The organism is Streptomyces sp. HUAS CB01, from assembly GCF_030406905.1.
Lineage (GTDB): Bacteria > Actinomycetota > Actinomycetes > Streptomycetales > Streptomycetaceae > Streptomyces > Streptomyces chengbuensis.
Window position 1 is genome coordinate 5,458,497 of record NZ_CP129137.1, and the last position, 336,504, is coordinate 5,795,000.

Consider the following 336,504-nt stretch of genomic DNA (forward strand, 5'->3'; position numbering starts at 1 on the left):
CCTCGATGCGCAGGGTGCCGCCGGCGGGGGCCTTGAAGTCGGCGCGGTGGGTCTCGATCCGCGCGGACGTCCAGTTGCCCGCCCCGTCGCGCAGCGGGGTGATGCGCAGATTGCCGCCGCCGTCGAGGCTGACGTTGTCCGGGCTGCCCGTGTAGTTCTGGATCTCGCCGGTGCCCCAGTTGCCGGGGCCGCCCGGATAGCCGTGACCGGTGTCGATCCGCCAGTCGGCGGAGGACGGCAGGGACCGGTCGGGACCGTTGAAGTCGTCGCTCCACTGCAGGTTCCAGCCGGGCGCCGGGGGCACGTCCGCGTTGGCCGGGCCCGCGGGGCCGAGGGCGAGGAACCCGGTGAGGGCGACGGCCAGGGCCGTGAACGCCGTGAGGAGCGGGGTACGGGAGAGTCTGCTGATGCGGCTCGTGCTCAAGGAAGACCTCCGGGAGGGGGGTGGTGCCGGAAGTGATTGAGAGCGCTCTCACCGTGTTGTGTAGATGGAGACAGGACGGTCGTCAATGCCTTGCGTGCGTTGACTTCCCGAAGGCACGGGCCACTTGGGCGGACGTGCCGGTCAGTAGTTCCGCCACTCGTGCCGGGTGTACTCCAGCACCACGGGATCCATCAGCGTGCTGGCCCGCACCTTCTGCGGGCGGCGGTCCAGCGGGAAGACCGTCGCGGCCCGCAGGACCGCGTCGTCCAGGAACCGCAGCCGCGGGGCGTCCCCGGCCAGACGCAGGGCAGGCGCCGTGCCGTCCCTGCCGGGAGTGGCCAGCACGTAGCCCCAGTTGCCGAAGCTGGGGACGTCCACCTGGTACGCGGTGGTGCGGTAGCCGGCCGCGCCGATCGTCGTGGCGACCGACCAGAAGGACTTCGGGGCGAAGAACGGGGACCCGGCCTGCACCACGACCTGGCTCCCGGGCTTCAGCACCTTCCCCAGCAGGTGGTAGAACTCGACCGAGTAGAGCTTGGCCAGCGCGGCCGTGTCCGGGTCGGGGAAGTCGATGACGACCGTGTCGTACCGCTCCCGCGCGTCCCGCAGCCAGTTGAAGGCGTCGGCGTTGACGGCCGTGACCCGCGGGTCCGCGAGCGCACGGCCGTTGAGCTCGCTGAGCGGCGCGAAGCCCCGGGCCAGCCGCGTCATGGCAGGGTCCAGATCCACCAGCGTCACCTTCTCGACGCGGTCGTAGCGCAGCACCTCCCGCAGGGCCAGCGCGTCCCCGCCGCCGAGGATCAGCACGGACGTGTGCCGCCCCGACATGGCGGGGTGCACCAGGGCCTCGTGGTAGCGGTACTCGTCGACGGAGGAGAACTGCAGGTCGCCGTTGAGGAAGAGCCGGGTGTCGGGCTCCCCGGTGAAGGCGGTGGACCGGGTCACCACGATGTCCTGGTACGGCGTCGTCTCGGCGTGGATGATCGGGTCGCGGTAGAGCTGCTGCCGCGCGGTGACCTCGATGTCGTCGGCCAGCACGTACACCGTGCCGAGTACCGCGAGGACCGCGGCGACCACGACGAGCAGCCCGGTGCGCACGGCGCGGCGGGTCTGCCGGCGGAAGATCCACAGGACGACCACGACCCCGGCCAGGGCGTTGACCGCCCCCACCACCAGGGCGCCCTTGAGCTGGCCGAAGGTCGGCAGGAGCAGCAGGGGGAAGCACAGGCCGCCGATGAGGGCGCCGATGTAGTCGACGGCGAACATGTCGGCGACCGCGCTGCCGGCCTCCTGGCGGCGGATGCGCTGCAACAGCGTCATCAGCAGCGGGATCTCGGCCCCGATGAGGAGACCGACGACGAACGAGACGACCACCATCGCCGGCATGTAGACGCGCAGCCAGGCGAACGACAGGTACAGCACGAGCACCGACAGGCCGCCGACGAGCGCCAGCAGCGCCTCCACGGCGGCGAAGGCGCCGACGGCACGCCGCTGCAGCGGTTTGGCCGCGAGCGATCCGACGCCCATGGCGAAGACCATGACGGAGATGACCACCGAGGTCTGCATCACGGAGTTGCCGATGAGGTAACTGCCCAGCGCCGTCAGGGCCAGTTCGTACACCAGGCCGCAGGCCGCGCAGAGGAACACCGAGAACAGCAGCAGCACCCGCGCCCCCCGGGACCTGACGGGGGACTCGGGTGCGGTGGCTGTACGTTCCTGCGCGGCTGTGCGGTCCTGCACGGTGGTGCTCACGGGGTGGTCAGGAGACCGCGGCGCCGACCATGAAGGCCGTGCCGATGTACATCGCGGCCTGCACCCAGGCGGCGGGGTGCGGACGGTCCCCGTTGTCGTCGAGCACGGCCTCGCCGAGGCGGCCCGGCGTCAGCAGGCCGACGATGCAGGACACGAGCGTCATCACGACGACGCCGGCGAGGCCGTACAGCAGGGTGCTGAACAGGCCGAGGCCGAGGCCCTGTTCGGACTCGCTCGCCCGGATGGACTGGTCGATGACGAGGCCGATGGCGATGGTCTGCCCGGCGAGGAGGACCGCCGCGCCGCGGTTGCGCTCCGTCCACACCACGTGGACGAGCTTGCCGGGGGTCACCAGGTCGAGCGCGACGAAGCCCACGACCATCACGATGAAGCCGGTGAGGCCGTAGAGCAGGGCGGTGCCTGCGGACTCGAGGATCTCTGCCACGGGGGTGCCTTTCGGGGACGTCGTCGGGAGTCGGGTGGGCGGATTCGCGGGGGACTACTTGCCGGAGCCGGGGCCGCCGCCGCGGAACGCGTCGCTCTCGGGGTCCGGCCAGACGTTGCCGATGCGGGACTTCCAGCGGTGGTGGCCGGTGCGGTAGTCGTCGATCTCGATCCGGCTGCCCTGGAGGAACGGGCTGATCGCGACGATGTCGTCCCGGTACCGCAGGAAGACCATGTCGCCGTCGGCGACGCGGTCCACGGACGCGGTGTGCCCGTGTATCTCGTCACCGACCGCGGAGACCCGGTCCGAGGGGTCGGTGTATCCGGGGCCGCTGCCGCCGTACTGCTGGCGGATCCAGGAGGACGGGACGGCGTTGCCGTCGTCGTCCGGCTCGTCGGAGCACGCGGTGAGCGCGGCCATGGCGAGCATCGTCGCGGTGAGGAGTCGGACGGTCTTCAACGGGCCTCCAGCCGGGTCTGCGTCGCCACGATCTGGCGGCTCTGCGGATAGGTGTGCCAAGTGCGCCAGCTCAGCCCGGAGCCGTGCGGCGCGACGGCCAGCGCGGTGACGGCGTCCGGGGAACCGGGGAAGACCCCGCAGAGCGACCGGGCGTCACCGTCGCAGCGGGCGAGCACGGCGGCCACCCGCTCGGTGAACTCGCCGGCGGAGCAGTGCAGTACGCGGGCGCCGAAGTGGTAGCGCCAGTCGTCGAACTCGTGCGTCGCGGACTCCGGCAGCCCGCCCTCGACGCCGGGCAGGCAGGCCACCGTCTCCCGGACCGGACCGGCGATGACCTGGTGCGAGGCACCGAGCAGCCGCAGTTGTACGACGGTCCCGGCGACGGTGAGGTCGCGCACGGCTAGCGCCGGGTGCTCGGGCCGGCCCAGCGTGAACGACAGCTGGTCGGCTCCGGTGTCCAGATAGGGCGTCGCGAGGGGTATGCCGGTCACGCGCCGCCGCCCGCGCGGATCTCACGGGCCGGCGCCGCGGGGGCCGCCGCGGGTGCGGGCGGCAGGAGCGGCGCGGCACCGACGGCGCCAACGGCGCCGGCCACGGCGGGCACGGACTTCACGGACGATCCCCAGGACTTCGGTACGGGCATTGAGCGCGCCGAGTATGGCACAGCGCTCGGGCACAGGTTCGGGCAGTTCACGGACCTCGATCGTCACCCTCAGGTGGGTATCCGACTTTTTCGTCGGTACTTGTGGGGGTACGAGCGCCGGATCAGCATGATCCCCATGTCCATCGAGAACACCACCCCCGCTTCCCCCGCAGCCCCCGTGTCCGTGATCGGCCTCGGCGCCATGGGCCGTGCCCTCGCCGGCGCGTTCCTGGACGCGGGTCATCCCACCACCGTCTGGAACCGCTCCCCGGGCAGGGCGGGCGAACTCGCCGGACGCGGCGCCGTGCTCGCCGTCACCGCCGAGGAGGCCGTCCGCGCGAGCGGGCTCGTCGTGGTCTGCGTCGTCGACCACGAGGCGGCCCGCGCGGTGCTCGAACCGCTCGCCGCGGCGCTCCGGGGCCGGGTCCTGGTCAACCTCACCTCCGACACCCCGGAACGCTCCCGGGAGGCGGCGGACTGGGCCGCCGCGCACTCCGTGGCCTATCTGGACGGAGCGGTGATGGTGCCGACCCCGGTCGTCGGGACGCCCGAAGCGCTGCTGTTCCACTCCGGTTCCCGCGAGGCGTTCGAGCGTCACGAGTCCACGCTCAGGGCGCTGGGCGGGAGGACCGTCTTCGTCGGCGAGGACCCCGGACTCGCCGCGCTCTACGACCTCTGCCTGCTCGACTTCTTCTACGGCGGCATGGCGGGCCTTGTGCACGCCTTCGCGCTGGCGACGGCCGACGGGGTGAAGGCTGCCGACATCGTGCCGTACCTCGGCACCATCGTGGAGATCCTGCCGCCGATCGCCGCGCACACCGCGGCCGCCGTCGACGCCCGCAGCTATCCGGGCGGGGAGGCCAACCTCGCGATGATGGCGACCGGGGTCGGCCATGTCCTGCACGCCGCCCGCACGCGCGGCCTCGACGTCGGCCACCTGGAGGCGATCCGCGCGGTGGCGGAGCGGGCGGTGGCCGGGGGACACGGCCAGGACGACTGGTCGAGCACGGTGGAGGCGGTACGGGGAGCGTAGGCGCTGTCCCGTCACCGGTGGATCAGCGCGGCGTCAGATGCGGTGCATCGTAAGGCGGAGGGTCGCCCTCGTACCGGGTGGGTTCGGGCGATCCGGCAACGCGGCGAGGCGCCGTAGCTGCCGTCGTGCGCCCGCTGGGGACTACGGGACAGCCCTTGAGCCGGTGGCGACGGGCTACGCCGCCCTTCCGTACATCAGCCGCCGCAGCAGGGTCTCGGCGGGGCCGCGGCGGCCCCGGCGCTCCAGCGCGTACGCACCGGCGACCGTCACCAGCCAGACGGCGGTGCCGAAGAGGGCCATCGAGGCGCTGCCCAGATGCTCGCCGAGGCCGAGACCCCAGGCCGCGAGCACCGGCGCGAAGAGCAGGGAGTGAGCGAGGTAGCACGACAACGACCGCTTCCCGACGGCGGCGAGGGCCGGGACGACGGGCAGGCCGCCCCGCTGCGGACGGGAGGCCCACCAGTGGGCGAAGAGGGCGATGGCGGCGACATAGCCGAGCCCGGCCACGTTTCCGGTGACGTCCCGCAGCGCGGTGAGCGCTCCCGACTCGCTCTGCGCGGCGTCGGGTACGCGCAGCACGCCGACGTGGGCGAGCGCGGCGGGCAGTGCGCCGAGCCAGCCCACGGCGATGCCGACGACGGCGGTACGGCGCAGCAGCGGCAGATGGCTGCCCGGCTCCTCCAGGACGCGCCGGCGGGCCGCCCAGAAGCCCAGCAGGAAGATGACGTAACCGCCGGCGACGAGACTGAGCGGGGCCGCGCCGAAGGTGAGGAGCAGACCGGTGGAGAGCCGGGTGCCGACCGCCTCGAGCCAGTTCTCCTCTCCGCTCGCGTACGCGACGTACCCCGGCTCGGCCCCGGGATCCCCGATCGCGCCCAACCCGCCGTCGAGCACGGCGAACAGGGCGGGGCCCGCGGTCACGAGGACCAGTTGCACCGCGGCGATGCGGATCCACCACGTGAGGGCACGGTCGCTGCGGCGCAGGAACAGCCGGCCGAGCAGGAGGCTCAACATCCCGTAGTAGCCGAGGATGTCACCGGCCATCAGCAGTATCGCGTGGGCGAGCCCCAGGGCGACCAGCCACAGACTGCGCCGGCGCAGTATCGCGGCGGCGTCGCGCTCCGTGGTGCCGGCGGCCGTCTGCCGCAGGAAGAGCTGCGTCATCCCGTAGCCGAAGAGGAACGCGAAGAGCGGATAGACGCGCATGTCCAGCACCACGATCATCGTGAACTGCACCGCCTGATCGAGCCGCGATCCGTCGACGGGGTGCCAGCCGGACGGCCCCCGACGGGCGGCCCACAGGTGGTAGGCGGTGTTGGACAGCACGATGAGCAGGAGCATCAGCCCCCGCGCGACATCGGGGGCGAGCGCGCGCTCGTCGCCTCGTACGGCCCCTCGCCGCACCGGCCCTGCGGTGGTGGTCTCCACGGTCATGCCGCAACGCTAGAACGGTGGGAGGGGCGGGCGGGATCCGTCTTCCGTCGACGGCCGGGCGACGAAAGTGTCGGCGCCGGTCGCCGGGATCGGTCGATGTGTCCCGGAGCACAAAAAATCCCGGTCCGAATGTGACGGGCCGGGTATTTCTCCGCGTATATTGAATAGTTCCGCGTTTCGCGTTCGGATGGAACAAGGAACGCGAAGCACTTCAATAAACGTACTGTAGCGCGTCAGGAGCTGAATTGTCAACCGAGGAAATGCGGCAGGAACAACAATTCGTCTCCCTCGCCCATGAGCGGCTCGATCAGCTGCGGGGGGAGGCCGAGTCCGCCGTGCGTGCCACGATGGCGCAGGTCAGCACCGGTCGGCAGGCGCGGGTGGAACGCGATATCGAGGTGGCGGAGCACTCCGCCTCGCTCGCCGCGCTGAATGCCGCCGACTCCGGACTCTGTTTCGGGCGCATCGACCGGCGCGACGGAGTGACGTACCACATCGGGCGGACGGGAATCCGCAGGGACGACGCCGAACGCACGCCGCTGCTGATCGACTGGCGGGCGCCCGTGGCGCGCCCGTTCTATCTCGCGACCGGGTACGAACCGCTGGGCCTGCGCAGGCGCAGGCACATCACCACCGAGGGCCGCACCGTCACCGGGCTGCACGACGAGATCATGGACCTCGCCGACCCGACCCGCACCGGCCATGAGTCGCACGACGCCGACGAGGTGCTGCTCGCCGCCCTCAACAGCGCCCGCACCGGGCGGATGGCCGACATCGTCTCCACCATCCAGGCCGAGCAGGACCACATCATCCGCGCCCCGCAGCACGGAGTCCTCGTCGTCGAGGGCGGCCCCGGCACCGGCAAGACGGCCGTCGCACTGCACCGTGCCGCGTACCTCCTCTACGCTCACCGCGAGCAGCTCGCCAAGCGGGCCGTGCTGATCGTCGGGCCCAACCCGGCGTTCCTCGGCTACATCGGCGAGGTGCTGCCGTCCCTCGGCGAGACCGGCGTCCTGCTGTCGACCGTCGGCGAGCTGTACCCCGGGATCCACGCCACCGGCACCGACAGCCCCGCGGCCGCGGCCGTCAAGGGCCGCGCGGACATGGCGGGCGTGCTCGCCGAGGCCGTACGGGACCGGCAGCAGGTGCCCGAGAAGGGCGAGCCGATCGTCATCGCGCACGACGACGGCGAGCTGGTCCTCGACTGGGACATCGCCGTGGAGGCGCGGCACAAGGCCCGCGAGACCGGGCTGCCGCACAACCTCGCCCGCCCCTACTTCGCCTTCCGCATCATCGACGACCTCACCACCCAACTCGCCGACCGCATCGGCGAGGACCCCTACGGCGGCCCCAACTTCCTCGGCCCGGACGACATCGCCCAGCTCGGCAAGGCCGTGGCCGCCAGTGCCGAGGTGCACGCCGCGATCGCGTCGCTGTGGCCCCCGCTCACCCCCGAGGAGTTCCTCGCCGACTACCTCGCGGATCCCACGCACCTGGACGGGGCGGACGCGGACCTGATCAGACGCACCGGCGGACCGTGGACCCCCGCGGACGTGCCCCTCCTCGACGAGGCGGCGGAACTCCTCGGCGAGGACGACTCCGCGGCCCGCGCCGCCGCCGAGGCCGAGCGCGCCCGCCAGATCGCCTACGCGCAGGGCGTGCTGGACGTCTCGTACGCCTCCCGCACGTACGAGTTCGAGGACAAGGAGGACGTCGACGCCGACGCCTCCGAGGTGCTGTCCGCCCACGACATCATCGACGCCGAGCGCATGGCCGAACGGCAGGAGGAGACCGACCACCGCAGCGCCGCGGAGCGTGCCGCAGCCGACCGGACCTGGGCGTTCGGGCACATCATCGTCGACGAGGCCCAGGAGCTGTCCGCCATGGCCTGGCGGCTGCTGATGCGCCGCTGCCCGACCCGCTCGATGACCCTCGTGGGCGACCCGGCCCAGACCGGGGACCTGGCCGGGTGCGACTCCTGGGAGCGGATCCTCGCCCCGTACGTCGAGGACCGCTGGCAGCTGGCGCGGCTCGGGGTCAACTACCGCACGCCCGCCGAGATCATGGAGTACGCGGCCGAGCGGCGCCGGAGCACCGACCCCGGCTTCACCCCGCCGCGCTCCATCCGGTCCACCGGCGTCGCCCCCTGGGAGCGCACCGTGGAGCTCGCCGGCGTGGCGGCCCTCGCCGCCGCCGAGGCGCCGGAGGAGGGCCGGCTCGCCGTCATCGCCCCGCGCGAGCTCCACGCCGGACTCACCGGACTCGCCGGCGACGGGCCGCTCGACCTCTCCCGGCCCGTCGTCCTGCTCGACCCGCGCCAGGCCAAGGGCCTGGAGTTCGACACGGTGCTGGTGGTGGCGCCCGAGCGGATGCAGCCCAACGACCTCTACGTCGCGCTGACGAGGGCCACCCAGCGGCTCGGCGTCGTCACACCGGCTTCAGCCACACCGTCGCCAGCGGCGGCAGGGTGAGCTGCACGCTCGTGCGGTGGCCGTGGGCGGCGACGGACTCGGGCTTCACCGGGTCGTCGTTGCGGACGTCCCCGCCGCCGTACCGTGCCGCGTCCGTGTTCAGCACCTCCGCCCAGGCCGGCACGGACGGCGGCACACCGAGCCGGTACTCGTGCCGCACCACGGGCGAGAAGTTGGAGACCGCGAGCAGCGGGGCCCCGTCGGCGTCGAAGCGCAGGAACGCGAAGACGTTGTCGTCGGCGGCCCCGCCGTCCACCCAGGCGAAGCCCTCGGGGACCGTGTCCCGCTGCCACAGCGCCGGAGTGGCCGCGTAGACCCTGTTCAGCTCGCGCACCAGGTTCCGCACCCCGCGGTGGTCGCCCTCGGCCGAGTACGAGGGGTCCAGCAGCCACCAGTCCGGGCCGTGGCCCTCCGACCACTCGGCACCCTGGGCGAACTCCTGCCCCATGAAAAGCAGTTGCTTGCCCGGGTGGGCCCACATGAAGCCGAGGTACGCCCGGTGGTTGGCGCGCTGCTGCCACCAGTCGCCGGGCATCTTCGACACCAGGGCGCGTTTGCCGTGCACGACCTCGTCGTGCGAGATCGGCAGCACGTAGTTCTCGCTGTACGCGTACACCATCGAGAAGGTCATCTCGTTGTGGTGGAACCTGCGGTGCACCGGCTCGTGCTCGACGTAGCCGAGCGAGTCGTGCATCCAGCCCATGTTCCACTTCAGCCCGAAGCCGAGCCCGCCGAAGCCCGCCGGCCCGACGTGGTGGGTCGCCCGGGTCACGCCGTCCCAGGCGGTGGACTCCTCGGCGATGGTCACCACACCGGGGCAGCGCCGGTAGACGGTCGCGTTCATCTCCTGGAGGAAGGCGACGGCGTCGAGGTTCTCCCGGCCCCCGTGCTCGTTCGGGCTCCATTCGCCGTGCTCGCGCGAGTAGTCGAGGTACAGCATCGAGGCGACCGCGTCGACCCGCAGTCCGTCGATGTGGAACTCCTCGCACCAGTACACGGCGTTGGCGACCAGGAAGTTGCGGACCTCCTTGCGCCCGTAGTCGAACTCGAGCGTGCCCCAGTCCGGGTGCGCGGCACGGGCCGGGTCGGAGTGCTCGTACAGCGGACGTCCGTCGAACTCCGCCAGCGCCCAGTCGTCCCGGGGGAAGTGCGCCGGGACCCAGTCCATGATGACCCCGACGCCGGCGCGGTGCAGCGCGTCGACCAGGTGGCGGAAGTCGTCCGGGGTCCCCATCCGCGCCGTGGGCGCGTAGAAGCCCGTGACCTGGTAGCCCCACGAGCCGCCGAAGGGGTGCTCCGCCACCGGCATGAGCTCGACATGGGTGAAGCCCAGGTCCTTGACGTAGGCGGGGAGCTGGTCGGCCAGCTGACGGTAGGTGAGCCCCGGCCGCCAGGACGGCAGATGCACCTCGTACACGGAGAACGGGGCCTCGTGGACCGGGCGGGCGCCGCGGTTCGCCATCCACGCCTCGTCGTGCCACACGTGGTGTGACTCCGTGACGACGGACGCGTTCGCGGGCGGCACCTCGGTGCGGCGCGCCATGGGATCGGCCCGGAGGGTGCGGGAGCCGTCGGGCCGGGTGATCTCGAACTTGTAGAGCGTGCCCTCGCCGACACCGGGTAGGAACAGCTCCCACACCCCGGAGGAGCCCAGCGAGCGCATCGCACAGGCCGTGCCGTCCCAGTAGTTGAAGTCGCCGACGACCCTGACCCCCCGGGCGTTCGGCGCCCAGACCGTGAACCGGGTGCCCGTGACCCCCTGGTGCGTCATCGGCCGGGCGCCGAGGGCGTGCCACAGCTCCTCGTGCCGGCCCTCGCCGATCAGGTGCAGATCGAGCTCGCCCAGTGCGGGGAGGAAGCGGTACGGGTCCGCGGACTCGACGGTCGTGTCCTCGTACCCGACCTGGAGCGCGTACTCGGGTACCTTCCGCAGCGGCAGCAGCGCCGAGAAGAAGCCGTCGCCGTCGTCGTGCAGTTCGGCACGCAGGCCCTTGGCCAGGACCGTCACCGACTCCGCGAAGGGCCGAAGCACCCGGAAGGCCACCCCGCCGCGGACCAGGTGCGCCCCGAGCAGGGAGTGCGGATCGTGGTGCGCGCCGCCGAGCAGCCGTTCCCGGTCGGATTCGTCGAGCGGTTTGGCGGGGCGTACGCCATTGCGGGGAGTCACGGGGGACGGCCTCCTTGTGCTCAGGGGGAGATCGGGTCAGGGGGCGCGGTGCGGGGGCGACGCGGCGTCAGCCCGCCGGGCCGGCCAGTCGCTGGATGGCGGACATGGGGACGGGCAGCCAGTCCGGCCGGTGGCGGGCCTCGTACACGACCTCGTACACGGCCTTGTCGGTCTCGTAGGCGCGCAGCAGTTCCGCCTCGGCGCGCGGGTCGGAGCCCGACGCGTCGGCGTAGCCCTCGCAGTACGCGGCACGGCAGCGCGCCGCCCAGGCGGGGTTCCAGGGGCGGTGCGTGCGGGCCGCGTAGTCGAAGGAGCGCAGTATCCCCGCGATGTCGCGCACCGGCGGCTGCACCCGGCGGCGTTCGTCGAGCGGACGAGCCGGCTCCCCCTCGAAGTCGATGACGGACCAGCCGCCGTCGGGAGTGCGCAGCGCCTGGCCGAGGTGCAGGTCGCCGTGGATGCGCTGGGCCCTGCCGTCGCCGTCGAAGGTCGCCCCGGCGATCGCGTCGAAGGCTGCGCGCAGCCCCCGGACGTACGGCAGCAGCGCGGGTACGGCCCGGAGCGCCGCGTCGAGCCGCTCGTTCATCGCCGTCGCCAGGTGCTCGGTCTGGGGCCCGCTCAGCGAGACGGTGGGCAGCGCGGCCGCGAGCGCGGTGTGCACCTCTGCCGTGGCCCTGCCCAGGGCCTGCGCCTCCTCGGTGAAGTCGTCGCCCTCGGCGAGTGCCTTGAGCGCCAGCTGCCAGCCGTCCTGGGAGCCGCGCAGAAACGGCTGGAGGACGCCGAGGGTGCAGGGCTCGGGGGTGTCCGACTCGAACCAGGCGACGGGTGCGGGCACCCGGTCGCAGCCCGCGCGGGCGAGCGCGAGGGGCAGCTCCAGATCGGGATTGACGCCCGGGTACACCCGCCGGAAGATCTTGAGGATGTACGAATCCCCGTACACCAGCGAGGAGTTGGACTGCTCGGCGTCGAGCACGCGGGCGGGCAGTCCGCCCGGCACGGGAGTCGCACGGTCGAACCGGAGCGGGCCGAACCGGCCGGGCGTGCGCAGCCGCTCCAGCAGCAGCCCCGCGAGCCGGGGGTCGTGCAGTCCCTCGTAGACGGTCCGGCCGGCGAGCGGCCCTTCGTCGACCCGGCCGATCATCGCCTGGGCGAGGTAGGGGGGCAGCGCGGTGCGTACGCCGAGCAGCAGCTGGTAGCAGTCGCCGCCGGTACCGGAGTCGCGCTTCCCGGCCGGGGTCCGGCCGCCGGCGGTCCTGGAGCCCACGGCCTGGCCGGGCTGCTTGACGCGCAGCAGCAGATGCAGCAGTCCGGGGCCGGTCGAGTCGACCGGCAGCAGTTCGACCGCCGCCACCAGCGCGAAGCCGGTGACCGGGCGCCCCTTTCCCGCGAACCACCGCTGCCGGGGCAGCCACTCGCGCAGCAGGGGCGAGAGCGAAGGCAGCAGGGCGACGGGGGTCCGGGTGGATGCAGCCTCCGACATGGCATCGCGTCCTTTCCCCGGGCACACCACAGGTTGCGAAGAGTGTCCCGGATTGCGGCAAATAATAGCTGTCCGGGCTGTGCGTGGGGGTCCCCCCGCCGCAGGCAGGGGGAGTGTCGGCGGAGGATGGTCCGTACGGACTCGGACCGGGTCTCGATATGAGGGGAATCGTGCCCCGTGCGGGACGGCCCAACCGCCCCGCACACGACATGGCATGTGCCGGAATCACACGCCCTTGGGCGCCGGGGCCTTGCGCGCGGCGCCGTTGGCGGCGGTCTCGGCGGGCACCGGCTCCTTGCGCAGCCGGAACCAGTAGAAGCCGTGCCCGGCCAGGGTCAGCAGGTACGGCCACTCGCCGATCGCGGGGAAGCGGACACCGCCGATCAGCTCCACCGGATGCCGGCCGTTGTACCGGCGCAGGTCCAGCTCCGTCGGCTGGGCGAACCGGGAGAAGTTGTTCACGCACAGCACCAGGTCGTCCGAGCCGTCGTCGGTCGCCGGCGCCTCGCGCAGGTACGCCAGCACGGCCGGGTTCGACGAGGGGAGTTCGGTGAAGGTGCCGAGGCCGAAGGCCCGGTTCTGCTTTCTGATCTCGATCATCCGCCGGGTCCAGTGCAGCAGCGACGAGGGGGACGCCATGGACGCCTCGACATTGGTGACCTGGTAGCCGTAGACGGGGTCCATGATGGTCGGCAGATAGAGCCGGCCGGGATCGCAGGACGAGAAACCGGCGTTGCGGTCCGGCGTCCACTGCATCGGGGTGCGCACCGCGTCGCGGTCGCCCAGCCAGATGTTGTCGCCCATCCCGATCTCGTCGCCGTAGTAGAGGATCGGGGAGCCGGGCAGGGACAGCAGCAGCGCGGTGAACAGCTCGATCTGGTTGCGGTCGTTGTCGAGCAGCGGGGCCAGTCGGCGACGGATGCCGATGTTCGCCCGCATCCGCGGGTCCTTGGCGTACTCGGCGTACATGTAGTCGCGCTCCTCGTCGGTGACCATCTCCAGGGTCAGCTCGTCGTGGTTGCGCAGGAAGATGCCCCACTGGCAGTTCTTGGGGATCTCCGGGGTCTTGGCCAGGATCTCGGAGACCGGGTAGCGGGACTCCCGCCGCACCGCCATGAAGATGCGGGGCATCACGGGGAAGTGGAAGGCCATGTGGCACTCGTCGCCGCCCGACGGGTAGTCGCCGAAGTAGTCGACGACGTCCTCGGGCCACTGGTTGGCCTCGGCCAGCAGCACCGTGTCCGGGTAGTGGGCGTCGATCTCCCGGCGGACCCGCCTGAGGAAGGAGTGGGTGGCCGGGAGGTTCTCGCAGTTGGTGCCCTCCTCCTGGTACAGGTACGGCACGGCGTCCAGCCGGAAGCCGTCGATGCCGAGGTCCAGCCAGAAGCGCAGCGCGGAGATGATCTCCTCCTGCACTGCCGGGTTCTCGTAGTTGAGGTCCGGCTGGTGTGAGAAGAAGCGGTGCCAGTAGTACTGCTTGCGGACCGGGTCGAACGTCCAGTTGGAGGTCTCCGTGTCGACGAAGATGATCCGGGCGTCCTGGAACTGCTTGTCGTCGTCGGCCCAGACGTAGTAGTCGCCGTACGGCCCGTCCGGGTTGCTGCGGGACTCCTGGAACCACGGGTGCTGGTCGCTCGTGTGGTTCATGACGAAGTCGATGATGACCCGCATCCCGCGCTGGTGCGAGGCGTCGACGAACTCGACGAAGTCGGCCAGGTCGCCGAACTCCGGAAGCACCGAGGTGTAGTCCGCGACGTCGTAACCGCCGTCGCGCAGCGGGGACTTGAAGAACGGCGGCAGCCACAGGCAGTCGACGCCCAGCCACTGCAGATAGTCCAGTTTGGCGGTGAGGCCCTTGAGGTCGCCGATGCCGTCGCCGTTGCTGTCCTGGAAGGTGCGGACGAGGACCTCGTAGAACACGGCGCGTTTGAACCAGTCGGGGTCACGGTCCTTGGCGGGGGTGTCCTCGAAGGTGTCGTGGACGGGCTCGTTGACGATCATGATGTGGGTGACCCTCCGGTCGGCGGGGACGGTCGCAGGACGACGATGTGCGCAGGCGTGACGCCCGGCTCGAGGCGCACATAGTTGGCCCTGCCCCAGTGATAGGTCTCGCCGGTGAGCTCGTCGCGCACCGGTACGGTCTCGTGCCGTTCGAGGCCGAGCTCCGGCATGTCAAACGAGACCGTCGCCTCCTGGGTGTGGTGGGGGTCGAGATTGACGACCACCAGAACGGTGTTCGAACCCGTTCGCTTGCTGTAGACGATCACGGCGTCGTTGTCGGCGTGATGGAAGCGGAGGTTCCGCAGCTGCTGCAGTGCCGGATGGCGGCGCCTGACGCGGTTGAGCGTGGTGATCAGCGGGGCGATGCTGCGCCCCTCCCGCTCGGCCGACTCCCAGTCGCGGGGCCGCAGTTCGTACTTCTCCGAGTCCAGGTACTCCTCGCTGCCGGGCCGCAGCGGGGTGTTCTCGCACAGCTCGTACCCCGCGTACATCCCCCAGGTGGGCGAGAGGGTCGCCGCGAGCACCGCGCGCACCTCGAACGCCGGCCGGCCGCCCTCCTGGAGGTACGCGTGGAGGATGTCCGGGGTGTTCACGAAGAAGTTGGGCCGCATGCAGGCGGCGGCCTCGCCCGACAGCTCCGTCAGGTACTCGGTCAGCTCCTGCTTGGTGTTGCGCCACGTGAAGTACGTGTACGACTGCTGGAAGCCGATCGCGCCGAGCGTGCGCATCATCGCCGGGCGGGTGAAGGCCTCCGCGAGGAAGATCACGTCCGGGTCGGTCCGGTTGATCTCGCCGATGACCTTCTCCCAGAACACCACGGGTTTGGTGTGGGGATTGTCGACACGGAAGATCCGCACCCCGTGCGCCATCCAGTGGCGCAGCACCCGCACCGTCTCCTTGACCAGACCCTTCATGTCGCGGTCGAAGGCGATGGGATAGATGTCCTGGTACTTCTTCGGCGGGTTCTCCGCGTAGGCGATGCTGCCGTCCGCCCGGTGGTGGAACCACTCGGGGTGCTCGGTCACCCACGGGTGGTCGGGCGAGCACTGCAGGGCGAAGTCCAGGGCGACCTCCATCCGCAGGTCCCGGGCGCAACGCACGAACGCGTCGAAGTCCTCCAGCGTGCCGAGGTCGGGGTGGACCGCGTCGTGGCCGCCCTCGGCCGAGCCGATCGCCCAGGGCACCCCGACGTCGTGCCGGCCGGCCTCGAGCGTGTTGTTCGGGCCCTTGCGGAAGGTGCTGCCGATGGGGTGGACCGGTGGCAGGTACACCACGTCGAAGCCCATCGCGGCGACGGCCGGCAGCCGCTGCGCCGCCGTCCGGAACGTGCCGGAGACGAGTCTGCCGCCCGTGACCCGGGCACCCTCGGAGCGCGGGAAGAACTCGTACCAGGAGCCGAACAGCGCTCGGGTGCGCTCCACCTGGAGCGGCAACGGGGGCGAGGCGGTGACCAGTTCGCGCAGCGGATGGCGGGCGAGCGCCGCGAGCGCGTCCGGGGCGAGCGCGGCCTCCAGCCGTTCGCGGTCCGGCCGGTCCTTGTCGCGCAGGCCGTCGGCGGCGGCGAGCACGGCCTCCCGGCCCGCCTTCTTGGGGACGCCCGCGGCGGCGCGCTCGTGGAGCTCCGCGCCCTCGGCGAGGACCAGGTCCGTGTCGATCCCGGCCGGGATCTTGATGCCGGCGTGGTGCCGCCAGGTGGCCAGCGGATCGCTCCACGCCTCGACGCTGTAGGTCCACCGTCCCTCGGCGTCCGGGGTGACCTCGGCGCCCCAGCGGTCGGTTCCCGGCGCGAGTTCGCGCATCGGGGTCCAGGGGCCGGGCCGGCCCCCGGGATCCCGCAGGACGACATTGGCGGCCACCGCGTCGTGCCCTTCGCGGAACACGGTGGCGGTGATCTGGAACGTTTCGCCGACGGTCGATTTCGCGGGCCTTCGGCCGCAGTCGACGAGGGGGCGTACGTCCAGCACGGGAATGCGGCCAATCAGCGGGTTCACGGCATCACCTGGGGGCTGTGCGGGCTCGGCGGGTCGAACGGGCGGTCCCTCTTCACGGGGGGCGGGTGTTCTTTGTAGCTGCTCCGTTGACGACTGACGGGCTGCGGGCATGGCCGCTCCTGTCCGCGTTCACTCGAATGGAAGGGTCGCGAGTGCGTTCCGGTGCGTACCGGGGGAGCCTTCCCACGCGCTTCGGGTCGGCAATCCGGTGGTGCGTTAACTACTAGGGCGTAGGTTGCGGCACAAGGCCGCGGCCGTCCGGGGGCCGGGCGCGGCCGCATCCGGAACCGTTCCGGTCCTGCGGGGAGCGGCCGTCATGAACATTTGAAGTCAACTTCGGTCATCTTCTTACCGTGTTGAGTTCGCTAATTCCTGATTACTCATACAGAATCGATCGCCTGCGATTCTTTTTGGCCAATCGCTGAGGTCGCCGGAATGATCGCGGAACGCGGCGGCCGACTTTTGTTGAAAGGTTGCGAAAAAAGCTGCGTTCCCCTCCACGGGATGATTACTGTGAAGCCTCATCCGGAGTGGGGACTCCGGGTTCCGACGATCAGTCATGCGTGCATCCTCACCTGGGCACATCCATGCCTGCATCACGTTCGAAAAGCCGCGACGGCCGGCCGTGCCCAGCGCACTCGGCGCGATCGCATCGGGGGGTGGGGGACAATGCACCCGGACCATGCGGGAATCGGCATCGAGGACGATCTTCGAGCCGCGCTCCGCGCCGTGGACGTCATGGAAGGCGGACCCGCAGCGCGCGCCGACCGCCCGCCCGCCGGGGCGGACCCGGCCGCGGCACCGGACCACCGCCGGGCGGCCCGTCTGATACCCGGCACCGGCACCCCTCCCGACCCCCACGCATGGAAGCGGGCCTGGCGCGACGTCCTCGCCCGGGAGAGCGCCCGCACCACCCGCTCGGGACTGGGCTGGGCGCTCACCTCCCTCGCCTGCGGGCGGTTCGCCGCACTGGACGTCCTCGAGATCGGCTGCGAGCGGCTGCGCCTGAGCCGGCTGGCCTACGGCGGCGACGGCCACGCCCCCGAGGCCCGGCCGCTCGCCGACTCCGCCTGGGGCGAGTTCACGGACGGCACCGACGGCACCGACGGCCGGCCCGGCCCCCCGGCGCTCCCCGCCGAGCGGCTGCGGCGGCTCTTCGTCCTCGCCGGAGGAACCGGCCCCGCCGCCGCGGACGTCACGGATCCGCTCACCCGGGCGCTGCACACCTTCGTGCGCGGGACCCCGCTCGGCACGGCCCCGCTCCTGGTCGTCGTCCGGGCCGCCGGCTGGCGGCCCGTCGAGCAGGCGGCCGACACCCTGCGCCCGGAAACCGCCGCGGTCCTCCGGCTGCGACTGCCCGCGCACTGGCCCGGGCACCCCGGCGACCTGATCGACGCCCTCCCGCTGCGCCACGCCATCTGGCTGGCCGCGGCCGACATCGACGGAACCTCGGGCACGGTCGGACTCGTGCGGCGCCCGCTCTTCCCGGCCGGCAGCCGTAGCGGCGAGCCGGCCGGCGGCGAACCCGGGGCCGTCGTACGGGTACCCGTGGCCGCGCCGCCGCACGGTGCCACCACGGGGGAGAGCGCCGCCGTCGTCGTCTCCGCGGGCCCCGGCGAACCGCCCTCGCGATGGCGCCCCGTGCGGGCCGACCGCCTCGAACTCCCGCCGGGCTCCCGCGCGGCGCTCCACTACCGGCTGCGCGGTCCTGACCGGGTGGACCTCGCCTACGACGGACACCACGAACCGGAGACCGCGCCCTGGACGGCCCTGGCGCACACCACGCCCCGGCGGCTCTCCCGGCCGCGGCCCGTGGACCTCGTGCTCGCCGTGGAGGTCGCCGGTCCGCAGGCGGGCGGCGGCACGGCCGTCGAGGAGCGCCTGCAGGAGGCGGCCGCCGTCGTCGCCGCCGTACGGCACGCCGTCGGCGGCGACGACACGCTCCGCGTCGGGCTCATCGGCTACCGCGACCACGCCCCCCTCGACCGCCCGCACCACAGCGACCCCATCGTGCACCGGCTCGGCATGGCGACCGCGCAGGCCGCCGAACGCGCACTGACGGGCTGGCACCACAGCCCGCTGCGGCACGACTTCGCCACCGGACTGGAGCACGTGCCCCACGAACTCGCCGCCCGCCGCCATCTGTGGCGGCCGGACAGCCACCGGGTGCTCCTCGTGATCGGCTCCCGCCCTCCCCATCCGCGCGCCGCTCCGCCGCAGGTGCTGCGGCGCAGCGCGGCGGTGCGGATCTGCCCCGACCGGGTCGAGTGGGAGGCCGCGCTCGACGAGCTGCGCCACTACGACGGCGTCGCCTGCGTGGCGGTCGTGGACGAGCCCGCGTGGATGGACCACCTGGAGGGGGAACCCCATCTCGCACGCTGGGCGGACCGCGCGTGGGACCTCTTCGGCGCCGACGGCCGGTTCACCGCCGGCCACGATCCGCGCCGCGTCGCCTCCGCCGTGACGGCACCGGCGCTCTGCCTCCCCGAGGACGGCGCCCCCATCCGGCTCGTCGTCCCCGACGGCGCGAGCGGGGAGTGGCTGCACGAGGCCGCCGGCTGAGGACCACGGCACACCAACCGTGCGCCCCGGAGGGCGTGCGGGTCCGGACAACGACCGTGCGGCGGACCTCACTCCGCCGCCACGACTGGGGGAGCCCCACCATGCCCGAGGACGAAAAGCGCCCCGAAGGCACGCCGAAGGACGCCAAGCAGGACCGCACCAGGGACGACCGGGCCGCGGAGGGGCCGTTCGCCGTGTGGGACCCGTCCACACTCGTCGGAGGCCGGGCAGCGCTGCCGCCGGTACCGGCCCCGCCACCGGCCCGGTCCGCACCGCCGAACGGCGCGTCACCCGGTGCCCCGGCCGCTCCCGCGCCCCCGGCGCCGCGCGAGGACACGGCACGGGCCCCCGGGACACCGCCCGCGGACCCCGGCCGGCCGGCCGAGCCCCCGCCCGGCGGATTCGCGGAGAGGTTCGGCGGCCCCGAGGCCATCGACAAGTCCGCCAAACCCGCGAAACCGGACAAGCCCGCGAAACTCGCGCGGAAGGCGGCGGCCGCCGACAGGGCGGTCCCCCAGGACGAGGAACGCCAGGAGCCCGAGGCCCCGGCGTCGGCACCCGAGTCGACCATCACCCTCTGGGGCGGCATGGGCAGCGGGAAGTCCACACTGCTGGCGGCGCTGTCCCGCGCCGTGCAGGACCCCATGTACGGCAAGTGGAGCATGTGGCCGGAGGACCACGCCTCCAAGAAGTTCCTCAGCGATCTCGCGCACATCCTCTACCGGGACCGGACCTTCCCGATGGCGACGCTGACGGAGCAGCGCCCGGTGCGCTTCACCCTCGCCGGGGACCTCACCGGGACCCGGTTCTCCCGCGCCGGCCGCAGGCGCTGGCGCCGCGGCGGCGCCGGCGGTCGCGACCAGATGGAATTCAAGGTGACCCTCCGCGACCTCCCCGGCGAGGCGTTCGACCTGCACTCGCAGACGGGCACCGCCCTCGGCGGCAAGCTCATCAAGGACCTCGGGGCCTCCCGCGCGATGGTCTACGTCGTCGACCCCGTCCGCGAGTGGCAGGTCAACGGCGACGACGGGCCGGTCGGCGACGACGCCCGCCAGAACGCCGACTTCTTCACCGACGTCCTCGCCGGAGTGGCCACCGAGGTCAACATGCGCGGCGAACGCCAGGGCAATCTGCTGCCGCACAGCATCGCCGTGTGCCTGGCGAAGTTCGACGACGACCGCGTCTTCCGCTTCGCCTGCGAACAGGGCAACGTCCGGCTCAACCCGCGTACGGGGCAGCCCGAGGTGATGGACGCCAAGCGCCTGTTCGACGGGCTCTGCCACGCCTTCCCGCACGGCAGCCTGCGCGAGATCAAGCAGCAGATCGAGCTGTTCTTCGCCCCCGAGCGCGTCGGGTACTTCGTGTGCTCAGCCGTCGGCTTCTGGGTCGACCCCGAGCGGGGCTTCGACTTCGAGAACCCCTCCCTGGTGAACCCCGTGGAGGACGCCGTGCGGTTCGTCGCCCCTCCGCAGCCCGTCAACATCCTCGAGCCCTTCCTCTTCCTGCGCGGCGTCGGCCCGCAGCACTCCTGACCCGGCAGCCGAGAACCGTACGAGAGGAGACCGCCATGCCACCGGGACTGACGGCCGACTGGGCCCTGTGGGGCAAGGAACCCCACACCAACAGCGGCTACAAGGTGCTGGCCGCCTGCCCGCCCGACCGGAGCGCCGACTTCAACAGGGACATCCACCGCTGGTCGCCCGGCACCCCGGCACCGGGCGACCGGCTGCCCTGGATCACCCTCGGGCCCTGCACCGCACCAGACGGGACACCGACGGTGGGCATCTTCCTCCTCGAAGGCACCGACGCCGTCGACCGGACGAACCGGCCGATCTGCCGGATCGACCACTTCGCCGTGCCGGCGGCCGAGGTCAGCGGACTCGCCCTCAGCTGGTGCGGACTGGCCAGGGCCGCGCTCGACGCCGTGCCGCAACTCGCGGCCGCGGGAGCCGCACCGGCCCGGCTGCCCGTCGCGCCGGGCGGGCGGCTGGTGACCCAGGTGACCGCTCACGTCGGGCCCCGGGTGACCGAGGCGGTCCACTGGCTGGCCGCCGCCGCCGGCTATCTGCTGGACGGCACGGTGGTGGTGACGGGGGGCCGCATGTACGACCCCCTCGTGCTGCTGGACGTCCTCGACTGCGTCGCGGCCATGCTGCCCTTCGGGATGCGCCGCACCCTCTCGGCCGCCACCTGGGTCTCCTCGGGGTCCGAGGTGCCGATGCGCCTGTACTGGGGCGTCCCCGACGAGGCCCCCGGCGTCGTCAGCCTGGCCTGGGGCGGGGAACTCCCGGACGTCGGCGGACTGTCCGCCGACGCCCGCGCCTACCGCGACCTGCTGATCGAGGCGTGGGCCCGGCACGGCGGCGAAGCGGTCCTGGAGCATCTGGCGGACGCGCGCGAGCCGATGGACATCGAGGGCCCGGACGCCCACGACGAGGCACTCCGGGTGCTCGGCGGCCTCGACCCGGCGCTGGCCGTCGAGCAGGAGGTCCGCGCCGGGCGGGAGGTCGGGAACGACCGGATCGACGCGGCCCTGCTCCACCCGCTGGCCGACCCCCGCTCCGTCACCGTCCTCTCCGGGCAGAAGCTGGCGGGTCACTCCGTCGACATGGCCCCCCTCGCGCGTCATCTGAAGCACCAGGAGGTCTCCGAGGCCTTCCGCGGCCGGCTCGTCGACGACCTGCTCAGCGATGAGCCGGCCCGGGCCCGCGACCGGTTCGAGACCGCGCGCGCGGCCACCTCCGGCACCAAGGAGGACCTGGACCCCCTCGACCAGGTCCTGGCCTTCGTCATCGACGAGGTGCGGGGCCGGACGGGGACCGAGGCGCCGGACCCCGTCGTCGAACAACTGCTGCCCCACGTCGCCCCGTTCCCCGTGGGGACCATGGCCTTCACCCAGTCCCTGCTGCTGGTCACCCCCGGTCTGGCCGGCCGGCTCGTCCACGCCCTGTGCGCCGGACCCGACCCGGCGGCGGACGTCCTGGCCTGGCTCCGGTGGCTCGGCGACGGCTCGGCGCCCAGGGCCACGGGCAGCGCCGAACTGGCCCCGCTGTACGAACTGCTGGACTCCGGGCAGGGCGCGCCCTCCCGCAAGTGGACCACCGCGCACCCGGAGGCCGCCGTACGGCTGCTGGGAGCGGCCGCGGCCTGCGGGCGAGCGGAGTACGTGCTCCAAGGGGAGTTCTTCCAGGGCCTGATCAACTGCGCCTTCCTCAAGACGCCGTCCGACCCGCTCGACACCCCTCCCAGCATGCTGCTCGAACGGGTGCTGGCGGGGCGGCCGCACGGGGTGCGACCCGAGACCGCGGCCCGCTGGGACGTGCTGTGCGCCCTGACGGGCCTGCCGCCGCTGGCCCTCTTCACCCTCGCCGAGGCACCGGAGCGGCCCGGCTCCGCCGGGCTTCCCACCCGCCTCGACGGCTACATCTCGACGCTCTGCTCGGAACTCGACTGCCACCCCGTACGCACCCACGCCACGCTCGTGGTCCAGATGCTGCTGGAGGGGGTCCTCAACGTCGACCCGGAGACCGGGGAGGGACCCGATCGGGCCGGGCGCGAACTGACGGTGCGCCTGCTGGAGCGGCACGGGCCCCACGTCCAGGTGGTCGCGGACGCCGTGCGACGGCTGACCGAGGAACCCCGTTGGCACGAGACCGAGCACGACGAGCGGTGGCTGCGGCGCATCGCCGGGCAACTGCCGCAACTGGGAGCGGCCCTGGCGCTCCGCGCCGTCCACCGCGCCGCCCGGGCGGCGGGCGACGGCCCGCAGGACCTCGACGAACTCGCCTCGCACCTCTACGCGGCCCGCCGGGCCGGTGCCGACGGCGACAGCCTGTGCGTACCCCTGCGGTCCTGGGCCGCCCGGGAACGCACCGGCCACCGGGTCCTCTCGGTCCTCACCGCCTACCGCAGGACCTGGGAGGCCTACACCGGGGCGGACCGGGCACGACAGGAGCGCCTCGACCTGGAACTCGCCCTCGCCCGCGGCCGGGACTCCGGGGTCTGGCAGCAGTACCGCGACCACGCGATCCGGCAACTGACCGCGGAACGGACCGGATTCGAGCAGGGGATCCGCGAGCTGCGGCACAAGCAGCAGATGGCGGAGCAGGAGATCGCCCGCCTGCGGAGCCTCGGCGCCGGCTCCTTCCCCGCCCGCTCGTAGCCCCGGGAGCGGGCACCGAGCGACCCGATCCGCCGGCCCGCCGTACCGAGAGGCAGCACCCGCAGCACCTGCCGTACCGACAGGCAGCACCCGCAGCACCCGCCGTACCGAGAGGCAGCACCCGCAGCACCTGCCGTAGCGACACGCAGCACCCGCAGCACCGATACGCAGCACCCACCCCACCGGCCTCTCCGCTCCCGGCGCCGCGCCGGGGCCCGGGGCCCGTTCCACGCACCTCACAGGGGGATCCCCATGCACACCGACCACGCCGCGGCGCGCCGCGCCCTGCTGTTCGCCCTCGGCGCCGCGCTGACCGCCTCCGGCGCGTCGCCCGCCGCCGCCGTCACGGCCGCCGACACCCCGCTCCCGCGCGACGGCATCTACCGTTCGCTGAAGGTCGACGAGGTGCCGTCCGCCTACGTCGTCCTCGTCGACACCTCCAGCTCGATGCAGGACCGCGGACCCGACGGCGCTCCGCTCTACGCCACCGTCAAACGGCGGCTGGACGCCTTCCTCAAGACCCTCACGCCGGCCGACGAGGTCGCGGTCGTCACCTTCGGCCGGGCCACGAGCGTCGTCCATCCCATGTCCCCGGTGAGGGCGAAGGGCGGCGGAAGCCTGTTCGCCAAGGGGCTCCCGGCCACCGCGACGGAGTCGGCCAGTGACCACGGCTCCGCGCTGGAGGCCGCCGCCGAGCAGCTCAACCGCAGCACGGCCCCGGTCGGGGCGGTGCTGCTGCTCACCGACGGCGCCGTCAACGCCCCGGGCAGCCCGTACGAGCGTCAGGGCACCCCCGCCTGGAAGCGCCTCAAGGAGCGCTACTCGGCGATGGGGACCAACCGGAAGATCGTCGGCTACGGAGTGCCGCTCGCCGAGGGCACCCGCGTCGGCGAGGTGCTCGGAGGGGCGTTCGGCGCCCCGCGCATCCTGCCCGTGGACCCCGCGGCGCTGGGCACTCAGCTCGGTGTCGCCAAGGACCAGGTGCGCGCGGAGAAGGCCGTGAGCGTTCTCCGGGCGGACGAGGGCAGAGGGGTGGCCGTCACCGTGGACGGCGAGGGAGTGCGGTCGCCGCGGTCCGGCGCCGTCACCCTCGCGACGGGTGACCGTACGGGCGCCCGCTCCCGGACCGTCCGGGTCACGCTCGCCTCGAAGACCCGGCACGTACCGCTGCGGGTGACCCTGCGGACGGCGGCCGCGCCCGACGGCCCGGGCGTCGACGTCGAAGGCGCCGGCCGCCCCGTGGACCTGGCGCCAGGGCAGAGCCGCACGGTCGAACTGAAACTGACGTGGAATCAGAATCCCGAGTTCAGTCTGATCCCGGGCGCCCGGGACTTCCGCGCGGGGGTGGGCCTCCGGGCCGACGTCTCCTCCCCGTGGACGCCCGCCGTCCGCAGCTCGCTGGGGTACGCGAAGTTCACCACGGGCGGCCCGACCGTCACCGACGTGGACCTCGTCGGCACCGTCCCCGGCCGGGCCCCGGGCTGGTTCTATCCGCTGGTGCTGCTCGTCGCCCTGCTCGGAGGGGCGGCCGCGTGGCGGTCGTACAAGCGCCGCAACCCGACCCTGTCCGGCGCGCTGGTCGTGACCGACCTGCGGACGGGGAGCCGGCAGACCCTGGTGCTGCGCGGCCGGGAGGTCAGCGAGGAGACGGACGCGGGCGACGTCCGGGCCCGCATCACCGTGCGCGGACGCCATGAGGGCGGCCGGCTCGTGCTCGTCCTGCGGTGCGACCGCGAGGCGCCGCGCCCGGGCGGGGAGCGGCTGCGCGACAGCGGTACGTGCGAACTCGGCAAGTCCACCGTGCTGTGCGGCATCGGCTTCTCGCACGAGACGGGGAGCCAGGCCGTCGTCATGCAGTGAGCGGGGCGCGGCTCCACCCGCCCCTCGCGCGCGTCGTGGTCCCGGGCTCCGCTTCGTGGCCGGTGCCGGTGCCGGTCCCGGGCTCCGCTTCGTGGCTGGTGCTGGTGCTGGTGCTGGTGCTGGTGCTGGTGCTGGTGCCGGTCCCGGGCTCCGCTTCGTGGCCGGTGCCGGTCCCGGTCCCGGCGCCCTGCGACGTCGGGAGGCGGTCCCGGCCCGCGCTCGTCGTGGGGAACCCCGCTCGTGCCCGGGCCCGGGCGGACCGGTGCCCGGACCGCGGACGTGGCCGGACGCGCCCGGTCCGAGGGCGCCCGGCCGGCCCGTGCACGGCACTCCCAGCGGTGCCCGAACACCCAGCGGTGCCCGCACCCTCCGTCGGCGCCCGGCCCCGCTCGACCCCGCCCGTACCCGCGCGGCACGCAGGCCCGAGGCCACGCCCGCGCCGTCCCACCCCGCACAGCCGCCCCGAGGAGAGGAACCCGTCATGGTGAAGCCGCTGGACCCGGCCGTCGACCCGCCCGAGGCCGCGGGGTTCCGGCTGCTCGGCAGACTGGGCACGGGCGGCTTCGGCACCGTCTACCTCGGCAGGCCGTCGGGCGGCGAGCGCGGGCTCGACACCCTCGGGGCCGTGAAGCTGCTCAAGTCCGAGTTCACCGAGGACGCCCAGCATCTGCAGCGCTTCCACCAGGAGAGCAAGGCGCTCGACCGCTGCAAGGGCGCCCGCATCCCCGAACTGCTCGTCTTCGACTTCGGCGCGGGACGGCAGCCCACCCTGGCGACGCGGTTCATCCCCGGCCTGTCCCTCTACCGGATCCTGGAGTCGCACGGGGGCGCACTGCCCCGCGACACGGTGCAGTCCGTCGCCGCCGAGCTGGTCGACACCCTGAACACCGCCCACAGCAAGGGCCTTCTGCACCGGGACCTCCACCCCGGCAACGTCCTGATGACCCAGGACGGGCCCTGGATCATCGACTTCGGGCTGACCCGCATCCGCGGCCAGCGGGTGACGGTGAGCCTGGACACCGTCATCGGCCATCCGCACTTCTGCGCACCCGAGCAGATCATGGGCCTGTCGAGGACGGTGAACGCGACCGACGTCTTCGGGATCGGCGCGATCGTGCTCTACGGGCTGACCGGGCATCCGCCGTACACCGGGGAGCGCGAGGCCCGCGCCATGCTGCTGCGCCGGGTGTCCGGCGCCGCGCCCGACCTGTCGGGGCTGCCGGACGACCGCACGGGCCGGCTGATCCGGGCCTGCCTGGCGGAGGACCCGGCCGACCGGCCGACCCTGGCCGAGGTCGCCGAGGGCTTCGGCGAACCGGGCACCCTCCGCCTCCCGGGCGATGTCGCCCGGACCCTGGCCCACTACCGCTCCGAGCTGAGGGAACTGCTCACGGGGGCCGGCAACGGCGCCGACCTCACCGTGCCGTTCTGCACCGGGCGGCGCAGCTGGAGCGCGGGTGCCGGCGAATGGCCGCACCAGGTCGTGTCCACCGGCCACGGCAGTGTCGTGACTGCGGACGGCGGCGGCGACGTGCGCTGGCTGGACGCGGCGACCGGCCGGGAGCAGTCCCGGCACCGGGACTTCGCGCCGCCCGTGCAGCTGTGCGCGGAAGGCGCGCTGCTGCTGGTCTGCGACGCCGCCGGCCGACTGGAGTCCTGGGACACCCGTGCCCGCACCCTCTGGTGGTCGGTCCCCGCCGGCAGCCTGCCGCACGCGCGGGTGCTGCTGCGCGGGCAGAGCGTGTTCCTCGGCGACGGCACGGGCCGGATCCACCACTTCGACGCCGTCACCCGCCGGGTGTGGTGGCGCACCGAACCGCTCACGGACTCCGCGGGCTGCCCGGCGGAGCCGGTCGCGGCCGGCCCCCGGCACGTGTACCTCTCGGCCGGGCAGGGCTGCGAACTCCTGGCGGTCGACGACGAGGAGGGCCGTGTCTGCTGGGACCGCCCCGTGCGACTGCCCGCGCCGGCGCCGACGGCGCCGCTCGCGCTGGACGACCGGGTCGCGGTCGCGGACGGGGACGGTGGTCTGCGCTGTCTGGCCGCGGCCGACGGCAGCACGCTGTGGGAGGCCAGGCTCGGTGCGCCGGTGGTCGCCCCGCCCGTGCGGGTCGCCGACACGCTGATCGTCGGGGACACGGCGGGCACCGTGCACTGCCACAGCGCCAAGACGGGCGAACGGATCTGGCGCGCCCAGTACGCCGACGGGGAGGAGTTCTTCTCGCTGTGCGCCGACGGGTCGGCCGTCTACGCGGGCGGCTGGCACGGCCGGCTGCATATGCTGGACGCGGCGGACGGCGCCTCGCTGCAGAGCTTCGACCTGGGCGGCCAGATCCTCGCCACCGCCCACGCCCCGGACGTCCGCACCGTCTACGCGGCGGCCTCCCACGGCACCCTGCACGCGCTCCCGGCGGCCGCGGACGGGCCTGCCGACGCAGCCCAGGCGCGGTAGCACGGCGCCGCCCGGCGTCGGTCGGGGGCCACGCGACCGCCGCTGTGAGGGCGGGCGTGAACGGCCCGTCCGACCCCGTACGAACCTCCGTTCGGGGCGCGGGAGGCGGCACGGCCCGCGATCGGCCGATGGAGGCACGGCTCGATGCGCCCTCCTCGCGCCGTGGTTGAGCCGGGCGGCGCGCGACTACGGTCGAGAGGTCGGACGGGCGCACAGCGTCGTGCGTCCCCGGATGAACACCCGTTTCGAAGGTGGGACCTGTGAAGGCCATTCGTCGATTCACCGTCCGCCCCGTCCTCCCCGAACCCCTCGCCCCGCTCAGCGAGCTGGCCCGCAACCTGCGGTGGTCGTGGCACGCCCCGACGCGGGAGCTGTTCCGCGGCGCGGATCCCGCCGGCTGGCGGGCGGCCGGCGGCGACCCGGTGCGGCTGCTCGGCTCGGTGACCGCGGGCCGGCTCGCCGAACTCGCCACCGACCCGGAGTTCCTGTTCCGCGTCTCGGAGACCGCCCGCGATCTCGACGGCTATCTGCGCGGGCGGCGCTGGTACCAGGAGCAGTCCGGCGACGGGACGCCGCTGCCCGCCGCCGTCGCCTACTTCTCGCCGGAGTTCGGTATCACCGCCGCGCTGCCGCAGTACTCGGGCGGCCTGGGCATACTCGCCGGAGACCATCTGAAGGCCGCCAGCGACCTGGGAGTTCCGCTGATCGGCGTCGGACTGCTCTACCGGCACGGCTACTTCCGCCAGTCGCTGTCCCGGGACGGCTGGCAGCAGGAGCACTACCCCGTCCTCGACCCCGACGAGCTTCCGCTGACCCTGCTCCGCGAGCCCGGCGGCAGCCCCGCCCAGGTGTCCCTGGACCTGCCCGGCGGCCGCTCGCTGCGGGCCCGGATCTGGCAGGCGCAGGTCGGCCGCGTACCCCTGCTGCTGCTGGACTCGGACGTCGAGGAGAACGCGCCGGGGGAGCGCGACGTCACCGACCGGCTGTACGGCGGCGGAAGCGAGCACCGGCTGCTCCAGGAGATGCTCCTCGGCATCGGCGGGGTCCGCGCGGTCCGCGCGTACTGCCGGCTCACCGGCCACCCCGAGCCCGAGGTCTTCCACACCAACGAGGGCCACGCCGGCTTCCAGGGGCTGGAGCGGATCCGCGAGCTGCTGACGTACGGCCTCGGCTTCGACGCCGCGCTGGAGGCGGTCAGGGCCGGGACGGTGTTCACCACCCACACTCCCGTGCCCGCCGGGATCGACCGTTTCGGCCGCGAGCTGGTCGCCCGTCACTTCGGCGCGGGCGGCGAGCTGTCCGGGGTCGACGCGGAACGGGTGCTGCGGCTGGGTTCGGAGAGCTACCCGGGCGGTGACCCCGAGGTGTTCAACATGGCGGTCATGGGTCTGCGCCTCGCCCAGCGGGCCAACGGCGTCTCCACGCTGCACGGCGCCGTGAGCCGTGAGATGTTCCGCGGGCTGTGGCCGGGCTTCGACACGGCGGAGGTACCGATCACCTCGGTCACCAACGGGGTGCACGCCCCGACCTGGGTGGCCCCGGAAGTGCTCGCCCTCGGCGACGACATCGCGTCGACCCCGGGCACCGACCTCTGGGCACTGCGCCGGGTGCTGCGGGAGCGCCTGGTGCACGAGGTGAGGGAGCGGTTGTACGCCTCCTGGCGCCAGCGCGGCGCGGGGACGGCGGAGCTGGGCTGGATCGACGGGGTGCTGGACCCGGACGTGCTCACCGTCGGGTTCGCGCGCCGCGTCCCCGCCTACAAGCGGCTCACCCTGATGCTGCGTGACCGGGAACGGCTGACGGAGCTGCTGCTGCACCCCGAGCGGCCGGTGCAGATCGTCGTCGCGGGCAAGGCACATCCCGCCGACGACGGCGGGAAGCGGCTGGTCCAGGAACTGGTGCGGTTCGCTGACGACCCGAGGGTCCGGCACCGGATCGTCTTCCTGCCCGACTACGGCATGGCGATGGCGCGGAAGCTCCTGCCGGGCTGCGACGTGTGGCTGAACAATCCGCTGCGGCCGCTGGAGGCGTGCGGCACCAGCGGGATGAAGGCCGCGCTCAACGGGGGCCTCAATCTGTCCGTCCTCGACGGCTGGTGGGACGAGTGGTACGAGCCGGACTTCGGCTGGGCCGTGCCCACGGCCGACGGCACCGCCGCGCACGACCAGGACCGCCGCGACGACCTGGAGGCCGCCGCGCTGTACGGGCTGGTCGAGGAGCGCATCGCGCCGCTGTTCTACGACCGGGGCGCGGACGGGGTCCCGGCCCGCTGGACCGAGATGGTCAGGCGCACCCTCACCGCGCTGGGGCCCAAGGTGCTGGCGGACCGGATGGTCCGTGAGTACGTGGACCGGCTCTACGCCCCGGCGGCCCGGGCCCACCGGGTGCTCGCCCTGGACACCGGCGCGGCCGGCGAACTGGCCGACTGGAAGGCCCGGGTGCGCGCCGCCTGGCCCGGTGTCTCGGTCGGCCACGTCGAGGCGGGGGCGGACACGGGCGCGGCGGAGCTGGGGTCGACGCTGGCCCTGCGCGTCTGCGTCACCCTCGGCGCACTGCGGCCCGAGGACGTGGACGTGCAGGCCGTCGCGGGCCGGGTCGACGCGGACGACGCGATCGCCGATGCCCAGGCCTTCCCGCTGAAGCCTGCCGCCGGCGGTCCCGACACGGCGGGCCGGTGGATCTACGAGGGCCCGCTCGCGCTCGACCGCACCGGCCCGTTCGGCTACACGGTCCGGGTACTGCCCGCGCACCCGCTCCTGCCGCACGGGGCGGACCCCGGTCTGGTGGCCTGGCCGGCCGAGACGGCGGGGGAGGGCGCGGGAGTGCTGATGCGCTGAACCCGGGCGCAGCCGGGCGGTTCGACGGGGCGGACCGTCTGTCCGGACGTGCGGTGGTGCGTGTACCCGTCCGTGCGTGACGGGCTCCCCCCCGTGGGACCGTCCGTGCGTGACGGGCTCCCCCCGTGGGACCGTCCGTGCGTGACGGGCTCCCGCGCGCGGGACCGTCCGTGTCCGAAACGGGCTCCCGCGCGCGGGACCGCCCGGGGGAGCCGGAGCTCCCCCGGGCGGTCCGGGAGGTGGTGACCACGGGCCCTGACGGACCCCCGGTGCTTACGGGAACGTCAGCTTGACATTGCTGATGTGGCCGGTGTCGTAGCGGGCCACGTCCTGGACCCGGAGGTTCCAGGTGCCGTTGGCCACCTCGCTGGAGGCGTTCACGGTGTATGTGGCGATGACGTTGTCGGCGGAGTCGCTGCCGCTGGAGTTCTTCAGCCGGTAGGCGGTGCCGTCCGGGGCCACCAGGTCGATGACCAGGTCACCGCGCCAGGTGTGCTTGATGTCGACGTCGACCTTGAGGTTCGACGGGGCGTTGCCGGCGATGCCGGTGACCGCGACCGGGGAGTTGACCGTGCCGAGGTCCGGGATGTTCACGTCGCCGGTGTTCTCGAAGACCTTGCCGGGACCGGGCTCGCCGCCGCCGGGCCGGGAGCCGACGTTGATGCCGGCCCAGGCGTCGGTCACGGCCTTGACCTCGGCGCTGTTCGCGCCGTACAGCTCCGTCGCGACCGCGAGCGTGCCGGTGCGGGCCCCCGCGTAGTTGGTCGTCGAGTTGAACTTCGTGGTGAGCGCCTTGAACCAGATCAGCGACGCCTTGTCACGGCCGATGCCGGTGACGGGCAGTCCGTCCGAGGTCGGCGAGTCGTAGTTCACGCCGTTGATGGTCTTCGCGCCGCTGCCCTCGGAGAGCAGGTAGTACCAGTGGTTCGCCGGGCCGGAGGAGTAGTGCACGTCGATGCCGCCGATGCCCGAGTACCAGGCGTCCTTGGAGGCACCGTCCTTGCTCGGCTTGTCCATGTAGCGCAGCGGGGTGCCGTCGCCGTTGATGTCGATCTTCTCGCCGACGAGGTAGTCGCCCTTGTCCTGGGCGTTGTTGGCGTGGAACTCGACCGCCGCGGCGAAGATGTCGGACGTCGCCTCGTTGAGACCGCCGGACTCGCCGCTGTAGACCAGCTTGGCGGTGTTGGAGGTGACGCCGTGCGTCATCTCGTGCGCGGCCACGTCGATCGACGTCAGAGGCTTGGCGTTGCCGGCGCCGTCGCCGTAGGTCATGCAGAAGCAGCTGTCCTGCCAGAACGCGTTGATGTAGTTGTTGCCGTAGTGGACCCGGGAGTACGCGCCGACGCCGTCGCCCCTGATGCCGGAACGGCCGTGCACGTTCTTGTAGTAGTCCCAGGTCAGCGCCGCGCCGTAGTGCGCGTCGGCGCCCGCGGTCTCGGCGTTCTGCGGGGTGCCGTCGCCCCAGGTGTCGTCGGGGCCGGAGAACAGGGTGCCCGAGCCGGACGTGCCGCGGTTGAGGTTGTTGGTCTTGTGGTTGCCGCGGGTGGTGTCGGTCAGGGTGTACGACGGCGCGGTGCCCAGCGTCACCTGGCCGCTGTACATCGTGTTGCCCGTGCCCTCGTGGACGGCCTGCCACTCGTACAGCTTCGCGCCGGTGGTGGCGTCGGTGACGACGTGCAGCTCGTTGGGGGTGCCGTCGTGCTGCAGGCCGCCGACGACGGTCTCGTACGCGAGCGTCGGCTTGCCCTGGGCCATCCAGACCACCTTGCGCGGGGCGCGGTCGGCGGCGGTGTCCTTCGAACCCTCCGCGCGTGCGGCGGCCACGGCCTGCCGTTCGGCCGCGGCCGGGGCGACGTCGGCGCTGGTGTCGACGTTCCTCAGCGCGGCCGTCGACGCCTTGCTGACGGACTCGGTCCGTCCGGCCTTCGTCTCGGCGACGACCAGGTCGCCGCCGAGCACGGGCAGGCCCGCGTAGGTGCGCTCGTAGCGGGTGTGCGTGGTGCCGTCCCGGTCCTGGACGACATCGCGCACGACGAGCTTCTCCTGGGCGCCGAGGCCGAGTTCGGCCGCGGTCGCCGCCTTGGTGGCGTTGGCCTCGCGAAGCAGCTCCGCCCGCTGGGCGGGGGAGAGCTGCGCGGGCAGCGCGCCGGGGTCGGCCCCGGAGGCGGACTGCTGCTTCGGGGCGATCGGTGCGGCGTCGGGAGCGGCGGCGGCGGAGCCGGACTGGACTCCGACGGCCAGGAGGGCTGCGACTGCGAGCAGAGCGCCGGTCGCGGACGCGCGACGGCTGGGCGTGGGTCTCACGCGAACTCCTTCTGCGAGGGGGGTCGAAGACGGCTGGGTGGGCCGCCCGGCAGAGCTGAGGAGCATGTAGTGCGTGGATCGGTGGAAGAGTCGCAGGAGTGGACGTCTCCTGTCAGGAGCGCGTCAAGAGAATGGCCGGATTGCGTCCGTTGAGTGAAAGGCCGTGTTCGTTAAGCGGACGTTTCACCGCACGTTCCGCCGGCGCCGCCCAACGGCCGTGCCAGGCGGAACACGGCGGCCCTGCCGGGATGCGGACTGAAGACATCCAGTTCAGGGACAGCGGTGGGCAGAGGGTACGGGCCATCCGCGGCGCGGACGCCCGCGCATGGCTCGTTCCCTACCGTGCGGCCGCCGCGCGCCGGTCCGGGCCCTTCCCGAGCCGGCACACGGCACGACGGCCTCTGCCCAGTGCGGGTGTCCTCGGGGAGGGCGTGAACCGGTCCGGGATTGTCTGAAAAGGCGTCAGCTGGACGGCGGAGCGGAGCCCGGGGCATGGCACCGAAGGGAGGCTTCGAGCGCGTTCCACGATCGGCGGCGCGGTCGCCGGTCGCGGCCGACGGGGCGCGGGAGCGTCGGAGCTCCGGTCGCGGCCGCGACCGGCGGACCGGGCGCGTCCGAGGGCGATGGCGGCCGGGGGTCCGGCCGGGCGGGTGCGGGAGCGGGCTCAGCCGGCCGGCCGGGGGTCGAGCCACAGCGCCTCGGCGAGCGCGCACAGTTCACCCTCCGCCGTGGCGACCGCCACGCCCATCGTGTGCTTGCGCCCGGACTCGGACAGCAGCCATGCGTAGGAGACGTACGGCTCGCCCGTGCGCACGGGACGCAGCAGGGTGCCCGTGAGGGACGCGGTGACCGCGCCCGCCCGCTGGGTCCCGAGCATCCGGCCCGCCCAGTTGCCGGGGCAGTCCAGGGCGCCCCACACCAACTCGGCCGGGAGCACTCCGTCGGGACCGGCGAACGCGGGCGAGGGGACCCATCCGGCGGCCACGAGCGAACGGCCGGGGACGGGCCCGCAGTGCAGGCGCAGGCCGCGCTCGGGCGTGCGGTCCATACCGCAGCCGAAGCAGTCGACCCCTCCGGCCGGCGGGGCCGCCCGCACCTCCTCTGCCGCGGCCGAGGACTCGTCCCAGCCGGGCGCGGCGGGGACGTCCAGCACCAGCGGGGCCGGCCGCGCCGTGGCCAGCGGACGCTCTCCCGGGCCCAGTTCGGCGCCGCCGTCCGCCGTGTCCGCGAGCCGCACGGGCACGCCCGGCGGCACCGGTCCGCGGAAGTCCACCCGTACCGTCCCGGCCCCGGTGCGCTGCGCGAGCACCCCCGCGACATAACCGCCGAAGGCCACCCCGGGATACCCGCTGTACAGCGGCGGCACCACGATCGCGTCACCCGTCGTCATGATCCCAGTCCACCACACGGGACGGCGCGGGTGACCGGGGGCCGTCCGGGCCGTACGCCTCCGCGGTCACCGGTGACGACAACGCGCGTGCCGGCTCGTCCCGAGCGTGGGGAGGAGGCCGGCGCGCGCCACCCGTGGGTCCGGCTCGCCGCCCGGGGGTCGCGACCCCGGTCGGCCCATCGCCGACCTCGATGCGGTCGACGACCCGGTCGCTGTGGGCGCCGATGACGGACACCTCGTCGTCCGCGAAGTCGGTGACGTGCACCCGGGAGCCGTCCGGGGTGACGGCGATCCCGTTGGGCTCGTCGCCGACGGGCTCGGTGTCCACCACCTCGACACGGCGGTTGTCGACGACCGACACGTCGTCGCCGTCGGTGTCGGATGTGCCGTTCGGCGGTTCGCAGCCGGTGCCGTGTTCTGCTCGGCCTGCGCCTCGCGGCCCGCAGCCCTCGACGCGCACCCGGCACTCCGCGGAACGGCCCCCGGCCGGGCCGGGGGCCGTTCCGCCGTCAGACCAGGCTCTCCCGCCATGCCCGGTGCAGCCCCGCGAAGCGGCCCGTGCCGTCGACGAGGGCGGCCGGGCTGCCGTCCTCGACGACGCGGCCGTGTTCCATCACCAGCACCCGGTCGGCGATCTCCACCGTCGACAGGCGGTGGGCGATGACGATCGCCGTCCGCCCCCGCAGCACCGTGGCCATGGCCCGCTGCACCGCCCGCTCGCCGGGGATGTCCAGCGAACTCGTCGCCTCGTCCAGGATCAGCACCGCCGGATCGGCGAGCAGCGCCCGGGCGAAGGCGACGAGCTGACGCTGCCCCGCCGAGATCCGGCCACCGCGCTTGCGCACGTCCGTGTCGTAGCCCTCCGGCAGTCCGCTGATGAAGTCGTGCGCACCGATGGCCTTCGCCGCCTGCTCGATCTCCTCACGCGTGGCGTCCGGCCGCCCGATCGCGATGTTCTCGGCGACCGTGCCGGAGAACAGGAACGCCTCCTGGGTCACCATCACCACCCCGCGCCGCAGTTCGGGCACCGGCAGATCGCGCAGATCGGTGCCGTCGAGCAGGACCCGCCCCTCCGTCGGGTCGTAGAAGCGGGCCAGCAGCTTCGCCAGCGTGGACTTGCCCGCACCGGTCGAGCCGACGACGGCGACGGTCTGACCGGCGGGGATCGTCAGTGCGAAGCGCGGCAGTACCTCCCCGCCGGTGCGGTAGGCGAAGCGGACGTCCTCGAAGACCACCTCCCGGCCCGGACCGGCGGCACCGGCCCGTTCCGGCAGCCCCACGGGACGCGCGGGCTCCGGGACGGACGGCGTCTGGGCGAGCAGGCCCGCGATCTTCTGCAGCGACGCGGCGGCCGACTCGTACGAGTTGAGGAACATGCCGAGCCGGTCGATGGGGTCGTACAGCCGCCGCAGATAGAGCACCGCGGCCGCGAGCACACCGAGCGCCAGCGTCCCCTCGGTCACCCGGTACGCGCCCCACAGCACGATTCCCGCCACCGCGGTGTTCGCCACCAGCCGGGACCCCACGACATAGCGGGCCATCTCCAGCAGCGAGTCCCCGTTGCTGCGGGCGTGCCGGTCGTTCAGGGCGCCGAAGCGCTCGTCGTTCGCGCGCTCGCGGCGGAAGGCGCGCACGGGCCGGATGCCGTTCATCGTCTCCGCGAACTTCACGATGACGGAGGCGATGGCGGTCGACCGCTCGGCGAACACCACCGAGGCGCGCCGCCGGTAGAGCCGCACCAGCAGGTACAGCGGGACGAAGCTGAGCACGGCGAGACCGCCGATGCCGAGGTCGAGCCAGAGCAGCATCGCCGAGATGTAGACGAACGACAGCACCACGGCGAGGAGCTCCTGCAGTCCCTCGCTGAGGAGTTCGCGCAGCGATTCGACGTCGGTGGTGGAACGCGAGATCAGCCGGCCCGAGGTGTACCGCTCGTGGAAGTCCAGACTCAGCGCCTGGGCATGCCGGAAGATCCGGCCGCGCAGATCGAGCAGCGCGTCCTGGTTGACGCGGGCCGAAGCGCGGATGAAGGCGTACTGGAAAGCGCCGGACCCGATCGCGCACACCGCGTACCCGGCGCCGACCACGACCAGCGGCCCGTGGTCGCCGTCGCGCAGCGCGGGCACACCGCTGTCGATGGCGAACGCGACGAGCAGCGGGCCGGCCTGTGCCGCGGCCTGCTGAAGCAGCAGGAGCACCGCGGCGACGACGACCCGTGCCCGGAGAGGCGCCAGCAGCGAACGCAGCAGGGCACCAGTGGCCCCGTCGGGCGCGGGCAGGGCGTCCCGGTCGAACGGATCGCCGTCCGCGCCCCGCGCAGCCGGGTCCGTGTCCTTCGCGTCCGCGCCCCGTCCGGCCGGGTCCGCGGGATCAGGGCCGTCCGGGCCCGTCGCCCGCCTGTCCGCGCCGCGCGCGGCGGTGCCTTCGGCTTCCGGTCCCGAAGCCCCGGGGCCGTTCGCGACGGCGCCGGCCGTGCTGTCCCCGGCGTCCGGCTGCGGCGTCGTGGCCGTCGATGACGTCATCGGTCTCGCTCCTCGGCGTGAGCGCCCGACATCAGCCAGGCGTACTCGGCGTTGTCCCGCAGCAGTTCGTGGTGGGTGCCGACGGCCGCGACCCGGCCCTCCGACAGCAGCGCCACCCGGTCGGCGAGCAGCACGGTGGACGGCCGGTGCGCCACGACCAGGGCGGTGGTGTCCTGGAGGACCCGGCGCAGCGCGGCCTCCACGAGCGCCTCCGTGTGCACGTCGAGCGCCGACAGCGGGTCGTCGAGCACGAGGAACCGGGGCTTCCCGACGACCGCGCGGGCGAGGGCGAGCCGCTGTCGCTGCCCGCCCGACAGGCTGAGGCCCTGCTCGCCGACCTGGGTGCCGAGGCCCCGCGGCAGGGTGTCCACGAACCCCGCCTGGGCCACGTCCAGCGCCCGCCGCACCTGCTCGTCGTCGGCGTACTCGGCGCCCATTCGCACGTTCTCCCCGACGCTCGCCGAGAAGAGCGTCGGCTCCTCGAACGCCATCGACACCAGCGTGCGGAGCTCCTCGCGCGGCATGGCCGCGATGTCCCGCCCGTCCAGCGTGATGCGCCCGGCGGTCACCTCGTACAGCCGCGGTACGAGCGCGGTCAGCGTCGTCTTCCCGCTGCCCGTGCCACCGACGAGGGCCATGGTCTCCCCGGGACGGATGTGCAGATCGATGTCCTTCAGCACCGGGTCCGTGTCCTCGGGTGCGTCGGGGTAGCGGAAGCGGACGTTCTCGAACCGCAGCCCGCCTCCTGCCCCGCCCGCCCGTTCCGGGCCCGGAGCGGGCGCGGTGATCGCGGACGGCGGACGTCCCGACGGGACGGCCCCGTTCCCGGGCACCGTGGCTGAATCCTCCGCCGACTGCTTCCCGGGTTCCCCTCCGGGCACCTTCCGGGAGTCCTCACCAAGGCGCCTCGCGTGCCCGGACCCCCGCTCGTCGTCGCGTTCCTCCTCGGCGTCCAGGACCTCGAAGTAGCGGTCCGTCGCCGTCGCCGCCTCCTGGCTCATGGCGAGCAGGAAGCCCATCGCGTCCACCGGCCAGCGCAGTGCGAGCGCCGTGGAGAGGAAGGCGACGAGCGTGCCGGCCGACAGGGTGCCGTCCGCGACCTGCATCGTGCCGAGCACCAGCGCGGCGCCGATGGCGAGTTCGGGGACGATCATGATGACGCCGAAGATGCCCGCCAGCAGCCGGGCCTTGACCAGTTCGGTCCCGCGCAGCCGCTCGGACAGCGCCCGGAAGGCGGCCGCCTGGCTCCGGTGGCGTCCGAAGCCCTTGATGATGCGGATGCCGAGGACGCTCTCCTCGACGACGGTCGTCAGATCGCCCACCTGGTCCTGCGCCGTCCGCGCCACCGACGAGTAGCGCCCCTCGAACCGGGCGATGACGAACACCAGCGGGGCGACCGGGGCGAGGAGCACCAGCCCCAGCGTCCACTGCTGGGCCAGCAGGATGCCCGCGCCGACGAGGATGGTCACGCCGTTGACGAGCAGGAACGTCAGCGGGAACGCGAGGAACATCCGCACCAGCATCAGATCCGTCGTCCCGCGCGACAACAGCTGCCCGGACGCCCACCGGTCGTGGAACGCCACGGGCAGCCGCTGGAGGTGCCGGAAGAGATCGGCCCGCATCGCCGCCTCGACCCCGGCCAGCGGACGGGCCACCAGCCAGCGCCGGAAGCCGAACAGCACCGCTTCCGCGACACCGAGAAGCAGCAGGTACAGCGCGCCGAGCCACACCCCGCCCACGTCCCGGTCGGCCACCGGACCGTCCACCATCCACTTCAGGACGAGGGGGATCACGAGGCTCAGACAGGAGGCGACGACCGCGACGAACGCGGCCGTGAACAGACGGGTCCTGACCGGGCGTACGTACGGCCACAGCCGCAGCAGGGAGCGGGCGGCGGACCGGTCGGGCTGGGTGGCTTCAGCTGTGGTGGACATCAGGAGTGAGCCTACGGTTCACCACTGACATGGCCCACCGAGTTTTCCCGCCGGCCCTACCGCCCTGCCGCGCCCGCCCCTCACCGCGCTGCTGCCCTGCCCCGTCCCGCCGGGCCGGTCGGCGCCCCGCCCGTCCACCCCGCCGCCCGCGGCCGCGAAGTCGTAGCCGCCCGTCAACCGATCGGCGGATGCGCCCTCGAGCGCCTCGGCCGATGCCGTGCGCGGCCGCCGCCCGGCACCCTCGTCACATGGCGATTGTCGAAGTGAACGGACTGCGCAGGTCCTACGGCGGACGGCCGGCCGTGGACGGGGTGACCTTCCGGGTCGAGGAGGGCGAGATCTTCGGGATCCTCGGGCCCAACGGCGCCGGCAAGACCACGACCGTCGAGTGCGTCGAAGGGCTCCGGACCCCCGACGAGGGCACCGTCCGCGTCGCCGGGCTCGACCCGGTGGCCGACCACGACGGCGTGACGCGCATCCTCGGGGCCCAGCTCCAGGAGAGCGAGCTCCAGCCGAAGCTGACGGTCCGCGAGGCGCTGGAGCTGTACGCCGCCTTCCATGCCCGGCCCGCCGACTGGCGGCCCCTCGCCGAACGGCTCGGCCTCACCGACAAGCTCGGCACCCGGTTCGCCCAGCTGTCCGGTGGCCAGAAGCAGCGGCTGTTCATCGCGCTCGCCCTCATCGGCAACCCCCGCGTCGTCGTGCTCGACGAGCTCACCACCGGCCTCGATCCGCGCGCCCGCCGTGACACCTGGCACCTGATCGAGGACGTCCGGGCCGGTGGCGTGACCGTCCTCCTCGTCACCCACTTCATGGAGGAGGCCCAGCGGCTCTGCGACCGGATCGCCGTCATCGACAAGGGCAGGCTCGCCGCGCTCGACACCCCCTCGGGGCTGATCCGCCGCGCCGGCGGCGCCACCGTCATCACCTTCACCCCGTCACGGCCGCTCGCCGAGGACGACCTGGCCGGGCTTCCCGGAGCCGCGCTCGCCGAGGACCGGGAAGGCCGGGTCGTCATCCACGGCACCGACGACACCGTCAACGCCGTCATCACGCTGCTCGCGCGTCACCGCATCACCGCCCACCAGCTCCGCGTCACCGAGGCCACCCTCGACGACGCCTTCCTCGACCTCACGGAAGAGCAGGTCTGACATGCCGTCCGCCGCAGCCGCCGTCCTGAGGACCGAGTCGCGCCTGTTCGCCCGCGAACCCGGCAGCCTCTTCTGGATCCTCGTCTTCCCGTCCGCCCTGCTTCTGATCATCGGCCTGGTGCCGTCCTTCCGGGAGGTGTCCGCCGAGCTCGGCGGCCGCCGCGTCGTCGATCTGTACGTGCCCGTCGCCGTGCTCCTCGGCACGATCACGGCGGGGCTGCAGGCCATGCCGCCCGTCCTCACCGGCTACCGGGAACGGGGCGTCCTGCGCAGGATGGCGACCACGCCGGTGCGCCCGGCCGCGCTGCTCACCGCACAGCTCGTCCTGCACGGAGCCGCGTCCCTGCTCTCGGCGCTGCTCGCGGTCGCCGTCGGCCGCGTCGCCCACGGGGTGGAGCTCCCGGGACAGCCCGCCGGCTACCTCCTCGCCCTCCTCCTCACGACGACCGCGGCGCTCGCGCTCGGCGCGACCGTGTGCGCGGTGTCCCGCACCCAGAAGATCGCCACGGCGATCGGCTCGGCCGTGTTCTTCCCGGCGATGTTCACCGCCGGGGTGTGGGTGCCGGTGCAGGCCATGCCGGAGGCCCTGCGGCGGGTCGTCGAACTCACCCCCTTCGGGGCGGCGTCCGGGGCGCTCGACCGTGCGGCGGCCGGCGGCTGGCCGGGCTGGGCCGCCGTCGGGATCACCGCGGTGTGGACGGCCGCGCTGACCGCCGCCGCGGTTCGCTGGTTCCGCTGGGAGTGACCGTGGGCGCGGAGGGACCGCGGCGTGGGAACCGACGGGTGCGGGAGACTGGGCGCATGACCGCCGCCGAACAGCGCTGGGAGCAGTTCTTCCGCTACGGCCCCTACCTCCTGCTCGGCCTCTCCTCCTCCCTCGCGGCCGCCACCGCCCGGCCGTTGATGACGCGCGCCGAGCTGTACGGGGCCGCGGCCGTGCTCCCGGCGGCGCTCGTCCACGAGTTGTGGTGGAGCCGCACCAGGGACGGGCTGCCCGAGTTCGCCCCGGCAGGCCGGATCCACTACGCGGTACGCACCGTCCTCGCCGCGGTCCTCACCTGGCTCAACCCGTTCTTCGCCGTGTACGCGGTCCTCGGCTACTTCGACGCCGGCGCGCTCCTGCCGCGCCGCTGGGCCTACGCCGGGCTGGTCGCCACGGCGGTGACCATGGCCGGTTCCCAGTCCGGCGGGCTGCCGCCGGCGTCGGCCACGAACTGGATGGCGTTCGGCGCGCTGTTCGTCCTCAACGCGTTCCTCGCCCTCGTCTTCGCCCGGATCGCCGTCGAGGAGGCCGAGGCCGCGAAGCAGAAGGCCGCCACGATCGCCGAGCTCGAGCGCACCAACGCCCGTCTGGAACAGGCTCTCGACGAGAACGCGGGTCTGCACGCCCAACTCGTCGTCCAGGCCCGGGAGGCCGGCGTCGCCGACGAGCGACGCCGGCTCGCCGCGGAGATCCACGACACCATCGCCCAAGGGCTGACCGGCATCGTCGCGCAGCTCCAGGTGGTCACCGCCACGGACGACCCGGACGTGGCACGCACCCACGCGGAGCGTGCCGCCGCCCTGGCCCGCGCCGCCCTGGGCGAGGCGCGGCGGTCGGTGCAGAACCTCGCGCCGTCCGCCCTCGCCCACGACGAACTGCCCCGGGCACTGGAGAAGACCGTGGACGAGTGGTCCCGGCGCAGTGGCGTGACCGCCCGGTTCACGGTCACCGGCGCGGTGGAGCCGCTGCACGACGAGGTCGCCGCCACGCTGCTGCGGATAGCCCAGGAAGCCCTCGCCAACACCGCCCGGCACGCCCGCGCCGAACGCGCCGGCGTGACCCTGTCCTACATGGGGGACGAAGTGACGCTCGACGTCCGCGACGACGGGAGCGGCTTCGACCCGTGCGCGCTGCCCGCCCGGACCCGCACCAACGGCTTCGGCCTGGACGGCATGCGCCACCGGGCGGCCCGTATCGCCGGCACGGTGTCCGTCGAGTCCGAACCGGGCGGCGGCACGGCGGTGTCGGCTCGCGTACCGTTGGTGCGCCATGGCTGACGCCACCATCTCCGTGCTGATCGTCGACGACCATCCCGTCGTACGGGACGGGCTGCGCGGCATGTTCGAGTCCGCGGCCGGCTTCGCGGTGCTCGGCGAGGCCGCCGACGGCGTCGAGGGGGTCGCGCTGGCCGAGCGGCTGGACCCCGACGTGGTGCTGATGGACCTGCGGATGCCGGGCGGCGGCGGGGTGGAGGCCATCGCCGAATTGGCCAGGCGCGGTGCCCGTACGAAGGTCCTCGTCCTCACCACCTACGACACCGACGCGGACACGCTGCCCGCGATCGAGGCGGGGGCGACCGGCTACCTCCTCAAGGACGCCCCGCGCGAGGAACTGTTCACGGCGGTCCGCGCCGCCGCCGAGGGCCGCACCGTCCTGTCCCCGGCGGTCGCCTCCCGGCTGGTCTCCCGCGTCCGCAACCCGGCGCCGCGCGACGAACCGCTCAGCGCCCGGGAACGCGAGGTGCTGGTCCTGGTCGCCCGGGGGACCTCGAACCGGGAGATCGCCGCCGAACTCTTCATCAGCGAGGCCACGGTGAAGACCCACCTCACCCACATCTACGGCAAACTCGCCGTCAAGGACCGGGCGTCGGCGGTGGCGGCGGCGTACGACCGCGGCATCCTCGGCTGACGCCCGTCCGCCGCCGGCGTTCTCGGCCGGCGCCGTATGCGCGCGGGCGTGCTCGGCTGACGCCGTACGCGCGCCATCCTCGGTCGGCGCCGTATGCGCGCGGCGTTATCGGTCGGCCTACGTGCGCGGGCGTTCTCGGCCGGCGCCGTACGACCGCGGCATCCTCGGCCGACACCGCACGCGGGAGTACGGCCGGGACGGCCGCATGCCGCCGCCGCCCGCCGTGGGCGGGGCGTCCGCCCGAGGCCGTCACGTCGTGCGCCTTGCGGTGCCGCTCCCACGACGCGAGGCACGGCGCGAGGCGCGGCGCGCTGTCGGGGCAGCCGTCCCGCGGCCGCGCCGGCCGCCTGCTGCGCCGCTCGGCACCCGCCGACGCGAGGCCGCCTCGCGCGAACGCCGGGCGCCGCCGTACGCACGAAGCCTCGTCGGCCGCCCCGCAGCACCCGGCCGTCACGTGCCGCCCATCCGGTCGCGCGACGGCGCGGGCCCGCCCCGTCGCCGGGCAGCGGATGAGCCCGGTCCGGCGCGTACGGGCCGCACCGCGGCCTCAGTCTCCGTCGCGCACCCGCAGCAGCAGCACCGACCGCGCCGGCACCGTGATGCCTTCCCCGCCCCGGTGGACCGTTCCCGGTGCCGCCGACTGGTCCTCCAGCGAGGTGTCGACGACCAGCTCGTACTCCTCCGCCCACGGCGGCCCCGGCAGCTGGAAGTCCGTCGCCCGGCCGGCCGCGTGCAGGATCGTCAGAAAGCTGTCGTCGGCGACCTGTGCGCCACGGGCGTCCCGGCCCGGGATGTCCCGGCCGGACAGGAAGAGCGCCAGCGTGGAGGAAGGGGCGTACCAGTCCTGCTCGGTCATCTCCGTGCCGCGCGCCGTGAACCAGGCCAGGTCGCGCAGACCGTCGGCGGTCTGCGGCCGGCCGGAGAAGAACGCCCTGCGCCGCAGCACCGGGTGCGCGCCGCGCAGTGCGAGCAGCCGGGAGGTGAGGGCCAGCAGCCCGGCCGGCCCCGGCCGGTCCGGCAACGACCAGTCGAGCCAGCCGGTCTCGTTGTCCTGGCAGTAGGCGTTGTTGTTGCCGCCCTGCGTGCGGCCCATCTCGTCACCCGCGACCAGCATCGGCACACCCGTGGACAGCAGCAGCGTGGTGAGCAGATTGCGGATCTGCCGCCGGCGCAGGGCGTTGACCTCGGGGTCGTCCGTCTCGCCCTCCGCGCCGCAGTTCCAGGCGCGGTTGTCGTCCGTGCCGTCCCGGTTGCCCTCGCCGTTCGCCTCGTTGTGCTTGCGCTCGTAGCTGACCAGGTCGCGCAGGGTGAAGCCGTCGTGGGCGGTGACGAAGTTGACCGAGGCGTACGGCCGCCGTCCACCCCAGGCGTACAGGTCGCTGGAGCCCGACACCCGGTAGCCCAGGTCCCGCAGATCGGGCAGCGCGCCGCGCCAGAAGTCCCGCACCGCGTCCCGGTAGCGGTCGTTCCACTCCGTCCACAGCGGCGGGAACGCACCGACCTGGTAGCCGCCGCTGCCGACGTCCCACGGTTCGGCGATCAGCTTCACCCGGCGCAGCACCGGGTCCTGGGCGATCACGGCGAGGAACGGGGACAGCATGTCGACGTCGTGCATCGAGCGGGCGAGGGCGGCCGCCAGGTCGAAGCGGAAGCCGTCCACGCCCATCTCCGTGACCCAGTAGCGCAGCGAGTCGGTGATGAGCCGCAGCACCTGCGGCTGGACCACGTGCAGAGTGTTGCCGCAGCCGGTGTAGTCGGCGTAGCGGCGTGCGTCGGGCTGCAGCCGGTAGTAGCCGCGGTTGTCGATGCCCTTGAGGCTGAGCGTCGGACCGAGCTCGCCGGCCTCCGCCGTGTGGTTGTAGACCACGTCGAGGATGACCTCGATGCCGGCCTCGTGCAGGGCGCGCACCATCCGCTTGAACTCGCCGACCTGCTGCCCGGCGGTCCCGGACGCGCTGTAGCCGGCGTGCGGAGCGAAGTAGCCGATCGAGTTGTAGCCCCAGTAGTTCCTGAGGCCCCGCCGCAGCAGATGGTCCTCGTGCGCGAACTGGTGCACCGGCAGCAGCTCGACCGCCGTCACCCCGAGCCGTACGAGGTGGCCGATCGCCGCCGGGTGGGCGAGGCCCGCGTACGTGCCGCGCAGTTCCGGCGGGATGCCGGGGTGCAGCCTGGTGAAGCCGCGCACGTGCAGTTCGTAGATGACGGAGTCCGCCCACGGCGTCTTCGGCCGGCGGTCGTCGGCCCATTCGTCGTCCGGCGCGTCCTCGTGGACGACCACGCCCTTCGGGAGGTACGGGGCCGAGTCCCGGTCGTCGCGCACGGTGTCCGCGACGTGCTGCTGCGGCCAGTCGCGGACGTGTCCGTACACCTCCGGCGGCAGCGCGTACTCACCGTCGACCGCCCGGGCGTACGGGTCGAGCAGCAGCTTCGCCGGGTTCCAGCGGGCGCCGGTCCACGGGTCCCACCGGCCGTGCACCCGGAAGCCGTACCGCTGCCCCGCTCCGACGCCGGGCACGAAACCGTGCCAGATCTCGTGGGTGAGCTCGGTGAGCGGCAGCCGTACCTCCGCTCCCGACTCGTCGAAGAGGCAGAGCTCCACTGCCTCGGCGCCGCCCGCCCACAGGGCGAAGTTGGTGCCCGCGACCCCGTCGGGGCCGACCCGGTACCGGGCGCCCAGCGGGGTCGGCGCCCCTGGCCAGACCGGGGGAGCGGAGCGGCCCGCCACCCTCGGCCGCCCGTTCAGGGCCGGGCTCGGCCCCGGGGCGGGAAGGGGCCGCTCCCCTTCCCGTACCGCCTCCTGCTCGGCTGCGCTCGACACCTGTCGGCCTCCCGCGGCTCGTCGGGCCCGCGCGGCTCCCGCCCACGGCGTCCCGGCCGTGGCTCCCCGCGTGTGGTCCTCCCACCATTTCTTCCCGACGCCGCGCTGCTCCCAACATGACCCGGTCCGACGTTTCCCCAGGAGGGTGGCCGTCGTTGGGCGGGACGTGCTGTGTCTCTGCGACCCCACGAGGTGGACTCTGTGAGCAACGCGGTGAGGCGGACGAGGGCCACGCTGGCCGTCGCCGTGCTGTGGACGGGACTGCTGGCCGGGCTGACCGGCTGCACCGGCGGAGCCGCCGGGAGTACCGGCGTCGATCCGGGCACCGGCGGCGACAAACCCCGGGCGCCCGGCGACGTCATCCGGATCACTCCGGCGGACGGCGCCAGGGCCGTGCCCGCGGACGGCCGGCTGGAAGTGGCGCTGTCGGGCGGGCGGCTGGAGCGGGTCAGGGTCACCCGGATCGAGACCGCGCAGCCCGCCGACGTCCCGGGTGCCGTCTCCCCGGACGGACTGACCTGGCGTCCGAAGCCCGGCACCCGGCTCGAGCTGGCGGCCAAGTACAGCGTCGACGCGGTGGCGCTGGACGCCCACGGCCGCCGCTCCGCACGGCACACGACCTTCACCACCGTCGTGCCCGACCACCGGTTCATCGGCTACTTCACCCCGGAGAACCGCTCCACGGTGGGCATCGGAATGATCGTCTCGTTCGACTTCAACCGCGGGATCAGGAACCGCGCGGCCGTCGAGCGGGCCATCCGCATCACCTCCGTTCCGCCCGTGGAGGTCGTGGGCCACTGGTTCGACGCGGAGCGGCTCGACTTCCGCCCGCGCGAGTACTGGAAGCCCGGCACCAAGGTCACCGTCGACATGCGGCTGCGCGACGTCGAGGGTGCGTCCGGCGTGTACGGCATCCAGCGCAAGACCGTCCGCTTCACCGTCGGCAGGTCCCAGATCTCCTTGGTCGACGCCCGCGAGCGGACCATGGAGGTGCGCCGGGACGGCCGGCTGCTGACGACGCTGCCGGTCACCACGGGGGGCAGGAAGACCCGGACGTACAACGGCCGGATGGTCGTCAGCGAGATGCACGACGTCACCCGCATGAACGGCGCGACGGTCGGCTTCACCGACGACGACGGAAAGAGCGAGTACGACATCAAGGACGTGCCGCACGCGATGCGGCTCACCACGTCGGGCACCTTCCTGCACGGCAACTACTGGGCCGACCCGGCGGTCTTCGGCATGCGGAACGTCAGCCACGGCTGCATCGGGCTGCGCGACGAGAAGGGCGGCAGCCAGGACTCCCCGGCGGGCTGGTTCTTCGACCGGACGCTCATCGGCGACGTGGTGGAAGTGGTCAACTCCCCGGACCGGACGGTCGACCCGTGGAACGGGCTGAGCGGCTGGAACATGGGCTGGACGGCGTGGAAGGCCGGTTCCGCGCTGCAGTGAGCCGCCCCTCCGCATGACCGGCACGTCCACCGGGCAGATTTGCGACTGAACGGTGACATTTGCGAGAAGCCCCAGCGACCTGCGGTGTGATTATCTATCGCAGTGCGCGCCGCTCGAGCGCGTGGGGGTGCGGGCCCTGGCGAGACCGGGCCGTGCGAGGGGAGACAACTGATCGTGAACGGGCAGCCGATATCGGGGGCATCGGTCCGGACGGGCCGGCGACGCGGACGCACCGCGCTGCCGGCCCTCGCCATGGGCGCGATGCTGCTGTTGGTGTCCGCCTGCGGGGGCGGCGACGACTCCGACCGCGCGAGCGGGGGCGACAAGGGCGCCAAGGACGGCGGCAAGGTCGGCACGGCCGCCTCGCAGGCGGTCGTGACCATCGCGCCCAAGGACGGCGCGAAGTCGGTCGCCACGAGCGGCGCGCTCAAGGTCAGCGCCGACAAGGGCAAGCTGACCGAGGTCGCCGTCAAGGACGACAAGGGCAACGCGGTCGAGGGGAAGATCGCCGCCGGCGGCGCGAGCTGGGAGCCGCTGCAGCACCTCGCCTCGGCGACCAAGTACAAGGTGCACGCGGTCGCCAAGGACTCCGAGGGCCGTGAGTCCGCGAAGGACACGACCTTCACCACCCTCGTCCCCAAGAACACCTTCGTGGGCCACTACACCCCCGAGAACGGTTCCACGGTCGGCGTCGGCATGCCCGTCTCCATCAACTTCACCCGCGGCATCACCAACCCCGAGGCCGTCGAGAAGGCCATCAAGGTCACCGCCGAGCCGGCGGTGCCGGTCGAGGGCCACTGGTTCGGCAACGACCGCCTGGACTTCCGTCCCGAGAAGTACTGGGCGGCGGGCACCAAGGTGACGGTCCGGCTCAACCTGGACGGCGTCGAGGGCCGGCCCGGTGTGTACGGCAAGCAGGCCAAGACGGTCTCCTTCACCATCGGCCGCAGCCAGGTCTCCACGGTCGACGCGAAGGCCCACACCATGAAGGTCGTGCGCGACGGCAAGCTCGTGAAGACGATCCCGATCACCGCGGGCGCCCCGTCGACCACGACGTACAACGGCCAGATGGTCATCAGCGAGAAGTACAAGGTGACGCGGATGAACGGCGCCACCGTGGGCTTCGGCGGCGAGTACGACATCAAGGACGTGCCACACGCGATGCGCCTGTCGACGTCCGGCACGTTCATGCACGGCAACTACTGGGCCTCCCGCGGCACCTTCGGCTCGGCGAACGTCAGCCACGGCTGCGTCGGTCTGCGTGACGTGCGCGGTGCCTACGACAGCGGTACGCCGGCGGCCTGGATGTACAACAACTCGATCATCGGCGACGTGGTCGTCGTGAAGAACTCCAAGGACAAGCAGATCGCCCCGGACAACGGCCTGAACGGCTGGAACATGTCCTGGGCGGAGTGGACCGAGTAGTCCCGCGACGACACGACGAGGGCCCGGCGCTGTGACGGACGGCACCGGGCCCCTCGGCGTTAACGGGGGCTAACCTCCCCGTATGACAGTCACTCTCGAAGTCTCCGAAGGCGTCGGCACCATCCGCCTGGACCGCCCCCCGATGAACGCCCTGGACATCGCCACCCAGGACCGGCTGCGCGAACTGGCCGCCGAGGCGACCGACCGCGACGACGTGCGGGCCGTGGTCCTCTACGGCGGGGAGAAGGTGTTCGCGGCGGGCGCGGACATCAAGGAGATGCAGGTGATGGACCACACCGCGATGGTGAAGCGGTCGAAGGCCCTGCAGGACTCGTTCACCGCCGTCGCCCGCATCCCCAAGCCCGTCGTCGCGGCCGTGACCGGCTACGCCCTCGGCGGCGGCTGCGAACTGGCGCTGTGCGCCGACTACCGGATCGCGGCGGACAACGCCCGGCTGGGCCAGCCGGAGATCCTGCTCGGGCTGATCCCGGGCGCGGGCGGCACCCAGCGGCTGGCCCGGCTCGTGGGCCCGTCCAAGGCCAAGGACCTCATCTTCACCGGCCGCCATGTGAAGGCCGACGAGGCGCTGGCCATCGGGCTGGTCGACCGGGTCGTACCGGCCGCCGAGGTCCACGGGCAGGCGCACGCCTGGGCCGCGAAGCTGGCCCAGGGGCCGGCGCTGGCGCTGCGGGCGGCCAAGGAGTCCGTCGACGCCGGACTCGAGACGGACATCGACACGGGCCTGGCGATCGAACGCAACTGGTTCGCGGGCCTGTTCGCGACCGAGGACCGCGAGCGGGGCATGCGGAGCTTCGTCGAGGAGGGCCCGGGCAAGGCCAAGTTCGTCTGAACTGCCCCCGAGGGGAGCGGGATTGGACACCGTAGCCCCTTGCGTCAACCTCGCGAGTGCCTTGATCGAACCTTGAGGGAACCTTGAGGCGCCGCCGGTCGCCGCTCTTGGCGATCATGTGTAAGCGGTGCGTCACCGCAGGTCAGTTGGGCTGTGAGGACCCTCCGAATGCCGTAGGCATATGCCAAATCGGTACCCCGGGGCCCTGTTCCCCGGGGTACCGATTCCTCCGGAACGGTCACGGGAGGTCGTCCGGGCGGCCATGATGGGGGGCATGGCGGGGCTGGAAGGTGTGGAACAACCGCGGGCGCGCGGCGGTGCGACCGCCGCGCGGTGGACGCCGGCAGTCGACGACGAGCGGGCGCTCGAGGCCGTCGAGCTGTTCGGCAATCCGACGGAGGGCGAGGTCGAACTGCCGTCGCGCCCCGAATCCGCGGCCACCGCACGCAGGCTGACGCAGTGTGTGGTGCTCCGTCAGTGGGCGCTCTCGCCGCAGACCGCCGAGCACGCGATCCTGCTGGTCTCCGAGCTCGTGGGCAACGCGGTGCGGCACACCGGGGCGCGGGTGTTCGGGCTCCGGATGCTGCGCCGGCGCGGCTGGATCCGCATCGAGGTGCGGGACCCCTCGCGCGGGCTGCCCTGTCTGCTGCCGGTCCATGAGCTCGACACCAGCGGACGCGGGCTCTTCCTGGTCGACAAGCTCTCCGACAGGTGGGGTGTGGATCTGCTCCCGCGCGGCAAGACCACCTGGTTCGAGATGCGCATCGCCGACCGCTGAGGGCCTCTTCCCGCGGTGCCCGCCGGCTGCGGCCCGCGGGCCTCCGAGGCCGGGAAGCACGAAGACCCCCTGTGCCGTCGTGGCACCGAGGGGGCTCCGTGTGGGTGCGGGCGTGGACGGGGTGGGGTGTATCCGCGCTGCCGCTCTTCTGGACGACCTGGCCCGGGTCAATGGGGGTCGTGCGACCGACTATGGCAGACATCCGGCCATCCGCCAAGGCGGCATTTCGGGCAAATTTGTGCATTCAGGTGCAATGCAACATTGAATCAAAGGTGAACTCGGCCACCTGCCTGGCAAACGATGAATAAATATGGGGCCGACTGAGTGAACCTTCGAGTCGGGGATGTCTCGGCGTGTGTCGGACAACGGGCCCGAATCATGCCCGTCGTTATTTTTCGTCGGCATCGCACCTGCCGCGCGGGCACGGATCGCCCGCGGTGCCGAAGGTGCCGACCACGGAGCTGCCGACTGATGCTGCACCTCACCAAGCGATCCCTGCCGCTCCTCGCGACCGCCCTGCTCGCGGCCCTCGGCGCCGGCTGCGAGGCGTCCACCGAGAAGCAGGGGGCACGGACCACGCCGCCGGTCCGCACACGGGACGCCGGCGTACCCATGGGGCTGCCCGGCATGCCGCCGCTCCTCGACCCCAGGGACGTCTACGCCGCCGACCGTCCCGGCCGGCTCTCACCGGTCGTGCGGGACTTCCCGTCCCGGGTCTACGTGCCCAACACCAACTCCAACACCGTCTCGGTCATCGACCCGGCCACCTTCACCGTCGTCGAGACGATCCCGGTGGGCGTCCAGCCGCAGCACGTCGTCCCCTCCTGGGACCTGAGGACCCTGTGGGTGAACAACAACAGGGGCCACACCCTCACCCCCATCGACCCGGCCACCGGGGTCGCCGGCCGGCCGGTGGACGTCCACGACCCGTACAACCTCTACTTCACGCCCAACGGCCGCTACGCGGTCGTCATGGCCTCCATGGACCGGGAGCTGGTCTTCCGCGACCCGCACACCATGCGCACCCTCAAGACCACGCCGGTCACCTGCTACGGCGTCAACCACGCGGACTTCTCCGCGGACGGCCGGTACTTCATCGTCTCCTGCGAGTTCTCCGGCGAACTGCTCAAGGTCGACACGGAGAGCATGGAGGTGATCGGCCAGCAGAAACTGCCGTTCGGCGGCGCCATGCCGCAGGACGTGAAGCTCTCGCCGGACGGCAGGACCTTCTACGTCGCGGACATGGTCGCCGACGGCATGTGGGTGCTCGACGGCGACCGGTTCACCACACCGAACCTGCTGCCCACCGGCAAGGGCTGCCACGGCCTGTACGTCAGCCGCGACTCCCGGGAGATGTACGTCACCAACCGGGGCGAGGGCTCGGTCTCGGTCTTCGACTTCACCCAGGACCGGCTGACGAAGAAGTGGCGGCTGCCGAACGGGGGTTCCCCGGACATGGGCGGTGTCTCCGCCGACGGCAGGGTGCTGTGGCTGTCCGGGCGCTACCACTCCGAGGTGTACGCGATCGACACCACGACCGGGGAACAGCTCGCCCGCATCCCCGTCGGCAGCGGCCCCCACGGCCTCGCCGTCTACCCCCAGCCCGGCCGCTACTCCCTGGGGCACACCGGCGTCTTCCGCTGACCCGGTGCGCCGCGGTCACCCGGCCACGAGCAGGGCCTCCGAGCCCACCGGCCGGTAGCCCGCCTGCTGGAACGTCCGTACGCTGCGGGCGTTCCCGGGCGACTGCTGGGCCCAGACGTGCGTGCCGGGCACCAGATGGCGTGCCGCGACGGCGAGTCGCACCCCCAGTCCGGCGCCGCGCGCCGCCAGGTCGACCTCGATCGCGGCCTCCCACCGCCCGGCCACGCCCCGGCCCAGGACCAGCACACCGCCGTCCGCGGCCCACACCCGCACGTCGTCACGGAACTTCAGCGCCCGTGCCACCCGGGGATGGTCCGGATCGGCGATCTCCCGCAGCTCCAGTTCGGGTTCGCCGGGCCGGGCGGCGGCGACCGTGAGCAGGTCGATGGTGTTCATCGAGCGGCCTGTCCTCGTCATCAGCGCGTGCAGGAAGCCGGGGTTCATGCTCGCCGCGAGCGGGTCGCTCGCGGCCGCGGTCAGCGCCTCGCGCACCCATGCCGGGTCCTCGTCCGTGAACACCACCGAGTGCGCGGTGAAGGCCAGCACACCGGCGTCCCGGCCACTGGGCTGGGGAACGATCGTGGTGCCGCCGTCCGGCGGCGGGAACTCGCCCCGCGCCGCCGCCTCCAGGATCCGTGCCACCGCGTCGCTCATGCCCCCATCGTCCCCGACGGCCCCCGGCACCCGGATCGCCGCCCCCGCCGATAATCTGGCCTGCGTCAGTAATGCACCAAGAAGGGGTGGATCTGTGGCGGACATCGAGTCGGCACGCAAGGCCTTCGATCGATTCGACCTGAACGGCGACGGGCTGATCTCGGCCGCCGAGTACAAGAGCGCCATGGCGCAGCTGGGCGACTTCCACGTGACCGAGACGGTCGCCGAGGCCGTCATCAGGACCAAGGACGGCAACGGCGACGGTCTGCTGACCTTCGACGAGTTCTGGGCCGCGCTGAACCAGGCCTGACACCGCCGTACCCGGACCGCGGACGGCGCACCGGGTACGACGAAGGCCCCCGGCAGAGCCGGGGGCCTTCCCTGTCTCCGCCGCGCGCTCAGCACTCGATGATGTTCACCGCGAGCCCGCCGCGCGCCGTCTCCTTGTACTTGACCGACATGTCCGCGCCGGTGTCCTTCATGGTCTTGATGACCTTGTCGAGGGAGACCTTGTGGCTGCCGTCGCCGCGCAGGGCCATACGGGCGGCGGTGACGGCCTTCACCGCGGCCATGCCGTTGCGCTCGATGCAGGGGATCTGGACGAGGCCGCCGACCGGGTCGCAGGTGAGGCCCAGGTTGTGCTCCATGCCGATCTCCGCGGCGTTCTCCACCTGCTCCGGGGAGCCGCCCATCACCTCGGCGAGCGCGCCCGCCGCCATCGAGCAGGCCGAGCCGACCTCGCCCTGGCAGCCGACCTCGGCGCCGGAGATCGAGGCGTTCTCCTTGAAGAGCATGCCGATCGCGCCGGCCGCGAGCAGGAAGCGGACCACGCCCTCCTCGTCGGCTCCGGGAACGAAGTTCATGTAGTAGTGCAGGACCGCCGGGATGATGCCCGCTGCGCCGTTCGTCGGGGCCGTCACGACACGGCCGCCTGCCGCGTTCTCCTCGTTCACGGCCATCGCGTAGAGCGTGATCCACTCCATCGCCAGCGCCTGCGGGTCGCCCTCGGAGCGCAGCTTGCGCGCGGTGGTGGCGGCGCGGCGGCGGACCTTCAGCCCGCCCGGGAGGATGCCCTCGCGGGACATGCCGCGCGAGACGCAGGCCTGCATGACCCGCCAGATGTCCAGCAGCCCCTCGCGGATCTCGTCCTCGGTGCGCCAGGCCTTCTCGTTCTCCAGCATCAGCGAGGAGATCGACAGCCCCGTCTCGCGGGAGAGCCGCAGCAGCTCGTCACCCGTGCGGAACGGGTACTTCAGCACGGTGTCGTCCGGCACGATCGGGTTCTCGCCGGCCACCGCGTCCTCGTCGACGACGAAGCCGCCGCCCACCGAGTAGTACGTCTTCTCCAGCAGCGTCCCGCCCTCGGCGTCGTACGCCCACAGGGTCATGCCGTTCGCGTGGTACGGGAGCGCCTTGCGGCGGTGCAGGACGAGGTCCTCGTCGAAGTCGAAGTCGATCTCGTGCGCCCCGAGGAGCTTGATCCGCTTGTCGCTCCTGATCCGCTCGACCTCCTCGTCGGCGGTCTCGACGTCGACCGTCCGGGGCGAGCTGCCCTCCAGGCCCAGCAGGACCGCCTTGGGGGTGCCGTGGCCGTGGCCGGTCGCGCCCAGCGAGCCGTACAGCTCCGCGCGTATCGCCGCGGTGTGGGCCAGCATGCCCTCGTTCTTCAGCCGGCGGGCGAACATGGCGGCCGCCCTCATGGGGCCGACCGTGTGGGAGCTGGACGGCCCGATGCCGATCGAGAACAGGTCGAAGACCGAGATGGCCACGGGGGTACTCCTTGTGGGATGGCTGTGCTTTCCCGGGGGACGCGGTGTCCCTGTGCGGCTGTGCCGCGGGCCGGAACCCGGCCGTCGGGCCGGGCAGGAAGGCGCGGGTGTGCGCCGGGTGCACGGTGCGGGGCACCGCACTCACCGTCCGGTGTGCGCGGTGCCCCGTCGGTCGTGCTCAGGTCTGCTTACAGACCAGGGTAAAGGGGGTGCTTCGCGGCGAGCGCCGAGACGCGGGCCCCGAGGGCGTCCGCATCGTACGAGGGCTTGAGCACCTCGGCGATGACGTCGGCGACCTCGCGGAAGTCCTCGGCCCGGAAGCCGCGGGTGGCGAGAGCCGGCGTGCCGATCCGCAGACCCGAGGTGACCATCGGCGGGCGGGGGTCGTTCGGGATCGCGTTGCGGTTGACGGTGATGCCGACCTCGTGGAGCCGGTCCTCGGCCTGCTGACCGTCCAGCTCCGAGTGCCGCAGGTCCACCAGCACCAGGTGCACGTCCGTACCGCCGGACAGCACGGAGACGCCCACCTGCTTGACGTCGTCCTGCACCAGGCGCTCGGCGATGATCTTCGCGCCCTCCAGGGTGCGCTCCTGGCGCTCCTTGAACTCCTCCGAGGCCGCGACCTTGAAGGAGACCGCCTTGGCGGCGATCACGTGCTCCAGCGGGCCGCCCTGCTGACCCGGGAACACCGCGGAGTTGATCTTCTTGGCGAGCTCGGCGGTGGACAGGATCACGCCGCCGCGCGGACCGCCCAGCGTCTTGTGGGTGGTCGTGGTCACGACATGGGCGTGCGGCACCGGGTTCGGGTGCAGCCCGGCGGCCACGAGACCCGCGAAGTGCGCCATGTCGACCATCAGGTAGGCGCCGACCTCGTCCGCGATCCGCCGGAACGCGGCGAAGTCCAGCTGACGCGGGTACGCCGACCAGCCGGCCACGATCAGCTTCGGCTTGGACTCCTTGGCGAGCCGCTCGACCTCGGCCATGTCGACCTGGCCGGTGGCGTCGTCCACGTGGTAGGCGACCACGTTGTAGAGCTTGCCGGAGAAGTTGATCTTCATGCCGTGGGTCAGGTGCCCGCCGTGGGCGAGGTTCAGACCCATGATCGTGTCGCCCGGCTTGAGCAGCGCGAACATCGCCGCCGCGTTCGCCTGGGCGCCCGAGTGCGGCTGGACGTTCGCGTGCTCGGCGCCGAACAGCTCCTTGATGCGGTCGATGGCGATCTGCTCGACGACATCGACGTGCTCACAGCCGCCGTAGTAGCGGCGGCCGGGGTAGCCCTCGGCGTACTTGTTGGTGAGGACGGAGCCCTGCGCCTCCATGACGGCGACCGGAGCGAAGTTCTCCGACGCGATCATTTCCAGGGTGGACTGCTGACGGTGGAGCTCGGCGTCGACGGCGGCGGCGACGTCCGGGTCGAGCTCGTGGAGAGGGGTGTTGAGAAGCGACATCACGCGATCCCTAGGGTCGAGTCCTGGTCAGCTGGCGAAATCGGTGTACTCGGCGGCGGAGAGCAGGTCCTTCGGCTCCTCCGCGACCCGCACCTTGAACAGCCAGCCGCCCTCGAACGGGGCGGAGTTCACCAGCGACGGGTCGTCCACGACGTCCTGGTTGGCCTCGACGACCTCACCCGTCACCGGGGAGTACAGGTCGCTGACCGACTTGGTCGACTCCAGCTCGCCGCAGGTCTCGCCCGCGGTCACCGTGTCACCGACCTCCGGGAGCTGGACGTACACGACGTCGCCGAGGGCGTTCGCCGCGTGCTCCGTGATGCCGACCGTCGAGACGCCGTCCTCGGCGGCCGACAGCCACTCGTGCTCCTTGCTGTAGCGCAGCTGCTGGGGGTTGCTCATGACCTGAATTCTCCTGTACGCGAGGAAGTGCTGCTGATGGGGGATGCCGGAGTGACTACTTCTGGCGCTTGTAGAAGGGGAGCGCCACGACCTCGTACGGCTCATGAGTACCGCGGATGTCGACGCCGACGCCCTCGGTGCCGGGCGTGGCGTGCGCGGCGTCCACGTAGGCGATGGCGAGCGGCTTGCCGAGGGTCGGCGACGGGGCGCCGGAGGTGACCTCGCCGACGACCTCGCCGCCGGCGACGACCGCCATCCCGGCCCGCGGCACCCGGCGGCCCTGGGCGACCAGGCCGACCAGCTTGCGCGGCGGGTTCGCGGCGGCGCGCCCGGCGGCGGCCTCCAGGGCCTTGCGGCCGACGAAGTCGCCCTCCTTCTCGAACTTCACGACCCGGCCCAGACCGGCGTCGAAGGGGGTGAGCGACGTGGTCAGCTCGTGCCCGTACAGCGGCATGCCCGCCTCCAGGCGCAGCGTGTCACGGCAGGACAGGCCGCACGGTACGAGACCGGCCGGGGCGCCGGCCTCGGTCAGCGCCTTCCACAGGGTCTCCGCGTGACGGGGTTCGACGAACAGCTCGAAGCCGTCCTCGCCGGTGTAGCCGGTCCGGGCGATCAGGGCGGGGACGCCTGCCACGGTGCCGGGGAGGCCGGCGTAGTACTTCAGTCCGTCCAGGTCGGCGTCGGTGAGCGACTTGAGGATGCCGGGTGACTCGGGGCCCTGTACGGCGATGAGCGCATATGCGTCACGGTCGTCGCGTACAGCGGCGTCGAAGCCCTCGGCGCGCTCCGTGAGGGCGTCGAGGACGATCTGCGCGTTGGACGCGTTGGCGACGACCATGTACTCCGTGTCGCCGAGGCGGTACACGATCAGGTCGTCGAGGATGCCGCCGTCCTCCTGGCAGATCATCGTGTAGCGCGCGCGGCCGGTGGCGACGCCGCCGATGTTGCCGACCAGCGCGTAGTCCAGCAGGGCGGCGGCCTGCGGCCCGGTGACGGTGATCTCGCCCATGTGGGAGAGGTCGAAGAGACCGGCCTTCGTGCGGACGGCGTTGTGCTCGTCGCGCTCGCTCGCGTACCGCAGCGGCATGTCCCAGCCGGCGAAGTCGGTCATGGTCGCGCCCAGCGAGCGATGCAGGGCATCGAGGGCGGTGAGACGGGGGGCGTTGCTCATGGATGGGGCTCCCAGGGCATGACTGGCGAGGACGATCCTCCCCATCTGTCATCGAAACCTGAGAGGTTCATCACGACCACACGTAGCGGACCTACGCGCAGGACGCGACTTGCACCTTGGGTGGAACCGCAGGAGCTGCGGCTCGCTTTTCAGATCTGCCTCGTCGCGCGCGGTACGGGGCCTGAGAGATTCAAGGGAGGGACTTGCTCCTTCGGCGCCCGGCCCACACAGTGGCCAGGACTCTCCCGCGCGGATTCAAGCGGCCGGTATGCAGTTTGCGCGGACATCATTGCACGGGCGCTCTCGTCGGCAAATCACTTGTTGGTCATTACCTTTTCTTTAAGCTTCTTGGGCAGGGTCTCGGAGACCCGACAGGGGGAGAGTGAGTTGATGACGTTGCAGCAGTCCGGTGCGTATCCGGCGACCGCAGGGGTGCCCGGCCGGCCCCGAATCCCCGGGCGAGCACCCGGGGCCACCGGGCGCGGCCTGTCCATCGGCCTCACCGCGGCCCAGCCCGTCGTGCGTGACCTGCGGGGACGCGAGGGGCGCGGCCCGCGTGCCCTGGTGTTCCGCCGCGGTGACGTGGTCGTGATCTCCGGGCTGCCCGGCAGCGGCAAGTCCACGCTCATCCGGCGGGCCGCCGAGGGCGGCGGGATCGACTCCCAGGACACCCGGGACCGCTGGGACCGGAGGATGCCCCGCGCCGTGCCGTACGCCCTCTACCGCCCGCTCGTCCGTCTGGCGCACTACGCGGGGCTGCGGCGGGCGCTGCGCTCCGGGGAGAGCGTGATCGTGCACGACTGCGGCACCCAGTCGTGGGTCCGGCGCTGGATGGCCCGCGAGGCCCGCAGACGGGGGCGCGGCCTCCATCTGCTCCTGCTGGACGTCACCCCGGAAACCGCCCGCGCGGGCCAGCGCGAGCGCGGCCGCGGCGTCTCCGGCTACGCCTTCGCCCGCCACCGGCGAGCGGTCTCCCATCTCCTGCACGCCGCCGAACGCGGTCACCTCCCCGCGGGCTGCGCCTCCGCGACCCTGCTGGACCGTGCGGCGGCATCGGCGCTGACCCGGATCGGTTTCGGCGACACGTCCTGAGAAGGCGGGGGCGCGCGGATGTGGGCGCCGGGCCCGGCTGCGCGCCGGACCGAACCCCGCGCCGGGCTGCCCTCGCCCCGGGCCCCGTCCGCGGCCTGGCGGCCGTGCGCCCCGCCGGGCCCGCCCTCGACCCGTACCCGCCGCTCTGCCGACGCCCGTGCCCGGGTGGCTTCCGTCCCGGTCCGGGGCATCCGTGGGGCCCGCCGGGTGGGTGTCGGCAGCCTCCCCCCGGCGCTCCGCCGTCGCCCGTGCCCGGCTGCCGGCCTGGGCTGCCCGTGGGGGCCGCCCGGGCCGTCGCCGGCCCGTACCTCCCGCTTCGCCGTCGGCTCGCGCTCGCCGTCGTTGATGCCGCGCCCCGGGACGGAGCCGGGCGAGCCGTTCCCGGCTGAGGCCCTGCTGCCGGGGTGCTCCCACCCGGTGCCCGTCCGCCCTGGCTCAGCTCGCGCGGTCCGGAGCAGCCCGCGGCGCCAGGCGGGCCCCGGCCCCCCGCCGAGGGGCCCGTGCAGGGTTCGCCCGGCGGGGGCTCTGACCCCGGTGCTCGACCGTCGCCCGCGCCTGGCTGGCTGACGGCCTGGGCTGCCCGTGGGGGCCGCCCGGCGGCTGTCGCCGGCTCGTACCTCCCGCGCTCCGGACCCGGCCGTGGCGCCAGGCGGGCCCCGGCCCCCCGGCCGTGGGGCCTGTGAGGCCCGCCCGCCGTCCTGCCGTGCCCCGCACCCGCCCCTGGCGATACCGCGCGCCCCGCCCTTGCGCCCACACCTGCCGTCGTCCCGCGTCCCGCCTCCGACCGCGACCCGTGGCGACCCCCGCGTCCCGCCCCTCGGATCGCCGCCGGGTCGCGACCCGTGGCGACCCGTGGCGACCCGTCGCGGCCCGCAGCCCCCGGCCGCGAGCGCGTCGCCACCGTCGCGGCCGCTACCCTGCTTCGCAGGACGTCGCGGCCGGCCCCGGGGCCGACGGGGGGAGCAGGGATCACAGTGGACACGACATGGCCCGCCAATGAGCTCGAAGAGGTGCTGGCCGCATCGGTCGGGAACCCCTCGGCCGGGGCGCGGCTCGTGGAGGTGCTGGGGCGGAGCGCCGTCTGGGTGCCGCTGCCCAACGGCGGCGGGCCCGACAGCGCCGGCCTCGACCTGCCGACGATGGAGATCGACGGCGCCCCCTACGTCCCCGTCTTCAGCTCCCAGGAGCAGTTCCGCCTCGGCGCGGGCGACCACATGTCCGGCACCGTCGCCCCCGCCGTCGAGTTCGCCCGGGGTCTGCCCCCGCAGCTCGGCATCGCCGTGAACCCCGGCGGCGCCGTCGGCGTACCGCTGCCGCCGCCCGCCGTCGCGGAGCTGTGCCGGGAGGGCCGCGCGCCGCTCGGGGGCGCCTCCCGGGCCGGAGGCTACGGGGGAGGGGCGAGCGGCGGCCGGGTCCGGCTCTTCGAGCCCGACTGGCAGGAGGAGCCGGTCGACTTCCTCGCCGCCGCGGCCGGCGAGTTCGAGTCGACCCGGGTCGTCCAGACCGCGCGCAGGATCCTGGCCAGCATCGAGGGCGACCCGCCGGTCCTGTTCGTCGGCGTCCAGCTCTCCGCCTTCGAGGGGCCCGACCGCAACGCCCCCATGGACGCCCTCGGCCGCGCCCTCGGCCGGGTCGCCGTGAAGTGGCCGGTCAACCTGGTCCTGCTGGACATCGCCCAGGACCCCGTGGGCGACTGGATGCTGACCCGGGTCCGGCCCTTCTACACCCGGCAGTACGCGTAGACGTCAAGTTGGTGTCAGTACGGCCGCTTAAGCTGGTTTGATGACGTGGTCGCCGCACTCGCGTGCCCAGGGCGGCCCGAGGGAACGGCGGATCGAAGAGGGGCGGGACCCAGAGTGAGTGCGTCAGGCACCGCGGCGGCCGGGCAGGTCGAGCACATGCTGCGCCAGGTGACGCCCGGGCGCTACGACGCGTACGAGGCGCTGCTGCAGGCCCTCGCCGACGGCCGGGTGTGGATGCTCCTCTGGCACGGCCAGGCCGGATCCCCCGACGCCCAGTACGGGAACATGGAGGTCGACGGCCTCGGGTACGCCCCCTGTGTCACCTCCCCGCAGGAACTCTCCGCCTCGGGCTGGACTAGGGCCCACGAGGTGGTCGCCGGCGCCGACATCGCCCGCGCCCTCTTCCCCGACCGCTGGGGCATCTGGCTCAACCCGCACGCGCCGGGCGGCGGCGTCGGTATCCCCTGGCCCGATCTGCGCCGGATCGCCACCGGCCTCGACCGGATGCCGGCCGGGCCGCTGCGGCTGACCGAACCGGCCATCGAGATCCCCCAGTTCTACGCGCTGCTCACACAGAACGCGCACCGCACGCCGGCGGTCCGCTCCCTGCGCAGGGCCTGGGTGCAGCCGAGCCTCGGCGCCCCGTACCTCGCCGTCGGCCTCGATCTCTACGACACGGGACAGCAGTCGGTCGAGTCGGTGCGCGCCATGATGCAGCAGTCGATCGCCGCCGTCCCGGACGGTCTTCCGGTGTCGACCGTCGCGATGTCCGACGAGTACGACCCGGTCGCCATGTGGCTGCGGGCCAACGCCCGGCCGTTCTACGACCGGGAGGCCCACGCGGGTCCGCCCCAGCAGTCCGGCTACGGATACCCGCCCGCCCAGTTCCCCCGCTGAGGACCCGCCGAGGACCCGCCGGGGCCCTCACCGGGGCCGTCTCCGCCCAGCGCGCCAACGGCACTGTGTGTCCCGGAAGTTAACGGGACGAGGTCCGATGTCCCGGATCGGACCGTTTTGGCGAGTGTCCGGGTCTCGACTGTGCATCACCGCTATGCGGACTGTTCTCCCGTTCGGGACTCGTCTGTAGTGTTCGGCCGGTCAAGACCTCCTCCACAGGCGGATTCCAGGGGTGGACCATGCCAATATTCAAGTCCAGAGCCGTCAGAGTGATCACAGCGGCCGTCGCCGTCGGCCTCGTCGCCACGGGCTGTGCGAGCGAGCGCGGCAAGGACGGCGACAAGGGTGGCGACAAGGACACCTTTGTCTTCGGTGCCCCGGGTGACCCGGGCTCCCTGGACCCGGCCCTCGCGAGCGACGGCGAGACCTTCCGCGTCACCCGTCAGGCCTTCGAGGCCCTGCTGGAGCACGAGTCCGGCGGCAGCAAGCTGGTCGGAGGTCTCGCGGAGAAGTGGTCGAGCGACCCGACCGGCAAGGTCTGGACGTTCAACCTCCGCAAGAACGTGAAGTTCCACGACGGCGAGGCGTTCAACGCCGCCGCGGTCTGCGCCAACTACGACCACTGGTTCAACTGGAAGGGCACCTACCAGTCGAGCGCGGTCTCCTACTACTGGCAGACCATCATGGGCGGCTTCAAGGCGAACGAGGACAAGGAGACGCCGAAGGCGAACTACAAGTCCTGCACCGCCAAGGACGACAGCACCGCCGTCATCGAGGTCAACGAGACCTCCGCGAACCTGCCCGGCGGCTTCTCGCTGCAGGCCCTCGCCATCCACTCGCCGAAGGCGCTCAAGGAGTACGAGAAGCAGGAGGCGACCGCCAAGGGCGACGCCATCACGTACCCCAAGTACAGCCAGGAGGCCGGCACGGTCGCCGGTACCGGCCCGTACCGGATCACGAAGTGGAACAAGGGCAACAAGGAAGTCTCCCTGGAGCGCTTCGACGACTACTGGGGTGAGAAGGCCAAGGTGAAGAACCTGGTCTTCCGCACGATCGACACCGAGGACGGCCGCCGTCAGGCGCTGCAGGCCGGTGACATCGACGGTTACGACCTGGTCGCGCCCGCCGACATCAAGACGCTTGAGGGAGCCGGCTTCAACGTGCCGACCCGTGACGTCTTCAACCTCTTCTACCTCGGTATGTCCCAGGAGAAGAACCCGGCGCTGAAGAAGCCCGCCGTGCGTCAGGCCATCGCGCACGCCATCGACCGCGAGAACCTGGTCAAGACCCAGCTGCCCGAGGGCGGCAAGGTCGCGACGCAGTTCATGCCGGACACGGTCGCCGGCTTCTCCGAGAACGTGAAGAAGTACCCCTTCGACTCGGCCAAGGCCAAGTCCCTGCTGGCCTCCGCCGGTGCGAGCGGCCTGTCGATCGACTTCTGCTACCCGACCGAGGTCACCCGCCCGTACATGCCTGCCCCGCAGGACATCTTCGAGCTGATCAAGGCCGACCTGGAGAAGGCCGGCATCAAGGTCACCCCGAAGCCGATGAAGTGGGCCCCGGACTACCTGGACGCCACCGAGGCCGGCTCCTGCTCGCTGCACATGCTGGGCTGGACCGGTGACTTCAACGACGGCTACAACTTCATCGGCACCTGGTTCGCCGAGTACGACAAGCAGTGGGGCTTCAAGGACCCGAAGGTCTTCGCCGCGGTGAAGGCCGGTTCCGTCGAGGCCGACCCGACCAAGCGCACGGACCTCTACAAGAAGGCCAACGAGGTCATCATGGAGTACCTGCCGGGCGTGCCGCTGTCCTCCTCGCCGCCGGCCATCGCCTTCGGCAAGAACGTCAACCCGCCGAAGGTCTCCCCGCTGACGCAGGAGAACTTCGCCGAGGTCTCCTTCAAGTAGCACACCGCATGGGGTCCGCCCGGCCACGGAACACACGTGGCCGGGCGGACCTGCATCCCATTTCCGTACCACTCGTACAACACACGCAAGAAAGGGGCATGCGGGGTGTTGCGACTCGTCGTACGACGACTGCTACAGCTGATACCCACCCTGCTCGGCCTGTCGGTTCTGCTCTTCATCTGGCTGAACCGGCTGCCCGGCGGACCCGCCTCAGCGATCCTGGGCGAGCGGGCGACCGAAGCCGAAGTGGCACGCATCAACCGGGCGCTCGGACTCGACCAGCCGCTCTACGTCCAGTACGGACGCTTCCTCAAGCGCATCTTCGAACTCGACCTCGGCACCTCGACCCAGACGGGGCAGCCGGTGTGGGACGAGTTCGTCCTCCGGTTCCCGGCGACCGTCGAACTGAGCGTCGCCGCCATGCTGATCGCCGTGGCGGTCGGCATTCCGCTCGGCTATCTCGCCGCCCGCAAGCGCGGTGGCTGGCTCGACGTGGCCTCGGTCTCCGGGTCACTCGTCGGGATCTGTATCCCGGTCTTCTTCCTCGCCCTGATCCTCAAGGGCGTCTTCGCCGTCAACCTCGGTCTCTTCCCCAGCTACGGCCGGATGGAAACGGGCCTCGACGCCACGGACGTGACCGGATTCGCCGTCCTCGACGGCGTTCTCACCGGCGAGTTCGACGCCTCGTGGGACGCGATCAGGCACCTGGTGCTGCCCGCGCTCGCCCTCTCCTCCATCCCGCTCGCCGTCATCGTGCGCATGACCCGGGCCAGCGTGCTGGAGGTCCTCGGCGAGGACTACATCCGCACCGCCGAGTCCAAGGGCCTGGAGCGCAAGACCGTCCGTGGCCGGCACATCCTGCGCAACGCGCTGCTTCCCGTGGTCACCACGATCGGTCTGCTCACCGGAAGCCTGCTGTCGGGCGCCGTGCTCACCGAGTCGGTCTTCTCCTTCGGGGGTATCGGCTCCTTCATCCGGACGGCGATCGACGCCCGTGACTACCCGGTGCTCGTCGGCTTCATCATGTTCATCGCGACCCTGTACGTGCTGATCAACCTGCTGGTGGACCTCGCGTACAGCGTCATCGATCCGAGGGTGCGGGTGCACTGATGAGCCTGGCAACTACCAAGACATCGAAGATCGACCGGCTCGCCGAGCTCACCGCGAAGGCCGAGACGTCGAGCGGTGCCAGCCTGTGGCGCGAGGCGTTCCGCAGGCTGCGCAGCAGCAAGATGGCGATCATCGGTGCGGTCGTCATCGCCGTGTTCGTCGTGGTGGCGGTCGTGGGCCCGTGGTTCGCCCCGCACGCCCCGACCGCCCAGACGTGGCGGGGCGAAGTCTTCCCCAACCAGGGAAGGTTCGTGGGTGCCCGGGGCGAGAACTGGTTCGGCCTGGACCACCTGGGCCGCGACATGTTCTCCCGCATGCTCGTGGGAGCCCGGCAGACGCTGCTTGTCGGTGTGGTCTCGATGCTCATCGGCCTGGTCCTCGGCGCCCTGATCGGGGCCCTGTCGGGCGCTGCGGCCACCCTCGGCGGGCGCGCGGGACGGCGCCTCGACGACGCCGTCATGCGTGTCACCGACCTCATGCTGGCGCTGCCGTCGCTGCTGCTCGCGGTCTCCGTGGCCGCCGTGATGGGCCAGTCGCTGACCACGGTGATGATCGCCGTCGGTGTGGTGCAGATCCCCATCTTCGCCCGGCTCCTGCGCGGTTCGATGCTCGCCCAGGGCGGCAAGGACTACGTGCTGGCGGCGCGGTCCCTCGGCATCCGCAAGCGGCGCATCGTCCTCACGCAGATCATGCCCAACTCGCTGAGCCCGGTGATCGTCCAGGCGACCCTCAGCCTCGCCACCGCGATCATCGAGGCGGCGGCGCTGTCCTACCTCGGTCTCGGCAACCCCGATCCGGCCGTGCCGGAGTGGGGCGTCATGCTCTCGCAGGCGCAGCGCTTCTTCGACAACGCGCCGATGATGTCGATGTACCCGGCGGTCGCCATCATCATCACCGCCCTGGGCTTCACCCTGCTCGGCGAGGCCATGCGCGAAGCCCTCGACCCGAAGCTGCGAGGTTGATGTCATGCCACTGCTCAATGTGGACGAACTGACCGTCACCTTCGGCGGACGCGGCCGCAAGGACGTCAAGGCCGTCAACGGCGTCTCGTTCTCCGTGGACGAGGGCCAGGTCGTCGGACTCGTCGGCGAGTCGGGCTGCGGCAAGTCCGTCACCTCGCTCGCGCTGATGGGACTCCTCCCGCGCAAGGGCGTCACCCTCGGCGGACGGGCCGACTTCGACGGCTCCGACCTGCTGTCGATGAGCCCTCGCAAGATGCGGGACCTGCGCGGCAGCAAGCTCGCGATGATCTTCCAGGACCCGCTGTCCTCCCTGAACCCGGTCGTCCCGATCGGCGTCCAGGTGACCGAGATCCTCCAGCGCCACCGCGGCATGAAGGGCGAGGCCGCCCGAAAGGAGGCCGTGCACCTGCTGGACCGCGTCGGCATCCCCGACCCGGACCGGCGGCTGACGGAGTACCCGCACCAGCTCTCCGGCGGTATGCGCCAGCGGGCGCTGATCGCCATGGCCGTCGCCTGTGCGCCCCGGCTGCTCATCGCGGACGAGCCGACCACGGCGCTCGACGTCACCATCCAGGCGCAGATCCTCGAACTGCTCAAGGAACTCGTCGACCAGGAGGGCACCGCCCTGCTGATGATCACCCATGACCTGGGTGTCGTCGCCGGGCTCTGCGACCAGGTCAACGTGCTGTACGCGGGCAAGGTCGTCGAGTCCTCGGGGCGGCGGGAGCTGTTCGCGCACCCGACGCACCCGTACACGCACGGGCTGCTCGGTTCCATCCCACGGCTCGACGCCCCGCGCGGCGAGCCGCTCAACCCCATCCGCGGCTCCATCAACGACCAGATCGCCTGGGCCGAGGGCTGTGCCTTCGCGCCCCGCTGCGACCGTTACGAGATGGGCTGTCTGACCGGCACGCCCGAACTGACCGAACCCCGCGAGCCCGGACACGAGGCCCGCTGCGTCAACCCGGTCCTGGCCACGACGGAGGTCCCGGCATGAGCCTGCTCGAACTCGACGGAGTGAAGGTCCACTTCCCCGTCAAGAAGGGCATCCTCTTCGACCGCACGGTCGGCCACGTCTACGCCGTGGACGGCATCTCGCTGTCCGTCGAGGCCGGCCAGACGTACGGGCTCGTCGGCGAGTCCGGCTGCGGCAAGACCACGCTAGGCCGGGCGGTGCTGCGTCTCGTCGACGTCACGGACGGCAAGGTCGTCCTCGACGGAACGGACGTGGCGAAGCTGCCCGAGAAGGAGATGCGCAGCTTCCGCCGGCGTCTCCAGATGGTGTTCCAGGACCCGCTCGGCAGCCTCAACCCCCGGCAGAACATCGAGTCGATCCTGTCCGAGGGCATGGCCGCGCACGGCATCGGGGCGAACCAGGAGCAGCGCCGGGAGAAGATCAAGGAGATCCTGGCGAAGGTCGGCCTCCCCGGGAACTCCCTCTCCCGCTACCCGCACGAGTTCTCGGGCGGCCAGCGCCAGCGCATCGGCATCGCCCGGGCGCTCGTCCTCGAACCGGACGTGATCATCTGCGACGAGCCGGTCTCGGCACTGGACGTCTCCATCCAGGCGCAGGTCATCAACCTGCTGGAGGAGCTCCAGGAGTCCATGGGCCTGACGTACCTCGTCATCGCCCACGACCTCGCCGTCGTCAGGCACATCTCCGACGTCATCGGGGTCATGTACCTGGGCTCGCTGGTGGAGGAGGCCCCGAGCGACGCGCTGTACGAGGAGCCGAAGCACCCGTACACCAAGGCGCTGATGTCGGCGGTGCCGGTGCCGGACCCGGAGGTCGAGGACCGCCGCGAGCGCATCCTGCTGCTGGGGGACCTGCCGTCCCCCGCGGACCCCCCTGCGGGCTGCCGCTTCCACACGCGCTGCCCGTGGAAGCAGGACACCCTGTGCGCCACGGAGCGGCCCGAGCTGAAGGACCTCGGGGGCGGGCACAAGGTGGCGTGCCACTTCGCGGCGGAGATCGCGTCGGGCGAGATCGCCCGTACCTCGGGCGAGGTCGTCCCGGCGGTCCGTGAGGGCGTCGAGGACGTCGACCCGGAGGTCGTCGCCACGTCCGGGTCGGTGGCCGAAGCCCATGACGACGCTGCGGACGCGGCGGAGGCGGAGGCAACGGAGGTCACGGTGCCCTCGCCCCGGGGCGGAACGCCCGGCGACGACGCCGGGGCCGGTGAGGCGTCCGGCACGAACGAGGCGCCGGAGGCGGACGGTGCGGCGGACGCCGTGGCCGAGAAGGACGAGGCTCCCGAGGCGGCGGACGCCGTGGCGGAACAGGACGAGAAGTCCGGGGCGGCCGACGCCGAGGCCCTGGAGCCCGACGCGGACGGGGCCGAGGCCGAGAAGTCCGAGGCCCCCGGGGGGAAGACCTCGGAGGCGCCCGCCGGCAAGTAGCGGTACGTGCACCGGGGCGCGGGCCATCTGCCCGCGCCCCGGTCCCGTTTCCCCCGGGAGTCCCCGTTTCCCCGGGAATCCCCGTTTCCTCCGGGAGTCCCTGTCTCCCCCCGGGAGTCCCTGTCTCCCCCGGGAGTCCCGTTTCCTCCGGGAGTCCCTGTCTCCCCCCGGGAGTCCCCGTTTCCCCGGGAATCCCCGTTTCCCCGGGGGTCCCGGACCGACGTGTGGACGGGCCCTCCGTCCGGAGACGGCACAATTGGGCGGTGCTCCAGGAACTGTTCACCCCCTCCGTCCAACACGCCCTCGACCTCGTCGGCATCTTCGTCTTCGCCATCTCCGGCGCCCTGCTCGCCGTGCGGAAGAACTTCGACGTCTTCGGCATCGCGGTGCTCGCCGAGGTCACGGCACTGGGCGGCGGGCTGTTCCGCGACCTGGTCATCGGCGCCGTCCCGCCCGCCGCCTTCACGGACCTCGGGTACTTCGTGATGCCGATCGTGGCGGCGGTGCTGGTCTTCTTCCTCCACCCCGAGGTCGAGCGGATCCAGGGCTCGGTCAACGTGTTCGACGCAGCCGGTCTGGGCCTGTTCGCCGTCACCGGCACGACCAAGGCGTACGAGTACGGCCTCGGTCTGACGGCCTCCGCGACGCTCGGGCTCGCCACGGCGGTCGGCGGCGGTGTGCTGCGTGACGTCCTCGCGAACGAGGTTCCGTCGCTGCTGCGCTGGGACCGCGATCTGTACGCCGTTCCCGCGATCGTCGGCGCCACGATGGTCGTCCTCTTCATCCGCTTCGACATGCTCAACGGGCTGACCAGCGGTCTCGCCGTCCTGACCGCCTTCCTCATGCGCCTGCTCGCGATGCGGTTCCACTGGCGCGCGCCACGCGCCTGGAACCGGAGGTCCAGCGCGACCGAGCCCGGGAACGAGGGATTCGGCAAAGCTACCGCTTAGTAGTTATCTGTTGTACGGTTCAGCCATGGCACAGGTGGCACAGGCAACCATCGGTAACAGTGAGTTCGACCGCGACACCGCTGTCACCCTCCGGGACCCCGGCGTACCCGGCGTCTACGACGCGGAGCTCTCCGCGGGCTGGACGATCATCTCCGCCGTCAACGGCGGCTATCTGCTGGCGCTGCTCGGCCGCGCCCTCGGGGAAGCCCTCCCGCACCCCGACCCGTTCACGGTCTCTGCGCACTACCTCAGCCCCTCCGAGCCCGGGCCCGCGGTGATCCGCACCGAGACGATCCGTACCGGACGCACCCTCTCCACCGGCCAGGCCTCCCTCTTCCAGTACGCCGAGGACGGCAGCGAGGTCGAGCGCATCCGCGTCCTCGCCACCTACGGCGACCTCGACGCACTGCCCGACGACGTCCGGACGACCGCGCGGCCCCCGGCCATCCCGGCCTACCAGGACTGCCTCGGCCCGTCCGACGGACCGGCGCCCGCCATCCCGGGCTCCTCCGCCATCACCGAGCGGCTGAACATCAAGCTCGACCCCGCCACCGTGGGCTGGGCGGTCGGCATGCCCTCGGGCAGGGGGGAGATGCGGGGCTGGTTCGGTCTCGCCGACGGCCGGGACGCGGACCCGCTCTCGTTGCTCCTCACCGTCGACGCGCTCCCGCCCACCTCGTTCGAGCTGGGCCTCAAGGGCTGGACGCCGACCGTCGAGCTCACCACGCACATCCGCTGCCGCCCGGCGCCGGGGCCGCTGCGCGTCTCCATCAGCACCCGCAATCTCGCGGGCGGCTTCCTGGAGGAGGACGCCGAGGTCTGGGACAGCGCGGACCGTCTGGTCGCCCAGTCCCGCCAGCTGGCGAAGGCGCCGCTCGCACGCGGCTGATCCCCCGGTGCGTCGGCGGTCCGGCCGTCTGCGGGCCCTGCCGTCCGTGGTCGCGCGCTTCCGTGCCCGTCGCTCGGGTGGCCTCGCGCGTCCGGACAGCGGGCGGCCGCTCGGCGGGACCGGTTTCCCGTCCGTCTCTGCGTCTCTGCCGTCCCTGGGGCCCGGCCTTTCCCGGGCCGGCGTTCCGGCTGCCGCTCCGCCGGGCCCGACGGCGGGCGGCCCGCGGCCGCACGCGGCGGAGGCGACGCCCGCGCCCGCCCGGGTGGCCGGGGAGTGTCGGTGCTCCGGGGCGGCTCCACCCCCGTGGGACCCTCGCCCACGCCGGGGCCGGGCGCGTCGCCGGACCGCCCGCGGCGCGGACCGGTTCCGGCTGCACGACGTGCCGACCCCGGCGGGTCCCGGGCGGCGTGGCCGCCCCCACGGAGGAGGCCGGATGGATGTCAGCACGTTCTACGCCCTGTTCGCGGCCACCTGCTTCACGCTCGTCGGCCTCTGGTGGAACGTGGTGCAGGGGCATGACGACTGGATGCGCGGGCGGGCCCTGCGCCGCATCGTCGGCGGCGTCTACCTCTCCTTCCTGCTGCCGGCGCTGATGGGGCTGTTCGCCCAGGTCGGCGGCGACTCGACCCCCGGGCTCTGGCGGGCGAGCTTCGCCCTGCTCGCCGTGATCGGCTGTGTGTCCACGCTGCGGCTCCTCGCCCACGGGCGACGGGACGGCTCGTCCCCCTTCCTGGCCGTGATCATGGGGTCGGCGGCGCTGGTGTACGTCCTGATCGCGGTGGTGGGGGCCGTGCCCGGGATCGCGGGTGCGATCGGGCTCGCACCGATCCAGGCGGAGGCGGTTCTGCTGATCCTGCTGGTGGTGCTGGGGCACGGCCTCGTGTGGCGTTTCATGGCGGGGGAGGGACGCCCCGCGGACGAGCCGTAGGCCGTGCCGGCCCCGGGTCCGGCCGGCCGGATCCGTGAGGGCGCCGGCGTGCGAACGGGCGCTTTGGCGGGTGCCCTTGCGGTGCGCGGGGAGGTCCGCCGCGGCCGCCGCCACCCGTGCCGTCAGCGACCGGTGTCGCGCCCCGTCCAGTGCAGGCGGCCGAGCGACACCAGGCGGAGACGGTCGCGGGCCGTGCGCGCCACCTGCTCCTCGCCGGGCGCGTCGAGGGCGCCGGACTCCCCGGTCTCCTGGGCCGTGAGGAACGCCGAGGCGGTCATCACCATGTGCTCCACGTAGACGCCCGCCAGCATGCGCAGGTCCTCCTCGCTCCAGTCCGCCGACACCGGTTCGCGCCCGAGCGCCGCGGCCACCTCCTCGGTGAAGGCGTCGAGTTGGGCGGCGATCGCCGCGCGCACCGGTCCGACACCACCGTGCCGCTCGCGCGCGATGAAACGGAAGTGGGCGGGCTGCTCACGGACGTGACGGGCGATGAGGTCCACGGTCCGCGCGATCCGCACCTCGGCGTCGCCGGTCTCCGCGAGGATCGCCCCGATCAGTCCGTGCAGACTGCCCAGCGTCTCCTCGACGAGGGCCACGCCGAGCTCCGCCACATCCGCGAAGTGCCGGTAGAACGCCGTCGGCGCGACGCCGACCGCCCGTGTCAGCTCGCGCAGCCCGAGGCTGCTCAGGCTCTGGTGCTCCAGCAGTTGCAGTGCGGTGTCCAGAAGCGCCTGACGGGTCTTCAACTTCTGGGCCTGGCGGATGCCGACGGTGTGACTCATGACATTCAGTAAACAACTGTTCTCTGGTATGCGGAAGCCTAGACTGGGTAGTCAGTTAACAGTCGTACTCTGAGATCTGGCCCGCACCCCGGGCCGTTCTCCGGATCGGCTCCGACTGCTTCACCGAAAGGAAGGTCGAGGAAGATGATCGCCCTCGTCGCCGCGGTCGCCTTACTGGGCGTCGTCCTGGGTGCCGTGGCCCACATCCCGCTGCCCGTGTCCACCGCGGCCGCCGCCGTCATCGGCGTCTGGCTGCTCGTGTTCGCCGTGCGTGAGCGCCACGCGCGCCGGGCCGCCCGCTGATCCGAGGAGGGACCACCGTGGAACTCACCGCACCCGCCCGCCGGTTCACCGGCACGCGCGACGCCGACGGCATGGCCGTCGCGTCGTTCGTCCTCGGACTGGTCGGGCTGCTCGTGATGAACATCGTGCTCGGCCCCGTCGCCGTCGTCCTCGCCGGCCTCGCGCTGTGGCGCGGTACCGCCCGGCGCGGACGGGCCCTGCTGGGTCTGGCGCTCGGCGTCGCCGACCTCGTCGTCCTCGCCGCGCTCGTCGTGGGCAACGGCGTCGTCGTCTGGAGTCCGGTCGGCTGACCCGTCCGGGCCCCGGGGCGCAAGCCGGGCTCCGGGCGGCTCGTAGAATCGTGTCCACCATGGCTTACCTCGACCACGCCGCGACCACTCCGATGCTTCCGGAGGCGATCGAGGCGATGACCGCCCAGCTCGCCGTCACCGGCAACGCCTCGTCGTTGCACGCTGCGGGCCGCAGGGCCCGCCGCACCGTCGAGGAGGCCCGCGAGACCCTCGCCGAGGCGCTCGGGGCGCGCCCCAGCGAGGTCGTCCTCACCTCCGGCGGTACCGAGGCGGACAATCTGGCCGTCAAGGGCCTCTACTGGGCCCGCCGTGCCGACGACCCGCGCCGCACCCGCGTTCTTGCCAGCCCGGTCGAGCACCACGCCGTCCTCGACGCCGTGCACTGGCTCGCCGAGCACGAGGGCGCGAACGTCGAGTACCTGCCGGTGGACCCCCTCGGCCGGGTGCACCCGGAGGCGTTCCGGGAGGCCGTCGAGCGCGACCCCTCCGACGTGGCCTTCGCCACCGTGATGTGGGCCAACAACGAGATCGGCACGGTGATGCCGGTCCGCGAACTCGCCGACACCGCAGCCGAGTTCGACATTCCGCTGCACTCCGACGCGGTCCAGGCCGTCGGACAGCTCGACGTCGACTTCGCCGCCTCCGGTCTGGCCGCGATGACCGTGAGCGGTCACAAGATCGGCGGCCCCTACGGCATCGGCGCGCTGCTGCTGGGCCGCGAGTACACGCCCGTGCCCGTGCTGCACGGCGGCGGACAGGAACGCCATGTGCGCTCCGGGACGCTGGACGTCCCCGCCGTCGCCGCCTTCGCCGTGGCCGGCCGGCTCGCCGCCGAGCGCCGCGAGGAGTTCGCCCGCGAGATCGGCGCCCTGCGCGACCGGCTCGTCGGCGCCGTCCTCGAGGCCGTGCCCGACGCGATCCTCGGCGGCGACCCGGGCGACCGGCTCCCGGCCAACGCCCACTTCACGTTCCCCGGCTGCGAGGGCGACTCCCTGCTGCTGCTCCTGGACGCGCAGGGCATCGAGTGCTCCACCGGCTCGGCCTGCACGGCGGGCGTCGCCCAGCCCAGCCACGTCCTCCTCGCCACCGGCGCCGATCCGGACCTGGCCCGCGGCACGCTCCGCTTCAGCCTCGGCCACACCTCCACGGTGGAGGACGTCGAAGCCGTCGCCAAGGCGATCGGACCCGCCGTGGAGCGGGCCCGTACCGCAGGGCTCAGCTAGCCGTCGTCGTACCGGGCGACGGCCGGGCGGCCAGCGCCTGCCGCACCATCGGCAGGTACCGGTCCCAGTCCCAGTGCGGGCCGGGATCGGTGTGGTCGGTCCCCGGCACCTCGACGTGGCCGATGATGTGCTCCCGGTCCACGGGGATCCCGTACCGCGCGCAGATGCCGGCCGTCAGGCGTGCCGACGAGGCGTACATCGCGTCCGTGAAGTCCTCGGGGCGGTCGACGAAGCCCTCGTGCTCGATGCCGATGCTCCGCTCGTTGACGCCCCGGTTGCCCGCGTGGAAGGCGACGTCGAGCTCGCGGATCATCTGCGCGACCCGCCCGTCCTTGCCCACCACGTAGTGTGCGGCGGCGCCGTGGCCGGGGTCCTTGAACACCCGCAGGGCCGTCCGGTAGCTGCCCTGGACGACATGGATCACGACCCGGTCGATCGTGTAGTCGTCGGGCCGGTCGGCCCGACGCCAGTTCGCCCGGGAGGCGGCCGTCCACACGGCGCCCGCGTGGTCCAGCGCTCCCTCGACGCGCTTCTTCTCCATGCCGGGCAGCCGCCACCACAGCCGTCTCAGCTCGTCCCGGGCCACCACGCCCGCGCCGACCAGCGCCGTTCCGCCGCCGATCAGCACGGCCCGTCTGCCGACGCCGCGATGTGTCTTCCCGCTGCCCATGCCACCCCTCTTCGCACCCGATCACCTCTCGAACGTCCACGTGCGAGCTTTCGGTTCCCGGCGCCCCGTACCCTGATAGGGCTATGACTGAGACACGCCAGCGTCCCCTCCGCGTCCTCGCCGCCATGTCCGGCGGCGTGGACTCCGCCGTCGCCGCCGCCCGGGCCGCCGAAGCGGGCCATGACGTGACCGGAGTGCATCTGGCACTCTCGGCGAACCCCCAGTCGTTCCGCACCGGAGCGCGCGGGTGCTGCACCGTCGAGGACTCCCGCGACGCCCGCCGTGCCGCGGACGTCATCGGTATCCCGTTCTACGTCTGGGACCTCGCCGAGCGGTTCCGCGAGGACGTGGTCGAGGACTTCGTCGCGGAGTACGAGGCGGGCCGCACCCCCAATCCCTGCCTGCGCTGCAACGAGAAGATCAAGTTCGCCGCGCTGCTCGACAAGGCGCTCGCCCTCGGCTTCGACGCCGTGTGCACGGGCCACTACGCGACGGTGGTCGTGCGCGAGGACGGCGGCCGCGAGCTCCACCGCGCCAGCGACATGGCCAAGGACCAGTCCTACGTGCTCGGCGTGCTCGACGAGCGGCAGCTCGCCCATGCCATGTTCCCGCTGGGCGACACCCTCACCACCAAGGACGAGATCCGCGCGGAGGCCGAACGGCGCGGTCTGGCCGTGGCCAAGAAGCCCGACAGCCACGACATCTGCTTCATCGCCGACGGCGACACCCAGGGCTTCCTCGCCAGGCGCCTCGGCAAGGCCGAGGGGGACATCGTCGACGAGTCCGGCGCCAGGCTCGGGACCCACGACGGCGCCTACGGCTTCACCATCGGCCAGCGCAAGGGCCTGCGCATCGGCCATCCCGCGCCCGACGGCAAGCCGCGCTACGTGCTGGACATCTCGCCGGTGGACAACACGGTCACCGTCGGCCCGGCCGAGGCCCTGGAGGTCTCGGCGCTCACCGCCGTCAAGCCCCGCTGGTGCGGTACGGCACCGGACGGCCCGGGCACGTACACGGCGCAGCTGCGCGCACACGGCGGCGAGACGGAGGTCTCGGCCGAGCTGGTGGACGGCGAGCTGCGGGTGGCGTTCACGGAGCCCGTGCGCGGGGTCGCCCCCGGCCAGGCGATCGTGCTGTACGACGGCACGCGCGTGGTCGGCTCCGCCACGATCGCGGCGACGACGCGCCGGCAGAGCCCGGTCACGGCCTGAGGCGCCCGCTCCCCGGCGGCACACCCGCGCGGTCCAGGCGACGCACCCGCGCGGTCGTCTCCGGAAGGGCCGGCCTGCGCTGTGGGTCGGGTCACGCGGTGGAGGGCCCCGGTGCCGGGCTGCGCCCTGGCCGGTCGACGCCGCGAAGCACGCCGGTGCCGGGCGACGCCCCTGGTCGGTTCACGCGGCGAAGAACCCCGCCAGCGCCGGCGCCAGCACATGCGGGGCCACCTCGTGGGTCTGGCCCGTCAGGGTGCGGTGCCGCCCGCGCGGGAGGGCCCGGGCGACCGCCCGGACCGAGTCCCGCCGCCAGGACGGGCTGGCGCCGCCGTCCACCACCGTCACACGCACGGCGACCTCGCGGAGCCGCTCGGCCGGCACACCGGCGTCGCCCAGTACGGCGTGGTCGTACGCGAGCGTGTGGGCCCGCGCCTCCAGTTCCGCCCACAGGGGCGAGCGGCGGAGCCCGCCGAGCACTCCGGGCGGCAGCACTTCGGACAGGAACAGCTTCAGGGCGTCGCCCCGCCGGCCCCGGGCGAGCAGGGCCGCCACGTCCTCCCGGCGGGCCGCCGCCGCCTCACGGCCGGCCGGGTCGGTGACGAACGGAGGCTCGTAGAGCGACAGTTGGGCCACCGGGACGCCCGAAGCGGCCGCCTCCAGCGCCAGCACCCCGCCCGAGGCCGTGCCGTGGACGCACACGTGCCCGCCCGCCTCCTCGACGACCGCGGCCAGGTCCTCGACCTCCCGCCGCACCGCGTACGGGGCCGTGTCCCCGCTGGCGCCGCGGCCCCGCCGGTCGTAGGCGATCACGCTGAACCGGTGCGCGAGCAGGTTCGCCAGCGGCGCCTCGTCGGCGGCCGTGGCCAGCGCGCCCCCCACCAGGACCAGGGGCGGACCGTCGCCCCGGCGCTCGTACGCGATCACCGTGCCGTCCTTCGACAGCACGGTGCCGCGGGTCCTGCTCATCGTCGGGTTCGGGTTGTCCATGACGTGCAGACCGCGCCCGCAGGCCGAACTCATCGGCGCCCGAGGGGAATTCCCGGCCAAACTTTCCCGGCCTCCGACCGTCCGGGCCGGGTGTCGGCGGCGGCCCGTACCGTGACCCCATGAACATCTGCGTCTTCCTCTCCGCCGCCGACCTCGACGACCGCTACACCCGCCCCGCCCGCGAGTTCGCCGAGCTGCTGGGCAAGGGCGGCCACACGCTGGTCTGGGGCGGATCGGACGTCGGTCTGATGAAGGTGGTCGCGGACGGGGTGCACGAGGCCGGCGGTCGCCTGGTCGGGGTCTCGGTCGAGTTCCTGCAGGACAAGGCCAGGCAGGTCGCCGACGAGATGGTCGTCGCGCGCGACCTCGCCGAACGGAAGGCGCTGCTGCTCGCCAAGTCGGACGCAGTGGTGATCATGGTCGGCGGCACGGGCACGCTGGACGAGGCCACGGAGATACTGGAGCTGAAGAAGCACGGCCACACGGCGAAGCCGGTGGTGCTGCTCAACACGGCGGGTTTCTACGACGGGCTGAAGCAGCAGTTCCAGCGCATGGACGAGGAGGGGTTCCTGCCGGTGCCCCTCACCGACCTGGTCTTCTTCGCCGAGGACGCGGTGGGCGCACTCGCCCACCTCGAGGAGAGCGCGGGGGTGCAGTGATGCGAGCATGGCCGGTATGGCTACACATCTGATCACCGGAGCGGGCTCCGGCATCGGCGCGGCGGTCGCGCGCCGGCTGCACGAGCGCGGCGACGACCTCGTGCTGCTGGCCCGTGACGCCGGACGCGCCCGGGAACTGGTCCAGGCCTACCCCGGCTCCCGCACCCTCGTCGGCGACCTCTCCACGCCCGACCGGCTCTCCTGGGCCTTCTCGCACCAGACGCTGCCCGAGCGCGTCGACTCGCTGCTGCACATCGCGGGCGTCGTGGACCTCGGCCGGGTCGCCGACCTCACGCCGAAGACCTGGCAGGCTCAGCTCAACGTCAACCTGGTGAGCCCGGCGGAAATCACCCGGCTGATGCTGCCCCAACTGCGCGTCTCCCGGGGCACGGTGATCTTCGTCAACTCGGGTGCCGGGCTCAACGCCCACGCCGAGTGGGGCGCTTACGCCGCATCCAAGCACGGCCTCAAGGCACTGGCCGACGCCCTGCGCCACGAGGAGAAGGAGCACGGTGTCCGGGTGACGTCGGTGTACCCCGGCCGCACCGCGAGCCCCATGCAGGCGAAGGTGCACCAGCAGGAGGGCAAGGAGTACGACCCGGCGCGGTGGATCGACCCCGAGTCGGTCGCGACGACGATCCTCACGGCCCTCGACCTCCCGCGCGACGCCGACATCCACGACCTCACCGTCCGGCCCGGGCGATGAGCGACCTCCTGTGGGGCCCCGCCACCGGGGTCGGCTCCCTGCCGGGCGGTGACGCGCGCGAGGCCGCGAAGACCGTGACCGGCTCCTTCGAGGACTTCCCCCACCTGCCCGAGCTGCCCGCCCGCGGCCCCGGCGCCGACATGATCGGCCGGACCGCCGGGCTCCTCGTGGAGCTGTACGCGCACGTGGAGCCGAGCGGCTGGCGGATCAGCGACCGGCCCGGCCGGGACACCCGGCGGGCCCGGTCGTGGCTCGGCGAGGACCTGGACGCGCTGGAGGAGTTCACCCAGGGCTACGAGGGCCCGCTCAAGGTGCAGGCCGTCGGTCCCTGGACCCTCGCGGCCGCCCTGGAGCTCAGGAACGGCGAGGCGGCCCTCGCCGACCCGGGCGCCTGCCGGGATCTCGCGGGCTCGCTCGTCGAAGGACTGCGCGGCCACCTCGCCGACGTGCGGCGCCGGGTGCCGGGCGCCCGCCCGGTGCTCCAGCTCGACGAGCCCTCCCTCACGGCTGTGCTGCGCGGCCGGGTGAGGACGGCCAGCGGGTACCGGACGCACCGTGCCGTGGACCGGCAGCTCGCCGAGAACACGCTGCGCGAGGTCGTCGACGGCGCCGGCGTCCCGGTGGTCGTGCACTCCTGCGCCCCGGAGGTGCCGTTCGCCCTGCTGCGCCGGGCCGGAGCCGCCGGGATCTCGTTCGATTTCGCGCTGCTCACCGAGCGTGACGACGAGACGATCGGCGAGGCGGTCGAGGGCGGCACGATGCTCTTCGCGGGCGTCGTGCCCTCCACCGACGGCCCATTGTCCGACCCTGCCGGTAGCGTCATGGGTGTCAGGACGCTGTGGCGCAGGCTGGGGCTGAATCCGGGGACTCTCGCGGAGTCCGTCGTGATCACCCCGTCGTGCGGGCTGGCGGGCGCCTCGCCCGGCTATGCCCGCGCCGCCCTCGCGCACGGCGTCCGGGCGGCGAGATCGCTCGCGGACAACCCTGAGTGATGGACTGAGGGCTGAGGTAACGGGAGGACGTGACGGTGGCTGTCGAACAGCAGGGGCCGGCGCCGGCGGAGGCACGGGACAAGCATGCCCGGCTGGCCGAGCAGATCGAGGAGCACCGCTTCCGGTACTACGTGAAGGACCAACCGGTCATCAGCGACGCCGAGTTCGACCGGCTGATGCGGTCGCTGGAGGCGCTGGAGGAGGAGCATCCGGAGCTGCGCACGCCCGACTCGCCGACCCAGAAGGTCTCGGTCGCGTACGAGACGGAGTTCACGGCGGTCGAGCACCGCGAGCGGATGCTGTCCCTCGACAACGCCTTCGACGACGCGGAGCTCGCCGCCTGGGCGGACCGGGTCGCCAAGGACGTCGGGGCCTCCGCCCACCACTTCCTCTGCGAGCTCAAGGTCGACGGCCTGGCCGTCAACCTGACCTACGAGAAGGGCCGGCTGACCCGGGCCGCGACCCGGGGCGACGGCCGCACCGGCGAGGACATCACTCCGAACGTCCGGACGATCGCGGACATCCCGAACCGGCTCAAGGGCGAGCGCGTGCCCGACCTGGTGGAGATCCGGGGCGAGGTCTACTTCCCGATGGACGCCTTCGAGGAGCTCAACGCGCGCCGGGTCGCGGCCGGTGAGCAGCCCTATGCCAACCCCCGCAACTCGGCGTCGGGTTCGCTGCGGCAGAAGGACCCCAAGGTCACGGCGACCCTGCCGCTGCACATGGTGGTGCACGGCATCGGCGCGCGCGAGGGACTGGAGATCGGCAGGCTCTCGGAGGCCTACGAGCTCCTGCACGAGTGGGGCCTGCCGACCGCCCGGCACTACAAGGTGGTGGACTCGCTCGACGAGGTCCGCGCGTTCATCGCCTACTACGGCGAGCACCGGCACTCCGTGGAGCACGAGATCGACGGGGTGGTCGTCAAGCTGGACGAGATCCCGCTCCAGGGCCGGCTGGGGTCGACGTCACGGGCGCCGCGCTGGGCGATCGCCTGGAAGTACCCGCCGGAGGAGGTCAACACCAAGCTGGTCGACATCCGCGTCGGTGTGGGCCGCACCGGCCGGGTCACCCCGTACGCCCAGGTGGAGCCCGTGACGGTCGCGGGCTCCGAGGTCGAGTTCGCGACGTTGCACAACCAGGACGTGGTGAAGGCCAAGGGCGTCCTGATCGGCGACACCGTCGTGCTGCGCAAGGCGGGTGACGTGATCCCGGAGATCCTCGGCCCGGTCGCCGATCTGCGGGACGGGAGCGAGCGCGAGTTCGTCATGCCGTCCGAGTGTCCCGAGTGCGGGACGCCGCTGCGGCCGATGAAGGAGGGCGACGTCGATCTGCGCTGCCCCAACGCCCGTAGCTGCCCCGCCCAACTGCGGGAACGCCTGTTCTATCTGGCGGGGCGCAAGTCCCTGGACATCGAGGCGTTCGGCTATGTCGCCGCGGCGGCCCTGACGAGGCCGCTGGAGCCCGCCGAGCCGCCGCTGGCCGACGAGGGCGACCTGTTCGACCTGACGGTGGACCAGCTGCTGCCCATCAAGGCGTACGTGCTGGACCAGGACAGCGGACTGCCCAAGCGGGACCCGAAGACGGGCGAGGAGAAGATCGCCACGGTCTTCGCCAATCAGCAGGGTGAACCGAAGAAGAACACACTGGCGATGCTGGAGAACATCGCGGCCGCCAAGGAGCGCCCGCTGGCCCGCATCCTCACCGGCCTCTCGATCCGTCATGTGGGCCCCGTCGCCGCCGAGGAGCTGGCCCGGGAGTTCCGCTCGATCGAGAGGATCGAGCAGGCGTCCGAGGAGGAGCTGGCGGCCGTCGAGGGAGTCGGGCCGACCATCGCCGCCTCGGTGAAGCAGTGGTTCGAGGAGGACTGGCACCGCGAGATCCTGCGCAAGTGGCGTGCCGCGGGCCTCCGGATGGAGGAGGAGGGCTCCGGCGAGGACGAGGGGCCGCGACCGCTGGAGGGCCTCACCGTCGTCGTCACCGGAACGCTCGAGAACCACACGAGAGATGGCGCAAAAGATGCGCTCCAGAGCCGTGGAGCGAAAGTGACGGGTTCCGTTTCGAAGAAGACCTCATTCGTCGTCGTGGGTGACAACCCCGGATCGAAGTACGACAAGGCCATGCAACTGAAGGTGCCCGTACTGGACGAGGACGGCTTCACGGTCCTGCTCGAGCAAGGCCCGGACGCGGCCCGCGAGGTGGCGGCGCCGGTCGAGGGATAGCACGAGCGTGCGGGCCAACTCCCCACCAGGATCACTCGTTCGGCGCATATCAGATGGATAAGGGTGGCCGGGTCGCATTCGGGCAAGAGCTGTAGAGCGCTGCCCGTCAGTGCCCTCCGCGGCCTACTGTTGAGGTATGCGCCTGTCGTGCACGGCCGCGTGGTGAGGTTCCGGCCGTGGTCGCATGACACGGAAGCCATCACGTGGCATCGGCACCGCCGGCTGTGAGAGGGACGGAATGAAACCGACCGAGAGCGCCGCCCCGGTCTCACGGCCGCGTGGTTTCGGGGGGCTCGCGTTCGTCGCGGGCATCGCGTCGACGCTGCCGTTCGTCATCATGGGAATCGCCGCACTCACCCTCGTGACGGGGCTCTTCGGCGTCCTGCGGGAGGGGCACGCGCTGTTCCCCGGGGATACCGAGGGCTGGTCCCTCGCCGTGCTGACCGGCATCATCGTCGGCCATCTGGTCGCCCTCGGGCGCGACCGCTGGTGGGGCGGCACCGGTTCCGGTGCCGCCCTGACGCTCGCGGTGCTGCTGCTGTACGGCTGGGTGCCGGCGGGCATGGTCAGCCTCGCCGTGGTGGTGCTGGTCGGCGTCGCACGGCGGCACCGCTGGCGACAGGGCGCCCTGCACGGCGCGGTGGACATCCTGGGCATCGGCGCGGCCGCGCTCGTCCTGGCCGCCTTCGGTGAGGCGCCGACCGTCGAACACCCCTGGCAGCCCCTGCAATGGGGGCCGGACGCGATCCCCGAGGTGGTGCTCGCCGCGGCCGCGTACCTCGCCGTCACCAGGGCGCTGCTCTGGTACGCCCTGGCGCCGCAGGGCAGCGGACTGCCCACGGTCGCCCGGACCGCCCTGCTGCGGCAAGGGCTGGTCGCGGTCGCCCTGCTCGGCATCGCCCCGCTGATCTGCGTCGTCGCGACGGCCCTGCCCATCGTGCTGCCGCTGTTCGCGGTGCCGCTGATCGCCCTCGACTCCACGCTGTGGATCGCCCGCGCCCGCGCGGAGGAGCAGCTGCGCGACCCGCTCACCAAACTCCCCAACCGCCAGTGGCTGCTGGAGCGCACCTGGACGGCGCTGGAGGAGGCGGAAGGGATCGGAGCGCGCTCGGCCCTCGTCCTGATCGACCTCGACAGGTTCCGTTCGGTCAACGACACACTCGGGCATCTCGCGGGCGATCGGCTGCTGCTCCAGATCGCCGAGCGGCTGAAACTCGCACTGCCGCGCGGAGCGGAGGCAGCGCGGCTGGGCGGCGACGAGTTCGCCGTACTGCTGCCCACGACCGACTCCACCACCAGCGCCCAGCGGGTCGCCCGGCACCTCGTGGGCCAGCTGTCCTCACCGCTCGACCTCGACGGGCTCACGCTGGTCCTGGAGGCCAGCGCCGGCCTCGCCGTCTTCCCCGACCACGCCCTGGACGCCGAAGGGCTCCTCCGACGGGCGGATGTGGCGATGTACCAGGCGAAGCGCGACCGCACGGGCGTCGAGGTGTACGAATCCAAGCGCGACTCGAACACCCCGGACCGGCTCGGGCTGCTCGGTGATCTGCGCAGGGCCCTGGACGCCGGTGACGTGGAGCTCCACTACCAGCCGAAGGTCCGCTTCGACGGTCATGTCGCGGGGCTGGAGGCGCTGGTGCGCTGGGTGCACCCGGACCGCGGGCGGGTCCCTCCCGACGAGTTCATCGCCATAGCCGAGTCGTCGGGTCTGATGCCTCATCTGACCGAGTACGTGCTGGAGTCCGCGCTGGGCCAGGTCGCCGAATGGCGCTCCCAGGGCCTCGAGGTGCCCGTCGCCGTCAACGTGTCGCCGCGCGACGTCCACACCCCCGGTTTCGCCGGTTCCGTCGCCGCACGGCTCGCCCGGCACGGCGTCCCGGCGGGCGCGCTGCAGCTGGAGATCACGGAGCATGTGCTGCTGGAGGACCCGCAGCGGGCCGGGGACACCCTCGCGGCGCTCACGGGCCACGGCGTGAAGATGTCGCTCGACGACTTCGGCACCGGCTACTCCTCCCTCGTCCATCTGCGCCGGCTGCCCGTGAGCGAGCTCAAGATCGACCGCTCGTTCGTCGCCCGGCTGGCGATCGACGCGGAGGACGCGGAGATCGTGCGCTGCACCGTCGACCTCGCCCATTCCCTCGGACTGCTGGTGGTCGCCGAGGGCGTCGAGGACGACGAGACCTGGGAGCGGCTGCGCGACCTGGGCTGCGACGCGGTGCAGGGCTGGCTGGTCGCGGCGGCCATGCCACCGCAGGAGACCACGGCGTGGCTGCGGGCCCGGGGTCAGCACGGCTGGCGCCGCCCCGTGGGCGAGCTCCCCGCCGCCCCGTCCGAGGTGGACCGCCCGTCGGGCCTCGTGAACTAGGGGCGTGTTGCGGAGGTCCCTCCCGGCCCCACCCTGCGGGCGGACGGAGCTCCTTTCGCCACACGCCCTGGCGGCGGCTCGTCCGGCTCGGTCGTGCCCGACAGGTCCGTGTCGGACGGCCGGATCCACCCGTGTCGGACGGGCTGTGTTCGGACGGGTCCGTGGCGGACGGCTCCCTGTCGGACGAGTCCGAGCGGGGGGTCCGCCCCGCACGGTCCGTCCCGTGCGGTCCGTCTCGTGCGATGCGCGCCGGAGGGGTCCGTGCCGGCGGATGCGCTCCGCGCGGTCGGCGTCCGGGCGGTCAGCGGCGGACGGGTCCGTGGTGCACGGCTCCGTGTCGGACGAGGTCCGAGCCGCGGGTCCGTCCCGCAGGTCAGTCCCGTGCGGTCCGTGCCGGAGCGATCTGTGCCGGAGGGGCAACGGCGGCTCCTTCGGCTCGGTGCCCGACGGGTCCGCCCCGGACGGCCAGCGGCTGACGGAGCGGGTGCCGGACGGGTCCGTGCGCCGCCCGGAGGCGTCCCGTGGCGGACCGCGGCGGGGTCGGAGCCGGACGCCGTCGCGGGCGTGGGCTCCGTCCTCCGGACAAAGGGTTTCGCGGGCACCCGCGCCGGGCCCATAGGATTGGGCCAAAACCATCACACTCACCTTGAGGATCGCTGCATGCCTGGCATCACGCGCGAGGAGGTCGCCCACCTCGCCCGGCTGGCACGTCTGGAGCTGAAGGCCGAAGAGCTCGACCACTTCGCCGGACAGCTCGACGACATCATCGGCGCGGTCGCCCGCGTCGCCGAAGTCGCCGACCGTGACGTACCGCCGACCTCCCACCCGCTGCCGCTGACGAATGTCATGCGCGCGGACGAGGTCCGTCCCTCGCTCACCCCCGAGCAGGCGCTCTCCTGCGCCCCGGCACAGGAGCAGCAGCGTTTCAAGGTGCCGCAGATCCTGGGGGAGGACTGACCTGCGATGACGGACAGCCCCATCATCAAGCTCACCGCGGCGGAGATCGCCGCGAAGATCGCCTCCGGCGAGCTCACCGCCGTCGAGGTCGCCGAGGCGCACCTCGCCAGGATCGAGGCCGTGGACGAGAAGGTCCACGCGTTCCTGCACATCGACCGTGACGGCGCCCTCGCGCAGGCCCGCGCCGTCGACGAGAAGCGCGAGCGCGGCGAGAAGCTCGGCCCGCTGGCCGGTGTGCCGCTGGCGCTGAAGGACATCTTCACCACCGAGGGCATCCCGACCACGGTCGGCTCCAAGATCCTCGAAGGCTGGATCCCGCCGTACGACGCCACCCTGACGCGCAGGCTGAAGGAGGCCGACGTCGTCATCCTCGGCAAGACCAACATGGACGAGTTCGCCATGGGGTCCTCCACCGAGAACAGCGCGTACGGCCCGACCGGCAACCCGTGGGACCTGACCCGCATCCCGGGCGGCTCCGGCGGCGGTTCGTCCGCGGCCCTCGCCTCGTACGAGGCCCCGCTCGCCATCGGCACGGACACCGGCGGCTCCATCCGCCAGCCCGCCGCCGTCACCGGCACGGTCGGTGTGAAGCCCACCTACGGCGCCGTCTCCCGCTACGGCATGGTCGCCTTCTCCTCGTCCCTCGACCAGGGCGGCCCCTGTGCCCGTACGGTCCTGGACGCGGCGCTGCTGCACGAGGTCATCGCCGGGCACGACCCGCTCGACTCGACCTCCATCGACGCCCCGGTCCCGCCGGTCGTCGAGGCCGCACGCAACGGCTCGGTCGAGGGCATGCGCGTCGGTGTCGTCAAGCAGTTCCGCGGCGAGGGCTACCAGGCCGGGGTGGTGCAGCGGTTCGACGAGTCCGTGCAGCTGCTGAAGGAGCTGGGCGCCGAGATCGTCGAGCTCGACTGCCCCTCCTTCGACCTGGCGCTCTCCGCGTACTACCTGATCGCGCCGTCCGAGTGCTCCTCGAACCTCGCCCGGTTCGACGGTCTGCGCTACGGCCTGCGTGTCGGCGACGACGGCACGCGCTCCGCCGAGGACGTCACCTCGCTGACCCGCGAGGAGGGCTTCGGCGACGAGGTCAAGCGCCGGATCATGCTGGGCACGTACGCCCTGTCGTCCGGCTACTACGACGCGTACTACGGCAGCGCCCAGAAGGTGCGCACGCTCATCAAGCAGGACTTCGAGAAGGCCTTCGAGCAGGTCGACGTGATCGTCTCCCCGACGACGCCGACCACCGCCTTCCCGATCGGCGAGCGTGCCGACGACCCGATGGCGATGTACCTCGCGGACCTCTGCACCATCCCCACCAACCTGGCCGGCAACGCCGCGATGTCGCTGCCCTGCGGCCTGGCTCCGGAGGACAACCTCCCGGTCGGTCTGCAGATCATCGCCCCCGCCCTGAAGGACGAACGGCTCTACAAGGTGGGTGCGGCCGTCGAGGCGGCCTTCGTGGCACGCTGGGGTCACCCGCTGCTGGAGGAGGCACCGTCACTGTGAGTAGCTTGCAGAAGGCCAAGGGCTTCACGAAGTCCCGGACCGGTACGTACGTGTCCATGGCCGCCACCGCGTTCGGAGCCATCGGCGTCGCGAAGCAGGCCAAGAAGGCCCGCCTGGAGCACGACACGCTCCGGCTGATCGACGCCGCCGTGTCCGCCGCCGCCATCGTCACCGGACTCGCGATCCTCTACCGGGAGCTGAAGCGCCTGGGCGACGACGACGTCCTGCTGGGCTGAGAGGGAAAGTTTCACCGTGACCGTCACGACTGACCTGGTGTCGTACGAGGACGCACTCGCGTCGTACGACCCCGTCATGGGCCTGGAGGTCCATGTCGAACTCGGCACCAGGACCAAGATGTTCTGCGGCTGCTCGACCGAGCTGGGCGCCGAGCCCAACTCGCAGACCTGCCCCACCTGCCTGGGCCTCCCCGGCTCGCTGCCGGTGGTCAACGCGGTCGGCGTCGAGTCCGCCATCAAGATCGGTCTCGCGCTGCACTGCGAGATCGCCGAATGGTGCCGCTTCGCCCGGAAGAACTACTTCTATCCGGACATGCCGAAGAACTTCCAGACCTCGCAGTACGACGAGCCGATCGCCTTCAACGGCTATCTGGACGTCCAGCTGGAGGACGGCGAGGTCTTCCGTGTGGAGATCGAGCGCGCCCACATGGAGGAGGACACGGGCAAGTCGACGCACGTCGGCGGCGCCACCGGCCGTATCCACGGCGCGTCCCACTCCCTGCTCGACTACAACCGGGCCGGCATCCCGCTCATCGAGATCGTCACCAAGCCCATCGTGGGCGCCGGTGAGCGAGCCCCCGAGGTCGCCAAGGCGTACGTCGCCGAACTGCGCGAGCTCATCCGGGCCCTCGGTGTGTCCGAGGCCCGGATGGAGATGGGCCAGATGCGCTGTGACGTGAACCTCTCGCTGATGCCGAGGGGTGCGGAGAAGTTCGGCACGCGGAGCGAGACCAAGAACGTCAACTCGCTGCGCAGCGTGGAGCGCGCGGTCCGCTTCGAGATCCAGCGCCACGCCGCGGTGCTGGGCGAGGGCGGCACGATCGTCCAGGAGACCCGCCACTTCCACGAGGACGACGGCACGACGACGTCCGGCCGGGTCAAGGAGGAGGCCGAGGACTACCGGTACTTCCCGGAGCCCGACCTCGTCCCGGTCGCCCCGTCCCGTGAGTGGGTCGAGGAACTGCGTGCCGAGCTGCCCGAGCTGCCGCGGGTGCGTCGCAACCGCCTCCGCGAGGAGTGGGGCGTCTCCGAGCACGACATGCAGTCGATCCTGAACGCCGGCGCCATCGACCCGATCGTGGCCACGATCGAGGCCGGTGCCGACCCGGTGTCCGCCCGCAAGTGGTGGATGGGTGAGCTGGCCCGCAACGCCAACGAGTCCGGCCGTTCCCTCGAGGAGCTGCCGATCACGCCGGAGCAGGTCGCCCGGGTGACCGCCCTGGTGGCGGACGGCTCGCTGAACGACAAGCTGGCCCGTCAGGTCATCGAGGGCGTGCTGGCCGGCGAGGGCGACCCGGACGCGGTCGTCGAGAAGCGCGGTCTGAAGGTCGTCTCCGACGAGGGCGCGCTCGGGACGGCCGTCGACGAGGCCATCGCCGGCAACGCCGCCATCGCCGACAAGATCCGGGGCGGCAAGGTCGCCGCGGTCGGCGCGCTGGTCGGCGCGGTCATGAAGGCCACCCGCGGCCAGGCCGACGCGGCCCGCGTCAAGGAGCTGATCCTGGAGAAGCTCGGCGTGACCGAGGGCTGATCCGCGGCCGTAGGCGCACGAGGGGCGGGACACCGGGCCGGTGTCCCGCCCCTCACGCGTTTCCGCCCGGTCCGGCCGCCCTCGTCCGTTGCCGCCCGGTCCCGTCGTGCGTCGGCGCGTTTCCGCCCGGTCCGGCCGCCCTCGTCCGTTGCCGCCCGGTCCCGTCGTGCGTCGGCGCGTTTCCGCCCGGTCCGGCGGGGTTCGGCCGCCCCTGTGTTCCCGGCCCGGCTCGCCCGGCCCGTCAGGGTGGACGAGGACAGCGCGGCCCGGCCGTGCGCTGCCCCGGCGTGCCGCCCCTGTGCGGGCGACGGCCGCGGACCACCCTGGGCGAACCGTGTTCCCGGCCGGTCGGGCCGGGGGCACGCGCAGGACGCGGCAGGGGTGGGGTGCGTGCGCCGGGCCTGTGTGCCGCCCCTGCGCCGGACCTCAGTACGTCCGGATCCCCAGGCCCGGCAGCCACAGCTCGCCGCGGTCGTCGACCCCGGCCTCCCGCGCGGACAGCTCCTGCGGGCCGGCCGCGCCGCGTGTGCGGAGTTCCGTCACGGCCAGCCGCGCCGCCGCGGCCGGGGAGCTCTCGGCGGCCTCCGGGAAGGCCGAGTGCCACCAGCCCCGGTCATGGCCCTGCCAGCCGCAGGCGCGCATCAGCCGGTCCCGCTCGGGGCCCTGCTCCGTGTCCCGGTCGTCGACCGCCACCCCCAGCCCTTCGCCCGGGCTGTACGAGACGACGAGATCGCGGCCCGGATCCCGGTCGGCCACGACCGTGAAACCGGCCCAGTCACCCGGCACCTGCACGGGAAGCTGCTCCGCCCAGGCGGCGAGCAGCAGCTCCAGGGCACTCTCCAGCTGCTGCCAGTCGCCCGCGAGCCGGTGGTCCGGCCGCTCCCCGGGCCATTCGCCCGGCCCGCCGCGGTACAACTGCCAGCTGTACGGCAGGAGGTCGAAGTCGTGCGGTTCGTCGGCCGACCAGGCACCGCCCCAGGTGAAGCAGCGGTGCTCGCCCCGCTCCAGCTCCTCCGGCCGGTGCACCGACAGCGTGACGCGGAACCGGTCGCCCGACAGCAGCACCAGCCGGTCCTCGTCGCGCCAGCGGACACTGGGCCCCCAGGCCGATCCGCCGTACAGCGTCGGCTCCCCGATCGCGGCCACGATCGGTCCGTAGACCTCCCGGAACGCCTCGCGCCGCTCCAGCCGGGTCGCCTCCGGCGGATGGCACACCACGGCGACGGGCGGACCGCCCAGGTGGTCCCGGGGCTCCTCGTGCAGGCGCTCGGCGAGCCGGGCGGCAGCGGCCGCGGCGGTGGACGCGGTGGGTGTGGTGGCGATGGCGGTCTGCGATTCCCCCCGACTGGTCATGAGCCCATGGTGACAGCCCGCACCGACAACGCCACCGAATCGGCCCTGACGGCCGGTCGGCCACTGGCGGGAACTCGACTGGACTCTTCCGACGCCCGGTTGGACGTTCATCCCGCGGTCGTCCACGGGCCTTTCCTCCGCCACCCGGCCTCACTACCTTCCGGGCGGTAACGAGGGACTCAGGAGGATCACTTGGCCACCGACATCTCACGGCGACGGCTGTTCGCACTCGGCGGAGGCGCCCTCGGCGCCGCCGCGGCCGGGTCCCTGCTGCCGCCCTCCCTGCAGGCGGCACTCGCCGCCGAGCCGCCCGCCGGCGGACTGCGCGCGATCCGGCACGTCGTGATCCTGATGCAGGAGAACCGGTCCTTCGACCACTACTTCGGCACCCTGCGCGGGGTGCGCGGCTTCGGGGACCGCAACGCCGTCGAACTCCCCTCCGGTACCCCGGTCTTCGAGCAGCCCGGGCCGCTCGGCACCGTGCTGCCCTTCCCGGTGCGCGGCGCCGCCGAGACCCAGGCGAAGGACCTCCAGTACATCGGCGACCTGGACCACTCCTGGAACGGCGGGGCCAAGGCCTGGCGCGACGGCTGGATGGACGGCTGGGTCTCCGCGAAGACCGCCGCGACCATGGCGTACTACGACCGCCGCGACATACCGCTGCACTACGAGCTCGCCGACACGTTCACCGTCTGCGACGCCTACCACTCCTCGGTCCACACGTCGACGAGCCCCAACCGCAACCATCTGTGGAGCGGCTGGACCGGCTACGAGCCCGACGGCAGCAGGGCCGTGACGAACGCCGCGTACGCCGAGGACACCCACCCCGGCTACCCGTGGCCGACGTACGCGGAGCGGCTGGAGAAGGCGGGCCGCAGCTGGAGGACGTACCAGGAGTGGGAGAACTTCACCGACAACAACATCGAGTTCTTCACCACCTTCAAGAGGATCGCGCGGAAGGCGCTCGCCCGGGCCGGCGGCTTCGCGTACATGGAGGCGTTCTACGCGAAGGTCCGCGACACCGCGGACCCGGCCGAGCGTGAGCGGCTGCTCGCCGCGCTGGAGGAGGGCGTCGCGGGGCTGACCGCGCAGGAGAGGTCGCTCTTCGAGCGCGGGCTGCGGCGCGGCGAGACCGGCAGCCTCGCCGAGCGGTTCCGCGCCGACGTGGCCGCCGGCACGCTCCCCGAGGTCTCGTACCTGGTGCCGAGCGCGGTCGACTCGGAGCACCCGGGCTCGTCCTCGCCGATCGCGTCCGCGACCCTCGTCTACAAGGTGCTGGACGCCCTGGGCTCCCACCCCGACGTCTGGCGGCACACCGTCGTCCTGATCAACTACGACGAGAACGACGGCTTCTTCGACCATGTGCCGCCGCCCGTCCCACCCGCCGACGACACAGACGAGCGCTGGCAGGGCAGGCCCACCGGCCTCGGCATCCGGGTCCCGCTGCTCGTCGTCTCCCCGTGGACCGTCGGAGGGTGGGTCTGCTCCGAGACCCTCGACCACACCTCCGTGATCCGCTTCCTGGAGGAGTGGACGGGCATCGAGGAGCCCAACATCACCCCGTGGCGGCGCGCCGTCGCCGGCGACCTCACCTCGGCCTTCGACTTCCGTCGCGGCCGGCCGCTGCCCGAGGTGGAGCGGCCGGGGGCGATCCCGCCGTTCACGGGCCGCTGGCGGCCGCAGCCGCCGACGGTGCAGCGGATGCCCGTGCAGGAACCGGGCACGCGGCCGGCGCGTCCGCTGCCGTACCAGCCGGACGCCTGGGCGACGGCCGGCGCCGGCGAGGTGACCGTCGTGCTGCGCAACACGGGGCGTGCGAGCGCGCACTTCGCGCTCTACCCGTACGCAGGTGAGTTCCCCGTCCCGCAGCACCAGGACGTGAAGGGCACGGGGCAGTGGGCCGTGCCCCTCGCCGGGGACTCCTACCGCTTCACGATCACGGGGCCGAACGGCTTCCGCCGGGAGTTCGAGGGACCGGCCGCGAGCCCGGGCACCGAGGTCACCTCGCGGATCGACCACCACGACCGCGATCTTCATCTGACGTTCCGCAACGGCGGCGACCGGCCCGTCACCTTCACCCTCCGCCCGCTCGGGTACGTCGACGAGGAGGACCTGCGGGACTGGACCCGCGAGGTCACGGTGAGGCCGGGCCGCAGCCGGAGCCTCGTCCACTCGGCGGCCGACGCCCACGGCTGGTACGACGTCGAGGTGACCACGGACGACCGGAGCGGCTTCCGCAGGCGTCTCATGGGGCACATCGAGAACGGGCGGCCGAGCGTCTCCGGATGACATCGCGGACATACCGGACGACCGTGGAGCTGGACGCAGGATGCCGGCGGAGGGGAGGGAGTTCGGGACCGGCCACCCCCGAATTCCCTCGTCCCTGTGAGTATGACCACGAACCGGGCGAAGGGGCCCTAACGATCACTTTCTCCTGAGAGAGTGTTGCCCTGCAGGTCATGAGTTCTTTACGGGCAGTTCCCAGTGAAGATCCACGAACCACCAGGGAGCCAGCCCGTGTCCGCCATCGCCCGGTGGTGCATCAGGCACCGACTCGTCGCCGTCCTGCTCTGGCTGTCCGCCCTCTGCGGAGTCTCGGCCGCAGCCGTCTTCGCGGGCACGGCGTACTCGAACGACTACGACGTGCCCGGCACCGAGTCCGGGCGGGCCACCGAACTCCTCCAGGACGGCTTCCACGGCAGGTTCGACGGCGGCGACACCATCGTCTGGCACAGCTCACAGGGCAGCGTCCGGACGGCCGCCGTCGAGCAGCGGATCACCGCGATGCTCAAGAAGGTCGAACGGCTGGAGGGCGTCGCCTCGGTCACCGGCCCGTACGGCACCTCCGGGCGGCCCCCGTCCGGGAAGACCCCTGGCGCGTCCGCCGGCAGCAAGCCGGGCGGGGCGGACGGGGCGGACCGGGAGAAGGATCCCGGGAAGCGGTCGGACGGGGACAGCCGGGAGAAGGAAGGCCGGGCCGGGACCGGCTCGGACGGCACCGGCACGAAGACGAAGGGCTCCGGGACGAAGAGCCCCGCGGGGTCCTCCGACGCGGGCTCGGACAGCGACTCGGGTACGAAGACCCGGGGCGACAGGACCGCCGGCACCGCGCCCGCGGCCGACACGGACCCGGCCGGAAAGCGCCCCGCCGCGTCCGGCTCCGCGAGGAAGTCCGGCGACGCCGGCACGGCCGCCGGCGTGGAGGGCATCGCGGCCACCGCGCCCGGCGGCGCCGCGCAGATCAGCGAGGACGGCCGCACCGCCTATGCGACCGTCGTCTTCGAGGCGAAGGCGGCGGACGTCCCCGAGACCCAGGCGCGGGCCGTCGTCGACACGGCCAAGGCGGCCGCACGCGACGGACTCCAGGTCGAACTCGGCGGCAGCGCCACCGCGCTCGCCGGGACGCCCACCTCGCACCTCGCGGAGATCGTCGGCGTCGCCGTGGCCGCCGTGGTCCTCTTCCTCGCCTTCGGTTCGCTGGCCGCCAGCCTGCTGCCCATCGCCACCGCGCTCGTCAGCGTCGGCGCCGCGTACGCGGGGGTCGTGCTCCTCGGCCACGTCATGGACGTCGCGGACTTCGCGCCCGTGCTCGGCCTGCTGATCGGGCTCGGTGTCGGCATCGACTACGCGCTGTTCATCGTCACCCGGCACCGCAAGGGCCTTCGGCGCGGGCTGTCCGTCTCCGAGGCCGCCGAGAACGCCGTGGCGACCACGGGGCGCGCCGTCGTCTTCGCCGGTCTCACGGTCTGCATCGCGCTGCTCGGGATGCTGATCCTGCAGCTCTCCTTCCTCAACGGAGTGGCGATCGCCGCCTGTCTGACCGTCCTCCTGACCGTCGCCGCCTCCGTGACCCTGCTGCCCGCGCTGCTGTCCTTCATCGGGATGCGCGCACTGGGGCGCCCGGAGCGCAGACGGCTCGCGCGGCGCGGTCCCCGGCCCGAGCTCCCGACAGGGTTCGCCGCCCGCTGGTCCGCCTTCGTCGAGCGTCGCCCCAAGCTGCTGGGGCTGGTCGCCACCGTCGTGATGGCGGTCCTCGCGCTGCCCACGTTCTCGCTCCACCTGGGCACGTCCGACCAGGGCAACGCCCCCGCCACCAGCACCACCCGCAAGGCGTACGACCTGGTCGCTGAGGGCTTCGGGCCGGGCACCAACGGACCGCTCACGCTCGTCGCCGCCCTCGACGGGGCCGACGACCGGCTGGCGATGCAGCAGTTGCCGGCCGCCCTGCGGAACACCGAGGGCGTCGCCTCCGTCAGCCCCGTGACGTTCAACAGCCGGGCCGACACCGCCGTGGTCACCGTCGTTCCCGACTCTTCGCCCCAGTCGCAGCGGACCAGCGAACTCGTCGACCGGCTGCGCGCCGACGTGCTGCCCGCCGCCGAGAGCGGGACCTCCCTCGAGGTCCACGTCGGCGGAGTGACCGCGAGCTACGACGACTTCGCCGACGTGATCGTCGGGAAGCTGCCGATGTTCGTCGGTGTGGTCATCGCGCTGGGCTGCGTGCTGTTGCTGCTCGCGTTCCGTTCGGTCGGCATCCCGCTCAAGGCGGCGCTGATGAACGTGGCCGCGGTCGCCTCCGCGTTCGGCGTCGTCGTCGCGATCTTCCAGTGGGGGTGGGGCTCCGAGCTGCTGGGACTCGGCAGCGCCGGTCCGATCGAGCCCTTCCTGCCCGTGATCATGGTCTCGGTACTGTTCGGGCTCTCGATGGACTACCAGGTGTTCCTCGTCAGCCGGATGTACGAGGAGTGGCTGGAGACCCGGGACAACCGGCGTGCCGTACGGGTCGGCCTCGCCGAGACCAGCCGGGTGATCAACTCGGCGGCCGTCATCATGATCTCCGTCTTCCTCGCGTTCGTCCTCAGCGGCGACCGGGTCATCGCGATGTTCGGCATCGGACTCGCCGCCGCGGTCGCCCTGGACGCGTTCGTCCTGCGCACCCTGCTGGTGCCGGCGCTCATGCACATGCTGGGCAGTGCCAACTGGTGGCTGCCGCGCTGGCTGGACCGCAGGCTTCCGCGGATCAGCATCGAAACTCCCGAGAGCCTTTCGCCCGCGCATGCGAAGATCGCCGGGATACGCGTGAGCGAGGACAGCACACTTGCGCGGTAGCCCGGTACGAGGATCACGAGGCGCCCCGTCGTGCGTGGCGCGCCACGAGACGCAAGGAGCGGGATGTTCGCGATACCCCTGGGGGACGGCGCCGAACTGCGGCCCATCGAGCCCTGGCAGGCCGAGGAGTTCCTGGAGCACATCGAGCGCGCCCGGGAGTACGCCGGGCCCTGGGTGCCGCTGACGGTGAACGTGAAGGACGTCGAGTCGGCCCGGGCCGTGCTCCGGAGCTACGCCGACAAGCAGGCCGCCGACACCGGCCGTCTCTGGGCCGTCCGGCTGGACGGCACGCTCGTCGGCGGGGTGCTGTTCCGGATTTTCGACACCTCGACCGAGTCCTGCGAGGTCGGCGTCTGGCTCGAGCCGTCCGCGGCCGGGCGCGGACTGATCAGCCGTGCCGTCGAGGTGCTCGTCGACTGGGCCGTCGAGGAGCGCGGGATGCATCGCGTCGAATGGCTCGCCTCCTCCGCCAACCACCGCTCCATCGGCGTCGCGAAGCGGCTCGGGATGAGCCGGGACGGTGTGCTGCGCGAGAGCTTCCCGTGGCAGGGCGTTCGCCATGACATGGAGGTCTGGTCCGTCCTGGCACCCGAGTGGAGAGCGCGCCGCGCGGCCGGGCGTCACTGAGGGCCCGGGGCGCCGGGAGGGGGAGCGCCACGGGGCCGGCACCGGGGGCGCCGCCCGTCCGGGGCTGCCGGTTCGGGATGCCCGTCCACGCGCGTGTCCGACCGGACCGCCGAGCGCCTGTCGTGGCGGCCCGCTCCCCGGCCGCCGGACGTGCGAGGAGGTGCCGGAGCGCGGGAGCGCCGGGCTCAGCCGTACCGGTCGAACAGGCCCTGGACGTAGTCCTCCAGTCTGCCGGTGAGCACACCCGGCGTCAGATCGGTACGGCCCAGCTCACGCCACGGGCCGGCCACCTTCCCCGCGTCGGGCGCGAACGCCAGCGCGTCCAGCAGCCGCCAGTACAGCTGCTCCGCCGGGTCGTCGGCGAGCGTCCCCCCGGCGGCCGTGTACAGATCGGCGAACCGCATGCCGGCCGCGGCGCCGTGCAGGAGGGCCAGGGCACTGGCGCAGTGCGCCACGTCCAGATCGGCCGGTCCCCAGGAGGTCTCGACCCAGTCGACCACCCCGCTGATCCGCAACTCGTCCCCGGCACCGGTGAAGAGCACATTGCCCGGGTGGAAGTCGCGGTGCAGGAAGCAGCCCCGGTACGCGGGCGGCTCCTGGCGTACGACGTCCACCGCGCGCTCCCAGAGCCCCGGCCGGCGCGTGGCCGAGGGCGGGGTGACCCGGTCCGCCGAGGTCCACGCCTGATACGCGCGGGGTCTCGTCGCCCCGGTCACCGGCACCCGGTGGATGCGCAGGAGCTGGTCCGCGAGCAGGTGCGCACGACGTCCGGCCCCCTCGTCGTCCAGCCGCACCCCGCCCGGCAGCAGCGACATCAGCAGGGAGGGGTGGGAGCAGTGCTCGGCCGTGGCGTCGACGGCGACGAAGGACGCCACCGGGACATCGGAGGACGCGAGCAGACGGAGGACGTCCGCCTCGCGCGTGAGCAGGCCCGGCGCATGCCGTACGAAGAAGGGTTTGACGAACGAGCGGAGCACCAGCGTGCGTTCGCCGGCCGGCCCCGTCACGGCCAGACGCCTCATCTCGGCGGTCCAGCCTCCACTCAGCCGTGCGATGCCGGTGACGCGCTCGCCCTCGGCGAGGTTCCCCGCCACCCAGGCGCCGGTCGCGGTCCGGTCCTGCCCGTCCGGCGCTCCCGGTGCCCACGGGTTCTCCGTCGAGATCATCCGGCCAGGCTATGCCCCCGGGACACGGCCCGTGCGGCCCTCGGGGGCACAGCCCACCCCGTACTCAGGGCGGTCCGGGGGACCTCAGGGGAACTCCCGGGGTACTCAGGCCGGTTGCGGCGGTCGACCGCCGCGGTCTAAGGCCCCCGCCGCACGAAGATGCGGCACTCTCCCGATGCGGCCCCACCTCCTGGGGGACGAGAGTCGAGGCATCAACGACAGCGAGAGCGAACGGCCCTCGCACTCGTCACCAAGGGAGACCAACGTGTTCGAGTACCAGCTCCACACCATCCGGCAGGCCGAGATGCTGCGCCGGGCCGAGGGCGAGCGGCTGGCCCGTGCCGCCCGTGCCGCACGGCGGGCGGCGCGCCGAGCCGCACTCCGGCACGCCCCCGAGGGGCGGGTGAACAGTCCAGAAGGGCGGAGCGGCGGCGGCCGCATCCGCTTCACACGCGCCGCCTGACGGGACGGGCCATGACGGTCATCCCGATCCACCACGCCGCCGGGCCGGACACCTGTGCGATGCTCGGCGGCGTGGAGACCAGGTCCCTCAGCCCCGTCTTCGTCGGCCGCACCGGCGAATTGACCGCACTCGGCCATGCGCTCTCCCGTGCCACCGCGGGAGAGCCGCAGGCGTTGCTCATCGCGGGCGAGGCAGGAGTGGGCAAGACCCGCCTCGTCGAGGAGTTCCACGGGGAGGCATGCCGGGCCGGCGCCGTCGTCGCCCTCGGCGGCTGCGTCGAGATCGGTGCCGAGGGGCTGCCGTTCGCGCCCTTCTCGACCGCCCTGCGCGCCCTGCGGCGGCAGCTGCCGGACGAACTCGCCGCAGCGGCCGCCGGGCAGGAGGAGGAACTGGCCCGGCTGCTCCCGGAACTGGGGGAGGCCCCCGCCCGGCGGCAGGGCCGGCCCGACGAGGAGAGCACGGCCCGTCTCTTCGAGCTCACCGCCCGGCTGCTCGAGCGGGTGGCCGCCGAGTGGACCGTCGTCCTCGTCCTGGAGGACCTGCACTGGGCCGACGCCTCCACCCGGCACCTGCTCGCCTATCTGCTGCGCACCCTGCGCCGCGGCCGGCTGGTGGTCCTCGCCACCTACCGTTCCGACGACATCCACCGCCGCCATCCGCTGCGCCCGCTGCTGGCCGAGCTCGACCGGCTGAGGACCGTCCAGCGCGTCGAAGTGCCCCGCTTCAGCCGTGACGAGGTCGCCCGCCAGATGGCCGGGATCCTCGCGGCCGAACCGGCCGCCTCGCTCGTCGACGACATCTTCGAACGCTCCGACGGCAACGCCTTCTTCGTCGAGGAACTGGCCGTCGCCGCGCACGAAGGCTGTGCGACCGGACTGACCGACTCGCTGCGCGATCTGCTGCTCGTCCGTGTGGAAGGGCTCCCGGAGCACACCCAGCGCGTCGTCCGGATCATCGCCGAGGGCGGCTCCGCCGTGGAGCACTCGCTGCTCGCGGCCGTCGCGGGACTCGGCGACGACGAACTCGACACGGCACTGCGCGCCGCCGTCGGGGCCAACCTGCTGCTCGCCACGCCCGAGGGCGACGGCTACCGCTTCCGTCACTCGCTGGTGCGCGAGGCCGTGAGCGACGACCTCCTCCCCGGTGAGCGGTCGCGGCTCAACCGCCGCTACGCCGAAGCCCTCGAAGCCACCCCCGGTCTCGTCCCCGCCGACCAGCGCGCGGCCCGGCTCGCCAGCTACTGGTACTCCGCCCATGACGCCGCCAAGGCCCTCCCCGCCGTACTGGACGCATCGGCGGCCGCCCGCAAACGCCACGCCTACGCCGAGCAACTGAGGCTTCTGGAAAGGGCCATGGAGCTCTGGGAGGAGGCCCCCGCCACCGCCCGCTCCGGGCTGAGGCCGATGGACTACGCCGGTGCATATCCGCCCTGCGGCTGCGACCCCGCGACCACCTCCCTGCGGTTCCTCGACCTGCTGGCCGAGGCTTCCGTCGCCGCCCGGCTCTGCGGCGAACGCGAACGTGCGCTCACGATCGTGAAGACGGCGCTGCGGCTGCTGAAGGCGGGGGAGCCCGGCGCCTCGTGCGGCCCGGGCGGCACGGACTTCCAGCGAGCCGCCTGGTTCTGGACGGAACGCTCCAGGCTGGTGCAGAACCTCGGCCGCGGCGACGGCTGGCAGGAGATCGCCACGGCGCAGGAACTGGTGCGCGGGCTGCCGCCGTCGGCCGTCCACGCCCAGGTCCTGGCCACCGCCGCCGGCTGGGGCATGCTGCACGCCCCCGGTCCGGACAGTCTCGCCGCCGCGGAGCGGGCCGTCGAGTACGCCCGGGTCGTCGGGGCCGAGGAGATCGAACTCGACGCCCGGCTCACCCTCGGCGGTCTCATGGTCGACGCCGGCGACATCGACGACGGACTCGCCGAGATGTACGCCGTGCGGGAACGGGCCCGGGCCCTGGGCCAGGTCGCCGAGGCCGGCCGGGCCTACACCAACCTCGCCTCCGTGCTCCAGTCCATCGGCCGCTCCCGCGAAGCGGTGGCCGTCGGCGCGGAGGGGCTGGAGTTCTGCCACCAGCACGGTCTCGTGGACAACGCCGACTGGGTCCTCGGCAACCTCGCCGCGGCCCAGTTCTCGCTCGGCCTGTGGGAGGAGACGGAGCAGGCCGCCCGCAGGCTCCTGGCGACCGCGCACAGCTCCAAGCCGCGCGGGGCGGCGAGCGGTCTGCTCGCCCGGATCGCCGTACGCCGCGGCCGGCCGGACGCCGCCGCACGGCGCCTGGCCGACGCCGTGGAGCACTACGGACCCCACGATCCGATGCCCCAGAACTCCCTCCTGCTCGCCGAGGTGTCCCTGGCGATCGCCGCCGCGGAGGGCCGACTAGCCGATGTCCGCGAGGAGTTCGCACGGGCCGCGCGCGACGGCTTCCCGACCGGAACCCACCGCTACGCCTGGCCGCTGGTGGTCCACGCCGCCACCGCCGAGGCGGAGGCACGGGGACTCCCCGCAGCCGAGGAAGGGCGGGCCGAAGCCCTCCTGCTGATCGGCACCACCGCCAGACGGCTCGTCACACCGGTGGCCCTGTGGCGGGCCCACGCCCTCCACGCCGACGCCGAACTCCTCAGGGCCGAGGGCCGGGAGAGCGCCGACCGATGGCGGGAGGTCACCGCCGCCTTCGCGGCCCTGGACCGCCCTTACGAGCTGGCCCGCGTGCGGCACCGCACGGCCGACGCGCTGCTGGCCGAGGGCGGACACCGCGACGAGGCAGCCGAGTTGCTCCGCGGCGCCCACACCACGGCCCGTGCGCTCGGGGCGCGCCGCCTGGCCGAGGACATCGAACTCCTCGCCCAGCGTGCCCGCCTGCGGCTGAGCGAGCCCGAGCCTGCTGCCGCACCGGCCCCGGCCCCCGCGGAGGACCTCGGGCTGACCCCACGGGAACAGGACGTACTGCGCCTCGTCGCGGCGGGGCGTACGAACCGTCAGATCGCCGAGGAGCTCTTCATCTCGCCCAAGACCGCCAGCGTCCACGTCTCCAACATCCTCGCCAAGCTCGGTGTCACCGGCCGGGGCGAGGCAGCGGCGCTCGCACATCGCCTGCGCCTCTTCCCGGCGTCCGCCTGACGCGCCGAGGCGGCTGTGCCCGCCCGGGAATCGCCCTGGCGGCCGCTGTGCGCTCGCGTCGAGTGTCCTCCCGGCCCCCGCCCGTGAACTCGGGCCTCGGCGTCCGCTGTGCGCTCGCGCCGAGCTTCCTGCCGGCTCGCGTCGAGTGTCCTCCCGCCTCCTGCCCGGCTCGCGCCCGGAACACGACCCTCGGCGGGGTCGTCGGCCGCCGGTGGCGGCCGCGGGTCACCGGACCGTCAGCCGCAGGATTCTGTCGTCCCCCGCCCCGGGCGTGCCCCTGTTGTCCGTCTCACTCGTGACCAGCCAGACGTCCCGACCGCCCGCGGCCCCGGCGACCGGCAGCACCGTCCGCAGCCGGCCGTACTCCTCCTCGAGGAACGCCTGCGGGGCCGCGGACGGTTCGGTCCCGTCCAGCGGGATCCGCCACAGGCGTTCGCCCCGGAGTCCCGCCATCCAGATGGATCCGGCGGCGTACGCGATCCCGCTCGGTGACGCCTCCTCCGTGCGCCACTGCGCCACCGGGTCCACGAAGCCGGCCTTGCCGGCCTTGCCCTCGGCCTCGGGCCAGCCGTAGTTCTTCCCGGGCTCGACGAGGTTCAGCTCGTCCCACGTGTTCTGCCCGAACTCCGAGGCCCACAGCCGCTTGCGGGAGTCCCAGGCGAGGCCCTGCACATTGCGGTGGCCGTACGAATAGACCACGGAGTCGGCCGACGGATTGCCGTGCACGGGCCGGCCGTCCGGGGTCATCCGGAGGATCTTGCCGCCCAGGGACTCCTTGTCCTGCGCCAGACCCGTCTCACCGGTCTCGCCCGTGCCCGCGTACAGCATCTTGTCCGGGCCGAAGGCGATCCGTCCGCCGTTGTGGATCCGGCCCTTGGGGATGCCCCTCAGGATCGTGTCGGGAGCGCCGAGCTGCTGACCGGCGGGCTTGCGCTCGTCGTACAGCATGCGCGCGATGCGGTTGTCCGACGCGGTGGTGAAGTACGCGTACACCAGACTGTCAGAGGCGAAGGCGGGGGAGACCGCGAGACCCATGAGCCCGCCCTCGCCGGCCGGTGCCACGCCCGGCACGGAGCCGATCACCGTCTTCTTCCCGGACTCGGCGTCGACGCGCGTGATCGTGCCCTCGTCGCGCGACGACACCAGCAGATCGCCGTCGGGGAGGGCGGCGAGGCCCCAGGGGGACTTCAGATCCCGGGTCAGCGTGGCCGCCACCTTCACCGACCCCTTCGCCGGGGGTGCCGTCGCGGCGGCGTCGCCGCCGGCCGTGGCCGTCGACTCAGCCGGGCGGGAGGGAGCGCTGTCGCGACCGGCCGACGCTCCCGCTCCGCCGTCGGACGAGCACCCGGCGGAGAGCATCAGCGCCGATGCCGCCAGCACGGCCGTCACCACTGAACGTTGCACTGTCCTGCTTCCCTTCGCCGGTGATCGGGGCGGCGCGCGAACCACGGGAGCCGCACGCCTACTGTTCTTACACCGCAGCCCGGCTTCGGGTTCCCGGTCCTCACGAACCTACTGGTCCCAGGATCCCCTGGCCGGCGGCAGCGCCGCGATCTCGGCGGCGTCGCGCGCCGTCAGCTCCAGCCGCGCGGCCGCGGCGTTCTCCACGGCCCAGTGCTCCCGCTTGGCGCCCGGCACCGGGACGACATGCCGACCCCGCCCCAGCGCCCAGGCCAGCGCCACCTGGGCGGGGGTCGTGCCGGGGCCGTGCCGTTCGGCGACCCTCCGCAGCCCCGCCACCAACGGCTGGTTCGCGGCCATCATCTCCGCCGTGAACCTCGGGTGCCGGGCCCGGAGGTCATCGGGCTCGAAGCCCTCGCCGGGCGTCAGCGTGCCCGTGAGGAAGCCGCTGCCCAGCGGCATCGCGGCCAGGAACCCCACGCCGCGCGCCTCGCACCAGGGCAGCAGCGCGTCGAGCGCCTCCGGCGACCAGACGGACAGCTCCGCCTGGACCGCGCTTACCGGGAAGACCTGCTGCATCCGCTCCAGCTGCCGGATCGTTCCGTCATGGCGCCCCGCCCCGGGTCTGCGCGCGGCGCGCGCCCCCACCGCGCACAGGCCGAGCGCCCGGACCTTCCCGGCCGACACCAGTTCCGCCATGGCGCCCCAGGTCTCCTCGACGGGGACCTCCGGGTCCGCCCGGTGCAACTGGTACAGGTCGATGACGTCGGTCCCCAGCCGGCGCAGCGACGCGTCACAGGCGCGGCGCACATATCCGGGCCGGCCGTTCGCGACGATGTGCTGGTCCCCGACGAGCAGTCCGACCTTCGTCGAGACGAAGGCGTCGGCCCGCCGCTCCTTCAGCACCCTGCCGAGCAGCAGCTCGTTGGTGAACGGGCCGTACATGTCGGCCGTGTCGAGCAGCGTCACCCCGGCGTCCAGAGCCGCGTGCACGGTCCGCAGCGACCGGTCACCGCGCTGCTGCGAGCCGGTGTAGCCCCAGCTCATCGGCATGCATCCGAGGCCGATCGCGCCCACGCCGAGCGCCGCCGCACCGATTGTCCTGCGGTCCACCTGCCCGTACCCCTCCTCGTGCCGCCCACCAAACTAACCTCCGCCTCCCGCAGCGCCGCGTCCAGCCTCCCGGCGGTTAGCCTCCTGACCATGACTGCTGACGTGTGGCTGCCGATTCCGGCCGACGAGATCGAAGGGCTTCCCGCTCCCTCGGAGTCGGGGCTGGACTACCGCTTCTGGGACGGCGGGCGGGACTTCCCCGCGGACCCGGCGGACTGCGTCTTCTACGCCGTCCCGTACATGAAGGGCACGGACGTCGCCGTCCGGCCGCTCGCCGCGATGACGCACGTACGGGTCGTGCAGACCCTCTCGGCGGGCATCGACCACGTCGAGCCGGGCCTCGGATCGCTGCCCTCCGGCGTCCGCCTGTGCAACGCCCGGGGAGTCCACGAGGCGAGCACGGCCGAACTCACCCTCGCCCTGGTCCTCGCGTCCCTGCGCGGCATCCCCCGCTTCGTGGAGGGCCAGCGACGGGAGGAGTGGCACGCGGGGTTCTACCCGGCGCTCGCCGACAAGTCGGTGCTCATCGTCGGCTACGGCTCGATCGGCGCGGCCATCGAGGACCGGCTCGTGCCCTTCGAATGCGCGCGGGTGGCGCGCGTCGCGCGCTCCGCCCGTACCACCGAGCGCGGCGAAGTGCACGCACTCACCGATCTCCCGGCGTTGCTTCCGGAGGCCGACGTGGTGATCCTCTCCACCCCGCTCACGCCCGCCACGCGCCATCTCGCCAACGCCGGATTCCTCTCCCGGATGAAGGACGGCGCCCTTCTGGTGAACGTTGCGCGCGGGCCGGTCGTCGACACCGAAGCGCTGCTCAAGGAGGTCGAGACCGGCCGGATCACCGCGGCGCTCGACGTCACCGACCCAGAACCGCTGCCCGCCGGGCACCCGCTCTGGCACGCCCCCGGCGTCCTCGTCAGCCCCCATGTCGGCGGCTCCACATCGGCGTTCATGCCCCGCGCCAAGCGGCTGCTGGCCGCACAGCTGACCCGGTACGCCGCGGGCGAGCCCCTGCGAAACGTGGTCCTCACGACCGGGTAGACGCCACACTGGTACGCGCCGGACACCCTGCGGAGTCGGTCGGATGCGCGCTGTGTCGACAAACAGTCTTGCCGTCACTGAGCGTAGATGACCTATGTCCCTGAGTGACGACTCTGGTGTATCGTCCCGACTTGGGGGCTGCGTCGGGTCCGAGAACGGCGCTGCGGAGCGACCAGACTTCGAGGGGGGTCGACGGGCGATGCACGGCCAGTGGACGAACCATCCGACGCGGCGGGAGCGCCGCCGACCACCCTCGCACGCCCCGATGCGGGGGCCGTCCGTCCCGGCCCCTCCCGGCCCTCCGGACGCGCCACGCAGGCGCTTCCGGAGCGGCCCGCACGGCCGGCCCCGCAGGCGGAGCCGGACGAAAACGCTGTCAGGGGCGGCACGGTGATCGCCCCCGCGGCGCTCCTCGCCCGCCGCCAGGTCCGGGAGGACGGCGGGACGGGGCTGCTGCCCCAGGTCCTGCTGGTCCTCGCGAGCGGTGGTTACGCCATCGGCGCGGCGTTCGGCTGGGGCTCCGAGCAACTGGCACTGATCATGGGCGACTTCGGACTGAGCTTCGCCGCCGGGCTCGCCGCGGTCTCCTGCTTCCTCTACGCGCGTGCGCGCGGCAGCCGGTTCCGGCCCGCCTGGATGCTCTTCGCCGTCTCCTCGGCGATGGCCGCCTCCGGGAACGCGGTCTGGGGCTGGTACGAGGTCGTCCTCGGCCGTCCGGTCCCGAGCCCGTCCCCGGCCGATCTGTTCTTCCTCTGCTTCGCCCCGCCCGCCATCGTCGGGCTGCTCGTCCTCGCCAAGCGGCCCGTCACCCGGGCCGGCTGGGTGTGCCTGGGGCTGGACGCCTGGCTCATCGGCGGCTCGCTGCTCACCCTCTCCTGGAGCCTCGCTCTCGCGCACACCGCGCACTTCGAGGGCGAGAGCGTGTCCGAGGCGGCGCTGTCGCTCGCCTATCCGCTGCTCGACATCGTTCTCGTCAGCATGGTGCTGGCCCTGCACTTCCGGCGGTCGCACGGCAACAGGTCCGGCATCAACACCGCCATCGCCGCGCTCGCCCTGACCGTGCTGTGCGACGCCCTGTTCACCTCACCGCTGCTGCGCGAGAGCTACCGCTCCGGACAGTTGCTCGACGCGGGCTGGTTCGCCGCCTCGCTCCTGCTCGCCTACGCGCCCTGGGGGGTGCGCCGGCCGGAGCCGCCCGTCGCCCCGGTCCGCGGTCCCCGGCCGACGGGCCGGCCCATCACGGGCTCGCTCGCCGCCCTCACGCCCTATCTGGCGGCCGCCGTGTGCACGCTCGGCATCCTCTACAACGTCATCGAGGGCCGCCGTGTCGACCGCGTCGTGGTCTTCACCGGATGCGCGGTCGTCCTCGCCCTGGTCGTGCGGCAGGGCATCATGCTGCTGGACAACATCGCCCTCACGCACGAACTCGCCCAGAAGGAGAACCACTTCCGCTCCCTCGTCCAGGGCTCGAGCGACGTGATCATGATCGCCGCCCCGACGGGCATACTCCGCTACGTCAGCCCGGCGGCAGCCGGGGTCTACGGCCGTGACGCGGACGAGCTCATCGGCTCGGAGCTGTCGTCGCTGATCCATCCCGAGGATCTCGGCCGCGTGGTCCACGAGGTGCGGAGATTCCTGGCGGCGCCGCCCGCCGAGGAGCCCACGACCCGGATCGAGTGCCGCTTCAGGTCGGGCACCGGCCAGTGGCTGAACGTCGAGTCCACGGTCAAGCGACACCAGGGCGGGCTGATCTTCAACAGCAGGGACGTCACCGAACGGGTGCGTCTGCAGGCCCAGTTGCAGCACAACGCCGAGCACGACCCGCTCACCGACCTCCCCAACCGGGCCCTGTTCACGGAGCGGGTGCGGCAGGCGCTCGGCGGCCGGCGGGCGGGGGACGCCGGCACGGCCGTGCTCTTCATCGACCTCGACGGCTTCAAGGGCGTGAACGACCGCCACGGCCACCAGGCGGGCGACGAACTGCTGATCCAGGCCGCACGCAGGCTCCAGGACTCCGTGCGGGCGGGTGACACCGCGGCCCGGCTCGGCGGCGACGAGTTCGCCGCGCTCATCCTCGGCGACGGCTCGCGCGACCACGCCGCCCGGGAGCACCAGGTGCGGGAGATCGCCGACCGGTTGCGGCTCATGCTCTCCCAGCCGTACCGGGTGGAGGGTCAGGAGCTGAGGGTCGCGGCGTCCATCGGCGTCGCCTTCGCCGAGCCCGGTATCAGCGCCGGCGACCTGCTGCGCAACGCCGACCTGGCCATGTACCGGGCCAAGGCCGGCGGCAAGGACCGGGTCGAGCTCTACGAACCCCGGATGCAGACCGACACCGCCCTGCTCACGGACCGGTCGGCCCGGGCGCGCCCCGCGCTCCAGGACGGCGAGTTCACCCTGCTCCACCAGCCCGTGGTCGGCCTCGTCGACGGCCGGATCGCGGCTGTGGCCGCACAGGCGCGCTGGAGATCGTCCCAGGGCATCCTCTTCACCCCGGACGAGCTGCGCCGGGTCGCCGAGGACGGCGACCCGACCGCCGGATTCGGCCACCGGCTGCTGGAGGAGGCCGTCGAGCAGGCGGCGGAGCGCGTCCGGCTGGGTCACCGCATCCCCGTGTCGGTACGGATCCCCGCCCGGCGGCTGCTGGACCGGTCCACGCCGCTCGGCTCCATCGAGAGCCTGCTCACCCGCCACGGGCTGCCCTCCGGCTCCCTGGTGATCGAGCTGGCGGACAGCGACCCGCGGATCTCCTTCGACGAGCTGGAGCACCGGCTGGTGGCGCTGCGCAGACTCGGTGTACGGATCGCCCTGGACGGCTTCGGCAGCGGATACGCGGCGATCATCGCCCTGCGCCGGCTGCCGATCGACGTTCTCAAACTCGACCGCGGTCTGGTCGAGGGCGTGGTGGAGTCGGCCCGGCTGCACAAGATCACCGCTGGGCTGCTGCGGATCGCCCGGGACCTCGGCATGCAGTCCGTGGCGGACGGTGTGGACGTTCCCGAGCAGGTTCTGGCCCTGCGCGCCATGGGGTGCTCCCACGGCCAGGGAATGGCGTTCTCGGGGCCGCTCGACGAGTACCGGCTGCGCCGGGTGCTGGCGCGCGGCGAGTTCCCGGTGCCCGGTGGGTCCGCCCTGCCGGTCCTCTCCGGCCGGTCGCTGCCGGCCCGGCGCTCCCCGGGCACGTCCGAGATCGTCGGCCGTCCCCCGATGCGCTCAAATAATGAGACGCCTGTCCCACCCACTTGACAGTCATGGTGCGCCGGGGAGAGGGTCAGTGCCATGCGCACCCGAATTCTCGTACTTGGAAAGCGCGTCGGCTGAAGCACGGCCCCGCACGGGCTCTGCAGAACGCACCGGCGCGCTCCCCTCGCTTGCCTCCCGGCACGAGGGGTTTTTTGTTGCACTGGTACTACCAAACCCCCGCAAAACCCTCAGCTTCGAGAACCGCAAAAACCCTCAGCTTCGAGAAGAGAATGCCGATGACCGAGCAGGCCACCGGGGCCCACCATCCGCAGCCGCGGGCCCGCACCGGCGGACAGCCCTCCGCCACCGTTGAGCACGTCACGGGCGCGCAGTCCCTCATCCGCTCTCTCGAGGAAGTCGGGGCCGACACGGTGTTCGGCATTCCCGGCGGTGCCATCCTCCCGGCGTACGACCCGCTGATGGACTCGTCCCGGGTGCGCCACATCCTGGTCCGGCACGAGCAGGGCGCGGGGCACGCGGCCACGGGTTACGCGCAGGCCACCGGGAAGGTCGGCGTGTGCATGGCCACATCGGGCCCGGGGGCCACCAACCTGGTCACGCCGATCGCCGACGCGCACATGGACTCCGTGCCGCTCGTCGCGATCACCGGCCAGGTGGCCAGCAAGGCCATCGGCACGGACGCCTTCCAGGAGGCGGACATCGTCGGCATCACGATGCCGATCACCAAGCACAACTTCCTGGTCACCAAGGCCGAGGACATCCCGCGGACGATCGCCGAGGCCTTCCACATCGCCTCCACCGGCCGCCCCGGCCCGGTCCTGGTCGACATCGCCAAGGACGCCCTCCAGGCGCGGACCACCTTCAGCTGGCCGCCCCAGACCGATCTGCCCGGCTACCGGCCGGTCACCAAGCCGCACGCGAAGCAGATCCGTGAGGCCGCCAAGCTGATCACCCAGGCGAAGCGCCCCGTCCTGTACGTCGGCGGAGGAGTCCTCAAGGCCCGCGCCACCGCCGAGCTGAAGGTCCTCGCGGAGCTCACGGGCGCCCCCGTCACCACCACCCTGATGGCGCTGGGCGCGTTCCCCGACAGCCACCCGCTGCACGTGGGAATGCCGGGCATGCACGGTGCGGTCACCGCCGTCACCGCGCTGCAGAAGGCCGACCTGATCGTCGCCCTCGGTGCCCGCTTCGACGACCGTGTCACCGGAAAGCTGGACAGCTTCGCCCCGTTCGCCAAGATCGTCCACGCCGACATCGACCCGGCGGAGATCGGCAAGAACCGGGCCGCGGACGTCCCGATCGTGGGCGACGCCCGCGAGGTCATCGCCGATCTGGTCCAGGCGGTCCAGGCCGAGCACAGCGAGGGCAACACCGGCGACTACACCGCCTGGTGGCAGGACCTCAACCGCTGGCGCGAGACCTACCCGCTCGGCTACGACCTGCCGGAGGACGGCAGTCTCTCGCCGCAGCAGGTCATCCAGCGGATCGGCCAGCTCGCGCCGGAGAACACGATCTTCGCCGCCGGCGTCGGCCAGCACCAGATGTGGGCCGCGCACTTCATCGACTACGAGAAGCCGGCCACCTGGCTGAACTCCGGCGGCGCCGGGACGATGGGCTACGCCGTCCCGGCCGCGATGGGCGCCAAGGCGGGGATGCCGGACCGCGCCGTCTGGGCGATCGACGGCGACGGCTGTTTCCAGATGACCAACCAGGAGCTGGTCACCTGCGCGCTGAACGGCATCCCGATCAAGGTCGCGATCATCAACAACGGCGCGCTGGGCATGGTCCGCCAGTGGCAGACCCTGTTCTACAACGAGCGCTACTCCAGCACCGTCCTGCACTCCGACGAGACCGGCCACCACACGATCGGCTCGCAGGTCGGCGCCAGCCGGACCCCCCGCAAGGGCACCCGCATCCCGGACTTCGTGAAGCTCTCCGAGGCCATGGGCTGCGTCGCCCTCCGCTGCGAGGACCCGGCCGAGCTGGACAAGGTCATCGCCGAGGCCAACGCCGTCAACGACCGCCCCGTGGTGATCGACTTCATCGTCCACGAGGACGCCATGGTGTGGCCGATGGTCGCCGCCGGCACCTCCAACGACGAGGTCATGGCCGCGCGAGGCGTCCGCCCCGACTTCGGCGACAACGAAGACGACTGAGCGAAGAAGAGAGACACGACGACCATGTCCAAGCACACGCTCTCCGTCCTGGTGGAGAACACCCCCGGCATCCTCGCCAGGATCGCGGCCCTCTTCTCCCGCCGCGGCTTCAACATCGACTCGCTCGCCGTCGGCGTCACCGAGCACCCCGACATCTCCCGGATCACCATCGTGGTCAATGTCGAGGACCTGCCCCTGGAGCAGGTGACCAAGCAGTTGAACAAGCTGGTCAACGTGCTCAAGATCGTCGAGCTGGAGCCCAGCGCCGCGATCCAGCGCGAACTCGTCCTGGTGAAGGTCCGCGCGGACAACGAGACCCGCTCCCAGATCGTGGAGATCGTCCAGCTGTTCCGCGCCAAGACCGTGGACGTCTCGCCCGAGGCCGTCACGATCGAGGCCACCGGTTCGAGTGACAAGCTCGAGGCCATGCTCAAGATGCTGGAGCAGTTCGGCATCAAGGAACTCGTCCAGTCCGGCACGATCGCCATAGGGCGCGGCGCCCGGTCCATCACGGACCGCAGCCTGCGCGCGCTCGAGCGCAGCGCCTGAGCCGGGCGGCCCGGCCGGCATCCGGCCGGGCCGCCCGGATGGCGAGACCCACAGACCCCCTCACCGCTCCCCGCCGTACGGTGGGACGCAACACCGGAACACCCAAGGAGAAACCCAGTGGCCGAGCTGTTCTACGACGACGACGCCGACCTGTCCATCATCCAGGGCCGCAAGGTCGCGGTCATCGGCTACGGCAGCCAGGGCCACGCCCACGCGCTGTCGCTCCGTGACTCCGGTGTGGACGTCCGCGTCGGTCTGCACGAGGGGTCCAAGTCCAAGGCCAAGGCCGAGGAGCAGGGCCTGCGCGTGGTGACGCCGTCGGAGGCCGCCGCCGAGGCCGACGTCATCATGATCCTGGTCCCGGACCCGATCCAGGCCCAGGTGTACGAGGAGTCCGTCAAGGACAACCTGAAGGACGGCGACGCGCTCTTCTTCGGCCACGGCCTCAACATCCGCTACGGCTTCATCAAGCCCCCGGCGGGCGTGGACGTCGCTCTCGTCGCCCCCAAGGGCCCCGGCCACCTGGTGCGCCGCCAGTACGAGGAGGGCCGCGGCGTTCCGTGCATCGCCGGTGTCGAGCAGGACGCGACCGGCAACGCCTTCGCGCTGGCGCTCTCGTACGCCAAGGGCATCGGCGGCACCCGCGCCGGCGTCATCAAGACCACCTTCACCGAGGAGACCGAGACCGACCTGTTCGGTGAGCAGGCCGTGCTCTGCGGCGGCACCGCCGCGCTGGTCAAGGCGGGCTTCGAGACCCTCGTCGAGGCGGGCTACCAGCCGGAGATCGCGTACTTCGAGTGCCTCCACGAGCTGAAGCTGATCGTGGACCTCATGTACGAGGGCGGCCTGGAGAAGATGCGCTGGTCCGTCTCCGAGACCGCCGAGTGGGGCGACTACGTGACCGGCCCGCGCATCATCACGGACCAGACCAAGGCCGAGATGAAGAAGGTCCTCGGCGAGATCCAGGACGGCACCTTCGCCAAGAACTGGATGGACGAGTACCACGGCGGTCTGAAGAAGTACAACGAGTACAAGAAGCAGGACGAGAACCACCTGCTGGAGACCACCGGCAAGGAGCTGCGCAAGCTCATGAGCTGGGTGGACAACGAGGAGGCGTGAGCCTCGGTACGGCGGGCCCTCCGGGGCCCGCCGTACGTCGTCACAGGGCTCCGAAGCGGTCCCCGGTGCCCTTCGCCCGCATCCCGGGACCGCCGTTGGACAGCAAGTCCAACCCGGACGGGTGATCCTTCCGTCAAGGCGGAAAAGACGCCCTGCCGCACCACTAGAGTGGTCAGTACATACGCGTCAGGTCAGGCCCACAGCGTCGTGCGTCTTCCACGCGGCTAGCCCCTCCACCGCCAGCGGCCGTCGGGACGGCCGTCCGCATTGGACCAGTGAGGACTCACGTGAGCACTGCGCCCCGTAAACCCGTTGTACTCATTGCCGAAGAGCTGTCGCCCGCCACCGTGGACGCGCTCGGTCCGGACTTCGAGATCCGGCACTGCAACGGCGCGGACCGCGCCGAGCTGATCCCCGCCATCGCCGACGTCGACGCCGTCCTGGTGCGGTCCGCGACCAAGGTCGACGCGGAGGCGGTCGCCGCCGCAAGGAAGCTCAAGGTCGTCGCCCGCGCCGGTGTCGGTCTCGACAACGTGGACGTCTCCGCGGCCACCAAGGCCGGTGTCATGGTCGTCAACGCGCCGACGTCCAACATCGTGACCGCCGCCGAGCTCGCCTGCGGTCTGATCGTCGCCACCGCACGCAACATCCCGCAGGCCAACACCGCGCTGAAGAACGGCGAGTGGAAGCGCTCGAAGTACACGGGCGTGGAGCTCAGCGAGAAGATCCTCGGCGTCGTCGGTCTCGGCCGCATCGGGGTGCTGGTGGCCCAGCGGATGTCCGCCTTCGGCATGAAGATCGTCGCCTACGACCCCTACGTGCAGCCCGCGCGTGCCGCGCAGATGGGCGTCAAGCTGCTCTCGCTGGACGAGCTGCTCGAGGTCGCCGACTTCATCACCGTCCACCTCCCCAAGACGCCCGAGACCATCGGCCTCATCGGCGACGAGGCGCTGCACAGGGTGAAGCCGACCGTCCGCATCGTGAACGCCGCGCGCGGCGGGATCGTCGACGAGGAGGCACTGGCCAGCGCGCTCAAGGAGGGCCGGGTCGCGGGCGCGGGTCTCGACGTGTACGCGAAGGAGCCGTGCACGGACTCCCCGCTCTTCCAGTTCGACCAGGTCGTCTGCACCCCGCACCTCGGCGCGTCCACGGACGAGGCCCAGGAGAAGGCCGGTATCGCGGTCGCCAAGTCCGTCCGACTCGCGCTCGCAGGTGAGCTGGTGCCGGACGCGGTCAACGTCCAGGGCGGCGTCATCGCCGAGGACGTCCGCCCGGGTCTGCCGCTCGCCGAGAAGCTCGGCCGGATCTTCACCGCGCTGGCGGGCGAGGTCGCGGTCCGGCTCGACGTCGAGGTGTACGGCGAGATCACCCAGCACGATGTGAAGGTGCTCGAACTCTCCGCGCTGAAGGGCGTGTTCGAGGACGTCATCGACGAGACCGTGTCGTACGTGAACGCCCCGCTGTTCGCGCAGGAGCGCGGCGTCGAGGTCCGGCTCACCACCAGCTCGGAGTCCCCGGACCACCGCAACGTGGTGACGGTCCGCGGCACGCTGTCGGGCGGTGAGGAGATCGCCGTCTCCGGCACCCTGGCCGGGCCCAAGCACCTGCAGAAGATCGTCGCCGTCGGCGACTACGACATCGACCTGGCGCTGGCCGACCACATGGTCGTCGCGCGTTACGAGGACCGCCCGGGTGTCGTCGGCACCGTCGGCCGCATCCTGGGCGAGGCCGGACTCAACATCGCCGGTATGCAGGTCTCGCGTCAGGAGGAGGGCGGCGAGGCGCTGGTCGTGCTCACCGTCGACGACACCGTGCCGCAGAACGTGCTGAACGAGATCGCCGAGGAGATCGGCGCCACGTCGGCCCGTTCGGTGAACCTGACCGACTGAGGCCCGCTCCGTACGCATCCCGCACCCGTCCCCGAACGCCCGCCCCGGGTGTCCGGGGACGGGTGCGCGTGGTGCCGGATCCCGTTCGGGCAGCCGGGTGCCCCCCGCGCCCGGGCGCGGGGGGCACACCGCCGGGTGGTGGGTCAGCAGCCCATCGCCCAGGTGTGCGAGTCACCGTCGTCGTTGGCGGCGCCGTTGTAGTTGACCTCCTGGCCCGGTGCCAGACAGATCGTCATGTGCCCGCCCAGGTTGGCACTCGAGTACACCTTGACGTGGTCCTTGATGCCCGGGCCGGAGATGCCGTGGTTCGCCCACGACGAGTCCTCGTCCGCGATCCAGCTCTCCCACCAGTGGTCGTCCCCCGACCAGTTGGCGCGCTGGCCGGTGAAGTCGGCGTTCTCCCAGGCGCAGAACTCGCCGCTCGGGCATTCGGCGGCGCCGGCCGGTGCGGCGGCCGCGGCGAGTCCGCCGGTCAGCAGGAGGACGGCGGTCGCCGCGGTGGCGAGGGTGCGCTTCACGGTCATGGCGATGCGGAACCTTTCTCTGGGGTGAACCCTTGGTCGTGCGCGGCGGAGATTTCCGCCGCGCGGTGCAGTGCGCGGGTGCGCAGCCGCGTGTAGGTGGTCAGTTGGCCGCGCCGCAGGGAGCGGACCTCGGCGAGCCGGACGGGTCGCAGCCGGGCCTCCGTGGCGGCGAGCCCGCTCTCACGGGCGCACCGTCCTTCAACGGACCGTTCCGTGGCGGGCGTTCGGGAAGCCGAGTCCAGACAGCGGGTGTACCGGACGTGGACCGCGCGGTGGGCCGGGTCGGCCCGCATCCGCGCCGCGGCCTCGGCGCTCAGGTTGTTGACGGTCACCTCCGCGCGGAACCAGGTGCGCTGGTCGCCGTAGAGAGCGTGCCGGGCCGCGGCCAGACATCCGTCGGTGTGGGCGCGAACGGTGTGACCGGTGGGCAGGATGAGGGACAGTTCCGTGGGACCGGCGCCGAAGAGCGCGCTCTGGAGCCGTCGGCCCTCCTCTCGTGACGAGGGTTTCCTCGCCGCGTCGAGGCCCTGCCCGGCCAGACAGCGGTCGACGAGGACCCGCTGGGCGTATCGGACGAGGGCGTCCTGTTCCCGCTCCGTCGCCGGTGGGCGGGCGGCCGGCGGGGACGACTCGGCGGCGCAGCCCGCAAGAACGAGGGCCGCGACGGCGGTGCACGCGGTTCGCAGGGCACGCACGGCTCAGCCGGCCTCGCAGCCCTGGTCGGTGTCGGCGACGCCGTCGATCCGCGATCCCCAGGACCAGTTGTCGCTGTGGTCGTAGGCGCGGATCAGCCGGGCGTAGCAGGTGCCGCGGGCCCAGTCGATCGCGTACAGGTCGCGGTTGACGTCGGAGCGGAACGACGCGGCCTTGTCGTGCAGGAAGGCCGGGACGTCCCGGTAGCCCGGTGGGCTGTAGCACCACCCGTTGCCGTGCTGTCCGGCCCCGGTCCAGAAGCAGACCTGGCCGGGGGCGGCGGGAGCGACGGGGGCCGCGCCGGCCGGGGCGGGGAGCAGCGCGGGGGAGAGGACGGCGAGCGCGGCTGCGGACAGGACGATCCTGCGGAGCATGGCGATTCCCGGAGTGCGGTGGAGGAACCCGTCCCTGGGCGACGGGAGGACGCGATCAAGCTGCCCTGCCCCGATCACCGCCATGCACCGTTCACCCGAAGGGGGACGCGACCCTCCGGGAGGAGCGTTTCTGCAGGTCAGAGTCCTGACGGGGAGCAGTCCCCTGGCCATGGCCCCGCTCTCCGCGGCCCCGGGTCACAGCCGGGCGGCCTTCAGCGCCATGTGCAGCAGCAGGCGGTCCTCGCCCTCGTCGAGATCAAGCCCGGTGAGCCGCTCCACCCGGGAGAGGCGGTAGTAGAGGGTCTGGCGGTGGATGCCCAGGGCGGAGGCCGCACGGCCCGCCTGACCGGCGCAGTCGAGGAACACCTCGGCGGTACGGGCGAGTTCGGCGTGCGCCGGCGCGAGCAGGATCGCCGTCGAGGGGTCGGGGGAGAGGCCCGGGGAGAGCGCGGTCAGCATCCGGTACGGGCCGATCGAGGCCCAGTCGGCGACCGGACCGAGCCCGGGCTCGGCGAGGACGGCGCGGGCCGCGGAGGCGGCCTCCCGCCAGGAGACCGCGAGGTCGCCCGTGCCCCGGCGGGGGAGGGCGATGCCCGCCGCACCGGATCCGGCGGCGTCCGCGAGCCGCCCGGCAGCGGTGCGCGCGGGCGCGAGCACGTCGGCGGCGCGCAGCCGCACCAGCACGGCGAGGGCGTGCCCGTCCGCGTCGTACCCGTCGGCCGTACCCGCGACGGTACGAGGGTCCTCGTCCGGTGCGGGTGCGCCGCGACCGCTCTTCCTGGTCCTGCCGGGCGAGGCCGTGGGGCCGTGGCCCCGCTCGCCGGGGCGGGCGGGGGCGCCCGTGCCCGCGTGCGGCGCCGGGGCGTCCGGCGGGCGCCGTGCGGCGGCCCCGGCCGGCCAGGGCCAGGGCACCGTGCACAGGGCCGACGCCCCGACGACGGCCCGGGCCGACGGGGCGTCCCCGGAGGACCACGGCGCCACGCACACCACCGTGTGCAGCCCCTCGGCGGCCGGTCCGAGCGCCGTGCGGAGCGCCGCGAGGGCCATGTCGTACTGCCAGCCGCGCTCGGCGGTGAGCACGGCGCGGAACTCCCGGGAGAGATCCGTGCCCGCCCGTTCCTCGTCGGCGAGCAGGGCCCCGATCCGGTCGGTCACCTGCATGGCCGAGGCCAGCTGTGCGGCCGTCGGCCCGGGCCGGGCGTCGAGCAGCCACACGTAGCCGAGGACGATCCCGCGATGGCGGACGGGCAGACAGATCCGGTCCCGGAAGACACCGGCCTCGGGTGCCGCGGGGATCCGCACGGGACCGGTCGCCCGGGTGATCCCGAAGCCCTCGAACCAGGACCGCACCGCGGGGGTGGACTTCCTGGTGAGGATCGAGCGGGTGCGCACCGGGTCCATGGCGCTGTCGTCGTCGCTGTCGTGCGCGCCGAAGGCGATCAGTTCGAAATCCCGGTTCTCCAGGGTCGCCGGGACGCCCAGCAGTCCCGATATCTCGTCCACCAGTTCCTGGTAATCGCCCTTCACCCGGACATTCTCCCATCGGACGGACACCTCTTCAGACAAATGTCTGAAGAGGCGCGGCTGGATGCGTGACAGCTGTCGATGGCCCGCCTCCGGAGCGATATTTAGGTTTCACGGTGGTTATCCGTGCCGTACACCGCGCAGTCGGTTCCGGCCCCCTGCTACCCGTGTTCCGTGGAGGTGCCCCGTGCTGGGTCCCGTGATCCTCGCCGCGTCGCGCAGCGACAGGATGCGTCGTCTCGTCTCGGCCGCGCCGATGACGAAGCCGGTCGTCGACCGCTTCATCCCCGGTGAGACGGTCGACCAGGTCATCCCGATCGTCGCCGATCTCACGGGCAGGGGCCTCGAGGTCACGCTGGACGTGGTGGGCGAGGACATCACCACCCGTGAGCAGGCCACCGCCGCGCGCGACGCCTATCTGCGGCTCATCGAGCACCTCGAGCCCCTGGACCTGGGCACCAGGGCCGAGATGTCGGTCAAGCTGTCCATGTTCGGCCAGTCCCTCGAGGGCGGTCACGAGCTGGCCCTCGAGAACGTCCGCCCGGTCGTCGAGGCCGCTGCCGCGATCGGCACCACGGTCACCCTGGACGCCGAGGACCACACCACCCTGGACTCGATGTTCGCCATCCACCAGGAGCTGAGGAAGGACTTCCCGCAGACCGGCTGCGTGATCCAGGCCTACCTCTTCCGCACCGAGGAGGACGCCCGCCGCCTCGCCGCCGACGGCAGCCGCGTGCGTATCGTGAAGGGCGCGTACAAGGAGCCCGCCTCCGTCGCCCACCAGGACAAGGCCGAGATCGACAAGGCGTACGTCCGCATCCTGAAGATCCTGATGGAGGGCGAGGGCTACCCGATGATCGGGTCCCACGACCCGCGACTGATCTCCGTCAGCCAGGAGCTCGCGCGCCGCGCCGGGCGCAAACTGGACGAGTACGAGTTCCAGATGCTGTACGGGATCCGGAGCGACGAGCACCTGCGGCTGGCGGCCGAGGGCCACCGGATGCGGGTGTACACGGCGTACGGGACCGACTGGTACGGCTACTTCATGCGCCGTCTCGCCGAGAAGCCGGCCAACCTGCTGTTCTTCGTGCGGTCGATGATCACCAAGAACTGACCACAGGGCCCCAGGACTGAGCCCTCCCACCTCTCTCACCAAGGAGTTACGGAACTCATGGACGCTGTGACCCAGGTCCCCACCCCCGTCAACGAGCCGGTGCACGGCTACGCGCCCGGATCGGCCGAGCGCGCCCGGCTGGAGGCCAAGCTCAAGGAGCTGGCCGAGAACCCCATCGACCTCCCGATGACCATCAACGGTGAGAAGCGCATGGGTGGCGGCGAGGAGTTCAAGGTCGTCCAGCCGCACAACCACCAGGCCGTCATCGGCACCTTCCGGGGTGCGACCCAGCAGGACGCCCAGGACGCGATCGACGCGGCCCTCGCCGCCGCCCCGGCGTGGCGCGCGATGTCGTTCGACGACCGCGCCGCGATCATCCTGCGCGCCGCCGAGCTGCTGTCCGGCCCCTGGCGCGAGACCCTGGCCGCCTCGACGATGCTGGGCCAGTCGAAGACGGCGCAGCAGGCCGAGATCGACACGCCCTGCGAGCTCATCGACTTCTGGCGGTTCAACGTCGCCTACGCCCGCCAGATCCTGGCCGAGCAGCCGCCGGCCAACTCCCCGGGCGTCTGGAACCGGCTGGACCACCGCCCGCTGGAGGGCTTCGTCTACGCGATCACGCCGTTCAACTTCACGGCCATCGCCGGCAACCTGCCCACCGCCCCGGCCCTGATGGGCAACGTGGTGGTCTGGAAGCCGTCCCCCACCCAGACCCACGCCGCCGTGCTGCTCATGGAGCTGCTGGAGGAGGCCGGTCTGCCCAAGGGCGTCATCAACCTGGTCACGGGCGACGGCATCGCCGTCTCCGAGGTCGCGCTGAACCACCCCGACCTGGCCGGTATCCACTTCACCGGCTCGACCAAGACCTTCCAGCACCTGTGGAAGACGGTCGGCAACAACATCGAGAAGTACCGCTCCTACCCGCGCATCGTCGGCGAGACGGGCGGCAAGGACTTCGTCGTCGCGCACCCGAGCGCCGACCGCGCGATCCTGAAGACCGCGCTGACCCGCGGGTCCTTCGAGTTCCAGGGCCAGAAGTGCTCCGCGTCCTCGCGCGCGTACATCCCGGCCTCCATCTGGAACTCGGGCTTCAAGGAGGAGTTCGCCGCCGAGGTCGACGGCATCAGGATGGGTGACGTCACCGACCTGACGAACTTCATCGGCGCCGTCATCGACGAGCGCGCCTTCGCCAAGAACAAGGCCGCGATCGACCGCGCGAAGGAGGACCCGACCTGCACGATCGTCGCCGGCGGTACGTACGACGACTCCGTCGGCTACTTCGTGCGCCCGACGGTCGTCGAGTGCACGGACCCTTCGAACGAGGTCTTCACGACCGAGTACTTCGGCCCGTTCCTCGCCGTGCACGTCTACGAGGACGACAAGTACGAGGAGATGCTGGAGCAGATGGAGTCGGTGTCGGCGTACGCGCTGACCGGCTCGGTCATCTCCGGTGACCGTGCGGCGACCGCGTACACGATGGACAAGCTCCGCTACGCCGCGGGCAACTTCTACATCAACGACAAGTCGACCGGTGCCGTGGTCGGCCAGCAGCCCTTCGGCGGCGGCCGTGCCTCCGGCACCAACGACAAGGCGGGTGCCCCGCAGAACCTGATGCGCTGGACCCTGACCCGCGCGATCAAGGAGACGCTGGTTCCGCCGACCGAGTACGGCTACCCGCACATGGGCTGACGCCCCCCGCCGGGCCGCACGGCCCGGCTCCGTGAACACCGCCCCCCGCCGGTCCCCCACAGACCGGCCGGGGGCGGCTCACGTCCGGCGCCCGGCCGGAGGCGGGCTTAGGCTGCTGGGGAGGGGGCCCGCGCGAGGAGGCACGCCATGCCTGGTTCCACCACCCTCGGCCCCGGCCACGGGGTCGACGCCATCGAGCATCCCGACGCGCAGCGACTCGCTTCCGTGACGAAGGAGCTGCACCGCCTGCTGGAGGCGGCGGGACCGGACAGGATCACGGATCCGCAGGTCGCCGCGTTGTGCGGTGGCGGGGCGCACCGCCGCGAGGAGTTCACCGACTGGGTGGGGCGGGTCGCGCACCAGCTGGAGAAGGCGACCTCGCGCTAGCCGTTCCGCCCCGGGCCCCCGCCGCGGACGGTCCTCGGGCCGAAGCCCCCGGCCCCGGCCGGGGAACGGGTTCCGCCGGCCTTCCCCCGCGCTCGCGTGCTTCCGAGCTCACACCCCCGCGTCCCCCGTGCCCGTTCCCGCGTGCCCCGGCGCTCCGGCCGGGGGCACCGCCGTGTCCTGGTCTCCCGCGTGCCGTGGTCGCGCTGGGCATCCACTCGGGCAGCTGCGGCTGCACCGGGACGAACGGCTCCGCGATCCACCAGCCGGTGCGTGAAGCGCTCGCAGCGTACGGCGTCAGCGTGTACTGACGCGACGGCCGGGCGGCCGGGAGCCGGCTACGGAGGCGGACGCCGGAGCGCTGCGGTGGCGGCCCCGGGCTCGCGCACGACGTCCAGCCGGCTGCGGGTGCGGCGGCGTACGGGCCGTCGCGCACGGCCGGATCGGCCGGGGTGCCAGGCGCCCCGGCCGAGCGGTCCGGTCGGAGGCGGGGCCGCTCGGCCCCGCGAGGGGCGGTGTGCCCAACTGCGCCCCGGACGTGGCGGATTCCCGACGCCGTCGCGGTCCTCGGAAGGGGCCGGGCCGCCCGTGCCTGACAGAGTTGCCCGTATGACGGACACCACGACCGGGTCGCTCCGCACGGCCCACACCCATCAGCTGTCCGAAGCCGCCCTCGGGGAGATCCGCGCCCTGCTCGACGCCGCCTTCGACGGCGACTTCGACGACGAGGACTGGTCCCACGGGCTCGGCGGCGTCCACGCCTTCATCCGTGACCGGGACGGCCTCGCCGCCCACGGCAGCGTCATCATGCGCCGCGTGGTGCACGGTGGACGCTCGTACCGCGTCGGCTACGTCGAGGCGGTCGCCGTTCGGGCCGACCGCCGGCGCCAGGGCCTCGGCGGCCGGGTGATGGGCGCGCTGGAGAAGGTGATCGACGGCGCGTACGAACTCGGCGCGCTCTCGGCCTCCGACGACGGCGCGGAGCTGTACCGCTCCCGCGGCTGGCAACGGTGGCGCGGCCGGATCGAGGCCCTGAGTCCCGGCGGCGTCGTCCCCCTCCCGGACGAGGAGGACTCCACCTTTCTCCGCCGGGCCCCGGGGTGCCGCTTCCCGGACGCCGCGGCGAGCCCCCTGCTCTTCGACTGGCGGGACGGCGACGTGCTCTGAGGCGTCATCCGCCGACGCCGACGGCCCAGTTGAAGCCTCGTCGGACGCACTCGGGGGCATTCGGACTCCCGCCGGGGCCACCGCTCCGACCTGCGGGTCTTCAAGATCGCGTCTCAGATAGTAGGAAGTCCGACTAATTGTGGAGACAGAGTGGCCCGGCTCCCTTAGCTTTGTAGGAGCCGAACGTCTCGCTCGATCCAGCGAATGGCGGCCGAGCCGGTGCCCCGAGGCAGGCAACCCCTGCGGCCCGCTCCCCGCCCCTTCCGGCGCCTTCGATCGTTCCCGATCTCAAGGAGTCGACCATGTCCGAGCAGACCCTTCTCCGTCGCCGCGTCCGCCACACGCCCCGCGTGAGCGAGTCCGACCGCAGGAGCGCCGCCGCGAACGCCGCCGCGGCCCTGCAGCGCGCCCTCGACCGCAGGGACAACGGAGGCGAGACCGGCCACTGACCGGTGCGAGCGGCCGGTGACGCCCGGGGGTCACCGGCCCCACCGCGCCGGCCCCCTGGCTCCGGCGCCCCGTTGACCGAACCCGAAGGGGCTCACCGTGCTCCCCCGCATCCCCAGCCGCGAGGGCATTGCCCGCCGTGGGCGTGGACCCGGCGTGCCGCGGCCGTACCGGCTCCGCCCACCGTGAGGGCGGGAGCCGGTGCCGGGTGTCGGCGGACGGACACGCGACGCGTCCGCATGATGGACATCGAGTGTCATTCGGTGGGACGCGGAGTACGGTGCCGATATGTCTCGCAGCCTCAATCTCGCAGTGATCCCCGGTGACGGCATCGGCCAGGAGGTCGTGGCCCAGGGCCTGAAGGTCCTCTCGGCCGTGCTTCCCCCGGACGTGAAGCTGGAGACCAAGGAGTACGACCTCGGCGCCAAGCGCTGGCACCGCACCGGCGAGACCCTGCCGGACGCGGAGCTCGACTCCCTCCGGCACCACGACGCGATCCTCCTCGGAGCGATCGGCGACCCGTCCGTGCCGTCCGGCGTCCTGGAGCGGGGGCTGCTGCTCAAGCTGCGGTTCGCCTTCGACCACTACGTCAACCTGCGTCCCTCGAAGCTCTTCCCGAACACCTCGACCCCGCTGGCCGGCCGCCCGGAGATCGACTTCGTGGTCGTGCGCGAGGGCACCGAGGGCCCCTACACGGGCAACGGCGGTTCCCTGCGCACCGATACGCCGGCGGAGGTCGCCACCGAGGTGAGCGTCAACACGGCGTACGGCGTGGAGCGGGTCGTCCGGGACGCTTTCGCGCGGGCCGACGCCCGCCCCCGCAAGAAGCTGACGCTGGTTCACAAGAACAACGTCCTCGTGTACGCGGGCCACATGTGGAAGAAGATCTTCGACAAGGTCGCCCAGGAGTACCCCGCGGTCACCACCGACTATCTGCACGTCGACGCCGCGACGATCTTCTTCGTCACCCAGCCGGAGCGATTCGACGTCATCGTCACCGACAACCTTTTCGGTGACATCCTCACGGACCTCGCCGCTGCCGTGACCGGCGGTATCGGCCTGGCCGCCTCCGGGAACATCAACCCTGCGGGTGAATTCCCGTCGATGTTCGAGCCCGTCCACGGTTCCGCGCCCGACATCGCCGGCACCGGCAAGGCCGACCCCACGGCCACGATCCTGTCGGTCGCCCTCCTCCTGCGGCACCTCGGCCACGACGCCGCGGCCGTCCGTATCGAGGACGCCGTCGCCGCCGACCTGGCGGACCGGGACGGTACCCCCCGCACCACCGACGAGATCGGCGACGCGCTCGCCGTACGAGTAGCGGGCTGACCCGTCGACTCTCGAAACCTCGAAGCCGCCGGGTCGCACACGCACCCGGCGGCTTCTCCTCTGCGGCCTCCGGGTGCCACCATCAAGCCATGGGCCGCAGCCCACGCTGTTCCCCTCCGGCCCCCGCGCACTGCGATAATCGAACGTGGGGCCGCATCATGCGGGGAAGCTCGGACGTCCTAGTACAGCCGTACGCAGGGCGAACAGACGTACAGACGTGAGCGCGGTCCGTCACAAACAAACGGTGAAGGACACGCAGACATGACGACGCCCTCGATCGAGCTCAAGCCCTCCTCGACCCCCCTGTCCGACGCGGAGCGCGAGGCGATCCTGGCCAACCCGGGATTCGGCCGCCACTTCACCGATCACATGGTGACGATCAAGTGGACGGAGGGCCGCGGCTGGCACGACGCCCAGCTGACGCCGTACGCCCCGCTGTCGATCGACCCGGCCAACATGACCCTGCACTACGCGCAGGAGATCTTCGAGGGGCTGAAGGCCTACCGCAGGCCCGACGGTTCGGTCGCCACCTTCCGGCCCGACGCGAACGCCCGCCGCTTCCAGCTCTCGGCCCGCCGCCTGGCCATGCCGGAGCTGCCGGTCGAGACGTTCATCGAGGCCTGTGACGCCCTGGTCCAGCAGGACAAGGCATGGGTGCCGCAGCACGGTGGCGAGGCGTCCCTCTACCTGCGTCCGTTCATGTTCGCCAACGAGGTCGGCCTGGGGGTCCGTCCGGCCAACGAGTACCTGTTCATCGTCATCGCCTCGCCGGCCGGCCCGTACTTCCCGGGGGGCGTCAAGCCCGTCTCCGTCTGGCTGTCGGAGAACTACGTCCGCGCCGTCCCCGGCGGCATGGGCTTCGCCAAGACCGGCGGCAACTACGCCGCCTCCCTCCTCGCGCAGGCCGAGGCGGCCGCCAAGGGCTGCGACCAGGTCGTGTGGCTCGACGCCCTGGAGCACAGGACCGTCGAGGAGATGGGCGGGATGAACCTGTACTTCGTGTACGGGGACCGGATCGTCACGCCCGAGCTCACGGGATCGCTGCTCGCCGGCATCACCCGTGACTCGCTGCTCGCGCTGGCCCGCGACCTCGGCTACGAGTCCGAGGAGGGCAGGATCACCACCGACCAGTGGAAGCGCGACACCGAGAACGGCACCCTCACCGAGGTGTTCGCGTGCGGCACCGCCGCCGTCATCACCCCCGTCGGCACGGTCAAGTCCACCGGCGGTGAGTGGACCCAGTCGAACGGTGAGCCGGGCAAGGTCACCATGGAGCTGCGCAAGGCGCTCCTGGACATCCAGACCGGCAGGGCCGAGGACAAGCACGGCTGGATGCACGACCTCGGCTGACCCGCCCGCCCGCTCGGGCGCAGGGGACCACCCGGTTCCGTCCGGCGTGTGAACCGCGCGGCCCCGTACGGGGCCGCGCGGTCACGTCTTCCGGCGGTGGGATGCCCGTCACGTGACCGGGAACCGGTCCGGTCGACCTTCCCGGTCGTGCAGGGAGGCACGAGGCGCACCGCTCCGGCTCCGCGCCGTGCGCGGCTGGGCCCGCGCCGGTCGCCGGGTCCCCAGGCCCCTCAGGGCGCCGCGGCCGCCGCCCGCTCGGCCCGGACCGCGACGCCGTCGGCCGTCCCGTCGGTGTCGTTCGGCCCCTTCCGGGGCCGGATCGCCGCGTACACCAGACCGCCCACGAGGCCCGACAGTACGAAGCTGCAGTCCACGCCCGCGGTCAGGCCGAGCAGCGGGCCTTCGTGGAACGGGGTCGACACGGCGAGGAGCCCGACGGTCGCGCCGACTGCCCAGGCGGCCGTCGCCCGGGGCTCCCAGCCGGCACGGAACCAGTAGGCGCCGCCCCGGGTGCGCCGGTTGTGGACCTGGAGGGCGTCGGCGTCGTACCTGCCGCGGCAGCGCCGATGGCCCATGAGGGTGATCACCGCCCAGGGCGTGCCGATCGCGGTGAGCAGCAGCACGAAGGAGGTCATCGCCGACCGCGCGTCCCAGGCGAAGTGCCCGAGGAAGACGAAGGCCGTGGCCACGACGGCGACGACCACGGTGGCCGTCGTACGGCTGGCCCGGGGCACGATCGCGTCCAGGTCGAGGCCCATCGAGTAGAGCATCAGCCCCGCGTTGCCGACCGAGCCGGCCGCGGCGGCCAGCAGCAGCGGCAGGACGTACCAGGCGGGGGCGGCCTCGACCAGGGGGCCCGCGTAGTCGAGCGAGGCCCGGGCCGCCAGCGCGGTGAAGGTGCCGAACAGCTGCGGGATCAGCAGCCCGGCGAACAGGCCCAGACAGGTGGCGTTCAGCACGGCCCGGGGGCTGTGCCGCGCGGGCGAGATGTAGCGGGTGTAGTCACCGAGGAGCGTGATGAACGCGATCGGTCCGCTGAGCCCCGCGGCCACGGCGGACAGGGCCCAGGTGGGCCAGAAGGAGCCCAGCAGCCAAGGGGCGTCCGCAGGCGCCGCGGTGGTCAGGGCCGGCGCATAGGCCACGAGCCCCAGGGCGAGGAGCGCGATCATGCCGACGGCCAGGACCCTGCTCAACCGCAGCAGCAGGCGGTAGCCGTGGACGGCGCCGACCACGGTGAGCGCGGCCAGCAGCCCGTAGACCAGGGCGTGGGTGGTGTCCCCGGCCGGCAGGTCCAGCATCCGCGCCAGGGCGCCGGTCATGACGTCGCCGCCGATCCACAGCGTCAGAGCGGTGTAGCCGAGGGAGAGCAGCAGTCCGACGACCGAGCCGATCAGCCGCCCGCGCACGCCGAAGAACGCCCCGCTGGACGTGGACAGATTGGTCGCCGTGCGCAGCGAGACGAGCGCGAGCGGTGCCGTCACCGCCACTCCGGCGACGGTGCCCGCGACCACCGAGGTGACCGCGCCCCAGAGGCCCAGGCCGAAGGAGACCGGCAGCCAGCCGAAGACGATCACGCCGAGGCAGAGGTTGGAGCCCAGCAGGATCGCCAGCACATCGCGCGGGCCGCTCGTCCGCTCCGCTTCGGGGATGGTGTCGACTCCGCGCTGTTCGATCGGCATCGGGCGCTCCTGCTCCGTCGGGCGTCATTTGAGTGCTGCTCAATGTGGACCGAGCCCCGCTTCGGCGTCAATGCTTCCGGTCAACGGAAGTCACGGTTAGAGTGTCGTTCAAACATCCGGAATCGGACGTGGGGATTCCGGAGTGATGCATCCAGCGGGAGGGCCCGGCGGTCCTCCAGGGAGGCGTGGTGACGTGCGACTGACCCCGACCGAGCGGGACCGGCTGCTGCTGTTCGGCGCGGCCGAACTGGCCCGGGCGCGGCGTGCCCGAGGGCTCAAGCTCAATGTCCCCGAGGCGACCGCGCTGATCGCCGACACGGTCTGCGAGGCGGCCCGGGACGGCCGCCGGCTCGCCGAGGCCATCGAGGCGGCCCGTTCCGTGCTGGGCCCCGAGGACGTTCTCCCCGGCGTCGCCGACGTCGTCACCGAGGTCCATGTCGAGGCCGTCTTCGACGACGGCTCCCGGCTCGCGGTCGTCTCCGGCCCCATCGGCGGCGGCAGTCTCGGCGACGCGGCACCCGGCGCCGTGCTGCCCGGACCCGCGGACCCCGAGCCGGAGCCCGCGGTGCGGCTCACGGTGCGCAACACCGCGGCCGTACCGGTCAGCGTCACCTCCCACTTCCACTTCCTCGAGGCCAATCCGCGGCTCGACTTCGACCGGTCCGCGGCCTACGGCATGCGGCTCTGCGTCCCCGCCGGCTCGTCCGTCCGCTTCGGCCCGGGCGAGGAGGCCGAGGTCGGACTCGTGCCGATCGGCGGCGGCCGCGTCGCCATCGGCTTCGCGGGCCTGGTCGACGGGCCACTGGACGCGCCCGGAGCGAAGGCGGAGGCCCTCCGCCGGGCGGCCGCCTGCGGCTACCTCGGCGCCCCCGGGCCGCAGGAGAGCGGACCGCAGGAGACCGGTCCGCGTGGCGCGGACCGGGAGGAGCCGGCTCCGCAGCGTTCCGGCCCCCGTGACCCCGACGATCAGCACCCCGCACCGCGGGCCCGACAGCAGGCGCCCTGCCGGCAGGAGGAGGACAGGTGAGCGGCATCGACCCGCACGAGTACGCGAGCGTGCACGGCCCGCGCGCCGGGGACCGGGTGGTTCTCGGTGACTCCGGCCTGGTCGTCCGTGTCGAGTCCGACTCGCAGAAGGCCGGGGACGAGTTCCTCGCGGGCTTCGGCAAGACCGCCCGTGACGGACTGCACCTCAAGGCGGCCGCCGTCCGTGACACCTGCGACGTGGTCATCAGCAACGTGCTCGTCATCGACGCCGTCCAGGGCATCCGCAAGGTCTCCATCGGCATCCGCGAGGGGCGTATCGCCGGCATCGGCCGTGCCGGGAACCCGGACACCCTCGACGGCGTGGACGTCGTCGTCGGCACCGGTACGACGATCGTGTCCGGCGAAGGGCTCATCGCCACCGCCGGGGCCGTGGACACGCATGTCCATCTGCTCTCGCCGCGGGTGATGGAGGCGTCGCTCGCCTCCGGCGTCACGACGATCATCGGGCAGGAGTTCGGCCCGGTCTGGGGCGTCGGCGTCAACTCCCCGTGGGCGCTCAAGCACGCCTTCGGGGCCTTCGACGCCTGGCCCGTCAACATCGGCTTCCTCGCCCGCGGTTCGTCATCCGACGAGGCCCCGCTCGTCGAGGCGCTCGCCGAGGGCGGCGCGTCCGGCTTCAAGGTCCACGAGGACATGGGCGCCCACACCCGCGCGCTCGACACCGCCCTGCGGGTGGCCGAGGAGTACGACGTCCAGGTCGCCCTGCACAGCGACGGCCTCAACGAATGCCTCTCCGTGGACGACACGCTGAAGGTCCTGGACGGCCGGACCGTCCACGCCTTCCACATCGAGGGCTGCGGCGGGGGACACGTGCCGAACGTGCTCAGGATGGCGGGCGTGCCGAACGTCATCGGCTCCTCCACCAACCCCACACTGCCCTTCGGGCGGGACGCGGTCGCCGAGCACTACGGGATGATCGTCTCCGTACACGACCTCAAGACCGACCTCCCCGGCGACGCGGCCATGGCCCGGGACCGGATCCGTGCCGGGACGATGGGGGCCGAGGACGTGCTGCACGACCTCGGGGCGATCGGCATCACCTCGTCCGACGCCCAGGGCATGGGCCGTGCGGGCGAGACCGTGCGGCGCACCTTCGCCATGGCCGGGAAGATGAAGGCCGAGCTGGGCCCCATGGAGGGCGACGGCGCGCACGACGACAACGCGCGCGTCCTGCGCTACATGGCCAAGCTGACCGTCAACCCCGCGATCGCCCACGGCCTGGCGCACGAGATCGGCTCGATCGAGACGGGCAAGCTCGCCGACATCGTGCTGTGGAAGCCGCAGTTCTTCGGCGCGAAGCCGCAGCTGGTGCTGAAGGCGGGCTTCCCGGCGTACGGGGTGACCGGCGACCCGAACGCCGCGACCGACACCTGCGAACCGCTCGTCCTCGGGCCGCAGTTCGGTGCCCACGGCGCGACTCCCTCCGAGATCTCCGTGGCGTTCGTGTCCCAGGCCGCGGCGGCACTCGGCGGCGACACCCTGCCCACCCGCAGGCGACGCGTCGGGGTGCGCGGCACCCGCGGCATCGGCCCGCGGGACCTGCGCCTCAACTCCCGCGTCGGTGACGTGGCCGTGGACGCGCACAGCGGACTCGTCACGCTCGACGGCGATCCCCTGCGCTCCGATCCGGTCGAGTCGATGTCGCTCAACCGGCTGTACTTCCTCTGAGCCCGCCCGAGTCCCCGATCTCCGCTCCGAACCCTCTCCACAAGGACCTGTGATGACGTTCCGCATGCCGCCCGAGTGGGCCCCGCACGAGCGCACCTGGATGGCCTGGCCCGGCCCCAACCCGACCTTCACCGACGACGGGGAACTCGCCGGGGCCCGCGCCGCCTGGGCCGAGGTGGCCCGTGCCGTACGCCGCTTCGAGCCGGTCACCATGGTGGTGGGCCCGGGAGAGACCGAGGGCGCCCGCGAACTGCTCGGCGCGGACGTCGAGATCGTGGAGCGCGAGCTGGACGACGCGTGGATGCGCGACATCGGCCCGACCTTCGTCACCGACGGCGAGGGCGGCCTCGCCGCCGTCGACTGGGTGTTCAACGGCTGGGGCGCCCAGGACTGGGCGCGCTGGGAGCACGACTCCAAGATCGCCCGCCATGTGGCCGACCTGGCGGACGCTCCCGTCCTCTCCTCGCCGCTCGTCAACGAGGGCGGCGCGATCCACGTCGACGGCGAGGGCACCGTCCTGCTGACCGACACCGTCCAGCTCGGGGCCGGGCGCAATCCCGACTGGACGCGCGAGCAGGTCGAGGCGGAGATCCACGCCAGGCTCGGCACCACCAAGGCGATCTGGCTGCCGCACGGTCTGGCCGGCGACTACGGCATGTACGGCACGCAGGGCCACGTCGACATCGTCGCGGCGTTCGCCCGGCCGGGTGTGGTCCTCGTCCACAGCCAGCAGGACCCGGCCCACCCGGACCACGAGCGTTCGAGGACCTACGCGGAGATCCTGCGCGGCAGCACCGACGCCCGCGGCCGCACGCTGGAGGTCGTGGAGATCCCGGCGCCGACCGTTCTCGAGGACGAGGACGGGGAGTGGGTCGACTACTCCTACATCAACCACTACCTGTGCAACGGCGGAGTGGTGCTGTGCTCCTTCGACGACCCCCACGACGAGATCGCGGCGGGCATCTTCCGCCGCCTCTTCCCGGAGCGCACGGTGACCCTGGTCGACGCCCGCACGATCTTCGCGAGCGGCGGGGGCATCCACTGCATCACCCAGCAGCAGCCGAAGGTCTGACCGCTGCCCGCGTCGCCCCGGGACGGGGGCCCACCGGTCCGGACGGGGGCCCCACCCCGGGTGGCCGGGGGATCGGGTAGAACGTACGGGTGAACGTTCCCCCGGGCCCCCGACGCCGCAACACCGCTCCTCCCCGTGAGGAGGTGCTCGCCGCGGCGATGGCGACGATCGCCGAGCACGGGCTCGACGGGCTGACCATGGCCGGGCTCGGCCGTGAGGTCGGGATGAGCAGCGGGCATCTGCTCTACTACTTCCGCACCAAGGACGAGCTGCTGCTGCGGACCCTGGAATGGAGCGAGGGCCGGCTCGGTGCCGAGCGGAGCGCGCTGCTGTCCCGGCCCGGCGCCGCCCGCGAGCGGCTCGACGCGTACGTGGACCTGTACGTCCCCGACGGCCACCGCGACCCCCACTGGACGCTGTGGCTGGAGGTCTGGAACCGCTCGCAGAACGCCGACGAGGACGCCCGAGCCCGGCAGGCCGCGATCGAGGGCGCCTGGCACCGCGACCTCGTCGCCCTGCTCGCCGAGGGCATCTCGCGGGGCGAGTTCCGTTCCGTCGACCCGGACCGCTACGCCGCGCGGCTGCGGGCCCTCCTCGACGGCTTCAGCGTCCACGTGGCCGTCGGCATACCCGGCACCGACCGTGCCCAAGTCCTGGCCCACGTGAGGGAGTTCATCGCCGACTCGCTGATGCCGTGACAGCCGCCGCGTCCGCGCGGCGCCTGCGGCCAGGGACGCCCTTCCGCTCCGCGGTGCCGGGCCGGCGGGGACGAGGGCGGGCGACGGCCACCGGCGGCGTGCCGGCCCGTAGGCCACCGGCGGCAGGGAGGCCCGTCGGCGGCGGTGCCTCGCGGGACGGCCCCCGGGAGGTTCGGCCGCCGGCCGCGGCGTCCGAAGGGGTGCGGGCCCTGCGCCGTGCCCCGCCTGCGGGGACGAGTGAGAGCGCCGTACTCGACCGGCCCGGCGCCGGACCGGCCCGGACCCGACGGGACCGGCGCGGCATCTCGTCGATCGCCCGGACCGGGACCGCCGGTGTCCACCCGTGGTGCCGAAACCGTCCTCGGCGCGCTGCGCGCTGCGTGCTGTGACCGCCCGGGACCGCCGGTGTCCACCCCTGAGCCGGAACCGTCTTGGCCGCTGCGTGCCGTGACCGCCCCGACCGGCCCGGTCGCGACGGGTCCGGCCGTCCCGTCGTCCCGCGACGGGCCCCGAGTGCGTCGGTGCTTCACGATCGTCACCGCCGGACCGCGTCGGCGCCCGGGGGTCCGGGAGGTACGGCCGCCGCGTACGCACTCCGCAAGCGGCACCCCGCATCCCGGCCACGTGCCCGGTCGATGCCCGATGCCCGACTCCCGTCCGCGCGATCGCCGTCTGCACGGCCCGGCGGCAGCGGACCGTCACCGCCCCGCCGCGGCCTCCGGCTGCTGTTCGAGGCGCTCGTGCATCTTGCGCAGTGAGTCCGTGGCGTACCTCTGGAGCTGCGCGTCAAGATCGGCCTTGCCCACCACATAGGCGCTGAGGATGTTCCGGCCGTCCCGCCCGGTGGCGATGACGTAGAGGTCGTTCACCTTCGCCCCGTTCGCCGAGACGACCTGGCGGCCCTCCTCCGAGACCAGTTCGTCGAAGCCCGGCAGCTGCGGCGGGCTCGCCTCGCGCACGGCGTTCCAGCGTTCCTTGCCGCGGAACTGGTCGGGGCAGCGGTGGATGTTGTCCCGGGCGTCGGCGAGATACTGCCTCGCCGTGGCCTCGTCGGCGAACACCTTCACCTCGGAGGTCCCCGCGATACCGGACGACGCCTCCGTCACATTGCGCTGCAGGGACGCCAGCGTGCCGATCCGGCTGGGGCGGCTGGCGAACTCGCAGTTCTCCCGTACCAGGGACTCCGGCGCGGGATCGACCTCGTACGGCTTGTGCTGGGCGAAACCGGGTCCCCAGTCCGGGGGCGCCAGCGCCACCCGTGTCGCCACGGCGTGCGCCGCCGCCTCGGCGGCCTTCGTGTCGGTGGGCGCGGGCGGGACGGCACGCTCGCCGTCGCCGTCGCCGCCGAGCGACACCACCAGCACGACGACGAGCACCAGTACCGCCGCCGCGGCCCCGGCGATCAGTGCCCGCTTGCGCCGGGAGCCCCCGCGCGGAGCCCCGGAGCCCGAGGGCGGCGGGGGACCGGGTGCCGGTCCGGAGGGCCGGGGGACGGGTCCTGAGGGCGGGCCCGTGGGGGGTTGTGAGCTCATGGGGATTCCCCTACCACTCGGCCGGGCGTCCCCCCGCCCGCCGATCGGGTGCCGGAACCGGCCCTGGCACCCCACGGTCCTCACACCGCCCGCATACTGAGACCCCTGTCCATGCTGGCGCGCATATGTGGCAGACTGCCATCGTGCTCGCATTCGCCATGATTATCGGCAGCAGCGCGCCGGTCCGCAGTGACCGCTGACCCGTGGACAGCAAGCCCCCGCGGCAGCGGCACCGTGCCCCAGACCCGCGCGCAGACCTCTCGCACCCGCGAGGGGTTTTTTCGTTTTACGGCCCCACCCCGGCCGGAGACCGAGGCGCACGAAGACGGGGGCAAGTGGAGCCAGATATTCCGGAGCCACTCATCCGACAGGAGTCACAACAGCCATGACCACAGAGGCCACGGACACCGATAGGCACCCGGTCCTCGACGACGGCTTCCATGTCTTCGACACCACGCTCCGCGACGGAGCGCAGCGCGAGGGCATCAACCTCACCGTCGCGGACAAGCTGACCATCGCCCGGCACCTCGACGAGTTCGGCGTGGGCTTCATCGAGGGCGGATGGCCGGGTGCCAACCCCCGGGACACGGAGTTCTTCGCCCGGGCCCGCCAGGAGATCGACTTCAGGCACGCCCGGCTCGTCGCCTTCGGCGCCACCCGCCGCCCGGGTGCGACCGCTGCCGAGGACCCGCAGGTCAAGGCGCTGCTGGACTCCGGAGCCCCAGTGATCACACTGGTGGCCAAGTCCCACGACCGCCATGTCGAACTCGCGCTGCGCACGACCCTGGACGAGAACCTGGAGATGGTCCGCGACACCGTCTCCCATCTGCGTTCGCAGGGCAGACGCGTCTTCGTCGACTGCGAGCACTTCTTCGACGGCTACCGGGCCAACCCCGACTACGCGAAGGCGGTCGTCCGCACCGCCCACGAGGCGGGTGCCGACGTCGTCGTCCTCTGCGACACCAACGGCGGCATGCTGCCCGCCCAGGTCCAGGCCGTGGTCGCCACCGTCCTCGCCGACACGGGCGCCCGCCTCGGCATCCACGCCCAGGACGACACCGGCTGCGCCGTGGCGAACACGCTCGCCGCCGTCGACGCGGGCGCGACGCACGTCCAGTGCACGGCCAACGGCTACGGCGAGCGCGTCGGCAACGCCAACCTCTTCCCGGTCGCCGCCGCGCTGGAGCTGAAGTACGGCAAGCAGGTGCTGCCCCCCGGCGCCCTCCGCGAGATGACCCGGATCTCGCACGCGATCGCCGAGGTCGTCAACCTCACGCCGTCCACCCACCAGCCCTATGTGGGTGTTTCCGCCTTCGCCCACAAGGCCGGACTGCACGCCTCCGCGATCAAGGTCGATCCCGACCTCTACCAGCACATCGACCCCGAGCAGGTCGGCAACACCATGCGGATGCTCGTCTCCGACATGGCCGGCCGCGCCTCCGTCGAGCTCAAGGGCCGGGAACTCGGCGTCGACCTGGGCGGCGACCGGGAGCTCGTCGGCCGCGTCGTCGAGCGGGTCAAGGAGCGCGAACTGCGCGGCTACACGTACGAGGCCGCCGACGCCTCCTTCGAGCTGCTGCTTCGCGCCGAGGCGGAAGGACGCGCGCTCACGTACTTCCGCACCGAGTCCTGGCGGGTGATCGTCGAGGACCGGCCCGACGGGAGTCACGCCAACGAGGCCACGGTGAAGCTGTGGGCCAAGGGCGAGCGCATCGTCGCCACCGCCGAGGGGAACGGCCCCGTCAACGCGCTGGACCGGGCGATGCGGGTGGGCCTGGAGCGGATCTACCCCCAGCTCGCCAAACTGGAACTGGTCGACTACCGCGTCCGCATCCTCGAAGGCCGGCACGGTACTGGCTCGACGACCCGGGTGCTGATCACGACCGGCGACGGCACCGGCGAGTGGTCCACCGTAGGCGTCGGCGACAACATCATCGCCGCCTCCTGGCAGGCCCTCGAGGACGCGTACACGTACGGACTGCTGCGCGCGGGCGTGGAGCCCGCGGAATAGCCCGTCACGGCGCCACGCCCCGGCCCCTGGTGGTCCCACCAGGGGCTGTGTCCTATTTCATGGTGTTCGGGTAGCTTCGATGGCATGAGGACCAGGCCGTTTTCCCTGCTGTCTGCCCTCGCCGGGCTGACACTCCTTCTCCTGCTGGCCCTGGCTTCCGGCGCGGGTGCCGGAACCACGGGCATCTCCGACGCGGCCGCCGCCCTGAAGCAGGACCCGGTCTATGTCGACCCGGCCGCCCGCTCCCAGCTCTCCCCGGCCGACGAGAAGGCCCTCGAGCAGAGGATCGTGAGCGCGGACAAGCCCGTGTTCGTCGCCGTCCTGCCCGCGAGCGCGCAGTTCCCGGCGGGGAGCGTGCTGCGCGATCTGCGCACGGCCACCGGGATCACCGGGCTGTACGGCATTCGTCTCGGCGACCGCTTCGACGCGGGCGCCGACGGCAGCGTCATGCCGCGGAACGCCGTGCGGAACGTCGTCTCCGGCGTGAACACCCCGGGCGTCGACGCCGCCACGCAGCTCGACAACTTCGTCGACCAGACGCTCCCGACCGTGCGCGGCAGCGCACCGGCCTCGTGGAGCGACGGGTCCGACCCCGACGGCGCCGGCACCGGTTCGCTGATCGCCGTCGGCGCCGTCCTCGTCGCGGGCGGGGCCGGGGCGTACGCCGTGGTCCGCCGCAGCCGCCGGCGCAAGGCCGAGGAGGAGCGGGCCGCCCTGGAGAAGCTGCGGGTGGTCGTCGACGAGGACATCACCGCCTACGGCGAGGAGCTGGACCGGCTCGACTTCCGCCCGTCCGAGCCGGGCGCCGACGACGCCATGCGCGCCGACTACGAACGCGCCCTGGACTCCTACGAGGAGGCCAAGTCCGCCATGGCGGCCGCCGAGCACCCGCATGACGTCCGGGTCGTCACCGAGGCGCTGGAGGAGGGCCGTTACGCGCTCGCGGCGCTCGCCGCGCGCAGGGAGGGCGCCCCGGTGCCGGAGCGCCGCGCCCCGTGCTTCTTCGACCCCAGCCACGGCCCCTCCGTGACCGACATGACGTGGACCCCGGCGGCTGGCGCCCCCCGCGAGGTGCCCGTGTGCGCCGCCGACGCGGCCCGTCTCCGGGACGGCGAGGACCCCATGGCACGCACGGTGGAGACCGAGTCCGGCCGCCGCCCGTACTGGGAGGCCGGACCGGCGTACGGGCCCTGGGCGGGCGGCTACTTCGGCGGCGGTCTGCTGCCGGGCCTGCTGGCCGGCACCCTGCTGGGCAGCGCGCTGTCCACGCCCGCGTACGCCTCCGAGTACGGCGGCGGCGACTTCGGCGGCGGGGACTTCTCCGGCGCCGACTTCAACTCCTCCGACTTCGGCGGCGGCTTCGGCGGCGACTGGGGCGGCGGAGGCGGCTTCGACGGAGGCGGTGGCTTCTGATGCGCAGCAAGAAATGGAACGTCGAGATCGTCATCACCGAGAGCGACCGCACGACCCAGGCGGAGGCGCGCCTGAGGGGGCAGAACGCGGAGCTGTACGTCGGCGAGGGAACGGCCCACCGCAATCGCGCGGACCAGGACATCCCCCACATCGGCGATGAGCTCGCGGTGGCGCGGGCCCTGAACGGGGTGAGCCACTCCCTGCTCCACGAGGTGGCCACGGAGATCGAGTCCCGCACGGGCGAGCACGTGCACCGCCTCCGCGAGGGGTGAGCCGCCGGTCCCGGCAGGCCGGGCCGCACCGCGCCGGGCCCCGTCCTCCCCGGGAGCCCGGGGGCCAGGGTGGAGCGACAGGTTCGGGCCACCGCCGACCAGCTCCGTTCGGTGACAGATCCTGTGCGAAGCGTAGTCAGGATGGCGCGAACCCCTCTTGAGCCGGCCTTGCGGGCGCAAAAGACTTTGTCCTGTGCCGAGACGGGTGTCCGCCCGCACGGGGGTCTGCGGCACTCCGCTCGTACCGGCCGACCCGAGGAGGCCCCCCGTATGCCCGAAACCGGCACGCGACGCACCGGACACCCGATCACCCTGGCCGACGGAACACCCACCCGGACGCGCGAGGCGACCCCCGCCGACCTCGGTCCGGTCCAGGCGCTGCACCGCCGCTGCTCGCCGGACAGCCGCGCCATGCGCTACCACGCGGGTACGCCCGGACTGTCCGCGGCGGGCTGGCGGATGCTGTGCGATCCGGAGCGCGGCACCACCCTGGTCACCACCACCGTCCAGCGGACGGACCGCATCATCGCCATGACCAATGTCATGCGCACGGGACGGCAGGGCGTCGGCGAGTTCGCCGTGCTGATCGAGGACGCCTGGCAGTCCAAGGGGCTGGGTACGGCGCTCGCAGCCCACGCGGCCGAAGTCGCCCGACGGGACGGGCACCACACCCTGACCGCGGCCGTGGCGGCCGCCAACGTGCCGATGCTGCACGTCCTGGAGAATCTCGACGCGCCGCCCGCCCTGGCCACCGGCCCGGTCATCGACATCGAGATACCGCTGTAGGGGAGGCCGGCGAAAGTGCGTTGCACCGGCCCGGCGGGCTGCATGAGGCTCGGCGCATGACCGACAACGAATCCGGCGGCTCGCGGGACGTGTCCGCCCTCTTCTCCGGCGGCAGGCTGAGGGCCGTCCCGCGCAGGGCGGCCCGCCGCGGGCAGCTGCTCGACCATCTCGCGCGGACCCTGTTCGAGCAGGGCCGGGACTACACCGAGCGCGAGGTCAACGACGCGATCCGCACGGTCCACGACGACTGCTCGGCGCTGCGTCGCTATCTGGTCGAGGCCCGTCTGCTGACTCGCGCCAGGGACGGCAGCGCCTACCGGCGAGCCGTGTGACCGCACGTGCGGGTGCAGGGGGTGCACCCATGCCGAACCCCCGTCCGCGGGGACGGGGGTTCGCCGGCTGGGCGGAGGCGCGCGGTCAGGCGGCCTGCTTGATCGCCGAGATGTCGAAGTTCAGCTTCACCTTGTCGCTGACCATGACACCGCCGGTCTCCAGCGCGGCGTTCCAGGTCAGGCCCCAGTCGGAGCGCAGGATCTCGGCGCTGCCCTCGAAGCCGACGCGCTCGTTGCCGTAGACGTCGGTCGCCGTGCCGTTGAACTCCAGGTCGATGGAGAGCGGACGCGTCACGTCCTTGATGGTGAGGTCACCGCTGATGCGGTACTTCTCGCCACCGAGCTGCTCGGCCGTGGTCGAGCGGAAGGACATCACCGGGAACGTCTCCACGTCGAAGAAGTCACCGCTGCGCAGGTGGCCGTCACGGTCGGCGATGCCGGTGTCGATGCTGGCGATCTTGACGTCGATGGTCGCGGCCGAGCGGGACGGGTCGGAGCCGTCCAGCTGCAGCGTGCCCTCGTGGTCGCTGAACGTGCCGCGCACGTTGGTGACCATGGCGTGGCGCACGGTGAAGCCGATGCTGCTGTGGGCCGGGTCGATGGCGTACGTGCCGCTGAGGGCGACCAGCGCGGGGTCCACCGTGCGGGTGGCGGCGGGGGCGGCGGCTTCGTTGGTCTTGCGGTTGAACAGGCCCATGATTGCTCCTCGGGGACGTGGTCGGGCGGGGCGGTGGCCTTCCCGGCCACTCGTTGAACCTTCAACGACGACCACCATAGAAGCATTCCCGTTCAAGTTTCAACTTTTCTCGTGGATCGTCACCGCGCCGCGGTCCGGACGGTCCCCCGGTGTCCCCCCGTGCCGGTCCCCGGGCACTTGGACTGAGCGAGCGGCGTTGTTGGACTGGCGGCGCCGCCGGAGGACGAATCCGTTGACCCCGTCCTGACGCGGCCGCTACCCAGTGCCCATGTCGCTCTTCAGAAGGCCCCGCTCCGCATGCGTGGTCGCCGTCGTCACGGCCGCGCTCATCGCCCCGGCAGGACCGGCCGCCGCGGCCCCCGGCCCGGCCGGCGGTCCTGCCGGGACGCCGGTGCTCACCTCCGGCAGCCTGGCCGTGACCGTCGCCGACGACTTCCCCCGAGTGCTCTCGTACACCGACCGCGCCTCCGGCGCCCGCATGCTCGGCAGCACCCGCCCCGTCACCGAGGTGACGCTCAACGGCACGGCCCGTACCGTGCGGCTGAAGGGCGCGCCGCGCGTACGGGCCGCGAGCGCCGCGTACACCCTGACGTTCCCCGGTCTCCCGGACGTGGAGATCGACGCGACGCTCTCCCTCTCGGGCCGCGCCACCACCTTCGAGGTCACCGCGGTACGGGACACCGAGGCGTTCCGGGTCGGGACCATCGACGTCCCCGGGCACGACCTGGTCTCGGTGGGAAGTGCGGAGCACGGCGCCGCGACCGCCTTCACCCGGCTCGACCCGGACTCGACGCGGACCGCCGACGTCTTCGGCAGGGTCACCGAGGCGACCCCCGCCGACCCCGCGCCCGTCGGCGCCTCGTACGCGCTCGTCAACACGGGCGCGCTCGCAGCGGCCGTCGAGTCCAACTCCAGCTACGACAAGCCCTCCGGAGCCACCGGCGGCGACGACGCCCGCTTCTGGCACCAGGCCCGCACGGCGGACGACGGGTCCGTGCGCGTCGGCGTCCGGTCGGGGCAGTGGACCTACCGCGGCGCCGGCGCCCCCCGCCCCGCGAGCGGCCGGGCCCTGCCGTGGGCGAAGGTCGTCGTCACCCCCGACGCCAACGGCGATGGCCGGACCGACTGGCAGGACGGCGCGATCGCCTTCCGCACGATCGGCGTCACGGCACCGGGAAGCGGGGGCACACCCGACCGGGTCGTCACGCACATACCGTTCAACTTCGCCAGCCAGGCCACCCACCCGTTCCTGCGGACCCTCGACGACGTCAAGCGCATCTCGCTCGCCACCGACGGCCTGGGCCAGCTCGCCGTCCTCAAGGGCTACGGCTCCGAGGGCCACGACTCGGCCCACCCCGACTACGGCGGCAACCACAACGAGCGCGCCGGCGGACTCGAGGACCTGAACACACTGCTGAAGGCCGGTCGGAAATGGGGGGCGACCTTCGGTGTGCACGTGAACGCCACCGAGGCCTACCCGGAGGCCAGGAACTTCAGCGAGACCCTCGTCGACCGGACGAAGCCGGGGTGGAACTGGCTGAACCAGAGCTACCACATCGACCAGCGGCGCGATCTGACCAGCGGTGACCTCGCCCGCAGGTTCCGGCAGCTGCGCGACGAGACCGACCGCAACCTCGGCTTCCTCTACATCGACGTCTACTCCACGCACGGCTGGATCGCCGACGAGACGATGCGGACCGTGCAGGCGCAGGGCTGGAACGTCGGGACGGAGTGGTCCGACAAGTTCGAGCGGGCGTCCCTGTGGTCCCACTGGGCCAACGACCTGGACTACGGCGGCGCCACCAACAAGGGACTCAACTCGCGGATCATCCGCTTCATCCGCAACGGCGAGAAGGACGTCTGGAACGACCACCCGGTGCTCGGGCAGACGGCACTGGAGGACTTCGAGGGCTGGACCGGCGAGACCGACTGGAACGCCTTCACCGCCAACATCTGGCAGCGGAACCTCCCCGCGAAGTTCCTGCAGCACCAGCGCATCATCCGGTGGGAGGGCGACGACATCACCTTCACCGGCGGCGTGCGGGGCACGCTCGAGGACGGCCGCCGGACCTTCTACACCGACGGGCGCAAGGTTCTCGACGGCGACCGGTACCTGCTGCCGTGGGACGGCGGCAGGAAGCTGTACCACTACGACAGGACCGGCGGCACCAGCAGTTGGGCGGTCCCCGGCAAGGGCACGTACACGGTGTACGCGCTCACCGACAACGGCCGGGTGCGGACCGGCACGGTCCGCCCCGTCGACGGGAGGATCACCCTCACCGCCGAGGCCGGCCGCCCGTACGTCCTGTACCCCGACCGCGCTCCCGCACCCCAGGACCCGTCCTGGGGCGAGGGCGGCCCGGTCCGGGACCCGGGCTTCAACGACGCCCGGCTGGGCCGATGGGCACGCACCGGCACGGTCACGCGCGACACCGACGACCACGGCCGCAACAGCGCCCGGCTGACGGGCCCGGCCGCCGCGTCCCTCTCCCAGCGCGTCACCGGTCTCACGCCCGGCAGGCGGTACACCGCGTCCGCCTGGATCGAGGTCCGGCCCGGTGACACGCGCCGCACCGTCCTCTCCGCCGGAGGACGCTCGGTGACCGTCGAACGCTCCGCCGTGCGGAACGAAGTCGCGGCCTCCGACTGGCACTCCACCCACTTCCAGCGCGCCAAGGTCAACTTCACCGCCCCGCCCGGCGGTGCGGTCACCCTGGGGATCGCCGCCGCCGGGGGCTCGCCCGCCCCGGTCCGGGTGGACGACGTACGCCTCGTGGAGAACGCGCCCGCGGTGAAGGACGGCACCGTCGTCCACGAGGACTTCGAGGCCGTCGACCAGGGCTGGGGCCCGTTCCTCAAGGGCGACGCCGGCGGGGTGACCGATCCGCGCACCCACATCGGCCGGCTGCACGCCCCGTACACCCGGGCCGGATGGAACGGGAAACTCGTCGACGACGTCCTGGCCGGCGCCGAGTCGCTGAAGTCCCACGACGAGAACAGCGGTCTGGTGTACCGCACCGCGCCCTGGACGGTCCCCATGAAGGACGGCCACCGCTACCGGGTCGCGTACGACTACCAGTCCAGCCACGCGGGCGCGTACGAGTGGGTCACCGGCTACGACCGGAGCGGTGGCGGCGCCGTGGAGACGCGGCGCACCCCCATCGGGGCCCAGCGGACCACCGGCCACCTCTCGGAGACCGTCACGGCCGGCTGCGGCGATACCTGGACCGGACTGCGCAAGCGCCCCGACGCCCCCGAGGGCGCCGACTTCGTGCTCGACGGCTTCACGGTGACCGACCTGGGGCCCGCCGGGGCGGCGCCCGCCTGCGGGACGCTCGGCGTGGCCGCCGCCGGGACGCTGGAACCCGGCCGCGCGAACGAGGTCACGGCGGTCTTCGCCAACGACGAGGCCGGACCCGCCACCGGGGTCTCCGTCGCCCTGCAACCACCTCCCGGCTGGACCGCCGAGCCCGCCGGCCCGATCGACTTCGCCTCGGTCGCCCCGGGCGCCAGGGCCACCGCCACATGGCGGGTGACCCCGCCCGTGGACGCCGAGTACCGTCCCTACGAACTGGCGTCCACGGCCACGTACACCGTCTCCGGCGGCCGCCGCACCCTCGGCGCCACGGCCACCGTGCGGACCCTGCCGCCACCGCCGACGAACGACACCTGGGCGAGCGACCTGGACTGGACGTCCGCCGAGAACGGCTGGGGGCCCGTCGAGCGCGACCTCTCCAACGGGGAGACGGGGCCGGGCGACGGCAGCCCGATGAGGATCGGGGGAGTGGCCTACGCCAAGGGCCTCGGTACGCACGCCCCGGCGAAGGTGCGCTACCACCTCGGCGGCCGGTGCACGTCCTTCACCGCCGAGGTGGGCGTCGACGACGTCCAGACCTCGGGCGGCAGCGTGCAGTTCGCCGTCGCCGCCGACGGCTCGGAGAAGGCGACCTCGCCCGTCCTGCGGGCGACGGACGCGGCCTGGCGGCTCACCGCCGACGTCACCGGCGCCCGGTACGTCGAGCTGACCGTCACCGACGGCGGCGACGGGAACGGGAACGACCACGCGGACTGGGGCGCCGCCCGGTTCCACTGCGCGGACTGAGGGACCGCCGGGGTGCGGGGGAGCGGCATCCTCCGCACCCCGGCGGCGGTGCCGTGCAGGGCGGCGCGAGCCCCGGTGGCCGGTCGCGGCGCCCGGGCCCGTCAGGTCTACCCGGCCTGCCGCGCCCGGTTGGCGGAAGTCGCCGGCCACGCCGGCCGGCGACGTCCTGATCGAGGCGTTGTGGCCGCCGTCCCCCGGTGCTACGCCAACTCCCAGCCGGACTCCGCCACTTCGTTCCCGGGAGGCCCCCGTTGCCCGCGCCGCCCGCCCTGCCCGCCTGGTCCCGCCGTGCCTTCCTGCTCGCCTCCACCTCGGGCGCGCTCTCCCTGACCCTGCCCGCCCCCGCGTGCGCGACCCCGGCAGGAGGCGCCGGCCGCGCCGGCGACGAGTACGCCGCACTGCGCCGGCGCTGGCTGGACCTCCAGCTCGGCACCGGCTACGACCCGGCCGCGGAGCCGTACGCCTCCCGGCTCGCGGAGACCGGCCGGCTCGCCCGGACCTTCCGCGACTCCATGGCACCCGCCGGGGACTCCCTCTTCCCCGGCCTCCGCTTCGACCCGCCGTCCGGCATCACGGCCGGCTACAGCCGGCTGTGGACCATGACGCAGGCCTGCCTCCAGCCGGGCACCGGGTCGACCGGTGACGCGACGCTGCTCGCCGACGTTGTCCGTGGCGTCGACCATCTCTCCGAGCGGATCTACAACCCCTCCACCGCCCGCTACGGCAACTGGTGGGAGTGGCAGATCGGCAGCCCGCGGCTGCTGATGGACATCGTCACGGCCCTCCACGACGAGCTCACCGACGAGCAGCGCCTCGCGGCGTGCGCCGCCCTCGACCACTTCGTACCGGACAGCATGCTCGGCTCGTACACGGGCACCAGCACCGGCGCCAACCGCGTCGACCTCTGCCGCTCGGTCATGCTGCGCGGCATCGCCGGTGCGGAGCCGGCGAAGATCGTCCTCGCCCGCGACGCGCTGTCCCCCGTCTTCCCCCACGTCACCACCGGCGACGGCCTCTACGCCGACGGGTCGTTCGTCCAGCACACCTGGGTCGCCTACTCCGGCACGTACGGACAGGTCCTGCTCGACGGCCTCGGCCGGCTCTTCGCCCTTCTCGCGGGCTCCGCCTGGGACGTCACCGACCCCGGCCGGACCACCGTCCTCGACAGCGTCGAGAACGCGTTCGCCCCGCTGATCCACGACGGCCTGATGATGGACAGCGTCAACGGCCGGGCGATCAGCCGGGGCCACCTCTCCGGCGACAGCCGCCAGGTCATGCGCAGTGACCACTTCCACGGCCACGCGATGATCGCGGCCGTCGCGCTGCTCGCGGGCGGGGCCCCGGAAGCCGAGCGGACCCGCTGGCACTCCATGATCAAGGGCTGGATCGCCCGGGACACCGTCAGCCCCGTCCTCACCGACCGGCAGTTCGGGGTGGCCGATCTGGCCCGGCTGCACGCCGTGGCCGCCGCCCCCGTCCCCGCCGCGCCGGAGCCCGTCGGGCACAAGCTGTTCGCCGCCATGGACCGGGCCGTGCACCGCCGCCCCGGCTGGACCGCCAACATCGCCATGTCCTCGGAGCGGATCTCCGCCTACGAGTGCGGCAACGGGGAGAATCCGCGCGGCTGGCACACCGGCGCCGGAATGCTCTACTGGTGGCCGGGCACGGACCAGGGCGACCAGTACACCGACTGGTTCTGGCCGACCGTCGACTGGTACCGGCTGCCGGGGACGACCGTGTCGACCAGGCGCCTCGCCGACCGGGAGGGCGGCGAGTGGGGGGAGCCCAGACCGGCCGTGCGGTGGGTCGGCGGTGCGACCGACGGAGAGTACGCCGCCGTGGGCCAGCACCTCAAGGGGCTCGGCTCGACCCTGGAGGCGCGCAAGTCCTGGTTCTGCGCCGCCGACGCCGTGATCTGCCTCGGCGCCGGGATCACCTGCACGGACGGCGTGCCCGTCGAGACGGTCGTCGACAACAGGAACCTCGGTGAGCGGCCGGCCGCGGTCCTCACCACCGGCCGCCACGGCCGCTGGGCCCATCTGGACGGGCACGGCGGCTGGGTCGTCCTCCCGGCGGGTGCGGACCGCACGGATCCCGCGGGGGACTCCGGCGTGCCCCGGCTGCGCACCCTGCGCGAGGCCCGGACCGGTGCGTGGCGGGACATCAACACCACCGGCACCCCCGAACGGCGGACCCGGCACTACCAGACCCTGTGGCTCGACCACGGGACCGATCCGGTGAACTCGTCGTACGGATACATCCTGATGCCCGGGGCTTCCCGGCGGGCGGTGGCGGCCCGCGCCGCCGACCGGGGCTGGCTGGAGATCCTCGACAATTCGGGCATCTGTCAGTCGGTCGTCGTCCGCTCGCTCGGACTGACGGCGGCGAACTTCTGGCGGCCCGCTACGGTGGGTGCCCTCACGGTCACCGCTCCGGCGAGCGTGCTGGTACGCGCTCGCGGCCGGACCGCTACGCTCCACATCAGCGAACCCATGCGGTCCGGGCTGCCGTTGGAGCTCGTCTGGGACCGTCCGGTGCGCCGGGTGGTGGACGCCGGCCCGTCGGTCGAGGTCCTGGGGACCGGGCGCCGCCTGCGGCTGCGCGTCACTCCGGGTACGGCAGGTGTCGTACATGGCTGCGAGGTGACCATCGGCTGATGTCGTTGTTGGACCACGACAAATCGGCGGGTCGTTCAACTGGTACTTCGCCTGTGGTGCGGAATGGTTCTGTACGGGGCTGACAGCAGAACGGGCGTGAGACTGTACGGAGTCAACGGCAGGATTTTCTTGGTCGGCTCCGTAGGGTTCGTACATGACCGTTTTGGACGAGACCGCAGGCGAGCCGACCGACGCACGGGGGCGTGTGGCGGAGCTGCACGCCCTTCGTGAGCAGGCGCGGCGCGGACCGAGTGACCGGGCGACCGAGGCGCAGCACGCCAAGGGCAAGCTGACCGCGCGCGAGCGTATCGAGCTGCTGCTGGACGCGGGGTCGTTCCGTGAGGTCGAGCAGTTGCGGCGGCACCGGGCCTCGGGTTTCGGGCTGGAGTCGAAGAAGCCCTACACCGACGGTGTGATCACCGGGTGGGGCACGGTCGAGGGCCGGACGGTCTTCGTCTACGCGCACGACTTCCGGATCTTCGGTGGCGCTCTGGGTGAGGCCCACGCCACGAAGATCCACAAGATCATGGACATGGCGATCGCGGCGGGTGCGCCGCTGGTCTCGCTGAACGACGGCGCCGGCGCCCGTATCCAGGAGGGTGTGTCGGCCCTTGCGGGCTACGGCGGCATCTTCCAGCGCAACACCAGGGCCTCGGGCGTCATCCCGCAGATCAGTGTGATGCTGGGCCCGTGCGCGGGCGGCGCGGCCTACTCGCCGGCGCTGACGGACTTCGTGTTCATGGTCCGCGAGACCTCGCAGATGTTCATCACCGGTCCGGACGTCGTCAAGGCGGTCACCGGCGAGGAGATCACCCAGAACGGCCTCGGCGGCGCGGACGTGCACGCCGAGACCAGCGGTGTGGCGCACTTCGCCTACGACGACGAGGAGACCTGCATCGCGGAGGTCCGCTACCTGCTGTCGATGCTCCCGCAGAACAACCGGGAGAACCCGCCGCAGGCGCCGAGCGAGGACCCGGCGGACCGCCGCTCGGACGTCCTGCTGGACCTGGTCCCGGCCGACGGCAACCGCCCGTACGACATGCACAAGGTCATCGAGGAGATCGTCGACGACGGCGACTACCTGGAGGTCCACGAGCGCTGGGCGCGGAACATCATCTGCGCGCTGGGCCGGCTCGACGGGCAGGTCGTGGGCATCGTCGCCAACCAGCCGCAGTCGCTGGCCGGCGTCCTGGACATCGAGGCGAGCGAGAAGGCCGCGCGGTTCGTCCAGATGTGCGATGCCTTCAACATCCCGATCCTCACGCTGCTGGACGTTCCCGGCTTCCTTCCGGGGGTCGACCAGGAGCACGGCGGGATCATCCGCCACGGAGCGAAGCTCCTGTACGCCTACTGCAACGCGACGGTGCCCCGGATCTCGCTGATCCTGCGCAAGGCCTACGGCGGCGCGTACATCGTCATGGACAGCCAGTCCATCGGCGCCGACCTCACCTACGCCTGGCCGACGAACGAGATCGCAGTGATGGGCGCGGAGGGCGCGGCCAACGTCATCTTCCGCCGCCAGATCGCCGACGCCGAGGACCCCGACTCCATGCGCGCCCGCATGGTCAAGGAGTACAAGGCCGAGCTGATGCATCCCTACTACGCCGCGGAGCGCGGACTGGTCGACGACGTCATCGACCCGGCCGAGACCCGCGAGGTGCTGATCCGCTCCCTCGCCATGCTCCGCACGAAGCACGCCGATCTGCCGTCCCGCAAGCACGGCAACCCCCCGCAGTAACCCACGAGGAGAACGCTGCACATGACCACGCCCGCCGAATCCCTGCTCCGCGTCGAGAAGGGACACGCCGACCCCGAGGAACTGGCCGCCATCACGGCCGTGCTCCTCGCCCGTGCCGCATCGCAGCCTCAGGCCGTGCCGGCCCACCGCGGCCGCAGCACCGCCGGGTGGCGCCGTCTGGAGCGCCAGTCCGGCTTCCGCGCCCCGCACTCCTGGCAGGGCTGACGCCCTCCCGGCCACCGAAGGCCCCGTCCGTCCCCCTGGGACGGACGGGGCCTTCGCCGTCCCGCGTCCCCGCCCGGGGCACCGCGGCGCACACGGGAAGGCCCCGTACACCGCGACGGTGTACGGGGCCTTCCCGGGAACGGGACGGGTACGGCGCGACCGGCCTACCGCAGTCGTGCCATGAGTGCGTGCTCGACGAGCGTGATCAGGGCGCTCTTGGCGTCGGCGCGGTGGCGGGCGTCGGTGGTGATGATGGGGGCGTCGGGGCCGATCTGGAGTGCCTCGCGGACCTCGTCGGGGGTGTACGGCTGGTGGCCGTCGAAGCCGTTGAGGGCGATGACGAAGGGGAGGCCGCTGTTCTCGAAGTAGTCGACCGCGGGGAAGCAGTCGGCGAGTCTGCGGGTGTCGACGAGGACGACGGCGCCGATGGCGCCGCGGACGAGGTCGTCCCACATGAACCAGAAGCGGTCCTGTCCGGGGGTGCCGAACAGGTACAGGATGAGGTCCTGGTCGAGCGTGATACGGCCGAAGTCCATGGCCACCGTGGTGGTGGTCTTGTCGCCGGTGTGTGTGAGGTCGTCGATTCCGGCCGACGCGGACGTCATCACGGCCTCGGTACGCAGCGGGTTGATCTCCGAGACGGCACCGACGAACGTGGTCTTGCCCACGCCGAAGCCGCCCGCCACCACGATCTTCGCGCTGGTGGTTGAGCGGGCTGCACCGCCGCTAGAGCTTGCGAAGTCCACTGAGCACCCTTTCGAGCAGTGTCACGTCTGGCTGACCGCCGGCGGACTCGTCGCCGCCGGGCTGGTGGATGGCGACGAGTCCGGCCTCGGCCAGGTCGGCTACGAGGATCCGGGCGACGCCGAGGGGGATGGAGAGAAGTGCCGAGATCTCAGCCACCGACTTGATCTCGAAGCACAGCCGGCAGATCCGCTGGTGCTCGGGCAACTGCCCTTGCAGCCGTGCGGGATCGGCCGTGGTGCTGACCAGCGCCTCGATGGCGAGCTGGTAGCGCGGCCGGGTCCGGCCGCCGGTCATCGCGTAGGGGCGCACCAACGGGTTGCTGCTGCCCGACGCGGGCGCCGGTTCCGGGGCCCGACGAGGAGCCACCGGCTGGATCCGGGGGCCCTGCGGCTGGTTGTACGACGGGTCGTACGGCTGCTGCGGCCGCTGGTAGGGCTGGGGACCGCTGCCTCTGCTCGGTGAAGAGGGGAAGTTGAAGCGGTTCTGAGCGTGCTCACCCGGAGACTGCTGAGCCCCGTCGTATGGGTGTCCGCCTGGGGGTGTTGCCACGATTCCTCCTCCGAGTGCCGTACGCCGGTCCATGTCCCTGTGGAGCCGCGCCACCGCACCCTATGGTGCGGTGGCGATAAACGCACTGCCGTTCAGCTAGTTGAGAAGACTTCCCTGGAGTTCGGCACGCAGGTCCGGGGTGAGGACGGTGCCGGCACGGTCGACCAGGAGAGCCATCTCGTAGCCCACGAGGCCGATGTCGGCGTCCGGGTGGGCGAGCACGGCCAGCGAGGAGCCGTCCGAGATGGACATGATGAAGAGGAAGCCGCGCTCCATCTCCACGACGGTCTGGTTGACCGCGCCGCCTTCGAAGATCCGGGACGCCCCCGCGGTCAGCGAGGTCAGTCCCGATGCCACCGCCGCCAGCTGGTCGGCGCGGTCGCGGGGAAACCCTTCGGACATCGCCAGCAGGAGTCCGTCGGCGGAGACCACCACGGTGTGGGACACCCCGGGGGTGTTGTCCACGAAGTTGGTGATCAACCAGTTCAGATTCTGCGCCGCCTGGCTCATCGGGCTCACACTAACGCTCCTGGTTGTAGGTACTGCCCGGGCCGAAGCCCGATCCGTTCGTGTCCGTTCCCGCGCTGCGTCCCTGCTGGACACCGCGCCGCAGGTTGCTCAACCTGCCACGCACATCCTCAGGGGCGCGGGACACCTGAGGGCCGTTCTGCGGGGTCTGCTCGGCCGTACCCTCGATCAGATTGGCCTTGGGGACCCGGCGGGGAAGCCCGGACGAGGTGACTCCGCCGGCCGCGGGCTTGCGGAGCTTCTCGGCCCGCTGCCAGCGCTCGTCGTTCTTCGAACGCCACTCGGCGGAGTCGTCCGTCTCCGTGCCCCCGCCCTCGGCGGCCTGGGGCGCCTGGGGGGCCTGCTTGGCCTGTCCCGGCGTCCGGCCCCCGCCGGAGGAGGACTGCCACTGCTGCTGTCCCTGCTGCTGCTGTCCCTGCTGCGGCTGTCCCGGCTGGCCGCTGCCGCGGCGCGGCAGGCCGGCGTCGGTCATCTGGTGGCCGGCACCGGTGGCCGGACCGGGACGCTCGAAGCCTACGCGCTCGGCGCCGTTCGCGGGAGCGGAGGGAGCAGATTCCGCATCCGCCCGGTACTCCGGCTCGTACGCGCCCTGGTACGTGTTCTGGTCTGCCCACTCTGCCTGGTCGGGCTGGGAGGCGTAGCCGTTGTCGTACTGCGGTGCGGAATTCTGCGAGCCGTCGTACGAGGCTTCCGCATAGGTCTGCTCCGGGTGCTCCGCGTAACCGCCGGAAACCTGGAACTCGCCCGTGTTCTCGTACCCGTTGGCGGCGTAGCCGTTCTGGTCGTAGCCGGCCTCGTACCCGTTCCGGTCGTACCCGTTCTGGTCGTACGCGGACTGCGGCTCCTGCGCGTAGCCCTGCTCGTACTGCTCGTCGGCGTAGCTCCCCTGATCCGCGTAGGCCTGCTCGGTCTCGTCGCGGAACAGCGGGCGGTCGCCTGTCTGCGCCTCCAGCGCAGCGCGGCGCTCCTCGCGCATCAGCGAGCGGTTGACCGGGTCCAGCTGCCGGGACTCGGCGGGCTGGTCCTCGTAGCGGGAGTCGTCGAAGCCGAGCTCCGCGGCGGTGCGCATCGGCGCGGCGTCGAAGGACTGCTGCGTCGGGATCATCTGGGAGACGGTGAAGTCGTCCTCGGGGAGCGCCTCGCCACCGCCACCGTGGGTGATCGCGTCCGGGAGCATGACCAGCGAGGTCGTGCCGGCCTGCTCGCCCGACGGGCGGAGCTGGACGCGGATGCCGTGCCGGTCGGACAGACGGCCGACCACGAAGAGGCCCATGCGCTGCGAGACGGCGGCGTCCACCGTCGGCGGGTTGGCCAGCTTGTGGTTGATGTCGGCGAAGTCCTCGGCGGTCAGGCCGATGCCCTTGTCGTGGATCTCGATCATGACGCGGCCGTCGGGCAGCCGCGTCGCGGTGACCCGGACCTTCGTCTGCGGCGAGGAGAACGTGGTGGCGTTCTCCAGCAACTCGGCCAGGAGGTGCACGAGGTCGGTCACGGCCTGGCCGTGGATCTCGGTCTCGGGGACGCCGGTGAGCTCGATGCGCTCGTAGGACTCCACCTCCGAGGAGGCGGCACGGAGCACGTCCACCAGCGGCACCGGCTGGTTCCAGCGGCGGCCGGGCTCCTCGCCCGCGAGGACGAGGAGGTTCTCGCCGTTGCGGCGCATACGGGTCGCCAGGTGGTCCAGCTTGAAGAGGTTCTCCAGCTGGTCCGGGTCGGCCTCGTTGTTCTCCAGGTCGGTGATCAGGGTCAGCTGGCCCTCGATCAGCGACTGGTTGCGGCGCGAGAGGTTGGTGAAGATCGCGTTGACGTTGCCACGGAGCAGGGCCTGCTCGGCGGCGAGCCGCACGGCCTCGCGGTGGACCTGGTCGAAGGCGCGGGCGACCTCGCCGATCTCGTCCTTGCTGTCGATCGGGATCGGCTGCACCCGGGTGTCGACCCGGCCCGGCTCGGTGCGCGAGAGCTGGTCGACGAGCATCGGCAGGCGCTGCTCGGCGATGCCGAAGGCGGCGGTCCGCAGCTGGCGCATCGAGCGGCTCATCTGGCGGGCCACCATGCCGGCCAGGATGAACGCGGTGAGCAGGGCGATGACGACGATGAGACCGTTGACGATGGCGTCGGCCTTGGCGTCGTCCGAGATCCGCGCGGCCTCCGTCACGGCCTTGTCGACGAGTTCCTTCTCGACCTCGCTGTAGCCCTCGAACTTGGCGGTGGCGGCGGCCATCCAGATCTCCGGGGTGACGCCCGCCTCCGCGAGTTCGTCGGGGTCGGCACCGGTGCTGATCGCACCGACCATGCCGCCGAGGACCGAGCCGTCCTCGTCCTTGGGCGGAGGCTGGATCTTCTGTCCGGCGGCAGCGGCCTCGGCCATCTTGGCGGCCAGCGCCTTCTGGCCCTCTTCCGTCTTCCTGGCCATGACCTCCCTGAGCCGGTCCACGTCGGCCTGGGTGCCGCCGGACTGGTACTCACCGAGGGCGATGCCCTCCAGGTAGGCGTAGGAGGTGAAGGCGATGGTCTGGCCGGCCCTGATGTCCTTCTTCTTGCTCGGGCGGACCAGCAGCTCCGTACCGATGGAGCGCTGCAGCGACTCGGCGGCCTTGGCCAGCTGGATGGCGTACACCATCCGGCCGTAGCTCGTGACGTTGCCGGTGCCGAGACCGAGCTCGTTGGCGAACTCCATCAGGTAGTGCTGGACGCCGACGTAGCTCTCCTGAGTGGCGACCGGGCCCCGCTCGTCGTCGGAGGGGTCGTTGGGGTCCTCGCCCTCCGACTTGGTCGCCGTCTCGAACTCCACGGTGTAGGCGGCCTGGCGAAGCTTCTCGAGGCCCGGCTCCGCGGCGCGGAAGAGGTTCAGGCGCCGCTCCAGGCCCTCCTTCTGCGGCATGTCCTTGACGGCCTCGTCGAACTTCGCCTTCGCGGCGTCCGTCGCGGCCCGCGCCTGGACGACGACCGTGTCCTTCCGGTCGCCCTTCAGGAGGGGCTTCGCGGTGAGGTCCCGCTCGTTGAGGAGGGCCTGGCCGTACTCCGAGGCGGCCCGCACGATGAGGGCCGTCTTCTCGGCGTCCTGGGCCTCGTTCCAGGTGTCGATCGACCCCTTCACCTGGAAGCCGCCCATGACGAGGCCGACCAGCGCGGGTATGAGGAGGATCGCGTTCAGCCGGGTCGGCACACGCCAGTTCCGCGGCGACAGCCTGCTGGAGCTGCCACCGGTGGTGGGGGGCTCCACGGGCTGCACATCCGCGGGCGACGCCGCTGCGCGCGGGGGCGGGGTGAAGTTGCCCCGCGCCTGCTGCTCTGCGGAGCTCGTCTTGCTTCGCCTCACTCGACCAACAACCTCTCGGCGTCGGCACCTAGGTTGTGCCGATTATTGTTCAGGGCCGTACTACTCATGAGTTCGTTGATTTCAGCACGCCAAGGGGGTCGGTTCCAAACAGCGGGAACTGGCCAGTCCGTACTCCTCAAGCCGAAGATAAAACGGGCATAAAGAGCGAGCCCCGGCAAAAAGAGGGGCCAGTGTGAGCACAGCGGTACCAGCCGGATGCATCGGGTGTCCGAACCCCGAGAATTCTCTGTCGAAACGTTATGAACATGGAGGCGGACCGTGTCAAAAAGACACGGCCCGCCCATGAAAGGTCTACGACAACTTCCGTAGCCGCACTTCTACTTGAGTCGTGCCATGAGTGCGTGCTCGACGAGCGTGATCAGGGCGCTCTTGGCGTCGGCGCGGTGGCGGGCGTCGGTGGTGATGATGGGGGCGTCGGGGCCGATCTGGAGTGCCTCGCGGACCTCGTCGGGGGTGTACGGCTGATGCCCCTCGAAGCCGTTGAGGGCCACCACGAAGGGGAGGCCGCTGTTCTCGAAGTAGTCGACCGCGGGGAAGCAGTCGGCGAGTCTGCGGGTGTCGACGAGGACGACGGCGCCGATGGCGCCGCGGACGAGGTCGTCCCACATGAACCAGAAGCGGTCCTGTCCGGGGGTGCCGAACAGGTACAGGATGAGGTCCTGGTCGAGCGTGATACGGCCGAAGTCCATGGCCACCGTGGTGGTGGTCTTGCCGCCGGTGTGCGTGAGGTCGTCGATTCCGGCCGACGCGGACGTCATCACGGCCTCGGTACGCAGCGGGTTGATCTCCGAGACGGCACCGACGAACGTGGTCTTGCCCACGCCGAAGCCGCCCGCCACCACGATCTTCGCGCTGGTGGTCGACCGGGCGGAACCGCCGCTAGAGCTTGCGAAGTCCACTGAGCACCCTTTCGAGCAGTGTCACATCCGGCGTGCCGCCGGCCTCTCCGTTGCCCGGCTGGTGGATCGCCACCATGCCGGCCTCCGCCAGGTCCGCCACCAGGATCCGCGCCACACCCAGCGGCATCGACAGCAGCGCCGAGACCTCGGCCACGGACTTGACCTCCCGGCAGAGGTGGCAGATCCGCTGGTGCTCGGGCAGGAGCGTCGACAGGTGCGCCGGGTCGGCCGTGGTGCTGACCAGCGCCTCGATGGCGAGCTGGTAGCGCGGCCGGGTCCGGCCGCCGGTCATCGCGTACGGACGCACCAGCGGCTGGTCGCCCTCATGACCGTAATCGGTGTCCATGGGGACACCGTACGGATCGTGAGAGGCGGGGGGCGGGGTCATGAATCCTCCGGGCGTGACAGCAAGTGGTCGGCTGTGCCGTCTGACTGGGCCGGTGGGGGGCCGGATGGGGCGGCCGGACGGTGAGTGGACGGACGAGGGATTACCTGGGGTGTACCTGGGGCGCACACCCCCGAACGGCGGGCTTCCTGAGAATTCCTAGTGGAGGAGGCTCCCTTGGAGTTCGGCACGCAGGTCCGGGGTGAGGACGGTGCCGGCACGGTCGACCAGGAGAGCCATCTCGTAGCCCACGAGGCCGATGTCGGCGTCCGGGTGGGAGAGCACGGCCAGCGACGAGCCGTCCGAGATGGACATGATGAAGAGGAAGCCGCGCTCCATCTCCACCACCGTCTGGTTGACGGGGCCGCCCTCGAAGATCCGGGACGCCCCCGCGGTCAGCGAGGTCAGTCCCGACGCCACCGCGGCCAGCTGGTCGGCGCGGTCGCGCGGAAACCCTTCGGACATCGCCAGCAGCAGACCGTCGGCGGAGACCACGACCGTGTGGGACACCCCGGGGGTGTTGTCCACGAAGTTGGTGATCAACCAGTTCAGGTTCTGCGCCGCCTGGCTCATCGGTCTCAACTAACGCTCCTGCTGGTGAGTGGGGCCGACGTTGTAGCTGCCGGTGTTTCCGGAGCCGCCCGCCTGACGACCCTGCTGGATGCCCCGACGGAGGTTGGTCAGCCGGCCCCGCACGTCGTCCGGCGCACGGGAGACCTGCGGACCGCTGTGGTGGGCCTGTTCCTGAGCGGTTCCCGGCACGAGGTTGGCGCGCGGGACCCGTCGGGGCAGACCGGAGGTGGTGACACCGCCGGCCGCGGGCTTGCGGACCCGCTCGGCCTGGCGCACCAGCTCGTCGTTGGGCGAGGTCCGCCAGGAGGCGGCACCCGCGTTGTGCTGGCCGCCCTGACCCTGCTGGCCCTGGCCGGCCGCGGGACGGCGCGGCGGGCCCGACGGGGCGGTACGCCCGGCCGACGGCTGCTGCTGCGCGGCCGGGGGCTGTGCGACACCGTTCGCCCCGCCGCCCTGGTTCTGGTGGAACCAGTTCGTCTCCAGCGTGTCGTACAGCGGTGTACGGCCGTCGCCGGGACCGGAGGCCGGAGGAAGCGCCTCTGGCTGCGGCTGCGCGGGCAGGCTGCCCACGGCAGGACGCGGCGCACCGAAGTCGGCACCGCCCTGGCGCGGACGGGGCGCTGCGGGGCGGCCCTGGCCCTGGCCCGCGGCGGGCGGACGCGGGGCATTGAAGTCGGGCCGCGCGAACTGCTCGGTGGCCGCGGGGTCCTGGGCCTGCGGACGACCGCCGAGGCCGTCGCCACGGGCGGCACCGGGCCGACCGTACTGGCCGGTCGACTCGGGGTCCTCGTGGCCGCGCGGCGCGTCCTGGGCGGAACGCTGCTGCTCGCCGCCCCAGCCGGCGGGCTGCGGGTGCTGCTGCCGACCACCGTTGCCCGGCAGTTCGGCGCGCGGGCCGCCGGCCGTCGGCTGCTGGTGGCCGGCGTTGCCGGGCTGTGCGGGACGGCCCGGGGTGCGGCCGCGGTCCTGCGCGCCCGGTCCGGCCGGACGGCCGCGCCCGGCATCGGCACCGAACGCGCCGGCGGGAGAGCCGCCCTGACGGGAGAAGTCCTGCTGAGCGGGATCCTGGCCCGGACCGCCCTGCTGCGGACCGCCCTGGAACGCACCGCCGTCACGGCCGGGAAGCGCCGCACGCGGAGCCGATCCGCCACCGACCTGCCCGCGCTGTCCGCCGGGAGCGGGGCGGCCGCCGGAGGGACCGGTGCCGAGACCGGGGCGTCCGCCGCCGGCCGCACCGGGCCCACCGGTCAGACCCCGGCCGCCGCCGGCACCCGCGGGAGCCTGCGGGGCGCCGTTCTGCCCGCCCGGACCGGGCTTGCCCGGCGCCTTCTTGCCGCCGTGGGCGACGTCGACGGGGAGCATGACCAGCGCGGTCGTACCACCGGAGTCGGAGGGGCGGAGCTGGATGCGGATGCCGTGCCGCAGGGACAGGCGGCCGACCACGAACAGACCCATGCGGCGGGACACGGAGACGTCCACGGTGGGCGGCGACGCCAGCCGCTCGTTGATCGCGGCGAGGTCCTCGGGGGAGAGGCCGATGCCGGTGTCGTGGATCTCGACGAGCACGCGGCCGTCGGGCAGGGCGTGACCGGTCACGCGGACCTTGGTCTGCGGCGAGGAGAACGACGTCGCGTTCTCCAGCAGCTCCGCGAGGAGGTGCACGAGGTCGTTGACGACGCGGCCGGCGACATCGGTCGCCGGCACGGACGCCAGCTCGATGCGCTCGTACTGCTCCACCTCGGAGGCGGCGGCACGGAGCACGTCGACCAGGGGGACCGGCCGGGTCCAGCGGCGGCCGGGCTCCTCGCCCGCGAGGACGAGGAGGTTCTCGCCGTTACGGCGCATACGGGTCGCGAGGTGGTCCAGCTTGAAGAGGGAGGACAGCTGGTCCGGATCGGCCTCGCGGGACTCCAGTTCGGAGATCAGCGACAGCTGACGCTGGATGAGACCCTGCGAACGACGCGAGAGGTTCGTGAACATCGCGTTGACGTTGCCTCGCAGGAGGGCCTGCTCGGCCGCGAGGCGGACCGCCTCGCGGTGCACGTCGTCGAAGGCCGCGGCCACCTTTCCGATCTCGTCCCGGGAGTGCACACCGACGGACTCGACCGTGGTGTCCACGTCCTGCGGGTCGGCCTCGGACAGCTGCTTGACCAGCTCGGGCAGGCGGTCCTGGGCGACCTTGGTCGCGGTGTCCTGCAGCCTGCGCAGCGAGCGGATCATGGACCGGGCGACGACGAAGGCGCCGACGAGCGACACACCGAGCACCAGCAGGATGAGCGCACCGTTGATGATGGCGTCCTGCTGCGACTCCTGCTTGAGCTCGCGGGCCTTGCTCTCCATCTCACCGAGAAGCGTCTTCTCGATGGTGTTCATCGCGTCGATCTTGGTGTCGGCCTGGTCGGTCCAGTCCTTGTAACCGCGGCGCTCGGCGCTGGCGAGACCGCTGGGGCGGCTGAGCACGCGGATGGCGTAGCCGTTCGCCTCCTCGATCTCGGAGTTGCCGTCCACCAGCGGTGCGGTCAGCTCCTCGGCGTTGCCGCCGAGGGAGGCGTAGATGCGCTTGAACGAGGCGAGGGCCTGCTTCTCGTTCTCGGCCGCGTCGTCGCCGGTGAGGCGGTCGTTCTCGCTCATGTCACCGGCGGTCTTGGCGTTGGCCGGGAGGGCGGCCGCGATGATCGCGCGCTGGATCGACGCGTACTCCTTGGCGGCGGAGAAGGCCGCCAGGGCGCGGGTGCGCTTGATCATCTCGGGGTTGTTGGTCGCCTGTGCCATGTCCTGGGACAGGGTGAGCAGCGATGTGATCAGCCGGTTGTACCGGTTGACCGTCTGGGTGGTCGAGTCCTCGCTGTCGTAGGCGGTGCCCCGGATCTTGGCGATCGTCGTGACCTGCTGGGCGATCTGGCTGACGTTGGCGTGGATGCTCTCCAGCGCCTCGTCGCCCGAGGTGTCGCCGATGTCCACGGCCGCGGCGAGGAAGGACTCCCGGCGGCGGTCCGTCTCCCTGCGGGGCTGGGTGACCTCGAAGGCGTTGACGTTGCCGTTGTTCGCCAGCGGGCCGGCCGCGTGGTCGCGCTCCTCCTGGAGCGCCTCGGCGAGGGCCGTGGCCTCCTTGGTGAGCTTGGTCAGCAGCTGCATGTGGTCCAGCTGCTCGATGTCGCTCATCGACTCGTTGATACGCAGACCACCCAGGGTGGTCGCCGCGACAACGGGGAGCGCGAGCAGGGAGACCAGCCGGGTGCTGATGCGCCAGTTGCGCAGGGCGATACGGGAGCCCGTGTCGGAAGGGCCCTTGCCCTTGGCCTTGGGCCGGTCCGCCGGCTCCGCGGCGGAGGCGGCGCCGGGGCGCGCCCCGCGGTCCCCGCTGTCACCCGCCGGACCCTGGTTCTGGGTGTGCTGGGGCGAGGGGCCGCGGTCGCTCGCGCCGCGCGGCTCCTGTTCAGCGGCAGCTTCCCCTTGGCCCTGGCGGGCCTGGGGACGCCCCATGCCATCCCTCTTGAAACGTCCCTGCACTAGCGTCGCAACCTCTGGACCAGGCGTCCCCCGTGGAACGGAAGGACGGTGTCGGCGTCATAGGGGCGGTGGAGGCGCCCCCAGGTGGTCGTGGCCGGCGCTCTCCCCCTTCCCGCCGCCACTCGGCGCTGCGTTGCGCCACCTGCGCGCCGGTAGGAAACCCGCGGCGGTGCGTGGAATTCCAGCACAGTGCCGGATCTCCAACAAGGGCCGTGTACCGGCCTGTGACCTGAGTGACACGTTGTGAGCATGACGTCACGAGACGTAGAAAGTGATCGCGGAGGAATCGGGCGTTTATTCACGAGTCGCTTACGGGTGGGGGGTGTCCCAGTCGCGATGATCAGGAGCGGAATGGCGCATTCAGGTGTGCAATGTCCGTTTCTGAACGCGGGTTTGGCTGACCGGAATGACGGAATTGCCCTTCGGGTCGTGAGCAAACTCACACGTAGATCGTTGGCTCTTCCATGCTTTCGCAGGGATATCGCTGTTTAGCCTGACGCTTTACAAGCACCGGCACACTGACTAGGCGAGCGATGAAGACGACGATGATGTTCCGCAACATAGCCAACCCCCGCCGCACGACCCTGGCGCACCTCGAGGACGCCGGTGAACTGCAGCCGGAGGCGCAGCCGGAACCGTCCGCCGTCCTCCCCGTCCAGACGGCCAACCCCCGCCGCACGACCCTGGTGGACGCCCCCACGGCTCCGTAATACGGCAGGTCGGCCCCGTCCCGCGCGTTAGCCTGGAGCGTCAGACTCCAGCCAGCGGAACAGAGGGGCGCGAGGCACCCGTGCGGATCGCCAGATTCTCCATCGACGGCAATGTCGCCTTCGGCGCGGTCGAGGGCGAGGGAACCGGCGATCCGGCCGGCCTCGTTCTCGACGTCATCAAGGGCATTCCCTACGGCGACTTCGAGCTCTCGGGCACGAAGATCCCCCTGAGCAAGGTCCGGCTGCTGCCGCCCGTCCTGCCGAACAAGGTCGTGGCCATCGGCCGCAACTACGCGGAGCACGCGGCGGAACTCGGCAACGAGGTCCCGGAGGCGCCGGTCGCCTTCTTCAAGCCCACCACCTCGGTGATCGGCACCGGCGACGCGATCGAGTACCCCTCGTTCTCCGACGAGGTGCACTACGAGGCCGAGCTCGCCGTCGTGATCGGCCGGTTGTGCCGCGACGTCCCGCGCGACCGGGTCAAGGACGTCATCCTCGGCTACACCTGCGCCAACGACGTCACCGCCCGCGACGCCCAGAAGCGCGAGAAGCAGTGGGCCCGGGCCAAGGGCTTCGACACCTCCTGCCCGCTGGGCCCCTGGGTGGAGACCGGCATCGGCCTGGCCCGCGCCGGCGACCTCACCATCCAGTGCACGGTCAACGGCGAGCAGCGCCAGCTGGGGCGCACGAGCGACATGATCCGCTCCATCGAGGACCTGGTCGTCCACATCACCGAGGCCATGACGCTGCTGCCCGGAGACGTCATCCTCACCGGCACCCCGGCCGGGGTCGGCCCCCTCAACGTCGGCGACGAGGTCGCCGTCACCATCGAAGGCATCGGCACTCTCACCAACAAGGTGATCAAGCGTGGCTAACGCGACCAACGTCCGCGTACGTTTCTGCCCCTCGCCGACCGGCAACCCCCACGTGGGTCTGGTCCGCACCGCCCTGTTCAACTGGGCGTTCGCCCGGCACCACCAGGGCACCATGGTCTTCCGCATCGAGGACACGGACGCGGCACGCGACTCCGAGGAGTCGTACAACCAGCTGCTCGACTCGCTGCGCTGGCTCGGGCTCGACTGGGACGAGGGTCCCGAGGTCGGCGGCCCGCACGAGCCGTACCGCCAGTCGCAGCGGATGGACGTCTACCGTGACGTCGCCGAGAAGCTGCTGGCCGGCGGGTACGCCTACCGCTGCTACTGCACCGTCACCGAACTGGACGAGCGCCGCGAGGCGGCCCGCGCCGCCGGCAGGCCCTCCGGCTACGACGGCCACTGCCGCGACCTGTCCGACGAGCAGAAGGCCGCCTACGAGCGCGAGGGCCGCGAGTCGATCGTCCGCTTCCGGATGCCCGACGAGCCGATCACCTTCACGGACCTGGTCCGCGGCGAGCTCACCTTCACCCCGGACAACGTGCCGGACTACGGCATCGTCCGGGCCAACGGCGCGCCGCTCTACACGCTGGTGAACCCGGTCGACGACGCGCTGATGGACATCACCCACGTGCTGCGCGGCGAGGACCTGCTGTCCTCCACCCCGCGCCAGATCGCGCTCTACAAGGCGCTGATCGAGCTCGGCGTCGCCCATCGGATCCCGGAGTTCGGACACCTGCCGTACGTCATGGGCGAGGGCAACAAGAAGCTCTCCAAGCGCGACCCGCAGGCGTCCCTGAACCTCTACCGGGAGCGCGGGTTCCTGCCGGAGGGCCTGCTCAACTACCTCTCCCTGCTCGGCTGGTCGTTCTCCGCGGACCAGGACGTCTTCTCCGTCGCCGAGATGGTCGGGAAGTTCGACATCGCGGACGTCAACGCCAACCCGGCCCGCTTCGACCTCAAGAAGGCCGAGGCGATCAACGCGGACCACATCCGCCGGCTGGACGTGAAGGCGTTCGCCGAGGCCTGCGAGCCCTGGCTGCGGGCCCCGCACGCCAACTGGGAGCCCGAGGGCTTCGACCAGTCCGCGTGGGAGGCCATCGCCCCGTACGCCCAGACCCGGCTGACGGTCCTCTCCGACATCACCGCGAACGTCGACTTCCTGTTCCGCGAGGAGCCGGTCGAGGACGAGGCGTCCTGGCAGAAGGCGATGAAGGAGGGCTCCGACGCCCTGCTGCGCACGGCCCGCGAGAAGCTCGCGGCCGCCGACTGGGCCGCCCCGGAGGCGCTGAAGGACGCGGTCCTGGCCGCGGGCGAGGAGCACGGCCTCAAGCTCGGCAAGGCCCAGGCCCCGGTCCGCGTCGCGGTCACCGGCCGCACGGTGGGCCTGCCGCTCTTCGAGTCGCTGCAGATCCTGGGCCGCGAGAAGTCGCTGGCGCGCATCGACGCGGCACTGGAGAAGCTCGGGGCGTGACCCGTCCCCCGACCCCCGGAGGGGCGGCAGCCACCGGCTGCCGCCCCTCCGTCGTCTCCCGGCGCCGCGTTCGCCGGAGCCTGCTCCCGGCGACCCTCGATCCCCGTGGCCGCTCCGCGGGTCGGCGCCCCGTCGCCGGCCCGGAGGCGGCGTCGTCGGGGGCGGCCCGCCGGGCGAGGTCCGCCCCGTCGCCCACGGAGAGCCCGTCACCCCTTCGGCGTAGCCTCGGACCATGCCGATCCGAGCCGTCCTGTGGGACATCGACGACACGATCTTCGACTACGCCGGGGCCGACCGCACCGGCATGGAGCGGCACCTCCTGGCAGAGGGCCTGGCCGGGGCCCACGAGTCCGTCGACCAGGCCCTCGCCCGCTGGAAGGAGCTCACCCGGATCCACTGGCGGCGCTTCGAGGCCGGCGGGGTGGACTTCGAGGCCCAGCGACGCGACCGGGTCCGGGACTTCCTCGGGGCACCGACCATGAGCGATGCCCGGGCGGAGGAGTGGTTCGCCCGCTACGTCACCCACTACGAGGCCGCCTGGCAGCTGTTCCCCGACACCGTGCCGGTGCTGGACCGGCTGGCGACGGGGTTCCGGCACGGTGTGCTCTCGAACTCCTCCCTCCGCAACCAGCACCGCAAGCTCACCCTGCTGGGCGTGCGCGACCGTTTCGAGGCGGTCGTGTGCGCGGCCGAGCTGGGTGTCGCCAAGCCCCAGGCCGCCGCCTTCCACGCCGCCTGCGAGGCCCTCCGGCTGCCGCCGGAGGAGGTGGCGTACGTCGGCGACCACCCGGACATCGACGCGGAGGGGGCCGTCGCCGCCGGTCTGACCGGCATCTGGCTCGACCGCGGCGGGCTGGGGGGCAGGCCGGAGCTGATCCGGATCACCGGTCTCGCGGAGCTGCCCGCTCTGCTGCGGGCGGATACCCGTTTTGGAGCGCCGTCCTCCTTCAGGTAATGTTCTTCCTGCGCCGAGGGGATCGGGCCGAAAGGCCGGAACCGGAAGCGCACAACCTGAACAAAACCCCCCTAGGGGGGTTGAGTTTTGGTGGCCTATGGTGTAATTGGCAGCACGACTGATTCTGGTTCAGTTAGTCTAGGTTCGAGTCCTGGTAGGCCAGCTCGCAGAGCTCATCTGCAAAGCCCCCGTTGTGTAGCGGCCTAGCACGCTGCCCTCTCAAGGCAGTAGCGCCGGTTCGAATCCGGTCGGGGGTACAGATCCTTCCCGCGAGATCGCCCGGGTCGCTCCCGGCGGTCTCGTAGTGACAAACACCCGGCTTTCGTCGGGTGGGGATCGCCCAGGGCCCCCGTTGTGTAGCGGCCTAGCACGCCGCCCTCTCAAGGCGGTAGCGCCGGTTCGAATCCGGTCGGGGGTACCAACTGGTCTAAACCACCAGTGGCCTATGGTGTAATTGGCAGCACGACTGATTCTGGTTCAGTTAGTCTTGGTTCGAGTCCAGGTAGGCCAGCTGATCCGCTTCGATGGATCAAGATCTTGCCCCCGTTGTGTAGCGGCCTAGCACGCCGCCCTCTCAAGGCGGTAGCGCCGGTTCGAATCCGGTCGGGGGTACGTGACGAAGAGGCCCTCCCCAGTAGGGGAGGGCCTCTTCGCGTGTACGGCGCGGTCTCCGCTCCGCGGTCAGCCGAAGCGCCGGTTCGACTCCTCGGCCTGGGCCAGCCTGCGCAGGCCGAGCAGTACCGGCTCGTAGAGCACGGTCACCGCCACCGCCGCCTCCACCTGCTCCTCCCCGGGTTCGTACCCCTCCACCAAGTCCAGGTCGGCGACGGCGAGTTCGGCCGCGCTCCGGGCGTACGGCAGCAGTTGTCCGACGTCGCAGGGGTATCCGAGGCGGACCATCGTGGCGATCCCGGAGACCACCATCCGGTAGGCGGGCGACTGTGCGCCGGCCTCCGCGCCGAAGGTCCAGCCCAGTTGCTCCAGCAGCGCGTCCGCGGCGCGGCGGGCCGTGTCCGTGGCCGGGTCGTCCTCGTCGGGCTCGGTGCCGTGCGGGATGGCCCAGACTGCCGCGCCGAGCCGTGCATGGGGATCCAGGCCGTCGTCGGCGACGGCCTCCAGCACCTCGCGCGCGGTCGCCACCGGCATCCGGCCGACCTGGATCAGCGCGCGGACGAGGCGGAGGCGGCGCAGATGCCCCTCGTCGTACTCGGCCTGCGTGGCGCTGAGCCGCCGGCCGGGCGGGAGCAGCCGCTCACGCAGGTAGTACTTGATCGTCGGTATCGGCACCCCGCTGCGATCGCTGAGCTCCGCGAGCCTCATGCACTTGCGCCCTTCCTTGGAGAGTGTCACTATCCAATCATGGATAGCGGAACTATCCAATCGGCGTCCAAGGGGGAACAGCGATGGGCAGCACACCGATCCAGGGCCGTATGACCGCAGACGCGCAAGGCGACGTCGTCGTCTTCCTCATCGGGATGCGCATCAACAGCTTCCGTTCGGTGCGGAGTTGGTGGCCGGTGTTCCGGGCCATGCCGCGCATGCTGAAGGAGCTGTCGAAGGACGAGGGCAGCGGGCTGCTCGGCTACCAGTTGCTGCTGGGCGGCCCGCGGGTCCTCTACACGGTCCAGTACTGGGACAGCAAGGAGAAGCTCTTCGCCTACGCGACGGCACAGGACAAGGCGCACCGCCCGGCCTGGGCGGCGTTCAACCGGCGGATGCGCGAGGGCCGGGGCGGGGTCGGCTTCTGGCACGAGACGTACATCGTCCCGGCGGGCTCGTACGAGAACGTCTACGTGAACATGCCCGCGTTCGGTCTGGGCTCGGCGAGCGGTGTCGTCCCGGTCGCCCACCGTGGCGACCGGGCGGCTGAACGCCTGCGCTCGGCCTGATCGCGGGTCGCCGGGGGAGTCCCGAACGCGGTGGGAGGGGCTCCCGGAGGATCCCCTCCCACGGGCATGAGCGAGCCGTGCCCGTGTCCGGGGGCGCGGCGTCGGCGGTCGGGACGGCGTCCCTCGCGCGGGGTCAGCCCGAGCGGCGGAGGGCGTCGGAGAGGCGGCCCGCCGCGTCGATGACCGCCTGCGCGTGCATCCGGCCCGGGTGCCGGGTCAGACGCTCGATCGGTCCGGAGACCGAGACGGCGGCGACGACCCGGTTCGACGGGCCGCGCACCGGGGCCGAGACGGAGGCGACGCCCGGCTCGCGCTCACCGATCGACTGCGCCCAGCCCCGGCGCCGTACGCCGGACAGCGCCGTCGCCGTGAAACGGGCGCCCTGCAGACCGCGGTGCAGCCGCTCCGGCTCCTCCCAGGCCATCAGGATCTGCGCCGAGGAACCGGCCTTCATCGTGAGGGTGGAGCCGACGGGTACCGTGTCCCGCAGTCCGGACAGCCGCTCGGCGGCCGCCACGCAGATGCGCATGTCTCCCTGCCGGCGGTAGAGCTGCGCGCTCTCGCCCGTCACATCGCGCAGATGCGTCAGCACCGGCCCCGCCGTGGCCAGCAGCCGGTCCTCGCCCGCCGCGGCGGCGAGCTCCGCCAGGCGCGGGCCCAGGATGAAGCGGCCCTGCATGTCCCTCGCCACCATCCGGTGGTGTTCCAGAGCCACGGCGAGGCGATGTGCCGTGGGTCGTGCGAGCCCTGTCGCCGCGACCAGCCCGGCGAGGGTGGCCGGACCGGACTCCAGGGCGCTCAGTACCAGAGCTGCCTTGTCGAGAACGCCGACGCCGCTAGAGTTGTCCATGCAACGATACTCACGTCTCACTCTGTGAAACGCAAGTTCAAATTCTCCGAGAAGTTGCGACTCTGGATGTGCGGCCGCACAAGGGCCCGCGCTCTCCGCCCGGACCGACATGCGGACGGCGGCGCAATCGATCTCTAGTTGGTGCCCGGCGACGCTGCCGGGCCGGAGGGAAAGCGATGGGTAGGACACTCGCGGAGAAGGTCTGGGACGATCATGTCGTCCGGCGCGCCGAGGGCGAGCCCGATCTCCTCTTCATCGATCTCCACCTGCTGCACGAGGTGACGAGCCCGCAGGCGTTCGACGGTCTTCGTCAGAACGGGCGGCGGGTGCGGCGGCTGGATCTCACCATCGCGACCGAGGACCACAACACCCCGACCCTGGACATCGACAAGCCGATCGCGGACCCGGTCTCGCGTGCGCAGCTGGAGACGTTGCGGAAGAACTGTGCGGAGTTCGGGGTGCGGCTGCATCCGCTGGGGGACGTGGAGCAGGGCGTGGTCCATGTGGTGGGGCCGCAGCTGGGGCTGACCCAGCCGGGCACCACGGTGGTGTGCGGTGACTCCCACACCTCCACCCACGGCGCGTTCGGCGCGCTGGCGTTCGGGATCGGCACCTCCCAGGTCGAGCACGTCCTGGCCACCCAGACCCTGCCGATGGCCCGCCCGAGGACCATGGCGATCACCGTCGAGGGGAACCTGCCCGACGGCGTCACCGCCAAGGACCTCATCCTGGCCATCATCGCCAGGATCGGCACCGGCGGCGGCCAGGGCTACATCCTGGAGTACCGCGGCAGCGCCATCGAGCAGCTCTCGATGGAAGCCCGCATGACCATCTGCAACATGTCCATCGAAGCCGGCGCCCGCGCGGGCATGATCGCCCCCGACCAGACCACCTTCGACTACCTCAAGGGACGCGACCACGCCCCCACCGGCGAGGACTGGGACGCCGCGGTCGCCTACTGGAAGACCCTGCGCACCGACGACGACGCCGTCTTCGACGCCGAGGTGTTCATCGACGCCGCCGAACTGGCCCCGTTCGTCACCTGGGGCACCAACCCCGGCCAGGGCGCACCCCTGTCCGCACACGTCCCCGACCCCGCATCGTACGAGGACGCATCGGAACGCACCGCGGCCGAAAAGGCCCTGGAATACATGGGGTTGACCGCCGGACAGGCCCTGCGCGACATCAAGGTCGACACCGTCTTCGTAGGCTCCTGCACCAACGGCCGTATCGAGGACCTCCGCGCCGCCGCCTCGATCCTCCAGGGCCGCAAAGTCACCGACGGCGTACGGATGCTCGTCGTCCCCGGCTCCGTCCGCGTCGCCCTCCAGGCCGTCGAGGAAGGCCTCGACAAGGTCTTCAAGGAAGCCGGCGCCGAATGGCGACACGCGGGCTGCTCGATGTGCCTGGGCATGAACCCCGACCAGCTCGCCCCCGGCGAACGCTCCGCCTCCACCTCCAACCGCAACTTCGAAGGCCGCCAGGGCAAGGGCGGACGCACCCACCTCGTCTCCCCCCAGGTCGCCGCCGCCACCGCCGTCCTCGGCCACCTCGCCTCACCCGCCGACCTCACCGACCAGCCCGCCACCCCCACGCCCGCCGGAGTCTGACCATGGAAGCCTTCACCACCCACACCGGCCGGGCCGTCCCACTGCGCCGCAGCAACGTCGACACCGACCAGATCATCCCCGCCCACTGGCTCAAGAAGGTCACCCGCGACGGCTTCGAGGACGGCCTGTTCGAGGCCTGGCGCAAGAACACCGACTTCATCCTCAACCAGCCCGAACGCCACGGCGCCACCGTCCTGGTCGCCGGCCCCGACTTCGGCACCGGCTCCTCCCGCGAACACGCCGTCTGGGCCCTGCAGAACTACGGCTTCAAAACCGTCATCTCCTCCCGCTTCGCCGACATCTTCCGCGGCAACTCCCTCAAGAACGGCCTCCTCACCGTCGTCCTCCCCCAGGACACCGTCGACCGCCTCTGGGAACTCACCGAAACCGACCCGACCACCGAAGTCACCGTCGACCTCGAACAACGCCAGGTCCGCGCCCCCGGCATCACCGCCGACTTCGAACTCGACGAGAACGCCCGATGGCGACTCCTCAACGGCCTCGACGACATCAGCCTCACCCTTCAGAACGAAGCCGACATCGCCACCTACGAAGCAACCAGACCCACCCACAAACCCCGCACGATTGAGGTCTGAGCAGCGGTTTTCCCGTACTGCGCCCCCCACCGTCCGGTGGGGGGCGCAGTCGCATGTTGAGGCCCTGTGGGGCGACAACTCGCCCCAGATGGCACAATCGGTGCATGGAACGCGACAGCCAACTCGAGCTCTACGAGGCGGTCGCGGCTCGACTCAAGGAAGCACACACAAGGGTGCGCGAACTGCAAGTTCCGGAGAGCGTGCGGATGGCGCTGTCCCGGAAGCTGCTGGCAGTGACGGCCGTGGCGAAGCACGATCTCGCAGACGCCGCAAGGCGCCTGGACCGGTTGATGAAGGACCTCGACGAAGGTCGATTCCCCCAAGGTGACTGACCACCCGGCGACCGGGTCGATATGCGGCGCGGTCGCGTGGCCGCGACGGTCGACTTCGTTGCGGCACTAGGGTGATTAGCCCGTTTCGTGTTTGATTTGCGGTATATATCTGCCTAACGTGCGAAATAGCTTGAACAGTTTCGTTCCGGCGATGTCTCCGAAGGGGAAGACGTGAACAAGGCGCAGCTCGTAGAAGCGATTGCCGACAAGATGGGCGGCCGGCAGCAGGCCGCCGAAGCTGTCGACGCGGTCCTCGACGCGATCGTCCGCGCGGTTGTCGGCGGCGACCGGGTTTCGGTCACCGGCTTCGGCTCGTTCGAGAAGGTGGACCGCCCGGCCCGCTACGCCCGCAACCCGCAGACGGGCGAGCGCGTACGGGTCAAGAAGACCTCGGTGCCGCGGTTCCGCGCGGGCCAGGGCTTCAAGGACCTGGTGAGCGGCACGAAGAAGCTCCCCAGGGGCGGCGAAGTGTCCGTCAAGAAGGCTCCGAAGGGCAGCCTCCAGATGGGCACCGCAGCGAAGAAGGCCGCCGCGAAGAAGGCGACCGCCAAGAAGGCGGCGGCGAAGAAGACCACGGCCAAGAAGACCACGGCCGCGAAGAAGACGACGGCGGCGAAGAAGACCACCGCCAAGAAGACCACCGCGGCGGCGAAGAAGACGGCCGCGAAGAAGACGGCGGCGGCGAAGAAGACCGCTCCCGCCAAGAAGGCCACGGCCAAGAAGGCGCCGGCGAAGAAGGCCACCGCGCGCAAGACGACCGCCAAGAAGGCCACCGCCCGCAAGAAGTAAGCGGCGCACCAGTTCAGGGCCACTCACGCGACGGGCCGGACTCCCCCAGGGGGAGCCCGGCCCGCGGCGTTCGTTCTCCCGATCGCCGCCCCGACCGCGTTCGTCCGGACCGTTTCCCGGTCCGTGACGGTCACAGGGTCTGCAGGGTCACCAGGGTGATCCGGAGGGCGTCGCCCTCGCCGTCGGTCTCGATGCGCACCCGCTGGCCCGGGCGCAGCAGCCGCAGCCCCCCGGCGTCGAACGCCGCGGTGTCGAAGTCCACCGGAGTCCCGTCGTCGAGCAGCACACTCCCGCTGCGGGTCGTTGGGTCGTACGTGTACGCGGTCGCCTGCATGCCCCGAGCCTATCCGGCGCCGACGGTGGGCGTTCCGCCCCGGCCCGGGCCCGGTTCACCGCCGCCGCGGCCGCCCTGCCACAGGGAGGCGGCCGGCGTCCCGGAGCCCCAGGCGGTGGGTGCCGTCGCGCACCGGGCGGCGGTCCGCGGGCCGACTCCCAGCGCGAGGGCGGCCCGCAGATCGTCCCCGGTGTCCACGTCGCGACGTATCGACTCCACCCCGTCCAATTCGATTTCCGCGGCCCCCGAGGCCAAATGCCGGCGCCGCGAGCGCCCGCCGAATGCGGGCCGCAATTCCGTGCCGGGGGCGGCCGACAGGAATGTCGTCCCAATTCCGGCGGCGTCCGCGAGGAAAGCACGGGGAAATTTCCGGGCCGTGGCGAGCACCCGTTCCAATTCGTCGGGGCGCAGCGCCGGGAGGTCCGCGTTGAGCGCCGCCACCGCCGCTGCCGGCCGCAGCGCGCGTACCTCGGCGGCCCCGTGGGCCAGCGCCGCGTTGAGTCCCGCTCCCGGAGCGTCCGGGACGACACGCGCGCCGAGGGCCGTCAGCTCCGCCGTCGCCAGCGGATCGTCAGTGACGACCACCACATCACGCACCGTGCGGCAGGACAGCGCCCGGGAGACCGTGTCCTGTGCGAAGGCGAGCGCGAACCGCGGGCGCATCGCACCACCCGTGGCCTCCGACAACCTGCTCTTGGCCAGCGCGAGCGGTTTGAGGGGGACGACCAGTGACCACTGCACCGGCCCATTGTCACCCGCGATCACGACCGCCCGGCGACCCGGCGTCGGGGGCGGGGCGTACGGTGTTCTCGACAGACCAGGGGCCCGGGGCGACACTTGACCCCCAGCAGCCGGGCACCAGCCGGGCAGCAGTCAGGTCCAAAGAGGAAGGTGTCCGAGTGTCCCGCCGCAGAATCGGCTTCTGGTACCGCCTTGCTGCGGTCATCGCGAAACCGCCGCTGGTGGTTCTGTTCAAGCGGGACTGGCGGGGAATGGAGCACATTCCGGTCGACGGAGGATTCATCACCGCGGTGAATCACAACTCCTACCTGGATCCGCTCTCCTACGCGCACTACCAGTACAACACCGGACGGGTCCCGCGCTTCCTGGCAAAGGCCGGTCTCTTCAAGGGCTCCTTCGTGGGCACGATGCTGCGCGGCACCGGCCAGATCCCCGTCTACCGGGAGACGACGAACGCCCTCGACGCGTTCCGCGCCGCCGTCGACGCCATCGAGCGCGGCGAGTGCGTCGCGTTCTACCCCGAGGGCACGCTGACCCGGGACCCCGAGATGTGGCCGATGGCCGGCAAGACCGGCGCCGCGCGCGTCGCGCTCCTCACCAAGGCCCCGGTCATTCCGGTGGCCCAGTGGGGCGCCAACCTGGCGATGCCGCCGTACGCCAAGGAGAACAAGCTGCGGCTGTTCCCCCGGAAGACCCTGATCGTGCAGGCGGGGCCGCCCGTGGACCTCGACCGGTTCCACGGCAAGGAGCCCACCCCCGACGTCCTGCGCGAGGCCACCGAGGTCATCATGGCCGCGATCACCGCCCAGCTGGAGGAGATCCGCGGCGAGAAGGCGCCCGCCGAGCCGTACGACCACCGCCACGCGCGGGCCGAACAGCGGCGCAAGGCCGCCGGGGAGGGGACCAAGTGACTCGTTCCGTCAAGGCAGCCGTCTTCGGCACCGGCTCCTGGGGCACGGCGTTCTCCATGGTCCTCGCCGACGCCGGCTGCGAGGTGACCATGTGGGGCCGCCGCGCCGGGCTCGTGGACGCCATCAACGGCACCCGCACCAACCCCGACTACCTGCCGGGAGTCCGGCTCCCCGAGGCGGTCCGGGCCACCACCGACCCCGCCGAGGCCGCCCGCGACGCCGACTTCACCGTCCTCGTCGTCCCCTCCCAGACCCTGCGTGCCAACCTCACGGAATGGGCGCCGCTGCTGGCCCCCGACACCGTGCTCGTCTCCCTGATGAAGGGCGTCGAACTCGGCACCGCCAAGCGGATGAGCGAGGTCATCGAGGAGGTCGTCGCCAAGGCGCCCGCCGGCGGCGCCCCTGACGAGGTCCGGGGGAGGGTCGCCGTCCTCACCGGGCCCAACCTGGCCAAGGAGATCGCCGACCGCCAGCCTGCGGCCGCGGTCGTGGCGTGCGCCGACGAGGAGGTCGCCCGGCGTCTCCAGTCCGCCTGCATGACCCCGTACTTCCGCGCCTACACCAACACCGACGTCGTCGGCTGCGAACTCGGCGGCGCGGTGAAGAACGTGATCGGCCTGGCCGTCGGCATCGCGGACGGCATGGGCCTGGGCGACAACTCCAAGGCCACCCTCATCACCCGGGGACTCGCCGAGACGACCCGCCTCGGACTCGCCATGGGCGCCGACCCGATGACGTTCTCGGGCCTCGCCGGCCTCGGCGACCTCGTGGCCACCTGCTCGTCCCCGCTCTCCCGGAACCACACCTTCGGCACCAACCTCGGCCGCGGGATGACGCTCCAGGAGACCATCGCCGCGACCAAGCAGACGGCCGAGGGCGTCAAGTCCTGCGAGTCCGTCCTGGATCTGGCCCGCCGGCACGGTGTCGACATGCCCATCACCGAGACCGTCGTCTCGATCGTCCACGAGGGCAAGCCGCCGGTCGTGGCGCTCAAGGAACTGATGTCGCGCAGCGCCAAGCCCGAGCGCCACTGACGGCCGGCGACCGGAGGGCAGTCTTCCGTTCGGTGGCCGCGCGCCCCTTCGACCCGGCGGAGGCGCAGGGTACGCTCGTCGCGATATGAGCGAGAACCAGTCCCAGAGCACCGGCCTTGCCCCCACCAGCGGTGAGGCGCTCCGCAAGCCGCGCGTCGCGGTCGTCTTCGGCGGCCGAAGCTCCGAGCACGCGATCTCCGTCGTGACGGCCGGCGCCGTACTGCGTGCCATCGACCGCACCAAGTACGACGTCCTGCCCATCGGCATCACGGCGGACGGCCGCTGGGCGCTGACGGCCGACGAGCCCGACCGGATGGCCATCGCGGACCGGCGGCTGCCGTCCGTGGCCGACCTCGCCGAATCGGCAGAGGGCGGCGTCGTCCTCTCCGTCGACCCGGCCAACCGCGAGGTCGTCTACAGCGAGCCGGGCTCCGTGCCCAAGGCGCTCGGCGAGGTCGACGTCGTCTTCCCCATGCTGCACGGCCCGTACGGCGAGGACGGCACGCTCCAGGGCCTGCTCGAACTGGCCGGCGTCCCGTACGTGGGAGCCGGCGTCCTCGCCTCGGCCGTCGGCCAGGACAAGGAGTACATGAAGCGGGTCTTCGTCTCCTTCGGCCTGCCGGTCGGCCCGTACACGGTGGTCAGGCCCCGTGAGTGGGAGCAGGATCCGTCCGCCGCCCGCAAGAAGATCATCGACTTCGCCGGCGAGCACGGCTGGCCGCTGTTCGTGAAGCCGGCCCGCGCCGGTTCCTCGATCGGCATCACCAAGGTCGACGACCTCGCGGGACTGGACGAGGCCGTCGAGGAGGCACAGCGGCACGACCCGAAGATCATCGTGGAGGCGCTGCTGCGCGGCCGCGAGATCGAGTGCGGTGTGCTGGAGTTCGAGGACGGCCCCCGTGCCAGCGTGCCGGCCGAGATCCCGCCCGTGTCCTCGCACGACTTCTACGACTTCGAGGCCAAGTACATCGACTCGGCCACCGGACTCGTGCCCGCGCCGCTCACCGACGAGGAGACCGCCGAGGTGCAGCGGCTCGCCGTCGAGGCGTTCGAGGCCGCGTCCTGCGAGGGGCTGGTCCGCGCGGACTTCTTCCTCACCGAGGCGGGCGAGTTCGTGATCAACGAGATCAACACCATGCCGGGCTTCACGCCCATCTCGATGTACCCGCGCATGTGGCAGGAGTCCGGGGTCGACTACGCGGAGCTCGTCGACCGTCTGATCCAGGCGGCACTGCGCCGCTCCACCGGCCTGCGCTGAGCCCGCCCCCGGCCTCCCCGCTCCTCGCGCACCGCGCCGGGAGCGGGGAGCCCGGGGATCCTGGTTCCGGGGACCTACGGGGTCTGTGTGAAGCGCGGCGGGACGGTCCTGGCGACCGGTCCCGCCAGATCCGTCAGCGGCCCCATGTCCGTGAACCGGTCCGACAGCGTCACCTCGACGTACGTCCTGCGGTACGTGGTGGTGAACCGGGCGCCGTCCTCCAGTTCCTCGGAGTACCAGTCCACGCCGTTCACCTCCACGCCGTCCGCCTTCTCGCTCTGCAGCCCCGCGGGGCGGGGGACTCCGCAGCGCAGTACGATCGCGGCGTCCCCCCACCCGGCGGTCAGCTCGGAACGGGGCTCGGGGTCCCGGCGGCTCTCACCGGCCACCGACTCCGGCAGCGCCTCGTGCAGCGCCAGGCACAGGGCCTTCTCCTCGGCGGGGGGAGCGGGAACCGTGCTCGACTGCGGGGCGTCCGTGGAGGAGCAGCCCGCGGCGGCCAGCAGCGCGGCGGCGAGGGGCAGGAACGGAAGCCGGCGGTGAGTCATCACCGGCCAAGCGTAGACGGGGGCTAGAGGTGCACGACGGGGCAGGTGAGCGTACGGGTGATGCCGTCCACTTGCTGGACCTTGGCGACCACCATGCGGCCCAGCTCGTCGACGGTGTCGGCCTGGGCGCGCACGATCACGTCGTAGGGACCCGTCACGTCCTCGGCCTGGATCACTCCCGGGATCTTGGAGATGGTGTCGGCGACCGTCGACGCCTTGCCCACCTCGGTCTGAATGAGGATGTACGCCTGTACCACGGAACCTCCAGGGCGGCCACGAGGATCATGTGGGGAGAAGGGACGCCACGGTATCGCGTCGCCGCGGGCCGCGGGGAGACCCGCGCGTTCCGGGGCGTGCGCAGCGTGGCGTACCGGGCACAGAAGTTGACGGCCGACGGGGCCTACTCGACGGTACCCACAGCGGTGACGGCTCGCGACCGCACGAAGAACAGGTGGGCCGGGCCGTCCGGCGGCACCGCTGCGACGAAGGGCATGACGAGATGAAGGGCACTGTGGGCGAGCTGGGGGAGTTCGGGCTCATCAGGGAGCTCACCTCCAGGCTCACCTCCACTCCCGCGGTCCGCCTCGGACCCGGCGACGACGCCGCGGTCGTGGCCGCACCCGACCGCAGGGTCGTGGCCAGCACCGACCTCCTGCTGGAGGGACGGCACTTCCGGCGCGACTGGTCCACCGCCTACGACGTCGGCCGCAAGGCGGCCGCGCAGAACCTCGCCGACATCGCCGCCATGGGTGCCGTGCCGACCGCGCTGCTGCTCGGCCTCGTCGTCCCCGCCGATCTCCCGGTCACCTGGGCCACCGAGCTGATGGACGGCATCCGCGACGAGTGCCAGGTCGCCGGAGCGGCGGTCGTCGGCGGCGACGTCGTCCGCGGCGACACGATCACCCTCGCGATCACCGCCCTCGGCGATCTGCGCAACCACGACCCGGTCACCAGGGCCGGGGCGCAGCCCGGCGATGTCGTCGCGTACACGGGCTGGTTGGGCTGGTCCGCGGCCGGACATGCGGTCCTCTCCCGCGGGTTCCGCTCGCCGCGCGCGTTCGTCGAGGCGCACCGGCGTCCCGAACCGCCGTACCACGCGGGACCGGCGGCCGCGGGACTCGGCGCCACCGCGATGACCGACGTCAGCGACGGCCTCGTCGCCGACCTCGGTCACATCGCCGAGGCCAGCAAGGTCCGCATCGACCTGCGGTCCGGACTCATCGACATCCCCTCGCAGATGAACGACATCGGCCAGGCCGTCGGCGTCGACCCCCTCCAGTGGGTGCTCAGCGGCGGCGAGGACCACGCGATCGTCGCCACCTTCCCGCCGGACGCGAAGCTGCCCGCCCGCTGGAAGGTGATCGGCGAGGTGCTCAACCCGTCGGCGCTGCCCCAGGTGACCGTCGACGGGGCACCCTGGACGAGCAAGGGCGGCTGGGACCACTTCGGGGAGGGCGCGTGACGCGGCAGGCGCCGCCGCGGGTGCTCACCGTCGCCGGGTCCGACTCCGGCGGCGGCGCCGGCATCCAGGCGGATCTCAAGACCATGCTCGCCCTCGGCGTGCACGGGATGAGCGTCGTCACGGCCGTCACCGCGCAGAACTCCCTCGGTGTGCAGGGAGCCTGGGAACTGCCGGTCGAGGCGGTGCGGGCCCAGTACCGGAGCGTCGTCGACGACATCGGCGTCCAGGCCGTCAAGACCGGGATGCTCGCCTCGGCCGAACTCGTCGAGGCCGTCGCGGATCTGCTGTCCGGCACGGAGGCCCCCGTGGTCGTCGACCCGGTCGGCGTCTCCAAGCACGGCGACTCCCTGCTCGCCGCCTCCGCGCTGGAGTCCGTCCGTACGAGGCTCCTGCCGACGGCCACGGTCGCGACCCCCAACCTCGACGAGGTGGTCCAGCTCACCGGCGTACGCGTGGAGAGCGAGACCGACCTGCGCCGTGCCGCGGACGCGCTGCTCGCGCTCGGGCCGCGCTGGGCGCTGATCAAGGGCGGTCATCTCGCCGGGGACGCGGTGGACCTGCTCACCGACGGCACGGCGACGCACTGGCTGCGCGCCCCGCGGCACGACAACCGGCACACGCACGGCACGGGCTGCACCCTCGCCTCGGCCGTCGCGGCGGAACTCGCCAAGGGGCGGGACGTCCCGGAGGCCGTCTCGGCCGCCAAGGTCTACGTGACGGGGGCGATCGCCGCGGGCTTCGCGCTCGGCGGCGGGATCGGGCCCGTCGACCACGCCTGGGAACGGCACCGGCCGGACCGCTGATGACGCCCGGGCCGGCGGGGCGACCTGTCGGCCCGCGGACTGCGCCGTGAACGGCGAAAGCCGGCCCACCAGAGGTGGACCGGCTTTCAAGGCAACCGAAGGGCTGCGCTACGACAAAGCGTCGGCGGGATCATCCCCGCACGAACGCGGGGAGCATCACTTAGCGCGAGACCTTGCCGGCCTTGATGCACGAGGTGCAGACGTTGAGCCGCTTCGGCGTCCGACCGACCACGGCACGCACGCGCTGGATGTTCGGGTTCCAGCGACGGGACGTACGGCGGTGCGAGTGGGAGATGTTGTTGCCGAAGCCCGGCCCCTTGCCGCAGACGTCGCAGTTGGCAGCCACGGGTCACTCCAAAGACTTCAGATGCACTTACAGTGAAATCCGGCGTGCCGGAATCAGTGGTCTGAAGTGGCTTGCCGGGGGAATGGCCCGATTTTCATCGGGCAACCGGAGCAGCATACAACGGCTGCGCCCGTAGAACGAAACTACCACGGTCGCCCACGCCCCCGACCCGGCCCCGGGCCCTGCCCGGGTCTACCCTGCGGTGCAGCCCAGCCTCCCCGCCCACGTCCGCCCCCGCGGTGTGGAGGGACCGCCGAAGGAGGACCTCGTTGCCCCAGCCCCTCGATGCCCTGGCGGTCCGCACCTGGTGCTCACTCGCTCTGGACGCGTTGGGCCGGGAGCGCGAGGAGATCGACGCGATCAACGTCTATCCGGTCGCGGACGGTGACACCGGCACCAACCTCTATCTGACCGTCGAGTCGGCGGCCACCGCCGTGGAGGCGGTGTTCGCGGCGTACGAGACCGGCTCGGCCGCCCCCGCGCTCGCCGACACCGTGCGGGCCATGGCCCACGGGGCGCTGATCGGGGCGAGGGGCAACTCGGGGACGATCCTGGCGCAGTTGCTGCGGGGCATGGCCGAGGTGCTCGGGGAGGGGGGCGGCGGGGCCGCCAGGGCGCTCCGGCGGGCCGCGGAGTCGGCCCGCGAGGCGGTGGCGCACCCCGTGGAGGGCACGATCCTGAGCGTCGCCTCCGCCGCCGCGCAGGCCGCGTTCGGCACGGCGCCCGGCGACGACGCGGCGGCCGTCGCCGCCGCCTACGCGGGCGCGCGCCGGGCTCTCGAGGAGACTCCGGGGCAACTCGACGTGCTGAGCCGGGCGGGAGTCGTGGACGCCGGCGGACAGGGCCTGGTGGCGGTGCTGGGCGCCCTGGCCGAGGCGGTGACGGGGGAGGCGTCGGTGCGACCCGCCGTACGGCCCCATCCTGCCGTGACGACGGCCGCCGAACCGTGCGCCGACGGAGGCCCGGCCTTCGAGGTGATCTACCTCCTGGAGGCCGACGACACCGCCGTGGCGCGGCTGCGGTCCCGGCTCGACGCGCTCGGTGACTCGCTGGTCGTGGTCGGCGGGGACGGTCTGTGGAACGTCCATGTGCACGTCGACGACGCGGGCGCCGCCGTGGAGGCCGGAGTGGAGGCGGGCCGGCCGTACCGGATCCGGATCACCCACTTCGCGGCGGCCGAGCATCCCGGACCGCGCGAGCGGGTCCAGCGGGCCGTCGTCGCCGTGGTGCCGGGGGAGGGGCTGGCCGGGCTGTGCTCGGAGGCAGGCGCGACCACGGTGCTCGCACGCCCGGGTGAACCGCCCGCCAGCGGTGAACTCGTCGACGCGATCCGGCGGGCGCACGCCCGTGAGGTCGTGCTCCTCCCGAACGACGCCGAACTGCGGCACACCGCGGCCGCGGCGGCAGAACAGGCCCGCACCGAGGGCGTCCGCGTCGCCCTCATCCCGACCCGCTCGGCGGTCCAGGGCATCGCCGCGCTCGCCGTCCACGAGCCCGACCGCCGCTTCGACGAGGACGTCGTCGCCATGACCTCGGCGGCGGGCGCGACGCGCTACGGCGAACTGGCCGTCGCCGAACGGCAGTCCTTCACATCCGCCGGTGTCTGCCAGGCAGGGGACGTGCTGGGGCTCATCGAGGGCGATGTGGCGGTGATCGGCGCGGATCTCGCCACCACCGCCGAAACGGTTCTGGACCGCATGCTGTCGGCGGGCGGTGAACTCGTCACCCTGGTCCTCCCCGAGGACGCCCCGCCGGAGCTGGGCGACCGGCTGGAGGCGCACGTGCGGGCGGGATACCTGGCGGTGGACACGGTGATCTACCACGGGGGCGCGGGCGCACCGCTCCTCGTCGGCGTGGAGTGACCGCCCCGGCGCGGACGGTGGCGGCGAACGGCCCGTGAGGTCCGGCTCCCCTCCGGGACGGCCGCGGTACTCGCCCACGACGTCCCCGTGCACGACGTCCCCGCGCACGGGGAGATACGCGCCGTTCCCGCGGGCACACGACGGTTGTCGGCGCGGTGGTGTGCAATGGACCGCGTGCTGGACGAACCGCTGACCAAGACGCTCGGCCCCGCGACCGCCAAGGTCATGGCCGAGAACCTCGACCTGCGTACCGTCGGTGATCTGCTGCACCACTACCCGCGCAGGTACGAGGAGCGCGGACAGCTGACCCGGCTCGCCGAGCTCCCGCTGGACGAACACGTCACCGTGGTCGCCCAGGTCGCCGACGCCCGCGTGCTCACGTTCAACGGAGGACGCGGCCGGCGGCTCGAGGTCACGATCACCGACGGCAGCGGACGGCTGCAGCTCGTGTTCTTCGGGCGCGGCATCCACCGGCCCCACAAGGACCTGCTGCCCGGCACCCGGGCCATGTTCGCGGGCAAGGTCTCGATGTTCAACCGCAAGCTGCAGCTCGCCCATCCCACGTACGAACGGCTCGACGCCGACAGCGGCGAGGGGGCGGTCAGCGCCTTCGCCGGAAAGCTCATCCCGATCTACCCGGCCTGCAAGGGCCTGGAGTCCTGGAAGATCGCCAAGGCCGTCGACGCCGTCCTGCCGCACGCGACGGAGGCCGTGGACCCGCTCCCGGCCGCACTGCGCGAGGGCCGCGGTTTCGTCCCCCTCCCGCAGGCCCTGCTCAAGATCCACCGTCCGCAGACCAAGGCCGACGTCGAGGACGCGAGGCAGCGCCTCAAGTGGGACGAGGCCTTCGTTCTCCAAGTCGCCCTCGCCCGGCGGCGGTACGCGGACGCGCAGCTCCCCGCCGTCGCCCGCCGACCGGTGCCGGACGGGCTGCTGGACGCCTTCGACGCGCGGCTGCCGTTCACCCTCACCGAGGGCCAGCGGAAGGTCTCCGCAGAGATCTTCGGCGATCTGGCCACCGAGCACCCCATGCACCGGCTGCTCCAGGGCGAAGTGGGCAGCGGGAAGACCATGGTCGCCCTGCGCGCGATGCTCACCGTCGTCGACGCGGGAGGGCAGGCGGCGTTGCTCGCGCCCACCGAGGTCCTCGCCCAGCAGCACCACCGGTCGGTCGTCGAGATGATGGGAGACCTCGCCGAGGGCGGGATGCTCGGCGGCGCCGAGCGGGCCACCAAGGTCGTGCTGCTCACCGGCTCCATGGGCGCCGCCGCCCGCCGGCAGGCCCTGCTCGACCTGGTCACCGGCGAGGCGGGCATCGTCATCGGCACCCACGCACTGATCGAGGACAAGGTGCAGTTCCACGACCTGGGCCTGGTCGTCGTGGACGAGCAGCACCGTTTCGGCGTCGAGCAGCGCGACGCCCTGCGCGGCAAGGGCAAGCAGCCGCCGCACCTGCTGGTCATGACCGCCACTCCGATCCCCCGCACGGTCGCGATGACGGTGTTCGGCGACCTGGAGACGTCCGTGCTGGACCAGCTGCCGGCGGGGCGTTCGCCGATCGCGTCGCACGTGGTCCCCGCCGCGGACAAGCCGCACTTCCTGGCACGCGCCTGGGAGCGGGTGCGGGAGGAGGTCGAGGGCGGCCACCAGGCGTACGTCGTCTGTCCGCGGATCGGCGACGACCTCGACCAGGCCGCCCAGCCGGCCGGGGCGCGGCGGACGTCGCCGGAGGACGAGGCCGAGAAGCGGCCGCCGCTGGCCGTGCTGGACGTGGCCGGGCAGCTGACGGCCGGTCCGCTCAAGGGCCTGCGCGTGGAGGTGCTGCACGGCCGCATGGCGCCGGACGACAAGGACGACGTGATGCGCCGCTTCGCCGCGGGCGAGGTGGACGTGCTCGTCGCCACGACCGTGATCGAGGTCGGGGTGAACGTGCCGAACGCCACCGCCATGGTGATCATGGACGCCGACCGCTTCGGCGTCTCCCAGCTCCACCAGCTGCGCGGCCGCGTCGGCCGCGGCTCGGCCCCCGGGCTCTGCCTGCTCGTCACGGAGATGCCCGAGGCGAGCCCGGCGCGCGGCCGGCTCGCCGCGGTCGCCGCCACCCTGGACGGCTTCGAGCTCTCCCGGATCGACCTCGAACAGCGCCGCGAGGGCGACGTGCTGGGCCAGGCCCAGTCCGGGGTGCGCTCCTCGCTGCGGGTCCTCGCGGTCATCGAGGACGAGGAGATCATCGCCGCGGCCCGCGACGAGGCGGTGTCCGTCGTCACCGCCGACCCGGACCTGGAGGGACTCCCGGAGCTGCGGACGGCGCTGGACGCGCTGCTGGACAAGGACCGCGAGCAGTACCTGGACAAGGGCTGAGCGGGACGGGCCCCCCGCCCGGCCGCGCCGTCTCCCCGCCGGGTCCGGGACGGGCGGGCTCCGCGGTCCCGCGGAGCCCATATCGTGGAGGTGACCGGATCGGTCCGATCGCCCCGACCAGAGCCGATCGAGCCGATCGAGCCCCGTCTTCCGCGAAGGACCCAGATGACCCGCGTGATCGCCGGTGCGGCCGGCGGACGCCGCCTGGCCGTGCCGCCGGGCAACGGCACCCGCCCCACCTCCGACCGGGCGCGCGAAGGCCTGTTCTCCACCTGGGAGTCGCTGCTCGGCACCCTCGTGGGAGTGCGCGTGGCGGATCTGTACGCGGGCTCGGGCGCCGTGGGCCTGGAGGCGCTGTCCCGCGGCGCGTCCCACGCCCTGCTCGTCGAGGCCGACACCCGCGCCGCCCGCACGGTCCGGGAGAACGTCCGGACCCTGGCCCTGCCCGGGGCCGAGGTCCGCACCGGCCGGGCCGAGCAGATCGTCCAGGGGCCCCCGCCGGCGGACCCCTACGACGTCGTGTTCCTCGACCCGCCGTACGCCGTCACGGACGACGATCTTCGCGAGATTCTCCTCACACTCCGCTCGGAGGGCTGGCTCGCGGAGGACGCCCTCGTCACCGTTGAGCGCAGCACGAGGGGCGGAGAGTTCGCCTGGCCCGAGGGGATCGAGCCGCTGCGGGCCCGTCGCTACGGCGAGGGGACGCTTTGGTACGGTCGCGCCGCCTCTACGTGCGAAGACGCACCATGACCGGACCGGAGAGCGAGGGACTTCAGTTGCGCCGCGCCGTCTGTCCGGGGTCGTTCGACCCCATCACCAATGGACACCTCGACATCATCGCCCGCGCCTCCAAGCTGTACGACGTCGTGCACGTCGTGGTGATGATCAACCAGTCCAAGCAGGGACTGTTCACGGTCGACGAGCGGATCGAACTGATCCGCGAGGTCACCGCCGAGTACGGCAACGTCGAGGTCGAGGCCTACCACGGCCTGCTCGTCGACTACTGCAAGGAGCGGGACATCCCCGCCATCGTCAAGGGCCTGCGTGCGGTCAGCGACTTCGACTACGAGCTGCAGATGGCCCAGATGAACAACGGCCTGTCGGGCGTCGAGACGCTCTTCGTGCCCACCAGCCCGACCTACAGCTTCCTCTCGTCCTCGCTGGTCAAGGAAGTCGCGGCCTGGGGCGGGGACGTCTCGCACCTGGTGCCGCCGGCCGTCCTCGCGGCGCTGACCGAACGACTTCCCGGGAAGTGACGCGGCGGACGGCACGGAGGGCCGCGTCCTGACGTGCCGTCATCCGGTGTCGGACCGGCGCCGACTGGCCGTACAGTCGTTGCGTCCGGCTCAAAAACGGCTGTAGTGACTGTAGAGAGTGGCGAGCACACGGTGGACGTGCAGAAGAAGCTCGACGAGATCGTCGAGGCGGTCGGGAGCGCCCGGTCCATGCCCATGTCGGCCTCCTGCGTGGTCAACCGCGCCGAGCTGCTCGCCATGCTCGAAGAGGTGCGGGAGGCGCTGCCCGGCTCGCTCGCCCAGGCCCAGGAGCTGATCGGCGACCGGGAGCAGATGGTCGAGCAGGCCCGCCAGGAGGCCGAGCGGATCATCCAGGCCGCCCACTCCGAGCGCGGCTCCCTGGTCTCCGGCACCCACATCGCCCGGCAGTCCCAGGAGGAGGCCGACCGGATCCTCGCCGATGCCCGCCGGGAGGCCGAGGAGATCCGCGCCGAGGCCGACGACTACGTCGACTCCAAGCTCGCCAACTTCGAGGTGGTCCTGAACAAGACCATCGGCTCCGTCGACCGGGGCCGCGAGAAGCTGCTCGGCCGCGGCCACCACCAGGGCGACCAGGGGTACGTCGACCCCGCCGACGACGACGCCCCCGAGTACAGCGCGGACCCGCAGACCCTGATCCAGCGCGCGGACGACTACGTGGACGCCAAGCTGAGCGCCTTCGAGGCGGTGCTCTCCAAGACGCTGGAGGCCGTCGGCAGGGGCCGCCAGAAGCTGCACGGACGGATCGCGACGGACGAACTCGGCGCGCACATGGCCGCGCAGGAAGCCGCCGGCACCGCGCAGCACACCAGCGACGCCGACTATCTCGCCGGGCTCGCGGAGCTGGCGGACCCGCGGCCGCAGGTTCAGCAGCCGCAGACCCCGCAGCCGCAGATCCCGGCGCAGGCCGACCCGTACGGCTACCAGCCCGCGGCGGCCCAGGCCCAGCCGCAGGACATGTACGCGTACCAGCAGGACCCGTACGCCGGGGGCTACGGACAGCAGCAGGGCTACGACCCCGCGTACGCCCAGGGGTACGGCCAGGACCCGTACGCCGGGAGCTACGGGACCCAGCAGCAGCCGGAGCATCCGCAGCAAGCCCCTCAGGGCCACGTCCAGCCCGCGTCGCTGGACGAGACGAGCTTCTTCGACACCGGCATGATCGACATGGATCAGCTGCGGCGCTACGAGCAGGGCCGCTGATCCGGTACGGACCGGATTGGGCCTGGAGCGAACGGTCCAGTATCCTGGCTCTTCGGTCGCGCGAGCGTGGAACGATGCTGCGCCGAATCGCGGCCCCCACACTCGATCCGAAAGCAGGAAGTGCCCTGAACGCCCGCCTCGACCACCGCAACCCCCTCGTGTTCGACACGCACGAGCTGGGTCGGCGGCCCGGTGCGCTCCAGAAGCTCTCCCGTACCGTTGCGGCGCCCGCCGCGCCGGCGGTCTTCGGTGTCGAAGGGGTCATCGGGGTGCCCGAGGGCGCGCCGGTGGAGCTGGAGCTCCGCCTCGAGTCCGTCATGGAAGGGGTGCTCGTCACAGGCACCGCCCGTGCCACGGCCGAGGGGGAGTGCGTAAGGTGTCTGGAGCCGCTGCGCCATGAGGTCGTGGCGGACTTCCAGGAGATGTTCTCGTACCCCGACGCCGACGACCGGGGCCGTGCCAAGGAGCCGGAGCCCGGCGACGACGCCGAGGGCGAGGACGTGATCTTCATCGAGGACGGACTGTTCGACCTCGAGCCCGTGCTGCGGGACGCGGTGGTGCTCGCACTGCCGATGCAGCCGGTGTGCCGGGAGGACTGTGCGGGACTGTGCTCCGAATGCGGGGCCGACCTGAACGCCGAACCGGACCACCACCACGACGCCGTCGACATCCGTTGGGCGGCACTGCAGGGACTCGCCGATTCACTCGGAACCGGTGAGAAGGACAAGAAGAGCGGCGACGCGCCTCGATCAGCACGCGTCGACGAGAAGCAGGAGAAGTAGCCGTGGCTGTTCCGAAGCGGAAGATGTCGCGCAGCAACACGCGCCACCGCCGGTCGCAGTGGAAGGCTGCGGTCCCCACCCTGGTTTCGTGTGAGCGTTGCCAGGAGCCGAAGCAGCAGCACATCGCGTGCCCGAGCTGCGGCACCTACAACAAGCGCCAGGTCCTCGAGGTCTGAGCGGCTGGTGAGAGGCACGATGTCTGAAAGCATCACTTCGGCCTCGTCCCACACGCTTCTGGAAGGGCGGCTCGGCTATCAGCTCGAGTCCGCCCTTCTGGTGCGCGCGCTGACCCACCGTTCGTACGCGTACGAGAACGGCGGTCTGCCCACCAACGAGCGGCTGGAGTTCCTCGGGGACTCCGTGCTCGGCCTGGTGGTCACGGACACGCTGTACCGCACCCACCCCGACCTGCCCGAGGGCCAGCTGGCCAAGCTGCGGGCCGCGGTGGTCAATTCGCGTGCGCTGGCGGAGGTCGGCCGTGGTCTCGATCTCGGGTCCTTCATTCGCCTCGGCCGGGGCGAAGAGGGCACGGGCGGACGGGACAAGGCGTCCATCCTCGCCGACACCCTGGAAGCGGTGATCGGCGCGGTCTATCTCGACCAGGGCCTCGACGCGGCGTCCGAGCTGGTGCACCGGCTCTTCGACCCGCTGATCGAGAAGTCCTCGAACCTCGGTGCCGGCCTGGACTGGAAGACCAGTCTCCAGGAGCTCACGGCGGCCGAGGGGCTCGGAGTGCCCGAGTACCTGGTCTCCGAGACGGGTCCGGACCACGAGAAGACCTTCACTGCTGCCGCCCGCGTCGGTGGTGTCTCGTACGGCACCGGCACCGGCCGCAGCAAGAAGGAAGCGGAGCAGCAGGCGGCGGAGTCCGCGTGGCGCGCGATCCGCGCCGCGGCCGACGAGCGCGCGGCGGCGGCGAAGGCCGCCGAAGCCGCCGAGGCCGCGGAGACCGAAGGGGTCGCCGACACCCCTTCACCCCGCGCCACCGCCTGACCGGTTCGCTTCCGGACCCCGCCGCGCCCCGCGCGGCGGGGTCCTTTCCTTCCCGCACCCTGCCGGCCGTCTTCCCACCTGGTCGTCGGCCGTCCGCCCGCTGCCGGCGGGGAACGGGCCCGCAGCCCGCTCCGAGGCGGCACGGAGGTACGCTGCGGGCGTCGAGTCGGTCCAGTTCCGGAGGAGATACGTGCCCGAGTTGCCCGAGGTGGAAGTCGTGCGGCGGGGACTCGAGCAGTGGGTCTCCGGGCGGACCGTGAGCGGTGTGGAGGTCCTGCACCCGCGGGCCGTGCGCCGGCACCTCGGCGGCGGGGACGACTTCGGGGCGAGGCTCCGGGGGCACCGGATCGGCACCGCCCGGCGGCGCGGGAAGTACCTCTGGCTGCCACTGGACGACGGCAGCGCCGTCCTCGGACACCTCGGCATGAGCGGGCAGCTTCTCGTCCAGCCGGAGGCGGCGGAGGACGAGAAGCACCTCCGGATCCGGATCCGCTTCGACGACGACCTCGGAACCGAACTCCGCTTCGTCGACCAGCGCACCTTCGGCGGTCTGTCGCTCCACGACACCACCCCGGACGGGCTGCCGGACGCCATCGCGCACATCGCCCGGGACCCCCTCGACCCCGAGTTCGACGACGCGGCCTTCCACACGGCACTCCGGCTGCGCCGGACGACGGTCAAGCGCGCCCTGCTCGACCAGTCCCTGATCAGCGGTGTCGGCAACATCTACGCCGACGAGGCCCTGTGGCGCGCCAGGCTCCACTACGACCGCCCCACGGCCGGTCTGACCCGCCCCCGGTCCGCCGAACTCCTCGGCCATGTACGGGACGTGATGAACGCCGCCCTCGCCGTCGGCGGCACCAGCTTCGACAGCCTCTACGTCAACGTGAACGGCGAGTCGGGGTACTTCGACCGGTCCCTCGACGCGTACGGGCGCGAGGACGAGCCCTGCCGCCGCTGCGGTACGGCGATGCGCCGCCGCCCCTGGATGAACCGCTCCAGCTACTTCTGCCCGCGCTGTCAGCGCCCGCCGCGGCCGGTCCGCTCGCTGCCGCGCGTCGCGTCGTAACGTCCGCGCGCGGCCAGCACCTGCGGCATCCGCTCCTCCACGAGACCGATCAGACCGAGCAGCCGCTCGGCGATCTCCCTCCCGAGCGGGGTGAGTTCGTAGTCGACCCGCGGCGGGTTGGTGGGCTGCGCGTCACGGTGGACGAGCCCGTCCCGCTCCAGCGCGTGCAGCGTCTGGGAGAGCATCTTCTCGCTGACCCCGTCGACGCGCCGCCGCAGCTCGTTGAAGCGGGAACCGCTCTCGTACAGCGCGCCCAGCGTCAGGCTGCCCCAGCGCCCGGTCACATGCTCCAGCGTGCCGCGCGACGGGCACTGCCGGTCGAACACGTCGAAGGCGATGGCGTCGTCCATGCGCGACACCCTACGCCCGGGAAGCGCTCACCCACAGGGAGCACTGTGCTCCGGAAAGCAGGAGGCGTTGGCCGTACGGGGCTGTCGGTGGCACGTACTAGCGTGCCCGCGACACCCCGTCGATCTTCGTACGCCCGAGGAGCCACGATGCCCGGAGACACGCCCGATCTGCCCGCGACGGATCTGCGCACCCTGATACCGGAGTACGCGGCTCTCGCCCGGCAGGCCACCCTCCTCAACCCGGAGCCCGGCGAACCCGGTGTGGGGGAGAGCTCGCTGGGAGGCGAGCTGCTGTGGCCCGCGGACGAGCCGTGGCCGTACTGCGCGCAGGAGGACCACTGGACGTACGGGGCCGACTGGCGCAACTGCACCGAGATCGTCCCGGGTGCGGTGCCGATGGTGCCGATCCTCCAGCTGTACGCCAAGGACGTACCGGAGCTGGAGTTCCCGGCGGGGAAGGACCTGCTGCAGCTGGTCTGGTGCGCGCTGAACCACGAACAGGACCCCGGGCCGGTGATGCCGCGGCTGTACTGGCGCAACGAGGCGGAGGTCGTGGCCGGAGGGCTGCTGTCCGAGGTGCCCGGGGTGAGCGAGGGGGAGTTCGACGAGGACAACATGCCGGAGCCGTCCACGGTGTCCCCGGCCACCGCGGAGGACTGGCCGGGGTGGCACGACCTGCCCGGCGACATGGGGGAGACCTGGGAGCACCGGCTTCGGATGACCACGGGCGCCTCCGTCCGGCCGCCCGACGCCAACATCATCGCGACGAAGGTCGGCGGCTGGCCGGCCTGGATTCAGCCCGCCGACTGGCCGGACTGCGAGAGCGGACACCGCATGGAGCACCTGCTGACCATCACCGGCGACATACAGCTGGGCGACTGCGGCGGCGTCTACTTCTTCCACTGCCGACGGTGCGCCGGCCTGCCGTGGGACTGGCGCTTCGACTGCCACTGACGACCCGGGACGGCGGGGCGGGTTCGGCGGTGTCCCGCCGGTGGGGCCGAGGCGGGTTCCACGCCGTGGACGTACGCACCCGGTGCCTGCCGGCCGGGCACACGCCCCGCCGTGGTCGCGGTCCGGGCCGCCCCGGCGGCCGATGACGGCTCCGAGACGGCCCGGAAGTGCGGGCGGGTCGACCGACCCGCGGTGTTCTCAGAAGCCGAAGTCCTGTGTCCACCACGGGCCGCCCTGGGCGAAGGAGACCCCCACGCCCAGCGTCCGGTACTCGCAGTTGAGGATGTTCGCGCGGTGGCCGTCGCTGTTCATCCACGCGTTCATCACGGTCCGGGCGTCGGCCTGGCCGCGGGCGATGTTCTCGGCGCCCAGTCCGCCGACGCCGGCCTGCGCGGCCCGGTCCCAGGGGCCGTCGCCCTCCGGGTCGGTGTGGTCGAAGAAGCTGCGCGTCGCCATGTCGGAGCTGAACCTGCCGGCGAGGCGGGCCAGCGAGGAGTCCGGGCGCACCGGGGCGCAGCCCACCTTGGCGCGTTCCTTGTTGACGAGGGCCAGCACCTCGGCCTCCGCCGCCGTCTCACCCGACGGGGCCTTGGGCCGCGGCTTCGCCGGGGCGGGGACGGCCCTGCGCTCGGGGGCGGTCGTCTTGCGCTCCGCCGCCTTGCCGCGGGAGGTCTCGGGGCTGCCGGCAGCGGCCGGCGGCTTGGCCTCGGGCGCCTTCTTCACCGGCGGCTTCGGCTTCGACGCGGGCGCCGACGAGGACCCCTTCGGCGAGTTGCCGGTGGTCGACGACATGCCCTTCGAGGCGCGGGGGGCCGGCTCGGCCGATGCGCGCTCGGACGGGGTGGCGGAGGCGCCGCCCTGGGCCGTGAGATCACCGGAGGCCACCTCGCGCACATGCTGCGCCGCGGTCTTCTCGCCTCCCGCGGTGAACACGTCGCCGCCCGGGACCAGCCCGGCGGCGACGGCGACGGTGGCCACCGCGGCGGCTGCGGCGACCCCGAGCAGCCCGGTGCGCACGGGGCCGGGAACCCGCTTCTTCCGGCGGTGGCGTCCCATACGCTCGCCCTTCCGGTCTCGACTTCAGCTGGATCAGTGGAAGGACTCGCCCGAACGGGCGAAGTCCGTTGCGTCGCGACTGTACGCGATGTCGGGAGTGGGCGATGTGACCCGAGTGGCATTGGCCCGTACGCGTCCGTGTAGGTTTCGCGCATGCATGAGCACGCACGGATGACCGCATGGGTACGCGGACGCGTACAGGGAGTGGGCTTCCGCTGGTTCACCAGGGAAAACGCTCTGGAGATCGGCGGCCTCCGCGGCTTCGCGCTCAATCTCGACGACGGCCGGGTCCAGATCGTGGCGGAGGGCCCGCGTGAGAATTGCCACCGTCTTCTGGAGTGGCTGCGGTCGTCCGACACGCCCGGCGCCGTCGTCGGCGTCACCGAAATCTGGGGGAGTCCCCGCGGGGGTTACGAGGGATTCGCGATCCGCTGATCGGAAGACCCGGAACGCGGGCACTCGATGTGTTCATCCGACTGCCCACAGCATGCGTGTTCGAAAGAAACCCGCTGGTGGTTGCCAATAACGGTCCCGCCGTGCCAGGCTGCGCGAGTAACGATGATCTCCGAGCCCCCGGGGCCCGCAGGAGAGCCGCCGCCGTGCGTTCCACGGCCGCGAGCCCGCGGCTTGCCCCCGATACGGGGCGTGATCGTGTTGACCGTCAAACTTTTTGGTGAGACGCTGGAAGCCCCGCGCACCCTAGCTGTTTGGCAGCAAGAATCGCAGTGGAACAAGCGCTGCCGAGCACCGCGGGTGCGAAAATCCCTCACGACCCACACCGCATCGGTCGGTCACTCAGTGTGGAGGACCATCCATCATGGCAAAGGCGCTTCTCGGTTACGTCGGCGGTTCCGACCCGCGACTCCTCGCCGAGATGCGACGGCTTCAGCAGCGCGTCCAGGACCTGGAGTCCGAGCTCGTACGGATCCAGTCCGAGAATGACGCGCTGAGCGCTGCCGCCGCACAGCACCGTGGCGACTCGTTGCTCGAAGGCATCGACATCGACGTACCCAAGGGCGAGCCGGCGCTCACCTGATCCCAGACCTGTGGGGATCCGGTGAGAAACTCTCTCGCACGGCTGGTATGTATGCAAGGGACGCTTCGGCGTCCCTTCTTTCTTTGTTCCCCCGTCTGTAGTGCACTGCTTACCGTCTGATGTGCCCTGCATATTCAGGGATCAAACCGCGGCGTGCCCACGTCGTGGCGGGCCGGAAGCCCTGTGCCGGCGGCGATCTCCGGGCACCGGGAGGTAGAGTCCGGCGGCGTGCACCTCAAGGCCCTGACCCTCCGCGGGTTCAAATCCTTCGCCTCGGCGACGACGCTGCGCTTCGAGCCCGGCATCACCTGCGTCGTGGGGCCGAACGGTTCCGGCAAGTCCAATGTCGTGGACGCGCTGTCCTGGGTCATGGGTGAACAGGGGGCGAAATCCCTGCGTGGCGGGAAGATGGAGGACGTCATCTTCGCCGGAACGACCGGGCGCCCACCGCTCGGCCGCGCGGAGGTCTCCCTCACGATCGACAATTCCGACGGCGCACTGCCCATCGAATACGCCGAAGTCACCATCACGCGGATCATGTTCCGCAACGGCGGCAGCGAATACCAGATCAACGGGGACACCTGCCGGCTGCTGGACATTCAGGAACTGCTCTCCGACTCGGGTATCGGTCGTGAGATGCACGTCATCGTCGGGCAGGGCCAGCTCGACTCCGTCCTGCACGCGGACCCGATGGGCCGCCGGGCGTTCATCGAGGAGGCCGCCGGCGTCCTCAAGCACCGCAAGCGCAAGGAGAAGGCGCTGCGGAAGCTCGACGCGATGCAGGCCAACCTCGCTCGCGTCCAGGACCTCACCGACGAACTCCGGCGGCAGCTCAAGCCGCTGGGGCGGCAGGCCGCCGTGGCACGGCGGGCCGCGGTCATCCAGGCCGATCTGCGTGACGCGCGCCTGCGCCTCCTGGCCGACGACCTCGTACGCATGCGGGAGGCGCTCAGGACCGAGGTCGCCGACGAGGCCGCGCTGAAGGAGCGCAAGGAGGCAGCGGAGGCGGAGCTCAAGGCGGCCCTGACCCGGGAGGCGGACCTGGAGGACGAGGTGCGCCGGCTGGTGCCGCGGCTGCAGCGGGCCCAGCAGACCTGGTACGAACTCTCGCAGCTCGCCGAACGGGTGCGCGGCACGGTGTCGCTGGCGGAGGCACGGGTGAAGAGCGCCACCTCGGCGCCCGCGGAGGAACGGCGCGGCCGTGACCCCGAGGACATGGAGCGCGAGGCCGCGCGGATCCGCGAGCAGGAGGCGGAGCTGGAGGCGGCACTGGAGGCCGCCCAGCGTGCGCTGGAGGACACCGTCGCCCACCGTGCCGAACTGGAGCGCGAACTGGCGGTCGAGGAACGCCGGCTGAAGGACGTGGCCCGGGCGATCGCCGACCGCCGCGAAGGGCTCGCCCGGCTGAACGGACAGGTCAACGCCGCCCGTTCCCGCGCGGCCTCGGCGCAGGCGGAGATCGACCGGCTGGCGGCCGCTCGTGACGAGGCGCGCGAGCGGGCCGCCTCGGCCCAGGAGGAGTACGAGCAGCTCAAGGCGGAGGTCGACGGGCTGGACGCGGACGACACCGCGCTCGCCGACCGGCACGACGCGGCCCGGCGCGAACTGGCCGAGGCGGAGGCGGCCCTGTCGGCCGCCCGCGAGGCGGCCACGGCCGCCGAACGCAAGCGTGCCGCCGTCGCCGCACGCCACGACGCCCTCGCCCAGGGACTGCGCCGCAAGGACGGCACCGGCGCGCTGCTGTCCGCCCGTGACCGGCTCTCCGGTCTGCTGGGGCCCGCCGCCGAGCTGCTGACGGTCGCTCCCGGCTACGAACTCCCTGTCGCGGCGGCGCTCGGCGCGGCGGCCGACGCCGTCGCGGTCACGGATCCCTCGACGGCGGCCGACGCCATCCGGCTGCTCCGCAAGCAGGACGCGGGCCGCGCGTCCCTGCTGCTGTCCCTGCCCGGGCAGGCCGGCGCCCGCCCGGCCCACGGTGACGGCGGCGCACCCGAGGGCGACGTGACCACGGCCGGGATTCCGGCTCCCGCCCGGCCGCCCGCCGACGGCGTCCCCGCGACCGAGGCTCCCGGGCGGCCCGCGGTTCCGGCGGGCGCGCCCGCCCATCGCGCCGGCGCGGCCGCACCGACTCCCGCCGCCGCCCTCTCCGCCCCGGCGGCCGTCGGCGGCGAAGGAGGTACGCGGCCGCCCCGGATCGTCGACCTGGTGCGCGGGCCGGAGGAGCTGATGCCCGCCGTGGCGAGGCTCGTACGGGACATGGTGGCCGTCGGGACGCTGGAGGACGCCGAGGACCTGGTCCGCACGGAGCCGGGTCTCGTCGCCGTCACCGCCGAGGGTGACGTCCTCGGCGCCCACTTCGCCCATGGCGGCTCCGCGGGCGCGCCCAGCCTCCTGGAGGTGCAGGCGTCGGTCGACGAGGCCGCCGCCGAGCTGGAGGAGCTGGCCGTACGGTGCGACGAACTCGCCCTGGGGCAGCGCGAGGCCGCCGAGCGGCGGACGGCGTGCGCCTCCCTCGTCGAGGAGCTGGGCGAGCGACGGCGGGCGGCGGAGCGGCAGAAGGCCGGCGTCGCCCAGCAACTGGGCCGGCTCGCCGGGCAGGCCCGCGGTGCCGCCGGGGAGGCCGAGCGCACGGCGGCGGCGGCCGAGCGCGCCCAGGAGGCGCTCGAGAAGGCGCTGTACGAGGCCGAGGAGCTGGCGGAGCGGCTGGCCGTCGCCGAGGAGACGCCCGTCGAGGAGGAACCGGACACCTCGGCGCGGGACCGGCTCGCCGCCGACGGCGCCAACGCCCGGCAGACCGAGATGGAGGCCCGGCTCCAGGTGCGTACGCACGAGGAGCGGGTGAAGGGGCTCGCGGGACGTGCCGACGCGCTGGACCGCGGCGCACGCGCCGAGCGCGAGGCCCGGGCGCGCGCCGAGCGGCGCCGCGCCAGGCTCCGTCACGAGGCCGCCGTCGCCGAGGCGGTGGCGAACGGCGCCCGTCAGCTCCTGGCCCATGTCGAGGTGTCCGTCGTCCGGGCCGAGCGGGAACGCGCCGCGGCCGAGGCGGCCAAGGCCGAGCGGGAGCGTGAGCTCGCCGCCGCCCGTGCGGAGGGCCGGGACCTCAAGAGCGAGCTCGACAAGCTCACCGACTCCGTGCACCGCGGCGAGGTCCTCGGAGCCGAGAAGCGCCTGCGCATCGAGCAACTGGAGACGAGGGCGCTGGAGGAGCTGGGCGTCGAACCGGCCGGGCTGGTCGGCGAGTACGGTCCCGACCAGCTCGTACCGCCGTCGCCGCCGGCCGAGGGGGAGGACCTCCCCGAGGACCCCGGGCACCCGCGCAACCAGCCGCGGCCCTTCGTCCGCGCCGAGCAGGAGAAGCGGCTCAGGTCCGCCGAACGGGCGTACCAGCAACTCGGAAAGGTGAATCCGCTCGCCCTGGAGGAGTTCGCGGCGCTGGAGGAGCGCCACAAGTTCCTGTCCGAACAGCTCGAAGACCTGAAGAAGACCCGCGCCGACCTGCTCCAGGTGGTGAAGGAGGTCGACGAGCGCGTCGAGCAGGTGTTCACGGAGGCGTACCGGGACACCGCGCGCGAGTTCGAGGGCGTGTTCTCGCGGCTCTTCCCGGGCGGTGAGGGCCGGCTCATCCTGACGGACCCCGACAACATGCTCACGACGGGCGTGGACGTGGAGGCCCGGCCCCCGGGCAAGAAGGTCAAGCGGCTGTCGCTGCTCTCCGGCGGCGAGCGCTCGCTGACCGCCGTGGCGATGCTCGTGTCCATCTTCAAGGCCCGGCCCAGCCCGTTCTATGTGATGGACGAGGTCGAGGCCGCGCTCGACGACACCAACCTCCAGCGGCTGATCCGCATCATGCAGGAGCTCCAGGAGAGCTCCCAGCTGATCGTGATCACCCACCAGAAGCGGACGATGGAGGTCGCGGACGCGCTCTACGGCGTCTCCATGCAGGGTGACGGAGTGTCGAAGGTCATCAGCCAGCGGCTCCGCTGAACCTCTCCTCGAGCCGGTGGCTCCGCTCTTTCACCAGCGGCTCCGCTGAACCGCGTTCACCCGCCGAAAGCGGGTGGGCTCTCCGCCCTCATCGCTCGCGCTCAGCGACAGCCAGCGCTTCGATCTTCAATTCTTGTACACATCTGTGCCGAGTCGTGGGGCTCCTGTGACTTCACGACGATGTCTTGACTTCGAAACTTGAACGCATAGTCTCTGCATCATTGCTTTTACCTTCAAGTGGTGGGCGGCGTCAGGTTGTGCGCCACTGGAAGGGCTCGCCCCCCACCCCCGGCGCCGTCGCCGGGTGGCCCCAGGAGTACACCGTGACCAGCACCCCGCAGTCGCAGGCGTCGGAAGGCCGCAAGGCCCGGCCGGAGCACCTCAGCCATGTCATCTTCATCGCGGCGTCGGCCGCGATGGGCGGTTTCCTCTTCGGCTACGACAGTGCGGTGATCAACGGAGCCGTCGTGGCCATCCGCGACCGCTTCGACGTGGGCCCCGAGGTCCTGGCCCAGGTCATCGCCGCCGCCCTCATCGGCTGCGCGATCGGCGCTGCCACGGCCGGCCGGATCGCCGACCGCATCGGGCGCATCCGGGTCATGCAGATCGCCGCCGTGCTGTTCACCGCCAGCGCGATCGGCTCGGCGCTGCCGTTCGCCCTCTGGGATCTCGCCATGTGGCGCGTCATCGGCGGCATCGCCATCGGCATGGCCTCCGTCATCGCGCCGGCCTACATCGCCGAGGTGTCCCCGTCCGCCTACCGAGGCCGGCTCGCCTCCTTCCAGCAGGCCGCCATCGTCACCGGCATCGCCGTCTCGCAGCTGATCAACTGGGGCGTCCTCAACCTCGCGGACGGCGACCAGCGCGGCCGGATCGGCGGCTTCGAGGCTTGGCAGTGGATGCTCGGCATCATGGTCGTCCCGGCCGCGCTCTACGGGCTGGTCTCCTTCGTCATCCCCGAGTCGCCCCGGTACCTGATCTCCGTCGGCCGCCAGGAACAGGCACGCAAGGTGCTCCGCGACGTCGAGGGCAAGGCCGTGGACCTGGACAAGCGGGTCGCCGAGATCGAGGAGAACATGCGCCACGAGCGCAAGCCGTCCTTCAAGGACCTGCTCGGCGGCAAGTTCCTCTTCCTGCCGATCGTCTGGATCGGTATCGGTCTGTCCGTCTTCCAGCAGCTCGTCGGCATCAACGTGATCTTCTACTACAGCTCCTCGCTGTGGCAGTCGGTCGGCATCAACCCGGAGAGCTCCTTCTTCTACTCCTTCGAGACGTCCATCGTGAACATCATCGGTACGGTGATCGCGATGATCTTCGTCGACCGGTTCGGCCGGAAGCCGCTGGCGCTCATCGGCTCCGTCGGCATGGCGATCTCGCTCGGACTCGCCGCCTGGGCGTTCTCCTACAAGACGGAGGTGGGCGGCCAGGTCTCGCTGCCGGGTCTCCAGGGCACCGTCGCCCTCTTCGCGGCCAACTTCTTCGTGCTCTTCTTCGCCCTCTCATGGGGCGTGGTGGTCTGGGTGCTGCTCGGCGAGATGTTCCCCGGCAAGATCCGCGCTGCCGCGCTGGGCGTCGCCGCCTCGGCCCAGTGGATCGCCAACTGGCTCATCACCGTGACGTTCCCGACCCTCTCGGACTGGAACCTCTCGGGCGCGTACGTCATCTACACGGTCTTCGCCGTGCTCTCGATCCCGTTCATCCTCAAGTGGGTGCCGGAGACGAAGGGCAAGGCGTTGGAGGAGATGGGCTAAAACCCCGCTGCCCCTCTCCTCTCGGCCCCATGGCCAGTGGCACTGCCCCGGTTCAGCCCTTGAGCCGGGGCAGTACCCGTTCGCAGAACAGCTCGACGCTCCGTCGGCCCTCCTCGGGCGGCATCCCGCCGCACAGGGGATGGAGCACGAGGCTCTCTGCCCCCAGTCCGACGCACTCGTCCGGGGTCAGCACCCGGTAGACGCCCTCCTCCCGCAGTCCGTCCACCGTCGTCGCCGACGACCTCACCGCCGAACGGATCCCGGAGGACTGCCAGGAGGCGTACGTCCGGGCCTCGTGCAGGAAGTGCCCGCCGTACTCCGCCCACGTCCGGTCCGGGTCCTCGGAGACGTGCAGCAGCGGGGTCTCGGCCGCCGGCATCATGCAGAACCCCTCGGTCCCGTACTCCTCGCGCATCCGGTGGTAGTACGCCTCCAGTTCGGGCAGATGGGCGCTGGGGAAGAACGGGAGCCCGAACCGTGCGGCGCGCCGGGCGGCGGGCCGGGACGAACCGCCCACCAGCAGCAGCGGATGCGGCCGTGTGCACGGCCGGGGGGTGACCCGCACCCGCCGGCCGCGATGGGTCAACTCCTCGCCGGTCCACGCCGCCAGCAGGGTCTCCAGCAGCTCGTCCTGCAGCGCGCCCCGCCGCCGCCAGTCCACACCGTGGGCGGCGTACTCCTCCGGCCGGTAGCCGATGCCCGCCACCGTGACCAGCCGCCCCCCGCTCAGCAGGTCGAGCACGGCGATGTCCTCGGCCAGGCGCAGCGGATCGTGCAGCGGGCCGATGACGGCCGAGACGGTCACCGCGATCCTGCGCGTCGCGCCGAACACCGCCCCGGCGAAGGTGAAGGGGGAGGGCAGCCAGTTGTCCGCGACGCCGTGGTGCTCCTCGGTCTGGACCGTGTCGACCCCGTGCTCGTCCGCGTACGCCGCGAGCTCCAGGGCGACGCGGTAACGGGCCGCGAGGGAATCGGGCGTCGCCGCGGGGTCGACGAGGTTGAACCGTACGACTGTGAAGGCCATGACGAACGTCCCCCTCCGCCGGGGTGTGGAAGTGGCGAAGGGGACGCTATCTGACGTCGCGTCAGATGAAAACAGCCGCGCGCACCGGCTCTTCCTCCGCGCCCGGCCGGCCCGCGGACACCGGGCCGGCCGGGCGCGGTAGTACGGCGTACAGCACACCCGCCACGACGATCGTCACCGCCCAAGCCAAGGCCGTTCCTGCCGATCCAGGAACCGGCCAGCGGACCGCCGAAGCAGTCGACCTCGGTGAACAGCAGGCCGACCGGCAGGGCGACGCCCCACGCCGTCATCGCCTGCCAGGCGAACCCGCCCCGGTCCCAGCAGGCGCTGGTGCGGCCCGTGTCCATCAACGCCGCGGCGTCATAGGCGCGCCCGCGCAGCATGTCGCCCCGGACACCCCGATCCAGGCGGAGAACGCGACGGCGAGCAGGGTGAGGAACGAGATGAACGAGCGCAGGACGACGATGCCGGCGCCGTCGACCGTCGAGCCGACCACGGCACGGCCTGAGGCGGTACGCGGCAGGGACCGGGTGGAGTCGGGGCCGGACGGCACCCAGCTGATCCCGCCCGCGGCGATGGTGCCGATGCCCGCGATCAGCCTCGCGGTCGAACCGGCCGGCTTGTCCAGGACGGCCCACCGGTCCGTGCCGACCACCAGATGTGGCCGAGGACCAGGACGGAGAACCCGCCGAACAGATACGCGGACCACGTGCTGCACACCCGCAGCGCCCTGGTTCCGAGGCCGGAGAGGAAGGTCGCCGTGACGAAGGGGAGGAGCGTGACGACGATCAGCGCGGTGTTCGGCTTGATGTCGAAGAGGAGATCGAGCACGGTCAGCAGGGCGTAGGCGCCGGTCACCGCGTCGATGGTCTCCCAGCCCCAGCGGGCCACCCGGATCAGCGAGACGGGGAAGAGGTTCCCTGGCCGAAACCGCACGCGACAGGGCCATACCGGGCGCGCCCCCGCGGATGCCCGCGAGCGGGACGAGGCCGGGGGAGTCCGGGGTGCGGGACCCGGGAGAGCGCCGGCCGCGATCGGACTGCAGGGGCGTCGCCAGGCCGGAAGGCTCATCGTAACGTCTCCGGCAAAAGGTCCAAAAATGGGCGCGCCCCCTCGTGGGATCCTCTGAGCGGACCGGTCCCCGGTGTCGTTGGCCGATACTGGGTGGCGTTATGGAAATCGTCATCCTTGCTGTAGTCATCGCCCTGGTCGCGGTCGGCGCGATCAGCGGACTCGTGGTCAGCAGCCGCAGGAAGAAGCAGCTGCCGCCCTCGGCGCCGTCGAGCACGCCGACCATCACCGCTCCGCCAGCCGAGCCGCACGTCGGCGAGGAGGCGGAGACACCGCGGGAAGAGCCCCGCCGCACCATCGAGGAGGTCGACCTCCCGACCGCGGAGGAGGCCGTCGCCGAGCCCGCCGCCGTCGAGGATCCGGTCGTCGCCGAGCCCGAGGCTCCCGCGATCGAGATCCCGGAACCGACCGCGGGCCGTCTCGTACGGCTGCGCGCCCGTCTGGCCCGCTCCCAGAACACCCTGGGCAAGGGGCTCCTCACTCTGCTCTCCCGCGAGCACCTCGACGAGGAGACGTGGGAGGAGATCGAGGACACCCTGCTCACCGCCGACGTCGGCGTCGCGGCGACGCAGGAGCTGGTCGACCACCTGCGCGAGCGGGTGAAGGTCCTCGGCACCCGTACCCCCGACGAGCTCCGCACGCTGCTCCGCGAGGAGCTGCTGCGGCTCATCGGGACGGACGCGGACCGCGCGGTCCAGACCGAGAGCGGTCTGGACACCCCCGGTGTCGTCATGGTCGTCGGCGTCAACGGCACCGGCAAGACCACGACCACCGGCAAGCTGGCCCGGGTGCTCGTCGCTGACGGGCGCAGCGTCGTCCTCGGCGCGGCGGACACCTTCCGCGCCGCCGCCGCCGACCAGCTGCAGACCTGGGGCGAGCGCGTCGGCGCCCGCACCGTGCGCGGCCCCGAGGGCGGCGACCCGGCCTCGATCGCCTACGACGCGGTCAAGGAGGGCATCGCCGAGGGTGCCGACGTCGTCCTCATCGACACGGCCGGCCGGCTGCACACCAAGACCGGGCTCATGGACGAGCTCGGCAAGGTCAAGCGCGTGGTCGAGAAGCACGGCCCGCTGGACGAGGTGCTGCTCGTCCTCGACGCCACGACGGGCCAGAACGGCCTGGTCCAGGCCCGCGTCTTCGCCGAGGTCGTCGACATCACCGGCATCGTGCTCACCAAGCTCGACGGCACGGCCAAGGGCGGCATCGTCATCTCCGTCCAGCGCGAGCTCGGTGTGCCGGTCAAGCTGGTCGGCCTGGGCGAGGGCCCGGACGACCTGGCCCCCTTCGAGCCGGAGGCCTTCGTCGACGCCCTGATCGGCGACTAGCCTTCCGGGCATCCCCTTCGTCCGGCTGTCCGCCGCGCCGCGTCCTCCGCGGCGCGGCGGACGCGTATGCGGGGCCGGTCCGCCATGCGCGGCAAGAGGCGCCCGGTGCGGTACGAGCGCCCGCGGCGCGGGTCCGTCGAGGACTGCCGCGTGCGAGGCGGTCCCACCGAGGACCGACGGGCGAAGCGGTCCCGGGGGTCGTCCCTCCCGGTGACGCTCAGGGAGCCGTCGAGCGGTGGCAGATGTACGCGAGCGTCCCCAGGAGCAGGCGGGCCTGCGGCGGGGTCCCGGAGGAACCGAGCGCCGGCGGCCGGAGCCAGCGGGACGGGCCGAGGCCGGCGTGGTCGGACGGCGGTGCCGTCACATGGTGGCCCGTGCCGAGGCAGCGCAGGTCCAGGTCGGCGTCGTCCCAGCCCATCCGGTAGAGCAGGTGCGGCAGTTCCGGGGCGGCGCCGGGGGCCACGAAGAACTGGGCGCGCCCCGTCGGCGTCACGGACACGGGCCCCAGCGGGACGCCCATCCGCTCCAGCCTCACCAGGGCGCGTCGCCCGGCGGCCTCCGAGACCTCCAGGACGTCGAACGAGCGGCCCACGGGGAGCAGGATCGAGGCGCCGGGCACCTCCGCCCACGCCTTCGCCACCTCGTCGAGGGTCGCACCGGCCGGTACCTCGGGCGCGAAGTCCAGGGGGTGCGCGCCCGGGGCCGGGCAGTCCGTGTCCCCGCAGGAGCAGCGGCCCGCCGAGGCCCGTGCGCCCGGGGCCACGTCCCAGCCCCACAGTCCTGTGCACTCGGCCACCGCCGTGCACTCCGTCGCGCGGCCGCGGCGCCGTGAGCCGGGCCGGATCTCCCGGACCCGGGAGCCGCCGATCGTGAAGCCCATGCCCCCTCCAACGGGTCGAACTCGCCGGTGGTTACGACCAGGAGTCTTGCGGTGACGCTGTGTCGCCGTCGCCGGGGGCGCGCCGGTGCGAAGTGTCGCCGGGGGTGGTGCATCCGGTTCCGCGCGCCCCGACGCGCAACGCTCCGCCTGCTCCTGGCTGTCGTGCGTCAAGTGAATCGCGCCTGGCCGCAGGGGAGTTCATTCGAAGGGGTGGCGAATGGTGGCGTTTCTGGAATCGCCATGGCGGGACCGTGATCGTAGGATTACTTTCGGTACACGAACCCCGGGGGTGCGGTGCCTTCGCGGGTATGCCGGAGGCAAGTCGGTTTCCTGTTCGAAGAGGGGCGACCGCCGGACGGGGAGCCGTGATTCACGGCATTCTGCTAGGGGTTCGGACACCGCACCGCCGGGCAAGGCATCCCGGCGGGACTTCGTGGCAAGACATGCAAGGACATCATGCGGATGGGGGCGTTCCTGTGAGCGGCAGCGGCGCGGACGGCACGGGCACCGGCAAGCGCCCGAACGAGCAGCTGGGCTCGTGGTTCGTGCGCAGCGGCTGGTCGAAGGGCGAGCTCGCCCGCCAGGTCAACCGCCGGGCGCGGCAGATCGGCGCGCACCACATCAGCACCGACACCTCGCGCGTCCGCAGATGGCTCGACGGCGAGCAGCCGCGCGAGCCCATCCCGCGCATCCTCAGCGAACTGTTCTCCGAGCGCTTCGGCACCGTCGTCGCCATCGAGGACCTGGGGCTCCGCACGGCGCACCAGTCACCCTCGGTGTCCGGTGTCGACCTCCCGTGGGCCGGCCCGCAGACCGTGGCGCTCCTCAGCGAGTTCTCGCGCAGCGACCTGATGCTGGCCCGCCGCGGCTTCCTCGGGACGTCGCTCGCCCTCTCCGCCGGGCCGGCCCTCATCGAGCCGATGCAGCGCTGGCTCGTCCCCGCCCCGCCCTCCGACCCCGCACCGGCGGACTCCGCCGGCGTCCGGCGTCCCGCCCGGCTCTCCAAGCCCGAGCTGGACCTCCTCGAGTCCACGACGGCCATGTTCCGCCAGTGGGACGCCCAGTGCGGCGGCGGGCTGCGCCGCAAGGCCGTCGTCGGCCAGCTCCACGAAGTGACGGACCTGCTCCAGGAGCCGCAGCCCGCGGACACCTCCCGAAGGCTGTTCACCTGCGCCGCCGAACTGGCCGAGCTGGCCGGGTGGATGAGCTACGACATCGGGCTGCAGCCCACCGCGCAGAAGTACTTCGTGCTCGCCCTGCACGCCGCCAAGGAGGCGGGGGACAAGCCCCTCGGCTCGTACATCCTCTCCTCCATGAGCCGCCAGATGATCCACCTGGGCAGGCCCGACGACGCCCTGGAGCTCATCCACCTCGCGCAGTACGGCAGCCGCGACTGCGCGACCCCGCGCACACAGGCGATGCTGTATGCGATGGAGGCCCGCGCCTACGCCAACATGGGGCAGCCCAGCAAGACCAAGCGGGCCGTCCGGATGGCCGAGGACACCTTCGCCGACGCGCTCGAGACCCGTGAGCCCGAGCCCGACTGGATCCGCTTCTTCTCCGAGGCCGAGCTCAACGGCGAGAACGCCCACTCCTACCGGGACCTCGCCTATGTCGCCGGCCGCAGCCCCACGTACGCCTCGCTCTCCGAGCCCGTCATGGAACGCGCGGTCGCCCTCTTCAGCCAGGACGCCGAGCACCAGCGCTCGTATGCACTCAACCTCGTCGGCATGGCGACGGTGCATCTGCTGAAGCGGGAACCCGAGCAGTCCACCCGGCTCGCCGAGCAGGCGCTGCACATCGCCAGGCGGGTGCGCTCGGAGCGGGTCAACACCCGGCTGCGCAAGACCGTCGACACGGCGGCCAGGGACTTCGGCGACGTCCCCGAGGTCGTCCACCTCACGGACCTCATCACCGCACAGCTGCCGGAGACCGCGGAAGCGGTCTGAGCAGCCCGTCACAGGACTCCGGCGCGACGGCCACCCCTACTGCCCGACTCGGCTCCCCACGCCAGGTCAACCGGGTGGCCGTCGCGCCGGTCGCGCTGCCCGCGGAGGGTACGCCCGTGATGTTCCCGTGACCCTTCAGTTCATGGGCGTGTAACACGCCCGACCTCTTCGTCACTGCGGCGAAACATCGTGCGGCATCGGCGGAAACCGCGGCGCGCCAACCTCATGCCCCATAACGGGCCGACTCACCAGGCAGCCGTACCGGATCCAGCCGGACCGGCTGCCGGCAGCCCAGGCTCCCGCCCCGCACAGGCCGCACGACGACGAGGAGACGCCGATGCCCCCAGGCATCACACTTGCCGCAGACGCCCCCGAGCTGTCTGCCGCCAACACCGGTTTCATGCTCATCTGCTCCGCGCTGGTGATGCTCATGACGCCCGGGCTGGCCTTCTTCTACGGAGGCATGGTCCGCGTCAAGAGCACCCTGAACATGCTGATGATGAGCTTCATCAGCCTCGGGATCGTCACCATCCTGTGGGTGCTCTACGGCTTCAGCCTCGCCTTCGGCACCGACTCCGGCTCCCTCATCGGCTGGTCCTCCGACTACGTCGGCCTGAGCGGCATCGGGATCACCCAGCTCTGGGCCGGCTACACCATCCCGGTGTACGTCTTCGCCGTCTTCCAGCTGATGTTCGCGATCATCACGCCCGCCCTGATCAGCGGCGCCCTCGCGGACCGGGTCAAGTTCACCGCCTGGGCCCTGTTCATCACCCTGTGGGCCACCGTCGTCTACTTCCCGGTCGCGCACTGGGTCTGGGGTGCGGGCGGCTGGCTGTTCGAGATGGGCGTCATCGACTTCGCCGGCGGTACGGCGGTCCACATCAACGCCGGTGCCGCGGCCCTCGGCGTGATCCTCGTCATCGGCAAGCGCGTCGGATTCAAGAAGGACCCGATGCGGCCGCACAGCCTGCCCCTGGTCATGCTGGGCGCCGGTCTGCTGTGGTTCGGCTGGTTCGGCTTCAACGCCGGCTCGTGGCTCGGCAACGACGACGGCGTGGGCGCGGTCATGTTCGTCAACACCCAGGTCGCCACGGCCGCCGCGATGCTCGCCTGGCTCGCCTACGAGAAGATCCGCCACGGCTCCTTCACCACGCTCGGCGCCGCCTCCGGCGCGGTCGCGGGCCTCGTCGCCATCACCCCCTCCGGCGGCTCCTGCTCCCCGCTCGGCGCCATCGGCATCGGTGCCGTCGCCGGTCTGCTCTGCGCCATGGCCGTCGGCCTGAAGTACAAGTTCGGCTACGACGACTCCCTGGACGTGGTCGGCGTCCACCTCGTCGGCGGTGTCGTCGGCTCGCTGCTCGTCGGCTTCTTCGCCACCGGCGGAGTCCAGTCCGACGCCAAGGGCCTCTTCTACGGCGGCGGATTCGAGCAGCTCGGCAAGCAGGCCGTGGGTGTCTTCGCGGTCCTGGCCTACTCTCTGATCGTCTCCGCGATCCTCGCGTTCGTCCTCGACAAGACGATCGGCATGAGGGTCAGCGAGGACGACGAGATCTCGGGCATCGACCAGGTCGAGCACGCCGAGACCGCGTACGACTTCAGCGGGGCGGGCGGCGGTGCCGGCTCCCGCAAGACCGCCCCCGCACCCGCCGGGACCGTTGCAGCCGCACCGCAGACCAAGAAGGTGGACGCATGAAGCTCATCACCGCAGTCGTGAAGCCGCACCGGCTGGACGAGATCAAGGAGGCCCTGCAGGCCTTCGGCGTCCAGGGGCTCACGGTCACCGAGGCGAGCGGCTACGGACGGCAGCGCGGCCACACCGAGGTCTACCGGGGCGCCGAGTACACCGTCGACCTCGTCCCCAAGATCCGGATCGAGGTCCTGGCCGAGGACGACGACGCCGAGCAGCTCATCGACGTCGTGGTGAAGGCCGCCCGCACCGGGAAGATCGGTGACGGCAAGGTATGGAGCGTGCCGGTCGACACCGCGGTCCGCGTCCGGACCGGCGAACGCGGCCCGGACGCGCTGTAGACGGGAGTTCTGGGTGACGAGCATCGACCTGACCACGGAAACCGAGGGCTCGGGACCCAGCGGCTATGCGGCGGCCCGGCTGCGTCTTCTCCAGGAGAAGACGCGGTCCGGGCCGTCGCGCCGTGCCGCCCTGGCCCGGCTCACCGACGACTGGCTCGCCGCGCTGTTCGCCGCGGCGAAGGAGGACACCGGGGTGCGCGGCGCCGCCCTCGTCGCCGTCGGTGGCTACGGGCGCGGTGAGCTCTCGCCGCGCAGCGACCTCGATCTCCTCCTGCTGCACGACGGCGCCGCCGACCCCGGCGCGCTCGCCTCGCTCGCCGACCGGATCTGGTACCCGGTGTGGGACCTCGGGCTGGCGCTCGACCACTCGGTCCGGACCCCGGCCGAGGCCCGCCGCACCGCGGGCGAGGACATCAAGGTGCAGCTGGGGCTGCTCGACGCCCGTGCCGTCGCGGGGGACCTCGGGATGGTCGCCGGGCTGCGCACGGCCGTCCTCGCCGACTGGCGCAACCAGGCGCCGAAACGGCTCCCCGAACTCGACGAGCTCTGCCGCGAGCGCGCCGAACGGCAGGGGGAGCTGCAGTTCCTGCTGGAACCCGACCTCAAGGAGGCCCGGGGCGGGCTGCGGGACGCCACCGCCCTGCGCGCCGTCGCCGCGTCCTGGCTCGCCGACGCCCCCCGCGAGGGCCTGGCCGAGGCCCGCCGTACCCTCCTCGACACCCGCGACGCCCTCCATCTCACCACCGGACGGGCCGCCGACCGGCTCGCGCTCCAGGAGCAGGACCAGGTGGCGCAGGCACTCGGCCTGCTGGACGCCGACGCGCTGCTGCGCCAGGTGTACGAGGCCGCGCGGACCGTCTCGTACGCCGCCGACGTCACCTGGCGCGAGGTGAACCGGGTGCTCAAGTCCCGGTCCGCCCGCCCCCGGCTGCGGAACATCTGGGGCGGCCGCCGCCCCGAGCCCGAGCGCACCCCCCTGGCCGAGGGCGTGGTCGAGATGGACGGCGAGGCCGTCATCGCCCGCTCCGCCAGGCCGGAGCGCGATCCGGTGCTGCCCCTGCGCGCGGCGGCGGCAGCGGCCCAGTCCGGAGTGCCGCTCTCCCTCCACGCCGTACGCCACCTGGCCGCCGCCACCAAGCCGCTCCCCGTGCCCTGGCCCGCCGAGGCGCGCGAGGAACTGGTCACCCTGCTCGGCGCGGGCGAACCGACCGTCGCCGTGTGGGAGGCACTCGAGGCCGAGGGCCTGATCACCCGGCTGCTGCCCGACTGGGAGCGGGTCCGCTGCCGGCCCCAGCGCAACCCCGTCCACACGTGGACCGTCGACCGCCACCTCGTCGAGGCCGCCGTCCGCGCCTCCGCGCTCACCCGCCGCGTCGGCCGCCCCGACCTGCTCCTCGTCGCGGCCCTGCTCCACGACATCGGCAAGGGCTGGCCCGGCGACCACTCGGTGGCGGGCGAGACCATCGCGCGCGACGTCGCCACCCGCATCGGCTTCGACAAGCAGGACGTGGCCGTGATCGCCACCCTGGTGCGCCACCATCTGCTGCTCATCGAGACCGCCACCCGCCGCGACCTGGAGGACCCGGCGACCGTGCGGGCGGTCGCGGACGTCGTGGGCTCGCCCGGCACGCTGGAACTGCTCCACGCCCTCACCGAGGCCGACGCCCTCGCGACCGGACCGGCGGCCTGGTCGGCCTGGCGGGGATCGCTCGTCGCCGACCTGGTCAAACGGGTCGCGGGCGTCCTCGCGGGGGAGAGGCCCGAGGAACCGGAGCCCCTCGCTCCGAGCGCCGAGCAGGAGCGGCTCGCCGTCGAGGCGCTGCGCACCGGCGGACCGGTCCTGGCCCTGCACGCCGCCCAGACGGAGACGCCGCAGCCGGACGGCGAACCCGAGCCCGTCGGTGTGGAGCTCCTCATCGCCGTGCCCGACCAGCCTGCGGTCCTGCCCGCCGTCGCGGGCGTGCTCGCCCTGCACCGGCTCACCGTCCGCGCCGCCGACCTGCGCGCCATGGAACTCCCCCAGGAAGTGGGCCCGGGCACCGTCCTCGTACTGAACTGGCGGGTCGCCGCCGCCTACGGCTCGCTCCCGCAGGCCGCACGGCTGCGCTCCGACCTCGTGCGGGCCCTCGACGGGTCCCTGGACGTGGCCGCCCGGCTCGCAGAACGGGACGCCGCGTATCCGCGCCGCCGCGGGGTCAAGGCCCCGCCACCGAGGGTCACCGTCGCGCCGGCGGCGTCCCGGCTGGCCACGGTCATCGAGGTCCGGGCCCAGGACGCCCCGGGGTTGCTGCACCGGATCGGCCACGCCCTGGAGTCGGCGGAGGTCAGCGTGCGCAGCGCACGGGTGTCGACGCTCGGCGCGAACGCGGTGGACGCGTTCTACGTCACAGGCCCGGAGGGGGCCCCGCTTCCGCCCGAGGAGGCCGTGGACGTGGCACGGGCCGTCGAGGCCGCCCTGCGGAGCGCGTGAACGACCCGGACCGGTGCGAGGGATGTGTCCGGCCGCGTGCCCAGGGGGCAGACCCCATCCCACGCGGCCGGATACCCTGGTGTGACATCTGTCCGCCCGCCCCCGAGACCTGAGGATCCGCGACCACCGTGTTCGACACCCTCTCCGACCGCCTTGCAGCGACATTCAAGAACCTCCGGGGCAAGGGCCGCCTCTCCGAGGCCGACATCGACGCCACGGCACGTGAGATCCGTATCGCGCTGCTCGAGGCCGATGTGGCGCTGCCCGTCGTGCGCGCCTTCATCAAGCAGGTCAAGGAGCGCGCTCTCGGCGTCGAGGTGTCCCAGGCGCTGAATCCCGCCCAGCAGGTCATCAAGATCGTCAACGAGGAGCTCATCGGCATCCTCGGCGGCGAGACCCGCCGGCTGCGCTTCGCCAAGCAGCCGCCCACCGTGATCATGCTGGCGGGTCTCCAGGGTGCCGGTAAGACCACCCTGGCCGGCAAGCTCGGCCTCTGGCTCAAGAGCCAGGGCCACTCCCCGCTGCTCGTCGCCTGCGACCTGCAGCGCCCCAACGCCGTGAACCAGCTGGCCGTCGTCGCCGAGCGCGCCGGCGTCGGGGTCTTCGCGCCCCAGCCCGGCAACGGCGTGGGCGACCCGGTCCAGGTCGCCAAGGAGTCGATCGAGTACGCGAAGTCGAAGGTCCACGACATCGTCATCGTCGACACCGCGGGCCGGCTCGGCATCGACCAGGAGATGATGCAGCAGGCCGCGGACATCCGTGACGCGGTCAGCCCCGACGAGGTCCTCTTCGTCGTCGACGCGATGATCGGTCAGGACGCGGTCAACACCGCGGAGGCCTTCCGCGACGGCGTCGGTTTCGACGGAGTGGTGCTGTCCAAGCTGGACGGCGACGCCCGCGGTGGTGCCGCGCTCTCCGTCGCGCACGTCACCGGCAAGCAGATCATGTTCGCCTCCAACGGCGAGAAGCTGGACGAGTTCGACGCGTTCCACCCGGACCGCATGGCGTCCCGCATCCTCGGCATGGGCGACATGCTGTCGCTGATCGAGAAGGCCGAGCAGACCTTCAGCCAGGCCGAGGCCGAGAAGATGGCGGCCAAGCTGGCGAAGGGCCCCAAGGAGTTCACGCTCGACGACTTCCTGGCGCAGATGGAGCAGGTCAGGAAGATGGGCTCCATCTCCAAGCTGCTCGGGATGCTGCCGGGCATGGGCCAGATCAAGGACCAGATCAACAACATCGACGAGCGTGACGTCGACCGTACGGCGGCGATCATCAAGTCGATGACGCCCGGCGAGCGCACCGACCCGACGATCATCAACGGCTCGCGCCGGGCCCGTATCGCCCGCGGTTCCGGTGTCGACGTCAGCGCGGTGAAGAACCTCGTGGAGCGGTTCTTCGAGGCCCGCAAGATGATGTCGCGCATGGCCCAGGGCGGCGGCATGCCGGGGATGCCCGGCATCCCGGGCATGGGCGGCGGCCCGGGCCGTCAGAAGAAGAAGCAGAAGCAGGCCAAGGGCAAGCAGCGTTCCGGCAACCCGATGAAGCGCAAGGCCGAGGAGCAGGCGGCCCAGGCCCGCCGCGAGCAGGCCGGTCAGGGGAGCCCGTTCGGGCTGCCGGCGGGCGGCCAGGGCGCCCAGGACTTCGAGCTCCCGGACGAGTTCAAGAAGTTCATGGGCTGACGCTTCCGCCACCAGCACGGCCGAGGGCCCCGCGATCACCCGATCGCGGGGCCCTCTCCCGTGCCGCACCCTCCGGCGGCCGGGTCGCCCACCGCGCCGGGGCTCCGCCCCGGGTGGCAGGGCGGCCCGTTCTGTGCGGTCATGGGCAGAGATCTGGCAGCAGCCGAGGGACCGGAGGGCAGGCCGTGGCCAATTCCGTACCCCCGCGCGATCGCACCGACCAGCCCTGGCGATCGGAGGGGGCACCGCCGCCCACGCCGCCGCGCAAGAAGCCGCCCGGCGGCTGGATCGGGCTCGTCGCGACCGCGGTGGTCCTCTTCCTCGTCGCCTACGGGATCCTGACGTACTTCACCAAGGGCGACGAGCCGACGATCTCGTACACCGAGTTCAGCAGGCAGGTCGAGGCCGGCAACGTCACCAAGATCTACGCCAAGGGCGACACGATCGAGGGCGAGCTGAGGACGGGACAGCCGATCCCCGGCGGCGGGGGCGACTACACGACCTTCCGGACCCAGCGGCCGGAGTTCGCGGAGGACAACCTCTGGCAGCAGCTGAGCCAGAAGGGCGTGACCGTCACGGCCGAACCGGTGGTCGTCCAGCGCAGCCTGCTGACCAATCTGCTGCTGTCCCTCGCGCCGATCGTGATCCTCGTGCTGCTCTGGGTGGTCCTCGCCAGACGCCTGGGGCCACGCCTGGGCGGCCCCCTCGGCCGCAAGGCGCCGCCCCGCCCCGTGGAGCTGGAACCGCACCGGCGCACCACCTTCGCCGACGTGGCGGGGATCGACGAGGTCCAGGGCGAGCTCGACGACGTCGTCGACTTCCTCAAGAACCCCCAGGTCTACCGGGCCATGGGCGCGCGGGTGCCCCGCGGCGTCCTGCTCGCCGGCCCGCCCGGCACGGGCAAGACGCTGCTCGCACGGGCCGTGGCGGGCGAGGCGGGGGTGCCGTTCTTCTCGGCGTCCGCGTCGGAGTTCATCGAGATGATCGTGGGCGTCGGGGCCTCCCGCGTCCGCGAGCTCTTCGCCGAGGCCCGCAAGGTCGCGCCGGCCATCGTCTTCATCGACGAGATCGACACCATCGGACGGGTGCGCGGCGGTGGCGCGAGCATCGGCGGCCACGACGAGCGCGAGCAGACCCTCAACCAGATCCTGACCGAGATGGACGGCTTCACCGGCTCGGAGGGCGTCGTCGTCATCGCCGCCACCAACCGTGCCGACGTCCTCGACCCCGCCCTCACCCGGCCCGGCCGCTTCGACCGGATCGTGCACGTCAGCCCGCCCGACCGGGCCGGCCGGGAGGCGATCCTGCGGATCCACACCCGGGACATCCCGCTCGCACCGACCGTCGACCTGGTGCAGGTGGCCCGTACGACACCGGGCATGACCGGTGCCGAACTGGCCAATCTCGCCAACGAGGCGGCGCTGCTCGCGGTCAAGCGGCGGCAGGACCAGGTGACCCAGCGGGACCTCTCCGACGCGCTGGAGAAGGTCCAGCTCGGCGCGGAGCGGGCCCTCGTGATGCCCGAGGGCGAGCGGCGCAGGACGGCGTACCACGAGAGCGGTCACGCCCTGCTCGGCATGCTCCAGCCGGGCGCGGACCCCGTCCGCAAGGTCACGATCGTCCCGCGCGGCCGGGCGCTGGGCGTCACGCTGTCCACCCCGGACGCCGACAAGTACGCGTACACCGAGGAGTACCTGCGTGGCAGGATCATCGGCGCGCTGGGCGGCATGGCGGCGGAGCACGTGGTCTTCGGGATCGTCACCACCGGCTCGGAGAACGACCTCGAGCAGGTCACGCGGCTGGTGAGGGGCATGGTCGGGCGCTGGGGCATGAGCGAACGCGTCGGCCGCTTCACGGCCGTGTCGGGGGACGGGCAGGAGCCGTACGGGCTCACCGCCGCCCCGGCGACGCTGGACGCGGTGGACCACGAGATGCGCCGCATCGCCGAGGAGTGCTACGAGAGCGCCTGCCGGCAGCTCCGCGAGAACCGCGACCGGCTGGACGCACTGGCCGAGGCGCTCCTCGCCAGCGAGACGCTGGACGAGGAGGAGGCGTACCGGGCCGCCGGCATCCCCCGGCTGAAGAAGGAGACGAACGGCCACTGATCCGGCCGGGACGGTCGGGCCGTCACGAAGGACCAGAACCGTCGCCGGGCCGGCGAACGCGGCCCCCGGGGCCCCGGGACGCCCGGGGCACATTCACCGGGTGGGGGGTGCCAGGTCGCGCTGCGTCGGGTCGCGCGTGCCTCGGGGAAGACGGTGAGGAAGATCTTCACGGCGGCGCCGGGCAGAACGATGGTGCCCGATGTCCCGGCCCTCGACGACGATGCCTCGGCGGCCGCGGCGATGGTCCGCTGCAGCCGGTGATCCGGGCACGCACCTCCGGGACCGCGCCGACGGCGCGCACCTTGGAGGACCCCGCCCCCCGAGTGGAGGCGACCCGATCCGGGCCCCGCGAAGAGAACGGCTCGCGCCGGGTCCCACGAAGAGACGCCCCGCGGAGGGCACCCCAACGAGACGGACCCCGGGCCCTCACCAGGAGCCGCAGCACGTGTCCCGGGCCGACGACGCCCGCCCCGGCCCTCCGCGGGCCGATACGCACGCAGGGATCTGCGCCCGCTCCCTACGGAGTGCGCGCTATCAGGTACCGGAAGACGTTCGGCATCCACACCGTCCCGTCCGCCCGCACATGGGGATGGAGCGCCTCCTTGACCTCCTTCTCCACCTGCGCCGGGTCCGTCGCCCGAACCGCCGCGTCGAACAGCCCCGTCGACAGCAGGCCGCGCACGGCGCTGTCCAGGTCCGCGTACCCGAAGGGGCACGACACCCGGCCCGAGCCGTCCGGACGGATCCCCGCCCTGGTCGCCACGTCCTCCAGGTCGTCCCGGAGCGTCTGCCGCCAGCCGCCGTCCGAGCGCAGCCGCTCGGTGAGCCTGCTCGCCACCCGCAGCACAGCCGAGGTGGCACAGCGCTCGGGCGGGCCCCAGCCCGCCAGCACCACCGGGCTGCCGCGCTCGGCGAGCGGAACCGCGGCTTCCAGCGCGGGCACCAATCCGTCGGAGTCGCCGGCCGTACACCCGATCGGCTGAAAAGCGGTGATCATGTTGAACCGGGGGCGCCGGGGATCGGCCGCCTCCTCCGGTCCGCCCTCGACCAGCCGCGCCCCGGGAGCGTCCCCGGACCCGGCGTGCTCCGGCGCGGGGGCCAGCCGCTCGCGCGCCAGTTCCATCCTCGCCGGGTCCATGTCGACGCCGGTGACGCTCGCGCCGCGCGCCGAGGCCATCAGCAGGGCCAGACCCGAGCCGCAGCCGAGGCCCAGGACACGAGTGCCCGCGCCGACCTCCAGGTGCGCGTACACCGCCTCGTAGAGCGGCACCAGCATCCGTTCCTGGATCTCGGCCCAGTCACGGGCGCGCCTTCCGGCGTCCGCCGGGAGCGCTGAGGACGTACGAGGGTGGTGCGGGACGAGCGTAGGTGTCATCGAAAAGCGCCCCAATCCGCCAAGAGGTCAGCCGTGCCCTGCTGGACAGCCCCCGTGTCGTCTCGCTCGCGCCCCCCGTATGCCAGGGAACTGCGCTTCGCTCGGTACGTCCAGAGGTCGCACCGCAATGTCTCGGATGCCCCGGTCGTGCGCCCCCGCGCCCGGAACCGTTCCGCATCCAGAGTGCAGCCCGCCTACGATTCCCGCCATGGCAAAGCCGCCCGTCCTCACGCCGCAGGCGGAGGACTTCCCCCGCTGGTACCGGGACCATCAACAAGGCCGGGCTCGCCGACAACGGTCCCGTGCGCGGCGCCATGGTGATCCGCCCGCACGGCTACGGGCTCTGGGGGCGGAGCAGCAGGAGATGGACGCCCGGATCAAGGAGGCGGGGGCCGCGCACTGATCGTGTCGCTCGGGGCGTACGTCGGACTGCGCGTCCGCCCCGGCCGGCCCCCGTCCAGACCGTCGTCCTCGCCGTCAGGGGCGACGGGGCCGTCTCCACGACGGTCCGCGAACTCGGCGACCGGCTGACGGCCGCCGGGCTGCGGGTCCCGGTGGACGACCGCACCGACGTCCCCTTCGGGCGCCGGGCCGTGGACCGGAGCTCAAGGGTGTGCCGGTGCGGATCGAGATCGGCCCGCGACCTGGAGCGGGTGCGGCGATGCCGGTCCGGCGCATCCCCGCGGGCACGGGCACGGACGCGGGCGCCGCGGCCGCCGGGCGTGCGAAGGAGCGCGTCGCGATCGACGCGCTCGCCGGCTGCTGCCCGGGGTGCCGGAGGAGGACCAGGCGCTGCTGCTGCGCCGGTCGCGCCTGCGGCGCGAACCCCCACGGCGGACGCCTCCACGGTCGAGGAGGCCGCCGGGGCCGCGCTGCCGGGCGGCTGGGCGCGGTCCCCTGGGCGGTCCTGGGCCCTGAGGGCGAGATCGGACGGGCCGACCGGGCGGTGTCGGTGCGGTGTCCGGTGACCGAGGACGGGTCGGTGCCCGAGTCCGAGGACGCTCCCGGTACGCTCGCGACCGTCGCAGGCGCCTACTGGTACGCGCCCGGTGAGGGCCCCGCGCCCCGGGCCTGTCCCGGTGCGGGGCGCCGAGCGGGGGAGCCGTGCCGGGCGCCTTCGGGGCGGCGGCACACTCCGTCGGGCGCCCCCGCTCCGGCGCACGGCCCCGGCGTGCGGTCCCCGGCCGCGCATCGGATCGCCCCGGGTTCGGCATTGCTGCACAGACGTATGACTACGTACCACCTTGTTGTGAGCTGCGAGGCTTCTCCTCAGATCTGCGCACCCGCCCTCGTCAGGACGCATCAATGGCAACTGACGGGTACGTGCAAATTATTTGGGATGCCCCGGAATGGAACCCGCGGGGTGTCCGGCTCGTTGTCACGACGTGAGCACGACACCACCTGTTCTCGCCGCAGAGCTGGCACAGGCGTGGGCCGACATTCAGCGGCACCACCCCGAGCTGCCCGATCTTGCCGCGCCAGAGTCACTGATCGGAGAGTCCTCGTCGGCCTGCGGGCACGAACTCTCCTTCGAGCGACTGCTCCACGAGGCAGTCCACGGTATTGCCGCCGCCCGGGGGGTCCGCGACACCTCGCGCGCCGGCCGCTACCACAACCGCCGGTTCCTGGCGATCGCCGAGGAGATGGGCCTGGACCACCCGGAGGAGCCGCACCCCAGCAGCGGTTTCTCACTGGTCACGCTCACCCCCGAGGCGAAGCGGCGGTACCGGCCGACCATCGAGCGTCTGCAGCGCGCCCTCGCCGCGCACACGGTCGCCACGGCATCCGACACCAAGCGGACCTTCCGGGGCCCGGCCGCCCGCCACGGCTCGTCCGGCGGCGGCGTCCGGGTCAAGGCGGTCTGCGACTGCGGGAGAAACGTCCGGGTCGTCCCCTCGGTCCTCGCCCAGGCGCCGATCGTCTGCGGCGGCTGCGGCAAGCCGTTCCGCATCCCCGAACCGGTGGCCGCGGCGAGCTGAAGCCGGCCACCACGTGACCGCACGGGCGGGAGTACCGGCCGGTCCGGTCCTGGGCCCGAAGGCCTAGGGTCAGCCGGCCGGGATCCGTGTGGCACAATGTCTAGCTGTACTCGACAGTCGCACAGGACCCCTCTCTCCTCCGGCTGACGCGTCCATCGGGCCATCGGGTACCGCAACCCCACGCGGCATCTCGTTGTGCCCAACCACGTCAAAACCAGGAGATCCCACTCCCGTGGCAGTCAAGATCAAGCTGAAGCGTCTGGGCAAGATCCGTTCGCCTCACTACCGCATCGTCGTCGCCGACTCCCGTACCCGCCGTGACGGCCGGGCCATCGAGGAGATCGGTCTGTACCACCCGACGTACAACCCGTCGCGCATCGAGGTCGACTCGGAGCGCGCCCAGTACTGGCTGTCCGTCGGCGCCCAGCCGACCGAGCCGGTCCTCGCGATCCTGAAGCTCACCGGCGACTGGCAGAAGCACAAGGGTCTGCCCGCCCCGGAGAAGCCGCTCCTCGCCCCGGCCACGAAGGAAGAGAAGCGCCGCTCCTTCGACGAGTTCGCCAAGGCTCTCGAGGGTGAAGAGGGCAAGGGTGAGGCCATCACCCAGAAGTCCAAGAAGACCGAGAAGAAGGCGGACGAGGCTGAGGCCGCCGCCGAGTCCACCGAGGCCTGAGCATGCTCGAGGAGGCTCTCGAGCACCTCGTGAAGGGCATCGTCGACAACCCCGAGGACGTGCAGGTCGCCTCGCGCAATCTGCGTCGCGGCCAGGTGCTCGAGGTCCGGGTGCACCCCGACGATCTCGGTAAGGTGATCGGCCGCAACGGCCGCACCGCGCGCGCCCTGCGCACTGTCGTGGGCGCCATCGGCGGCCGTGGTATCCGTGTCGACCTCGTCGACGTGGACCAGGTCCGCTGAACAGTTGATCACCGGCGCGGGCCGGGGCGGGCCTACCGGCCCGCCCCGGCCCGTCGTCGTACGACAGGAGCTTTGAGCGTGCAGTTGGTAGTCGCACGGATCGGCCGCGCCCACGGCATCAAGGGCGAGGTCACCGTCGAGGTGCGTACCGACGAGCCGGAACTGCGGCTCGCCCCCGGAGCCGTACTGGCCACCGATCCGGCCTCCGCGGGCCCGCTGACCATCGAGACCGGCCGGGTGCACAGCGGACGGCTGCTGCTGCGCTTCGAGGGAGTCCGGGACCGCAACGGTGCCGAGGCCCTGCGCAACACCCTGCTGATCGCCGAGATCGATCCGGACGTCCTGCCGGAGGAGCCCGACGAGTACTACGACCACCAGCTCATGGACCTGGACGTGGTGCTCGCCGACGGTACGGAGATCGGCCGGATCACGGAGATCTCCCATCTGCCGTCGCAGGACCTCTTCATCGTCGAGCGGCCCGACGGCAGCGAGGTCATGATCCCGTTCGTCGAGGAGATCGTCACCGAGATCGACCTGACGGAACAGAAGGCCGTCATCGACCCGCCCCCCGGCCTCGTCGACGACCGCGCGGAGATCGCCTCGCAGCGGGACGCGGACACCGAGGACGGGACCTGATGCGGCTCGACGTCGTCACGATCTTCCCCGAGTACCTGGAGCCGCTGAACGTCTCGCTCGTCGGGAAGGCACGGGCGCGGGGCCGACTCGGCGTCCACGTCCACGACCTGCGGGACTGGACGTACGACCGGCACAGCACCGTCGACGACACCCCGTACGGCGGCGGACCGGGCATGGTCATGAAGACCGAACCCTGGGGCGACGCGCTGGACGAGGTCCTCGCCTCGGGCTACGAGGCGGGCGCCCACGCACCCGCGCTGGTCGTGCCGACCCCCAGCGGCCGCCCGTTCACCCAGGAACTCGCCGTCGAGTTCTCCGAGCGGCCGTGGCTGATCTTCACCCCGGCACGGTACGAGGGCATCGACCGCCGTGTCATCGACGAGTACGCGACCCGCATGCCCGTCCACGAGGTCTCGATCGGCGACTACGTCCTGGCCGGCGGCGAGGCCGCCGTCCTGGTCATCACGGAGGCCGTCGCGCGGCTGCTGCCCGGCGTCCTCGGCAACGCCGAGTCCCACCGCGACGACTCCTTCGCGCCCGGCGCCATGGCCGACCTCCTGGAGGGGCCCGTCTACACCAAGCCGCCGCTCTGGCGCGGTCGCGGCGTCCCGGACGTGCTGACCAGCGGTCACCACGGCAGGATCGCCCGCTGGCGACGGGACGAGGCCTTCCGCCGGACCGCACTGCACCGGCCCGATCTGATCGAGCGCTGCGACCCTGCGGCGTTCGACAAGAAGGACCGCGAGATCCTCTCCATCCTGGGCTGGGCGCCGTCGCCCGACGGCCGATTTTGGCGCAGGCCGGAGGCCGTGGAAGAATAGGCCGCTGCCGTACGTCCGGCGTGCGCCCCTGCCACAGGGGGACACGACGCCCGTCCCGACGCCGCGGCTCCTCTGACACCATCTCCGGATACCGTCGATGACCTGTGGCATCGGCGAAGAAAGCAGACGAACATGTCGCACGTCCTCGACGCCGTCAACTCCGCCTCGCTGCGGACCGACCTCCCCGCCTTCCGCCCCGGTGACACCGTGAACGTCCACGTCCGCGTCATCGAGGGCAACCGCTCCCGCATCCAGCAGTTCAAGGGCGTCGTCATCCGCCGCCAGGGTTCGGGCGTCAGCGAGACCTTCACGGTCCGCAAGGTCTCCTTCTCCGTCGGCGTCGAGCGCACCTTCCCGGTGCACAGCCCGATCTTCGAGAAGATCGAGCTCGTCACCCGCGGTGACGTCCGTCGCGCCAAGCTCTACTACCTGCGTGAGCTGCGCGGCAAGGCCGCGAAGATCAAGGAGAAGCGCGAGAACTGAGCCACGGCTCACACCCGCGCCCTGCTGAGGCCTCATACGGTTCTTACGGCGGCCGGATAGCATCTGGCCCCGATGGACACCGAAGCACTGCACACGGAGCGCGACCGCTCCTCCGCCCCCGAGACCGATGGGTCCGGCACCGGAGAGCGGTCGCGCTCCGTGCGCGTTTCCTGGCGGCGAGCCGGTGCGCTGGGCGGCGTCTGCGCCGTGTTCCTGCTGCTCCTCAGCCAGTTCGTGATGCAGCCGTTCCTGATCCCCAGCACCTCCATGCAGCCCGCCCTCGAAGTCGGCGACCGCGTGCTGGTGAACAAGCTGGCCTACCGTTTCGGGTCCGAGCCACGGCGCGGGGACGTGGTCGTGTTCGACGGCACGGGATCCTTCGTACCGGAAGGTGTGGAGGAGAACCCGGTCAGCGCGGCCGCCCGGGAGGGGCTCGCCGCTCTGGGCCTGGCGGAACCGTCCGACACCGATTTCGTCAAACGTGTGGTGGGTGTGGGCGGCGACCGCGTGGTCTGCTGCGACAAGAGGGGAAGACTGCAGGTGAACGGCGTGCCGGTCGACGAGGACTATCTGTACCCCGGTGACGCCGCGTCCCACGTCCCCTTCGACATCGTCGTACCGCAGGGCACCCTGTGGGTCATGGGCGACCACCGCAGCAAGTCGCGGGACTCCCGCGACCACTTGGGCGAGCCCGGCGGGGGCACGGTGCCCCTCGACAGGGTGATCGGACGCGCGGACTGGATCGGCTGGCCGCTCGGCCGCTGGTCCACGCTGCCGGCGACCGGCGCCTTCGACCGCGTGACCGCGCCGGACGGTGCCCATGGGTAGCCGCGGACGGCGCGCGAGCCACCGGGCCGACACCAGGCTGCCCACCGGCACCCGGCCCACCGACGGCGGCCGGACGCTCCCCGGGCGCGCCGAGCGGCGCAGGCTCGCCAAGAAGGTGAAGCGACGGCGCCAGCGCTCCGCCGTCAAGGAGATCCCCCTCCTCATCACGGTCGCGCTGATGATCGCCCTCGTCCTCAAGACCTTCCTGGTGCAGGCGTTCGTCATCCCGTCCGGTTCCATGGAGCAGACGATCCGGATCGACGACCGGGTGCTGGTCGACAAGCTGACGCCCTGGTTCGGCTCCAAGCCCGAACGCGGCGACGTCGTCGTCTTCAAGGACCCCGGCGGCTGGCTCCAGGAGGAGCAGACGCCGCGACCGGACGACCCGGTCGTCGTCAAGCAGGTCAAGGACGTGCTGACCTTCATCGGTCTGCTGCCGTCCGACGACGAGCAGGACCTGATCAAGCGAGTCGTCGCCGTCGGCGGCGACAAGGTCGTCTGCTGCGACCGCGACGGCAAGGTCACGGTCAACGGCGTCCCGCTGACCGAGCCGTACCTGCACCCCGGCAACGCCCCCTCGAAACTGAGGTTCGACGTGCAGGTCCCCGCGGGCCGGCTCTTCGTGATGGGCGACCACCGGTCGAACTCGGCCGACTCCCGCTTCCACCTCGACGAGGAGTACAGCGGCACGGTCTCGGAGGAGGAGGTCGTCGGGCGCGCCGTGGTCATCGCCTGGCCGTTCGACCACTGGCGCAAACTGGAGGAGAGGGGAACGTACGCCTCGGTCCCCGATGCGCGCGCCGGGACGGCCACCGCACTCGGACCGTCGCATAGTGTGTCCTCCCAGGATCACAAAGGACTGGTCCTGCTCCCGAGCCCTGCGGAACTCCCGCTCGTTATGGGAGTGATGGGCCTGCGCCGTCTCGGGCGCGGGCGGTCGCACGGAGTGAGGAGTGGATGTGGGGGATTTGGCGGTAGGCGCACGATCCGGACACGAGGAGCCCGAGGAGCGGCCCGAGCGGTACGTGAAGCCTTCCCCCGGTTCCACTGGCTCCGGCGGCCTTCCCCCGCAGGGCGACGGCGGTTCGGGAGACGGTGACCCGGCGGACGACGACGGTTCGTCCGGCACCGGGGAGAGGAAGCAGCGGTCCTTCTGGAAGGAACTGCCGCTGCTGGTCGGTATCGCGCTGGTCCTGGCGCTGCTGATCAAGACGTTCCTGGTCCAGGCGTTCTCGATCCCCTCGGACTCGATGATGAACACGCTCCAGCGGGGCGACCGGGTGCTGGTCGACAAGCTGACGCCGTGGTTCGGATCCGAGCCCGAGCGCGGCGAGGTCGTGGTCTTCCACGACCCGGGCGGCTGGCTGGACGACACCCACACCCCCGAGCCCAACGTGGTGCAGCAGTTCCTGAGCTTCATCGGCCTGATGCCGTCGTCGGAGGAGAAGGACCTGATCAAGCGCGTCATCGCGGTCGGCGGTGACACGGTCTCCTGCAAGAAGGGAGGCAAGGTCATGGTCAACGGCAAGGCCCTGGACGAGACGTCGTACATCCGGCCCGGCAGCACGCCCTGCGACGACAAGCCGTTCGGTCCGATCCGGGTGCCCGAGGGCCGGATCTGGGTGATGGGCGACAACCGGGACAACTCCCTGGACTCCCGCTACCACCAGGAGCTGCCTTACAACGGCACGGTGAGCAACGAGGACGTCGTCGGACGCGCCGTGGTGGTGGCCTGGCCGTTCAACCGCTGGTCCACGCTGCCCGTTCCGGACACCTTCGACCAGCCCGGGCTCAACTCGGCGGCGGTGATCGGCGGAACCGTCGCGCCGGGCGCACTGGCCGTGGCGGGTGCGTTGCCGATCGTGCTCGTCCGCCGGAGGAGGCTGACCCGCGGGCGAACCGGCGGGTAGGGTGCCGCTCGGATCAGCGATCGTCGATCCTGCGAGGGAGCGCTGCGATGAGCGGAACAGGACGTACGGACAGGGGCCACGGCCGCCTCGGCAGTGTGCTGTCGGGGCTCGCCGTGGCCCTCGGCTGTGTGCTCTTCCTCGGCGGCTTCGTCTTCGGCGCGCTGCTCTACCAGCCGTACACGGTGCCGACGGATTCGATGTCCCCGACCGTGGAGCCCGGTGACCGGGTGCTGGCGCAGCGGATCGACGGCTCCGAGGTCCGGCGCGGGGACATCGTCGTCTTCACGGACAAGGTGTGGGCCGACGCCCCGATGGTGAAGCGCGTGGTCGGGATCGGCGGCGACAAGGTCGTCTGCTGCGACTCCGAGGGCCGGATGACCGTCAACGGCCGGGCCGTCGAGGAACCGTATCTGCCGGGCGAGGAGTCCGCCTCGCCGATGGGCTTCACCGTCTCCGTCCCCGAGGGGAAGCTCTTCCTCCTCGGCGATGAGCGCAGGACCTCCGTGGACTCCCGTTCGCACCTTCAGGAAGCCGGACAGGGCACCGTGCCGAGGGCGGCCGTGAGCGCCCGGCTGGACGCCGTCGCCTGGCCTGTGGGCGGGGTCCTGGAACGGCCGCGGAGCTTCGCCGCGCTTCCGGGCGGGATCTCCGAGCCGGGGCCCATCCGGCCGGTCGTCGCGTCGGTGGCGCTCGGCGCCGTGCTGATCCTGGGCGGAGCCGCCTACGGACCGCTCGTGAAGCTCATGGGCCGGCGGAAGCAGCCCACCGGGCGGAGCAGGGCGACCGCGGATGTCTGAGCGGCCGGCGGGGACGGCCGCGGAGGGCCCCGGGCGGGCGCTGCGCCGTGTCTCCCGGGTGATCCTGCTCGATCCCGCCGACCGCATCCTGCTGCTGCACGGCTTCGAACCCGAGGATCCGTCCGACGACTGGTGGTTCACACCCGGCGGCGGGGTCGAGGGCGCGGAGTCCCGCGAGGAGGCCGCGCTGCGCGAGCTCGCCGAGGAGACGGGAATCACAGACGTCGAGCTGGGTCCGGTGATCTGGCAGCGGGAGTGCTCCTTCCCGTTCGACGGGCGCCGCTGGGACCAGGACGAGTGGTACTACCTGGCACGTACCCGGCAGACGGCGACCAGTCTGACGGGCCTGACCCGGCTGGAACAGCGCAGTGTCGCGGGCCTGAGGTGGTGGACCTCCGCCGAACTGTCGGCGGCGCGTGAGACGGTGTATCCGACCAGGCTCGCCGAGCTGCTGCGCACGCTGCTCGACGAGGGGCCTCCGAGTGCGCCTGTGGTCCTGGCCCGGGACATCGTCTAGGGACGCAGGGGGCTGGCGCACAATAGGGGGACGCACGGCTGAAGGGGAACATGCCATGAGCGCCGAGGACCTCGAGAAGTACGAGACCGAGATGGAGCTGAAGCTCTACCGGGAGTACCGCGACGTCGTCGGGCTGTTCAAATACGTGATCGAGACCGAGCGTCGTTTCTACCTCACCAATGACTACGAGATGCAGGTGCACTCGGTGCAGGGTGAGGTCTTCTTCGAAGTCTCCATGGCAGACGCCTGGGTGTGGGACATGTACCGGCCGGCGAGGTTCGTCAAGCAGGTCCGCGTGCTCACGTTCAAGGACGTGAACATCGAGGAGCTGAACAAGAGCGATCTGGAGCTTCCCCAGGGCTGAGCTTCACCCGGACGGGTGGCGTGGTTTTCCACAGCGGCCGGGTTGTCCACCAAGATCCACTCGCCGGGGCCCGAGGCACCAGAGTCGGTGCCGGAGGTGGTGCCGAGATGAACGCGACGGGGGCACTCGGACGGTACGGCGAGGAACTGGCGGCCCGGCGGCTCGCCGCGAGCGGGATGACCGTGGTCGCCCGGAACTGGCGATGCGGACGGGCCGGCGAGATCGACATCGTCGCCCGCGACGGCGACACGGTGGTCGTCTGTGAGGTCAAGACCCGCAGGGGCGGCCCGGAAGGACGGATGCCCTTCGAGCATCCGATGGCCGCGATCACCCCCACCAAGGCGGACCGGCTCAGACACCTGGCCGCATGCTGGCTGGAGCACCACGGAGGACCACCGCCCCCCGGCGGGGTGCGGATCGATCTCGTCGGGGTGGTGCTGCCCCGGCGGGGCGCACCCCGGGTCGAGCATGTGACGGGGGTGGCCTGATGGGGTTCGCGCGCACCTGCTCGGTCGCGCTGGTGGGCGTCGAGGGCGTCGTCGTGGAGGTCCAGGCGGACCTGGAACCGGGCGTCGCGGCCTTCGCCCTGGTCGGCCTCCCGGACAAGAGCCTCGTGGAGAGCCGCGACCGGGTCCGGGCGGCCGTCGTCAACTCCGGTGCCGAGTGGCCGCAGAAGAAGCTCACGGTCGGGCTCAGCCCGGCGTCCGTGCCGAAGGGCGGCAGCGGGTTCGACCTCGCCGTCGCCTGTGCGGTCCTGGGGGCTGCCGAGCGCATCGATCCCCGGGCGATCGCGGATCTCGTCCTCATCGGCGAGCTGGGTCTCGACGGCAGGGTGCGGCCCGTGCGGGGGGTCCTGCCCGCGGTCCTCGCCGCGGCGGAGGCGGGCTACCAGCAGGTCGTCGTGCCCGAGCGGACCGCGGGGGAGGCCTCGCTCGTGCCGGGTGTCTCGGTGCTCGGGGTGCGCAGCCTGCTCCAGCTGATCGCGGTGCTGAACGACGAGCCGGTGCCGGAGGAGGAACCCGACGGCGACGGCCGGCCCGACGCCATGCTCGCCGGGCTGACGGTGCCCGGTGCCGGGGTGGGCACGGGGCTCGCGGCCGAGGCGGGGGCCCTGCGGGACCTGGCGGACGTGGCCGGGCAGCACGGTGCGCGCACCGCCCTCGAGGTCGCCGCGGCCGGGGGACACCACCTGCTGCTCCAGGGGCCCCCGGGTGCGGGCAAGACGATGCTGGCGGAGCGGCTTCCGTCCGTGCTTCCTCCGCTCACCCGCAAGGAGTCCCTCGAGGTCACCGCCGTCCACTCGGTCGCGGGCATCCTGCCGCCCGGCGAGCCACTGGTGCGCACGGCGCCCTACTGCGCCCCGCACCATTCGGCGACGATGCAGTCCCTCGTGGGCGGCGGGCAGGGCATGCCGAGACCGGGAGCGGTCTCGCTGGCGCACCGGGGCGTCCTGTTCCTGGACGAGGCCCCGGAGTTCTCCGGCAAGGCGCTCGACGCCCTCCGCCAGCCGCTCGAATCGGGGCATGTGGTCGTCGCGCGGAGCGCGGGGGTGGTCCGGCTGCCCGCCCGCTTCCTCATGGTGCTGGCGGCCAACCCCTGCCCGTGCGGGCGCCACACCCTGCACGGCGCGGGATGCGACTGCCCCGCCTCGCTGATCCGGCGGTACCAGTCGCGGCTCTCCGGCCCCCTGCTCGACCGGGTCGACCTCCGGGTCGAGGTGGAGCCCGTCAGCCGGGCCGACCTGCTGGGCCAAGGGGCCCGGGGCGAGCCGTCCGCGGCCGTCGCGGCCCGGGTCGGGGAGGCGAGGGACCGGGCCGCCGCCAGGCTGGAGGGCACTCCGTGGCGGGCCAACAGCGAGGTGCCCGGCCATGAGCTGCGCACCCGCTGGCACACGGATCCGGGCGCGCTCGCCGCGGCCGAGCGGGACATGGAGCGGGGACTCCTCACGGCCCGCGGCATGGACCGCGTACTCCGGGTCGCCTGGACGATCGCCGACCTCGCGGGCCACGACCGGCCCGACGCACAGGACGTCGGCCTGGCACTCCAACTGCGCACGGGCATCGCCCGGGGGGTCCCGGCGGGGTTCGGAGCGGAGCGATGAGCGCGGAAGCACCGGCCCGGCCGCCGGGCGGTGAGGGGAGGCCGGACATGACCGTCCGGTGCGAGTGGGGGAGGCTGCGGACATGACCTCCGGTGTGAGTGAGGAGGAGCGCAGGGCGCGTGCCGCGTTGACGAGGGTCGTCGAACCGGGTGACGAACGCGCGGGGAGATGGCTGCGCCGGCACGGCCCGGTGGAACTCCTGGCCCGTCTCACCGGGCCCGCCCTGACCGAGGGCACCCTCCCCGGCGCGGGGGAGCAGACGGTCCAGGGCTACCGGACGCGGGCCGCGACGGCGAGCCCGGAGCGTGATCTGGAGCGGGTGGCCGAGCTGGGCGGGCGCTTCCTCTGTCCAGGCGACCCGGAGTGGCCGGGCCAACTGGACGACCTCGGAGACGCAAGGCCGGTCGGACTCTGGGTGCGGGGTCGCCCCGACCTGCGGATATGGGCCCTGCGCTCGGTCGCCGTGGTGGGCGCGAGAGCCTGCACCCCGTACGGGGCCCATGTGTCCGGGAGTCTCGCCTCGGGCCTCGCGGAGCGCGGCTGGGTCGTCGTCTCCGGCGCGGCGTACGGGGTCGACGCCGCAGCCCACCGAGGCGCACTGTCCGCGGACGGTGCCACCGTCGCGGTACTGGCGTGCGGCGTGGACGCCGTCTATCCGCGCGGTCATGCCGAGTTGATCCGTCGCGTGGTCGAACAGGGCGTGGTCGTCGCGGAGTTGCCGCCTGGAGCGCATCCCACCCGCAGCAGGTTCGTGCTGCGGAACCGGGTCATCGCGGCCCTGTCCCGGGGCACCGTCGTCGTGGAGGCCGAGTACCGCAGCGGCTCGCTCGCCACGGCCAGGGCCGCCGAACGTCTCGGCCGGTTCACCATGGGCGTTCCCGGCCCGGTCACCAGCGGGCTCTCCGCGGGCGTGCACGAACTCCTGCGCACCGGAGCGGTCCTGGTCACCGACGCCGACGAAGTGGTGGAGCTGGTCGGCGACATCGGTGATCTCGCCCCCGCACGCCGCGGGCCGGTGCTCCCGCGGGACCTCCTCGGCCCCGGCTGCGCACGGGTACTGGAGGCGCTCCCGGTCAGCGGCGCCCTCGACGGCCGGGACATCGCCGCTCGGGCCGGCACCACGCCCGACGAGGCCCTCGCGAGGCTGTACGAACTGCACTCCCTGGGCTTCGTCGAACGCCACGGGGATCGCTGGCAGTTGGCCACCGTCGCCACAACGGGCTCGAACGCACGGCGAGGCGGTGCTTGACCTGGGGCATTCGGGTGAAAGGGTGTGCCCGATGGCCCCGGCGGCACTTCCGCGACACCGTGAGGGCCGGCGCCCCGGCTCCGGCCCTCGTTCGAAGATGTGGCCGACGGTACACACCCACCGAGGCGCGATCCGCCGCCGTTCGCGCACCGCAATCCCCCAGTCACGCTACGCTCACCAGGTTCACCGCCCAGCCACCGGCCCAGACAACCCGTCCCATCACGCCCCACAGCAGAACGGCTCAAAGGCAACGCATGCCCCAGCACACCTCCGGGTCTGACCACGCGGCAGTTCCCCCCGCTGCCCGTGGTTCCGTGCGGCCGCCCGCGCCGTCGTCGCTCGAAGAGCTGTGGCGGTCGTACAAGGCCACCGGCGACGACCGGTTGCGGGAGCAGCTGATCCTGCACTACTCACCACTGGTGAAGTACGTCGCGGGCCGGGTGAGCGTAGGACTCCCGTCCAACGTCGAGCAGGCGGACTTCGTCTCCTCCGGGGTCTTCGGACTCATCGACGCCATCGAGAAGTTCGACATCGAGCGGTCGATCAAGTTCGAGACGTACGCGATCACGCGCATCCGGGGTGCCATGATCGACGAGTTGCGGGCGCTCGACTGGATCCCGCGCTCCGTGCGGCAGAAGGCCCGCAACGTCGAGCGCGCGTACGCCACGCTGGAGGCACAGCTGCGGCGCACACCCTCCGAGAGCGAGGTCGCCGCGGAGATGGGTATCTCGCTCGAGGAACTGCACTCCGTCTTCAGCCAGTTGTCCCTGGCGAACGTCGTCGCCCTGGAGGAGCTGCTCCACGTCGGGGGCGAGGGCGGCGACCGGCTCAGCCTCATGGACACCCTGGAGGACACCGCCGCGGACAACCCGGTGGAGGTGGCCGAGGACCGCGAGCTGAGGCGCCTCCTCGCCCGCGCCATCAACACACTCCCCGACCGGGAGAAGACCGTCGTCACGCTCTACTACTACGAGGGCCTGACTCTGGCGGAGATCGGCAATGTCCTGGGCGTCACCGAGAGCCGGGTCAGCCAGATCCACACCAAGTCCGTGCTGCAGCTCAGGGCGAAGCTGGCCGACGTCGCACGGTGAGGCGGGCGTCCGCCGGTGTGACGGGGAGCAGGCCGTGGTGCCGTGCGGAAGCGACATTGTCCTGCCCGTGCGAGCCCCCGTCGCCGTAAAGTGGTCCCGTGCCAAGGATTCGAGCGGCCTCCGTGGCCGAGCACAGGACGATGCAGCGCGCCGCCCTGCTGGACGCCGCGCGTTCCCTGCTGTCCGAAGGCGGGACGGAGGCGCTGACCTTCCCCGCCCTCGCCGAGCGCACGGGCCTGGCCAGATCCTCCGTGTACGAGTACTTCCGCTCCCGCGCCGCGGTGGTCGAGGAGCTGTGCGCCGTCGACTTCCCGGTCTGGGCGGCGGAGGTCGGGGCCGCCATGGCGGGCTCGGACACCCCCGAGGGCAAGGTCGAGGCGTATGTGCGCCGTCAGCTGGAACTCGTCGGCGACCGGCGTCACCGGGCGGTCGTCGCGATCTCCGCGAGCGAGCTTGACGACGGCGCCCGGGAGAAGATCCGTGCCGCGCACGGCGGGCTGATCGCCATGATCGTGGAGGCGCTCGGGGAGCTGGGCCACCGGCAGCCCCGCCTCGCGGCGATGCTCCTTCAGGGGGTCGTGGACGCGGCGGTGCGCCGTATCGAGCTGGGCGCCGCCGAGGACCCGTCCTCCATCGCCGAGGCCGCGGTGTCGATGGCGCTGCGCGGAGTCCTGGGCGACTGAGCCCGCGCTCCGTCCCGCCCTGACCAGGGCTTCGGCCCCTCGCCCAGATCGACTGCTCGCTCGGCTGGGCGTCGGGCTCGCGTGCTCCGGCTTTCCCGCGCTGCCAGGCCGAGCCCCTGCCGTCCCGCCTTGCTCGTTCGGCGCCGGGCGCGCCCGGCCCGGTTTTCCCGCGCTGCCGCTCCGAGCCCCTGCCGTCCCCGCCTGCTTGTGCATCGACGGTGACGGCCGAGTCGGACCCGGCGTGCAAGCCCGTGCCCCGATCCTCGCCACGCCTGTGCCGCGCCACCGGCCACAGCCCTGCCCGCGCCCGTCCCTCCGGATCAGGCCGTCGTCGATACCGCAGCGCGCGGTGCGAGAGGACCGCCGCGGCCGTGAGCACCAGGGCCTGGACCGTGTCCGCGCCCGCCCGGGACGGGGCGGGCGATGCCCCGGCGAGCCTCCGCACGGCCACCTCCGGAGCCGAGGACGGCGGCACGGGCACACCGAAGACCGGGAGCAGCCGGGACGGGCCGCGGCGCAGGGCCGACGCGGGCAGGAGGGAGAGCGGGTCCAGATACTCCTCGCCGCGTCGCAGCCCCCAGTGCAGACACCCCTTCGGACAGTGCGACGAGCCCTCCGCCACCACGGCCACGGCCTGGCCCTCGGTCACCAGGGCACCCGGTTCGACCAGCGGGCGCACCGGCTCGTAGGTCGTGCGCAGCGGCGGGTCGCCCGTACCCGTCAACGCGATCGACAGCACCCCCCGCCCCGCCACCGGCCCCGCGAAGGACACCCGGCCCGGCGCCGCCGCGCGCACCTCGGTCCCCGGGGGCGCCGCCAGGTCCGCCCCGCGGTGGCCCCGCCCGTACGGGGAGGGCGGCGGTTCCCAGCCCCGTACCACAGCGGGGCGGGGCGGGCCCACGGGCCAGACCGCCGCCCATGCGGCCACCGGGGGCAGCAGGACCAGCAGCACCGCTGCCGGCACCGTTTTCACGACTCGTCGTGCGCGATTCATGACGCCGACGGTCCCCCGGCGGACCGCCTCCGCGCTGATCATGGTCCGGATCTGTGGACGGCCGGCCCGTTGTGGACATCGCCGTCACCCGGCACCTCGGCGGTCCCGTACACTTCTTCTGGCGATCCGGGTCACCCGGGTCGACTTCGCACGCCCCGCCACCACGCTCGTACGCGGTCGGTGGCCGCGCCTCTCGGTCCTTCGTGGCACGGCGCGTCGGGGCGTCAGGACACAACCGAGAAAACCCAAGGAGATACGGCCATGGCCGTCGTCACGATGCGGGAGCTGCTGGAGAGCGGCGTCCACTTCGGTCACCAGACCCGTCGCTGGAACCCGAAGATGAAGCGCTTCATCTTCACCGAGCGCAACGGCATCTACATCATCGACCTGCTCCAGTCGCTGTCGTACATCGACCGCGCCTACGAGTTCGTCAAGGAGACCGTCGCGCACGGCGGCTCCATCATGTTCGTCGGCACGAAGAAGCAGGCCCAGGAGGCGATCGCCGAGCAGGCGACCCGCGTCGGCATGCCCTACGTCAACCAGCGCTGGCTCGGCGGCATGCTCACCAACTTCTCCACCGTCTACAAGCGCCTTCAGCGTCTGAAGGAGCTCGAGGCGATCGACTTCGAGGATGTGGCCGCCTCCGGTCTCACCAAGAAGGAGCTCCTGGTCCTCTCCCGCGAGAAGGCCAAGCTGGAGAAGACCCTCGGTGGCATCCGCGAGATGCAGAAGGTGCCGAGCGCCGTCTGGATCGTCGACACCAAGAAGGAGCACATCGCCGTCGGTGAGGCGCGCAAGCTCCACATCCCGGTCGTCGCGATCCTCGACACCAACTGCGACCCGGACGAGGTCGACTACAAGATCCCGGGCAACGACGACGCGATCCGCTCCGTCACCCTGCTCACCCGCGTGATCGCCGACGCCGTCGCCGAGGGCCTCATCGCCCGTTCCGGCGTCGCGACCGGCGACTCGAAGCCGGGCGACAAGGCCGCCGGCGAGCCGCTGGCCGAGTGGGAGCGCGACCTGCTCGAGGGCGAGAAGAAGGCCGACGAGACCCCGGCCGCCGAGGCCGAGAAGCCGGCCGAGGCCGCTGCCGAGGCTCCGGCCGCGGACGCTGCCGACGCTCCGGCCGCGGACGCCGACAAGGCCTGACACCCAGGTTTCGGTAGTCGACGGCGGGGGCCCATGAAGCCCCCGCCGTCGGCCCGTAGATCGTTCGACCTCAGCTCTTCGACTTCAGAGAGATTCACAGACATGGCGAACTACACCGCCGCTGACGTTAAGAAGCTCCGCGAGCTCACCGGCGCGGGCATGATGGACTGCAAGAAGGCGCTCGACGAGGCCGACGGCAACGTCGACAAGGCCGTCGAGGCCCTGCGCATCAAGGGCCAGAAGGGCGTCGCCAAGCGCGAGGGCCGTTCCGCCGAGAACGGCGCCGTCGTCTCCCTCATCGCCGACGACAACACCTCCGGTGTCATCGTCGAGCTGAAGTGCGAGACGGACTTCGTCGCCAAGGGCGACAAGTTCCAGGCCGTCGCCAACGCGCTCGCCGCCCACGTCGCCGCCACCGGTCCGGCCGACATCGAGGCCCTGCTCGCCTCCGAGATCGAGCCCGGCAAGACCGTGCAGGCGTACGTCGACGAGGCCAACGCCAACCTCGGCGAGAAGATCGTCCTGGACCGCTTCGCGCAGTTCTCCGGTGCCTACGTGGCCGCGTACATGCACCGCACGATGCCCGACCTGCCCCCGCAGATCGGTGTCCTCGTCGAGCTCGACAAGCCGAACGCCGAGGTCGCCAAGGGCGTCGCCCAGCACATCGCCGCCTTCGCGCCGAAGTACCTGTCCCGCGAGGACGTCCCGGCCGAGGTCGTCGAGTCCGAGCGCCGCGTCGCCGAGGAGACCACCCGCGCCGAGGGCAAGCCCGAGGCCGCCCTGCCGAAGATCGTCGAGGGTCGCCTCAACGGCTTCTTCAAGGACGCCACCCTCCTGGGCCAGCCGTACGCGCTGGACAACAAGAAGTCCGTCCAGCAGATCCTGGACGAGGCCGGTGTCGCCCTGAAGCGCTTCTCGCGCATCAAGGTCGGCATCTGAGCCGGTACGCGATCGACACGGGAGCCCGATAGGGTTTTCCAGCAGTCGTCGGCCGCGTGAACGCCGGACGACCGCAGATCTGACGAGGAGGCCATTGCCGCAGGGACACCAGCACCCACCGGCAATGGCCTTCTTCGTATGTGCACGAGGAGATCTCCATGAACAAGGGCGCGGACGCCAATCCGGCTGCCGACGACAAGAGCGACCACACCGCCAACAAAGCCGGCCGCTTCATGCTGAAGCTGTCCGGGGAAGCCTTCTCCGGCGGCACCGGCCTGGGCGTCGACCCCGACGTCGTACACGCCATCGCACGGGAGATCGCCGCGGTCGTCCGTGACGGCGCAGAGATCGCGGTGGTCATCGGCGGCGGCAACTTCTTCCGTGGAGCCGAGCTCCAGGTGCGCGGCATGGACCGGGCGCGCTCCGACTACATGGGCATGCTCGGCACGGTCATGAACTGCCTCGCCCTCCAGGACTTCCTGGAGAAGGAGGGGATCGACTCCCGCGTCCAGACCGCCATCACCATGGGCCAGGTCGCGGAGCCCTACATTCCGCTGCGGGCGGTGCGCCACCTCGAGAAGGGGCGCGTCGTGATCTTCGGCGCCGGTATGGGGATGCCGTACTTCTCCACCGACACCACCGCGGCCCAGCGTGCCCTGGAGATCGACGCCGAGGCCCTGCTCATGGGCAAGAACGGTGTCGACGGCGTCTACGACTCCGACCCCAAGACCAACCCGGACGCGGTGAAGTTCGACGCGCTGGAGTACGGCGAGGTGCTCGCCCGCGACCTGAAGGTCGCCGACGCCACCGCGATCACCCTCTGCCGCGACAACTCCCTGCCGATCCTCGTCTTCGAACTGCTCGCCGCGGGCAATATCGCGCGGGCGGTCCGGGGTGAGAAGATCGGCACGCTCGTGAGCGACCAGGGCACCCGGGCCTGACCCCGGGGCACCGCCCCGGGATGGACAAAGCCCTGCCGGTCGGACACCGTGCAGGGAAGACGCGCCGCCAAGTTTCGCCGGTCTCGTACGCGTGACACGGACCGGTCCGCGGACCCGCACCACGGGTTCGGCGGGCCGGGGCCGCCACTCGTACACGCCGGGACTACCAAGACACGCAGGAGCAAGTGGTGATCGAAGAGACCCTCCTCGAGGCCGAGGAGAAGATGGAGAAGGCCGTCGTGGTCGCCAAGGAGGACTTCGCCGCGATCCGCACCGGGCGTGCGCACCCGGCGATGTTCAACAAGATCGTGGCCGACTACTACGGTGCGCTGACACCGATCAACCAGCTGGCCTCGTTCTCGGTGCCGGAGCCGCGCATGGCCGTGGTGACCCCGTTCGACAAGAGCGCGCTGCGCAACATCGAGCAGGCGATCCGCGACTCCGACCTGGGCGTCAACCCCAGCAACGACGGAAACATCATCCGGGTGGTGTTCCCCGAGCTCACCGAGGAGCGGCGCCGCGAGTTCATCAAGGTCGCCAAGGGCAAGGCCGAGGACTCCCGGATCTCGATCCGCTCCGTGCGCCGCAAGGCCAAGGAGGCCATCGACAAGCTGATCAAGGACGGCGAGGTCGGCGAGGACGAGGGCCGTCGTGCGGAGAAGGAGCTCGACGACACCACCGCGAAGCACGTCGCGCAGGTGGACGAGCTGCTCAAGCACAAGGAAGCCGAGCTGCTCGAGGTCTGATGAACGACTCTTCCTGGGGGGCCCCGACGAGTGCCGGCTACTGGGGCCCGCCCGACCAGGGGGCTGCCCCGGCGGGTCCCGCATACGATGAGCTTGACGCCCAGCAGACTCGGCCCATGCCCATCGTGCCGGACGATCCCGACGCAGGTAGAGACGCCGCAGACCGCGAAGACCGTGACCGGGGGGCCGCTCGGCTGAGTGGCCCCCCGGTCCGCGACGAGATGCCGCAGGAGCCCATGCCCACCCCTCCGCCGCCTGCGGCCTCCCAGCCGTCGGAGCCGCAGCCGCCGCAGAAGAAGCGCGCAGGCCGCGATCTTCGTGCTGCCATAGGGGTCGGCGTCGGGCTCGGTGCGGTGATCGTCGCGGCGCTGTTCTTCGTCAAGGCCGTCTTCGTCGGTGTGATCGCCGTCGCCGTCGTCGTCGGTCTGTGGGAGCTCACCTCCCGTCTCCAGGAACGCAAGGGCATCAAGGCGCCCCTGGTGCCGCTCGCGGTGGGCGGCGCGGCGATGGTCGTGGCCGGCTACGTGCGGGGTGCCGAGGGTGCCTGGGTCGCCACCGCTCTCACCGGCCTGGCGGTGCTGGTCTGGCGGATGACCGAACCGCCCGAGGGCTACCTCAAGGACGTCACGGCCGGGCTCTTCGCCACGTTCTACGTGCCGTTCCTGGCCACGTTCGTCGCGATGATGCTCACCGCGGAGGACGGCCCGCAGCGGGTGTTCACCTTCCTCCTGCTGACGGTCGTGAGCGACACCGGCGCGTACGCGATCGGCTGGCGCTTCGGCAAGCACAAGCTCGCGCCGCGGATCAGTCCCGGGAAGACCCGTGAAGGACTGTTCGGGGCCGTGGCGTTCGGCATGGCGGCGGGCGCCCTCTGCATGCCGCTGCTGATCGACGGCGGTGCCTGGTGGCAGGGCCTTCTCGTCGGTCTGGCGGTCGCGATAAGCGCGACCCTGGGCGATCTCGGCGAGTCGATGATCAAGCGGGACCTCGGCATCAAGGACATGGGCACCCTGCTGCCGGGCCATGGGGGCATCATGGACCGGCTGGACTCGCTGCTGCCCACGGCGCCGGTGGTGTGGCTGCTGTTCGTGGTGTTCGTCGGCGCGGGCTGATCCGGGGGTTCCCGGTCGGAAGTCCGGAGAGTCGCGGCCGGAAGGGCCCGCCGTCCCACGGGAAGCGGGCCCTTCCGCCGTGTCCGGGCCTGCCCGGTCCGCGTGTCTTCCCCGTGTCCGCTCCCCGTGTCCGTATCGCGGTCTGTCCAGCGGGCCCCCGAGCCTGCATGCTGGGCCCGGAACGTCGGACAGCGGGCGGGGCAGGGGGGACCATGGGGCGGAAGGTCGGCGCAGCGGCTCTGCTGCTCGTACTCGTGTGCGTCACCGGGTGCGGGGGAGGGGACGGCGACGGGGAGACGGACTCCCGTCCGTCCGGGACGGGCGCGCCGGCCACCCCGACCCGTTCGGAACCGCCGGCGACGAGTGCCCCCGAACCGCCGGCGACCAGTGGTCCACCGGCCTCCACCCCGTCCGCGACGACGCCCGCCGAGGCGTCCGCGCTCGTCACCTTCACCGAGAGCGGCGGTATCGACGGGCGGCACGATTCCGTCGTCGTGTACGACGACGGCACCTACCTCCTGGTCGCACCCGGGAAGAAGAACCGTCCCGGCCGGATGTCCCCGGCGGCCCTCGCCGAACTGCGCACGGCGCTCGACGAGGTCGACTTCTCCCGTCTGCCGACCCGGCCCACCGGGCCGCCGATCATGGACGGGCTCACCCGCGTGCTGGTCCACGACGGGCACACATCCGTCGACGACGGCACCGACATCCCCGCAGACCTCGCCGCCGTCTACGACGCACTGCCGCCGCTCACCTGACGCGGGCCGGGCAGCGGCGACCGCCCCGCAGACCCGCATGCACGTACGCCCGCGGGGCCGGCGACCCGCTGAGCGCCCACGTGCCGACGACCATCAGTCGGCGACCGGCCCGCATGCCGGCGACCGGCTGTGCGCCCTCGCCCCGGTCGACCGGCGCCGGCAATCGGTGACCGGTGGCCCCTGCCCCTGGCCCGCCCGTCACATCACCGTGGTCACGACCACGGCCGTCGTGATCGCCGTCATGGCCGCCTGCATGGTGCGGATGGCGTCGCGGACACCGGAACCCGCCCAGTGGCCGTCGGCGATCTTCGCCATCCGGGGTTCCACCTGCTTCCCGGGCACATCGGGGAAGGCGGGCCGGTGCAGTCCCGCGCCGTGCAGCAGTGCGACCAGCCCGGAGGTGCGGTCGTCCGGGTCGGCGCCGCCCACGACCACCGACGTCAGCCGGGCCCGCAGCTCCCGCTCGACCGAACCGTCGGCCTCCGGGTAGCGGCGTACGGGGAAGACGCCGAGAGTCCGGTGCCGTTCCTCGGTGACCAGGCCGCGGGCGCACAGGCTCTCGATCGTCGCGGCCACGGCCTTCGGCTGGTCCTTGGTCAGCCAGTCGGCCACCCTGCGCCTGCGCCCGTCCTTCGCCCACGAGGCGAGCTGCTTCAGCCGCCCGTCGAGCAGCGCGGTTCCGGTGGGCGACGCGTCGGTCACCTCCAGGCGGCCGTCCTCGACGGAGACACGTCCCGCCAGCACGAGCTCCAGCAGGATCCCGCCGGCCACCGCCCAGCCCGCCGCCTGGCGTTCCTTGGCCACACCGGACTCGTCGTCCAGCGACAGCAACGTGATCTCCTCGGCCAGCGTGACGCGCATACGGCGGGTTCCCCTCGGTCGTGCGGCGAGCCGGGCCCGTGCGTCCGGCCCCTCGCCTGACGTCGTGATGCCTGGTGTCCTGATGTCGGGCGGGCACGCTGCCGGTCCGCTCCCGCGCCGTACGCAGGGCCGTTCGTCGCGCACCAATCGGTCTTCACGTACGAGGAGACGGCCATCCCGGTCCGTCCGGTTCCGAGCCCCGACCCGGGGGCACCGCGCCAGGCCGACGGACCCCGACGGCGGTGCGCTCCGGGGCTCCCGGGGCACCCGAGTCGATCTGCGACACTGGTACGGCCATGCCTAAGCCCGGAGAACTGGCGGCCAGCGGGCAGCGATAGGCCCCCTACCAGCGCGTTTGGCGCGGATAGGGGGCCTGGTGCGGGTCACTGGGCCGTCTCTGGGCCGTCAGGCTCGCGCGGGGCCGGGAGGAGCACCCGATCCACGGCCTTCCTCGTACGCTCCTGGCTCGACGGCATCAGGTGCGCGTACACCCGCAGCGTCAGCCCGGGGTCGGCGTGCCCCAGGTACTCGCTCACGGCCTTGATGCTCTCTCCGGCGTCCAGCAGTACCGAGGCGTAGAAGTGCCTCAGCGCGTGCATGCCGTGCTCGCGAGCCGACGGGTACTTGCCGTCATCACCGGCTTCCGCGATCAGGCCAGCCTCCGCGAGAGCGGGTTTCCACTCCTGGATGTTGAAGTTGCTGCGCCAGACGAGACCGCTCGCGGTGTTTGTGAACAGAAGGCGAGCAGACACCTTCGGGCCGTCCGGCTTGCGCCAGGGCAAGGTGATCTCCACCGGCTTGAAGGCGTCCATGTGGGCCCGCAGAGCCTCGGCCACCGACGGCGGCAATGGTACGTCCCGCTCCTTGTTGCACTTCGGAGGAGCGAACACGGCCTTGCCCCGGATCAGCTTCACCTGCCGGACGACCCGGATGATGTCGCCGTCGAAGTCGAGCGCATCCTCCGCCAGTCCCACGATCTCGCCCTGACGGAGCCCGCACCCGGCGCCCACGTCCGCCATGGGCCGGTAGCGCTGGGGGAGTGCCGCACGCACCGCCTGAACCTGGGCAGGCAGCCACGGCACAACACGGCGTTGCTCGGCGGCCGGCGGGCGGACGGACTTCGCGGAGCACGGATTGCGGGGCAGCAACCCATCGTCAACCGCCGCACTGAGTACCGCCCGTACGTCGCCGTAGATGTTTTTCGCATAGCCGCCACTCACGGCCGGGTCGCCCTGAACGAACCAGCCGAACGTGAACGATGTCGGATCCCAGCTGATGCCTGACGTTCCGGTCCCACCTGAGGCTTGACGGTAGGCCTAGAGAACATGGGAAGCCCCGTGGGGCTTGTTCGCTTTCACGTTACGGACCGGGACGTCGGTCGTACGCCGAATCACGCGGATCTGGCCGTCCAGGTCGACGGTGATCGTTGTGTCCGACACGTGCACGGTCACGGTCTGGCCTGCATACGGGCGGCCGAGGGAGACGGTCTGGCGGCAGACCATGACCGTGCCCACAGCGCTGACCCGCCGCTGCACACGCACCGGCTCGATGCCCGGACGCGGCGGCGGGCCGGCCGGACGCAGGCCCCGCAGCCTGCGGACTTCCTCACTGGTCAGCGGGTTGGGCCGAACCCGCAGCAGTTCCCGCGAGGACGGGTCGAAGAACGACAGCGTCTCGTCGTCGATCCGGATACCCACCTGGCGACCGCCCAGGCCCAACCAGGCCGCTGTTGTTCACGACCCGGTCCACCTCGAACGCCGGCCCCATCGCCGGTTGGGAGCGGCGGTGGTCCGGCCACACGTCCGCCCCGGGCAGCCAGCCGCAAGTTCGGCACACCTGCATCCGCAGGTGCTGCTGGCGCGTCCTGAGAAGCAAGCGACGAAGGGGGACACCATTGCCAGGCGCCCGAGGCCAACAGCAGACGAACGCACGACTGAGTCGGCTGCGGGCCAGGCGGCATAGGTTGGCCAGCCGCCAGCAGCAGGCCGAACGAACGCAGACCCGAATTGATTGGGCAAAACTTGGAACCGTTGTTGCAGTCGTCGCGGGTATCGGGACTTTGCTGTTTTCGGGAGTGGCAACTTACTATCAGGCCTTAGTGGCAAGGGATCAGCTAGAGCAATCGCGTGATGGAACGACAAGGGAGAAGCGCGACCAGGCATCGCGGGTTCTTTTTGGGAGGACCTAGACGGCACGTCACCCGAACAATTCGAACTTCACCTGATGAATAGGTCGCCAGATCCCGTCTCCAACGTAGAAGTAGTGCTGTACATATGGATCAAAACTATAGGCAATCAGCCGAAAAAGCAGTTCATTTCGATCGACAGCCTGAACTTGCCTCCCTGCGCCGAAGTCGTATTCAACAAGGGGAGCCTTGAATATCACACGCGAGGCAGATGGCGTCCGGTTGATAGAGCAAGTTGGACCCTAATAGGTTTCACTGACCGAGATGGGATGGGCTGGGTCAGGACACCTAAACGCCTCTACCCGATTGAGGAGGCGGAGGAAGAAATCGAAAAGCTAGGACAGGAAGCAGAGCTCCATATTGGCCGCCCGACAAAAAGCCCTCACATGACACACGTGCCCACCTGTGGGGACAGTGGAAAATAGAGCCAGTAACCTGGGTGCCGACTCTTGTGGCGAACCACCAGGAGGAACCGTGGGTGGCTGGATCGAACAGCCGCCACCCCACCTGACCGGCTCGGAGGCGGCCTGCGAAGAATACGGACGGTCCTTACTCCTCGAACAAACGCTCCTGGCCGTCACTGAGGCGCAGGAAGCGGTATTCAGTAGACCGAGCGCGACCAAGCCTGTCAGTCCTTCGGGATACCTCGACAACGAATGAAATCGTCATGCCGAGTTCCAAGTGCATCCCGATCAGCGCTTCGGGGTCCACCCGGACTTCGTATGCGGAGGACGTTCTGGACACCCCGGTCTTGATCTTAACGACCCCGGATTCCCGGAGCTCAGTGATCCGGCCCGTTATGCCCATCCTGGATTTCTGCAACTCCGTGTTCCGGAGGCTACGCACATAATCCTTTCCCCGCCTGGACAGGTGCGACGACCTAACCGTTCCATCCAGACTGAACCAACGCATATCCATGGATAGGTCGAATTTATCTAGCGCTTCGACCACTCCATCCAAGCCAGGCACTATGCGCTCCCACCGCCGGACATCCTGCTCTTTCTCGGCAGCTTCAACTAACTTGAGAAAGTCGCGCATTGCAGGGTCAGCGATTGAGGAGTCCACGACCGCGAGATCCTCGTCAGCGTCACCAACGACTTCCGGAACACTGGGTCGCACATGCAGGACAGTGCTTCCCCTAGAGACGCCAGTCAGTTCAAGTTCCACGTCTTTACGGGCGGCCGCAGAAACGCCCTCCCTTAGTGGCTTCAGCAACGCGTCACCAATGCGAAAATCAAGAGCACCTCGGTCGGCCGCCTCACCTCGCAGGCGCACAACCAGTTCTTCGTGAAGCTGCGCCGCAGGATCGTAGTGGCGTACTGCCTCAAGCCAGTGCCGGCGCAGCTCCTCTTCATAGGCGTCTTCGCTCAGATGGTCTGCATCTTGATCGGCGAAGAAGCGGGCGTTGTCCTCACGGTTCCGTTCCAGGGCGCGTTGCCGCCAGCTGGTGCTCACAACGTCACCTCCACGTAGCCGCGTCGGGGGGCCGCACTGTGTAGCGTCGGCTCACTCTTGTCTACCCCATTGGGCCGACAACGCTGCCACCAGTCGTCCCAGGCTCCGCGCTCCCGAAGGTACGCCTGTTCCGCAGGATCAAGCCGCTCCGAGCGGAAGACAGACACTATCGGGCGATACCCGACCCTCAGTGGCGAGACCCCGAGCTCAGCCAGGCGTGCCTTCCGGTTGAAGGCTGACGCGAGCCACCTAGTCCCGTCCAGGCCTCGCATAGCAGCCACAGCATCCTCGTCGATCAAGACCGTGAGATCTATGTTCTGCGGGTTCAGCTTGGTGCTGACGTAACTGCCGCCCAACCAGATTGCATGGATGAGGGAACCGTCTCCGATCGCCTCACGATGCCGATCCTCAAGATCAAAAAAGCGACTGAGGTAGGCCTCCAGGCCACCCCATAACGACTGACGGGTCTCCGAGCCAGCGAATCGCGGATCATGGACTAGCTGCTGCTCGGCTTGCTCCGGATCCAGTCGGTACCTGCCGGGCACGAGAAATCCGCTATCGCCCCACTCGAGAATCACATGCCCCCCTTAGCGTTCTTGCCTCCCCACCCTCATGATCGGTGCACTCATGCCCGTCGACAAGACTGCCGATTGGCCTCGTTTCCTTGCTGGGGCGGACTTGGGCAGGCCGCATGTCGTCGCCGAGCACTGACATCTTGAGTGTCTAACAGCGTGACAACGCCCACGCACAGCGGCGGACAACCACGCACACCTGCGGACCATCGCAGCAGGTAAGAGGCGCATGGGCTCAAGGTCAAACCCCCACCCAAGTTGCTTCGGGACGAAGAGGTCGTGAGCTATAGGCCGTCGCGTTCGATCAGCGAGCCGTCGGGGCCGAACGTGTACCCGCGTGGCGGTCCCATAGCTTCCACGGCCCTTCGCAGCTGCGCTTCCTGCTCCTCAAGGTCGGGGCCGTGCGGGTCCCGCAGATGGAAGCCGTGTAGTCGGATGGTGTCCGCGTCGACGTCGTCCGGCTCGGGGCGGCCCTCCTGGACGAAGCCGCACAGCGCTCGCAGTGCGTCTTCGCCCAGCTCCAAGGGATGGAACGGCAGCGGGTACGTCTCTTCGTCCTCGTCCGGCCAGGGGATGACGTCGGCCGGGCGGTCTCCGGCCCAGTAGGGCAGCTCGAAGGGGAGTGGTTCGCCGATGTTCTCGATGATGCCGCTGTCCGGAGACAGGCTCAGGGAGCGGACGAGACGCCCGTCCTCCCAGACGGCGAATGCCAGCCAGTCGACGACGCTGTGCATGGCGTGCAGGACGAGCCGTCGGCCGGCGCTTGCCGCCACGAGGTGTTCGGGAAGCTGGGAGGGGGCATCGATCATCACCCTCTGATCACCGATGACGTCCACGCCGGGCCAGCTGGCCGCGTACGTCATCCCCTCCGGGGGGTACACGCCGTCCCACAGCGTCGAGCCCTTGCACTTCTCGATCTGCCGGCCTGGGTGGAGCCGCCGCATCATCGCGACGGTCCGGTCAAGATCCGCTGCCCCCACTACTCGCAGCGCCTCCGGCGCATCGCCGTCGGCGTACACCAGCAGTCCCGTCTTGGCTCCCACAGCAGCCGCCCCCAAGCATTGCCCTCGATGACGGACGCAATGTAGCGCCACGTACTGACAGCGAAGGGCGACTCATCCCCTGGCCCGCTGGGCCGTCTCTGGGCCGTCCGAGGGCGCTCAAGGGTGACCGGTGGCGACCACCGCCGACAGGTGTGGCAGCCGACACCCGCAGGTCATCCGAGTCGATCTGCGACACTGGTACGGCCATGCCTAAGCCCGGAGAACTCACTTTCGTCGCCCCCCGCGGAGCCAAGAAGCCCCCGCGGCACCTCGCCGACCTCACGCCCGCCGAGCGGAAGGACGCCGTCGCCGCCATCGGCGAGAAGCCGTTCCGGGCGAAGCAGCTGTCGCAGCACTACTTCGCGCGCTACGCGCACGACCCGGAGCAGTGGACCGACATCCCCGCCGCCGCCCGCGAGCGGCTCGCGTCGGAGCTGCTGCCCGATCTGATGTCCGTCGTCCGGCACGTCTCCTGCGACGACGACACCACCCGCAAGACGCTGTGGCGGCTCCACGACGGCACGCTCGTCGAGTCGGTCCTGATGCGCTACCCGGACCGGGTGACGATGTGCATCTCCTCGCAGGCCGGCTGCGGGATGAACTGCCCGTTCTGCGCAACGGGCCAGGCCGGTCTCGACCGCAACCTGTCCACCGCCGAGATCGTGCACCAGATCGTGGACGGCATGCGGGCCCTGCGCGACGGTGAGGTGCCGGGAGGTCCCGCCCGGCTGTCCAACATCGTGTTCATGGGCATGGGCGAGCCGCTGGCCAACTACAACCGTGTGGTCGGCGCCGTCCGCCGGCTCACCGATCCCGAGCCCGACGGCCTCGGCCTGTCGCAGCGAGGGATCACCGTCTCCACCGTCGGCCTCGTGCCGGCGATGCTGCGTTTCGCCGACGAGGGCTTCAAGTGCCGCCTCGCCGTCTCCCTGCACGCTCCGGACGACGAGCTCCGCGACACCCTCGTGCCCGTCAACACGCGCTGGAAGGTGCGGGAGGTCCTGGACGCGGCCTGGGAGTACGCGGAGAAGTCCGGCCGCCGCATCTCGATCGAGTACGCCCTGATCCGGGACATCAACGACCAGGCGTGGCGCGGTGACCTGCTCGGGCGCCTCCTCAAGGGCAAGCGGGTGCACGTCAACCTGATCCCGCTGAACCCCACCCCGGGGTCCAAGTGGACGGCATCCCGGCCCGAGGACGAGAAGGCCTTCATCGAGGCCATCGCCGCCCACGGCGTCCCGGTCACCGTCCGGGACACCCGCGGCCAGGAGATCGACGGGGCCTGCGGCCAGCTCGCCGCCTCCGAGCGCTGACCGGGGGCCGGGGCGGACCGCCCCGGCCCTGGGGAGCGCTCGGCGGGCCCCTGTACGCTGGCCCGAACATCTGCATATTCCGACAGGGGAGCGCCACAGCGCTGAGAGTGCGGTGACCGTCAGACCGCAGACCCTCTGAACCTCGCCCGGGTCATTCCGGGTAGGAAGTTCGGACGAGACTCAAGCTGTTGCGCCCTGCCCGGCTCCGGATCCCGAGGATCGCGGAGCCGGGCAGGGCCGCGTCTCTTCCTGGTCATGCCCAGGAGGAATCAGTGAGCACCACCAAGAAGATCACCGTCACCGCGCTGGCCGCGGCCCTCGGCGTGAGTACGCTCGCGGCGTGCGGCGGGACGTCCGGTGACGACTCCGCCGGAGCGGACGGCAGCGGCTCCAAGACCGTGACGCTCGTCAGCCACGACTCCTTCAACGCCTCGCCGGCCGTGCTCAAGCAGTTCACCGAGCAGACCGGGTACACGGTCAAGGTGCTGAAGAGCGGAGACGCCGTCGAGGCGCTGAACAAGGAGATCCTCACCAAGGGCTCCCCGCAGGGCGACGTGTTCTTCGGCGTCGACAACACCACGCTCTCCCGGGCGCTCGACAACGACCTGTTCACCCCGTACGAGGCCAAGGGCCTGGAGCGGGTCCCCGAGGCCGTCCGGCTCGACAAGGACAAGCACCGGGTCACGCCGGTCGACAGCGGCGACATCTGCGTCAACTACGACAAGAAGTACTTCGCCGACAAGAAGCTCGCCCCGCCGCAGACCTTCGACGACCTCGCCGACCCCGCGTACCGGAACCTCCTCGTCGTCGAGAACGCCGAGCGGTCCTCGCCGGGCCTCGGCTTCCTCCTCGGTACCGCCGCCGCGTACGGGGACAAGGGCTGGCAGGACTACTGGAAGAAGCTGCGGGCGAACGGCGTGAAGGTCGTCGACAGCTGGGAGATCGCCTACAACCAGGAGTTCTCCGGTTCCGCCGGTGGCCGGGCGGCCAAGGGCGACCGGCCGCTCGTCGTCTCGTACGCCTCCAGCCCCCCGGTTGAGGTGCTGTACGCCAAGCCGCAGCCGAAGGTGGCGCCGACCGGCGTCTCCACCGGCACGTGCTTCCGCCAGACCGAGGCCGCGGGCCTGCTCAAGGGCGCGCGGAACGAGGCCGGCGGCAAGGCCCTGCTGGACTTCCTGATCAGCCGGCCGTTCCAGGAGGACATGCCGCTCAACATGTTCGTGAACCCGGTGGCCGAGGACGCGAAGCTGCCCCCGCTGTTCACCGAGTTCGGTGAGGTGATCGCCGAGCCGCGGACGCTGGCCCCGGAGAAGATCGCCGAGAACCGCGACCAGTGGATCCAGTCGTGGTCGTCGCTCGTCCTGAAGTGACCGAGCCGTCCGGCGGGAACGCCGGCCCGCGCGGGAGGCATCCCTCGCGCGGGACGGCGTCCCGGTGGGGCGCCGCGGCACGGCCGGCCCTGATGGTCCTGCCCGTCGCGTTCTTCGCCCTCTTCTTCGCCTACCCCGTGACCGCGATCGTCGGGCGCGGCCTGCGGGTGGGCGACGCCTGGCGGTTCGGCGCGATCGTCGACGTCGTCAGCCGCCCCGACCTCCTCGGGGTGCTCTGGTTCACCCTCTGGCAGGCCCTCGCCTCCACGGGGCTGACCCTGCTGATCGCCCTGCCCGGCGCCTATGTCCTCGCCCGCTTCGACTTCCCCGGGAAACAGCTCCTGCGGGCCGTGGTCACCGTGCCGTTCGTGCTGCCCACCGTCGTCGTCGGCACCGCGTTCCTGGCGCTCCTGGGCCGCGGCGGACTCCTCGACGACCTGTGGGGCGTACGGCTCGACACGACGGTCTGGGCGATCCTCCTCGCCCATGTGTTCTTCAACTACGCCGTGGTGGTGAGGACCGTGGGCGGTCTGTGGGCGCAGCTCGACCCGCGTCAGGAGGAAGCCGCACGGGTCCTCGGCGCCGGCCGTTTCACGGCCTGGCGCCGGGTCACCCTGCCCGCGCTGACCCCGGCCGTCGCCGCCGCCGCGCTGATGGTGTTCCTCTTCACCTTCACCTCGTTCGGCGTCGTGCAGATCCTCGGCGGCCCGGCGTACTCGACGCTCGAGGTGGAGATCTACCGGCAGACCGCCCAGGTGCTGGACCTGTCCACGGCCGCCGTGCTGACCCTGGTGCAGTTCGCCGCCGTGGGCGCGATCCTCGCCGTGCACGCCTGGACCGTGCGGCGACGGGAGACCGCGCTCCGGCTCGTCGATCCGGCGCTCACCGCGCACCGTCCGAGGGGTGCCGGGCAATGGGCACTGCTGGGCGGGGTGCTGGCCACGGTCGTCCTGCTGCTCGTGGCACCGCTCGCGGTGCTGGTCGAACGGTCCTTCGGCGAACCCGGAGGGTACGGTCTCACCTTCTACCGGGCCCTGCAGTCGGCCGAGGCGAGCGGCGGCACGTTCCTCGTCCCGCCGGCCGAGGCCGTGTGGAACTCCCTCCAGTACGCACTCGCCGCCACCGCGATCGCGCTCGTCATCGGCGGTCTCGCGGCGGCGGCGCTCACCCTCCCCAGGACCGCGTCCGGCCGTGCCCGCACGGCCGGCCGGTTCGTCCGCGGTTTCGACGCGCTGCTGATGCTGCCGCTCGGAGTGTCCGCCGTCACCGTGGGCTTCGGTTTCCTCATCACCCTCGACGAGCCGCCGCTCGACCTGCGCACCTCCTGGCTCCTCGTGCCGCTGGCCCAGGCGCTGGTCGGAGTGCCCTTCGTCGTACGGACGATGTTGCCGGTGCTGCGTGCCGTCGACGCACGACTGCGGGAGGCGGCGGCCGTGCTCGGCGCCTCGCCACTGCGCGCGTGGCGCGAGGTCGACCTGCCGCTGGTGCGCCGGGCGCTCCTCGTCGCCGCCGGCTTCGCCTTCGCCGTCTCGCTCGGTGAGTTCGGCGCCACCGTCTTCATCGCCCGGCCGGACAACCCGACGCTCCCGGTCGCCGTGGCCCGGCTCCTCGGCCGCCCGGGAGAGCTCAACTACGGGCAGGCGATGGCGCTCTCCACGATCCTCATGCTGGTCTGCGCGGTGGCGCTGCTGCTCCTCGACCGGCTCCGCCCCGACCGTTCCGCAGGGGAGTTCTGATGCTGGCGCTGGAGAACGCGACCGTACGCTTCGGGCGGCGGGCGGCGCTGGACGGAGTGGACCTGGAGGTCGCCGACCACGAGATCGTGTGTGTGCTAGGGCCGAGCGGCAGCGGCAAGTCGACCCTGCTCAGGGCAGTCGCGGGGCTCCAGCACCTGGACGGCGGACGGGTTCTGCTCGGCGGCCGCGACCAGACCGGGGTCCCGGTGCACCGGCGCGGGGTGGGTCTGATGTTCCAGGACCACCAGCTCTTCCCGCAGCGCGACGTCGGCGGCAATGTCGCCTTCGGCCTGCGGATGCACGGAGTGCCCAAGGGGGAACAGCTGCTCCGGGTCGAGGAGTTGCTGGAACTGGTTGGGCTCCCCGGCGCCGCGAGGCGGGCCGTCGGCGCGCTCTCGGGCGGCGAGCAGCAGCGCGTCGCCCTCGCCCGGGCGCTCGCGCCCAGGCCCCGGCTGCTGATGCTCGACGAGCCGTTGGGTCAGCTGGACCGCAGCCTCAGGGAACGGCTCGTCGTCGAACTGCGTTCGGTGTTCCGCAAGCTGGGCACGACGGTGCTCGCCGTCACCCACGACCAGGGGGAGGCCTTCGCACTCGCGGACCGGGTCGTGGTGATGCGGGACGGGCGCGTCGCCCAGTCGGGCGCCCCCAGGGACGTGTGGCAGCGGCCCGCCTCGGAATTCGTCGCCCGGTTCCTCGGCTTCGCCAACGTGGTGCCCGCGACGGTGGTCGGGGGAACCGCCGAGACCCCCTGGGGCGGGATCCCGGTTCCCGAGGGCTTGCCCCGGGGCGCGTGCCGGTTGCTGGTACGGCCGTCCGCGGTACGGCTCGGGCCGCGCGGCACGGGACTGCCGTGCGTGGTCGAGTCGCTGACCTTCCGCGGTCACCACGTCGCCGTACGGCTGCGGCCGTACGACGCGCCGCCGCTGGAGGCCGAGTGCGGGCTCGGGGACGCTCCCGAGGCGGGCGCCGAGGTAGGGGTGACGTTCGCCGCGGAGGACGTGGTGGTCCTGCGGACCGACGCCGGCGACTGACCTGACCTGACCGCGGGCGGCGCGGCCACCGGCCCCGCGAAGGACAGCCCCGCCCGCGGCCGGGCGGCGGCGCCTCCTCCGCCGTGCGCCATCGGCTCGTAATGGCCGGGCGGCGGCGCTTCCACCTCCCCGTGCGGCGTCGGCCGCGCCGGAGGTGCGGCGGCCGGTCCGCGGAACGGGGACGGCAGCGTCGTCCGTGCGGCGGGCCCGTCGGCGGAAGGCCGGGCGAGAGCGGTCAGTGTGAAGGCGTCAGCCGAACCGGCGGCGGTGCCTCCGTCCGCCGTGAGCCATCGGCTCGTACTGGCCGGGCGGCGTCGGCCTGCATCGTCCGTGCGGCGGGCCCGTCGGCGGAAGGCCGGGCGAGCGCGGTCGGCCGCCCCGGCCCTGCGGCGTCGGCCGCGCCGTCCGTGCGGCAGCCCGTCGGCCGACGGGCCGAGCGGGGAGCGGTCAGTGTGATGGCGGTCGGCCGCACCGGCCGCACCGGCCGTGCGGGGCGGTCAGCCGGCGGGTCGGGCGGTGGCCGCCAGCCGCGCCAGTGCCCCGGGGGCCTCGTCCACCGAGTCGACCAGGGCGATGCGCGTCTCCATCGCGCGGCCTTCCGCCAGGGACCGCAGCAGCGGCCAGGCCGGAAGCCTCTCCGTCCAGTGGGCGCGGCCGACCAGGACCATCGGGGTCGGCTCGCCCCGCGACTCGTAGTAGTTCGGGGTCGCGTTGTCGAAGATCTCCTGCAGTGTGCCCGCGGCGCCGGGGAGGAACACGACACCGGCGTTGCAGCGGGCGAGCAGCCCGTCCTCGCGGGTGGCGTTGGCGAAGTACTTGGCGATGTGCCCCGCGAACGGGTTCGGCGGCTCGTGCCCGTAGAACCAGGTGGGGATGCCGACCGAGTCACCGCCCCGCGGCCAGCGGGAGCGGATCTCGAAGGCGGTGGCCGCCCAGTCGGTGACGGACGGGGTGAACGACGGGGTCTTGCCGAGGAGTTCGAGGGCCTCGTCGAGCATCTCGTCGGGATGCGGGGCCGCGTAGGCGCCGAGGTTCGCCGCCTCCATCGCCCCGGGGCCGCCTCCGGTGGCGACCGTCAGACCGGAGCGGGCGAGGGCGCGGCCGAGGCGGGCCGCGCCGGCGTACTCGTCGGTGCCGCGGCTCATGGCGTGACCGCCCATCACGCCGACCACCGGTACGCCGTTGAGCAGTTCGTCGAGGGCGTCGGAGACCGCGTCGTCGTGCAGGGCCCGGAGCATCGAGGCGTAGATGTCCCGGTCCGCCTTGGTCAGCTGGAACCAGTCGTACGCGAGTGCGTCGGGCGTGTTCTCGTAGCCGCCGTCGTCGAGGCCGTCGAACAGCTCGTCGGGGGTGTAGAGGAGCCCCCGGTACGGGTCGAACGGCAGGTCCGGTATCGGCGGGAAGACGAGGGCGCCGTCCGCGCGGACCTTGGCCGTGGCGTCGGGCTCCATGACGCAGCCGAGGAACGTGGCGGCCGTGGTGTCGCAGGACAGGAGCGCGAAGGTGCGTCCGGTCAGGTCGACGGACTGGACGCGGTGCCCTGCGAGGCTGCCCCGCCGTGCGACGACCTGGTCGAACTCCTCGAGCGTCTCGATCTCCCGGTCGTCGTCGAGCGACGAGCCCAGCCGCGGCCTCTGTCCGTAAACCATGGCCGCCACGATATGCAACGGGTCGGCGGCCCCGGTGCCCGGGTCAGCGTCGCAGCGGCAGGGCCGCCAGTTCCGCCACCGCCCAGGTGAGCGGAGCGAAGACCGCGAGCAGCACCACGGCCCGGAGCATGGCGGTGGCCTGCAGCAGGGCCGCGGAGGCGCCCAGTTCGAGCAGCCCCGCCCGCGTGGCCGCGCGAGCCTGCCGCGCCTCCACCGCCGACGTGAGCAGCGACGCGACGGTGCAGGCCACGACGAGCGTCGCCCCGAGGGCGGTCAGCGGGCCGAAGGGCTGCGGGCGTTCCCCGGCGAGCGCGGAGGCCGCGATCAGGGCGGACACCACGGCGCACACGACCCCGAGGGGCCGCCCGATCCGGCGCGCGTCGTCCATGAGCGCCCGCCCGGCGAGCAGTCTCATCGCCCCGGGGCGCAGGGCCTGCAGTACCCGTCCGCACACGTGGACGATGCCGGGGCCCGCCATCGCGAGCCCCACCGCGGTCAGCGTCCAGCCGGCGAGCACCCCGCCCGGCGTGCCGCCCGCGCCCTCCGCGCCCCGGCGCGTGTACGCCTCGACGGCGACGCCCACGGCCGTGAGGGCGACCCCCCAGGGGAGGCCGCTCGGCGTTCCCGTGGCCTGCGGGGGCTCGTCGTCGGGGAGTTCGCCGTCCGGCCGGCGGCGCGGCCGGAGCGCGAGTGCGGCCGCTCCGGCCCCGGCGACCGGGACGAGCGCCAGCAGCAGGATCACCGCGCCCAGCGGCAACGGCCGACCCGCGGCGAGCAGTTCCGCCGCGTCGCCGTCGAACGGCATTCCGCTCAGGTCGCCGCGCAGATGCAGGAAGAACAGCAGGGCCACGGTGCTGCCGAGGGCACAGGACACGGCGGTGGACGCGGCGGCCAGCGCGCTCATGCGCACCGGCCCGAGCCCGACGGCGGACAGGCCCTGGCGGGGCCGTGTGGCCGGGTCGGTACGGGCCACCGCCACCGCGAACTGGACGGTGGCCGCCAGCGGGACGAGACACCACGCCAGCCGCTGCAGCGGAGGATCGGTGGGATGCGGGCCGGACACCGCGTAGGAGAGGGTGCACAGCAGGAGGAAGCCCACCCCCGCCGAGGCCGTCGCCACCAGCAGCCGGCGCAGCAGGACCAGGGGATGGGAGCCGCGGCTCAGACGGAGAGCGAGCACTCGGCCCGGCCTTCCGCCTCCGCGTCCTGCACCGGGGTGATGCGCCGGCCGTCCACCAGCGCCACTCCGCGGTCGGCGAGCGTCGCGACCTCCTCGTCGTGGGTCGCCAGCACGAGGGTGATGCGGTGGGACCGCGCGGCGGTGGTCAGGGTGCGCAGCACCTGGGCCCGGTCGGCGGTGTGCAGCGATGCGGTCGGCTCGTCGGCGAACAGCACCGCGGGGGTGGTGACCAGGGCGCGGGCGAGGGCGATCCGCTGCCGTTGCGACTGGGTGAGCGCCCGGGGGCGCTTGCGGGCGCACCGGCCGATGTCGAGCCGCTCCATCCACTCCAGGGCGGCGGTCCTGGCCTTGCGGTGCGAGGAGCCGCGCAGCAGCAGCGGCAGCGCCGCGTTCTCCCAGGCGGTCAGCTCGGGCACCAGCTGCGGCTCCGGCCCGATCCAGCCGAAGCGATCGCGCCGGAGCCGCTCGCGGTTGAGCGCCCCCATGGTGTGGACGGGGGTGCTGTTGAACCACACCTCGCCCTGCTGCGGCACGATCTGGCCCGACAGACAGCGCAGCAGGGTCGTCTTCCCGCTGCCGCGCGGACCGTTCACGGCGAGGATCTCGCCCTCGCGCACCCCGAGGGAGACTCCGCAGAGGGCGGGCGAGCCGCCGAAGGCGTGGTTCAGGGACCGCGCCCAGAGCACATCGTTGTCCGGCGGGACCACCATGGCGTACACCTCGGTTCAGATCCGTGGGTTCCGTTCCCCCGCACGGGCGAACGACCCCGAGGCCGATCGGTCACAGCACCGTAGGGACTCGGAGCCGGGTGTACGCACAGCACGCGGCCCGGACGCCTCTCTTCTCACCCGAAGGGAGGCGTCCGGGCCGCGAGGAGCCGGAGTCCGGCGGCACGCTCGCGCCGCCGGGCCACCGGCTTCGGCCTACAGCTTCGACCAGGCCTCGGAGAGGACGCCGCGCAGGATCTGCTCGATCTCGTCGAAGGTCTCCTGGGTGGAGATCAGCGGCGGGGCGAGCTGGACGACCGGGTCGCCGCGGTCGTCGGCACGGCAGTACAGGCCGGCGTCGAACAGCGCCTTGGAGAGGAAGCCGTAGAGGACGCGCTCGGTCTCCTCCTCGTTGAAGGACTCCTTGGTGTTCTTGTCCTTCACGAGCTCGATGCCGTAGAAGAAGCCGTTGCCGCGGACGTCGCCGACGATCGGCAGGTCGTGCAGCTTCTGCAGCGTCGAGAGGAACGCGCCCTCGTTGTCCAGGACGTGCTGGTTGAGCTTCTCGCGCTCGAACAGGTCGAGGTTGGCGAGGCCGACGGCCGCGGAGACCGGGTGGCCGCCGAACGTGTAGCCGTGCAGGAAGGTGTTGTCGCCCTTGTAGAAGGGCTCGGCGAGCCGGTCGGAGACGATGCAGGCACCGATCGGGGAGTAGCCCGAGGTCATGCCCTTCGCGCAGGTGATCATGTCCGGCACGTAGCCGAACTTGTCGCAGGCGAAGGTCTTGCCGAGACGGCCGAAGGCGCAGATGACCTCGTCGGAGACCAGCAGCACGTCGTACTGGTCGCAGATCTCACGAACCCGCTGGAAGTACCCGGGCGGGGGCGGGAAGCAGCCGCCGGCGTTCTGCACGGGCTCCAGGAAGACCGCGGCGACGGTGTCGGGACCCTCGAAGAGGATCTGCTGTTCGATCTGGTCGGCGGCCCAGCGGCCGAAGGCCTCGGGGTCGTCGCCGTGCAGCGGCGCGCGGTAGATGTTGGTGTTCGGGACCTTGTGCGCACCCGGCACCAGCGGCTCGAACGGGGCCTTCAGACCCGGCAGACCGGTGATGGACAGGGCGCCCTGCGGCGTGCCGTGGTACGCGACCGCGCGGGAGATCACCTTGTACTTGGTCGGCTTGCCGATGAGCTTGAAGTACTGCTTGGCGAGCTTCCACGCGGTCTCGACCGCCTCACCGCCGCCGGTGGTGAAGAAGACCTTGTTGAGGTCGCCGGGGGCCTCGTTGGCGAGGCGCTCGGCGAGCTCGACCGCCTTCGGGTGGGCGTAGGACCACACCGGGAAGAACGCCAGCTCCTCGGCCTGACGGGCGGCCACCTCGGCCAGCTCCCGGCGGCCGTGGCCCGCCTGGACCACGAACAGGCCGGCGAGGCCGTCGAGGTAGCGCTTGCCCTTGTCGTCGTAGATGTAGGTGCCTTCACCGCGCACGATGGTGGGCACGGGGGAGTTCTCGTACGACGACATGCGGGTGAAGTGCATCCACAGGTGGTCGTAGGCGGACTTGGAGAGGTCGCTGCGGTCCTTGCTCACGGCTATCGGGTTCCCCACATGTAGGTCTGCTTCTTGAGCTTGAGGTAGACGAAGCTCTCGGTGGAGCGCACACCGGGGAGGGTGCGGATGCGCCGGTTGATCACTTCAAGCAGGTGGTCGTCGTCCTCGCAGACGATCTCCACCATCAGGTCGAACGAGCCCGCCGTCATGACGACGTACTCGCACTCGGACATCGCGGTCAGCGCATCTGCCACCGGGTCCAGGTCGCCCTCGACGTTGATCCCGACCATCGCCTGGCGCCGCAGGCCCACGGTGAGCGGGTCCGTGACGGCGACGATCTGCATCACGCCTTGGTCGAGCAGCTTCTGGACGCGCTGCCGGACCGCCGCCTCGGAAAGGCCCACGGCCTTGCCTATCGCGGCGTAGGGACGGCGCCCGTCCTCCTGCAGCTGCTCGATGATCGCCAGGGAGACGGCATCGATCGTGGGGGAGGTACCGCCGCCCCCGGTCCTGGAGTCTGTGCTTCGACTGGCCACGAGCACACTGTGCACCGGAGTCGTAGATTCCGCAACCTGCGAGCGATGAAATTCGTTGTTGAGCGAATGAAAAGGCACCGATTTCGAAGACGAACGGGGTTGGGTCTGTCGAAAGCGTCACTCGTCGGGCTAGCCTGGGCCGCGTAGTGTGGGGGTGTCTCACCCATCGGACATCTGAGGAGGGGTGGCTGTGACCACCGAACTGCGTCGTCTGCGCAATTACATCGACGGAGAGTTCCGGGACGCCGCTGACGGGCGGACCATCGAGGTGGTCAACCCGGCCACAGGCGAGGCGTACGCGACCTCCCCGCTGTCCGGCCAGGCGGACGTGGACGCCGCCATGGCGGCAGCCGCCGCGGCGTTCCCGGCCTGGCGCGACACCACGCCGGCCGAGCGCCAGAAGGCCCTGCTGAAGATCGCGGACGCCTTCGAGGAGCGGGCCGAGGAGCTGATCGCGGCCGAGTCGGAGAACACCGGCAAGCCGCTCGGGCTCACCCGCAGCGAAGAGATCCCGCCCATGGTCGACCAGATCCGCTTCTTCGCGGGCGCGGCCCGGATGCTCGAGGGCCGCTCGGCCGGTGAGTACATGGAGGGGCTGACCTCCATCGTGCGCCGTGAGCCGGTCGGCGTCTGCGCGCAGGTCGCCCCGTGGAACTACCCCATGATGATGGCGGTGTGGAAGTTCGCCCCGGCCCTGGCCGCCGGCAACACCGTGGTGCTGAAGCCGTCGGACACCACCCCGGCCTCCACCGTCCTGATCGCCGAGATCATCGGCTCGATCGTCCCCAAGGGCGTCTTCAACGTCATCTGCGGCGACCGCGACACCGGCCGCGCGATGGTCGAGCACCCGGTCCCGGCGATGGCCTCCATCACCGGTTCCGTACGGGCCGGTATGCAGGTCGCCGAGTCGGCGTCGAAGGACCTCAAGCGCGTGCACCTGGAGCTGGGCGGCAAGGCGCCGGTCGTGGTGTTCGAGGACACCGACATCGCGAAGGCCGTCGAGGACATCTCGGTCGCCGGGTTCTTCAACGCCGGCCAGGACTGTACGGCCGCCACGCGTGTGCTCGTGCACGAGTCCATCCACGACGAGTTCGTGAGCGCCCTGGCCAAGGCCGCGCAGGAGACCAAGACCGGCATGCCGGACGACGAGGACGTGCTGTTCGGCCCGCTCAACAACGAGAACCAGCTGAAGCAGGTCTCCGGCTTCATCGACCGGCTCCCGGCCCACGCGAAGGTCGAGGCCGGTGGTCAGCGCGTCGGCGACAAGGGCTACTTCTACGCCCCGACGGTCGTCTCCGGCCTGAAGCAGGACGACGAGATCATCCAGAACGAGGTCTTCGGCCCGGTCATCACGGTCCAGTCCTTCACCGACGAGGCGCAGGCCGTCGAGTACGCGAACGGCGTGGAGTACGCGCTCGCGTCCTCGGTGTGGACGAAGGACCACTCCCGCGCGATGCGCATGTCCAAGGTGCTGGACTTCGGCTGTGTGTGGATCAACACCCACATCCCGCTGGTCGCCGAGATGCCGCACGGCGGCTTCAAGAAGTCGGGCTACGGCAAGGACCTGTCGGCGTACGGCTTCGACGACTACACGCGCATCAAGCACGTGATGACGTCCCTGGACGCGTAACGCGTCCCCGCGGGGCGTTCGAGCGTCCCGCGACATTGCACGAGGCCACCGGGGCCGTTGCCCCGGTGGCCTCGTGCATGCGCGGCCCCGGGCCCTGACGGCTCCGATGCCGTGGCCGGACCGGAGCCGGTGGCGGTGGTGGAGCCGGAGCCGGTGCACGTGCCGGACCGCCGGTGGCCGGGCTCCCGTACCCGCGGCCCGTGACGTCCTCGCCGACTCGGCCGACGAGGAGACCGCCGCGCCGGCCGAGGACCCGCTGATCTTCCCCGACGCCGCGATGCGCCGGCGCCTGGCGATCGCCCGGGACGTCACCTCGGCGGAGCGGCGGGAGTTCGAGAACCCCCGGAACGGGATCGTGGGGCTGCAGGCCGTGGAGGCGCGCGTGTGAACGCGGCGGACGGCGGCCGGCGGGCCGGGCGGAAGCTCCGGCCGCCGGGATGAGCCGCCGGTCCGTGGCGCGGCCGTCAGCGCTTGCGGCCCACCGCGCCGAACTGCGCCACCTCCACGGTGGTCGCCCCGCCGTCGCGCCAGCGGGCGCAGGAGACGATGCCGGGCTCCAGCAGGTCCAGCCCTTCGAAGAAGGCCGCGACCTCGGCACGGGTGCGGGCCGTGATCGGCGGCGTCGCGTTCTCGTTCCAGAACGCCATGGCCTCCGCGTTGCCCTCGCCGCCGAGTTCCAGCGTCGGGTGGGTCAGGGCGAGGTAACTGCCCGACGGGACGGCGTCCATGACGCGGTGGACGATCGCGCGGGCCTGGTCGGTGTCGAGGACGAAGTTGAGGATGCCGAGCATCATCACCGCCACCGGCTGCGACAGGTCCAGCGTCCGCCCCACGGCGCGCAGGATGTCGTCGGGACGGTGGGCGTCCGCGTCGATGTACTCGGTGCGGCCCTCCGGCGTGCTGGTCAGCAGCGCGCGGGCATGGGTCAGCACGATCGGGTCGTTGTCGACGTACACGATCCGCGAGGAGGGGGCGATGCGCTGGGCGACCTCGTGGGTGTTGTCCACGGTCGGCAGGCCGGTGCCGATGTCGAGGAACTGGCGGACGCCGGCGTCACCGGCGAGATGGGTCACGACGCGGCCGAGGAACGCCCGGTCGGCGCGCGCGACATGACCGATGCTCGGGTACATCCCGGTGACCGCGTCACCTACCTGACGATCAATCAGATAGTTGTCCTTGCCGCCCAGCCAGTAGTTCCAGACGCGGGCGTTGTGGGCGATGTCCGTGCGGATCCTGTCCTGGCCGGTGTCCTCGGGCCCTGTCACGACGTGCGTCCTCTCCCGGTCCGGGAACCGCTCAGGACACGGGTCAGCGCGTCCACGCGGTTCGTGGTGATCGAGTCGACTCCGCGACCCACGAGTCTGCGCATCGTCCCACGTGTGTCCGCCGTCCACACGGAAAGCAGATAACCGCTCGCGTGGACCCGGTCCGCCAGCTCCCGGCTCACGAGCCCGAAACGGTAGTTGAGCCAGCGGGGCCGCAGCGACGCGAGCAGCACCGGCCGCGGTGGGGCGAGCGTCGTCCAGGTCAGCGCGATCTCCGCGTCCGGGTCGGCGTCCCGCACCGCCAGCATCCCGACGGGGCCGCCCGTGTAGTAGACCCGGCCGGCGGCGCCCGCTTCGTGGACCGTGCCCGCGATCGTGCGCACGGCCGCCTCGTCCGCGCCCGGCAGGTCCAGCATGAGCCGGTGGCCGCCGACCGCGGCCAGTGCCGTCTCGAGGGTCGGCACCCCGCCGGAGGTCAGCTCGTCGAGCTGTGCGTGGGAGAGCCGGGCCAGCGGCCGGTCGTGGCCCCACAGCCGCTTGAGGGTGTCGTCGTGGAGCAGTACGGGTACGCCGTCCCGGGTCAGCCGGACGTCGACCTCGACGGCGTCCGCGCCCCGGTCGATCGCCGCCCTCAGCGAGGGCAGGGTGTTCTCCCGTGCGACGTAGGGATCGCCGCGGTGTCCTACGACCGTGACTCGGCGCATGGGCCGGACCTCACTTCGCGAGCCACTGCTCGGTGTACGCGTCGATCTCGCCCGCGATCCGCGCCTTACCGGCCGGGTCGAGGAACGACGCCTCCACGGCGTTCTTCGCCAGGCCGGCGAGACCACGCTCGTCGAGCTCCAGCAGCCGGGCGGCCACCGCGTACTCGTTGTTGAGGTCGGTCCCGAACATCGGCGGGTCGTCGCTGTTGACGGTGACGAGCACACCGGCCGCCACCATCTCCTTGATCGGGTGCTCGTCGAGCGTGGCCACCGCCCGGGTGGCGATGTTGGAGGTGGGGCAGACCTCCAGCGGGATCCGGTGCTCGGCGAGGTACGCCAGCAGCTCCGGGTCCTGCGGGGCGCTGGTGCCGTGGCCGATGCGCTCGGCCCGCAGGTCGTGGAGAGCGTCCCAGACGGTCTGCGGGCCCGTGGTCTCGCCGGCGTGCGGAACGGACCGCAGCCCGGCGGCTATGGCGCGGTCGAAGTACGGCTTGAACTGCGGTCGGGGCACGCCGATCTCGGGGCCACCGAGACCGAACGACACCAGCCCCTCGGGGCGCAGGTCGACGGCGAGCCGCGCGGTCTCCTCGGCCGCGTCGAGCCCCGCCTCGCCGGGGATGTCGAAGCACCAGCGCAACAGGACGCCGAGCTCGGTCTCGGCAGCCTTGCGGGCGTCCTCGATCGCCTCCATGAACCCCTGCTCGGGGATGCCGCGGCGGGTCGAGCTGAACGGGGTCACGGTGAGTTCCGCGTACCGGATCTTCTGCCGGGCCATGTCCCGGGCGACCTCGAACGTCAGCAGACGGACGTCGTCGGGGGTGCGGACCAGGTCCACGACCGACAGATAGACCTCGATGAAGTGCGCGAAGTCGGTGAAGGTGAAGTAGTCGGCGAGCGCCTCGGGGTCGAGGGGGACCTGGGAGTCGGGGTGCCTGGCCGCCAGCTCGGACACGATGCGCGGTGACGCCGAGCCCACGTGGTGGACGTGGAGCTCGGCCTTGGGCAGGCCCTCGATGAAGGGAAGCAGATCGGTCACCGGGTCCTCCGTGTGTGCTGTCCGTGCCGGTCAGGGATCATCGTAGGCGGGGCGGGTTGCGCGGAGCGGCCCGTAGCATGGCAGGTACACGATGGGGGAGGCCCATGTCAGACCGGAGTGACCAGCGGCCGGGCGCGAACGGACCCGAGGACCCGTGGGCCCCGCCGGAGCGCCGCACCCCGCAGGACCAGGACAAGGTCGAACTGGGCAAGCAGGACGGCCCGGGGCGCGGCGGCACCTCGCCGGCCGGCCCGTCGGGCGTCCACGACCAGCCGACGATCACCTCCATGCCCGGCGGCGATCCCTTCGCGGCTCCCGGTACCGGGTCGGGCGCCGGCGGTGACGGGGGCGCCGTACCCCCGCCGCCGATCGCCCCGGGCGGACCCGGGCAGACGGCGCCGGGCCCGTACGGCTATCCCGCCGGTGCGCCGGGCGGCACGTACGGCGGCCCGTCCTACGGGGCGCACGCCGGCTACCCGGGCCATGGCGGCTACGGGGCGGGCGGCTGGGCCCCGCCCCCGGCGAACGGCATGGGCATCGCGGCGCTGGTGCTCGGCATCATCGCCGTCGTGGGGTTCTGCATGTACGGCCTCGGCATCGTCCTCGGAATCCTGGCGCTGATCTTCGGCTTCATCGGTCGCGCCCGTGCGCAGCGCGGCGAGGCGAACAACGGCGGCATGGCGCTCGCCGGGATCATCCTCGGCGCGATCGGCATCGTGGTCAGCGCCGCCTTCCTCGGTTTCCTGATCTGGGCGGTCGCGAACGATCCGGAGATCCTCGAGCGGTCCGAGGACGACCCCTGGTCGACGACGCTGACCGTGGCCACGGCGACGCGCTGAGCCGGACGGTCCCCCGCGCCGCCCGGCCCCGCCCGCCGCCGGAACCCCCGTACCCCGGTCGACCCCGGGAGGCGAGGCACCGGGGTCCTTCACTCCGTCCGGCCCGTCCTCAGCCGCTCCCGCACCTCCATCAGCGCGAAGCCGAGCAGATTCAGCCCGCGCCAGCGCGCCGGGTCGCGCGCCCGCTCGTCGTCGGCCGCGAGGCCTATGCCCCATATGCGGTCCATCGGACTCGCCTCCACCAGCACCCGCTCGCCCGTGCCGAGCAGGAACGCGGACAGCTCGGGGTGCTGCGAGAACTTGTGGACGTTGCCCTCGACGACGATGCCGAAGCGCTCGCGCTCCCACGTGACGTCGCTGAAGCCGCGCACGAGCCGGCCTTCCTTCTTCGCCTGGGCCGGGCTCGCGGCAGCCACGGCCCTGCTCTCCGCCTCCGCGTCGCCGAAGAGGCGCGCCTTGCGGGCCATCATCCAGTGCTCGGCGGTCGCGTACTCGACTCCGTCAACCGTGAACGGAGCGGGCCACCACTGGCTCAGACAACTGGCGCCGACGGCACCGTCGGGCCGCGGCCTGTGGCCCCAGAAGTGCAGCCATCTGACCCGCCCGCCATTCCTGACCTGCTCCATCAGCCCCGCGGCCGACGCGTCGGTGATCCCCATGCACGCGAGTCTGGCATCCGCCACTGACACTCCGTCCGGGGATTTCCCCCCTGGCGCGACACATGGTCGACCGATTCCGTCGCGTAACCAAAAGGCAACTACGGAATCACTTGTTGGCGAAGTGGAGCTCTGTCAGGATCGGCACTCACTTCGATCTGGAACTACGGAGAGCGTCATGGGCAACCGCTTCCAGGTGCAGGACCGTTTCAAGGACGGCGCACAGTACATCGACGGAAGGCTGCGCCCCGGCACATCGGGACGTAACCACGCAATCGTAGACCCCGCCACCGGGGAGCAGGTGCTCGCCTACGACCTGGCGGGCACCGACGACGTCGATGCCGCCGTCGCCGCGGCCCGGGCGGCGTTCCCCGGCTGGGCCGGCGCGACGCCCGGCGAGCGCTCCGACGCCCTGCACCGCTTCGCGTCCGTGCTCGCCGAGCAGGCCGAGGACCTCGCCCAGGCGGAATCGCTCCAGTGCGGGAAGCCGATCAAGCTGAGCCGGGAGTTCGACGTCCCCGGGACCGTCGACAACACCGCCTTCTTCGCGGGGGCCGCGCGCCACCTCCAGGGCCAGTCCGCGGGCGAGTACAGCGGAGACCACACGTCGTACGTACGCCGGGAGCCGATCGGCGTCGTCGGCTCCGTCGCGCCCTGGAACTACCCGCTCCAGATGGCCGCCTGGAAGGTCCTCCCGGCCATCGCCGCGGGCAACACCATCGTCCTCAAGCCCGCCGAGATCACACCTCTGACCTCGCTGATGTTCGCCCAGGCCGCCACCGAGGCGGGCATCCCCGACGGCGTCCTCAACATCGTCACCGGCACCGGCAGGGAGGCGGGCGAGCACCTGGTCGCACACCCGGACGTGGCCATGACCTCGTTCACCGGCTCGACGCCCGTCGGCAAGCGGGTCGCCGAGGTCGCCACGGCCACCGTCAAGCGGCTCCATCTGGAACTCGGCGGCAAGGCCCCGTTCGTCGTGTTCGACGACGCCGACCTCGAGGCCGCCGTGCACGGGGCGGTCGCCGGCGCACTGATCAACAGCGGTCAGGACTGCACCGCGGCGACCCGCGTCTACGTCCAGCGCCCCCTCCACGACGCCTTCGTCGCCGGAGTCGCCGACCTGATGGCGACCGTCCGGCTCGGCGACCCCTTCGACCCGTCCACCGACCTCGGCCCGCTCGTCTCGCACGCCCAGCGCGACCGGGTCGCCGGCTTCGTCGACCGGGCCCGCTCGTACGCCACCGTGGTCACCGGCGGCAAGGCACCCGGCGGTGACCTGGCGAAGGGCGCCTACTACCTCCCCACGCTGATCTCCGGCGCCGCCCAGGACAGCGAGGTCGTCCAGTCCGAGATCTTCGGACCCGTCCTGGTGGTCCTGCCGTTCGACTCCGACGACGAGGGCATCGCGCTCGCCAACGACACCCCGTACGGGCTCGCCGCCTCCGCCTGGAGTCGTGACGTGTACCGCACGGGCCGCGCCACCCGCGAGATCAAGGCGGGCTGCGTGTGGGTCAACGACCACATCCCGATCATCAGCGAGATGCCCCACGGCGGCTACAAGGCCAGCGGGTTCGGCAAGGACATGTCGGTGTACTCCTTCGAGGAGTACACGCAGGTCAAGCATGTGATGTACGACAACACCGCGGTGGTCAGGAAGGACTGGCACCGCACGATCTTCGGGGACCGATAGCAGCCACTGCCGTACGACCGACGGCGACCCATCCCGAAAGGCAACACAGCGCATGAAGCAGTACCAGCCCGAGCGCCTCTCGGAGGCCCAGGTGGCCGCTATGCGGCGGAGCTTGAGGAACGGCCGGGGCGCGCTCTCCCGCCGCTCCCTGCTGCGAGCGACGGGCATAGGCGCGCTCACCATAGGTGGCATGGGCGCGCTGAGCGCGTGCGGTATCCCGCCCGCCAAGCGCGAGGGCGAAGGGGCGGCGGCCTCCGACGACCACTCGGCCCGGGAGAAGCAGATCACCTTCTCCAACTGGACGCAGTACATCGACATCAGCGAGGACGAGAAGAGCCACCCGACGCTCGACGCGTTCACCAAGCGCACCGGGATCAGCGTCAAGTACACCGAGGACATCAACGACAACGTCGAGTTCTTCGGCAAGATCCGGCCGCAGCTCGCCGCCGGGCAGGAGACCGGGCGCGACCTGATCAACGTCACCGACTGGCTCGCCGCCCGCATCATCCGCCTGGGCTGGGCGCAGAAGCTCGACCCCGCCAACCTGCCGCACGCATACGCCCATCTGTCGCCGCAGTTCCGCAGCCCGGACTGGGACCCGGGGCGGGCCTACTCGTACCCCTGGACCGGGATCTCCACCGTCATCGCCTACAACTCCAAGGCGACCGGCGGCCGGAGGATCGAGAGCGTCTCCCAGCTGCTCGAGGACAAGTCGCTGCGGGGCCGGGTCGCCTGCCTGTCCGAGATGCGCGACACCATCGGGATGACCCTGCTCGACATGGGCAAGGACCCGGGCAAGGTCACCGGCGACGACTACAACGCGGCGATCGCGAAGGTCCAGAGGGCGGTGGACACCAAGCAGATCCGCCGCTTCACCGGCAACGACTACACCTCCGACCTGGACAAGGGCGACATCGCCGCGTGTCTGGCCTGGGCCGGCGACCTCGTCCAGCTCCGCGTGGACAACCCCGACATCCAGTTCGTCATCCCCGACGCCGGCTACATGACCTCCAGCGACAACCTGATGGTCCCGGCCAGGGCCCGGCACAAGACCAACGCCGAGAAGCTCATCGACTACTACTACGAGCTCCCGGTCGCGGCCCAGCTCGCCGCCTACATCAACTACGTCTGCCCGGTCGAGGGCGTCGGCCCCGAGCTCGCCAAGATCGACCCGGCGCTCGCCAAGAACACGCTGATCCTCCCGGACAAGGCCATGGCCGCGAAGTCCCATGCCTTCCGCTCGCTCAGCAGCGAGGAAGAGACGGCGTACGAAGAGAAGTTCGCCAAGCTCATCGGCGCCTGACCCCTCCTGCTTCCCTGCTCCCCTCTCGACACCTGGGACCGCGATCCATGACTGACAAGACAGCGGGCGGAGACGTCCGCCTCACCGGGATCAGCAAGACCTACGGCTCGTTCACGGCCGTGCACCCGCTGGACCTGACCGTCCCCGAGGGCTCGTTCTTCGCCCTGCTCGGCGCCTCCGGCTGCGGCAAGACCACCACCCTGCGGATGATCGCCGGCCTGGAGGACCCCACCACCGGCTCCGTGTTCCTCGGCGACAAGGACGTCACCGACCTGCCGCCGTACAAGCGCCCGGTGAACACCGTCTTCCAGAGCTATGCCCTCTTCCCGCACCTGACCATCTACGAGAACGTCGCCTTCGGGCTGCGCCGCCGCGGCATCAAGTCCGTGAAGAAGCAGGTCGACGAGATGCTGGAGCTCGTCCAGCTCGGCGACAAGGCCAGGCACAAGCCGCACCAGCTCTCCGGCGGCCAGCAGCAGCGCGTCGCCGTCGCCCGCGCGCTCATCAACCACCCGCAGGTGCTGCTGCTGGACGAGCCGCTCGGCGCCCTCGACCTCAAGCTGCGGCGCCAGATGCAGCTGGAGCTCAAGCGCATCCAGACCGAGGTCGGCATCACCTTCGTCCACGTCACCCACGACCAGGAGGAGGCCATGACCATGGCCGACACGGTCGCGGTGATGAACGGGGGCCGGGTCGAGCAGCTCGGCGCCCCGTCCGAGCTCTACGAGAACCCGCAGACGACGTTCGTCGCCAACTTCCTCGGCACCTCCAACCTCATCGAGGCCGAGGTCGCGGAGGCCGCCGGCGGACAGGTCGTGGTCACCGCCGCCGACGCCAAGCTGCGGCTGCCCGCCGCGCGCTGTGCCACCCGGCCCCGTACCGGAGGCAAACTCCTCGTGGGCGTCCGGCCCGAGAAGATGTCCCTGGCGCACGCCGACGACGCCGGTGACATCGCCGACGGCCGCAACCGGTTCACCGGGAAGATCGCGGACTCCAGCTTCATCGGCGTCTCCACCCAGTTCGTCATCGACAGCCCGGTCTGCCCGGAGCTCGAGGTGTACGTCCAGAACATCGAGAGGGACCCCCGCCTGGTACCCGGCGCCGAGGTCGTCCTGCACTGGAATCCCGAGCACACGTTCGGCCTCGACGCGGCTCAGGACATAGACGCGGGCGTGGAGACGGTGGAGGAGTCCGCATGACCGTCACCGAGGCACCCCCGGCCTCGCCCGCGCCCGCCGCCCCCGAGCCGGTCCTGCGCAAGCAGCCGGTGCGCCGGAAGCTGGTGCCGTACTGGCTGCTCCTGCCGGGCATCCTGTGGTTGCTGGTCTTCTTCGCCCTGCCGATGGTCTACCAGGCCTCGACCTCGGTGCAGACCGGCTCCCTGGAGAAGGGCTTCCAGGTCACCTGGCACTTCCAGACGTACTGGGAGGCCCTCAGCGAGTACTACCCGCAGTTCCTGCGGTCGGTGCTGTACGCCGGCACGGCCACGATCCTGTGTCTGCTGCTCGGCTATCCGCTGGCGTACCTCATCGCGTTCAAGGCGGGACGCTGGCGCAATCTGCTGCTGGTGCTGGTCATCGCGCCGTTCTTCACCAGCTTCCTCATCCGGACGCTCGCGTGGAAGACGATCCTCGCGGACGGCGGCCCGGTCGTGGACGTCCTCAACACCGTCGGCTTCCTCGACGTGACCGGCTGGCTCGGGATGACCGAGGGGAACCGAGTGCTGGCCACCCCGCTCGCCGTGGTCACCGGTCTGACCTACAACTTCCTGCCGTTCATGATCCTGCCGCTGTACACCTCGCTGGAGCGGATCGACCCGCGGCTCCACGAGGCCGCGGGAGACCTCTACGCCAGGCCGTCGACCGTCTTCCGCAGGGTGACCTTTCCGCTGTCGATGCCGGGTGTGGTCTCCGGGACGCTGCTGACCTTCATCCCGGCGAGCGGCGACTACGTCAACGCCGAACTGCTCGGCTCCACGGACACCCGGATGGTCGGCAACGTCATCCAGTCGCAGTTCCTGCGGGTGCTCGACTATCCGACCGCAGCCGCGCTGTCGTTCATTCTCATGGCCGTCGTGCTGATCATGGTGACGGTCTACATCCGCCGGGCCGGTACGGAGGATCTCGTCTGATGCTGCGACTCTCGACGACGTGGATACGACGCAACCTGGTCGTGATCGCGGGTCTGCTCACGCTCGCCTACCTGGTGCTGCCGAACATCATCGTGATGGTGTTCTCCTTCAACAAGCCGGCCGGGCGCTTCAACTACTCCTGGCGGGAGTTCTCCACCGACGCGTGGAAGGACCCGTGCGGTGTGGCCGACATGTGCGACTCGCTCAGCCTGTCGCTGTGGATCGCGCTCTGGGCGACGATCGGCGCCACGGTCCTCGGCTCGATGATCGCCTTCGCGCTCGTCCGCTACCGCTTCCGGGCCCGCGGGGCGATCAACTCCCTGATCTTCCTGCCCATGGCGATGCCCGAGGTCGTGATGGCGGCCTCGCTGCTGACGCTCTTCCTCAACCTGGGGGCGGAGCTGGGCCCGACGACCATCCTCATCGCGCACACCATGTTCTGCCTCAGCTTCGTCGTGGTGGCGGTCAAGGCCCGGGTGATGTCGATGGACCCGAGGCTGGAGGAGGCCGCCAGGGACCTCTACGCGGGACCGGTGCAGACCTTCCTGCGGGTCACACTGCCGATCGCGGCGCCCGGCATCGCCGCGGGCGCGATGCTCGCCTTCGCGCTCTCGTTCGACGACTTCATCATCACCAACTTCAACTCGGGCAACACCGTCACCTTCCCGATGTTCGTCTGGGGCTCCGCCCAGCGCGGTACGCCCGTGCAGATCAACGTCATCGGTACGGCCATGTTCGCCCTCGCCGTCATCGTCGTCGTCGCCGGCCAGGTCATCAGCGGCCGGCGGAGGAAGACGGCACTGCCCAAGTAGCACCCCGAAGGAGTGGAAACCATGGCCCCAGCAGCCATGACCTTTGCCTCATCACTCTCGGACGCCCAGCCCGTCCCGTTCTGGCTGGAAGACCCCGGCAAGCCCGCCGCCCTGCCCGCCCTCACCGGCGACGAGAAGACCGATCTGCTCGTCGTCGGCGGCGGCTACAGCGGACTGTGGACCGCGCTGCTCGCCAAGGAGCGCGACCCGCAGCGGGATGTCGTCCTGATCGAGGGGCGCGAGGTGGGCTGGGCCGCCTCGGGCCGCAACGGCGGCTTCTGCGCAGCGTCCCTGACCCACGGTCTCGCCAACGGGCTGGCCCGCTGGCCGGGCGACATGGCGAAGCTCGAGGACCTCGGCGCGCGCAACCTCGACGCCATCGAGGCCGCCGTCGCCGCGTACGGCATCGACTGCGACTTCGAGCGCACCGGCGAGATCGACGTGGCGACCGAGCCACACCAGCTCGACGAGCTCCGCGAGATGCACGAGGAGGCCGGCCGGCTCGGCTTCGGCGGCCTGGAACTGCTGGACCGCGACGCCGTGCGCGCCGAGGTCGACTCGCCGACCTTCCTCGGCGGGTTGTGGGACCGGGAGGGGGTGGCCATGCTCCACCCGGCCAGACTCGCCTGGGGTCTGAAGCGGGCCTGCCTCGACCTCGGTGTACGGATCTACGAGAACACCCGGGCCCTCGACCTGTCCTCGGCGGGCGCCGGCATGGCCGTGCGCACGTCCTACGGCCGGGTCTTCGCCCGCCGGGTCGCGCTCGGCACGAACGTCTTCCCGTCGCTCGTCAAGCGGATCCGCCCGTACACCGTGCCGGTGTACGACTACGCGCTGATGACCGAGCCGCTCTCGGCCGAGCAGCGCGACGCCGTCGGGTGGCGCAACCGGCAGGGCCTCGGCGACAGCGCCAACCAGTTCCACTACTTCCGGATCACCGCCGAGGGCCGGATCCTGTGGGGCGGCTACGACGCGATCTACCCGTACGGCGGGAAGGTCACCGCAGAGCTGGACCACCGGCCGGAGACGTATCTGAAACTGGCGGGCCAGTTCTTCGAGTGCTTCCCGCAACTGGAGGGCCTGCGCTTCAGCCACGCCTGGGGCGGCGCGATCGACACCTGCTCGCGCTTCTCGGCGTTCTTCGGCACCGCGCACGGCGGAAAGGTCGCCTACGCCGCCGGGTACACCGGGCTCGGTGTGGGCGCCACCCGCTTCGGCGCCGACGTGATGCTCGACCTGCTCGCCGGTGAGCGGACCGAGCGCACGGAGCTGGAGATGGTCCGCAGGAAGCCGCTGCCCTTCCCGCCGGAGCCGGTGGCCTGGGCGGGGATCGGCATCACCAAGTGGTCCCTGGCCCGGGCGGACGCCCGCGGCGGCCGGCGCAACCTGTGGCTGAGGGCGATGGACCGCCTCGGACTCGGTTTCGACAGCTGACACCTCGCCGGGTACGGCCGGCGGCCGCGCGCCACGGGGCGCCCGGCCGCCGGCCGTGCCGTGTCACGGTCGGTCGCGACCACCTCGGCGGATTTTCTCCACCGGTTTCCCGAACCCGCGTCATAGTGCGGACCGTTCCCGCTCTCCCCGGGTGAACGCACGGACCGCGCACGCGGCGAGGCGCACGGAACGGGAGGCTGTGGGAGATGACGGGAACCGGGGGCCAGGGGGCCGGTGCGGCGGTGGACTGGCTGGTGTCGGCGGCGCCCGACCCCGACGACTGGCGCAGGCGTTGGGAGGGCGACCCCAGAGGCGTCGCCCTCTTTCCCACGGGGCGGCTCTGGGACGTGCTCGTCCTGCCCGGCGGGATCGCCGGGCCGACACTGGACGTGCTCACGCGGCTCACGGACCGGCCGGGACCGGTCCTCGCCGACTTCGGCGCGACCTCACGCGGCCGCGCGCCGGGGCCGCGCCTGGGCTTCTTCGTGCCGCCGGGCACGTCCGAGCGCTGGGTCGGCACGGGCACGCACGCCGTGGGGCCGGGCGCCTGGGTGGTACTGCCGTACCCGGGGCGCACCGCCGGGGGTGTGCGCTGGCTGGTTCTCCCGGACGGGTCGGGGACCCTCACCGACCCCGCACTGCTGGAGCTGTCGATGCACGAGGCGGCCGCGGTCGTCGCCGGAACCGACGGGGAGCGGGATGAAGGGCGAGGAGGCCGTCAGAGGTCTTGACAAGCCGATTGGTCTGGACCATGTTGTGCGCGCTCCACTCCTCATCCCCCCACTCCCCGGAGGCAGTTGTGGACCGCGCCAGACCCCTCGCCGTCGTCGTCGCGGCCGTGCTCGCGGCGGGCGGGCTCGTCGCCACGGCCGGCGGCGCCGCGGCCGCCGACGCCGAACTCGCCCGCAACGGCGGCTTCGAGTCCGGCCTGGACGGCTGGAGTTGCACGGCCGGCAGCGGCGCCGTCGTCTCCTCGCCCGTGCACGGCGGAGCCAAGGCGCTGCAGGCGACCCCGGCCGGCAGCGACAACGCCAAGTGTTCCCAGACCGTCGGCGTGCAGCCGAACTCCTCTTACACGCTGAGCGGTTGGGTGCGCGGCAGCTATGTGTACCTGGGCGCCACAGGCACCGGCACGACCGACGTCTCCACCTGGACCCAGTCGGCCCCCGACTGGCAGAAGCTGACGACGACGTTCCGCACCGGCGCCGGCACCACGTCCGTCACGATCCACACCCACGGCTGGTACGGCACCGGTGCCTACCAGGCCGACGACCTGTCGCTGTACGGCCCGGGCGGCACCCCGGTCCAGGTGCCCGCCGCGCCCACCGGGCTCGTCGCGGGCACACCCACGTCCTCGACAGTGCCGCTGTCCTGGTCGCCCGTGTCCGGCGCGACCGGCTACCACGTCCACCGCGGCGGCACGAGGGTCCTCTCGGTGACCGGGACCTCGGCCACCGTCACCGGCCTGGCACCCGCCACCTCCTACGCCTTCCAGGTCACCGCCGCCAACAGCGCGGGCGAGTCCCCGAAGTCCGCGACGGTCACCGCCACGACGGCGAACGGAGGCACCGGACCCGGGCCGGGGCTGCCCGCCCACGCCCTGGTCGGCTATCTGCACGCGAGCTTCGCCAACGGCTCCGGCTACACCCGCATGGCCGACGTCCCCGACTCCTGGGACGTCATCAACCTCGCGTTCGGCGAACCCACCTCGGTGACCTCCGGCGACATCCGCTTCAACCTGTGCCCGGCGAGCGAGTGCCCCGGCGTCGAGTCCGTCGCCGACTTCAAGGCCGCCATCAAGGCCAAGCAGGCCGCCGGCAAGAAGGTCCTCATCTCCATCGGCGGCCAGAACGGCCAGGTCCAGCTCTCCACGGCGGCGGCCCGGGACACCTTCGTCTCGTCCGTCTCGAGGATCATCGACGAGTACGGCCTCGACGGCCTCGACATCGACTTCGAGGGCCACTCGCTGTCGCTCGCCACCGGCGACACCGACTTCCGCAACCCCACCTCGCCGGTCGTCGTCAACCTGATCTCGGCCCTGAAGACCCTCAAGGCCCGGTACGGCAGTGGCTTCGTGCTGACGATGGCCCCGGAGACCTTCTTCGTCCAGCTCGGCTACCAGTTCTACGGCTCCGGTCCGTTCGGCGGCCAGGACCCGCGCGCCGGTGCCTATCTGCCCGTCATCCACGCCCTGCGCGACGATCTGACGCTGCTGCACGTCCAGCACTACAACTCGGGGCCGATCATGGGCCTCGACAACCAGTACCACACCATGGGGAACGCGGACTTCCACATCTCCATGACCGACATGCTGCTCACGGGCTTCCCGGTCGCGGGCAACGCCGAGCGGTTCTTCCCCGCCCTCCGCCCCGACCAGGTCGCCATCGGCCTGCCCGCCGCCACCACCGCGGGGAACGGGCACACCCCGCCCGCCGAGGTCACCAAGGCCCTGGACTGCCTGACCAGGAAGGCGAACTGCGGCTCCTACCGGACCCACGGCACCTGGCCCGCGCTGCGCGGACTGATGACCTGGTCGATCAACTGGGACCGGTTCGGCGGCTGGGAGTTCCAGCGGAACTTCGACGCCTACCCCTGGAGCTGACCAGGACCACACCGGCGAGCAGCACCCCGCACAGGGACCAGCTGCCGAGGACGTCCAGCGGCCAGTGGTAGCCGCGCAGCACCAGACCGATGCCCGTCGCCACCGTGAGCAGCACGGCGACGGGCGTCAGCCACCGGCCGACGAGGAGGGCCGCCCCGGCGTACGCCACCACCGCGGTCGCGGCGTGGCCCGACGGGAAGTACCCCGTCTCCGGGGTCAGCGGACCGGGCCGGTCGGTCAGCGCCTTCAGCGGCACCACGAGCGCCGGTACGAGGGCCATGGCGACGACGACCGCCGCCGCGGGGACCCGTCTGCGCCGGTACAGCGCCAGGCCGACGGCCGAGGCCAGCACCGGCAGCGCGACCTGCATGTTGCCGAGATCGGCGAGGAACTCGGTGAGGCCCGCGGGGCCGTCGCCCACGACCGCCCGGTCGACGCGCTCGTCCAGCGCACGCAGCGGCCCGTGGGCCACGACCTGCCAGGTGATCAGAGCGAAGAGGACGGCGCACACCGCCGCGACGGCGGCGGCGCCGCCGGGCGGCCGGAAGAAGGGAGGCCGGAGGAGGAACGCCGACCGGAAGAAGGAGGTCGGCCGCCCCGGAACAGGGGGGGTGGTTCCGGGGCGGCCGTGGGGACCGGTTTGCCGCGCGCCCCGGGGGGTTTGGGGCGGGCGGCCATCCGATCGGAGAGGTGATCCGGAGCACGAAGCTCCGGTGGTGTGCGCGAGGGCACGGCCAGGGCGGGGCTGGGGAGGCCACGCCATGGAGTCGCCCGCAGTCTCCTGCGAGCGGGGTGTTTCTCTCATCTGCGAAAACCGTACGGCAGCAGGAGGGGGACCGACAGCGGGAATGCCATCCCGCCATTGGCCCCCCACACGTTCTTCACAGAGAGCGCGCGATGACGGGCGGTAACCCCTCGCGCGTCCCGCTCAGACGCCCGCGAGCGCCGTCTCGATGACGTCCAGGCCCTCGTTGAGCAGGTCCTCGCCGATCACCAGCGGGGGCAGGAAACGGAGCACGTTGCCGTAGGTGCCGCAGGTGAGGACGAGGACGCCCTCGGCGTGGCAGGCCTTGGCGAGCGCGCCGGCGGCCTCCGGGTTCGGCTCCTTGGAGGCGCGGTCCTTGACCAGTTCGATGGCGATCATGGCGCCGCGGCCGCGGATGTCGCCGATGACGTCGAACTTCTCGGCCATCGCGGACAGGCGGCCCTTCATGACCTCCTCGATGCGCTTGGCCTTGCCGTTGAGGTCCTGCTCGCGCATGGTCTCGATGGCGCCGAGCGCACCGGCGCAGGCGACCGGATTGCCGCCGTAGGTGCCGCCGAGGCCGCCCGCGTGCGCGGCGTCCATGATCTCGGCGCGGCCGGTGACGGCGGACAGCGGCAGGCCGCCGGCGATGCCCTTGGCGGTGGTGATCAGGTCCGGGACGATGCCCTCGTCCTCGCAGGCGAACCACTGGCCGGTGCGGCAGAAGCCGGACTGGATCTCGTCCGCGACGAAGACGATGCCGTTGTCCTTGGCGAACTGCGCGATCGCCGGGAGGAAGCCCTTCGCGGGCTCGATGAAGCCGCCCTCGCCGAGGACGGGCTCGATGATGACCGCGGCGACGTTGTCGGCGCCGATCTGCTTGCTGATCTGGTCGATGGCCTGGGCGGCGGCCTCGGGGCCGCAGTTGTCCGGGCCCGTGGGCCAGCGGTAGCCGTAGGCGACCGGGACGCGGTAGACCTCGGGGGCGAAGGGCCCGAAGCCGTTCTTGTACGGCATGTTCTTCGCGGTCAGCGCCATGGTGAGGTTGGTGCGGCCGTGGTAGCCGTGGTCGAAGACGACGACGGCCTGGCGCTTGGTGTACGCACGCGCGATCTTGACGGCGTTCTCGACGGCCTCGGCGCCGGAGTTGAACAGCGCCGACTTCTTGGCGTGGTCGCCCGGGGTGAGCTCGGCCAGGGCCTCGCAGACCTCGACGTAGCCCTCGTAGGGCGTGACCATGAAACAGGTGTGGGTGAAGTCCGCGAGCTGCGCGGAGGCGCGGCGTACGACGGCCTCGGCGGACGCGCCCACGGTGGTCACGGCGATACCGGACCCGAAGTCGATCAGACGGTTGCCGTCGACGTCCTCGATGATGCCGCCGCCGGCGCGGGCGGTGAACACCGGCAGCACGGAGCCCACACCGGCCGCGACCGCGGACAGACGGCGGGCCTGCAGTTCCTGCGACTTGGGGCCGGGGATGGCGGTGACGACGCGGCGCTCCTGCGGAATTGCGCTCATGAGGGCTCCTGGGGGTGTTTCCGGACGCACTTCTTCTTTCTTCGCAGGCTAGGTCCGGGCCAGGGGGTCCGGCATGCTCCGTTCGGTAGTGGTGGGGGCGTGTCCTTGTCCGCGACGGACATAGAGCGCCGAGGGGAGGGGCGGGACGGGCCGCTGACCGGGGCCGTCGGGGCGGAGGCGTGCCTGTGACCACCGCTCGGACAGGGCACGCGTCGCCGCGCGGATCCCGGCTTGTCGGCGGGCCGGACGGCGAGGAGGGGCGGGCCGTCGGGGCCGTGCCGTGCACAGGAGGGCGGACACCCGGCCGGGCTGCCGGGGCTGCCGGGGCGGGAGGGCGTGCGCGTGGGACTGCCTCACGGCACGGGCGGGGGGGAGCGCGCGCACGCAGGTCGGGGCGTTCGGGCCGGCGGTCGCGCGCAGGCTGGGGCCGGCCGGCGTGCCGACGGGGACCGGAGTGCGCAGGGACGGACTCGAGGGCGGACCGCGCGACCCCGGCGGGGCGGCGGTACCGGCTCCGCGCCGCATCCGCGCCAACCCCCGCACTCACGGTGCGGGATCGCTGAACTCCCCGGCGGCGGGCACTAGATTGACGGTGGCACAGACGCGCGGACCTGGCTGGTCAGGGGGCAGGGGTTCATGGAGACCGAAGGCACGTACGACGCACGCGGGGCCCGATCCGGCGGCACCGGCAGCGCGCGGCCCGTCCCGCGTCCCGCGGGCCCACCGCCGCTGCCGCCCGCCGTCCCGCCGGTCCCGTCCCAGGCCCCGGCGCCGACGGGTACCGGACGGTCCGTCGCGGACTGGCTGCGCACCCCCCGGCCCGACGCCGAGCCGGGCGTGTGGCGGCTGGGGCACCGGCCGCGCCCGGAGGAGGAGCCGGAGCTCGTCCCGGCGAGGCGGCTCTTCACCGGCGCGCTGATCGCCCTGCTCGCCGGCTGGCTGCTCTGGTCACTGCTGTGGAACGGCTACCTCGGCCGCTACTGGCTCTGGCCGCTCCTGGTGCTCACCCCGGACTCCTGGCGCGCCGACCCTCCGCTGTGGGCCACGGCGAGCTACGTGTACTACGCCCTCGTCGGCGGCGGACTCCTCGTCCTCTTCGCCCGGATGGGCCACGTGCCCGAGATCTGGCGCCGCTACGCGCGCAAGAGGGACGTGCCCGCCCCGCCGCCCCCGCCGAAGGAGGACCCCGCCGACTGGCCCGACCTGCGCTCCGCCGGTCTGGACGACACGGCCCGCACCCTGGCGGAGGCGACCCGGAAGGGCTCGCTCGGCGACGTCGACTACGCGCGGATCCGCCGCGCCTGGCAGGGGGTGCGGACCACCCCCGAACGGCTGGCGGCCTTCACGGACGTGGTCCGCGCGGAGGGCGCGGCGGCCTGTGCGCATCCCTCCGGGGTGCGGGACCTGCCGGTACGCACCGCGGTGCACGACCTCGCCACCAACCAGGTCAGGATCGGCACCGCCGCCGACCACCCCCGTAACCCCTACGCCCGCCGCACCACGGGGGTCGCCCTCGAGCCCGCGCTGCTCGGCACCTCGCTGCTCGCCGTCGGGCCGTCGGGGGCGGGGAAGACCGTGCGGCTCGTGCGGCCGGTCGTGGAGGCCATGTGCCTGCAGGCGCTGGCGAACCGCGCCGCCGTCGTGGCGGTCACCGCGCACGGCACGGCGCTCGCTCCCGACGACGCGTTCGACCTGGTCATCGCCCCCGGACGGCCGGAGTCCACGCACGACCTCGACCTCTACGGCGGCAGCGACGACCCCGATGAGGCCGCCCGCGTCCTCGCCGAGGCGCTCGTCGGGGATCTGACGGCCGACGGCCGGCGGGCCGCCACGGCCCTCGCGCAGCTCATCGGGCCGTACCGCGGTGTCCACGGCCACTTCCCGGCCGTTCCCGAGCTGCGCGACCTCCTCGGCGGCGCGCCCGGGGCGCTGGACGGGCTGCGCACCGCCCTGCAGACCGCGGGCGCGACCTCGCAGCTGCGCGAACTCGACGCCCGGGCACGGCAGTCGGAGCGCGCCGACGACATCGGGGTGCTGCTCGCGGAGCGGATCGCGTTCCTCGACCGGCCCGCGTTCGCCCGCTTCTTCCGCACCGAGGAGCCCGGCCGGCAGTTCTCGCTGCGTGCCGTCGAGCACCCGCTGCGGGTCCGGATCGACCTCCCCGAACGCGGCCACGCCGAGGCGTCACGGATCATCGCCCGGCTCGTCCTCGCCCAGTTCACGGAGGCCGTGCTCAGCCGCTCGGACCGCTCCCTGTTCGCCTGTCTGGTCCTGGACGACGCCACCCACACGGTCACGCCCGACTCGGTCAGGGCCGTGCAGCGGCTGCGCTCCGCGCACGCGGGGGTGGTGCTGACGCTGCGCACCCTGGAGGACGTCCCCGAGCCGTTGCGCGGGCCGCTGCTGGGCGCGGTGGGCTGCCGGATGGCGTTCGCCGGGCTCGGGCCGTGGGACGGCGGCCGGTTCGCCGAGTCCTGGGGCAAGGAGTGGGTGCAGACCAAGGACGTGACCAATCGGCAGATCGTCTCCGACGAGCCGCTGACCAAGGCCCTGCACTTCATGCGCCGGGTCGTGACGGGCAAGGCCGCGACGGCCGAGGCGGTGACGGTCCGTGAGGTCGAGCGGGAGCGCTGGTCGGCCTCCGAGCTGGCGCACTCGGTGCCGGCCGGGCACGCCGTGCTCTCCCTGACGTCGGTGCGTGGCGAGCACGCCCCTCCGCTCCTGGTGGATCTGCGGAACTGAGCCGGGCACCCGTACGCGGTGGCAGAATCGAGGTACGCCGTTCATACGGGACGGCGAAATGGCCCCAGAAGCACTCATCCTCCGTCGAAAGCCCGCGGTCCCATGCCGGTCACCCTCGCGTCCCTCGTCCAGCACTCCGCGCTCAAGCTGACCGTGCGCGCGGGGGAGGACCGTCTGGGGACGCCGGTGCGCTGGGTCCACGCCAGCGAGCTGGCGGACCCCGTGCCGTACATGGAGGGCGGCGAGCTGCTGCTCGTCACCGCGATGACGCTCGACGCCGCCGACCGGGAGTCGATGCGCCGTTATGTGCGGCGGCTCGCGGGCGCGGGGGTCGCGGGGCTGGGCTTCGCCGTCGGGGTCAATTACGAAGACATCCCCGACGCGCTGCTGGAGGCGGCCGAGACCGAGGACTTCCCCCTCCTCGAAGTGCCCCGGCGCACACCGTTCCTGGCCATCAGCAAGGCGGTGTCCGCGGCCATCGCCGCCGACCAGTACCGGTCCGTCACGGCGGGTTTCGAGGCCCAGCGGGAGCTGACGCGCGCCGCGCTCGCCGAGGGTCCCGCGGCCCTGCTCTCCCGCCTCGCCTCGCACGTGGACGGCTGGGCCGCCCTCTACGACGCCTCCGGCGCCGTCGTCGCCGCCGCCCCCGAATGGGCCACCCGGCGCGCGGCCCGGCTCACGGGGGACGTGGAGCGGCTGCGGGAGCGCCCCGCGCCCGCCAGCGCGGTCGTCGGCGGGACGGACGACCGCGTCGAACTCCAGTCGCTGGGCACCGGCCGGCGGGTCCGCGGTGCACTCGCGGTCGGCACGGGGGCGCCGCTGGGCACCGCCGAGCGCTACGCCGTGCACTCCGCGGTGGCGCTGCTGACGCTGACGACGGAACGGTCGCGTTCGCTGCAGGCCGCCGAGCAGCGGCTCGGCGCGGCGGTGCTGAGGATGATGCTCTCCGGCCAGCCGGACCACGCCAGGACGGTCGCGGGGGACCTGTACGGAGGGCTCCTGGACGCCCCCTTCCGGCTGCTCGTCGCCGAACCGGCGGGGGAGCCGGACCCGACGGCCGAGCACCCCGTGCAGGCCTTCGCCGAAGCGCTGGAGTCCGCCGCATCCCGGGCCGGGGAGTCCGTGCTGACCGTGTGGGAGAGCGACGACCGGCTCGTGGTCCTCGCCGCGGACGGGGGAGCGGTCGCGCTCGCCTGTGAGCCGTACACCGAACGCGAGACGGAGGAGGCGGGGGTCGTCGTCGGCATGTCGGCGCCGGCCGGGCCGATCGCGGCAGCCACGGCGTACAAGCAGGCCGAGCAGGCGCTCTCCGTCGCCCGCAGGCGGGGCCGGGCGCTCGTCGAGCACGAGGACCTCGCGGCGGGTTCCGTGCTGCCGCTGCTCGCCGACGACGCGGTGCGCGCCTTCGCGGACGGGATGCTGCGAGCCCTGCGGGAGCACGACGCGACCGGCCGCGGCGACCTCGTGGCCTCGCTGCGCGCCTGGCTCTCCCGCCACGGCCAGTGGGACGCGGCCGCGGCCGACCTGGGCGTCCACCGGCACACCCTGCGCTACCGCATGCGGCGCGTCGAGGAGATCCTCGGCCGTTCCCTGGACGACCCGGACGTGCGCATGGAGCTCTGGCTGGCCCTCAAGGCGACCGAGAGCCCGCTCCCGGCACCGGCACCGGAGTAGGCCGCGGGCGCCCGGGCCGGGGCCGGGAGCGGCCTCGACGGCGCGGCCGGCCTCCGGCCACCCGTCGGCCGGCAGTCCTGGCGCCGGCCCGGAGGCCACCCACGAGCCGCAGCCGCAGGCTCTCCGAGGCCCGCCCAACCGCCGGGCGGCGGTCCCCCGCCCGGCCCCCCACCAGCGGCCGCGCGGTTCGGGGGCCGGCTTCGGAGCCGTGCTCACCGCCGCCGATGACCACCCCAGCCCGTCAGCCGTCGGAAGAAGCCGGCCTTCCGCTGCCCGAAGTCGGGCAGAAAACGTGGTGTTCGGTCGCCGGACTGCCTAAGGTCCTGCCTCGTGATCACCGGCCGGACGGGGAGCCATCCACCCGGCCGTTTCACGAGACGGGCGAGACGAGCGACGAACGAGACGAGACGAGAAGGACCGATGACGCAACCCGCAGCAGGTGCCGGCACCCCCGCTCCCGGCACCCCCGCTCCAGACGCCCCCGGCGCGAGCAGACCCGCCGCCGAACCTCCCGCCGGAGCCGGCCCCCCGCCCCTTACCGAACCCGGTGCCGCCCTCACCTCCGAACCCGGTGCCGCGTCCGCCGTCGAGGCCGCGTCCGCCCCCGCGCGCGGACCGGGCCGGATATCCGGCCCGGTCTGGGCCGCGCTCGCCATCGTCTACGTCGTGTGGGGCTCCACGTACCTCGGTATCCGCGTGGTCGTCGAGACCATGCCGCCGTTCCTGTCCGCCGGTGCGCGGTTCGTCGCAGCTGGGCTGATCCTCGCCGCGATCGTCGCCTGGCGGCAGGGACCGTCCGCGCTCCGCGCCACCCGGGCCCAGCTGGTCTCCGCCGCCGTGGTCGGACTGCTGCTGCTCCTCGGCGGCAACGGTCTCGTCGTCCTCGCCGAGACGGCCGTCCCCTCCGGACTCGCCGCGCTCCTGGTCGCCGTCGTCCCGGCCTGGGTCGTCGTCCTGCGGCGGGCGTCCGGCGAGCGCCCGGGCACCGGTGCGTACGGTGGCGTCCTCCTCGGGCTCGCGGGGCTCGCCGTGCTGACCCTGCCGGGCCTGAGCGGCGACGTCCGCCTCTGGGGCGTGCTGACCGTGATCGCCGGGACCGTCATGTGGTCGGTCGGCTCCTTCTCCTCCTCCCGCATCCCCATGCCGGCCAACCCGTTCGCCGCGAGCGCCTACGAGATGGTCGCGGGCGGCATCGGCTGCCTGCTCGTCGCCCTGGGCCGCGGTGAACAGCGGGACCTCGTGCTCGCCGAGGTCTCGGGCCGCTCCTGGACCGCCCTCGCCTACCTCGTCGTCTTCGGCTCGCTGATCGCGTTCACGGCGTACGCCTGGCTGCTGCACTCCGCCCCGCTCTCGCTCGTGGCCACGTACGCCTACGTCAACCCGGTCGTCGCCGTACTTCTCGGCGCGCTCGTCCTCGGTGAGCGGCTGACCTGGCCGATCGCCGTGGGCGGCGCGGTCGTCGTCGCCGGCGTCTGTCTGATCGTCAGTACCGAACGCCGTCGCTGACGTCCACGGTGACCCGCGCACTCGCCAAAGCGGCAGGGCGACCCGGCCGACCACTCCAACGCGGACAACCCACGATCCGGCCCGGCCGCCCTACCGTGTGGGGAGAGGCAACCCACTACTTCGGAAGGGCCGGGACCCCCAAATGACGTCCACCCACGCCTTCTGGCTCGCCGGCCGCCAGGCCACCGGCGAGACGACCTTCGACGTGACCTCCCCCTGGGACGGCCGTCTCGTCGGCACGGTCGCCGTCCCGACCGACGCCCAGGTCGAGGAGGCCGTTGCCGCAGCCCATGCCGTCGTGGACGAGTTCGCCGCGACCCCGGCCCACGTCCGCGCCGCCGCCCTCGACCACGTCTCCCGGCGTCTCGCCGAGCGCACCGAGGAGATCGCCCAGCTGATCTCCGCCGAGAACGGCAAGCCCGTCAAGTGGGCCCGCGGCGAGGTCGGCCGCGCGATCTCCGTGTTCCGCTTCGCCGCCGAGGAGGCCCGCCGCTTCAACGGCGGCGAGGCCCAGCGCCTCGACACGGACGCCGGTGGCCAGGGGCGCCTCGCCCTCACCCGCCGCTTCCCGAAGGGCGTCGTCCTCGGCATCGCGCCGTTCAACTTCCCGCTGAACCTGTGCGCCCACAAGATCGCCCCGGCCATCGCGGTCGGCGCGCCGATCATCCTCAAGCCCGCTCCGGCCACCCCGCTGTCCGGTCTGATCCTCGGTGAGCTGCTCGCCGAGACCGACCTTCCCGCGGGCTCCTGGTCGGTGCTCACGGTCCCGAACGACAAGATGCCCGCCCTCGTCCAGGACGAGCGCCTCCCGGTCATCTCGTTCACCGGCTCCGACAAGGTCGGCTACGCGATCATGGACTCGGTGCCGCGCAAGCACTGCACGCTGGAGCTCGGCGGGAACGGCGCGGCCGTCGTCCTCGCCGACTTCGCCTCCGAGGAGGACCTGGACTGGGCGGCGACCCGTATCGCCACCTTCTCCAACTACCAGGGCGGCCAGTCCTGCATCTCCGTGCAGCGCGTGATCGCCGACGCCTCCGTGTACGACCGGCTGCTGCCGAAGATCGTCGCGGCGGTCGAGGCGCAGCACACCGGTGACCCGTCCGACCCGACCACCGACGTCGGCCCCCTGGTCAGCGAGGACGCCGCCAGGCGCGTCGAGTCCTGGGTCGACGAGGCCGTCGAGGCCGGCGCCCAGCTCCTCACCGGCGGCAAGCGGGACGGGGCCTCCTACGCGCCGACCGTGCTCACCGGCGTGCCGGCGCACGCGACCCTCGCCTGCGAGGAGGTCTTCGGGCCGGTCCTCACCGTGCAGAGCGTCGACGGCGAGGCCGAGGCCTTCGCGGCGGTCAACAACTCCAAGTACGGCCTCCAGGCGGGCGTGTTCACCCACGACCTGCAGACCGCCTTCCGCGCCCACCGGGCGCTGGAGGTCGGTGGCGTGATCGTCGGCGACGTCCCGTCCTACCGCGCCGACCAGATGCCCTACGGCGGCGCCAAGCAGTCCGGCGTGGGCCGCGAGGGTGTGAGGTTCGCGATGGACGACTACACGTACGAGCGGGTGCTGGTCCTCACCGGACTCGCCCTGTAGTACGTCCCGGACCGACGGCCGGAGCCCACTGTGCGGGGGCTCCGGCCGTCTTTCTGTGGTAGGCGGGCAGGATCCACCCGGCTGCCCCGCAGGACTGGTGAGGCGGCCGGTATTCGGGTAGATACGGACGAGTAGCACCGGTCGGTAATTCCGGTCCGGCCGCCCTCCGACAGCGGCGAGGTGAGTCCCTCATGTCCGCACCATCCACTCCGCAGGACGCCCCGAAGGTCACTGTGTCCCCCGAGGCCACAGGGGCACCGAAGGTCACCGAGCGTGAGGCACGCCAGGTCGCCGAGGCCGCGCGCGAGCAGAGCTGGCGCAAGCCCAGCTTCGCCAAGGAACTGTTCCTCGGCCGTTTCCGGCTCGACCTGATCCACCCCCATCCGCTGCCGGCCTCCGAGGACGTGCAGCGCGGCGAGGAGTTCCTCGCCAGACTGCGGGACTTCTGCGAGACGAAGATCGACGGCGCGCTCATCGAGCGCCAGGCCCGGATCCCGGACGAGGTCATCGAGGGCCTCAAGGAACTCGGCGCCCTCGGCATGAAGATCGACACCAAGTACGGCGGCCTGGGCCTCACCCAGGTGTACTACAACAAGGCCCTGGCCCTGGTCGGGTCCGTGAGCCCCGCCATCGGCGCGCTGCTCTCGGCGCATCAGTCGATCGGCGTACCGCAGCCGCTGAAGATCTTCGGCACCCAGGAGCAGAAGGACACGTTCCTGCCGCGCCTGGCCCGCACCGACATCTCGGCCTTCCTGCTCACCGAGCCCGACGTCGGCTCCGACCCCGCGCGCCTGGCCACCACGGCCGTGCCCGACGGCGACGACTACGTGCTCGACGGCGTGAAGCTGTGGACGACCAACGGCGTCGTCGCCGACCTCCTCGTGGTGATGGCCCGGGTCCCCAAGTCCGAGGGCCACAAGGGCGGCATCACCGCGTTCGTCGTCGAGGCGGATGCCGAGGGCATCACCGTCGAGAACCGCAACGCCTTCATGGGCCTGCGCGGCATCGAGAACGGCGTGACCCGCTTCCACCGGGTCCGGGTGCCCGCGGCGAACCGCATCGGCCCCGAGGGCTCCGGCCTGAAGATCGCCCTGACCACGCTGAACACCGGCCGTCTGTCGCTGCCCGCGATGTGCGTCGGCGCCGGGAAGTGGTGCCTGAAGATCGCCCGCGAGTGGTCCGCCGTCCGGGAGCAGTGGGGCAAGCCGGTCGCCAGGCACGAGGCGGTGGGCGCGAAGATCTCCTTCATCGCGGCGACCACCTTCGCCATGGAGGCCGTCGTCGACCTGGCGTCCCAGATGGCCGACGAGGACCGCAACGACATCCGCATCGAGGCGGCCCTCGCCAAGCTCTACGGCTCCGAGATGTCCTGGCTCATCGCCGACGAACTGGTCCAGATTCGCGGCGGACGCGGCTTCGAGACCGCCGAGTCCCTGGCCGCACGAGGCGAACGCGCCGTCCCCACCGAGCAGTTGCTGCGCGACCTGCGCATCAACCGCATCTTCGAGGGCTCCACCGAGATCATGCATCTGCTGATCGCGCGCGAGGCGGTGGACGCCCACCTCTCCGTGGCCGGCGACATCATCGACCCCGACAAGTCGCTCGGCGACAAGGCCAGGGCGGGTGCGGCGGCGACGGCGTTCTACGCCCGCTGGCTGCCCAAGCTGGTCGCGGGCCCGGGCCAGCTGCCCCGCTCGTACGCGGAGTTCCACCCGCGCGGACACACGGACCTCTCCGTGCACCTGCGGTACGTGGAGCGCACCTCGCGCAAACTCGCCCGCTCCACGTTCTACGCCATGTCCCGCTGGCAGGGCCGGATGGAGACCAAGCAGGGCTTCCTCGGCCGCGTCGTCGACATCGGCGCGGAGCTGTTCGCGATGAGCGCCGCCTGCGTACGGGCCGAACTGCTGCGCAGGACCGGGGAGCACGGCCGGGAGGCGTACCGGCTGGCGGACGCCTTCTGCCGGCAGTCCCGCATCCGGGTCGAGGAGCTCTTCGGACGGCTGTGGACCAACACCGACGACCTCGACCGTTCCGTGGTGAAGGACGTCCTCGCCGGCTCCTACACCTGGCTCGAGGAGGGCGTCCTCGACCCGAGCGGCGACGGCCCCTGGATCGCGGACGCGACCCCCGGTCCGTCGAAGCGGGAGAACGTCCACCGCCCGTTCCGGTGACCGCCGCCGCCCGCGCGGTCCGGTGACCGGGCGGGCGGCCCCGCGGCCGCCGGTGCGAGCCGTCGCCCCCGGGCGGCGCCCGCACCGGCGGCGCGCAGGGGACGCACTGTCGGGACCGTTGGCGGCAGCGGCCACAATGGGGGCATGAGCGACAGCCCAGCCCCACTCGCCGACCCGCACATCGCCTTCGATCCGTCCGAAGGCCGCCGGGACATCGTCGTCCTCGGCTCCACCGGGTCCATCGGCACGCAGGCCATCGACCTGGTCCTGCGCAACCCCGACCGCTTCCGCGTCACCGCGCTCTCCGCTGCCGGCGGACGGGTCGACCTGCTCGCCGAGCAGGCGCACCGACTGCGGGTGCGCGCGGTCGCCGTCGCCCGCGAGGACGCAGTGCCCGCGCTCCGGGAGGCCCTGCGGGCGCGGTACGGCACGGGCGAGCCGCTCCCCGAGATCCTGGCCGGGCCCGACGCGGCGACGCAGCTCGCCGCCTCCGCGTGCCACACCGTCCTCAACGGCATCACCGGATCCATCGGCCTCGCCCCCACCCTCGCCGCGCTCGAAGCGGGCCGCACCCTCGCGCTCGCCAACAAGGAGTCGCTCATCGTCGGCGGCCCGCTGGTGAAGGCCCTCGCGAAGCCCGGCCAGATCATCCCCGTCGACTCCGAGCACGCCGCGCTGTTCCAGGCACTCGCCGCCGGCACCCGCGGCGACGTGCGCAAGCTCGTCGTCACCGCGTCCGGAGGACCCTTCCGCGGCCGCACCCGGGCCGAGCTCTCCCGGGTCACCCCGGCGGACGCCCTCGCCCATCCCACCTGGGCGATGGGACCGGTGATCACGGTCAACAGCGCCACCCTGGTGAACAAGGGCCTGGAGGTCATCGAGGCGCACCTGCTCTACGACATCCCGTTCGACCGCATCGAGGTCGTGGTCCACCCCCAGTCCTACGTTCACTCGATGGTGGAGTTCACCGACGGTTCCACGCTCGCCCAGGCCACTCCGCCGGACATGCGCGGCCCCATCGCCATCGGCATCGGCTGGCCCGAGCGGGTGCCGGACGCCGCCCCCGCCTTCGACTGGTCGACGGCCTCCACCTGGGAGTTCTTCCCGCTCGACGACGAGGCCTTCCCGTCCGTGGCACTCGCCCGGCACGTGGGGGCGTTGGGCGGCACCGCCCCGGCGGTGTTCAATGCAGCGAACGAGGAGTGCGTCGACGCATTCCTCGCGGGACGGCTGCCGTTCAACGGAATCATGGATACGGTCACTGCTGTCGTCGGCGAACACGGCACCCCGGTGCGGGGAACCTCGCTGACGGTCCCGGACGTCCTGGAGGCGGAGACCTGGGCGCGCACCCGCGCCCGGGAACTGGCCGCACTGGCAGAGAAGGCGACAGCGGAGGCTCGCGCATGACGATTCTGTTGACGGTCCTCGGCATAGCGCTCTTCGCCGTCGGACTGCTCTTCTCCATCGCCTGGCACGAGCTCGGCCACCTCTCCACCGCCAAGCTCTTCGGCATCCGCGTCCCCCAGTACATGGTCGGCTTCGGCCCGACCATCTGGTCGCGCCACAAGGGCGAGACCGAGTACGGGATCAAGGCCATCCCGGCCGGCGGCTACATCCGCATGATCGGGATGTTCCCGCCCGGCCCGGACGGGCGGGTCGAGGCCCGCTCCACCTCCCCCTGGCGGGGCATGATCGAGGACGCCCGCACGGCGGCCTTCGAGGAGCTCAAGCCCGGCGACGAGACCCGCCTCTTCTACACGCGCAAGCCGTGGAAGCGCGTCATCGTGATGTTCGCGGGCCCGTTCATGAACCTGGTGCTCGCCGTGGCGATCTTCCTCGGTGTCTCGATGTCGTTCGGCTTCGCCACCCAGACCACCCAGGTCGCCGGGGTGCAGCAGTGCGTCATCCCGCAGAGCGAGGAGCGCAGCACCTGCAAGTCCACGGACCCTGAGTCCCCGGCCGCAGCCGCGGGACTGCTCAAGGACGACCGGATCGTCGCCTTCAACGGGGTGCCGGTCGGCGACTGGGGCGATCTGTCCGGCCGCATCCGGGACACCATCGGCCCCGCCACCATCACGGTCGACCGCGGCGGCGAGGAGAAGGTCCTCCAGGCCACGCTGCTGAAGAACATGGTGGCCAAGAAGGACGCCGACGGCCAGGTCGTCCCCGGCGAGTTCGTGCCGGCCGGCTACCTGGGATTCGCGGCGAAGACGGAGATCGTGCCGCAGACCTTCGGCCAGTCCCTGGACCGCATGGGCGACATGTTCGAGAACGGCGTCGAGTCGATCATCTCGCTGCCCGCCAAGGTGCCGGACCTGTGGGACGCCGCCTTCGGCGACGGCGAGCGCAAGGACGACTCCCCGGTCGGAGTAGTCGGCGCGGCCCGGATCAGCGGTGAGGTGCTCAATCTCGACGCCCCCACCCAGAACATCGTCGCGACGTTCCTGATGCTGCTCGCCGGCTTCAACCTCTCGCTGTTCCTGTTCAACATGCTGCCGCTGCTGCCGCTGGACGGCGGGCACATCGCGGGAGCGCTGTGGGAGTCCGTACGGCGCACCATCGCCCGGCTCTTCCGCCGGCCCGACCCCGGCCCCTTCGACGTGGCGAAGCTGATGCCCGTCGCCTACGTGGTCGCGGGGATCTTCATCTGCTTCACGCTGCTCGTGCTGGTGGCGGACATCGTGAACCCGGTGAAGATCTCCTAGGGGCGTGTTCTCCCGGAGGAAACCGCCCGGCTTCCGGGCGGAAACCGCGGCCGGACACCGTAGGGCGTCCGGCCGCGTCCCTTCGGGTGGTTTGCCGCCGCGGTGTGCTGGGCCGCGGACCCGTGGCGTAATCTCGAAGGCTGGAGCCCGCCCTGTCAGGGCCTCGATCCACACCTTGGGGTTGCACAGCAGATGACCGCGATTTCTCTCGGTATGCCGTCCGTTCCGACCAAGCTCGCCGACCGAAGGGTCAGCCGCAAGATCCAGGTCGGCTCGGTCGCCGTCGGTGGCGACGCACCCGTGTCGGTGCAGTCGATGACGACGACACGGACCTCCGACGTCGGTGCCACGCTGCAGCAGATCGCCGAGCTCACCGCGTCCGGCTGCCAGATCGTCCGCGTCGCGTGCCCCACGCAGGACGACGCCGACGCGCTCTCCACGATCGCCCGGAAGTCGCAGATCCCGGTGATCGCGGACATCCACTTCCAGCCGAAGTACGTCTTCGCGGCCATCGACGCGGGCTGTGCCGCGGTCCGCGTCAACCCCGGCAACATCAAGCAGTTCGACGACAAGGTCAAGGAGATCGCCAAGGCGGCCAGGGACGCCGGCACTCCCATCCGCATCGGTGTGAACGCGGGCTCGCTCGACCGGCGGCTGCTCCAGAAGTACGGCAAGGCGACCCCCGAGGCGCTCGTCGAGTCGGCGCTGTGGGAGGCGTCCCTCTTCGAGGAGCACGACTTCCGCGACATCAAGATCTCGGTGAAGCACAACGACCCGGTCGTCATGGTCAACGCCTACCGGCAGCTCGCCGCGCAGTGCGACTACCCCCTCCACCTCGGCGTGACCGAGGCCGGCCCGGCCTTCCAGGGCACCATCAAGTCCGCGGTCGCCTTCGGCGCGCTGCTCAGCGAGGGCATCGGGGACACCATCCGTGTGTCGCTGTCCGCGCCCCCGGCCGAGGAGGTCAAGGTCGGCATCCAGATCCTGGAGTCGCTGAACCTGCGCCAGCGCCGGCTCGAGATCGTCTCCTGCCCGTCCTGCGGCCGCGCCCAGGTCGACGTCTACAAGCTGGCCGACCAGGTCACCGCCGGCCTCGAGGGCATGGAGGTGCCCCTGCGCGTCGCGGTCATGGGCTGCGTCGTGAACGGCCCCGGCGAGGCCCGCGAGGCCGACCTGGGAGTCGCCTCCGGCAACGGCAAGGGCCAGATCTTCGTCAAGGGCGAGGTCATCAAGACGGTGCCCGAGTCGAAGATCGTCGAGACCCTCATCGAGGAGGCGCTGAAGATCGCCGAGCAGATGGAGAAGGACGGCGTGGCCTCCGGCGAGCCCGAGGTCTCCGTCAGCTGACCACCGTCGCGAGGGCCGGGTCCGCGCAGGCGGTCCGGCCCTTTCGCGTGAGGGGCCCGGTCCCGGGTATCCAGGTACAGTGCACAGACCGGCAGGCCGTACACCACCTCGGGTACGTGCAGGGGCCGGCCGACCGAGCGGCACCTGTCGTTGCCCGCAAGGAGTGATGGAGGGCGCTCTCGTGTTGACGCAGACCACCACCCGGGTCCTGGGCCCCGACGATCTCGGGGCCGCCCTGGCGGTCCTGGAGAGCGATCCCGTCACCAACGCCTTCGTCACCGCGCGCGTCCACGTCGCCGGACTCGACCCGTGGCGCCTCGGCGGCGAGATGTGGGGCTGGTACGCGGACGGACGGCTCCGCTCGCTGTGCTACTCGGGCGCCAACCTGGTCCCCATCTGCGCCACCCCCGAGGCCGTCCGCGCCTTCGCCGACCGCGCCCGCAGGGCCGGCCGCCGGTGCTCGTCCATCGTGGGGCCCGCCGAGACCACATCCCTGCTGTGGAAGCTGCTGGAGCCCAGCTGGGGCCCGGCCCGCGAAGTCCGCGCCCACCAGCCGCTCATGGTCACCGAGTCCGTGCCCGCGGACATCGCGCCCGACCCGTACGTGCGGCGCGTCCGCAAGGACGAGATGGAGGTGATCATGCCCGCGTGCGTGGCCATGTTCACCGAGGAGGTCGGAGTCTCCCCGATGGCCGGCGACGGCGGACTGCTCTACCAGGCCCGGATCGCCGAGCTCGTCGGCACGGGCCGCTCCTTCGCCCGCGTCGACGACGGCCAGGTCGTCTTCAAGGCGGAGATCGGCGCCGCCACCCCGCTGGCCTGCCAGATCCAGGGCGTCTGGGTCGCCCCGGAGCACCGCGGCCGCGGCCTGTCCGAGACCGGGATGGCGGCCGTGATCCGCTACGCCCTCGCCGATGTCGCACCGGTCGTCAGCCTGTACGTGAACGACTACAACACCGCGGCTCGCGCGGCGTACCGCAGGGTGGGATTCCGTGAGGTCGGTGCGTTCATGAGCGTGCTGTTCTGAGCGGCCGGCGGAGAAGTAGGGTTCCCGCATGGAACACGATGTCGAGGTCGCACCGGTCAACCTCGCCGCGCGCGTGGACGACGCCCTCTCCGTGCAGGCCCTCGCCTTCGGCCTCACCGAGGAAGAGATCGGGATCCGCCGCCACATCGTGCTCCGGCATCTGCTCTGCCCGGGCGCCCACGCCCTGGGCGCCACGACCCCCGCGGGACGTCTGGTGGGGTTCGTGTACGGGATGCCGAACGACCGCACCCACTGGTGGTCCACGGTCGTGGAGCCGTATCTGCGCAGCAACGGCTCCGACGACTGGCTGGACGACTCGTTCGTGATCACCGAGCTCCATGTCCACCCCGCCTACCAGGGGCGCGGCATCGGACGCCGACTGATCACCACCATCACCGACGGCGCCGCCCAGCCCCGCTCCATCCTGTCCGCGATCGACACGGAGAGCCCGGCCCGCGGGCTGTACCGCGCCCTCGGCTACCAGGACCTCGCGCGGCAGGTGCTCTTCCCCAGCGCCCCGAAGCCGTACGCGGTGATGGGGGCCCCGCTGCCCCTGCTGCGCGGCGTGTGAGAGCCGTACCGCACGCATGCGCGAGGGGCGTACGGAGCGGAACTGATTTCCGCCCGCTGCCACCGCCCGGCTAACCTCCTGGACATCACCCTTTCTTGTACGCACTTGTACGCAGGAGACAATCCATGGCAGCCCAGGTCCAGCGCATGTCCCGTCTGATGGTCAAGACACTGCGCGACGACCCGGCGGACGCCGAGACGCTCAGCCACAAGCTGCTGGTCCGCGCCGGCTACGTCCGCCGGAACGCCGCGGGCATCTGGAGCTGGCTGCCCCTCGGCATGCGGGTCCTGGAGAACGTCGCCCGTGTCGTCCGCGAGGAGATGGACGCCATCGGGGCCCAGGAGGTGCTGCTGCCCGCGCTGCTGCCCAAGGAGCCGTACGAGGCGACCGGGCGCTGGGAGGAGTACGGCGCCGAGCTGTTCCGCCTCCAGGACCGCAAGGGCGCGGACTACCTGCTCGGGCCCACGCACGAGGAGATCTTCACCCAGCTGGTGAAGGACCAGTGCACCTCGTACAAGGACCTCCCGGTCATCCTGTACCAGATCCAGACGAAGTACCGCGACGAGGCCCGTCCGCGCTCCGGCATCCTGCGCGGCCGCGAGTTCCAGATGAAGGACTCGTACTCCTTCGACACCACCGACGAGGGGCTGGCGGAGTCGTACCGGCTGCACCGCGAGGCCTACATCAAGATCTTCCAGCGCCTCGGCCTGGAGCACCGAATCGTCTCCGCCGTCTCCGGCGCGATGGGCGGCTCGGCCTCCGAGGAGTTCCTGGCCCCGGCCGCCGCCGGCGAGGACACCTTCGTGTACTGCCCCTCCTGCGACTACGCCGCGAACACCGAGGCCGTCACCTTCGCGCTCAAGCCGGTCACCGGCGAGCACGGTCCCGTCGAGGAGCTGGACACCCCCGACACCCCGACCATCGAGACGCTCGCCGACCACCTCGGCGTGCCGGCGTCCGCCACGCTCAAGAACCTGCTCGTGAAGGTCGACGGCGAGATCGTCGCCGTCGGCGTGCCCGGTGACCGCGAGGTCGACCTGGGCAAGCTCACCGACCACCTGGCCCCGGCCTCCGTCGAACTGGTCACCGCCGAGGACTTCGTCGGCCGCCCCGACCTGGTGCGCGGTTACGTCGGCCCGCAGGGCCTGGAGAAGGTCCGCTACATCGCCGACCCGCGCGTCGCCCCCGGCACCGCCTGGATCACCGGCGCCAACAAGCAGGACAAGCACGCCCGCAACGTCGTCGCGGGCCGCGACTTCGAGGTCGACGACTACCTGGACGTGGTCGTCGTCGAGGACGGCGACCCCTGCCCCACCTGCGGCACCGGACTGAAGCTCGACCGCGCCATCGAGATCGGCCACATCTTCCAGCTGGGCCGCAAGTACACGGACGCCTTCCAGCTCGACGTCCTGGGCCAGAACGGCAAGCCGGTCCGCGTGACCATGGGCTCGTACGGCATCGGCGTCTCCCGCGCGGTGGCCGCCCTGGCCGAGCAGCACGCGGACGAGCAGGGCCTGTGCTGGCCCGCCGAGATCGCCCCGGCGGACGTCCACGTCGTCGCCGCCGGCAAGGCGCTGCAGACCGAGCTCGCCCTGGACGTGGCGGAGAAGCTGGGCGCGGCGGGCGCGCGGGTGCTCGTGGACGACCGGGCCGGCGTCTCCCCGGGCGTGAAGTTCACCGACGCCGAGCTGATCGGCGTCCCGAAGATCCTGGTGGCGGGCCGCCGCTCCGGCGAGGGCGTCCTGGAGCTGAAGGACCGCCGCACGGGCGAGCGCGAGGAGCTGACGGTCGAGGAGGCCCTGGCGCGCCTGACCGCCTGACCGCCTGAGCACGGCCGCGGCCACGCCGCGACGAGGGACGGACCCGGTGCGCACCGGGTCCGTCCCTCGTTCCGTCGGCGACCCTCGTCGGTGGTGTCGAACGGCGGCGGCCCCGCGGGCGTCCGTTCACCGGCAACGCACCGCGCGGCCGGCCGCGCGGGACGCGCCCGAGTGGTGGTCCGCGGCGCCGGCCGTCACAGCCAGCCGGCGAACTCCAGCGACAGCTCGCCCTCGGCGTGCCGCCCCGCCGCGATCGCCCGGGTGCCCGACTCCACCGCACGGAACAGCGTCCAGCCGCGCAGCCGGTCCCGGTCGACGTCGAGCGAGTCCGCGAGCCGGTTCACCCGGCGGCGGGCCGCGGAGGCGCCGGAGGTGGCGGCGACCAGGTCCTCCACCCGGTCCCGGGCCAGCCGCGCCAGGTCGTACGCCCGCTCACCCACCAGCGGCTCGGGACCGATCGCCAGCCACGGCGCACGGTCCCCCGCGAGCACCTTGCTCTGGCGGAAGTTCCCGTGCAGCAGCAGCGACTCGGGGGAGTGGGCGAGCAGTTCGTCCCGGGCGGCGAGCGCCTCGTCCACCAGCGCCTGCGGCGCGGTGCCGGCACGGTCCGACAGCGCGGACACCTGGTCGGCCGTGCGCTCGGCCACCGTCTCGAAGGCATGGCCGGCCGGCGGCTCCACCCACAGCCGCCGCACCGTGCCCGCCGCCTCGAGCAGCGCCTTGGCCTCCGGGAGCGAGCGCACGGACAGCTCGGGATGCAACCGCTCCAGCAGCAGCGCGCCCTCGGAACCGCCCAGCAGCCGCACCGCGCCGAAGCCGTTCCAGTGCGCGAGTGCCGCCCGCTCCAGGTCCGGCGCGGCGAACGGCGGCACGAGCTTGAGCGCGGCGGGCGTGCCGTCCGGACGCCTCACGAGGACGACCAGGCTGCTCCGGCCGCCGGGCACCATCACCCGCTCGACCTCCAGGCCGTCACGGGCGGCCGCGTCCTCGACGAGCTTCGGCAGCCGCCCGGTCCAGTCGTTGTCACCGAGCGCCCGCACCAGACGCTGGGGCGGTTCGAAACCCATACGTGCGTTGTTCCCTTTCACTGCGCCGCGGCCCGCTCGGCGAGCCCCGGAAAGGCTACGCCGGTACCGCGCCACCGCGCCGCCCGCACGGCCGCCTCGCGCAGCGCGACCGCGGCGTCCTGGCGCAGCGGTCCCCCCGTGGCCCGCACCAGATCGGAGCAGACGCCCGCGACCCGGTCCTCCAGCAGCGCGGCCAGCCGGACCGCGGCCGCCGCGTCGGGTACCGCGAACGGCAGGGTGTAGGCCGCCTGCGCGGCCACGGCCTTCCCGCCGAGATCCCGGACCGTGCGCTCCAGGGCGTCCCTGCGGGCGCGATGGGCCGAGTAGGCCGCCATGGCCTCGGCCCGGCGGGCCTCGCCGACCCGGCCACCGACCACGCCGTAGCCGTACACCGCGGCGTGCTCGGCCGCCAGGGCGGCCTGCGCGGCAGCCAGCGCGTCGCTCATCGGCGGGACCCTTCCGTCAGCAGGTAGGCGTGGACCGCACCGGCCGCGGCGACCGACGCCAGCAGCCGTGCGTACTCCGGCGGGGCGCCGCTCAGCGCGGCGGTGTGCGCGTCGGCGGTGGTCCGCTCGGCGGCGGCGAGTTCGCGTACGGCCGCCGCGGCGTCGGCGGGCACCGGGGGCGGGACGGGGCCCGACGCGGACGACGGGCCGGGACGTCCCGGCCCGGACGCGGCCGGCGTCGCGGGGGAGGAGGGCGAGGGGGACCGGGACGCCGAAGGGTCCGGCGAGGTTCCCGGCAGCGGCCGCGCACCGGTCGGAGCGAGCGCCTCGACATGCCGCACGACCTCGGCCCGGAGCGGTGACAGCCGGGCCGTCAGAGCCGGATGGGCCGTCAACACGGCGTCGTACCGCAGCAGCAGCGCGCTGCTCAGCCCGGCACTGGCGCGGCGCAGCGCGGTCTCCGCCGACTCGCTCCGGGTGGTGGCGCGCCGCGGGCCGGGCGCGTCCGAGGAACAGCCGGTCAGCGCCGCGACGGCGACCGCCCCGGACCCCAAGAGCGCACGTCTGCGCGTCGTTCCCGTGCGCTCCACCTGGTCTCTCCTCGGGCCCTGGGACGCATTCACCCGATCGGGTGGACGACGCCTTGATGTGATCACCGCAGGCGAGCGTACCTGCGGGTCATCGGTGGGTGGACGGCAACACCCCCCGCGACCGGATACCCTTTGTGCTGACACACGACGGAACCCACAACAGCACACGCGGCCGAGGAGTCACCCGGATGAGCACCACCCAGAGCGAGAGGCTGCGCGGACTGCTCGAACCGCTCGTCAGCGCCGCGGACCTGGATCTGGAAGAGATCGAACTGTCCCGGGCAGGCCGCCGCCGTGTGCTCCGTGTCGTCGTGGATTCGGAGGAGGGCGTCGATCTCGACGCCTGTGCCGAGCTCAGCCGCGTCATCTCCGACCGGCTCGACGAGAGCGACGCCATGGGTGAGGGCGAGTACCAGCTCGAAGTGACCTCCCCCGGGGCGGAGCGCCCGCTCAAGGAGCCCCGCCACTACGTGCGCGCGAAGGGCCGGCTCGCCCGGTTCCAGCTGACCACCCCGGAGGGCAAGCAGGGTGAGGAGCTGGTCGCGCGCATCCTCGGCGTGGACGAGGAGGGCCTCGATCTGGAGGTGCCGGGCGTGAAGGGGCGCAAGCCCACCGCCCGCAGACTCGCCTTCGCCGAGATCGCCAAGGCGCGTGTGGAGCTCGAGTTCAACCGCAAGGACAACGGCATTCAGAAAGAAGAGGAGGCGTAGCCGTGGACATCGACGTGAAGCTCCTGAGGGGCTTGGCGCAGGAGAAGGAGATTGCCTTCGACCTGCTGGTCGACGCCATCGAGTCGGCCCTCCTCATCGCGTACCACCGTACCGAGGGAAGCCGCCGGCACGCCCGGGTCGAGCTGAACCGCCAGACCGGGCACGTGACGGTGTGGGCGAAGGAGGACCCGTCGGAACTCGAGGAGGGCCAGGAGCCCCGCGAGTTCGACGACACCCCGCACGACTTCGGCCGGATCGCGGCGTCCACCGCCCGCCAGGTCATCCAGCAGCGGCTGCGCGACGCCGAGAACGACGTCACCTTCGGCGAGTACGCCCGTCGTGAGGGCGACATCGTGGCGGGCCAGGTCCAGCAGGGCAAGGACCCCAAGAACGTGCTGGTGAAGCTGGACGACAAGCTGGAGGCCATCCTGCCGGTGCAGGAGCAGGTGCCGGGCGAGGACTACTCGCACGGCCTGCGGCTGCGCACCTACGTCGTACGGGTGGCGAAGGGGGTGCGCGGCCCGTCCGTCACCCTGTCGAGGACCCACCCCAATCTGGTGAAAAAGCTCTTCGCGCTGGAGGTGCCGGAGATCGCCGACGGCTCGGTCGAGATCGCGGCGATCGCCCGTGAGGCCGGCCACCGGACCAAGATCGCCGTGCGCTCGACGCGCAGCGGTCTGAACGCCAAGGGCGCGTGCATCGGCCCGATGGGCGGCCGGGTCCGCAATGTCATGGCCGAACTGCACGGCGAGAAGATCGACATCGTCGACTGGTCGGACGACCCGGCGGAGATGGTCGCCAACGCGCTGTCCCCCGCCCGGGTGTCCAAGGTCGAGGTCGTCGACCTCGGCGCCAGGTCCGCCCGGGTGACGGTGCCCGATTACCAGCTGTCACTGGCCATCGGCAAGGAGGGGCAGAACGCCCGTCTCGCCGCGCGGCTCACCGGCTGGCGGATCGACATCCGGCCGGACACCGAGCAGCCCGCCGAGGGCTGACGGGGGACGACCCGGTGGCGCGGCGCCCGCCCGCGCCGTGCCACCGGCCCGGGGTGCCGGGGAATGGATCCGGGCGCAGACTCGTTCTGTGACCGCAGGATCGCCAAGAGTTTTGAGCCATCAACTGTTCGATTCTTGCCCCAAAGGGGTGAGGTCGGTGCGGGGAGGTAGACTTAGACGTGTCTGGTCGGACGCATGCCCGGGCATGCCCTGAACGCACCTGCGTGGGGTGCCGGGAGCGAGCGGCCAAGCGCGATCTACTGCGCATCGTGGCGGTCGAGGGCGTATGTGTCCCCGATCATCGCGGTACGCTGCCCGGCCGGGGTGCTTACGTGCACCCCGCCTCGGTCTGTCTCGACCTGGCGGTCCGCCGCCGGGCGTTCCCGAGGGCCCTCAGGGCTCCCGGACCGCTCGACACCGCGGACGTACGACGGGAAATCGAGGCGACGGCGGCACAGGCAGCACCGTAAGAAGAAAGAAGCAGCACCGCACGGATCCCCATGCGGTCAGGTACCTCGCGAGTCGGAAGTAGGTCGAGATTGCGATGAGCACTCGATGAGTACGCGATGAGTACGCCCATGAAGTAGCGACGGTCCGGCGGTAACCCGGACCTAAAAGGAGCGAAGTGGCTAAGGTCCGGGTATACGAACTCGCCAAGGAGTTCGGCGTGGAGAGCAAGGTCGTCATGGCCAAGCTCCAAGAACTCGGTGAATTCGTCCGTTCGGCGTCCTCGACGATCGAGGCGCCGGTTGTACGCAAACTGACTGATGCTTTCCAGCAGGGTTCCGGGGCTGCCCCCGCGAAGCGCTCTGCCGGGAAGCCCGCGGCGCCGCGCAAGTCCGCGCCCTCCCCCGCAGCGGCAAGCCGCGCGGGCGGCGCCCCCACGCCCGCCGGGACCTCCCCGGCGCAGGCGGCGCGTCCCGCAGCCCCCAAGCCCGGCGCACCGGCCCCCAAGCCGGCCGCCGCCGAGGCTCCCAAGAGTGTTCCCGCGGCCCCGGCCCCCGGCCCGCGGCCGACCCCGGGCCCCAAGCCCGCGGCGGCCCCGAAGCCGGCCCCGGCCGCTCCGGCCGCGCCGGAGTTCACCGCGCCCCCGGCCGCTCCGGCTGCCGGCCCCCGGCCCGGTGCCACTCCCGGCCCGCGTCCGGCCGCCCGTCCCGGCCAGGGGCAGGGCGGCGGCGGTGCCCGTCCCGGTGCCCCGCGCCCCGGTGGCGAGCGCCAGGCCCCGCGTCCCGGTGGCCGTCCCGCGGGCCCGCGTCCGGGCAACAACCCCTTCACCTCCGGCGGCTCCACCGGTATGGCGCGCCCGCAGGCGCCCCGTCCGGGCGGTGCCCCGCGTCCCGGCGGTCAGGGTGCCCCCGGTGGCCCGCGTCCGCAGGGCGCCGGCCAGGGCGGTCCCCGTCCGCAGGCTCCCGGTGGGTCCCGTCCCACCCCGGGCGGCATGCCGCGTCCGCAGGCTCCGCGTGGAGCCGGTGGCCCCGGCGGCCCCGGTGGTAACCGTCCGAACCCGGGCATGATGCCGCAGCGTCCCGCTGCCGGCCCGCGTCCCGGTCCCGGCGGCCGCGGTCCCGGTGGTGGCCCCGGCGGCCGTCCCGGTGGCGGCGGCGGTGCCGGACGTCCCGGCTTCGCCGGTCGTCCCGGTGGTGGCGGTGGCGGCGGCGGTCGTCCCGGTGGCGGCGGCGGCTTCGGCGGCCCGCGCCCCGGTGGCGGCGGCGGTGGCGGCTTCGGCGGCGGCGGTGGCCGTCCCGGCTTCGGCGGACGTCCGGGTGGTCCCGGCGGCCGCGGTGGCACGCAGGGTGCGTTCGGCCGTCCCGGCGGTCCGGCGCGCCGTGGCCGCAAGTCGAAGCGGCAGAGGCGCCAGGAGTACGAGGCCATGCAGGCCCCGTCGGTCGGCGGTGTGATGCTGCCTCGCGGCAACGGCGAGACCGTCCGTCTGTCGCGTGGTGCCTCCCTCACCGACTTCGCGGAGAAGATCAACGCCAACCCGGCGTCGCTCGTCGCCGTGATGATGAACCTCGGCGAGATGGTCACGGCCACGCAGTCCGTCTCCGACGAGACGCTGCAGCTCCTGGCCGGCGAGATGAACTACACCGTTCAGATCGTCAGCCCGGAGGAGGAGGACCGCGAGCTGCTCGAGTCCTTCGACATCGAGTTCGGCGAGGACGAGGGCGGCGAGGAGTTCCTGGTCGCGCGTCCGCCGGTGGTGACCGTCATGGGTCACGTCGACCACGGTAAGACCCGGCTGCTGGACGCGATCCGCAAGACGAACGTCGTCGCGGGCGAGGCCGGCGGTATCACGCAGCACATCGGTGCGTACCAGGTCTCGACCGAGGTCAACGAGGAAGAGCGCCGCATCACCTTCATCGACACCCCGGGTCACGAGGCGTTCACCGCCATGCGTGCCCGCGGTGCCAAGTCGACCGACATCGCGATCCTCGTGGTGGCGGCCAACGACGGTGTGATGCCGCAGACGATCGAGGCGCTGAACCACGCCAAGGCGGCCGACGTGCCGATCGTGGTCGCGGTCAACAAGATCGACGTCGAGGGCGCGGACCCGACGAAGGTGCGCGGTCAGCTGACCGAGTACGGCCTGGTGGCCGAGGAGTACGGCGGCGACACCATGTTCGTCGACATCTCCGCCAAGCAGGGTCTGAACATCGAGAACCTGCTGGAGGCCGTGGTCCTGACCGCGGACGCCGCCCTGGACCTGCGGGCCAACCCGGAGCAGGACGCGCAGGGCATCGCGATCGAGTCCCACCTCGACCGCGGCCGCGGTGCCGTCTCGACCGTCCTGGTCCAGCGAGGCACCCTGCGCATCGGTGACACGATGGTCGTCGGCGACGCGTACGGCCGTGTCCGCGCGATGCTCGACGACAAGGGCAACAACGTGGAGGAGGCGACCCCGTCGACTCCCGTCCTCGTCCTGGGTCTCACCAACGTCCCGGGCGCCGGCGACAACTTCCTGGTCGTCGACGAGGACCGTACGGCCCGTCAGATCGCCGAGAAGCGTGCCGCCCGTGAGCGCAACGCCGCGTTCGCCAAGCGCACCCGCCGGGTGTCCCTCGAGGACCTCGACAAGGTGCTCAAGGCGGGCGAGGTCCAGCAGCTCAACCTCATCATCAAGGGCGACGCGTCCGGTTCGGTCGAGGCCCTCGAGTCCTCGCTGCTCCAGCTGGACGTCGGCGAAGAGGTCGACATCCGCGTGCTGCACCGCGGTGTCGGTGCGGTCACCGAGTCGGACATCGACCTGGCGACCGGCTCCGACGCCATCGTGATCGGCTTCAACGTGCGCGCCGCCGGGCGTGCCACGCAGATGGCCGAGCGCGAGGGTGTGGACGTCCGCTACTACTCGGTCATCTACCAGGCGATCGAGGAGATCGAGGCGGCCCTCAAGGGCATGCTCAAGCCGGAGTACGAAGAGGTCGAGCTGGGCACGGCGGAGATCCGCGAGGTCTTCCGCTCGTCCAAGCTGGGCAACATCGCGGGTGTTCTCATCCGCTCCGGCGAGGTCCGCCGCAACACCAAGGCGCGCCTCATCCGTGACGGCAAGGTCGTCGCGGAGAACCTCAACATCGAGGGTCTGCGTCGCTTCAAGGACGACGTCACCGAGATCCGCGAAGGCTTCGAGGGCGGTATCAACCTCGGAAACTTCAACGACATCAAGGTCGACGACGTCATCGCGACGTACGAGATGCGCGAGAAGCCCCGCGGCTGACGCCGCGCGGTCGACACGCACACCGGTGCTCGGGGCCGGTCGGCGGGAGGTAATCCCGTCGATCGGCCCCGGCCGTGCGTGTACGGTTCTTGATGTACCTGCCAAGAGCGGGCAGGGCGCATCCGAACCCGTACCGGCGGGACATCCGGACATACATGTTTGTGGGGACACTGTCCTTCGACCTGCTCCTCGGCGACGTTCGTTCGTTGAAGGAGAAACGCTCCGTCGTCCGCCCGATCGTGGCCGAGCTCCAACGCAAGTACGCGGTGGCCGTGGCCGAGGTGGGCGGTCAGAACCTGCACCGCAGGGCCGAGATCGGCCTCGCGGCGGTGTCCGGGGACCCGGCACACCTCACAGACGTACTGGACCGGTGCGAGCGCCTCGTCGCCGCCCGGCCCGAAGTGGAGTTGCTGTCGGTACGACGGCGGCTGCACGGGGACGATGATTGAGACTGCACCGTCCGGGGGGTGACCCCCCGGACCACCGCACGAAAGAGGAGAAGGACCGGTGGCCGACAACGCGCGGGCCCGCAAGCTGGCCGATCGCATCCAGGTCGTGGTCGCGGAGACCCTGGACCGGCGAATCAAGGATCCGCGGCTGGGCTTCGTCACGATCACGGACGCCCGGGTCACCGGCGACCTGCGGGAGGCCACGGTCTTCTACACGGTGTACGGGGACGACGAGGAGCGCGCGGCGTCCGCCGCGGCGCTGGAGTCCGCCAAGGGCGTCCTCCGGTCCGAGGTCGGCCGTCAGACGGGCGTCCGTTTCACGCCGAGCCTGACGTTCGTCCCGGACGCCCTCCCGGACAACGCCCGGACCATCGACGACCTGCTCGACAAGGCGCGCGCCAAGGACGCGGAGGTCCGTCAGGCGTCGACGGGCAAGACGTACGCGGGCGAGGCCGACCCCTACCGCAAGCCGGAGGACGAGGACAGGGACGAGGACGCGGCGTCCGAATGAGCCAGCACAGCAACACCGCCCCGGCCGCCACCGGGAGCGTGACCCCGGACGGCCTGGTCATCGTCGACAAGCCGGCCGGCTTCACCTCGCACGACGTCGTCGCCAAGATGCGCGGCATCGCCCGGACCCGCCGCGTCGGGCACGCGGGCACGCTGGACCCGATGGCGACCGGCGTGCTCGTCCTGGGTGTCCAGAAGGCAACGAAGCTGCTCGGCCATCTGGCACTCACCGAGAAGGAGTACCTCGGCACGATCCGGCTCGGCCAGGACACCGTCACCGACGACGCGGAGGGCGAGGTCACCTCGTCCACCGCCGCCTCGGGCATCTCCCGGGACGCCGTCGACGCGGGGGTCGCGGAACTGACCGGCGCCATCATGCAGGTGCCGTCGAAGGTCAGCGCCATCAAGATCGACGGCAAGCGGTCCTACGCGCGGGTGCGCGGCGGTGAGGAGTTCGACATCCCCGCCCGTCCGGTGACCGTCTCGCAGTTCACCGTCCACGACGTCCGCGAGGCCGTCGCCGAGGACGGCACCCCGGTCACCGACCTGGTCGTCTCGGTGGTCTGCTCCTCCGGCACCTACGTCCGGGCCCTCGCGCGCGACCTCGGCGCCGGGCTCGGCGTCGGCGGACACCTGACCGCGCTGCGCCGCACCCGCGTCGGGCCGTACAAGCTCGACGCGGCCAGGACGCTCGACCAGCTGCAGGAGGAGCTGACGGTCATGCCGATCGGCGAGGCCGCTGCGGCGGCCTTCCCGCGCTGGGACGTCGACGCGAAGCGCGCCCGGCTGCTGCTCAACGGCGTACGCCTCGACATGCCGGAGTACGGCACGCAGGGCCCGGTGGCCGTCTTCGGGCCCGAGGAGCGTTTCCTGGCGCTGGTCGAACAGCAACGGGGCAAGGCGAAGAGCCTCGCGGTCTTCGGCTGACGCCGGACCCGCCGGCCGGCGACGGACGGGCTCCATCGTGGAGCGGGCAGGGACGCTGCCCGCTCCACGATCCCCCTCGGAGGGTGTCTATCCGTCCGGCAGCCGGGATTCACCCCAACGGGCAGGCGCTCGGAGTGCACCGAGGGTGCACTCGGGGGCGCGTTCGTCCGGTGACCTTCTCCCCGTGATCAACATCGGCCTACCGTCGGAACCATGGGAAGCGGGGACCTGGCGACGCTGGTGCGCATCTGTGATCCGGCGGGTCGGCCGCGCGGTACCGGCTTCGCCGTGGACGACCGGGGCACCGTCGTCACCAGCCACGAAGCCGTCGACGGACTCGACCGGATCGTGCTGCACGTGCCCGGCGGCGGAGCCGGCGTCGCCGACGGCGTCACGCTCCTGCCGGAGGCGGATCTCGCGCTCGTCCGCACCACCGGGCTCGGCCTGACACCGCTGCCGGTCGCCGTCCGGGACCGGCCCGAGGACGGCGCGTACGTGCGCATCCCGGCCGGTGGCTGGCGCGAGGACGGCGCGTACGTGCGCATCCCGGCCGGTGGCTGGCGCGAGGCACGCGTCCTCGGCGCGATCCCGGCCACCTACACCGCCGCCGGCCGCACGCACCCCCTCGACGGCGTCCTGGAACTGGCCGTGGGCACCGAGGGGAGTGACGCGCTGGGGCCCGGCGGCACCGCCACCGGCGGGCCCGTGGTCGACACCGGCACCGGCTCCGTGGTGGCGGTCCTCGCGGGTACCGCACCGGCCACGGCCCACACGGCGGCGGGACTCGCCGTACCCCTGCGCGCGGCGGCGAGCGACCCCGGCGGGCCGCTCGCGGCCGTCCTGCGGCGCAACGCCCGGACCGTGCCCGGGTTCGGGGCCGATCTCAACCTGGCCGGCGCGCAGCGGCTGGCGGCCGTCTCCCTCGGCCCCGCGCGGCCGGTCCGCGGCGTCGGCGCCCGCGCCGAACCGGTCGAACGCCCGCACGTGGCGCGGGATTTCGCGGAGTTCGAGGCGTCCCCGGCGCTCGTACTGGGCCTCACCGGCGCCCCGGGGAGCGGGCGGACCACCGAGCTCGCCGCACTCGCCGGCCGGCGTGCCGACGGCACCGAACCGGCCGTCTCGCTCTGGCTGCGCGGCGCCGACCTCGCGGCGGACGACCGCGGCCTGGCGGACGCCGTCGCCCGCACGCTCGTGCGCTCCGGCCGTGTCGTCGCCGGGGTCACGGCCCATCGCAGCGGCCCCTGGGCGGTCCCCGCGGACGGTGCCGACGCCGCGCCGGAGCACGTGGCTCGCGTCGCCCGCGAGGCCGGACGACCTCTGTTCGTCCTCCTCGACGGCCCCGAGGAGATGCCCGCCGCGCTGGCCGCCCGGCTCCCCGACTGGACGGCGGAGACGGCGCGTTGGCTGAGCGCCCATGACGTACGGCTCGTCGTCGCCTGCCGGCCCGCGTACTGGGAGCGGATCGCGGCGCTCCACCCGGCGGCCGCCGTGCACCGGCCCGCCCTGCACCTCGGGCCGCTGACCCAGGAGGAGGCCGGGGAGGCCAGGGCGCGCCTCGGCCTCCCGGCCGGTGCGACGGCGGCGGCGGACGCCGGCCATCCACTGGCCCTGAGACTGCTCGCGGAGGTGCGGGAAGCACTGCCCGGCGACGTCCCCGGGCAGCCGTCGCGTGAGGACGTCCTCACGGCGCACACGGACCTGATGTGTCTGCGGGCCGCGACGCGCATCGCCGAGGCCGCGGATCCCGGGCCCGACGCGGCGACGGTGCGCCGCCTGGCCGCCCGGGTGGCCGGCCGGGTCCACGAGGCGGCGCGGCGCTGCCTCGGTGGAGAGGGAGGACTCGACCGGGAGACCTTCGGGGACCTCTTCCCCTGGCGTACCGGATGGGCCTCCGCGGTGCTCGCCGCGGGGCTGCTGGTGCCCGCCGGCAGCGGCTACCGCTTCGCCCACGAGGAAGTCGCCGAGTGGCTGGGGGCGGCGCATCTGGACGTCGACTCGGTCCTGCATCCGCTTGTCCACCGTGCGGACTCAGCGGCGGCGGACGGAGGCGGACCCGCACCTCCCCGGCACCCGCCGGCCAGGGTCGTCCAGGCGCTGCTCCTGATGGACCGCCGCTCCGGGGAGCACGCCCTGGCACCACGGCTGACGGCGCTGGTCGACGCGCTCGACCGCCTGGACGGCTTCGCCGCTCCCGGTGTGCCCGAGGGGCCCGGGGGCTTCGACCGGTGCGCCGGCCTCGCCGGGCCCGAACCGGGCGAGGGTCCGGGCGCGGACGTCCGCCGGTGGGTCGCCGGACTGCTCCGGGAGACGCTGCTGCGTCTCCCGCGCCCCCGCCGGTACCACGGCGTGCTGCGCACCCTGGCGGACCGCATCACCCGGAGTTCCCTGCGGCCGTGCGGGCGCCACCGGTCGCCCGGGCACGGGGAGTTCGGGCCCTCCTTCTGGCAGGCGCTGCAGATCGGCGAGGCCGAGCGCATGGACCTGCTGCGCCGGCTCGTCCCGGCGGACGGGCCCCCTGATCGTGCCGTGACCGGCCGGAGCGGGGAGCCCAGGAGCGACGCCCGTGCGGACAGCGCCCGTTCGCACCGCCTCACCGGCCCCGCGGCGAGCGGCCGGCGGCAGGGGGCGCCCCGCGACGACCGGCGGCAGGAAGAGCCCGGCGACGGCCGGCCGCCCCGCTATCTGGACGCGGTCGCCGAACGCCTGGCCCGGTCGCCGCGGGCCGTCCAGCCGCTGCTGTGCCGGTGGTTCACCGACGAGAGGCCACTGCCCGCCGCACCCGGCGCCGCCATCCGGCCCACCGTCGCAGCGGCCGCCCAGGCCCTCCTCCACACCCACCGCGGACGCGCCGTCGACGACCTGTGCGAGGCGCTCGTCAGCACCGTCCACCCCCGTGCCCGGGAACTGCTGACCGCGCTCGCCGAGGACGAGCCGTCCGCCGTCTGCCGGGCCGTGGACCGCTGGGCGCACGACGACACCCGCCCGGTGCGCCGGCTCGCCGCGGCCACGCACGCCCCGGTCGTGGCGGCCCACGTCGCCACGGAGACCGACCGCGATCTGCTCAGGTACGCGGCGCTGGCGCTGCTCGCCCGGCCCGCCGACACCGCCCTGCACGGAGCCGCGATCGCCGTCCTGGTCCGCGATCCGCGCACCCGGCCGTGCTACCTGGCGCGGGCCCTGGACGCGTACCGCGACGGAGATCCGGGACTCCCCGCCGACGTCCTGGTCAGCGCGGCACCGACCCACCCCGAGCCCGTGTTCGCCGCGTTCCGCGCCGCGCTCCGCCGCCCGGGCGAGGACGGCGCGGGCGAGGACGGCGCGGGCGAGGTGCTGCGGGCGCTCGCGGGACTCGGCACGCCCGCACTGGCCCGCCGAGCGGCCGGGCTGGTGAGCGAGTACGTGGGTCTGCGGCCCGCGGGCGCCGCGCACGCCGCCGCCTTCGTCGGGCTCCGGCTGCGGCACGGCGCGTCGGCGCGGGCCGTGCTCCTGCCGCTCGTGGTGGACCTGCTGCGCGACCGGCCCGCGCAGGTGAGATGCGCCCTGGCCGCAGTGCTCGGCACCCCGGGCGGCACGGCCGGCGAGCCGCTGCGCACCGAACTGCTGGACGTCCTCCTGGAGCACGAGCGGTCCGAGGGCGGGGACCCGGAGGTCCTGGACACCCTGCTCCGGACGGCCGTGCGTGCGCCGGGGAGGCGACCCGGGGAACCCCGCGTCCGCGAGCTGGTCCACCGCGTCGGCCTCCTCCTCGTACGCACCCCGGAGGGGGCGAACCGCTTCGACCGCCGTCTGGTCGAGCTGGCCCGCCAGGTGCCCGGATTCGCCGCCGAAGTGGTGACGTGGCAGGCCGGGGCGCCGCGGGAGTGGGCCGTGGTGATCGGCCCCAGCACCCGCCGGACGCTGGAGGCGCTGGGCAGCCAGGTGCCGATGCCGACGGCGCTCCGCGGGCATGGCAGTCTTAGACCTGCGTAAGAAGTCATCCTTGCGTACACAGGTTCGATAATTCGGGTTCGGGCGAGGAGCGGTCACAGTGCAGCGCTGGCGTGGCTTGGAGGACATCCCCCAGGACTGGGGGCGCAGCGTCGTCACCATCGGTTCCTACGACGGAGTGCACCGCGGCCACCAGCTGATCATCGGGCGGGCCGTGGAGCGGGCGCGTGAGCTGGGCGTGCCGTCGGTCGTGGTCACGTTCGACCCGCACCCGAGCGAGGTCGTCCGGCCCGGCAGCCACCCGCCGTTGCTCGCTCCGCACCACCGCCGTGCGGAGCTGATGGCGGAACTCGGCGTGGACGCGGTGCTCATCCTGCCGTTCACCGCCGAGTTCTCGAAGCTGTCGCCGGCCGACTTCATCGTGAAGGTGCTGGTGGACAAGCTCCACGCCCGCGCGGTCATCGAGGGCCCCAACTTCCGCTTCGGCCACAAGGCCGCCGGCAACGTCGACTTCCTCGCCGAACTCGGCCGGACCTACGACTACGAGGTCGAGGTCGTCGACCTGTTCGTGCGCGGCGAGGCCGGCGGCGGCGAGCCCTTCTCGTCCACGCTGACCCGGCGGCTGGTCGCCGAGGGCGACGTCGAGGGGGCGGCGGAGATCCTGGGCCGCCCGCACCGGGTCGAGGGCGTCGTCGTGCGCGGTGCCCAGCGCGGCCGTGAGCTGGGCTACCCGACGGCCAACGTCGAGACCCTGCCGCACACGGCCATCCCCGCGGACGGGGTCTACGCGGGCTGGCTCACCGCAGGCGGGGAGCGCATGCCCGCCGCGATCTCGGTGGGCACCAACCCGCAGTTCGACGGCACCGAGCGGACCGTCGAGGCGTACGCGATCGACCGTGTCGGCCTGGATCTGTACGGGCTCCACGTGGCGGTCGACTTCCTCGCCTATGTACGCGGCATGGCGAAGTTCGAGACCATCGAGGCCCTCCTCGACGCCATCGCCGCCGATGTGAAGCGCGCCCGCGAACTGACGGCGGAGTACGACGCGTAGGACGCCCCGGGGCGGCGCCCGGCGCGACCGGGCGCCGACCGTCTCCCGAGTGCCGCCTCACCCCTCCCGCGGGCCGCCCGTGCGCTCCGCGCCCGTGCCGGGCGCGTCCCCGGGGGCACCGGCCGCCGCCCAGTGGCAGGCCACCGCACCCGCCGAGTCGCCGGCGAGAACCGGCAGGTCCTCCGTACGGCACCGGTCGGCGACCCCGGCGGCTTCGGCCGTGCCCGAGGCCAGGACCTGGCACCGGGGGTGGAAGCGGCAGCCGGGCGGTACGCGCGACGGGTCCGGCGGCTCGCCGGAGAGGACCACCGGAGGCCCCGCCGACTCCGGCAGTACCGACAACATGGCCTGCGTGTACGGATGCTGAGGGCGCGTCAGCACCTCCTCCACCGTCCCCGTCTCCACGATGCGCCCCAGGTACATCACGGCCACCCGGTCCGCGATGTTCCACGCCAGGCCCAGGTCGTGGGTCACCACCAGTGCGGACAGGCCCAGTTCGTCGCGCAGGCGCAGCAGCAGCGCCAGGATCTCGCCGCGCACCGACGCGTCCAGTGACGCCACCGGCTCGTCGGCCACGATGAGTTCGGGCCGCAGGACCAGCGCGCCCGCAATCACCACACGCTGGCGCTGGCCGCCGGACAGTTCGTGCGGGTAACGCAGGAAGAAGCGCTCGGGCGGTCGCAGACCCGCGCGGGCGAGCGCCTCCGCCACCGCCTCGCTCTCGTCGCCGTCGTACCCGTGGATCCTCAGCCCTTCCGACACCGCCTCGTACACGGTGTGCCGGGGGTTGAGCGATCCGCTCGGGTCCTGCAGCACCAGCTGCACCCGTCCGCGGTACGCCTTCAGCGCACGCGCGTGGTAGCCCAGCGGCACGCCCCCGAAGGACACCCGCCCCGCCTCCGGCCGTACGAGACCGAGCAGCGTCCGCGCCAGGGACGTCTTGCCGCAGCCGGACTCGCCGACCAGCGCGACGATCTCCCCGGCGCCGATGTCCAGATCGACCCCGTCGACGGCGCGCGCCGTCGGGGCTCCCCGCCGTCCGGGGAAGGACACCCGCACGCCGGATGCCGACAGCAGGGGGACGGCGCCGGCGGCCGGGGACACCCCGCTCCGGTCGGTGCCGGTCTCGTCGACAGCGCTCATGCTTCCTCCCGCACACCCACGCGCACACACGCCGCGAGCCTGTCCGGGCCCGCCTCGCGCAGCACCTGCTCGTCCCGGCCGCACGCCTCCAGGGCCACCGGGCAGCGCGGATGGAACGCGCAACCCCCCGGCAGCGCCGACGGGTCCGGCGGATCGCCGGGCAGCCCCCGCGGGGCACGGCGCGACGCGAGGTCCCCGATCCGGGGGAACGCCGCCGACAGCGCCCGGCCGTAAGGGTGTTCCGCCGCGTCGTACACGGCCCGGGCGGGTCCCTCCTCCACCACCCGGCCCGCGTACATCACCGCGAGGCGGTCGCAGGTGTCCGCCAGCACCGCCAGATCGTGACTGATCATCAGCAGGCCGATGTCCTGCCCCCACACGAGCTGCTCGATCAGCCGCAGGATCTGCGCCTGGATCATCACGTCCAGTGCCGTCGTCGGCTCGTCGGCCACCAGCAGCCTCGGATCGCAGGCCAGTGCCATCGCGATCATCACGCGCTGCCGCTGGCCGCCGGAGAGCTCGTGCGGGTACGCCGCCGTGCGCGAGGCCGGCAGTCCCACCTGTTCCAGCAGCTCACCGGCCCTCCGCTGAGCCGCCCCGGGCGTCGCCCGGCCGTGCACGAGCACCGGTTCGGCGATCTGGTCCCCGATGCGCCGCACCGCGTTCAGCGAGTGCATGGCCCCCTGGAAGACGATGGAAGCCCCCGCCCACCGCACCGCCCGCAGGCGGCCCCATCTCATCGTGAGCACGTCCTCGCCGTCCAGCAGGATCTCGCCCGACAGCCGGGCCGACGCCGGCAGCAGCCGCAGCAGGGCCAGTGCGAGTGTCGACTTCCCGCAGCCCGACTCGCCCGCCACACCCAGCTTCGATCCGGCGGCGAGCGTCAGGTCGACACCGCGCACGGCCGGGACGGCGGTCGCCCCGGACCCGTACGTCACCCGAAGGTCCCTGATCTCCAGCAGGCTCAACGGGACACCCCCAGCCGGGGGTTGAGGACCGACTCGACGGCCCGCCCGCACAGGGTGAAGGCCAGCGCCACCAGCGCCACGGCGATCCCGGGCGGCGCGAGGTACCACCAGTGGCCTGACGACACCGCGCCCGCCTCCCGGGCGTCCTGGAGCATTCCGCCCCACGACACCACCGACGGGTCGCCGAGCCCGAGGAACGCCAGCGTCGCCTCGGTGAGGATCGCCGTGGAGATGCCGAGCGTCGTCTGGGCCAGCACCAACGGCATCACATTGGGCAGCACATGGCGGGTCATGATGTGCCGGTGACCGCCCCCGAGGGCCTTCGCGCGCTCGATGTACGGCCGCGACTCGACCGCGATCGTCTGCGCGCGCACCAGCCGCGCCGTCGTCGGCCAGGTCGTGACCCCGATCGCCAGGATCACCGTCCACACGCTCCGCGACAGCACCGTGGCCAGCACGATCGCCAGCACCAGGGTCGGCATTACGAGGAACCAGTCGGTGATCCTCATGACGACGGTGGAGCACCAGCCGCCGTAGTGCCCCGCGACGATGCCCACGAGCGTACCGATGGCGACCGACAGCACGGCCGCGAGCAGGCCCACGGTCAGCGAGATCCGCGCGCCCCAGACCAGCAGTCCCAGCAGGGAACGGCCGAACTGGTCCGTGCCGAGGGGGAAGGCGCCGCTCGGCGGCTCCAGCGCCCCGCCCGGCGCGTGGGTGACGCTCCGGACGTCGCCGCCGACCAGCAGCGGCGCGGCGACGGCGATCAGGGCGAGGAGCGCCAGTCCGGCGAGGCCCAGGACCCCGGCCCGGTGGGTGCGGTAGCACCGCCAGAAGCGCGCGACCGAGGCGCGCCGGCGCGCCCAGTGCAGTGACCTCGTCATCGGCCCACCCTCGGGTCGAGCAGCGGATAGAGCAGATCGGCGAGCAGGTTCATCAGGATCATCGCCCCCGCGAAGACCACGAACAGCCCCTGCACCAGCGGCAGATCGGGGACGCTGAGCGCCTGGTAGAAGAGCCCGCCGAGCCCCGGCCAGGAGAAGACGGTCTCGACGAGGATCGACCCGGCCGCCACATGGCCGAGGTTGATGAAGACCATCGTCACCGTCGGCAGCAGGGCGTTGGGGACGGCGTGCCGGCGTCGTACGTCGTCGTCCCGCAGGCCCTTCGCCCGGGCCGTCGTCAGATAGTCGCCGCCCATCTCGTCGAGCAGCGAGGAGCGCATCACCAGCAGCGTCTGCGCGTATCCGACGGCCACCAGGGCCAGCACCGGCAGCACCATGTGGTGCGCGACGTCGAGGACGTACGGGAGTCCGGACGTGCCGCCCGACTCCATCCCGCCGGTGGGGAACATGCCGGGCACCGGCCCGATCCCCACCGAGAAGGTGATGATCAGCAGCAGCCCGAGCCAGAACGACGGCACCGACCACAGGGTCAGCGCCACGCCCGTGCTGAGCCGGTCCCCGAGGCCGCCGTGCCGCCACGCCGAGCGTGTACCGAGCCACAGCCCGAGTGCCGAGTAGATCACCACGGCCACACCCGTGAGCAGCAGCGTCGCCGGGAGCTTCTGGGCGATGAGCTCCCCGACCGGCGCGCGGAACTGGTACGACATGCCGAGGTCACCGGTCAGCGCGCCGGCGCAGTAGTCGGTGAACTGCCGCCACAGCGGCAGATCGAGGCCGAACTGCCTCCGCAGGGTCGCCAGTTGCTCCGCGCTGGTCGGCATGCCGCGCGTCATCGCCTTGACCGGGTCACCGGGGATGATCCGGAACAGGAAGAAGCTGGTCACGAGGACGGCGAACAGCGAGACGACGGCGCCGCCGAGCTTGCCGGCCAGATACGCCGGATACGCCCTCGCCTTCGTGCCGGCCGTCCTGACGGGTCGGGCACCGGAGGAACCGGGCGACGGTGCCACGACCTTCATCTCGATCCCGGAGGCCGCGGCAGACATGTTGCCCGCGGGGGCGTCCGGGACGTCGGGGGAGGAGCCCGAGGAGCTCGTGGTGCTGCTCATCGGCTACTCGCGGTCGTCGGCGGTGGCACGGCGTCGCCGACTGGTGAGGAAGCCGACCGCTATGACCAGGACGACCGAGATCCCGATGCCGATGGCCACCGCGGCGGACGAGCCGCCACCGCCCGACGCCGCCCGTCCCGCGGCGGCGGGCTCGGCCGACCACCAGCTCCAGTAGCCGTCCTGGCCGTACAGATTGCCGGCCGCCTCGGGCATCGTCGTGATGGACTTGATCTGGTCGGTGCGATAGGCCTCGAGCGCGTTCGGGTACACCATGACGTTCATGAAGCCGGTGTCGTACAGCCGGGACTGCATCTGCCTGACCAGGTCGCCGCGCTTGTCCGCGTCGTACTCCACCGCCTGCTGCGCGTACAGCCGGTCGAAGCGCTCGTCGCAGATGAAGTTGTCCGTCGCGCCGGTGCCCCCGGGGGTGGCGGGCAGAGCGGAGCAGGTGTGGATGGACAGGACGAAGTCCGGGTCGGGATTGACCGACCAGCCGTCGAACGCCAGGTCGTAGTCGCCCTTGAGCCAGGGGTCGGAGACGTTGTCGAGGCAGTCGACCTTCAGCCCGACACCGAGCTCACCCCACCACTCCTGGAGGTACTTGCCGACGGCCCTGTCGTGGGGGTCGGTGGCGTGGCACAGGATGCGGAAGTCGAGCGGCCGGCCGTCCTTCCCCACCCGCTTGCCGCTGCCGTTCTTCCGGTACCCGGCCCCGTCGAGCAGGGCGGCCGCCTTCGCCGGATCGTGCGCGATCCGCTGGGAGGCGTCCGGCTTCCAGAAGTACGGGGTGAAGCGCGGCGGGATGTATCCCTCGCCCTCCACCGCATGGCCCTGGAACACCTTGTCGACGATGGTCCGCCGGTCGACGGCGTGGAACAGCGCCTTGCGCACGACCGGGTCGAGCAGCGCGGGGTGGCCGCTGCCGAACCTGCCGCCGTTCTTCGCCCGCGCGCCCGGGTTGGTGGCGAGCGCGAAGAACCGGCGGCCCGGGGCGTCGTTGACCTTGATGTTCTCGGCGTTCTCCAGGGAAGCGGCCTGCGCCGGGGTGAGGTTGGGGACGAAGGAGACCTCGCCCTTGCGCAGCGCGGCGACCGCCGCGTCTCCGTCCTTGTAGTAGCGGAACACCAGCTCGTCGAACTTCGGTGCCCCGCGCCAGAAGTCCTCGTTGGGCCTGAGCCGGATGTACTGGTCGACCTTGAAGTCGGTCAGCACGAACGGCCCGTTGCCCACGACCGGGAACCGCGTGTCGTTGTTGAACGTGGCGAAGTCGCCGACCTTCTCCCAGACGTGCTTGGGCACGATCGGGACGTCCAGCGCCGTCATGTTGGCCTGGGGCTTCTTGAGCCGGATGACCAGCGTCCCGGGGTCAGGTGCCGTGACCTCGGCGAAGTTGGCCGTGAAACTGCCGTTCGCGGTCGCGGCGTCCGGGTCCTTCATCATCTTGTTGAAGGTCCAGGCCGCGTCCTCGGCCGTGGCGGGCCTGCCGTCGGACCAGGTGGAGTCCTTGCGGATCGTGTACGTCCACGTCAGCTTGTCCGGGGACGGGCTCCAGGCGGTGGCCAGACCCGGGATCGGGCGCGCGTCCCCGGGGTCGTAGTTCGTGAGGTACTCGTAGATCAGCCGGTGGACGCTCGTGGAGACCAGACGCTGGGCGAGGAACGGGCTGAGGGAGTCGACGCTCTGCGAGACGGCCACGGTCAGGACGTTGTCAGCGCCGTCCTTGTCGTCGCTCTTGCCGTCGTCCTCGCGCGCGCCGGTGCCGTCCGCGCTCGTACGGCCCTCCGCGAGCTGCGTGGTGCCGTGCACGGCACCCGTTCCCTGCGCCTGTGCCTGTGGTGGTACGGCGGAGAGCGCGGAGGCGGCGACGGCGGAGGCGAGCAGCAGCCGCAGCCGGCGGCGGGGCCGGCGGCCCGGACGCGAACGGAGGAGGGGGTTCGGGCGGGGGGAGCGGTGCGGAGCCGTGGTGATCATAGGACGTTGACCTCGCGTCGTAACTCGCATGGAGGAGGCACGTGGATCTGCTGGGCGCCCACTGGTGATGCGAAGGTCTATCAGCGTGGTCCAGACGAGTCAACGATGCCGTGACACCGCGTCAGAACCCTTGTGGGCTGCGCGAACACCGAAGGGCCCGCACCGTGGAGCACGGTGCGGGCCCTCATTGGTCTGAACCGCTGACGCCCTACTGCTGAGAGGCCGGCGGTGCCTGCGGCGGCTGTTGCCGCGGGTAGCCGTAGCCGTGATCCGCGGGCGGGACCGGCCCCTGGGCATCGCCCTGACCCGGTTGCCCGGGCTCGCCCGGCCGACCGGGTGTCAGGCCCTGCACCGGCGGCTGACCCGGCTGGGCCGGGAACGCACCGGGGTGGGGCGGCTGCCCGGGGAAGGCGCCGGGCTGCGCCGGCGGCGGCCCGGCCGGGTTCGGCGCGGACGGCGCCTGCGGCGGAGGCGTCTGCTGCCAGTGCGGCTGCCCGCCCGCCACGTGTCCGCCGTACGGCGGCTGGCCGCCGTGGGGAGCCTGTCCCCCGTACGGGGGCTGACCGCCCTGCGGCGGCTGCCCGGGGTGGTGAGGCTGCCCGGGGGGCTGCGGCTGCTGGGGGTTCGGCGCGTACGGCCGGCCCGGCTGCGGCTGCCCCCCGTAAGGCTGGTTGGGCATCGGCGGCGCCATGTGCGGCGGCTGGTGGCCCTGGCCCCCGGACGTCCACAGGCCCTGCGCCTGCTGGGCCCGGGCGAAGTCCTCGGCGACCATCGCGGAGAGGTTGAAGTACGCCTCCCGCGTCTTCGGGCGCATCATGTCCAGGTCGACCTCGGCGCCAGCGGACAGGTGCTCGTCGAACGGCACGACGACGACGCCGCGGCAGCGGGTCTCGAAGTGCTGCACGATGTCCTCGACCTTGATCATCTTGCCGGTCTCGCGGACACCGGAGATGACCGTGATCGACCGCTGCACCAGCTCCGCGTAGCCGTGCGCCGAGAGCCAGTCGAGCGTCGTGCTCGCGCTGCTCGCGCCGTCCACGGACGGGGTGGAGATGATGATCAGCTGGTCGGCGAGGTCGAGAACGCCCCGCATCGCGCTGTAGAGCAGCCCCGTGCCGGAGTCGGTGAGGATGATCGGGTACTGCTTGCCGAGCACGTCGATCGCGCGCCGGTAGTCCTCGTCGTTGAACGCGGTCGAGACGGCCGGGTCCACGTCGTTGGCGATGATCTCCAGACCGGAGGGCGCCTGCGAGGTGAACCGGCGGATGTCCATGTACGAGTTGAGGTACGGGATCGCCTGGACCAGGTCGCGGATCGTCGCACCCGTCTCGCGCCGCACCCGCCGCCCGAGCGTGCCCGCGTCCGGGTTGGCGTCGATCGCCAGGATCTTGTCCTGGCGCTCGGTGGCCAGCGTGGAACCGAGCGCGGTGGTGGTCGTCGTCTTGCCGACGCCGCCCTTGAGGCTGATGACGGCGATCCGGTAGCAGGACAGCACCGGCGTGCGGATCAGGTCGAGCTTGCGCTGCCGCTCGGCCTCCTCCTTCTTGCCGCCGATCTTGAACCGGTTCGAGGCGGAGGGGTTGCGGCTCGACTTGGCCTTGGGCTTGGTGTTCCGCAGCAGACGGTCGGAGGAGAGCTCCACCGCCGCCGTGTACCCGAGCGGGGCGCCCGGGACGGAGCGCTCGCGCTGGTCGTGCGCGACGGGCTGCGGCCAGGCCGCACCGGTGCGCGGGTCGACCGGGCCGGCCGGGGGCTGCTGTATCTGCTGCTCAGGCGACTGCTGCGCCGGCAGTGGGGGAGCGGCGGGGACGGGGAGATGCGGCGGCTGCGCCCTCTGGGGCGGCAACTGGGCGGGGACGCCGGGCTGCGCGGCCGCCTGCGGGAAGCCGTAACCGCCCTGCGGGGGCTGGGCATGGGGACCGGGAGCGGCGGGCGGCAGCGGCGCGCCCGGCTGCTGCACGGAGGGCTGCCCCGGACCGTACGCAGGCTGGGGGAACCCGTAACCGGCCTGTGGCGCGGCGGGGTTGGGGTCTCCTGCGCCGGGCTGGGGCTGTGCGTGGGGAGGCTGGGGGAACCCGTAACCGGCGTGCGGTACGGCGGGGTTGGGGGTTCCAGCGTCGGGCTGGGGCTGTGCGTGAGGAGGCTGGGGGAACCCGTAACCGGCTTGCGGTACGGCGGGGTTGGGGGTTCCAGCGTCGGGCTGGGGCTGGGCGGCGTGAGGAGGCTGGGGGAACCCGTAACCACCCTGCGGGCCCGCGGGATCGGGGTTCTGGACGCCCGCCTGCGGGAAGCCGTAGCCGGGCTGGCCGGCGCCGGGCGACGGCACCGAGGGCTGGGCGGGCGACGGCTGCTGGGGGGCCGGCGCCGGGGGCTGGTCCGCGGACTGCGGCTGTGCGGGCCACTGGGGCGCGGCCGTCGGTGCTGCGGGCTGGAAGGCCGGCGGCAGCGGCGGCAGGCCGCCGCCCGGACCCTGCGGGCCGGCGGGCCCGGGAGCCCAGGGCTCCGCGGCGGCCGGCACCGGAGCAGCGTCCTGCGGCGCCGCCGCGGGAGTGGCGTCCTCCGGCGCGGGGGCCGCGTCCTGCGGGGCGGCATCGGCGGGTACGGCGTCGGTGGGCGTGCCGGAGGCGGGAGCCGCGCCCGTCGGCCCGACGCCCCGTGCGTCGTCGGCGGGTTCGGCGTCGGCGGGGCCGTCCGTCCCGTGCTCGCCGTGGGCCGCGTCCGCGCTCTCGCCCTCAGCGGCCGGACCGTCCAGGGGCGCCTCCTCGTCGCCGCTCTGCCGAGCGACCGTGGACCCGCCCTCGGGGGCGCCTTCCATGGCGTCCGCGTCGCCGTCGGAGCCTTCCCCCGCGGACCGGTCCGCGTCCGTGGCCTCGGCGGGCGTCCCGCCTCCGGCCGCGGCCGCGTCGTCGTACGAACCGTCGGCGTCCGCGGCGGGGGACGGAGCCGCCTCGCCCGTCCCGGCCGCCTCCTGCTGCGCCGCAGCGGCAGCCGCTTCCCGCTCCGCGATCTCGCGCTTCAGCGCGGCGGGGGAGAACCGCATCGTCGCGCCGCTCTCGACATCGCCACCGCCGAACGGCTGCGCCGCCGCGCCGCCCCGAGCGGCGGAGGCGTCGGCGGGAAGGGGGGAGTCCGGTGCGCTCCCGGCGGCCGGAGGGGCGGGGTCGTGTGCCGGTTCGTGAGCCGGCCCCTGTGCCGCGGCCGGTGCCGGCTCCGAAGCGGGTGCCGGCTCGTGGCCGGGCGCCGATGCCTGGTGATGCGCCGGCTCAGCGGGCGGAGCGGGCGTCTGATGGTGCGCCGGGGCGGGCGCCGCCGGTGGCCAGTTCGGCTCGAAACCGCTGCCCGGAGGCAGCCCGGGCACCGCCACCGGCGCCCCGCTCGGCGGCGGAGGCGTCGCCCCCTGCGCCGCGGATCCCCCCGACGTGTCCCCCGACGCGTTCTGCGTGTACCAGGCAGGCGGGGTGTAGTCGATGGTGAACTCACCCGTCATCTCCGAGGGCTCCGCGTCGGACTGATCGTCGACGGGCATGTTCCAGCCCCCGCGGATCTCGTCCCGATCGCCGTTCACTTTGCCTCCTGTGGTCGAGCACCCTCGTGCCGTGGTGGGTGGGGGCGACCGTGACCGTCGTCGGTCCGCCCGGCTCTCCCCCGTACGACGCCGCGCACCTGCCCACAGGTTCTTGCAGCGCCTGACCCACCCTAATCGCCAACACCGTCAGTACGGCAGGCCGGACCGTCCACCGGCGACTGTCCACTGCGTCACCCTCCGCCCCACCACCTCCCCTCATGGGACGGGCGGAGCCGCAGGGTGAGGGGCGAAACCGGCAAAGCCGTGTGCACCGGGGCAGTCGAGGCGTCACAGGATCGACACATGTCGCGGACGGCCCGACGGACCCCGACGCAATCCCTCGACTGCCGTACGAGGAACCTCCGGCAGCGGCCGACCGATCGTGAGTCGGGACCGCACCGGCCCGGCGGTATCCCGGGCGCGGCCCCGACTCCCGTGCCGGATTCCTCGGGGCGGGGTGAACTCACCGTGCCGGATCCCCGAGGTGGGCCGGATTCCCCGGACCGGACTCCTTCCTCGGGTCGGATTCCTCGAGCCCAGGGGGCGAAGTGTGCCGGATTCCCGAGTGCGGGCCGGACTCCCGTGCCGGATCCCTCAGCGCAGGTCGAACTCCCCGTCCCGCGCGCCGAGCACGAAGGCCCGCCACTCGGCCTCGGTGTACCGCAGCACGGTCTCCGGGTCCAGCGACGACCGCATCGCCACCGCGCCACCGGGCAGATACGCGATCTCGACCCGCTCCTCGTCCGGGCTGGTGCCGGGCGCACCGTGCCACTCGACACCGGAGATGTCGAGGGCGTACAACTCGTCCTTCTCCTGTGCGCTCCCCATGCGTCACGCTTCCTTTCGGTGGTGCCGAGAACGACGTGCCCCGAACGGGCCCGGTCGGCCACCGTTCCCCGCGGGATTCCCAGAGGAGGCCGCCCATAAGGATGTTGCCCGGGTCACACCGGGCATCCTATCCAGCGCTGTGCAGGACCACTGCCGCTCACGGGCAGGCCGCGTGATCACGCGAGGGGCGGCCGGTGCCGCGGTGGACGGCGGAATCAGTCCATCCGGCGGGCCACGCCGAGCAGCCCCGTCTCGGCGTCCGTCCCGCTCGTCATCACCCAATGGCGCTCACGCCCAGACACCCACAGCGTCACCCCGTCGGCGAGGGTCGGCAGCGCCTCCACCTCGGCCCGGCCGAGTCCGAGGATCCTGCCGATCTGCTCGGCCTCCTGCGGCGAGACACGCTGCACTCCCACCAGCGTCGCGTCCCGCAGCAGCCGCGGTGCGACGGGGCTCAGATACGGGAGCAGCGTCAGCACCGACTGCCACGGCGACGACACCACGCGCCCGCGCGGAGGCCGCATACCGCAGTCGCGGACGACGACCACCGGGCTGCCGACCGTGGCACCCATCGGCGGCACCCGCCCCACGTCGTGGAGCGTGATGCACTCCAGGCCCGCTCCCGCTGCCTGCGCCAGCACCGTCCACGCCTGGGCCCGGCCGGTCTCCACCGCCACCCGGGCGCCCGTGCCCGCCGCACGCAGCGCCAGCACCTGAGCCGTCCAGAGACCGCCGATCAGCAGCACGTCGTAGGGCGTCGAACGGTGGAATCCCACCATCTGGGGACGGCCCTCGGTGTCGTCGCCGATCACCACCCCGTCGTCGCCCACCGGCAGGGACAGCGCACCCAGGTCGTCCGCCGCCATGGTGTGACCCGGGTGCCGGGGTCCGAACAGCCCCCTCGGTCCGCGTGCCGAACCCGTTGCCGCACCCATCACCGCGCACCTCCCAGAGGCATCGTCGCCAGCGCGCCGGGCAGTTGCTCGCGGTCCAGCCGCAGCAACCCGACCTTGGCCGACCGCGCGGCCTGCTCCAACACGCGCCGCACACCAACCAGTTCGGTGTCCGAGCCGCCCGTGATCCGTACGTGTCCGCTCACCGCCAGCGCACCCTGCCGCGTGCCTCGCCGCAGCGTGAGGCTGAACGTGGTCGCATAGGCCGGGGCCGAGGTCAGTGTCGACACCAGCGTGGGCAGCGGCTGCGCACCCCGTCCCAACTCGGGCCAGCGGCCCACGGCGTACGTCGTGTGCCAGCGGTCGTCGCAACGCCACACCCGCGAGGTCTCGGCGGTGCGGCGCTGGGCCGCGGCACCGGGCCGGCCGGCGAGCGCAGCGGCCCTCGGGCTCGCACAGACCGCGGTCGCGATCGTCGAGTTGAGCTCCTCCTGGTCCAGGACCACCGCCTGGAACCCGGCCCCCGTCAGCCGGCTCGCCACATGGTCGGCGACGCGCACCAGACAGCGCTGGGCGCCCTCGACCCCGCCGCCCCGGGCCTCGACGGCCTCGCGGCAGAGCTCGGGATCCAGCTTCACGGCCACCCACGTCATCCGCAGCGCGGGAGCACCGGTGCGCTCCTGAAGCGGTCCGTAGGACAGCCGGGCCACCGACTGCTGCGGCAGATGCGGCGCGGGCGCCGAGCGCACCTGCTGGACCAACTGCACGGACTCCACGGTGATGTCGTCGACCTGGAGCGCGCCGCCCAGCAGCGACATGGGCAGGGCCCGGGCCCCGAAGGCGGGGCGCAGCCCGGAGCCGCTCGCCTCCACCCGTACGACGGCCGCCAGGAACGAGCCGTCCCCGAGCATGCCGACCGTACGGCGTTCCCGGTCCACGTAGGTGAACGGTCGTACACCGGGCGCGGCTTCCGCGAGAGGCGCCAGAGAAGGGTCCACGTCCGCGTCGGCGGGTTCGGCGGCCCGGCGGCGCGCCCGCAGCGCGAGAGCCGTCGACAGCCAGTCGGGCAGCGCGTGACCGCGCCGCCGCAGCACCGCGAGCAGCAGCAGGACCGCGGCGACGACACAGGCGGGGATCAGCCAGAGACCGCCGAGCGCGGCGCCCACCAGGACCAGCGCGAGCGCCAGCTCCACCAGCACCAGCTGCCGCAACTGGAGAGGACCGACCCGGCCGGCACCGGCGAGAGGTCGCAGTGTGGTCGCGGCGGGGACGGTCCGGGGCGCGCCGTTCGACGGGGCGTTGCTGCGTTGCCGCCGGGAACTGCCGGGGGCCTCTCCGGAAGTCCGCGTACTTCGCGAGCGAGTCGCCGTACCCATCGCCGCGTTGCCCCCTCGTGTCCGTATTTGCCAAATTGCCACGGGCGTTGACCGGGCGATCACCCTACCTGAGCAGTGGGACGCAAGCGCCAGCAGGCATAGTAGGGGGCTGTGCGGCGGCGGGCCCCATCACGGGGGTGTGGCAACCTGGTCGCCCCAGCGGGGAGAGGGACAGCGGACAGATGGCATCACGTCGGGACGAACTCAACGCATACACCTTCGCGAAGCGGAGACTGGTCGCGCAGTTCGTGCAGCCAAACACGACGGGTTCGGAGGAGGGTGCGCCCCGACCGCTGCGCGCGGTCGTTCCCGGAGCCATCGTGGCCGTGGTGGTCCTGGCCGTCTTCGGCGCATGGGGCATGTTCAAGCCGGTGGCCCCCCGGAACTGGGACACACCCAACGAGAACGTCATCATCGCCAGCAAGTCGACCACCCGCTACGTCGTGTTGAGGACGAACGGGAAGAAGCAGCTCCACCCGGTGCTCAACATGTCCTCGGCGAAGCTGCTCCTCGACCCCGACAAGGGCAAGGTCATCAACGTCGACGAGTCCGTGCTCGACAGCGGCAGGATCCCGCACGGCGCCACACTCGGCATCCCCTACGCCCCGGACCGGCTGCCCGACGCCAAGGACGCCGGGGTCGCCAAGCGCTGGGCGGTCTGCGAACGGCCGGGCGAGGGCGGCCGCGCCATCCAGAAGGCCGCGTTCGTCCTCGCCGAGCGCGAGGAGAAGAAGACCGAGGGCGCCGACCGGCTCCGCGGCGGGGAGCTCCTCTACGTCGAGGGCCCCGACGCGACCCGCCACATCGTCGACGCAGGCGGCACGGCCTACCCGGTGGCCAAGGACGAACTGCTGCTGCGTCAGCTCGTCGGCCTCGGCCGGGCGCCCCAGCGCGTGTCCGCCGCCTGGCTGGACACCCTGCACAAGGGCGACAGGATCGAGTTCCCCGCGGTCCCCGGAGCGGGACGGGCCGCCGGCGTCCCCGGCCTCCCGGACGACGTGAACAAGGTCGGCATGGTCCTCAAGGCCACCGACGGCACCCGGGAGCAGCAGTACGTCGTCCTCGACGGCCGCGTGGCCCCCGTCAGCGACTTCACGGCCAAACTGCTGCTCAGCAGCCGTGACCTGATCGGCCTCGGCCAGGACGGCCGCGCCGAGTCCGTCAGCGCCGCCGCGTTCCGGCCGGGCCAGGCCTTCGGCCAGGACCGCAAGTGGCCCGAGCACGCACCCGAGGCCGTCAACTCGGCGAGCACGGACGAGGGAAGCCGCAACACCGTGTGCAACGTCCTCCGAGAGGTCGACGACGACGGCACCACCACCCTCAGCACCTGGGCGGGCACGGAGTTCCCCGCCACGCTGCCCACCGGATCCAGCAGCGCCTACGTCACCCCCGGTTCCGGCCAGCTCTTCCGCCAGTTCAAGGGCTCCCGCACGGACAGCGGCTTCCTCTTCCTCGTCACCGACACCGGCCTGCGCTACGCCATGCAGTCCAACGGCGACAGCGCGACGGACGACTCCGGGATCGGGGCCTCCGGCTCCAAGAAGGAGCGTGAGGCCCGCATGCAGGAGGCCCAACAGGCCCAGAACCGGCTCGGTTACAAGGACGTCGAGCCCGTGCCGGTACCGGCCTCCTGGTCCTCCTTCCTGCCGACCGGCCCCCGTCTGTCCACGGGCGCCGCACGGCAGCCGCAGGGTTCGTGAGGCGGGGACGGGACCTGACATGACGTACACGTACCGGCGCCTCCTGGCAGCCCCGGCGGTCGCCGCAGTCGCCCTCGTCGCCGTGCCCGCGGCCCCCGCGCTGGCGGACGGACCCGACCAGTGCACCTACCCGAGCAAGAAGTACGAGGGCCGCCCCTGGGCGCTCCAGCGCGTCCTGCTGGACGAGCTGTGGAAGCAGTCCACCGGCAAGGGCGTCCGGGTGGCCGTCATCGACACCGGTGTCGACGTCAAGAACCCGCAACTGACCCCGGCGGTCGACGTCAAGAGCGGCAGGAACTTCCTCGACAAGAACCTCAAGGACGCGTCCGGCAACAAGATCGAACGCGGCAACGAGAACGGCACCACCGACACCGTCGGCCACGGCACCAAGGTGGCGGGGATCATCGCCGCACGCCCCGCCAAGGGCACCGGCTTCGTCGGCCTCGCCCCCGACGCCACGATCATCCCGATCCAGCAGAACGACGCCGAGGGGCACGGCACCGCCGAGACGCTCGCGGCGGCCGTCGACCACGCCGTGGACGAAGGGGCCGGCGTCATCAACATCTCCCAGGACACGGCCGGGGCCGTGGAACCCGCACCCGAGCTGAAGCAGGCCATCGACAGGGCCCTGGACAGGGACATCGTCGTCGTGGCCTCGGCGGGCAACGACGGGACGGGCGGCAACGTCAAGAAGACCTACCCGGCCTCCTTCGAAGGTGTTCTCGCCGTCGCCTCGTCCGACCGAAACAACGAACGGGCGGCGTTCTCCCAGTCCGGCGACTTCGTCGGCGTCGCGGCGCCCGGTGTGGACATCGTCACGACGGTCCCCGGGGGCGGCCACTGCGCCGACAACGGCACGAGTTTCTCCGCGCCCTACGTGGCGGGCATCGCCGCGCTCATCAAGAGCAAGCACAAGGACTGGACGCAGGAGCAGGTCGTCGCCCAGATCCAGCAGACCGCGGAGCGCTCCATCGCGGGCCACGACCGCCTGGTCGGCTGGGGCGTCGTCGACCCGGTCCGCGCCCTCACCGAGGACGACAAGCCGATCGACAGGCCCGTGGCCCACGAGGGCCTCTCCGGCGCACAGGCGCCGACCCCGGCGGAACTCCACCTCGGCGAGACCGCCGATGAACGCAACGCCCGCCTCGCGACGTACGTCGTGGTGGGCGGCGCCGTCCTGGTCGCCGCGATCGCCGGAGGCGCGGTCACGGTACGGGACGCGCGGCGGCGGGCGAGGGGACTGGAGCCGGGCGCGGGGAGGTGAGCGCCGGCACGGGAACGGTCGGCCGCCGTCTGAGTACCCGTACGGATGCGCCCTTCATTGCAACCGCATAGGGTCGACCGATCGTCTGACGATGGTCGGGCATTGGGGGAAGTCGGGTGACAGACAAGACACTTGGGCCTGTCAGAGGCAGTGACTAGAGTGGCCTCTGTGTATGAGTGAATGACGAGTCACCACGATCCACGATCGCATTGTGTGAATTTCTTGTGATGACTGTAAACGGGGAGGATCGGTCGTAATGCTGCCAGCGGACGGTGGCGGGGGCGGCGCGAAGGGCTCGAGCGACCTTGAGCGCGGCGTAGGTGCACTGAAGCGCTTCCAGAAGCGAGTGAACGACTTGCTCACGGAGCTGGAGAACGGAGCCGGCGGCACGAAGAAGGTCGCCGCGCAGTCGATCTCCCGCGGTTCGTTCAGCGGTGCCAACATGCCCTTCGCCGAGGCGGACGGCTTCTTCAGCCAGTACAACCGCGTTCACAAGGAGCTCACTTCGCTGTCCAAGTCGCTGGGCGATCAGATCGAGCTGCTGAGGATCGGGGTCCACGCGGCCGACGTCGGCTTCGACAACGTCGAGGAGGATCTGCGGTCCCGTTTCCACCGCATCCAGACGCGCCTGGACCAGGAGCGGGAGGCGCACGAGAAGCGCGCCAAGCCGCATGGTGACGCGCCCGGCCAGAACGCAGACGTCAAGGACGTCGACACCGAGGACATGGGGTGACCCCCGATGAGTGACGACAAGCAGCCGGAACTTACCCCTGAGCAGCAGGCGATCGAGGTAACCGAGCAGCAGACCGACGACTCGGCCCAGATCGAGACGATTTTCGGCGCGACCGACGCCTATCAGCGCGTGACGGCAATGATGGACGACATCGGCTTCGGCAGCCGGGGCAGCCTGTTCGGCAAGACCAGCTTCGAGGGCGCCGACCTCAACGCGATGCTCGACCTCTTGGACCAATCCAACCCGTCCGACCTGGAGAACGCTGGACGGGAACTCGGCAAGGCCCGGGACGCCCTCAACGCGGCGGCGCAGGAACTCGACGACTACGTCAAGAGCGTCGAGTGGGAGGGCGAGTCCGGAAAGGAGTTCCGCAGGTACGGCACGGAGCTCGCCAAGTACGCCTGGGGCCTGGGGACGTTCGCCAACAAGGTCAGCACGCAGATGGAGGTCGCCAGTACGGGCCTGACGTCCGTGCGCAACGCGAAGCCTCCGAGGGACGGACGGATCGTCCGGAAGAAGGCGGAAGATTTCGCGCTGCCCGAGCGCCGGGCCGACAACCCTGAGTACGCCGAGGCGGTGAAAGTGGAGGAGAACCGCCAGGAGGCCATCAACCAGATGAACCGCCTGGCGTCGTTCTACGCGGTGTCGGAGGAGTCCCTGGCGGCGCAGGAACCGCCGTCGATGCCGAAGACGCTGCAGGCGGACGTGCCGCGGCCGCGCAACGGCGGGCTATGGAACGAACCTGCCGGCGGCGCGGGGAACGAAGCGGCAGGTGCTGCCGGCCAGCCTGCAAGTCGTCAACCGGCGGAGGCCGGTGGAGCCACAGGCACCCCTGGGAGGGAAGCGCTCGGCGCATCGCCCTCGGTGCCTGATCGGAATACGTCGATGGAGATCGACAGCGTAGCGGCACCGCCCGCTCCCCCGACGGCACCGCCCGCCCCGTCGGCCCCCTCTGCCTCCGGTAATCCCGGCACGCCTCCAGGACCGGCCGCGCCGCTGGCTCCGAGCTTCGGCTCCGTGAAAAACGCCGTGCCGCGAGTAACCGGTACGTCTGGTGTGACAAGGACCGGTAGTGGCCCGGCTGCCAATGCCGTCGGACGCCCGAGCACCTCCGGCGGCGGCACGCCCGCTGCTGGCCGTGCCGGTGCGACCGGCCGACCTGGCGCTGCTTTCGGGGGCACTCATGCTGCAGCAGGAAACCAGGGACCGGTCGGCCGGGCTTCGGGTCCCATGGGCTCCGGCAGCGCTTCTGGACGCGCAGGTACGGCAGGTGCGCCCGGTCAGAGCCCCGTAGCCGGTCGACACGGTGCCTTGGGCCAGCACGCGACGGGGCATCCCGGTCGGACGCCGTCGAGTGGAGCCCGCACAGGTCGAACGGACGGCATCGTCGGCGGCACACCACAACGCTCCTCGGCCGGCACGACCGGGACGGGGTCTCGCATCCCCCGGGGAACGGTGATCGGTGCGGAGGGGGCTGCCGGGGGACGCCCCTCGGCGGCTCGCTCCAACCAGTCCGGTGTCATCGGGGCCGACGCAGGAAGAGTCACGCAGCGGCCGTCGGGCAAGGGCACGCCAAGCTCCAACGGAGTCGTCGGTACGCCTCGCAACGCACCTCGCGTCGGCGGTGGAGGGCAGCGGCAGTCCGGTGACAAGGACCAGGAACGCGACAAATCTGCGCGCCCTGACTACCTGACAGAGGACGAACAGACGTGGAAAGCGCAGCGGCGCGGCGCTGTACCACCAGTGATCGACTAGGCACAGGGAAGGTTCGGAAGTCGGGATGACAGCAGGGACGAGGCGAATGTGGAGTCGCGCCTCACGGCGGGCTCTCGCATTCACTGTGGCATTGGCCGGAGCATGCGCCACCGCCCTGATGGGTACAGCCCCGGTCGCTGTCGCGGCGGACATGCGCTCCAAGCAGTGGTACCTGGACGCGATGCACGCCGAGGAGATCTGGAAGAAGACGACCGGCGAGGGCATCACCGTTGCTGTGATCGACACAGGAGTGAACTCCTCGACACCTTCCCTGAAGGGCAAGGTCCTGAAAGGGCTTGACACGACAGGTGTCAAGGGCGAAGCAACGGACGACTACACCGGTCATGGCACGACCATGGCCGAGCTCATCGCCGGTTCGGGCGAGGGCGGTGGCCTGAAGGGGCTCGCCCCCGGCGCGAAGATCCTGCCTCTGCGGGTGTCCAACACCAAGCTGCAGAACAAGGAATCAGTGAACGCCTATGACGAGCGCGATGCCATTCGAGCCGCCGCGGACAGTGATGCGCAGATCATCAGCATGTCCTTCGGAAGCGAGTTCATGACCCGGGAGAACATCGAGGCGGTGAAGTATGCTGAAAGCAAAGGTAAGTTGTTCCTCGCCGCTGTTGGGAACAGCGCGAAGAAGGGCAACAAGCCGAGCTACCCCGCCAACTATCCAGAGGTCGCCGGCGTCGCCGCCACGGACAGGAATGGGCGTGTCGCCGAATACTCCCAGCACGGTGATTTCGTCGATATCGCTGCTCCCGGCAACGATATCCCGGCGTATTGGTGCGATTCCACCTTCACCCGGTACTGCGAGGGCGACGGCGGTACCAGTGCTGCCAACGCCCTCGCCTCCGCCTCCGCCGCGCTGATCTGGTCCGCCCACCCCGACTGGACCGCCAACCAGGTCCTCCGCGTCATGTTCGAGAGTGCGGCTCGGCCCGAGGGTTCCAAGGACGGCACCCTCAGCAACTACCTCGGCCACGGAATCGTCCGCCCCAACGCGCACATCACCCGCGGTCTCGGCAAGCCGGGCGACCCCAATCTCAGCCCGCTGACCAACAAGCGGACCGCAGGTGGCTCCTCCGCCGGCTCAGCCGCCCCGTCGGCACCAGCCGCGTCCGAGGCTTCCAATGGCGGGTCGAAGTCGGACGCCGTTGTCGCTGGGTCCAGCAAGACCGCCGACGGCAGCAGCCAGAGGGGCCTCGTTCTCGGAGGAGCCGCAGTCGTCGTAGTCCTCGCGGCCGGCGCCTTCGCCGTCATCCGCAAGTGCCTGACCCGACGCCAGGGCCGTAGAGCCCGTAAAGAACTTCACCCCACATTGAGCCTCACTTTGTCACAGACTGGTGAGTCCCAACGCAACTCGTCAGACAACTAGTTCGATAGGGAACCGCGGCCGTGTCACAGGGAAGGTTCGGAAGTCGGGATGGCAGCTAGAATAAGCCGAGCATGGGCGGTGCCCGCCTGGCGTCGTGTCGCATGCACACTGGCCGTGGCTGGGGCATGCTCCGTGGGCGTGGCGCCGACTGCTACTGCGGCAGACCTCGAGTCCAAGCAGTGGTACCTGAAGGCAATGCACGCCGATGAGATCTGGAAGAAGACCACCGGCGAAGGAATCAAAGTTGCTGTCATCGACTCGGGCGTGAACTCGGCAACGCCGTCCTTGCAGGGCCAGGTACTGAAGGGACTTGACGCCACGGAGGCGCCTGGTGAAGCCACTGACGACTACGAGGGTCATGGCACGACCATGGCTGAGTTGATCGCTGGCACTGGAAAAGGCGGCGGTATCCGCGGCCTGGCGCCTGGCGCAAAGATCATTCCAATGCGAGTCGCCACCAAGGCCTTTCCTAAGAACGTCAAGGTGAACGAGTGGGACGAGGTGGTTGCCATGAGAGCTGCCGCCGACAGCGATGCTCAGATCATCAGCGTCTCGATTGGCAATGAATTCGTGTCTGAACGAGAACGCGAGGCAATCAAGTACGCGCAGAGCAAGGGCAAGTTGGTCTTCGCTGCTGCAGGGAATTCGGCCAAGAAGGGCAACAAGCCGAGCTATCCTGCCAAGTACGACGAAGTGGTCGCGGTCGGTGCCATCGATCGCGATGGACGAGTCGGTGACTACTCACACCACAGCGAGATTGTCGACATCGCTGCTCCCGGCACTGACATCCCCTACTGGTGCGATTCCACCTTCACTCGCTACTGCGACGGCGGTGAGGGCACCAGTCAGGCTGCAGCTCTCGCCTCCGCCTCCGCCGCGTTGATCTGGTCCGCTCACCCGGACTGGACCGCCAACCAGGTCCTGCGCGTCATGTTCGAAAGCGCGGGCCGCGGCGAGGAATGGAAGGACAATTCCAAGAGCCAGTACCTCGGCCACGGAGTTGTGCGCCCCAACGCCCACATCACCCGCGGTCTCGGCAGGCCCGGCGCTCCGGACCTCAGCCCGCTGACCAACGAGAAGACCGGTGGAGCCCCCGCCGGCTCCGCCGCTCCGTCGGCACCGACCGCGTCCGATGCTCCCAAGGGCGGATCGAAGTCGGACGCCGTTGCTGCAGGATCCAGCAAGACCGCAGACGGCGGCAGCCAGACAGGTCTCATTCTCGGAGGCGTCGCAGTCGTCGTGGTCCTCGCAACCGGCGCCTTCGCCGTCATCCGCAAGCGTCGTACCACCTGACCCGACGCCCGGGCCGCAGTGCCAGTTCAGAACTTCACCGCACGTTGAGCTCCACCTCGCCACAGCCTGGTGAGGCACAACGCGACCAGCCACACAAGTAGTTCAGAAGGGAAACGTAACCGTGTCACAGGGCCAGCGGCTTTCAGACCAGCAAGTCATTCAGCTCGAGAAGCAGCTTTTCGAGAAGTTCAATTCGATCAAGGGCCAGCTGCAGCAGATCCAGGGCACGATCGACAGCCTCGAGGGCCAGTGGAAGGGCATCGGTGCCGGTGCCTTCAACACGAAGCAGCAGGAAATCAACACCTCGATGGTGCGTCTCGGCAACATCCTGGCGAAGTTCCTCGAGGCGATGAGCACCTCGAGGAAGATCAAGGACGGCACGGAGGACGACGTCCGCGCCGCCGTGCAGGCCATCAACGTCGACCTCGGTGTCGGCACCAGCGCCGCCCCCAAGTCGGGCCTCGCCGGCCTCTAGAACCGCCGGGCGCACTCGATCTCGGCTGCGAAAGCCGGGTCACAACTACAGGTGAGATGAGGGAATCATGGGCATGAACTCGGGAGACGAGCTCGTCGTCAAGTACGACGGCCTGGACCTGGCCGCGACCACGCTCGGCAACCAGGCCAAGAAGCTCGAGGAAGACCTGCGGGAGATCAAGACGGCCATGGCCACCGTTGCCGCGGGCTGGGAGGGCGAGGCTCACAACGCCTACGTCCAGGAGCAGGTGAAGTGGGACAAGGAGGCCGCGGACATCCACCGCGCCCTCATGCAGATCGGCCAGGTCGTGGCGAACGCGGGCGGCGATTACATGGGCGGCGACAAGAAGGCCGCCAGCTACTTCGCCTGACCTGTCCGGCTGTTGGCCGGTGCTTCGGCATGCTGATCAGGGGTGGGCACGCGCGAGGGGTGCCCACCCTTCGACCGTTCCGACGCGAGAGACCCCGGGAGCCGTGCAGACGGCTCCCGGGGTCTCTGTCGTGTGCCAGGGCGCCATGGGCCCGGCCGTCCTACGACGCGGCGCCCTTGCACGCTGCGGAGTCGGCAACGGACTTCGCGTAGGCGAGCAGCAGCTTCTTGGCCGCGTCGGCGTCCGAGAACTTCTTGTCGTAGATGAGCACCCTGACGAAGAGCTGGTTCATGTCGGGATGTTCCTTGGCCGCCTCCGGGCACGAGACCAGACGCACCCCGCCCTGGTTGCTCCAGGCGTACGTCCCGTCCTCGCTCCTCTGCTTGTCGAGGTCGATGTACGGGTTGCTGCGGGCCACCGCCGTCACGGAAGAATCCCGCTTCCACTCCGAGAAGGCGCTGAGCACGAGGGTGTCGTCGACGACGACCCTGCAGTGGGTGCGGCCCACCTCTCGCGACTGTGCGTCCGCTTTCAGCTTCTGGCCGCTCTTGGGCAGCACCCCGTCCAGTGAGGCGGTCGGCACCGTTGTGCCGCAGAGGTCCGACGGCACGGCGAAGGACCGCTTCTCCTCCGGCTCCGAACAGGCGGTGAGAACCAGTGCGAGCTGAGCGGCCACCACGAGTGCGGAAAGCGGCCGGGCTGATCGCCGCGTCGGACCTGGCCCCGCCTGCGTCGCCGTCCGTCCTGGGGCCGTGGGCATGTTGACGTGTGTCATTCGGCGGGAACCTCCGTGGTCAGGTGGTCTGCCATGTGCCCGACGTTCGCGGCGGCGTCCGAGAAGCCGTCGTCGCGGCCCTTCAGCGCCCAGTCCGCCGCCCTGTCCGGATGGGCGAGACCATGAGCCTTGGCAGCGTCGACGGCTGCCATCTGGCCGTGTTCGGCGCTCTGCTCCTTGCCCTTCTCCCACAGACCGCCTGCCTCCTTGCTGGCTTCGGTCAGGACATCGGTCTCGGACTGCTGGAAAATGTGCTCGAGGACCATCCCGCTGACGGTACTCGCGACACCGCCGGCGATCGCACCGCCCACCGGTGTCGCGATGTAGCTCACGCCCACGCCGATGCCGGTTCCGACAGCCCCGGACCATGCGTTCTTCTGTTGTGCCACCGAGTCCGAGAACTCCTTCGCCTCCTTGGCGGCCGGCCCCAGCACGGCTTCCTGCATGCCGATGGACAGCGTCCCGCTCACCTCACCGGAACGGCGGGTGATCGCCTCTATCGTGTCCTGGGCCGAGTGCGGATAGCGCTGGTCCGCCGGGAGTTCCGGATTGAGGTGGTAGTCCATGAGGCCGGCCATGTAGGCCTTTTGGCCCACTTCGATGGCCGCGTATCCTCCGGGACTCTGCCCCACAGTGACGAGGAAGGCCGAAACGTCCTTGTGGTCGAGTTGGGCCTGCGTGCCCGCCAAGGGGAAGAGCTTGGCGGTGCTCCCGTGGGGGTCGTCCGCGATCGCACGGTTGATGTCTGGCAGGTACTCCGAGGCGATCTGACCCATGCTGTCGGACATATGGGGGTGATCGGTGAGCCGCGTTGGGTCTTCACCTACGGAGGAGACGATGTCCGACATCAGCTTGGCCTGGGCGTCCGAGTGCGGCGGGAGGTCGGCCGTCGGCATCTCGCCCGCCGGGTGGCCGGTCGTCGCCGCCTCCAGTGCCATCGCCAGGTTGTTCCGCCCCGCGATGCTCTCCTCGCGGTCCTCGTCGTAGTCGTGAGGCCAGTCGCGCTCTTCGAAGAAGTACTCGAAGTTGCTGAGGGAGCGCCGGTCGTCCTTGCCCTCCACTTTGAAGTCGTGGTCCTCGTCCTTCGTGACGAACGTGTCGCCGAAGAACTCGGTCGCCGCGGCGGGGCTGTTGGCGAGTGCCTTGAAGTAGCCGGTCATCGGGTCCCACCCGGTGTCCGTGCCCGTGTGGTTCAGAACCGGACTCATGCCGAGGGGCTGCCAGGCGACATGGGCGCCATTGTGCGTGAGCTTCTTCTCCGCGGCGACGAGCTTGTTGCCGTACTCGTCCAGGAACTTGTCGTCGTAGTCGCCCCACCGCATCAGGTTGCTCATGACCTGACCGCCGAACGGCATTCCGCCGTTCTTCTCCAGCGGCTTGTCGGCGAAGGACACGACTTCCCGCTTCCAGGTCTCCATGGCGGCCGTGTCGCTCTGGCTGGCGGTCGCCAGGGTGAGCCCGAGGTTCTTCTGGAGGTCGTCCATCTGCTCACGTCGCTCGTGCATGAGCTCGGGATTGACCATGGGCTTGTTGAAGTCGGCCCAGAACTCCAGCGTGCCCTTTCCGCCGAGGCTGGTGGCGAACCGCTCGGCGAAGAGGTCGTCGTTGGCGTACTTCTTGAGGCCGGCGTTGAGCTGGTCGAATTCCTTGACCGTGAGGTCCTCGGGATTCTTCTTCGCGAGCTTTGCCAGGGCATCGGCCTCCTTGAGCGCGTCCGCGGCGGTGTCCCGGTTCGCGTAGGCGGCGTCGGAGAAGCCGAGCTTGCTCTGGTCGACGAGTGCCTTGAGGACCTTGGTCGCGGAGCTGTCGCTCTGGGTCGCGCCGTCGAGGATTTTCTGCACCTCGTCCCGCAGGGCCGTCACATCCGCCTGGGTGTGGCTGGGGACGCTCGTCCCCTTCGCGGCCCGGTCGGGATGGATGTTCATGCTCACCGTGAAGCCGCCGCCGGCGGTGGAGACGACGGTGAGGTTCTTCTTGAGCCCGCGCTCGATCGCGTCATTGAGCTTGGTCTGGTAGTCCTTGAGCTCGCTGCAGGTGTCCCTCAGGATGTTGCGGATCGACGTGGCCTGGGTATGGGCGTCGGCGAACTCGCCGGCCGTTCTGCCGATGAACTGCTTGGAGATCTTCTCGTTCTCGCCTGTCCAGTTCGACTTGTTCGCCTGTCCGCGGAGGCCGTCGTCGGCGTCCTCCTTCAGGCTGGCGAGCTTGCCTATCAGGGTCGTCCAGTCGGTGACGGCTTCGTCGAGAAGGCCGAACTTGGCGAAACGAAGGGTCTCGAGATCCATGACTAGTCCTTGTCCTTCTCGTCCTTCTTGTTGTCGCCGTAGATCTTGTTCTTCGCGCCCGGCTCCCCGACCCGTTCGTCGAATCCGCTGTCCAGGGTGGCGATGCTGCTCAGCTGCCCGGTGATGTAGTGCTCGTCGTCCTTGTGGATCTTCTTGGTGACCCGCATGTGGTTGGAGATGTGGGAGCAGGCGTCCCGGAGGGAGCCGAGCTGTTCGTCCCAGCGCTTGGCCACGTGTGCGAGCCCGGCACCGAGTTCGAAGCCCTGGGTCTTGAGGTCCTCTGCGGCCTTGGAACTGCTGGGACCGGCCACTCGTGCCTCGTCCCACAACCGGTTGAACAGCTTGAACGCATTCGTGCCGATCTTCGCGAGGTCGGTCTCGGAAGCCCTGAGGTCGCCGTAGCTCCCGCCGCCCCCGCCGCCGCCCTCGTCGGGCACCCGGTTCAGCTGCATCTGGTCCGACTGACGCCCGGCCGCCTGCGTCTTGAGCTGTTCCCACTCGTCCCACGACATCTGCCACACCTTTCCGGCTCTTCATCTGGCACTTCAAGAGGAAGTGTTTGCGGTTCCTGTGCTCACTTCGTGCAGGAGCCCTCCGAGGCGTCGGCGCGCACGTCGAAGTAGCTCGGCGACATGCCCTCCGGACCGGGCTGCTCGGGGGAGGGCACGGCCGTCACCTTCAGGCATGTGGTGCCGTCCTGGCTGCTCACCTCGTAGTGCTCCACGTTGCCCTTCGGATCCAGAGCGCCCGAACGCCACACCAGGACGGCCGTCGGGTCGTCCCTTTCCGGTCCTCTGAGCTCCGGGTCCACCCGCTCGACCCAGGAGCCGTCGTCCGAGGCCAGCACCGGGAACATCGTCGATCCGTCCAGCCAGTCGGCCACGGCGACGGTCCGCTCGAACACTTCCGCCTGACCGGCCCGGTCGGGCCGGCTCAGCGCGCCGAGCTGAAAGCTGGACCAGGAGCCCCAGAACGCCAGGCCCGCGGCCGCGAAACAGAGCAGCCGCTGGACGAGGAAGCCGGCGTCGGACGGCTCGGCCGACGCAGCGTCGGCGTGACGCCGGGCCTGGAACCGCCACCAGATCGCCCGTTGGTCGGCGAGGCCGAGCGCGACGAACGCCACGCCGAAGAGCACCATGAAGACCGCGAATCCTGTCATGCTCCTGATCTCTCCCTCTGGATGGCCCTGCCATGTCCGAGGGCCGGTGGCGTTCCGCAGCCTGTGCAGGCATCGGCCCGCGTCCGTGAAAGCCCGGACATCGCGCGGTGCGGTGCGGCGCCGCGTTCCTCATGTACGCAGCGCCACCAGCAGCCGTCCGGCTCAGCGCTCCAGGGCGGCACGCCGGCTGCGGCGGAGCGCGGAGGGCGGTACGGCGCTCCGCGAGCCCGCCGTCACCGGGGCTCGCCCAACCAGCCCGTCTGGACCAGCGGCTTCCCTCGCTGGCGGGACACGAAGATGCCGCGTCCCGGAGGCATGGGCCGCATGCGGGCGCCGAGCACCTCGCCCTCCGTCGGGTCGCCGGAGAGCAGCAGGCCCTGGGCACCGAGTTCCATCATCCGCTGCAGGAACGGCTCGTACGCCGCGCGGCTCGCACCCGCCGCGTTGCGCGCGATGATGAAGCGGACACCGACGTCACGCGCGAAGGGCAGCTGCTCGGTGAGCTTGGCCAGCGGGTTCCCGCTCGACGTGGAAACGAGGTCGTAGTCGTCGACGACCACGAACACGTCCGGGCCCTGCCACCAGCTCCGGTCGCGGAGCTGCTGTGCCGTGACATCGGCGGACGGCGCGCGACGCTGCATCAGATCCGCCAGCGCGTCGACGTGGTGGTCCATGTTGTTCGACATCGGCACGTACTCGGCCAGGTGCGAGGCGGGGGTGACGTCGAGCAGGCCGCGCCGGTTGTCGATCACGAAGAACTTGGCGGCGTTCGCGTCGTACCGCTCCGTCAACTGCTTGATGAGCAGACGCAGCAGGTTCGACTTGCCGGACTCGCTCTCACCGAACACCAGGAAGAACGGATCGCGCTCGAAGTTGGCGAAGACCGGTTCCAGGTTGTTCTCGTCGATCGCGAAGGACACTCCGCGACCGGGCTCGGCGAACCCTGCCGGGAGCTGGTGACCGGGGAGCTCGCGCGGGAGCAGACGGACCTTCGGGGCGGTGGCGCCGGTCCAGTGGCGGCTGACCTCCTGCACCATCGCGGTGGTCGCTTCGGACAGATCGCTGTCGGAATGGATTCCGTCGATGCGCGGCACCGACGCCATGAAGTGCAGCTTCTCGGGAACCAGACCGCGACCGGGCACTCCCGGCGGCACGTTCATGGCGATCTTGCGATCCACCTCGGAGTCCATGGTGTCGCCCAGACGGAGTTCCAGGCGGTTCATCAGCTGGTCCTTGATGTTGGAGCGCACGTCCATCGACCGGGACGCCGTCAGGATGACGTGGATCCCGTAGCCCAGCCCGCGCACCGCCATGTCGACGACCGCCGACTCCAGCCCCTCGTAGTCCGTACGGAAGTTCCCCCACCCGTCGATCACCAGGAACACGTCCCCCCACGGCTGGTCCGCCACGGAGATGTCGCCGCGGGCCCGGAGCCTGCGGTAGGTGGCGATGGAGTCGACGCCCGCGCTGCGGAAGTACTCCTCGCGGCGCGTCATGATGCCGTACACCTCGGCCACCGTCCGCCGGACCTTCTCCGGGTCGAGACGTGAGGCGACACCCCCCACGTGCGGCAGGCCGGCGATCGACGACAGACCGCCGCCGCCGAAGTCGAGGCCGTAGAACTGCACTTCGTGCGGGGTGTGGGTGAGCGCGAAGCCCGCGATGATCGTCCGCAGCAGCGTCGACTTGCCGGACTGCGGGCCGCCGACGATCTGCATGTGGCCCGCCGCGCCGGAGAAGTCCCGGTAGAGCACGTCACGGCGCTGCTCGAACGGCTTGTCGACGACGCCGAGCGGGACGACGAGCTTGCCCGCGTTCTCGAAGCCCGGCTGCGTCAGCCCCCGTCCCTCCACCGGCCCCAGACCCGGCAGGAGTTCGTCCAGCGGGGGTGGGTTGTCCAGCGGCGGCAGCCACACCTGGTGGGCCTCCGCGCCGCGGCCCTCGAGCCGCCTCACGATCACGTCGAGCACCGAGTCGGCGAGCGCGTCGTCCTCGGCACCGCGCGCCTCGGGCACCGGCGCCCGCACCGCCGACTCGACGTAGCTGACCGGCACGGGAGCGGCGGTGAACGGCACGGGCCTGCGGTCCACGGGCAGCGGGCCGCCCGGGGTGACCGCCTGCTGTCCGTTCGCCCGGTACACCCCGGAGACGTACGCCGCCTTGAAGCGCACCATCTCGTCGGTGCCGAACTTCAGATAGCCCGAGCCGGGGACGTTGGGCAGGTGGTACGCGTCCGGCACGCCGATCGCGGCACGCGACTCGGCCGCCGAGAAAGTCCGCAGACCGACCCGGTACGACAGGTACGTCTCCAGGCCGCGCAGCCGCCCCTCCTCCAGGCGCTGCGACGCCAGCAGCAGATGGACGCCGAGGGATCGGCCGATGCGGCCGATCTGGACGAACATCTCGATGAAGTCGGGCTTGGCGGTGAGCAGTTCACTGAACTCGTCGATGACGAGCACGAGTGACGGGATGGGCTGCAGCGGCGCGCCCGCGGCCCGCGCCTTCTCGTAGTCGTGGATGTTGGCGTAGTTGCCGGCGTCGCGGAGCATCTCCTGCCGGCGGTTCAGCTCGCCGCGGATGGAGTCGCCCATCCGGTCGACCAGGGTGAGGTCGTCCGCCAGGTTGGTGATCACCGCGGCCACGTGCGGCATCTGCGACATTCCGGCGAAGGTCGCGCCGCCCTTGAAGTCCGCGAGGACGAAGTTGAGGGTCTCCGACGAGTGCGTCACGGCGAGACCGAGCACCAGGGTGCGCAGCAGCTCGGACTTGCCGGAACCGGTCGCGCCGACGCACAGACCGTGCGGACCCATGCCCTCCTGCGCGGCCTCCTTCAGGTCGAGCATGACCGGCGAGCCGTCCTCGCCCACACCGATCGGCACCCGCAGCCGCTCGGCCTGCGAACGGGGCCGCCAGGTGCGGCTGACGTCCACCGAGGCGGCGTCGCCGAGGTTGAGCAGATCCGTGAACTCGAGGTTGGCCAGCAGCGGTTCGTCGTCGTCCCCGCCCATGGCGACCCGCAGCGGGGCGAGTTGCCGGGCGAGCGCCTCGGCGGCCTCGACGCTCAGCCGGTCGGGAGTGCCGTCGTACACCAGGCCGTGCCCCGACTCCAGCCGCAGGGAGTCCGGGTGCACGACGACCGACAGTCCGCCGCGCGGGGCGTTCATCTCCCCCGGGACGATCTCGATCAGCGTCACGCCCTGCAGGCCCTCGGCGGCGGCCAGCGGCGACATCGGGGGCACGGAGCGGCCGTCGAGGACGACGACGAGGTGGGGCTGGTCGAGCAGCGGGTTCTGAGGGCCCTGGAAGCGCGGGCGTCCTTCGAGTCGGCTCGCGAGCATGTCCTGCAGGTCGCGGGCGTCGGTGGTGATGAGGCGCCGGCTGCCCGCGCCGTCGCCAGGGCCCTGGGCCTGCACGTGCGGGAGCCACTTGGCCCACTCCCAGTGCTCCGCCGCCGCGGGGTCGGCCGCGATCGCGACGACCAGGTCCTCGGGGGAGTGCAGGGAGGCGAGCGAACCGACCATCGCCCGCGCCGCGGAGCGCACCGACTCGGGCTCCCCGCTCACGGTCAGGTGGTAGAAGGCCCGCAGGGACACGGCCATCGGCAGGCCGTCCAGTGTGCTGTGCGCCGTGATGAACTTCTGCATCGCGCCCGCGGTCAGCGGCTCCAGCTCGTCCACGGGCGCCGTGTCCGGCGCCACCAGGGGAGTCGCCAGCTGCTGGCTGCCGAGCCCGATGCGCACCTGACCGAAGTCGTCGTCGGCGACCCGGCGTTCCCACACCCGGCTGCCCTCGGCCACGAGCGCCCACAGCTGCTCGGGCGACGGGTGCAGGTAGTACTGGGCGTCGCGCTGCAGCCGAGCGGTCCTGAGGACCGTACGCCGGGTCTGCGTCAGGTACTTGAGGTAGTCCCGCCGCAGTCCGGCGAGCTCTCCCTGGGTGCCTCGCCGGTAGCGCACCAGCATGGCGATCGCCATCGCCACGGTGGACGCGATCATCACCATGCCCATGATCCGCATGATGGGGTTCGGCGTCATGAAGAAGAAGACGACGGAACCGCCCATGCCGAGCATCGGCAGCAACTGCATGAGCGCGCCCTCCTGCTGCCCTCTCGGCAGCTCGGGCGGTGGTTGCAGCTGCACCTGCTCTCCGGGCACTTCGGACGGCAGGACCCGTGGTGGGCGCTTGACGACGATCTGACTCACAGCTCACCAATTCCCTTGCCGGACGGAAATGTTCCTATCGGCGCCCCCGTGGCGACGGGTTCCATCCGCGGGGAGGGATCCTACTTGCGCGGGGGTGCGGAGGCGGGCGGTAGGGTGGCCCGACGTGTTTGCACACACATGAACTACCGCAAAAAAAGGGTCATTCGGAACGCGGCTCCGGCCCTGCGGTCCATGCGAATCACGAGGGGATGCAGCAGGTGAGTATGACGGCCTCAGCGGCGGCCACCGGGACGGGCCAGCCGGCTCCCGCGACTCCGTCCGGCGGCGGCACCGGGTTCTGCCGGATCACGGTCGTCGCGCCGGACGGTCGCGTCGACGTGGCGTTGCCCGAGGACATCGCCCTCGCCGATCTCTACCCGGAGATCCTGCGGCTGTCGGGGCAGAGCCCCGCCGAGGGCGCCCCGGTGGGGTACCACCTGGTCCGCCGCGACGGCACCGTGCTCGACAGCGCGCGCTCCCTGCTCTCCCAGCGCATCCTCGACGGCGAGCTGCTCTCCCTGCGGCCCTTCGCCGACTCGCTGCCTCCGGCGGTCTTCGACGACGTCTCGGACGCCGTGGCGTCCGCGGTCGCCCGCGACCGCACGCTCTGGACCGACGGTCTGATGCGCGGCGCCGGACTCCTCGGCGGCTCGGCGCTGCTCGTGCTGCTCGCCTTCGTCCTGTGGTCGGCCGACCCGCGCCACGACACACACGGTCTGCCGGGCGTCCTGGCCGCGGTCGCCGGTGTGCTGCTCCTCGCCCTCGCATGTGTGCGCGCCCGGGTGTACACGGACCGCGGGTCCGCCGTCGCCCTCGGCATCGGCTCGATGGCGAACGCCGCCGTCGCCGGGGCCGGCCTGCTGCCGGTGGCGTCCGGCCAGGGCATCGGGCGGCTGCAGTTCCTGCTCGCGTGCGCCGCCGTGCTGGTGGTCTCGGTGATCCTGACGATGGTCGCCCCCGGCGGGGACGGGCCCTTCGTGGCGTTCGCCTTCGCCGCCGCCGTCGCCCTGATCGTCACCTTCGTCGCGATCACGACGGGGATGGAGCCGTCCGAGACCGCCGCGGTGTGCTCCCCGCTCGCGGTCGGGGCCCTGGCCTTCCTGCCGGGCCTGTCCACCCGCTTCGCCCGCCTCCCCGTCGGTTTCGAGCCCCCGCGCACCGCCGTCGGCGGTTACGGCGCCGACCCGGCCCCCCAGGGCCCGGTCGACGCCGAGCGCATCGCCGCCCAGGCCCGCCGCGGCCACGAACTGCTCGTCGGCCTCGTCGGCGGCTGCGCCCTGCTGGCCGTCGGCTCGGCCGCCGTGCTCGGCTTCTCCGACGACGTCTGGGGCCAGCTGCTCGCCCTGGCCACCGGCATCGCCATGCTGATGCGCGCCCATCTGTTCCGCTACACGGCGCAGGTCGGCTGCGCCCTGGCGGCCGGCCTGGGCTCGCTGGTCCTGCTCGGGCTCGGACTGTCCCTGAACCCGCCCACGGAGCTGGTCGTCGCCGCCCTGAAGGGTGACGGCACGAGCCTCGACATCCGTACGGTGTGGCTGTCCGCCGCGGTCGCCGGCGTCGGCGCAGTGATCACCGCCATCGGGCTGATCGTCCCGCGCAAGGGCGTCACCCCCTTCTGGGGCCGCTTCCTGGAGGTCGCGGAGACGTTCGTCCTGCTCACGCTCGTACCGCTGTGCCTGGCCGTGTTCGGCGTGTACCACTCCATCCGCGCGCTGACGTCCTGACCGGCCGCGCGGCCCCCGAGGCCCGCGACCGGGCGCCCGGCCGGGCGGCTGCCCGGCCGGGGTGCGGGAAGCTGGTACTCTGTGTGACGGCCGTTTGTGTACGCGCACCCGGAGCATCTGGGAGCAGCGCCCATCGTGCCTTCGCCTCCGAGTCACGGAAGCTCCCCTGAGACCAAGACCAGGGGCACTCGCAGGCGCATCGAACACCCAGAGGAGTACCGAGTGTCTCTCGACGCCGCCACGAAGAAGCAGATCATGTCCGAGTTCGGCACCAAGGAGGGCGACACCGGTTCCCCCGAGGTCCAGGTCGCACTGCTCTCCCGCCGCATCTCGGACCTGACCGAGCACCTCAAGACCCACAAGCACGACCACCACTCCCGCCGTGGTCTGCTGATCCTGGTCGGCCAGCGCCGCCGGCTGCTGCAGTACCTGGCCAAGAAGGACATCCAGCGCTTCCGTACGCTGGTCGACCGCCTCGGCATCCGCCGCGGTGCCGCCGGCGCCAAGTAAGACGCTGTGAAGGGAGCGGTTCCCACTTCCAGGGGGCCGCTCCCTTTGCTGTACGTGCGGAGTGTCACAGACGCTTTGTAGTCTGGTCGCACAACGCCATACGAAAACGGAATACCGAACGAGGAGGAGCGCTCCTCCGCCGCCGGTCCTCGGTAGTGGCCCCCGGAAGCCATGTCGACCGGGTGCTTCGATCGAAGACCGGCCCGCACGCAAGGCGCGCTTCTCCGCCACCGTCCTCCCGCCCTGCGGGCCGGGGGACGCAGACGAGGAGATATCGCTGGTGGAGAACGAGACCCACTACGCCGAAGCCGTCATCGACAACGGCTCCTTCGGCACCCGTACGATCCGCTTCGAGACGGGCCGACTGGCCAAGCAGGCCGCCGGCTCCGCCGTCGCGTACCTGGACGACGACACCATGGTGCTGTCGGCCACCACCGCGTCCAAGAACCCCAAGGACCAGCTGGACTTCTTCCCCCTGACGGTCGACGTCGAGGAGCGGATGTACGCCGCGGGCAAGATCCCCGGCTCCTTCTTCCGCCGTGAGGGCCGGCCGTCCGAGGACGCGATCCTGACCTGCCGCCTGATCGACCGGCCGCTGCGCCCCTCCTTCAAGAAGGGCCTGCGCAACGAGATCCAGATCGTCGAGACGATCATGGCGCTCAACCCCGACCACCTGTACGACGTGGTCGCGATCAACGCCGCCTCCTGCTCCACGCAGCTGGCCGGCCTGCCCTTCTCCGGCCCGATCGGCGGCACCCGTGTCGCGCTGATCAACGGCCAGTGGGTGGCCTTCCCGACCCACACCGAGCTCGAGGACGCCGTCTTCGACATGGTGGTCGCGGGGCGCGTCCTTGAGGACGGCGACGTCGCGATCATGATGGTCGAGGCCGAGGCCACCGAGAAGACGGTCGAGCTCGTCAAGGGCGGCGCCGAGGCGCCGACCGAGGAGGTCGTCGCCGCCGGTCTCGAGGCCGCGAAGCCCTTCATCAAGGTCCTGTGCAAGGCCCAGGCGGACCTCGCCGCGAAGGCTGCCAAGCCGACCGGTGAGTTCCCCGTCTTCCTCGAGTACCAGGACGACGTCCTGGAGGCGCTCACCGCCGCCGTCAAGAGCGAGCTCAGCCAGGCGCTCACCATCGCCGGCAAGCAGGAGCGCGAGGCCGAGCTCGACCGCGTGAAGGCGCTGGCCGCCGAGAAGCTGCTGCCGGAGTTCGAGGGCCGCGAGAAGGAGATCTCCGCCGCGTACCGTTCGCTGACCAAGTCCCTGGTCCGTGAGCGCGTCATCAAGGAGAAGAAGCGCATCGACGGCCGCGGCGTCACGGACATCCGTACGCTGGCCGCCGAGGTCGAGGCCATCCCGCGGGTTCACGGCTCGGCCCTGTTCGAGCGTGGCGAGACCCAGATCCTGGGCGTCACCACCCTGAACATGCTCCGCATGGAGCAGCAGCTGGACACCCTTTCCCCGGTGACCCGCAAGCGCTACATGCACAACTACAACTTCCCGCCGTACTCCGTCGGTGAGACGGGCCGTGTCGGTTCGCCGAAGCGCCGCGAGATCGGCCACGGCGCCCTCGCCGAGCGCGCGATCGTGCCGGTGCTCCCGAGCCGCGAGGAGTTCCCGTACGCGATCCGCCAGGTGTCCGAGGCCCTCGGCTCCAACGGCTCGACGTCCATGGGATCCGTCTGCGCCTCCACCATGTCGCTGCTGAACGCCGGTGTGCCGCTGAAGGCCCCCGTCGCCGGTATCGCCATGGGCCTGATCTCCCAGGAGATCGACGGCCAGACGCACTACGTCGCCCTCACCGACATCCTCGGTGCGGAGGACGCCTTCGGTGACATGGACTTCAAGGTCGCCGGCACCAAGGAGTTCGTCACCGCCCTCCAGCTCGACACCAAGCTGGACGGCATCCCGGCCTCCGTCCTGGCAGCGGCCCTCAAGCAGGCCCGCGACGCCCGCCTCCACATCCTCGACGTGATGATGGAAGCGATCGACACCCCGGACGAGATGTCCCCGAACGCCCCGCGGATCATCACCGTCAAGATCCCCGTGGACAAGATCGGCGAGGTCATCGGCCCCAAGGGCAAGATGATCAACCAGATCCAGGAGGACACCGGCGCCGAGATCACGATCGAGGACGACGGCACCATCTACATCGGTGCCGCCGACGGCCCGGCCGCCGAGGCCGCCCGCGCCACGATCAACGGCATCGCCAACCCGACCATGCCGGAGGTCGGCGAGCGCTACCTGGGCACGGTCGTCAAGACCACCACCTTCGGTGCGTTCGTCTCCCTGCTCCCGGGCAAGGACGGCCTGCTGCACATCTCGCAGATCCGCAAGCTCGCCGGCGGCAAGCGCGTGGAGAACGTCGAGGACGTCGTGGGCGTGGGCCAGAAGGTCCAGGTCGAGATCGCCGAGATCGACCAGCGCGGCAAGCTGTCCCTCATCCCCGTGATCGAGGGCGAGGACGGCGCGGACGACGAGAAGAAGGACGACACCGACAAGTGACGTCCCGTAGTGCCAGGACGACGGCCCGCACCTCCTCGGAGGCGCGGGCCGTCGCCCGTACCCAAACGCTTCTCCGGGGCGAGCACGGCATCGGCACGGTGCGCAAGACCACCCTGCCGGGCGGTCTGCGCATCGTGACCGAGACCCTGCCGTCCGTACGCTCCGCCACCTTCGGCATCTGGGCCCACGTCGGCTCGCGCGACGAGACCCCCTCGCTGAACGGCGCGACCCACTACCTGGAGCACCTTCTCTTCAAGGGCACGCGCAAGCGTTCGGCCCTCGACATCTCCGCCGCGATCGACGCGGTCGGCGGCGAGATGAACGCCTTCACGGCGAAGGAGTACACCTGCTACTACGCGCGGGTCCTCGACACGGACCTGCCGCTGGCGATCGACGTCGTGTGCGACATGCTCACCGGCTCGCTGATCCTCGACGAGGACGTGGACGCCGAGCGCGGTGTCATCCTCGAGGAGATCGCGATGACGGAGGACGACCCCGGTGACGTCGTGCACGACCTGTTCGCACGCACCATGTTCGGCGACACCCCCCTCGGCCGCCCCGTGCTCGGCACCGTCGACACGATCAACGCGCTGAACCGCCCGCAGATCGCCCGCTTCTACCGCAAGCACTACGACCCGACCCACCTGGTCGTCGCCGCCGCGGGCAACATCGACCACGCCACCGTGGTGCGCCAGGTCCGCAGGGCCTTCGAGCAGGCCGGTGCCCTGACCCGGACGGACGCCAGGCCGGTCGCCCCGCGTGACGGCCTGCGGAAGCTGCGCACCGCGGGCCGTGTGGAGGTCCTCGACCGCCGTACCGAGCAGGCGCACGTCGTCCTCGGCATGCCCGGCCTCGCCAGGACCGACGAGCGGCGCTGGGCGCTCGGCGTGCTGAACACGGCTCTGGGCGGCGGCATGTCCTCGCGGCTCTTCCAGGAGGTCCGCGAGAAGCGCGGCCTCGCGTACAGCGTGTACTCGTACACCTCGGGCTTCGCCGACTGCGGACTCTTCGGCGTCTACGCGGGCTGCCGGCCCAGCCAGGTCCACGACGTGCTGAAGATCTGCCGCAACGAGCTCGACCGCGTCGCCAACGAGGGGCTCGCCGACGACGAGATCGACCGGGCCGTCGGCCAGCTCTCCGGCTCCACCGTCCTCGGCCTGGAGGACACCGGCGCGCTCATGAACCGCATCGGCAAGAGCGAGCTGTGCTGGGGCGCCCAGATGTCCGTCGACGACATGCTGGCGAACATAGCCGCCGTCACGCCCGACGACGTCCGCGCTGTCGCCCGGGAGGTCCTGGGACAGCGGCCGTCGCTGTCGGTGATCGGCCCGCTGAAGGACAAGCAGGCCGACCGCCTGCACGAATCGGTCTCGTAGTCCCGCTGTCCCCGCTGTCCCCGCTGTCCCCGTCGTCCCGTAGAGAGAGCAGAGCAATGAGCAAGCTGCGCGTGGCCGTCCTCGGCGCCAAGGGCCGCATCGGCGCCGAGGCCGTGCGAGCCGTCGAAGCCGCCGACGACCTGGAACTGGTCGCGGCGCTGGGCCGGGGGGACAAGCTGGAGACCCTCGTCGAGACCGGCGCCCAGGTGGCCGTCGAACTGACCACCCCCGCCTCGGTGATGGGCAACCTCGACTTCTGCGTGCGTCACGGCATCCACGCCGTCGTCGGCACCACCGGCTGGACCGACGAGCGCCTGACGCATCTGCGGACCTCGCTCGCGGCCTCGCCGGAGACCGGTGTGCTGATCGCGCCCAACTTCTCCATCGGCGCCGTCCTCACCATGAAGTTCGCCGCCCAGGCCGCCCGCTGGTTCGAGTCGGTCGAGGTCGTGGAGCTGCACCACCCGAACAAGGCGGACGCTCCCTCCGGCACCGCCACCCGCACGGCCCAGCTCATCGCGGCGGCACGCGCCGAGGCCGGCTGCGCCCCGCAGCCCGACGCCACCGTGACCGGCCTCGACGGCGCGCGCGGGGCGGACGTCGACGGGGTGCCGGTGCACGCCGTACGACTGCGTGGCCTGCTCGCCCACCAGGAGGTGCTGCTCGGCGGCGAGGGCGAGACCCTCACCATCCGCCACGACTCCCTGCACCACAGCAGCTTCATGCCGGGCATCCTGCTCGGGGTGCGCCGCGTGGTGGACACGCCCGGGCTGACCTTCGGCCTCGAGAACTACCTCGACCTCGGCTGAGGACCCCGTGCGCGCCAAGATCACCTACTTCGTCACGGCTGCCGTCCTGGTCGTCTACTTCGTCCTGGTCGGCAGTCGGGGCGTGCTGCTCATCGAGCAGGGCACCCTGCTCACCGTGACCTTCGGCGTGGCGGTGCTGATCCTGCCGCTGATCGGTCTGTGGTTCCTCTGGAAGAACACCCAGTTCGTCAGGAAGGCCAACGCCCTGGCCGCGGAACTGGACGCCGAGGGCGGACTGCCGGAGGACGAACTCGTCCGTACGCCCGGCGGGCGCATCGACCGCGACTCCGCCGACGCCGTCTTCGCCAAGCGCCGTGCCGAGACGGAGGACACGCCGGACGACTGGCGCTGCTGGTTCCGGCTCGCGGTCGCCTACCACGACGCGAGGGACACCCCGCGGGCCCGCAAGGCGATGCAGCGTGCGATCGCGCTCCACGAGGGACGGCCGTTCGGGGCCTGACACCTCTCCTCGCCCGCAGTCCGGCCGGTCGGCGGGCTTGTTCCGGCCCGGGACCCGCTTGTGCTGCGGTATGCGGCGGCCCGGGCCGGCTCGGCCTCGTGCGGCACGGGGCGGCGCTTCGGCCCGGGGCCGCGCGTGTCCGGATGCGGCGGGGCCGTTCCCTGCCGGACACGAGAGCGGCCCGGGCGCACCCGGGCCGCTCTCGTGATGGGGAAGGCTCGTGAGACGAGGTGGAGACCGGCTCAGCGGTCCGGGCCGTACTCCGTGCCCCACGCCTCGATGGTGTCCGCCGCGCGGTCGAAGGCCTCGACGCGCGACAGGAAGTCCCCGTTGTGGTCGGTGAGCAGCGTGACCGGCTCGTCGCCGTCGCGTACGAGGATCAGCGCCTGCCCCTGGACCGTCCGCGGCAGCCCGAGCCACCGAACCGGCTGCTGCGCGGTCCGCAGGGCCTTCACCTTCGCCCACGGCAGGGTGGTGGTCGAGAACATCGCCACGTGCCGCAGCCCGTGCCGGCTGACCCAGGTGCCCATGCGCAGGATCCGCAGTGCCCCGCAGATGAGCAGGGCGGCGATGCCGATGCAGACCGCCGCTCCGGGCAGTGCCCCGGCGAAAGCGATGATCATGGCTGCGAGCAGCACGAACGAGGCCAGCAACAGGAGCAGGGCTGCCCCGGCGACCCGCCAGGGGCCCGGACGGTACGGACGTCGCCACAGATCATGATCGTCGAACGGCAGTGCGACATCGTCCGCGGCGTCAAAGGCACGGTCCGCCGTCAGAAAGGGCAGGGGCACGGCTGGTCCTCACTCGTCACCACTTTGGGGCTGTGACCGGTGAGGCTACCGAGGCGACCAGCGACCGGCCACCCCAGGGGGGCCATGGGGGTGCTTCCCGGGACCTGCCGACCGGCCGGGACCGGCGAGAGCGGGCGTCAGCGGTTCTCGGACTGCTGCGCCTGGCTGGGGGCCTTGGGCGAGACCGGTGATTCCAGTGCCGGGAGCCCGAAGAGCAGGGACCCGACCAGCCCGGCCACCACGGTCAGGCCGATCAGGGTGCGGCCCGCGAGCTGGGACGCGCTGGGCCGCCGCCGGGGCGGCGGGGCGACGTTGCTGCGGAAGCGGTCGGCCTCGGCGACGAACGCGAACGGAACGGCTTCTCGCCGGCGGAACATGGGAGCGAGCCCCCTTCGGGGTGTGTGACGAAACGTGGCTACTGGTACAGACGCGTATAACCGGAGTTTGGTGCCCGAATCCAGCGAATCGGCGGGGAGGAACCGGGACGGTCCGCCCCCGCTGATCGTTGTAACGAGCGACCGTAGAGAATGGGCGCCGCCCGTGCGACGCGACTGGAAGGACCCCCGCCGGTGACCCGGAACCCCGACGACATCAAGCCCAGCTTCCGCAGCGATGTCACCGTCGAGCTGGTGAAGCACACCGCCGGCGACTCCGACGTGCTGTGGGCGGCCCGGGTCTCCACCGCGGGCGAGCAGTCGCTCGAGGAGCTCTCCAAGGACCCGGAGCGCTCGAAGGGCCTGATCAACTACCTGATGCGGGACCGTCACGGCAGCCCCTTCGAGCACAACTCGATGACCTTCTTCATCAGCGCCCCGATCTTCGTCTTCCGCGAGTTCATGCGGCACCGCGTCGGCTGGTCGTACAACGAGGAGTCCGGTCGGTACCGGGAGCTCCAGCCGGTCTTCTACGTGCCGGACGAGTCGCGCAAGCTCGTGCAGGAGGGCCGCCCCGGCAAGTACGTCTTCGTGGAGGGCACCCAGGCCCAGCAGGAGCTGACCGGCCGGGTGATGGAGGACGCGTACCGCCAGGCGTACGAGGCGTACCAGGAGATGCTCGACGCGGGTGTGGCCCGCGAGGTCGCCCGCTCGGTCCTGCCCGTCGGTCTGTACTCGTCGATGTACGCGACCTGCAACGCCCGCTCGCTGATGCACTTCCTGGGTCTGCGCACCCAGCACGAGATGGCCAGGGTCCCGTCCTTCCCGCAGCGGGAGATCGAGATGGTCGGCGAGCGGATGGAGGAGCACTGGGCCAAGCTCATGCCCCTGACCTACGCGGCCTTCAATGCCAACGGTCGGGTGGCCCCGTAGGGCACAGATGTACGGTCAGCCTTACTCGGTGTCCGTATTGCGGCGTTTCGAGAAGTTCATCTAGGCTGATCAAACGGACCCGGCACTGCTTGAACCCCCGAGCAGGCAGTGCCGGGCTCCACTGAGCAGGGATACGTCACGTCCCCCAAGGGGACCCTCCGCGCAGAGCAGCGAGTAGCGTGTTACCCATGGCACCGATCTCGACTCCGCAGACCCCCTTCGGGCGGGTCCTCACCGCCATGGTCACGCCGTTCACGGCGGACGGCGCGCTCGACCTCGACGGCGCGCAGCGGCTCGCCACCCACCTGGTGGACGCAGGCAACGACGGCCTGATCATCAACGGCACCACCGGTGAGTCCCCGACCACCAGCAATGCGGAGAAAGACCAGCTCGTCCGGGCCGTCCTCGAGGCCGTCGGCGACCGGGCGCATGTGGTCGCCGGGGTCGGGACCAACGACACCCGCCACAGCATCGAGCTGGCACGTGCCGCCGAGCGCGCCGGCGCGCACGGCCTGCTGGCCGTCACCCCGTACTACAACAAGCCCCCGCAGGAGGGCCTGCTCCGGCACTTCACGGCCATCGCCGACAGCACCGGACTCCCGGTGATGCTGTACGACATCCCCGGTCGCAGCGGCGTCCCGATCGACACCGAGACGATCGTGCGCCTGGCCGACCACCCGCGGATCGTCGCGAACAAGGACGCGAAGGGCGACCTCGGCCGTGCCAGCTGGGCCATCGCCCGCAGCGGACTCGCCTGGTACTCCGGCGACGACATGCTCAACCTGCCGCTGCTGTCCGTCGGCGCCATCGGCTTCGTCTCCGTGGTCGGCCACGTCGTCACCCCGGAGCTCCGCGCCCTGGTCGACGCCTACACCGCGGGCGAGGTGCAGAAGGCGACCGAGATCCACCAGAAGCTGCTCCCGGTCTTCACCGGCATGTTCCGCACCCAGGGCGTCATCACCACCAAGGCCGCGCTCGCCCTGCAGGGCCTGCCCGCCGGCCCGCTGCGGCTCCCGCTCGTCGAGCTCGGTGAGGCCGAGACCGCCCAGTTGAAGATCGACCTCGCGGCCGGCGGGGTACAGCTGTAACCACAGACTTCACAACTGAATAAGTCCAACTGAATACGAACGACCGGACAACAACAGCAAGTGCACGAATGTCATGCGCGCCACGTGCCCAAGCGGTACGTGGCGCGCGTCGTGAGGAGAGTCTTTTGAGTCATCCGCATCCCGAACTCGGCGCTCCGCCGAAGCTCCCCAAGGGTGGCCTGCGCGTCACACCGCTCGGCGGTCTCGGCGAGATCGGCCGCAACATGACCGTGTTCGAGTACGGCGGCCGTCTCCTGGTCGTCGACTGCGGCGTCCTCTTCCCCGAGGAGGAGCAGCCCGGTGTGGACCTGATCCTGCCGGACTTCACCACCCTCGTGGACCGACTCGACGACGTCGAGGGCATCGTGCTCACGCACGGTCACGAGGACCACATCGGTGGTGTGCCGTATCTGCTCCGCCTCAAGCCGGACATCCCGCTGATCGGCTCCAAGCTGACCCTCGCCCTGATCGAGGCCAAGCTCCAGGAGCACCGCATCCGTCCGTACACCCTGCAGGTCGCGGAGGGGCAGCGCGAGCACGTCGGCCCCTTCGACTGCGAGTTCATCGCGGTCAACCACTCCATCCCGGACGCGCTCGCGGTCGCCATCCGCACCCCCGCGGGGACGGTCGTGCACACGGGCGACTTCAAGATGGACCAGCTCCCGATGGACGGTCGCCTGACGGACCTGCACGCCTTCGCGCGCCTGAGCGAGGAGGGCATCGACCTCCTGCTGTCCGACTCGACCAACGCCGAGGTCCCCGGCTTCGTCCCCGCGGAGCGGGACATCTCGAACGTGCTGCGCGGCGTGTTCGCCAACGCCACGAAGCGCATCATCGTCGCCAGTTTCGCCAGCCACATCCACCGTGTGCAGCAGATCCTTGACGCGGCCCACGAATACGGCCGCAAGGTCGCCTTCGTCGGCCGCTCCATGGTCCGCAACATGGGCATCGCCCGCGATCTCGGATACCTAAGGGTGCCGGCCGGGCTCGTCGTGGACGTCAAGACGCTCGACGACCTGCCCGACGAGAAGGTCGTGCTGATCTGTACCGGTTCGCAGGGCGAGCCGATGGCGGCGCTGTCCCGCATGGCGAACCGGGACCACCAGATCCGGATCGTGCAGGGCGACACGGTGATCCTGGCGTCCTCGCTGATCCCGGGCAACGAGAACGCGGTGTACCGCGTGATCAACGGGCTCAGCCGCTGGGGCGCGAACGTCGTCCACAAGGGCAACGCCAAGGTCCACGTCTCGGGCCACGCCTCGGCCGGCGAGCTGCTGTACTTCTACAACATCTGCCGGCCGAAGAACCTCATGCCGGTCCACGGCGAGTGGCGCCACCTCCGCGCCAACGCCGAGCTCGGAGCCCTCACCGGCATCCCCAAGGACCACATCGTGATCGCCGAGGACGGCGTCGTCGTCGACCTGGTCGACGGCAAGGCCAGGATCAGCGGCAAGGTCCAGGCGGGGTACGTGTACGTCGACGGCCTCTCCGTCGGCGATGTCACCGAGGCCTCCCTGAAGGACCGCCGCATCCTCGGCGAGGAAGGCATCATCTCGGTCTTCGTGGTGGTCGACTCGACGACCGGGAAGGTCGTGGGCGGGCCGAACGTCCACTCCCGCGGATCCGGTATCGAGGACGCTGCCTTCGACGCGGTGATGCCCAAGATCGAGGAAGCCATCCAGAAGTCCGGCGCCGATGGCGTCGCCGAACCCCACCAGCTGCAGCAGCTGATCCGCCGCACGATCGGCAAGTGGGTCTCCGACACCTACCGCCGCCGGCCGATGATCCTGCCGGTCGTCGTGGAGGTCTGACGGCTCGTCGACTGTGCCCGGAGCGGGGCGGCCCTCGATTTGCATCGGGCCGCCCCGCTCCAGTACGTTGGCGTCTCCGCCCGAGGGAAACCCGACGCACTGGTGTGCGCTCGAAAGGTCTTCACAACGGGCCGGGAAATCCGACTCAGAATCTCTGATAAAGTCGGATGCGCCGAAAGGCAGTCGAAAGACAAAAGGCCCTCCAACGGCCACCGGAAATGAATTCCGAACCGGGAACGGAACGGAAAACGGATCTGGTAGGGTTGGAAACACCGAAGGGAAGCGCCCGGAGGAAAGCCCGAGAGAATGTTCTGCGGGTGAGTACGAAGGAAGCGTCCGTTCCT

At 71.9% G+C, this 336,504-nt stretch carries 272 protein-coding genes, 5 tRNA genes, 7 pseudogenes and 1 riboswitch (1 of these 285 cut by a window edge); of the genes and pseudogenes, 191 read left to right on the top strand and 93 right to left on the bottom strand.

From position 1 onward, the window contains the following. The 5 genes from QRN89_RS24255 to QRN89_RS24275 form a co-directional block, all read right to left on the bottom strand. Positions 1-424: the start of a glycoside hydrolase family 16 protein gene (locus QRN89_RS24255; RefSeq protein WP_290351493.1), read on the bottom strand. 1,034 nt of this gene lie to the left of the window's left edge; only the first 424 of its 1,458 coding nucleotides appear in the window; it begins with the start codon at positions 422-424; the stop codon falls past the left edge of the window. 141 nt (positions 425-565) lie between these two features. Then, positions 566-2,164: a polyamine aminopropyltransferase gene (locus tag QRN89_RS24260; RefSeq protein ID WP_290353843.1), complete on the bottom strand. Its 1,599-nt coding sequence runs from the start codon at positions 2,162-2,164 to the stop codon at positions 566-568. Positions 2,165-2,183: 19 nt separating this feature from the next. Then, positions 2,184-2,621: a DUF350 domain-containing protein gene (locus QRN89_RS24265; protein ID WP_093653418.1), complete on the bottom strand. Its 438-nt coding sequence runs from the start codon at positions 2,619-2,621 to the stop codon at positions 2,184-2,186. Positions 2,622-2,675: 54 nt separating this feature from the next. After that, positions 2,676-3,080 (bottom strand): DUF4247 domain-containing protein, encoded by a 405-nt coding sequence (locus tag QRN89_RS24270; RefSeq protein WP_290351494.1) that lies wholly within the window; start codon positions 3,078-3,080, stop codon positions 2,676-2,678. Further along, complete coding sequence (locus tag QRN89_RS24275; protein ID WP_290351495.1) at positions 3,077-3,571, bottom strand: DUF2617 family protein; 495 nt, start codon at positions 3,569-3,571, stop codon at positions 3,077-3,079. The genes QRN89_RS24270 and QRN89_RS24275 overlap by 4 nt, the downstream gene beginning before the upstream one ends. Positions 3,572-3,859: 288 nt before the next feature. On the opposite strand from QRN89_RS24275, the gene QRN89_RS24280 reads away from it, so the two are divergent. After that, positions 3,860-4,756 (top strand): NAD(P)-dependent oxidoreductase, encoded by an 897-nt coding sequence (locus QRN89_RS24280; protein WP_290351496.1) that lies wholly within the window; start codon positions 3,860-3,862, stop codon positions 4,754-4,756. Positions 4,757-4,930: 174 nt separating this feature from the next. Here QRN89_RS24280 and QRN89_RS24285 read toward each other — a convergent pair whose 3' ends face one another. Beyond that, positions 4,931-6,190, bottom strand: a complete 1,260-nt coding sequence (locus QRN89_RS24285) for a DUF418 domain-containing protein (protein WP_290351497.1) — start codon at positions 6,188-6,190, stop codon at positions 4,931-4,933. Positions 6,191-6,450: 260 nt separating this feature from the next. Here QRN89_RS24285 and QRN89_RS24290 point away from each other — a divergent pair, with 260 nt between their 5' ends. Further along, positions 6,451-8,661, top strand: a complete 2,211-nt coding sequence (locus QRN89_RS24290; protein WP_290353844.1) for a HelD family protein — start codon at positions 6,451-6,453, stop codon at positions 8,659-8,661. Here QRN89_RS24290 and glgB read toward each other — a convergent pair. The 4 genes from glgB to QRN89_RS24310 form a co-directional block, all read right to left on the bottom strand. Continuing rightward, positions 8,618-10,828, bottom strand: coding sequence for a 1,4-alpha-glucan branching enzyme (gene glgB / locus QRN89_RS24295; protein WP_290351498.1), 2,211 nt, complete (start codon positions 10,826-10,828; stop codon positions 8,618-8,620). The genes QRN89_RS24290 and glgB overlap by 44 nt on opposite strands. A gap of 67 nt (positions 10,829-10,895) precedes the next feature. Beyond that, a complete protein-coding gene (locus tag QRN89_RS24300; protein WP_290351499.1) occupies positions 10,896-12,308 on the bottom strand; it encodes a maltokinase N-terminal cap-like domain-containing protein in 1,413 nt (470 codons plus the stop codon). A 225-nt stretch (positions 12,309-12,533) separates the two neighbouring features. Further along, a complete protein-coding gene (gene treS, locus QRN89_RS24305; protein ID WP_290351500.1) occupies positions 12,534-14,309 on the bottom strand; it encodes a maltose alpha-D-glucosyltransferase in 1,776 nt (591 codons plus the stop codon). Further along, positions 14,306-16,291, bottom strand: coding sequence for an alpha-1,4-glucan--maltose-1-phosphate maltosyltransferase (locus tag QRN89_RS24310; protein WP_290353845.1), 1,986 nt, complete (start codon positions 16,289-16,291; stop codon positions 14,306-14,308). Before QRN89_RS24310 ends, treS begins: the two co-directional genes overlap by 4 nt. Positions 16,292-16,969: 678 nt before the next feature. On the opposite strand from QRN89_RS24310, the gene QRN89_RS24315 reads away from it, so the two are divergent. The 6 genes from QRN89_RS24315 to glgP all read left to right on the top strand — a co-directional run bounded on the left by QRN89_RS24315 (position 16,970) and on the right by glgP (position 30,173). Beyond that, a complete protein-coding gene (locus QRN89_RS24315) occupies positions 16,970-18,862 on the top strand; it encodes a hypothetical protein (RefSeq protein WP_290351501.1) in 1,893 nt (630 codons plus the stop codon). A gap of 101 nt (positions 18,863-18,963) precedes the next feature. Further along, complete coding sequence (locus tag QRN89_RS24320) at positions 18,964-20,394, top strand: hypothetical protein (RefSeq protein ID WP_290351502.1); 1,431 nt, start codon at positions 18,964-18,966, stop codon at positions 20,392-20,394. A gap of 35 nt (positions 20,395-20,429) precedes the next feature. Next, a complete protein-coding gene (locus QRN89_RS24325; protein ID WP_290351503.1) occupies positions 20,430-23,024 on the top strand; it encodes a hypothetical protein in 2,595 nt (864 codons plus the stop codon). A gap of 252 nt (positions 23,025-23,276) precedes the next feature. Beyond that, entirely contained in the window at positions 23,277-24,884 is a 1,608-nt protein-coding gene (locus QRN89_RS24330) for a vWA domain-containing protein (RefSeq protein ID WP_290351504.1), read from the top strand. Positions 24,885-25,365: 481 nt separating this feature from the next. Next, on the top strand, positions 25,366-27,336 hold the full coding sequence (locus QRN89_RS24335; RefSeq protein WP_290351505.1) for a protein kinase domain-containing protein: 1,971 nt from the start codon (positions 25,366-25,368) through the stop codon (positions 27,334-27,336). Positions 27,337-27,596: 260 nt separating this feature from the next. Then, on the top strand, positions 27,597-30,173 hold the full coding sequence (gene glgP / locus QRN89_RS24340) for an alpha-glucan family phosphorylase (protein WP_290351506.1): 2,577 nt from the start codon (positions 27,597-27,599) through the stop codon (positions 30,171-30,173). 273 nt (positions 30,174-30,446) lie between these two features. Here glgP and QRN89_RS24345 read toward each other — a convergent pair whose 3' ends face one another. From QRN89_RS24345 to QRN89_RS24365, 5 genes are all read right to left on the bottom strand, one after another. Next, entirely contained in the window at positions 30,447-32,477 is a 2,031-nt protein-coding gene (locus tag QRN89_RS24345) for a M4 family metallopeptidase (RefSeq protein WP_290351507.1), read from the bottom strand. A gap of 664 nt (positions 32,478-33,141) precedes the next feature. After that, positions 33,142-33,867 (bottom strand): PaaI family thioesterase, encoded by a 726-nt coding sequence (locus tag QRN89_RS24350; protein ID WP_290351508.1) that lies wholly within the window; start codon positions 33,865-33,867, stop codon positions 33,142-33,144. Further along, positions 33,854-34,228 (bottom strand): YncE family protein, encoded by a 375-nt coding sequence (locus tag QRN89_RS24355; RefSeq protein WP_290351509.1) that lies wholly within the window; start codon positions 34,226-34,228, stop codon positions 33,854-33,856. The genes QRN89_RS24350 and QRN89_RS24355 overlap by 14 nt, the downstream gene beginning before the upstream one ends. A gap of 148 nt (positions 34,229-34,376) precedes the next feature. Next, a complete protein-coding gene (locus QRN89_RS24360; protein ID WP_290351510.1) occupies positions 34,377-36,389 on the bottom strand; it encodes an ABC transporter ATP-binding protein in 2,013 nt (670 codons plus the stop codon). Next, positions 36,386-38,323, bottom strand: a complete 1,938-nt coding sequence (locus tag QRN89_RS24365; RefSeq protein ID WP_290351511.1) for an ABC transporter ATP-binding protein — start codon at positions 38,321-38,323, stop codon at positions 36,386-36,388. Before QRN89_RS24365 ends, QRN89_RS24360 begins: the two co-directional genes overlap by 4 nt. Positions 38,324-38,571: 248 nt before the next feature. On the opposite strand from QRN89_RS24365, the gene QRN89_RS24370 reads away from it, so the two are divergent. Genes QRN89_RS24370 through QRN89_RS24385 form a run of 4 tightly spaced genes read left to right on the top strand, consistent with a single transcriptional unit; the run spans position 38,572 to position 42,145 of the window. Continuing rightward, on the top strand, positions 38,572-39,474 hold the full coding sequence (locus QRN89_RS24370) for an ABC transporter ATP-binding protein (RefSeq protein ID WP_290351512.1): 903 nt from the start codon (positions 38,572-38,574) through the stop codon (positions 39,472-39,474). A 1-nt stretch (position 39,475) separates the two neighbouring features. Then, the gene (locus QRN89_RS24375) at positions 39,476-40,219 is read left to right on the top strand and encodes an ABC transporter permease (RefSeq protein WP_290351513.1); all 744 of its coding nucleotides are present in this window, start codon (positions 39,476-39,478) and stop codon (positions 40,217-40,219) included. Positions 40,220-40,275: 56 nt separating this feature from the next. Continuing rightward, entirely contained in the window at positions 40,276-41,514 is a 1,239-nt protein-coding gene (locus QRN89_RS24380) for a sensor histidine kinase (RefSeq protein WP_290351514.1), read from the top strand. Further along, on the top strand, positions 41,507-42,145 hold the full coding sequence (locus QRN89_RS24385; protein WP_290351515.1) for a response regulator: 639 nt from the start codon (positions 41,507-41,509) through the stop codon (positions 42,143-42,145). Before QRN89_RS24380 ends, QRN89_RS24385 begins: the two co-directional genes overlap by 8 nt. A 547-nt stretch (positions 42,146-42,692) precedes the next feature. Here the strand turns inward: QRN89_RS24385 and glgX are convergent. Beyond that, positions 42,693-44,963: a glycogen debranching protein GlgX gene (glgX, locus tag QRN89_RS24390; RefSeq protein ID WP_290351516.1), complete on the bottom strand. Its 2,271-nt coding sequence runs from the start codon at positions 44,961-44,963 to the stop codon at positions 42,693-42,695. A 201-nt stretch (positions 44,964-45,164) separates the two neighbouring features. Between glgX and QRN89_RS24395 the strand changes: the two genes are divergently transcribed. The 5 genes from QRN89_RS24395 (at position 45,165) to QRN89_RS24415 (ending at position 51,112) form a co-directional block, all read left to right on the top strand. Continuing rightward, the gene (locus QRN89_RS24395) at positions 45,165-46,415 is read left to right on the top strand and encodes a L,D-transpeptidase (RefSeq protein ID WP_290351517.1); all 1,251 of its coding nucleotides are present in this window, start codon (positions 45,165-45,167) and stop codon (positions 46,413-46,415) included. Between the two features lie 174 nt (positions 46,416-46,589). Then, positions 46,590-47,840 carry a L,D-transpeptidase gene (locus QRN89_RS24400; protein ID WP_290351518.1) on the top strand — a complete coding sequence of 417 codons (1,251 nt, stop codon included), beginning with the start codon at positions 46,590-46,592 and terminating at the stop codon, positions 47,838-47,840. Positions 47,841-47,922: 82 nt separating this feature from the next. Further along, complete coding sequence (locus tag QRN89_RS24405) at positions 47,923-48,690, top strand: enoyl-CoA hydratase/isomerase family protein (RefSeq protein WP_290351519.1); 768 nt, start codon at positions 47,923-47,925, stop codon at positions 48,688-48,690. 262 nt (positions 48,691-48,952) lie between these two features. After that, complete coding sequence (locus QRN89_RS24410) at positions 48,953-49,468, top strand: ATP-binding protein (RefSeq protein ID WP_290351520.1); 516 nt, start codon at positions 48,953-48,955, stop codon at positions 49,466-49,468. A 471-nt stretch (positions 49,469-49,939) separates the two neighbouring features. Then, positions 49,940-51,112, top strand: coding sequence for a YncE family protein (locus QRN89_RS24415; RefSeq protein WP_290351521.1), 1,173 nt, complete (start codon positions 49,940-49,942; stop codon positions 51,110-51,112). A 15-nt stretch (positions 51,113-51,127) separates the two neighbouring features. Here QRN89_RS24415 and QRN89_RS24420 read toward each other — a convergent pair whose 3' ends face one another. Next, entirely contained in the window at positions 51,128-51,766 is a 639-nt protein-coding gene (locus QRN89_RS24420; protein WP_290351522.1) for a GNAT family N-acetyltransferase, read from the bottom strand. A gap of 94 nt (positions 51,767-51,860) precedes the next feature. On the opposite strand from QRN89_RS24420, the gene QRN89_RS24425 reads away from it, so the two are divergent. Further along, positions 51,861-52,076, top strand: a complete 216-nt coding sequence (locus QRN89_RS24425) for an EF-hand domain-containing protein (RefSeq protein WP_290351523.1) — start codon at positions 51,861-51,863, stop codon at positions 52,074-52,076. An 88-nt stretch (positions 52,077-52,164) separates the two neighbouring features. Here the strand turns inward: QRN89_RS24425 and QRN89_RS24430 are convergent, their stop codons facing one another. From QRN89_RS24430 to gcvT, 4 genes are all read right to left on the bottom strand, one after another. After that, positions 52,165-53,535 carry an L-serine ammonia-lyase gene (locus tag QRN89_RS24430; RefSeq protein ID WP_290351524.1) on the bottom strand — a complete coding sequence of 457 codons (1,371 nt, stop codon included), beginning with the start codon at positions 53,533-53,535 and terminating at the stop codon, positions 52,165-52,167. A 188-nt stretch (positions 53,536-53,723) separates the two neighbouring features. Beyond that, the gene (glyA, locus tag QRN89_RS24435; protein WP_290351525.1) at positions 53,724-54,983 is read right to left on the bottom strand and encodes a serine hydroxymethyltransferase; all 1,260 of its coding nucleotides are present in this window, start codon (positions 54,981-54,983) and stop codon (positions 53,724-53,726) included. Between the two features lie 27 nt (positions 54,984-55,010). After that, entirely contained in the window at positions 55,011-55,385 is a 375-nt protein-coding gene (gene gcvH, locus QRN89_RS24440) for a glycine cleavage system protein GcvH (protein ID WP_093653449.1), read from the bottom strand. A 55-nt stretch (positions 55,386-55,440) separates the two neighbouring features. Then, complete coding sequence (gene gcvT, locus QRN89_RS24445; protein ID WP_290351526.1) at positions 55,441-56,556, bottom strand: glycine cleavage system aminomethyltransferase GcvT; 1,116 nt, start codon at positions 56,554-56,556, stop codon at positions 55,441-55,443. Positions 56,557-56,716: 160 nt separating this feature from the next. Continuing rightward, a riboswitch (glycine riboswitch) is annotated at positions 56,717-56,814 on the bottom strand. A gap of 132 nt (positions 56,815-56,946) precedes the next feature. Between gcvT and QRN89_RS24450 the strand changes: the two genes are divergently transcribed. The 11 genes from QRN89_RS24450 (at position 56,947) to QRN89_RS24500 (ending at position 69,436) form a co-directional block, all read left to right on the top strand. Beyond that, entirely contained in the window at positions 56,947-57,648 is a 702-nt protein-coding gene (locus QRN89_RS24450) for an AAA family ATPase (RefSeq protein WP_290351527.1), read from the top strand. Positions 57,649-58,622: 974 nt separating this feature from the next. After that, positions 58,623-59,390 carry an enhanced serine sensitivity protein SseB gene (locus tag QRN89_RS24455; RefSeq protein WP_290351528.1) on the top strand — a complete coding sequence of 256 codons (768 nt, stop codon included), beginning with the start codon at positions 58,623-58,625 and terminating at the stop codon, positions 59,388-59,390. 114 nt (positions 59,391-59,504) lie between these two features. Then, on the top strand, positions 59,505-60,287 hold the full coding sequence (locus tag QRN89_RS24460) for an enhanced serine sensitivity protein SseB C-terminal domain-containing protein (RefSeq protein ID WP_290351529.1): 783 nt from the start codon (positions 59,505-59,507) through the stop codon (positions 60,285-60,287). A gap of 239 nt (positions 60,288-60,526) precedes the next feature. Then, entirely contained in the window at positions 60,527-62,197 is a 1,671-nt protein-coding gene (locus QRN89_RS24465) for an ABC transporter substrate-binding protein (RefSeq protein WP_290351530.1), read from the top strand. Between the two features lie 105 nt (positions 62,198-62,302). After that, positions 62,303-63,307, top strand: a complete 1,005-nt coding sequence (locus QRN89_RS24470; RefSeq protein ID WP_290351531.1) for an ABC transporter permease — start codon at positions 62,303-62,305, stop codon at positions 63,305-63,307. Then, on the top strand, positions 63,307-64,269 hold the full coding sequence (locus QRN89_RS24475) for an ABC transporter permease (RefSeq protein WP_290351532.1): 963 nt from the start codon (positions 63,307-63,309) through the stop codon (positions 64,267-64,269). Before QRN89_RS24470 ends, QRN89_RS24475 begins: the two co-directional genes overlap by 1 nt. Positions 64,270-64,273: 4 nt before the next feature. Further along, a complete protein-coding gene (locus QRN89_RS24480) occupies positions 64,274-65,266 on the top strand; it encodes an ABC transporter ATP-binding protein (RefSeq protein WP_290351533.1) in 993 nt (330 codons plus the stop codon). Next, positions 65,263-66,669: an oligopeptide/dipeptide ABC transporter ATP-binding protein gene (locus QRN89_RS24485; protein ID WP_290351534.1), complete on the top strand. Its 1,407-nt coding sequence runs from the start codon at positions 65,263-65,265 to the stop codon at positions 66,667-66,669. Before QRN89_RS24480 ends, QRN89_RS24485 begins: the two co-directional genes overlap by 4 nt. A gap of 263 nt (positions 66,670-66,932) precedes the next feature. After that, entirely contained in the window at positions 66,933-67,619 is a 687-nt protein-coding gene (locus QRN89_RS24490; RefSeq protein WP_290351535.1) for a trimeric intracellular cation channel family protein, read from the top strand. Between the two features lie 25 nt (positions 67,620-67,644). Beyond that, positions 67,645-68,508: a thioesterase family protein gene (locus QRN89_RS24495; RefSeq protein WP_290351536.1), complete on the top strand. Its 864-nt coding sequence runs from the start codon at positions 67,645-67,647 to the stop codon at positions 68,506-68,508. 433 nt (positions 68,509-68,941) lie between these two features. Further along, on the top strand, positions 68,942-69,436 hold the full coding sequence (locus QRN89_RS24500; RefSeq protein WP_290351537.1) for a hypothetical protein: 495 nt from the start codon (positions 68,942-68,944) through the stop codon (positions 69,434-69,436). 122 nt (positions 69,437-69,558) lie between these two features. Here QRN89_RS24500 and QRN89_RS24505 read toward each other — a convergent pair whose 3' ends face one another. Continuing rightward, complete coding sequence (locus tag QRN89_RS24505) at positions 69,559-70,218, bottom strand: TetR family transcriptional regulator (RefSeq protein WP_290351538.1); 660 nt, start codon at positions 70,216-70,218, stop codon at positions 69,559-69,561. A 144-nt stretch (positions 70,219-70,362) separates the two neighbouring features. Here QRN89_RS24505 and QRN89_RS24510 point away from each other — a divergent pair, with 144 nt between their 5' ends. From QRN89_RS24510 to QRN89_RS24520, 3 genes are read left to right on the top strand one after another with little or no spacing between them, the layout of a single operon-like run. Then, the gene (locus tag QRN89_RS24510) at positions 70,363-70,521 is read left to right on the top strand and encodes a hypothetical protein (RefSeq protein WP_290351539.1); all 159 of its coding nucleotides are present in this window, start codon (positions 70,363-70,365) and stop codon (positions 70,519-70,521) included. 17 nt (positions 70,522-70,538) lie between these two features. Further along, positions 70,539-70,811, top strand: a complete 273-nt coding sequence (locus tag QRN89_RS24515; RefSeq protein WP_290351540.1) for a DUF4190 domain-containing protein — start codon at positions 70,539-70,541, stop codon at positions 70,809-70,811. A gap of 59 nt (positions 70,812-70,870) precedes the next feature. Next, a complete protein-coding gene (locus QRN89_RS24520) occupies positions 70,871-72,034 on the top strand; it encodes a cysteine desulfurase family protein (RefSeq protein WP_290351541.1) in 1,164 nt (387 codons plus the stop codon). Here QRN89_RS24520 and QRN89_RS24525 read toward each other — a convergent pair. Then, a complete protein-coding gene (locus QRN89_RS24525; protein WP_290351542.1) occupies positions 72,027-72,704 on the bottom strand; it encodes an N-acetylmuramoyl-L-alanine amidase in 678 nt (225 codons plus the stop codon). The two genes, QRN89_RS24520 and QRN89_RS24525, sit on opposite strands and share 8 nt — an antisense overlap. An 83-nt stretch (positions 72,705-72,787) precedes the next feature. Between QRN89_RS24525 and mnmA the strand changes: the two genes are divergently transcribed. Further along, the gene (gene mnmA, locus QRN89_RS24530) at positions 72,788-73,915 is read left to right on the top strand and encodes a tRNA 2-thiouridine(34) synthase MnmA (RefSeq protein ID WP_290351543.1); all 1,128 of its coding nucleotides are present in this window, start codon (positions 72,788-72,790) and stop codon (positions 73,913-73,915) included. A gap of 180 nt (positions 73,916-74,095) precedes the next feature. Here mnmA and QRN89_RS24535 read toward each other — a convergent pair whose 3' ends face one another. Then, positions 74,096-74,902, bottom strand: coding sequence for an alpha/beta fold hydrolase (locus QRN89_RS24535; RefSeq protein ID WP_290353846.1), 807 nt, complete (start codon positions 74,900-74,902; stop codon positions 74,096-74,098). Between the two features lie 119 nt (positions 74,903-75,021). Between QRN89_RS24535 and QRN89_RS24540 the strand changes: the two genes are divergently transcribed. The 9 genes from QRN89_RS24540 (at position 75,022) to gatB (ending at position 86,073) form a co-directional block, all read left to right on the top strand. After that, the gene (locus tag QRN89_RS24540; RefSeq protein WP_290351544.1) at positions 75,022-75,561 is read left to right on the top strand and encodes an LOG family protein; all 540 of its coding nucleotides are present in this window, start codon (positions 75,022-75,024) and stop codon (positions 75,559-75,561) included. 7 nt (positions 75,562-75,568) lie between these two features. After that, complete coding sequence (locus tag QRN89_RS24545; RefSeq protein WP_290351545.1) at positions 75,569-76,267, top strand: SDR family oxidoreductase; 699 nt, start codon at positions 75,569-75,571, stop codon at positions 76,265-76,267. After that, complete coding sequence (locus tag QRN89_RS24550; RefSeq protein WP_290351546.1) at positions 76,264-77,259, top strand: methionine synthase; 996 nt, start codon at positions 76,264-76,266, stop codon at positions 77,257-77,259. The genes QRN89_RS24545 and QRN89_RS24550 overlap by 4 nt, the downstream gene beginning before the upstream one ends. 35 nt (positions 77,260-77,294) lie before the next feature. Further along, entirely contained in the window at positions 77,295-79,478 is a 2,184-nt protein-coding gene (gene ligA / locus QRN89_RS24555) for an NAD-dependent DNA ligase LigA (RefSeq protein WP_290351547.1), read from the top strand. A 238-nt stretch (positions 79,479-79,716) separates the two neighbouring features. Continuing rightward, positions 79,717-81,843: a putative bifunctional diguanylate cyclase/phosphodiesterase gene (locus QRN89_RS24560; RefSeq protein ID WP_290351548.1), complete on the top strand. Its 2,127-nt coding sequence runs from the start codon at positions 79,717-79,719 to the stop codon at positions 81,841-81,843. A gap of 660 nt (positions 81,844-82,503) precedes the next feature. Further along, positions 82,504-82,800 carry an Asp-tRNA(Asn)/Glu-tRNA(Gln) amidotransferase subunit GatC gene (gene gatC / locus QRN89_RS24565; RefSeq protein ID WP_017946771.1) on the top strand — a complete coding sequence of 99 codons (297 nt, stop codon included), beginning with the start codon at positions 82,504-82,506 and terminating at the stop codon, positions 82,798-82,800. A 6-nt stretch (positions 82,801-82,806) separates the two neighbouring features. Continuing rightward, the gene (gatA, locus tag QRN89_RS24570; RefSeq protein ID WP_290351549.1) at positions 82,807-84,306 is read left to right on the top strand and encodes an Asp-tRNA(Asn)/Glu-tRNA(Gln) amidotransferase subunit GatA; all 1,500 of its coding nucleotides are present in this window, start codon (positions 82,807-82,809) and stop codon (positions 84,304-84,306) included. Beyond that, a complete protein-coding gene (locus QRN89_RS24575; protein ID WP_290351550.1) occupies positions 84,303-84,542 on the top strand; it encodes a hypothetical protein in 240 nt (79 codons plus the stop codon). Before gatA ends, QRN89_RS24575 begins: the two co-directional genes overlap by 4 nt. A gap of 16 nt (positions 84,543-84,558) precedes the next feature. Beyond that, positions 84,559-86,073 carry an Asp-tRNA(Asn)/Glu-tRNA(Gln) amidotransferase subunit GatB gene (gatB, locus tag QRN89_RS24580; RefSeq protein ID WP_290351551.1) on the top strand — a complete coding sequence of 505 codons (1,515 nt, stop codon included), beginning with the start codon at positions 84,559-84,561 and terminating at the stop codon, positions 86,071-86,073. Positions 86,074-86,499: 426 nt separating this feature from the next. Here the strand turns inward: gatB and QRN89_RS24585 are convergent, their stop codons facing one another. Further along, positions 86,500-87,426: a hypothetical protein gene (locus tag QRN89_RS24585; protein WP_290351552.1), complete on the bottom strand. Its 927-nt coding sequence runs from the start codon at positions 87,424-87,426 to the stop codon at positions 86,500-86,502. A 192-nt stretch (positions 87,427-87,618) separates the two neighbouring features. Here QRN89_RS24585 and QRN89_RS24590 point away from each other — a divergent pair, with 192 nt between their 5' ends. The 3 genes from QRN89_RS24590 (at position 87,619) to QRN89_RS24600 (ending at position 93,162) form a co-directional block, all read left to right on the top strand. Beyond that, positions 87,619-89,715 (top strand): phosphocholine-specific phospholipase C, encoded by a 2,097-nt coding sequence (locus QRN89_RS24590; protein ID WP_290351553.1) that lies wholly within the window; start codon positions 87,619-87,621, stop codon positions 89,713-89,715. A 228-nt stretch (positions 89,716-89,943) separates the two neighbouring features. Further along, positions 89,944-92,535, top strand: coding sequence for an MMPL family transporter (locus QRN89_RS24595; protein ID WP_290351554.1), 2,592 nt, complete (start codon positions 89,944-89,946; stop codon positions 92,533-92,535). Between the two features lie 63 nt (positions 92,536-92,598). Further along, positions 92,599-93,162, top strand: coding sequence for a GNAT family N-acetyltransferase (locus QRN89_RS24600; RefSeq protein WP_290351555.1), 564 nt, complete (start codon positions 92,599-92,601; stop codon positions 93,160-93,162). A 185-nt stretch (positions 93,163-93,347) separates the two neighbouring features. On the opposite strand, the gene QRN89_RS24605 is transcribed toward QRN89_RS24600, so the two are convergent. Beyond that, positions 93,348-94,328 carry a phosphotransferase family protein gene (locus QRN89_RS24605; protein WP_290351556.1) on the bottom strand — a complete coding sequence of 327 codons (981 nt, stop codon included), beginning with the start codon at positions 94,326-94,328 and terminating at the stop codon, positions 93,348-93,350. 175 nt (positions 94,329-94,503) lie between these two features. On the opposite strand from QRN89_RS24605, the gene QRN89_RS24610 reads away from it, so the two are divergent. After that, positions 94,504-94,791: a hypothetical protein gene (locus QRN89_RS24610; RefSeq protein WP_356948654.1), complete on the top strand. Its 288-nt coding sequence runs from the start codon at positions 94,504-94,506 to the stop codon at positions 94,789-94,791. Positions 94,792-94,802: 11 nt separating this feature from the next. Further along, complete coding sequence (locus QRN89_RS24615) at positions 94,803-97,907, top strand: helix-turn-helix transcriptional regulator (protein WP_290351557.1); 3,105 nt, start codon at positions 94,803-94,805, stop codon at positions 97,905-97,907. A gap of 225 nt (positions 97,908-98,132) precedes the next feature. On the opposite strand, the gene QRN89_RS24620 is transcribed toward QRN89_RS24615, so the two are convergent. Next, positions 98,133-99,296, bottom strand: coding sequence for a PQQ-dependent sugar dehydrogenase (locus QRN89_RS24620; protein WP_390702416.1), 1,164 nt, complete (start codon positions 99,294-99,296; stop codon positions 98,133-98,135). Positions 99,297-99,419: 123 nt separating this feature from the next. Continuing rightward, a complete protein-coding gene (locus QRN89_RS24625; protein ID WP_290351558.1) occupies positions 99,420-100,421 on the bottom strand; it encodes an aldo/keto reductase in 1,002 nt (333 codons plus the stop codon). 90 nt (positions 100,422-100,511) lie between these two features. Here QRN89_RS24625 and QRN89_RS24630 point away from each other — a divergent pair, with 90 nt between their 5' ends. The 6 genes from QRN89_RS24630 (at position 100,512) to serA (ending at position 110,376) form a co-directional block, all read left to right on the top strand. Continuing rightward, the gene (locus tag QRN89_RS24630) at positions 100,512-101,462 is read left to right on the top strand and encodes a 2-hydroxyacid dehydrogenase (protein ID WP_290351559.1); all 951 of its coding nucleotides are present in this window, start codon (positions 100,512-100,514) and stop codon (positions 101,460-101,462) included. A gap of 390 nt (positions 101,463-101,852) precedes the next feature. Next, positions 101,853-104,705 (top strand): putative bifunctional diguanylate cyclase/phosphodiesterase, encoded by a 2,853-nt coding sequence (locus QRN89_RS24635; RefSeq protein WP_290351560.1) that lies wholly within the window; start codon positions 101,853-101,855, stop codon positions 104,703-104,705. Between the two features lie 227 nt (positions 104,706-104,932). Continuing rightward, positions 104,933-106,819, top strand: coding sequence for an acetolactate synthase large subunit (locus QRN89_RS24640; RefSeq protein WP_290351561.1), 1,887 nt, complete (start codon positions 104,933-104,935; stop codon positions 106,817-106,819). Positions 106,820-106,843: 24 nt separating this feature from the next. After that, the gene (ilvN, locus tag QRN89_RS24645) at positions 106,844-107,368 is read left to right on the top strand and encodes an acetolactate synthase small subunit (RefSeq protein WP_093653483.1); all 525 of its coding nucleotides are present in this window, start codon (positions 106,844-106,846) and stop codon (positions 107,366-107,368) included. A gap of 117 nt (positions 107,369-107,485) precedes the next feature. Next, entirely contained in the window at positions 107,486-108,487 is a 1,002-nt protein-coding gene (gene ilvC / locus QRN89_RS24650) for a ketol-acid reductoisomerase (RefSeq protein WP_138052993.1), read from the top strand. A gap of 287 nt (positions 108,488-108,774) precedes the next feature. Then, positions 108,775-110,376 (top strand): phosphoglycerate dehydrogenase, encoded by a 1,602-nt coding sequence (gene serA / locus QRN89_RS24655; protein ID WP_290351562.1) that lies wholly within the window; start codon positions 108,775-108,777, stop codon positions 110,374-110,376. Positions 110,377-110,519: 143 nt separating this feature from the next. On the opposite strand, the gene QRN89_RS24660 is transcribed toward serA, so the two are convergent. The 4 genes from QRN89_RS24660 to QRN89_RS24675 form a co-directional block, all read right to left on the bottom strand. After that, the gene (locus tag QRN89_RS24660; protein ID WP_290351563.1) at positions 110,520-110,900 is read right to left on the bottom strand and encodes a peptidase inhibitor family I36 protein; all 381 of its coding nucleotides are present in this window, start codon (positions 110,898-110,900) and stop codon (positions 110,520-110,522) included. Then, complete coding sequence (locus QRN89_RS24665; RefSeq protein ID WP_290351564.1) at positions 110,897-111,595, bottom strand: hypothetical protein; 699 nt, start codon at positions 111,593-111,595, stop codon at positions 110,897-110,899. Before QRN89_RS24665 ends, QRN89_RS24660 begins: the two co-directional genes overlap by 4 nt. Before the next feature lie 3 nt (positions 111,596-111,598). Continuing rightward, positions 111,599-111,967: a hypothetical protein gene (locus QRN89_RS24670; protein ID WP_290351565.1), complete on the bottom strand. Its 369-nt coding sequence runs from the start codon at positions 111,965-111,967 to the stop codon at positions 111,599-111,601. Between the two features lie 195 nt (positions 111,968-112,162). After that, positions 112,163-113,494 (bottom strand): PucR family transcriptional regulator, encoded by a 1,332-nt coding sequence (locus QRN89_RS24675; RefSeq protein WP_290351566.1) that lies wholly within the window; start codon positions 113,492-113,494, stop codon positions 112,163-112,165. A 184-nt stretch (positions 113,495-113,678) separates the two neighbouring features. Between QRN89_RS24675 and QRN89_RS24680 the strand changes: the two genes are divergently transcribed. From QRN89_RS24680 to QRN89_RS24715, 8 genes and pseudogenes are all read left to right on the top strand, one after another. Next, the gene (locus QRN89_RS24680; protein WP_290351567.1) at positions 113,679-114,605 is read left to right on the top strand and encodes a proline dehydrogenase family protein; all 927 of its coding nucleotides are present in this window, start codon (positions 113,679-113,681) and stop codon (positions 114,603-114,605) included. Positions 114,606-114,662: 57 nt separating this feature from the next. After that, positions 114,663-116,294 (top strand): L-glutamate gamma-semialdehyde dehydrogenase, encoded by a 1,632-nt coding sequence (gene pruA, locus QRN89_RS24685; RefSeq protein ID WP_290351568.1) that lies wholly within the window; start codon positions 114,663-114,665, stop codon positions 116,292-116,294. 147 nt (positions 116,295-116,441) lie between these two features. After that, complete coding sequence (locus tag QRN89_RS24690) at positions 116,442-116,681, top strand: hypothetical protein (RefSeq protein ID WP_290351569.1); 240 nt, start codon at positions 116,442-116,444, stop codon at positions 116,679-116,681. A gap of 197 nt (positions 116,682-116,878) precedes the next feature. After that, positions 116,879-116,989, top strand: a pseudogene (locus tag QRN89_RS24695) (S1 family peptidase); the annotation flags it as partial. Positions 116,990-117,287: 298 nt separating this feature from the next. Beyond that, positions 117,288-117,845: a GNAT family N-acetyltransferase gene (locus tag QRN89_RS24700; protein ID WP_290351570.1), complete on the top strand. Its 558-nt coding sequence runs from the start codon at positions 117,288-117,290 to the stop codon at positions 117,843-117,845. A gap of 302 nt (positions 117,846-118,147) precedes the next feature. Then, positions 118,148-118,294, top strand: a complete 147-nt coding sequence (locus QRN89_RS24705; protein WP_167745991.1) for a hypothetical protein — start codon at positions 118,148-118,150, stop codon at positions 118,292-118,294. 286 nt (positions 118,295-118,580) lie between these two features. Continuing rightward, positions 118,581-119,621 (top strand): 3-isopropylmalate dehydrogenase, encoded by a 1,041-nt coding sequence (locus QRN89_RS24710; protein ID WP_290351571.1) that lies wholly within the window; start codon positions 118,581-118,583, stop codon positions 119,619-119,621. A gap of 261 nt (positions 119,622-119,882) precedes the next feature. Then, positions 119,883-120,971 carry a branched-chain amino acid aminotransferase gene (locus tag QRN89_RS24715; RefSeq protein WP_290351572.1) on the top strand — a complete coding sequence of 363 codons (1,089 nt, stop codon included), beginning with the start codon at positions 119,883-119,885 and terminating at the stop codon, positions 120,969-120,971. 230 nt (positions 120,972-121,201) lie between these two features. Here the strand turns inward: QRN89_RS24715 and QRN89_RS24720 are convergent, their stop codons facing one another. Continuing rightward, on the bottom strand, positions 121,202-122,650 hold the full coding sequence (locus QRN89_RS24720) for a cytosine permease (RefSeq protein ID WP_290351573.1): 1,449 nt from the start codon (positions 122,648-122,650) through the stop codon (positions 121,202-121,204). A 193-nt stretch (positions 122,651-122,843) separates the two neighbouring features. Here QRN89_RS24720 and ureA point away from each other — a divergent pair, with 193 nt between their 5' ends. The 4 genes from ureA (at position 122,844) to QRN89_RS24740 (ending at position 127,135) form a co-directional block, all read left to right on the top strand. After that, positions 122,844-123,677, top strand: a complete 834-nt coding sequence (gene ureA, locus QRN89_RS24725) for an urease subunit gamma (protein ID WP_290351574.1) — start codon at positions 122,844-122,846, stop codon at positions 123,675-123,677. Next, entirely contained in the window at positions 123,674-125,365 is a 1,692-nt protein-coding gene (locus QRN89_RS24730; RefSeq protein WP_290351576.1) for an urease subunit alpha, read from the top strand. The genes ureA and QRN89_RS24730 overlap by 4 nt, the downstream gene beginning before the upstream one ends. 52 nt (positions 125,366-125,417) lie before the next feature. Beyond that, positions 125,418-126,437 carry an agmatine deiminase family protein gene (locus QRN89_RS24735; RefSeq protein ID WP_290351577.1) on the top strand — a complete coding sequence of 340 codons (1,020 nt, stop codon included), beginning with the start codon at positions 125,418-125,420 and terminating at the stop codon, positions 126,435-126,437. A 158-nt stretch (positions 126,438-126,595) separates the two neighbouring features. Further along, positions 126,596-127,135 (top strand): TetR/AcrR family transcriptional regulator, encoded by a 540-nt coding sequence (locus tag QRN89_RS24740; protein ID WP_290353849.1) that lies wholly within the window; start codon positions 126,596-126,598, stop codon positions 127,133-127,135. A gap of 698 nt (positions 127,136-127,833) precedes the next feature. On the opposite strand, the gene QRN89_RS24745 is transcribed toward QRN89_RS24740, so the two are convergent. Continuing rightward, a complete protein-coding gene (locus QRN89_RS24745; RefSeq protein ID WP_290351578.1) occupies positions 127,834-128,667 on the bottom strand; it encodes a hypothetical protein in 834 nt (277 codons plus the stop codon). 385 nt (positions 128,668-129,052) lie between these two features. Here QRN89_RS24745 and cimA point away from each other — a divergent pair, with 385 nt between their 5' ends. The 5 genes from cimA to QRN89_RS24770 all read left to right on the top strand — a co-directional run bounded on the left by cimA (position 129,053) and on the right by QRN89_RS24770 (position 133,481). Beyond that, complete coding sequence (gene cimA / locus QRN89_RS24750) at positions 129,053-130,678, top strand: citramalate synthase (RefSeq protein WP_290351579.1); 1,626 nt, start codon at positions 129,053-129,055, stop codon at positions 130,676-130,678. A gap of 84 nt (positions 130,679-130,762) precedes the next feature. Then, positions 130,763-132,091, top strand: a complete 1,329-nt coding sequence (locus QRN89_RS24755; protein ID WP_290351580.1) for a hypothetical protein — start codon at positions 130,763-130,765, stop codon at positions 132,089-132,091. Further along, positions 132,091-132,363, top strand: a complete 273-nt coding sequence (locus QRN89_RS24760; protein WP_290351581.1) for a DUF1876 domain-containing protein — start codon at positions 132,091-132,093, stop codon at positions 132,361-132,363. The genes QRN89_RS24755 and QRN89_RS24760 overlap by 1 nt, the downstream gene beginning before the upstream one ends. 270 nt (positions 132,364-132,633) lie before the next feature. Beyond that, on the top strand, positions 132,634-133,149 hold the full coding sequence (locus QRN89_RS24765) for a GNAT family N-acetyltransferase (protein WP_290351582.1): 516 nt from the start codon (positions 132,634-132,636) through the stop codon (positions 133,147-133,149). 56 nt (positions 133,150-133,205) lie between these two features. Beyond that, entirely contained in the window at positions 133,206-133,481 is a 276-nt protein-coding gene (locus tag QRN89_RS24770) for a DUF2087 domain-containing protein (protein WP_290351583.1), read from the top strand. A gap of 85 nt (positions 133,482-133,566) precedes the next feature. Here QRN89_RS24770 and QRN89_RS24775 read toward each other — a convergent pair whose 3' ends face one another. Then, entirely contained in the window at positions 133,567-134,178 is a 612-nt protein-coding gene (locus QRN89_RS24775; RefSeq protein ID WP_290351584.1) for a YceI family protein, read from the bottom strand. 268 nt (positions 134,179-134,446) lie between these two features. Between QRN89_RS24775 and QRN89_RS24780 the strand changes: the two genes are divergently transcribed. From QRN89_RS24780 to QRN89_RS24795, 4 genes are all read left to right on the top strand, one after another. Beyond that, entirely contained in the window at positions 134,447-138,280 is a 3,834-nt protein-coding gene (locus QRN89_RS24780; RefSeq protein WP_290351585.1) for an endo-alpha-N-acetylgalactosaminidase family protein, read from the top strand. 251 nt (positions 138,281-138,531) lie between these two features. Then, a complete protein-coding gene (locus tag QRN89_RS24785; protein WP_290351586.1) occupies positions 138,532-140,937 on the top strand; it encodes a polysaccharide lyase 8 family protein in 2,406 nt (801 codons plus the stop codon). A gap of 154 nt (positions 140,938-141,091) precedes the next feature. After that, a complete protein-coding gene (locus tag QRN89_RS24790; protein ID WP_290351587.1) occupies positions 141,092-142,675 on the top strand; it encodes an acyl-CoA carboxylase subunit beta in 1,584 nt (527 codons plus the stop codon). A 21-nt stretch (positions 142,676-142,696) separates the two neighbouring features. Beyond that, on the top strand, positions 142,697-142,900 hold the full coding sequence (locus QRN89_RS24795) for an acyl-CoA carboxylase subunit epsilon (RefSeq protein ID WP_138052968.1): 204 nt from the start codon (positions 142,697-142,699) through the stop codon (positions 142,898-142,900). Between the two features lie 164 nt (positions 142,901-143,064). Here QRN89_RS24795 and QRN89_RS24800 read toward each other — a convergent pair whose 3' ends face one another. The 8 genes from QRN89_RS24800 to QRN89_RS24835 all read right to left on the bottom strand — a co-directional run bounded on the left by QRN89_RS24800 (position 143,065) and on the right by QRN89_RS24835 (position 153,404). Further along, entirely contained in the window at positions 143,065-143,646 is a 582-nt protein-coding gene (locus tag QRN89_RS24800; RefSeq protein WP_026165101.1) for a GTP-binding protein, read from the bottom strand. After that, a complete protein-coding gene (locus QRN89_RS24805) occupies positions 143,627-144,196 on the bottom strand; it encodes a DUF742 domain-containing protein (protein WP_290351588.1) in 570 nt (189 codons plus the stop codon). The genes QRN89_RS24800 and QRN89_RS24805 overlap by 20 nt, the downstream gene beginning before the upstream one ends. Positions 144,197-144,292: 96 nt before the next feature. Beyond that, the gene (locus tag QRN89_RS24810) at positions 144,293-144,706 is read right to left on the bottom strand and encodes a roadblock/LC7 domain-containing protein (protein WP_030980891.1); all 414 of its coding nucleotides are present in this window, start codon (positions 144,704-144,706) and stop codon (positions 144,293-144,295) included. A gap of 10 nt (positions 144,707-144,716) precedes the next feature. Beyond that, entirely contained in the window at positions 144,717-148,043 is a 3,327-nt protein-coding gene (locus QRN89_RS24815) for a sensor histidine kinase (protein ID WP_290351589.1), read from the bottom strand. 338 nt (positions 148,044-148,381) lie between these two features. Then, the gene (locus tag QRN89_RS24820) at positions 148,382-148,963 is read right to left on the bottom strand and encodes a GTP-binding protein (protein ID WP_290351590.1); all 582 of its coding nucleotides are present in this window, start codon (positions 148,961-148,963) and stop codon (positions 148,382-148,384) included. Next, positions 148,944-149,351, bottom strand: a complete 408-nt coding sequence (locus QRN89_RS24825; RefSeq protein WP_026165243.1) for a DUF742 domain-containing protein — start codon at positions 149,349-149,351, stop codon at positions 148,944-148,946. The genes QRN89_RS24820 and QRN89_RS24825 overlap by 20 nt, the downstream gene beginning before the upstream one ends. A gap of 156 nt (positions 149,352-149,507) precedes the next feature. Further along, entirely contained in the window at positions 149,508-149,921 is a 414-nt protein-coding gene (locus QRN89_RS24830) for a roadblock/LC7 domain-containing protein (protein WP_290353850.1), read from the bottom strand. Between the two features lie 9 nt (positions 149,922-149,930). Then, positions 149,931-153,404, bottom strand: coding sequence for a nitrate- and nitrite sensing domain-containing protein (locus QRN89_RS24835; protein WP_290351591.1), 3,474 nt, complete (start codon positions 153,402-153,404; stop codon positions 149,931-149,933). Positions 153,405-153,964: 560 nt separating this feature from the next. On the opposite strand from QRN89_RS24835, the gene QRN89_RS24840 reads away from it, so the two are divergent. From QRN89_RS24840 to QRN89_RS24880, 9 genes are all read left to right on the top strand, one after another. Beyond that, entirely contained in the window at positions 153,965-154,141 is a 177-nt protein-coding gene (locus QRN89_RS24840) for a hypothetical protein (RefSeq protein ID WP_290351592.1), read from the top strand. Positions 154,142-154,221: 80 nt separating this feature from the next. Beyond that, positions 154,222-155,016 carry a fumarylacetoacetate hydrolase family protein gene (locus QRN89_RS24845; protein ID WP_290351593.1) on the top strand — a complete coding sequence of 265 codons (795 nt, stop codon included), beginning with the start codon at positions 154,222-154,224 and terminating at the stop codon, positions 155,014-155,016. Next, positions 155,009-156,487 carry a glutamate--tRNA ligase gene (gene gltX / locus QRN89_RS24850; RefSeq protein WP_290351594.1) on the top strand — a complete coding sequence of 493 codons (1,479 nt, stop codon included), beginning with the start codon at positions 155,009-155,011 and terminating at the stop codon, positions 156,485-156,487. Before QRN89_RS24845 ends, gltX begins: the two co-directional genes overlap by 8 nt. Positions 156,488-156,719: 232 nt before the next feature. Continuing rightward, the gene (locus QRN89_RS24855) at positions 156,720-157,442 is read left to right on the top strand and encodes an HAD family hydrolase (RefSeq protein ID WP_290351595.1); all 723 of its coding nucleotides are present in this window, start codon (positions 156,720-156,722) and stop codon (positions 157,440-157,442) included. A gap of 91 nt (positions 157,443-157,533) precedes the next feature. Continuing rightward, positions 157,534-157,605: transfer RNA gene (locus QRN89_RS24860), tRNA-Gln, on the top strand. 21 nt (positions 157,606-157,626) lie between these two features. Further along, positions 157,627-157,699 (top strand) — tRNA-Glu (locus QRN89_RS24865). An 88-nt stretch (positions 157,700-157,787) separates the two neighbouring features. Then, positions 157,788-157,863, top strand: a tRNA-Glu gene (locus tag QRN89_RS24870). An 18-nt stretch (positions 157,864-157,881) separates the two neighbouring features. After that, positions 157,882-157,953 (top strand) — tRNA-Gln (locus tag QRN89_RS24875). 28 nt (positions 157,954-157,981) lie between these two features. Next, positions 157,982-158,054: transfer RNA gene (locus tag QRN89_RS24880), tRNA-Glu, on the top strand. Between the two features lie 69 nt (positions 158,055-158,123). Here QRN89_RS24880 and QRN89_RS24885 read toward each other — a convergent pair. Beyond that, positions 158,124-158,762, bottom strand: a complete 639-nt coding sequence (locus QRN89_RS24885; RefSeq protein WP_290353851.1) for a MerR family transcriptional regulator — start codon at positions 158,760-158,762, stop codon at positions 158,124-158,126. Between the two features lie 83 nt (positions 158,763-158,845). On the opposite strand from QRN89_RS24885, the gene QRN89_RS24890 reads away from it, so the two are divergent. Further along, entirely contained in the window at positions 158,846-159,331 is a 486-nt protein-coding gene (locus QRN89_RS24890; protein WP_290351596.1) for a DUF4188 domain-containing protein, read from the top strand. A 133-nt stretch (positions 159,332-159,464) separates the two neighbouring features. On the opposite strand, the gene ndgR is transcribed toward QRN89_RS24890, so the two are convergent. After that, positions 159,465-160,181, bottom strand: a complete 717-nt coding sequence (gene ndgR, locus QRN89_RS24895; RefSeq protein WP_266383737.1) for an IclR family transcriptional regulator NdgR — start codon at positions 160,179-160,181, stop codon at positions 159,465-159,467. Between the two features lie 176 nt (positions 160,182-160,357). On the opposite strand from ndgR, the gene leuC reads away from it, so the two are divergent. The 4 genes from leuC to QRN89_RS24915 all read left to right on the top strand — a co-directional run bounded on the left by leuC (position 160,358) and on the right by QRN89_RS24915 (position 163,508). Next, entirely contained in the window at positions 160,358-161,791 is a 1,434-nt protein-coding gene (leuC, locus tag QRN89_RS24900) for a 3-isopropylmalate dehydratase large subunit (RefSeq protein ID WP_290351406.1), read from the top strand. Between the two features lie 2 nt (positions 161,792-161,793). Continuing rightward, the gene (leuD, locus tag QRN89_RS24905; RefSeq protein ID WP_290351597.1) at positions 161,794-162,387 is read left to right on the top strand and encodes a 3-isopropylmalate dehydratase small subunit; all 594 of its coding nucleotides are present in this window, start codon (positions 161,794-161,796) and stop codon (positions 162,385-162,387) included. A 104-nt stretch (positions 162,388-162,491) separates the two neighbouring features. Next, positions 162,492-162,719, top strand: coding sequence for an SCO5555 family protein (locus tag QRN89_RS24910; protein ID WP_290351598.1), 228 nt, complete (start codon positions 162,492-162,494; stop codon positions 162,717-162,719). A gap of 171 nt (positions 162,720-162,890) precedes the next feature. Next, positions 162,891-163,508 (top strand): HU family DNA-binding protein, encoded by a 618-nt coding sequence (locus QRN89_RS24915; RefSeq protein ID WP_290351599.1) that lies wholly within the window; start codon positions 162,891-162,893, stop codon positions 163,506-163,508. A gap of 130 nt (positions 163,509-163,638) precedes the next feature. On the opposite strand, the gene QRN89_RS24920 is transcribed toward QRN89_RS24915, so the two are convergent. Together QRN89_RS24920 and cofC are read right to left on the bottom strand one after the other, a co-directional pair. Next, positions 163,639-163,842, bottom strand: a complete 204-nt coding sequence (locus tag QRN89_RS24920; protein ID WP_290351600.1) for a hypothetical protein — start codon at positions 163,840-163,842, stop codon at positions 163,639-163,641. A 9-nt stretch (positions 163,843-163,851) separates the two neighbouring features. Continuing rightward, positions 163,852-164,583 (bottom strand): 2-phospho-L-lactate guanylyltransferase, encoded by a 732-nt coding sequence (gene cofC, locus QRN89_RS24925; RefSeq protein ID WP_290351601.1) that lies wholly within the window; start codon positions 164,581-164,583, stop codon positions 163,852-163,854. Between the two features lie 158 nt (positions 164,584-164,741). Between cofC and QRN89_RS24930 the strand changes: the two genes are divergently transcribed. The 3 genes from QRN89_RS24930 to QRN89_RS24940 all read left to right on the top strand — a co-directional run bounded on the left by QRN89_RS24930 (position 164,742) and on the right by QRN89_RS24940 (position 167,786). Beyond that, positions 164,742-165,494: a lysophospholipid acyltransferase family protein gene (locus QRN89_RS24930; protein ID WP_290351602.1), complete on the top strand. Its 753-nt coding sequence runs from the start codon at positions 164,742-164,744 to the stop codon at positions 165,492-165,494. Continuing rightward, positions 165,491-166,528, top strand: a complete 1,038-nt coding sequence (locus QRN89_RS24935; protein WP_290351603.1) for an NAD(P)H-dependent glycerol-3-phosphate dehydrogenase — start codon at positions 165,491-165,493, stop codon at positions 166,526-166,528. The genes QRN89_RS24930 and QRN89_RS24935 overlap by 4 nt, the downstream gene beginning before the upstream one ends. 85 nt (positions 166,529-166,613) lie before the next feature. Next, positions 166,614-167,786, top strand: coding sequence for a D-alanine--D-alanine ligase family protein (locus QRN89_RS24940; protein WP_290351604.1), 1,173 nt, complete (start codon positions 166,614-166,616; stop codon positions 167,784-167,786). A 74-nt stretch (positions 167,787-167,860) separates the two neighbouring features. Here QRN89_RS24940 and QRN89_RS24945 read toward each other — a convergent pair whose 3' ends face one another. Together QRN89_RS24945 and QRN89_RS24950 are read right to left on the bottom strand one after the other, a co-directional pair. Then, positions 167,861-168,334, bottom strand: coding sequence for a DUF3515 domain-containing protein (locus tag QRN89_RS24945; protein WP_290353852.1), 474 nt, complete (start codon positions 168,332-168,334; stop codon positions 167,861-167,863). Positions 168,335-168,357: 23 nt separating this feature from the next. Then, positions 168,358-168,591 carry an Lrp/AsnC family transcriptional regulator gene (locus tag QRN89_RS24950; RefSeq protein ID WP_017947604.1) on the bottom strand — a complete coding sequence of 78 codons (234 nt, stop codon included), beginning with the start codon at positions 168,589-168,591 and terminating at the stop codon, positions 168,358-168,360. 242 nt (positions 168,592-168,833) lie between these two features. Here QRN89_RS24950 and QRN89_RS24955 point away from each other — a divergent pair, with 242 nt between their 5' ends. Together QRN89_RS24955 and thiD are read left to right on the top strand one after the other, a co-directional pair. Next, positions 168,834-169,796: a thiamine-phosphate kinase gene (locus QRN89_RS24955; protein WP_290351605.1), complete on the top strand. Its 963-nt coding sequence runs from the start codon at positions 168,834-168,836 to the stop codon at positions 169,794-169,796. Beyond that, positions 169,793-170,599, top strand: a complete 807-nt coding sequence (thiD, locus tag QRN89_RS24960; RefSeq protein ID WP_290351606.1) for a bifunctional hydroxymethylpyrimidine kinase/phosphomethylpyrimidine kinase — start codon at positions 169,793-169,795, stop codon at positions 170,597-170,599. Before QRN89_RS24955 ends, thiD begins: the two co-directional genes overlap by 4 nt. A gap of 160 nt (positions 170,600-170,759) precedes the next feature. Here thiD and rpmB read toward each other — a convergent pair whose 3' ends face one another. Beyond that, complete coding sequence (rpmB, locus tag QRN89_RS24965) at positions 170,760-170,945, bottom strand: 50S ribosomal protein L28 (RefSeq protein WP_003957616.1); 186 nt, start codon at positions 170,943-170,945, stop codon at positions 170,760-170,762. 269 nt (positions 170,946-171,214) lie between these two features. Between rpmB and QRN89_RS24970 the strand changes: the two genes are divergently transcribed. From QRN89_RS24970 to mutM, 9 genes are all read left to right on the top strand, one after another. Continuing rightward, entirely contained in the window at positions 171,215-172,807 is a 1,593-nt protein-coding gene (locus QRN89_RS24970; RefSeq protein ID WP_290351607.1) for a DAK2 domain-containing protein, read from the top strand. A 165-nt stretch (positions 172,808-172,972) separates the two neighbouring features. After that, positions 172,973-175,168: an ATP-dependent DNA helicase RecG gene (gene recG, locus QRN89_RS24975; protein ID WP_290351608.1), complete on the top strand. Its 2,196-nt coding sequence runs from the start codon at positions 172,973-172,975 to the stop codon at positions 175,166-175,168. A 165-nt stretch (positions 175,169-175,333) separates the two neighbouring features. After that, a complete protein-coding gene (gene rsmD, locus QRN89_RS24980) occupies positions 175,334-175,918 on the top strand; it encodes a 16S rRNA (guanine(966)-N(2))-methyltransferase RsmD (RefSeq protein ID WP_290351609.1) in 585 nt (194 codons plus the stop codon). Beyond that, entirely contained in the window at positions 175,915-176,424 is a 510-nt protein-coding gene (gene coaD, locus QRN89_RS24985; RefSeq protein WP_290351610.1) for a pantetheine-phosphate adenylyltransferase, read from the top strand. The genes rsmD and coaD overlap by 4 nt, the downstream gene beginning before the upstream one ends. A gap of 132 nt (positions 176,425-176,556) precedes the next feature. Continuing rightward, complete coding sequence (locus QRN89_RS24990; protein ID WP_290353853.1) at positions 176,557-177,645, top strand: cell division initiation protein; 1,089 nt, start codon at positions 176,557-176,559, stop codon at positions 177,643-177,645. Between the two features lie 74 nt (positions 177,646-177,719). Further along, entirely contained in the window at positions 177,720-178,427 is a 708-nt protein-coding gene (locus QRN89_RS24995) for a YceD family protein (protein WP_290351611.1), read from the top strand. A 2-nt stretch (positions 178,428-178,429) separates the two neighbouring features. Then, positions 178,430-178,603, top strand: coding sequence for a 50S ribosomal protein L32 (gene rpmF, locus QRN89_RS25000; protein ID WP_026165248.1), 174 nt, complete (start codon positions 178,430-178,432; stop codon positions 178,601-178,603). 19 nt (positions 178,604-178,622) lie between these two features. Beyond that, positions 178,623-179,420 (top strand): ribonuclease III, encoded by a 798-nt coding sequence (gene rnc, locus QRN89_RS25005; RefSeq protein WP_290351612.1) that lies wholly within the window; start codon positions 178,623-178,625, stop codon positions 179,418-179,420. A 190-nt stretch (positions 179,421-179,610) separates the two neighbouring features. Beyond that, a complete protein-coding gene (gene mutM, locus QRN89_RS25010) occupies positions 179,611-180,489 on the top strand; it encodes a bifunctional DNA-formamidopyrimidine glycosylase/DNA-(apurinic or apyrimidinic site) lyase (RefSeq protein WP_290351613.1) in 879 nt (292 codons plus the stop codon). Here mutM and QRN89_RS25015 read toward each other — a convergent pair. Further along, positions 180,441-180,839, bottom strand: coding sequence for a winged helix-turn-helix transcriptional regulator (locus tag QRN89_RS25015; protein ID WP_290351614.1), 399 nt, complete (start codon positions 180,837-180,839; stop codon positions 180,441-180,443). The two genes, mutM and QRN89_RS25015, sit on opposite strands and share 49 nt — an antisense overlap. A 147-nt stretch (positions 180,840-180,986) precedes the next feature. On the opposite strand from QRN89_RS25015, the gene QRN89_RS25020 reads away from it, so the two are divergent. Then, positions 180,987-181,793: a DUF1963 domain-containing protein gene (locus tag QRN89_RS25020; protein WP_290351615.1), complete on the top strand. Its 807-nt coding sequence runs from the start codon at positions 180,987-180,989 to the stop codon at positions 181,791-181,793. Between the two features lie 198 nt (positions 181,794-181,991). On the opposite strand, the gene QRN89_RS25025 is transcribed toward QRN89_RS25020, so the two are convergent. Then, positions 181,992-182,849 (bottom strand): CAP domain-containing protein, encoded by an 858-nt coding sequence (locus tag QRN89_RS25025; RefSeq protein WP_290351616.1) that lies wholly within the window; start codon positions 182,847-182,849, stop codon positions 181,992-181,994. A gap of 153 nt (positions 182,850-183,002) precedes the next feature. Between QRN89_RS25025 and QRN89_RS25030 the strand changes: the two genes are divergently transcribed. The 4 genes from QRN89_RS25030 (at position 183,003) to QRN89_RS25045 (ending at position 189,620) form a co-directional block, all read left to right on the top strand. Then, on the top strand, positions 183,003-183,284 hold the full coding sequence (locus QRN89_RS25030) for an acylphosphatase (protein WP_290351617.1): 282 nt from the start codon (positions 183,003-183,005) through the stop codon (positions 183,282-183,284). A 382-nt stretch (positions 183,285-183,666) separates the two neighbouring features. Further along, positions 183,667-183,885, top strand: coding sequence for a hypothetical protein (locus tag QRN89_RS25035; RefSeq protein WP_138052936.1), 219 nt, complete (start codon positions 183,667-183,669; stop codon positions 183,883-183,885). A 228-nt stretch (positions 183,886-184,113) separates the two neighbouring features. Continuing rightward, positions 184,114-187,869, top strand: coding sequence for a chromosome segregation SMC family protein (locus QRN89_RS25040; RefSeq protein WP_290351618.1), 3,756 nt, complete (start codon positions 184,114-184,116; stop codon positions 187,867-187,869). A gap of 323 nt (positions 187,870-188,192) precedes the next feature. After that, a complete protein-coding gene (locus tag QRN89_RS25045; RefSeq protein ID WP_290351619.1) occupies positions 188,193-189,620 on the top strand; it encodes a sugar porter family MFS transporter in 1,428 nt (475 codons plus the stop codon). Between the two features lie 52 nt (positions 189,621-189,672). Here QRN89_RS25045 and QRN89_RS25050 read toward each other — a convergent pair whose 3' ends face one another. Together QRN89_RS25050 and QRN89_RS25055 are read right to left on the bottom strand one after the other, a co-directional pair. Next, positions 189,673-190,644, bottom strand: a complete 972-nt coding sequence (locus QRN89_RS25050) for an LLM class flavin-dependent oxidoreductase (protein ID WP_290351620.1) — start codon at positions 190,642-190,644, stop codon at positions 189,673-189,675. Between the two features lie 61 nt (positions 190,645-190,705). After that, positions 190,706-191,635 (bottom strand): annotated as a pseudogene (locus QRN89_RS25055) (cytosine permease); the annotation flags it as partial. Between the two features lie 181 nt (positions 191,636-191,816). On the opposite strand from QRN89_RS25055, the gene ftsY reads away from it, so the two are divergent. Next, positions 191,817-193,040 carry a signal recognition particle-docking protein FtsY gene (ftsY, locus tag QRN89_RS25060; RefSeq protein ID WP_290351621.1) on the top strand — a complete coding sequence of 408 codons (1,224 nt, stop codon included), beginning with the start codon at positions 191,817-191,819 and terminating at the stop codon, positions 193,038-193,040. A 217-nt stretch (positions 193,041-193,257) separates the two neighbouring features. On the opposite strand, the gene QRN89_RS25065 is transcribed toward ftsY, so the two are convergent. Further along, entirely contained in the window at positions 193,258-193,920 is a 663-nt protein-coding gene (locus QRN89_RS25065) for a bifunctional DNA primase/polymerase (protein ID WP_290351622.1), read from the bottom strand. 476 nt (positions 193,921-194,396) lie between these two features. Between QRN89_RS25065 and nsdA the strand changes: the two genes are divergently transcribed. The 6 genes from nsdA to ftsH all read left to right on the top strand — a co-directional run bounded on the left by nsdA (position 194,397) and on the right by ftsH (position 204,151). Then, complete coding sequence (gene nsdA / locus QRN89_RS25070) at positions 194,397-195,869, top strand: transcriptional repressor NsdA (protein WP_290351623.1); 1,473 nt, start codon at positions 194,397-194,399, stop codon at positions 195,867-195,869. 337 nt (positions 195,870-196,206) lie between these two features. Next, complete coding sequence (locus tag QRN89_RS25075) at positions 196,207-197,562, top strand: ammonium transporter (RefSeq protein ID WP_290351624.1); 1,356 nt, start codon at positions 196,207-196,209, stop codon at positions 197,560-197,562. Next, positions 197,559-197,897 (top strand): P-II family nitrogen regulator, encoded by a 339-nt coding sequence (locus QRN89_RS25080; RefSeq protein WP_093653550.1) that lies wholly within the window; start codon positions 197,559-197,561, stop codon positions 197,895-197,897. The genes QRN89_RS25075 and QRN89_RS25080 overlap by 4 nt, the downstream gene beginning before the upstream one ends. Before the next feature lie 13 nt (positions 197,898-197,910). Continuing rightward, on the top strand, positions 197,911-200,367 hold the full coding sequence (locus QRN89_RS25085; RefSeq protein ID WP_290351625.1) for a [protein-PII] uridylyltransferase: 2,457 nt from the start codon (positions 197,911-197,913) through the stop codon (positions 200,365-200,367). Between the two features lie 128 nt (positions 200,368-200,495). Continuing rightward, entirely contained in the window at positions 200,496-202,046 is a 1,551-nt protein-coding gene (gene ffh, locus QRN89_RS25090; RefSeq protein ID WP_290351626.1) for a signal recognition particle protein, read from the top strand. Between the two features lie 185 nt (positions 202,047-202,231). Further along, positions 202,232-204,151, top strand: a complete 1,920-nt coding sequence (ftsH, locus tag QRN89_RS25095; RefSeq protein ID WP_290351627.1) for an ATP-dependent zinc metalloprotease FtsH — start codon at positions 202,232-202,234, stop codon at positions 204,149-204,151. Positions 204,152-204,668: 517 nt separating this feature from the next. On the opposite strand, the gene QRN89_RS25100 is transcribed toward ftsH, so the two are convergent. After that, the gene (locus QRN89_RS25100) at positions 204,669-205,526 is read right to left on the bottom strand and encodes a class I SAM-dependent methyltransferase (RefSeq protein ID WP_290351628.1); all 858 of its coding nucleotides are present in this window, start codon (positions 205,524-205,526) and stop codon (positions 204,669-204,671) included. 208 nt (positions 205,527-205,734) lie between these two features. Here QRN89_RS25100 and QRN89_RS35855 point away from each other — a divergent pair, with 208 nt between their 5' ends. From QRN89_RS35855 to QRN89_RS25190, 19 genes and pseudogenes are all read left to right on the top strand, one after another. After that, positions 205,735-205,929, top strand: a complete 195-nt coding sequence (locus QRN89_RS35855) for a hypothetical protein (protein ID WP_435833266.1) — start codon at positions 205,735-205,737, stop codon at positions 205,927-205,929. A 34-nt stretch (positions 205,930-205,963) separates the two neighbouring features. Next, positions 205,964-206,562, top strand: a pseudogene (locus QRN89_RS25105) (His/Gly/Thr/Pro-type tRNA ligase C-terminal domain-containing protein); the annotation flags it as partial. A 349-nt stretch (positions 206,563-206,911) separates the two neighbouring features. After that, the gene (locus tag QRN89_RS25110; RefSeq protein ID WP_093653554.1) at positions 206,912-207,505 is read left to right on the top strand and encodes a hypothetical protein; all 594 of its coding nucleotides are present in this window, start codon (positions 206,912-206,914) and stop codon (positions 207,503-207,505) included. Between the two features lie 232 nt (positions 207,506-207,737). After that, positions 207,738-208,178, top strand: coding sequence for a 30S ribosomal protein S16 (gene rpsP, locus QRN89_RS25115; protein WP_290351629.1), 441 nt, complete (start codon positions 207,738-207,740; stop codon positions 208,176-208,178). A 2-nt stretch (positions 208,179-208,180) separates the two neighbouring features. Beyond that, a complete protein-coding gene (locus tag QRN89_RS25120) occupies positions 208,181-208,420 on the top strand; it encodes an RNA-binding protein (RefSeq protein ID WP_266383839.1) in 240 nt (79 codons plus the stop codon). A 78-nt stretch (positions 208,421-208,498) separates the two neighbouring features. Further along, complete coding sequence (gene rimM / locus QRN89_RS25125; RefSeq protein WP_290351630.1) at positions 208,499-209,056, top strand: ribosome maturation factor RimM; 558 nt, start codon at positions 208,499-208,501, stop codon at positions 209,054-209,056. Then, the gene (gene trmD, locus QRN89_RS25130; RefSeq protein ID WP_290351631.1) at positions 209,056-209,877 is read left to right on the top strand and encodes a tRNA (guanosine(37)-N1)-methyltransferase TrmD; all 822 of its coding nucleotides are present in this window, start codon (positions 209,056-209,058) and stop codon (positions 209,875-209,877) included. Before rimM ends, trmD begins: the two co-directional genes overlap by 1 nt. A 132-nt stretch (positions 209,878-210,009) precedes the next feature. Next, positions 210,010-210,360, top strand: coding sequence for a 50S ribosomal protein L19 (gene rplS, locus QRN89_RS25135; protein WP_269728163.1), 351 nt, complete (start codon positions 210,010-210,012; stop codon positions 210,358-210,360). 72 nt (positions 210,361-210,432) lie between these two features. After that, positions 210,433-211,188 (top strand): signal peptidase I, encoded by a 756-nt coding sequence (gene lepB / locus QRN89_RS25140; RefSeq protein ID WP_290351632.1) that lies wholly within the window; start codon positions 210,433-210,435, stop codon positions 211,186-211,188. Then, positions 211,181-212,287 carry a signal peptidase I gene (gene lepB, locus QRN89_RS25145; RefSeq protein ID WP_290351633.1) on the top strand — a complete coding sequence of 369 codons (1,107 nt, stop codon included), beginning with the start codon at positions 211,181-211,183 and terminating at the stop codon, positions 212,285-212,287. The genes lepB (QRN89_RS25140) and lepB (QRN89_RS25145) overlap by 8 nt, the downstream gene beginning before the upstream one ends. Continuing rightward, positions 212,214-213,098 carry a signal peptidase I gene (gene lepB / locus QRN89_RS25150; protein ID WP_290351634.1) on the top strand — a complete coding sequence of 295 codons (885 nt, stop codon included), beginning with the start codon at positions 212,214-212,216 and terminating at the stop codon, positions 213,096-213,098. The genes lepB (QRN89_RS25145) and lepB (QRN89_RS25150) overlap by 74 nt, the downstream gene beginning before the upstream one ends. Positions 213,099-213,145: 47 nt before the next feature. Continuing rightward, the gene (gene lepB, locus QRN89_RS25155; RefSeq protein WP_290351635.1) at positions 213,146-213,895 is read left to right on the top strand and encodes a signal peptidase I; all 750 of its coding nucleotides are present in this window, start codon (positions 213,146-213,148) and stop codon (positions 213,893-213,895) included. Beyond that, positions 213,888-214,412 (top strand): NUDIX hydrolase, encoded by a 525-nt coding sequence (locus tag QRN89_RS25160; RefSeq protein ID WP_290351636.1) that lies wholly within the window; start codon positions 213,888-213,890, stop codon positions 214,410-214,412. Before lepB (QRN89_RS25155) ends, QRN89_RS25160 begins: the two co-directional genes overlap by 8 nt. A gap of 55 nt (positions 214,413-214,467) precedes the next feature. Next, positions 214,468-214,776: a DUF2469 domain-containing protein gene (locus tag QRN89_RS25165; protein WP_017947641.1), complete on the top strand. Its 309-nt coding sequence runs from the start codon at positions 214,468-214,470 to the stop codon at positions 214,774-214,776. 107 nt (positions 214,777-214,883) lie between these two features. Next, positions 214,884-215,264: a YraN family protein gene (locus QRN89_RS25170; RefSeq protein WP_290351637.1), complete on the top strand. Its 381-nt coding sequence runs from the start codon at positions 214,884-214,886 to the stop codon at positions 215,262-215,264. Beyond that, the gene (locus QRN89_RS25175) at positions 215,264-216,877 is read left to right on the top strand and encodes a YifB family Mg chelatase-like AAA ATPase (protein WP_290351638.1); all 1,614 of its coding nucleotides are present in this window, start codon (positions 215,264-215,266) and stop codon (positions 216,875-216,877) included. The genes QRN89_RS25170 and QRN89_RS25175 overlap by 1 nt, the downstream gene beginning before the upstream one ends. Before the next feature lie 82 nt (positions 216,878-216,959). Continuing rightward, positions 216,960-218,126 (top strand): DNA-processing protein DprA, encoded by a 1,167-nt coding sequence (gene dprA, locus QRN89_RS25180; RefSeq protein WP_290351639.1) that lies wholly within the window; start codon positions 216,960-216,962, stop codon positions 218,124-218,126. Positions 218,127-218,380: 254 nt separating this feature from the next. Next, positions 218,381-219,217: an RNA polymerase sigma factor WhiG gene (whiG, locus tag QRN89_RS25185; RefSeq protein WP_290351640.1), complete on the top strand. Its 837-nt coding sequence runs from the start codon at positions 218,381-218,383 to the stop codon at positions 219,215-219,217. A gap of 122 nt (positions 219,218-219,339) precedes the next feature. Continuing rightward, on the top strand, positions 219,340-219,900 hold the full coding sequence (locus tag QRN89_RS25190) for a TetR/AcrR family transcriptional regulator (RefSeq protein ID WP_290353854.1): 561 nt from the start codon (positions 219,340-219,342) through the stop codon (positions 219,898-219,900). 604 nt (positions 219,901-220,504) lie between these two features. Here QRN89_RS25190 and QRN89_RS25195 read toward each other — a convergent pair. After that, positions 220,505-220,936: pseudogene (locus QRN89_RS25195) on the bottom strand (peptidoglycan DD-metalloendopeptidase family protein); the annotation flags it as partial. Positions 220,937-221,155: 219 nt separating this feature from the next. Between QRN89_RS25195 and rpsB the strand changes: the two are divergent. The 6 genes from rpsB to QRN89_RS25225 all read left to right on the top strand — a co-directional run bounded on the left by rpsB (position 221,156) and on the right by QRN89_RS25225 (position 226,542). Then, positions 221,156-222,046 (top strand): 30S ribosomal protein S2, encoded by an 891-nt coding sequence (gene rpsB / locus QRN89_RS25200; protein WP_290351641.1) that lies wholly within the window; start codon positions 221,156-221,158, stop codon positions 222,044-222,046. 102 nt (positions 222,047-222,148) lie between these two features. Next, positions 222,149-222,985, top strand: a complete 837-nt coding sequence (gene tsf, locus QRN89_RS25205; RefSeq protein ID WP_290351642.1) for a translation elongation factor Ts — start codon at positions 222,149-222,151, stop codon at positions 222,983-222,985. 158 nt (positions 222,986-223,143) lie between these two features. Further along, positions 223,144-223,926 carry a UMP kinase gene (pyrH, locus tag QRN89_RS25210; RefSeq protein ID WP_290351643.1) on the top strand — a complete coding sequence of 261 codons (783 nt, stop codon included), beginning with the start codon at positions 223,144-223,146 and terminating at the stop codon, positions 223,924-223,926. A 188-nt stretch (positions 223,927-224,114) separates the two neighbouring features. Further along, positions 224,115-224,672 (top strand): ribosome recycling factor, encoded by a 558-nt coding sequence (gene frr, locus QRN89_RS25215; RefSeq protein ID WP_093653660.1) that lies wholly within the window; start codon positions 224,115-224,117, stop codon positions 224,670-224,672. Continuing rightward, a complete protein-coding gene (locus tag QRN89_RS25220; RefSeq protein ID WP_290351644.1) occupies positions 224,672-225,784 on the top strand; it encodes a phosphatidate cytidylyltransferase in 1,113 nt (370 codons plus the stop codon). The genes frr and QRN89_RS25220 overlap by 1 nt, the downstream gene beginning before the upstream one ends. A 212-nt stretch (positions 225,785-225,996) precedes the next feature. Further along, complete coding sequence (locus tag QRN89_RS25225; protein ID WP_290351645.1) at positions 225,997-226,542, top strand: hypothetical protein; 546 nt, start codon at positions 225,997-225,999, stop codon at positions 226,540-226,542. Between the two features lie 198 nt (positions 226,543-226,740). Here the strand turns inward: QRN89_RS25225 and QRN89_RS25230 are convergent, their stop codons facing one another. The 6 genes and pseudogenes from QRN89_RS25230 to QRN89_RS25250 form a co-directional block, all read right to left on the bottom strand. Further along, positions 226,741-227,403, bottom strand: a complete 663-nt coding sequence (locus tag QRN89_RS25230; RefSeq protein WP_290351646.1) for a GOLPH3/VPS74 family protein — start codon at positions 227,401-227,403, stop codon at positions 226,741-226,743. Between the two features lie 383 nt (positions 227,404-227,786). Beyond that, positions 227,787-228,632, bottom strand: a pseudogene (locus tag QRN89_RS25235) (tyrosine-type recombinase/integrase); the annotation flags it as partial. An 87-nt stretch (positions 228,633-228,719) separates the two neighbouring features. Beyond that, a pseudogene (locus tag QRN89_RS25240) lies at positions 228,720-229,228 on the bottom strand (IS481 family transposase); the annotation flags it as partial. 909 nt (positions 229,229-230,137) lie between these two features. Next, positions 230,138-231,043, bottom strand: a complete 906-nt coding sequence (locus tag QRN89_RS25245) for a hypothetical protein (protein ID WP_290351648.1) — start codon at positions 231,041-231,043, stop codon at positions 230,138-230,140. Next, entirely contained in the window at positions 231,040-231,621 is a 582-nt protein-coding gene (locus QRN89_RS35860; protein WP_390702497.1) for a DUF6932 family protein, read from the bottom strand. The genes QRN89_RS25245 and QRN89_RS35860 overlap by 4 nt, the downstream gene beginning before the upstream one ends. 278 nt (positions 231,622-231,899) lie before the next feature. Then, the gene (locus QRN89_RS25250; RefSeq protein ID WP_290351649.1) at positions 231,900-232,658 is read right to left on the bottom strand and encodes a DUF6928 family protein; all 759 of its coding nucleotides are present in this window, start codon (positions 232,656-232,658) and stop codon (positions 231,900-231,902) included. A 206-nt stretch (positions 232,659-232,864) separates the two neighbouring features. Between QRN89_RS25250 and rlmN the strand changes: the two genes are divergently transcribed. From rlmN to QRN89_RS25270, 4 genes are all read left to right on the top strand, one after another. Beyond that, positions 232,865-233,971: a dual-specificity RNA methyltransferase RlmN gene (gene rlmN / locus QRN89_RS25255; RefSeq protein WP_093653575.1), complete on the top strand. Its 1,107-nt coding sequence runs from the start codon at positions 232,865-232,867 to the stop codon at positions 233,969-233,971. A gap of 272 nt (positions 233,972-234,243) precedes the next feature. After that, positions 234,244-235,341, top strand: a complete 1,098-nt coding sequence (locus QRN89_RS25260) for a thiamine ABC transporter substrate-binding protein (RefSeq protein ID WP_290351650.1) — start codon at positions 234,244-234,246, stop codon at positions 235,339-235,341. 92 nt (positions 235,342-235,433) lie between these two features. Then, on the top strand, positions 235,434-237,077 hold the full coding sequence (locus QRN89_RS25265; protein WP_290351652.1) for an ABC transporter permease: 1,644 nt from the start codon (positions 235,434-235,436) through the stop codon (positions 237,075-237,077). Further along, on the top strand, positions 237,077-238,108 hold the full coding sequence (locus tag QRN89_RS25270; RefSeq protein ID WP_290351653.1) for an ABC transporter ATP-binding protein: 1,032 nt from the start codon (positions 237,077-237,079) through the stop codon (positions 238,106-238,108). The genes QRN89_RS25265 and QRN89_RS25270 overlap by 1 nt, the downstream gene beginning before the upstream one ends. Positions 238,109-238,605: 497 nt before the next feature. On the opposite strand, the gene QRN89_RS25275 is transcribed toward QRN89_RS25270, so the two are convergent. From QRN89_RS25275 to QRN89_RS25295, 5 genes are all read right to left on the bottom strand, one after another. Continuing rightward, the gene (locus QRN89_RS25275) at positions 238,606-239,757 is read right to left on the bottom strand and encodes an LOG family protein (RefSeq protein ID WP_290351654.1); all 1,152 of its coding nucleotides are present in this window, start codon (positions 239,755-239,757) and stop codon (positions 238,606-238,608) included. 43 nt (positions 239,758-239,800) lie between these two features. Next, on the bottom strand, positions 239,801-240,937 hold the full coding sequence (locus QRN89_RS25280; RefSeq protein WP_290351655.1) for a hypothetical protein: 1,137 nt from the start codon (positions 240,935-240,937) through the stop codon (positions 239,801-239,803). Further along, on the bottom strand, positions 240,919-241,647 hold the full coding sequence (locus QRN89_RS25285; RefSeq protein WP_290351656.1) for an ABC transporter ATP-binding protein: 729 nt from the start codon (positions 241,645-241,647) through the stop codon (positions 240,919-240,921). Before QRN89_RS25285 ends, QRN89_RS25280 begins: the two co-directional genes overlap by 19 nt. A 213-nt stretch (positions 241,648-241,860) precedes the next feature. Next, positions 241,861-243,249 (bottom strand): aspartate aminotransferase family protein, encoded by a 1,389-nt coding sequence (locus tag QRN89_RS25290; protein ID WP_290351657.1) that lies wholly within the window; start codon positions 243,247-243,249, stop codon positions 241,861-241,863. Next, positions 243,234-243,728 (bottom strand): Lrp/AsnC family transcriptional regulator, encoded by a 495-nt coding sequence (locus QRN89_RS25295; protein ID WP_269728142.1) that lies wholly within the window; start codon positions 243,726-243,728, stop codon positions 243,234-243,236. Before QRN89_RS25295 ends, QRN89_RS25290 begins: the two co-directional genes overlap by 16 nt. A gap of 190 nt (positions 243,729-243,918) precedes the next feature. Between QRN89_RS25295 and QRN89_RS25300 the strand changes: the two genes are divergently transcribed. Both QRN89_RS25300 and QRN89_RS25305 read left to right on the top strand, forming a co-directional pair. After that, positions 243,919-245,358, top strand: coding sequence for a gamma-aminobutyraldehyde dehydrogenase (locus QRN89_RS25300; protein WP_290351658.1), 1,440 nt, complete (start codon positions 243,919-243,921; stop codon positions 245,356-245,358). A gap of 184 nt (positions 245,359-245,542) precedes the next feature. Next, positions 245,543-245,746: pseudogene (locus QRN89_RS25305) on the top strand (hypothetical protein); the annotation flags it as partial. A 76-nt stretch (positions 245,747-245,822) separates the two neighbouring features. Here the strand turns inward: QRN89_RS25305 and QRN89_RS25310 are convergent. From QRN89_RS25310 to QRN89_RS25320, 3 genes are read right to left on the bottom strand one after another with little or no spacing between them, the layout of a single operon-like run. Further along, positions 245,823-246,623 carry an SAM-dependent methyltransferase gene (locus QRN89_RS25310; RefSeq protein ID WP_290351659.1) on the bottom strand — a complete coding sequence of 267 codons (801 nt, stop codon included), beginning with the start codon at positions 246,621-246,623 and terminating at the stop codon, positions 245,823-245,825. After that, positions 246,620-247,327: a glycerophosphodiester phosphodiesterase gene (locus QRN89_RS25315; RefSeq protein ID WP_290351660.1), complete on the bottom strand. Its 708-nt coding sequence runs from the start codon at positions 247,325-247,327 to the stop codon at positions 246,620-246,622. The genes QRN89_RS25310 and QRN89_RS25315 overlap by 4 nt, the downstream gene beginning before the upstream one ends. A gap of 10 nt (positions 247,328-247,337) precedes the next feature. Then, positions 247,338-248,363: an adenosine deaminase gene (locus QRN89_RS25320; RefSeq protein WP_290351661.1), complete on the bottom strand. Its 1,026-nt coding sequence runs from the start codon at positions 248,361-248,363 to the stop codon at positions 247,338-247,340. 104 nt (positions 248,364-248,467) lie between these two features. On the opposite strand from QRN89_RS25320, the gene QRN89_RS25325 reads away from it, so the two are divergent. After that, positions 248,468-249,202: a DUF4190 domain-containing protein gene (locus QRN89_RS25325; protein ID WP_290351662.1), complete on the top strand. Its 735-nt coding sequence runs from the start codon at positions 248,468-248,470 to the stop codon at positions 249,200-249,202. Between the two features lie 89 nt (positions 249,203-249,291). Here QRN89_RS25325 and ybiA read toward each other — a convergent pair whose 3' ends face one another. Beyond that, a complete protein-coding gene (gene ybiA / locus QRN89_RS25330) occupies positions 249,292-249,861 on the bottom strand; it encodes a riboflavin biosynthesis intermediates N-glycosidase (protein ID WP_290351663.1) in 570 nt (189 codons plus the stop codon). Between the two features lie 175 nt (positions 249,862-250,036). On the opposite strand from ybiA, the gene QRN89_RS25335 reads away from it, so the two are divergent. The 8 genes from QRN89_RS25335 to QRN89_RS25370 all read left to right on the top strand — a co-directional run bounded on the left by QRN89_RS25335 (position 250,037) and on the right by QRN89_RS25370 (position 259,833). After that, complete coding sequence (locus QRN89_RS25335) at positions 250,037-251,551, top strand: gamma-aminobutyraldehyde dehydrogenase (RefSeq protein WP_290351664.1); 1,515 nt, start codon at positions 250,037-250,039, stop codon at positions 251,549-251,551. 52 nt (positions 251,552-251,603) lie between these two features. Continuing rightward, positions 251,604-252,854: a polyamine ABC transporter substrate-binding protein gene (locus tag QRN89_RS25340; protein WP_290351665.1), complete on the top strand. Its 1,251-nt coding sequence runs from the start codon at positions 251,604-251,606 to the stop codon at positions 252,852-252,854. 47 nt (positions 252,855-252,901) lie between these two features. After that, the gene (locus tag QRN89_RS25345) at positions 252,902-254,053 is read left to right on the top strand and encodes an ABC transporter ATP-binding protein (RefSeq protein WP_290351666.1); all 1,152 of its coding nucleotides are present in this window, start codon (positions 252,902-252,904) and stop codon (positions 254,051-254,053) included. Then, entirely contained in the window at positions 254,050-254,985 is a 936-nt protein-coding gene (locus tag QRN89_RS25350) for an ABC transporter permease (RefSeq protein ID WP_290351667.1), read from the top strand. The genes QRN89_RS25345 and QRN89_RS25350 overlap by 4 nt, the downstream gene beginning before the upstream one ends. After that, entirely contained in the window at positions 254,985-255,797 is an 813-nt protein-coding gene (locus QRN89_RS25355; RefSeq protein WP_290351668.1) for an ABC transporter permease, read from the top strand. The genes QRN89_RS25350 and QRN89_RS25355 overlap by 1 nt, the downstream gene beginning before the upstream one ends. Before the next feature lie 21 nt (positions 255,798-255,818). Then, positions 255,819-257,231, top strand: a complete 1,413-nt coding sequence (locus QRN89_RS25360; RefSeq protein ID WP_290351669.1) for an NAD(P)/FAD-dependent oxidoreductase — start codon at positions 255,819-255,821, stop codon at positions 257,229-257,231. A gap of 206 nt (positions 257,232-257,437) precedes the next feature. Beyond that, positions 257,438-257,962, top strand: a complete 525-nt coding sequence (locus QRN89_RS25365; protein WP_290351670.1) for a bifunctional DNA primase/polymerase — start codon at positions 257,438-257,440, stop codon at positions 257,960-257,962. Positions 257,963-257,982: 20 nt separating this feature from the next. After that, positions 257,983-259,833 (top strand): chitinase, encoded by a 1,851-nt coding sequence (locus QRN89_RS25370; protein WP_435833307.1) that lies wholly within the window; start codon positions 257,983-257,985, stop codon positions 259,831-259,833. Here QRN89_RS25370 and QRN89_RS25375 read toward each other — a convergent pair. After that, positions 259,769-260,344 carry a phosphatase PAP2 family protein gene (locus QRN89_RS25375; RefSeq protein ID WP_390702492.1) on the bottom strand — a complete coding sequence of 192 codons (576 nt, stop codon included), beginning with the start codon at positions 260,342-260,344 and terminating at the stop codon, positions 259,769-259,771. The two genes, QRN89_RS25370 and QRN89_RS25375, sit on opposite strands and share 65 nt — an antisense overlap. 417 nt (positions 260,345-260,761) lie before the next feature. Then, entirely contained in the window at positions 260,762-262,096 is a 1,335-nt protein-coding gene (gene gabT / locus QRN89_RS25380) for a 4-aminobutyrate--2-oxoglutarate transaminase (protein WP_290351673.1), read from the bottom strand. 636 nt (positions 262,097-262,732) lie between these two features. On the opposite strand from gabT, the gene QRN89_RS25385 reads away from it, so the two are divergent. The 11 genes from QRN89_RS25385 to QRN89_RS25435 all read left to right on the top strand — a co-directional run bounded on the left by QRN89_RS25385 (position 262,733) and on the right by QRN89_RS25435 (position 279,250). Next, the gene (locus QRN89_RS25385) at positions 262,733-264,838 is read left to right on the top strand and encodes a type IV secretory system conjugative DNA transfer family protein (RefSeq protein ID WP_290351674.1); all 2,106 of its coding nucleotides are present in this window, start codon (positions 262,733-262,735) and stop codon (positions 264,836-264,838) included. Between the two features lie 102 nt (positions 264,839-264,940). Then, complete coding sequence (locus QRN89_RS25390) at positions 264,941-266,512, top strand: PucR family transcriptional regulator (RefSeq protein WP_290351675.1); 1,572 nt, start codon at positions 264,941-264,943, stop codon at positions 266,510-266,512. 420 nt (positions 266,513-266,932) lie between these two features. Further along, positions 266,933-268,018: an EamA family transporter gene (locus tag QRN89_RS25395; RefSeq protein WP_290351676.1), complete on the top strand. Its 1,086-nt coding sequence runs from the start codon at positions 266,933-266,935 to the stop codon at positions 268,016-268,018. A gap of 142 nt (positions 268,019-268,160) precedes the next feature. After that, positions 268,161-269,606: an aldehyde dehydrogenase family protein gene (locus tag QRN89_RS25400; protein WP_290351677.1), complete on the top strand. Its 1,446-nt coding sequence runs from the start codon at positions 268,161-268,163 to the stop codon at positions 269,604-269,606. A gap of 191 nt (positions 269,607-269,797) precedes the next feature. Next, a complete protein-coding gene (locus QRN89_RS25405; RefSeq protein WP_290351678.1) occupies positions 269,798-271,780 on the top strand; it encodes an acyl-CoA dehydrogenase family protein in 1,983 nt (660 codons plus the stop codon). A gap of 144 nt (positions 271,781-271,924) precedes the next feature. Then, complete coding sequence (gene dxr, locus QRN89_RS25410) at positions 271,925-273,187, top strand: 1-deoxy-D-xylulose-5-phosphate reductoisomerase (RefSeq protein ID WP_290351679.1); 1,263 nt, start codon at positions 271,925-271,927, stop codon at positions 273,185-273,187. Next, positions 273,184-274,485 carry a M50 family metallopeptidase gene (locus QRN89_RS25415; protein ID WP_290351680.1) on the top strand — a complete coding sequence of 434 codons (1,302 nt, stop codon included), beginning with the start codon at positions 273,184-273,186 and terminating at the stop codon, positions 274,483-274,485. The genes dxr and QRN89_RS25415 overlap by 4 nt, the downstream gene beginning before the upstream one ends. A 192-nt stretch (positions 274,486-274,677) precedes the next feature. Then, on the top strand, positions 274,678-275,832 hold the full coding sequence (gene ispG, locus QRN89_RS25420) for a flavodoxin-dependent (E)-4-hydroxy-3-methylbut-2-enyl-diphosphate synthase (RefSeq protein WP_290351681.1): 1,155 nt from the start codon (positions 274,678-274,680) through the stop codon (positions 275,830-275,832). Between the two features lie 181 nt (positions 275,833-276,013). Then, entirely contained in the window at positions 276,014-276,859 is an 846-nt protein-coding gene (locus QRN89_RS25425) for a GNAT family N-acetyltransferase (RefSeq protein WP_290351682.1), read from the top strand. Between the two features lie 28 nt (positions 276,860-276,887). Further along, positions 276,888-277,430, top strand: a complete 543-nt coding sequence (locus QRN89_RS25430) for a GNAT family N-acetyltransferase (protein ID WP_290351683.1) — start codon at positions 276,888-276,890, stop codon at positions 277,428-277,430. Between the two features lie 125 nt (positions 277,431-277,555). Then, entirely contained in the window at positions 277,556-279,250 is a 1,695-nt protein-coding gene (locus QRN89_RS25435) for a proline--tRNA ligase (protein ID WP_290351684.1), read from the top strand. Between the two features lie 194 nt (positions 279,251-279,444). Here QRN89_RS25435 and QRN89_RS25440 read toward each other — a convergent pair whose 3' ends face one another. Genes QRN89_RS25440 through QRN89_RS25450 form a run of 3 tightly spaced genes read right to left on the bottom strand, consistent with a single transcriptional unit; the run spans position 279,445 to position 281,353 of the window. Then, the gene (locus QRN89_RS25440; protein ID WP_290351685.1) at positions 279,445-280,317 is read right to left on the bottom strand and encodes an aminoglycoside phosphotransferase family protein; all 873 of its coding nucleotides are present in this window, start codon (positions 280,315-280,317) and stop codon (positions 279,445-279,447) included. Positions 280,318-280,334: 17 nt separating this feature from the next. After that, the gene (locus tag QRN89_RS25445; protein ID WP_290351686.1) at positions 280,335-280,763 is read right to left on the bottom strand and encodes a DUF4439 domain-containing protein; all 429 of its coding nucleotides are present in this window, start codon (positions 280,761-280,763) and stop codon (positions 280,335-280,337) included. After that, positions 280,760-281,353, bottom strand: a complete 594-nt coding sequence (locus QRN89_RS25450; protein ID WP_290351687.1) for a hypothetical protein — start codon at positions 281,351-281,353, stop codon at positions 280,760-280,762. The genes QRN89_RS25445 and QRN89_RS25450 overlap by 4 nt, the downstream gene beginning before the upstream one ends. Positions 281,354-281,541: 188 nt before the next feature. Between QRN89_RS25450 and rimP the strand changes: the two genes are divergently transcribed. From rimP to QRN89_RS25495, 9 genes are all read left to right on the top strand, one after another. Continuing rightward, positions 281,542-282,063, top strand: coding sequence for a ribosome maturation factor RimP (gene rimP, locus QRN89_RS25455; RefSeq protein ID WP_290351688.1), 522 nt, complete (start codon positions 281,542-281,544; stop codon positions 282,061-282,063). 2 nt (positions 282,064-282,065) lie between these two features. After that, positions 282,066-283,058 (top strand): transcription termination factor NusA, encoded by a 993-nt coding sequence (nusA, locus tag QRN89_RS25460; RefSeq protein ID WP_290351689.1) that lies wholly within the window; start codon positions 282,066-282,068, stop codon positions 283,056-283,058. Between the two features lie 179 nt (positions 283,059-283,237). Beyond that, the gene (locus tag QRN89_RS25465; RefSeq protein ID WP_290351690.1) at positions 283,238-283,528 is read left to right on the top strand and encodes a YlxR family protein; all 291 of its coding nucleotides are present in this window, start codon (positions 283,238-283,240) and stop codon (positions 283,526-283,528) included. A gap of 155 nt (positions 283,529-283,683) precedes the next feature. Next, entirely contained in the window at positions 283,684-286,770 is a 3,087-nt protein-coding gene (infB, locus tag QRN89_RS25470) for a translation initiation factor IF-2 (RefSeq protein ID WP_290351691.1), read from the top strand. A gap of 155 nt (positions 286,771-286,925) precedes the next feature. After that, entirely contained in the window at positions 286,926-287,219 is a 294-nt protein-coding gene (locus QRN89_RS25475; RefSeq protein WP_290351692.1) for a DUF503 domain-containing protein, read from the top strand. Positions 287,220-287,277: 58 nt separating this feature from the next. Continuing rightward, positions 287,278-287,730 carry a 30S ribosome-binding factor RbfA gene (rbfA, locus tag QRN89_RS25480; RefSeq protein ID WP_290351693.1) on the top strand — a complete coding sequence of 151 codons (453 nt, stop codon included), beginning with the start codon at positions 287,278-287,280 and terminating at the stop codon, positions 287,728-287,730. Continuing rightward, complete coding sequence (gene truB / locus QRN89_RS25485) at positions 287,727-288,656, top strand: tRNA pseudouridine(55) synthase TruB (RefSeq protein ID WP_290351694.1); 930 nt, start codon at positions 287,727-287,729, stop codon at positions 288,654-288,656. Before rbfA ends, truB begins: the two co-directional genes overlap by 4 nt. Before the next feature lie 213 nt (positions 288,657-288,869). After that, entirely contained in the window at positions 288,870-292,625 is a 3,756-nt protein-coding gene (locus QRN89_RS25490) for a S1 family serine peptidase (RefSeq protein WP_290351695.1), read from the top strand. A gap of 58 nt (positions 292,626-292,683) precedes the next feature. After that, positions 292,684-293,634: a bifunctional riboflavin kinase/FAD synthetase gene (locus QRN89_RS25495; protein ID WP_290351696.1), complete on the top strand. Its 951-nt coding sequence runs from the start codon at positions 292,684-292,686 to the stop codon at positions 293,632-293,634. A 57-nt stretch (positions 293,635-293,691) separates the two neighbouring features. Here QRN89_RS25495 and QRN89_RS25500 read toward each other — a convergent pair whose 3' ends face one another. From QRN89_RS25500 to eccE, 9 genes are all read right to left on the bottom strand, one after another. Further along, entirely contained in the window at positions 293,692-294,777 is a 1,086-nt protein-coding gene (locus QRN89_RS25500; RefSeq protein ID WP_290351697.1) for an ABC transporter ATP-binding protein, read from the bottom strand. Beyond that, complete coding sequence (locus QRN89_RS25505; RefSeq protein ID WP_290351698.1) at positions 294,774-295,745, bottom strand: ABC transporter ATP-binding protein; 972 nt, start codon at positions 295,743-295,745, stop codon at positions 294,774-294,776. Before QRN89_RS25505 ends, QRN89_RS25500 begins: the two co-directional genes overlap by 4 nt. Further along, complete coding sequence (locus QRN89_RS25510) at positions 295,742-296,629, bottom strand: ABC transporter permease (RefSeq protein WP_290351699.1); 888 nt, start codon at positions 296,627-296,629, stop codon at positions 295,742-295,744. The genes QRN89_RS25505 and QRN89_RS25510 overlap by 4 nt, the downstream gene beginning before the upstream one ends. Then, the gene (locus QRN89_RS25515) at positions 296,626-297,696 is read right to left on the bottom strand and encodes an ABC transporter permease (RefSeq protein WP_290353855.1); all 1,071 of its coding nucleotides are present in this window, start codon (positions 297,694-297,696) and stop codon (positions 296,626-296,628) included. Before QRN89_RS25515 ends, QRN89_RS25510 begins: the two co-directional genes overlap by 4 nt. Positions 297,697-297,762: 66 nt before the next feature. After that, entirely contained in the window at positions 297,763-299,730 is a 1,968-nt protein-coding gene (locus QRN89_RS25520) for an ABC transporter substrate-binding protein (protein ID WP_290351700.1), read from the bottom strand. A 208-nt stretch (positions 299,731-299,938) separates the two neighbouring features. Beyond that, complete coding sequence (locus QRN89_RS25525; protein WP_290351701.1) at positions 299,939-303,295, bottom strand: SCO5717 family growth-regulating ATPase; 3,357 nt, start codon at positions 303,293-303,295, stop codon at positions 299,939-299,941. Between the two features lie 594 nt (positions 303,296-303,889). Next, the gene (locus tag QRN89_RS25530; RefSeq protein WP_290351702.1) at positions 303,890-304,123 is read right to left on the bottom strand and encodes a DUF397 domain-containing protein; all 234 of its coding nucleotides are present in this window, start codon (positions 304,121-304,123) and stop codon (positions 303,890-303,892) included. Positions 304,124-304,338: 215 nt separating this feature from the next. Beyond that, positions 304,339-305,058: a hypothetical protein gene (locus QRN89_RS25535; protein WP_290351703.1), complete on the bottom strand. Its 720-nt coding sequence runs from the start codon at positions 305,056-305,058 to the stop codon at positions 304,339-304,341. After that, entirely contained in the window at positions 305,058-306,392 is a 1,335-nt protein-coding gene (gene eccE, locus QRN89_RS25540) for a type VII secretion protein EccE (RefSeq protein WP_290351704.1), read from the bottom strand. The genes QRN89_RS25535 and eccE overlap by 1 nt, the downstream gene beginning before the upstream one ends. Positions 306,393-306,574: 182 nt before the next feature. Between eccE and eccB the strand changes: the two genes are divergently transcribed. From eccB to QRN89_RS25580, 8 genes are all read left to right on the top strand, one after another. After that, on the top strand, positions 306,575-308,092 hold the full coding sequence (gene eccB, locus QRN89_RS25545; protein ID WP_290351705.1) for a type VII secretion protein EccB: 1,518 nt from the start codon (positions 306,575-306,577) through the stop codon (positions 308,090-308,092). A 19-nt stretch (positions 308,093-308,111) separates the two neighbouring features. Then, the gene (gene mycP, locus QRN89_RS25550) at positions 308,112-309,356 is read left to right on the top strand and encodes a type VII secretion-associated serine protease mycosin (protein WP_290351706.1); all 1,245 of its coding nucleotides are present in this window, start codon (positions 308,112-308,114) and stop codon (positions 309,354-309,356) included. A gap of 256 nt (positions 309,357-309,612) precedes the next feature. Beyond that, the gene (locus tag QRN89_RS25555) at positions 309,613-310,089 is read left to right on the top strand and encodes a DUF2563 family protein (protein WP_290351707.1); all 477 of its coding nucleotides are present in this window, start codon (positions 309,613-309,615) and stop codon (positions 310,087-310,089) included. 6 nt (positions 310,090-310,095) lie between these two features. Beyond that, positions 310,096-311,844, top strand: coding sequence for a TrbL/VirB6 family protein (locus QRN89_RS25560; protein WP_290351708.1), 1,749 nt, complete (start codon positions 310,096-310,098; stop codon positions 311,842-311,844). Positions 311,845-311,869: 25 nt separating this feature from the next. After that, positions 311,870-313,222 carry a S8 family serine peptidase gene (locus QRN89_RS25565; RefSeq protein WP_435833267.1) on the top strand — a complete coding sequence of 451 codons (1,353 nt, stop codon included), beginning with the start codon at positions 311,870-311,872 and terminating at the stop codon, positions 313,220-313,222. A 48-nt stretch (positions 313,223-313,270) separates the two neighbouring features. Next, positions 313,271-314,515 (top strand): S8 family serine peptidase, encoded by a 1,245-nt coding sequence (locus QRN89_RS25570; RefSeq protein ID WP_290351710.1) that lies wholly within the window; start codon positions 313,271-313,273, stop codon positions 314,513-314,515. A 121-nt stretch (positions 314,516-314,636) separates the two neighbouring features. Next, positions 314,637-314,990, top strand: coding sequence for a WXG100 family type VII secretion target (locus QRN89_RS25575; RefSeq protein ID WP_093662427.1), 354 nt, complete (start codon positions 314,637-314,639; stop codon positions 314,988-314,990). A 67-nt stretch (positions 314,991-315,057) separates the two neighbouring features. Next, positions 315,058-315,360: a WXG100 family type VII secretion target gene (locus tag QRN89_RS25580; protein ID WP_269728085.1), complete on the top strand. Its 303-nt coding sequence runs from the start codon at positions 315,058-315,060 to the stop codon at positions 315,358-315,360. A gap of 160 nt (positions 315,361-315,520) precedes the next feature. Here the strand turns inward: QRN89_RS25580 and QRN89_RS25585 are convergent, their stop codons facing one another. The 5 genes from QRN89_RS25585 to eccCa form a co-directional block, all read right to left on the bottom strand. Beyond that, positions 315,521-316,036: a hypothetical protein gene (locus QRN89_RS25585; RefSeq protein WP_290351711.1), complete on the bottom strand. Its 516-nt coding sequence runs from the start codon at positions 316,034-316,036 to the stop codon at positions 315,521-315,523. A 95-nt stretch (positions 316,037-316,131) separates the two neighbouring features. Continuing rightward, positions 316,132-318,420: a hypothetical protein gene (locus QRN89_RS25590; protein ID WP_290351712.1), complete on the bottom strand. Its 2,289-nt coding sequence runs from the start codon at positions 318,418-318,420 to the stop codon at positions 316,132-316,134. Between the two features lie 2 nt (positions 318,421-318,422). Next, positions 318,423-318,932 (bottom strand): hypothetical protein, encoded by a 510-nt coding sequence (locus QRN89_RS25595; RefSeq protein ID WP_290351713.1) that lies wholly within the window; start codon positions 318,930-318,932, stop codon positions 318,423-318,425. A 62-nt stretch (positions 318,933-318,994) separates the two neighbouring features. Continuing rightward, positions 318,995-319,579: a hypothetical protein gene (locus QRN89_RS25600; RefSeq protein WP_290351714.1), complete on the bottom strand. Its 585-nt coding sequence runs from the start codon at positions 319,577-319,579 to the stop codon at positions 318,995-318,997. Between the two features lie 233 nt (positions 319,580-319,812). Then, positions 319,813-323,781, bottom strand: coding sequence for a type VII secretion protein EccCa (gene eccCa / locus QRN89_RS25605; protein WP_290351715.1), 3,969 nt, complete (start codon positions 323,779-323,781; stop codon positions 319,813-319,815). A 224-nt stretch (positions 323,782-324,005) separates the two neighbouring features. On the opposite strand from eccCa, the gene eccD reads away from it, so the two are divergent. The 6 genes from eccD (at position 324,006) to QRN89_RS25635 (ending at position 331,163) form a co-directional block, all read left to right on the top strand. After that, entirely contained in the window at positions 324,006-325,505 is a 1,500-nt protein-coding gene (gene eccD / locus QRN89_RS25610; RefSeq protein WP_290351716.1) for a type VII secretion integral membrane protein EccD, read from the top strand. Between the two features lie 222 nt (positions 325,506-325,727). Further along, entirely contained in the window at positions 325,728-326,015 is a 288-nt protein-coding gene (gene rpsO / locus QRN89_RS25615) for a 30S ribosomal protein S15 (protein ID WP_059415298.1), read from the top strand. 280 nt (positions 326,016-326,295) lie between these two features. Beyond that, positions 326,296-328,518, top strand: coding sequence for a polyribonucleotide nucleotidyltransferase (locus QRN89_RS25620; protein WP_290351717.1), 2,223 nt, complete (start codon positions 326,296-326,298; stop codon positions 328,516-328,518). Further along, a complete protein-coding gene (locus tag QRN89_RS25625) occupies positions 328,515-329,894 on the top strand; it encodes a M16 family metallopeptidase (protein WP_290351718.1) in 1,380 nt (459 codons plus the stop codon). The genes QRN89_RS25620 and QRN89_RS25625 overlap by 4 nt, the downstream gene beginning before the upstream one ends. A 56-nt stretch (positions 329,895-329,950) precedes the next feature. Continuing rightward, on the top strand, positions 329,951-330,703 hold the full coding sequence (dapB, locus tag QRN89_RS25630; protein WP_290351719.1) for a 4-hydroxy-tetrahydrodipicolinate reductase: 753 nt from the start codon (positions 329,951-329,953) through the stop codon (positions 330,701-330,703). 7 nt (positions 330,704-330,710) lie between these two features. Then, positions 330,711-331,163: a tetratricopeptide repeat protein gene (locus tag QRN89_RS25635; protein WP_290351720.1), complete on the top strand. Its 453-nt coding sequence runs from the start codon at positions 330,711-330,713 to the stop codon at positions 331,161-331,163. Between the two features lie 242 nt (positions 331,164-331,405). Here the strand turns inward: QRN89_RS25635 and QRN89_RS25640 are convergent, their stop codons facing one another. Together QRN89_RS25640 and QRN89_RS25645 are read right to left on the bottom strand one after the other, a co-directional pair. Next, entirely contained in the window at positions 331,406-331,954 is a 549-nt protein-coding gene (locus QRN89_RS25640) for an SCO5741 family PH domain-containing membrane protein (protein WP_290351721.1), read from the bottom strand. 137 nt (positions 331,955-332,091) lie between these two features. Then, positions 332,092-332,331 carry a hypothetical protein gene (locus tag QRN89_RS25645; protein WP_290351722.1) on the bottom strand — a complete coding sequence of 80 codons (240 nt, stop codon included), beginning with the start codon at positions 332,329-332,331 and terminating at the stop codon, positions 332,092-332,094. 150 nt (positions 332,332-332,481) lie between these two features. Here QRN89_RS25645 and thyX point away from each other — a divergent pair, with 150 nt between their 5' ends. The 3 genes from thyX to QRN89_RS25660 all read left to right on the top strand — a co-directional run bounded on the left by thyX (position 332,482) and on the right by QRN89_RS25660 (position 336,160). Further along, on the top strand, positions 332,482-333,261 hold the full coding sequence (gene thyX, locus QRN89_RS25650) for an FAD-dependent thymidylate synthase (RefSeq protein ID WP_384073689.1): 780 nt from the start codon (positions 332,482-332,484) through the stop codon (positions 333,259-333,261). Between the two features lie 188 nt (positions 333,262-333,449). Next, positions 333,450-334,349 (top strand): 4-hydroxy-tetrahydrodipicolinate synthase, encoded by a 900-nt coding sequence (gene dapA / locus QRN89_RS25655; protein WP_290351724.1) that lies wholly within the window; start codon positions 333,450-333,452, stop codon positions 334,347-334,349. Positions 334,350-334,474: 125 nt separating this feature from the next. Then, positions 334,475-336,160 carry a ribonuclease J gene (locus tag QRN89_RS25660; protein ID WP_290351725.1) on the top strand — a complete coding sequence of 562 codons (1,686 nt, stop codon included), beginning with the start codon at positions 334,475-334,477 and terminating at the stop codon, positions 336,158-336,160. Positions 336,161-336,504 lie beyond the last annotated feature (344 nt).

What these genes read in the sequence shown, in the direction of transcription:
- QRN89_RS24280 (WP_290351496.1), top strand. Translation starts at nt 3,860, where the DNA reads ATGTCCATCGAGAACACCACCCCCGCTTCCCCCGCAGCCCCCGTGTCC.
- QRN89_RS24285 (WP_290351497.1), bottom strand. Translation starts at nt 6,190, where the DNA reads ATGACCGTGGAGACCACCACCGCAGGGCCGGTGCGGCGAGGGGCCGTA.
- QRN89_RS24290 (WP_290353844.1), top strand. Translation starts at nt 6,451, where the DNA reads ATGCGGCAGGAACAACAATTCGTCTCCCTCGCCCATGAGCGGCTCGAT.
- QRN89_RS24300 (WP_290351499.1), bottom strand. Translation starts at nt 12,308, where the DNA reads ATGTCGGAGGCTGCATCCACCCGGACCCCCGTCGCCCTGCTGCCTTCG.
- treS (WP_290351500.1), bottom strand. Translation starts at nt 14,309, where the DNA reads ATGATCGTCAACGAGCCCGTCCACGACACCTTCGAGGACACCCCCGCC.
- QRN89_RS24315 (WP_290351501.1), top strand. Translation starts at nt 16,970, where the DNA reads ATGCACCCGGACCATGCGGGAATCGGCATCGAGGACGATCTTCGAGCC.
- QRN89_RS24320 (WP_290351502.1), top strand. Translation starts at nt 18,964, where the DNA reads ATGCCCGAGGACGAAAAGCGCCCCGAAGGCACGCCGAAGGACGCCAAG.
- QRN89_RS24325 (WP_290351503.1), top strand. Translation starts at nt 20,430, where the DNA reads ATGCCACCGGGACTGACGGCCGACTGGGCCCTGTGGGGCAAGGAACCC.
- QRN89_RS24330 (WP_290351504.1), top strand. Translation starts at nt 23,277, where the DNA reads ATGCACACCGACCACGCCGCGGCGCGCCGCGCCCTGCTGTTCGCCCTC.
- QRN89_RS24335 (WP_290351505.1), top strand. Translation starts at nt 25,366, where the DNA reads ATGGTGAAGCCGCTGGACCCGGCCGTCGACCCGCCCGAGGCCGCGGGG.
- QRN89_RS24350 (WP_290351508.1), bottom strand. Translation starts at nt 33,867, where the DNA reads ATGACGACGGGTGACGCGATCGTGGTGCCGCCGCTGTACAGCGGGTAT.
- QRN89_RS24360 (WP_290351510.1), bottom strand. Translation starts at nt 36,389, where the DNA reads ATGACGTCATCGACGGCCACGACGCCGCAGCCGGACGCCGGGGACAGC.
- QRN89_RS24365 (WP_290351511.1), bottom strand. Translation starts at nt 38,323, where the DNA reads ATGTCCACCACAGCTGAAGCCACCCAGCCCGACCGGTCCGCCGCCCGC.
- QRN89_RS24370 (WP_290351512.1), top strand. Translation starts at nt 38,572, where the DNA reads ATGGCGATTGTCGAAGTGAACGGACTGCGCAGGTCCTACGGCGGACGG.
- QRN89_RS24375 (WP_290351513.1), top strand. Translation starts at nt 39,476, where the DNA reads ATGCCGTCCGCCGCAGCCGCCGTCCTGAGGACCGAGTCGCGCCTGTTC.
- QRN89_RS24380 (WP_290351514.1), top strand. Translation starts at nt 40,276, where the DNA reads ATGACCGCCGCCGAACAGCGCTGGGAGCAGTTCTTCCGCTACGGCCCC.
- QRN89_RS24385 (WP_290351515.1), top strand. Translation starts at nt 41,507, where the DNA reads ATGGCTGACGCCACCATCTCCGTGCTGATCGTCGACGACCATCCCGTC.
- QRN89_RS24405 (WP_290351519.1), top strand. Translation starts at nt 47,923, where the DNA reads ATGACAGTCACTCTCGAAGTCTCCGAAGGCGTCGGCACCATCCGCCTG.
- QRN89_RS24410 (WP_290351520.1), top strand. Translation starts at nt 48,953, where the DNA reads ATGATGGGGGGCATGGCGGGGCTGGAAGGTGTGGAACAACCGCGGGCG.
- QRN89_RS24415 (WP_290351521.1), top strand. Translation starts at nt 49,940, where the DNA reads ATGCTGCACCTCACCAAGCGATCCCTGCCGCTCCTCGCGACCGCCCTG.
- QRN89_RS24420 (WP_290351522.1), bottom strand. Translation starts at nt 51,766, where the DNA reads ATGAGCGACGCGGTGGCACGGATCCTGGAGGCGGCGGCGCGGGGCGAG.
- glyA (WP_290351525.1), bottom strand. Translation starts at nt 54,983, where the DNA reads ATGTCGCTTCTCAACACCCCTCTCCACGAGCTCGACCCGGACGTCGCC.
- gcvH (WP_093653449.1), bottom strand. Translation starts at nt 55,385, where the DNA reads ATGAGCAACCCCCAGCAGCTGCGCTACAGCAAGGAGCACGAGTGGCTG.
- gcvT (WP_290351526.1), bottom strand. Translation starts at nt 56,556, where the DNA reads ATGAGCAACGCCCCCCGTCTCACCGCCCTCGATGCCCTGCATCGCTCG.
- QRN89_RS24450 (WP_290351527.1), top strand. Translation starts at nt 56,947, where the DNA reads ATGACGTTGCAGCAGTCCGGTGCGTATCCGGCGACCGCAGGGGTGCCC.
- QRN89_RS24465 (WP_290351530.1), top strand. Translation starts at nt 60,527, where the DNA reads ATGCCAATATTCAAGTCCAGAGCCGTCAGAGTGATCACAGCGGCCGTC.
- QRN89_RS24475 (WP_290351532.1), top strand. Translation starts at nt 63,307, where the DNA reads ATGAGCCTGGCAACTACCAAGACATCGAAGATCGACCGGCTCGCCGAG.
- QRN89_RS24480 (WP_290351533.1), top strand. Translation starts at nt 64,274, where the DNA reads ATGCCACTGCTCAATGTGGACGAACTGACCGTCACCTTCGGCGGACGC.
- QRN89_RS24485 (WP_290351534.1), top strand. Translation starts at nt 65,263, where the DNA reads ATGAGCCTGCTCGAACTCGACGGAGTGAAGGTCCACTTCCCCGTCAAG.
- QRN89_RS24495 (WP_290351536.1), top strand. Translation starts at nt 67,645, where the DNA reads ATGGCACAGGTGGCACAGGCAACCATCGGTAACAGTGAGTTCGACCGC.
- QRN89_RS24500 (WP_290351537.1), top strand. Translation starts at nt 68,942, where the DNA reads ATGGATGTCAGCACGTTCTACGCCCTGTTCGCGGCCACCTGCTTCACG.
- QRN89_RS24505 (WP_290351538.1), bottom strand. Translation starts at nt 70,218, where the DNA reads ATGAGTCACACCGTCGGCATCCGCCAGGCCCAGAAGTTGAAGACCCGT.
- QRN89_RS24510 (WP_290351539.1), top strand. Translation starts at nt 70,363, where the DNA reads ATGATCGCCCTCGTCGCCGCGGTCGCCTTACTGGGCGTCGTCCTGGGT.
- QRN89_RS24520 (WP_290351541.1), top strand. Translation starts at nt 70,871, where the DNA reads ATGGCTTACCTCGACCACGCCGCGACCACTCCGATGCTTCCGGAGGCG.
- QRN89_RS24525 (WP_290351542.1), bottom strand. Translation starts at nt 72,704, where the DNA reads ATGGGCAGCGGGAAGACACATCGCGGCGTCGGCAGACGGGCCGTGCTG.
- mnmA (WP_290351543.1), top strand. Translation starts at nt 72,788, where the DNA reads ATGACTGAGACACGCCAGCGTCCCCTCCGCGTCCTCGCCGCCATGTCC.
- QRN89_RS24535 (WP_290353846.1), bottom strand. Translation starts at nt 74,902, where the DNA reads ATGGACAACCCGAACCCGACGATGAGCAGGACCCGCGGCACCGTGCTG.
- QRN89_RS24540 (WP_290351544.1), top strand. Translation starts at nt 75,022, where the DNA reads ATGAACATCTGCGTCTTCCTCTCCGCCGCCGACCTCGACGACCGCTAC.
- QRN89_RS24545 (WP_290351545.1), top strand. Translation starts at nt 75,569, where the DNA reads ATGGCCGGTATGGCTACACATCTGATCACCGGAGCGGGCTCCGGCATC.
- QRN89_RS24550 (WP_290351546.1), top strand. Translation starts at nt 76,264, where the DNA reads ATGAGCGACCTCCTGTGGGGCCCCGCCACCGGGGTCGGCTCCCTGCCG.
- QRN89_RS24560 (WP_290351548.1), top strand. Translation starts at nt 79,717, where the DNA reads ATGAAACCGACCGAGAGCGCCGCCCCGGTCTCACGGCCGCGTGGTTTC.
- gatC (WP_017946771.1), top strand. Translation starts at nt 82,504, where the DNA reads ATGCCTGGCATCACGCGCGAGGAGGTCGCCCACCTCGCCCGGCTGGCA.
- gatA (WP_290351549.1), top strand. Translation starts at nt 82,807, where the DNA reads ATGACGGACAGCCCCATCATCAAGCTCACCGCGGCGGAGATCGCCGCG.
- QRN89_RS24585 (WP_290351552.1), bottom strand. Translation starts at nt 87,426, where the DNA reads ATGACCAGTCGGGGGGAATCGCAGACCGCCATCGCCACCACACCCACC.
- QRN89_RS24600 (WP_290351555.1), top strand. Translation starts at nt 92,599, where the DNA reads ATGTTCGCGATACCCCTGGGGGACGGCGCCGAACTGCGGCCCATCGAG.
- QRN89_RS24605 (WP_290351556.1), bottom strand. Translation starts at nt 94,328, where the DNA reads ATGATCTCGACGGAGAACCCGTGGGCACCGGGAGCGCCGGACGGGCAG.
- QRN89_RS24610 (WP_356948654.1), top strand. Translation starts at nt 94,504, where the DNA reads ATGCGGCCCCACCTCCTGGGGGACGAGAGTCGAGGCATCAACGACAGC.
- QRN89_RS24615 (WP_290351557.1), top strand. Translation starts at nt 94,803, where the DNA reads ATGACGGTCATCCCGATCCACCACGCCGCCGGGCCGGACACCTGTGCG.
- QRN89_RS24630 (WP_290351559.1), top strand. Translation starts at nt 100,512, where the DNA reads ATGACTGCTGACGTGTGGCTGCCGATTCCGGCCGACGAGATCGAAGGG.
- QRN89_RS24640 (WP_290351561.1), top strand. Translation starts at nt 104,933, where the DNA reads ATGCCGATGACCGAGCAGGCCACCGGGGCCCACCATCCGCAGCCGCGG.
- ilvN (WP_093653483.1), top strand. Translation starts at nt 106,844, where the DNA reads ATGTCCAAGCACACGCTCTCCGTCCTGGTGGAGAACACCCCCGGCATC.
- QRN89_RS24660 (WP_290351563.1), bottom strand. Translation starts at nt 110,900, where the DNA reads ATGACCGTGAAGCGCACCCTCGCCACCGCGGCGACCGCCGTCCTCCTG.
- QRN89_RS24670 (WP_290351565.1), bottom strand. Translation starts at nt 111,967, where the DNA reads ATGCTCCGCAGGATCGTCCTGTCCGCAGCCGCGCTCGCCGTCCTCTCC.
- pruA (WP_290351568.1), top strand. Translation starts at nt 114,663, where the DNA reads ATGGACGCTGTGACCCAGGTCCCCACCCCCGTCAACGAGCCGGTGCAC.
- QRN89_RS24690 (WP_290351569.1), top strand. Translation starts at nt 116,442, where the DNA reads ATGCCTGGTTCCACCACCCTCGGCCCCGGCCACGGGGTCGACGCCATC.
- QRN89_RS24700 (WP_290351570.1), top strand. Translation starts at nt 117,288, where the DNA reads ATGACGGACACCACGACCGGGTCGCTCCGCACGGCCCACACCCATCAG.
- QRN89_RS24705 (WP_167745991.1), top strand. Translation starts at nt 118,148, where the DNA reads ATGTCCGAGCAGACCCTTCTCCGTCGCCGCGTCCGCCACACGCCCCGC.
- QRN89_RS24710 (WP_290351571.1), top strand. Translation starts at nt 118,581, where the DNA reads ATGTCTCGCAGCCTCAATCTCGCAGTGATCCCCGGTGACGGCATCGGC.
- QRN89_RS24715 (WP_290351572.1), top strand. Translation starts at nt 119,883, where the DNA reads ATGACGACGCCCTCGATCGAGCTCAAGCCCTCCTCGACCCCCCTGTCC.
- QRN89_RS24720 (WP_290351573.1), bottom strand. Translation starts at nt 122,650, where the DNA reads ATGCCGATCGAACAGCGCGGAGTCGACACCATCCCCGAAGCGGAGCGG.
- QRN89_RS24735 (WP_290351577.1), top strand. Translation starts at nt 125,418, where the DNA reads ATGACGTTCCGCATGCCGCCCGAGTGGGCCCCGCACGAGCGCACCTGG.
- QRN89_RS24740 (WP_290353849.1), top strand. Translation starts at nt 126,596, where the DNA reads ATGGCGACGATCGCCGAGCACGGGCTCGACGGGCTGACCATGGCCGGG.
- QRN89_RS24745 (WP_290351578.1), bottom strand. Translation starts at nt 128,667, where the DNA reads ATGAGCTCACAACCCCCCACGGGCCCGCCCTCAGGACCCGTCCCCCGG.
- cimA (WP_290351579.1), top strand. Translation starts at nt 129,053, where the DNA reads ATGACCACAGAGGCCACGGACACCGATAGGCACCCGGTCCTCGACGAC.
- QRN89_RS24755 (WP_290351580.1), top strand. Translation starts at nt 130,763, where the DNA reads ATGAGGACCAGGCCGTTTTCCCTGCTGTCTGCCCTCGCCGGGCTGACA.
- QRN89_RS24760 (WP_290351581.1), top strand. Translation starts at nt 132,091, where the DNA reads ATGCGCAGCAAGAAATGGAACGTCGAGATCGTCATCACCGAGAGCGAC.
- QRN89_RS24765 (WP_290351582.1), top strand. Translation starts at nt 132,634, where the DNA reads ATGCCCGAAACCGGCACGCGACGCACCGGACACCCGATCACCCTGGCC.
- QRN89_RS24770 (WP_290351583.1), top strand. Translation starts at nt 133,206, where the DNA reads ATGACCGACAACGAATCCGGCGGCTCGCGGGACGTGTCCGCCCTCTTC.
- QRN89_RS24775 (WP_290351584.1), bottom strand. Translation starts at nt 134,178, where the DNA reads ATGGGCCTGTTCAACCGCAAGACCAACGAAGCCGCCGCCCCCGCCGCC.
- QRN89_RS24780 (WP_290351585.1), top strand. Translation starts at nt 134,447, where the DNA reads ATGTCGCTCTTCAGAAGGCCCCGCTCCGCATGCGTGGTCGCCGTCGTC.
- QRN89_RS24790 (WP_290351587.1), top strand. Translation starts at nt 141,092, where the DNA reads ATGACCGTTTTGGACGAGACCGCAGGCGAGCCGACCGACGCACGGGGG.
- QRN89_RS24795 (WP_138052968.1), top strand. Translation starts at nt 142,697, where the DNA reads ATGACCACGCCCGCCGAATCCCTGCTCCGCGTCGAGAAGGGACACGCC.
- QRN89_RS24810 (WP_030980891.1), bottom strand. Translation starts at nt 144,706, where the DNA reads ATGAGCCAGGCGGCGCAGAATCTGAACTGGTTGATCACCAACTTCGTG.
- QRN89_RS24825 (WP_026165243.1), bottom strand. Translation starts at nt 149,351, where the DNA reads ATGACCCCGCCCCCCGCCTCTCACGATCCGTACGGTGTCCCCATGGAC.
- QRN89_RS24830 (WP_290353850.1), bottom strand. Translation starts at nt 149,921, where the DNA reads ATGAGCCAGGCGGCGCAGAACCTGAACTGGTTGATCACCAACTTCGTG.
- QRN89_RS24835 (WP_290351591.1), bottom strand. Translation starts at nt 153,404, where the DNA reads ATGGGGCGTCCCCAGGCCCGCCAGGGCCAAGGGGAAGCTGCCGCTGAA.
- QRN89_RS24840 (WP_290351592.1), top strand. Translation starts at nt 153,965, where the DNA reads ATGAAGACGACGATGATGTTCCGCAACATAGCCAACCCCCGCCGCACG.
- QRN89_RS24855 (WP_290351595.1), top strand. Translation starts at nt 156,720, where the DNA reads ATGCCGATCCGAGCCGTCCTGTGGGACATCGACGACACGATCTTCGAC.
- QRN89_RS24885 (WP_290353851.1), bottom strand. Translation starts at nt 158,762, where the DNA reads ATGAGGCTCGCGGAGCTCAGCGATCGCAGCGGGGTGCCGATACCGACG.
- QRN89_RS24890 (WP_290351596.1), top strand. Translation starts at nt 158,846, where the DNA reads ATGGGCAGCACACCGATCCAGGGCCGTATGACCGCAGACGCGCAAGGC.
- ndgR (WP_266383737.1), bottom strand. Translation starts at nt 160,181, where the DNA reads ATGGACAACTCTAGCGGCGTCGGCGTTCTCGACAAGGCAGCTCTGGTA.
- leuC (WP_290351406.1), top strand. Translation starts at nt 160,358, where the DNA reads ATGGGTAGGACACTCGCGGAGAAGGTCTGGGACGATCATGTCGTCCGG.
- leuD (WP_290351597.1), top strand. Translation starts at nt 161,794, where the DNA reads ATGGAAGCCTTCACCACCCACACCGGCCGGGCCGTCCCACTGCGCCGC.
- QRN89_RS24910 (WP_290351598.1), top strand. Translation starts at nt 162,492, where the DNA reads ATGGAACGCGACAGCCAACTCGAGCTCTACGAGGCGGTCGCGGCTCGA.
- QRN89_RS24920 (WP_290351600.1), bottom strand. Translation starts at nt 163,842, where the DNA reads ATGCAGGCGACCGCGTACACGTACGACCCAACGACCCGCAGCGGGAGT.
- QRN89_RS24940 (WP_290351604.1), top strand. Translation starts at nt 166,614, where the DNA reads ATGAGCGAGAACCAGTCCCAGAGCACCGGCCTTGCCCCCACCAGCGGT.
- QRN89_RS24945 (WP_290353852.1), bottom strand. Translation starts at nt 168,334, where the DNA reads ATGACTCACCGCCGGCTTCCGTTCCTGCCCCTCGCCGCCGCGCTGCTG.
- QRN89_RS24955 (WP_290351605.1), top strand. Translation starts at nt 168,834, where the DNA reads ATGAAGGGCACTGTGGGCGAGCTGGGGGAGTTCGGGCTCATCAGGGAG.
- recG (WP_290351608.1), top strand. Translation starts at nt 172,973, where the DNA reads ATGGACCGCGTGCTGGACGAACCGCTGACCAAGACGCTCGGCCCCGCG.
- rsmD (WP_290351609.1), top strand. Translation starts at nt 175,334, where the DNA reads ATGACCCGCGTGATCGCCGGTGCGGCCGGCGGACGCCGCCTGGCCGTG.
- coaD (WP_290351610.1), top strand. Translation starts at nt 175,915, where the DNA reads ATGACCGGACCGGAGAGCGAGGGACTTCAGTTGCGCCGCGCCGTCTGT.
- QRN89_RS24995 (WP_290351611.1), top strand. Translation starts at nt 177,720, where the DNA reads ATGCTGCGCCGAATCGCGGCCCCCACACTCGATCCGAAAGCAGGAAGT.
- rnc (WP_290351612.1), top strand. Translation starts at nt 178,623, where the DNA reads ATGTCTGAAAGCATCACTTCGGCCTCGTCCCACACGCTTCTGGAAGGG.
- QRN89_RS25015 (WP_290351614.1), bottom strand. Translation starts at nt 180,839, where the DNA reads ATGGACGACGCCATCGCCTTCGACGTGTTCGACCGGCAGTGCCCGTCG.
- QRN89_RS25020 (WP_290351615.1), top strand. Translation starts at nt 180,987, where the DNA reads ATGCCCGGAGACACGCCCGATCTGCCCGCGACGGATCTGCGCACCCTG.
- QRN89_RS25025 (WP_290351616.1), bottom strand. Translation starts at nt 182,849, where the DNA reads ATGGGACGCCACCGCCGGAAGAAGCGGGTTCCCGGCCCCGTGCGCACC.
- QRN89_RS25030 (WP_290351617.1), top strand. Translation starts at nt 183,003, where the DNA reads ATGCATGAGCACGCACGGATGACCGCATGGGTACGCGGACGCGTACAG.
- QRN89_RS25035 (WP_138052936.1), top strand. Translation starts at nt 183,667, where the DNA reads ATGGCAAAGGCGCTTCTCGGTTACGTCGGCGGTTCCGACCCGCGACTC.
- QRN89_RS25050 (WP_290351620.1), bottom strand. Translation starts at nt 190,644, where the DNA reads ATGGCCTTCACAGTCGTACGGTTCAACCTCGTCGACCCCGCGGCGACG.
- ftsY (WP_290351621.1), top strand. Translation starts at nt 191,817, where the DNA reads ATGGAAATCGTCATCCTTGCTGTAGTCATCGCCCTGGTCGCGGTCGGC.
- QRN89_RS25065 (WP_290351622.1), bottom strand. Translation starts at nt 193,920, where the DNA reads ATGGGCTTCACGATCGGCGGCTCCCGGGTCCGGGAGATCCGGCCCGGC.
- QRN89_RS25075 (WP_290351624.1), top strand. Translation starts at nt 196,207, where the DNA reads ATGCCCCCAGGCATCACACTTGCCGCAGACGCCCCCGAGCTGTCTGCC.
- QRN89_RS25080 (WP_093653550.1), top strand. Translation starts at nt 197,559, where the DNA reads ATGAAGCTCATCACCGCAGTCGTGAAGCCGCACCGGCTGGACGAGATC.
- QRN89_RS25100 (WP_290351628.1), bottom strand. Translation starts at nt 205,526, where the DNA reads ATGACACCTACGCTCGTCCCGCACCACCCTCGTACGTCCTCAGCGCTC.
- QRN89_RS35855 (WP_435833266.1), top strand. Translation starts at nt 205,735, where the DNA reads ATGGCAAAGCCGCCCGTCCTCACGCCGCAGGCGGAGGACTTCCCCCGC.
- QRN89_RS25120 (WP_266383839.1), top strand. Translation starts at nt 208,181, where the DNA reads ATGCTCGAGGAGGCTCTCGAGCACCTCGTGAAGGGCATCGTCGACAAC.
- trmD (WP_290351631.1), top strand. Translation starts at nt 209,056, where the DNA reads ATGCGGCTCGACGTCGTCACGATCTTCCCCGAGTACCTGGAGCCGCTG.
- rplS (WP_269728163.1), top strand. Translation starts at nt 210,010, where the DNA reads ATGTCGCACGTCCTCGACGCCGTCAACTCCGCCTCGCTGCGGACCGAC.
- lepB (WP_290351632.1), top strand. Translation starts at nt 210,433, where the DNA reads ATGGACACCGAAGCACTGCACACGGAGCGCGACCGCTCCTCCGCCCCC.
- lepB (WP_290351633.1), top strand. Translation starts at nt 211,181, where the DNA reads ATGGGTAGCCGCGGACGGCGCGCGAGCCACCGGGCCGACACCAGGCTG.
- lepB (WP_290351635.1), top strand. Translation starts at nt 213,146, where the DNA reads ATGAGCGGAACAGGACGTACGGACAGGGGCCACGGCCGCCTCGGCAGT.
- QRN89_RS25160 (WP_290351636.1), top strand. Translation starts at nt 213,888, where the DNA reads ATGTCTGAGCGGCCGGCGGGGACGGCCGCGGAGGGCCCCGGGCGGGCG.
- QRN89_RS25165 (WP_017947641.1), top strand. Translation starts at nt 214,468, where the DNA reads ATGAGCGCCGAGGACCTCGAGAAGTACGAGACCGAGATGGAGCTGAAG.
- QRN89_RS25170 (WP_290351637.1), top strand. Translation starts at nt 214,884, where the DNA reads ATGAACGCGACGGGGGCACTCGGACGGTACGGCGAGGAACTGGCGGCC.
- QRN89_RS25175 (WP_290351638.1), top strand. Translation starts at nt 215,264, where the DNA reads ATGGGGTTCGCGCGCACCTGCTCGGTCGCGCTGGTGGGCGTCGAGGGC.
- dprA (WP_290351639.1), top strand. Translation starts at nt 216,960, where the DNA reads ATGACCTCCGGTGTGAGTGAGGAGGAGCGCAGGGCGCGTGCCGCGTTG.
- whiG (WP_290351640.1), top strand. Translation starts at nt 218,381, where the DNA reads ATGCCCCAGCACACCTCCGGGTCTGACCACGCGGCAGTTCCCCCCGCT.
- rpsB (WP_290351641.1), top strand. Translation starts at nt 221,156, where the DNA reads ATGGCCGTCGTCACGATGCGGGAGCTGCTGGAGAGCGGCGTCCACTTC.
- tsf (WP_290351642.1), top strand. Translation starts at nt 222,149, where the DNA reads ATGGCGAACTACACCGCCGCTGACGTTAAGAAGCTCCGCGAGCTCACC.
- pyrH (WP_290351643.1), top strand. Translation starts at nt 223,144, where the DNA reads ATGAACAAGGGCGCGGACGCCAATCCGGCTGCCGACGACAAGAGCGAC.
- QRN89_RS25220 (WP_290351644.1), top strand. Translation starts at nt 224,672, where the DNA reads ATGAACGACTCTTCCTGGGGGGCCCCGACGAGTGCCGGCTACTGGGGC.
- QRN89_RS25225 (WP_290351645.1), top strand. Translation starts at nt 225,997, where the DNA reads ATGGGGCGGAAGGTCGGCGCAGCGGCTCTGCTGCTCGTACTCGTGTGC.
- QRN89_RS25230 (WP_290351646.1), bottom strand. Translation starts at nt 227,403, where the DNA reads ATGCGCGTCACGCTGGCCGAGGAGATCACGTTGCTGTCGCTGGACGAC.
- rlmN (WP_093653575.1), top strand. Translation starts at nt 232,865, where the DNA reads ATGCCTAAGCCCGGAGAACTCACTTTCGTCGCCCCCCGCGGAGCCAAG.
- QRN89_RS25265 (WP_290351652.1), top strand. Translation starts at nt 235,434, where the DNA reads ATGGTCCTGCCCGTCGCGTTCTTCGCCCTCTTCTTCGCCTACCCCGTG.
- QRN89_RS25270 (WP_290351653.1), top strand. Translation starts at nt 237,077, where the DNA reads ATGCTGGCGCTGGAGAACGCGACCGTACGCTTCGGGCGGCGGGCGGCG.
- QRN89_RS25275 (WP_290351654.1), bottom strand. Translation starts at nt 239,757, where the DNA reads ATGGTTTACGGACAGAGGCCGCGGCTGGGCTCGTCGCTCGACGACGAC.
- QRN89_RS25285 (WP_290351656.1), bottom strand. Translation starts at nt 241,647, where the DNA reads ATGGTGGTCCCGCCGGACAACGATGTGCTCTGGGCGCGGTCCCTGAAC.
- QRN89_RS25315 (WP_290351660.1), bottom strand. Translation starts at nt 247,327, where the DNA reads ATGCGCCGAGTCACGGTCGTAGGACACCGCGGCGATCCCTACGTCGCA.
- QRN89_RS25325 (WP_290351662.1), top strand. Translation starts at nt 248,468, where the DNA reads ATGTCAGACCGGAGTGACCAGCGGCCGGGCGCGAACGGACCCGAGGAC.
- ybiA (WP_290351663.1), bottom strand. Translation starts at nt 249,861, where the DNA reads ATGGGGATCACCGACGCGTCGGCCGCGGGGCTGATGGAGCAGGTCAGG.
- QRN89_RS25335 (WP_290351664.1), top strand. Translation starts at nt 250,037, where the DNA reads ATGGGCAACCGCTTCCAGGTGCAGGACCGTTTCAAGGACGGCGCACAG.
- QRN89_RS25340 (WP_290351665.1), top strand. Translation starts at nt 251,604, where the DNA reads ATGAAGCAGTACCAGCCCGAGCGCCTCTCGGAGGCCCAGGTGGCCGCT.
- QRN89_RS25345 (WP_290351666.1), top strand. Translation starts at nt 252,902, where the DNA reads ATGACTGACAAGACAGCGGGCGGAGACGTCCGCCTCACCGGGATCAGC.
- QRN89_RS25350 (WP_290351667.1), top strand. Translation starts at nt 254,050, where the DNA reads ATGACCGTCACCGAGGCACCCCCGGCCTCGCCCGCGCCCGCCGCCCCC.
- QRN89_RS25355 (WP_290351668.1), top strand. Translation starts at nt 254,985, where the DNA reads ATGCTGCGACTCTCGACGACGTGGATACGACGCAACCTGGTCGTGATC.
- QRN89_RS25360 (WP_290351669.1), top strand. Translation starts at nt 255,819, where the DNA reads ATGGCCCCAGCAGCCATGACCTTTGCCTCATCACTCTCGGACGCCCAG.
- QRN89_RS25365 (WP_290351670.1), top strand. Translation starts at nt 257,438, where the DNA reads ATGACGGGAACCGGGGGCCAGGGGGCCGGTGCGGCGGTGGACTGGCTG.
- QRN89_RS25370 (WP_435833307.1), top strand. Translation starts at nt 257,983, where the DNA reads ATGTTGTGCGCGCTCCACTCCTCATCCCCCCACTCCCCGGAGGCAGTT.
- gabT (WP_290351673.1), bottom strand. Translation starts at nt 262,096, where the DNA reads ATGAGCGCAATTCCGCAGGAGCGCCGCGTCGTCACCGCCATCCCCGGC.
- QRN89_RS25385 (WP_290351674.1), top strand. Translation starts at nt 262,733, where the DNA reads ATGGAGACCGAAGGCACGTACGACGCACGCGGGGCCCGATCCGGCGGC.
- QRN89_RS25390 (WP_290351675.1), top strand. Translation starts at nt 264,941, where the DNA reads ATGCCGGTCACCCTCGCGTCCCTCGTCCAGCACTCCGCGCTCAAGCTG.
- QRN89_RS25395 (WP_290351676.1), top strand. Translation starts at nt 266,933, where the DNA reads ATGACGCAACCCGCAGCAGGTGCCGGCACCCCCGCTCCCGGCACCCCC.
- QRN89_RS25400 (WP_290351677.1), top strand. Translation starts at nt 268,161, where the DNA reads ATGACGTCCACCCACGCCTTCTGGCTCGCCGGCCGCCAGGCCACCGGC.
- QRN89_RS25405 (WP_290351678.1), top strand. Translation starts at nt 269,798, where the DNA reads ATGTCCGCACCATCCACTCCGCAGGACGCCCCGAAGGTCACTGTGTCC.
- dxr (WP_290351679.1), top strand. Translation starts at nt 271,925, where the DNA reads ATGAGCGACAGCCCAGCCCCACTCGCCGACCCGCACATCGCCTTCGAT.
- QRN89_RS25415 (WP_290351680.1), top strand. Translation starts at nt 273,184, where the DNA reads ATGACGATTCTGTTGACGGTCCTCGGCATAGCGCTCTTCGCCGTCGGA.
- ispG (WP_290351681.1), top strand. Translation starts at nt 274,678, where the DNA reads ATGACCGCGATTTCTCTCGGTATGCCGTCCGTTCCGACCAAGCTCGCC.
- QRN89_RS25430 (WP_290351683.1), top strand. Translation starts at nt 276,888, where the DNA reads ATGGAACACGATGTCGAGGTCGCACCGGTCAACCTCGCCGCGCGCGTG.
- QRN89_RS25435 (WP_290351684.1), top strand. Translation starts at nt 277,556, where the DNA reads ATGGCAGCCCAGGTCCAGCGCATGTCCCGTCTGATGGTCAAGACACTG.
- QRN89_RS25440 (WP_290351685.1), bottom strand. Translation starts at nt 280,317, where the DNA reads ATGGGTTTCGAACCGCCCCAGCGTCTGGTGCGGGCGCTCGGTGACAAC.
- QRN89_RS25445 (WP_290351686.1), bottom strand. Translation starts at nt 280,763, where the DNA reads ATGAGCGACGCGCTGGCTGCCGCGCAGGCCGCCCTGGCGGCCGAGCAC.
- rimP (WP_290351688.1), top strand. Translation starts at nt 281,542, where the DNA reads ATGAGCACCACCCAGAGCGAGAGGCTGCGCGGACTGCTCGAACCGCTC.
- QRN89_RS25475 (WP_290351692.1), top strand. Translation starts at nt 286,926, where the DNA reads ATGTTTGTGGGGACACTGTCCTTCGACCTGCTCCTCGGCGACGTTCGT.
- truB (WP_290351694.1), top strand. Translation starts at nt 287,727, where the DNA reads ATGAGCCAGCACAGCAACACCGCCCCGGCCGCCACCGGGAGCGTGACC.
- QRN89_RS25490 (WP_290351695.1), top strand. Translation starts at nt 288,870, where the DNA reads ATGGGAAGCGGGGACCTGGCGACGCTGGTGCGCATCTGTGATCCGGCG.
- QRN89_RS25500 (WP_290351697.1), bottom strand. Translation starts at nt 294,777, where the DNA reads ATGAGCGCTGTCGACGAGACCGGCACCGACCGGAGCGGGGTGTCCCCG.
- QRN89_RS25510 (WP_290351699.1), bottom strand. Translation starts at nt 296,629, where the DNA reads ATGACGAGGTCACTGCACTGGGCGCGCCGGCGCGCCTCGGTCGCGCGC.
- QRN89_RS25515 (WP_290353855.1), bottom strand. Translation starts at nt 297,696, where the DNA reads ATGTCTGCCGCGGCCTCCGGGATCGAGATGAAGGTCGTGGCACCGTCG.
- QRN89_RS25520 (WP_290351700.1), bottom strand. Translation starts at nt 299,730, where the DNA reads ATGATCACCACGGCTCCGCACCGCTCCCCCCGCCCGAACCCCCTCCTC.
- QRN89_RS25530 (WP_290351702.1), bottom strand. Translation starts at nt 304,123, where the DNA reads ATGGGGAGCGCACAGGAGAAGGACGAGTTGTACGCCCTCGACATCTCC.
- QRN89_RS25535 (WP_290351703.1), bottom strand. Translation starts at nt 305,058, where the DNA reads ATGGGTGCGGCAACGGGTTCGGCACGCGGACCGAGGGGGCTGTTCGGA.
- eccE (WP_290351704.1), bottom strand. Translation starts at nt 306,392, where the DNA reads ATGGGTACGGCGACTCGCTCGCGAAGTACGCGGACTTCCGGAGAGGCC.
- eccB (WP_290351705.1), top strand. Translation starts at nt 306,575, where the DNA reads ATGGCATCACGTCGGGACGAACTCAACGCATACACCTTCGCGAAGCGG.
- mycP (WP_290351706.1), top strand. Translation starts at nt 308,112, where the DNA reads ATGACGTACACGTACCGGCGCCTCCTGGCAGCCCCGGCGGTCGCCGCA.
- QRN89_RS25555 (WP_290351707.1), top strand. Translation starts at nt 309,613, where the DNA reads ATGCTGCCAGCGGACGGTGGCGGGGGCGGCGCGAAGGGCTCGAGCGAC.
- QRN89_RS25560 (WP_290351708.1), top strand. Translation starts at nt 310,096, where the DNA reads ATGAGTGACGACAAGCAGCCGGAACTTACCCCTGAGCAGCAGGCGATC.
- QRN89_RS25565 (WP_435833267.1), top strand. Translation starts at nt 311,870, where the DNA reads ATGACAGCAGGGACGAGGCGAATGTGGAGTCGCGCCTCACGGCGGGCT.
- QRN89_RS25570 (WP_290351710.1), top strand. Translation starts at nt 313,271, where the DNA reads ATGGCAGCTAGAATAAGCCGAGCATGGGCGGTGCCCGCCTGGCGTCGT.
- QRN89_RS25580 (WP_269728085.1), top strand. Translation starts at nt 315,058, where the DNA reads ATGGGCATGAACTCGGGAGACGAGCTCGTCGTCAAGTACGACGGCCTG.
- QRN89_RS25590 (WP_290351712.1), bottom strand. Translation starts at nt 318,420, where the DNA reads ATGGATCTCGAGACCCTTCGTTTCGCCAAGTTCGGCCTTCTCGACGAA.
- QRN89_RS25595 (WP_290351713.1), bottom strand. Translation starts at nt 318,932, where the DNA reads ATGTCGTGGGACGAGTGGGAACAGCTCAAGACGCAGGCGGCCGGGCGT.
- QRN89_RS25600 (WP_290351714.1), bottom strand. Translation starts at nt 319,579, where the DNA reads ATGACAGGATTCGCGGTCTTCATGGTGCTCTTCGGCGTGGCGTTCGTC.
- eccD (WP_290351716.1), top strand. Translation starts at nt 324,006, where the DNA reads ATGACGGCCTCAGCGGCGGCCACCGGGACGGGCCAGCCGGCTCCCGCG.
- dapB (WP_290351719.1), top strand. Translation starts at nt 329,951, where the DNA reads ATGAGCAAGCTGCGCGTGGCCGTCCTCGGCGCCAAGGGCCGCATCGGC.
- QRN89_RS25645 (WP_290351722.1), bottom strand. Translation starts at nt 332,331, where the DNA reads ATGTTCCGCCGGCGAGAAGCCGTTCCGTTCGCGTTCGTCGCCGAGGCC.
- thyX (WP_384073689.1), top strand. Translation starts at nt 332,482, where the DNA reads ATGGGCGCCGCCCGTGCGACGCGACTGGAAGGACCCCCGCCGGTGACC.
- dapA (WP_290351724.1), top strand. Translation starts at nt 333,450, where the DNA reads ATGGCACCGATCTCGACTCCGCAGACCCCCTTCGGGCGGGTCCTCACC.